At 62.7% G+C, this 461373-nt stretch carries 383 protein-coding genes, 3 tRNA genes, 3 rRNA genes, 3 pseudogenes and 1 riboswitch (2 of these 393 only partly in view); of the genes and pseudogenes, 243 read left to right on the forward strand and 149 right to left on the reverse strand.

All coding sequences use genetic code 11. From position 1 onward, the window contains the following. The 4 genes in view from DSC91_RS30950 to DSC91_RS30965 are tightly spaced (at most 21 nt apart) and all read right to left on the reverse strand, a layout consistent with a single transcriptional unit that may run on beyond the window. Positions 1-1089, reverse strand: the 5' portion of a protein-coding gene (locus DSC91_RS30950; protein WP_115782336.1) for a phosphotransferase. The gene continues 18 nt to the left of window position 1, outside the view; only the first 1089 of its 1107 coding nucleotides appear in the window; the start codon lies at positions 1087-1089; its stop codon lies beyond the left edge, outside the window. A gap of 20 nt (positions 1090-1109) precedes the next feature. Next, a complete protein-coding gene (locus DSC91_RS30955) occupies positions 1110-1826 on the reverse strand; it encodes a histidine phosphatase family protein (protein ID WP_115782337.1) in 717 nt (238 codons plus the stop codon). Positions 1827-1847: 21 nt separating this feature from the next. Next, complete coding sequence (locus DSC91_RS30960; protein ID WP_115782338.1) at positions 1848-2636, reverse strand: oxepin-CoA hydrolase, alternative type; 789 nt, start codon at positions 2634-2636, stop codon at positions 1848-1850. Then, positions 2633-4189, reverse strand: a complete 1557-nt coding sequence (locus DSC91_RS30965; protein ID WP_115782339.1) for a 3-hydroxyacyl-CoA dehydrogenase — start codon at positions 4187-4189, stop codon at positions 2633-2635. Before DSC91_RS30965 ends, DSC91_RS30960 begins: the two co-directional genes overlap by 4 nt. 126 nt (positions 4190-4315) lie before the next feature. Here DSC91_RS30965 and DSC91_RS30970 point away from each other — a divergent pair, with 126 nt between their 5' ends. Beyond that, positions 4316-4963, forward strand: a complete 648-nt coding sequence (locus tag DSC91_RS30970; protein WP_115782340.1) for a glutathione S-transferase family protein — start codon at positions 4316-4318, stop codon at positions 4961-4963. Positions 4964-5081: 118 nt separating this feature from the next. Here the strand turns inward: DSC91_RS30970 and DSC91_RS30975 are convergent, their stop codons facing one another. After that, on the reverse strand, positions 5082-6254 hold the full coding sequence (locus DSC91_RS30975) for a pyridoxal phosphate-dependent aminotransferase (protein WP_115782341.1): 1173 nt from the start codon (positions 6252-6254) through the stop codon (positions 5082-5084). 127 nt (positions 6255-6381) lie between these two features. Next, positions 6382-6870 carry a putative toxin-antitoxin system toxin component, PIN family gene (locus tag DSC91_RS30980; RefSeq protein ID WP_115782342.1) on the reverse strand — a complete coding sequence of 163 codons (489 nt, stop codon included), beginning with the start codon at positions 6868-6870 and terminating at the stop codon, positions 6382-6384. A 57-nt stretch (positions 6871-6927) separates the two neighbouring features. On the opposite strand from DSC91_RS30980, the gene yaaA reads away from it, so the two are divergent. Together yaaA and DSC91_RS30990 are read left to right on the forward strand one after the other, a co-directional pair. After that, positions 6928-7710 (forward strand): peroxide stress protein YaaA, encoded by a 783-nt coding sequence (gene yaaA / locus DSC91_RS30985; protein WP_115782343.1) that lies wholly within the window; start codon positions 6928-6930, stop codon positions 7708-7710. A gap of 34 nt (positions 7711-7744) precedes the next feature. Next, positions 7745-8899 (forward strand): M14 family metallopeptidase, encoded by a 1155-nt coding sequence (locus DSC91_RS30990; RefSeq protein WP_115782344.1) that lies wholly within the window; start codon positions 7745-7747, stop codon positions 8897-8899. Between the two features lie 113 nt (positions 8900-9012). On the opposite strand, the gene DSC91_RS30995 is transcribed toward DSC91_RS30990, so the two are convergent. The 4 genes from DSC91_RS30995 to DSC91_RS31010 all read right to left on the reverse strand — a co-directional run bounded on the left by DSC91_RS30995 (position 9013) and on the right by DSC91_RS31010 (position 12937). Continuing rightward, positions 9013-9678: a BspC domain-containing protein gene (locus DSC91_RS30995; RefSeq protein ID WP_115782345.1), complete on the reverse strand. Its 666-nt coding sequence runs from the start codon at positions 9676-9678 to the stop codon at positions 9013-9015. Positions 9679-9845: 167 nt separating this feature from the next. Next, positions 9846-10520 carry an energy-coupling factor ABC transporter permease gene (locus tag DSC91_RS31000; RefSeq protein ID WP_115782346.1) on the reverse strand — a complete coding sequence of 225 codons (675 nt, stop codon included), beginning with the start codon at positions 10518-10520 and terminating at the stop codon, positions 9846-9848. 111 nt (positions 10521-10631) lie between these two features. Then, the gene (locus DSC91_RS31005; RefSeq protein WP_115782347.1) at positions 10632-11507 is read right to left on the reverse strand and encodes a LuxR C-terminal-related transcriptional regulator; all 876 of its coding nucleotides are present in this window, start codon (positions 11505-11507) and stop codon (positions 10632-10634) included. A gap of 215 nt (positions 11508-11722) precedes the next feature. After that, entirely contained in the window at positions 11723-12937 is a 1215-nt protein-coding gene (locus tag DSC91_RS31010) for a DUF2863 family protein (RefSeq protein WP_115782348.1), read from the reverse strand. Positions 12938-13208: 271 nt separating this feature from the next. Between DSC91_RS31010 and DSC91_RS31015 the strand changes: the two genes are divergently transcribed. The 9 genes and pseudogenes from DSC91_RS31015 to DSC91_RS38375 all read left to right on the forward strand — a co-directional run. Next, positions 13209-14324 (forward strand): AI-2E family transporter, encoded by a 1116-nt coding sequence (locus tag DSC91_RS31015; protein ID WP_175171927.1) that lies wholly within the window; start codon positions 13209-13211, stop codon positions 14322-14324. Between the two features lie 481 nt (positions 14325-14805). Then, positions 14806-16336 (forward strand): 16S ribosomal RNA (locus tag DSC91_RS31020). A 77-nt stretch (positions 16337-16413) separates the two neighbouring features. Beyond that, positions 16414-16490 (forward strand) — tRNA-Ile (locus DSC91_RS31025). Positions 16491-16557: 67 nt separating this feature from the next. Further along, positions 16558-16633, forward strand: a tRNA-Ala gene (locus DSC91_RS31030). Positions 16634-16958: 325 nt separating this feature from the next. Then, a 23S ribosomal RNA gene (locus tag DSC91_RS31035) occupies positions 16959-19837 on the forward strand. Positions 19838-20044: 207 nt separating this feature from the next. Continuing rightward, positions 20045-20157: ribosomal RNA gene (gene rrf, locus DSC91_RS31040) — 5S ribosomal RNA — on the forward strand. Together the 16S, 23S and 5S rRNA genes with 2 tRNA genes alongside form the textbook arrangement of a ribosomal RNA operon. A 627-nt stretch (positions 20158-20784) precedes the next feature. After that, on the forward strand, positions 20785-21624 hold the full coding sequence (imuA, locus tag DSC91_RS31045; protein ID WP_115783565.1) for a translesion DNA synthesis-associated protein ImuA: 840 nt from the start codon (positions 20785-20787) through the stop codon (positions 21622-21624). Continuing rightward, entirely contained in the window at positions 21524-23311 is a 1788-nt protein-coding gene (locus DSC91_RS31050) for a Y-family DNA polymerase (protein WP_115782350.1), read from the forward strand. Before imuA ends, DSC91_RS31050 begins: the two co-directional genes overlap by 101 nt. 5 nt (positions 23312-23316) lie before the next feature. Continuing rightward, positions 23317-23481: pseudogene (locus DSC91_RS38375) on the forward strand (hypothetical protein); the annotation flags it as partial. A gap of 129 nt (positions 23482-23610) precedes the next feature. On the opposite strand, the gene DSC91_RS38075 reads toward DSC91_RS38375, so the two are convergent. Continuing rightward, on the reverse strand, positions 23611-24009 hold the full coding sequence (locus DSC91_RS38075; protein WP_162831424.1) for a hypothetical protein: 399 nt from the start codon (positions 24007-24009) through the stop codon (positions 23611-23613). A gap of 75 nt (positions 24010-24084) precedes the next feature. On the opposite strand from DSC91_RS38075, the gene DSC91_RS31060 reads away from it, so the two are divergent. Next, positions 24085-27261 carry an error-prone DNA polymerase gene (locus DSC91_RS31060; protein WP_244218036.1) on the forward strand — a complete coding sequence of 1059 codons (3177 nt, stop codon included), beginning with the start codon at positions 24085-24087 and terminating at the stop codon, positions 27259-27261. Between the two features lie 36 nt (positions 27262-27297). Here the strand turns inward: DSC91_RS31060 and DSC91_RS31065 are convergent, their stop codons facing one another. Together DSC91_RS31065 and DSC91_RS31070 are read right to left on the reverse strand one after the other, a co-directional pair. Then, positions 27298-28218, reverse strand: coding sequence for a dTDP-4-dehydrorhamnose reductase family protein (locus DSC91_RS31065; protein ID WP_115782351.1), 921 nt, complete (start codon positions 28216-28218; stop codon positions 27298-27300). 13 nt (positions 28219-28231) lie between these two features. Further along, positions 28232-28450 carry a heavy-metal-associated domain-containing protein gene (locus tag DSC91_RS31070; protein ID WP_115782352.1) on the reverse strand — a complete coding sequence of 73 codons (219 nt, stop codon included), beginning with the start codon at positions 28448-28450 and terminating at the stop codon, positions 28232-28234. 123 nt (positions 28451-28573) lie between these two features. Between DSC91_RS31070 and cueR the strand changes: the two genes are divergently transcribed. The 4 genes from cueR to DSC91_RS31095 all read left to right on the forward strand — a co-directional run bounded on the left by cueR (position 28574) and on the right by DSC91_RS31095 (position 31341). Next, positions 28574-28996, forward strand: a complete 423-nt coding sequence (gene cueR / locus DSC91_RS31075) for a Cu(I)-responsive transcriptional regulator (RefSeq protein ID WP_115782353.1) — start codon at positions 28574-28576, stop codon at positions 28994-28996. Between the two features lie 293 nt (positions 28997-29289). Continuing rightward, on the forward strand, positions 29290-29436 hold the full coding sequence (locus DSC91_RS31080; protein WP_115782354.1) for a DUF3563 family protein: 147 nt from the start codon (positions 29290-29292) through the stop codon (positions 29434-29436). A gap of 229 nt (positions 29437-29665) precedes the next feature. Then, entirely contained in the window at positions 29666-30019 is a 354-nt protein-coding gene (locus DSC91_RS38380; protein WP_115782355.1) for a hypothetical protein, read from the forward strand. Between the two features lie 272 nt (positions 30020-30291). After that, the gene (locus DSC91_RS31095; protein WP_115782357.1) at positions 30292-31341 is read left to right on the forward strand and encodes an ABC transporter substrate-binding protein; all 1050 of its coding nucleotides are present in this window, start codon (positions 30292-30294) and stop codon (positions 31339-31341) included. 208 nt (positions 31342-31549) lie between these two features. Here the strand turns inward: DSC91_RS31095 and DSC91_RS31100 are convergent, their stop codons facing one another. Both DSC91_RS31100 and DSC91_RS31105 read right to left on the reverse strand, forming a co-directional pair. Beyond that, the gene (locus DSC91_RS31100; RefSeq protein WP_115783566.1) at positions 31550-32395 is read right to left on the reverse strand and encodes a 23S rRNA (adenine(2030)-N(6))-methyltransferase RlmJ; all 846 of its coding nucleotides are present in this window, start codon (positions 32393-32395) and stop codon (positions 31550-31552) included. Positions 32396-32610: 215 nt separating this feature from the next. Next, positions 32611-33582: a potassium channel beta subunit family protein gene (locus tag DSC91_RS31105; RefSeq protein WP_115782358.1), complete on the reverse strand. Its 972-nt coding sequence runs from the start codon at positions 33580-33582 to the stop codon at positions 32611-32613. 222 nt (positions 33583-33804) lie between these two features. Between DSC91_RS31105 and DSC91_RS31110 the strand changes: the two genes are divergently transcribed. Then, positions 33805-34602, forward strand: a complete 798-nt coding sequence (locus DSC91_RS31110) for a 3-hydroxybutyrate dehydrogenase (protein WP_115782359.1) — start codon at positions 33805-33807, stop codon at positions 34600-34602. 10 nt (positions 34603-34612) lie between these two features. Next, positions 34613-35851: a DUF3734 domain-containing protein gene (locus DSC91_RS31115; protein ID WP_115782360.1), complete on the forward strand. Its 1239-nt coding sequence runs from the start codon at positions 34613-34615 to the stop codon at positions 35849-35851. A gap of 248 nt (positions 35852-36099) precedes the next feature. Here DSC91_RS31115 and DSC91_RS31120 read toward each other — a convergent pair whose 3' ends face one another. Next, the gene (locus DSC91_RS31120; protein WP_115782361.1) at positions 36100-37299 is read right to left on the reverse strand and encodes an amino acid aminotransferase; all 1200 of its coding nucleotides are present in this window, start codon (positions 37297-37299) and stop codon (positions 36100-36102) included. A 397-nt stretch (positions 37300-37696) separates the two neighbouring features. Here DSC91_RS31120 and uvrB point away from each other — a divergent pair, with 397 nt between their 5' ends. The 5 genes from uvrB to DSC91_RS31145 all read left to right on the forward strand — a co-directional run bounded on the left by uvrB (position 37697) and on the right by DSC91_RS31145 (position 43447). After that, entirely contained in the window at positions 37697-39790 is a 2094-nt protein-coding gene (uvrB, locus tag DSC91_RS31125; RefSeq protein WP_115782362.1) for an excinuclease ABC subunit UvrB, read from the forward strand. 312 nt (positions 39791-40102) lie between these two features. Beyond that, positions 40103-40651, forward strand: a complete 549-nt coding sequence (locus DSC91_RS31130; protein WP_115782363.1) for an iron transporter — start codon at positions 40103-40105, stop codon at positions 40649-40651. Between the two features lie 127 nt (positions 40652-40778). Beyond that, positions 40779-41111, forward strand: a complete 333-nt coding sequence (locus DSC91_RS31135; protein ID WP_115783567.1) for a cupredoxin domain-containing protein — start codon at positions 40779-40781, stop codon at positions 41109-41111. Positions 41112-41198: 87 nt separating this feature from the next. After that, the gene (locus DSC91_RS31140) at positions 41199-42044 is read left to right on the forward strand and encodes an FTR1 family iron permease (RefSeq protein ID WP_115782364.1); all 846 of its coding nucleotides are present in this window, start codon (positions 41199-41201) and stop codon (positions 42042-42044) included. Next, positions 42041-43447, forward strand: coding sequence for a 4Fe-4S binding protein (locus DSC91_RS31145; RefSeq protein WP_115782365.1), 1407 nt, complete (start codon positions 42041-42043; stop codon positions 43445-43447). Before DSC91_RS31140 ends, DSC91_RS31145 begins: the two co-directional genes overlap by 4 nt. Before the next feature lie 309 nt (positions 43448-43756). On the opposite strand, the gene hemP is transcribed toward DSC91_RS31145, so the two are convergent. From hemP to DSC91_RS31165, 4 genes are all read right to left on the reverse strand, one after another. Next, complete coding sequence (gene hemP, locus DSC91_RS31150; protein WP_115782366.1) at positions 43757-44017, reverse strand: hemin uptake protein HemP; 261 nt, start codon at positions 44015-44017, stop codon at positions 43757-43759. 135 nt (positions 44018-44152) lie between these two features. Beyond that, positions 44153-44635: an SRPBCC family protein gene (locus DSC91_RS31155; protein WP_115782367.1), complete on the reverse strand. Its 483-nt coding sequence runs from the start codon at positions 44633-44635 to the stop codon at positions 44153-44155. Between the two features lie 117 nt (positions 44636-44752). Next, positions 44753-45151 (reverse strand): OsmC family protein, encoded by a 399-nt coding sequence (locus tag DSC91_RS31160; RefSeq protein ID WP_115782368.1) that lies wholly within the window; start codon positions 45149-45151, stop codon positions 44753-44755. Between the two features lie 211 nt (positions 45152-45362). Then, a complete protein-coding gene (locus DSC91_RS31165) occupies positions 45363-46241 on the reverse strand; it encodes a pirin family protein (protein WP_115782369.1) in 879 nt (292 codons plus the stop codon). A 123-nt stretch (positions 46242-46364) separates the two neighbouring features. Between DSC91_RS31165 and DSC91_RS31170 the strand changes: the two genes are divergently transcribed. Next, positions 46365-47363, forward strand: a complete 999-nt coding sequence (locus DSC91_RS31170; protein WP_115782370.1) for a LysR family transcriptional regulator — start codon at positions 46365-46367, stop codon at positions 47361-47363. A 404-nt stretch (positions 47364-47767) separates the two neighbouring features. Here the strand turns inward: DSC91_RS31170 and DSC91_RS31180 are convergent, their stop codons facing one another. The 10 genes from DSC91_RS31180 to DSC91_RS31225 form a co-directional block, all read right to left on the reverse strand. Continuing rightward, the gene (locus tag DSC91_RS31180) at positions 47768-48187 is read right to left on the reverse strand and encodes an ExbD/TolR family protein (protein ID WP_115782371.1); all 420 of its coding nucleotides are present in this window, start codon (positions 48185-48187) and stop codon (positions 47768-47770) included. Between the two features lie 15 nt (positions 48188-48202). Next, complete coding sequence (locus DSC91_RS31185) at positions 48203-48931, reverse strand: MotA/TolQ/ExbB proton channel family protein (protein ID WP_115782372.1); 729 nt, start codon at positions 48929-48931, stop codon at positions 48203-48205. A gap of 27 nt (positions 48932-48958) precedes the next feature. After that, a complete protein-coding gene (locus DSC91_RS31190; RefSeq protein WP_115782373.1) occupies positions 48959-49678 on the reverse strand; it encodes an energy transducer TonB in 720 nt (239 codons plus the stop codon). Positions 49679-49986: 308 nt separating this feature from the next. Continuing rightward, entirely contained in the window at positions 49987-50223 is a 237-nt protein-coding gene (locus DSC91_RS31195; protein WP_115782374.1) for a (2Fe-2S)-binding protein, read from the reverse strand. A 216-nt stretch (positions 50224-50439) separates the two neighbouring features. Beyond that, entirely contained in the window at positions 50440-51327 is an 888-nt protein-coding gene (gene murI, locus DSC91_RS31200) for a glutamate racemase (protein ID WP_115782375.1), read from the reverse strand. A gap of 101 nt (positions 51328-51428) precedes the next feature. Further along, a complete protein-coding gene (gene bfr, locus DSC91_RS31205) occupies positions 51429-51908 on the reverse strand; it encodes a bacterioferritin (protein ID WP_115782376.1) in 480 nt (159 codons plus the stop codon). Between the two features lie 199 nt (positions 51909-52107). Continuing rightward, positions 52108-53631 (reverse strand): fumarate hydratase, encoded by a 1524-nt coding sequence (locus DSC91_RS31210; protein ID WP_054042119.1) that lies wholly within the window; start codon positions 53629-53631, stop codon positions 52108-52110. A gap of 54 nt (positions 53632-53685) precedes the next feature. Continuing rightward, entirely contained in the window at positions 53686-54252 is a 567-nt protein-coding gene (locus tag DSC91_RS31215) for a TIGR00645 family protein (RefSeq protein ID WP_217482057.1), read from the reverse strand. A gap of 368 nt (positions 54253-54620) precedes the next feature. Beyond that, complete coding sequence (locus DSC91_RS31220; protein ID WP_115782378.1) at positions 54621-55019, reverse strand: hypothetical protein; 399 nt, start codon at positions 55017-55019, stop codon at positions 54621-54623. A gap of 138 nt (positions 55020-55157) precedes the next feature. Continuing rightward, complete coding sequence (locus DSC91_RS31225; RefSeq protein WP_229758125.1) at positions 55158-55478, reverse strand: ribbon-helix-helix domain-containing protein; 321 nt, start codon at positions 55476-55478, stop codon at positions 55158-55160. 481 nt (positions 55479-55959) lie between these two features. Here DSC91_RS31225 and sctC point away from each other — a divergent pair, with 481 nt between their 5' ends. From sctC to DSC91_RS31310, 17 genes are read left to right on the forward strand one after another with little or no spacing between them, the layout of a single operon-like run. After that, on the forward strand, positions 55960-57915 hold the full coding sequence (gene sctC / locus DSC91_RS31230; RefSeq protein WP_229758124.1) for a type III secretion system outer membrane ring subunit SctC: 1956 nt from the start codon (positions 55960-55962) through the stop codon (positions 57913-57915). Further along, positions 57905-58999: an FHA domain-containing protein gene (locus DSC91_RS31235; protein ID WP_115782381.1), complete on the forward strand. Its 1095-nt coding sequence runs from the start codon at positions 57905-57907 to the stop codon at positions 58997-58999. Before sctC ends, DSC91_RS31235 begins: the two co-directional genes overlap by 11 nt. Beyond that, the gene (locus tag DSC91_RS31240; protein ID WP_229758123.1) at positions 58977-59255 is read left to right on the forward strand and encodes a hypothetical protein; all 279 of its coding nucleotides are present in this window, start codon (positions 58977-58979) and stop codon (positions 59253-59255) included. The genes DSC91_RS31235 and DSC91_RS31240 overlap by 23 nt, the downstream gene beginning before the upstream one ends. Next, positions 59252-59584, forward strand: a complete 333-nt coding sequence (locus DSC91_RS31245; protein WP_115782383.1) for a hypothetical protein — start codon at positions 59252-59254, stop codon at positions 59582-59584. Before DSC91_RS31240 ends, DSC91_RS31245 begins: the two co-directional genes overlap by 4 nt. 56 nt (positions 59585-59640) lie before the next feature. Beyond that, positions 59641-60099 (forward strand): tetratricopeptide repeat protein, encoded by a 459-nt coding sequence (locus tag DSC91_RS31250; protein WP_115782384.1) that lies wholly within the window; start codon positions 59641-59643, stop codon positions 60097-60099. 1 nt (position 60100) lies between these two features. Further along, entirely contained in the window at positions 60101-60424 is a 324-nt protein-coding gene (locus DSC91_RS31255; protein ID WP_115782385.1) for an acyl carrier protein, read from the forward strand. Continuing rightward, positions 60424-61269, forward strand: coding sequence for a type III secretion system inner membrane ring lipoprotein SctJ (sctJ, locus tag DSC91_RS31260; RefSeq protein ID WP_115782386.1), 846 nt, complete (start codon positions 60424-60426; stop codon positions 61267-61269). The genes DSC91_RS31255 and sctJ overlap by 1 nt, the downstream gene beginning before the upstream one ends. Further along, positions 61266-61841 (forward strand): hypothetical protein, encoded by a 576-nt coding sequence (locus DSC91_RS31265; RefSeq protein ID WP_115782387.1) that lies wholly within the window; start codon positions 61266-61268, stop codon positions 61839-61841. Before sctJ ends, DSC91_RS31265 begins: the two co-directional genes overlap by 4 nt. Continuing rightward, positions 61835-62629 (forward strand): FliH/SctL family protein, encoded by a 795-nt coding sequence (locus DSC91_RS31270; RefSeq protein WP_115782388.1) that lies wholly within the window; start codon positions 61835-61837, stop codon positions 62627-62629. Before DSC91_RS31265 ends, DSC91_RS31270 begins: the two co-directional genes overlap by 7 nt. Beyond that, positions 62626-63597 carry a FliM/FliN family flagellar motor switch protein gene (locus DSC91_RS31275; RefSeq protein ID WP_115782389.1) on the forward strand — a complete coding sequence of 324 codons (972 nt, stop codon included), beginning with the start codon at positions 62626-62628 and terminating at the stop codon, positions 63595-63597. The genes DSC91_RS31270 and DSC91_RS31275 overlap by 4 nt, the downstream gene beginning before the upstream one ends. Beyond that, positions 63594-64238 (forward strand): type III secretion system export apparatus subunit SctR, encoded by a 645-nt coding sequence (gene sctR, locus DSC91_RS31280; RefSeq protein WP_115782390.1) that lies wholly within the window; start codon positions 63594-63596, stop codon positions 64236-64238. The genes DSC91_RS31275 and sctR overlap by 4 nt, the downstream gene beginning before the upstream one ends. Beyond that, entirely contained in the window at positions 64235-64510 is a 276-nt protein-coding gene (gene sctS, locus DSC91_RS31285; protein ID WP_115782391.1) for a type III secretion system export apparatus subunit SctS, read from the forward strand. Before sctR ends, sctS begins: the two co-directional genes overlap by 4 nt. A gap of 2 nt (positions 64511-64512) precedes the next feature. Continuing rightward, complete coding sequence (locus DSC91_RS31290) at positions 64513-65235, forward strand: EscT/YscT/HrcT family type III secretion system export apparatus protein (RefSeq protein WP_115782392.1); 723 nt, start codon at positions 64513-64515, stop codon at positions 65233-65235. Further along, entirely contained in the window at positions 65232-65972 is a 741-nt protein-coding gene (locus DSC91_RS31295) for an EscU/YscU/HrcU family type III secretion system export apparatus switch protein (protein WP_115782393.1), read from the forward strand. The genes DSC91_RS31290 and DSC91_RS31295 overlap by 4 nt, the downstream gene beginning before the upstream one ends. Position 65973: 1 nt before the next feature. Then, positions 65974-68052, forward strand: coding sequence for a flagellar biosynthesis protein FlhA (locus DSC91_RS31300; protein ID WP_115782394.1), 2079 nt, complete (start codon positions 65974-65976; stop codon positions 68050-68052). A gap of 11 nt (positions 68053-68063) precedes the next feature. Beyond that, complete coding sequence (locus DSC91_RS31305) at positions 68064-69389, forward strand: FliI/YscN family ATPase (RefSeq protein ID WP_115782395.1); 1326 nt, start codon at positions 68064-68066, stop codon at positions 69387-69389. Next, positions 69386-69805 carry a hypothetical protein gene (locus DSC91_RS31310; protein ID WP_115783568.1) on the forward strand — a complete coding sequence of 140 codons (420 nt, stop codon included), beginning with the start codon at positions 69386-69388 and terminating at the stop codon, positions 69803-69805. The genes DSC91_RS31305 and DSC91_RS31310 overlap by 4 nt, the downstream gene beginning before the upstream one ends. A 200-nt stretch (positions 69806-70005) precedes the next feature. Here DSC91_RS31310 and DSC91_RS31315 read toward each other — a convergent pair whose 3' ends face one another. Next, complete coding sequence (locus DSC91_RS31315) at positions 70006-70917, reverse strand: DUF1521 domain-containing protein (RefSeq protein ID WP_162831486.1); 912 nt, start codon at positions 70915-70917, stop codon at positions 70006-70008. A 749-nt stretch (positions 70918-71666) separates the two neighbouring features. Between DSC91_RS31315 and acs the strand changes: the two genes are divergently transcribed. From acs to DSC91_RS31335, 4 genes are all read left to right on the forward strand, one after another. Beyond that, complete coding sequence (gene acs, locus DSC91_RS31320; protein WP_115783569.1) at positions 71667-73649, forward strand: acetate--CoA ligase; 1983 nt, start codon at positions 71667-71669, stop codon at positions 73647-73649. Between the two features lie 148 nt (positions 73650-73797). Then, positions 73798-74184: a DUF4212 domain-containing protein gene (locus tag DSC91_RS31325; RefSeq protein ID WP_115782397.1), complete on the forward strand. Its 387-nt coding sequence runs from the start codon at positions 73798-73800 to the stop codon at positions 74182-74184. 4 nt (positions 74185-74188) lie between these two features. After that, positions 74189-76207 carry a sodium:solute symporter family protein gene (locus tag DSC91_RS31330; RefSeq protein WP_115782398.1) on the forward strand — a complete coding sequence of 673 codons (2019 nt, stop codon included), beginning with the start codon at positions 74189-74191 and terminating at the stop codon, positions 76205-76207. A 60-nt stretch (positions 76208-76267) separates the two neighbouring features. Then, positions 76268-76358, forward strand: a tRNA-Ser gene (locus DSC91_RS31335). Positions 76359-76495: 137 nt separating this feature from the next. Here DSC91_RS31335 and DSC91_RS31340 read toward each other — a convergent pair. Continuing rightward, on the reverse strand, positions 76496-76744 hold the full coding sequence (locus DSC91_RS31340; RefSeq protein ID WP_115782399.1) for a hypothetical protein: 249 nt from the start codon (positions 76742-76744) through the stop codon (positions 76496-76498). Between the two features lie 301 nt (positions 76745-77045). Between DSC91_RS31340 and DSC91_RS31345 the strand changes: the two genes are divergently transcribed. Then, positions 77046-77249, forward strand: a complete 204-nt coding sequence (locus DSC91_RS31345; RefSeq protein WP_115782400.1) for a hypothetical protein — start codon at positions 77046-77048, stop codon at positions 77247-77249. A gap of 52 nt (positions 77250-77301) precedes the next feature. Here the strand turns inward: DSC91_RS31345 and DSC91_RS38385 are convergent, their stop codons facing one another. The 17 genes from DSC91_RS38385 to DSC91_RS31430 form a co-directional block, all read right to left on the reverse strand. Further along, positions 77302-77706 carry a hypothetical protein gene (locus tag DSC91_RS38385; protein ID WP_115782401.1) on the reverse strand — a complete coding sequence of 135 codons (405 nt, stop codon included), beginning with the start codon at positions 77704-77706 and terminating at the stop codon, positions 77302-77304. 206 nt (positions 77707-77912) lie between these two features. Continuing rightward, entirely contained in the window at positions 77913-79364 is a 1452-nt protein-coding gene (locus tag DSC91_RS31355; RefSeq protein ID WP_115782402.1) for a sigma-54 dependent transcriptional regulator, read from the reverse strand. Between the two features lie 296 nt (positions 79365-79660). Next, positions 79661-80623: a type II secretion system F family protein gene (locus DSC91_RS31360; RefSeq protein WP_115782403.1), complete on the reverse strand. Its 963-nt coding sequence runs from the start codon at positions 80621-80623 to the stop codon at positions 79661-79663. A 48-nt stretch (positions 80624-80671) separates the two neighbouring features. After that, the gene (locus tag DSC91_RS31365; RefSeq protein WP_115782404.1) at positions 80672-81649 is read right to left on the reverse strand and encodes a type II secretion system F family protein; all 978 of its coding nucleotides are present in this window, start codon (positions 81647-81649) and stop codon (positions 80672-80674) included. 51 nt (positions 81650-81700) lie between these two features. Further along, positions 81701-83068, reverse strand: coding sequence for a TadA family conjugal transfer-associated ATPase (locus DSC91_RS31370; protein WP_115782405.1), 1368 nt, complete (start codon positions 83066-83068; stop codon positions 81701-81703). A 19-nt stretch (positions 83069-83087) separates the two neighbouring features. Next, positions 83088-84296, reverse strand: a complete 1209-nt coding sequence (locus DSC91_RS31375) for a CpaE/TadZ family protein (RefSeq protein ID WP_115782406.1) — start codon at positions 84294-84296, stop codon at positions 83088-83090. A 26-nt stretch (positions 84297-84322) separates the two neighbouring features. Beyond that, positions 84323-84787: a TadE/TadG family type IV pilus assembly protein gene (locus DSC91_RS31380; protein WP_115782407.1), complete on the reverse strand. Its 465-nt coding sequence runs from the start codon at positions 84785-84787 to the stop codon at positions 84323-84325. Beyond that, entirely contained in the window at positions 84784-85293 is a 510-nt protein-coding gene (locus DSC91_RS31385) for a TadE/TadG family type IV pilus assembly protein (RefSeq protein ID WP_162831533.1), read from the reverse strand. Before DSC91_RS31385 ends, DSC91_RS31380 begins: the two co-directional genes overlap by 4 nt. 39 nt (positions 85294-85332) lie before the next feature. Continuing rightward, on the reverse strand, positions 85333-86586 hold the full coding sequence (locus tag DSC91_RS31390) for a TadE/TadG family type IV pilus assembly protein (protein WP_115782409.1): 1254 nt from the start codon (positions 86584-86586) through the stop codon (positions 85333-85335). Between the two features lie 25 nt (positions 86587-86611). Then, entirely contained in the window at positions 86612-86923 is a 312-nt protein-coding gene (locus tag DSC91_RS31395; RefSeq protein ID WP_115782410.1) for a hypothetical protein, read from the reverse strand. Positions 86924-86944: 21 nt separating this feature from the next. Continuing rightward, positions 86945-88897, reverse strand: a complete 1953-nt coding sequence (locus DSC91_RS31400) for a type II and III secretion system protein family protein (protein WP_115782411.1) — start codon at positions 88895-88897, stop codon at positions 86945-86947. A gap of 100 nt (positions 88898-88997) precedes the next feature. Next, complete coding sequence (gene cpaB, locus DSC91_RS31405) at positions 88998-89834, reverse strand: Flp pilus assembly protein CpaB (RefSeq protein WP_115782412.1); 837 nt, start codon at positions 89832-89834, stop codon at positions 88998-89000. A 37-nt stretch (positions 89835-89871) separates the two neighbouring features. Continuing rightward, on the reverse strand, positions 89872-91269 hold the full coding sequence (locus DSC91_RS31410) for an ATP-binding protein (protein WP_115782413.1): 1398 nt from the start codon (positions 91267-91269) through the stop codon (positions 89872-89874). A gap of 88 nt (positions 91270-91357) precedes the next feature. Beyond that, positions 91358-91894 (reverse strand): A24 family peptidase, encoded by a 537-nt coding sequence (locus tag DSC91_RS31415; RefSeq protein ID WP_115782414.1) that lies wholly within the window; start codon positions 91892-91894, stop codon positions 91358-91360. Positions 91895-91915: 21 nt separating this feature from the next. After that, positions 91916-92107: a Flp family type IVb pilin gene (locus tag DSC91_RS31420; protein WP_115782415.1), complete on the reverse strand. Its 192-nt coding sequence runs from the start codon at positions 92105-92107 to the stop codon at positions 91916-91918. A 108-nt stretch (positions 92108-92215) separates the two neighbouring features. Next, a complete protein-coding gene (locus DSC91_RS31425; protein WP_229758134.1) occupies positions 92216-92383 on the reverse strand; it encodes a Flp family type IVb pilin in 168 nt (55 codons plus the stop codon). 146 nt (positions 92384-92529) lie between these two features. Further along, entirely contained in the window at positions 92530-92700 is a 171-nt protein-coding gene (locus tag DSC91_RS31430) for a Flp family type IVb pilin (RefSeq protein WP_115782416.1), read from the reverse strand. Between the two features lie 1072 nt (positions 92701-93772). Between DSC91_RS31430 and DSC91_RS31440 the strand changes: the two genes are divergently transcribed. From DSC91_RS31440 to DSC91_RS31510, 15 genes are all read left to right on the forward strand, one after another. Beyond that, the gene (locus DSC91_RS31440) at positions 93773-95005 is read left to right on the forward strand and encodes a glycosyltransferase family 87 protein (RefSeq protein ID WP_115782418.1); all 1233 of its coding nucleotides are present in this window, start codon (positions 93773-93775) and stop codon (positions 95003-95005) included. Then, positions 95002-96267 (forward strand): glycosyltransferase family 87 protein, encoded by a 1266-nt coding sequence (locus DSC91_RS31445; RefSeq protein ID WP_115782419.1) that lies wholly within the window; start codon positions 95002-95004, stop codon positions 96265-96267. The genes DSC91_RS31440 and DSC91_RS31445 overlap by 4 nt, the downstream gene beginning before the upstream one ends. Before the next feature lie 105 nt (positions 96268-96372). Further along, positions 96373-97422, forward strand: coding sequence for a glycosyltransferase family 2 protein (locus DSC91_RS31450; RefSeq protein ID WP_115783571.1), 1050 nt, complete (start codon positions 96373-96375; stop codon positions 97420-97422). An 18-nt stretch (positions 97423-97440) separates the two neighbouring features. Then, positions 97441-98175 carry a class I SAM-dependent methyltransferase gene (locus DSC91_RS31455; RefSeq protein WP_115782420.1) on the forward strand — a complete coding sequence of 245 codons (735 nt, stop codon included), beginning with the start codon at positions 97441-97443 and terminating at the stop codon, positions 98173-98175. A gap of 7 nt (positions 98176-98182) precedes the next feature. Then, on the forward strand, positions 98183-98560 hold the full coding sequence (locus DSC91_RS31460) for a GtrA family protein (protein WP_115782421.1): 378 nt from the start codon (positions 98183-98185) through the stop codon (positions 98558-98560). A 442-nt stretch (positions 98561-99002) separates the two neighbouring features. Further along, positions 99003-107288, forward strand: a complete 8286-nt coding sequence (locus DSC91_RS31465; protein WP_229758122.1) for a beta strand repeat-containing protein — start codon at positions 99003-99005, stop codon at positions 107286-107288. Between the two features lie 11 nt (positions 107289-107299). Beyond that, complete coding sequence (locus DSC91_RS31470; protein ID WP_115783572.1) at positions 107300-107773, forward strand: hypothetical protein; 474 nt, start codon at positions 107300-107302, stop codon at positions 107771-107773. Positions 107774-107875: 102 nt separating this feature from the next. Beyond that, positions 107876-108220: a toxin glutamine deamidase domain-containing protein gene (locus tag DSC91_RS31475; protein ID WP_115782423.1), complete on the forward strand. Its 345-nt coding sequence runs from the start codon at positions 107876-107878 to the stop codon at positions 108218-108220. Further along, positions 108217-108483 carry a YrhB domain-containing protein gene (locus tag DSC91_RS31480; protein ID WP_115782424.1) on the forward strand — a complete coding sequence of 89 codons (267 nt, stop codon included), beginning with the start codon at positions 108217-108219 and terminating at the stop codon, positions 108481-108483. The genes DSC91_RS31475 and DSC91_RS31480 overlap by 4 nt, the downstream gene beginning before the upstream one ends. A 755-nt stretch (positions 108484-109238) precedes the next feature. Next, positions 109239-109805 carry a filamentous hemagglutinin N-terminal domain-containing protein gene (locus tag DSC91_RS38760; protein WP_308422780.1) on the forward strand — a complete coding sequence of 189 codons (567 nt, stop codon included), beginning with the start codon at positions 109239-109241 and terminating at the stop codon, positions 109803-109805. 6 nt (positions 109806-109811) lie between these two features. Further along, entirely contained in the window at positions 109812-111305 is a 1494-nt protein-coding gene (locus DSC91_RS31490) for a filamentous hemagglutinin (protein WP_308422779.1), read from the forward strand. Beyond that, the gene (locus DSC91_RS31495; RefSeq protein WP_254597363.1) at positions 111305-113116 is read left to right on the forward strand and encodes a ShlB/FhaC/HecB family hemolysin secretion/activation protein; all 1812 of its coding nucleotides are present in this window, start codon (positions 111305-111307) and stop codon (positions 113114-113116) included. The genes DSC91_RS31490 and DSC91_RS31495 overlap by 1 nt, the downstream gene beginning before the upstream one ends. Positions 113117-113497: 381 nt before the next feature. Next, complete coding sequence (locus DSC91_RS31500) at positions 113498-115456, forward strand: SPFH domain-containing protein (protein ID WP_115782426.1); 1959 nt, start codon at positions 113498-113500, stop codon at positions 115454-115456. Positions 115457-116156: 700 nt separating this feature from the next. Further along, a complete protein-coding gene (locus tag DSC91_RS31505; protein ID WP_115782427.1) occupies positions 116157-117419 on the forward strand; it encodes an MFS transporter in 1263 nt (420 codons plus the stop codon). Between the two features lie 280 nt (positions 117420-117699). After that, positions 117700-118806, forward strand: coding sequence for an asparaginase (locus tag DSC91_RS31510; protein ID WP_115782428.1), 1107 nt, complete (start codon positions 117700-117702; stop codon positions 118804-118806). Positions 118807-118830: 24 nt separating this feature from the next. On the opposite strand, the gene DSC91_RS31515 is transcribed toward DSC91_RS31510, so the two are convergent. Both DSC91_RS31515 and DSC91_RS31520 read right to left on the reverse strand, forming a co-directional pair. After that, positions 118831-119610 (reverse strand): hypothetical protein, encoded by a 780-nt coding sequence (locus tag DSC91_RS31515; RefSeq protein WP_115782429.1) that lies wholly within the window; start codon positions 119608-119610, stop codon positions 118831-118833. Between the two features lie 1067 nt (positions 119611-120677). Then, positions 120678-121658 (reverse strand): chemotaxis protein, encoded by a 981-nt coding sequence (locus tag DSC91_RS31520; protein ID WP_115782430.1) that lies wholly within the window; start codon positions 121656-121658, stop codon positions 120678-120680. A gap of 403 nt (positions 121659-122061) precedes the next feature. On the opposite strand from DSC91_RS31520, the gene DSC91_RS31525 reads away from it, so the two are divergent. The 3 genes from DSC91_RS31525 to DSC91_RS31535 all read left to right on the forward strand — a co-directional run bounded on the left by DSC91_RS31525 (position 122062) and on the right by DSC91_RS31535 (position 125870). Beyond that, the gene (locus tag DSC91_RS31525) at positions 122062-122610 is read left to right on the forward strand and encodes a DUF4142 domain-containing protein (RefSeq protein WP_115782431.1); all 549 of its coding nucleotides are present in this window, start codon (positions 122062-122064) and stop codon (positions 122608-122610) included. A 322-nt stretch (positions 122611-122932) separates the two neighbouring features. Beyond that, positions 122933-124660: a tetratricopeptide repeat protein gene (locus DSC91_RS31530; protein ID WP_115782432.1), complete on the forward strand. Its 1728-nt coding sequence runs from the start codon at positions 122933-122935 to the stop codon at positions 124658-124660. Positions 124661-124844: 184 nt separating this feature from the next. Next, positions 124845-125870 carry an aldo/keto reductase gene (locus DSC91_RS31535; protein WP_115782433.1) on the forward strand — a complete coding sequence of 342 codons (1026 nt, stop codon included), beginning with the start codon at positions 124845-124847 and terminating at the stop codon, positions 125868-125870. 252 nt (positions 125871-126122) lie between these two features. On the opposite strand, the gene DSC91_RS31540 is transcribed toward DSC91_RS31535, so the two are convergent. Beyond that, positions 126123-127019 (reverse strand): SDR family oxidoreductase, encoded by an 897-nt coding sequence (locus DSC91_RS31540; RefSeq protein ID WP_115782434.1) that lies wholly within the window; start codon positions 127017-127019, stop codon positions 126123-126125. 80 nt (positions 127020-127099) lie between these two features. Then, complete coding sequence (locus tag DSC91_RS31545) at positions 127100-127843, reverse strand: SDR family oxidoreductase (RefSeq protein WP_115782435.1); 744 nt, start codon at positions 127841-127843, stop codon at positions 127100-127102. Between the two features lie 133 nt (positions 127844-127976). Between DSC91_RS31545 and DSC91_RS31550 the strand changes: the two genes are divergently transcribed. The 20 genes from DSC91_RS31550 to DSC91_RS31645 all read left to right on the forward strand — a co-directional run bounded on the left by DSC91_RS31550 (position 127977) and on the right by DSC91_RS31645 (position 159828). Then, positions 127977-128879 carry a LysR family transcriptional regulator gene (locus DSC91_RS31550; protein ID WP_115782436.1) on the forward strand — a complete coding sequence of 301 codons (903 nt, stop codon included), beginning with the start codon at positions 127977-127979 and terminating at the stop codon, positions 128877-128879. Positions 128880-129006: 127 nt separating this feature from the next. Next, positions 129007-129312: a single-stranded DNA-binding protein gene (locus tag DSC91_RS31555; protein WP_115782437.1), complete on the forward strand. Its 306-nt coding sequence runs from the start codon at positions 129007-129009 to the stop codon at positions 129310-129312. Between the two features lie 711 nt (positions 129313-130023). Then, a complete protein-coding gene (gene cuyB / locus DSC91_RS31560; RefSeq protein WP_115782438.1) occupies positions 130024-131532 on the forward strand; it encodes a cysteate racemase in 1509 nt (502 codons plus the stop codon). 382 nt (positions 131533-131914) lie between these two features. Next, the gene (gene uvrA, locus DSC91_RS31565; RefSeq protein ID WP_115782439.1) at positions 131915-137809 is read left to right on the forward strand and encodes an excinuclease ABC subunit UvrA; all 5895 of its coding nucleotides are present in this window, start codon (positions 131915-131917) and stop codon (positions 137807-137809) included. Between the two features lie 969 nt (positions 137810-138778). Continuing rightward, the gene (locus DSC91_RS31570) at positions 138779-139441 is read left to right on the forward strand and encodes an energy transducer TonB (RefSeq protein WP_115782440.1); all 663 of its coding nucleotides are present in this window, start codon (positions 138779-138781) and stop codon (positions 139439-139441) included. Positions 139442-139519: 78 nt separating this feature from the next. Beyond that, positions 139520-140431 carry a MotA/TolQ/ExbB proton channel family protein gene (locus DSC91_RS31575; protein ID WP_115782441.1) on the forward strand — a complete coding sequence of 304 codons (912 nt, stop codon included), beginning with the start codon at positions 139520-139522 and terminating at the stop codon, positions 140429-140431. A gap of 12 nt (positions 140432-140443) precedes the next feature. Further along, entirely contained in the window at positions 140444-140866 is a 423-nt protein-coding gene (locus DSC91_RS31580; protein WP_115782442.1) for an ExbD/TolR family protein, read from the forward strand. A gap of 156 nt (positions 140867-141022) precedes the next feature. Continuing rightward, positions 141023-141454 carry an ExbD/TolR family protein gene (locus tag DSC91_RS31585; protein WP_115782443.1) on the forward strand — a complete coding sequence of 144 codons (432 nt, stop codon included), beginning with the start codon at positions 141023-141025 and terminating at the stop codon, positions 141452-141454. 9 nt (positions 141455-141463) lie between these two features. Beyond that, positions 141464-142669: a tetratricopeptide repeat protein gene (locus tag DSC91_RS31590; protein ID WP_115782444.1), complete on the forward strand. Its 1206-nt coding sequence runs from the start codon at positions 141464-141466 to the stop codon at positions 142667-142669. Positions 142670-142972: 303 nt separating this feature from the next. Then, entirely contained in the window at positions 142973-143548 is a 576-nt protein-coding gene (locus DSC91_RS31595; RefSeq protein WP_115782445.1) for a helix-turn-helix domain-containing protein, read from the forward strand. Between the two features lie 380 nt (positions 143549-143928). Further along, positions 143929-146664 carry a TonB-dependent receptor domain-containing protein gene (locus tag DSC91_RS31600; protein WP_115782446.1) on the forward strand — a complete coding sequence of 912 codons (2736 nt, stop codon included), beginning with the start codon at positions 143929-143931 and terminating at the stop codon, positions 146662-146664. A 277-nt stretch (positions 146665-146941) separates the two neighbouring features. Further along, entirely contained in the window at positions 146942-148897 is a 1956-nt protein-coding gene (locus DSC91_RS31605; RefSeq protein ID WP_373291822.1) for an extracellular solute-binding protein, read from the forward strand. Positions 148898-148905: 8 nt separating this feature from the next. Further along, positions 148906-149958 carry a microcin C ABC transporter permease YejB gene (locus DSC91_RS31610; protein WP_115782447.1) on the forward strand — a complete coding sequence of 351 codons (1053 nt, stop codon included), beginning with the start codon at positions 148906-148908 and terminating at the stop codon, positions 149956-149958. Continuing rightward, the gene (locus tag DSC91_RS31615) at positions 149912-151027 is read left to right on the forward strand and encodes an ABC transporter permease (RefSeq protein WP_115782448.1); all 1116 of its coding nucleotides are present in this window, start codon (positions 149912-149914) and stop codon (positions 151025-151027) included. The genes DSC91_RS31610 and DSC91_RS31615 overlap by 47 nt, the downstream gene beginning before the upstream one ends. Beyond that, positions 151024-152685, forward strand: a complete 1662-nt coding sequence (locus DSC91_RS31620; RefSeq protein WP_115782449.1) for an ABC transporter ATP-binding protein — start codon at positions 151024-151026, stop codon at positions 152683-152685. The genes DSC91_RS31615 and DSC91_RS31620 overlap by 4 nt, the downstream gene beginning before the upstream one ends. Then, entirely contained in the window at positions 152678-154114 is a 1437-nt protein-coding gene (locus tag DSC91_RS31625; RefSeq protein ID WP_115782450.1) for a TldD/PmbA family protein, read from the forward strand. The genes DSC91_RS31620 and DSC91_RS31625 overlap by 8 nt, the downstream gene beginning before the upstream one ends. Continuing rightward, positions 154114-155475 (forward strand): TldD/PmbA family protein, encoded by a 1362-nt coding sequence (locus tag DSC91_RS31630; RefSeq protein ID WP_115782451.1) that lies wholly within the window; start codon positions 154114-154116, stop codon positions 155473-155475. The genes DSC91_RS31625 and DSC91_RS31630 overlap by 1 nt, the downstream gene beginning before the upstream one ends. Before the next feature lie 43 nt (positions 155476-155518). Continuing rightward, positions 155519-156061, forward strand: a complete 543-nt coding sequence (locus DSC91_RS31635; RefSeq protein WP_373291817.1) for a GNAT family N-acetyltransferase — start codon at positions 155519-155521, stop codon at positions 156059-156061. Positions 156062-156065: 4 nt separating this feature from the next. Beyond that, a complete protein-coding gene (locus DSC91_RS31640) occupies positions 156066-156614 on the forward strand; it encodes a GNAT family N-acetyltransferase (protein WP_115782453.1) in 549 nt (182 codons plus the stop codon). A gap of 13 nt (positions 156615-156627) precedes the next feature. Next, entirely contained in the window at positions 156628-159828 is a 3201-nt protein-coding gene (locus tag DSC91_RS31645) for a multidrug efflux RND transporter permease subunit (RefSeq protein WP_115782454.1), read from the forward strand. Between the two features lie 212 nt (positions 159829-160040). Here DSC91_RS31645 and DSC91_RS31650 read toward each other — a convergent pair whose 3' ends face one another. Further along, complete coding sequence (locus DSC91_RS31650; RefSeq protein WP_115782455.1) at positions 160041-160415, reverse strand: hypothetical protein; 375 nt, start codon at positions 160413-160415, stop codon at positions 160041-160043. A gap of 763 nt (positions 160416-161178) precedes the next feature. Between DSC91_RS31650 and DSC91_RS31655 the strand changes: the two genes are divergently transcribed. Together DSC91_RS31655 and rfbC are read left to right on the forward strand one after the other, a co-directional pair. Then, positions 161179-162174 (forward strand): GlxA family transcriptional regulator, encoded by a 996-nt coding sequence (locus DSC91_RS31655; protein ID WP_115782456.1) that lies wholly within the window; start codon positions 161179-161181, stop codon positions 162172-162174. A 162-nt stretch (positions 162175-162336) separates the two neighbouring features. Continuing rightward, a complete protein-coding gene (gene rfbC, locus DSC91_RS31660) occupies positions 162337-162888 on the forward strand; it encodes a dTDP-4-dehydrorhamnose 3,5-epimerase (protein ID WP_115782457.1) in 552 nt (183 codons plus the stop codon). Between the two features lie 26 nt (positions 162889-162914). Here rfbC and DSC91_RS31665 read toward each other — a convergent pair whose 3' ends face one another. Next, complete coding sequence (locus DSC91_RS31665; RefSeq protein ID WP_115782458.1) at positions 162915-163805, reverse strand: EamA family transporter; 891 nt, start codon at positions 163803-163805, stop codon at positions 162915-162917. Positions 163806-163907: 102 nt separating this feature from the next. Between DSC91_RS31665 and DSC91_RS31670 the strand changes: the two genes are divergently transcribed. Further along, the gene (locus DSC91_RS31670) at positions 163908-164810 is read left to right on the forward strand and encodes a LysR substrate-binding domain-containing protein (RefSeq protein ID WP_115782459.1); all 903 of its coding nucleotides are present in this window, start codon (positions 163908-163910) and stop codon (positions 164808-164810) included. 169 nt (positions 164811-164979) lie between these two features. Here the strand turns inward: DSC91_RS31670 and DSC91_RS31675 are convergent, their stop codons facing one another. Further along, positions 164980-165141 (reverse strand): DUF1328 family protein, encoded by a 162-nt coding sequence (locus DSC91_RS31675; RefSeq protein ID WP_115782460.1) that lies wholly within the window; start codon positions 165139-165141, stop codon positions 164980-164982. A gap of 623 nt (positions 165142-165764) precedes the next feature. Between DSC91_RS31675 and wecB the strand changes: the two genes are divergently transcribed. From wecB to DSC91_RS31700, 5 genes are all read left to right on the forward strand, one after another. After that, positions 165765-166961: a non-hydrolyzing UDP-N-acetylglucosamine 2-epimerase gene (wecB, locus tag DSC91_RS31680; RefSeq protein WP_115782461.1), complete on the forward strand. Its 1197-nt coding sequence runs from the start codon at positions 165765-165767 to the stop codon at positions 166959-166961. Positions 166962-167310: 349 nt separating this feature from the next. Then, complete coding sequence (locus DSC91_RS31685; protein ID WP_115782462.1) at positions 167311-169497, forward strand: cellulose biosynthesis cyclic di-GMP-binding regulatory protein BcsB; 2187 nt, start codon at positions 167311-167313, stop codon at positions 169495-169497. Next, positions 169494-171707: a glycosyl transferase family protein gene (locus tag DSC91_RS31690; protein WP_115782463.1), complete on the forward strand. Its 2214-nt coding sequence runs from the start codon at positions 169494-169496 to the stop codon at positions 171705-171707. The genes DSC91_RS31685 and DSC91_RS31690 overlap by 4 nt, the downstream gene beginning before the upstream one ends. A 299-nt stretch (positions 171708-172006) precedes the next feature. After that, the gene (locus DSC91_RS31695) at positions 172007-174556 is read left to right on the forward strand and encodes an NfrA family protein (protein WP_115783574.1); all 2550 of its coding nucleotides are present in this window, start codon (positions 172007-172009) and stop codon (positions 174554-174556) included. Positions 174557-174626: 70 nt separating this feature from the next. Continuing rightward, positions 174627-175526, forward strand: coding sequence for an alpha-amylase family protein (locus DSC91_RS31700; protein ID WP_115783575.1), 900 nt, complete (start codon positions 174627-174629; stop codon positions 175524-175526). Positions 175527-175541: 15 nt separating this feature from the next. On the opposite strand, the gene DSC91_RS31705 is transcribed toward DSC91_RS31700, so the two are convergent. Beyond that, a complete protein-coding gene (locus tag DSC91_RS31705; RefSeq protein ID WP_115782464.1) occupies positions 175542-176180 on the reverse strand; it encodes a LysE/ArgO family amino acid transporter in 639 nt (212 codons plus the stop codon). Positions 176181-176277: 97 nt separating this feature from the next. On the opposite strand from DSC91_RS31705, the gene DSC91_RS31710 reads away from it, so the two are divergent. Continuing rightward, positions 176278-177171 (forward strand): LysR family transcriptional regulator ArgP, encoded by an 894-nt coding sequence (locus DSC91_RS31710; protein WP_115782465.1) that lies wholly within the window; start codon positions 176278-176280, stop codon positions 177169-177171. Positions 177172-177220: 49 nt separating this feature from the next. On the opposite strand, the gene DSC91_RS31715 is transcribed toward DSC91_RS31710, so the two are convergent. Beyond that, on the reverse strand, positions 177221-178621 hold the full coding sequence (locus tag DSC91_RS31715) for an NAD(P)/FAD-dependent oxidoreductase (RefSeq protein WP_229758117.1): 1401 nt from the start codon (positions 178619-178621) through the stop codon (positions 177221-177223). A gap of 155 nt (positions 178622-178776) precedes the next feature. Here DSC91_RS31715 and DSC91_RS31720 point away from each other — a divergent pair, with 155 nt between their 5' ends. The 3 genes from DSC91_RS31720 (at position 178777) to DSC91_RS31730 (ending at position 183177) form a co-directional block, all read left to right on the forward strand. Then, complete coding sequence (locus DSC91_RS31720) at positions 178777-179748, forward strand: LysR family transcriptional regulator (RefSeq protein WP_115782466.1); 972 nt, start codon at positions 178777-178779, stop codon at positions 179746-179748. A 267-nt stretch (positions 179749-180015) separates the two neighbouring features. Continuing rightward, entirely contained in the window at positions 180016-181620 is a 1605-nt protein-coding gene (locus DSC91_RS31725) for a purine-cytosine permease family protein (protein ID WP_115782467.1), read from the forward strand. Positions 181621-181785: 165 nt separating this feature from the next. Beyond that, positions 181786-183177 (forward strand): NAD(P)/FAD-dependent oxidoreductase, encoded by a 1392-nt coding sequence (locus DSC91_RS31730; protein ID WP_115782468.1) that lies wholly within the window; start codon positions 181786-181788, stop codon positions 183175-183177. Between the two features lie 150 nt (positions 183178-183327). Here the strand turns inward: DSC91_RS31730 and DSC91_RS31735 are convergent, their stop codons facing one another. After that, entirely contained in the window at positions 183328-183699 is a 372-nt protein-coding gene (locus tag DSC91_RS31735; protein ID WP_115782469.1) for a cupin domain-containing protein, read from the reverse strand. Positions 183700-183907: 208 nt separating this feature from the next. On the opposite strand from DSC91_RS31735, the gene DSC91_RS31745 reads away from it, so the two are divergent. Next, positions 183908-185362, forward strand: a complete 1455-nt coding sequence (locus DSC91_RS31745; RefSeq protein ID WP_115782471.1) for an aldehyde dehydrogenase family protein — start codon at positions 183908-183910, stop codon at positions 185360-185362. A gap of 170 nt (positions 185363-185532) precedes the next feature. Next, positions 185533-185991, forward strand: a complete 459-nt coding sequence (locus DSC91_RS31750; protein WP_115783577.1) for a hypothetical protein — start codon at positions 185533-185535, stop codon at positions 185989-185991. Between the two features lie 159 nt (positions 185992-186150). Here DSC91_RS31750 and DSC91_RS31755 read toward each other — a convergent pair whose 3' ends face one another. Continuing rightward, positions 186151-187101, reverse strand: a complete 951-nt coding sequence (locus DSC91_RS31755) for a LysR substrate-binding domain-containing protein (RefSeq protein WP_115783578.1) — start codon at positions 187099-187101, stop codon at positions 186151-186153. A gap of 118 nt (positions 187102-187219) precedes the next feature. On the opposite strand from DSC91_RS31755, the gene DSC91_RS31760 reads away from it, so the two are divergent. After that, a complete protein-coding gene (locus DSC91_RS31760; RefSeq protein ID WP_115782472.1) occupies positions 187220-188392 on the forward strand; it encodes a M20 aminoacylase family protein in 1173 nt (390 codons plus the stop codon). 177 nt (positions 188393-188569) lie between these two features. After that, a complete protein-coding gene (locus tag DSC91_RS31765; RefSeq protein WP_115782473.1) occupies positions 188570-189925 on the forward strand; it encodes an MFS transporter in 1356 nt (451 codons plus the stop codon). Between the two features lie 839 nt (positions 189926-190764). Here the strand turns inward: DSC91_RS31765 and DSC91_RS31770 are convergent. Both DSC91_RS31770 and DSC91_RS31775 read right to left on the reverse strand, forming a co-directional pair. After that, the gene (locus DSC91_RS31770; RefSeq protein WP_115782474.1) at positions 190765-192018 is read right to left on the reverse strand and encodes an MFS transporter; all 1254 of its coding nucleotides are present in this window, start codon (positions 192016-192018) and stop codon (positions 190765-190767) included. Beyond that, on the reverse strand, positions 192015-192986 hold the full coding sequence (locus tag DSC91_RS31775) for a PRC-barrel domain-containing protein (protein ID WP_115782475.1): 972 nt from the start codon (positions 192984-192986) through the stop codon (positions 192015-192017). The genes DSC91_RS31770 and DSC91_RS31775 overlap by 4 nt, the downstream gene beginning before the upstream one ends. Before the next feature lie 516 nt (positions 192987-193502). Between DSC91_RS31775 and DSC91_RS31780 the strand changes: the two genes are divergently transcribed. The 4 genes from DSC91_RS31780 to DSC91_RS31795 all read left to right on the forward strand — a co-directional run bounded on the left by DSC91_RS31780 (position 193503) and on the right by DSC91_RS31795 (position 196676). Then, positions 193503-194885, forward strand: a complete 1383-nt coding sequence (locus tag DSC91_RS31780; protein WP_115782476.1) for an NCS2 family permease — start codon at positions 193503-193505, stop codon at positions 194883-194885. 130 nt (positions 194886-195015) lie between these two features. Beyond that, positions 195016-195555: an ArsR/SmtB family transcription factor gene (locus tag DSC91_RS31785; RefSeq protein ID WP_229758116.1), complete on the forward strand. Its 540-nt coding sequence runs from the start codon at positions 195016-195018 to the stop codon at positions 195553-195555. 5 nt (positions 195556-195560) lie between these two features. Further along, positions 195561-195890 carry an SRPBCC family protein gene (locus DSC91_RS31790; RefSeq protein ID WP_229758133.1) on the forward strand — a complete coding sequence of 110 codons (330 nt, stop codon included), beginning with the start codon at positions 195561-195563 and terminating at the stop codon, positions 195888-195890. 51 nt (positions 195891-195941) lie between these two features. Then, positions 195942-196676 (forward strand): DUF899 domain-containing protein, encoded by a 735-nt coding sequence (locus DSC91_RS31795; RefSeq protein ID WP_115782479.1) that lies wholly within the window; start codon positions 195942-195944, stop codon positions 196674-196676. Between the two features lie 61 nt (positions 196677-196737). Here DSC91_RS31795 and DSC91_RS31800 read toward each other — a convergent pair whose 3' ends face one another. Further along, entirely contained in the window at positions 196738-197583 is an 846-nt protein-coding gene (locus tag DSC91_RS31800) for a helix-turn-helix transcriptional regulator (protein WP_115782480.1), read from the reverse strand. A gap of 293 nt (positions 197584-197876) precedes the next feature. On the opposite strand from DSC91_RS31800, the gene DSC91_RS31805 reads away from it, so the two are divergent. Both DSC91_RS31805 and DSC91_RS31810 read left to right on the forward strand, forming a co-directional pair. Next, on the forward strand, positions 197877-198713 hold the full coding sequence (locus DSC91_RS31805; protein ID WP_115782481.1) for a carbon-nitrogen hydrolase family protein: 837 nt from the start codon (positions 197877-197879) through the stop codon (positions 198711-198713). Between the two features lie 178 nt (positions 198714-198891). After that, on the forward strand, positions 198892-200259 hold the full coding sequence (locus tag DSC91_RS31810) for an APC family permease (RefSeq protein ID WP_115782482.1): 1368 nt from the start codon (positions 198892-198894) through the stop codon (positions 200257-200259). 114 nt (positions 200260-200373) lie between these two features. Here DSC91_RS31810 and DSC91_RS31815 read toward each other — a convergent pair whose 3' ends face one another. Continuing rightward, entirely contained in the window at positions 200374-200556 is a 183-nt protein-coding gene (locus DSC91_RS31815; RefSeq protein ID WP_063495464.1) for a hypothetical protein, read from the reverse strand. 1001 nt (positions 200557-201557) lie between these two features. On the opposite strand from DSC91_RS31815, the gene DSC91_RS31820 reads away from it, so the two are divergent. From DSC91_RS31820 to DSC91_RS31835, 4 genes are all read left to right on the forward strand, one after another. After that, positions 201558-202796, forward strand: coding sequence for a hypothetical protein (locus tag DSC91_RS31820; protein ID WP_115782483.1), 1239 nt, complete (start codon positions 201558-201560; stop codon positions 202794-202796). Positions 202797-202987: 191 nt separating this feature from the next. Next, positions 202988-203518, forward strand: coding sequence for a hypothetical protein (locus tag DSC91_RS38390; protein ID WP_115782484.1), 531 nt, complete (start codon positions 202988-202990; stop codon positions 203516-203518). A gap of 3 nt (positions 203519-203521) precedes the next feature. Beyond that, positions 203522-204208: a C39 family peptidase gene (locus tag DSC91_RS31830; protein ID WP_115782485.1), complete on the forward strand. Its 687-nt coding sequence runs from the start codon at positions 203522-203524 to the stop codon at positions 204206-204208. A gap of 5 nt (positions 204209-204213) precedes the next feature. After that, positions 204214-205452, forward strand: coding sequence for a hypothetical protein (locus tag DSC91_RS31835; RefSeq protein WP_115782486.1), 1239 nt, complete (start codon positions 204214-204216; stop codon positions 205450-205452). 65 nt (positions 205453-205517) lie between these two features. Here the strand turns inward: DSC91_RS31835 and DSC91_RS31840 are convergent, their stop codons facing one another. Beyond that, entirely contained in the window at positions 205518-206915 is a 1398-nt protein-coding gene (locus tag DSC91_RS31840; protein WP_115782487.1) for an acetate kinase, read from the reverse strand. 429 nt (positions 206916-207344) lie between these two features. Further along, positions 207345-208265, reverse strand: coding sequence for an NAD-dependent epimerase/dehydratase family protein (locus DSC91_RS31845; protein ID WP_115782488.1), 921 nt, complete (start codon positions 208263-208265; stop codon positions 207345-207347). A gap of 107 nt (positions 208266-208372) precedes the next feature. Between DSC91_RS31845 and DSC91_RS31850 the strand changes: the two genes are divergently transcribed. The 8 genes from DSC91_RS31850 to hutG all read left to right on the forward strand — a co-directional run bounded on the left by DSC91_RS31850 (position 208373) and on the right by hutG (position 217870). Next, positions 208373-209269 carry a LysR family transcriptional regulator gene (locus DSC91_RS31850; protein ID WP_115782489.1) on the forward strand — a complete coding sequence of 299 codons (897 nt, stop codon included), beginning with the start codon at positions 208373-208375 and terminating at the stop codon, positions 209267-209269. A 261-nt stretch (positions 209270-209530) separates the two neighbouring features. Then, on the forward strand, positions 209531-211054 hold the full coding sequence (gene hutH, locus DSC91_RS31855; protein WP_115782490.1) for a histidine ammonia-lyase: 1524 nt from the start codon (positions 209531-209533) through the stop codon (positions 211052-211054). Between the two features lie 36 nt (positions 211055-211090). Continuing rightward, a complete protein-coding gene (gene hutC, locus DSC91_RS31860) occupies positions 211091-211786 on the forward strand; it encodes a histidine utilization repressor (RefSeq protein ID WP_115782491.1) in 696 nt (231 codons plus the stop codon). A gap of 72 nt (positions 211787-211858) precedes the next feature. Further along, on the forward strand, positions 211859-213547 hold the full coding sequence (hutU, locus tag DSC91_RS31865) for a urocanate hydratase (RefSeq protein ID WP_115782492.1): 1689 nt from the start codon (positions 211859-211861) through the stop codon (positions 213545-213547). Positions 213548-213549: 2 nt separating this feature from the next. Next, positions 213550-214182: a HutD/Ves family protein gene (locus DSC91_RS31870; protein ID WP_115783579.1), complete on the forward strand. Its 633-nt coding sequence runs from the start codon at positions 213550-213552 to the stop codon at positions 214180-214182. A 142-nt stretch (positions 214183-214324) separates the two neighbouring features. Next, entirely contained in the window at positions 214325-215548 is a 1224-nt protein-coding gene (hutI, locus tag DSC91_RS31875) for an imidazolonepropionase (RefSeq protein ID WP_115782493.1), read from the forward strand. A 10-nt stretch (positions 215549-215558) separates the two neighbouring features. Then, positions 215559-216944: a formimidoylglutamate deiminase gene (locus DSC91_RS31880; RefSeq protein ID WP_115782494.1), complete on the forward strand. Its 1386-nt coding sequence runs from the start codon at positions 215559-215561 to the stop codon at positions 216942-216944. A 104-nt stretch (positions 216945-217048) separates the two neighbouring features. Continuing rightward, complete coding sequence (gene hutG / locus DSC91_RS31885) at positions 217049-217870, forward strand: N-formylglutamate deformylase (protein WP_115782495.1); 822 nt, start codon at positions 217049-217051, stop codon at positions 217868-217870. A 356-nt stretch (positions 217871-218226) separates the two neighbouring features. Here hutG and DSC91_RS37965 read toward each other — a convergent pair whose 3' ends face one another. After that, on the reverse strand, positions 218227-218364 hold the full coding sequence (locus DSC91_RS37965) for a hypothetical protein (RefSeq protein ID WP_167470532.1): 138 nt from the start codon (positions 218362-218364) through the stop codon (positions 218227-218229). A gap of 315 nt (positions 218365-218679) precedes the next feature. Here DSC91_RS37965 and DSC91_RS31890 point away from each other — a divergent pair, with 315 nt between their 5' ends. Continuing rightward, complete coding sequence (locus DSC91_RS31890; RefSeq protein WP_115782496.1) at positions 218680-219345, forward strand: hypothetical protein; 666 nt, start codon at positions 218680-218682, stop codon at positions 219343-219345. Positions 219346-219407: 62 nt separating this feature from the next. On the opposite strand, the gene DSC91_RS37715 is transcribed toward DSC91_RS31890, so the two are convergent. After that, positions 219408-219581: a hypothetical protein gene (locus DSC91_RS37715; protein ID WP_162831425.1), complete on the reverse strand. Its 174-nt coding sequence runs from the start codon at positions 219579-219581 to the stop codon at positions 219408-219410. 109 nt (positions 219582-219690) lie between these two features. On the opposite strand from DSC91_RS37715, the gene DSC91_RS31895 reads away from it, so the two are divergent. Both DSC91_RS31895 and DSC91_RS31900 read left to right on the forward strand, forming a co-directional pair. After that, positions 219691-220590 carry a helix-turn-helix transcriptional regulator gene (locus DSC91_RS31895; RefSeq protein ID WP_115782497.1) on the forward strand — a complete coding sequence of 300 codons (900 nt, stop codon included), beginning with the start codon at positions 219691-219693 and terminating at the stop codon, positions 220588-220590. Positions 220591-220601: 11 nt separating this feature from the next. After that, positions 220602-222581 carry a DUF3857 domain-containing transglutaminase family protein gene (locus DSC91_RS31900; protein ID WP_425272060.1) on the forward strand — a complete coding sequence of 660 codons (1980 nt, stop codon included), beginning with the start codon at positions 220602-220604 and terminating at the stop codon, positions 222579-222581. Between the two features lie 120 nt (positions 222582-222701). Here the strand turns inward: DSC91_RS31900 and DSC91_RS31905 are convergent, their stop codons facing one another. The 5 genes from DSC91_RS31905 to glgC form a co-directional block, all read right to left on the reverse strand. Continuing rightward, positions 222702-223853 carry a branched-chain amino acid ABC transporter substrate-binding protein gene (locus DSC91_RS31905; RefSeq protein ID WP_115782498.1) on the reverse strand — a complete coding sequence of 384 codons (1152 nt, stop codon included), beginning with the start codon at positions 223851-223853 and terminating at the stop codon, positions 222702-222704. A gap of 430 nt (positions 223854-224283) precedes the next feature. Beyond that, on the reverse strand, positions 224284-224745 hold the full coding sequence (locus DSC91_RS31910; RefSeq protein WP_115782499.1) for a hypothetical protein: 462 nt from the start codon (positions 224743-224745) through the stop codon (positions 224284-224286). Positions 224746-224958: 213 nt separating this feature from the next. Then, complete coding sequence (gene pdxY, locus DSC91_RS31915; RefSeq protein WP_115782500.1) at positions 224959-225825, reverse strand: pyridoxal kinase PdxY; 867 nt, start codon at positions 225823-225825, stop codon at positions 224959-224961. Positions 225826-226147: 322 nt separating this feature from the next. Next, on the reverse strand, positions 226148-227608 hold the full coding sequence (gene glgA, locus DSC91_RS31920; protein ID WP_115782501.1) for a glycogen synthase GlgA: 1461 nt from the start codon (positions 227606-227608) through the stop codon (positions 226148-226150). Positions 227609-227716: 108 nt separating this feature from the next. Next, the gene (glgC, locus tag DSC91_RS31925) at positions 227717-228982 is read right to left on the reverse strand and encodes a glucose-1-phosphate adenylyltransferase (protein ID WP_115782502.1); all 1266 of its coding nucleotides are present in this window, start codon (positions 228980-228982) and stop codon (positions 227717-227719) included. A gap of 502 nt (positions 228983-229484) precedes the next feature. Here glgC and DSC91_RS31930 point away from each other — a divergent pair. Further along, complete coding sequence (locus DSC91_RS31930; RefSeq protein WP_115782503.1) at positions 229485-230630, forward strand: alpha/beta fold hydrolase; 1146 nt, start codon at positions 229485-229487, stop codon at positions 230628-230630. A 230-nt stretch (positions 230631-230860) separates the two neighbouring features. Here the strand turns inward: DSC91_RS31930 and DSC91_RS31935 are convergent, their stop codons facing one another. The 5 genes and pseudogenes from DSC91_RS31935 to DSC91_RS31950 form a co-directional block, all read right to left on the reverse strand. Continuing rightward, positions 230861-231859, reverse strand: a complete 999-nt coding sequence (locus DSC91_RS31935; protein WP_115782504.1) for an LLM class flavin-dependent oxidoreductase — start codon at positions 231857-231859, stop codon at positions 230861-230863. A gap of 110 nt (positions 231860-231969) precedes the next feature. Next, positions 231970-232101, reverse strand: a pseudogene (locus tag DSC91_RS38395) (helix-turn-helix domain-containing protein); the annotation flags it as partial. Between the two features lie 51 nt (positions 232102-232152). After that, positions 232153-232602: a hypothetical protein gene (locus DSC91_RS31945; protein ID WP_115782506.1), complete on the reverse strand. Its 450-nt coding sequence runs from the start codon at positions 232600-232602 to the stop codon at positions 232153-232155. Then, positions 232589-232714: a hypothetical protein gene (locus tag DSC91_RS38570; RefSeq protein WP_268238810.1), complete on the reverse strand. Its 126-nt coding sequence runs from the start codon at positions 232712-232714 to the stop codon at positions 232589-232591. The genes DSC91_RS31945 and DSC91_RS38570 overlap by 14 nt, the downstream gene beginning before the upstream one ends. A 43-nt stretch (positions 232715-232757) precedes the next feature. Next, on the reverse strand, positions 232758-233012 hold the full coding sequence (locus DSC91_RS31950) for a hypothetical protein (RefSeq protein ID WP_115782507.1): 255 nt from the start codon (positions 233010-233012) through the stop codon (positions 232758-232760). 335 nt (positions 233013-233347) lie between these two features. On the opposite strand from DSC91_RS31950, the gene DSC91_RS31955 reads away from it, so the two are divergent. The 5 genes from DSC91_RS31955 to DSC91_RS31975 are packed head-to-tail and all read left to right on the forward strand — an operon-like array spanning position 233348 to position 238627. Beyond that, a complete protein-coding gene (locus DSC91_RS31955) occupies positions 233348-234427 on the forward strand; it encodes an LLM class flavin-dependent oxidoreductase (RefSeq protein WP_115782508.1) in 1080 nt (359 codons plus the stop codon). Between the two features lie 11 nt (positions 234428-234438). Further along, a complete protein-coding gene (locus DSC91_RS31960) occupies positions 234439-235302 on the forward strand; it encodes a class II aldolase/adducin family protein (RefSeq protein WP_229758115.1) in 864 nt (287 codons plus the stop codon). Positions 235303-235314: 12 nt separating this feature from the next. After that, the gene (locus DSC91_RS31965; protein ID WP_115782509.1) at positions 235315-236388 is read left to right on the forward strand and encodes an ABC transporter substrate-binding protein; all 1074 of its coding nucleotides are present in this window, start codon (positions 235315-235317) and stop codon (positions 236386-236388) included. A gap of 32 nt (positions 236389-236420) precedes the next feature. Beyond that, on the forward strand, positions 236421-237029 hold the full coding sequence (locus DSC91_RS31970) for a cysteine dioxygenase family protein (RefSeq protein ID WP_115782510.1): 609 nt from the start codon (positions 236421-236423) through the stop codon (positions 237027-237029). Then, the gene (locus tag DSC91_RS31975) at positions 237026-238627 is read left to right on the forward strand and encodes a rhodanese-related sulfurtransferase (protein ID WP_115782511.1); all 1602 of its coding nucleotides are present in this window, start codon (positions 237026-237028) and stop codon (positions 238625-238627) included. Before DSC91_RS31970 ends, DSC91_RS31975 begins: the two co-directional genes overlap by 4 nt. 19 nt (positions 238628-238646) lie before the next feature. Here DSC91_RS31975 and DSC91_RS31980 read toward each other — a convergent pair whose 3' ends face one another. Then, positions 238647-239558 carry a LysR family transcriptional regulator gene (locus DSC91_RS31980; RefSeq protein WP_115783582.1) on the reverse strand — a complete coding sequence of 304 codons (912 nt, stop codon included), beginning with the start codon at positions 239556-239558 and terminating at the stop codon, positions 238647-238649. A gap of 198 nt (positions 239559-239756) precedes the next feature. On the opposite strand from DSC91_RS31980, the gene DSC91_RS31985 reads away from it, so the two are divergent. The 15 genes from DSC91_RS31985 to DSC91_RS32055 all read left to right on the forward strand — a co-directional run bounded on the left by DSC91_RS31985 (position 239757) and on the right by DSC91_RS32055 (position 257307). Next, positions 239757-240743 carry an ABC transporter substrate-binding protein gene (locus DSC91_RS31985; protein ID WP_115782512.1) on the forward strand — a complete coding sequence of 329 codons (987 nt, stop codon included), beginning with the start codon at positions 239757-239759 and terminating at the stop codon, positions 240741-240743. Positions 240744-240818: 75 nt separating this feature from the next. Continuing rightward, positions 240819-242006 carry an acyl-CoA dehydrogenase family protein gene (locus tag DSC91_RS31990; RefSeq protein ID WP_115782513.1) on the forward strand — a complete coding sequence of 396 codons (1188 nt, stop codon included), beginning with the start codon at positions 240819-240821 and terminating at the stop codon, positions 242004-242006. A 668-nt stretch (positions 242007-242674) separates the two neighbouring features. Then, on the forward strand, positions 242675-243226 hold the full coding sequence (locus DSC91_RS31995; RefSeq protein ID WP_115782514.1) for a hypothetical protein: 552 nt from the start codon (positions 242675-242677) through the stop codon (positions 243224-243226). 22 nt (positions 243227-243248) lie between these two features. Continuing rightward, a complete protein-coding gene (locus DSC91_RS32000; protein WP_115782515.1) occupies positions 243249-244202 on the forward strand; it encodes a patatin-like phospholipase family protein in 954 nt (317 codons plus the stop codon). A 1309-nt stretch (positions 244203-245511) separates the two neighbouring features. Next, entirely contained in the window at positions 245512-246201 is a 690-nt protein-coding gene (locus DSC91_RS32005; protein ID WP_115783583.1) for an ABC transporter permease, read from the forward strand. 4 nt (positions 246202-246205) lie between these two features. Beyond that, positions 246206-246919: an ABC transporter permease gene (locus DSC91_RS32010; protein ID WP_030102580.1), complete on the forward strand. Its 714-nt coding sequence runs from the start codon at positions 246206-246208 to the stop codon at positions 246917-246919. A gap of 79 nt (positions 246920-246998) precedes the next feature. Then, positions 246999-247790, forward strand: a complete 792-nt coding sequence (locus DSC91_RS32015; RefSeq protein ID WP_115782516.1) for an ABC transporter ATP-binding protein — start codon at positions 246999-247001, stop codon at positions 247788-247790. 37 nt (positions 247791-247827) lie between these two features. Continuing rightward, a complete protein-coding gene (locus DSC91_RS32020) occupies positions 247828-248877 on the forward strand; it encodes a GlxA family transcriptional regulator (protein WP_115782517.1) in 1050 nt (349 codons plus the stop codon). 126 nt (positions 248878-249003) lie between these two features. Then, entirely contained in the window at positions 249004-250239 is a 1236-nt protein-coding gene (locus DSC91_RS32025) for an aspartate aminotransferase family protein (RefSeq protein ID WP_115782518.1), read from the forward strand. A 55-nt stretch (positions 250240-250294) separates the two neighbouring features. Further along, a complete protein-coding gene (aruF, locus tag DSC91_RS32030; RefSeq protein ID WP_115782519.1) occupies positions 250295-251353 on the forward strand; it encodes an arginine/ornithine succinyltransferase subunit alpha in 1059 nt (352 codons plus the stop codon). Continuing rightward, complete coding sequence (gene astA / locus DSC91_RS32035; RefSeq protein WP_115782520.1) at positions 251350-252387, forward strand: arginine N-succinyltransferase; 1038 nt, start codon at positions 251350-251352, stop codon at positions 252385-252387. The genes aruF and astA overlap by 4 nt, the downstream gene beginning before the upstream one ends. Before the next feature lie 2 nt (positions 252388-252389). Beyond that, positions 252390-253853 carry a succinylglutamate-semialdehyde dehydrogenase gene (astD, locus tag DSC91_RS32040; protein WP_115782521.1) on the forward strand — a complete coding sequence of 488 codons (1464 nt, stop codon included), beginning with the start codon at positions 252390-252392 and terminating at the stop codon, positions 253851-253853. 9 nt (positions 253854-253862) lie between these two features. Next, entirely contained in the window at positions 253863-255203 is a 1341-nt protein-coding gene (gene astB / locus DSC91_RS32045) for an N-succinylarginine dihydrolase (RefSeq protein WP_115782522.1), read from the forward strand. Further along, on the forward strand, positions 255187-256242 hold the full coding sequence (gene astE, locus DSC91_RS32050) for a succinylglutamate desuccinylase (RefSeq protein WP_175171996.1): 1056 nt from the start codon (positions 255187-255189) through the stop codon (positions 256240-256242). The genes astB and astE overlap by 17 nt, the downstream gene beginning before the upstream one ends. 270 nt (positions 256243-256512) lie before the next feature. Further along, entirely contained in the window at positions 256513-257307 is a 795-nt protein-coding gene (locus DSC91_RS32055; protein ID WP_115782523.1) for an ABC transporter substrate-binding protein, read from the forward strand. Positions 257308-257472: 165 nt separating this feature from the next. On the opposite strand, the gene DSC91_RS32060 is transcribed toward DSC91_RS32055, so the two are convergent. Next, positions 257473-258231, reverse strand: a complete 759-nt coding sequence (locus DSC91_RS32060; protein ID WP_115782524.1) for an acetoacetate decarboxylase — start codon at positions 258229-258231, stop codon at positions 257473-257475. A 267-nt stretch (positions 258232-258498) separates the two neighbouring features. Between DSC91_RS32060 and DSC91_RS32065 the strand changes: the two genes are divergently transcribed. Next, positions 258499-259869, forward strand: a complete 1371-nt coding sequence (locus DSC91_RS32065; RefSeq protein ID WP_115782525.1) for an EAL and HDOD domain-containing protein — start codon at positions 258499-258501, stop codon at positions 259867-259869. A gap of 136 nt (positions 259870-260005) precedes the next feature. Here DSC91_RS32065 and DSC91_RS32070 read toward each other — a convergent pair whose 3' ends face one another. Beyond that, the gene (locus DSC91_RS32070; RefSeq protein ID WP_115782526.1) at positions 260006-261463 is read right to left on the reverse strand and encodes an HDOD domain-containing protein; all 1458 of its coding nucleotides are present in this window, start codon (positions 261461-261463) and stop codon (positions 260006-260008) included. Positions 261464-261554: 91 nt separating this feature from the next. Then, positions 261555-263369: a putative bifunctional diguanylate cyclase/phosphodiesterase gene (locus DSC91_RS32075; RefSeq protein ID WP_115782527.1), complete on the reverse strand. Its 1815-nt coding sequence runs from the start codon at positions 263367-263369 to the stop codon at positions 261555-261557. A gap of 298 nt (positions 263370-263667) precedes the next feature. Between DSC91_RS32075 and DSC91_RS32080 the strand changes: the two genes are divergently transcribed. Beyond that, positions 263668-265002, forward strand: coding sequence for an EAL and HDOD domain-containing protein (locus DSC91_RS32080; protein ID WP_115782528.1), 1335 nt, complete (start codon positions 263668-263670; stop codon positions 265000-265002). Positions 265003-265139: 137 nt separating this feature from the next. Beyond that, positions 265140-265703: a peroxiredoxin gene (locus DSC91_RS32085; protein WP_115782529.1), complete on the forward strand. Its 564-nt coding sequence runs from the start codon at positions 265140-265142 to the stop codon at positions 265701-265703. Positions 265704-266583: 880 nt separating this feature from the next. Here DSC91_RS32085 and DSC91_RS32090 read toward each other — a convergent pair. The 4 genes from DSC91_RS32090 to DSC91_RS32105 form a co-directional block, all read right to left on the reverse strand. After that, positions 266584-269898, reverse strand: coding sequence for an efflux RND transporter permease subunit (locus DSC91_RS32090; RefSeq protein WP_115782530.1), 3315 nt, complete (start codon positions 269896-269898; stop codon positions 266584-266586). A 3-nt stretch (positions 269899-269901) separates the two neighbouring features. Beyond that, complete coding sequence (locus tag DSC91_RS32095; protein WP_115782531.1) at positions 269902-273024, reverse strand: MdtB/MuxB family multidrug efflux RND transporter permease subunit; 3123 nt, start codon at positions 273022-273024, stop codon at positions 269902-269904. An 18-nt stretch (positions 273025-273042) separates the two neighbouring features. Next, on the reverse strand, positions 273043-274479 hold the full coding sequence (locus DSC91_RS32100) for an MdtA/MuxA family multidrug efflux RND transporter periplasmic adaptor subunit (protein ID WP_115782532.1): 1437 nt from the start codon (positions 274477-274479) through the stop codon (positions 273043-273045). A 375-nt stretch (positions 274480-274854) separates the two neighbouring features. Next, a complete protein-coding gene (locus tag DSC91_RS32105) occupies positions 274855-275691 on the reverse strand; it encodes an IclR family transcriptional regulator (RefSeq protein ID WP_115782533.1) in 837 nt (278 codons plus the stop codon). A gap of 718 nt (positions 275692-276409) precedes the next feature. On the opposite strand from DSC91_RS32105, the gene DSC91_RS32110 reads away from it, so the two are divergent. Next, positions 276410-276682 (forward strand): hypothetical protein, encoded by a 273-nt coding sequence (locus DSC91_RS32110; RefSeq protein WP_115782534.1) that lies wholly within the window; start codon positions 276410-276412, stop codon positions 276680-276682. Between the two features lie 172 nt (positions 276683-276854). Here DSC91_RS32110 and DSC91_RS32115 read toward each other — a convergent pair whose 3' ends face one another. Both DSC91_RS32115 and DSC91_RS32120 read right to left on the reverse strand, forming a co-directional pair. Further along, on the reverse strand, positions 276855-277868 hold the full coding sequence (locus tag DSC91_RS32115; RefSeq protein WP_115782535.1) for a helix-turn-helix domain-containing protein: 1014 nt from the start codon (positions 277866-277868) through the stop codon (positions 276855-276857). Between the two features lie 376 nt (positions 277869-278244). Then, entirely contained in the window at positions 278245-278940 is a 696-nt protein-coding gene (locus DSC91_RS32120; RefSeq protein WP_115782536.1) for a response regulator transcription factor, read from the reverse strand. A 669-nt stretch (positions 278941-279609) separates the two neighbouring features. Here DSC91_RS32120 and DSC91_RS32130 point away from each other — a divergent pair. The 3 genes from DSC91_RS32130 to DSC91_RS32140 all read left to right on the forward strand — a co-directional run bounded on the left by DSC91_RS32130 (position 279610) and on the right by DSC91_RS32140 (position 282263). Continuing rightward, on the forward strand, positions 279610-280107 hold the full coding sequence (locus DSC91_RS32130; protein WP_162831487.1) for a hypothetical protein: 498 nt from the start codon (positions 279610-279612) through the stop codon (positions 280105-280107). Between the two features lie 293 nt (positions 280108-280400). Beyond that, positions 280401-280691: a hypothetical protein gene (locus tag DSC91_RS37720; RefSeq protein WP_162831488.1), complete on the forward strand. Its 291-nt coding sequence runs from the start codon at positions 280401-280403 to the stop codon at positions 280689-280691. Positions 280692-280826: 135 nt separating this feature from the next. Further along, positions 280827-282263 (forward strand): hypothetical protein, encoded by a 1437-nt coding sequence (locus tag DSC91_RS32140; RefSeq protein ID WP_115782540.1) that lies wholly within the window; start codon positions 280827-280829, stop codon positions 282261-282263. A 234-nt stretch (positions 282264-282497) separates the two neighbouring features. Here the strand turns inward: DSC91_RS32140 and DSC91_RS32150 are convergent, their stop codons facing one another. Together DSC91_RS32150 and DSC91_RS32155 are read right to left on the reverse strand one after the other, a co-directional pair. After that, a complete protein-coding gene (locus DSC91_RS32150) occupies positions 282498-282746 on the reverse strand; it encodes a hypothetical protein (protein ID WP_115782541.1) in 249 nt (82 codons plus the stop codon). A gap of 53 nt (positions 282747-282799) precedes the next feature. After that, positions 282800-283108 carry a hypothetical protein gene (locus tag DSC91_RS32155; RefSeq protein WP_115782542.1) on the reverse strand — a complete coding sequence of 103 codons (309 nt, stop codon included), beginning with the start codon at positions 283106-283108 and terminating at the stop codon, positions 282800-282802. A gap of 456 nt (positions 283109-283564) precedes the next feature. On the opposite strand from DSC91_RS32155, the gene DSC91_RS32160 reads away from it, so the two are divergent. The 3 genes from DSC91_RS32160 to DSC91_RS38575 all read left to right on the forward strand — a co-directional run bounded on the left by DSC91_RS32160 (position 283565) and on the right by DSC91_RS38575 (position 287905). Beyond that, entirely contained in the window at positions 283565-284926 is a 1362-nt protein-coding gene (locus DSC91_RS32160) for an alkaline phosphatase family protein (RefSeq protein WP_115782543.1), read from the forward strand. A gap of 559 nt (positions 284927-285485) precedes the next feature. Then, positions 285486-286304 carry a transporter substrate-binding domain-containing protein gene (locus DSC91_RS32165; RefSeq protein WP_208645745.1) on the forward strand — a complete coding sequence of 273 codons (819 nt, stop codon included), beginning with the start codon at positions 285486-285488 and terminating at the stop codon, positions 286302-286304. A 44-nt stretch (positions 286305-286348) separates the two neighbouring features. Next, positions 286349-287905, forward strand: a complete 1557-nt coding sequence (locus DSC91_RS38575) for an amino acid ABC transporter permease/ATP-binding protein (protein WP_115782545.1) — start codon at positions 286349-286351, stop codon at positions 287903-287905. A gap of 23 nt (positions 287906-287928) precedes the next feature. Here the strand turns inward: DSC91_RS38575 and DSC91_RS32175 are convergent, their stop codons facing one another. Next, on the reverse strand, positions 287929-288819 hold the full coding sequence (locus DSC91_RS32175; protein ID WP_115782546.1) for a LysR family transcriptional regulator: 891 nt from the start codon (positions 288817-288819) through the stop codon (positions 287929-287931). A gap of 242 nt (positions 288820-289061) precedes the next feature. Here DSC91_RS32175 and DSC91_RS32180 point away from each other — a divergent pair, with 242 nt between their 5' ends. After that, the gene (locus DSC91_RS32180) at positions 289062-289847 is read left to right on the forward strand and encodes a class II aldolase/adducin family protein (protein ID WP_115782547.1); all 786 of its coding nucleotides are present in this window, start codon (positions 289062-289064) and stop codon (positions 289845-289847) included. 38 nt (positions 289848-289885) lie between these two features. Here DSC91_RS32180 and DSC91_RS32185 read toward each other — a convergent pair whose 3' ends face one another. From DSC91_RS32185 to DSC91_RS32195, 3 genes are read right to left on the reverse strand one after another with little or no spacing between them, the layout of a single operon-like run. After that, positions 289886-290491 (reverse strand): isochorismatase family protein, encoded by a 606-nt coding sequence (locus DSC91_RS32185; protein WP_115782548.1) that lies wholly within the window; start codon positions 290489-290491, stop codon positions 289886-289888. Between the two features lie 54 nt (positions 290492-290545). Continuing rightward, the gene (locus DSC91_RS32190) at positions 290546-291352 is read right to left on the reverse strand and encodes a pirin family protein (protein WP_373291816.1); all 807 of its coding nucleotides are present in this window, start codon (positions 291350-291352) and stop codon (positions 290546-290548) included. Between the two features lie 32 nt (positions 291353-291384). After that, the gene (locus DSC91_RS32195) at positions 291385-292455 is read right to left on the reverse strand and encodes an alkene reductase (RefSeq protein WP_115782550.1); all 1071 of its coding nucleotides are present in this window, start codon (positions 292453-292455) and stop codon (positions 291385-291387) included. Between the two features lie 111 nt (positions 292456-292566). Between DSC91_RS32195 and DSC91_RS32200 the strand changes: the two genes are divergently transcribed. From DSC91_RS32200 to DSC91_RS32215, 4 genes are all read left to right on the forward strand, one after another. Beyond that, positions 292567-293445: a LysR family transcriptional regulator gene (locus DSC91_RS32200; protein WP_115782551.1), complete on the forward strand. Its 879-nt coding sequence runs from the start codon at positions 292567-292569 to the stop codon at positions 293443-293445. Between the two features lie 208 nt (positions 293446-293653). Then, positions 293654-293992 (forward strand): hypothetical protein, encoded by a 339-nt coding sequence (locus DSC91_RS32205; RefSeq protein ID WP_115782552.1) that lies wholly within the window; start codon positions 293654-293656, stop codon positions 293990-293992. 185 nt (positions 293993-294177) lie between these two features. Next, positions 294178-294663: an aminoacyl-tRNA deacylase gene (locus DSC91_RS32210; protein WP_115782553.1), complete on the forward strand. Its 486-nt coding sequence runs from the start codon at positions 294178-294180 to the stop codon at positions 294661-294663. A 79-nt stretch (positions 294664-294742) separates the two neighbouring features. Next, positions 294743-295480, forward strand: a complete 738-nt coding sequence (locus tag DSC91_RS32215) for a BON domain-containing protein (protein WP_115782554.1) — start codon at positions 294743-294745, stop codon at positions 295478-295480. Between the two features lie 111 nt (positions 295481-295591). Here the strand turns inward: DSC91_RS32215 and DSC91_RS32220 are convergent, their stop codons facing one another. Next, positions 295592-296767, reverse strand: a complete 1176-nt coding sequence (locus tag DSC91_RS32220) for a patatin-like phospholipase family protein (RefSeq protein WP_115782555.1) — start codon at positions 296765-296767, stop codon at positions 295592-295594. A gap of 91 nt (positions 296768-296858) precedes the next feature. Next, positions 296859-297746, reverse strand: coding sequence for a LysR family transcriptional regulator (locus tag DSC91_RS32225; protein ID WP_115782556.1), 888 nt, complete (start codon positions 297744-297746; stop codon positions 296859-296861). Between the two features lie 97 nt (positions 297747-297843). Between DSC91_RS32225 and DSC91_RS32230 the strand changes: the two genes are divergently transcribed. The 13 genes from DSC91_RS32230 (at position 297844) to DSC91_RS32290 (ending at position 311758) form a co-directional block, all read left to right on the forward strand. Further along, positions 297844-298620 (forward strand): HpcH/HpaI aldolase family protein, encoded by a 777-nt coding sequence (locus DSC91_RS32230; protein WP_115782557.1) that lies wholly within the window; start codon positions 297844-297846, stop codon positions 298618-298620. A gap of 22 nt (positions 298621-298642) precedes the next feature. After that, positions 298643-299521 (forward strand): amidohydrolase family protein, encoded by an 879-nt coding sequence (locus tag DSC91_RS32235; protein ID WP_115782558.1) that lies wholly within the window; start codon positions 298643-298645, stop codon positions 299519-299521. Positions 299522-299571: 50 nt separating this feature from the next. Further along, positions 299572-300723 carry a DUF5624 domain-containing protein gene (locus DSC91_RS32240; RefSeq protein WP_115782559.1) on the forward strand — a complete coding sequence of 384 codons (1152 nt, stop codon included), beginning with the start codon at positions 299572-299574 and terminating at the stop codon, positions 300721-300723. 84 nt (positions 300724-300807) lie between these two features. Continuing rightward, the gene (locus DSC91_RS32245; RefSeq protein ID WP_115782560.1) at positions 300808-302127 is read left to right on the forward strand and encodes an MFS transporter; all 1320 of its coding nucleotides are present in this window, start codon (positions 300808-300810) and stop codon (positions 302125-302127) included. Further along, the gene (locus tag DSC91_RS32250) at positions 302114-303220 is read left to right on the forward strand and encodes a hypothetical protein (protein ID WP_115782561.1); all 1107 of its coding nucleotides are present in this window, start codon (positions 302114-302116) and stop codon (positions 303218-303220) included. The genes DSC91_RS32245 and DSC91_RS32250 overlap by 14 nt, the downstream gene beginning before the upstream one ends. 122 nt (positions 303221-303342) lie before the next feature. Next, on the forward strand, positions 303343-304458 hold the full coding sequence (locus tag DSC91_RS32255) for a porin (RefSeq protein WP_115782562.1): 1116 nt from the start codon (positions 303343-303345) through the stop codon (positions 304456-304458). A 120-nt stretch (positions 304459-304578) separates the two neighbouring features. Next, entirely contained in the window at positions 304579-306171 is a 1593-nt protein-coding gene (locus DSC91_RS32260) for a carboxylesterase/lipase family protein (RefSeq protein WP_115782563.1), read from the forward strand. A 230-nt stretch (positions 306172-306401) separates the two neighbouring features. Further along, positions 306402-306650, forward strand: coding sequence for a hypothetical protein (locus tag DSC91_RS32265; protein WP_115782564.1), 249 nt, complete (start codon positions 306402-306404; stop codon positions 306648-306650). Between the two features lie 239 nt (positions 306651-306889). Beyond that, positions 306890-307357 (forward strand): rhodanese-like domain-containing protein, encoded by a 468-nt coding sequence (locus DSC91_RS32270; RefSeq protein WP_115782565.1) that lies wholly within the window; start codon positions 306890-306892, stop codon positions 307355-307357. A 42-nt stretch (positions 307358-307399) separates the two neighbouring features. Then, positions 307400-308377 (forward strand): serine O-acetyltransferase EpsC, encoded by a 978-nt coding sequence (gene epsC / locus DSC91_RS32275; RefSeq protein ID WP_115782566.1) that lies wholly within the window; start codon positions 307400-307402, stop codon positions 308375-308377. Beyond that, entirely contained in the window at positions 308374-308649 is a 276-nt protein-coding gene (locus tag DSC91_RS32280; RefSeq protein WP_115782567.1) for a helix-turn-helix domain-containing protein, read from the forward strand. Before epsC ends, DSC91_RS32280 begins: the two co-directional genes overlap by 4 nt. 120 nt (positions 308650-308769) lie before the next feature. Further along, positions 308770-309702: a family 2A encapsulin nanocompartment shell protein gene (locus tag DSC91_RS32285; RefSeq protein ID WP_011493308.1), complete on the forward strand. Its 933-nt coding sequence runs from the start codon at positions 308770-308772 to the stop codon at positions 309700-309702. After that, positions 309677-311758 carry a family 2A encapsulin nanocompartment cargo protein cysteine desulfurase gene (locus tag DSC91_RS32290; protein ID WP_167470533.1) on the forward strand — a complete coding sequence of 694 codons (2082 nt, stop codon included), beginning with the start codon at positions 309677-309679 and terminating at the stop codon, positions 311756-311758. Before DSC91_RS32285 ends, DSC91_RS32290 begins: the two co-directional genes overlap by 26 nt. Positions 311759-311827: 69 nt before the next feature. On the opposite strand, the gene DSC91_RS32295 is transcribed toward DSC91_RS32290, so the two are convergent. The 5 genes from DSC91_RS32295 to DSC91_RS32315 all read right to left on the reverse strand — a co-directional run bounded on the left by DSC91_RS32295 (position 311828) and on the right by DSC91_RS32315 (position 315976). Beyond that, entirely contained in the window at positions 311828-312106 is a 279-nt protein-coding gene (locus DSC91_RS32295; protein WP_115782569.1) for a DUF971 domain-containing protein, read from the reverse strand. Next, the gene (locus DSC91_RS32300; protein WP_115783585.1) at positions 312106-313119 is read right to left on the reverse strand and encodes a HEAT repeat domain-containing protein; all 1014 of its coding nucleotides are present in this window, start codon (positions 313117-313119) and stop codon (positions 312106-312108) included. The genes DSC91_RS32295 and DSC91_RS32300 overlap by 1 nt, the downstream gene beginning before the upstream one ends. A gap of 92 nt (positions 313120-313211) precedes the next feature. Continuing rightward, the gene (locus DSC91_RS32305; protein ID WP_115782570.1) at positions 313212-313457 is read right to left on the reverse strand and encodes a 4Fe-4S dicluster domain-containing protein; all 246 of its coding nucleotides are present in this window, start codon (positions 313455-313457) and stop codon (positions 313212-313214) included. Positions 313458-313466: 9 nt separating this feature from the next. Then, complete coding sequence (locus DSC91_RS32310) at positions 313467-315200, reverse strand: fumarate reductase/succinate dehydrogenase flavoprotein subunit (protein WP_115782571.1); 1734 nt, start codon at positions 315198-315200, stop codon at positions 313467-313469. After that, on the reverse strand, positions 315197-315976 hold the full coding sequence (locus DSC91_RS32315) for a GntR family transcriptional regulator (RefSeq protein WP_115782572.1): 780 nt from the start codon (positions 315974-315976) through the stop codon (positions 315197-315199). The genes DSC91_RS32310 and DSC91_RS32315 overlap by 4 nt, the downstream gene beginning before the upstream one ends. Positions 315977-316352: 376 nt before the next feature. On the opposite strand from DSC91_RS32315, the gene DSC91_RS32320 reads away from it, so the two are divergent. The 7 genes from DSC91_RS32320 (at position 316353) to DSC91_RS32350 (ending at position 325837) form a co-directional block, all read left to right on the forward strand. Then, positions 316353-317867: a sugar ABC transporter ATP-binding protein gene (locus DSC91_RS32320; protein WP_115782573.1), complete on the forward strand. Its 1515-nt coding sequence runs from the start codon at positions 316353-316355 to the stop codon at positions 317865-317867. Then, positions 317864-318925 (forward strand): ABC transporter permease, encoded by a 1062-nt coding sequence (locus DSC91_RS32325; RefSeq protein WP_115782574.1) that lies wholly within the window; start codon positions 317864-317866, stop codon positions 318923-318925. The genes DSC91_RS32320 and DSC91_RS32325 overlap by 4 nt, the downstream gene beginning before the upstream one ends. A gap of 121 nt (positions 318926-319046) precedes the next feature. Beyond that, positions 319047-320285, forward strand: a complete 1239-nt coding sequence (locus DSC91_RS32330; RefSeq protein WP_115782575.1) for an SfnB family sulfur acquisition oxidoreductase — start codon at positions 319047-319049, stop codon at positions 320283-320285. A gap of 31 nt (positions 320286-320316) precedes the next feature. Beyond that, entirely contained in the window at positions 320317-321699 is a 1383-nt protein-coding gene (locus tag DSC91_RS32335; protein ID WP_115782576.1) for an LLM class flavin-dependent oxidoreductase, read from the forward strand. Positions 321700-321746: 47 nt separating this feature from the next. Next, the gene (locus DSC91_RS32340) at positions 321747-322817 is read left to right on the forward strand and encodes a substrate-binding domain-containing protein (protein WP_115782577.1); all 1071 of its coding nucleotides are present in this window, start codon (positions 321747-321749) and stop codon (positions 322815-322817) included. Between the two features lie 321 nt (positions 322818-323138). Next, positions 323139-324512: an MmgE/PrpD family protein gene (locus DSC91_RS32345; protein WP_115782578.1), complete on the forward strand. Its 1374-nt coding sequence runs from the start codon at positions 323139-323141 to the stop codon at positions 324510-324512. Further along, the gene (locus DSC91_RS32350; protein WP_115782579.1) at positions 324509-325837 is read left to right on the forward strand and encodes an LLM class flavin-dependent oxidoreductase; all 1329 of its coding nucleotides are present in this window, start codon (positions 324509-324511) and stop codon (positions 325835-325837) included. The genes DSC91_RS32345 and DSC91_RS32350 overlap by 4 nt, the downstream gene beginning before the upstream one ends. A gap of 86 nt (positions 325838-325923) precedes the next feature. Here DSC91_RS32350 and DSC91_RS32355 read toward each other — a convergent pair whose 3' ends face one another. The 5 genes from DSC91_RS32355 to DSC91_RS32375 form a co-directional block, all read right to left on the reverse strand. Next, positions 325924-326793, reverse strand: coding sequence for an amino acid ABC transporter ATP-binding protein (locus DSC91_RS32355; RefSeq protein ID WP_115782580.1), 870 nt, complete (start codon positions 326791-326793; stop codon positions 325924-325926). Next, positions 326780-327586 carry an amino acid ABC transporter permease gene (locus DSC91_RS32360; RefSeq protein WP_115782581.1) on the reverse strand — a complete coding sequence of 269 codons (807 nt, stop codon included), beginning with the start codon at positions 327584-327586 and terminating at the stop codon, positions 326780-326782. Before DSC91_RS32360 ends, DSC91_RS32355 begins: the two co-directional genes overlap by 14 nt. Next, positions 327576-328337 carry an amino acid ABC transporter permease gene (locus DSC91_RS32365; RefSeq protein WP_115782582.1) on the reverse strand — a complete coding sequence of 254 codons (762 nt, stop codon included), beginning with the start codon at positions 328335-328337 and terminating at the stop codon, positions 327576-327578. The genes DSC91_RS32360 and DSC91_RS32365 overlap by 11 nt, the downstream gene beginning before the upstream one ends. Continuing rightward, complete coding sequence (locus tag DSC91_RS32370) at positions 328334-329179, reverse strand: transporter substrate-binding domain-containing protein (protein WP_115782583.1); 846 nt, start codon at positions 329177-329179, stop codon at positions 328334-328336. The genes DSC91_RS32365 and DSC91_RS32370 overlap by 4 nt, the downstream gene beginning before the upstream one ends. 327 nt (positions 329180-329506) lie before the next feature. Further along, on the reverse strand, positions 329507-330655 hold the full coding sequence (locus tag DSC91_RS32375; protein WP_115782584.1) for an acyltransferase family protein: 1149 nt from the start codon (positions 330653-330655) through the stop codon (positions 329507-329509). A gap of 262 nt (positions 330656-330917) precedes the next feature. On the opposite strand from DSC91_RS32375, the gene DSC91_RS32380 reads away from it, so the two are divergent. Further along, positions 330918-331337, forward strand: coding sequence for a DUF1801 domain-containing protein (locus tag DSC91_RS32380; protein ID WP_115782585.1), 420 nt, complete (start codon positions 330918-330920; stop codon positions 331335-331337). 159 nt (positions 331338-331496) lie between these two features. Here the strand turns inward: DSC91_RS32380 and crcB are convergent, their stop codons facing one another. Then, positions 331497-331877 (reverse strand): fluoride efflux transporter CrcB, encoded by a 381-nt coding sequence (gene crcB, locus DSC91_RS32385; protein ID WP_115782586.1) that lies wholly within the window; start codon positions 331875-331877, stop codon positions 331497-331499. An 80-nt stretch (positions 331878-331957) separates the two neighbouring features. After that, positions 331958-332020: riboswitch (Fluoride riboswitch) on the reverse strand. 142 nt (positions 332021-332162) lie between these two features. On the opposite strand from crcB, the gene DSC91_RS32390 reads away from it, so the two are divergent. Beyond that, entirely contained in the window at positions 332163-332510 is a 348-nt protein-coding gene (locus DSC91_RS32390) for a DUF190 domain-containing protein (RefSeq protein WP_115782587.1), read from the forward strand. 21 nt (positions 332511-332531) lie between these two features. On the opposite strand, the gene DSC91_RS32395 is transcribed toward DSC91_RS32390, so the two are convergent. Next, complete coding sequence (locus DSC91_RS32395; RefSeq protein WP_115782588.1) at positions 332532-333734, reverse strand: ammonium transporter; 1203 nt, start codon at positions 333732-333734, stop codon at positions 332532-332534. Positions 333735-334142: 408 nt separating this feature from the next. On the opposite strand from DSC91_RS32395, the gene DSC91_RS32400 reads away from it, so the two are divergent. Beyond that, the gene (locus DSC91_RS32400; protein WP_115782589.1) at positions 334143-335924 is read left to right on the forward strand and encodes a sensor histidine kinase; all 1782 of its coding nucleotides are present in this window, start codon (positions 334143-334145) and stop codon (positions 335922-335924) included. Here DSC91_RS32400 and DSC91_RS32405 read toward each other — a convergent pair. Beyond that, a complete protein-coding gene (locus tag DSC91_RS32405) occupies positions 335911-336237 on the reverse strand; it encodes a hypothetical protein (RefSeq protein WP_115782590.1) in 327 nt (108 codons plus the stop codon). The two genes, DSC91_RS32400 and DSC91_RS32405, sit on opposite strands and share 14 nt — an antisense overlap. 142 nt (positions 336238-336379) lie before the next feature. Next, complete coding sequence (locus tag DSC91_RS32410) at positions 336380-336961, reverse strand: DJ-1/PfpI family protein (protein ID WP_115782591.1); 582 nt, start codon at positions 336959-336961, stop codon at positions 336380-336382. A gap of 222 nt (positions 336962-337183) precedes the next feature. On the opposite strand from DSC91_RS32410, the gene DSC91_RS32415 reads away from it, so the two are divergent. From DSC91_RS32415 to DSC91_RS32430, 4 genes are all read left to right on the forward strand, one after another. Next, positions 337184-337657 (forward strand): BCAL1086 family glycoprotein, encoded by a 474-nt coding sequence (locus DSC91_RS32415; RefSeq protein ID WP_167470534.1) that lies wholly within the window; start codon positions 337184-337186, stop codon positions 337655-337657. 117 nt (positions 337658-337774) lie between these two features. Further along, the gene (locus tag DSC91_RS32420) at positions 337775-338224 is read left to right on the forward strand and encodes an Rrf2 family transcriptional regulator (RefSeq protein WP_115782592.1); all 450 of its coding nucleotides are present in this window, start codon (positions 337775-337777) and stop codon (positions 338222-338224) included. A 149-nt stretch (positions 338225-338373) separates the two neighbouring features. Further along, positions 338374-339021: an NAD(P)-dependent oxidoreductase gene (locus DSC91_RS32425; RefSeq protein WP_115782593.1), complete on the forward strand. Its 648-nt coding sequence runs from the start codon at positions 338374-338376 to the stop codon at positions 339019-339021. A 209-nt stretch (positions 339022-339230) separates the two neighbouring features. Continuing rightward, positions 339231-341843 carry a mechanosensitive ion channel family protein gene (locus DSC91_RS32430; protein ID WP_115782594.1) on the forward strand — a complete coding sequence of 871 codons (2613 nt, stop codon included), beginning with the start codon at positions 339231-339233 and terminating at the stop codon, positions 341841-341843. Positions 341844-341908: 65 nt separating this feature from the next. Here the strand turns inward: DSC91_RS32430 and DSC91_RS32435 are convergent, their stop codons facing one another. Then, a complete protein-coding gene (locus DSC91_RS32435; protein WP_175172118.1) occupies positions 341909-342454 on the reverse strand; it encodes a cysteine dioxygenase family protein in 546 nt (181 codons plus the stop codon). A 237-nt stretch (positions 342455-342691) separates the two neighbouring features. Between DSC91_RS32435 and DSC91_RS32440 the strand changes: the two genes are divergently transcribed. After that, the gene (locus DSC91_RS32440) at positions 342692-343174 is read left to right on the forward strand and encodes an Lrp/AsnC family transcriptional regulator (protein ID WP_115782596.1); all 483 of its coding nucleotides are present in this window, start codon (positions 342692-342694) and stop codon (positions 343172-343174) included. A gap of 86 nt (positions 343175-343260) precedes the next feature. Beyond that, the gene (locus DSC91_RS32445) at positions 343261-343479 is read left to right on the forward strand and encodes a hypothetical protein (protein ID WP_115782597.1); all 219 of its coding nucleotides are present in this window, start codon (positions 343261-343263) and stop codon (positions 343477-343479) included. Positions 343480-343505: 26 nt separating this feature from the next. On the opposite strand, the gene DSC91_RS32450 is transcribed toward DSC91_RS32445, so the two are convergent. Further along, the gene (locus tag DSC91_RS32450; protein WP_115782598.1) at positions 343506-346052 is read right to left on the reverse strand and encodes an FUSC family protein; all 2547 of its coding nucleotides are present in this window, start codon (positions 346050-346052) and stop codon (positions 343506-343508) included. A 223-nt stretch (positions 346053-346275) separates the two neighbouring features. Here DSC91_RS32450 and recC point away from each other — a divergent pair, with 223 nt between their 5' ends. From recC to recD, 3 genes are read left to right on the forward strand one after another with little or no spacing between them, the layout of a single operon-like run. Further along, positions 346276-349665, forward strand: a complete 3390-nt coding sequence (gene recC, locus DSC91_RS32455; RefSeq protein WP_115782599.1) for an exodeoxyribonuclease V subunit gamma — start codon at positions 346276-346278, stop codon at positions 349663-349665. Beyond that, entirely contained in the window at positions 349662-353354 is a 3693-nt protein-coding gene (recB, locus tag DSC91_RS32460) for an exodeoxyribonuclease V subunit beta (protein WP_115782600.1), read from the forward strand. Before recC ends, recB begins: the two co-directional genes overlap by 4 nt. Next, positions 353351-355534 carry an exodeoxyribonuclease V subunit alpha gene (recD, locus tag DSC91_RS32465; RefSeq protein ID WP_115782601.1) on the forward strand — a complete coding sequence of 728 codons (2184 nt, stop codon included), beginning with the start codon at positions 353351-353353 and terminating at the stop codon, positions 355532-355534. Before recB ends, recD begins: the two co-directional genes overlap by 4 nt. Before the next feature lie 158 nt (positions 355535-355692). Here recD and DSC91_RS32470 read toward each other — a convergent pair whose 3' ends face one another. After that, the gene (locus DSC91_RS32470; RefSeq protein WP_115782602.1) at positions 355693-356334 is read right to left on the reverse strand and encodes a VC0807 family protein; all 642 of its coding nucleotides are present in this window, start codon (positions 356332-356334) and stop codon (positions 355693-355695) included. Positions 356335-356484: 150 nt separating this feature from the next. Here DSC91_RS32470 and arfB point away from each other — a divergent pair, with 150 nt between their 5' ends. After that, positions 356485-356889 carry an alternative ribosome rescue aminoacyl-tRNA hydrolase ArfB gene (gene arfB / locus DSC91_RS32475; RefSeq protein WP_115782603.1) on the forward strand — a complete coding sequence of 135 codons (405 nt, stop codon included), beginning with the start codon at positions 356485-356487 and terminating at the stop codon, positions 356887-356889. 117 nt (positions 356890-357006) lie between these two features. Here arfB and DSC91_RS32480 read toward each other — a convergent pair whose 3' ends face one another. Further along, entirely contained in the window at positions 357007-358302 is a 1296-nt protein-coding gene (locus DSC91_RS32480) for a sensor domain-containing phosphodiesterase (RefSeq protein ID WP_115782604.1), read from the reverse strand. Positions 358303-358865: 563 nt separating this feature from the next. On the opposite strand from DSC91_RS32480, the gene DSC91_RS32485 reads away from it, so the two are divergent. After that, positions 358866-359156, forward strand: a complete 291-nt coding sequence (locus tag DSC91_RS32485) for a putative quinol monooxygenase (protein WP_115783587.1) — start codon at positions 358866-358868, stop codon at positions 359154-359156. 209 nt (positions 359157-359365) lie between these two features. Here DSC91_RS32485 and DSC91_RS32490 read toward each other — a convergent pair whose 3' ends face one another. From DSC91_RS32490 to DSC91_RS32500, 3 genes are all read right to left on the reverse strand, one after another. Then, the gene (locus tag DSC91_RS32490; RefSeq protein ID WP_007182306.1) at positions 359366-359623 is read right to left on the reverse strand and encodes a hypothetical protein; all 258 of its coding nucleotides are present in this window, start codon (positions 359621-359623) and stop codon (positions 359366-359368) included. 228 nt (positions 359624-359851) lie between these two features. Further along, positions 359852-360094, reverse strand: coding sequence for a hypothetical protein (locus DSC91_RS32495; protein WP_115782605.1), 243 nt, complete (start codon positions 360092-360094; stop codon positions 359852-359854). 245 nt (positions 360095-360339) lie between these two features. Further along, complete coding sequence (locus tag DSC91_RS32500) at positions 360340-361059, reverse strand: YdcF family protein (protein ID WP_373291815.1); 720 nt, start codon at positions 361057-361059, stop codon at positions 360340-360342. A 267-nt stretch (positions 361060-361326) separates the two neighbouring features. On the opposite strand from DSC91_RS32500, the gene DSC91_RS32505 reads away from it, so the two are divergent. Next, complete coding sequence (locus DSC91_RS32505; protein ID WP_115782607.1) at positions 361327-361650, forward strand: hypothetical protein; 324 nt, start codon at positions 361327-361329, stop codon at positions 361648-361650. A gap of 370 nt (positions 361651-362020) precedes the next feature. On the opposite strand, the gene DSC91_RS32510 is transcribed toward DSC91_RS32505, so the two are convergent. Continuing rightward, complete coding sequence (locus DSC91_RS32510; protein ID WP_115782608.1) at positions 362021-362275, reverse strand: hypothetical protein; 255 nt, start codon at positions 362273-362275, stop codon at positions 362021-362023. A gap of 314 nt (positions 362276-362589) precedes the next feature. Continuing rightward, positions 362590-362985 (reverse strand): annotated as a pseudogene (locus tag DSC91_RS32515) (transposase); the annotation flags it as partial. A 409-nt stretch (positions 362986-363394) separates the two neighbouring features. Here DSC91_RS32515 and DSC91_RS32520 point away from each other — a divergent pair. The 4 genes from DSC91_RS32520 (at position 363395) to rluB (ending at position 369113) form a co-directional block, all read left to right on the forward strand. Then, positions 363395-364297 carry a LysR family transcriptional regulator gene (locus tag DSC91_RS32520; protein ID WP_115782609.1) on the forward strand — a complete coding sequence of 301 codons (903 nt, stop codon included), beginning with the start codon at positions 363395-363397 and terminating at the stop codon, positions 364295-364297. Between the two features lie 139 nt (positions 364298-364436). Further along, on the forward strand, positions 364437-365660 hold the full coding sequence (locus DSC91_RS32525; RefSeq protein WP_115782610.1) for a pyridoxal phosphate-dependent aminotransferase: 1224 nt from the start codon (positions 364437-364439) through the stop codon (positions 365658-365660). 348 nt (positions 365661-366008) lie between these two features. Next, a complete protein-coding gene (gene scpB / locus DSC91_RS32530) occupies positions 366009-367157 on the forward strand; it encodes an SMC-Scp complex subunit ScpB (protein ID WP_115782611.1) in 1149 nt (382 codons plus the stop codon). Positions 367158-367220: 63 nt separating this feature from the next. Further along, positions 367221-369113: a 23S rRNA pseudouridine(2605) synthase RluB gene (rluB, locus tag DSC91_RS32535; protein ID WP_115782612.1), complete on the forward strand. Its 1893-nt coding sequence runs from the start codon at positions 367221-367223 to the stop codon at positions 369111-369113. 43 nt (positions 369114-369156) lie between these two features. Here rluB and DSC91_RS37725 read toward each other — a convergent pair whose 3' ends face one another. Continuing rightward, positions 369157-369447, reverse strand: a complete 291-nt coding sequence (locus DSC91_RS37725; RefSeq protein WP_162831489.1) for a hypothetical protein — start codon at positions 369445-369447, stop codon at positions 369157-369159. 186 nt (positions 369448-369633) lie between these two features. Here DSC91_RS37725 and rimP point away from each other — a divergent pair, with 186 nt between their 5' ends. The 5 genes from rimP to truB all read left to right on the forward strand — a co-directional run bounded on the left by rimP (position 369634) and on the right by truB (position 376263). Then, positions 369634-370092: a ribosome maturation factor RimP gene (rimP, locus tag DSC91_RS32540; RefSeq protein WP_115782613.1), complete on the forward strand. Its 459-nt coding sequence runs from the start codon at positions 369634-369636 to the stop codon at positions 370090-370092. After that, on the forward strand, positions 370089-371564 hold the full coding sequence (gene nusA / locus DSC91_RS32545) for a transcription termination factor NusA (protein ID WP_115782614.1): 1476 nt from the start codon (positions 370089-370091) through the stop codon (positions 371562-371564). The genes rimP and nusA overlap by 4 nt, the downstream gene beginning before the upstream one ends. A gap of 94 nt (positions 371565-371658) precedes the next feature. Further along, the gene (infB, locus tag DSC91_RS32550; RefSeq protein ID WP_115782615.1) at positions 371659-374622 is read left to right on the forward strand and encodes a translation initiation factor IF-2; all 2964 of its coding nucleotides are present in this window, start codon (positions 371659-371661) and stop codon (positions 374620-374622) included. A 207-nt stretch (positions 374623-374829) separates the two neighbouring features. Beyond that, on the forward strand, positions 374830-375195 hold the full coding sequence (gene rbfA, locus DSC91_RS32555; protein ID WP_115782616.1) for a 30S ribosome-binding factor RbfA: 366 nt from the start codon (positions 374830-374832) through the stop codon (positions 375193-375195). Positions 375196-375327: 132 nt separating this feature from the next. Next, the gene (truB, locus tag DSC91_RS32560) at positions 375328-376263 is read left to right on the forward strand and encodes a tRNA pseudouridine(55) synthase TruB (RefSeq protein ID WP_115782617.1); all 936 of its coding nucleotides are present in this window, start codon (positions 375328-375330) and stop codon (positions 376261-376263) included. Between the two features lie 236 nt (positions 376264-376499). On the opposite strand, the gene DSC91_RS32565 is transcribed toward truB, so the two are convergent. The 4 genes from DSC91_RS32565 to DSC91_RS32580 all read right to left on the reverse strand — a co-directional run bounded on the left by DSC91_RS32565 (position 376500) and on the right by DSC91_RS32580 (position 381473). Then, entirely contained in the window at positions 376500-378062 is a 1563-nt protein-coding gene (locus DSC91_RS32565) for a DHA2 family efflux MFS transporter permease subunit (RefSeq protein WP_115782618.1), read from the reverse strand. Between the two features lie 31 nt (positions 378063-378093). After that, on the reverse strand, positions 378094-379323 hold the full coding sequence (locus tag DSC91_RS32570) for an EmrA/EmrK family multidrug efflux transporter periplasmic adaptor subunit (RefSeq protein ID WP_115782619.1): 1230 nt from the start codon (positions 379321-379323) through the stop codon (positions 378094-378096). A gap of 76 nt (positions 379324-379399) precedes the next feature. Beyond that, positions 379400-380908, reverse strand: a complete 1509-nt coding sequence (locus DSC91_RS32575; protein WP_115782620.1) for an efflux transporter outer membrane subunit — start codon at positions 380906-380908, stop codon at positions 379400-379402. Between the two features lie 49 nt (positions 380909-380957). Further along, the gene (locus DSC91_RS32580) at positions 380958-381473 is read right to left on the reverse strand and encodes a MarR family winged helix-turn-helix transcriptional regulator (RefSeq protein WP_115782621.1); all 516 of its coding nucleotides are present in this window, start codon (positions 381471-381473) and stop codon (positions 380958-380960) included. Positions 381474-381791: 318 nt separating this feature from the next. Between DSC91_RS32580 and typA the strand changes: the two genes are divergently transcribed. From typA to DSC91_RS32610, 6 genes are all read left to right on the forward strand, one after another. Beyond that, on the forward strand, positions 381792-383618 hold the full coding sequence (typA, locus tag DSC91_RS32585) for a translational GTPase TypA (protein ID WP_115782622.1): 1827 nt from the start codon (positions 381792-381794) through the stop codon (positions 383616-383618). A gap of 447 nt (positions 383619-384065) precedes the next feature. After that, positions 384066-386927: a 2-oxoglutarate dehydrogenase E1 component gene (locus DSC91_RS32590; RefSeq protein ID WP_115782623.1), complete on the forward strand. Its 2862-nt coding sequence runs from the start codon at positions 384066-384068 to the stop codon at positions 386925-386927. 152 nt (positions 386928-387079) lie between these two features. Then, positions 387080-388357, forward strand: a complete 1278-nt coding sequence (gene odhB / locus DSC91_RS32595; protein WP_115782624.1) for a 2-oxoglutarate dehydrogenase complex dihydrolipoyllysine-residue succinyltransferase — start codon at positions 387080-387082, stop codon at positions 388355-388357. Between the two features lie 138 nt (positions 388358-388495). Continuing rightward, on the forward strand, positions 388496-389926 hold the full coding sequence (gene lpdA, locus DSC91_RS32600) for a dihydrolipoyl dehydrogenase (protein ID WP_115782625.1): 1431 nt from the start codon (positions 388496-388498) through the stop codon (positions 389924-389926). A 90-nt stretch (positions 389927-390016) separates the two neighbouring features. Further along, the gene (gene zapE, locus DSC91_RS32605) at positions 390017-391114 is read left to right on the forward strand and encodes a cell division protein ZapE (RefSeq protein WP_115782626.1); all 1098 of its coding nucleotides are present in this window, start codon (positions 390017-390019) and stop codon (positions 391112-391114) included. Positions 391115-391276: 162 nt separating this feature from the next. Next, positions 391277-391726 (forward strand): transposase, encoded by a 450-nt coding sequence (locus tag DSC91_RS32610; RefSeq protein ID WP_115782627.1) that lies wholly within the window; start codon positions 391277-391279, stop codon positions 391724-391726. 147 nt (positions 391727-391873) lie between these two features. Here DSC91_RS32610 and DSC91_RS32615 read toward each other — a convergent pair whose 3' ends face one another. The 4 genes from DSC91_RS32615 to DSC91_RS32630 all read right to left on the reverse strand — a co-directional run bounded on the left by DSC91_RS32615 (position 391874) and on the right by DSC91_RS32630 (position 397622). Further along, a complete protein-coding gene (locus DSC91_RS32615; RefSeq protein WP_115782628.1) occupies positions 391874-392359 on the reverse strand; it encodes a DUF2147 domain-containing protein in 486 nt (161 codons plus the stop codon). Positions 392360-392611: 252 nt separating this feature from the next. Next, the gene (locus DSC91_RS32620; RefSeq protein WP_115782629.1) at positions 392612-394321 is read right to left on the reverse strand and encodes a ShlB/FhaC/HecB family hemolysin secretion/activation protein; all 1710 of its coding nucleotides are present in this window, start codon (positions 394319-394321) and stop codon (positions 392612-392614) included. A 248-nt stretch (positions 394322-394569) separates the two neighbouring features. After that, positions 394570-395991 carry a collagen-like triple helix repeat-containing protein gene (locus DSC91_RS32625; protein WP_115782630.1) on the reverse strand — a complete coding sequence of 474 codons (1422 nt, stop codon included), beginning with the start codon at positions 395989-395991 and terminating at the stop codon, positions 394570-394572. Positions 395992-396158: 167 nt separating this feature from the next. Continuing rightward, the gene (locus tag DSC91_RS32630) at positions 396159-397622 is read right to left on the reverse strand and encodes a collagen-like triple helix repeat-containing protein (RefSeq protein ID WP_115782631.1); all 1464 of its coding nucleotides are present in this window, start codon (positions 397620-397622) and stop codon (positions 396159-396161) included. A 657-nt stretch (positions 397623-398279) separates the two neighbouring features. Here DSC91_RS32630 and DSC91_RS32635 point away from each other — a divergent pair. From DSC91_RS32635 to DSC91_RS32700, 14 genes are all read left to right on the forward strand, one after another. Continuing rightward, the gene (locus DSC91_RS32635; protein ID WP_115782632.1) at positions 398280-398459 is read left to right on the forward strand and encodes a Flp family type IVb pilin; all 180 of its coding nucleotides are present in this window, start codon (positions 398280-398282) and stop codon (positions 398457-398459) included. 142 nt (positions 398460-398601) lie between these two features. Continuing rightward, complete coding sequence (locus DSC91_RS32640; RefSeq protein WP_115782633.1) at positions 398602-399102, forward strand: A24 family peptidase; 501 nt, start codon at positions 398602-398604, stop codon at positions 399100-399102. After that, the gene (locus tag DSC91_RS32645; RefSeq protein ID WP_115782634.1) at positions 399099-399596 is read left to right on the forward strand and encodes a TadE/TadG family type IV pilus assembly protein; all 498 of its coding nucleotides are present in this window, start codon (positions 399099-399101) and stop codon (positions 399594-399596) included. The genes DSC91_RS32640 and DSC91_RS32645 overlap by 4 nt, the downstream gene beginning before the upstream one ends. A 91-nt stretch (positions 399597-399687) precedes the next feature. Beyond that, a complete protein-coding gene (gene cpaB / locus DSC91_RS32650; protein WP_115782635.1) occupies positions 399688-400632 on the forward strand; it encodes a Flp pilus assembly protein CpaB in 945 nt (314 codons plus the stop codon). 41 nt (positions 400633-400673) lie between these two features. Then, the gene (locus tag DSC91_RS32655) at positions 400674-402062 is read left to right on the forward strand and encodes a type II and III secretion system protein family protein (protein ID WP_115782636.1); all 1389 of its coding nucleotides are present in this window, start codon (positions 400674-400676) and stop codon (positions 402060-402062) included. A 132-nt stretch (positions 402063-402194) separates the two neighbouring features. Continuing rightward, positions 402195-403436 carry a fimbrial protein gene (locus tag DSC91_RS32660; RefSeq protein ID WP_115782637.1) on the forward strand — a complete coding sequence of 414 codons (1242 nt, stop codon included), beginning with the start codon at positions 402195-402197 and terminating at the stop codon, positions 403434-403436. Between the two features lie 3 nt (positions 403437-403439). Then, positions 403440-404822 (forward strand): TadA family conjugal transfer-associated ATPase, encoded by a 1383-nt coding sequence (locus tag DSC91_RS32665; protein WP_115782638.1) that lies wholly within the window; start codon positions 403440-403442, stop codon positions 404820-404822. After that, a complete protein-coding gene (locus DSC91_RS32670) occupies positions 404815-405849 on the forward strand; it encodes a type II secretion system F family protein (RefSeq protein WP_115782639.1) in 1035 nt (344 codons plus the stop codon). The genes DSC91_RS32665 and DSC91_RS32670 overlap by 8 nt, the downstream gene beginning before the upstream one ends. Positions 405850-405851: 2 nt before the next feature. Beyond that, complete coding sequence (locus DSC91_RS32675; protein WP_115782640.1) at positions 405852-406865, forward strand: type II secretion system F family protein; 1014 nt, start codon at positions 405852-405854, stop codon at positions 406863-406865. A gap of 10 nt (positions 406866-406875) precedes the next feature. After that, positions 406876-407757, forward strand: a complete 882-nt coding sequence (locus DSC91_RS32680; RefSeq protein WP_229758112.1) for a tetratricopeptide repeat protein — start codon at positions 406876-406878, stop codon at positions 407755-407757. Positions 407758-407794: 37 nt separating this feature from the next. After that, positions 407795-408184 carry a DUF3613 domain-containing protein gene (locus DSC91_RS32685; protein ID WP_373291814.1) on the forward strand — a complete coding sequence of 130 codons (390 nt, stop codon included), beginning with the start codon at positions 407795-407797 and terminating at the stop codon, positions 408182-408184. A gap of 1 nt (position 408185) precedes the next feature. Continuing rightward, positions 408186-409991: a TadG family pilus assembly protein gene (locus DSC91_RS32690; protein WP_115782641.1), complete on the forward strand. Its 1806-nt coding sequence runs from the start codon at positions 408186-408188 to the stop codon at positions 409989-409991. Positions 409992-410006: 15 nt separating this feature from the next. Further along, a complete protein-coding gene (locus DSC91_RS32695) occupies positions 410007-411398 on the forward strand; it encodes a sigma 54-interacting transcriptional regulator (RefSeq protein WP_115782642.1) in 1392 nt (463 codons plus the stop codon). A gap of 47 nt (positions 411399-411445) precedes the next feature. Further along, entirely contained in the window at positions 411446-412162 is a 717-nt protein-coding gene (locus DSC91_RS32700) for a DUF2968 domain-containing protein (protein ID WP_115782643.1), read from the forward strand. 538 nt (positions 412163-412700) lie between these two features. Here the strand turns inward: DSC91_RS32700 and DSC91_RS32705 are convergent. Next, positions 412701-412895 carry a hypothetical protein gene (locus DSC91_RS32705; protein ID WP_115782644.1) on the reverse strand — a complete coding sequence of 65 codons (195 nt, stop codon included), beginning with the start codon at positions 412893-412895 and terminating at the stop codon, positions 412701-412703. A 346-nt stretch (positions 412896-413241) separates the two neighbouring features. On the opposite strand from DSC91_RS32705, the gene DSC91_RS32710 reads away from it, so the two are divergent. Next, entirely contained in the window at positions 413242-413469 is a 228-nt protein-coding gene (locus DSC91_RS32710; protein WP_115782645.1) for a hypothetical protein, read from the forward strand. 24 nt (positions 413470-413493) lie between these two features. Here DSC91_RS32710 and hfq read toward each other — a convergent pair whose 3' ends face one another. Next, positions 413494-413991: an RNA chaperone Hfq gene (hfq, locus tag DSC91_RS32715; protein ID WP_115782646.1), complete on the reverse strand. Its 498-nt coding sequence runs from the start codon at positions 413989-413991 to the stop codon at positions 413494-413496. A gap of 352 nt (positions 413992-414343) precedes the next feature. Here hfq and DSC91_RS37970 point away from each other — a divergent pair, with 352 nt between their 5' ends. From DSC91_RS37970 to DSC91_RS32740, 6 genes are all read left to right on the forward strand, one after another. Then, on the forward strand, positions 414344-414487 hold the full coding sequence (locus DSC91_RS37970) for a hypothetical protein (protein WP_167470535.1): 144 nt from the start codon (positions 414344-414346) through the stop codon (positions 414485-414487). A gap of 15 nt (positions 414488-414502) precedes the next feature. After that, a complete protein-coding gene (locus tag DSC91_RS32720; protein ID WP_115782647.1) occupies positions 414503-415045 on the forward strand; it encodes an RNA polymerase sigma factor in 543 nt (180 codons plus the stop codon). Then, entirely contained in the window at positions 415042-415905 is an 864-nt protein-coding gene (locus tag DSC91_RS32725) for an anti-sigma factor (RefSeq protein WP_115782648.1), read from the forward strand. Before DSC91_RS32720 ends, DSC91_RS32725 begins: the two co-directional genes overlap by 4 nt. A gap of 270 nt (positions 415906-416175) precedes the next feature. Further along, the gene (locus DSC91_RS32730) at positions 416176-416655 is read left to right on the forward strand and encodes a hypothetical protein (protein WP_115782649.1); all 480 of its coding nucleotides are present in this window, start codon (positions 416176-416178) and stop codon (positions 416653-416655) included. 39 nt (positions 416656-416694) lie between these two features. Continuing rightward, a complete protein-coding gene (locus DSC91_RS32735) occupies positions 416695-418272 on the forward strand; it encodes an FAD-binding oxidoreductase (protein WP_115782650.1) in 1578 nt (525 codons plus the stop codon). 150 nt (positions 418273-418422) lie between these two features. Next, the gene (locus DSC91_RS32740; protein WP_115782651.1) at positions 418423-418830 is read left to right on the forward strand and encodes a hypothetical protein; all 408 of its coding nucleotides are present in this window, start codon (positions 418423-418425) and stop codon (positions 418828-418830) included. Here DSC91_RS32740 and DSC91_RS32745 read toward each other — a convergent pair. From DSC91_RS32745 to DSC91_RS32780, 8 genes are all read right to left on the reverse strand, one after another. Further along, positions 418827-419813, reverse strand: coding sequence for a DUF1571 domain-containing protein (locus DSC91_RS32745; protein ID WP_115782652.1), 987 nt, complete (start codon positions 419811-419813; stop codon positions 418827-418829). The two genes, DSC91_RS32740 and DSC91_RS32745, sit on opposite strands and share 4 nt — an antisense overlap. A 149-nt stretch (positions 419814-419962) precedes the next feature. Then, positions 419963-421768: an AMP-binding protein gene (locus DSC91_RS32750; protein WP_115782653.1), complete on the reverse strand. Its 1806-nt coding sequence runs from the start codon at positions 421766-421768 to the stop codon at positions 419963-419965. A gap of 45 nt (positions 421769-421813) precedes the next feature. Next, positions 421814-423115, reverse strand: coding sequence for an acetyl-CoA C-acetyltransferase (locus tag DSC91_RS32755; RefSeq protein WP_115782654.1), 1302 nt, complete (start codon positions 423113-423115; stop codon positions 421814-421816). Between the two features lie 170 nt (positions 423116-423285). Next, positions 423286-424206: a MaoC/PaaZ C-terminal domain-containing protein gene (locus tag DSC91_RS32760; RefSeq protein ID WP_115782655.1), complete on the reverse strand. Its 921-nt coding sequence runs from the start codon at positions 424204-424206 to the stop codon at positions 423286-423288. A 2-nt stretch (positions 424207-424208) separates the two neighbouring features. Further along, positions 424209-425621, reverse strand: a complete 1413-nt coding sequence (locus DSC91_RS32765) for a 3-oxoacyl-ACP reductase (RefSeq protein ID WP_115782656.1) — start codon at positions 425619-425621, stop codon at positions 424209-424211. 123 nt (positions 425622-425744) lie between these two features. Beyond that, on the reverse strand, positions 425745-428243 hold the full coding sequence (locus DSC91_RS32770; RefSeq protein ID WP_115782657.1) for an acyl-CoA dehydrogenase: 2499 nt from the start codon (positions 428241-428243) through the stop codon (positions 425745-425747). Between the two features lie 339 nt (positions 428244-428582). Next, complete coding sequence (locus DSC91_RS32775; protein ID WP_115782658.1) at positions 428583-429452, reverse strand: TetR/AcrR family transcriptional regulator; 870 nt, start codon at positions 429450-429452, stop codon at positions 428583-428585. A gap of 484 nt (positions 429453-429936) precedes the next feature. Next, the gene (locus tag DSC91_RS32780; protein WP_115782659.1) at positions 429937-431157 is read right to left on the reverse strand and encodes an MFS transporter; all 1221 of its coding nucleotides are present in this window, start codon (positions 431155-431157) and stop codon (positions 429937-429939) included. Positions 431158-431684: 527 nt separating this feature from the next. On the opposite strand from DSC91_RS32780, the gene DSC91_RS32785 reads away from it, so the two are divergent. Both DSC91_RS32785 and DSC91_RS32790 read left to right on the forward strand, forming a co-directional pair. Beyond that, entirely contained in the window at positions 431685-433037 is a 1353-nt protein-coding gene (locus DSC91_RS32785; RefSeq protein ID WP_115783590.1) for a chloride channel protein, read from the forward strand. Between the two features lie 321 nt (positions 433038-433358). Beyond that, positions 433359-433631, forward strand: coding sequence for a hypothetical protein (locus DSC91_RS32790; RefSeq protein ID WP_373291813.1), 273 nt, complete (start codon positions 433359-433361; stop codon positions 433629-433631). 307 nt (positions 433632-433938) lie between these two features. On the opposite strand, the gene DSC91_RS32795 is transcribed toward DSC91_RS32790, so the two are convergent. Further along, positions 433939-434268, reverse strand: a complete 330-nt coding sequence (locus DSC91_RS32795) for a DUF4148 domain-containing protein (RefSeq protein WP_373291820.1) — start codon at positions 434266-434268, stop codon at positions 433939-433941. A gap of 396 nt (positions 434269-434664) precedes the next feature. After that, positions 434665-435204, reverse strand: a complete 540-nt coding sequence (locus tag DSC91_RS32800) for a cytochrome b (protein WP_115782661.1) — start codon at positions 435202-435204, stop codon at positions 434665-434667. Positions 435205-435528: 324 nt separating this feature from the next. On the opposite strand from DSC91_RS32800, the gene DSC91_RS32805 reads away from it, so the two are divergent. Both DSC91_RS32805 and DSC91_RS32810 read left to right on the forward strand, forming a co-directional pair. Further along, entirely contained in the window at positions 435529-436038 is a 510-nt protein-coding gene (locus tag DSC91_RS32805) for a DUF1269 domain-containing protein (RefSeq protein WP_115782662.1), read from the forward strand. A 62-nt stretch (positions 436039-436100) separates the two neighbouring features. Further along, complete coding sequence (locus tag DSC91_RS32810) at positions 436101-436283, forward strand: hypothetical protein (protein ID WP_115782663.1); 183 nt, start codon at positions 436101-436103, stop codon at positions 436281-436283. Between the two features lie 64 nt (positions 436284-436347). Here DSC91_RS32810 and DSC91_RS32815 read toward each other — a convergent pair whose 3' ends face one another. After that, positions 436348-436806 (reverse strand): MarR family winged helix-turn-helix transcriptional regulator, encoded by a 459-nt coding sequence (locus DSC91_RS32815; protein ID WP_115782664.1) that lies wholly within the window; start codon positions 436804-436806, stop codon positions 436348-436350. 166 nt (positions 436807-436972) lie between these two features. Between DSC91_RS32815 and DSC91_RS32820 the strand changes: the two genes are divergently transcribed. The 9 genes from DSC91_RS32820 (at position 436973) to DSC91_RS32860 (ending at position 449822) form a co-directional block, all read left to right on the forward strand. Further along, the gene (locus tag DSC91_RS32820; protein ID WP_115782665.1) at positions 436973-437944 is read left to right on the forward strand and encodes an amidohydrolase family protein; all 972 of its coding nucleotides are present in this window, start codon (positions 436973-436975) and stop codon (positions 437942-437944) included. Next, positions 437904-439436, forward strand: coding sequence for an aldehyde dehydrogenase family protein (locus DSC91_RS32825; RefSeq protein ID WP_244218030.1), 1533 nt, complete (start codon positions 437904-437906; stop codon positions 439434-439436). The genes DSC91_RS32820 and DSC91_RS32825 overlap by 41 nt, the downstream gene beginning before the upstream one ends. Positions 439437-439559: 123 nt before the next feature. Beyond that, positions 439560-440933, forward strand: coding sequence for an MFS transporter (locus DSC91_RS32830; RefSeq protein ID WP_229758111.1), 1374 nt, complete (start codon positions 439560-439562; stop codon positions 440931-440933). A gap of 170 nt (positions 440934-441103) precedes the next feature. After that, the gene (locus DSC91_RS32835) at positions 441104-441478 is read left to right on the forward strand and encodes a BON domain-containing protein (protein ID WP_162831490.1); all 375 of its coding nucleotides are present in this window, start codon (positions 441104-441106) and stop codon (positions 441476-441478) included. A gap of 248 nt (positions 441479-441726) precedes the next feature. Beyond that, positions 441727-443376 carry an FAD-dependent monooxygenase gene (locus DSC91_RS32840; protein ID WP_115782668.1) on the forward strand — a complete coding sequence of 550 codons (1650 nt, stop codon included), beginning with the start codon at positions 441727-441729 and terminating at the stop codon, positions 443374-443376. Positions 443377-443490: 114 nt separating this feature from the next. Next, on the forward strand, positions 443491-444642 hold the full coding sequence (locus DSC91_RS32845; RefSeq protein ID WP_115782669.1) for a porin: 1152 nt from the start codon (positions 443491-443493) through the stop codon (positions 444640-444642). Positions 444643-444752: 110 nt separating this feature from the next. After that, positions 444753-445337, forward strand: coding sequence for a YceI family protein (locus DSC91_RS32850; RefSeq protein ID WP_115783593.1), 585 nt, complete (start codon positions 444753-444755; stop codon positions 445335-445337). Positions 445338-445860: 523 nt separating this feature from the next. Beyond that, positions 445861-446994: a substrate-binding domain-containing protein gene (locus DSC91_RS32855; RefSeq protein WP_115782670.1), complete on the forward strand. Its 1134-nt coding sequence runs from the start codon at positions 445861-445863 to the stop codon at positions 446992-446994. Continuing rightward, positions 446991-449822 (forward strand): ATP-binding protein, encoded by a 2832-nt coding sequence (locus tag DSC91_RS32860; RefSeq protein ID WP_115782671.1) that lies wholly within the window; start codon positions 446991-446993, stop codon positions 449820-449822. Before DSC91_RS32855 ends, DSC91_RS32860 begins: the two co-directional genes overlap by 4 nt. 122 nt (positions 449823-449944) lie before the next feature. Here the strand turns inward: DSC91_RS32860 and DSC91_RS32865 are convergent, their stop codons facing one another. The 4 genes from DSC91_RS32865 to DSC91_RS32880 all read right to left on the reverse strand — a co-directional run bounded on the left by DSC91_RS32865 (position 449945) and on the right by DSC91_RS32880 (position 453772). After that, the gene (locus DSC91_RS32865; RefSeq protein WP_115782672.1) at positions 449945-450658 is read right to left on the reverse strand and encodes a substrate-binding domain-containing protein; all 714 of its coding nucleotides are present in this window, start codon (positions 450656-450658) and stop codon (positions 449945-449947) included. A gap of 11 nt (positions 450659-450669) precedes the next feature. Then, the gene (ligK, locus tag DSC91_RS32870) at positions 450670-451353 is read right to left on the reverse strand and encodes a 4-carboxy-4-hydroxy-2-oxoadipate aldolase/oxaloacetate decarboxylase (RefSeq protein WP_115782673.1); all 684 of its coding nucleotides are present in this window, start codon (positions 451351-451353) and stop codon (positions 450670-450672) included. A 2-nt stretch (positions 451354-451355) separates the two neighbouring features. Further along, on the reverse strand, positions 451356-452381 hold the full coding sequence (locus DSC91_RS32875; protein ID WP_115782674.1) for an amidohydrolase family protein: 1026 nt from the start codon (positions 452379-452381) through the stop codon (positions 451356-451358). A gap of 89 nt (positions 452382-452470) precedes the next feature. Continuing rightward, entirely contained in the window at positions 452471-453772 is a 1302-nt protein-coding gene (locus DSC91_RS32880; RefSeq protein WP_115782675.1) for a gallate dioxygenase, read from the reverse strand. Positions 453773-454521: 749 nt separating this feature from the next. On the opposite strand from DSC91_RS32880, the gene DSC91_RS32885 reads away from it, so the two are divergent. After that, positions 454522-456486 carry a beta-galactosidase gene (locus tag DSC91_RS32885; protein ID WP_115782676.1) on the forward strand — a complete coding sequence of 655 codons (1965 nt, stop codon included), beginning with the start codon at positions 454522-454524 and terminating at the stop codon, positions 456484-456486. 45 nt (positions 456487-456531) lie between these two features. Here DSC91_RS32885 and DSC91_RS32890 read toward each other — a convergent pair whose 3' ends face one another. From DSC91_RS32890 to DSC91_RS32905, 4 genes are all read right to left on the reverse strand, one after another. Continuing rightward, the gene (locus DSC91_RS32890) at positions 456532-458493 is read right to left on the reverse strand and encodes an alpha-galactosidase (RefSeq protein ID WP_175171810.1); all 1962 of its coding nucleotides are present in this window, start codon (positions 458491-458493) and stop codon (positions 456532-456534) included. A gap of 266 nt (positions 458494-458759) precedes the next feature. Next, positions 458760-459164: a YybH family protein gene (locus DSC91_RS32895; RefSeq protein WP_115782677.1), complete on the reverse strand. Its 405-nt coding sequence runs from the start codon at positions 459162-459164 to the stop codon at positions 458760-458762. Beyond that, complete coding sequence (gene mhpA, locus DSC91_RS32900; protein WP_115783595.1) at positions 459161-460771, reverse strand: bifunctional 3-(3-hydroxy-phenyl)propionate/3-hydroxycinnamic acid hydroxylase MhpA; 1611 nt, start codon at positions 460769-460771, stop codon at positions 459161-459163. The genes DSC91_RS32895 and mhpA overlap by 4 nt, the downstream gene beginning before the upstream one ends. A 65-nt stretch (positions 460772-460836) precedes the next feature. Continuing rightward, positions 460837-461373 carry the final stretch of an MFS transporter gene (locus tag DSC91_RS32905; protein WP_115782678.1) on the reverse strand. 708 nt of this gene lie beyond the right edge of the window, so 537 of the gene's 1245 nt are visible here — the last part of the coding sequence; the start codon falls outside the window, past its right edge; the stop codon is at positions 460837-460839.

Genomic DNA, 461373 nt, shown 5'->3' on the forward strand with positions numbered 1-461373 from the left:
GTAGCGCCAGGCGAGTTCGGCCATCGGCTTCGCACGACGGCCGGCATCGAGCGCCTGAGCGCTGGCCGCCGTGCCGTCGACCACGCGTTTCATGATCCCTTGCAGGATCGCGGCGATGCGGAACATGTTGTACGCGAGATAGAAATTCCAGTCGCCATGGATCTCGAAGCCGGTGCGCTTGCAATAGCGCTCGACGTACTGCGTTTCGTCGGGAATGCCGAGGGCCGCCCAGTCGAGACCGGCGATGCCGCGGAATTGCGCCGGGTCGACGTGCCACGCCATGCAGTGATAGGCGAAGTCGGCGAGCGGGTCGCCAAGTGTCGACAACTCCCAGTCGAGAACGGCAAGTACGCGCGGCTCGTCAGGATGGAAGATCAGATTGTCGAGCCGGTAGTCGCCATGCACGACCGACGCGCGCTCGCTTGTTTCCGCTGGCATATGTTGCGGCAACCATTCGATCAGGCGCTGCATCGCGTCGATCGGTTCGGTTTCGGACGCGACGTACTGCTTGCTCCAGCGGCCGATCTGGCGTGCGAAGTAGTTGCCTGGCTTACCGTAGTCCGCAAGACCGACTGCTGCGACGTCGACGCTATGCAGTGCGGCGATCACGCGATTCATTTCGTCGTAAATCGTCGCGCGCTCCGCAGGTGTCATGCCGGGTAGAGACTGGTCCCACAGCACGCGGCCTTCGACGAACTCCATCACATAGAACGCCCGGCCGATCACACTTTCGTCTTCGCACAAGGCGAGCATGTTCGCGACCGGCACGTCGGTGTCGGCGAGCGCATGCATCACGCGGTATTCGCGCTCGACGGCGTGCGCCGAGGGCAGTAGCTTCGCGGCCGGCCCGGGCTTGGCGCGCATCACGTACGAGCGCGACGGTGTGACGAGTTTGAAGGTGGGATTTGACTGGCCGCCGGCGAATTGCTCCAACGTAAGCGGCCCTGCAAATCCGTCGACATGCTGGGTTAGCCACGCAGCGAGCGCGTCACCGTCGAAGCGTTGCCGCTCGTTGACCGGACGCGTGCCCTCGAAGGCCGAATAATCCGGCTTGTGTTCTGGTTCGCCGGTCTGTGTGGCTTGCACCATATGTCTCCTCCAGTTCGGGTTCAGCTACGCTTGTATTGAATGAATTGTGCGTAGAGCATTTCCATCGTGGTATTGCGAACGTCGCGATGGAGCGGCGACGGCGGTGAATAGTTGATCGCGCGCAGCACCCAGTCGCGCGGCTCAGCGCCGACGTCGAGCGCGTTGATGCAGCCGGTGGCCTGCGCCAGATGGCCGAAGAAAGTGCGCCCGCCGGCGGTGAGCGCGTGCGAGAGAATCGCGCGATTCACGCCGCCGTGGAGCACCAGCAGCACGGTGTCCCACGACGTGTCCTCGCGCAACGCCGTCACCGCGGGCAACACGCGGTTAAACAATGCGCCGATGGTTTCGCCGTCGAGAAAGCGTGTGTTTTCCGGCACGATGCCGTCGAACACGCCGAGAAATGCCGCTTCGATATCTTGCTGCGGAATGTTGCTGAGCTTGCCGCCGCGAATTTCCTGCCATGCCGGCTCGATGTCGAGCTCGATCTGCTGACCGGTTTCGGCCAATACGCGCTGTGCGGTTTCGACCGTGCGCGGCAAGCCACTCACGATGACCCGATCGAACCGTACCTGCTGCCCGGCGAACACGCGGCCCGCCGCGCTTGCCTGTTCGCGGCCGTTCGCGTTCAGCGGCACGGTCTCTGGGTCGATCGCACGGCCGCTGTCGTCGAAGTAGGTGACGTCGCCATGACGCATCAGGAAGATGCGGCGGCGCTTGGGGAGTTGATATTCAGGCATCGTCCCTTCGTTCACTGAGGTTCACTTGTAGACCGGAGCGCGCTTTTCGAGGAACGCGGAAATCCCTTCGAGCCCGTCACGATGATGTAGTGAGGCGACAAAGCTGTCGCGTTCGGCGACCAGATGTTCCGCGAGCGGCTGTGCGCCGGCTGCGCCGATAAGCCCCTTGATGCGCGCGACAGAATTCGGCGAAATCTTGCCGAGCTCGTCGGCCCAGGCGACAGCCGTGTCGCGCACGGCGCCGGTCTTCGCGAGTTTGTTGACGACGCCGAGATCGTGCAGGCGCGCGGCGCCGATCGGTTTGCCTTCGATCAGCACTTCGGTCGCCAGTTGCCGTGGCAAGGCCTGGGCGAGAAACCACGAACCGCCGCCGTCGGGTGTGAGACCGACGCGCGCATACGACATCACGAACTTGGCGTCTTCCGCGGCAACGATCAGATCGCATGCAAGTGCTAGTGAAAATCCCGCGCCGGCAGCGGCGCCATCCACGGCGGCGATTATCGGCTTCGAAGATAAACGCAGCGCCGAAATCCATTCGCCGAGCAGATCGATGCTCTCCGCCTGCACCGACGGATCTTTCGCGCGGTTTTCCAGCAGGCGGTTCAGATTGCCCCCGGCACAAAAGAAATTGTCCGCGCCGGTAATCACGACGGCGCGGATCGACGGATCGCGCTCCACGGATTCGAGCGCTTCGATGCCCGCGGCATACATGTCCGGATGCAGCGCATTGCGTGCGCCGGGGTTCGACAGCGTGAGGACCAGCGTCGACTCGCTTTCGGTCGGGCGTGAGGTCAGCAGTTCGGCGCTCATTGTTGCGTCTCCGTTTCAGTGTCGGCGGCGTCGCGTTGCGCGAGCGACAGGCCAAGTTGCGCGCGCCGTGCAAGCCAGGGCGACGGGCGATAGCGCGGATCGCCGAGCACGCTGAAGATATTGCGCAAGATGGTGAGGACCGTTTTCGCGCCGAGCGCATCGCCGAGTGCGAGCGGTCCGCGCGGGTAGCCGAGGCCTAGCGTGACAGCGAGGTCGATATCGTCAGGCGTCGCGATCTGTTTTTGTGCGATGTCGCAGCCGATGTTGACGATGGTGGCCACCACGCGTTGCGCGACGAAGCCCGTCGAGTCGCGAATCACGGTAACGGGAACGCCGTCCGCGGCAAATAGTGCGTGCGCCGTTTCGCACGCGGCGCGACTGGTGGCAGGTGTCGTCATCAGCGTGCGGCGCTGCGCAGCGGCCAGTGGGAATAGGGTATCGATAGCGACAACGCGAGTTGCGTCGAGTGCTTCGTCGACGGCGGCAGTGGTCGCGTCATGACCGAACGGTGTCACGACGATCAGCGAGTCGGCTGCGGGCGTGGCGCCTTCGTCGAGCTTTACGCCGGCCTTGGCGATGAGTTGCACGACGGCTTCATGCGCCTGCGGATAGCGCTTGCTGACCCACACGCTGTTGGGCAGCTCAGTCGGCGCGGGCGCTTCTGCCGGCACTTGCTGCTTGCCGTCGTCATAGCGGTAGAAGCCCTCGCCCGTCTTGCGGCCGATCAATCCGCCCGCGAGCCGCGTGCCGGTGATCGGCGAGGGCGTGAAGCGCGGTTCTTCATAGAACTGGTGATAGATCGATTCCATCACCGGATGCGATACGTCGAGCGCGGTCAGATCGAGCAGTTCGAACGGCCCGAGGCGAAAGCCGGCCTGCTCGCGCATGATGCGGTCGATGTCGGCGAAGCTCGCAACGCCTTCGCCCGCCACGCGCAAGCCCTCTGTATTCATGCCGCGGCCGGCATGATTGACGATGAAGCCGGGCATGTCTTTCGCGCGCACCGGCGTGTGGCCCATGCGGCGCGCGAGTTCCATCAGCGCGTCGCCGGCGGCGGGATCGCTGCGCAGACCGTCGATCACTTCGACGACCTTCATCAGGGGAACCGGATTGAAGAAGTGAAAACCGGCGACCCGCGATGGATTCGTGCAGCCCGCCGCAATCGCGGTAATCGACAACGACGACGTGTTCGACGCCAGCACGCAGCGCCCGCTCACCACCGTTTCGAGTTCGCGAAAGAGCGCTTGCTTCACATCGAGCTTTTCGACGATCGCCTCGACGACCAGATCGCAATCGGCCAGATCGCCGACGACCTGCGCGCCGCTCACATTCGCCAGCGCGGCTAGCGAGCGGGCCTGGTCGAGCTTGCCTTTGGCGGTCAATTTGGCGAAAGTCTCGGCAAGGTAGTCGCGCGCGGCGCCGATCGCAGCGGGATTCGTGTCGTAAAGACGCACGGTGAGGCCCGCCAGCGCGGCAATCTGGGCGATGCCGCGGCCCATTGCACCGGTTCCGACAATGCCGATAGTCTCGATGCTGAAATTGCGAGAGGTCATTGTGTTGCTCGACTCCATGGTTGTTTTAGAATAGCACGATCGTGCAATTTACTGGATGATTGATCGAAGGCCGCCGCTTTGATTTTGACGTGCGGCCTCAAATAACCCGAAGGAAGGAGACACCCGATGATCAAGCTGTGCGGTTTCGCGCTCTCGAACTATTACAACAAGGTCAAGTTCGTGCTGCTCGAACACGGCATTCCGTTTGAGGAAATGTTGGTGCTGCCGAGCCAGGAAGAGGCGGTGCTCGAGCATTCTCCGCTCGGCAAGGTGCCCTATATCCAGACCGAACACGGTGATCTGTGCGAGTCGCAATGCATCGTCGAGTATCTGGCCGCGCGTTTTCCCGACAAGGCGATTTTCTCCGCTGACCCGTGGGAAGCGGCCAAGGAGCGCGAGTTGATTACGTTCGTGGATGTGCATCTCGAACTGACCGCGCGCAATCTTTACAAGGAAGCATTCTTCGGTGGCACCGTGACCGACGCGACCAAGGGCCGCGTCGAGAAGCTGCTCGCGCACCACATTGCCGGTTTCAAGCGGATCGCGAAGTTCGGGCCGTATTTGCGCGGCGAGCGTTTTAGTGTCGCCGACGCCGCGGGTTTTGTGAGCTTGCCGCTGGTGGGCATGGCGACGCAGACCATCTACGGCCGCGATTTTCTGCTCGACGCCGGCGTGGACTGGAAAAGCTATGTGAAGGCGATCAACGTCCGGCCGGCCGCGCAACGTGTAACTGACGATCGCAAGGCGTATATCGCGGCCTCGCGCCCGGCCTGACGTGCGGCGGTGCCGGCGGTGTTGAGCGTGGCATGAAAGCGGGCGTGCAATGCATGCGTGGACCGCTGCGCGCGATGGCGAGGAACGTGGGTTCGTTCGCACCATCGCGCGGGGCATCCTAGAGCCGCGCCAGCCGGTCGAGCGCGGTGGCGAGGGTGGCCTCCTGCTTGGCAAAGCAGAAGCGCACCACGCCTGATTCATGCGCCTCGTGATAGAACGCCGACACCGGGATTGCCGCGACGCCGATCTCGCCGGTCAGCCACTGCGCAAATTCGGCTTCGGGCAAATCGCTGATCGCCGAATAATCGACGCACTGAAAGTAGGTGCCCGTGCAAGGCAGCAGCCTGAAGCGTGAATTCGCGAGACCGGCGCGGAAGAAATCGCGTTTCTTCTGATAAAACGTGGGGAGATCCAGATACGGTGCAGGATCCTTCATGTATTCGGCGAGGCCGACTTGCATCGGCGTGTTGACCGTGAACACGTTGAACTGGTGCACCTTGCGGAATTCAGCCGTGAGCGCGGCGGGCGCGGCCACGTAGCCGATCTTCCAGCCGGTAACGTGGTAGGTCTTGCCGAAGCTCGACACCACGAAACTGCGCTGCGCCAGTTCCGGATAGCGCGCGACGCTTTCGTGCGGCGCGCCGTCATACACCATGTGTTCATAGACTTCGTCGGACAGAATCAGCACGTTGGTGCCACGGACGATTTCTTCGAGCTTGCGCATGTCTTCCGCGCGCCAGACCGTACCGGTCGGATTGTGCGGCGTATTGATCAGCAGGAGTCGCGTTTTCGGCGTGATCGCGGCGGCGAGCCTGTCGAACGGAATCGTGTAGTCGGGCGCGTCGAGCGTGACGAATACCGGCTTGCCGCCGGCCAGTTCGATCGACGGCAGGTAGCTGTCGTAGGTCGGCTCGACCACGATCACTTCGTCGCCCGGATGCACGGTGCAGAGAATCGCTGTCAGCAGTGCCTGCGTGGCGCCCGCCGTCACGGTGATCTCGCTCGTGGCGTCGTAGCGGCGGCCGTACAGGTTGGCGATCTTGTCCGAAATCGCCTGACGCAGCGGCGCGGCGCCGGCCATCGGCGGGTATTGATTGTGGCCGTCGCGCATGGCGTTCGCGACCGCGTCGACGATACGGGGGTCGCAACCGAAGTCGGGAAAGCCCTGGCCGAGGTTCACCGCGCCTTTCTCGGTGGCGAGCGCGCTCATCACAGTGAAAATCGTCGTGCCGACGTCCGGCAGGCGAGACGGAAACGAGGGACTCATGGGCGTGTCGTGCGGTGCATTCATGGCGCTGTCCGGAGCGTGGTCGAGTGAGTTGGCGAAAGACGTCGTTCGAAAAGGACGAAGCCTGATTGTAGGGAATCGCGGCGCTGTGTGCGCGCGGCCGGCCCGGCATTGGCCATCTGGCCAGGGGTCATACGGGCGCGGGTTCGTCTACCGCGGTCATACAGGCGATGACGAACGGCGCCGGCTGTGCAATCTGAAAACCGAAGTCACGCGCAATCCGCCTGGCAAGCTTCAACACCGCGCGGTCTTTCGACACCAGCCAGTCGGCCTGTGCGGCGTGCGCGAGTTCGAGGAACTTCTGATCGTCGCGGTCTTTGCACTTGGGCAGCGGCCTGGCATCTTCCGCGGGTGCGGCGGGCTCGACCAGCTGCGCAAGGCGGGCAACGACGGCAAGCGCCGCCGCCTTGTCCACATTGCGATGGACGAATTGCGGATAGTCGAGCACGTAGGTGAGTTCGGCGAGGCAGCGCGCGTCGATCAGCGCGGCCAGCGCGCCACTTTCGAGCGCGGCGCGGATCGGCCGCGTGTGCGGATCGTCGAACACGAGAATATCGATCCACACATTGGAATCGAGGACGACGCGCAAAGCGCCGTGTGAGGCATGGGAACCGGGCATTCGTTACAATCTGGCTTTCGTCTTTGACCGCCAGGCACGGCGTGCCTGCAAGCCTCTATGATAATCGTTCTGTCGCCGGCGAAATCGCTCGACTACGAAACCCCTCCGCATGTCAAAAAGCACACAATCCCCGATTTCGTCGACGATGCGGCCGAATTGATCGGCGGATTGCGCCTTTTGTCGCCGCAGCAGATCGGCTCGTTGATGAGCATTTCCGATCAGCTCGCGCACCTCAATTTCCAGCGTTACGCGGAATGGTCGCCCAGCTTCGGCACGCACAACGCCAAGCAGGCTGTGCTCGCGTTCAACGGAGATGTGTACGAAGGCTTCGATGCGAGAACGTTGTCGTCGGCCGATCTGGATTACGCGCAGAATCACGTGCGCGTGCTTTCAGGCCTGTACGGATTGCTGCGCCCGCTCGATCTGCTGCAACCGTACCGCCTCGAAATGGGCACGCGCTTTGCCAACACGCGCGGCAAGGATCTGTACGCGTTCTGGGGCGAGCGGATCACGCAGGCCTTGAACGCGCAATTGAAGAAGCGCGCTGCCGCCTCGCGCGTGCTGGTCAACTGCGCGTCGGGTGAGTACTTCAAGTCGGTCAAGCCCAAGGTGCTCGAAGCGCCGATCGTCACGCCGGTGTTCGAAGACTGGAAGGGCGGGCGCTACAAGATCATCAGCTTCCACGCAAAGCGCGCACGCGGCCTGATGGCGCGCTACGCGGTCGAAAACCGTCTCGACAAGCCCGAGCAACTGAAGGGCTTCAACGCCGAAGGCTACGCGTTCGACGCCGAAGCCTCGAACGATTCCACCTACGTATTCCGCCGCCGCATCGCTGACTAAGCGATTGCCGCGCACACAAGCAGGGAAGAACATCATGACGCTATCGATTACGAGCAACTTCGACGCGGGCGCGATCGAAGTGCTGGCCTGCGAAGACGCCGGCAACATCCGTTTGCGCGTGCGACCGGACAGTCACGCCGAATTCGCGCAGTGGTTTTACTTCCGTTTGTCCGGCGCGGCCGGCGAGCGCTGCGTGATGACCTTCGAAAATGCTGCGGCGTGCGCTTTCGCCGAAGGCTGGCGCGACTACCAGGCAGTGGCAAGCTATGACCGTGTGAACTGGTTCCGCGTGCCGACTTCCTACGACGGTCGCGTGTTGACGATCGACCACACGCCGGATTTCGACCGCATTTACTACGCTTATTTCGAGCCGTATAGCGAGGAACGTCACTCGGAGTTTCTCGGTGCGATCCAGCAGATGCCGCAGGCCACGCTCACGGAGTTGGGCAAGACCGTCGAAGGCCGGCCGATGTCGCTGTTGACGCTTGGCACACCGCAAACCGGCGACGCGCCCAAGAAGAAGATCTGGCTGATCGCGCGTCAGCATCCTGGTGAGACGATGGCTGAATGGTTTATCGAAGGTCTCGTCAAGCGTCTCGTGGGTTGGGGCGATTGGGCGGGCGACCCGGTGGCGCGCAAGCTTTACGATCACGCGGTGTTCCACATCGTGCCGAACATGAATCCGGACGGCAGCGTGCACGGCAATCTGCGCACCAACGCGACGGGTGCGAACCTGAACCGCGAATGGATGGAGCCGGACGCCGTGCGCAGTCCCGAGGTGCTGGTGGTGCGTGATGCGATTCACGCGACCGGTTGCGACCTCTTTTTCGATATCCACGGCGATGAGGCGCTGCCATACGTGTTCGTGGCCGGCTCCGAAATGCTGCCGGGTTTTACCGAGCGGCAGGCAGAGGAGCAGAAGGCGTTCATCGAAGCGTTCAAGCATGCGAGTCCGGATTTCCAGGACACGTACGGCTACGCCGCGAGCAAGTATCGTGAGGACGCGCTCAAGCTGGCTTCGAAGTACATCGGCAACGAATTCGGCTGTCTGTCGTTGACGCTGGAGATGCCGTTCAAGGACAACGCCAATCTGCCGGACGAGCGGGTAGGTTGGAACGGTGAACGTAGCGCGTCGCTGGGCGCGGCCATGCTACAGGCAATTTTGCGACACGTGGAGACGTTCGCCTAACCGTACGCTGCATGAAAAAACGGGGCACACACTGTGGAAGTGTGTGCCCCGTTTTTTTTAGTGCGGGCTGGGCCGTGGGGCGGGCCGGTTGACGCGGCCTTGGGCCTTGCCCGTTATTGAGTCTTTTTCGACGACGACTTCTTCGCGGTCGATTTGCTCGACGACTTGCTGGAGGTCGCTCGCGAAGATTGACCCGAGCTTGCCTTTGAGGAATTGCCGGTCGCTTTCTTCGTAGTTTTTCCGCTGGCGGAGTGCTTGCCCTTAACACTCTTATGCTTGCCCGAGGACGCTCGCGATCCCGTAGACCCGGCGCTGTGCGCACGGGCCGGCGGCACCGGATCGTTCCAGCTGAACGCCAGCATCTGGGCGCCTACGTAGCCGCAGCGGAACTTGAGATCGGCTGGCTCTCCACCGCCGCTCGGACGGATACCGAGGCCCTCGACGGTAACGATGTTGTCCACCTTGACGCGTTGCTTGCCCTCGTCGAACGAATCGTTCCAGGGCGTGACCGACGCATGCGCGCTATCAAATGAGCTGGGTGGAAATTCGACATGGTCGAAGGCAGTCGATGTGCTTGCAACAAAATTGCCATGAGCAGCGCAGTCCGCGACTAGCGGGTCTGCATGCATGTCATTGACAAATTTGTTGACGAGATCGTTGTGCTGTTCGAGTTGATCGGCGTACGCGGGAGCAACGCAAATGAGCGAGAGACTCGCTGCAAATGTTGCTAACCGGCCGACCAACCGCAGCAATCGGCGCGGTACGTTGGTGCGATCCATCTAGTTCGTTAGACGCTAATGAGACATGAGGCACGTAAGATGCCCGGCGAGAGGGATGAGTTCAATCCTGACACAAATATTTTGTCCTGTCGTGGTGCAAGGACTCAGGCGCTTTATGTGCCGGGATGGCGGATTGCCGTCGATACGTGCTCGGTGCCGCGCCCGTGTCAGGTGCGTGGCCCGCCCAGTCGATATCGACGCACATCATAGGTGGTAACCCACGCCGGGCGGTAGACCGCGATCAATGCCGTCGACATGCCCGTGAACCAGGCTTCCCCGGTGGCGAGCAGAAGCACGCTGAAGGCGTAGCCGACCGGCACGACGGTCATGGAACCGTCTGCGAGCGTGATGTGAACGCCGAGCGCCGTAGCCGCCGTGAGCGACACGGCAATGGCGGGTGAGACAAAACCCTGGCCAAAGATAAACATGAAGAGGTTGCGCGGCAGCCAGGCAATGCTGGCGCGCTGGATCAAGGTCGAGATACCGACAGGCAGCGCACCGAACACGAGGAAGGTCAGCGCGATGCCCTGCCAGGGGGCGTCGAAGACGACAGCGGCCAGACCGGTGACGATCGCCATGGCCATCAGCGCCAGCGCCCAATCGAATAATGTGACGACCAGCGTGGCGCCGAGCAGATGCATGACAGTACCGTCGTCGAGCCACGCGTTGCTTGCCCACAGCACGGACACCGCGACGATGATCGCGAGCCAGACGTGCTGGAGTGTGCCGTCCTGAAGTCGTTTGAAAGGATTTTTCCACAGCGCGAGCGCGACCACTATCGCAGTGGCGACCCAGCCACCGACAGCGACCCAGAACGGAAGCGGTGTGTAGAGGAAACCCATGTATCTCATATTACTCGTTGGACGAGAAAAGGTGTGAGCGGATTCCATGCCAGCCGGCGCGAACGCTGCCAGAACGTGGGCGTTCCGATTCTGGCAGCGCGCCGGCCGATGCTATGCCGAACCTTGAGTCACCTGTTCCGCTGCCGGCCCGGCGGGCGCGTCGCCGTAAGGCGTGCTGGGTTCGGCCGCCATTGGCAGCGGGTCGGCCGTGTCGTTCGCCGGCAACGGGTACTGGAAGCGGCGCAGTGTGCGGCGCCGCAACGGCACCACGCCGGCTTGCCCCATTGCCGGACGAACCTGACCGTCGCCATCGTTGCGCAGTACTTGCAAATGAGCCGACAACCAGCCGTTGTAGAGCGCGACCGCAGCGGCACGATTAGGCGCGCCGAGTTGCTGAAATATGCTGGTCAGATGGATCTTGACGGTGCCTTCACTGATGCCGAGCGTGCGCGCGATCATCTTGTTGGTGCTGCCCATATGGACGCAGCGCATGATCTGCTCTTGGCGTGGCGACAGACCGTTGGAAAGTTTGGCCCGGCGCGGTGGTGGGTTCTTTTCATCGAACGGCCGGATGGCGGCATCCGGCGGTAGCGGAGGATCGAGCGCCAACGCGCCCGGCGGCACATAGTGACCGCCCAGCAGAACCATCTCAAAAGCGCGCACGATCAGGCACGGGTCGGTTTCGCGCGGAACCACGCCGAGCACACCTTCGTCCATGAGGTTCCGCACGGCGGTTGGAGAGACCTCGTCGGTCAGCACCGCAATGCGCAGGTCCGGGTAGTGGCTGAGCAGATGACGGGTGTCGTCAACGGACATCCAGTCCTGCCAATCGATCACGAGCAGGTCGGGCCGCAGGCGCTTGAGCGTACGCTCAACCTGACGCCAATCCTGTGCTTCGTTAAAGCGCGCCAGACGGTCGATTTGCCGCAGCAGTGCTTTGAGTCCATCGCGTCGTTCCGCGTCTGAGTTGAGTATTGAGAATCGCATGCCATGTCTCCAGATGAATCGGGCGAGGTGGCGCGATGCGTGCGGGCCGGCGAGGGTGCCGGGCGCATTATGATGCGCCACCGGCCCTATGATGACAAATTCCCTTCGTTTTGACGGCCTGTCCAAAAGGCATAGGAGGAATGACATAAAAAAACCCCGCGCGCGGCGGGGCTTCCTGGTGTTGACGGCGGCGCCATGAGGCCAGCGCCGGTGGGTCAATGGAAATGCGGTTGCGCAGGCTCCGCGTCTTCCGGCATTTCGGCGTGGACGATTTCGCCGAGCGGATCCGCATAGAGCGGGACACCGCAGTCATCGCAATATTCCGGCTCGAAGCGGCCCGCGTGGCGGCGCACGTCCGTCACGCCGGTTTCCTTGAGCAACGCGACGATTTCTTCGAGCGGGTCGTCTGACGCAGCGGTTTCTTGCGGTTCTTCGTCGATGCCGGGTTCGCCGTTCTCACGGCCGTAGAGTGGCCACACGACGCCGTAGATCACGTCATTGCTGCCCCGGCGCGTGAAGCCGACGCGGTATTCGTCGATACGGCGCTCGCCGAAGCCGGCGACAACCGCGCGCAATTCCTGTGGCGCCGCGCCGATCGTGTCGAACAGATAGCGTACGGCGGTACGTACCGTGTGAGGGCGCACCTGTTCGTCGGCGTCGCGGCAGGCTGAATAATAGGCATCCGGCAGCAGACACTCGAACTCGCATCCGGGTAGCACCAGCGACAGATTGGCGCCGCCTTGCGTTGCCCATTGTTCGAGGCATTGACCACGCTCGATCCGGCTACCGTTTTCTTCTTCTTGCCAGCGGAACGCCGGCTCGCCCACCGGCGCTGCGACTACAGCCAGCAGAAAGCGCGGGTCGGCCAGGATGGGTGAAGTTTCCGGTAGCTCGCCAAAATTGAGTTTGACGTTGCCACCCGCCATCGCTGCCTGAGCGAGTTGCTGGGCGATACGCCAGGTCTCGACGTGGTGACGCGGCAGCTGGTCGATGCTGTACAGGAACGGCGCCATGGCGACACGCGTGTTGGCCGCGAGCACGTGCGCTTGCAGGTGGGCGCGCAGCGCGTCGGCTGCGTCCGTCTTGAGCGGGCCGGAAGGAATCATGTACCGAGTCCAGGCCAGCACGGGCGCGGCGATCAGCAGCGCTTCATAAGGCGTACCTTCATGGTCGACGATGAACGACTCGCTGTGCGTTTCCGCCATGTCGGCGAGTGCGCCGTAAGCATCGGGATGATTCTGCTGCAGATGATCGAGCGCGGCGTCCAGCGTAGTCTGGTTGGCGTTACGGACGATCTTGGCCAGCAGCACATCGAGCTTCGCTTCCCAGAAGCGGTCTTCGGTGCGGCTGCCCGACGCGAAAAGCGCGAGCGAGAGACCGACAAGCTTGTCGGCATCGGGGGGGAGACGTTTGGCGATTCGCGAGCGCATAAATCCGGAAATTGGGAGGCACAGAACCTTATATTCTAGTCTTTTCTATGCCGCCATATTATTTGGTTGACTATGCCGGTTGGATTGGGACGTTTCCGCATTAAAAATAAGCCCGTTGCGAGCGCCGCCACATACGTTGCGTGGCGTCTTGGCCGGGTGATATAAGACATGCCCACGGGCGTGGCTCGCTTCTATACTGACTGTCTTCAGTCGGCACCCCGCATGCGTTTGTCTATTTGCCGCTGCGGTCTGGCGCAACAGGAGATTCATAGTGAAATCGGACCAACTGATTGAACGGCTCGCCGCGGTGTTCGCGTTGATCATATTGGTGGGCGGCTCCCTGCTGGTGCTTGCGCCTTTTACGACCGCGCTATTGTGGGGCGCCATCCTCAGTTATAGCTCATGGGGCTTGTACCGGCGGCTTACTGCGGCAGTCGGGGACCGGCGGAAGCTGGCCGCAACGTTGATTGTGCTCATCATTCTGGTCGTGGTGCTTGGCCCGTTCGTCTACGCGGGTTTTGCTTTCGGTGCGCACGTTCACGATATCGTCGCGTTGGTGCAGAGGCTCTTCGAGGCTGGCTTGCCGGATTTGCCGCCTTGGGTGGGACGAATCCCGTTGATTGGCTCGAACATCGAGACGTTTTGGGCGAATGTAACGAGTAGCAACTCTGAACTGATTGCGCAAATGCGTGCGCTTGCGGCGCCTGCCGGCAAGTGGATTCTTGCGGCTGCGATAGCCGTTACGCACGGTCTGGGATTGTTGGCGCTCAGTATTGTGCTCGCGTTTTTCTTTTATACGGGAGGGGAGGGTGCGGCGGCCTGGCTGAGGGCGGGCATGCGGCGCATCGCCGGCGACCGCGCGGATTACTTGCTGACGCTGGCGGGCAGCACGGTGAAGGGCGTCGTCTACGGAATTCTCGGCACGGCGCTTGTGCAAGGCATTCTTGCTGGCTTTGGTTGCTGGATTGCCGGCGTCCCGGCGCCGGCGCTGCTTGGGCTGGCGACGTTCTTCCTGTCAGTTATACCGGGCGGCCCGGTTGTCGTCTGGCTGCCTGCGGCGATCTGGCTGTATCACGGCGGCGCAACGGGTTGGGCAATCTTTCTGGTGGTGTGGGGCGTGTTGGTTGTCGGCATGTCCGACAATGTCATCAAGCCGATCCTGATCGGCAAGAGTAGTGACATGCCGCTGATCCTGGTGATGCTGGGTATTCTGGGCGGTGCGTTTGCGTTCGGCTTCCTTGGTGTTTTCATCGGCCCAACGTTGCTGGCGGTTGCCTATACCGTGCTGCACGACTGGACGATCGGCGCTCCGGCTGCACACGATCTGACGCACGACGTGGAAGCGCCGGTTGTCGATGACTCGCGGCGCGTTAAAAAAGCGCCCTGAAATAAATTTCAGATAACGCTTGCAAGGGGCCGTGCGGCTCGCTAGAATCTCGCTCTTTCGTGCTCCGGACAGCGGGGCACGGGAAGCGGGAGAGCCAGCAGTGGCAAGGCTTTGCGCGAAGTGAACGGGTTGGGGAAGTTGGAAAAACCTGTTGACGGCGTAGTGAAAGTTCTCCATAATCTCGTTTCTCTGCTGCTGATGCAGCGACGCAGAACGAAGCGGTGCCGGGAGGTGAAGGATGCGACCCGGTGCGGTTTTGGTGGTGGATGCGTAATTGATCTTTAAAAACTAACAGCCGATAAGTGTGGGCGCTTGATGCGCGACGCGAGCCGGGCCCTTCGGGGTCTGGCGCAAAGCGAAAGTATCAAGTCTCACACAGTAATGAAAGGAAGGTTTTTCTGTCGAGAGACAGATTAATCATTCGTCAGTACGTTGAGTGAGCGACCGGTCTCGGAAGAGACCGAAAAACAGTAACAGGTTTGAACTGAAGAGTTTGATCCTGGCTCAGATTGAACGCTGGCGGCATGCCTTACACATGCAAGTCGAACGGCAGCACGGACTTCGGTCTGGTGGCGAGTGGCGAACGGGTGAGTAATACATCGGAACGTGTCCTGTAGTGGGGGATAGCCCGGCGAAAGCCGGATTAATACCGCATACGCTCTACGGAGGAAAGGGGGGGATCTTAGGACCTCCCGCTACAGGGGCGGCCGATGGCAGATTAGCTAGTTGGTGGGGTAAAGGCCTACCAAGGCGACGATCTGTAGCTGGTCTGAGAGGACGACCAGCCACACTGGGACTGAGACACGGCCCAGACTCCTACGGGAGGCAGCAGTGGGGAATTTTGGACAATGGGGGCAACCCTGATCCAGCAATGCCGCGTGTGTGAAGAAGGCCTTCGGGTTGTAAAGCACTTTTGTCCGGAAAGAAAACCTCCGCCCTAATATGGTGGGGGGATGACGGTACCGGAAGAATAAGCACCGGCTAACTACGTGCCAGCAGCCGCGGTAATACGTAGGGTGCAAGCGTTAATCGGAATTACTGGGCGTAAAGCGTGCGCAGGCGGTCCGCTAAGACAGATGTGAAATCCCCGGGCTTAACCTGGGAACTGCATTTGTGACTGGCGGGCTAGAGTATGGCAGAGGGGGGTAGAATTCCACGTGTAGCAGTGAAATGCGTAGAGATGTGGAGGAATACCGATGGCGAAGGCAGCCCCCTGGGCCAATACTGACGCTCATGCACGAAAGCGTGGGGAGCAAACAGGATTAGATACCCTGGTAGTCCACGCCCTAAACGATGTCAACTAGTTGTCGGGCCTTCATTGGCTTGGTAACGTAGCTAACGCGTGAAGTTGACCGCCTGGGGAGTACGGTCGCAAGATTAAAACTCAAAGGAATTGACGGGGACCCGCACAAGCGGTGGATGATGTGGATTAATTCGATGCAACGCGAAAAACCTTACCTACCCTTGACATGTATGGAATCCTGCTGAGAGGTGGGAGTGCCCGAAAGGGAGCCATAACACAGGTGCTGCATGGCTGTCGTCAGCTCGTGTCGTGAGATGTTGGGTTAAGTCCCGCAACGAGCGCAACCCTTGTCCCTAGTTGCTACGCAAGAGCACTCTAGGGAGACTGCCGGTGACAAACCGGAGGAAGGTGGGGATGACGTCAAGTCCTCATGGCCCTTATGGGTAGGGCTTCACACGTCATACAATGGTCGGAACAGAGGGTCGCCAAGCCGCGAGGTGGAGCCAATCCCAGAAAACCGATCGTAGTCCGGATCGCACTCTGCAACTCGGGTGCGTGAAGCTGGAATCGCTAGTAATCGCGGATCAGCATGCCGCGGTGAATACGTTCCCGGGTCTTGTACACACCGCCCGTCACACCATGGGAGTGGGTTTTACCAGAAGTGGCTAGTCTAACCGCAAGGAGGACGGTCACCACGGTAGGATTCATGACTGGGGTGAAGTCGTAACAAGGTAGCCGTATCGGAAGGTGCGGCTGGATCACCTCCTTTCTCGAGCTAACGTGTCAATGCGTTGAGCGCTCACGCTTATCGGCTGTGAAATCAGACAGTAAGTCAGACAGACTGAGGGGTCTGTAGCTCAGTCGGTTAGAGCACCGTCTTGATAAGGCGGGGGTCGATGGTTCGAATCCATCCAGACCCACCATTGTCTTGTCTGCGATGGCTGCGCTGGTCGATGAACCCCGAAGTGTGATGATGGTCTGTGCATGACTGGGGGATTAGCTCAGCTGGGAGAGCACCTGCTTTGCAAGCAGGGGGTCGTCGGTTCGATCCCGTCATCCTCCACCAATCTTCAATGCGCAGCGTTCTGCTGAAGTAAAAAAGCAGAGGGTTTTGCATTGGCGATTGAGCCAGTCAGAGTGATACGCGGTTATAGCAACTGCGATATCGGCTGTCGTTCTTTAACAATCAGGAAGAAGTAGTAAAGAGATTCACGAAAGGATACTTAGAGATGGGTATTCGAGTAGGTGAATCAGGGTTGTGATTGTATCAATGTATGAAAAGGTGATCGAAAGATTGCTTTGGAATACGGCGCAACACGAATACTCAACCTGTAGCGGTGGTGGCGAACGCATCATTCCCAGAGAATGATGCAGAGACACACCCGTTATAGGGTCAAGCGAACAAGTGCATGTGGTGGATGCCTTGGCGATCACAGGCGATGAAGGACGCGGTAGCCTGCGAAAAGCGGTGGGGAGCTGGCAAACGAGCTTTGATCCACCGATATCCGAATGGGGAAACCCGGCCCGTATGGGTCATCCGTAGCTGAATACATAGGCTACGTGAAGCGAACGCGGTGAACTGAAACATCTAAGTAACCGCAGGAAAAGAAATCAACCGAGATTCCCAGAGTAGTGGCGAGCGAAATGGGACCAGCCTGTACTCTTTATTTGTAGTGTTAGCCGAACGCTCTGGAAAGTGCGGCCATAGCAGGTGATAGCCCTGTAGGCGAAAACATTATGAAAGAACTGGGTGTACGACAAGTAGGGCGGGACACGTGAAATCCTGTCTGAAGATGGGGGGACCATCCTCCAAGGCTAAATACTCGTGATCGACCGATAGTGAACCAGTACCGTGAGGGAAAGGCGAAAAGAACCCCGGGAGGGGAGTGAAACAGATCCTGAAACCGCATGCATACAAACAGTCGGAGCCTCGCAAGGGGTGACGGCGTACCTTTTGTATAATGGGTCAGCGACTTACATTCAGTGGCAAGCTTAACCGATTAGGGCAGGCGTAGCGAAAGCGAGTCCGAACAGGGCGTTCAGTCGCTGGGTGTAGACCCGAAACCAGGTGATCTATCCATGGCCAGGATGAAGGTGCGGTAACACGTACTGGAGGTCCGAACCCACTAACGTTGAAAAGTTAGGGGATGAGCTGTGGATAGGGGTGAAAGGCTAAACAAACCTGGAAATAGCTGGTTCTCTCCGAAAACTATTTAGGTAGTGCCTCGTGTATCACCTTCGGGGGTAGAGCACTGTCATGGTTGTGGGGTCCATTGCGGATTACTACGCCATAGCAAACTCCGAATACCGAAGAGTGCAATCACGGGAGACAGACATCGGGTGCTAACGTCCGGTGTCAAGAGGGAAACAACCCAGACCGCCAGCTAAGGTCCCCAAATATGGCTAAGTGGGAAACGAAGTGGGAAGGCTAAAACAGTCAGGAGGTTGGCTTAGAAGCAGCCATCCTTTAAAGAAAGCGTAATAGCTCACTGATCGAGTCGTCCTGCGCGGAAGATGTAACGGGGCTAAGCCATATACCGAAGCTGCGGATGCACAGTAATGTGCATGGTAGGAGAGCGTTCCGTAAGCCTGCGAAGGTGCACTGGAAAGTGTGCTGGAGGTATCGGAAGTGCGAATGCTGACATGAGTAGCGATAAAGGGGGTGAAAGGCCCCCTCGCCGTAAGCCCAAGGTTTCCTACGCAACGTTCATCGGCGTAGGGTGAGTCGGCCCCTAAGGCGAGGCAGAAATGCGTAGCTGATGGGAAGCAGGTTAATATTCCTGCACCATTGTTAAATGCGATGGGGGGACGGATCGCGGAAGGTTGTCCGGGTGTTGGAAGTCCCGGTCCTTGCATTGGAGAAGGCGCTCAGGCAAATCCGGGCGCGGAATTCAAGGGTGCGAGGCCAGTCGCTTAGGCGACGAAGCAATCGGAAGTGGTTCCAAGAAAAGCCTCTAAGCTTCAGTTTAACAGGACCGTACCGCAAACCGACACAGGTGGGCGAGATGAGTATTCTAAGGCGCTTGAGAGAACTCGGGAGAAGGAACTCGGCAAATTGGTACCGTAACTTCGGGATAAGGTACGCCCCTGTAGCCTGACTGGCCTGCGCCAGGAGGGTGAAGGGGTTGCAATAAACTGGTGGCTGCGACTGTTTAATAAAAACACAGCACTCTGCAAACACGAAAGTGGACGTATAGGGTGTGACGCCTGCCCGGTGCCGGAAGATTAAATGATGGGGTGCAAGCTCTTGATTGAAGTCCCGGTAAACGGCGGCCGTAACTATAACGGTCCTAAGGTAGCGAAATTCCTTGTCGGGTAAGTTCCGACCTGCACGAATGGCGTAACGATGGCCACACTGTCTCCTCCCGAGACTCAGCGAAGTTGAAGTGTTTGTGATGATGCAATCTCCCCGCGGCTAGACGGAAAGACCCCATGAACCTTTACTGTAGCTTTGCATTGGACTTTGAACCGATCTGTGTAGGATAGGTGGGAGGCTATGAAGCGTGGACGCCAGTCTGCGTGGAGCCGTCCTTGAAATACCACCCTGGTTTGTTTGAGGTTCTAACCTTGGCCCGTGATCCGGGTCGGGGACAGTGCATGGTAGGCAGTTTGACTGGGGCGGTCTCCTCCCAAAGTGTAACGGAGGAGTACGAAGGTACGCTAGGTACGGTCGGAAATCGTGCTGATAGTGCAATGGCATAAGCGTGCTTAACTGCGAGACCGACAAGTCGAGCAGGTGCGAAAGCAGGTCATAGTGATCCGGTGGTTCTGTATGGAAGGGCCATCGCTCAACGGATAAAAGGTACTCTGGGGATAACAGGCTGATACCGCCCAAGAGTTCATATCGACGGCGGTGTTTGGCACCTCGATGTCGGCTCATCTCATCCTGGGGCTGTAGCCGGTCCCAAGGGTATGGCTGTTCGCCATTTAAAGAGGTACGTGAGCTGGGTTTAAAACGTCGTGAGACAGTTTGGTCCCTATCTGCCGTGGGCGCTGGATATTTGAAGGGGGCTGCTCCTAGTACGAGAGGACCGGAGTGGACGAACCTCTGGTGTACCGGTTGTCACGCCAGTGGCATCGCCGGGTAGCTATGTTCGGAAGAGATAACCGCTGAAAGCATCTAAGCGGGAAACTCGCCTTAAGATGAGATATCCCCGGGGCTTCGAGCCCCTTGAAGGGTCGTTCAAGACCAGGACGTTGATAGGTCAGGTGTGGAAGCGCAGTAATGCGTTAAGCTAACTGATACTAATTGCCCGTAAGGCTTGATCCTATAACAGGTGTGTGTCGGCAGCCGTTAGTGCTTCAGCACTTATGGATGCCCCACCCTGCGCCACGCGCAGGGTCTTATGCAGACCACACACGGTTGAGAGATCGATGTTGTGCCTCGAACAACACAACTCCCTCTGGTGAGCATCACCAGAAACTACTTCTTCCAGATTGGCTGTATTGCCCAAAGGCAGTACGGCAACAAGTCATGCCTGATGACCATAGCGAGTCGGTCCCACCCCTTCCCATCCCGAACAGGACCGTGAAACGACTCCACGCCGATGATAGTGCGGATTCCCGTGTGAAAGTAGGTAATCGTCAGGCTCCCCAGCAGCAGAAACCCCACCCCGAAACGGTGGGGTTTCTGCGTTTACGCGACAGAAACAGTGCGGTAAACACATAGTGCGGCAGAAACAGCCCGGCAGAAACACGGCGCGGCAAACAGCGGGACAAACACAGCCCGCAGGAAGCGCACGCAGCACGGGGCGCTGCCCCCCGGCCATGCCATCACGACTGCGATCGCACGCTCACACCGGCACTTCGTCCGGATGACCCGAGATGGCACATCGCCCCGCGTGTCCCTGCCCGATACGCGCCCGCTCTCCCACCGCCACTCCTTCCCGATCCGCAGCGCGTTCGTGTAACCCGTCAGCGCTTGCCCATATCCGCAGTGTCCATGTGCGGACTCTCTGCTTTTCTCATCCCTCCCACGGTACGCAAGCGCTCGAGTCTTGTTTAGCGGTAGCGTCAAAGGACAGCTCTCCGGCAGGCGAAACCCTGCAACAAAACGGCTTCACCATCTTTTTTACTTCCTTCCTGCGCGCGTTTCGTCGCATCAGCTTGTCTTAACATCCCTCTTGAAATACTGTATAAATATACAGTGAAAACTCGTCGCCCATGTGTGCTCGATGCCGGGCAGGGCGGAGCATTCCCTATTGAACGAGCGTGTCTATGGCAGCAGCGATTCGTCTGGCGACGACGGCGTTGTCGTCGCAATTGCGGCGACAGATGTGGCAGGGCAATGAACTTGCCGAGGCGGACTCGCGGGTGATTTCCAGCGGCTATGCCGCGCTGGATCAACTGCTTCCCGGACAAGGTTGGTCGGCCGGCGGCCTGACGGAGCTATTGATCGAACACGGAGGAGTCGGCGAACTGCGCCTGCTGGCCCGTGCGCTCCGGCATCTTACGGCCCAAGCCAAACGACACGTCATGCTCGTGGCGCCTCCTTACCAGCCCTGCGCTTCGGCATTGAGGGCTTGGGGTATCGATGTCGAGCGCGTCTTATGGGTGCGCTCGAGTGAAGACCAGTCCCTGTGGGCCGCCGCTCAGGCACTGAAGCAGGATGGCATTGGCGCAGTGCTGGTATGGCTGCCGAATGCGCGCGCCGATAAGGTTCGGCGTCTGCAGGTGGCGGCTCAGGAGTCGGCATCTCTGGCATTTTTGATCCGACCAGTCGAGGCAGCCGCGCAATCTTCGCCAGCGCCATTGCGAATGATCTGCGAGCCGCTTTTGCCGGCCAATGCGCAGACGATCAACCGTCGTCAATGGCTGCAGGAGATTGGTATCTCGATCGACATCTTCAAGCGCCGTGGCCCGCCGCTAGCGGAACCTCTGCATCTCATTTTGCCGTTACAAAGCGTCTTGTTGCCGGGAAGCGGTGTCGGCAGCAATCAAGGACGAGAGATCAAACATGTTGTGGATCGCAGTCACATTGCCACTCTTGTCGCTGGAAGCGGTGAAGCCTCTCGAGCCGCTCCCGGATGGTTCGCCCGCGAAGCCGAATCGGTGTGAGTCAGGCGAAATAAGCCAACCTCCCGGTGCCAACAGCGACACTGAGGTGCGCTGCTATGCGCTGGCAGATCACGCGCACATTCTGATGCCGGATTTCTACGCATTGCGTGCCGGGGTGCATGCAGGTCAGTCGCGCTCGTACGCATTGGCTCTGGCGCCCGGTCTTAAGATGCTTGCCGCAGACACAGGCCGCGAAACGCAGGCGTTCGAAGCGATGGCGCTCGCTTTGTTGACGTACACGCCGAAGGTGTCGCTAGGGCACGCGCATACCTTGTTGCTGGAAGTGGGCTCCGGCTTGCGGTTGTTCGGCGGCTTGCGCGCGTTGTTGTCGCGGGTGTCCAGGACGGTGGCTGAATTCGGTTATACGGCGCGCATAGCATGTGCACCGACACCTTGGGGCGCGTGGTTGTTGGCTCAGGCGCACGCCGATCGGCAGGGGCATCGTTGGCATGTAGTAAAGGAAACGTCGCTTGCGCGGGTCCTTGACCGCTTATCCGTGTTGTTGTTGCCGGTTTCGCAGGCGCATCGCGATGCGTTGACGCATGTCGGTTGCGCAACGCTGGCCGACTTGAGGCAATTTCCAAGGTCGGGCGTCGTGAGACGTTTCGGCAGCGACATTCTGGATCTGCTGGCGCAGGCGTACGGTGCGCGTCCGGATCCGCGCGAATCGTTCCGCGCGCCAGCATCGTTTCACGCGCAGCTGGAGTTGCCGTCGCGGGTCGATAACGCCGATGCGCTACTGTTCGCCGCGCGTCGGCTGATTGTGCAGCTGGCGGGCTGGTTGAGCGCACATCATGCGGCGCTTAGTGGTTATACGTTGTTGCTCGAACATGAATTGGCAGCCCGTCATGCGCCGAAGACGTCGAGTCTGAAGGTCGCATGGGCCATACCGTCGCGCGATGCCGAGCATCTGATCTGGCTGTTGCGCGAGAAGTTGAACCAGACGGTTTTGGTGGCGCCGGTGATCGAGTTGAAACTCGTGGCGGATCAGATCGGCGAGTATGCAGGGTGCTCGGATACCTTGTTTCCAATGCCCGGGTCAGACGGTGATTCGATCGCACGTCTGCTCGAACGCCTGAGCGCGCGCTTGGGGGCGGAGAATGTGCTGCAGATGTCGGTGCAGAACGATCATCGGCCTGAGCGGGCAATGCGCGTCGAGGCCTATCAGGCACAAGCGTTTTCGCGCAAGAAGCGCTCGTCTGCGAAAGCCAAGGCAAAAATCAAAGCTGACAAAACCTGGCTGACCGATGAGTTGCGGCATGCTGCACTGGAACGCGTGCACGCAGACGACGATGCGGCGACACAGGCAGAACAGGCAGAACGCACAGCACACCCAGAGCGCTTATCCCGACGGCCTGAAAAAGAGAGTGGCGCTAAAAGCAACTGCCTATTCATAACACAACCGGCCCAAGCCTCACTCGATCTGCCCGAGAGTGCGTTGCCATCGCAGCCTCGCCCGGTCTGGATGCTTGACAAACCGCTACGCCTGATGGTGCGTGACCAGCGGCCGATCTATCGTCGGCCGCTGAAAATGCTCACGCGTACCGAACGGATTGAAGCAGGGTGGTGGGACGGTAACCTCGTCGAACGGGATTACTACGTTGCGGCAGACGATCGTGGCCAAATGTTCTGGGTGTACCGAGAACGTCTTGGCGGCGAATGGTATTTGCAGGGTTTGTTCGGCTGAGCATCATGGCAAATTCCCGGTCCCCATTCTTGTTGGAGCAGGCGCTTGCGGCTCAATTGCCGCCGTATGCGGAACTGCATTGTCTGACTAATTTCTCGTTTTTGCGCGGTGCGTCGCACCCGCATGAACTGGTCGAGCAGGCGATGTCGCGCGGCTATAGCGCACTCGCGATCACCGATGAATGCTCGCTCGCGGGCGTCGTACGCGCGCACACGGCGGTGAGGGAAATCAGACAGGAGCGGGACCGCCAACAGAAGGAGCGCGAGGACAAGGCAAATGCCGCGCAGGCAGGGGCGTCTTTAGAAGAAGCAGCGGAACCGTCGGTTACAAAGCCAGCGGAGCCCCAGCAAGAATCCGCAGAACCACAGACCCCAAAACCACAGATCGCAGAACCAGAAACCGCAGAACCAGAAACCGCAGAACCAGAAACCGCAGAACCAGAAACCGCAGAACCAGAAACCGCAGAACCAGAAACCGCAGAACCAGAAACCGCAGAACCAGAAACCGCAGAACCAGAAACCGCAGAACCAGAAACCGCAGAACCAGAAACCGCAGAACCAGAAACCGCAGAACCAGAAACCGCAGAACCAGAAACCGCAGAACCAGAAACCACCGAACCAGAAACCACCGAACCACAAACCACCGAACCACAAACCACCGAACCACAAACCACCGAACCACAAACCACCGAACCACAAACCCCAAAACCAGCAACCACTGAGCAAGAGGCGCTAAAACCAATCCCTCACCTCATCATCGGCAGCGAACTCAATTTGACGGACGATGCCGGCGAACCGTTCTGCACACTGGTTGCGCTCGCAACCAACCGCAATGGCTACGGCAATCTTTCCGAACTGATCACGTTGGCCCGTTCGCGTGCGGACAAAGGCAGCTATCGCCTCAATCCGTCCGACTTCACCGACTCGCTACCGCATCTCGGGCATCTCAAAGCATTGCCCGATTGCGTCCTGATTCTCGTGCCGCAGCGCACGGCGACGCTCTCGCACACATTGCGTTGTGCACATTGGCTGGCATCGTTCGCTCCACAACGTTCATGGATCGCACTCGAACTCTGGCAAACCGGCAGTGACGATCTGCAGATCGACGCATTGCGAATGATTGCAAAAGCGAGTGGTTTGCCCTTGGTAGCAGCTGGTGGCGTCCTGATGCATGCGCGATCGCGCAAGCCGTTGCAGGACACCCTGACCGCGATCGGCCTCGTCACACCGCTATCGGCGTGTGGTCACGCGCTCGAGGCCAATGCCGAGCGGCATATGCGCACTCGCGTGCGGCTCGGCAAACTGTATCCGCGCGACACGCTTGAAGAAACGCTGCGTATCGCCGCCCTGTGTCGCTTCTCGCTCGACGAACTCAAGTACGAGTATCCGGAAGAATTGGTGCCCGCGGGTGAGTCGCCATCGAGCTATCTACGCAAACTGGTCATGGCCGGCGCGACGGAGCGCTGGCCGAAAGGGATGGATCTCAAGCGGATCGATCAGATCGAGAGAGAACTGAGGCTGGTCGCCGAACTGAAATACGAGAAGTATTTCCTGACGGTGCACGATATCGTGAGCTTCGCGCGCTCCAGAAACATACTGTGTCAGGGGCGAGGCTCGGCGGCGAATTCGATCATTTGCTATTGCCTGCATGTGACGGAAATCGATCCGGTACACATGAACATGCTGATCGAACGGTTCATCTCGCGCGCGCGTAGTGAACCCCCTGATATCGACGTCGATTTCGAGCATCAGCGCCGGGAAGAGGTGATCCAATATATCTACGGTAAGTACGGCCGTCATCGCGCGGCGTTGACTGCGTCGCTGATTACGTATCACGCGCGCAGTGCGCTGAAAGACGTCGGCAAGGCATTGGGACTCGAAGCGTCGCTGATCGAGCGGATCAGCAAATCGCAGCAATGGTGGGACGGCACGGATGCAGTCGCCAAATATCTGGCTGAAGCAGGCTTCGATGCCAACTCGCACATCACGCAGAATCTGATTCGCCTCACCAAGGAATTGCGCAACTTCCCGCGCCATCTGTCGCAACACGTCGGTGGCTTTGTGATCGCGAAAGACAAGCTGTCGCGGCTCGTGCCGATCGAGAACGCGACGATGAAAGACCGTAGCGTGATCGAATGGGACAAGGACGATATCGATGCGCTCCGGCTGTTGAAAGTCGACGTGCTGGCGCTCGGCATGTTGTCTGCTATCCGGCGCGCGCTGGAGTTCGTCGCATTGCGGCGCGGCTTTCCGAAATTCAGGGTGCAGGATATTCCGCGCGAGGATCGAGCCGTCTACGAAATGTGCGGTCATGCCGATACGATCGGTGTATTCCAGATCGAATCGCGTGCGCAGCAAAGCATGTTGCCGCGACTGAAGCCGAACAAGTACTACGATCTCGTGATCGAAGTCGCGATCGTGCGGCCTGGGCCGATCCAGGGCGGCATGGTGCATCCGTATTTGCGTCGTAAGCAGGGCCTCGAGGCAGAGGACTACGCTAAAGATGAGTTGCGGCCGGTGCTTGAACGCACGCTCGGCGTGCCGATTTTCCAGGAGCAGGTGATGCACCTCGCGATGGTTGCGGCCAAATACACCGGTGAGCAGGCCGACCAGTTACGTCGCGCAATGGCCGCATGGCGGCGTAGCGGCAATCTGGCGAAGTATCAGCAGGATCTGACCGATCGCATGTTAGCGCGTGGCTATGAAAAGGAGTTTATCGAGCGTATCTGCAAACAGATCGAGGGCTTCGGCGAATATGGCTTTCCTGAAAGCCACGCGGCGAGCTTTGCCTTGCTCGTTTATCTCAGCGCGTGGTTGAAACGTTATGAGCCGGCCGCTTTTCTGGCGGGTCTGCTGAACAGTCAGCCATTGGGGTTTTATTCGCCGTCGCAACTCGTGCAGGATGCCCGGCGCCATGGCGTCCAGGTATTGCCGCCCGACGTGACCTTGAGCGATTGGGATTCGACCTTCGAAAGACGCGGTCGTGAAGGGCAGCGGATTTCATCGAGCGAGACCTGTTTGCATCGTCAGCAGGGCGTATTGTCCGCGCAGCAATTACGCGATCTGTCGCTGCGGCGCTTCACGGTGGCCCGGACGATCCGGCGTGCGGCAAAACAGCTGACCGCACGCGTATTCCAATCGTCGAAAACCTATGGTGCGCGCGGTCCGGCAGTGCGTATCGGCATGCATCTGATCAAAGGTCTTTCGCAGGTGGCGGCCGAACGCATCATGGCGGCTCGCAGCGACGCGCAGTTTACCGATGTCGACGATCTGGCGCGTCGCGCGGCATTGACTCGGCGCGATCTCGAAGCGCTTGCCGCGGCGAACGCGCTGGTCAGCATCGCAGGCCATCGGCGCGAGGCGTGGTGGGCGGTGACCGCGCAGCACACGGTGCCCAAACTGCTGCGCGATGCGCCGATCGCCGAAGCACCGCTGGCATTACCGCAGGCAGCCGAGAGCCGTGAGATCGTCGACGATTACGCGAGCATTGGCCTCACGCTCAATCGTCATCCGCTCGCGCTATTGCGCGAGCGTCTTGCCAGGCAACGTTTTCGCACAGCGGCCGAACTCGCTGCGTGTCAGCACGGCACGCTGGCGCGCGCTTGCGGCATCGTCACCGTGCGGCAGCGGCCGGGCACGGCAAACGGCACCGTGTTCGTTTCCATCGAAGACGAAACCGGTTCGATCAATGTGATCGTCTGGCCAGCGCTGGTGGAAAAGCAGCGCAAGGTGCTGCTGGGGTCATCGTTGCTGGCGGTGTATGGCGTCTTGCAGCGTGACGATGGTGTCTCTACCGGCAGTGACAGCGCCGGCAATGTGGTGAACGCAAACAAAACCGGCAAGGCGAAACGGAAACAGAAGGGCGAGGTGATCCATCTCGTCGCGCATCGTCTCGAGGATCACAGCGACTGGCTCGGCGAACTGGCCACGGCGAGCCGTGATTTTCATTGATGCCGATCTGCTGAGGTTGAGTTCGTTGCCGCGAAACTACGCCGCCGTTTCGCCCCGCCACGGGAACCCGGCCAGCACTTGCCGGATCGCAACGTCGAACGGCGTGCGGCGGCCGATGCCGAGCGTCTCGAGCCGGTCCGAAGCCAGGTGACAGTTATGCGGACGCGGCGTTGCGTCGGTGGGCGTGTGCTGTGGCGTCAGTCGGGCATCGAGTTGCAGTGCAACGGCCAGCCGCACCGCGATTTCATACTTGTTCATCGGCTCATCGCCCGACCATTGCACGACGCCGCGAATCGCATCGCCACGCGCATGCCGTTCGAGCATTTGCCGGATCACGAACGCGACGTCCGGTGTAAAGGTCGGATAGCGAATCGCCCATGCATCCATGACGGCAGCCTTGCCCTCGCGTGAAGCAGACGCGGCAATCGCCGGCACGAGACTCGTCACCGCCGATTCTGCCCAATCGACGATCGGTCCATACAGCAGCGGCAAACGCAGCACGCAGCCGAGATCGGTGGATTCCGTCAGCGCCCGCTCGCCTTCGAGTTTGCTGCGCCCATAGGCATTGAGCGGCGCGGGCGCGGAATCGTGCCGATAGGGCGGGTGAGTGCCGTCGAACACGTAATCGGTTGAGATCGAGAGCGTCCATGCGCCGCGCCGCTTTGCCGCCGCGGCCAGGGTGCGCACCGCATCGACGTTCAACGCCTGGGCGAGCGCCGGATCGTGCTCGCACACATCTGGCCGACGTTCCGCGGCGGCAATCACGAGCGCGTCCGGCGCTTCGCGCTCGACAAATTGCTCGACCGCCCGCGCATCGCGAATATCCAGCGCGACCGTGTTCGGCCCCGGCCGGCTGAACGCCGTGGCGACGACTTGCCAACCGGCCTGCTGTGCCAGTTCGTTGACGAGGGCTCGGCCGAGCAGCCCGGAAGCCCCAATGACGGCAACCTTGAACATGACGGTCGCTCGCTTAGCGGGCCGGGCCGCTGGTCATACTGGTCACGGTGTAACCGGCCTCGTCGATTGCGGCTTTGAGCGTGTCAGCCGGTTGCGCCGATTCGACCGCCACGCGGCCGGATGCCAGATCGACCTGGACGTGAGCTGCGCCATCGTGTTCGTGGATCGCGTTCGTGACTGCAGCCACACAATGCTGGCAGCTCATGCCTTCTACCTGGAATTCGATCGTCATCGGGATTGCCTCGAAAAAATGAATGTCGCGATGATTGAATTATGCCTGCCGACGCGCAATTAAGTCGCTGACCTTCCCACAATGGGAAGGTGTACGATCGACGCACACATTGGGGAAACAGTCATGAATATCGGTGAAGCGGCCCGCGCCTCGGGCGTCACGGCGAAGATGATTCGCTACTACGAAAGCGTGGGTCTGCTGGCGGCGAAGGCGCGCACGAGCGCCGGCTATCGTGTATACGGGCCGCAAGAGGTCCATTCGCTGCGTTTCATCCGGCAGGCGCGCCGTCTCGGGTTTCTGGTGGACGACATTCGCCGCCTGCTGGCGCTGTGGCACGACCGGTCGCGCGCCAGCGCCGAAGTGAAGGCGATTGCGCTGGAGCACGTCGCGGAGCTCGATCGCCGCATTGCCGAGCTGACCGACATGCGCGACACATTGGCGCACCTGGCTGACCATTGCCACGGCGACGAGCGCCCGGATTGCCCGATTATCGAGCGGCTCGCCGATCCCGATCTGGTGTCGGGGAAGAGTTGTCATCCGATTTGAAGGCACGGAATGGAACCTGCTCGGGGATTTGTCGCAACTGGGTACAAAATGCACATAAATGGTGCAAATTAAAATGGGGTAATATCGTGAGTCGCAAAAAAACCATCTTGAATTTAGTTAAATCAATGACTTATGTGCACCAAGGGCGTGCACCATTCCAAAACGGAATGCACGTCATGCGGGCATTTCACTAGCAAGGTTGCACCATAGGGATATAATCCGGGTTAACCCTTTTGCGGGAAATCCCTGATGCAGAACTCACCGGGGATTCAATCTGATCCTTGGAGAACATCATGTTTGCATACGTACTTGAAAAGCTGAGCACCTGGTTTGAAACTGCAGAACGCAGCCGTCGTGAAGACTATCTGGCGTCGTCGTCGGATATCGTTCAGCTCGAACAGCGCATCCGCTCGCTCGAAACCAACGGCTACTCGCTGTAAGTTTCAACTGCATCAGGTTTGACCCGGCAGCGCTCGTGCGTCGCCATTGCAGTAAGGTGTTGAGCCCCGTATAGACGGGGCTTTGTCACATCTGGACCATGAGAATTTCACGGCAAGTAGCGCGTCAAGGCGACTCATGAGCAATAACGACTAGCCTGACGATTGCCGTCGCGGTAAGGTAAAGCGCTTTCTGTGCAATCCGGCATTCCCAACCTCAACCGGTCCGCCCATGCTTCCTGCCCGCTCGCTCAAATCTGTCCTGGCCATCGCCGTCGCAGCCACGCTGACAACGGTTTTTGCCGTATCGACGACGTTCGCTGCGTCGAGCAGTAGCGCCCGCAAGCCCGTGATACTCGACTCGCAGAGCGGCATCAGCGACGGCCAGAGCGGTACCGTGCTGCAGACTGCGCCGCTCTCGCGGCAGCCGATCGTAGGGGCGCAGCCTATCGCAACGCCAACGGAGTTGGCGCCGAATTCATCGGTACCGTACGTTGTGGCGCCCTATATCCCGGTGCCTGTCGGCGGTGGGACGCAGTCATCACAACCGCAGTCGCAGCCTCGCTCCGTGCCCCGTGCACAATAAGCCGCAATAAGCCGCACTAAGCGTCCCCGGCGCGATATCTCCCCTTTTTCAACCATCGACGCCTCGAGTGGCGGACCCTCTGTCGTTCAGCATCTGTGCACGCGTGCTTTCGGTTAATGCGCGAGGCGCGACATACGCCATTCGGGTTTCGATGCATGGCGTGCGCGGCATCGTCCGACGACAATCGTTGCGCGCGCCCTCGCCAACGATGCAGACCATGCGTCGTGCGCAGCGCCATCGCATCGAATGAAAACAGAACAAGGAGACACCACATGCCCACTCACTGGATGCGGCGTGCCGCCAGCACCTGCGTCACGCTGGTCGCGCTGATCGTACCGGCGACGCTACCCGGCACCGCGCTCGCCAAAGACACCCCGGAAAAGCCCACGTTGACGATGGCCGTTGGCGGCTTGCCGGGCCTCTACTATTTGCCGGTACTCGCCGCGCAGCAGCTGGGCTACTTCAAGGACGAAGGGCTCGATGTCACGCTCGAAGATTTTGCGGGCGGGTCGAAGGCGTTGGAAGCGGTCGTGGGAGGCAGTGCCGACGTGGGAGCCGGCGCGTTCGAACACACGCTGTTCATGCAGGCAAAGGGACAACACTACCGGGCATTCGTGCTGATGGGCCGCGCGCCGCAGATCGTCGTCGCGGTGCTGAAGTCGAAGGCCGATCAGATCAAGACATTGTCGGACTTCAAGGGAGCAAAAGTCGGCGTGAGCGCGCCGGGTTCGTCAACGGATCTGGTGCTCACCGTGGCTTTGCGCAAGGCCGGCGTACAGCGCAGTGAGATTTCGGCGATCGGCGTGGGCAGCGGCGCCACGGTGCTTGCCGCGGTGAGCAACGGTCAGATCGACGCGCTGTCGAATGTCGATCCGATGATGACCAAGCTGACGCGTAGCGGCGCGATCAAAGTGCTGGTCGATACGCGTACCGTCAAGGGCACGCAGGAGGTGTTCGGCGGGACGATGCCGGCAGCGACGCTTTACGCATCCGAGACTTTCATCCAGAAGTATCCGAAGACGACACAGGCGCTTGCCAATGCGATCGTGCGCGCGGACCACTGGTTGCAGACCGCCAGCGATGCCGACCTGCTGAAGATGGTGCCGCCGGCCTATTTGCTCAACGATCCGGCGCTCTATGTAGAGGCGTTCCACAACGTGCGCGACGCGTATTCACCGGATGGCTTGATGCCCGCGGATGGTCCGGCGACTTCACTGCGCGCCTTGTCGTCGTTCGATAACCGTCTCGATCCGAAAAAGATCGATCTGAGCACAACCTATACTAACGATTTCGCACGCAAGGCAGCGGCGCAACTCAAGTAAGCGGTTGGGCGGTGGGTGATGCGAGCGGTCGCGCACGTGTCGTACCGCAGAGTAATGCGCGCATGTGCGGCCCGGGACGCTGCCCAACCGCCACGATACGTGCGTGCTCAAATCAGCGATGCCGGCCGTGTGCCGCGACGGGTGCTTGACCAAACCGCGGCCGGTGCCTGAGCGCCACGATACGTGCGCGCGAAGCCGGCAACCAGACTCAATCGCCGCGATATTCGACCTTGAACTGCGCGGCCTTGTCCTCGCCGAGTGTCTGGACCAGCCAGGGCATCTCGTCTTTCAGCGTTTTTGCCAGCGTATAGGGCGGATTCAGGATGAACATGCCGCTGCCGAACAACCCGAAGCCGTCGGTCGGCGGATTGCTGACTGTCAGGCTCACATGCAGCCAGTTGCGCTCCTGCAACTTTTTCAGCTGATCGGGGAAGCGCTGCGATTCAAGGCGTTTTACCTGCGGATACCAGACCGCGTACGTGCCGGTTGGAAAGCGCTTCAGGCTTTCTTCGACGCAGCGCAACGTCCGCGTGTAGTCGCGCTTGTCTTCGTACGACGGATCGAGCAGCACCAGCGCGCGGCGCGGCGCTGGCGGCAGCAACGCGAGGATGCCGTCGAAGCCGTCGCCCGCATAAAGCATCGCGCGGCGGCCTGCGTCGCGGAAGTTATGGCGCAGCACGTCGATTTCAGTGGTGTGCAGTTCGAACAGGCGCATGCGGTCCTGTTCCCGCATCTGCCGCCACGCGATATACGGCGAGCCTGGGTAGAAGCGCAACTGACCATCCGGGTTCAGCGCGCTCACTTCGTCGACGTAGTCGGCGAAGATCGACGGCAGGTCGTTACGCTCCCAGAGTTTGGCGATGCCGGTCTGGAACTCGCCGGTTTTCGTCGCGTAGCCTTCCTTCAGCGAATAGACGCCGGCGCCCGCGTGCGTGTCGATATACCAGTAGGCCTTGTCCTTCAGGCTGAGGTAGCGCAGTAACTGCAACACGACGGCGTGTTTCAGAACGTCGGCGTGATTGCCTGCATGAAAGGCGTGGCGGTAGCTGAGCATGATGAGGAGACGCTGAAAGAGGGCGTGCCGGTCCAGGGCGGATTCGGCGATGCGAGTGCAAAGCGGCAGCACAACTGAAGTGCAGCGCGGTCGCGTATTGTACGCGACGCCGCGTTGCACTCCGTAGTGCGTTGCGCGTGACACGGCCCCGATGGTGCACGGGCCATGCTCCGCGGTCTGGTCCGAGCCGGTCCGGCCGGGTCTGGCGCCACCGCTCAGTCGCTGGCGTCGCCGACGATCTCCTCGATCTGCTGCTTGATCTCCGGCGTCATTCGCTCGGCCACCTCGGCGGATTTCATGTTCTCACCGATCTGCTCGACGCGCGACGCGCCGGTGATCACGGTGCTTACATTCGGATTCTTCAGAATCCACGCGATCGCCAACTGGCCGACCGTGCAACCCAGCTCGTCGGCTACTTCCCCCAGCTTGCCGACCACATTGTTCTTGCCGACATCGGTGAGCTGCTTGCGCAGCCAGTCGTAGCCTTGCAACTGCGCGCGGCTATCGGCAGGTACGCCGTCGCGGTACTTGCCCGTGAGCAGGCCGGACGCGAGCGGGCTCCAGGTGGTCAGCCCAAGGCCAATGTCTTCGTAAAGCCGCTTGTATTCCTGCTCGACGCGCTTACGGTGGAACAGGTTGTACTGCGGCTGCTCCATGACGGGTTTGTGCAGATGATGCCGTTCAGCGATCTCGTATGCCGCGCGGATTTCGTCGGCGCTCCATTCCGAGGTGCCCCAGTACAGCGCCTTGCCGCGCGTGATCATGTCGCTCATGGCCCAGACGGTTTCCTCGACCGGCGTGTTCGGGTCAGGACGATGACAGAACACCAGATCGACATAATCGAGCTGCAGGCGCTTGAGCGACGTGTCGATCGCGCTCAGCAAGTATTTGCGGTTCAGCGTGTGATACTGGTTCGGCGCTTCGTTGAGTCCCCAGAAGAATTTCGTCGATACCACGTAGCTCACGCGCGGCCATGCCAGTTCCTTGAGCGCCTGGCCCATGATTTCTTCGGATTGGCCGGCGGCATACACCTCGGCGTTGTCGAAGAAGTTGACTCCCGCATCGCGCGCGGCCGCAAGCGACTCGCGCGCCGCACGATGATCCACCTGATTGCCGTAGGTGACCCATGAGCCGATGGACAGTTCGCTGACTTGCAGGCCGGAACGGCCCAGACGTCGATAATTCATGCATTCCTCCTTGGTGGTGATGCCGCCGGAATCCCGCTGAAACGTCTAGTTTAAAGAGATAAAGCTCGATGTGCGGTTTACGGATGGAGTTCACAAGGTTCATGCACAATAGCAGCGTTGGCCGCAGTGCAGCATTCAGCCAGACGGCCTATGCCGTTTGGCTGACTTCACGCTGCCCGTAGCCCGTGGTCTCATTGTTCATCAACTGCATGGAGGTTCTGGATGTCGTCACTGAACACGAATCTGAATGGCAAGGTTGCGGTAGTTACCGGCGCCGCGAGCGGCATCGGCAAGCAGATTGCGCTCACGCTCTCCGCAGCGGGCGCGGCGGTCGCGATTGCCGACCTGAACCAGGACGGCGCGAACGCCGTCGCTGAGGAAATCAAACAGGGCGGCGGCAAGGCAATCGGTGTGGCAATGGACGTCACGAACGAAGACGCCGTCAACCAGGGCATCGACAAAGTCGCGGCTGAGTTCGGCTCGATCGACATTCTGATTTCAAACGCCGGCATCCAGATCGTCAATCCGATTGAAAACTACTCGTTTTCCGACTGGAAGAAGATGCAGGCGATCCACGTGGACGGCGCTTTCCTCACCACCAAGGCCGCGCTCAAGCACATGTACAAAGACGATCGCGGCGGCATCGTGATCTACATGGGCTCGGTCCATTCGCACGAAGCGTCGCCGCTGAAGTCCGCCTATGTGACGGCCAAACATGCGCTGCTGGGGCTCTCGCGCGTGCTGGCCAAGGAAGGCGCGAAACACAATGTACGCTCGCACGTGGTGTGTCCGGGTTTCGTGCGCACGCCGCTGGTCGACAAGCAGATTCCCGAGCAGGCCAAGGAGCTCGGCATCAGCGAAGAAGACGTGATCAAGCGCGTGATGCTGGGCGGCACGGTCGACGGCATCTTCACCACCGTGGAAGACGTCGCGCAGACGGTGTTGTTCCTGTCCACTTTCCCGAGCGCGGCGCTGACCGGCCAGTCCTTTATTGTGAGCCACGGCTGGTACATGCAATAAGGAGGCGCCCATGGCGCAACGCAATCTCAAGCGGGCGCGCATCGGCGCGCCCGGCGGCGGGGAAGGCGAGGGCGCAGGTCCGGCGCCCGCCGTGCATCCCGGCCGGCAGCTCGATTTGCCCAAGTACGAAACCGTCGCGTTGATGCTGCAGGGCGGCGGTGCGTTGGGCGCCTATCAGGCCGGCGTCTTTCAGGGGCTTTACGAAGCCGGTATCGAGCCGAACTGGCTCGCCGGCATTTCGATCGGCGCGCTCAATACGGCCATCATTGCGGGCAATCCGCCGGAGAAACGCGTCGAGCGGCTGATGCAATTCTGGGAGACGATCTGCCAACCGGCGTTCGGGCCGCCATTGCCGGCCTTTATCGAGCACGCGCTGTTCAATTCCAGTGAAGCCGTTCGCAAGGCTTTCACGGCGACCCAGGCGATGGGCGCGATCGTGGAAGGGCAAAAGGGCTTTTTCGTGCCGCGTTTCCCGCCGCCGTTGCCAACGGTCTCCGGGCCGCCGCAACTGGCGAGCTACTATGACACCACGCCGCTTAAGGCCACGCTGGAAGCGCTTTGTGATTTCGATCGGATCAATTCCGGTGAGACGCGTGTGTCGGTGGGTGCGGTGAATTGCGGTACGGGTAATTTCGCCTACTTCGACAACACGCATACGAAACTGAGGCCTGAGCATTTCATGGCGTCAGGTGCGTTGCCACCGGGTTTCGCGGCAGTCGAAATCGACGGCCAGTACTACTGGGACGGCGGCCTGATGTCGAACACGCCGCTCTATGAGGTGATTCAGACCACGCCGCGTCGCGATACGCTCGCGTTTCAGGTTGATCTGTGGAGCGCGATCGGGCCGGTGCCGGACAATATCACCGACGTTCAAGGGCGCATGAAAGACATCCAGTACTCGAGCCGCACGCGCCTCGTGACCGATATGCTGCAACGTTCGCAGCGGTTCCGGCATGTGCTGCGCGAGGTGCTCGACCGCGTGCCGTCTGACCAGCGCGACGATCCGTGGTGCAAGCTGGCGGATGAACTATCGTGTTCGAAGCGCTACAACGTGTTCCACCTTATCTATCGGCAGAAGGAATACGAAGGGCACTTCAAGGACTTCCAGTTCGGCCTTTCCACTATGCGTGAACACTGGAGAAGTGGTCTGGAAGATATCCGTCAATCGCTTGCGCAACCGGACTGGCTCGACATGCCGGATAACGACGCAGGTTTTGTCACGCACGATATCCATCGGGATTCGCGCTGAAACTGCCGTAGGGTGAGTGCAGCAGGTTACGTCAGCAATTGACGGTGGCGGGTCGCGAGCAGTGAGTCGCGACAGCAGACCGTATCAGACCGTATCGGTAGGCGACAATCACACTAGGCCACTGTCGGCCAATAAAAAACGGCGCCTGAAAGGGCGCCGTTTCTACAAGCGGTTCAAACAAGTAATTCAAGCAGCCTCAGCAAAACAAAGCGCGTGCAATGAACGCGCGCTCGCGCTTCCGAAATGCCTTATTTCAACACGTGAGCGATCGCGTTAGCCACCACGTCGAGGTTGCGCGTATTCAGCGCGGCCACGCAGATGCGGCCCGTACCCACGGCATAGATGCCGAACTCTTCACGCAGACGGTCCACTTGCGGCGACGTCAGCCCCGAGTACGAGAACATGCCGCGTTGTGCGTTCACGAAGCTGAAGTCGCGATCCACGCCGCTTGCCTTCAGACGTTCGACCAGACCGTTGCGCATGGCACGGATACGGTCGCGCATTTCAGCGAGTTCCGTTTCCCACGTGGCGCGCAATTCGGGTGAAGCGAGCACCGCTGCGACCACCGAGCCACCGTGCGTCGGCGGGTTCGAGTAGTTCGTGCGGATCACGCGCTTCAGTTGCGACAGCACGCGCGCCGACTCTTCCTTGCTTGCCGTGATGATCGACAGTGCGCCGATACGTTCGCCGTACAGCGAGAACGACTTCGAGAACGACGACGACACGAACACGTTCAGTTCCGATGCCGCGAACAGACGGACTGCTGCAGCGTCGGATTCGATGTTGTCGCCGAAACCCTGATAAGCGATGTCGAGGAACGGCACCAGATCGCGTGCCTTGACGACTTCGACGATCTGCTTCCATTGGTCGACAGTCAGGTCGACACCGGTCGGGTTGTGGCAGCATGCGTGCAGCACGACAACCGTGCCTGCGGCATAGCCGTTCAGCGCGCTCAGCATGCCTTCGAAGTTCACGCCGTGCGTGTGCGCGTCGTAGTACGGATAGTTCACGACCTCGAAGCCGGCGCTTTCGAACAGCGCGCGGTGGTTTTCCCAGCTCGGATCGCTGATCGCGACCTTGGCGTTCGGGTTCAGGCGCTTCAGGAAGTCGGCGCCGATTTTCAGTGCGCCCGTGCCGCCCAGTGCTTGCGCCGTCACGACGCGACCTGCGGCGATCAGCGGCGAGTCGTTGCCGAGCAGCAGCTTCTGCACGGCAGCGTCGTAGGCAGCGATGCCTTCGATCGGCAGATAGCCACGCGGCAGCGCGGCTTCGACGCGTGCCTTTTCCGCGTCGCGCACGGCGCGCAGCAGCGGAATCTTGCCTTCTTCATTGAAGTACACACCAACGCCAAGGTTGACCTTGGTGGCGCGCGCATCGGCGTTGAAGGCTTCGTTCAGGCCCAGAATCGGGTCGCGGGGAGCAAGTTCGACGGCGGAGAACAGAGACATGATGGGTGAGCAGCAGTAGTGAAAAGAGGGCGGCTTCAAGCTCGGGCGGCCGGCCAACGGTGTCTGACTGACGGACAATTCAGACGCAGGGCGGGCATCGGCGAGCGAGCGCAACTTGGCATTGTAGCGAATCCGCAGGCATTTTTCGGCCGACAAAGCCTGTTGGGCTGAATTATTTGCTTGAAAAACAGGCACTCAGGCGATGCAGCCGTGCCGAATCTGGCTCGGACGAAGCCGGCGAAGGCCGAACAGCTGCTGCAATCCGACGGGAAAATGCCTCTGCATCGGCCCCCTGCGGCGTGCGTCCCGCCACCCCCGCAACCCTACGCGGACCCGCTCGGCCCGGGTTCCCGCAACCCGTTAGAATAGTTCTTTGCCCAAGGCCCGGTGCCGCCCCATGTCCGAACACCATCTGACTGAAGTCGACGAGACGCTCGACGAATCCAAATTCATCACGTTCGAAGGCTCGCCGTTCCGGCTTTACCAGCCGTATCCGCCCGCCGGCGACCAGCCGACGGCGATCGACACGCTCGTCGAAGGCGTCGAGGACGGCTTGTCGTTCCAGACGCTGCTCGGCGTGACCGGCTCCGGCAAAACCTTCACGATGGCCAACACCATCGCGCGGCTTGGCCGGCCGGCGATCGTGTTCGCGCCGAACAAGACGCTCGCCGCGCAGCTCTATTCGGAGTTTCGCGAGTTCTTTCCGCGCAATGCGGTCGAGTACTTCGTCTCGTACTACGATTACTACCAGCCGGAAGCGTACGTGCCGCAGCGCGACCTCTTCATCGAAAAGGATTCCTCGATTAACGAGCACATCGAGCAGATGCGCCTGTCGGCCACCAAGAGCCTGATGGAGCGGCGCGATGTGATCATTGTCGGCACGGTGTCGGCGATTTACGGTATCGGCAACCCGTCGGAATATCACAAGATGATTCTGACGTTGCGCACGGGCGACAAGCTCGGTCAGCGCGACATCATCGCCCGGCTGATCGCGATGCAGTACAACCGCAATGAAGCCGACTTCCAGCGCGGTTCGTTCCGCGTGCGCGGCGACACGATCGATATTTTCCCGGCGGAGCACGCCGAAATGGCGGTGCGCATCGAGTTGTTCGACGACGAGGTCGAAACGCTGCAACTGTTCGATCCGCTCACCGGCCGCGTGCGGCAGAAGATTTCGCGCTTCACCGTTTATCCGTCGTCGCACTATGTCACGCCGCGCGACACCGTGGTGCGCGCGGTCGAAACGATCAAGACCGAGCTGCGCGACCGGCTCGAGTTCTTCTACAGCAACGGCAAGCTCGTCGAAGCGCAGCGGCTCGAGCAGCGCACCCGCTTCGATCTGGAAATGTTGCAGGAGTTGGGCTTCTGCAAGGGCATCGAGAACTACTCGCGGCACTTTTCGGGCGCCGCGCCCGGCGAACCGCCGCCCACACTGGTCGACTATCTGCCGCCCGACGCGTTGATGCTGCTCGACGAGTCGCACGTGTTGATCGGCCAGCTGAACGGCATGTATAACGGCGACCGCGCACGTAAAGAGAATCTGGTCGACTACGGTTTTCGCTTGCCGTCGGCGCTCGACAATCGCCCGCTCAAGTTCAACGAGTTCGAGCGCAAGATGCGCCAGGTGGTGTTCGTGTCGGCCACGCCGGCCGATTACGAGCAGAAAACGGCAGGCCAGGTGGCCGAGCAGCTGGTGCGCCCCACCGGCCTCGTCGATCCGGAAATCGAGGTGCGCCCGGCGCGTACCCAGGTCGACGATGTGCTGGCCGAGATCAACGAGCGCGTCAAGGTGGGCGACCGTGTGCTGGTCACCGTGCTGACCAAGCGGATGGCCGAGCAACTGACCGAGTTTCTGGCCGACCACGGCGTCAAGGTGCGCTACCTGCACAGCGACATCGATACGGTGGAGCGGGTGGAAATCATCCGCGATCTGCGGCTGGGCACGTTCGACGTGCTGGTCGGGATCAACCTGTTGCGCGAGGGGCTGGATATTCCGGAAGTTTCGCTGGTTGCGATTCTCGACGCGGACAAGGAAGGCTTCCTGCGTGCCGAGCGCTCGCTGATCCAGACCATCGGGCGGGCGGCGCGTAACGTGAACGGCAAGGCGATCCTCTATGCGGACAGAGTGACCGACTCGATGCGCCGCGCCATCGGCGAAACCGAACGGCGACGCGCCAAGCAGATCGCGTACAACGTGGAGCACGGCATTACGCCGCGCGGTGTGGTCAAACGGATTCGCGACATCATCGACGGGGTGTACAACGTCGACGACGCCCGCGCCGAGCTGAAGGAACAGCAGACCCGGGCGAAATTCGAGGACATGTCCGAGAAGCAGCTTGCCAAGGAACTCAAGCGTCTCGAAAAACAGATGATGGAGCACGCCAAGAATCTCGAGTTCGAAAAAGCCGCACAGACCCGCGACCAGCTGGCGCTGTTGCGGCAGCGCGTATTTGGCGCGAACGTCGGCGACCACGTGCCCGGCGTCGAATAAATTCTCCCTGCCTGGCAAGGAAGGAGCGATAAAAGGCGCGGCGATGTGCCGCGCCTTGTGTTTCCTGCGCATTACATCCTGCCAACACCTTCGCCTGCGCTTTCCTTAACACCGCCTTAAGTCCCTGCTGCCGTAAGGCTTTGCGAGCGTCCTCGTTTGTTCTCGCCGCCGATCAATGATAAACTCGCGCAATATTGAGAATGGTTCGCATTAGCGTTAGTAATGCGGTCAGTAATGCGGCGGCTCAAAGCGCACACGCACTGCACTGTTCCAATGGGTTCGATTCCAGTCTGATAAAAACAAGGAGTTTCAATGCGGATTTCTTCATTTGTGCGTGGTGGCGCAGCAGCGGTGGCCGCAGTCGCGGCTCTTTCCGCAACGGCAGCGGAATACCCGATCGGCAAGCACCAGATTCAGGGCGGCATGGAAATCGGCGCGGTCTATCTGCAGCCGATCACGATGGAACCCGAAGGCATGATGCGCAAGGCGTCGGATTCGGACGTCCACCTCGAGGCCGACATTCACGCGGTCAAGAACAATCCGACCGGTTTCGCCGAAGGCGACTGGATGCCATATCTGCAAGTCCGTTATGAATTGACGAAAGCCGGTTCGAATCAGACCCAGAAGGGCGACATGATGGCGATGGTCGCCAACGACGGTCCGCACTACGGCGACAACGTCAAGCTGCAGGGCCCCGGCAAATACCACCTGAAGCTGGTGGTCGAAGCGCCGATGCAAACCGGTCACATGGCGTTTGGCCGTCACGTCGACAAGGAAACCGGCGTGGGCGCGTGGTTCAAGCCGATCACGCTCGAATACGACTTCACGTACGCGGGCATTGGCAAGAAGGGCGGTTACTGATCGCCGCAGACGCGGATCATCGCGGCTCGTCGCGCGTCGCCTGAGGCCGCGCGTGCGTGAATGGGTGAATGCAGCAGGCGGCGCGCGGACGATGAAATCCGCCGCGCCGCGTTTTCCGGAAAGGCTAATGAGAATTAACCGAAAGATCGCGATCCTCGCCATGACCGTTTTGACGGTGGGGGCCGCGCACGCAGCGGATCTGCCGACCTTCAAGCTTGAAATGAACGACGGCAAGCTCAATCCGGCGCGCATCGAAGTGCCGGCAGGGCAGCGCATCAAGATCGCGATACACAACACCGGCAAGGGTGCGGCCGAATTCGAAAGCGTGCAATTGCGCAAAGAAAAAGTGTTGGCGCCGGGCGGCGATTCGTTCGTCGTGATTGCCCCGCTCGAGCCGGGCGAATACAAGTTCTTCGACGATTTCCATCAGCAGGCGCAGGGCGTGATCGTCGCAAAGTAAAAGTAGTGGCTTGGGGTGCGAGCGCATGCCTCGAGCAGCCGGGTTAAGCGTTCGCCAAAGCAGTGGAAGGGTAGAGGGAGAGCTTGGATGGGTCAGATTCTGTTCATCGTGTGGCGGGAAAGCGTTGAGGCCTTGCTGGTCGTCGGCATCCTGTACGCGTGGTTGAAGAATGGCGACGACGATGCGCGCCGCGGTTTGCCGTACCTGTGGGGCGGCGTCGCGGTCGGTGTGATCGCGGCGGTCGCGCTCGGCGCGGCGCTGGTCGGTTTCACCGAAGTGCTCTCCGGTGACGCGCAGGATTATTTCCAGACCGCAATGGTGCTGGTCGCCTGCGTGCTGATCGTGCAGATGGTGCTGTGGATGAAGCAGCACGGCCGGTCGCTCAAGCGCGACATGGAACAGTCGCTGCAAAAGAGTCAGCGCGATTCGAACTGGTGGGGTGTGGCATTGCTGGTCGCATTGGCCATCGCCCGCGAAGGCAGCGAAACGGTGATCTTCCTGTACGGTCTCGGCTTTGGCCAATCAGGTCACGTGGATGGCAGCCAGATGCTTGCTGTGATCATCGGCCTCGGTCTTGCATTGCTGACCTTCTACGTGCTTCAGTTGGGCGGCAAGATTTTCTCGTGGCGGCTCTTCTTCCGTATCACTGAAATCATGCTGCTGTTCCTCGGCGCAGGCCTGTTTCAGACCGGTGTCGACAAGCTGATCGACAAGGAAGTTCTGCCCACGATCATCGACCAGATGTGGAACTCGTCGGCCGTCCTCGACGATTCGAGCACCTTCGGTTCGCTGGTCGCGACGCTCACCGGTTATCGCGCCCACCCGGCGCTGATGAATCTGGTTGCCTACGCGGTGTATTGGGCGGTCGTCTATCTGCTGGTGCGTCGCGCGAATCGCAAGCCGGCGCAGCAGGCCGCAGGGCGCGCGGCATGAGTACCGTCATGACCCGCCCGGGCCGCCTCGCCGCGGCCGGGCAGTGGATGCAGCGGCATGGCGGTTTGATCCGCGGCATTCAATGGGTCGTCGTGGCGGTGTACGCGTTCCTGATTCTCGTGCCGGCGGTGACGCCGCTGCCGGACGACACCGCGCATCTGTGGACCAACCTGACGCTGGCCGCGCAGTTCGTGTTCTGGGGCATCTGGTGGCCGTTCGTGCTGCTGTCGATGGTGATGCTCGGCCGCGTCTGGTGCGGCGTGCTGTGTCCGGAAGGCGCGCTCGCTGAATTCGCCAGCAAGTACGGCCGCGGCTGGGCGATTCCGCGCTGGATGCGCTGGGGCGGCTGGCCGTTCGTCGCGTTCGGCATCACCACCATCTACGGTCAGATGGTCAGCGTCTACCAGTACCCGAAAGCCGTGCTGCTGGTGCTAGGCGGCTCGACTTTCGCGGCGATGGTCATCGGCTTGCTTTACGGACGCGAAAAGCGCGTCTGGTGCAAGTATCTGTGCCCCGTCAACGGGGTCTTTTCGCTCCTGGCGCGTCTCGCGCCGTTCCACTACAAAGTCGACGAAGACGCGTGGCGCCTTTCGTACAAGAACGGCGAGCATGGGCATCGCGTGATTCCGATCAATTGCGCCCCGCTGGTGCCGCTGCGCAACATGAAGGGCGCGTCGGACTGCCATATGTGCGGCCGTTGCAGCGGACATCGCGATGCGATCGCGCTGACGTGGCGTGCGCCGTCGTCGGAGGTCGTGCAGCTTGGCGACAGGCAGGCGAACCCGTGGGACACCGCGTTGATCCTGTATGGCCTGCTCGGCATCGCGATCGGCGCATTCCACTGGACCGCTTCGCGCTGGTTCGTCGACCTGAAGATGTTCTTCGCCACCTGGCTTGTCGATCACGACATCACCTGGCCGCTCGACACCAACGCGCCGTGGTTCCTGTTCACGCATTACCCCGAGCAGAACGACGTGTTCTCGTGGCTCGACGGCACGATGGTGATTGGCTACATCCTCGCCACGGCGCTCGTATACGGCACCGCGTTGCTGGTGCTGCTGATGGGCGCAACGCGCATGCTGGGGCGCTTCAGCGCCGTGCGTCTGCATCATTTGACGCAAGGCCTGATTCCGATTGCCGGCGCAGGTGTGTTCCTCGGCTTGTCGGCAACCACGTTGTCGCTGCTGCGTGCGGAACATCTGTCGTTGTGGTGGGCGTCGGATATGCGTATCGCGATTCTGGCGATTGCCAACCTGTGGAGCGCGTGGCTCGCCTGGCTCGTCACACGCCGCTACAGCGAGCGCTTCGTCCAACGCGGACTCGCGATGGTGTGGTTCGCCGCGGCGCTGGCAGTGGTCGATAGCGCGTGGTGGCTCATGTTCTGGGGCTGGGCCTCGAAGTAAAGCTTAACGCTTCAATGTGCTGCCGGAACCCGATCGGCGCCTTGCAAAACAAAAGCCGTGGAGATGACGCGATCCCACGGCTTTTTCATTTCCTGCATTTGCGACACACGTCGTTTCGTGCATCCGCATTGGGTGAGAACCAGAATGAGAACCAAAAAAGCGGCCTGGCTTGCTGCGACGGCTGGCTTGGTGTCTGCACGAAGGGGTCTAGTTCTCGCGTGCAAGCCGTCGTGGCTGGCTAATGCCCAACACCTCTCGAGGAGGTGGTCCCCACAATACCCGGTACGTACTGCTATTCGGTGTTGCCTGTTACTTCGTCAGGATCAGCTTGCCTAAGCGCGTTGCACGCAGCTGGTAGGTCTCGCCGTTGTGCAGGATGCTGACGTGGCTATGTCCCTGCAGCAGCGCGTCGCTGCGCACGACCCGATCCGACTTCTCGCTCGTACCGCCGGCGTGATCCGCTGCAGGCTTCGCGGCGGTTGCCGTCGCCGCCGATGGTTTCGGACGGCTGGTCAGCGCGGCCGCCGGGCGGCGCAGGCTGAGCGTGGAAGAGCGCGTGAGATCGGTCATTCGTTTTAGCTGTTGGTCGATTCGATGGGTTAATTCTAAATGATAACTATTCCCATTTACAAGAAAGAGAAATTCATCGGATTTAACTTTCGATAGTTGAGTGGTGCGGTGCGGGCGGAGCCGCCCGCTCGCGATTCAATGCAACGAACCGGGTTCCTGCCGGGTCTGCACGTACTGGCGGATCAGCCGCACGGTGTCGATATCGTTCTCGCGATACGCCGACTTCACGATTTCCTGCGTCTGCACGGCGTCCTGGTCGTCGGACACGGGCAGGGTGGTCGCGTATTCGAAGCGGAGGAACAACTGTAGTTCGTCAGGCTGCTCGATCGTCATCGTCAGCGAGCCACCGACATAGTCCGCGGTCGGCAGAATGTCGTAGCGCACGCTCTGGCGATCCTGCAGCGTGACACGGTCGCGCACGGTGGCCTGGCCGTAGTGCAATTCCCGTTCGAGCGTGTCGCCTTCGCGCGAGAGGATGGTGCAGCTGTCGAGCCCGATCACGAACAGTTGCGGTTGCTCGGCGCGCAGCACGAGCCCCTCCCACAACTGCTCGCGGGTCATCGAATCGACAAACGGATTCAACGGATCGTTGATCTGGATAAGGTGTTCGAAATTCAAGACGACGGCTTCCTATGAAAGCGTTGCATAACGTTCAGCCCGGCTGAGCCAATGACAGCATTGTCGCGCTCAGCGAGCAATCGCGCCAATGTGCCGGCGCGCGAGGCTCGCAAGGCTTCAGGCGACGGCAAGACCGGAACGGATCGTGATCGAATGCGTCAGGATCTTGTGAACCGGGCACGCATTGGCAATTTGCAAGAGCCGTTCCCGCTGCTCGTCGGACAGATTGCCTTCCAGCATGATCTTGCGGTCGATGGTCGTGCCCGCGTCGCCGGTGTCGAGCGACAGCGCCACGCGCACGTCGGCGAGCGGCCAGCCCTTACGCTGAGCGTACATCTTCAGCGTGATCGACGTACAGGCACCGAGGCTCGACAGCAACAGCGCGACAGGTGCCGGCCCGCGATCACCGCCGCCAAGCGACTCGGGTTCGTCGGCGAGCCACGTGTGCTTGCCGTCGTCGAAAACGACCTGGAAATTCGTCGAGCCGATGTGGGCGGTGACGGTGGACTCTGCCATGCGCGCTCCTGAACAGGGACGGAAATCGCCGTGCGCCAGGGGCCGTCACGATTGGACGGAATGGAGCACGGCATGCATTGCTATTGTGAACGAATTTACCGGCCTTCGCGCCGATGCGTGGACGGCGTGGACGGCGTGGCGGCGTAGGCGGCGCAGTCAGTGCCACCCGCCGCCATCGTGAGCGGCAACGCACGCTGGCTGGCATAGCCAATCAGTGCGTGATCGCGCCCATGCGGCCGGCCTGATAGTCGACCACGGCCTGACGGATTTCGTCTTCGGTGTTCATCACGAACGGGCCATAGCGCACCACCGGTTCTTTCAACGGCACGCCGCCGAGCAGCAGCACGTCGAGCGGCTCGGCGCCGGCCGTCAATGTGACCGAGTCGCCGTCGTTCTGAAACACCACCATCTTCTGCGCGTCGATTTCCTGGCGCGCTTCCCCTTCGCCGTAGAAGCCCTTGCCCGACAGGCTGTAAGCGAATACGCGATAGTCGGCCGGCACCGGTTGTTGAATCGTCGCGCCCGGCTGCAGCGAAAAATGCTGATACAGGATCGGCGTGCGTGTTTCGATCGCCGCCTTCACACCGAGCGCTTCGCCCGCGATCACCTTGACGCGCACCTTGCCGTCCGCGGACGTCGCGACCGGAATACTGGCCGCCGGTATCTCCTGATAGCGCGGCTCGATCATCTTGTCGCGGCGCGGCAGATTGACCCACAGTTGCACGCCATGCACGCGCCCACCGGCGCGCACGAACGACGGGTCCGGCATCTCGCTGTGCACGACGCCTGCGCCCGCAGTCATCCATTGCACGTCGCCGGCACGCAGCGTGCCCGAATGGCCCGCCGAATCCTTGTGGCCGAACTGGCCTTCGAGCGCGTACGTGACGGTTTCGAAGCCGCGATGCGGATGATCAGGTGCGCCTTTGGCTTCGCCCGGTGCGTAGTCGATCGGACCCATTTCGTCGAGCAGCAGGAACGGATCGAAATCCATCAGCAAGCGGGTCGGAAACGGGCGGTGGACGATGAAGCCGCCGCCTTCGGTCGTGCGAACGGCAGGAATCGTGCGTTCGATCGTGCGTGTCGTGCTCATCAAAAGTCACCTTGAAAAATGGGGAATAGCGTTATTTTTGAAACATAGCGCTATTATAGTGACCGTTTTCCTAGGTGCCAGCCGCCGTCACGCAATGGATTGTTCTATTAATGGAACGATGAGATGAAGATCGATTCACACAATCTGAATGACCTGATGTACTTTTCGCAGGTCGTCGAACATGGCGGTTTTTCCGCCGCCGAGCGCGTGCTGGGCATTTCCAAGTCGCGCCTGTCGCGCCGGCTAACCGAGCTGGAGGCATCGCTGGGCGTGCGTTTGCTGCAGCGCTCCACCCGCAAGCTGGCGCTCACTGAAGCGGGGCAGCTCTTCTATCAGCACTGTCAGGCGATGCTGGGCGAAGCACAGGCCGCCGTCAACGTCGTGCAGCAACTGCGCTCGTCGCCGCGCGGCACGGTGCGCGTAAGCGTACCGGTCACCGTCTCGCAGACCATCCTGTCGCAGATCCTGCCGGAATTCATGCATCGCTATCCGGAAGTGCGGGTGGTGATGCGCGTGACGAACCGCGTGATCGATCTGTTCGAGGATTCGATCGACATTGCGTTGCGCGTGCGCTCCGATCCGCCGGAAAACGCCAACATCGTCGTGCGTCCGTTGTGGCGCACGCGGCAGATGCTGGTCGGCGCGCCGAGCCTGTTGCAGCAGAATGCGCCGCCGCTGCTGCCCGCCGATCTGAGCCGTTTCGAAACCCTCGACGTGCCGACGGGCGACGGACGTCACGTCTTCGATCTGATCGCCCCCGACGGCACGCGCCACGCGCACGAACACGAGCCGCGCCTCGTCACCGCCGATCTGATGACGATTCGTGAAGCGGTGCTGTCCGGCGTGGGTATCGCCGCGTTGCCGGAGATGATGTATGGCAGCGCGCTGCGCGCGGGGCAGTTGTCGCCGGTGATGCCCGGCTGGACCTTTCCGACGCCGCAGTTGTACGCGGTATTCGTGTCGCGGCAGGGAATGGTGCCGGCCGTGCGCGCGTTCGTCGACTATCTGGTCGAAATGCTCGATCCGGACGAAGGCAAGCACATCATGGGCGAATGTCCGACTCGGGCCGCGAAAGACGCAGCGAAAGAAGCCGCGCAATCCGCGCTTGCAATCGCGTCATAGCACTTATTGCGGGCGGCAACATCGCTTTTAGCATTTAAGCGCCGCCTGTCATGAGTACTTTCAATGGCAGTTTGCTTGAATGCGCGCGCTCGCGGGCCTATAGTGGAATCCCTTCGCTAAGGAGTCTCTTATGCGAAAACTCATGGCCTCTATGATAGTGGGCCTGATAGGGCTGACCGCGCTGTCCGTGTCGATCACGGCTGTCGCATGCGGTGACTCGAGCTATCAGTCTTCTTCGAACGATGGCAAATGATCCCGCCGCCCGAAGGCGCCGAGTGCGCACAAAAAAAGGCCTTCATCTGGCGATGAAGGCCTTTTACTTTTAGCCCTTGTTTCAAGGGCTTTTCCGCTTTTTCGGCAGGCGCTGCTTAACAACTGATGCGTCGCGTGCCGTTACTCTCCCGTCATTTTCCTTTGGGCTGCGTGACGAAGCCGATCTTGGTGAGACCGCCGGCTTGCGCGGCTGACATCACTTCCGCCACTTTCTCGTACGCAACCTTGCGGTCCGCGTCCAGATGCAGTTCCGGCTGCGGATTCGCTTGCGCAGCTTCTGCAATCTTCGCGCGCAGTGCCGCGTCGTCGACCTTTTTGTTGTCCCACAACACGTTGCCGTCCGCATCGACGGCGACCGTGACTTGCGCGGGCTTGGTGTCTTCCTTCTGACTGCTCGCATGCGGCAGATCGATTTTGACCGCGTGACGAATCACCGGGATCGTCACCATGAAGACGATCAGGAGAACCAACATCACGTCGACGAGCGGCGTCATGTTGATTTCGTTCATCAGGCCGTCGTCATCGTCGCCGGCGAAGGGGCTCATTGCCATCGGATGCCTCGTCGGTCAGTTGGCGCGCGCGAGGCGCAAACCGTCGCCGCGCCTGGACGACGACAGACGGGCGCCCGTCACGAAGAACGCATGCAGACCATGTGCAAAGCGGCTCAGCTTGGCGACGATCGCCTTGTTGGCGCGCGTCAGTGCGTTGTAGCCGAGCACGGCCGGAATCGCGACGAACAGGCCGAACGCGGTCATGATCAGCGCTTCGCCGACCGGTCCCGCGACCTGATCGATCGACGACTGGCCGCTCGCGCCGATCGCCAGCAGTGCGTGATAGATGCCCCATACCGTGCCGAACAGGCCGACGAACGGCGCCGTGCTGCCGATCGAGGCGAGAATCGCCAGGCCGCTTTGCATGCGCGCGACGCTTTCGTCCATCGTGTCCTTCAGGCAGCGCGTCACCCAGTCCGAGACGTCCATGCGATCGTGCAGATGCGGCTGCGTCTGATGGTGGTGATCGGCGGCTTCCTGGCCTGACAGCGCGAGTGCCAGGAACGGATTGTCCTGCGGCGTCGACGATTCCGCGCCGAGCTTCTTCACGCCGTCGGCGAGATCGTCCGAATGCCAGAACTGCTGTTCGGCATTCTTCGTGAGACGCTTGAGGCGCATCACATTCCAGCCTTTGATGACGATCACGCTCCACGACATGACCGACATGATCAACAGCGCGAGCGCGATACCGCGCGTCACGACATCCCCTTGCGCCCACACGTGCGCCAATCCGTAGTTTTGCATTGCAATTCCTTGTTTTTAAAATCTGCCTCAATCGTTCAGATTGAAGTTGTAAGGCTGGGTGTACGCGACCCGAATCGGCTGGCCGTTCTCGAGATAGGGCTTGCAGGCGCTCGCATGCGCTGCGGCAACCGCGGCATCGTCCAGGCGGTTGAAACCGCTGCTCTTCTTCAGTTCGATGTTCTCGAGCTTGCCCGTCAGTCCGACCACGAACTTCACGTAGGCGGTGCCCGCTTCACCGCGTCGCCTGGACAGCGATGGGTACTCCGGCGTGACCATGTTGCAGTCGATGTGCGAAACATTTTTCGGAGCGGTGATTTCCATTGTCGGCCGGCCCACTGCCGGCGCAGCCTGAGCGGGCGGTGCAGCCGGCGCGGGCGGCGTCGGATCGGCCGCTGCGACGGGGGTAGGCGACGGCGCGGCGGCCACCGGCAGCGGCGTAGGCGTCGGCTTGAGCGTCGGCGTCGGCTGGACTTTGGGCTTGGTGTGAACCGGTGGAGTCGGCTTGGGCGGCGGCGCGATCGACTGCAGTGCGACGGGCGCGGCCACGGGCGCCGGCGCCAGCAACTGCGCGGTCATGACGCGCGATTCGAGCACCGGTTGCACGGGTTCATGACGCAGCGTCAGGATCACCGCAAGCAAAGCGATGTGAATCGCCGCGACCGCGGCAGTCGCGGTCAACGCGCGGGAATTCATTCGGGGAGACGAAGCCGACGTGGCGCCGGCTGAAACGGTATACGAGGCCTGCATGTTAGCGTGGCAGCGTGCCGTCGATACGGCACGTCAGACAAGACGTCGTCATGTTCGGAAGATCAGCAGCGAAATGAGCAAAGTAGTCACGAAACCAATCAGCAATTCCATCTCAAACTCCTTTTAACGGGTGAGCGGGTAGCTGGCTGGTACGGATACTGGCTTGCTGACGGCAGTGGGATAAAGCGTGAAACAGCACGCAAATCAGCGCGTGAAGCAGCGCCTGAAACGGCGTGTAAATCTGAGCATGAAGCAGTGGCGCGGTGAGCACCCGGGGCGCAGCGTGGGTAGCGCCCTCAATCTCCGCTTCAGGCGGCCTTGCGTTCGTAAAACGTCAGCGGCATGGCCTGCGAGTGATGATCGAAGCCGCAACGGCTCGCGCACACGCCGCTTTCCATCATGACGCCGCGCACGGAATCCGCGCACTTGCCGCAGCAGGACGCGACGCCGAGTTCGAACTGGAGTTCGTCGAACGAATCGACGCCTTCCGCGATCGAGGCACGGATCTTTCGGTCAGAAACAGACTTGCAGACACAGACAATCATGGTAGGGCGTGATAGCTAACGTTAATGCGAACTATTATCATTTTGATTGGCTCGTTTGGCAAGCGTCCTGCATGATTTTTTGTAACAAAACCAGACTCTTAGAAGGGTTTCGTCTCAGGGACAGGTTTCGGGGGGAGCGGCGGGAAGGGGGTGAAAACGCCTAAAAAGCGTGCAGAAGGGCCGCGCGGCGGCCCCGGAACGCAGTGGCGAGGGACTTTATGCGGCTTGGGAATCCGGCGCAGCCGTGCGCCGCGAGGGGATCACGACCTGGTCGACAGCGGTGTCGATTTGCAGCAGGGTTGCGGCGAGCTGTTGCTGATGGGTGCCGTCGCCGGTTGAATAAAAGCGGGGCAGAACAACGCCGGCGCCTTCCGGGGCGGCGCGCAATCCGTGCTGATCGAGTACCCGCTCCAGTTGGCGCGCAATGGCCACGCTCGTATCGATCAGCACCAGCCGGTCGCCGACGATGTCGCGGATCGCCGCATCGAGAAACGGGTAGTGGGTGCAGCCGAGCACCAGGGTGTCGGCGCCGGCATCGAGCATGGGCTGCAGATAGCTGCGCAGCAGAGCGCGCAGTTCGGCGGAGCCCACGTCGCAGCGTTCCACCGCCTGCACGAGCCCGTGGCCCGGCTGGCAAAGAAAACGGCAATCGGCCGCGTAGCGCTCCAGCAGTGCCTGAAAGCGGGCGCTGCGCAAGGTCACTTGTGTGGCGAGCACGCCGGCGACACGCGTTTTCGATTGCAGCGCGGCCGGTTTGATGCCGGGCTCGACTCCCACCAGCGGAATCGCCAGCTTTTCGCGGACCAGCGCGATGGACTGCGCGGTCGCCGTGTTGCAAGCGACCACCAATGCCTTCGCGCCTTGTCCCGCGAGCCATTCACCGATCGCGAGGGTGCGGTCGGCAATGAAGTCGTCGTCGCGTTCGCCGTAGGGCGCGTAGAGCGAGTCCGCGACGTAGATGAGTGCTTCGCCGGGCAGTTGCGCCCGAACCGCCCGTAGCACCGACAAACCGCCCAGACCCGAGTCGAATATGCCGACTGGCGCTCGCGAACCGCCGCCTGAGGCGGCAATCCGGTCACTTGACGACGGCGATTCTGCGGTCATGGGCGATAAGGGCACGCGCGGCACGGCAGTCACGGAAAACTCACGAAAACGGGGAGGTGCGGAAGTATACCGCTCGCGCGGTTGGTTCCATCCCGATCCGATCAGGACTCGATCGAACCCATTGCGGTTTGCTGGTAATTCTGAATGCCGACCTTGTCGATCAGGTCCAGTTGCGTTTCAAGCCAGTCGATGTGTTCTTCGGTGTCGTCGAGAATCTTCACAAAGATTTCGCGCGAGATGAAATCGCGAACCGACTCGCAATACACGATCGCTTCTTTGCAGGTGCTTTGCGAAATCTGTTCGAGCTTCAGATCGCATTCGAGGATTTCCTTGGTCTCTTCGCCGATCAGCAGCTTGTGCAGGTCTTGCAGGTTCGGCAGGCCGTCAAGCATGAAAATGCGTTCGATCAGCCAGTCGGCGTGCTTCATTTCTCCGATCGATTCGTCGTATTCGTGCTTGCCGAGTTTTTCGAGGCCCCAGTGCTTGTACATCCGCGCGTGCAGGAAGTACTGATTGATGGCGGTCAGTTCGTTCTTCAACTGTGCGTTGAGGTATTCGATGACCTTCTTGTCGCCTTGCATGGTGTGTCCTTGTAGGGGATTTGAATTTCCCAGAACAATAAACGGCGAAACGCAAAAAGCCAAGGCAAAAAAACAGATTTTCGCTTGATTTCAGAGGGTTTTTCGCGTGATGCGTACCGTTCTCATTTCATCATAAAAAAAGCCAGGGTTTGGGCCCCTGGCTTTGCGTGACGCGCTACTCACGCGGCGTCGATACCGATCAAACCGTTGCGACCGGAATCTTGCCGATCTTGGCCTGCCATTCTTTCGGGCCGGTCTGGTGCACCGAGGTGCCGTTTGAATCGACGGCGACCGTCACCGGCATATCCTGCACATCGAACTCGTAGATGGCTTCCATGCCGAGGTCTTCGAACGCGAGAACCTTCGCGCTGCGAATGGCTTTCGACACGAGGTAAGCAGCGCCGCCCACGGCCATCAGATACGCGGCCTTGTGCTTCTTGATCGCCTCGATCGCAACCGGGCCACGCTCGGCTTTGCCGATCATCGAAATGAGGCCGGTTTGCGACAACATCGTCTCGGTGAACTTGTCCATGCGCGTGGCGGTGGTCGGGCCCGCCGGGCCGACGGCCTCGTCGCGCACCGGATCGACCGGGCCGACGTAATAGATCACGCGATTCGTGAAGTCGACCGGCAGCTTTTCGCCCTTCGCCAGCATGTCGGCGATGCGCTTGTGCGCCGCGTCGCGGCCGGTCAACATCTTGCCCGACAGCAGCAGCGTTTGGCCCGGCTTCCAGCTTGCGACTTCTTCCGGCGTCAGCGTGTTCAGATCGACGCGCTGGCTCTTTTCCGTGTCGGGTTCCCACTGCACCTTCGGCCATGCGTCGAGCGACGGCGCTTCGAGCTTCGCCACGCCCGAACCATCCAGCGTGAAGTGCGCGTGGCGCGTGGCCGCGCAGTTCGGGATGATCGCGATCGGCTTGCTCGCGGCGTGCGTGGGTGCGGCCATGATCTTCACGTCGAGCACGGTGGCGAGACCGCCGAGACCTTGCGCGCCGATGCCGAGCGCGTTGACCTTCTCGTGCAGTTCGACACGCAGTTCTTCGATCCAGTCCTGCGGGCCGCGTGCGATCACGTCCTGAATGTCGATCGGATCCATCAGCGATTCCTTCGCCATCACCATCGCTTTTTCAGCGGTCCCGCCGATGCCGATGCCGAGCATGCCCGGCGGGCACCAGCCTGCGCCCATGGTCGGCACGGTCTTCAGGATCCAGTCGACGATCGAGTCCGACGGGTTCAGCATCGCGAACTTCGACTTGTTTTCCGAGCCGCCGCCCTTCGCCGCAACCTGCACGTCGACCTTGTCGCCCGGCACGATCTCGTAGTGGATCACGGCCGGCGTGTTGTCCTTCGTGTTCTTGCGCGCGCCTTCCGGCGGGCTCACGATCGACGCGCGCAGCACGTTGTCCGGGTTCAGGTAACCGCGGCGCACGCCTTCGTTGATCATCTCGGTGACGCCCATCGTCGCACCGTCCCACCGCACGTCCATGCCGACCTTCACGAACACCGTGACGATGCCGGTGTCCTGGCAGATCGGGCGCTTGCCTTCGGCGCACATGCGGCTGTTGGTGAGGATCTGCGCGATCGCATCCTTCGCGGCCGGGCTCTCTTCGAGCTCGTAAGCGCGGCCCAAGGCCTGGATGTAATCGAGCGGGTGGTAATAGCTGATGTACTGAAGCGAATCAGCAATGCTCTGAATCAGATCTTCCTGTTTGATGACGGTCATGGCTAGCTCAGTGGGGACAATGGCGCTTGTTATCAGACTCGCAGGGCAGTGCGGTCAGTCGTGCGCCTTCAGGGGAGTGGAATCGTGCGAACTCACGACATGCAGCGCCGTGGGTTCCTGAAAATGTTTCGGATGCGTGTGCGTGGTGAGGCGGTCGACGAATGCCATCACCAGCGCCGAGACGAGGAACGCGACGTGAATGATCACCTGCCACATGATGGTGTGCGTCGAATTCTGGTCGGGGCTGATGAAGGTCTTCAGCAGATGGATCGACGAGATGCTGATCAGCGCCATCGACAGTTTGACTTTCAGCACGCCGGCGTTCACGTGGTCGAGCCATTCCGGTTCGTCCGGATGACCTTCCACGCCCAGGCGCGACACGAAGGTTTCATACCCGCCGATGATCACCATGATCAGCAGGTTCGAGATCATGACGACGTCGATCAGGCCGAGTACGACCAGCATGATGTTGGTCTCGTCGAGCGTCATGGACGCCGTGACCAGATGCCAGACTTCTTTGAGGAACAGGACGACGTAGACAGCCTGGGCGACGATCAGTCCCAGGTAGAGCGGCACTTGCAGCCAGCGGCTCATGAAGATGATGACGGGCAGCGGGCGCATCGGGCGGCGCTGACGGGCTGAGTCGGGTCGCGAGGCGGACATAGGCAAGAGTCAGATGAAACGCAGGTGACGGAACACGGACTAAATGCGCTGACCCGAAGCGCGAACCAAACGCGCGGATCGAGCACGCAAACCAGGGCGCAGACGGCGCGGTACGCGGCCAGGGGAGGCCGGAAAAGCTCGCGTCAGGCGCGCTATTGTACAGCGTCGGATGAATTTGCTGCGGCGCGGCGGGCAGTGCGGGCCGGCCGGCGCTGCGGTGTTCGCTCGCGCTCGTGCTGGTCAGCCGCGAGCCGCCGGCCGCCGCGGGCGCACCCGCGGCGATTCGCCGAAGGGCACGGCGGCGGCCGGCTGCATTCACCGCTGCGTCAAGCGGCGCCACCTCCTGCCGCGCCGGCGCCGCCCGCAACTGACGCCATCATGCCGGCAAGGGGCGGTACGAGCTGCGCGATGGCGGAGATGACTCCTTTGATAATGTCCATGATCGACTCCATGCCCTTCGTTGGATCGGCTCCGCCTGGCTGCGCCGCGGCGTCGGCTTGTTGCGCGGCCATGTCGCCGTCGAGACCGTTCGCGTTGCCGGCGTGCCGTGCAGCGCCCGCAAAGCCTGGTTGCATATCGCCGCCGACGTCGTTCGTGTGCTCGGTGGAAAACATGCGGACGGTAGTGGAGTTAGTGTTGCTCTGCATGTCGTCTTGCACCGGCGGCGTCACGTCGCCCATATCGAATGGGGTGCCGTTGCCAATATTGTTGATCGCATTCGTCATCGTCAATTCCTTGAATCAATTAAAATGGAATATGCAAATCCGATAGTTGTCTTTGCATGAAATCGCTACGCCAGCCAGGGATGTCTGGCGCGAGGAAATGCTTAAGTGGAATTAGTTTTCTTGTCGATCTCCTGTGATTTATTCAAGTGGATGGGGCGATGCATCAGGATCGATCAGATTCAGACTGATCGGGTGGTTTTTATCCAGTAATTGGGTCACGCAAATTATTCTGATAAAGCCCGTGAAATTGTGGATGGCTTCCTGTGTCAGATCAATTTCAAGCGCCCATCTGGAAATCAGTTTTCCTACCGTCATCGATTCCTGGCGCGCAATTTCTTCGATGATTCGCCAATAAATCTCCTCGAGCCGTAGACAAGTTGCCAGCCCGTTGATCCGGACGGAGCGCTGCCTGGGCTGCGCGAGCAGTGGTGTGAAGTTGCAATACCGTGTCATCTGCATGCGCGTGCACGTGTAGGAATGCAAGAAGAAGACACCTCTGTTACGGCAGTGGTGGGCCTGAAACATTTCAAGATGGCAATGCATCTGCAACGTGAATTACACGGGCCGTTTCTCATTTTGGCTGAATTCAAGTGACGACCGGTCAATCTTCTCCCCGCGTTCGAGCGCCGTGGTCATAAAGATGTATGACGTCGACATGCGGTGAATAATCTTATTTTTAAGATGCCGCAGTCCGAAAAATAGGGGTGCCGGCTGTATGCGTTTCTAATAATAAATGGCCGATTCTGCAGTGCCTTTTCCTCCGGGCACTGTCGTGCATATATATGACCCGCCGTAATGCCGGGGCGCTTAAATTTCACTGGCGTAATCAATACAACGTAGCCAGGAATTTTTAATGCTTAAGACGAGGCGCAATGATTTGCTGGATAAGAAGGGCAGTGGTGGTTCCCTGTCCCAGCCGCCGTGCGCGGCCGGCGCAGTCATGTTTCAAGTGGCCGGTCGGCTCGCGGTGGCCTGGGCGGCCTTGCTGATTCCCGCAGCTCAGGCCGTCACGCCCGTCTGGCATGGCGCGCCGATCCACTATGCGGCGAACGGCGCGCCATTGCCCGACGTGCTGCGCGATGTGCTCGCCGTGGAGGGCCTCGCCGTGGTCATCGGCCGCGACGTGAAGGGCGTGGTCAACGGCCGTTTCGACGACACGCCCGGCAACGTGTTCATGCAACTGGTCGAGGCGTACGGTCTCGTCTGGTATTTCGACGGCAAAGCGATGCATGTGACGACCGCCACGGGTGTGCGCAGCCAGGTCATTCCGTTCGCGCCGATGACACGCGACGCGGTTGCGTCGCTGCTACGCAATCTCGATCTCGACGACGCGCGCCTGCCGATCAGGTACTCGGCGACCACCGCGAAGGTCGCCGGCCCGGCGGCCTTCGTCGGCGCGGTGGCCGAGGCGATCGACAAGGCGCAGCGGCAAAGCACGGCGGAGCCGTCGTTCGATCAGACCGAGATCCGCATCTTTCCACTGCGCTATGCGCAGGCGCAGGACACGCGCTACGCAGTGGGGTCGCGGGAGCAGGCGGTGCCGGGAGTGGCTTCGCTGCTGAGGCGGGTCATGCTGGACAGCTGGCAGTCCACTGCGCCGCGCACAGTGCGCTCCGGCGCCGATGCCCGCAACGAAGCCCGCAGCGCGCGCGGCGGCCCGCCGCCGTTGCCGAGCCTGCGCGGCCTGGGTCTCGCAGGCGGGGCGTCGCTCGATGGCGAGAGTGAATACCCCCCGTTGCCGGACGCAGCAAGCGCGGCAAGCGCGCCGCCGAGCCGCGCCGACCAGCCCGGCGCGACGCCCGCGCGGCGCAACATCGTCGCCGACCCGCGCACCAATTCGGTGGTGATCAACGACCTTGCGTCGATGATGCCGAACTACGAGCGCGCCATCGCCATGCTCGACCAGCCGCAGGAGCTGGTCGAAATCGACGCGGTGGTGATCGACGTATCGTCGAACGCGGCGCGCTCGCTCGGCGTGGCGTGGGGTGGCTCGAATGGGCGTGTCAGTGCCGCGTCCGGCACCATCAACGCGCCGCCGACCTTTGGCATGCCTGTCCTTTCGACCGCTGCCGGCATGGCAACCGGACTGAATCTCGCCACGCTCGTCGGCAACGCTGCGCAGTACCTGTTCGCGCAGATCCACGCGCTGGAGGATGCCGGCCAGGCCCGCGTGTTGTCGAGTCCACAAGTCCTCACGCTGAACAACACGGAAGCGGTGCTGACTTCGCGCAGTTCGGTCTATGTGCGCGTGGCCGGCAATCAGGACGTCGATCTGTACAACATTGATACCGGTCTGACCTTGAAGGTGACGCCAAGTGTCGAATCGACTGCCGACCCGCGTCGCAGCATCCGCCTCAACATCCAGATCGAGGACGGCACGTTCAACACGTCGATGTCCGTCGACGGCATTCCGAGGGTCGACAACCATTCAATCGTCACCCAGGCGGTCGTGCGCGACGGCGAGAGTCTGCTGGTTGGCGGCTATCAGTACGAGCGTAGCGAAAGCACGACGTCGAAGGTGCCGGTGCTCGGCGACGTGCCGTACGTCGGCGCGTTGTTTCGCGATACCCAGACGACCCGGGAACGTCTCGAGCGATTGATTCTGATCACGCCGCGCCTCAAACGCGCCGGCATCGATGGCGAGCCGACCGTTGCGATGCAGGCGCCCACCAGCGACGTTTCCGCCGTCGTCGCCACCGCACTGCGCGCACCGCTCGCTGGCGCCGCCTCGGCTGCACCGCTGCCGGACACACCGCCGTCGCCGTACATACCAGCGCTGCAGGACATACCACCGCTGCAGGACATACCACCGCTGCAGGACATACCACCGCTGCCTCCTTCTCCTACCTGGCAGACCACACGCAAGATGCCCTGGGAGGATCGCCATGACCGCTGACGCACGAATCCTCGTGACGGACGGCGTGCATGCCGGCGCGAGCGTTGCGCTGTCCGATGACAAACCGCTGCGGATCGGCAGCGGCAGCGATGCCGATCTGATGGTGATCGATGACGGCGTCGAGCCACTGCACGCCACGGTTCAGTTGCGCGGCGCGGTTCTCGATCTGATGGCGCACCGGCCGGGTGTCACGGTGTTTGGCCGGCGCTTGCCGCCCGGGCTGCACGTGCTGGTGCGGCGCGGCACAAGGTTTTCAGCCGGAGCGGTCAATTTCCAGTTCAGTGGGCCAGAAGCGCCGAGCGCGATCATGGTGGACGACGCCGAGCATGCCTATCTTTTGCGTCATGCGCCGCTCGCCTATTGCGTGAAACGCTTGTCCGGGGTGTCGCCGGTCGCGAAGGCGACGATCTTTGCCGCGCCGCTCGCATTTGCGCTGCTTGCGTGGCTCGCGTCGATGCCCATGTCCGGCACGCCGCGCGCTCAGCGTGCCGACGACAGGTTCCGGCTGGTGACGACGCATCTCGACTCGAAGTCCGGCGCGCTTGTCTATCAGGGCTATGTGCAATCGCCCGCCGATCTTGCCGCGCTGACCGCGAAGGCGTGGTCGCAACGGCGGGCGGCGGTGATGCGGGTGATCGTGCTTTCGCAGTTGCAGGAGCAGGTCGGCGATTTCCTCGCTCGCTACTATCGCGGCGCCGAGGTGCGGCCCGCTACGCCAGGGGCCTTCAGCGCGATTCTGCCTGGCGGCGAGGCTTTCCTCTCTCCTGAATCATGGGACTACGCGCGCATCGCCCGGCTGGCGCGCGGCGAGATCAGCGGACTGCGCGAACTCACGTTTCCCGGCCACGCACAAGAGGGCGCACGGGTGCGCGTGCCCCTCGAAGCGCTGGGAATGAACCTGCTTTCCGGTCGTTATGCGGCGTGGCTCAGCGACGCACAAGGCGTGCGTTATCTCGCCGGCGCGCGACTGCCCGCCGGTCGAATTACACGAATCTCGGCGTGTGCAGTGGAGGTGACGCGCGACGATGGTTCGATCTACGAATTTTTTACGGATGCTACCCATGGCTCAAAAAAATGCCGCTAAAAGCACGCTAGGCGCGTGCGTCGATCTACCGCTGGAGGCGCGGCTCGCCGAAGCCGGCGGGGCGGGGCGCGACGAGATCAGCGCTCGGCTGACGCACGAGATCGGGTGTTTGAACAGCGCGTTGCCGGGCGCGTCGCCGGTGTTGCGAAACGAAATGACTTTGCTTGTCGAGTGTTTGCGCGCGGCTCGGCAAGTGGTGGAACGAAGTGCGAACTTCGCAAACGCGAGCGACAACCTGAAGGAAAGCAAATCATGACGCAAATGAATACGACGATGTCCCCGAATCCGATCGGCAATGGCTTCACCGGCGGTGGCGGCGGTGGTGGTGGCTCGATAGTCGGCGCGGGGGGCGGCGTGTCGTCCCAGAAGGTCGCCGAAGCGCTGGCGAAGATCCTCGAAAAGCAGAACAGGGAATTCGATAACAAGGCGAAGCAGGCCGAGGGCACGGACAACAAGCAGCAGAACGTCCAGATGGTCAACTTGCAGCAAGCGGCGGGCGCGGTCAACACGACGCAAAGCGTCGCGACCTCGATCATCCAGGGCCTGACCGACGCGCAGAAGGAAACTGCGCGCGCTTCCCACTAACCGTTTTTTCCGATCCGGAAGAAGACGCCTTGCGGCGTCTTCGGGAGCCATTGCAGATGCAGGACGACACACTGGAACTGCTGATTTCGATCGGCCACTACGCCCGCGTCTATCGACGCTTCGACGAGGCGCGCTACCTGTTCGACCGGCTGGCGTTGCTGTATCCGCGGCGCGCTTTTCCGTATCTCGGGCTTGGCCTGGTCGAGCTCGATCGTGCGAATTACCGCGCTGCGTCGTTGCTGTTCAGCCGGGCAATCGATGTCGCTCCGGACAGTGGACTGGCGCGGGCCTGGCTGGGCGTGTCCCAGATGCTCGGAGGTCAGTACGCGCTTGGTGTCCGAAACCTGGAGCCGATAGCGGAGGGCGACGAGCCCGGCGCGAGTTCGATGGCGGCGGCGTTCCTGAACCTGCCCGAATGCGCGCCCTACCTGCAGGCGGTCCGCGCTGCACGGACCCTGCGCAGCGCGGCTTTTCTCACAACCTTTGAACGACTGACCATTCAAGGCGGACATTGATATGTTGCCACTCCCTGTTAATGCCGTGCCCGCCCCGGCCGATGCATGGTCGCCTGTATCTGTTGCCGCGGTTCGGCCCGCCGATGGCGCGGGCGACGGCAGCGCGTTGATCGAGCGTCTGCTGGCGCGCGCGCAAGATGCCCAGGACGCATCGACACAGCAACTCACGGCGCATCTGGATCAACTCGACGCCGGCCGGATCTCGACCTCGGACATGCTGCGTCTGCAGGCCGACATGGGCGCTTTCTCCGTGCAGGTCCAGATGACGGTGCGCGTCGCCGACGAGACCGGCCGTGCGATCCAGACCCTTTCGCAGCGAAGCTGATGCGCCGCGCCCTGACCCTGTTGCCGATGCTGTTCCTCCTCGCCGGCTGCAGAACCTCGCTTTTCGAAGGCCTGGAGGAGGACCAGGCGAACCGCATCGTCGCCGCGCTGAGCCACCACGGCATCAGCGGCTATAAAGAGCGGAATCCCGATCGGACCTGGAACATCACGGTCGACGACGCCGACGCGGTGCTCGCCACCGAACTGGCAAGCACCTATGCGTTGCCGCGCGGCAGCCATGCGAATCTGGGCGAACTGTTCAGCCGGCAGGGGTTGATCTCGAGCCCCGAGGAGGACCGCGTTCGCTACGTGTACGGGTTATCGCAGGAGCTCGCCGAGACGCTCGAAAAAATGGACGGCGTGCTGCTTGCACGCGTGCATATCGTGCTGCCGGAGAAGGATCCGTTGGACCCGGCTCATGACACGCTGCCGTCGGCCTCGGTGATGCTGCGCTACCGCAGCGACTACAACCTCGAACCGATGCGTGACCGGATTCGCGCGCTGGTCGCGGGCGGCATAGAAGGGCTGACACCGGCGCGCGTGTCGCTGACGCTCGTTCCGGTTACGCCCGTGCTGACCTTCCCGGGAGATTGCCCAATCAACGGAGACGTGGCCAGTGCTGCCGGCGCTGTGCCGGCCACGGTTTGCGCGCAGCCCGGCGGCCACACGCCGTCGCGCGCCACGGCCGTGCTGTGCGTGCTGGCCTTGCTCGTGGCGCTGGGCACCGGCTCGATCTGGCTGTGGCGCTCGGGAAAGCGCGTGTGGTTCAAGCCGAAGAAGCGCGGCGATGCGGCTCCCGCGAGCACCCGTTCGAAGTCCGCGAATCGCGTTGGAGGCGACGCATGAGACACGCCTACACCTGCGCGCCTGCCTACTGGGCGCATCACAGCTGGCTCGAACGAGGGCAACCCGTGCGCGACGAACGCACCGCGCGCGCCGCTCATGCGTTTCTGTTCACCCGTTATCCCCAACTGGTTCAAGTGGCGCTGGCCGACGTGCCGCCGGCGCTGCCGATCTGGCCGCGCCCTGCCTGCGCGCGCTTGTGCCGGATCGTCGCCGCGCTCGCGTTCGCGCCTTCGCTGCGCCGCGTGGTCGCCGTGCAGGCTCGGGCCGCATTTGCGGCCGGCGTCGCGCCGCACATGCTGCGCGAGATCCAGCGGCATGCGCGCGCCAACACGACCGATGTGAACCTCGAGCCGACGCCGTCGCTGTTCAGCCGGCGCGACATGACGGCCGCCGGGCTGGCGCTGACGCTTCGAGCCGCCGCCGATTCGCGCTACGCGTTCTGGTGGAGTCTGCGCTTGCCGCGCGAGATTTCCGAGGCCGCGGTCAACTATCGCGTGTGCGATCTGAGCGCTGCCGGTGCGCGTGAACTGGTCGCCGAGGCTCGCCGTTTGATGGAGGCTCATCCATGCTGATCTGTCGAATGGGTGCCTGGCGGATTGAATCGGACGGACATCTGAGCGCGCATGAGCTGACGTCGCTGGACGGCCTGCGTGCTGCCGACGCGGATCGCGCGGCCGACGCGGCGCTCGAGCGCGGCCGCCTCGGCGCGCAGGTGCGCGAACTCAAGCGCCGGGCATGGCGCCGCGGCCATGCAGCCGGGACGGCGGCGGCGCTGCGTGAACACGCCGGACGCATGGCCGCGGCGGCGTTCGCCGCCCATCGTCTCGAGGACGAACTGACGCAGATCGTCCTTTGCGCGGTGAGCGACATAGTGGGCCAACTGCCGCCTTCGGCGGCGTTGACCAATCAGTTGCGCCGCTCGATCACGGTGGCGCAGTCGCAGCGGCTGATTTCGGTACGCGTCGCGCCGGCCGCATTCGATGACGCGATGCGCCTTATCGCGACTGTCGAGCGGGATCTTGGCGCTCCGCTATGCAGCGTGCTGGCTGATGCGGGACTGCCTGCTCACTCGTGTGTTGTCGAAACCGAGTCCGGCGTGATCGACGGCGGTTTGAAGCTTCAGCTGGGCGCGCTGGAGCGCGGCATCCGCGACAGTGTGGCGGCGGTGCTGCGTGACCATGACTTCGCCGACGGCTCGGGGCGCACGGCGCTCGACACGATCGAGGACGGCGTGCGGCAGACGCTTGCCGCGCTGGCGGCATTTGTGCCCACCACGGCGTCGTCGGCATTGCGCGCCTCGCCGCCCGTGCCGAACGCCGTTCGCGTGGTCCGGCGTCCAGTCGTGCGGGAGACGGCATGAGTCTCTGGTCCGACATGGAAACCGTGACGCTCGCGGACGCCGAGCGCATCAATCTGGCGATTCGCCACTTTGGCAGCCCGCACGCGGTGTCTGTCGGCACGCGGCGCTTTACCTTGCAGTTCGAGCGTTGCCGCGAGCGTTATCCATTGCGCTTGTTGGGCTCCGCGGGGTTGGCGCCGTTCAGCGCCGGCTGCGATGCCGGTGCGCTTGTGCCGGAGCTGACGCAGTCGGTCGTCGACGCGCGCGGCGACGCGGCGCTCGCGCAGGTCGCCGACGCATTGAGTGACTGGCTGTGTGCGTTCGAGGGGCTGTTCGGCTTCACGATCGACCTGACCGCCATTGCGTTCGACGCCGCGGCGGAACCGGGTGCGTACGCGCTCGCGATCACGCATGAGGCGAGCGGCCGCACGGCTCATTTTTCGTTTCGCAACCCGGCGGTCGATGCATGGCTGCGATCGCGTGTGCCGCCGGTGCGCTCCAGGGAGGCACTGCTGAGCCGTCTGTATGCGCGCTTGCCGGTTTGCCTCGCGGGTCCGTCGCTGTCGCTGCCGCGGTTGCGACGGATCGCAGTGGGCGACGCGTTGTTGTTCGACCGTCATTCGAGTTATCTGCGTGTGCCGTTGCGAACGGGCACGTGCCGAATTCTGCTGAAATTCACTGAGGAGTACACCTTGATAAACCACGTCATGACCGATGAAACCCAGCCTGTCGAAATGAGCAGCGAGCTGCTGCCCATCGACGCCATCACTTTCGCGTTCGAGGCGGTACTCGGCACGTTGTCGCTGTCGGTGGCCGAACTGGCGCATCTGCGCGAAGGGTCGATCGTTGCGTTCCGGCTGCCGGCGAGCGAGCGCAAAGTCACGCTCCTGTGCCAAGGCATTCCGTTTGCTCGCGGCGAATTGATCGATATCGACGGTGCGATGGGCGTGCGTGTCACGCGGCTGACTCACGAGGACCTGCCGGCATGACCGCTCAACTCGATCCGTTGCAGGTCGTTAGTGTGTTTTTCATGCTCGGCCTGCTGCCGCTCGCGGTCGTGATGACGACCTCGTTCACCAAGTTCAGCATCGTGCTGACGCTGCTGCGCTCCGCGCTCGGCGTGCAGCAGGCGCCGAGCAATCTGGTGATTTCCGGCATCGCTCTCGCGGCGACCCTGGTGGTCATGGCGCCCACACTGTCGAAGATCGAAGCCGCGTTCGATACCGGCGACGATGCGCAAACTGCCATGCCTCGGCCCGCCGAACTGGTGCAGGCCGTGCGCGGTCCGCTCGGCGATTTCATGATGAAGCACTCGCGGCCCGACGAACGGCAATTTCTCGTCGGTGCGGCGAAACGGATCGATCCGCAGCGCGACGCGCGCGAAACAGACTTGCAATTGCTGATTCCTGCATTCCTGATCAGCGAGATATCGAGCGGATTCGAGGCGGGCTTCCTGCTCTATATCGCATTTCTGGTGGTGGACCTGGTGGTCGCCAACGTACTGAGCGCGATGGGCATGATGATGCTCTCGCCAAGCACGGTGTCGATTCCGTTGAAGCTGTTTATCTTCGTGTCGGTATCGGGCGTCTCCAGGCTCATGCACGGCCTGATCGTCAGCTATGCAAAATGAACGGCGCGCCTTCTCTCACCACGTTGACCAGCGACGCGCTGATGCTGGTGTTCTGGCTGTCTCTGCCGGCGCTCGCGGTGGCCACCGCTGTCGGTCTGCTGATCGGGCTGTTGCAGTCGATTACGCAGATTCAGGACCAGAGCCTGCCGTACGGCGCGAAGATCATCTGTGTGGGCTTCGTGCTGGTGGTCACCGCGCCGTGGGCGAGCCGCGAACTCACGCGTTTCATCTCGCATGTGTTCACCTTTATCGCGGCGGGGCGCTTGCATTGAGCATGGACCACATCCGCTATCTGGAAGGTTTTGCGTTCTGTACGATCCGGCCCGCCGTCGCGCTTTTCATGATCCCATTCGGGCAGAGCGGCTCGCTGGGAATCGTGCTGCGACTACCCGTCATGCTCGCAGTCGCCATGTTGCCCGGCCAGGTCGGCTGGCCTCCGCGCCTGCCGTTGGCGATTTGCCTGGAACTCGCGACCGGGGCCGCGCTCGGCCTGCTGCTCGGCACGATCTTTCATGCCGCGGCGGCGGCCGGCGCCGTGCTCGACCAGCAGGGCGGCTACGGAAGCGCCGCCATTTATGATCCGCACTTTCAGGAAGAGGCGGCGCTCTTCGAAACGCTGTTCCTGCAGTTCGCCGCGTTGACGCTGTTCACGGGGCCGGGTTTGTCGTTGCTGTTCGGTTTCTTCACGGACGCGTGGATGCTGTGGCCGCCCGGTCGGTGGCGCGGCGATCTGGCCGACCTATTCCAGCAGCTTGCGCTGCGCAATCTCGCCAACTCGTTCAGCGAGGGCGTGCGTCTCGCGAGCCCGTTGCTCGGTCTCATGCTCCTTGTCGATATCGCGTTCGGTCTGATGTCACGGCATGCGAAGCGGCTCAATCCGTTTACGACCGCGCGCACCGTGAAAGCTGCGGTTTTAACGTTCGCCACCGTGCTCAGCGTGCCTGCGTTATTCGCGCAATTGCGCGCCGCGTTCGATTCCGTGATCCATTTGCGATGAGCAACAAAACCGAAGCCCCGACGCCCAAACGGATTCGGCGCGCCCGCCAGGACGGCGAGATCGCCAAAAGCACGCATTTGACCGTGGTGTTCAGCGGCCTGTGCTGGTGGCTGTATCTGTTCATCGAGGGGCCTGAATGGTACGCACTCGGTGGCCGGCTGATCCTGCATGTGACGACACTGGATGCCTCGCGCGATTTCGGCGACCGGCTTGCGTCGACGTTTGCCGCGCTGACCGCCTTTACGGCGCCGGTATTGACGGCGCTTGGTGTCGGTGCGCTCGCGGTGCTGGTGCCCGAGTTGGTGCAAACGCGTGGACTGCTCGCGTGGAAGCGTGTGATGCCTGATCTCAAGCGCCTGAATCCCGTCGAAGGACTCAAGCAGATGTTCAGCCTGCGCCTGGTGTGGGACACGGTTCTCACCCTCGTTCAGTTCACGATCCTGCTGTTCCTGTTCGGCCAGGCGCTCGCTGTCTGGTTGCGCCAGCTTGCCCCGGCATGGGCGTTTTCATTGCCGGTTCATCTCGGCTACACGGCAATGTCGCACTCGCATCTGCTGGCCTGGATGGCCGCTTCGCAGATCGCGCCCGGCGTTGCCGACTACGTCGTCCAGCGCTTTTTGTGGCTGCGCGGGCTACGCATGGATAAAAGCGAAATCAAACGCGAATATCGCGACGACGAAGGCGATCCTTACGTAAAAAGCCGTCGTCGCGCGCTTCATCGGGAGCTTGGCCAATAAGATGTCGAACCGTTCCATTCTCAGCCGCTACGATCTATCGGCCTTCTTCGCGCGTCACGCGGACCTCGCAATCGGCGTCGGCATTCTGGCGGTCCTGGCATTGCTGATCGTGCCCGTGCCGCCGTTCGTACTCGACCTGTTCATCTGCTTGAGCTTCGCTTCCGGTCTGACCATGCTGACCGCCACGCTGTATGTGTCGAAAGCCGCGGATCTCGCCAGCTTCCCGTCGCTACTGCTGATCACCACTTTGTTGCGCCTCGCGTTGGCCATTGCATCGACCAAAATGATTCTGCTCCACGCGCACGCCGGCCAGATCATCGGCGCGTTCGGCGAAATGGTGGTGGGCGGCAACGTGGCGGTGGGCCTCGTGGTGTTTGTCGTGCTGGCGGCGATTCAGTTCATTGTCGTGGCGAAAGGCGCGGACCGCGTCGCGGAAGTGGCGGCCCGCTTCACGCTCGACGGCATTCCGGGGCGCCAGATGAGTATCGACGCCGACATGCGCAACGGTGTGGTCACGGCCGCCCAGGCAAGCCGGTTGCGGGCGTCGCTCGAACGCGAAACTTATTTCTACGGTTCGCTCGACGGCGCGATGAAATTCGTCAAGGGCGATGCGGTGGCCGGGCTCGTCGTCGCGCTCGTGAATATCGTTGGCGGACTGGCGGTCGGTATCGCGCAGCGCGGCATGTCGTTTGCCGACGCACTGCACACGTACACGATCCTGACCGTGGGTGACGGCCTGGTGTCGCAGATTCCGTCGCTGATCGTGTCCGTGGCCGCCGGTATCCTGGTCACCCGGGTGAGTGGCGCCGAAGGCGCGGATGCCCATCTCGGCAGCGATATCTACAGGCAACTGGCGGGGCATCCCAAAGCGATCGGCATGGCCGGTGTGGCCTGTCTTTCGCTGGGGGCGATTCCTGGTTTTCCGCACGTGCAATTCCTCGTAGCCGGCGCCCTGTTGCTTGCGCTCGCGCTGACCCTGATGCGCAACGCCTCGCTCGCGGCCAATTCGCAGCGTGCACTCATGCCCGGCATGACGCGCGACGGCGGCAACTATGTGCCGCGTATTCTCGACGACGTCGAACTGGGCACCAGTGCGGCGTTGCGCTTGCGCCTTGGCGTACAGGCATTCGATGCGTTGCGGCCCGAGGCGCTGAACCGGCAGCTTGGCCAGTTGCGCCGCAAGCTGATGGTCGAACTGGGCGTGCCGTTTCCGGGTCTTGCGCTGCTGCGCGACGCGCGTCTCGCGCCTGAGCGTTACATCGTCGATATCGAGGACGTGCCGTTTGCAAGCGGCACGCTGGTCGGTGCGCATATGCTGGTGAGCGGCGATGAGAAGCACGTTGTATTCGACGGTGTCGCGGGTTACCGGCCACGAGCGGAGAAATCGGTCTGGGTGTCGAGCGCGATGGCTGCGTCGATCGACGACCCGGACATTCACAAGGCAAGCGTCGACGAGGCGCTATGCGAGCACCTCGCCGAAATCTGCGAACGCTCGGCGGCCGATTTTCTCGGCACTCAGGAGACGCGCTTTTTACTCGACCAATTGTCGATCGAATTTCGGGAATTGGTCGAGCAGGCCGGTCAGGCCGCGACGACGGTGCAACTTGGCAGCGTGCTGCGGCAATTGGTGCAGCAACGCGTGCCGATCCGCAATTTGCGCGCGATTCTTGAAGGCGTCGTGCACGTGCCGGCGTCCGAGCGAACCATCGACCGGATGGTACGCCAGGCGCGCATCGAGCTCGGGCCGCAGATCGCGCGCCGCTACGCTGACCTGGAGACGTGGACCATCTTCGCGGCTGTGCTGGAACCGTCGTGGGAAGCAGCTCTCGAAGTGCAGATCCGAAGCGGTGTCGACGGCGAGCCGCAATGCGTGCTCTCAGTGGAAGAACTGGAGCGCGCGCAGCGCATTCTGACGGCAGGGCCGGCAGGGGTCGCGCTGATCGTGACCAATGCGGTCGTGCGTCCGCATCTTGCGCGGTTGTTGCACGACTTCGGTCAGCGCATCGAGGTGCTGGCCATCGAAGAAATTCCCCTCGACGTCTACCGTATTCAAGCAGTCGCGACGCTGGGCGCGGCGTAAAAGGGGAGGTCATGCAATCGTTGGGAAAGAATGCGCCGGTGTTTGCGTCCGTGCCGACGTTGCACGGACGGGTGGTCGAGGCGCGCGGGGTCATCGCGCGGGTCGTGGGCGTGTCGTTGCGGATCGGCGAGAAGGTGCGGCTCGTGCGTCCGGACACGCTCGAGGCACAGTACGGGGAAGTCGTCGGGTTTGCGCATGACGGCGCGCTGGTCATGCCGCTTGCCGGGCTGAACGGTCTGTCGAATATCACCGAGGTACAAGGCTGTGGTGCGAGTTGGGGCACGTTCGACGCGCCAGGGCTGCTCGGCCGCGTGGTAGACGGGCTGGGCAATCCGCTCGACGGCGGACCCGCGCTGCAACAGCTCGCCCCCACGGCTGTTGTGCGAGTCGAGCCAGGAGTGACCCTCAACCCGCTCGAGCGGCCGGTCATCGCCAAGCCGTTCGCCACCGGCGTGCGGGCTATCGACGGCCTGCTCACCTGCGGCGTGGGTCAGCGCACCGGCATCTTCGCCCCGGCGGGCGGCGGCAAGAGCACCATCATGGGCATGATCGCGAACGGCGCGTCGACCGACGCGATCGTCGTGGCCTTGATCGGCGAACGCGGCCGCGAGGTGGCCGAATTCATTCACGACCACCTCGAGCGCCGGCGCGTGTCGACGGTCGTGATCGCCGCGACGTCCGATCGTCCTGCCGCCGAGCGGATCAAGGCGGCGGAACTGGCAGCGCAAGTCGCCGTCGGGCTGCGCGCGAGCGGACGGCACGTTCTGTTGCTGTTCGATTCGCTGACCCGCTATGCGCGCGCATTGCGCGAACTCGGCCTGGCAGTCGGCGAGCCGCCTTTGCGAGGCGGTTTTCCGCCGAGTGTGTTTGCACAGCTACCGCGCTTGATCGAATCGGCCGGTGCGACGGCGCAGGGCAGCATCACCGCGTTCTACACCGTGCTCGCCGACGAGACCGATCTATCCGATCCGGTCGCGGAGGAGGCGCGCTCGTTGCTCGACGGGCATATCCAGCTATCCTCGAAGTTGGGCGCGGCCGGCCACTATCCCGCCATCGACATTCTGCGTAGCCGCAGCCGCCTGATGACGCGCGTTTCCAGCGCCGCTCATCAAGCGGAGGCGAACCGGGTGCGCGACTGGCTCGCGCGCTACGAGGAAATTGAACTGTTGCTGCAGATCGGCGAATATCAGCGCGGCCGCGATGCGGACACTGATCGGGCCATCGACCAACGCCCGGCGATCCAGCGCTTTCTGCGCCAGCCCTACGACGCGAGTTGTTCCTGGCGCGATACGGGCATGCAATTGCATGCACTGAGTGTCGGCGATCGATGGACATGACGCACAGCATTTCCCGGTTGGCCGAATTCTGGCGCTTGCTCGCACGCGTGCGGCGCTTGCGGGTCCAGCGCCGGTTACGCGAGATGGCGGTCGCGCGCCATGGCGAGCGCCGTGCGGCGGCCGAGGTAGCCGCGCGGCGCGCGGTGCTGGAGCGGCACGCCGAAGAACGGTTGCGCGTGCTAGCTGCCTGCCAGGGCGACTCGCGCGCAAGCCGGCAATGGCATGCGACCTTGCGTGCACACGACGCGCGCATGCCGGCATTGCGTCGTCAGTTGACGGAGGCCGAGATGGCGCACGCCGACGCGTGCGAAGCGGCCGCGCAAGCGCTAACGAACTGGCGACGCGAGACGATCATGCAGGACGACGCTACTGCAAGGGCTCGCGATTGTCTGATCCGTTTGCGTGACCCTGGCTAGCACCGCACACTGTTACCCAAGGCCGTCCACGATGAGCGGCAACAATAGTGCCGGGCGACCTGAAAAGAGTCGCCCGGTTTTTTAAGGCTCGTGTCTGCCTCTTCACCAACGCGTTGTTCCGTGCCCGGCGCGCGTCCACACCGTTCGCCGGCCAGCCTGTACCGCCCGCGCCGGCGACTCGGGCTCCGCAAACGGCGCTGTTACGCCTTGGCGCGGTTGAAGTCGCTCTGCGTCGGCTGCTTGCCGGTGGTCGGGTCGATCCAGCCCGTGCCGTCACGAGCGGCCACCAGGGTATAGCCGTCCGGCGTGGCGTTGTCCAACTGACGGCCGTCGCGGCTCTTCTGGATGGTCAGGCCCGCGCTGTTCTGTTCGCTGAGGCCTTTGACGACGTACCCCTGGTTGCCGCGCGTGATGGTGACGTCGTCCGCAAAGGAGACCTTCGGGTTGTTCTTCGCCGCTTGCGTGCCGACTGTGATCTTGGTGGTGTCCGGTAGTGTGAACGTCATCGGGCCGTTGAACATCGCTGAGCTCTTGTTGCCCGAGTTGGCGTGCTGATCGATGTGCGGGTCGCCGTAGATCTTGGTCGTGTCGCCGGTTTTCGCGTTGGTCATGACCATCGAGGAATCGGCCTTGTTGAAGTTGAGCTTGTAGTCGCCGAGGTCGATGCTTGCCTTGTTATTGGTGACGGCGGTGTTGCTCCATTGCGTGCCGTTGCTTGTGCCGCAGCAGTTGCTGTCGTTGCGCGGCGGCGTGCGGTCGTGCTCGCGATAGTCGATGTCGATGCGGCAGTCGCGCTGCGTGTTGCCACGGCCGCCATACGGATCGTCCCGGCGATCGCAGCGCGCCGGCGGTTGGGCGTAAGACGAGCTGCGGCTGATCGTCATGGATTGGGCCATGAAGCTACTGCTCGCGTCATTCCCCGAGGCGTAGTTGCTCATGGCGAACGTTGCCTTCGAGTAGTTGCTCAGCATATTGGACATCCGCGACGACGAGTCGCGAGCGCCGAATGCGCCGGCATTCGAAAGCTGCGACTGCGTGGCGAGGTTCGAAAAAATATTCGCGTGAGCCTGGATCGCGAGGGAAAGCTGATTGGTTTGCATCGCTGCTTGCATGTCGATATTCCTGAAAAAGTCGGCCTGACTGGACATCCGGAACCGCGTTGCCGACGATGTGGAATGGGCTCCGTGTCCGACATGTTAGAGAAATCGAATTTTAATGAGGCATACTTATTTATAGGGGATCCGTGGAATACGAACTGTTCGGCACTTGATCGCAGAGGGCGGAATTCATATCCCGCCATGATGAGACTCAGGCGAGCCGTCGGGCTCGCGAGGCGCCGCCGGCAAGCGGCCCTGCGGGTCGGCGATACGTGCCGCGGTGGATTTATCTGGATCGTATCCGGGTGTTCTTCAAGGCTGCCGCGAGCGCTTGAAGGTAGCCGGGATTTCGGTCGGGCGGCATCGTGTCGTTCGACAGGCCGGCGCCTCGGCGCTCGCGGATCGCCATGGAAAACTACGATCCACCCCAGGAGTAACCCTAAGTCCTTTTGCCCGAATAGCGATACCACGTTCCCGTCACAGGCATGCAACCATCACATTGTCAGATTGCATGGGTTAACATTGGAGACTGTAAGCGGCAAGGCAAAACGCGTCTTGGCTACCGTACCGCTTCGCGTAAGTAGCGGGTAAGTTGAGGCCTTTATTGTGTTCGAAAGTCGGCGAGCGATCGCGTGCATGGTGCGGCGCGGCAGGGGAATCAGGCTGACGAATACCGGAAACACTAGCCGCAATTCCGAACAACATGGCGCGCCATCGGCGCACCGGCACAGGTTTTACGTTTCATCTTCACCAAGGGGTTGTCGATGTCTGCGATTGAATCGGTTCTTCACGAACACCGTGTTTTCCCGCCCTCCGCTGAAGCAGCGGCCGGTGCGACGATTTCCGGCATGGATGCGTACCGGGCGCTGGCCGCCGAAGCGGAGCGCGATTACGAAGGTTTCTGGGGGCGCCTCGCACGCGAGACGCTAAGCTGGAACACGCCCTTCACCAAGGTGCTCGACGAATCGAAGGCACCTTTCTACACGTGGTTCGACGACGGCCAGCTGAACGCGTCATATAACAGCATCGACCGTCATGTCGAAGCCGGTAATGGCGAGCGCGTCGCGATCATCTTCGAAGCCGACGACGGCACCGTCACCAACGTCACCTACCATGATCTGCTGCAACGTGTATCGCGCTTTGCGAATGCACTGAAAAAACGCGGCGTGAAGAAGGGCGATCGCGTCGTGATCTATATGCCGATGTCGATCGAAGGCATCGTCGCGATGCAGGCGTGCGCGCGGATCGGTGCAACGCATTCGGTCGTGTTCGGCGGCTTTTCGTCGAAGTCGCTCAATGAGCGGCTGGTCGACGTGGGCGCCGTCGCGCTCGTCACCTCCGACGAACAGATGCGCGGCGGAAAGGCCCTGCCGCTCAAGAACATCGCCGACGAAGCCATTGCCATGGGCGGCTGCGATGCGGTGAAGAGCGTGATCGTCTACCAGCGCACCGGCGGCAAGATCGCATGGAACGAAAGCCGCGATCTGTGGATGCACGAACTCACGCAGGCCGAATCGGATCAATGCGCGCCGGAGTGGGTCGGCGCCGAGCATCCGCTTTTCATCCTGTACACGTCGGGTTCGACCGGCAAGCCGAAGGGCGTGCAGCACAGCACCGGCGGCTATCTGCTGTGGGCCGCGCAGACCATGAAGTGGACGTTCGACTGGAAGCCCACGGACGTGTTCTGGTGTACCGCCGACATCGGCTGGATCACCGGCCATAGCTACATCACGTATGGTCCGTTGACGCTCGGCGGCACCCAGGTCGTGTTCGAAGGCGTGCCGACCTATCCGAACGCCGGCCGCTTCTGGGACATGATCGCGAGGCACAAGGTCACCCTGTTCTATACCGCGCCGACCGCGATCCGCTCGCTGATCAAGGCCGCCGAAGCGGACGAAAAAGTGCATCCGAAGAGCTACGATCTGTCGACGCTGCGCATCATCGGCACGGTCGGCGAGCCGATCAATCCGGAAGCGTGGGTGTGGTATCACGAGAACGTCGGCGGCGGCCGTTGCCCGATCGTCGATACGTGGTGGCAAACCGAAACCGGCGGCCACATGATCACGCCGCTGCCGGGCGCCACGCCGCTGGTGCCGGGTTCGTGCACGCTGCCGCTGCCGGGCATCATGGCGGCTGTCGTCGATGAAACCGGCCAGGACGTGCCGAACGGGCAGGGCGGCATTCTGGTGGTGAAGCGCCCATGGCCGTCGATGTTGCGCAACGTGTGGGGCGATCCGGACCGTTACAAGAAGAGCTACTTCCCCGAAGAACTCGGCGGCACGCTATATCTCGCCGGCGATGGCGCGGTGCGCGACAAGGAAACCGGCTACTTCACGATCATGGGCCGCATCGACGATGTGCTCAACGTGTCCGGCCACCGCCTCGGCACTATGGAGATCGAGTCGGCGCTGGTGTCGAACCCGATCGTGGCTGAAGCGGCCGTGGTGGGACGCCCTGATGCGACCACCGGCGAAGCCGTATGCGCATTCGTGGTGCTCAAGCGCGCGCGTCCCGAAGGTGAAGACGCGGTGAAGCTCGCCAACGAACTGCGCAACTGGGTTGCCAAGGAGATCGGTCCGATCGCCAAGCCGAAGGACATCCGCTTCGGCGAGAACCTGCCGAAGACGCGTTCGGGCAAGATCATGCGCCGCCTGTTGCGCTCGCTCGCGAAGGGCGAGGAGATCACCCAGGACGTGTCCACCCTGGAGAACCCGGCGATTCTCGATCAGCTCGGCGAGTCGCTCTGAGCTTGAATTTGCCTGGGTCTGCAGCACGGGTGTGCCGGACGATGCGCCCTTGACCGGACCCAGGTATCAGGCACTGGGCTTAGGCAGTGAAAGCCACCGCGCGGACAATCCCGATTGCCTGCCCGGTGGCTTTTTGATACATAGGCGCATGGCCGCGCCACACCACTCTTCTCACGCTACGCTCAATCCCGCGCCCGAACCGCCAGCGGTCTCGGCAGCGATGGCACGCGCGCATCGGAAGTACTGGCGCTTCAATCTCGCGTTGATCGCGACGCTGATGACGGTCGGCTTCGCGGTGTCGTTCGTTTTGCCGCTGGTGGCGCCGGCGTTGAATCAGGTCCGTTTCATCGGCTTCAGGTTGCCGTTCTACTTCGGTGCGCAAGGGGCGATTCTGATCTACGTTGCGTTGATCGTCGTTTATATCGTGCTGATGCAGCGCGCCGACCGCCGTCTGCAACGTGCTTTCGATGCGGATGCGGGTGCCGGTGCCGGCGCCAGGGCCGACTCCACCGCGCTCAGTGCGCGCGGAGGCTGAGCCGATGAAGCTCACGAACCGGCTGATCCGCTCATACGCGCTCTATACGCTCGGCTTCCTGCTATTCATTTACGTGATGTGGCGCATCGAGCGGATCACAGGCCCCGGCGTCTGGATCGGCTATGTGTTCCTGTTTGTGCCGATCGCGGTGTATGCGGTGATCGGCTTGCTGTCGCGCACGTCCGATCTCGTCGAATACTACGTGGCCGGGCGGCGCGTGCCGTCCTTCTTCAATGGCATGGCGACGGCGGCCGACTGGTTGTCCGCGGCGTCGTTTATCGGCCTCGCCGGGTCGATCTATGCGACCGGATACGACGGTCTCGCGTATCTGATGGGCTGGACCGGCGGCTATTGCCTCGTCGCGTTCCTGCTTGCGCCGTACGTGCGCAAACTTGCGCGCTATACGATTCCCGATTTTCTCGGCACGCGCTTTTCGAGCAACGCGGTGCGTGGACTCGCTGCGTTGGCGGCGATTCTCTGCTCGTTCGTCTATCTGGTTGCGCAGATTCAGGGCGTCGGCTTGATTGCGACACGTTTTATCGGCGTGGATTTCGCGGTCGGCATTTTCTGCGGACTCGCGGGCATTCTGGTGTGCTCGTTTCTCGGCGGCATGCGTGCCGTGACGTGGACCCAGGTTGCGCAATACATCATCCTGATCGCGGCCATCCTGATTCCCGTATCGATGATCGCGCATAAGGACGGCCTCGGCTGGGTGCCGCAGTTCAACTATGGGCGCTTGATGGAGCGCGTCGAAGGCCTGGAGAAGCAGGTGCGAGAGGCACCGCTCGAGCAGACCGTACGCGACGATTATCGACAGCGCGCCGCGCTGATGCAGATGCGGCTCGACACGTTGCCGCAATCGTTCGTCGACGAGAAGCTGCGCCTCACGCAGGAAGTCGCGGACTTGCGTCGCCACAACGGCCCGCTGCGCGAGATCAAGGAGCGCGAGCGGGCGCTCGAACAATTTCCACGCGATGCCGCCGCGGCACAGATCGTCTGGACCCAACGCCGCGACGAAATGCTGATGCGCGCGGCCGCGCCGGTGCCGATGCACGAGCCGTTTCCCGTCACGAGCGAAGAAGACCGGCGCACTCACGAACGTAATTTCCTGTCGTTGCTGCTGTGTCTCTCGCTTGGCACCGCGAGCTTGCCGCACATCCTGACGCGCTACAACACGACGACCTCGGTGGCATCCGCACGACGCTCGGTCGGCTGGACGCTGTTCTTCGTCGCACTGTTCTATCTGACGGTGCCCGTGTTGGCAGTGCTGATCAAGTACGAGATATTGACCAACCTGGTCGGCCATCATTTTGCCGATTTGCCGCAGTGGCTCACGCAGTGGCGCAAGGTCGAGCCGAGTCTGATCAGCCTTGCCGACACAAACGGCGACGGTATCGTGCGCTGGAGCGAGATCCAGATGCAGCCGGATATGGTGGTGCTCGCCGCGCCCGAGATCGCGGGGCTGCCGTATGTGATGTCAGGCTTGATCGCGGCCGGTGCATTGGCCGCGGCGCTCTCGACCGCGGATGGTCTGCTGCTGACGATCGCCAACGCGTTATCGCACGACGTCTACTATCACATGGTCGATCCGGCCGCATCGAGCCAGCGGCGCGTGACGATCTCGAAGATTCTGTTGTTGGGAGTGGCGTTGTTCGCGTCGTATGTGGCGTCGCTGAATACGGGGAATATTCTGTTTCTGGTGGGCGCGGCGTTTTCGCTGGCGGCGTCGAGCCTGTTTCCGGTGCTGGTGCTGGGTGTGTTCTGGAAGCGCACCACGCGGCTTGGGGCGGTGGCGGGCATGGTGGCGGGGCTGGTGGTGTGCATTTACTACATCGTGTCGACGTATCCGTTCTTCACGCAGTTGACGGGCTTCGCGGGTGCGCGGTGGTTCGGCATCGAGCCGATCAGTTCGGGCGTGTTCGGCGTGCCGGCCGGGTTCCTGGTGGCGATCGGGGTGAGTCTGCTGGACCGGAAACCGGATGCTTATACGAGGGCGCTGGTGGACTATATCCGGCATCCTTAGACGGGTTTGCGCATCAGTGTGGCGCAGGGCGCGAAGTTTGCTATAATTCGGCTCCCCGCCGGAGAGATGGATGAGCGGTTTAAGTCGCACGCCTGGAAAGCGTGTATAGGTTAATAACCTATCGGGGGTTCGAATCCCCCTCTCTCCGCCAGAACTCGCCCAAGTGCTTGGGCAACTCGGAAAATCCCGGTAAATCAAAAGCTTCGATTCCTGCGGTCCACGGCGAGTGGTGCCCACAGGACTCGGCGAACATGAGAAAAACACCGGGACGGGTGCGCCAGGACGGCGTTAGCCCTTGCTGCCTGCCACCCGGCGGGCGATACCGTTTGAGACTTGAGCTTCGAGTTCATCCAGTTGCACCAGCAAGGTGTCCAGCGAGCGCAATTGTGCGTTGGTCAGGTGCTGCGCATCGAGCAGCTGATGGAGCCGCCCACGCCAGTAGGCGCCCGGCAAGATCGGTCCCGCGAGGTCCCCGATCATTGATGCGCCCATCACCCGCGCAAGATGTGCGATTTCGAGGTCGAGTAACGTGACCATGGCTTCCCCCGCAACGTCCGTTCTTGTTGTGCAACGAAGAGCTGCTACAACCCTAGTCCAAACGCCGCAGATTGACAATTGGGTCGGTTATCAATCGTTTCGCTAAAGCCGTGCGCCTTTTATCCCGGAGATTCACGCTCCCAGAGATCCACTCCGCATCACATGCAAACTGACGGCCAGCATTTCTCCTGGCATGACAGAGAATGTCAAAGACTCAGGTTACTGGTCGTTTCAATTTGCCCAATCTGCTTACAAAGTATCTCTGTATCCTTCAGCACACAACGATGAAGGAGGATGCGCCATGAAAACGATACTCAAAACGCTGGCGAGCGTGCCGGCATTTCCACTCGCACTTTCCCTTGCCGCAAGTGCCGCCCTGCTGAGCGGCTGTGCGCTGTATGTGCCTGATTCGCCGGGCGTGCTTGTCGCGCCGCAAGGCGGGCCACAAGGTGGTCCTGGCAACGGTTTCTGTCCGCCTGGACAGGCGAAAAAGGGGAATTGCTGACGAGAAGGAAGATGAAACACAGAGGGCGCCCGCGGGCGCCCTCTGTGTTTCATCAAGTCGAATGGCTGATTGCGATGTGCTGGCTGTGGTGAAGCTTCGCGCTCACCCGCGCATGCGAGTGGGAACGCGCGTGATCTGTTTGAGCCGCATGAAGACTCTTCCGGCTCGTTTGCGAGTCGGCACGGTCCGCCTGCGTGTCCGATCGGTCCGCCGCGCGGGCAAGGCCGACATCGCGGTCGCCTGAATTAAAGCCGTTGGTATTGCTGACGCCCTTGCTGCTCATGTGGCCTGCGGACATGCCACCCGCGTTGCCGCCCAGACCACTGTGTCCGGCCCCGCCGCTGCCTCCCGCTCCGCCGCTTCCACCGTTCCCGCCTCCATTGCCCCCCGCTGCCGCCAAGGCCGACACGGACGCAAGCGCCAGGAGGCTTGCAGCAATCCATTGCGCTGTTTTCATTTTCGCTTTCCCGAAGTCTACTGAGTGCTTCGATTGTACGAACGGCGCGCAGCGGTAACGCCGAACACTTGTAATCAACTGTAAGAGGTGCGATCTGGTCGCCGCGGATCGGCTTCGATTCCTGAGCCAATTGCGACTATCCGGGCAGGTCGGCTCCGAACCAAATGTGGCGGCTTCCCGTTTTGACGAAACCGGACAGTCGCAAATCAGATGGATACATCTCCATTCAGTTCTTCATCCGCATCTTCTGCGACGTGCATTCCGTACGCGACCATTCGCCGATACAGCGTGCAGCGCGAAATTCCGAGGGCCGTCGCCGTTTCTCCCAGCCGGTAATCGTGCCGCAGCAAGGCGGTTTCGATTGCGCTGCGCTCGGCCTGTTCGCGGATACGATCAAGCGTCGCCGTTTGTCCAGCCGACTCCGATTCGAGGTCGAGATCGTGGGGTGTCAGCAGCCTGCCTTCGGCCATGACGATCGCGTGACGTACGCGGTTGATCAACTCGCGCACGTTCCCCGGCCAGTGGTAGTGGTGCATGGCGTCGATGGCCGATGGCGTGAAGCCGTGAATCTTGTGGCTGCTGTCGGTCTTGTACTTCTGCAGGACGTAGTGAGCGAGCACGTCGATGTCCTTGCCGCGGGCGCTGAGCGGCGGTTCATTGACGCGCAGCACGCACAGGCGATGGAACAGGTCGGCGCGGAAGCGGCCGGCGAGTATCGCGGCTTCGAGATCGACGTGGGTCGCTGAGATGATGCGTATGTCGACGGGAATCGATTCGTTGCCGCCGAGCCGTTCAATTTTGCCTTCCTGCAGAAAGCGCAGCAGGCCCGCCTGGGCTTCGAACGGCATGTCGCCAATTTCATCGAGGAACAGGGTGCCCCCGTTCGCCGATTCGATGCGGCCAATCCTGCGCTCGTTTGCGCCTGTGAACGCGCCACGTTCGTAGCCGAATAGTTCAGACTGCAAAAGATGACTCGGAATCGCGCCGCAATTGATCGCAACGAAAGGTGCTTTGCTGCGCGGCGAGCACCTGTGAATCGCGAGGGCGGTGAGTTCTTTTCCGGTACCTGACTGGCCGGAGATGAACACGCTGGCGTTCGTATTGGCAATCTTGCGAATGGTGCTGAAAAGCTGCTGCATGGCTTCGCAGCTGCCCACCATCGCATCGTCGTCCATGAGCGAGGTATCGGCGGCCGTATCGACGTAATCCAATTCCGCCATGCCTCGCGCATGCCCGAGCGCATGCGAAATCCAATCGGGAGGCAGCGGCAGCGTGAGGTAGTCGAAACAATAGTTGCGAATCAGTTCGCGAACCGCCTTGCTTTCCGACTGGCCTTCAGCCGTGATTGCCACCCAGCCGATCGCCGTCTGGCTCAGACATGCCTTGAGGATAGGAAAGTCGCGTGGCGTGAAACCGTCGAAATCGATGAGACCGGCGGCGACGCCTGACTTCTTCGTTGCAGCCTCGGCGCCGGTGGCGGTTTTCGCCACGACGACTTCCCAGCCGGCTGAGCGCATCTCTGCGAGGAGCGCGTTGTTAGGTGCGCGAGCAACGCAGATCACGCGGCGTGGGGTGTCCGACTTGGACGGGGGCGCCGACTGCGTTGAGCCGGCCGTCACGCAAGAACCCGCTCGGACATCGTCAGGTGATTTTGGCATGATATTCCCCGATTCCTTCTTATTCCTTCTTATTTCATTGCCCGCCTGAAAATCGGCAGTACAACGACGTTTGGTACTTCGATGCTACTCGCTACTGACGCCGCAAAAAAAGAGAATCTCGATGCTGTTGCTACTGCGAGGTACTCAAAACGTCCATACAGGGTTAACGTCCCGACTCGCCGGTGGATAAATAGGCACTTATACCGAGGAGCCGAGATTCAGGACGCATCGCCGATGACCGATGCGCGCCACGCGGTCTCGTGTTTCCCTGGCGGTTCAACCCGTTCGACCACCTGCTAGCCGCCGCTCAAAGTGGGGAGGAGAATCCTGTAGATGTGGATAAACGCCGGCCCGAGCAAGACGGTGAGAAGGGCAGGAAAGATGCAGAAAATCAGCGGAAACAGCAGTTTCAGCGCGATCTTCGAGGCCTGCTCTTCGGCGCGCATGCGGCGGCGCGTGCGCAGCGTGTCCGACAGCACGCGCAACGAGGCGCCGATGCTGGTGCCGAAACGTTCGGCCTGAACCAGCATTGCGCAAAAGGAATCGACATCCTCGACGCCGGTGCGCAAAGAGAGATTACGCAGCGCCTTTTCCTTGGTGAACCCGGAGCGCATTTCGAGCAGCATCAACTGCAGTTCGCTGGCGACCACCGGGCTGCGCAGTTCTATTTCTCCCGCTACTTTCACTAACGCCGCGTCGAGGCTGAGACCCGCTTCGACACAGACTGTCAGCAGGTCGAGCGCGTCGGGAAAATCTTCGAAAATCGCCCGCTTGCGCCACGCAATGCGGCGCGCCAGTACGAAATTCGGCAGGTAGTAGCCGATCGCGCCGAGCAGGGCGAGCACGGCCATCAAGACGTACTGCTGCGCCGCAAGCGACGAATTGGCCAGCCACGCAAGGGCAATCAGCGGCAGCGCGAGCGCGAGCACGGTTTTCGCGGCGAAATACAGGGCGGCGGCACCCTGTGTGCGCCACCCTGCATTCATCATTTGCACGCGCAGTGCCGAGTTTTCCCAGCCCTCGGTCGGGACCGACAGTTTCGAAATCGGCTGCGAAATCTCGGCGAGCTTTTCGAGCCATGCCGAGCCTGACGGCATGCCGTCGGGTTCGGACATGGGCAGGTTGGTCCCGCCTGCCTGTTCGATTCGCCGGCGCATATCGCGCGGCGAGAATAGCAGCATGGCGCCGAATACCGCGCCGAACACCACGGCGAAAAGGCCGGCCAGCAACAGCATGTGCATCGAGTCGAGCGTTTGCATGACAGCTCCTTAATATCCTGATCTGCAGCGTGTGTGCGAAGAGTGCGATCAGACGCGAATCTTGACGATGCGTCGCATCCACATCACACCGCATAGCATCGAGAACACCACCATCTCGACGACCTTGATGCCGGCCGGGTCCTGCCACAGCACTTCAAGGAAAGTGGGGTTGAGGACCATCATCAACCCCGCGGTGACAAACGGAAGCAGGCCAAGTATCCACGCCGACAACTTGCCCTCGGCCGACAGCACGCGGATCTTGTCGAACAGCTTCATGCGTTCGCGGATCAGCGTTGCAATGCCGTCCAGTATCTCCGCGAGATTGCCGCCCGTCTCCCGCTGAATGAGGACGGCGATCACGAAGTAACGCAGATCGCGGATCGGTACGCGCGTCGCGAGATTCATCAAGGCCTCGTTCAGTGCAACGCCGTAGTTGATTTCGTCGAACGTGATGCGGAATTCACCCCCCATGGGCTCGGCGAACTCGGTGCCGACCATGCCGATTGCGCTGGAGAACGCATGTCCTGCGCGTAGCGCGCGGCTGATCATGTCGGCGACGTCCGGCAACTGGCGTTCAAGTTGGCGCAGCCGCTTACTGCGCCGCCTGCTTACATGGAGAAACGGCAGCAGCGATGTGAACAGGGCGCCGAGTGCGGCGAACATCGTCGGTATGGGTGTGAGCGTGGACAGGGCGAGTACGGTCGCAGGCAGAACGAGGGCCGTACCCATCAGTCGCGCAATCGACCACTTGAGCCCGGATTGCTGGATCCACAGGTCGAGCGTCTGGATGCGAGGCATCTGCATCAGCAGCTTGTCGAGCAATTCCGACTCGCTCAACATGCGCTGCTTCAGGATCGTCAAGCGTTCCTTATGAACCTGGCCGCCGGCGGATAGTGCGCGAATACGCGATTCGATCCGGCGGGCGGCAGGGCCGTGACGATTGTTCCACCACTGGTAGCCGCCCTCGAGCGCGAGCACGACCGCGAGGAACAGCAAGACGGCGAATGCGTAGAAGATCGGGTTCATGCAAGTCTCCTGAGACCGCTGCGAGTCAATAAGCGGATCGGGTCAGCCGGATCACGTCGTTTCGAAGTGTCGTCCCGGGTCGTAGGTCTGGTCGGGCAACGCGACGCCAAATGCCTGCAGGCGCTCAGCGAATTTCGGCCGCACGCCGGTCGCGCAAAACCGCCCGCGCACGTTGCCGTTCTCATCGATTCCGGTTCGCTTGAACGTGAAGATTTCCTGCATGTTGACGATGTCTCCCTCCATGCCGGTGATCTCCTGAATGCTGACGATCTTGCGTCGACCGTCGGTCAACCGGGCAGCCTGCACCACAACCGATATGGCCGATGAAACCTGCTGGCGCATGGTTTTGGTCGGCAGCGACAGGCCCCCGAGGTTGATCATGTTTTCGAGGCGCGTCAGCGCATCGCGCGGGGTATTCGCGTGGATGGTGGCGAGCGATCCTTCATGACCGGTGTTCATCGCGTTGAGCATGTCGAGCGCCTCGGCTCCGCGCACCTCGCCGAGGATGATGCGATCAGGCCGCATCCGCAGGGCGTTGCGCACCAGCGTGCGCTGCGTGATCTCGCCGCGCCCTTCGATGTTCGGCGGCCGCGTTTCGAGCCGCAGAACATGCTGCTGCCGCATTTGCAGTTCCGCCGCGTCTTCGATGGTCACAATGCGCTCATCGTCCGGAATGAAGCCCGACAGGACGTTGAGCAGCGTCGTCTTGCCGCTGCCGGTCCCGCCCGACACCAGTATGTTCACCTTCGCGCGCGCCAGTGCATCGAGCACCTCCGCCATCGGCGGCGTGAGGCTCTGCAACTGGAGCAGGTCGGAGACTTGCAACGGATTGGCCGCGAAGCGCCGGATCGAGAGCAGCGGTCCGTCCACTGCGGATGGCGGAATGATTGCATTGACCCGTGAGCCATCTGGAAGACGTGCGTCGACCATCGGGCTCGATTCGTCAATCCGGCGTCCGACGCGAGACACGATTTTTTCGATCACCTTCATGAGGTGCGCGTCGTCGTAGAACGTCACGTCGGTCAGCTCGAGCCGCCCTTTGCGTTCGACGTAGGTGTGCTGGTGCGTGTTGACGAGAATGTCGGATATCGTCGGATCGCGCAGCAGGCTTTCCAGAGGACCGAACCCGAACATCTCGTCGTAGACGTCGATCACCAGTTGCCGGCGTTCGATATCGTTGGCGGGCGCCTTCTCTTCTTCGAGAATGCGCGTGATGAGCGCGCCGATTTCGTGGCGAACCTGCTCGGGCGGCATACGCGCGAGACGCTCCAGTTCGACTCGATCGAGCACGCACTGATGTATTTCGCGTTTCAACCTTTGGTAAGCAGCCCGCGCCATGTGGTTCGGCGAGTGCTGTGCGTTTTCGCGTTCGCCGAACGGCTGCACACGTTGAGCGGAAATCTGTTCACGCAGCGACATGATGGTCTCCTCAGGTTTATCACATAGCCTTGAGCTTCGGTGCCGGGCTGCGTCCGAAGAAGCGGGCGAGCAGCGGCTCACCCCTTTCGCGGCCGCTTTCGGGTCCCGCCGACAGGCTGACGATGTTGTTCGCGAGCGCAAGCAGACTGCGCGACACGTTGCTATTGCGGCTCAGCTTCGATACCGGCACGCCGTGGTTCATCGATTCGGACACGGTCTCGATGTCTTCCGGGATGACCTGATAGGGACGCATGCCGAGCACTTCCTCCAGCGCGGCCCGTGCGCGTTCCCCATGGCGCGTGTAGCGGTTCAGAAGCAGCCGGGTACGGTCGGAGGGATAAGCGAGCGACGCCAGAATCTCCTGCAGACGCCGGCCCGCGCGCACATGCGGCATGCTCGCCTGCAAGACGAGATGGATCTGGTTGCTGCGATCGAGCGCCAGTATGGAGAGCGGGTTGATCGATTGTCCGAGATCGAAGATCACCAGGTCGTAGCGCGGAACGGCGACGCCCAGAATCCATTCGAGCCTTTCGTCCTTGATCTCCGACGCTTTGATCGGATCGCCGGCGCCGGCGAGTATATGGAACGTGTCGCTCACATGCACGAGGCAGGCGTCGAAAAAGGCCGCGTCCATCCGCTCTACCTGTGCGCACATCTGCGGCAACGTCGAGGGGGGTCTTTCGTCGGTGACGAGAAACGCGGCGTCCCCGAAAAGCTGATTGAGGTCGATCAGCAGCACGCGTTTTTGCTGGCTATCCGATATCGCGTGAGCCACGTTGCTGGCGATGAAGCTGGTTCCCGCTCCGCCCTTGCAGGACAGGAACGAAACAATTTGCGTTTCGTGAGCGCCATTCAGCGCGCGCTGACTCTCGATGCGTGAAAGCGCTTCGCAGAGCGTGGCCTTGTTGAGCGGCCAGCCGAGCACGTCGCGAAAGCCGGCGCGCATGGCTTCGATCAGCGTCTGCGGCGACGCGTCGGGAATCAGCAGGATGGACGTGACTTGAGGACGCCGATGGCACAGCTGGCCGACGACCGGAAGCTCGGCGGTTTCGAGCGACGATGCGTCGACGATCAGTACGTCGAACGCATCCAGGCTGTCGCCGCGCTCGGCTAGCGACGAGGGTTTGCCGGCCACGCGGGTCGTGCGGTAGTTGCCGCATTCGCCGATCAGACTCACGATTTGAGCCAAGCGCGTGGCGTCTTCCGATGTGATGAGAATGTTGATCATGGTCGTGGCTGCCTGGGTAAGTTGTGTTATTGACAGACGCTTCCACCCGTCGACGTTGCGAGACTTTCGCGCGGCAGGGTGGTCGTGAGCGGTGGCATCGTGAGCGTGAGGGGCACGAACGGAATCATGGTTTTCACGCTGACGTTGGTCACGCTGACGGTGACTAACGTGCACGTGTTGCGTGCGGTGGTGGGATCGGAATCGCAACCGGACGGCGTGTACGCGACATTCACGTTGGACGTGGCGAGCAGAGGCAGCAGGCCTGTGATCCTGCTTTTGACAACCGCAGCATCGGCATCGCAGACCGTGGCGGTACGTGCGCCGAGGCGCACGGCTTCACTCGCGGTGTTCCAGTAAAAGAGCACGCGGCCCAGTTCGCAAGCGCCGATCAGCAGGGTGAACAGGATGCCTGCGACCAGCGCGAACTCCACGGCGGCGACTCCGCGTTGTGCGCGCAGCCGGGATGATCGGGAAACAGGGCGCGGGTTCATGACACTTGCCTCATCACGGTGACGATGTTGCCGAACGTCAGTTGCGACAGATTGAAGTAGGTCAGGATCGGGGAGTACGGATAACCCTTGATCTTGACCTCGACGAGGTTGACGCTGCCGGCTGCGTTCGAAGGGCCGGTTCCGTTGTCGTTGTCGTAGGTTGGGACGTTGGCGAACTGCGCCGGGTCGGAGGCATCGGCGCAACTGGTCGTGTGCGCGCTGTCGCATACGATCACCATCGAGGTCGTCAAACCTGTGACGAGCTCCGTTCCGCTGCCCGACGACGGACAGGTCGTGCTGCCATAGACGGCGAGACACTGGGCCTGCGCGAGCGGGTAGGCGCTATCGGTCGGCAGGTAGGTGGACAGATAGCGCGCGGCATCGCGCGTGGCTTTCGTGAGCGCTTCGTACTGGTAAATTGCGTGGCCAAATTCAGCCACGCCGGCAACGAGCGTCACGAGCGGAATCAGCACGATGGCGAATTCCACCGCGGCGACACCGCGCATGCGTGCTGGACGGGTAGAGCGTTTATTCATGTCAGCCCCCTATTGCAACAACACCGGTACCTGCGGCCCGACCGAGCTGCCGGAACCAGGAACGCCCTGCGTCGCGCACGGGCTGCCCGGCGCCGACGACGAGCCGCGGTACTCCAGATGGACCGGGCCGGCTGTCCCGCCGGAGTCCATCGGGTCGAGCATCAGCACGCAGTCCCAGGAAATGACTGGAGCCTGGTGGCTGCTCGCCAGCACGCCGCAGTCCAGTTCGGGCGCAAGCGCGAGACGCCGGTCGGCGCCGAGCGGGTAGTTGCTGGCGCTGTATGTCCCTTTGGTGTTGGAGCCGGTGGCCTTGTCGCCCTGATACGGCTGAAACGTTTTGCGCTCGTTGACGAAGTCGCTATATGCGTTGGCCTGCGCAGTCCAGGTCGTCGAGGTGTACGCGAATCCGGTGAAATCGGGCGCGCCGTCGGCAGGTCCCTTGTACGAGGTGCCATAGATGCCGAAGCGCGTATTCCAGGCGCCTGAGTCGGCGACCATGTTGCCCGTCGAGCCGATGTTCGCGCCGACGGCGGGCAGGGCGCAATAATTCCCGGTCAATTCATTCTTGATCGAATTGGCGCTGTTGCTGCCGTCGAGGGCGGCCCAGCCAAAGTTGCCGGAGCCATATGCCGGCGAGGCGCCGCTTTTCGACGCGATCCACTGCCCGACCGTATACGTTTCGCCTGCTGTCGGCGGCGTGGTCTCCGTGCCGGCCTTGCAGATGAACGCCGGAATCGCGCAGGTGGTTTGCGCGGCGCCGACGGTGGCCACGGCCGTAGCGGAAACGGTTGCATTGGCGATGCTCGTGCCGCTGAACGCGCCAAGCACCTGGATGAACCAGTTCGCAATGCTCGCCTTGGACGCCGTGCATTTTGCGTATTTGATGTTTGCCGGGGTGGTCACGGAACTCTTCGGCAGGAACGGGTTGCTCAGCGAATCGCTGAACAGCACGCTGCTCTCTGTTTTCATCTGCACGGCGCCGCTCTGGAACAGCGCGTAGTTGAGGTGGCCGGCGGTGATGCCGGCCGCCTCGGAGACAGACAGATTGACTGTTGCACCGGTGAGATCGCGTGCGGCGGCCAGTGCACAAGCATCGGCGCTGTTCTGCAACTCGCTTCGGGTCACGTACAGCTTGCCGAGATCGAGCGCGAGGCCGACGAAGCCGATCAGCGCCACGAGCGACAACGCGACGATGATGGACACGGCGCCACGCTCGTTCCGACGAGCCGCGCCGTCCCTCCCTGATTGCTTTACGCTACGCATGACGTCCCCCCGGTGCATGTTGTTCTTACTGACCGCTGGCCCCGCCGCCCCCGTTTCCGATGCCGATGACAAACGCGTTCGACTGCGGTACGGGTTGCTGAAATGACTTGTCGTAGGTGTCCATCGCCGAAGCGGCGGCCTTGCCGTCCACACCCGGCGCCGACTGCGCGTGTTCGGCCGCGTGCGGATCGATGATCTGCGCCTGGGTGACGGTTTTGACCGCTTGACCAAAATGCGCGTCCCAGATCGGCGTGCTGGACATGCAACCGCCGAGTGTCACGCAGGCCGGCACGATGAGCGCGGCCCAGCGTGCGAGAGCAAAGTGTTCGTTTTTCATGACATTCCCCTTGGCATCACATCAATGTTCGAGCGCGTGGCTGGACGTGTCCGCTTTCGCGACTTCCTGCCGCCCCTGGCGGGCGGCGATCCGTGCTGCGGCGCTTTCGATTCGGGCAGCGCGGGCCGCCTGCTCGGTCTCTCCGGATGACGCCGCTTCCGCTAGCGGCGCCGTAGTGCCGGCCGCCGTATCCGGCACGAGGCGCGACCGGTCGGCGCTGGGCGCCGCGGACTGCGGCCCGGGCTGCGGCAACGCCATCGCAACGGGCCCGGCCGGCGGTTGGGGCGCCGGTGCAGGCGAGGGCAGCGGTGCCTGCGGGCTCACCGAAGCCGGGGCCGGCATGGGCGTAGAAGCGGGAGCCGCGTCGGCAGGTGCGGCACGCATTTTCGGGTGGCGGCCTTCCATGTTGCCGGTCGCGTAGACGTCGGCCTCGTTCGGCTGCGAGAAGCTATCCGTGGGCAGCGGGAGGTCCGCCGTTTGCAGCGGCTTGACGAGATGCGGCGTGATGATGAACACCAGTTCCGTCAGGTCTTGCTGGAACGACGTGCTGCGCGCCAGCGCGCCGAGCACCGGCACTTCGCCGATGCCGGGAATGGCTTTCAGCGCGCCCGTCACGTTGCTCTTCATCAGGCCGCCGATCGCAAACGATTCGCCGTCGCTCATCTGCACGACCGTGGATGCTCGACGTGTCGTGATGAGCGGCAGGATCGACACGCCGCTCACGTTGGTCGCGCTGAGCGTGATGCCGGTCGGCGACAATTCAGACACCTCGGGCGCGACCTTCAGGCTGATGCGGCCATTGGCGAGCACGGTCGGCGTGAACTTCAGGCCGACACCGAATTCCTCTTCCTGCAGCGTGATCGTCGTGGCACCCGTACTGCTGCTCTGCGGCACCGGAATGAAGATCTTGCCGCCGGCGAGGAAGGTGGCCTCCTGGCCGCTGATCGCAACGAGATTCGGCTCGGCGAGGATCTTGACGAGATCGTCTGTCTTCTGCGCATCGACGGCGAAGTTGAACGGGCGGTTGTTCGCCTTGCTACCCACGATCGCGCTCGTTACGCCGGCTAGCAGATTGCTCACGAGCGCGCCGCTCCACGAGCCGAAGCCGCCTTGAATGTTGAGCGCCGCGCCCATCTGGTTGATGAGCGTCTTCGACACCTCGGCGACCTTGACTTCGAGCATCACCTGCTGGGGCGCGTCGACCGTCATCATGTTGATCACGTCTGCCGGCTTGTTGGTGCTCGAACTCTGCTGGTTCACCGGGGTCCCGTTGCCGAGGACACCGGACCCGCTCTGCGATTGCTGGGTGGGCTGCGCGTTTGCATAGGCCTTCGCGATTTCCATCGCCTGCTGGGCAGCCGGCGAGCTCGACACGTGCCCTCCGAGCACCAGGTTGCCCGCGGCAGTCGATACCCGGATGCCGCGCTCAGCGGGCAGCAGTTGCCCAAGCGATTGCTGCACGCCGTTGGCGTCGATGTTGACGATCACGTCGATCATCTGGCATCCGCCGCTGTGTCCCTGCACGATCATGTTGGTCGTACCGACCGCCATGCCGACGAGGTAGAGCGTGCGCGGCGACACCAGTGTGGCTTGCACGATCGTTGGATTGCCGAGCGTGCGGTTGCGTGCCGGTTCGGCGAGAGGCAGGAGCGTCGACTTGCCGACCGGCACGACGACGCTGGTTTCTTCGCGAATGTCGCCGCTGCAGTTCGGGCCGCGCAGCGGTGCGGCGCCGCCGGCTGCACCACCGGCCGGCATCGGCGCCATGCTGAGCATCATCGGTGTCGGCACGCGGCCCACCGGCAACGGAGCATTCGGCCGGGCCTTCGAGAGCGCTGGGCCCTCGACGGCTTCCTGTGCCGCGCCGCTTTGTGCGACAAGCAATCCGGTGCATAAGGCCGAGGCGAGTACGACGCCGCTCAGCGAGCGGCTACGCATCGCACCACCGGTTGAGATCCACAGTTTCGTTTTCATTTTCCTGCCCCCGTTTCTCGACATCGATCGAGACTTCCGTTATTTGCCTAGGTGATGCCAGTTGCCGCGGCTCGTCTTCGCGGATGCCGCTGCATCCGGCCTAAAAACATTCGACGCTGCCCAATACACCGGAAAGCACGCCGACACAGTCCCGCTTCGCCGCTGGTCGTGCGGCGTAGTGCACGCGTGCCGGACGCGCGGGTAAAGCCGCGGGTGCGGAGGCCGGAGCGGCTACGGGTGTACCGAGCAGCGTGATCTTCGTGGCGCCGCCAGTCGGCAGCGTTGCCGTATCGACCTGGTTGCGCAGCACCAGCGACAACGTGCCGACGCTACGCGCGAGGTCGAGTTTTTCCGCCTGATCAGGCGTGACTTCGAGCGTGACCGCGTTGACGACTTTCGGCGCCGTGTCGTCGCGATTGACCTGCTGGGCCACCGCGAGAACCAGGATCTTTTCCAGCACGATCTTCGAAATGCTTTGCTGAGCGTCGCCCTTGTCCGACTGCTGGGTGTTCACGATGACGTCGACGTAGTTGCCCGGCAGCGCGAAGCCCGCTACGCCGACCACGTCGTTGACGCGGACCGTGATGGCGCGGTTGCCGTCGCCGATGACGGCGGAGAGGCCGCCTTTCGTGCCGATCGGCGCGAGCTTCGATTCGATCACCGGCTCGCCGCGCCCGAGACTCGTGCGCACCACACGGCCCTCGAGCGCTTTCGGATCGGTGAATGCGCCCGGCGGCACACTTCCCGTCGGCCAGTTGACGGTGCGGATCAGGCTGGCGTTGAGCGGCTCGCCGAGGTTGACGTCGCCCGTCGCGACCGCGATAGGCGTAACCGCATTCGACGAGGTTTGCATCAGCCATCGCGAGGCGAAGACCACGGCGGCCAGACCGGCCAGCACGGCGATGACCAGCATGAATAGAGCGCGACTGTTTTTCATGGTGATACTCCTGCGTAGGTCGTTGGACACTGACCGGTCAACCGGCGGCCAACTGTTGGCCCGGCCGGTCGGCCGTAGTTGGGTAAGGACTGTCATGCTCCATCACGGTGCCGAAATAGCTGTGCCATGCTTCGCGCAGCCCTTCACCCGTCACTTCGCGCGCCGTGCCGCGGTAATGCGCCGCGGCGGAAACAAGATTGAGCAGATCGCCTGGATAGCAGGCCAGGAACGGTTTGCCGCTCGGGAAATGCAGGTTGTGAAGCAAGTAGTCGAATGCGCTTGGCGTCGCAACGAGCTTGAGCGCGGCACAACGCGCGTTGAATACCGCGCGATAGTCGTCGACCGGCAAGGGGCCCACGTACAGCTTCGAGCCGAGCCGGCGCAGAAATGCGTCCTCGAAATGGGCCGGCGCGAGATTGGTGGAGAACACCGGCCATACGTCGAAGGGCGCCACGAAGCGCGAGCCGGATTGCAGCGTGAACTGATCGACACCCCGATCGAGCGGCATCAACCAGCGGTTGAGCAGGTCATGAGGCGCAATGCGCTGGCGCCCCAGATCGTCGACGATATACAGCCCCATGTTTGCTTTCATGTGCGGCGGCGCCTGGTAGAAGCCGGCCGTGGCGTCATGGCGCAGGTCGAGGGCTTCGAGTGTCAGTTCGCCGCCCGAGATCACTACCGGCCGGCAGCACAAGCGCCAGCGCCGGTCGCTCGTCTGCGTCCTGCTTTGCTCGGGTGCGTCGCGATGCACGAGCGGGTCGTAAAGCTGAATAATTTCGCCGCCGACATAGAGCGCATAAGGAACCGGCACATTGCCGCGTAGCAGCAGTCCAAGCCGTTCGGCGAGAAACGTCTTGCCGCTGCCTGCGAGACCGTGCAGCATCAGCGGCCGTCCGGCATTGAGCGATGCCGCCGCTGCATCGAGAAGCGCGCGGTCGACGACTACATCGCGGAATGCCGAACTGACGTCGCCTTGCGTGATGCGGACCCAGCGGACCGAGTGTTCGTGCACACTTGCTACATAGCTGTCGAGCGCGACGGGAGCCGGGCCGCAATATCTGCAACGCTGCATTTCGTCCTGTGCGAGATGGCGGCCGCTGTCCGTGAGACGAAGCTGCACGTCGATGTCATGCGAGCCGCGGTGTGTGATCTCGACAAGGTGCTCGCGCACGAGAAATGCCAGCACGTCGTCAAGTACGCCCACCGACAGCTTGTGCCGCTCGGCGAGATCCGCGAAACTCGACTTGCCGTGCAGCAGGACGGACTTGAGTACGAGCCGTGTCACGAACTCCTGAGGCAATCCGGTTTCGGCGAGCGAGCGCGGAGCGCGCAGCGACACGGTGGATTCCTCCGCGTGACGGCCGTACGACGGCTCAGGTTCCGGGAGGTGCATAACCTGCGCGACACTCCCGCCTTCAATGTTCTGCTGGTTCATCGCTGTCTCTCCAGCACCGGTTCGCAACCGGTGTCACAGGCTGTACGGCTCGGGTTGTCCATGCTGGCGGCAACCCCGGATTTTTCGGCTATGCAGCCGACGCGAACAACACACCTAATGTCCCGGCGGCAATGGCGACGCCGTAGGGCACAGATCCAACCGATTCGATCTGCTGGTACTGAAGAATTCCGGCCGCTTGTGGTCCGGGGCGCCACGCGCCGCTTACGATGCACCAGAGATTCACGAGCAATTGCCTCGTGCGACGTTGACGCAACGTGACGCACAGCGACCAGATTCCGCCGGCGATGAACGTTGCCAGGGCGATGCGGACGGTTATCGCCGGGCCGACCCAGGCGCCGATCGTCAGCAGTAGTTTCACGTCGCCGGCGGCCATGCCCCGCAACAGATAGAAGGGCAGCAACACCGCGAACCCGGTCAAGGCGCCGGCGAGCCAGTGCGCACCTCCGGCAAGCGGGCCGTCCAGCCAGACCTGCACGACCAGTGCAGCGGCGAGGCCGATCGCGATGATCCGGTTAGGAATTCGCCGGCAAGTGAGATCCGTGCTGGCCGCCACGATGGCCAGCGCAATCACGCATGCAGGAATGGGTTGTGAGGGCAGAAACATGGCGGTCTCGATCCGGTTCGTCTACATGTATCCACGCGCCGTCGCGATCTGGGTCGCGATGCGCTGATGGAGATTGCCCACGGAGCCGGCAGGCGTTGCGACCGCGTCGAGGATCGTCGCTGCAATAGGCGATCCGATCAGCCGGTACCCGATCGACGTGACGCCGCCGCCGTCTCGCAGCAACTGCTTCGCAATATCGCTCCATGCGTACATGGCTATCTCCCGAATTGGCTCGTCGTCGGTTCCGCTCGACGGTGAAACACCTGATGATTCCTGGGAAGACGGGGAGACGGAGAACCGTTCACCCGTCGAATCCCGTCTCTACAGTTCACTTGAGATGGTGTTGAACACTGCGTTCAGATCTGTCCCGACCAGCGCTACGGCAACGATGATGGTCACCGCGATCAGTGCCGCGATAAGGCCATACTCGATGGCCGTCACGCCTTGTTCGTCCAGCACGAAACGTCTGGTACGGGCTGCGTCAATCAGGAAGAACCGCAGCAGCGAGACGCGTCGCTCTGCTTCTCTCATCGCATTCATGGGTCGCTCCTTTCCAGGTTGGGAGGGCTGTCAGAGTCGAAGGCCCGGCGCAGACGGACGAATCAACGGCTGATCATCGTCCGTCGGCGCGCCGCTTACAGGTCACTCGCGACCGTCGTAAAGAGCGCACTCAGCTTTGTGCCAACGGCCGTTACAGCGACGATGATGGCGACTGCGATCAGGGATGCGATCAGTCCGTATTCGATGGCGGTCACGCCGTCTTCGTCACGAACGAAACGCTTGGCTTGGGCGATGATATGTTGCATGGCGAACTCCTTTGTATAACTAACGATAAACCCTTTGCCCGGATAGGCTGAGGGGAGGTACTGCTATGGGCACTGCAAGAAAATGGGCGCCGAGTCTAGGCCGGCCGTGTCCGCGTACACGCCAATGCGTGCAACCGGATCGGGTCGGAAGAGTCGTTGCGAGGAAACAGGCCACGAACCGCGTGCAAGGCGAATTGCCAGACGGATGGTCCGTGAATTTCATTGCCGACGCGACAGAGCGCGCAGCGAACGATCGATGTGATTGCTGCCGGGAACGTGAAGCCGATGTCGCCGCGGCGACGGACGGGCCGCCGTTTTGCCTGATCGTTTTTCATGTCGTGGTCCTTGACTTCTGCTGCCTGTTTTTAGTCTCCGGCCGAAGCCGGAGCACGCTAGTCAGTCGGCGACTACCATCTGTCCTCTTTTCATCCGCGCTGTCTTTTGCTGATTGCAGCTGCGCATGTGAAGAAAACCCCCGTGGCTGACTCCAGTTGCGATCCAGGTGCTCTCTCGTACCTGCTACCTGAATCGCGCTGGTCGTCACGTCGTCGACTTCCGCGCCCTTTCCTTCGCAAGCAATGGGCCAGCTTCCCCAAATGCCAGGAAATACGGGGGTGACGCCGATTCGCGGGTTGTTCGACCCCACCCGCGCCGCACAGACTGTTCCTAATCTGCGACGATTCGGGGGGCCAACCCGGCAGAGCCGGAATCGCGGAGAGGCCCGCCGTTCCTTGCTTTGCGAAAATATCTCGCGATTTACCCTGGTTCGGTTCGGGCGTCTGCGCCGTTGAAATCGGCGGAATTTCCACGAGCCTGCCGGTCCGGATCGTCTCAATGTTGAGACGCGACTGGTCCAGGATGCTAAAAAACGCGTCGAATTTGCGTTGCGAGGCGAGTCTTGGACGGGTGCCGTTGCCGGTGAGGAAAACGATGGCTTGAAAGTCAAGATATTTCCTACAACAATGAATCGACCACAAGCGCGCGACGATCAATTCGTTCGCTTAGGAATGGAAACAAAAAATCAGATAGACCGGATGAAAAAAATATCCGGCGCTCATGTGAGGCGGGGATCATGTACTTTTCGGATCGGGGAGTGTTCGGCACCGCACATTGCGTCCATAGCTGGCTCACACGCGAACGCGTGCTGCTGTACAGCTGCGCGATGCTCGTGCTCTGCGCCATCCTGCTGGCGGCATGGGGTTGGACTAGCGCCGGCTTCATGGCAGCTGACGTCACCCGGCCGGGCGTCGACTTTTCGGTGTTCTGGACTGCGTCGCACATGATGTTGAACGGCTCGCCGGCGGCGGTCTACGACTATCCTGCGTTTTCACGGGCCGAAGCGGAGCTATTTGGCGCGCACGGTTTTTTGCCGTGGCTTTATCCGCCCACACTGCTGCTGCTCGTCGTACCGCTTTCCCTATTGCCGTACGCGCTCTGTTATCTGCTCTTCGTGTGCGTCAGCGCCTGGCTGTTCGCGGCCGGCACGCAGGGCGTTACCGGTTTCGCTGCCAATTTTCGACGCCCGCAGTTTGCCGCCCTCGTCACGCTTGCGTATCCGGGCGTCTTTGCTGCGGCAGTGGTTGGACAGAATGCGTTGATTACCGCCGCACTAATGGCGTTCTCCGTTCGCTGGACCGAGCGGCATCCTGTTCGAGCGGGCATCTGCATCGGCTTGCTTGCAATCAAGCCGCAATTGGCTGTGTTATTTCCGGTTGTGCTGGTCGCCGCGCGCGCGTGGAAAACCATCTGGGCCGCGGCAATCAGTGCTGCCGCTTTTGTTGGAATCAGTGTCCTCGTGTGCGGCACACAATCGCTCCGCGCATTCATGGTCGGCACCAGCGTGGCGCGAGATTTGGTGCTCGAGAATCGCGTGCTGTACTGGCCTTCCTCTCCGACGCCGTTTGCCGCGCTGCGTCTCGCGGATGCATCTGCTGCCATGGCTTATGCCGTACAAGGCGGTGTCGCCTTGATCGCTGCTGCGGCCGCGTGCTATGTGTGGCGACGCACGGACGATCTGCGGATGCGTGCCGCGGCGATTGCGGTGGCGACGCTGCTAGCGAATCCTTACCTATGGTTTTACGAACTGACCTGGCTCGGTGTTGCGCTCGTCTGTCTTGTTGCGTGTGGGCTTGAAAAGGGTTGGCGGCGCGGCGAGCAGGCCGTTCTGGTACTTGCGTGGCTGCTGCCGGTACATGAATTCTTCAATCGCCTGACTCACTTGCCGCAAATCGGACCGCTCGTGTTGCTGCTTGTTCTGTTCGTTATCGTGCGGCGCACGCGGCTCGATGTGCAGGAGGCGGCATGAACCTGCATGCGTTCCGCCATGCGTCGCCGAAATGCCGGCCGTTGCCGGTATTGCACGCAGCGGGTCCGGCGAGGCATCCGCATTGGCTCAACGCGGATCGTCTGCGGCTATACCCGATCGTCGTATTTGGGTGCTACACGTTGTTCATCGCAATCTATCTGATCCGGCTGGGCGGCATGAATCCATTCGTGGTGGATTTCCTGCCGTTCTGGAGCGCAGCAGTTCTTGCCCTGCATGGGCACGCAGTCGACGCCTATAACATCCAGGCGCTGTCGGCGATCGAGATCGGCACGATGCCGTACCTCGGCGCCGTCAACGGCATCCTGCCGTGGCTGTATCCGCCAAACACGCTGCTGCTGGTCGTGCCGCTCGCGTTGCTGCCCTATCAGGCCGCTGCGGTGCTGTGGCTCGGTGGCGCGTACGTGCTCTTCGTCAAGGTGATCCGCGCCATCGTGCCGGACCGTCTCGCCATCCTGCCTGTGCTGTTCTTTCCCGGCGCGCTTTTCGTTATCAGCGTCGGGCAGAACGGTTTGCTGACAGCCGCGCTCGCAGGGTGTGGACTGGTATGGCTGCGCCGCCGGCCGGTTGCCGCCGGGGTCTGCATGGGCCTGTTGTGCATGAAGCCGCAACTGGTCCTGCTGTTTCCGCTGGCGTTGTTGTGCTCCCGTTCCTGGCGCGCGCTGGCTGCTTTCGCGTTGACGGCCGGGGTCACGCTTGCGCTTGCCGTGCTCGCATTTGGCACGGATACGCTAACGGCATTCCTGCATAGCACCGGGATTGCCACTTACAGCATCGAGTCCGCACACGCCACGCTGGCACGCGTGCCAACTGTATTCGCGCTCGCCACGTTGATGCATGCGCCGGCTGTGCTCGCCTACGCAGCGCAGGGCGCGTGTGCGCTGATCGCCGCGGCCGCCGTCTGTTACGCGTGGAGTGGCGAGTGCTCGTATGCCCTGCGTGCGGCAACGTTGGTCTGCGCGAGCCTGCTCGTGAGTCCCTACCTCTACGACTATGACCTCGCCTGGCTCGGTGTACTGATCGCGTGGTATTGCCGGCATGCGCTGGTCGCGGGTTGGGAGCGCCGCGAAAGGGAATGGTTGGCCGTGCTCTGGATCGCGCCGCTTGGGGGCATGTTGATCGTTGCCTGCGGGCCGTTCCAGTTCTTGCCGTTGGTCTCGCTGACAACGCTCGGAATGCTGCTGCGGCGTATCGCGCTGGAACGGCGCGCGGCTCCGGTCTTTCAACGTTATGCCGAAGAGTGAGGACCGTTACACGAGAGAGGGAAACGTCGGAGACAGACGTGTGCGATAGGAACACCACGTTTGCTCGGGCTCATGGCATCAAATCAGAATGACGGGGAGGTCATCATGTTTGAACAAAATAATATTCCATTGATTTCACTGGTAGTGCCGTTCTACAACGAAGGCGAGGCGGTAGGTCAGTTCTTCAGCGAGATCGTTCCGGTTCTCGAGGGGATTGAATCGACGCGTTTCGAAATAGTCTGCGTCAACGACGGCAGCAGCGATGGCACGCTCGATAAGCTGATCGCCGCCAGCGTGCGCGACACGCGCATACGTGTCATCGATCTGACGCGAAACTTCGGCAAGGAGGCGGCGCTGACGGCCGGCATCGACGAAGCGTGGGGCGACGCGGTGATCCCGATCGACGCGGATCTGCAGGATCCACCGAGCCTGATTCCGGTCATGGTCGAACATTGGCGGCAGGGCGCGGAAGTCGTCGCCGCCCAACGGACGAACCGGGCGTGCGACACCTTCGCGAAACGTACCGCCGCCGCGATCTACTATCGCGTTCACAATGCGCTGTCTGAAGTGAAGCTTCCGGAAAACGTCGGCGATTTTCGTTTGATGGACCGCCAGGTCGTCAATGCATTGCGAAACTTGCCGGAGCGGCGGCGCTTCATGAAAGGGCTGTTTGCGTGGGTTGGCTATCGGACCGTGATCGTGGAGTACCAGCGCGAACCGCGCAGCGCCGGTCATTCGAAGTTCTCCGGATGGCGCCTGTGGAATTTTGCACTCGAAGGCATCACGAGTTTCAGCACCGTGCCGCTGCGGAGTTGGAGCTATATCGGCCTTGCGATCGCTACGGTGGCTTTCGTGTATGGCGGCTTCATCATCGCCCGCACGCTCTGGCTCGGCAATCCCGTGCCGGGTTACGCGTCGCTGCTTTCCGTGATGCTGTTCATGGGCGGTATCGAGCTGATCGGGATCGGCGTGGTCGGCGAATATATCGGCCGAATCTACTACGAGACGAAGGGAAGGCCGGTCTATCTCGTGCGCCGCCGCTATCAGGAAAATAGCAAGATCAGCACGCTGCCCGTTGGGCGCAACAGCTCACGCATGTCGAACACACTGCGGCTCGAAGCCTCGCGCAAGCGCGTGCGGCTCGCCAGCCGCTGATTTGCGGAGGCATGAATCATGTCCCCTGATGCATATCTTCAGATGGCCGAGACCGAGGCCGAACATTGGTGGTTTCGCGGCCGGCGCGATGTGTTGGTTTCGGTGTTGCGCCGTCTTGCGTTGCCGTCCCGCGCGCGCGTGCTCGAAGTGGGCTCGGGCACCGGCGGCAACCTCGAAATGCTGGCCGAGTTCGGCAGCGTGAGCGGATTGGAAATGGACGAGACGGCGCGGATGCTGACCGCAAAAAACACCGGAGCGCGTTTCGATATCCGCGCGGGGCGTTGCCCGGATGACGTGCCTTTCGACTGCGAACGCTTCGATCTGATCTGTTTTTTCGATTGCCTCGAGCACATTGCCGACGACGTCGGCTCGCTTTCGCGCATGCGGGAAGTACTGGCCCCCGGTGGAAAAATCGTCGTGACGGTGCCGGCTTATCAATGGCTATGGAGCGCGCATGACGTCTATCTTCATCACCACAGGCGCTACGATCGGTCGGCGCTCGCGGTGTGCGCCGACCAGGCAGGGTATCGAGTGGAACGCATGACGTACTTCAACACGTTGCTGCTGCCGCTGGCGATTGCCGTGCGTTTTATCGATCGTCTGCTCAAGCGCGACCGGTCGAGCGGCGATGCGACGCCAGCCGGCGCTTTGAACAGGCTCCTCTATCGGATCTTCAGTGCCGAGCGTTACTGGGTTTCGCGGGGCGGGTTGCCGTGCGGCGTGTCGCTGCTCGCCGTGCTGACGGCGAAGTGACGCCGGCATGAAAAACAGCACCGAGTTGATAAGACTGATCCGCTTCGGTGTATGCGGACTGTCGGCGACTGGCCTGCATGTCGGCGTGGCCGTCGTGCTGATATCGCACATCGGCGCGTCGCAGTTTCTCGCGAATACGGTCGCGTTCGCATGCGCGACCTGCTGGTCGTACCTCGTGAACACGCTCTGGAGTTTTTCGTCTTCGCTGCGTGTGCGCAACGTCTGGCGATTCATTACTGTTTCGCTTGGCGGTGCGGCTTTGACCGGACTGGTGTCGTACCTCGCGCAGGTGACGGGAGCCGGACCGTGGATAGGGATTGCGATGGTCATTTGCGCGGTCACGCCGCTTTCTTTTGTTACGCACCGTCGTTGGACTTATCGATAGGACACGGACGTTTGTGTGTCGTCGCGTTTCTCGTTTCAAATGAATTTAAATCCGGGACAAGTTTGCTATTAAATGTCTGCACTTCTCGAAGCCCCCTGGCCCGGTTTCGTTCGCGACATGCGACTGCATACGCATCTAAATTAAATACCAATCCGATTTAGAAATGAAAATTTAAGGTTATGCGTCTGGAATTAATGCACCTTAAATCTGTGACTTGAAAAAGACAGGTGATTATTTCTTGACATTCATTCGTCGGAAGATTCGGTAAGATCCAATCCGAAAAAATAAATTCGGATAAAGACCAATGCTACGGGGTGCTCGTGAGGGCATGTCGCGACTCGCCCAAAGAGAGGCGGCGCGGCAGGCGAATTCTTTTGACGCGGCGGCAAACGGCGTGGCGGAGCCTGGGCGGCCGTTATGGATGAGAGCGACCGCATGTGTCATGGCGGTGGTTATTTACCTGCTGCCAGGCGTGCTTACGCTGGACGAAGTGGCGCACGCCGCGCCAATCGTCGATCCTCGCGCACCCATTCCGTTTCAGCCGACCATCACGCAGACCAGCACAGGCGTGCCGGCGGTCAATATTGCCGCGCCGAACGCCAACGGTATCAGCGTCAATAGTTACCAGTCGTTCAATATCGACAGCAATGGGCTGGTACTGAACAACAGCCTCACATCCGGTACGCCGCTGCTGGGCGGCACGCTTGGCGCTAACCCGAATCTCGTCGGCCGCGCCGCGAGCGTGATCGTCAACCAGGTCACTACAACAGGGCCCGCTTCGACACTGGTCGGTCCGCTCGAAGTATTCGGTAGTGCGGCCTCGATCATCATCAGCAACCCGAATGGAGTATCCGTCAACGGACTTTCGTTGACCAATGCGACGGGGCTGGTCTTGACCACCGGCACGCCGCAATTCCTGACCGGTGTCGGTGGTACGTCGACGGACTTTGCCCATGCGGGCTCGCTTGCCTATAACGTGACGTCGGGCAATGTGTCGATCAGCGGCCCTGCCGGTGTCAATGGACCGGGCGCGGGCATCGAGGGCACGGTCGGCAATATCGATGTGATCGCGCAGACGATCAGTCTGAACGCGCCATTGCGGGCAGATCAGCGTATTAACCTGGTTACTGGCAATCAGCTCGTGAGCCCGACGTCGTCAGACGCATCGGGCACGAACTATGGCACGGCGTCCAACGGCGCGGCCAATACGGCGGCTGCGATCGGTAATAACGCTGTTGCGATCGATGCGAGCCAGTATGGGTCGGTGACCAGCGGACAGATTTACATCATGTCGACGGCTGCCGGTATGGGCGTTAATACGCTCGGGTCGCTTGCTGCGACTGCCGGCAATGTAAGCGTGACATCCAGCGGCGATATTTCTGCCGGCCAGACCTTCGCGAATCAGAATGTCGGTATCGCCAGCACGGGCAACACTACGATCACTGCTGCAGGCCTGGCGAACCAGAACTATACGGTCACCGCCGGCGGCGACATCAACGCATCCGGTTCCGTGTCGGCGGGCCAGAACGTTTCGCTGGGCGCAGGCGGTAACCTGAGCGCGACATCAACCGCAGCAAGTGGCAGTGCGAATCTCACCGCGGGCGGCTCGATGACGCTCGGGACAGTGTCTGCCCAATCCATCGCCCTGCAAACGGCTACGGGCGATCTCACGGTGAATTCCGCCGTGAGCGCTCCCGGCGTGATTTCCGCGAGCGCTGGCCGGGACCTCACGATCAATGGCGCGGTGCAGGGTGGCAGTACGGTCCAGTTGAGCGCTGCGCGCAGCGCAAGTGTGAACGGCCTGCTCTCCGGGGTAGACAACACCTCGGTGACAGCCACGACTGGCAACGCCAGTATCGCGGGCAATGTGCAGACCAACGGCACGTTCACGGTGAGTGCTGCACAGGGCGCAACACTGGGCGGAACAGTTCAGGCACAAGGTCCCGTATCGGTGACCGCCCAGAACGGCTCGCTCACCGGCTCTGGCAACATCGCTTCGTCCCTGGGTTCGGTGACGCTGGATGCGGGCGGCAACATCGGATTGACGGGTTCACTGCAAAGCGCGACGACGCTCAGTGCAACTGCCGGAGGAAATGCAAACCTTGGCGGCACGCTGACGGCTCCCGGTGCGATCAGCGTGACGACCGGGCAGGATGCGACGATCGGCGGCAATGCGACAAGTGGATCAACCCTGACGGTGAACGCAGGCGGCAACGCCACGGTGCAGGGAGCGGCTGCATCGGTCGGCGATATGAGCCTGTCTGCCAATGGCGGCACGCTCGGCACAACCGGCAGCGTGACGGCGATGGGTGCGTTGACTGCCAGCGGCCAGCAGGGCGTGAGTCTGGGCGGCACGGTCTACAGTCAGGGTAACGCGCAGATCAGCTCAAGCGCGGGAGGCGTCACCGTTGGCGGCACGCTGACGAGCCCTGGCACGATTGGCATCAGTGCTGCGCAGGACGCAACAGTCACCGGCCTTCTGCACAGCGGCCAGAGCGCGACCATCACCGCGACGCGGGACACCGGTCTGAATGGCGGGCTGGAGGTCGACGGCACCGGCAACGCTACGGTCAACGCTGGACGCGACATCAATGGCACGGGCGCGGTAAGCGTCGCGAACGACGTCACCCTGTCGGCGGCCCGCAATATCGGCGTGTCGGGCGCTATCCAGACAGGCAACAACCTGAACGCCACGGCGGGAGCCAATCTGTCCGTTGGCCCGACGACAACCGTTGGCGCCGAAACGCTTACGGCGACGGGTGGCAGCGTCACGCTTGCCGGTAACGCACTGTCCGGCGGCAATATGGCGGTGACCGCTGGCACGAACGTGGGGGCACAGGGCACAGTCGAGAGCCTCGGCAATCTCAACGTCAATGCGCACAGCGGCAATCTGAATACGGCGGGTGCCGTTCAGGCAGCCGGCACGGGCACGCTGAATGCCGGGCAGAACATGACCCTGGGCGGCGAGACGACCGTCACTGGCGATGCCACCCTGACGGGCAACAACATCACGACGCAGGGGTTGGCTGTCGGCGGCAATCTGATCGCCACTGCGGCGAACAGCCTCGACACGTCAGCCGGGCAACTGAATGCAGCATTCAGCGCAAACGCTCCCGCGTTGAGTGTAACGGGCAATGCGACGCTCAATGCCGCAAACGTGACGACCGCCAATGCTGCGATCGGGGGAACGTATAGCGCAACGGGCACAACCAGCCTGACGACGGGCGGCACCGCCGCATACCAGCGCGATGCAACGCTCGCTGGCGGCACGGTGAACAACGTCGGCCGGCAGATGGCGGCCGGCAATCTGACTGTCTCGGGTTCGACGGTAACGAATCAGGGAACGCTCTCGGCGCTTCAGCAGATGACGGTCACCGCGGCGGCGCTGAATAACAGCGGCTCGATCTACGGTCCGACGACGAGCATCAACGTCGCAGGCAATACGACCAACACCGGCGGGCTGCTCGCGACCAGCACGCTTACGCTCACCACGAATTCGCTGAACAACAGCAACGGGCTGATCTTCGCAGGCGATGTGAATCACCCGACCAGCGCGACCGGTGACACGAACGTCACGGTGAGCGGTGGTAACGGCAGTTTCAACAATACCAGCGGTCAGATTCTTGCGGCACGGAACCTGTCGCTCAGTCTGCTGAACCAGTCGGTCGACCCCTCGGCCAGCACCTTCGGGACCGTGAACGGTGGTAACGCGCTGAATCTTTGGGCGCAGGCAGTCAATAATTCGGGTACGTGGACGTTGCCGGGCACCGCTGTCACCGTAGCGGCATCGCAGGGCATCAATAACACCGGGACGATCAACCAGGGGACGGGTACGCTCGCCCTGAACGGCGCCGTGAATAATTCCGGCACCGTCACCGTGCAGGATCTGACGATAAATGGCTCGCTGGCTAACCGGGCGAACGCGACCGTTCAGGCCAACGACGCACTGACGCTCAACGGCTCGGGAACGAACCTGGGGACTGTTGAAGCCGCCAACACGCTGACCATCAGTGGATCGAGCTACGACAATTCGAGCGGCACGACGAAGGCGGGCAACGCAAGCAGTCCGTCTGGTAGCGGGAATCTGAATATCAATCTGAGCGGGGATCTCGGGAATACCGGCGGTACGCTGACGGCGACCAATGATCTCGGCATTACCGCGAACAACGTCAACAATTCCGGGGTCGCAGGCAGCAGCACGACGACCACGACGACCACGACGGTCAACAACACCGCGCTCGCGCTAGGACTGGTTGTGGGTACCGACACAATCGACATGGCGAGTAGCTATGGCCCCGGGGACCAGAAAACCTGCTGCAACCTCGCATCGTTTGGAAACAGCGTGACGCTTGCCGACGCGCTGTCGGCCGACGGCGTGACCGACACCAGTTCGATTCAGGCACAGCTCACGGCCCGCCGCTTCGCATGGGGACTCATCACCACCGCCAGCCCGCCGGTGAATTCGGGCAACATGGTCACGTTCGTGGAGATTCCGACAGTAACGGGTTCCGACAACAACGGTAACCCGATTACCCAGAACCTGTGGTTCGTCCAGACGCCCGCGAACGCGGGCACCGGCATCGCGACGATCACGCTCGCGCTGCCGACTGCTACGGAGACGACCACCACCACGGGAGGCACGGCAGGTGCCAGTTCGGTGATTGCCGCCGGTCACAACGTTAGCATCAACGCGAACAGCCTGAACAATCAGGCTGGCACCGTCAGCGCGGGAAACGATGCCAGCGTGAATGTGCAATCGCTGTCCAACGGCGGCCCAAGCTATACCTCGACGGTGACAGACACCGTCAGCACGGCGGCCATCAACAGCTTCCTCTCGCAGGCGCCGTCGACGATCTCACTATGGAGCAGTTTCAACAACGGCGGTGTCGGCTGCCCCAACAATCCGGGGGCGTGCATTGATCCGTCGGGCATCCAGCTTGCCGCGCCGGGTACGGTAACGCCGCTATCCACGTCGTCCTCAGTGACCGTGCAGGGGACGACCGGTCAGATCGTCGCCGGGCACGACCTCAACCTCTCGGGCGGCAATCTCACGAACGCCGGAGCGCTCGCTGCAGCAAACAACGTCAACATCAATGCCGCGAGCTTCACGAATCAGGGCACGAATGTCGGGACGGTGACGACGACGGCCGGCTGTGCGTCGGGGTATTCGGCAGGCTGTTCAAGTCTGAATACCACGAACCCGAACTCGCAGTCCTATAGCTACCAGCAGACGAACAGCACGGTCACGGCGGGCAACAACCTGGTGATCGCGGCGAACTCGGTGAGCAACACCTATGGCAATCTCGCCGCGGCAGGCACGGTCGCGATCGGAGGCGCCGGCACGACTGCCGCCAGCGTGACGCAGGCTGGAAGTGTCACGAATACGTCCGGGTCGATCACGGGAAACAATGTGCAGATCAACGCGGCCAGCGTCGTGAACACGGTCGCGGCACCCGTGCAGGTTCACCAGAACTACGGCAGCGCGTCGCCGTTCTCCGGATGCGGACAGAATTGCGAGGCGTACATCGACGTGCAGTCGGGCAATCCGGCAGCGATCACCGCCAACAGCAATCTGTCGATCACCAGCAATACGTTCAGCAACACGGGTAGCCTCGTCACCGCGCTGAACAACGTGTCGATCAATGCGAGCGGTTCTGCGACGAGCAGCAACCAGTTGCTGAATGCCTACTGGCATGCCAACCCGGGCGGCATCAGCGTATGGGGCTGCGCGAGCAATCCGTCGTTGTGCCAGACGCTTTACGGCAGCGCTTACTCGGCAAGCGACGTGCAGAACCCCGCTGGCCTCCCTTCGTCGGTGGGGATGTCCGACTTCGTGCCAGCGACCATCCAGGCCGGCAATACGCTGTCGGTGAATTCGCCGACGCTGACCAACGCAGGCAATGTCATCGGTACGACGGTGGTGCTGAGCGGTTCGCAACTGGTCAACGGCCTGACCAACCCGCACGTCTATACCCCGCCGCCTGTCGTGTCGAATCAGGTGATTTCGCTTGGGCCTCCGGCGGTACCCGGCAGTGCGGCGACGACCGTTAACAGCGCGGGGCTTGTCACTAACCTCGCCGGCCAACCGGTTTCGGTGACTGGCACTGCTGGCGTGCCTTCGGGTGTGCCAGTCGGTGTGCAGACGGTGGGCAAGCCTGTCGCGCCGACCGCAATCAGCGCCAATAGCCCGGCAGGCAGCACGGTGAAAACCATCAGCGGCCAGACGTTGACGGTCAGTTACCTCACGAATAATCCCGCCGCGCAGGTCATGGGGGATATCTCGCCAGCCGGTCTTCTCGCGAAACTGCCTACCAACCTGCGACCGGCCAACGTGCCGTTCTATTACGACCCGTATACCGAGGACCAGCAGATCGAGCAGGCCGCGTTGACGGCGACAGGTAAGAGCAGTTTCTACAGCACGACAGGTGCGACGGACAGCACGAGCCAGACGTCCATCGCGAACCAGGACAAGAGCGCGCTGTATGGGGCAGCGCTCCAGTATGCGGAGCAGAACAACATTGCGCTGGGCACCCAGTTGAGTCAGGCGCAACTGGCGCTGATCAATGCGCCGATGCTCTGGTATACGGAGGAAACCGTCCCCGAGCCGGGATGCACGGCAACCGGTAGCGGTGCGTGCCCGACAGTGCAGACGCTGATGCCCGAAGTGCTGCTGCCCGCGAACTATGCGCAGGTCGGCGCGGACGGCGAAATCAGCGGCAGGAACGTTTCGCTTAATTACAGCAACAGCATTCTCAACACCGGAAGCATCAGCGCGAGTGGCACGCTGAGCGTGACCACCGGATCGCTGACGAACGAAACGCGCTCGACGAACATCGGCACGATTTACCAGAACGTGCAGGATGTCGGTCTCCAGCAGACCACCGGCACGGTGGTGCAGCAGGGCGGCTTCATGTCGGCGGCGGACTATGACATGAATGCGCAGGCCATCGATAACATCGGTGGCCAGATACAGCAGATCAATGCCAACGGCAGCGTGAATCAGGCGGCCACCGCGCAACTGCTCTCGAACCTGAAGAGCCAGTTGGGCACGAGCTTCACACAGAGCACGGTGAGTAACAACCTCACCACGTCGGTGGTAGGTGCTCCCTCGTCGTGGGACAACCTGTTCATGACGCTGGATATCGCTGTCATTGCCATCGTGGCCTCCATGGTCGTGAGCCCGGTTGCCGGCGCCATGCTGTCCAGCGCAATGAATGGCATGAATAATGATCAGGCTTTCAGCTTTGGCAACATGGTCAAGGCGGGAGCGGTCGCGTACCTGACTGAAGGCGTTGACGCGGGACTCGGACTGGATGACTTCAGCAGCGTTGGCTCGAACCTGGTGTCCTCAGATGCGACGGTGACGCTTTCGAATCTTGGTAACACTGCGCTGCAGATAGGGGAGCAGAGCGTAGTCAACGCTGCAATCTCGACTGCGATTGAAGGTGGCAGTTTCGGCAATGCGCTGAAGAACAACATCGTGAGCGATCTCGCAGCCGTCGGCGCGAATGCAATCGGCAGTGAGTTTGGCCCAACCGGTAGTGACCCGAACTATGCCGCAAGCGTTGCAAGTCACGCGGTGCTCGGATGTGCGGCCAGTGCAGCGCGAGGTACCGGGTGCGCAGGGGGGGCCATTGGCGGGGCCGTGTCTGCCGGGATGAACCCGATCATTGACGCGAACGGCAATATCCCGCCTGCTGCCCTGGCGGCGATCGAGACGCTGGTGAGCGGCAGTGTCGCCGGGGCGCTCGGATTCAATGTTCAGGGCGCGATCACGGCCGCGCAGAACGAGACGCTGAACAACTGGCTGAATCACGTCACGCTCTTACCGGGGCAAAAGTCAGAGGCGCAGCAGGCCGATGAGGCGCTAGCGAAATGTGATAGCGCAAAAGCCGATGAATGCGCGACGGCGGCCACGTTAATGCAGAAATCAGGCGCGAATGACCAGGCGCTGGCCACGGCGTGTCAGTCGCCCGGCTCGCTGGCATGCGCCTACCAGAAGACCCTGGCCTATCTGGCGGGCAACAACGTTTCTACTGTCAACGGCGTGACGGTTGCTACGGCGGCGCCGCAGCCGACGTACACAGCACCCAGCCAGGCAGCGGCCATGCTTGAGAATGCGCTTGCGGGCCCGTTGCCGGCGATTCTGGCCGGAGCGACGTATGAACTCGGAGGGTCGACTCAGACTGCGTACTACCTGTCCACACTGGGCGTAGCTGCGGGCGGCATTGCAGCAGGTGCGGTTGGACTCGGTGGATCCAAGACGGTTAATATAATTTCTGAGGCCACAGACAGTGCAGTTGGGGTACCCGTTTCGACGGCAAAAAATCCGTTTAGTCCTGTGCAGCAGGTTGATACATTTGGTAACGAAATTTATTACCGTACAATGTCTGAACAGGATTTCGAATATTTGCAACAAACGGGTCAATTGCCGCCAACTACCGAGACGTCAATTTCACCAGTCTTGTCATATTCATCGAAGTACAACGGCGCAACTGTTCAGTTCACAATGGCACCGGGAACTTCAGCTGCGCTTCAACAAATCGGCATTGCTGCTAATCTTCCCGCGGCTATTGAGTTCCCAGATATGTCGACACAGGTGGGCAGTTGGATGCAGACTAATGTACGCTTCAAAGTTGAAGGAGGCCAGATGACTACTCAACTTGGCCAGGGCGCAGGAGTAAATATTTTTAATAAAAATATAATTCAATTTGGCAAGATTCCTTGAGGGAGATGGGCATGTTGTTGCGATTGAATGAAGCTGGGTTTACCATGAAATTGGTATTCCGGTTTGAAGATGAATTGCGAGCGAATCCTCATCGAGTTGCTCTGAGTCAGGCTCTGACTCTAAATGCTTCAAAGCCGAATGTAGGGCTAAAAGGGCTTCATGGTCTGCTCGGTTCGCCGGAGTGGTGGGAGAGTATTCAGGCGGGTAAAATGCCATTGCTCTTTATTTCAGGTGTCGTTCAGCGTATATATTTCTCTGGCCAGGATGAGGGAGGCGCCAACAATACGCTTGATCTAAAGCTCGACGATGGATCAGTAAGGGCGGTAGGCATCTATGTCAACAATAGTGAGAATCTAAAACTTTTTCATATTGGCTGTCGAGTGAGTATCGTCTATGCACTAGATGCGTTGAAGCTGCAACCTGCTATCGATGGTGGAGTGAACTATTCTAAGATTGCGTTGGAGATGGCTGTTTCAATCGATTAGCAGGAAGGAATGTGTCGACATCACTGATTTGTTGCTACAGAAAGCGCAGGCGCTCTTGCTGCCGATGCGGGAAGTGTTAGGAATGTTAATCCTACGGGGCCGTTGCAGAACTGCACGAACTGCGTAGCGGTTGTCGACAATTTTCTTACTACCGGGAATCCAGCTAGTGCATTGCCTGGAGCGACACCCGTGCCATTTAATCAACTCGGGCAGATGTATGGGACTACATTTAGTGGTTGGACGACACAGCAGAATATCGAGTTCTCTTTGCTCGCTGGTGGCAATGGGACGCGAGCCGTTGTCTATGGAACGGACGGGGTCACTGGGCACGTATGGAATGCTGTCGTGCAAAATGGCAGCGTGAACTATATCGATGGTCAAATTGGTGGTAGTGGCGCGGCCAACTTCCAGAACTTCTCGCACTTTCAATTTGGAATATTGCCATGACGCTGGATCTTGCCACTGCGAAGAGGATGGCGCTTGAGTATCTCGCGGAACAACAGATCAAACCCGGAGGGGTGCCTTATTCCATTGTTGATTCGCGAGTGGTGGAAGACGATGAGGGATGGTATTTCCCTTGCCAGTCGGTTGAGTTCTTGGCGACCGGAGATATGAACGTTTCTCTCGTGGGAAACTGGCCGATCTTTGTTAGTCGAGACGGTCGCTATGTTGGCCCGTGCCGACCTGAGAAATGGCTGCGTCGCAATTGACTTGATGAAGGTCGGTTCAAGGGACGGGGTAGGCGAGCGCCGGTTATTGCCCGGACGGCAGTGATGAGACGAGGCAGGTCGAGCTTATCGTTTTGATTTGCTGGGCATGGGATTGTCGCGCTGGCAGGATGGGAGCTTGTCCATAGCGTTGGAATATCGGTACGTCAATTCATGGTGCTGTTCCCGTAGCGTAGATTCGTAGCGACGGGAAATGGAATGGCCTTTCTGCGTATAGAGACCAAAGCAGATTGGTACTGCATATTGATGGGGTGCGTTGGTACGCCATACGCGTGCGTTGTGCGAACTTGATCGCATCGTCCGTTTTTCAGTAAGCAAACTAAAAGTAGGGATACTTCCCGGGGAAATTGAAGTATGCGAGTGCGAACGGACCTTTGCGCGAGTCTTCGATACGCGCGGGCAATGACATACAAGCCTCGTCAGGAGATTGCAGGGAGGCATCAGCCTTCACGCTGGCCGGTGCCGCTTGCAGCGATGATTGCACTGATGCCGCTCCTGCTGCTATTCGCAGCGGCCATTTTCTGTCTGGTTCTCAGGCTGATACTGCCTGTCCATGCCGTTCCCCATTAGCACGGCCAATTCCCTTACGTTTCGCTCTTCGTCAGATCCTTTTGCTAGCCGTTGCCACATTCGCCGGAGGCGGCCGCGCCGTGTTCGGCTGCGGTGGGGCCGCGACTAACGGAGCCGGATCTGGTGGTTGCCATGCGGGTACTACTTTCTGATTTCAACTGATTCCGATGAATTTCCTTGCCCACAGCCGGGCCAAACATCCGGCCGTACCGAAGGCGCTATGTCTGCTCGCTTCGATAGTCTCTGCACATGCTGCGGCTGCTGCAGGCATCGTCGCCGACGGCGGCACTGCGACCGCGGTCTCGACCGGTGCCAACGGCCACCAGACGGTAAATGTCGCCCCTACAATCGGCGGCGTCTCGAACAACACCTACACCTCATTTAACGTATCGAAAGCTGGCGCCGATCTGAACAACGTCGGCATCAACGCACGCACGATCGTTAATCAGGTGACCAGCACGAACCCCTCGCTGATCCAGGGCGACATCAGCGTACTGGGTCCGCGCGCCAACGTGATCCTTGCGAACCCGAACGGCATCACGATCGACGGCGGAAGCTTCGTCAACGCCGGCCACGTTGTCCTCTCGACCGGTCAGGTGAGTTTCGACGATCTCGTACCTGCACCCGGCGTGACCCAACGCAACGTTATGCTAACCACCAACCGCGGCGCAATCACCATCGGTCCCGGCGGCCTGAGCGGCACACTCGTCAATCTCGACCTGATCGCCAAATAGCTCTCGGTGAATGGTCCCGTAAAAAACGACTTCACGACCTCGACGGGCGGCGTGCGAGCAATCATCGGCGATAGCACGAATACCTACGACACCAGCCTGTCCCCCAGCGACAACAACCACGACTGGCTTGTCAGCACGACGTCCCCCGGCACGACGAACTCAGCATTGGCCGTCGATATCACCGCACTCGGCGGACTGACCGGCGGCCGCGTCCAACTCATCGTCACTGACAAAGGCGCGGGCGTTCGCAGTCTCGGCGCGATCTACGCAAGCGCAGGCGACGTCATCGTGTCGTCGCTCGGCGACATCGGCGTAGTCGACGGATCGATCAAGGCGGAAAACAACATCCAGATCACGACGCCCGGTGCGTTCTCCTCGCAGGGCGCACAGATGTCCGCGGCAAACGGCATAACGCTCAACGCGGACGGCATCACGCTAGTCGACGATGCCACTGGCGGTTCAACGCTCAGCGCGCAAAACGGCGCAGTCAAGCTGACCAGTACCGGCGACATCTCCAGCACCGGCAGCCTGATCCAGGCCGGCGCGATTAGCGCGAGCGGCGCAGCGATCGGCGGCGATGTGACCTTGAGCGCCACCGGCAACATCCTGAATCGTTCGAGCGCGGCGAACCTGGGTGTCGTCTTCGCGGCGAATGGACAAACGTCGCTAAGCGCGCAAGGGAACATCATCAACGAGAACGCCCGCATCCTGGCAAACGACAAAACCAGCGTGACCGCTCAAGGCGACATTTCCAACATCATCGATCACACCGACGGCACGAACGGCGGTCAGCCGGTCGCGTACTCGCGTACCGGTGGCAGTTTTGTTTTCTTCACGCATAACACCAGCGGCTTCGACGTCGATTACGGCACCGTCGCACAACCGGGCCAACTGGCCTATATCGCGTCGACCGGTGGTTCGGTCACCGTCTCGGGAAGAAACGTCACCAACTCCGGTGGCCTGATCCAATCGAACAAGGGAAACATATCGATTACCGCGCAGCAGGCCTTTACCAACGCCGCGGTGTTCTCGGGACAGGCCAGCTATTCACGCAGTTGCTGGATATTCTGTCATGCGAGCGCATCGAGCAATGTGATGCCCAATGGCGGCACGATCCAGTCGGGCGCGGACATTGCGATTTCCGCGGGGACCGTCGCGCGCAATATCGGGGGTAACGTTTTTGCAGCTGGCAATCTCAACGTGTCGGCGCCCGTGACATACGCACAGGGCGTAACAGGTTACTCGGCGATCAATCAGGACCGCGGCTTCAAGGCATTTTTCGGCAGCACGTGGGCGCAGATCATTGCGAGCGATGTTGGCGGAGGCTTCACGGCCAACGGCTCGGTTTCGCTGGTCGGCGGCGCCGTTATCGATGGCGGCTACATCAACGGCAGCAACGGCGTCTCCGCGAGCGGCGGCATAACGACAGTCCGCGCGCCCGCGACGACGCCTGTTCAGATCGGCCAGCATCTCGGCACGACGACGTGGTGGTGGCATTGATGCAGTCCGTATCGACCAGGCCGCGCCTGAAGTGCGCGGGGATAGTGCGCGCAGTTACACTCGTCTTCGTGCATAGCGTCGCCATCCACGCGCAGACACCACCGCCGCCCGCCCAACCTCTACCGTTAGCGCGTCCGGTTCAGGACCCCGCGCAGTTGATCATCGATCAGCAGCGCGAGCAGGCGACCCAGCGGCAACTGAATCAGCCGCCCGCATCGATTGCGCTGCCGGAACCGGCTTCGCAGGGTTCGCTCGACGTCCCTCCCGACACACCGGTCGATCAGATCGTCGAGACGGGCCCCGCCTTTGCGGTCAACCGCATCACAGTGGACGGCAATACGGTGCTCGCGCAAAAGCGCATCGACGCCATCGTGACGCCGTTCGTCGGTCACGCGCTGGGTTCGCATCGTCTGAATGTGCTGCTCAAGCGACTGACTGACGCATTCGTATCGAACGGCTATATCACGACGCGAGCGTTCCTTGGTCCGCAGAATCTCGAGTCGGGCGTATTGAACATTAAAGTTCAGGTAGGCCGCATTGCGGGATATACGTTGAACGGTAAGCCGTTAGGACATCGGCTCAAGAAAGACGAACAGTCGGCAGGTGGCGGACTCCTGACCGATGCGGGGTCGGAGTGGGCATTTCCAGCGGCGCCAGGCGATGCGCTCAACCTTGGAGACATTGATCAAGGGGTGTCCCAGATCAACCGGCTGCGACGTAATCAGGCTGAAATCCAGATTCTGCCGGGTCAATCGCCGGGGGATTCCATTGTCGCGATCAACAACCGGCCCGGCGACCGCCTTTACTACACCTTGGGTGTCGACAATTACGGCAGCGCTGCGACTGGAATAACCCGCTACCGGGCGGGTGTGGAAGCGGACAACCTGATCGGCTTGCAGGAGTCGATCAGTCTGAATTTTCTCGACAGCGAGGACAGCAATGCGTTCGTCGGTTCGTTTGCGATGCCGTATGGTCGTCACACATTCAGCTATACGTTTTCCGATTCCGAATATCAACAGCTGGTCGGCACGAGCGCGCTGATGTACGGGCGCACGCTGAGCCATATTCTCGGCTGGAACTACACGCTTGATCGCACGCAGGCCGGCATTGCGAATCTCGACGCCACGTTGTCGTGGCGACGTACCGACCGCGAAATCAACGACATTGAATTGAATCCGCAGCACATTGCGGTACTTCGCGTCGGCGGCAACTGGTTGCGCAAGTTCGTGCTGAACGACGCCCCCGGCAATGTTACGCTCGATGCTGGTGTCTCAGAGGGGTTGCCGTGGTTGGAAGCGGACCATGACGCACATGGAATAGCCCGTGACGGCGCGCATAGCCAGTTCACCAAGCTGGATGCGACGGCATCGTTCACTGTTCCTCTTCCCAAGTTAGGCAGGGCGGCGCTGGTCTATCGCGGCACCTTGAGCGGTCAGTTCACGAACGTCGCGCTCTATGGTTCCGAGCAGTTGTATCTCGGGGGCATGGATACGGTTCGCGGTTTTCGCTCGGGCGAGATCTCGGGCGACCGAGGCCTGTACTCGCGCAACGAGGTCGCATGGGTGAATACACCCGCATGGCACGACGGTCGAATCGAACCGTACATTTTTATCGATGCCGGAAAAGCGAGCCTCATTGCGCTCCCGGGATTTCCGACGCTGGCCGGTGTTGGGGCGGGGTTGCGCGGGCAGTGGTTATGGCATCGGCAAATGCTGTCGGCGGAGGCGCTGGTTGGACGGGCACTTACGCAGCCGGTAGCGCTTGGCCCCAAGGCGACGCTCGTCCTTGCGACACTCAACTGGAATTACTAGGCATGAGGCAAACAGTTCGCAGACTGATGTACAGCAAGGATGCTTATGAGAGCAGGCAAATCTTTCCGGCTACCGAGCAAAAGCAGGAGGTTGAAGGATGCGTCGTGATTACTTGCAGCGCTTGATGCATTCGATCTCACCACACAAACCGAAACCCCACACCAAACCACAACACCAGATCGACTATTGAGCAGGAAGTCTTGACCTTTACGATCGGCAACTGCATCGGAGTGAGCATGACTGGGCTAAGGCCGGGCGAAGAAGTCTGCGGAGTTCTACGAAGAGACGCCATGAGTACCGGCGGACTTCGCACCGATTTCTTGCGATACTGTTAGTGCACCGGAAGCGATCGGATGAAAACGCAAAATCACGGGGAAAAAAATGAATGGGCTAGTGCAAACGGGGTGGCTTGGGATTGTTCTTGTCGGGGTAGTGCTGCTGCTGGTGGTCAGTCTTGCCATCTGGGTAGCAGGCGTTATCCGGTACATCCCTAATGATCGTATCGGGGTAGTTGAAAAGCTATGGAGCACGAGCGGATCCGTCCAGGCCGGTCTGCTGGCGTTGCACGGGGAAGCCGGCTTCCAGCCAGAACTTCGGCGTGGAGGTTTTCATTTCTTCACGCCCTTCCAGTATCGGGTTCATATTCATCCCATGGTGTCGGTGACCCAGGGCAAGATCGGTTACGTCTTCGCGCGTGACGGCATTGACCTGCCAGCAGGACAGACGCTCGCGGAAAATTCCCGCGTTGCCGATTTTCGTGACGTGCGGGCCTTTCTCGAAGGAGACGGCCAGAAAGGACCGCAACGCAAGGTGCTGCGTGAAGGCACCCATATCGTGAACCCCGCGCTTTTCGTCGTCATGACGGAGGAAGCGACGTACTCACTGTCACTCGATGCGCAGGAAAAGGCGTACTACGGGAAGATGCGTGATCTGCTCGACGAACGGCAGGCGTTCACCCCCGTCGTCATCAAGGAGGTTGCGGGCACGCACGACTCGGATCAACTCGCAATCGTCACCGTGCAGGATGGCCCGGGGTTGCCCAAGGACGAACTGCTCGCCCCGGACGTGGGCGACATTCACAATTCGTTTCAGGAGCCGGAGAAGTTCCTGGCGGCAGGTGGTCGACGCGGGCGGCAGGAGCGCGTGCTGGTGGAAGGTACTTATTACATCAACCGCCTGTTCGCGACTGTCGAATTCATCCGGAAGACGGTCATCCCGGTGGGATACGTGGGCGTGGTCGTTTCCTACACGGGGCGCCGCGGTGATGATCTGTCCGGCAGCGAGTACAGTCATGGCGAACTGGTTGAAAGCGGCTGCCGTGGTGTGTGGCGCGATCCGCTGATGCCTGGCAAATATGCGTTCAATACCTACGCGGGCAAGATCGAACTGGTTCCCACGACCAATTTTGTCCTGATGTGGAAGTCTGGCGAAAGCGGTTCCAGCTTTGATTCGAACCTGCGCGAAATTACGCTGATCACGAAAGACGCGTTTGAGCCGCAATTACCCTTGTCGGTGGTCGTGCATATCGACTATCGCAAGGCACCGATGGTCGTTCAACGCTTCGGTAACGTCGAACAGCTGGTCGAGCAGACGCTGGACCCCATGGTGTCTTCCTACTTCAAGAACGTTTCCCAAACCAAGACGTTTATCGAGCTGATCCAGTCTCGCAGCGAACTGCAGGGTAACGCATCGACCGACATGCGGGAACGCTTCCAGGCATACTCGCTCGAGTTCGAGGAGGTGCTCATCGGCACGCCCAAGCCGCAGGCTGGCGACACCCAGATCGAGAACATCATGGCTCAGCTGCGCGATCGCCAGATTGCGCGCGAGCAGGTCGAAACCTTCGCACAGAAGCAGATTGCCGCCGACAAGCAGCGTGAGCTGAACGAGGCCGAGCAGCGTGCGGCCAAACAGAAGGAACTGACTGGCTCGCTCGTGGACATCAGCATTAAGGAAAACCAGGGTTCTGCGAGTGTGAAGGCGGCGGAGAAGCGGCGTCAGGAAATCGAGGCGCTGGCACACGCAGAAAAATTCAGACAGGAAATGGAAGGGTCCGGCCGTGCATCAGCCATCAAGTCGGTCGGGGAGGCCGAGGCGGCAGCGATCAAGGCGAAGTCCGAGGCGTTGCAGGGAGAGGGCGCTGATAAGCAGTTGATGCAGACGGTGATGCTGCGGCTTGCCGAAGCGTTCGAGACGTCGAAGGTGCCGCTTGTACCGCAGATCCAGTTGGGAGGCGGCAGCGAAGGTAACGCGTTTTCCACGCTGTTGGCGCTGATGAGTTCGCTGAAAGCCGCGGAGCTTTCCGACTCGATTTCCAACGTTTCGAAGATCAGCAACTGAGCAAACGAGAACTGAAATACGACGATGGGGTTTGCCATCATGAGTTTCAGGCGTCCACAAAAGGACAGACGGCGCTCCATCTCAACTACGGGAACCACATGCTAAAAAACGCCTGGGCCGGTCAGGAAAGACTCTGGAAAGTATGGTGGGGGCTTGGCATCCCCCTGATCTGCATTACCTTTCTGATCAATGCATACCTTGCACACGTCCCCAGGTGCCACCAGGCTCCCCGGTCGCGCTGGTTGTCGGTGTCGTTCGGTTCGCGGTGTTCGCGGCCTGGTATCGCGCTGCATGGCTGTGCGCGCGTCACGTGAATCATCGCATCTGGACGGTTCTCGCGAGAGGCGGGCTGCTCGTGTGGGTCGCGACATCCCTCGCGCAAGTTCAGCACCGTTGGTAGCCTGACGACGAGTCCCACCTTCTTCGATCAGCCAATGCCGCTGCGCATTCGCAAATTCTTGCAAGGTGGGAGTATTCGAATGGCTATTGAGTTTGACTCGTTATCAATTGGCCACGAAACCAGACCCACGAACTGAGCGTAGCGTGCAGCCCGCGATCTACGGATGAGCCTTGCCCTGGTTCGCGCCCAAAAGCCGAACACAGCGCCAAAAAAATCCTCGCATAAGCATAAAAACAAAATAAACAAACTTGCTCTAAACTACCTGCCGCCCCAGTCAGCCTAGTAGAGAGCAAGAAACCAATGCCCACACCCCCAGCCGACCCTGCCGGCGACCCTAACTTCAGCTTACCAAAACACCCCGCATTTCAGCGTTTCTGGTGCACCCGTATCCTCTCGTCACTATCGTTCCAGATGCTCGCCGTGGCGATGGGCTGGCACATCTACGCACTAACGCATAGCGCCTTCGCACTGGGTCTCGTCGGCCTCGCCCAATTCCTGCCGATGTTCGCCCTGACGCTCGTAGTCGGTCACGTCGCCGATCGTTACGACCGTCGCCGGATCGCGGCCATCTGTCAAAGCCTCGAAAGCGTCGCTGCGTTGCTATTCGCCTTCGGCACCTTCGGTGGCTGGATCAGCGCGCCGGTTATCTATGTGCTGGCGGCATGCGTGGGCGCGGCCCGCGCTTTCGAATCGCCTGCGGTTGCATCGCTGTTGCCGGGCGTCGTGCCGCGCGGGCAATTGCCGAAAGCGACGGCATGGGCCACCTCCGCGAATCAAACCGCCCAGATCGCAGGCCCGGCGTTGGGTGGCCTGTTGTACGGCGTCGGTCCGGGCGTAGCCTACCTCGCGTGCATGCTGTCCTTCGCGGCGGCCGCTGCCACGGTGTGGGCCATCCCGTTGCAGGCCAAACTGGCGAGCCGCGCGCCGGTAACGCTCAAGTCAGTGTTCTCGGGTATCGCTTTTATCCGCAAGGAGCCTGTGATACTCGGCGCACTGTCGCTCGATCTGTTTGCCGTGCTGTTTGGCGGCGCGACTGCACTCCTGCCGGTTTTTGCGCGCGACATCCTGCACACCGGGCCACTCGGGCTCGGCCTGCTGCGCTCGGGTACCGCCATCGGCGCGCTCGCGGGCACCATCTGGCTCGCGCATTTTCCACTTCGCAACCGCCCGGGCGCCGCGATGTTCGGCGGCGTGATTGCGTTTGGCGCAGCCACGGTGGTGTTCGGTCTGTCGCATCAATTTTTCGTATCGCTCTTCGCGCTCATGGTGCTGGGCGCGTCGGACACGATCAGCGTGGTGGTGCGCCTGTCGCTCGTGCAACTGCGCACACCTGACGACATGCTGGGTCGGGTCAGCGCGGTCAATTCGCTTTTCATCGGGACGTCGAATCAACTCGGCGAATTCGAATCCGGCGTGACGGCAGGGTGGTGGGGCGCGCAACCGGCCGTACTGGTGGGCGGCATCGCGACGATTGCCGTTGCCCTGTTGTGGATGCGGTTCTTTCCTGAACTCAAGCGCACGCGCTCGCTGGAACGGGAAGAGGCGCTGGCGCCGACTCATTGATCAAGGCGTTGCAGGCGGAAATCTCGCAATTGCGCGCTACATCGCTCGCATGATTTGGCGTGCGCTTCGACCCGCTATGATGGTGGCAACCTTACTCGGCCACCCTCATCATGCGGATCGCGCCTTTGCCCCGCTTGAATGCCTGATCGCATTCGAACCGGCTGCGCGGCCGCACGACCAGCGGAGATTTGTATTGCGCCAAAGACGAACGTAGAATCGCTCGCGTCATCATGATTGATAGCGATCGCGACGACTCAAGCGATCAGGAGGGGGAGCGAACATGACTTTGCGTGAAACCGGGCCGATTGCGGCGACTGTCTATCGCGGCGAAGCGATTGAGAACACACATATCGCCCATATCGCGGTGGTTCAGGCCGACGGCCGCTTGCTGTATTCATTCGGCGACCCGTCACGCATCACGCTGGCACGCTCCGCGGTAAAGCCCGCGCAGGCCTTGGCTGTCGTCGAGACTGGCGCGCTCGAGCGTTTCGGTTTCGATGAAACGGACCTCGCACTCATGTGCGCCTCGCACAGCAGCGAGCCGCGCCACATCGAACGCACGCGGCAGATGCTGGCCAAGGCGCAGGTCAGCGAAGCCGATCTGCGTTGCGGCGGCCATCCCCCGCTGTCCGACGCCGTGTATGTCGACTGGCTGAAGCGCGATTTCAAACCGGACGCGGTGTGCAGCAATTGTTCGGGCAAGCATGCCGGCATGCTGGCCGGGGCGCGTTCGATCGGCGCGACGATAAGCGGTTATGAACTGCCGGAGCATCCGTTGCAGGTACGCGTGAAGCATACCGTCGCCGAGGCGTGCGACTTGCCGGACGACGCGGTACAATGGTCGCTCGACGGTTGCAATCTGCCGACGCCGGCGTTTGCCCTCGACCGACTCGCCCGACTGTTCGCGAAGCTTGCTGCCGCCGCGGACGAGACTTCGTCTTCCGCTGCCGCGTCTTCCTCTTCTTCGTCCATTTCGCCACGCACCGTTGCGCTCGCACGCATCTATCGTGCGATGGCGGCGCATCCGGAGTGGGTGGCAGGCGAGGGGCGTTTCTGTACCGTTTTGATGCGGGCGTTCGATGGTGCGCTGATCGGCAAGGTCGGCGCGGACGGCAGCTACGCGATCGGCGTGCGGTCATCCCGGCAGACTGCCCGGCTCGGCGCGGACGGTGCACTCGGCATTGCGGTGAAGGTGGAGGACGGCAACATTGGCGCGCTGTATGTGATCGTTGCCGAACTGCTTGCGCGGCTTGATATCGGCAGCCCTGAGCAACGTGCGCAATTGGGCGCGTTTCATGCTCCGCCGATGGTCAACACCATGGGCATCGAGGTCGGTCATCTGGCATTTTCGCTTGCGCTCGAAGCGCATTTACGCCGCGAGGCGTGAAGACAGGCCGGGCGTTGCAGCCGGTTAAGCGTCGTCTTTCTTGAAGCGACTTTGTATGGCCACCAGTTGATCGTCGCTGGTGGCCACGATCCACAGACGGGCGCGCTCGGTCATCAGGCGATTGTGATCTTTTAGCACGCCCATCGACACGGCGGTTTTCCACGCGACGGGCGCCGCGCGACTGGTTCTTCCGGAGGGCGTGCCGACCAGCAACGCGTAGGGTCCGAGGGGCAGCGAGACGAACGGCATGGCCGGCTTGACGCGCACGCGCCAGTCGATGAAGGGTGAGTCGCTGAAGAGAAGCGGCGTGGGCAGACCATGGAGTACGGTGAAGTCGTAGAGCGCCAACTGTTCGCGCATGGGAGCATAGACCCGGCGAATATCGTCGACGAGCGCCGCGCGGATTTCGTCGTCGAACATCGCTTCCTGGGTGTAGTGGTCGACGGCTTGCAGCGCGTCGTGCTGGTAGGCGCTGAAGACCGCCAGATCGAGGCAATCGTGCACCGCGCGTTGGACTTCCGCGGCGGAGCCGGCTTCTTCAGGTTTGCCGAGTTGCGCGGCGCGGAGGAAGCGTGCGAGGGCGGCATCCTGGGTTGACGGGCCGGTGGCGTGCGGGTCGTCGATGGCGTCTTTGTCTAACGGGACGTAGAGGTATTTTTCTGCCGCGAAGCGGGATTTCTTGCCGTCATCGAAGGCGATTTCGCCGGTGGCGCAGTTGATGTAGCGAGTGCCGATGTGGCCGTGTTCCCACACGTAGTTTTTCAGGAAGGGGCGCAAGGGGTGGAGTGGGTCTGGTTGTGGCATTTTTTGTTTGCACTCCGTGCGGGTTGGGGTTGGGGTATGGTCACATAGAATTTGGGTTTTTATGGTTTTTTTTGCCTGCGGCGCGGGTTGTTTGGCTGGATGCCTGTGGTGGTGGTCTTTCCTTGATCTGGTTGCCGGTTTTGTCTTGTTTGTCTGTGTGCGTACGGCTTTGGCCTTTCCTTGAGTTGCTAGTGGCCTATTAGCGTTCGCCCCTGTGCGGGGCAGGCACTTACTTCTCTTTGCCGCCGCAAAGAGAAGTAAGCAAGAGAAAGCGGCTCACACCGATCATGCTAAGCGGGCACCGTGGTTTGCAACGGGTAGTGGTGCATCTGGAATCTGTGTTCGTGCCCCTGCCTGTGCGTGTGACAAGGGCGTCATACTTCCGGCGGCGCTGCGCGCGCCGAAGAGCACCTCATAAAACCACCCGCTACGTTTCGCACTCGCGTTTCGCGACCGTGTAGTGGCTCGTCATTGCACCGCCACCGCCACCGCCGTCACTGCAACTGCGACTGGAAGGGGAGCCGCGGTTGCGACTTTGGTCGTGGCGGTGATTGTGACCGGGGTTGGGACGATGATTGCAGCACGCCGGCAGATCATTTGAAGTGGGGGTTTCCGGGGTGAGGGCGGAGGCGTGTCGCCGAGGCGAAGCCGATGGCTCCCACTGAGTCCAAACGGAGCCGCTGGTTTCCCATGCAGACCCGTCCGCGACGCACGCAGTGCGGAGTGGGAGCTGATGAGCCCTTTGTCACTGGCGCATGAAGGTGCGAGGGCACGGATTCCAGATGCACCACTACCGTGTGCGGGCTACGGCGCCCGCTTAGCATTGGCGGTGTGAGCCGCTTTCTTTGCCTACTTTCTTTGCGGCGGCAAAGAAAGTAGGTGCCTGCCCCGCACAGGGGCGAACGCTAATTGACCACTAACAATTCAAGGAAAGCCCAACACCGTAAGCACACCGACAAACAAGCACACAAACAAACACCCGCCGCGCAGGCAAACAACTCAGGCAAAGCCCCGCACCGCAGGCATAGAACCAAACAACCCGCGCCGCAGGCAACCCCCCCACTCCTTCAAACCGCCCCCTCCGCCGCAGGCACCCCACTCAACGCATTCCGAATAGCATTAGCCAGCTCAGCGGCTGCAAACTTGGCCACATACCCATTCGCTCCGGCATTCTTCACATGCGCCTCATTGGCGGCGCCCGTCAAAGAAGAATGAATAATCACCGGAATATCCCGGGTCCGCTCGTCAGCCTTGATCTGACGGGTCAACATGAACCCGTCCATCTCAGGCATCTCGAGATCGGTCAACACCAGTGCAATACTGTCCTTCAACCGGGTGCCGTTCGACTGCGCTTCATGCGCCGCTTGCTGCAACGTATTCCACGCCTCTTCGCCGGTCTTGGTCATCACGTAATCCGCGCCGATCGCGCTCAACGCCTGCTCGATCAGCTTGCGCGCAAAACCGGAATCGTCAGCGGCGAGAATCTTCGCGCCAGGACGGATGCCAAGCGCATCACCCACGGCGGCCGGGTCGACGCTCGGATGCTGTGACGGAAACACGTCGCGCAACACCTGCTCCACGTCGATCACCTGGGCGAGCCGCGAATCGCCGGTGTTGCCATCGATACGGGCAATGCTCGTCACCAGATTGCCGCCGGCCGCGCCTTCGGCGGAGAGCACCTGATTCCACTCGAGCCGCACGATGTCGTCCACTTCCTCGACCGCAAAAGCCTGCGTCGAACGCGCGAATTCCGTCACCAGCAAAATGTTCAAGCCGCGCGTCGGTTCGCAGCCCATCAGGCGCGGCAAGTCGATCACGGGAATGATCTGGCCGCGAATGTCCACCGCGCCCATCACGAAAGGCGAAGAACCCGCAATCGGCGTCACCGTCGGCATCGTCGAGATTTCACGCACCTTGAAAACGTTGATGCCGTAAAGCTCATGCGCGTCGCTGCCGGGAACCGAGCCCAGTCGATACAGCAACAACTCGAATTTGTTGGAACTCGTCAGATTGCTGCGTTCGTCGTTCGCGCGGTGGTCTACTGCCATCGAAACTCTCCAGGGATTGCGGTGCGAGTGGTGCGCCATGCATACCGTTCGTTCGGCCCTGGCGCGTGCCCTACCTCTTTGTTATCGGCGCAGCAGCAGGAAAGTTCAGCGAATTCAGGCGGTTTGCCGATGCTTTCTGGTTAACACCCAGTCGCTATTCGGGGCAGGAAGAGGCCGGCGGCCCTACAGCAAAAACAGGTATTTCGTATGAAGGTTACCTAACGTTACAGAAGCGACAGCATGGTTTCACATGCTGCGTAATGCGCCTCCTAGAATGCACAGCGATAAGAGCGTGGCGTCGTTAGTCACTCGCAAGCAATTTGCAAGGTATCAGTGCAATCGCATGCCGTGGCCAGGGCGCACTCGCATTGCCGTCGTTTCGCTTCCACTCCAAGGAGAACGTATGATCCGCTTGCCTCTCGCCGCCATCACCAGTGCCTGCATGGCCAGCCTTATGGTTGTCGCTACCGCGGCCAGTGCTCAGACCGCGGCCGCGCCGGATGGCGCGCGCCTTCATGCCGCCGACCAGGCGTTCATCACCGATGCGACCAAGGCTGTCGCCACGCAACGCGATGCCGCGCGCATCGCCACGTCGCGTTCCACTGACCGGGACGTGAAGGCATTTGCAGAACGCGTGTCGAACGACAACGCGAAAATCTCCGACGCGTTGCGCGCCGCGAGCCCGCGCGGCGTCGACGTGCCGAAGAACGATCCGGACACTGCGGTGCTCGCGAGCATCAATAACCTGCGTGGCGCCGACTTCGACAAGACCTACATCGAGCAGGTCGCGCTCGCCGGCGAACAGAAAGCGCTGTCGGCCTTCCAGGCGGAAATCGCTTCGGGCCGCGACGAACAACTGAAGGACGCGGCGAAAAAGGCGCTGCCGACCATCCAGGAGCACTATGCGATGGCTCAGGAGCTCGCCAAGCGTAAGCATCTGACGGCCCAGTAAGCCGGACACCAGGCACAGTCCGAGTATTGAACGCGCGTCGCGTTGCGGCGTGACGCGCGCCTCCGGCTGGCAAAAAATCGGCTTCCAATAGCGCCTCCAAAGAGCGCCTCCAAAGAGCGCTTTCAAAGAGTGCCTCCCAAACCAGCAGCACCCCTCTCGCTCGCGCACAATCAAGGCTCTTTGCACGCAGCGGACCGAACGCGTTATTTTCGGCGATAATCGGCTTCGTTCTTTCTGGTCTGACCTGCTCGGCTTCCCGCGCAACTCAGGCAGCCTGAAAGCGGTTTCCCGACTCCACACGCATTCGATCAAAGCTCACCTCATGAGCAAGCCTGCCAATCTCCCGCAACAGTTGGACCACATGCTTCGGCAAGCCGTCGCGCTTCAGCAGAATGGCGCATTCGCCGAGGCCGAAGAGCTCTACCGTGAGATCCTCGAACTCAAGCCACGCCATTTCGAGGCGCTGCAATTGCTGGGCTCGCTCGCGCTGCAAGCGGGTCGCGTACACGAGGGCGTCGAGTTCCTCAGAAAGGCGCTTGCCATCAATGCAAAGCAGGCGCCAATCCATTCGAATCTCGCCTATGCGCTCAATGCCTTGCAGCGCTTCGACGAAGCGCTCGCGAGCGCCAATCGCGCGCTCGCCTTGCAATCCAAATTCCCGGACGCACTGAACAATCGCGGCAACGCGCAAGCCGGCCTGAACTTGCCGCTCGAAGCGCTCGGCAGCTTTGATCGCGCGATCGCCTTGATGCCGGATTTCGCGCAAGCCTGGAACAATCGCGCCTGCGTACTGCGCGATCTGGACCGTCCCGCCGACGCCCTGGCAAGCTGCGATCACGCGCTCGCATTGCAGCCGACCTATCCCGACGCGTGGAGCAATCGCGGCAATGCGCTCAGCGATCTGAATCAGCCGAACGAGGCGCGGCAAAGTTATCAGCGTGCGCTCGAACTTGCCCCCGCGTTTGCCGATGCCTGGAACAACCTTGGCCTGACCCAGGTCGATCTCGGTGAGCACGCGCAAGCGTTGCAAAGCTATGAGCGCGCACTGACCGTCAATCCCGCCGCAGCCGAGACGCATTGGAACCAGTCGTTGTGCCTGCTGCAAGTGGGGCAACTGGAAACGGGATGGAAGGAATACGAGTGGCGCTGGGAGCGTAGCCGGATCAAGGCAGGCAGGCGCACCTTTCTTCAACCGCTCTGGCTGGGCGATTTTTCGATCGACGGTAAAACCATTCTGTTGCACGCTGAGCAGGGTCTCGGCGATACGCTGCAGTTCTGCCGCTATGCCAGGATGGTGTCGAAGCTCGGCGCGAAAGTCATGCTGGAAGTACCGGGCGAGTTGATGCGGCTCATGTCCACCCTCGACGGTGTGGATCAATTGATCGAAGCGGGCCAGGCACTGCCGCCGTTCGATTGTCACTGCCCGCTGCTGAGTCTGCCGCTCGCGTTCAGGACCGATCTCACGACGATTCCGTCAACGACGCCTTATCTGTTCGCCGACCCGCAAGCAACGCATGAATGGCACGAACGTATCGCTGCACGAGCGGAAGGGCGCCTGAAGGTCGGACTCGTGTGGGCTGGCGGAAACCGGCCGCATGTCGCCGAGCTCCGCAAGAACGACGCACGCCGTTCGATCACGTTCGAGCGGCTCGCACCGATTCTCGATGTGCCGAACGTGCAGTTCTTCAGCCTGCAAAAAGGACCGTCCGCGCTTCAGTTACCGCGCAACGATTCGCATCCCGACGTCGTCGACTACACCGAGGAGCTCAAGGACTTCGCCGACACGGCGGCGCTGGTGGAGAACCTCGATCTGGTGATATCGGTGGATACGTCCACCGCGCATCTGGCAGGCGCACTGGACAAGCCGGTATGGATTCTGAACCGCTTCGACACGTGCTGGCGCTGGATGCTCGAGCGCACCGATACGCCCTGGTATGCACAAGCGAGGTTGTTCCGGCAGCCGGCATTGGGCGATTGGGACAGTGTGATTCGAAGCGCACGTGACGCGTTGGTCGAGTTGGGCGCCGTGAACGACACTATTGCTCGTTGAAGACACGGCTCTAACTGTGTGTTAGCCACGATAGGTGAGCGCAGCACGCTTCGCTGCGTTGCCGGGACGGCGCGCTTTGATCGGCGCGACTGCAGGCACCGCGCGACGAGCCGCGCGGCACGTTTGCCCGGACGCGCGTAGACTGAATGTCCGTTTATCGACGGCTAGGCCAGGAGAATGATCAATGGAATACAGACATCTGGGTGCATCGGGTTTCAAGGTGCCGGTACTGAGTTTCGGCACGGGCACATTCGGCGGCAAGGGCGAATTTTTCCAGGCGTGGGGCGCCACCGACGTCGCCGAAGCGCGTCGCTTGCTCGACATCTGTTTCGATGCGGGCGTCACGATGTTCGACAGCGCGGACATCTACTCGAGCGGCGCTTCCGAGTCGGTGCTCGGCGAAGCGCTCAAGGGCAAGCGCGACAAGGCGATCATCTCGACCAAGGCGACTTTCCGTTTCGACGACGGTCCGAACAATGTCGGCTCGTCGCGCTTTCATCTGATCCAGGCCGTGGACGCGGCGCTCAAACGTCTGCAGACCGATTACATCGACCTGTTCCAGTTGCACGGTTTCGACGCCAGGACACCTGTCGCCGAAGTCATGTCGACGCTCGACGATCTGGTGCGCGCCGGCAAGATCCGCTACACGGGCGTATCGAATTTCTCCGGCTGGCATCTGATGAAGTCGCAGGACACCGCCGATCGTTATGGCTATCCGCGCTACGTCGCGAATCAGACCTACTACTCGCTGATCGGCCGCGACTATGAATGGGAGTTGATGCCGCTCGGCGTCGATCAAGGCGTGGGTGCGGTGGTGTGGAGTCCGCTCGGCTGGGGGCGTCTCACCGGCAAGATCAAACGCGGTCAGCCGTTGCCGGAAACGAGCCGTTTGCATAAAACCGCCGACATGGGGCCGCCGGTGCCGGACGAGTATCTGTTCCGCGTGCTCGATGCAATCGACGAGGTCGCGGCCGAAACCGGCAAGACCGTGCCGCAAATCGCGCTGAACTGGCTGCTGCAGCGGCCTACCGTATCGACGGTGCTGATCGGCGCGCGTAACGAAGAGCAGTTGCGACAGAATCTCGGTGCAGTGGGCTGGAATCTGACGGCCGAACAGGTGGCGAAACTCGACGCCGCCAGCGCTGTGCGTCCCGCGTATCCGTACTGGCATCAGGAAGGCTTTGCCGAGCGCAATCCGAAGGCGGTTTAAGCGCACTGGTTTGGCGTTTTGAGCATTGCGCCGAAGTCCGTGCCGTCGATCTCCATGACATAGCGATGATCGGTGGTGACGGATGCGCCCGGAGGCTGCGGTTGCGCATCGCATGCGGCGATCGGAAACCGCAACATCGCGGCGCAAGCAATGGTGATTGAGGGTTTCATGCGCGTGTGTGTTCAAAAGCGGTAAAAGAACAAGGGGACGTCAAGGCGCGGTCATCGCCCTTGACGTCCTTCGTCGCCGTGCTCAACGCTTGATCTTCGCTTCGAGCAGATCGCCCATGCCGATTCGCCTGGCAAACTCGATGCGCACGCGCTCCGAGACGTCGAGTACTTCACGCGCGCCGTCACCGACGAAATCGATCACCGAGCGCATCGGCCGCTCGCCCGAAGGCAACGAGACGATCCGCACAATTTCATCGGCCACGGCTTGCGGATCGGCGTTGTCCGGTGTGAGTTCGGACAGGCGCTCGCCGATCTGATCCATCACGCCGTCATAGCGTGCATACGCAGCGGCGCGTTCGGTATCGGCAGGTTTGCCGGCGCTCGGAAAGTGCGCGGTGCCGCGCGTGAACGCGCCCGGCACCACGATCGAGGTTTCGATGCCGAAGCGCGCGACTTCATAGGCAAGGGTCACGGCCAACGAATCCATTGCCGCCTTGGCCGCGCCGTAGGGGCCGAGGAACGGAGGAAAACCGCCCTTGGTCGTGGTGCTGCTGATCCACACGATCAAGCCCGCTTCCTGCTGGCGCAGATACGGCAGCACCGCACGGTTCACGCGCTGCGCACCGAACAGGTTGGTGTCGAACACCTTCACCATCTCTTCGGGCGTGAACGCTTCGCTTGGGCCGACCACCAGATGTCCCGCGTTCTGCATCACCACGTCGAGCCGTCCTTGTTCGCGGACGATCGTCGCGGCGGCGGCATCGGCGGATTCTTGCGACAACACGTCGAGTTCGAGCGGATGCAACTGGATGTTTTTCGCTTGGGCGAATGCGCGCATTTCGTCGGCGCGCGGCTTGTTGCGTCCTTCGACATCGCGCATCGTCGCGTAGACGATGTGGCCGGCTTTGGCCAGCGATTGCGCGCTGAGCTTGCCGATGCCCGTACCCGCGCCCGTCACCAGGATGACGTTCTTCTGCATGTGTTTTCTCCGGTTCGATGAAAGCGATACGACTTTCAAAGGTGTTGTGAGAGAGGCTCGTTACGCGTTTTCACGCGCCGTTAAGCCAAGCCGCCGTTGGCGCGCAGGATCTGGCCATTGACCCAGCCTGCGTCCGGACCGGCGAGGAAGGACACCACCGAGGCGATGTCGTCCGGTTGGCCGAGGCGTTGCAGCGGCGGCATTCTGGCGAAGGTCTGGATCTGTTCGTCAGTCTTGCCGTCGAGGAACAGCGAGGTCGCGATCGGACCCGGCGCTACTGCGTTGACGGTGATGTTGCGGCCGCGCAGTTCCTTGGCGAAGACGTGCGTGAATGCTTCGACGGCGGCCTTGGTGCCGTTGTAGATCGCGTAGCCTGGCATGTTCAGCGCGAGCGTGGTGCTCGAGAAGTTGACGATGCGTCCGCCGTCGTTCATCCGTGCGGCCGCTTCGCGCAGGGTGTTGAAGGTGCCGCGCACGTTGATGTCGAAGGTCTGGTCGTACAGCGCGTCGCTCGTGTCGGCGAGCGGCACCGTCTTCAGCACGCCGGCGTTGTTGACCAGCACGTCCACTTTGCCGAGGTGCTGTTCGGTAGTGTCGAACATACGGCGCACGTCGTCGGCATTCGAGACGTCGGCCTTTACGGCAATGGCTTTGGCGCCAGCCGCGGTGAGTTCCGCGACCAGCGCATCGGCTTCTGTCGAGCTCGACGCGTAGTTGACGGCAACCGCAAAGCCGTCCTTGGCGAGGCGTTGCGCAACGGCGGCGCCGATGCCGCGGGATGCGCCGGTGACGATGGCGACTTGAGAGTTTTTGATCGTGTTCATGATTCGTTTCCTTCTGCGAGTGGGCTGGTGAGGTGAATCTTGGTCGCTTTCTTGGTAGAGATAATCGCGTTAGACTTGCCTTCATCATTCCATTTACTTTAATAATTGGCAGGCCGCCGCGAGGGCGTCAACCATGGACCGTTTCGAGGAAATGCGGGTGTTTGTGCGGATCGCCGAGCGGCAGAGCTTCACGCGCGCTTCGGACGATTTACAGATTCCGCGCGCCACCGTCACCAACCTGATGAAGCGCATGGAGCAGCGGCTAGGCGCGCGGCTTCTCGAGCGCACCACGCGCTCGGTGCGCCTCACGCACGACGGCGAGGCGTATTACCGCCGCTGCGTGCGGTTGATCGCCGACATGGAGGAGGCCGAGGGTTCGTTTTCCAACCTCGCGCCGAAGGGCCTATTGCGCGTGAATTTGCAGGGCACCCTGGCCCGGCACTTCGTCGTGCCCGCGCTGCCGGCGTTTCTCGCGCGGTTTCCCGGCATCGAACTGACGATCGGCGAGGACGACCGGCTGGTCGATCTGGTCCGGGAAGGGATCGATTGCGTGTTGCGGGCGGGCAATCTGCAGGATTCGTCGATGGTGGGGCGGCGCGTTGCGCAGTTGCCGCAAGTGACAGTGGCGAGCCCGGCGTATCTGGAGAAGTATGGCGAGCCGGCCGACCCGGCGGCTTTGTCCGCGCATCGGGCGGTCAATTATCTGTCCAGCGCGACCGGTAAGCCGGTGCCGCTCGAATTCAGAATCGACGGCCGCGATACGGCCATGTACCTGCCGTCGGCGGTATCGGTGACCGGCGCCGATCTCTACACGGGTTCGGCGGTGGCCGGACTCGGCATCGTGCAGGTGCCGCGATACCGTGTGGCCGAAGAACTGGCGTCGGGGCGGCTGAAGATCATCCTCGTGGACTTTCTGCCGCCGCCGATGCCGGTTTCAGTGCTGTATCCGCAGAATCGCCAGTTGTCGTCGCGGGTGCGGGTGTTTGTGCAATGGCTGCGCGATATTTTCGAGGCGGCTGGGGCGCGGTGCGGATAGGGCGATCGGCGCGTCACGCGCGAGCTGTCCGTGCTTTTGTGCAAGCCGCGCTGCGTATCGTGGGATCATACGGGCCGTGCTGGGCGATACTGCTTTTTGCACGGTGCGAAATAACAGGAGCAGGGCGATGATCGATGGACTGGTGGGCGGGCGCTTGTACGGCGAGGCGCAGATCCGTACGGGGCAGAATGGCAAGCGCTTTGTGACCTGCAAGGTCCGGGCGACCACCAATGACGGCGATACGATTTTCGTCAACGTGATTGCGTTTGATGATGAGGTGCAGGGTGCATTGCTTGCGCTGGGTGATGCGGATAGTGTCGCGCTGAGCGGGGCGTTGACGCCCAAGGTTTGGACCGACAAGAATGGGTTGATCAAGCCTGCTGTGGATATGGTTGCGTATAGGGTGCTTGTGGGGTATCGGGGGGAAGGGTAAAGGTTTTTTTGCCTGTGCGGGGCGGGCACTTACTTCTCTTTGCCGCCGCAAAGAGAAGTAAGCAAGAGAAAGCGGCTCACGCCGATCTTGCTAAGTGGGCACCGTGGTTTGCAACGGGTAGTGGTGCATCTGGAATCTGTGTTCGTGCCCCTGCTTGCTCTGGTGACAAGGGCGTCATACTTCCGGCGGCGCTGCGCGCGCCGAAGCGTACTTCCGAAAACCGATCGCTGCGTTTTTGTGCTGACACCTCATTCGGTGCGGTGGCTCGGTGTGTATCGCCTCAATTGCTCTCGTCATTTCGGTGTTTTATTTGAAGTGCGAAATTTGGACTCGCGCTTGTTCGACTTGGCGATAAATCGGAGATCGAGAAACGATACTTCGAATATTCCAGAGCAATCTCGCATTCAGCACCTCGCCGAGGCGAAGCCGATGGCGCCCATCACGCTTGAACGAAGCCGCTGGTTTCCCATGCAGATCCGTCCGCGACGCGCGCAGTGCGGAGTGCTGAGTGCTGAGTGGGAGCTGACGATACCTCGGTCACCAGCGCACGCCGGTTAACCCATTGCAAAACGCGGACAAGTGTTGCCGTGGGCAAACATTCGGTAAGCGCCCGGCCAGGCATAAACCCGCTATTTCGCGGTTAATAACATCCTGAAGCCCCCAAAGCATCCTAATATCAAGGCGAATTGAAAAACGACGGGGGAAGCCATCATGTATCGTCATCGTTCGCTGGGTGTCGTGACAGGCGCGTCGCCGCTCGCCGGCGTCGACGTGTTGAGCCGGATGACCGCGGCCTGGCGTCGGCCCGGCGCGGTCAAGCCGTTCGATTTCGTTCTCGAGCAGCAAGCGTGGCAAGGGCCGGCAACGCCAGGCGCCGCGAGCGCGCTATTCAAGATCCACGTATTCGACACGATTCGCACCTTCGAGAAGCGCGGCGTCGATGCGATCGTCTTGCCGTGCTTCCTCAGTCACACCTTCATCGACGAACTCTCGGCGAACGTGGCGCCGCCGATCGCCAACATCATGGCCGCGCTCTCGGCGCACGTGCGGCAGGCTTTTCCGTCGGTCCGCCGTGTCGGTGTGCTGACTTCCGGCACGATTCGCGGCAACGGTCTTTTCGAACGCTATTTCGACAGTGCGCGGTTCGACGTGCTGCATCCGCGCGACGAAGCGGGCGTCGATCGCGTAACCAGCGCGGTGTATGGCGAAGAGGGCATCAAAAGCGGGCATCTGTACGGCCGGCCGGTCGAGTTACTGCGTGCGGCCTGCGCGGATCTCATTGCGCAAGGTGCGGAGATCATCGTACCCGGGCTTGCCGAAATCCCCTTGGTGGCGCGCACACTCGGCACGCTGGAAGTGCCGTTCGTCGATTCCAATCTGGTCTATGCGCGCTACGTCGCGGCGGCGCACTATGCGCAGCCGGAGCGGCGTTTCAAGGTGGGCGTGCTGGGCGGTGTCGGTCCTGCGGCCACGGTCGATTTCATGGCGAAGCTGGTGCGCAACACACCGGCCGCGCGCGATCAGGACCACATCAAGGTCATGGTCGAACAGAACCCGCAGATTCCGGATCGCACCGAGGCGCTGCTCGGCAACGGCGACGATCCGACACTCGCGCTCTACGCCGCCTGCAAGACGCTCGAAGAGGGCGGCGCCGATCTCATCGCGATTCCGTGCAATACGGCACATGCGTTCGTTGAACGGATTCAGCCGTCGTTGACCATTCCGATCGTCAATATGCTGACCTGTACCGCCGATTATCTGCGCGACGCATTCCCGAGCTTGCGTGAAGTCGGTGTGCTGGCCACCTCGGGCACGCTGGCGAGCCGGGTCTACGAGAAGGCGCTCGCTGCATGCGGTTTCGTGCAGATCGCGCCGGCCGCAGCCGCCCAGGCACGGCTCATGAACGCGATTTATGGGCCACGTGGCGCCAAGGCGGGTTGCACGTCGGGTGAGTGCTGTGACGACGTGGCCGCCGCGGTGGATGACCTGATCGCGCAAGGTGCGCAGATCATTGTGCTGGGCTGCACCGAGTTGCCGCTGCTGCTGCACGGTTCGACGCTGGTGCGACCTGGCGGGACGGTGCGGCTTGTCGATCCGGCGGAGGTGTTGGCAAAACGCTGTGTGGCTTATGCGCTGGGCGAAAGCGAAGCGACGCAGGGCGCTTTGGAACGGGCGGCGCCGGTGACGGGGCGGTTCAACGCGGAAAGCATTTTCGGCTAGCGGCGGCCAGATCCGGCGGGCTTCGGTTTGCTTCGGCTTGCTTAAATTTGCGCGCGCCGCCGCCGCGCCGCGCGGAAAAACCTCATCATTCTCTCTCTGCACCGCCACTTTCCGAAGGCTGCGCAGTTCCTCTGAAGCGGCGCAGCGCTTGCGGATCGGCTGATCGGGGCGTGCTCTGTGCGTACTCTGCGCCGCCCTTTCTGGCCCGGCGGGCTGCGAAAGCGCAACCGCGCCGTGTCATGGAAAACTGTATAAATATACAGTATAGTATCCCCCTGCAACCTGGCCTTTGGCGTGTCCTTCCGCCAGCCGGGTGTCCCGAACTTGCGCGGTCGCGAGGCGTCCGTGAGAGGTGGCCCACTCATTCAGACGGTCGGAAAAATTGGCATCTAACGGAATTATCCGCATTCGCGGCGCGCGCCAGCACAACCTGAAGAACGTCGATCTCGATGTGCGAACCGGCGAAATGACGGTTGTCACTGGGCCGTCCGGTTCCGGCAAGTCGAGCCTCGTGTTCGACACGTTGTACGCCGAAGGGCAGCGGCGCTACGTCGAAACCTTCAGCGCCTACGCCCGGCAGTTTCTCGACCGCATGGACCGGCCGCAAGTCGACCGGGTCGACGGCGTACCGCCTGCCATCGCGATCGACCAGACCAATCCGGTGCGCAGTTCGCGCTCCACCGTCGGCACCATGACGGAACTCAACGATCACCTGAAGCTGCTCTACGCGCGCGCGGCCGAGCTGTTCGATCGCAAGACCGTCCTGCAGGTGCGCCACGACACGCCCGAAACGATCTATGCCGAGCTGCTCGGGCGCACCGCGGAGCATGATCCGCGGCTGGTCGTCACGTTTCCGGTCGAGTTGCCGGACACCGCGTCCGAGCAGGAAGTGGAGCAATGGCTCTCCGCGAGCGGTTACACGCGTGTGCAGGCGCAGCGCGAAGTCGATTCGCCCACCGGCAAGCGCAAGCTGCTCGACGTGGTGGCCGACCGCTTCCGTTTGAGCTCGGTCGACAAGCCGCGGGTGGTCGAAGCTATTGAAGCATCGCTCAAGCGTGGTGGCGGCCGCGTCAATATTTACGTGCTGCCTGCCGCGCCAGAAGCGTCAGACGCGCCGGAAGCCAAAGAAGCCGAGCCGCAAATCTGGCGTTTCTCGACCGGTCTGCACAGCCCCGAGAGCGACCTGCGCTACGCGGATCCGCAGCCGGCGCTGTTCTCGTTCAACTCGGCCTACGGCGCATGCGAAGTTTGCCGCGGTTTCGGCCGCGTGATCGGCGTCGACCTCGGGCTGGTGATTCCCGACGCGCGCAAGACGCTGCGCGACGGCGCGATCAAGCCGATGCAAACGCCGGCGTGGAAAGAGTGCCAGGACGACCTGATGCGTTACGCGGCGAAAGCCGATATTCGCCGCGGTACGCCTTGGGGCGAGCTGACGGATGCCGAACGCGACTGGGTCATCAACGGCTCGCCGGACTGGAACGGCAAGTGGCAAAGCCATTGGTACGGCGTCAAACGCTTCTTCGAATATCTCGAATCGAAGGCGTACAAGATGCACATCCGCGTGTTGCTGTCGAAGTACCGCAGCTATACGCCGTGCGAAACCTGTGGCGGCGCGCGTCTGAAAACGGAATCGCTGTTGTGGCGCCTCGGCAGCAAGCAGAATGCGGACGAGGTGCTGGCGGCCGGGAAGCGCTTCATGCCGCGCGGTGTCGAGTGGACGCGTGCGCAACTCGAGTCCTTGCCGGGCCTGACCGTGCACGATCTGATGCTGATGCCGATCGAACGCATCCGGCGTTTCTTCGACGAGATCAGCCTGCCCAGCGCCTTGCTCGACGACGCACTCAAGCTGTTGCTCGCCGAAGTGCGCACGCGCCTCAAATATCTGTGCGACGTTGGCCTCGGGTATCTGACGCTCGACCGGCAAAGCCGCACGCTGTCGGGCGGCGAAGTGCAGCGGATCAACCTGACCACGGCGCTCGGCACGTCGCTGACCAAAACGCTGTTCGTGCTCGACGAGCCGAGCATCGGCCTGCATCCGCGCGATCTGAACCGGATCGTCGAGGCAATGCACCGGCTGCGCGACGCGGGCAATACGCTGGTGGTGGTCGAGCACGATCCTTCGGTGATGCTCGCGGCGGATCGTCTGATCGACATGGGCCCGGGGCCAGGCGAGCGCGGCGGCTCGATCATTTACGACGGCGCGCCGGAGGCAATCCGCTCGTCGGGCACGCTGACCGGAGAGTACCTCGGTGGGCACCGGCATGTGGCGGACGCGGCGCACTGGTCGCAGCGTCCGGTGGATGACAACACGCCGCGCATCCTGCTCGAGGGCGCGACCGAACACAATCTGCGCGACGTCACCGTCGAGATTCCGCTGCAGCGGCTCGTCTGCGTGACGGGCGTGTCGGGCTCCGGCAAGTCCACCTTGCTGCAGGATGTTTTGTATCCGGCCATGGCGCGCCACTTCGGTCTCGCCACCGAATCGCCCGGTGCGTTCAGGAACCTGACGGGCGCCGATCAGGTCACCGACGTCGTATTCGTCGACCAGTCGCCGATCGGCAAGACCGCGCGCTCGAATCCAGCCAGCTATGTGGGCGCTTTCGACGAAATCCGCAAGCTCTTTGCCAAGGCGCCGCTCGCGCAGCAACGCGGTTACGGCCCCGGCATGTTCAGCTTCAACTCCGGTGAAGGGCGCTGCCCGACTTGCGGCGGCTCGGGCTTCGAACACATCGAAATGCAGTTCCTGAGCGACGTCTACCTGCGCTGCCCGGATTGCGATGGGCGCCGCTATCGCGCGGAACTGCTCGAAGTCAAAATCGAGCGTGGCGAGTCGCCGCGTGCTTTGAGCATTGCCGACGTGCTGGAACTGACGGTAAGCGAAGCCACGGCCTACTTCGCCAGGGATGCCGAAGTGTTGCGCGTGCTGCAGCCCATCGTCGACGTGGGGCTCGAATACGTGAAGCTCGGCCAGCCGGTGCCCACGTTGTCCGGCGGCGAAGCGCAGCGGCTCAAGCTGGCCGGTTTCCTCGCGGAATCGGCACAGGCGCGCACCGCGCGCAGCGCGAAGCAGCCGGTCGCAAAACGCCTGTTCATGTTCGACGAGCCGACCACCGGCCTGCATTTCGACGACATCGCCAAGCTGATGCAGGCGTTCGGCAAACTGCTGGCAAGCGGACATTCGCTGATCGTGATCGAACACAATCTCGACGTGATCCGTGCGGCCGACTGGCTGATCGACCTCGGTCCCGAAGGGGGTGACGGTGGTGGCAGGGTGCTCTGCGCGGGGACGCCGGAAGACGTCAAGCGCTGTCCGGAATCGCATACCGGCGAGGCGCTGCTGCAGTACGACCGCGCCATGAGCGCGGCGAGCGAACCGGCGTCGCAAGGTATCCCGCTGCAAAAGGCACTAAGCGCGGCGCGTGCGCGGCGGGTGATCGAAGGCGAGGACGTGGTGCGCATCGTCAATGCGCGCGAGCACAATCTGAAATCGCTGGACGTGGATATTCCGCACGGAAAATTCAACGTGATTACCGGTGTATCCGGGTCGGGCAAGTCCACACTGGCTTTCGACATTCTGTTCCATGAAGGGCAGCGCCGTTACCTCGAATCGCTGAACGCATACGCACGGTCTATCGTGCAGCCGGCCGGGCGGCCCGAGGTCGACGCGGTGTATGGCATTCCGCCCACCGTTGCGATCGAGCAGCGTTTGTCGCGCGGCGGTCGCAAGAGTACGGTGGCGACCACGTCGGAGGTATGGCACTTCCTGCGTCTCTTGTATGTGAAGCTCGGTCTGCAGCATTGCATCCACGACGGTACACCGGTCACGTCGCAAAGCGTCGAATCGATTGCGGCGCAATTGCTGCGCGATCACAAAGGGCAGCATGTCGGGTTCCTCGCGCCGCTGGTCGTGAACCGCAAGGGTGTCTACACCGATCTCGCCAAGTGGGCGAAAGCGCGCGGCAATACGCATCTGCGCGTGGACGGCGAGTTCGTGCCGGTGGATCCATGGCCGAAGCTCGATCGTTTCCGCGAGCACACCATCGAATTGCCCGTGACCGACCTCGTCGTCTCGCCGGATAAGGAGGCGGAGCTGCGCCTCGCGCTCGATCAGACGCTGGAAATCGGCAAGGGCATCATGCATCTGCTGGCGCCGCTCGACGGATTGCACGACGCGATCAGCGGCGGCCAGCCCACGGCGAAACTCGGCGCGGTGAAGGTGCTGTCCACCAAGCGCGCCTGCCCGGTGTGCGGCACGAGCTATCCCGAACTCGACCCGCGCATGTTCTCGTACAACAGCAAGCATGGCTGGTGTACGACATGCGTCGGCACTGGCCTCGCCTTGACGCGCGAACAACGCGCGGCATACGACGACACGGTGATCGTGGACGACAATCGCGGCCGCGAGCAGAGCTTGCCTTCCGAGGAACAGGAACCGGAAGGTCTCGTCGACGAACCGTGTGCGGATTGCGCCGGTACGCGTCTGAATCAAACTGCACGCGCGGTCACGTTCGGCGAGCAGGCCATCGTCGACGTCGCGCAATGGACCGTGTCCGACACGCGCGCGTGGATCGACACGCTGGAGATGAGCGGCCGGGACGCGGAAATCGCGCGCGACGTGATCAGCGAAATCGGCAGCCGCCTGCAATTTCTGGAAGAAGTCGGGCTCGGTTATCTGAGTCTCGATCGCGCGGCGCCGAGCCTGTCGGGCGGCGAAGCCCAGCGCATCCGGCTCGCCGCGCAACTGGGCAGCAACCTGCAAGGCGTGTGCTACGTGCTCGACGAGCCGACCATCGGCCTGCATCCGCGCGACAACCAGATTCTGCTCAACGCCTTGCGCAAGCTGGGCGAGAAGGGCAATACGCTGGTGGTGGTCGAGCATGACGAAGACACGATTCGGCGTGCCGATCACATCATCGATATCGGGCCGGGCGCGGGCAAGCGCGGCGGCACGCTGATCGCGCAGGGTAGCGTGGCTGATTTGTCGGCGCAGCCCGATTCGCTGACCGGGCAGTTTCTCGCTCGTCCGATCGTGCATCCGTTGCAGCCGCGCCGGGAAGTGGTCACGCCGACCAAACGCACAGCTGCGGTGCCGAAGAATTGGTTGACGGTGCACGGCGGCAAGCTGCACAACTTGCAGAACGTTACCGTCGGCATTCCGCTTTCACGGCTGGTGGCGGTGACGGGGGTGAGCGGTTCGGGCAAGTCGACGCTCGCCCGTGACGTGCTGATGGCCAATTTGCTGGATGCGGTGGGGCGCTCGGTGCTGTCGTCGCCGGCCACGCGGCGTGCGCGTGCGGCCGCCGAGACCCGGCCGGAGGCGAACCGGCGTTCGAGCGTGTTGGCGCGTACGGCGCCGCGTGCGCCGCTGAACGTCACGCATGCCTGGCAAGGGTGCGATTCGATCACCGGCTGGGAAGCCATCGACCGCGTGCTCGAAGTCGACCAGACGCCGATCGGCAAAACGCCGCGGTCGTGTCCGGCAACGTACATTGGCGTGTGGGATGCGATCCGCAAGCTGTTCGCCGGCACGCTCGAAGCGCGCGCGCGTGGCTATACGGCATCGCGTTTCTCGTTCAACACTGGCGAAGGCCGTTGCCCCGCCTGTGAAGGACAGGGCGTGCGCACCATCGGCATGAGTTTCCTGCCCGACGTGAAGGTGCCGTGCGACGTGTGCCACGGGCAACGCTTCAACCCGGAGACGCTGGCGGTCACGTGGCGCGGCAAGAATATCGGCGACGTGCTGACCATGGAAATCGACGAAGCCGTCGAGTTTTTCGCACCGATTTCGAACATCGCGCATCCATTGCAATTGATGAAAGATGTCGGACTCGGTTACCTCACGCTCGGCCAGCCGTCACCTACCCTGTCGGGTGGCGAAGCGCAGCGTATCAAGCTCGTCACCGAGCTAAGCAAGGTGCGCGACGACATCACGCGGCGCGGTCAGAAGCCGCCACACACGCTGTATGTGCTGGACGAACCGACGGTCGGCCTGCACATGGCCGACGTCGCAAAGCTGATTCGCGTGCTGCATCGTCTCGCGGACGGTGGTCATAGTGTCGTCGTCATTGAGCACGATCTCGATGTGATTGCCGAAGCGGACTGGATCATCGATCTCGGCCCGGAGGGCGGTGTGGGTGGCGGCACCATTGTCGCTGCTACGGATCCCGAAGGATTGTCTCGCGTCGCCGCAAGTCACACCGGCGCGGCGCTGCGCCCCGTGCTCGCGCGTACGCGGAACGACGCGACAGTCGTTGCGAGCGAGGGAACGAACGGGTGAGACAAAGGAGCGGCGCAATCAGATTTGCGCCGCTCCCGGTTTACCCGCTTGGGCAGGAGAGTCGCATGCGCGGAGCGGCGCGCAAGCCATCCGCGTATGCGTTTTGCCAACCTCTTCAATATCGTCGGGATTATGTAATTTTTGGAATGATTTTGTAATTGTAAAATCGGCGTAATTGAAATTTGCATTTAGAGTGTCGTAAATACCGCTAAAAAGATTTTCAAACGCTGTTTTCCTTCTGCTATCTTTTCGCCGTCGACGTCGCCCCTTGGCCGACGCTCAACCATCACGTTAGACGGCCTGTCCGCGATCCGCCCCGGTTGCGAGCAATCCCAACGAAAGGCCCACCCAGCGGGCTTTTGCGCCACTTACCATTCGCGATCCGTCGGCAGCTCATGGCGTGCTATGGAAGGCCGCGCGAGCGGCTGCATCCCAATTGGCGAGCCGCGAAAGGCTCGCTCGTCTCTGTTCGACGCACGCTTATTCTTTTAAAGCGACGCGAATACGGCATTAGTTAGAGTGTTCTCTCTAAACTTAGTATGCTGCCATCAAAAAAAGTTTGACCCCGCATTTTTTGTCCTGCTATTGTTGCCTCCCATGAAATGCAGGTGACAAACGCGCAAAAAGTTCATGAGCCGCAGCGCGCTTCGACCAAATTGTCTTCAGCATGTTCATGCCAGACGGAAATGAGCTTGTCGAATTTAATCTATTAGTAGTTCTACCTAGATTGTAGATCGACTGATCTGAAGTGCCGTCGCGACGTCTCACAGCTATACCCGTGACACTGCATCAGGGTTGGGCCCTACGCCATAAATTTTGGACTACAAATCGAAGACTGGGGCGATTGTCCAAAGTGAACGTTGTTTGCCGTATGTAAGCGCACTGCAGTTACAGAAATGGACGGCTCACGCCGGAGGAGTAAAGGTGGGTACGAAAGTCGAAGGGCAATTTCCGGCAGCAACGGCCCGTATGGAGAGGCCAGGGCGTCCACGTGAGTTTGGGCGTAAGCAGCAAAACCCAGTGCGCCGCTTCGGCGGCATCGCAGTTGTTCTGCTCCTGCATATCGTGCTGATCTATGCACTTATCAATGGCCTTGCCACCAAGGTCGTGCAGGTCATCCAGCATCCAATCGAGACCAAAATCATCGAGCCGGTGAAGCCGCCTCCGCCGCCGCCGTTGCCCACCGTGCAATTGCCGCCGCCGAAGTTCGCACCGCCGCCGCCGCCGTTCGTGCCGCCGCCGGAAGTGCAGGTGCAAACGCCGCCGCAGCCGAGCATCACGCACCAGGCCGCACCGGTCGTGTCGGCACCCGCCGTGGCGCCAGCACCGCCGGCGCCTCCCGCGCCGAGCAAGCCCGTGAGCGCCGAAGTAGGGGTCGTGTGCCCGAACTCGGATCAGATCCGTTCGTCGATTCGCTACCCGAAGGAAGCGCAGGAGAACAACGTGACGGGCGACGTGCTGATTGAATTTGTAGTCGACCCGCAAGGCCATATTACGAATGAACGTGTTGCCAAGTCGGCAGACGATTCCTCACTCGACCGCGCGGCCTTCAACGCGGTCAAGCAGTTCACGTGCGTTTCCCAAGGCCAGGCTGTCCGTGTGCAAGTTCCGTTCTCGTTTAACCTGAACTGAAACCCCACGGGCCGTTCGGTACCGGTAGCGATTTATCAGTCTTGGTTTAGAAGTTGTACTAATGAACTTGGAGCAGGCATGAAGAAGCGTACTCTCGCCGCATTGGCGGCAACCATGTTGTTCGCCGTAACCACGGTGGATACCTTTGTGGCACCGCAAATGGCCCACGCGCAAGCGAGCGACGCGACCGCGTCGGCTGCCGCCGCCACCACAGCCACCGCTGCACCGCAAACGGCCGCCCCGGCCGCAGACGAAGCGACACCGCCGCCGGCGCCGGCCACGTCTGAAACCGTGAATAACCCGTACGGTCTCAGCGCGCTCTGGAAGAACGGTGACTTCGTTGCACGCTTCGTGCTGATTCTGCTGGTGCTCATGTCGATGGGCAGCTGGTACATCATGATCACCAAGTTCTTCGAGCAGTTCCGTGCGAACCGTCGTGCGAAGAGCGCCGACGAACAACTGTGGACTGCGCCGTCGCTGGCCGAAGGCACGAAGCTGCTCGACGAAGCGTCGCCGTTCCGCTTCATCGCCGAAACGGCCATCGAGGCAGGCGAGCACCACGACGAAGCATTGCTCGAAGCCGTCGACCGCAATACGTGGATCGATACGTCGGTCGAGCGTGCGATTACCAACGTGTCGAACCGTTTGCAAGACGGTCTGGCTTTCCTCGGCACGGTCGGCTCGACAGCGCCGTTCGTTGGTCTGTTCGGTACGGTGTGGGGCATTTATCACGCGCTGACGGCAATCGGTATCGCGGGCCAGGCTTCGATCGACAAGGTCGCGGGTCCGGTGGGCGAGGCGCTGATCATGACCGCGATCGGCCTTGCCGTCGCCGTGCCGGCGGTGCTTGGCTACAACTTCCTGGTTCGCCGCAACAAGTCGGTGATGGAGCGTGTTCGTGCGTTCGGCGCGCAACTGCACACCGTCCTGCTCGCCGGCAGCCGGCGCTCGGCGCGCGCTTCGGCTCGTCAAGCATCGCTGGTCCAATAAGCGGAGTCCGTCATGGCTATGAGCGTTGGGCAGGATGATAACGACGAGGTCATCTCCAGTATCAACACCACGCCGCTCGTCGATGTGATGCTGGTTCTGCTGATCATCTTTCTGATCACGATTCCGGTGGTGACGCATACGGTGCCGGTGCAATTGCCGAAGGAGACGATCCAGCCGCTGCAGACCACGCCCAAAAGTATTGTCATTGCGGTTAACCGCGACGGCGATTTCTTCTGGAACGAGAAGCAGGTGGATGCGCCTACGTTGCTGGCACGCCTGAAAACCGTCTCGGCCGTGACGCCGCAACCGGAAGTACACGTTCGCGGCGACCAGAGCGCGCGTTATGAATTCATCGGCCGGGTTATTACCGCGTGCGAGCGTGCCGGTATCGCCAAGGTTTCGTTTATTACCGAGCCACCCGCGCGTGGTGGCTAGCCTTGCATGGGATTGGACTAAGTGCTTTGCATGGGACCTGAGTAGGCGCTAAAGCGCCAACTCAGGTCGACAGCTAAAGCGCTAAGTACGATCGACAGCTTTGCATGGGATCGTACTAAGCGCTAAAGCGCTAAGTACGATCGACAGGAGATGATCATGGGAATGAACGTATCTTCGGGTGGTGGCAGTTCCGAACCGGATGTGATGGTCGATATCAACACCACGCCGTTGATCGACGTGATGCTGGTGTTGCTGATCATGTTGATCATCACGATTCCGATCCAGACGCACGCCATCAAGATGAACTTGCCGGTCGGCAATCCGCCGCCGCCGATCACGCAGCCGGAAGTCGTGCAGATCGATATCGACTTCGACGGCACTACGACCTGGAACGGCCAGCCGGTGCCGAACCGCGCGGCGCTCGAGTCGAGACTTGCGCAGGTGGCGGCCGAGCCGGTTCAGGCGGAAATCCATCTGCGGCCTAACAAGCTGGTGCCGTACAAGGATGTCGCGGAGGTGATGGCGTCCGCGCAACGACTGGGCGCGACGAAAATCGGCCTGATCGGCAACGAGCAGTACATGCAATAGGAAAGTGGAATGCTAACGATCCATCATCGGTTCAAGCGCGCGGTCATTGCGGCCGCTATCGGAGGGCTGTCCGCGCTCGTCGTGCTGCCGCTCACGTCTCAAGCCGCCGACACTTTGCGGCCGGATGTGGCAAAGCCGCTGAATGCCGCGCAGGATCTGTATCGCGCGCACAAGTACAAGGACGCGTTGACGAAGATCGATCAGGCCGACGCGGTGCCGGGCAAAACGCCCTACGAAAGCTACATGATTCAGGAGATGCGCGGCGCTGCTGCGGCGGCGGCCGGTGAATCGGGTGTGGCCGCCCAGGCCTACGAAACCTTGCTAGGTTCAGGGCGCTTGACCGGTGCAGACGAGCAGCGCACCACCGCGGCGCTCGCAGGCATCTACTTCCAGCAGAGAAATTATGCGCAGGCCGTGAAGGTTGCGCAGCGCTACCTGAAGTCGGGCGGCGGCGATCCTGACATGCGCACTTTGCTGGTTCAGTCTTATTACCTGTCAAACGATTGCGGCAGCGTGGTGAGTCTGCTCAAGCCGAGCATCGATGCGCAAGTGCGCGCCGGTCACGCACCGGACGAGTCGCAACTGCAATTGCTCGGCACGTGCGCGCAACGGGTGAAAGACGACGCAACGTACCGCAGCACGCTCGAAAAGCTGGTTGCCTATCATCCGAAGCAGGCTTACTGGGACGATCTGTTCAACGCGATTCGCAGCAAGCCCGGCTATTCGTCGGCGCTGGATATCGACACCTTCCGCCTGCGCCGTGCAACCGGCTCGCTCAGTACAGCCGACGATTATATGGAGATGACGCAGCTCGCGATCGTGGCCGGCACCACGGCCGAAGGGAAACAGGTCATCGATCAAGGCTTTGCGTCGGGCGTTCTGGGTCACGATGCGCAGGCAGATCGCGAGAAGCGGTTGCAGGCGCTCGCCGCGAAACGGGCGCAGGCGCCGGCCGATCCTGCGAACCCCGTCGCGCCGGTCGACCTCGGCTTCAACCAGGTCTTCGCAGGGCAGGCCAAGCAGGGTCTGACCGCCATGGACGCCGCGATTGCGAAGGGCGGAATCGATCACCCGGATCAGGCGCAACTGCATCTCGGCGAGGCGTACTACATGGCGGGCGATAAGGCGCGCGCAGTGCAAGCCTTCCGTGCAGTGAAGGGTACCGACGGTTCGGCCGACCTCGCCCGGTTGTGGGTGCTGGTGGCGTCGAAGTAGCGGCATCCCGGTACCGACATGTTTCATTCTGCGAAGTGCCTTCAAGGTATCCGTGCATCGAACCGGGAGGCACATTCTCGCCGTACGGGGCACGGATCGTCGCGGATACTCGGATGTGGTTGCGTGCGCAACCATCGCCAGGTTCGCGGCAAGAACGAACATGTCATGACGGTCGCCTTGATTGAGTCACTTACCGCGGCAACTAACCAGGCATTTCGCGCATGTCTTAGGGAGGATGTTGCACTCAATGAAACATAGTTTGGTTTTATCAAACTAATTTTGACTACGGGATTCTGTCTTGCTATGGTTTTGCCACTCGATAACAAGGCACAGGTCGCAGTTTCTATAGGAAGCAAAATCCGCGCGCTTCGCCAACGGCTCAAGCGCACACTGGATGAAGTGGCAACCACGGCGGGAATCTCCAAGCCTTTTCTGTCGCAGGTGGAACGAGGTCATGCAACGCCTTCGATCACATCGCTAGTTGGCATTGCTCGAGCTTTAGGTGTGACGGTGCAGTACTTCGTCGATACGCCCACCGAAGACAAATCGGTGCAAAGAGGAAGTGAGCTGAAGTACTTCGGGTTCGATGGAACCGCGAATCTGTTTGGACGGCTGACGAACCTGTCGGTTGGCAGCAAGCTGGAAGTGATTCTCGTCAGAATGCCGGTGGGGCAAAACCCGTCGGAAGTCACGACGCATGCAGGGGAAGAGTTCTTGTACGTGATGAGCGGCCAGATATCGCTCACGTTAGAAGGTACAACGTTCGTATTGCAGGCAGGTGACACCGCGCATTACGAGTCCACTGTGCCTCACGCCTGGTGCAATACCGCCCGCGAAGAAGCGGTGGTCGTCTGGGTGGGCACGCCACGATTGTTTTAGATGCCTTTGCTCGATGCTTTCGTTGAAAGCGGTCATTCTGTATTTGTAAGTATTACTTAAAGTTCGATCGGGAATTGACAGGGATTGGAGTGTATTGCCTCGATATCCAGAGCCCGAAGTAGTAGAAGTGAAAACAATTAGAAAGCGCTGCGCATTTCGTTTGTAATAAATAAGTAGTCCGATATTGAAGTATCAGAAGTGTCTCGTCTTCCTGTCTGTATTTGCAATCTGGTGCGCTGTTGACCGGTTTGACGGGCAATGGGAGGCGGGCAGCTTTAACGGAGCGCGGCGCACGATCGCCGTATATCGAGTGGAGAGGTTCACAAGACCTCTCTTCACACAAACAGCAGTGGCCTTATTGACGAGCGGGAAGGGGAAAAATGAAACAGAGGGCATTGGCGTTGGCCATCAAAAGAATAATCTGGGCTGAACTGGCATTGTCGGCCGCAATCGTCGTACCGGCGTTTGCACAGAGCCAGCCGGCCGCCACCGGAACCGCGGCAGGCGCGACGACGGAGAGCACGCCCGCTGCGGCGCCAGCTCCGGCATCGGGCACCGCCGCGACACCGTCCGCGGACAACAACACCGCGACGCCGAGTGGCAAGGGCGTTCAGCAATTGAAGAAGTTCGAAGTGACCGGGTCGCTGATCCGTAGCTCCGACAAAGTCGGCTTCAACCAGGTTCAGACGGTTTCGCAGAAAGAAATTCAGAATAGCGGCGCCACGACTGTCGCAGATTTTCTGCGCGATACCGCCGCCAACTCCGCCAATAGCTGGAGCGAAGGTCAGGCCGGCAACTTTGCCGCGGGCGCGGCGGGTATCGCCCTGCGCGGCCTCAGCGAAAAGTACACACTGGTGCTGGTGGATGGACAGCGTGCGGCGCCGTTCGCGTTCTTTTCGAACAGCGTTGACTCCTTCTTCGACCTGAACACGCTGCCGCTGAACTCGATCGATCGCATCGAAATCGTGAAGACCGGCGCAGTGTCGCAGTACGGCTCGGATGCCGTCGCGGGCGTGGTCAATATCATCACGAAACACAACTATCAGGGACTGACGCTCGACGGCAGCTACGGCAGCGCCATCAACGGCGGTGGCGGCGCGGGCACGACCAAGTTCAGCGCGCTGGGTGGCTTCGGCGACCTCAACTCCGATCGCTTCAACGTGACGGCGGCAGCCAGCTACTACAAGTCGAATGGCATCACGCTCGCGGACCGCGACTCGACTCGTAATCAGGACTTCACGAATCAGGCGGGTGGCTTCTCGCTGCTCGGGCCGTCGTACTGGAACCTACCCGGTGGGGGCGTGCAGGCGCTGAGCAACTGTCCGTTCGGCGGCTCGGTGCGTCCCGCAGCCACCAACTCGCTGACGGCGGGATCGGCCGGCACGGTCTGCGGCTTGAACACCGCCGAAGGCACGTCCATCGCACCGATGATGGAGCGTTTGAACGCGAAGCTTCACGCTGACTTCAAGATCAACGATCAGACCACCGCGTTCGCGGACTTCCTGGTCAGCAGCAACCACACCACCACGAACGACGGTCTGTGGGGCAACGTTGTCGGCAATCCGCAGGCCCCCGCACTCGTGTGGAACCCGCAGACGAAGCTGCTTACCCCGTTCAACTTCACGGTGCCGGCGAGCAATCCGTACAACCCGTTCGGCGTCGCCACGCCGCTCACCTATGCTTTCCCGAACACGATCGCGGAGAAGACGGATTCCGTGTACTGGCGCGCGTCTACGGGCGTCAAGGGGTCGTTCAACCTGCCGAACGGTGAATGGGATTGGGCGTCGTCGATCAGTCATTCGCAAAGCACGGTTTCGAACACCTATACGAACCAGCTGAACTCCTCCGTACTGAATAACATTTACCAGAACGGCACGCTGAATTTCGCAAATCCGGCGGCCACGCCGAACGCGTTCAACGGGCTGTACATGGACGCGAACAACCTGGGTATCTCGAAGCTCGATACGGTCGACGCAACGCTTTCGACACCGGAACTCTTCCATCTGCCGGCAGGTGACGTAGGCCTGGGGTTCGGTGCGCAGTTCACGCACCAGAGCGAAACGATGAATCCGGGTGGGGCGTTCGAAGACGGCCTGGTCATCAACCCGAATCTCCAGACGGTGGACGGCCAGCGTAACGTTGCGGCGGTGTACTACCAGGTGGATATTCCGATTGTCCACAACCTGACGTTCAGCCAGTCGGGCCGTTACGACCACTATAGCGATGTCGGCGGCGCGTTCTCGCCGCGCTTCGCGCTGCGCTATCAACCGGTTCAGGCGCTGACGATGTACACGTCGTACAGCCGCGGCTTCCGTGCGCCGACGTTCGTGGAGAACAGCAAGTCGCAAACGATCGGTCTGCAGGTGGACCCGGCCACCGGCCAGAACTACACGTCGATCACGGAGGGCAATCCGAACCTGTCGCCGGAACGCACGAAGAACTTCAACATCGGCTTCGAACTGTCGCCGACGCGTACGACCGATGTGGGCCTCGACTGGTACAAGATTCGCGTGGATCACGTGATCGGCCAGGGCACGCCTTCGCAGGTTGTCACCGACGCCAACGGCAACCTCCTGTACAAGGTGATCCCGTATTCGAATCTGGGCTACCTCGACACAAACGGTTTCGAAGGCACGTTCCGTCAGGCACTGCCGACGAAGACCGCCGGTACGTTCACCCTGTCGGCTGACTGGGCATACGTGAACAGCTTCAAGATCGGTTTCCCGGGTGCATCGCCTGTGAACGGCGCGGGTAACAACTTCACCATCACGCAGCCGTTCGGCGGCAGCTTCCCGCGCTGGAGAGGCAACACCACGCTGGACTGGACGTACCACAAGTTTGACGCAGCGCTGACGTGGCAGTTCACGGGGCCGTACGCCCAGAATCTGTTGCCTGAGCCGAACAAAGTGGGGTCGTACAGCCAGTTCAATCTGATGATGACGTACACGGGCATCAAGAACTGGACGATCTATGGCGGCATCAACAATATCTTCAACCGCACGCCGCCGTACGATCCGATCTTCGCGAACGGTACGCTGAATCAGACCGGCTACGACGAGTCGCTGTACTCGTACATCGGCCGTTTCGCCCAGATCGGCGCAACCTACAAGTTCTAAGGTCCGCTTGATTGGGCTGAAGAGTGCGCCGCTCCGGTTCCATATACTGTGGGAACCGGAGCGGTGTTTTTTTGGCGAAGCATCATAGGGCGGTAGTGCAGGCCGACTGCCGTTGCAATGAACCGGCGTGCGCGGACGATCACGTGAGACGGGCGCATGAGGCGTGTATATGAAGCGTCTCCATGAGCGCTGTGCGTGCGGCGTGTCGCACGGCCGCAGGACGAATCGCGCGCGGGTCACGAGCCGGTGCGCACCGTATGGGCTGATGAAAAGAATGATGAATTCCGGACTGCTGCGCCTGCACGACGCGATGGGATGTTTGCTCGGCGCAGTGCGCCGTGCCGCGAACATCGGGTTTGCCATTGCCGCGGCGCCTGGCGTGTTGGCGATATGCGGGGCGATCCCGACGGCGGTGGAGGCGAAGCCGTCGATTTCACAGTACGACCAGCCGAAATATCCCGCCGGTTTCACGCACTTCGACTATGCGAATCCCGACGCGCCCGCCAACGGCTCGCTCAGTTTCGAAAACTATAACGAGCTGCAGACTTACGATTCGCTGAATCCGTTTCTGGTGCGTGGCGCGCCCGCGCCCGACGTCCTCAATCTGATGTTCGACACGCTGATGCAGCGCAGCTGGGACGAACTGGCCTCCGAATATCCGCTGATCGCCGACGATGTCGACGTCGCGCCGGACCTGACGTCGGCGACGTTTCATATCAATCCGGCCGCGCGCTTTTCGAACGGCGACCCGATCACCGCCGCCGACGTCAAGTATTCGTTCGAGACGTTGACGAGTCCGCAGGCGTCGCCGCTTTTCAACGCGCAGTTCTCGATTATCAAAAGCGCGACGGTGATCGACAGGAGCACGATCCGCTTCGATTTCAAGCATTCTGAACGCGATGCGCCGCTGATTGCCGGCGACCTGCCGATCTTCTCGCCGAAATGGGGCATGCAGCCCAACGGCAAACGTCCGCCCTTCGATCAGATCTCTTCCGCGCCGCCGATCAGCAGCGGCGCCTATCTGATCGAAGGACGCAAAAACGACAAACAGATCACGTATCGCCGCAATCCTGACTATTGGGCGGCGAACCTTCCGTCGCGACGCGGCATGTTCCGCTTCGAGCGGATTGCCTTCAATCTGTACCGCGACCACTACACGCAGCTCGAAGCCTTCAAGGCGGGCGATGCGGACGTCATCGTCGAATACAGCGCGACGCAGTGGGCGCGCAAATATGTCGGCAAGAACTTCGACAACGGGTTGCTGAAGAAGGGCGAATTCGCCGACGGTCCCGCGCAGATGCAGGGCATGCTGATGAATCTGCGCAAGCCGATGTTCCAGGACCCACGCGTGCGTCACGCGCTGACGCTGGCGTTCGACTACGACTGGATGAACCGGATGATGTTCTACGGTCAATACCGGCGCACCAGCAGCTATTTCGAAGCCAGCCCGTTCGGGGCAACCGGTATGCCGGGCGAGAAGGAGCTGGCGCTGCTCGAACCGCTGCGCGGCAGCGTGCCACCTGAAGTGTTCGGTCCGATGCTCAAGCAACCCGACACGATTGCGCCGAATTCCTTGCGCGGCAATTTGCGCGTCGCTCGCGATCTGCTGGCGCAGGCCGGCTGGCACTATCGCGACGGCGCATTGCGCGACGTCAACGGTACGCCGATGACGATCGAAATCATGGACGATCAGCCCGGCATGGATCGTCTGATCCTGCCATATATGCAGGCGCTCGAGATGCTCGGGATTCAGGCCCACATGCGCGAAATCGACAGCGCCCTGTACGAGAAGCGTCTGGATAATTTCGAGTACGACATGACCACCTTCATCTATCCGCCGGTCACCATTCCGGGCGCCGAACTGACGCGCCGCTTCGGCAGTGCGGCCGCATCCGAAGTCGGCTCCGAAAACTATCCGGGCATCCGTTCGAAGGCGGTCGACTCGCTGATTCACTCCGCGCTCACCGCCACCAATATCGAGGATCTGGAGGCGGCGACCCGCGCGCTGGATCGAGTGCTGATCTATTCGTTTTACCTCGTGCCGGAGTACTACGCACCGGGCGCGCGCATCGGCTACAAGACCACCCTCGGCTTTCCAAAGACGGTACCGAATTCGTACCTGTACGAAGACTGGGTCGTCAACTACTGGTACGTGAAGGCGCCAGGCGCACAAGCGACACAGAAACCCCAGGCCACGCAATCCGCGGGTTCAACCACGGCCGCGGCCCACTGAGGAACAGCATGCTTGCCTACATTCTCAGACGATTGCTGTTGATGGTGCCGACGCTGCTCGGCGTGGTCACCCTGACCTTTGTCGTCACGCAGTTCGTACCGGGTGGGCCGGTCGAACAGGTGATGACGCAACTCCGCCACGGCGCTGGCCGTGGCGGAGAGGCGGGGGCGGGCGGCGGAGGCTATCACGGCAGCCAGGGTGTCGATCCGCAGCAGATCGAGCAGATCAAGAAACAGTTCGGCTTCGACAAGCCGCCGCTCGAGCGATACGTGCTGATGCTCAAGCGCTATGCGACCTTCGATCTCGGCCAGTCCTACTATCAGCATGACAGCGTGTGGGAGGTCATCAAATCGAAACTGCCGGTATCGATCACGCTCGGCTTATGGACAGTGCTACTCACGTATCTGATATCGGTGCCGTTGGGCATTGCGAAAGCGGTGCGCAACGGCTCGCGCTTCGATACGGTGACCAGTGTGCTGGTGCTCGCCGGCTATGCGATTCCTGGCTTCGTGCTGGGCGTGCTGCTGCTGATGCTGTTCGGCGGCGGCACGTTCTGGCAGGTGTTTCCGATGCGCGGCCTGACCTCGGACAACTTCCACGACCTCAGCACGTTCGGCAAGCTGCTCGATTATTTGTGGCACATCGCGCTGCCGGTCACCGCTTCGGTGGTCGGCAACTTCGCAATCGTCACGATCCTGACCAAGAACACCTTTCTCGAGGAGATCGGCCGTCAATATGTATTGACGGCTCGCGCCAAAGGGGCGCCGGAGCGCGACGTACTGTGGAAGCACGTACTGCGCAATGCCGCGATTCCGCTGCTGACCGGTTTGCCGGCGGCTTTCGTCGGCGCCTTCCTCAACGGCAATCTACTGATTGAAACCCTGTTTTCGCTCGACGGCATGGGTCAACTTTCGTATGACTCGGTGATTCGCCGTGACTATCCGGTCGTGCTCGGCTCGCTGTTTCTGTTCACGCTGATCGCCCTCATAACCAAACTCATTGCTGACGTCTGCTATGTCCTCGTCGACCCCCGCATCCAATTCAACCGCCTGGACCGCTGATCAGTCCGGTGCGGCGCACGTGGCGTCGCCGTCTCCGTGGCGGCGCACCTGGCTGCGCTTCAGGCGGCAACGGCTCGGTTACTGGAGCCTCGTGATCTTCGTATCGCTGTTCGCCATCAGCCTGCTAGGCGAGGTGCTGTCCAACGATCGTCCATTGGTTGTCCGTTATGAGGGGCAGTACTACTTCCCCATCGTCAAGGACTATTCGGAGAAGATTTTCGGCGGCGATTTTCCGGCGCGGGCGAATTACCTCGATCCGTATATCCGCTCGCGGCTCGAATCGAACGGCAACTTTGCGATCTATCCGCCGAATCATTTCCATTACGACACGATCGACTACTTCGCGGCCCATCCGTACCCGGCACCGCCCACCCGAAGCAACTGGCTCGGCACGGATCAGTACGGCCGCGACGTGCTAGCGCGGCTACTGTACGGTTTCCGGCTTTCGGTGCTGATGGCGCTTGCGCTCACGGTTTCCGGCGTCCTGATCGGCGTATTGACCGGCGCGGTGCAGGGCTTCTATGGCGGACGCACCGATCTGATCGGCCAGCGTCTGATCGAGATCTGGAGTTCCATGCCGGACCTGTACCTGCTGATCATCTTCGCCTCGATCTTCGAGCCCACGCTATGGCTGCTGTTTATTCTTCTGTCGATGTTCGGCTGGCTCGTGCTCTCCGACTACGTGCGCGCCGAATTCCTGCGTAACCGCTCGCTGGATTACGTGAGAGCGGCGCGCACCATGGGCCTCTCGAACTGGCAGATCATGTGGCGCCACGTGCTGCCGAATAGCCTGACGCCGGTGATCACGTTTCTGCCCTTCCGCATGAGCGCGGCGATTCTGTCGCTGACCAGTCTCGACTTCCTCGGACTGGGCGTGCCGCCGCCCACGCCGAGCCTCGGCGAACTGCTTCAGGAAGGCAAGAACAACCTCGACGCCTGGTGGATTTCGATCTCGGCTTTCGCCGCCCTGGTGATTACGCTGCTGCTGTTGACCTTCATGGGCGACGCATTGCGCAATGCGCTCGACACGCGCAAACGCGGTTCGGCGTTCGGCGGAGGTCCGCGATGAGCGAAGCCAAACCGAACCGGCCGTTGCTCGAGATCGATCGCTTCTCCGTGCGTTTCGGCGACAAGATCGCGGTGCATGAACTGAGTCTCTCGATTGCGCGCGGCGAGCGTGTTGCCCTGGTCGGCGAATCGGGTTCCGGCAAAAGCGTCACCGCGTTGTCGATTCTGCGTCTTGTGGAGCACGCCGACCTGAGCGGCCGCATGCTGCTCGACGGCGAAGATCTGCTGCAGAAAACCGAGCAGCAGATGCGCGGTCTGCGCGGCGCCGACGTGGCGATGGTGTTTCAGGAACCGATGACGGCGCTCAATCCGCTCTTCACGATCGGCAAGCAGATCGCCGAAAGTTTGCGCCTGCATGAAGGCTTGCGGCCGAACGCGGCGCGCCAGCGCGGTATCGAGTTGCTCAGGCGCACCGGTATTCCCGAACCGGAGCGGCGTATCGACAGCTTTCCACATCAGCTGTCCGGCGGCCAGCGGCAGCGCGCGATGATCGCCATGGCGCTCGCGTGCCGGCCACGTCTGCTGCTTGCCGACGAACCGACCACCGCGCTCGACGTCACCGTGCGTCAGCAGATCGTCGATCTGTTGATCGCATTGCAGGAGCAGGAAGCGGCCGAGCGTGGCATGGCCGTGCTGCTCATCACGCACGACCTGAATCTGGTGAAGCGTTTCGCGCAGCGTGTCGCGGTGATGGAGAAGGGCGTACTGGTCGAAACCAATACGACCGAAGCGCTGTTCTCCAACCCGCAGCATCCCTACACCCAACGCCTGCTGGACAGCGAGCCGCGTCGCGCGGTGGAGCCGGTCGAGCCGGGCGCGCCGCGTTTGCTCGACGTGCAGGGACTCGCCGTCGACTACCGCACCTCCGCGAAAGGCTGGCGCTCCATGTTCGGGCGCTCCACGTTCCGCGCAGTGCACGACGTCGACCTGAGCGTGCGGCGCGGTGAAACGCTCGGCATCGTCGGCGAGTCGGGGTCGGGAAAATCGACGCTGGCGGCCACCGTGCTTGGCTTGCAACAACCCGCCGCCGGCCATATTCATATCGACGGCTTGCCGCTTGACACGCTGAAAACCGCGCGCTCGCGCCGGGCGTTGTATTCGCGTATGCAAGTCGTGTTTCAGGACCCGTTCGGCTCGTTGTCGCCGCGCATGACGGTGGAGCAGATCGTCGGCGAGGGCCTGACGATGCATCAGCCCGACATGGACGCCAAGGCGCGGCGTGCACGCGTGGGCAGCCTGCTGGAAGAAGTGGGGATGCCCGCGGACGCCATGCTGCGCTATCCGCATGAGTTTTCCGGCGGCCAGCGCCAGCGTATTGCGATTGCGCGAGCCCTCGCGGTCGAGCCGGAATTGCTGGTGCTCGATGAACCGACCAGCGCACTCGATGTATCCATCCAGAAACAGGTGCTGAATCTGCTGACAAATCTGCAGAAAAAGTACAAGCTAAGCTATTTGTTCATTACGCACGATCTGGCGGTGATGCGAGCCATGGCGCATCGCGTGATCGTGATGAAGTCGGGACGCATCGTCGAAGCCGGCGACACACTCGATGTGTTGCATGCGCCGTCGCATCCTTATACCCAGTCGCTGCTCGCGTCGTCGCTGATCGTGTCGCCGGCGGGCGCAGCGGGGACTCATACGGGAACCACGAATGATTGACGAACGTTGGGCGCAGGCCGCCCGATCGCTTACGAGCCGCGCGGCGTTCTGGTCGCTGCGCATTGTCGACGAACAGATCGACGATCACGAGATTCGCAACGACATCGCGCAACCCATGCGAACGGTGCGCGATCGTGGCGCGATGCTGATCGCATGGGCGGGCGCGGGCGCCGGCTACGCGGCCACCGCGAATCTGAGCGCCGCCGGCCTGCAGCAGGCGCTGGATCTCGCCACGGCCCGCGCGGAAGCGAGCGCGGCATTGTCGCTGATCGATCATCGCGAGGTGGCGCGCCCCGCGGTGAGCGGCCGCTATGTGTCGCCGAACGCGCAGCTTGCGTTGCCGCGCCGCGCCGAATGGCTGGAGCGCCTGAGCGTGGAATGCGCGGGCGCGAATCTCGATGCACGCATTGTCGAACGCGTCGCGGCCGTGCAGATCACGCATACCGATCAGCTCTACATCACCAGCGACGGCGTGCGGATCGATCAGCAGTTCCAGTTCGTGATGCCGCAGTTGAGCGTGGCCGCGCACGCGGACGGCGATACGCAGGTGCGCACCCTCGGCGGAAACTACGGCACCTTGGGGCAGGGCGGCATGGAAGTGCTCGCACGCTTCGGCTTCGACGGCTCGGGGGCGCGTGTCGCCAATGAAGCGCTGCAATTGCTGGCCGCGCCGAATTGCCCTTCAGGCAAGCGCGATTTGTTGCTGATGCCCGATCAGATGATGCTGCAGATTCACGAGTCGATCGGCCATCCGCTCGAACTCGATCGCATTCTCGGCGACGAGCGCAACTTTGCCGGCTGGAGTTTCGTCAAGAAAGACATGTTCGGCTCGTATCGCTACGGTTCGGAACTGCTGAACGTCACCTTCGACCCGGAACTGTGCGAGGAAGCCGCCGCGTATGCATTCGACGACGACGGCACCGAAGCGAAAAAGCACTATCTGATCCGCGACGGCGTGCTCGAACGTCCGCTCGGCGGCGCGCTTTCGCAGCAACGCGCGCAGATGGCGGGCGTGGCGAATTCGCGCGCGTCGAACTGGAACCGCGCGCCGATCGACCGCATGGCGAATCTGAACATCGAACCCGGCGAGCAGTCGCTGGAGCAGATGATCGGCAATATCGAACACGGCATTCTGATGCGCACCAACACGTCCTGGTCGATCGACGACCATCGCAACAAATTCCAGTTCGGCTGCGAGTTCGGTCAACTGATCGAAAACGGCAAGCTGACCCAGGTCGTCAAACAGCCGAATTACCGCGGCATTTCGGCGAATTTCTGGCGCAGCCTGAGCGCGGTGGGGAACGCGGATACGCGCGAGGTGTACGGCACGTCCATGTGCGGCAAGGGCGAACCGGCGCAGATCATTCGCGTCGGCCATGCCTCGCCGGCCTGCGTGTTCAGCGGCATCGACGTGTTCGGAGGCGCCTGATGAGTCAATTCATGTCCGCGCGTTCCGCTTCGTCGATCGACTGGCAGCAGCATTTCACGTCGTTGGCCGACGCCATCGAACGCTTGCAGCAAGGCGCTGAAACCACGCTGAGTTCATTTGCCGGCGAACAGTCCGACTTTATCCGTTTCAACTCGGGCAAGGTGCGGCAGATCGGCAGCGTGTCGCAAGGCAAGCTGACTTTGCGCCTGATCGACGGCGCACGCCAGGCTTATTCGACGCTGACGGTATGCGGCGACCTGAAACAGGATCTGGACGATGTGAGCGCCGCGCTCGCCACCTTGCGTGAAAGCCTGCGCGGAGCGGCGGACGATCCGCATCTGTTGTTCGACACCTCGCAATGGCAACGCGCCACGCAACGTTCGGGCAAGCTGCCGGCGCCGGGCGGCTTGTTGCGCATCGTCGCCGAATGCGCGCAAGGACTGGATTTCGTGGGCTTTTACGCGGGCGGCACGATTGTGCGCGGCTTTGCGTCCACGGGCGGCAGCCGCGGCTGGTACGAAGTCGATAACTTCAATTTCAGCTGGTCGCTCTACGATCCGAGCGGTCGCGCGATCAAAACCACGTACGCCGGCGACGACTGGAGCGACGCTGTTTTCGCGCGCAAGGTCGAGCAGGCCGCGGCGCGCCTGTCCGTGCTCGCGCGCACGCCGCGCAGCTTGGCGCCGGGGCGCTATCGCTCATATCTGGCGCCTGAAGCACTCGCCGAATTGCTCGGCGTGGCGGCATGGAGCGGTTTTTCCGCACGCGCTCAGGCGACGTCGCGCAGCGAGTTGTACAAGCTGCATGTGGGAGAAATCGTAGTCGACCCGCGCGTCACGATCAGCGAAGATCTGAATCTCGGCATTACACCCGGCTTCAACGACGACGGCTATTTGCGCGAAAGCGTCCCGTTGATTCAGGGTGGCCGCAGCGCCGAACGCCTGACCAATGCGCGCAGCGCGCGCGAGTACGGGCTGACGCCCAACGGTGCGCTGGCGAGCGAGTCGCCGGCGGCGCTCTCGATGCAAGCGGGCGACCTGCGGGAAGAGGACGTGCTGGCGAAGCTCGATAGCGGTCTCTACATCGGCAATCTCTGGTACGTGAATTTCTCGGACCGGATGAATTGCCGCCTGACCGGCATGACGCGCTTCGCGACCTTCTGGGTCGAAAACGGGCAGATCGTCGCACCGCTCGAAGCCATGCGTTTCGACGACAGCCTATACCGTCTGCTCGGCAGCGAACTCGAGCAACTCGGCGCGCAAGCGGAGCTGCTATTGAGCGATTCGACATGGGGCGAGCGCGCCACGGGCGGCATGCAATTGCCCGGCATCCTGACGAGGTCGTTCGAATTGACGTTATGAGCCTATGAATCAAGAAATAAGAACAAAATCCAATTCTGGGAGCTTGCCTGAGGGCCTGACGCTGCGCGCATTGCGCGTGGCCGATGCGGAACAATTTCATGCCATGCAGCAGTTGCCGGTCGTGATGAACGGCAATCCTCATGCGCCGTTTCGAACGCTGGCCAGCACGCGCGAATACCTCGAAAAACTCGCAGCGCCCGAGATCCTGATCGCGGCAATGGTCGGCGACACGCTGGTCGGTGAAGCAGAGCTCACGCCTTTCAAGGGCCGCCGCGCGCATGCCGCGTCGCTCGGTATTGGCGTACACGACGCATGGCATCGGCGCGGCATCGGCAACGCGCTGATGACCGAGCTGCTCGATCTGGCCGATAACTGGCTCGGTCTGCGTCGCCTCGAGTTGCATGTCTTCGCCGATAACCATGCGGCCCTTGCGCTCTATCGCAAGTTCGGCTTCGAGATCGAAGCGCATCAGCGTGGCGCCGTGTTGCGCCGTGGCGTGCTGATCGACTGCTATTTCATGGCGCGCCTGCGTGAGGCGGCGCCGTGGATGTCGACACCGTCAGCCGCCAACACCGCAGCGGAATGAGACTATGAAAGAAGAAACGTTACCAGGCGAGGCCGCACTCGACGATCGCATTACGGTTCGAGCGCTCGAATCGTCCGACATGGACGCGTTCGCCGACATCATGAGCCTGCCGGGCGCGCGGCGCGGCACGCTATCGGTCGGCTATCGCAGCCCTGAACAGCTGAAGGCGTGGTACGAGCGGCGCCTCGAAAGCGGCGTAAACATATGCGCGACCATCGGCGGGCGCGTGGTCGGCCACGCCGGGTTGGACGTTCACCGGCCCAGCCGCGCGCATTGCGCACATTTAGGATTGGCCGTGCACGACGCGTATCATGGGCGCGGTGTCGGCTCGGCGCTTCTGCAGGGGTTGATCGACTGCGCGGATGCGTCGCTCGGTTTGCGCCGCATCGACCTCACCGTGTTTGTCGACAACGCGCCGGCGATCGCGCTGTACCGCAAGTTCGGCTTTGTCGAAGAAGGCCGATCGCGCGGTTTCGCGATGCGCGACGGCGTACTGGCCGACGTGCTGCATATGGCCCGCCTTGTCGACGCACCGCGTCTCCAGACAATCTGAACGGATTTCCTGCGTGCCATTTTTCTTCATCGACCGCCCGGTCTTCGCATGGATTGTCGCGCTCGCCATTGTCGTGGCGGGCGCGCTTGCCATACCGCAACTGCCGGTCGCGCAGTATCCGCGTCTTGCGCCGCCGCGCATCGTGATCAGCGCCGTCTATCCGGGAGCTGCCACCGAAGTAGTCGATGCCAATGTCGGCAGCATCATCGAGGAGAGTCTCGATGGCGCCGACAATATGCTGTACTACGAAACGACCAGCGACAACCTCGGCAATCTCGAGATCGACGCGACCTTTGCGCCGGGGACCAATCCGGATCTCGCGATGGTCGACATCCAGAACCGTCTCAAGCAGGTCGAGTCGCGCTTGCCGCAACAGGTCGTGCAGCAGGGCATCAGCGTATTCAAGGCGGCCAATACGTTTCTGATGCTGGTCGCGCTGACTTCCACGGACGGCTCGCGCGATTCCGTGCAATTGAGCGACTACCTGAGCCGCTACGTGTTGCGCGAACTGAAGCGCGCACCGGGCGTGGGCGCGGCGGAGTTGTGGGACTCCGACGAAGCGTTGCGCATCTGGCTCGATCCGATGAAGCTGCGCGAGTACGGCCTTGGCGCCGCTGAAGTAAACGCCGCCATCGCCGCGCAGAACGCCACGGTAACGGCCGGCACGCTGGGCGACGCGCCGTTCGTTCCGGGGCAGCAATTGACGGCCTCGGTGAACGTGAAGGGGCAACTGATCTCGCCCGCCGAATTCGGACAGATCGTGCTGAAGGCGTTGCCCGACGGCTCGGCGGTGCGCCTGCGCGACGTCGCGCGGGTCGAGCTTGGGCGTGACAATTACTCGTTCTATTCGCGTCTGAACGGCAAGGCTGCGGCAACCGTCGGCATTCAACTTGGGCCGCGCGGCAATGCGCTCGAAACGTCGAATGCGATTCGCACGCGACTCGCCGAGTTATCGAAAAGCTTGCCGTCCGGTGTCGCCGTCGAAATCCCATTCGACAACGCGCATTTCGTGCAGATTGCGATTCGTGAAGTGCTCGTCACGCTGGCGGAAGCGGTGGTGCTGGTGTTCTTCGTGATGTGGCTGTTCCTGCGCGATCTGCGCTACACGCTCGTGCCCACGGTGGTGATTCCGGTCACGTTGATGGGCGCGTTTCTCGCGATGTATGCCTGCGGCCTGTCGATCAACGTGTTCACGATGTTTGGCCTCGTGCTGGCCATCGGTATTCTCGTCGACGATGCGATCGTGGTGGTGGAGAGCGTGCATCGCGTGATGGAAGAAGAAGGCCTGCCGCCGCGTGAGGCGACCCGTAAGGCGATGACACAGATCGGCGGCGCGATCGTCGGCGTGACTGCGGTGCTGACGGCCGTGTTCGTGCCGATGGCGTTCTTCCCGGGCGGTGTCGGCGGGATTTACCGGCAATTCGCGGTGTCGATGATTGCGTCGATGCTGGTGTCGTCGTTCATGGCCTTGTCGTTGACGCCCGCGCTGTGCGCGAATCTGCTGAAAGCGCACAAGCACCCGGTGAGCCAGCGCGACGCCCGCCGTGGCCTGCCAGGCTTCGCGGCGCGGGCGGCGAGCCGGTTCACGTCCGGTTTCGACCGGGCCGCGAGCGGCTATCGCGGGCTGACCGCGCGGACCCTGCGCCGTATCGGGCCGATGCTGGCAATCTATGCCGTGCTGGTCGGCCTGTGCGCCGCGCTCTACTGGCAAATGCCCGGTGGCTTTTTGCCCAGCGAGGACGAAGGCCAGTTGCAGGTGATGGTGCAACTGCCGGCCGGTGCGACGCAGGCGCGTACGCTCGCGGTGGTCCAGCGGATGGAAAAGATCCTGCATGCCGAGCCCGCGGTCGCACACGTCACCAGTGTGATCGGCTGGAGTTTCAGCGGCAGCGGTCAGAACGTGGCGATGGGTTTTGTCGAACTGAAAGACTGGGGCACACGCGACACCGACGCAATGACGTTGCGCGACCGCCTCAACGAGAAGTTCGACAAGATCCTCGACGGTAACGTGGAGGCGCAATTGCCGCCTTCCGTGCCGGGACTCGGGCACTCGGACGGCTTCGTGTTCCGGCTCGAAGATCGCGGCGGAGTCGGACTGGACGCGCTGAAGGCGGCGCGCGAGCGGCTGTTCGCGCAAGCCAAGACGAACCCCGCGCTGGCTTCGGTGCGTTCGGAGGATCTGCCGGATGCGCCGCGCGTCGAACTCGTCATCGATCGTGCGAAAGCGTACGCGCTTGGCGTGCCGTTCGACCGCATTGCCGATGTGCTGGGCAGCACCTTTGGATCCTTGTATATCGACGACTTTCCTGCCGGTGGCCGGATGCGCCGCGTGATGATCTCCGCCGACGCCACCACGCGGATGACCGACGACGATCTGATGGCGCTCGCCGTGCCGAACTCGACGGGCGGCATGGTGCCGCTATCCGCGATTGCGGAACGCCACTGGAGCATCGGCCCGGTGATGCTGACGCGCTACAACGGCTATCCGTCGCTCGACGTGAGCGGCCACGCTGCGCCTGGCTACAGCTCGGGCGCGGCGATGGCGGAGATGGAGCGGCTCGCCGCTTCGTTGCCGGTCGGAATCTCGTATGACTGGGTCGACGCGGCGCGCGAAGAAACCGCCGCGGCACGGCTTACGCCGTTGCTGATCGGTTTGTCGCTGCTGGCCGTGTTCATGGCGCTGGCGGCCTTGTACGAAAGCTGGACGATCCCGCTTGCCGTGCTGATGGTCGTGCCGCTCGGCGTGATCGGCGCAATCGCCGCGATGCTGCTGCGGGGCATGCCAAACGACGTCTACTTCAAGGTCGGCATGATTACCGTCATCGGCCTCGCGGCGAAAAACGCGATTCTGATCGTGCAGTTCGCACGCGACCTGTATCGCCAGGGCCTGCCGTTGACGCGCGCCGTGAGCGACGCGGCCGCCGCGCGTTTCCGTCCGATCGTGATGACCTCGGCGGCGTTCCTGCTGGGCGTCGTGCCGTTGGTGGTGTCGAGTGGCGCGGGCGCGGAGAGCCGTCGCTCGATCGGCACCGGTGTGTTCGGCGGGGTGCTGGCGGCCACGCTGTTCGGCCTCGTGTTCGCGCCAGTCGCGTTTCATGCGGTCGCCTCGCTAACGTACAGCAGGCGGCGGCTCGCCGCGCTGCGGCGCAAGCGTGACGAGCGGCGCGCGCAGCGGGAGACGAGCGAAGGCGGCCGGTTGACGAATGGCCGATGAGGCGACGGCGCCCCGTCGCCCCGTCGCGCGTGAATCCGGCCGCGGGGTGAGTTGAGCGCGGTAACACGTTACGTAACGTGTTACCGGTTTCGTACTTCGAAATGTCGGTCATTCAGCAAAGTTGCCTGTTTCGAGGCGAATTCAGCGAGTTTAGCGAGGTTGCGAGCCAGAAGGTCGATCGCGCATGTTGTCCCGCCAGGTGCCGAGCTTGCTCAGTTGAGCATGCCGTGTACTTCAAGCGAAGCTTCCAGTTGCTGCGTCAACGCATGATGCAGCCTGGCGAGGCTCTCGGTGGGGAGCGCGAAGCCGGCCCAGCCCAGACCCGAGTGCCGCAGGAACAGCACGGCGCCGCCGTGCAGCGGATGCTTTTCTGTGTGCCAGCACGGATCGATCTCAATCACGTACTGATGCGTGCGCAGCGGTTTTTTCGGCACTTCCGGACGCATCGTGGCGCGCAGCGCGCTGAGGTGTTCGATCACGGCATCCAGATCGGGCGCGTCGAGCAATACCGCACGGTCCTCGATGGCGATGCGAACCGCGTTCTGTCCGTATTCGTTGACTCTCTCGATGTTCATGGGGCGTGACATGTCGCTGCTCCTTGGTGCTCTCACGGCACGTAAATTATGGCGCCACCTCTCTTAACCAGGTCTTAAAGAGCACGATCCACGGATGAAACCTGGTTTAAGGAAACCGCCTGGCACGATTTGCGCAGCAGCGCAGAATTGTCTGATGTTTTTCGGCATGGGACCGACGGCCGGCGCATTTGATCATATGTAAAAGAAGCCGGATGTTTCAATATAGAAACATTTTTAATCGGTTGAGAATCCGGCCGAGAAACGCTTAATTGGCACTATTTCAGTGAACGTGCTGTTCGTCACACTGCCGCCGTCGATAAATTCCAGATTTGCGAATAAAAGACTGATTGACTGTTCATTGTTTGCGAGGTTTCGAGTTCATGTTTGAAACATTTTTGTATGCGATTGTGGCGAGTGGCCGCGGCGAATCCGGTGATTCGCGATAAGCGGACCCGCTGATGTGGCACGCCTGAGCGCGAGTCTGCACAAGGTTTTCCGGCCCTCGGGGCGGCTGGCTATCGGGAATGGTCCAGCGCTAATCCGGGTCATATGCCGGCATTCATATGAAACATGGGATAGCAATTTTCCTCATACGTTGAATTTCTCAATATGGATTTGTTTTCAAATTTACTATAGCGCGGCATTCGGCTAACATCACGCATAATCCGTTAAGTGGCGTTGCCGGCGCTCTTCATCCGCCGTAATTCAATTCGTCTATATCAACCGGCCGACGGGACAGCGGGGTCCACAATGTACGACAGTTTGGGGAAAGATCATGCCGCACCTTCATCTGGATACTGCGAGGATTACCTGGTTACATACGCCGACGCTAAACGTGCGTAGTGCAGCGCGGCGAATTGGCGTGTTGCTGTTCGACGGCTTCTGGCTGCTCGGGCCCGGCACAGTGGTCGAGATGTTCCAGACCGCCAACGAACTTTCCGGTTCGCGGGGCGGCGAAGATCCGCCTTACGAAGTGCAGTTTCTGTCGATGGATGGCGGCAGCGTTGCGAGTTCTTCGTCGGTGCGGATCTGGACTGACCGTATCGACACGCGTTATGGCAGCGGTTTCGACGTGTTGTTCATCGCAGGCGGCTACGGCGCGCATGAGGCCGCCCTCGACGAACGGGTGCTGGGCTGGTTGCGATCGGTGCAAGCGCGAACTCGTGCGATCGAGACGATCGGCGAAGGCCGTCTCGTGCTGGAAGCCGCAGGTCCCGTGGAGCACGGGGGGCTGCAGGTGAATCGCTATCTCGGCGCCGCCGCGACCGATGCCGCGCGCAGTGCCGCCAACGATCGTAACGACTGCGCGCGCAGCGCGCTGATGTTCATCAAGCGCGATCTCGGCGCGGAGCTCGCGCGCAGCGTCGCCGATCGGGTGATGCCGGGCATGGCAGCTACCTGGGTGCCGCTGCCGGCTGAAGGCGGCACACTCAGCGTCGCCGAGAAAATCCGTGCCGCCGCGCGCTGGATGGAGGCGAATTGCGATCGTCCGGTGTCGGTTGCCGACGCCGCGCAAGTCGCGGCGATGAGCGAGCGCAATTTTCTGCGGCGCTTCAAGCATGAAATGCAGGTGACGCCTTCCGACTATCTGCTACAGGTGCGGTTGCGTATCGCCTGCAACTTCCTGACCGAAACCGAACTACCGGTCGACAAGATCGCGCGCCGCAGCGGCACCGGCAACGGCGATCGTCTCGCGAAGATATTCCGCAAGCGTATGGCGCTGTCGCCCACCGAATATCGCGCGCGCAGCCGGGTGGCGACCGAGGCCTAAGCTTGGGCAGGCGCCGTGCAGACGGTGCGACTCACGTGCAACTCAGCGCGCAACTCAGAGCGGAAAGGCGCGTGCGCGGCGGCGTGTGCAACAGTATGCACAGCGGCGCATGCGTCGGCAGCCGTGCTTTCTGCTGGCAGGCTTCTTACGAGCACAGTGGCCATGGGCAACAAGGTAGTGGCGACGGCATTGCCGGAGGTGAAACTCATCGAGCCCGAGGTGTTTTGCGACGAATTTGGCTTCTGCTTCGAGAGCTTCAGCGCGGATGAGTTTACCGACGACGTCTCGCACGGTTTCAATTTTGTGCAGGACCGTCATTTACGGGCAGTGCGTGGCGTGTTGCGCGGCTTGCACTATCAGGTGCAGCGGCCGCAAGGCCGGCTCGTGCGCGTGGTGGTGGGGGAAGTGTTCGACGTCGCCGTGGACGTGCGGCTCAATTCGCCGAACTTCGGCAAGTGGAGCGGCGCCTGCCTGAGCGCGGCCAATCATCGGCAGGTGTGGGTGCCGCCGGGTTTCGCGCACGGTTTCGTCGTGCTGTCCGACGTCGCCGAATGCCTGTGGAAGACCACCGAATACTGGTTCCCCGAACTCGAGCGCTGCATCTTGTGGAGCGATCCTGACATCGGCATCGAGTGGCCGATCGACATCGAGCCGATCCTGGGCGCGAAGGACGCAGCGGGCCGCCGTCTTTACGAAGCGGAAAATTTCGCCTGAACGCCGCATATGCAGCGGTTCGGCGTTCAGCGGGTCGCCACCACGGCGCCCACGCTCGCGGCAACCACCAGCAGTGTGCCGGCGATCTGCGGGACGCTCATCGGTTGATGCAGCACCACGAAACCGGCCAGCGCGCCGATCGCGGGCTCGACACTCATCAGGATCCCGAACGATGCGGCGGGCATGTGCCGCAACGCCACCATTTCCAGTGCGTAGGGTAACAACGGGACCAGCAACGCGAGGCCCGCGGTTGCGGCGATCTGTCCCGCGGCGATGTGCATGCCGCTTTGCGCGAAGCCGAACGGCGTGGCAACCAGCGCCGCTGCAATCAACGATACCGACAATCCTTCGAGGCCGGCGAACACCGTGCCGATCTTTTTCATCAGCACGATATAGCTGCCCCAGCCGAGCGCGGCCCCGAGCGCGAGCAACACGCCGAGCGGTTCGCCGATCCAGCCCGCGCGATCGCGCGAAAGCAGCAGCACGCCGGCAATCGCCAGCGCCGGCCACAGTAAGGCTCGCCCGCGACGCACCGCGAAAGTCGCCACGGCGAGCGGCCCGAGAAAATCGATCGCGACGGCGAGCCCCAATGGAATCCGCTGAAGCGCCGCGAAAAAGCACAGCGTCATGCCGGCCATCGCCGCCCCCAGTGCGCCGGCTGCGAGCCAATGCGAGCGCGAGTAGGCGAAGAGGCGCGGGCGCACCAGCAACGCGAGCACCGCGGCCGCCCAGCAAAGACGCAACCAGGTGGTGCTGAGCGACCCGTACTCGGCCATTGTCGGCGCCGAGAGCGCGGCGCCGAACTGCACGCTCGACATCGACAGCACGCACAGGAGCGCTGCGCCGGCCGCTGCACTGGCGGCCTTCGCGGGCGTTGGCACGGGAGTCAGCGCCGGTTTGATGGTGGTGTCCTGCATCGTGGCCTCGTTGCCGCTCTTCGGGTGGGTTGGACGCTATCTTATCGGTGCGAGCGGTATTAAGATAAGTTGATATTTCTTATGGCAACTTCAAGAAACGTGATGACCCGAGATCTCGACAGCAGTCTCCTGCGCGCGTTCGTCACTGTTGCGGAGACCGGCGCCGTGGGCGTGGCGGCGGCGCGCCTCGCGCGCACCCAGGCGGCGGTGAGCATGCAATTGCGCCGGCTCGAAGAGGAGTTGGGGCAGCGTTTGCTCGACCGCTCGCCGCGTGGCGTGCAGCTCACCGAAGCGGGACATCTGCTGCTGCCGTTCGCGCATACGATCCTCGGCGCGGGTGCCGATGCGCGGCGGGCGTTGAGCGCCGGGCAAGTGTCCGGCACGGTGCGCCTCGGCATGCTGGAAGACATCGCGGTCGGTCGCTTGCCGCGCGCGCTGCGGCGCTTTTCGATTGCTTATCCGCAGGTTGCGCTGGAGATCGTTGTCGATACCAGTCCCGCGTTGTCGAACCGGCTTGCGGACGGCAGCCTCGACGTGGTGGTGGGGGACCCGGCCTTGGTCGATTCGGCGCCGCTGCTGACCTGGACACAGCCGCTCTTCTGGGTCGGCGCCCGCGGGTTTAGCCGCGACGACGACGCGGCGTTGCCAGTGGTTGCATTCGGCGGCGCGTGCCTGTGGCAGCAACAGGTGTTGACCGCGCTGCGGCGCGCGGGCATTGCGTGGCGTATTGTGTGCACCAGCACCAGTTTGCCGGCGGTGCAGTCGGCCGTGGAAGCGGGACTCGGCGTATCGGTCCTGCTCGATGGCAATATCCGCCCGGAGTCGATGCGCGTGCTCGGTCAGGCCGATGGATTGCCCGATGCGCCAACCGCCGATTTTGGGCTTTTCATGCGGCCGGTGTCCGGTGCGCAGGCGGCCGCCGTGCAGACATTGCAGACGTTCCTCTGCGAGGAATTGCATCTTGGCTTGCGGGAGAACGAGCCGCTCGTGGTGCCGACGGCCTAGCGTGTGGATCACCCGCCCGCACGTCAGCAGGCACTTCGGCACGCACATTTCATGGGTAACCCCCGGTGCGGGAAGCAACTATTGCAATGCCGCGCGGCAAGTATTGCAACGAGCTTCGAGTCCGCGCGCCGGGGGCGAGCGTTGCCTTGCTGGCCTGGTCGAAATGGCGTCAGCGCCGCACCACGCCCATCAGCAAGGTGACGAGGAAGATCACCAGGAAGATGAAGAACAGGACCTTGGCGATTTCCGCTGCGCCCGCGGCAATGCCGCCGAAGCCGAATACCGCCGCGATGATCGCGATGATGAAGAAGATTGCAGCGTATCGAAGCATAGGGCCTCCCGCCGATAGATTGCTGGATCGAAGTTGATAATGGCTACTCGTTGCGGGCACTGCGTGCTTTGACGGGTTTTTGCCGGTGAGCGATATTCAGCAATCGATGTGCCCAGAGCCGGGCGAATCCGCCGATAACGTTTGCGCAGTCTCAATTGGCAGACAATTTCACTCGAGAGCGTGAAGCGAATGGAGCCGGGAAATTGTTAATTATGATTTAACGTTTTAGGATTTTGAAAATGATTGACATGAATTTTGTATTTTCATAAACATTCGGAAAACGTTTGCGCCGGTTTAATCATCCTGCTTCACCAGTGAAAATCCCGTTTCACCTCGGCGGGCCCCTGCCTGGCGCGCGGCGCATAGGAAAAATCCATTGTGAGATGGACGGAAATACGCGCTAGAATGCGCATCGATTCACCATCAATGTGCCGCTCGTTCAAACGACGCTCGTGTGAGTCCAGTCGGCAGTTATTGCATCCGATCGATTTGTTCCCGGCGTATTGGGGATTGCCGATGATTATCGGCGACGGGCAAGTCGGACCGGTAAATAGGAGGCGATATAAACGCGTGCTCCGCATTGCCTGCCGCCAATAAAACATTCAAAAAAAGACCGAGAACATATGCCAACGAGGGTTCTGTCGATTTTCGGCACGCGGCCGGAAGCCATCAAAATGGCGCCGCTGGTCAAACAACTGGAAGCTGACGCCGGCATCGAGTCGGTGGTCTGCGTGACAGGACAGCATCAGCAGATGCTCGATCAGGTACTCGATCTGTTCCAGATCGAGCCGCACCACGATCTCGCGCTGATGACCGGCAACCAGACGCTCAATGGTCTGGCTTCGCGCCTCATCGCGTCGCTCGACGACGTGCTCGCAACCGTTCAGCCGGATCGCGTGCTGGTGCACGGCGATACGACCACGGCAGCCGCGGCGGCGCTGGCCTCGTTTCATCGGCGGATTCCAATCGGTCACGTCGAGGCGGGGCTGCGTACCGGCAACCTGATGCAACCGTGGCCTGAGGAAATGAACCGCCGCGTGGTCGACGTAATGAGCGATCTGATGTTCGCGCCCACCGCGAGTTCGAAGGCGAACCTCGCGCACGAAGCGCTGCACGGCAGGATCGTCGTGACCGGCAATACGGTGATCGACGCGCTGAACCTCACCACCGCGCGCATCGGCAACGACGCGGCCCTGCGCGCCGAACTCGATGCGCGTCTGCCGTTCCTCGACGGTGTGTTGCCGGTGTTGCTCGTCACCGGCCATCGCCGTGAGAGCTTCGGTGCGGGCTTCGCGAACATCTGCGCGGCGCTCGCGGACCTGGCCAGAACCAACCGGGTCCAGATCGTCTATCCGGTGCATTTGAATCCGAACGTGCGCGGCCCGGTGCAGGAAGCTCTCGGCAGCGCGCGCAACGTGCATCTGATCGATCCGCTCGATTACCTGGGCTTCGTGCGTCTGATGCAGCGCGCGTCGATCATTCTCACCGACTCGGGCGGCGTGCAGGAAGAAGCGCCCGCGCTCGGCAAGCCGGTGCTGGTGATGCGCGATGTGACCGAGCGTCCGGAAGCGGTGGCGGCCGGCACGGTGCGCCTCGTCGGCACGGAGCGCGCCGCGATCGTGCGCGCGGTGACGGGCTTACTCGACGACGCGGGCGGGCGCGACGATTTCGCGCATCGCGTCAATCCGTACGGCGACGGCCATGCGTCGCAACGGATCGTCGCGGCGCTTACGGGGCGTCCGTTCGACGAGTTCGCGAGCGGCGGCATCGGTGCAACGGGTCAGGCTCCACGGACGCAACGCGTAGAAGTTGTCCTGTAGCGCGGCGCAGGCCGCTGGTCTGCCGCATGGCCAATGCGCGTTGAAGTGGCTGCATTTCGTGGTGGTAGTGCCGCGGTGCGTGGCTATCGGAGATCAAGACCTGAGCATGTCGGGCAGACGCGGACAGTACCGCGAACGCTCACCGGCCGCCTCGGATAGCGACTAGGCTTTGCCAATGGCAATCCCCTGGCAATCCCCTGGCAATCCCCTGGCAAAGCCACCGGCAGAACCACCGGCACCGTCGCCCGCCATAGCGGGATCGCAGTTCCACACAATCCATGTAGCGCGAATCAGCTTCACGGTTTGCGCGCTAATGACGAGATAAGACAACGTGACCTCCGATACGCTAATGCGCCGCCTGGCCCGCCCCTGCCTGATCGCTCTTGCCGCGCTGCTGTTGCTCGCCACGAGGGCCCATGCTCAACAGCCGGCCGACGTCGCCGGCAGCTTTGCACAACTCGGCAGCGGCCGTCTCGCGACGCGCACCGTGACGCTGGCCGACCTGGGCATGCGCGATCCGGTCGTGCTGCATGCGCCGGACGGCCGTGAGGAACTCTATCTGCCGGTGCCGGCCGGCGTGCCATTGAGCGATGCGGCTTTGCAGATCGACGGCAACTATCTGCGCGGCAACGGCGGCCGCACGACCATGCTGGTGTCGCTCGACGGCGCACCGGTGCTCTCGCGCAGCCCGACGCAGGACCAGGGCGATGCATCGGCGAGTCTGGGCGTGGACGGCGCGGCGCGGCCGGCCGGTTTTGTGCGCGTGGGCCTCGACTGGTCGTCTGTGCTCAGCGATAACGTCTGCGCCGATCAAACCGCGATCGGCAACGTCTGGCGCATCGCGCCGACATCGCGCCTGACCTATCGCTACGATCCGGACGCGATCGTCGATCTGCGCAGCGTGTGGAGCGCCTTGCCGCAAAAGCCGGTCGTGATGCTCGGCGCGAGCACGCTCGCGGCACCGGCGTTCGATGCGGGCTGGCGCGTCGAGGCGCTGCTGCAGCGCGAAGGCCGCAATCCGTCGACGCGGACGTGGCCGGCGGCGGGCGACACGGTCGATCTGGGCGATATCGATGTGCCGGCGCCGCTGCGCGCGATTCCCGCTTTTGCGGCGCTGGCCGCGGGCGGTTTGCACAAGCTGGCCAATCCGGCGGAAGCGGGCGCCTTGATCGCACTCACGCCGCGTTCGGCGTTCGCGCCGGACGTGATCGTCGCCGACGACACGGTGCGCAACTCGCTGAAGACCGCGCTCGATGCGTTGCGCGAACAGGTCGTCAGCACCGCGCCGGGCGCAAGCGATGCGTTCGACGCATGGCGTGCCCGCGCCGTCGAGCCGATCGCGAGGCCGCTCGCCTCGGGCGAAGTGCGCCTTGCTCACCTCGGCGGCCAGACCGCAATCGTGGTCGGCGATAAGGACGGCGTGGCGGCCCTTGCGCGCACGTGGCGCCCGATCGACGTGACGAACCGTCTCGTGGTCCATCAGATCGACACCGCACCGAACACGCGCGGCGACGAAATCGCCCTGTCGCTGCTGGGCGGCCAACCGCGCACGCTCGACGTGCAGGGCCGCGCCACCTGGGACGCGAGTTTCGATCTGGGTGCGGCATCCGGCAACGGCAAGTTGCCGGGCACCGTGGTGCTCGACGTGGCTGCGTCGCCGACGCCGAACAACACCGCGCAAACCGCCTCGATCTATTTCAACGACGTGCTGATCGGCTCGCAACTGCTGACCGCCAACGGCAAGCCGCAGCGCATCAGCGCGCGCGTGCCGCATTACGTGCTCGCCCCGAACAACCTGCTGCGCGTGGTATTCCAGCGTCAGCCGGACGGCGGCTGCCAGGCGCGCGGCCAGGGTCATCCGATTGCGGTGCTGCCGAGCAGTCATCTGACGCTCGCGGATGCGAAGGTCGGCGACGACTTCACCGGCATGGTGGCGCGGTTCGCGTCCGAAGCGAACGTGATCGTGCCGGCCTCGTATCTGAACGACGCCACGCAGGTGCTGCCGCGCGTCGCGCGACTGGCGAACGCGAGCGGCATCGCGCCGACCCGTGCGAGCTTCGGCGTCGCGCGTGACGGCGAGGCGGTGAGCCCGAAGGGCGCCTTCCTCGCGGCCGACGTCGCGCTCGCCGATGAGAAGAGCCTCGCCCATCTGTCGAAAGACCGTCTGTCGCTCACCGATGCATCCGGCAAGGTGTTGGCGGATATATCGGGGTTGAACCGCGTCGGCGTGATCGAAGCGGTCAAGTCGGGCAGCGTGTCGGGCATTGTGTATCGCACGGTGGGCGACACGGCGGCGATCCTGCCGGCGTCGTTGCAACTGTCGCGCGGCGACGTCGCGATCGTCGACGCCAGCGGCACGCTGCGCCAGTTCGATTCGCGACATCCGGGCGAAGTGGTCGACACGGACGACGTGCAGGGTCCGTGGTTCATGCAGAGCTGGGTGCGCTGGAGCATCCCGGCCGGCCTCGTCGGTTTGCTGATCGTGTTGCTGCTGCTCGCCAACGTGGCGCGCCGCAGGAATCGGGACAAGCCGTGAGCTTCGCGTCGATCAAATGGTATGTGGGCTACGCGGTCGCCCACTACTACCACGGGCTCGAATACGTCGCGGCGCTGGTGGCGTTCGTCATCCTGCTGTCCAGCCTCGACGATCTGTTCATCGACCTCTGGTACTGGACCCGCACGCTCTATCGCCGCTTCACCGTGCAGCGCGCCTACAAGCCGCTCACCAGCACGCAACTGTATCAGCGAGCCGAACAGCCGCTCGCGATCATGGTGCCGGCGTGGCACGAGTACGACGTGGTCGCGGCGATGATCGAGGACATGGTGCGGGTGCTGGATTACCGCAACTATGTGGTGTTTGTCGGCACTTATCAGAACGACCCGCAGACCATTGCCGAAGTCGAACGGATGCGCCGCCGTTATAAGCAGCTGCGTCGCGTGGAAGTGCCGCACGACGGTCCGACCTGCAAGGCCGACTGTCTGAACTGGGTGATCCAGGCGATTTTCAGGCACGAGCAGGAAGCCGGCATCGAGTTCGCGGGCGTCGTGCTGCACGATAGCGAAGACGTGCTGCATCCGGTCGAGCTGCGCTTCTTCAACTACCTGTTGCCGCGCAAGGACATGATCCAGTTGCCGGTGGCCTCGCTCGAGCGCAACTGGTTCGAACTCGTGGCCGGCACCTACATGGACGAGTTCGCCGAATGGCACGCGAAGGATCTGGTGGTGCGCGAGAGCCTGGTGGGTTCGGTGCCGTCCGCGGGGGTGGGCACGTGCTTCTCGCGGCGCGCGCTGCTCGCGTTGATCGCCGAGACCGATAGCCAGCCGTTCAACACCGAAAGTCTGACCGAGGACTACGACGTGGGTGCGCGCCTGGGCAAGATGGGCATGCAGTCGATTTTTGCGCGCTTTCCTGTGCAATTCGCGACGCGCCGCAAGTCGTGGTTCGGCCTCGGCCGCGAGCGCGACATCACCGTGACGATGCCGCTCTGCGTGCGCGAATTTTTCCCCGATACGTTTCGCACCGCTTACCGGCAGCGTGCGCGCTGGACACTCGGCATCGGCTTGCAAGGGTGGAAGCAGACCGGCTGGAGCGGTTCGTTCGCCAATCGCTATCTGCTGTTCCGGGACCGCAAAGGCATCGTTACCGCGTTCGTCGGCATCATCGCGTATGGGCTCGTAATCCAGTTTCTGCTTTTTGCCGGCGCCGATCTGCTCGGCTGGATGCCGGAGTTGATTGCATCGCCATTCGCCGATTCGCCGTGGCTGCAAGCGCTGCTGTGGGCCAACGGCTGCGCGTTGCTGTTGCGCGTGGTGCAGCGAATCTATTTCGTGACCCTTTTGTACGGTTGGGAGCACGGCGTGCTGTCGGTGCCGCGCATGGTGGTGGGCAACTTCATCAACTTCATGGCTGTCTCGCGTGCGTGGAAGATGTTCCTCATGCACCTCGTGACCGGCAAGCGGCTCGCATGGGACAAGACCATGCATGACTTCCCGTCCGCCGACGGCTTTAACAATCGCCGTCAGCGTCTGGGGGAGCTGCTGCTGTCGTGGCAAGCCATCGATCCGGACAAGCTCGAACAGGCGCTCGGCGAAAGCCATGCGCGTGAGGCGCCGCTCGGGCGCGTGCTGATGGCCAAGGGCTGGCTCGACGAGGAAACCCTCGCGGAAGCGATTGCCTTCCAGTCCGACTTGCCGCGTGGCCGCGTGGCGCTCGAACGCATCAAGGACGACGCAGCGCGCCTGCCACTCGACGCGATCGTGCGCCACCGCGTGCTGCCGCAGGCCGACGCCGCGGGTGGCCGCACGATTCTGCTGACCGCGAGTCCGCTCGCCGAACCGATGCTCGCGGAACTGAGCGCGCTGGTCGGGGGACCGGTCGCGCAGGAGATCGTTCGTGAGGGCGAGATCGCCGCGGGACTGCGCGTGTTGCGCGGCGTCGGGGTCGCGGCGCCGGCGGCCGAGGGCGAGCAGGCGGGCACGGTGGAAGGTGCGTCGGCGGGCGCGTCGTCGGCCGGCGGCGCCGAGCCTGTGCCGGTACGCAGCGTGCCGCTGATCGGCGATCTGCTGATCGAGTATGGCCACGTGCGCCGCGAGGCTTTCGAAGCGGCGATGCAGGATTACCGCCCGGACCGCCATGGCCGGATCGGCGACTACATGGTGGCGCGCGGCGTGATCTCGCGTGCCGCACTCGAGAACGTAATCCAGCAACAGCGCCGTCTTCAGGGCGCTCTGGCGGCATCCGAATGAGCGATTCTTTTTTTACCCGGCGTGCGTGGATGGTGCACGCTTCTTTGGCGGCTTCGGCTTCAACGGCCGTTTCCGCTTCAGGGGGCGCTACGACCACGGCTTCCGCTTACCCGTGCGCTGCAACTACGACTTCGATTACGGCTTCCGCTTACCGGTGCGCTGCAACTACGGCTTCGATTGCGGCTTCCGCTTACCGGTGTACTGCAACTACGACTTCGATTACGGCGGCCGCTTCCGGGTGCGACGCAACCAGGACTTCGACTACGGTGTCTGCATTGACGCTGCGTACCATCGCGGCCATGGTGGCCGGCGCGTTGTGCTTGAGCAGCGCAGCGGCGTATGCGCAGAGCACGGCGGCCGCACCTCAGCCGGTCCCATCCGAACACAATGCGTTGCCGTTGAGCGGCGCCGCCTATCGGGTGGCGCAGGAAGCGTACGCCGCCTATGGACGCGGCGACTACACCGGTGCGATCACGCGGGTGCGCGAGGCGATTCGCCAACGCCCCGATGTCGTGTCGTTGCGGGTGCTGCTCGCCAACGCACTCGCCGCGCTTCGCCGTTATAGCGAAGCAAGCCGCTCGCTCGGCGACGCGATCGCGCAGATCGGCCGCGATCCGGCGCTGGTCTCGCGTCGCAAGCAGATCGACGCGCTGAACGTGTCGACCCGCGCGGTCGCACGCGCCGGCCGCCAGCAGCCGGGCAACCCGGACGCGCTGACCGGCGCGGCCTTGAAGGTCGCACAGCAGGCCTACAAGGCATATGCGGCGCAGGATTTTTCGGCCACCGTCAGGTATGCGAACGAAGCGATCTCGCTGCGTCCCGACCTGCTGCGCCTGCGCTTGTTGCTGATCGACGCGGCGAGCGCGGCGGGTCAGGACACCGAGGCGTGGAACGCCGATCTCGATGCCATCCAACGTTTCGGCGACAACGACGAACTGCGCGTGAGACGCAGCTTCATCGGCGGCCGTCTGGCGCCGAAGTCGTCCGGCGAGTCGTTTGCGGCGCGCAGGAAGGGCGACTACGTAGAGGCCGTTGCGCTCGCGCGTGAGGCAGTCGCCTATGCGCCGGATCGGGCCGGCTACCGCATCCAGCTGATCGATGCGCTGTTCGCCGCCAACGATCTGGCGGGCGTGCAAGCGGCGGCAAGCGCCGCTATCGCCGCCGACGATACGGACATCATGCCGCTCACGCTGCGTGGCTACACGCGGGCCGCGCAGGGCAACAGCACCGACGCCGAGGCGGACTTCGCCAAAGCGCTGCATGCCAATGACATAACCCAGCGCAACCAGCGCGTGGCGCGCGTGATCATCGCCGACGTGTGGATCGCCGAAGGACAGCCGCAGCGCGCGCTCGATCTGCTCGCGCCGCTGAAGACGAATCGCGACGACACCGATCCGCCCATTGCGCTGCGCCGGTATCAGGCGCGGCAATTGTTGGCGCATGGGGCGGTGGAGTCGAACGCTGCGAACGCAACCAACGCAACCAACGCAACCAACGCAACCAACGCAACCAACGCGACCAACGCGACCAACGCGACCAACGCCGCAGTCGCCCCAATGTCTTCGCTGGATCCTGCCCGGCGCCCGGTGATCGACTGCGTAGTGGATCAGTTCGGCGCAAGCTGCGATGTCTATGCAGCCGATCCGGGTTTCACCGCGGCGCGTGCCACGGCGAGCGCCGCCGCCGCGAACGACAAAGCCGGCGCGCTCGGCTATGCACGCGAAGCGGTCAGGGCAGCCCCGGACGATCCACAGCATCGCCTGGAACTGATCAATGCGCTGAGCACGGCCGGTGATGCCGCCGCCGCGACACGCGAAGCGCAAAAGATGGTCGATGCCGGCATGCTCGACGCAATGCCCGACATGACGGCTGCCTATATCGCGCAACGCGCCGGCAGCAACAAGCTTGCATACCAACGCTTCAGCACGGCCGACAAGGCCGGCACCCTGCCGGCCGGCGCCGCTGCCGACGCAGGCTATGCAGCAGTCCACGCGCACCGCAATCGCGAAGCCGCGCAGTACTTCGAGCGCGCGATCGACGCGAGCACCAGGCCGACCGACGACACGCCGCCGGCGACACCGGCGCAACTGAACGAAATGCGCAGCGCGCACGCCGAGGCAACCCGCGACTGGGGCTTCGACGCGTCGCTGAACTATCGCGGCGCGGGCATGCAGCCGGGCTACGCGTCGTCGCCGACGCCTGGGACGTCGAACAACTGGCAGGCCGGCGTGGAGGCCTACTGGCGTCCATTCGGCAGCCTCGGCGAGCGGATGTTCGAGCTCTACGCACGCGGCTATGAGAGTTTCGGCGTGAAGAACGGCGGCGCGAGCGGCATCGATACCTTGCAGGCCACTGTCGGTGCGCGCGCCAAGCCGCTCTCGCAGATCGATGCGATCGTCGCCTTCGAACGGATCATTCCGATCGGCTCGCAGGCCAGGCCCGACTGGCTCGCGCGGCTCGCGTACTCGGGCGGCTATGGTATCGAGCGCCGGGTGGACGTGCCGTCATGGTGGACCGCGCAGATCTACGCCGAAACGGGTGCCTATCTGAACGCGGGATCGGTCTACGCGACCAGCAATCTCGAACTGGGCCGCACCTTCCGCATGGACCGTTACAGTCCGAAGTGGACCGTGTTCCCGTATGCGGTGATCGGCGCGGACTACGACTCGAGCGTCGACCACAGCATTCCGCTCGGTGCGGGCGTCGGGATCTCGACGCGTTACTGGTTCCGCGACAGCAAATACGACGCGCCGCGCTCGTATGTCGATCTGTCGGTGCAGTACCGCCTGAAGATCACCGGCGACGACCGTGCGCGCGGCGTGTTCTTTGGCGCGATCTACTCGTATTGACTCCGGATGGATCGCGTGCAACTTGCTCAGGATTATCGTGACGTTCATCTCAAAGCACAGCGCCGGCACAATGCGTAATTCGTACGAGGTTCAGACCCGGGGGGGCGAGCCGGCTTCGCCACGCCGTCGCGCGTTGCTCGCGGCGAGCGCGTGCGCGGCGCTCGTGTACGGCTGCTCGGCGCCAGGTTCGGGCGACGCCGGCGCGTTGGCGCAGGGCGTGGTCTGGCAGCCCGACGACGATCATGTCGACCCGCACGGCGACTGGAACCGCCTCGGCGTGACGGATCTGCTGGTGCAATGGACGGCGGTGGACGGCACGTCGTTTCTGCCCGGCACCGACATGCAAACGGCTCGACGTCTGCCGGACTGGACGCGGATTGCCGGCGAACCGTGGGCGCGCACTGTGATCGTCGGTCTCGCCGGACGTTTCGACGAACCCACGGCGCGTGCGCAGGCGGCGCGACTGGTCGAGCAATCGAAGCAACTGGCGGCCGTGCGTCCCGCGGTTCGCATCGATGGCTATTATTTTCCGGTTGAAGTCGATCCGACCTGGAAGGATGCCGCCGCGCTCGCGCCTTTGCTCGACACGCTGCCGCGACCGCTGTGGATCAGCGTCTACGACAACTCGAATATCGGCGGCGCCGCGCTGGCCGCGTGGCTGGACGGCTGGCTGCCGCACGATGTCGGCGTATTTCTGCAGGATGGCTGCGGTGTCTATGCGCGTGGCCCGGCGGCCGCGCGCGAGTATGCGGATGCACTGGCGGCGCGGCTCGGCAAGGACCGCGTGCGGATCATTGCCGAGGCATTCCGTCCCGCCCAGGGCGGCGCGTTCCGCGCGGCGACCGCTGCTGAACTGTTGCCGCAATTGCGCGCGTATCGCGGCTATAGGACCTATCTGTTCGACGGGCCGCACTATGTATCGGCGCAACTCGTGCAGGATCTGCTCGGCATGCAGCAGGTGCAGAAGTAGGGCGCTCGCCGGCGATCAGCGCAACTGCGTCACCGCCAGCAGCAACACCATGCTGCCGATCGCGCCGTCCAGCACGCGCCACGCCGTCGCGCGGCGAAACAGCGGCGCCAGCGCGCGGGCGCCATAACCCAGACCGATGAACCAGACGCCGCTCACCGCCATCGCGCCGAGCGCGAACGCCACTCGTGCGCCGTCCGGTTCGCGTGCGCCGGCCGTGCCGATCAGCAGGAAGGTGTCGAGATACACGTGCGGATTGAGCCACGTGAAGGCCAACGTCATCAGGACGATCGGCATCGCACGTTGCACGGGTGCTGTCGCGCTCGTGCCTGGCGCTGTGCCGCCCGCATTGGCGTCCAGTACCGCATGACCCGGTCGCATCGCGCGGCGCAGCGCGTTGATGCCGAACCACGCCAGATAGGCGAGCCCCACATACAGCATCGCGTGGACGAACACCGGATAGCGTTCCACGAGAACCGACGCGCCACCGACGCCCGCGCCGATCAGGATGAAGTCCGACAGTGCACACAGCGCGACGATCTTGCCGACGTGCGAGCGCATGATGCCCTGCCGAAGCACAAAGGCATTCTGCGCGCCGATCGTCACGATCAGCGACGCGCACAGGGCGGCACCGTGGGAAAAAGACAGCCAATTCATAATCGATCCAGTAGACGGGGAAAGCGAACGAGGCTAGTCTGCAGTTTTGTTGCTCGTAAGAGAAGCTAATTTACTTAATGCCGATTAAGGAACGCTAATGCTCGACTATGCGTTGCTCGACGCGCTGGCCGCCGTGGTGCGGCACGGCTCGTTCGACCGTGCAGCCAGCGAACTGAATGTGACGCCCTCAGCCGTCTCCCAGCGGGTCAAGCTGCTGGAGGAACGGGTGGGCAGCGTGCTCGTGAAGCGCGGTCAGCCATGTGTCGCAACCACCTCGGGCGCGCTGTTGTGCCGTCATACCGAGCGCGTGCAATTGCTGGAAGCGGAACTGACCGGCCGGCTGCCGGCGCTGCCCGGCGCGCTGGTCGAACCGTGGCCGGCACTGCGTGTGGCCGTCAACGACGACAGCGTGGGCACCTGGTTCATCGACGCGGTGGCGCAGTTCTGCGTGGACCGGGAAATGCTGCTTGATCTCGTGATCGACGATCAGGACCACACGGCGCAGCGGATTCGCGACGGCAGCGTGCAAGGCGCGGTCACCACGCAAGCGGAGCCGGTGCAGGGCTGCCGCTCGACCCGCCTCGGGCGGATGCGTTATCTGGCGGTATGCACGCCGGCGTTCCGCGAGCGCCATTTTGCCGACGGCGTCACGCGCGAGTCATTGCGGCGCGCGCCGTGCGTCGATTTCAACCCGAAGGATCAATTGCAGAAACGCTTCATGCGCCGCATCACGCGGGCGGAACTGGATCCGCCGTTGCACTGGATTCCACACGTCGCCGGTTTTTTGCGCGCCTGCGTGACGGGAATGGGCTGGGGCATGTGTCCCGAACGGATGATCGCGCCGCATCTGGCCAGCGGTGAGCTGGTCGACATGGCGCCCGGCAAGCATATCGACGTGGATCTTTACTGGCAGAGCTGGCGCCTGTCGATAGGCTGGCTCGACGATTTCGGCGCGATGCTGCGCAAGCGGGCAGCGGAGTTTCTCGATTGACGGCCGCGCGGACGGCGTTTCTGCAGGACGCCACCCGCGCTCGCCAATTTCAGTGCAGCCGGATCACCGGATGCACGCGCCGGCGCAACCAGTGGCTCGCCGAATCGAGCGCCATGCGTGCGAAACCGGTCAACGTCATCACGTGACGGCGATAGATCAGCTTGTAGACGGCGGTCGCCAGCCAGCCGTCGACGAACACCGGCTGCGTCAGCAGGCTGTTGCTCAGGCTGCCGATCGTGCCTTCGCGGCCGAAGCCGACTAACGTGCCGGCATCGCGATAGACGAACTCCGGCAAGGGCTCACCTTCGATCCTGCACTTCAGCGCACGCGCCAGAAACAGCGCCTGTTGATGCGCGACTTGTGCGCGCGGCGCAAGAAATGCGTCCGCGTTTTCAGAAGAGGGGCAGGCCGCGCAGTCGCCGAGTCCGAATATGTTCGCGTCGTTCGTGCATTGCAGTGTGCGGTTCACCTGCATCTGTGCATTGCGATTCACCGCGATACCGTCCAGCGTGCGCAACACCGGCGGCCCGGCGATGCCGGCGGTCCAGATCGCGATGTCGCTGGCGAGCGGCGCGCCTGCGTTGGTCAGCACGGCATCGGCGCGCACTTCGGTGACGCGCGTGGCGTTCAACACGTCGACACCGAGACTGCCGAGCATCTTGTGCGCCCGCGCCGAGATCGTTTCGGACAATGCGGGCAGCACGCGCTCGCCGCTTTCGATCAGACGGATGCGGAAATCACGCACGGGGTCGAGTGAAAACTGGCTATAGCGGTTCAGCAGGCGCACCGTATCGCGCAACGCAGCGGCGAGTTCAACGCCCGTCGCTCCAGCGCCGATGATGTTGATCGATACCGGCGTGTCGGCTTGCGCGGTTCGCGCGCGGCGCGCATGGTTCGCCCGCAGACAGGCGTCGAGCAGCTTGCGGCGAAATGCTTCCGCATGCGCAACCGATTCGAGCGGCAACGCGTGTTCGGCGGCGCCGGGCACGCCGAAATATTGCGTGACGCTACCCATGGCCAGCACCAGCGTATCGAATGCAAGCTGCCGTGACGGCAGAATTTCGCGGCCGTCAGCATCGTGGAGCGCATTCAGTGTGATGTGCCGGTTCGTACGATCGAGCGCGGCGAGTTCACCCTGTTCGAATTCGAAACCATGCCGTTGCGCCTGCACCGCATATTGCAGTTGGTGTGTGGCCGGATCGAGCTGGCCCGACGCGGCTTCATGCAGCAAGGGCTTCCAGAAATGCGTTGGCCAGCGATCCACCAGCACGATCTGTGCGAGCCCGGCGCGTCCCAGCGTTTCCGACAACCGCGTGGCGAGCCCAAGGCCGCCGACTCCGCCGCCGACGATCACGACGCGATGCGCCGCCGCTTGCGCTGCTTGTGTCTTTTGCTGCCGTTGCTGCCTGCGTTGCGCGGTAGAGGTTCCCTGCTGATCGATCGCTGCCATGATCCGTATCCTCCTGAAGTTATTCGTGCTGAGCCGGTGAAGGCATTTCGGGGCTATGTCCGATATTCACCGGCCCCATCTGTCAGGGCCAGTATAGAATCGGCAGAAACCGCAGCACAATTTAATGTTTATGCACGATATATAGGTTTTAACTTATGTTAAAAGCTGCCACGTTTCGTCAATTGAAAGCCTTGCATACGGTCGCGAAGCTCGGCAGCGTGTCGCGCGCCGCCGAGGAATTGAAGCTCACGCAGCCGGCAGTGTCGCTTCAGGTGCGTCTGCTCGAGGAGGCCGCGGGCGCGCCGCTGTTGCAGCGGGTGGGCCGTGGCGTGCAGTTGACCGCGGCGGGTGAAATCCTCGCGCGCTATGCGCTGGAAATCCTCGATCTATGGAACGGCGCGGCGGACGATCTCGCCGCCTTGCAAGGCGAGCAGGGCGGCACGCTGCGCATTGGCGCGATCACGACCGCCGAATATCTGATTCCGCCGTTCCTGGTGCGTTTCACCGAATCGCGCCCGCAAGTGAAGGTGCAGTTCAAGGTCGGCAATCGCGCCGACATCATCCGCATGCTCGCCACGCACGAGATCGATCTCGCGGTGATGGGCAGCGCGCCGCGCGAATTGCGCACGGTGGCCACGGCGTTCGCCAGGCATCCGATGGCGTTCGTCGCCTCGCCCGCCCATGCGCTGATGAAGAAAAAGCGCCTGTCGCTGGACGATCTGCAAACCGCGAATCTGTTCGTGCGGGAGCGAGGCTCGGGCACGCGCTCGACTGTCGAGAATCTGTTTCGACTCGCCGGCCACAAGCTGCATATCGGTTCCGAACTCTCGAGCAACGAGGCAATCAAGCAACTGGTCGAGGCGGGTCTGGGCATCGCGTTTCTGTCGCTGCATGCGTGCTCGCTGGAATTTCAGGCGGGCTTGCTGGCGTTGCTGCCCTTGCCCGCGAATCCGATCGAGCGCGACTGGTACGTGATGCATGTATCCGACAAACGTCTGCCGCATGTCGCCGGCCTGTTCCGCGATTTTCTGATCGAGCACGGCATGTCCGGCGCGGTACCGGTGCCGCTGCCGACTGTCGCCGCGGCGAAGCGGCGCCGTCAGGCGCGTGAGGCAAGCCCGGTTTGAAGGGTGGATTCTCGCTATTTGCTTCGACGTTTGCGCGAGAGCGGACCCGAATGAGGTCCCCGCGCGGCCTTTGGTTGCATCCGTAGAGCCTTGTGCGGCGGTCATTTGCGCTTACATCGCCCGCGATCGAAGTAAAGGTTGGGCGGGCGATATTTTTGCCCGCGCCGATTGTCTTTACAGTGACGTCCAGACATCTGAGAAAAGTGGACGCCGCATCTTCGTGGCGAGCCATCGTGAACGACCTGGCCGTCACAGGAGCTGGAGACAATGAGCAGTAGCAGCATCACCCAAGTCGAAACATTCGGTTTTGAACGCATTCCGGACCGTTCGCGTTATGCGCGGCCGATCGATCTGTTCCGCTTGCTGTTTGGCGGTTGCAATACCTTTTCCACCTCCGTGCTCGGCAGTTTTCCGGTGCTGCTCGGTCTGTCGTTCAAGGCGGGCGTCTATTCGATCGTGCTCGGCGTGGTGATCGGTTCCTGCATCCTCGCGCCGATGGGCCTGTTCGGTCCGCGCAACGGCACGAGCGATCCGGTTTCGTCGGGCGCGCATTTCGGTATCCATGGCCGGATCGTCGGCTCCTTTCTGGCGGTGTTGACCGCCGTCGCGTTCTTCTCGCTGGCGGTGTGGAGTTCGGGCGACGCGCTCGTGGGCGGCGCGAATCATCTGCTCGGCCTGCCGGTCAACTGGATGACGCTGAGCTTCGCGTACGGTCTTTTTGCGGTGCTGGTGCTGACCGTGTGCGTCTACGGTTTCCGCTTCATGCTGTGGGTCAACAAGATCGCCGTGTGGGCGGCAAGTCTCTTGTTCGTGGTCGGCATCGTGGCGTTCGCCGGGCCGTTCAATAGCGCGTACGCTGGCAAGGTGGCATTCGGCTCGGTGGGTTTCTGGCCGGCGTTCGTGAGCGCCGTGCTGGTCGCGATGAGCAATCCGGTGTCGTTTGCCTGCACGCTCGGCGACTGGGCTCGCTATATTCCGCAGAACACGCCGAAGAAGCGCACGATCCTCGCGGTGATGCTCGCGCAACTGGCCACCTTCGTGCCGTTCTTCTTTGGTCTCGCCACCGCGACGATCATCGCCAGCAAGGCGCCGGATTTCATCGCATCGAATAACTATGTGGGCGGGCTGCTGGCGATCTCGCCGAACTGGTTCTTTCTGCCGGTGTGTCTGATCGCGATCATCGGCGGGATGTCGACGGGCACCACCGCGCTGTACGGCACCGGGCTCGACATGTCGAGCATGTTCCCGAAGTTTCTGAATCGCGTGCGCGCCACGCTGCTGATCGGCAGCCTCGCCATCGGCTTCATCTTTCTTGGCCGCTTCGCGTTCAATCTGGTCGAAAGCGTGTCGACGTTCTCGGTGCTGATCAACGTCTGCAGTTGCCCGTGGATGGTGATCATGATCATCGGCTTCGTGACGCGGCGCGGTTTCTATCTGTCCGACGATCTGCAGGTGTTCAATCGCGGCGGCCGTGGCGGCCACTACTGGTTCACGCACGGCTGGAACTGGCGTGCGATGGGCGCGTGGATTCCGAGCGCGGTGGTCGGCCTGTGCTTCGTCAATCTGCCGGATCAGTTCGTCGGCCCGCTCGGGCAGCTCGCCGGCGGTCTCGACATCAGCATGCCGGTTTCGCTGACGCTGGCCTGCGCGTTGTATATCGCGTTGCTGCAGTGCTTTCCCGAACCGGATGGCGTGTATGGACCGCTTGGCCGCCGTTGGTTGCGTAGCGGGGCGCAGCGCAATGTGACCGTGCATCCGGTAGTGCCGGCGACCAAGCTTAAGGCTGGCGGGCCGCACATGAGGACGCAAACGCAGCAGCGCGCCGTGCGGCGCGAACGCGAAGACGTGCTGGACACGCAGGACGCGGGTTGAGCCGTATTGACCAGGGCGCTCAGGGCAGGTGCGGTTGGACTTCGCGGAGGCGGCGTCGAGGTGGCATGACAAGCTGTATCGCGGCGACACTGAGGCCGCACCGAGGCAGCAATCATGCAGGCAAGCAGTCAATGCAATGGTATTCAAGTTGAGTAGGCAAACAAGATGAGCGAGTCAGTAAAGCGCGCGTTTGAAGGTGTAAAGCTGTTTCCGTTCTGGCTGGACAATCCGCGTGCACCGGCAGTCGAACGGGAATTGATCGGTCCGACCTCAGCGGATCTGGTGATCGTTGGCGGTGGGTTTACCGGATTGTGGGCCGCGATTCAGGCAAAAGAAGCGGACCCGTCGCTCGACGTCGTGCTGGTCGAGGCGGGGAAGGTGGCTTACGGCGCGTCGGGCCGTCCGGGCGGAATCATTTCCACCTCGGTGATGCATGGCCTGCCGAATGCGACGCGGGTCTTTCCACAAGATCTCGACGTGCTGGAAAAGCTGGGCCAGGAGAATCTCGACGGTTTCAAGGAGTCGTTGACGCGTTACGGCATTGAAGCGGACGTCGAATGGAACGGCGAGATGACGGTTGCGGTCGATCCGGGGCATCTCGATCATCTGAAAGGCGACTACGAGCTGCACGTGGCGCATGGGCACGATGTCGTTCTGCTCGACAGCAAGGGCGCGCGCGAACAACTCGATTCACCGCTGTTCGCAGGCGCGATGTGGTCGCGCAATCGCAGCGGCACGATTCATCCGGCGAAGCTCGCGTGGGGCCTGAAGGCCGCCGCGTTGAAGCTCGGCGTGCGTTTGCATGAACACTCGCCGATCACGCGCCTCGAAGATCTCGGCGCGACGATGATCGTGCATACGCAGGCGGGCCGTATCGACACGCCACGCGTGCTGCTCGGCACGGGCACCGCGGATGTGGGCGTGACCGATATCAGGCGGCGCGTGATGCAGGTGCGCGATCACATCATCGCGACCGCGCCTTTGAGCGACGAGCAGATGGCGCGCATCGGCTGGAACAATCGCCAGGGCATCTACGATACGCGTACGCAGCTCAACTATTTCCGTCTCACCAGAGACAACCGGATCATCTTCGGCGGCCGTGTGAGCTATCACTTCGGCGGCGATCCGAATCCGGCTGCGGATCGTGACGAGCGCACCTACTACAAGCTCGCTGAAGCGTTCTACCGCACGTTCCCGCAACTCGACGACGTGCGCTTCACGCATGCATGGGGTGGCCCGATCGACTACTGCTCACGCGGCGCCGTGTTCGCGCGCCGCTATCACGGCGGCAAGAGCGTGTTTGTCGCGGGCTATACGGGTTTCGGCGTGGCGGGCAGCCGCTTCGGTGCGAAGATGGGTCTCGACATGCTGTGGAATCGCGAGACGCTGATTACGTCGCTGGATATTTCGCGCAAGGGGCCGTCGTACATTCCGCCGGAACCGCTGCGCTGGATCGCCGCGAAGATTACCTTCAACGCGTTCGACGGCGCCGACGATCGCGGCGGCTGGCGGCGTCTCTGGATCAATTCGATCAAGGCGCTGGGCTTTCCGATGTAGTCGCCGTTGTCGCTGCTGCCGTAGTGATCGATGTGCCTGGCGGTTTTTATTGGTTGCCGCCAGAATAAAAAAACCGCACCTTAGGGGGTACCGCACCTTAAGGTGCGGGGGTGCGGTTCTTGTTGAAGCAACGGTGCGATGCAGTATGAATCAACCGCAGTACACGATGCTGTACTTCTTGGTCGCGACCGGCATATGCCACGTGCCCGAGAAGCCCTTGTGCAGGATGAAGGCGTCGCCGGCGGCATAGCGTTCGCTGCGGCCGTCGTCGCTGGTGATGACGACTTCGCCTTCGATCAGCACGCAGACTTCGTGGATCGGCAGGTCGGCCAGCTTCAGCGTGCCCGCATCGCATTGCCACACGCCTGCGGAGAGCATATTGGTCGCGTCGGAGAAGGCGTTGAGGGCGTGCGGTGCCTTGGCGCCTTCGAGAATGACGTCGGCGGGATCGTGCAGGGCGGGGTTCAGGCCGGAAGCGCCGGGGCCTTTGGCGTCGATGCGGGTGAAAGTGATGGTGCTCATGTGTCTCTCCTGGTTAGTGCGATTCGAAGCCGAGGGTTTCGATGACGGCATCGAAGCAGAACCGGAGTCTGAGCCAAAGCTGCGTAACGATGAATTTCGATTTGAAGACATTCAGATTGAGCGGCGTCGATGTAAAGCATTCGATACCGCTCTCGGCCGTTGTGTCGGCCCGACGTCTGACCCAACCATTCATGTAAAGGACAAGCCCATGCAACACGCCAAACAGTTTTATATCGACGGCCAGTGGGTCGACCCGGTCGGCCCGGTCAACCCGCAAGACGCGGCCAAGGCCGCCACGCTCGACGTGATCGATCCGTCGACGGCCACCGCGTTCGCGCAGATTTCGCTCGGCAGCGCGGCCGATGTCGACCGTGCCGTGACGGCGGCGAAGCGTGCCTTTCCTGCCTACAGCGAGACCACGATCGCGCAGCGAATCGATCTGCTGCAGGCGATCCTCGACGTCTACCGCAAGCGTTACGACGACATGGTGCATGCGATCAGCCGGGAGATGGGCGCGCCGCTGCAATATGCGAACGATGCGCAGGCGTGGACCGGCGTCGCGCATCTGGAGACGATGATCCGCACGCTCGACACGTTCGAGTTCGAGTACGTGAAGAGCAGCATTGTGATCCGCAAGGAAGCGGTTGGCGTGTGCGGGCTGATTACGCCGTGGAACTGGCCGGCCTTGCAGATCGCCACCAAGGTCGTGCCCGCGCTCGCGGCCGGCTGCACGATGGTGCTCAAGCCTTCGGAACTGGCGCCGCTCTCGGGCATCGTCTTCGCCGAGATCCTCGACGAAGCGGGCGTGCCGCCCGGCGTGTTCAACCTCGTCAACGGCGAAGGCGCAACGGTGGGCGAGGCGATGTCGCGTCATCCGGACATCGACATGATGTCGTTCACCGGTTCGACGCGTGCGGGCGTGCAGGTCGCCAAGGCCGCGGCGGATACGGTCAAGCGCGTGCATCAGGAACTGGGCGGCAAATCGGCCAACCTGATTCTCGAAGATGCCGATCTGAAACACGCTGTGATGCGCGGTGTCCGTGCGTGTTTCGACAACAGCGGCCAGTCGTGCGATGCGCCCACGCGCATGTTCGTGCCGCGCGCACGCCTTGCCGAGGCCTTGGCGTACGCGAAGGAAGCGGCTGAAGTGCTGGTCGTCGGTCCCGCGGACGCGAAGGGCATCGATCTCGGACCGGTCATCAGCGAGCAGCAGTTCGACAAGATCCAGCGGCTGATCGGCGTGGGCGTCGAAGAGGGCGCCACGCTGGTGGCAGGCGGCCCAGGCCGTCCCGAGGGATTGAAGGACGGCTACTTCGTGCGCCCGACAGTGTTCGGCAACGTCACGCCGAACATGACGATCGCGCGTGAAGAGATTTTCGGACCGGTGCTGTCGATCCTCGGCTACGACTCCGAAGACGAAGCGATCGCGATGGCCAACGACAGCCTCTACGGCCTCGCGGGCTATGTGCAATCCGCTTCGATCGAGCACGCGCACGCCGTGGCGAAGCGCCTGCGCACCGGCACGATCTATCTGAACTATGCGGACTACAGCCCCGATGCGCCGTTCGGCGGCTTCAAGCAATCGGGCAATGGCCGCGAGTATGGCGAATTCGGCCTCGAGGATTTTCTGGAGATCAAGGGCGTGGTGGGTTACGCGAGTTGAGTCTGCGTGACGGCCGGCCGGTGATGTGACTCAATGGCGTGCTTCAGTGGCGTGCTTCATTGACGTACCTTGCGCCGCGCCGGCAGTTGTCCGATGGCCATTCCAATCTGCGAGCGCCGTTTGCGGGCGTCTATAATCTTTGCCGGAATTCGCCATCGGATCTTGAACCTGTGAAAACGACTATCGCCATTGTGCTTGCCGCGCTTGCCCTGAGCGCCTGTGCGTCTGCTGAAAAAGAGGAGGCGCAGGCGCGCGACTTCACCCGCTCCGAGAACCTGCTCGATGCCGCGCAGCGTAACGCCGCTGTCGGATGCGCGGATCAGACGCAGTGCGACAAAGCCTGGTCGCTCACCAAGGACTACGTGGCGGCGCATTCCTACACGTCGATCGTTCGCGCGGACGCGGTAGCGATCGAGACCGACGTACCGGGCCGCTCGGGGCATGCGGTCTATTCGGCCACACGCGTGGCCAAGGGCGGCGGGGCGACGATCACGCTGTATGCGCAGTGCCGCGGCATGTATGGCCCGGATCGCGCGGAGGGCTCCGACTACGACGATTGCGTGAAGCAGATCGGTCCGACGCAAAACGGCTTCGTGCCGTTTCTGAACCAGCATCTGTCCAGCCAGTAACGAGCCTGTCTTCAGGTCGCGAGGCGACGTGGCAACATCCGTTCGAATGCATCGACACTACACAGCACGTACGGATTCTTGTGGGCGAGGGCGGGAGCGCCGCTAACGGAACGGATCGAGCGACGCACTGCCGCCCGCATGCGCCACTCGCTCACGTCGCTACAGCAACAGTTCGATCGAATGAAACAGGCGGCGCAGTTCGGGGTCTTGCGAGCGCGCGCCTTCGTCGACGACTTCACGCAAACACGCCAGAAAGCACGTGGCCGCCGGACTCGTCGGCGCGCCGCGGCGTGACGTGATGCTGACGATGGTTTCATCCACCGTCTCGCGCAAGGGCAGCGCCCACAGATTCTCCTTTGCGATACTCACCTCGACGAGCGGCCACGGAAAAATGCTGAGCATGTCCGTCCGCGCGAGCAGGCCGAGCACGACCGCGAGCGAATGCGCGAGATGGATCGTGTGCGGCACCCTCATGCCGCGCTTGCGGAACAGGTTGTCCGAGATCGACTCGCGGCTCGCCGGGTCCCAGTTCAACACCCACTCGGCGTCTTCCAGCTCGAGCAGCGTGCGGCAACCCGCCTTGGGATGATCGCGGCGCGCGACCACCGCCGAATGCGTCGAAAACAGCGGTACGTTGTGAAACTCCGATTGCGGGGAAGCAGGCGGGGGGCGGCCAATCGAGAAATCGAGGCTGCCGTCGCGCAAGCGCGGTTGCACGACCGCCAACAGACCTTCGAAGAATTCCAATTGGACTTCCGGCATGCGCTGCCGGAACCGCTGCACCGTGGGCGGCAGAAAAGTCAGCGCCACCCACGGCGTGACACCGATCGACAGTTTGCCGGCCGCCGCGCCGCGCATCGCCTCGATCTCCGCTTCCGCGCGCTGCAACTGGCCAAGCACCAGCCGAGCATGCACGACCAGCGCGCGGCCGAACTCCGTGAACGCGACGCCGCTCGCGCCCCGCACCAGTAGCGGCGCGTGCAGATCGGCCTCCAGTTCGCGCATCGCCTTGGTCACGGCGGCCGGCGAAAGGTCGAGTGAACGGGCGGCGGCCCGGATACTGCCGGTATCCGCGATGGCCGCTAAGGTGCTGAGTTGATGCAGTTTCATCTGGAAAACCCGTAGATACGTGGCAACCATTGGTTGCCGCCGCAACGATTCTACGCCTGCCGCTGGAAAATCGGCGTGGTTATGCTGGGTTCACGCTTTCATAGACGGAGACGACATCGTGAACACCATGGCCATCCCGGCGGGCATCGCCGAACTCGAAGACGAAATGATCGCGCTGCGCCGCCGTATCCACGCGCAGCCCGAACTGGCTTACGAAGAGTTCGCCACCGGCGACCTGGTCGCCGAGCGCTTGCAGGAGTGGGGCTACACCGTGCATCGCGGGCTGGGTCAGACCGGCGTTGTAGGGCAACTGAAAGTGGGCGGCGGCACACGCAAACTCGGCCTGCGCGCCGACATGGACGCACTGCCGATCCACGAGACGACCGGCCTGCCTTATGCGAGCACGGTGCCCGGCAAGATGCACGCATGCGGCCACGACGGCCACACGGCAATGCTGCTGGCGGCCGCCAAGCATCTGGCGCAGGAGAAAGCGTTCGACGGCACGTTGAACCTGATTTTCCAGCCGGCTGAAGAAGGTCAGGCCGGCGCGAAGAAAATGCTCGAAGACGGCCTGTTCGACAAGTTTCCGTGCGACGCGGTCTTTGCGATGCATAACATGCCGGGTTTTCCGACGGGTAAGTTCGGCTTCCTGCCGGGCTCGTTCATGGCGTCGTCCGATACGGTGATCATCAAGGTGACCGGCCGCGGCGGTCATGGCGCGGTGCCGCACAAGGCGGTCGATCCCGTGGTGGTGTGCGCGCAGATCGTGCTGGCCCTGCAGTCGATCGTGTCGCGCAACATTGCGCCGCTCGACATGGCGATCATCACCGTCGGCGCGATTCACGCCGGCGAAGCGCCGAACGTGATTCCTGAAACCGCGGAGATGCGCCTGTCCGTGCGCGCGCTGAAGCCCGAGGTTCGCAACTATTTGCAGGAGCGCATTACGGCGGTCGCGTGCGGGCAGGCGGCGGTGTTCGGCGCGCGGGCGCATGTGGACTATCAACGGCGTTATCCGGTGCTCGTCAACGATGCGCAGATGACCAGTCTCGCACGGCAGGTCGCGCTCGACTGGCTCGGCGAAGACGGTTTGATCGCCGACATGCAACCGTTGACCGGCAGTGAAGACTTCGCGTTCCTGCTGGAGCGTTGCCCGGGCAGCTACCTGATCATCGGCAATGGCGACGGCGAGGGCGGTTGCATGGTCCACAACCCGGGCTACGACTTCAACGACGACTGCCTCGCGACAGGCGCGGCCTACTGGGTGCGGCTCGCGCAGACGTTCCTCGTCTGAAGCAGGTGGCATCGGCTTGAACCGGGGCCGTGCCACGCTTCGAGGGGCACGAGGGCCAGCGGGGCATCAAGGCTGCGCTGGAGCCCGTCAGACCGCCCATTGCTATCGGGCGCACAGGGCCGCGAGCCGCAGAGCCGCAGACCGCGCATCGGCAGGAAGGACACCATGGAGACACAGATGGACTATTCCGCTACACCGCAACCAGCAGGCACCGACGCGCTGAATCTCGCTGACGCGTCGGCCCTGCAGCCCGCCAAACGCACAGGCCACGCCAAAGCGATTGCGGCGATCACCCTTGGCAACGGCCTCGAGTTTTTCGATTTCACGATCTACAGTTTCTTCGCGACGATCATCGGCAAGCTGTATTTCCCGGTGGAAGGGCAGCTTGCGCAACTGATGCTGGCGGTCGGCACCTTCGGCGTGGGTTTCATCATGCGACCGGTGGGCGGCATTGTGCTCGGCGCGTATGCCGATCGCGCCGGACGCAAGGCCGCGATGAGTCTGACGCTGTGGTTGATGACGCTCGGCTCGGCGATCATCGCGTTCGCGCCGACCTACGCGGCGATCGGCATCGCCGCGCCGTTACTGGTGATCCTTGCGCGATTGATTCAGGGCTTCGCGCTGGGCGGCGAGGTCGGCGCGTCGACCTCCTTGCTGCTTGAATATGGCAGCGACAAGACGCGTGGATTCTATGGAAGCTGGCAATTCGTGAGTCAGGGGTTGAACACCGTATGTGGCTCGCTGCTGGGTGTTGCGCTGGCAGCGGCGTTGTCCACTGCCGCGCTGGAGAGCTGGGGCTGGCGTGTGCCGTTTGTGATCGGCATGGCGATGGGGCCGATTGGTATTTACATCCGGCGGCATCTGGACGAAACGTTGCCGGGCGTCGAGGACGGTACCGTTTCGGCGGCGCAGGCACCTGATGCACAGCCGGTTCGCAAGTTGTTTCGCGAGCATTCGCGTGTGATTACGACGGGTGTGTTGACGACCATTGGCGGCACCGCGGCGAACTACATCGTGCTGTTTTATCTGTCCACCTACGCAATTCGGATTTTGCATTTGCCGATGTCGTCGGCGCTGTGGGCCGCGTGGACTGCCGCGGTGGTGACGGTGATCTGCTCGCCGTTTGCGGGCGCGTTATCCGATCGCGTGGGACGTAAGCGTGTTTTGTGGATCTCTCGTGTGTTGCTGATTGTTGCCGTGTATCCGGCTTTCATGATTATCAATGCAACGCCCACGGTGCTTGTTTTGTTGTCTGTCGTCGCTGTGCTGGCTGTCTTTGTCGCGTTTACCGCGGTGCCTAATATCGTCATGTTGCCCGAGATGTTTCCGCGCGAGATTCGCGCTACCGGGATGTCGATTGTTTATTGTTTAGGGGTCTCTATTTTTGGTGGGTTTGCGCAGTTTTTTGCTACCTGGCTGATTCAGATTTCGGGGAGTAATTTGGCGCCGGCGTGGTATTTGATTGGATGTGGGGTGGTGTCGTTGTTGCCGTTGCCGTTTATGCGGGAGACTGCTGGGAAGAGTATTGATTAAGGTTGGGTTTTTTGCCTGCTCGGCGCCTGTTTCTGTGTGTTTACGGTGTTGGGCTTTCTTTGAATTGTTTGCCTGTTTTGTGCTTCTTGTCAGTCTGCCTGCGGTGTTGCCTTTCCTTGAATTGCTAGTGGTCTATTAGCGTTCGCCCCTGTGCGGGGCAGGCACCTACTTTCTTTGCCGCCGCAAAGAAAGTAGGCAAAGAAAGCGGCTCACACCGATCTTGCTAAGTGGGCACCGTGGTTTGCAACGGGTAGTGGTGCATCTGGAATCTGTGTTCGTGCCCCTGCATAGGCTAGTGACAAGGGCGTCATACTTCCGGCGGCGCTGCGCGCGCCGAAGCGTACTTCCGAAAACCGATCGCTGCGTTTTAGGGCTCACGCCTCCTTCGGCGCAGTGGCCTGGCATTTCGCCTCTATCGCTTTGGCGCGTCGCCGAGGCGAAGCCGATGGCTCCCACCGAACTCAAACGAAGCCACTGGTTTCCCATGCAGACCCGTCCGCGACGCACGCAGTGCGGAGTGGGAGCTGATGAGTCCTTTGTCACTGGCGCGTGAAGGTGCGAGGGCACGGATTCCAGATGCACCACTACCGTGTGCGAGCTGCGGTGCCCACTTAGCATTGGCGGTGTGAGCCGCTTTCTTTGCCTACTTTCTTTGCGGCGGCAAAGAAAGTAGGTGCCTGCCCCGCACAGGGGCGAACGCTAATGGACCACTAGCAATTCAAGGAAAGGCCAACACCGTAAGCACACAGAAACAAGCACCGCGCAGGCAAACAGCTCAAAGAAAGCCCACTGCCGCAGGCAAACAAACAACAAGCGCCGCAAAGGCAAAACCCCAAAGCTCACCTGACAGCCGACTTCCCATCAGCCAAAGGCGCAGCCTCATCCGCATCCCCTGCATCCCGCGTCTCGGGCATCGCGGCCCACACCAGCAAAACAGCGAGCGCGCCCGCAGCGGCAAGCCCAAAGAAACTCACGGCATTGCCAAAATGATCCGCCACGAACCCGGCAGCCGTCGTGCTCAAAGTAGCCCCAATCCCGGCCGCCAACCCAAATAACCCAATACAAAGGTTATATCGCCCCTTCCCGCCGGCGACATCGGCGGCAATCAACGGCAGCATCACGCCGAACACGGCGGCGCTCAGGCCGTCCAGCACCTGCACCGGCACCAGCAAATAAGGGCTGCTGATCCCGGCAAACAACAACGCCCGTATCGGCAGCGCCGAAAAACCAAGCAGCAAAATCGGCCTGCGTCCCCACCGCTCGGCAGAGCGCCCAACCCATGGCGACATCATCGCGACGATCGCCTGCGGCACGATGATGCACGCGGCAATCACGAGCTGCACGTTGTCGCCCATGCCGGCCGTCACTTCGCCAGCGGCGAGATTCAGCATCGCCGCATTCGACAGGTGGAACAGCACGATACACGCAGCAAACAGCAGCATCCGCTTGTCACGCAACAACTCGCGCAAACTCTCGCGCCGTTCGATCTGTTCCGGTGTCGGCCCGGCTTTCGGGAGTTCGACGGTGTCGGTGCGCTGAATCATCGTCAGTGCAAACAGCGCGGGGATGGCCAGCGCGGCAGTCAGCCAGAACACCGCGCGGGGCGAATAGTATTCGCCGAACAGCCCCATCAGCCCGGCCGCGACGGCGCTGCCGATCGACGCCCAGCGCGCATTGCGCCCCAGCCGGTCGCCCAGATTCGCGCGTCCCACGAGGGCAAACGAAATCGCGGCCAACGCCGGCGTCAGCATGCAGCTGGCAAAGCCGTGAAACACCTCGGCGGCTATCACCGGCAGCACGGTCGGGCTCGCGGCCAGCAGCACCGCACTGAAGATGATCGCGAAGATCGCCCATGCGGCCGCGCCTTTCTTGTTGCGCAGCGCATCCACGGCCGCGCCGCCCGGCACCTGGCTCACCATCGCACTGATCGTGCCGACGGACAGCGCCATGCCGATCTCGCCCTGGGTCCACTTGTGCGAGGCGAGGTACGACGCAATGAACGGCCCGAAACCCGTCTGCACGTTGGCGACGAAAAAATTCAGCCAGTCGAGTGCCCGCAGGCTGCGTGCGGTGACTAAAGTGCGGCCTGTCATCGGGCCGCCCGTGCGTTGGACGCCGCTGTGACGGTAGCCGGCGCGGCGGAAGCCGCAGCGGCGGCAGGAACCGGTGCAGGTGCGGGAGCGGGCGGCGGCGCCGGCGACACCGCGCGGATCGGCTTGTCGCTGGCGTACGGCGGCGTCGCGTTGATCTGCGCATCGCTCAGATCGATCAGCGGATGCAGCGCCTTGTCTTTCGCGACGAAACGCAGCGCCGACCAGTTGGCGGCGATCGTGCGCCGCTCGGTGCTGACCATGCCGTTGACGTCGAGCACAACCGCCTGCGGCTGCGCGTTGGCGTCGATCAGCACGTCGATCACGCGGCCGACCTTGGCGCCGTTCGAACGCTCGACATCGGCGTCGATCAGCGGCAATTGCACAGCGGTGGATTTCGCCGCGGGCGTCGGCGCGGCCGTCGCGTTGAGCGTGATCGGCGCGGTCTTGGCGGTCGGCGTGAAGCGGAACGCGTTCCACGGGAAATTGACCTTGCGGTCGCCGACGCCGAGGAAACCCTGCAGATTGACGACCATTTCGCGCGGCTTGCCGCTCGCATCGGCAATCAGATCGACCGCGCGGCCCACCACTTTGCCGTCGGACTTCTGCACTTCGCTATCGAGCAGGGCGCGCGCCTCGCTGCGCTCGATCGTGCGCAACACGATCAGCGGCGGGGGGGCGGGCGGCGGCGGCGCGGGCGTGACGACCGGCGGCGGAGGTTCGACCTTGCGCGGCTTGACGACCGGTTTCTTTGGCTTCTTCGGCTGTTCGGGCTCGGCCGCCTCAGTCTCGGCGGGTTCCGGCGCGGAGGCGGCTACGGGCGCGCTCGCGGGTTCGACCGGCATCACCGTGGCATCGACAATCGGCGCCTGCTGCGGGCCCCACAGCAGGCTGCAACCGGACAGCGCGAACAGCGCGAACACAGCAAGAATCAGAAGACGCCAGGCAGGACGCGAAAAACCGCCGCTCATCAAGAAGGACTCCATGGACCGGTGCGGACGGGCGCTGTGGACCGCCGCCGTTAAGACACTCAGTTGCGTCAGGTAAGGGCCAGAGTGTAACCCGCGGCGCGGGGGCGGCCCGCTTTTGCAGGCTTTCCGACAGGTGTCGCCGGCGCACGATTCATGCCGCGTTGCGCGCTTCCGGCCGCGATCCACGCCCGTTTTTGCGCGCCGAACCCCTCAATACCCTTTCACACCTTCATGACAAACCGTAGGTGTAAACACGTGGAGGACCTGTGCGGTTTGCCGTCCCTTAAACGATATAAGCATCGCGACATGTCGAGCATGCCATCCATGCGATGGGAGATATATTTGTGTTGCCCTACATTTCGAGACAGCAAAAGAAGAACGGAAGGCGGGTTGTCCGGACGCATTGCAAGCCGACGTTCAAACCTTGCCACACCACATTAGATCAACGCAACGAGACGAACCTGATGGCGGCCGGAATAGGGCCGTTTCAGCACGCTGATAAAGGAGGCACTCATCATGATGGAACCCCACGCCCAACCGATTTCTGAAGTCGGCGCCGAATCATTCGACGGAAAGGGCTTTCTCGACCGCTACTTCGAAATATCTTCACGCGGCAGTTCGCAGCGTACGGAAATTGTCGCGGGCATCACGACCTTCCTCGCGATGGTCTATTCCGTATTCGTCGTGCCGGGCATGTTCGGCAGAGCGGGCTTCGACACCAGCGCGGTGTTCGTTGCCGTGTGCCTGACCACTGCGTTCGGCTCGCTGCTGATGGGCGTGTGGGCGCGTCTGCCGATCGCGATCGGCTGCGCGATCTCGCTGACGGCATTCACCGCCTTCGGCCTCGTGCTCGGTAAAGGTCTGCATCCGAACGTCGCGCTCGGCGCGGTGTTCCTGATGGGGGTCGTCTTCACCGCGATCTCGGTGACGGGCGTGCGTTCGTGGATCCTGCGCAATCTGCCGACCGGCATCGCGCACGGTACGGGCATCGGCATCGGCCTGTTCCTGCTGCTGATCGCCGCGAACGACGTGGGTCTGGTCGTCAAGAATCCGGGCGCCGGCCTGCCGGTGTCGCTCGGCAATATCACGGCGTTGCCGGCGATCATGTCGGTGGCGGGGCTGGCTGCGATCTTCGGTCTGGTGCGCCGTCGCGTGCCGGGTTCGATCCTGATCGTGATCATCGCGATCTCGGCGATTTCGCTCGCGATCGATCCGGCGGTGGCCTATCACGGCGTGTTCGCTCTGCCGTCTTTGAGCGCACCGGGTCACGCTTCGCTGATCGGCGCGATGGACATCAAGGGCGCGTTGTCGATGGCGGTTCTGCCCAGCGTGCTGGCACTCGTGATGACGGCCGTGTTCGACGCAACCGGCACGATTCGCGCAGTCGCCGGACAAGCCGGTCAGCTCGACGCAAACGGCCGCATCATCAACGGCGGCCGCGCGTTGACGGCGGATTCGCTGAGCTCGATTTTCTCGGGCCTGCTCGGTGGCGCACCGGCGGCTGCGTATATCGAATCGACGGTCGGCGTTGCCGCCGGTGCGAAGACGGGGATGGCCGCAGCGGTCGTCGGCCTGCTGTTCCTGGTGGTGATGTTCTTCTCGCCATTGGCCAGCCTGGTGCCCTCGTATGCAACGGCACCGGCGCTGATGTACGTCGGTCTGCTGATGCTCTCGAACGTGAGCAAGCTGCACATGGACGACATGGTCGACGCAATGTCGGGCCTAATGTGCGCCGTGTTCATCGTGCTGACCGCGAACATCGTGACGGGCATCATGCTCGGCTTCGCGACGCTGGTGATCGGCCGAGTGGTGAGCGGCGAGTATCGCAAGCTGAACGTGGGCACGGTTGTCATCGCTGTCGTGCTGGTCGGCTTCTATCTCGGCGGTTGGGCGATCTGATCCTCCCGCATTGCGTTTTGCGCGACGTGTTGTGACGCGAGAGTGGGGCGGTTTTTCTCTGCCGCTTCGCTCGACTGTGTAGTCGGTTGTTCTCCACCTTGACGCGGCGTGTTGCAGGGTTCGATCTGCGATGCGCCGCGTATCTTTTTTCAGTGTCCCTTTCGCGTCGTCCTCTGCCTGCGCGCTTCGAGAAAAGCGCGCACCTGTCCTTGACATCCTCATGCGTGTTTCTATACTTAACCTCATGGTTAAGTTTAATGAAATGCTGCTCGATCGCACCTTCGCCGCGCTGTCCGATCCCACGCGGCGTGCGTTGCTCGCGCGTCTGTCCAAACTGAACGATCTGTCGGTCAGCGAGCTCGCCGAGCCGTTTGCGATGTCGTTGCCCGCGGTGATGAAGCACCTCGACGTGTTGTCCGAGGCCGGTCTCATCACGCGCAGCAAAACCGGCCGCACGGTGGCGTGCCGCCTGTCCGCCGGACCGATGGAGGAAGCCATGGAGTGGCTCACCCGCTATCAGCGCTTCTGGTCCGAATCACTCGATCGTCTTGCCGCTTTCGTCGAAGAGGAACCCCCATGTCCGCCAAACCCTGCCTTACCCTCCAGCGCCGATTCAACGCCGCGCCCGCCAAAGTCTTTCGCGCCTGGACGGAAGCGGCGCAATTCGTGAAATGGATGCATCCGACCGGCGCCGAGGTGATCCGCGCGGAAGTGGACGCGCGCGTCGACGGGCGCTTCGCCGTCGGGTTTCGCAAGCCGGACGGCCAGCAGCTCGAAATCTACGGTCAGTATCGGGACGTGGTGCCCGACGCCAAACTGGTGTTCACCTGGACATGGCGTTCGAACCCGGAGCAGGAATCGCTCGTCACGGTGCTGTTGCGCGCGGACGGTAACGGCACGTTGCTGACGCTCACCCATGAACAGTTCATCGACGAAGAAATGCGTGACCTGCATCAGTCCGGCTGGGGCCACGGCCTCGATGCGCTGGAACGCTACCTCGCCTGAATTCCCTGATTTTGCTCTATCGAACCTGTAGACGCAGAGAAGGAGGTACACATGGACCCGCAACACCGTATCGGCACCCGGGAAGAATGGCTGGCCGCCAGCAAGGCGCTATTGATCGAAGAGAAAGCGTACACACGCGCCGGCGATGAACTCGCCCGCAAACGCCGGGCGCTGCCCTGGGTGAAGGTCGACAAGACCTATGTATTCGACACGCCGCAGGGCCGCAAGACACTCCCGGATCTGTTCGACGGCCGTAGCCAGTTGATCGTCTATCACTTCATGCTGGGCCCGGATTGGGAAGAAGGCTGTTTCGGCTGCTCGTTCGTCTCGGATCATATGGACGGCATCCTGACGCATCTTGAACATCACGACGTATCGTATGTGGCGGTCTCGCGTGGGCCACTCGCGAAGATCGAGGCGTTCAGGAAACGGATGGGCTGGAAGTTTCCGTGGGTGTCGTCGAATGAGAGCGACTTCAATTTCGACTATCACGTGTCGTTCACGCCGGAGGAGATCGCCAGCAAGAAGGCGTTCTACAACTTCACCGAGCAGGATGTCGGCATCGACGAGCTACCTGGCCACAGCGTGTTCTACAAGGACGAAGCGGGCGACGTCTATCACACGTACTCCACCTACGGCCGCGGCGGCGAGCAGTTTCTCGGCGCGTATGCGCATTTCGACGTCACGCCGAAAGGCCGCGACGAGAAGAAGAATATGGGCGAGTGGCTCAAGCATCACGATCGCTACGAAGAGAAGGCGAGCGGTTGCGCCGCGTGCGGCTCGTGACGGCGAAGTGCGTGGTGTCCGTGCGCGTCAGTAGCGGGTGCTCGCGGAAAACAGCGGGACGTCATGCCCCTTTGCGTCCCGCTTCATAAAACAGCGCGAACAATTCCGATTGCGAGTTGACGTTGAGTTTCGTATAGATGTGCTTCTTGTGCGCGCGCACCGTCTCGAACGAGATGGTCAGTTTCTCCGCGATGGCGCGCGTCGAAAATCCGCTCAAGGTCAGCATCGCCACTTCGACTTCGCGTGCGGTGAGTGGCGAGCGGCCGCTCACCGACGACACCTGCTCGAAACGCGCGGCATACGCAGGCGTGTCCGCCGGGGCGTCCGTGTCCGTCGCTGTTCGCATCGCTGTTTCGCTCGAGGCCGTTTGCGGCGCGTCGAATGCCTCATAGGGCAAGCGCTGCCGCAGCAGCGCGATGACCCATGGCGCACAGAGCGCGAGCACCGCCAGATCGCGCTCGCCATAGCGCTGCGTCGCGCCCAGCGAGAACGCCAGCGTATGTCTCGCGTCGATCATGTAGTTGAAGTGCACTTCATCGCCGACGATGTTTTTCCTGAAGTACCGCTGGTAGTAGTCGGTCATCGAGAAGTTGTCGGGCGCGACGTCCGCCAACGTGACGAAGCCCGATGCGGGCTTCCCGGTCGCGGCGATGTAAAACGGGTCGAGTTGATACAGCGCGGCGAGATAGTCCTGGAACATCGCATCCACGGTTCCGTCCGGTGTGGGCGATTCGGCGCAGACGAGCGGTGCAACGCCAGGTGCGAAGCGCAGGGCGACCCAGTTGTCGAACACGACATAGCGTTCGAGCGCACGCGTGAGGCGAGTCCAGAATTGCGCGCTGTCGAGTGCTTCGATAACCGAGCCGATCTCGCGATGAAAGGCCAGATCGTGCCATTCCAGTTCCATGCGTGCTCCGTTGAGGGTAACCCAGCCGGGTGATTACGGACAAAAATATGTCTGGTAATAATAGGCCCAACCTGAAACGCGGGCGCCTGATGACAGGCGCTATTTAACGCGAAGCAGACCGGCAAGGACAGCAATCAATTTGCATGGGACCAGAGTAAGCGCTAAAGCGCCAACTCTGGTCGACCGCTAGTGCATGGGACCAGAGTAAGGGCTTTGCATGGGACTAGAGTAAGCGCTAAAGCGCCAACTCTAGTCGACAGCTAAAGCACTAACTCTGGTCGACAGGAGACAAGATGCTTCAACTCGAACTGGCACAGATCCCAATCGTGGACGGCGCGGTGGGCGTGGGTGGTAGAAACGTGCAGCGCGTGCTGCAAACCATCGATCAACGCGCGGCCGGAACCGATCTGATCGTGTTTCCGGAGACCACGCTGTCGGGCTTTCCGACACGGGACACCATCGGCGAGGTGGCCGAAACGATCGACGGGCCGTCGCTTACCGCCGTACGCAATGCGGCGCGCGAAGCACGCGTCGCGGTGGCGGTGGGTTTCGCCGAGCGTGACGGCAACCGCTTTTTCAATACCACGGTGCTGGTCGACGAACGTGGCGAGATCGCGCTGCGCTATCGCAAGACCCATCTGTGGGCGTCGGACGTCGGTGTATTCGAACCCGGCGACCGTTATGAAGTGTGCAGCTTCAAAGGTCTGACCGTTGGCCTCCTGATCTGCTACGACATTGAATTCCCCGAAACGGCGCGTGCGGTTGCCTCGCTCGGCGCCGATCTGCTGATCGTGACGAACGGCAATATGGAGCCGTTCGGGCCGGTGCATCGCCGCGCGATCGTGGCGCGTGCGATGGAGAATCAGATGTTCGCGGCGCTCGTGAATCGCATCGGGTCGGGTGACGACAATCTCACGTTCCCTGGTGAATCGGCGCTGATCGATCCATTCGGCAACGTGGTGCACGATGCGGGCCACGAAGAGCGAGTCCTGCGCGCCACGCTCGATCCGGCGCTGCTCGAAGGCGCGCGCGAACACTATCGTTATCTGCATGACGCGCGCATTGCGCTCGACCTCGCGACGCTGGACGGCGAGCACGGGCAGCGAGCGCGTGTGATCCGCACGCGTTAAGGTGCGCGCGGGTGCCAGCGCGCATAAGCGCGCCTACGCACCGGCGCGCATTCCGTCAGGCAAAGAATCATCGGCGCGACATCCGCGCATCCAGCAAGACTGATCGACACAACCCGGCCGGGGCGCGTTCAACGCCGCCCCCCGGTGGGGCTCGCCCATTCGCAAGAGGAGACACCGCATGACCCCAACATCCCCCACTGAGCGCGCCGGCGCATCCGCCGCGCCCCAAAGCGCGCATCTGAAGCGCACACTCGGCCTGCCTTCGGTCTTGCTGTTCGGCCTCGCCTATATGGCGCCGCTGATCGTCTACGGAACCTACGGTGTGCTGGCGAGCGCCAGTAACGACACTGCCGCGCTCGCGTATCTGATCGCCCTGGTCGCGATCGTGTTTACCGCGTTGAGTTACGGCAAGCTCGCACGGCTTTTCCCAGTGGCAGGGTCGGCGTATACGTACACGCGCAGAAGCTTCAATCCGCATCTTGGCTTCATGATCGGCTGGGCTACCTTGCTCGATTACTTTTTCCTGCCGATGGTGATCTGGCTAATCGGCGCGGCGTATCTCAGCGCCGCGTTTCCGCACATTCCGAGCTGGATCTGGATCGTCGCGTTCATCGTGTTGACGAGCGTGCTGAATATTCTCGGCATCGAACTCGCGAACCGCTTCAACATCGTGCTGATGGTCGTGCAACTCGCGATCGTCGCGTTGTTCGTCGCGCTGTGCTGCCACTATGTGACCGCGGCGGTCGGCCCAGGCGGTCTGATTTCGGCTGAGCCGTTCTTCAAGCCGCATGTGCCGCTCTCGGCAACGATGGCAGGCGCCGCGATTGCCGCCTATTCGTATCTCGGCTTCGACGCGGTGTCGACGTTGACTGAAGAAACCATCGCACCCGAAAAGACCATACCGCGCGCGATCGTGCTGATCGCGCTGATCGGCGGCGCGATCTTCGTGATCGCCGCGTACACGGTGCAACTCGCGCATCCGGGTGCGGTGTTCAAGGATCCGGACTCGGCCGCCTTCGAAGTCGCGCGCAAAGTAGGCGGCGACATCTTCGTGACGGTGTTTCTGGCCGGCCTGATTCTCGCGCAGTTCGCCTCGGGCATCTCGGCGCAGGCAAGCGTGGGGCGTTTGCTGTATGCGATGGGACGCGACGAAGTCCTGCCTAAGCGCATCTTCGGTTTCGTGCATCCGAGGTTCAAGACGCCGGCGCTGAACATCGCGATCGCGGGCGCAATCGGTCTGGTCGCGTTGAAGCTCGACGTGGCGACCTCGACCTCGTTCATCAACTTCGGCGCGTTTCTCGCGTTCACCGCCGTCAATCTGTGCGTGATCCGCCAGTTTTTCAACGCGAAGGGCAGTGCAAATGCGATGGGCGTGATCGGCGGCCTGCTGTTTCCGCTGGCCGGTGCGATTGCGGATATCTGGCTGCTGGTGAGCCTGGAGAAAACCGCACTGGTGCTCGGCGCGGTGTGGTTCGTGCTGGGGTTGTGCTATCTCGGCTGGATCACGCGTGGTTTCCGCCAGGCGCCGCCGGAAGTCGCGGTCTGATGCAGGCGCTCGCGCTTGTACTCGTGGTCGTGCTCCTGGTCGTTCGTTAGCGGCAAGGCGAGACGAGGCGCGAGCGAGTGAGCACCGATGGCGCTGCCTCGGGCAGCGTCGAACTCACAATGCCATGTCGAAAGCGGGCTTGAGGAACAGTTCGATCGCCATCACGATGAGGCCCATCGCGGCCGCCGACAGCGTCAACGTGCCGTATTCGTCGTAGCGTGAATCGTACAGGCACGCCACGACGAAAATAATCGCTAGCAGGTTGGTTAGCCAGTCGAAGTTCAGCGCCAAGTTCATCGATCAAATCCGGGCTCACGCGCGACCTGTATCGTCGAATCGCGCCATTACGTGAGTCGGATTCTAGCGAGTCGAGCTTACGGATTCGCAACGACCGCGCTTACACAAATTACGCGGCTCAGCCGCGCGGCAAAGCATCGGCAAGCCGGCGTTGTGACGGCGTACTGCCCGGCTGGCCAGGCTGGGATCAAACGGCGTACTGCTCCAGTGTGGCGTAACGAACCGAACTCGCACGGGGTGCCAGGCAAACTGATTCCATGAAGCAGATGCAGCAAAGTCGCATTCGAATAAAGCGATTCGGGTCGATATGCCCGCCGGCGATTGGTTGGCCGTCCTGGCTAATTTAGCCGATTGATTAAAAGTCAGTTATATTACTGTCGTAGAGTATCCGCGTAATGCAGATAATTAATATGGAAAATTGCAGGGTGGTTGGAGTTCGCATAATGCGGTCGCATCAATCTTTTACGATTTATACTTCGCGCAATGCGTTGTTTGAAACAGGAGATTTATGAAGTCGTGGCTGAGTAATTTTGACGGCGTGTGACGTAAAAAGATACGTTTTTCAGCTTATCAAAAAGTCGTGGTTCGACCCCCTTCGGGAGCCGCGTTTGATCTTGTAAAGGTATGACAGGTAAGGGTTTGGAGCCGATTCGCGGGACGCTGCGCCATTCGGGTTAGCTCGCCTGCATCAATTGCATATTCCAGAATAGAAACGTTTTTTATTTTTACAGCTTTACGTTAAGAAAAACGTATAAAAGATTGAATTGAAATGCTTGTGCAAACGCACATTGTCTCTATGCCTGAGTGATGCGGCTTTTGGGTGTTGCATCCAAGAAACAAAATATGCAGGTAAAAACCCCAAGAAAAAACTTCAGTACCGCCTGGATGGTGAATTCTCCTTTTATTTCAATGTGTTACGCGCATGGCATCGCGTATGCATCTTGGGGCGGCGGATTGGTCCGGTTGGCCCAGCCGCCTCTACCTTCTATCAGGAGGATTTCATGCGAAGAACTTTACTGGCGACCGCCGCAGCCTTGGCCCTGGGCTTCAGCGGATACGCAATGGCAAACCCCTGTAGTGGCACTACGGACGCTTGCGACCAGTCGGCCGGCAAGAGCGGCTCCAACACCCTCGATGCATCCGCAACGGCTACCCAGAGCACTGGGACCGGCAGCAACGCGAATGAAATAACCGGTCAAGCGACGCAAGACTCTTGGAATACCACCAAGGTGGTCGCTGTCAGCAATCTGTCGGGCTATGTGAGCAACGTCTCCGTGTATGGCATTGGCAACCAGGCGACCAACTGGGGCAACGCCAACGGCGGTCGCGGCGGCAAGGGCGGTGCGGGTTATGGCGGTACTGGCGCAGGCGGTAATGGCGGCAACGGCGGTGCTGGCGGCAGCGGCGGCAGCGGCGGCAGCGCGACCAACGGCAGCGCCTCGGCAGGTTACGCGAGCAACGGCGGCGCGACGGCTGGCGACGGCTACGGTGGCAACGGCGGCAAGGGCGGCTCCGCGCACGCAGGCGGCACTCAAGGCGGCGACGCAGCCGGGCTTGGCGGTATCGCAGGCGCCAAGGGCGGCGGTGCGATCGGCGCGTCGGTTGGCGTTGGCGGCGGTGGCTCCGGAACGGGCACGGGTACGGCTAGTGGTACCGGTAGCGGCGGTAATGGCGGCAGCGCCAGTACTGTAGCAGGCCTCGGTGGGGCCGCAACCGGAGGTTCAGGCGCTGCTGGTTCTGGCTCTGGCACGGCAACCGCGGCCGGTGCCGGCACGGGCGGCGCAGGTTCGGCAGGCGCTGTAACGGCTTCGGGCGGTGCGGGCTCGGCAACGGGCGGTGCAGGTTCCGGTACGGGCGGCGCGGGCGGCGCAGCGACCAGCACGGCGGGTGCTGGCGGTGCGGGCGGCACGGGTACGGGTGGCAGCGCCACCAATGGCAGTTCCTCGACGATGGCTAGCAACGGCAGCGCAACAGCAGGCAGTGGCGCAGCCGGTGCACTCGGGGCAGCGGGTGGCGCGGGCGGCGCCGGTAGCGGCGGTGTGGGCAATGGCGCAACCGGCGGTGCTGGCGGCGCAGGCGGAGCCAACGCGGTCGATGCCGGGACGTTCAACATGTCCAACAGCATGGCGAGCGTAGGTCAGTCCGCAGCGGGCATCATGATTGCCAACCAGAACAGCGGTATGGCGTCATTGGTGCAACAGGCTGTCACTGTGCAGGCTAACCTGACCGTCGGTCACTAGGCGGTTTGACCAGCCAGAAGAAGTAAGTCATGCGAATTGCCGTAAGGCGTGCAGTTGTGCCTTACGGCAATCGTTCCGTCGTCATGCGGACGAGGCCTCCGGCTAACGGTTGCAAACCGTATGGCGAAGATCGCAGGCATCGAGCTTTCTGCATAGGCTGTGTGGACCGTGCAGAGGCCAAGGAGACAACCATGCAAGCGCAAAATCGGTTTGCGCGGCTGGTGTTGCTTTTCGCGGTTGCGCTGCCCGGCCTCGCAGTTCAGACGGCTGTCGCCGAGCCACAATCGCCACCCGCAGCAGTACAGGCCGCCATGACGGACGCGGCACCCGTTGCTGCTGCCGCACCGGCCGCGTTCGCGGTTGGCGCCGTGCCCGCCACTTTCACCATGCCCGCGGCTCCCGGGGCATCGGTAACATCTTCAACATCGGCAACCGCCACGCCCCCAACGGCCGCCGCGCAGTCGGGCGAGAGCGTGAGCTTCGGGGTTGCGATGAATACAGGGCAGCTCGACGAACAGCGAGGCGGCGACGCACTGGTCGGCCAGAACAACCTGACCGGTTCGGTCGCGGATAACACGGCCTACAAGGTATCGACGGGCTCGAATGCCATCACCCAGGGATCGTTCGCGAGTTCCAGCGGACTGCCGACGGTCATCCAGAACACCGGCGCCAACGTGCTGATCCAGAACGCGACGGTCCTGAACGTACGCTTCGGGGATTGAGCGATGAAACCCTTCGCGGTGTGCGTCGCGCTTTTGTGCGGGGTTTGGGCGTCCGCTGCAATCGCTGATCCGATCGACGTCAGCGATCCCTCTGGCGCCGACTACACACTGCATGTGACGAGCCTGAAGGAAGCCCGCTTCAAGCGGACCATCAGGCAGCAGTTCGACTTCAGTTGCGGATCGGCGGCATTGGCGACGCTGCTGACGTATCAGTACGATTCTCCGGTGAGCGAGCAGCAGGTCTTCACGGAGATGTTCGAGCACGGCGATCAGGAGAAGATCCGCCGACTCGGATTCTCCTTGCTCGATATACGGAACTATCTGATTGCGCGAGGCTTCGAGGCAGACGGTTACGAGGCTCCGCTGGCGAAGCTTGAACAGACGAAGACCCCCGCGATCGTGCTGATCGTCGAGCACGGCTATCACCACTTCGTCGTCGTCAAGGGCGTGCGCAATGGGCGCGTCCTGGTCGGCGATCCGGCTACCGGCACGCGGGCCATGTCGCAGGAGAGTTTCGAGGAAAAGTGGAAAGACCGCGTGGTGTTCGTCATTCACAACAGGCATGACCAGGCGAGATTCAACGACCTGCGGGACTGGCATGTCGCACCGGATGCACCGCTCTACACGGGCATTTCTCGCGAAGGTCTGTTCAGCGTGGTGGTGCCGAAACTCGGCCCCGGTGAATTCTGAGAGCCATGATGAAACCTGAGCACCTCAAGCTCGCCGGCATCGTCACCATGGTGTGCGGTGGAATGTCCTCGCTGGGCGCGGGTGCGACGGGCAGCGATTCGTCGACGGTCGCATCCGGGCGAATCATACCGATGCAGAGCGCGCCGCAAGACACCGCGATGGGCATGATGGATGCGGCGGCGCAGGAGACGGCACCCGTGGTGCAAGACGCTGCGCAAGACGCTGCGCCGGACCTCACGCCAGACGTCGCGCAGACGCCGGATGCGGCGCCGGTTGCACAAGCCGTTGCACTCGACGCCGAGTACGCAGCGCGCACGACAATCATATCGGCAAACGAAGTCGCCGTAGAGGTGGATGCAGCGGTTGAGTCCGCGTCTGCGCTGGATGTGCCCACAGTGCCAACTGTGCCCGCGGTGGCCGCTGAGGCTGGTGTGCCGATGGCCGCAAGCGCAGAGTCTGAAGGTGCGCAAACGACGACCGCGACACTCTCGGTTGCCGGGGATGCTGCGCCCGTGACCGTAAGTCTTGCTTCTAACATCGCGCACGTGGCGCACGTGGCGCACGTGGCAGATGTGGCAGATGTGGCAGATGTGGTGCACGTGGCCGATGTGGCAGATGTGGTGCACGTGGCGGCCACACCGGCAACCGGTGAAGCGCAGCGCGACCAGGCGGCTTTGAAGCTAGGCGGGGTTGTCGATCTGGTGATCCCGCCGGATCGTCATATGCAGCCGGCAGACACCGACGCTCACGCGATTGGCGCTGCCGTCGAACATCGACCCGTCGCCCAGCACGCAGCGCATGCGGACGATGCGGATCCGGCCTGGGCGTCCGCCGACCTCGTTGCGGTCAACGACAACCGTTTGGACGACCTGCGCGGCGGGTTCGACCTGCCGTCTGGCCTCGTGGTGTCGTTCGGCATCTCGCGTGAGGCATTCGTGAACGGCAATCTCGTCGCGTCCACGAGCTTTAACATTCCGAACATCGCCCAGATGACCCCGCAGCAGGCCCAGATGCTCGCGAATGCCAATACCGGGGCGCTGATCCAGACCGGACTGAACAACACCGTGCAGCCGGGCGCGTTGCCTGGGCTGACGGGAGCTGTCATCCAGAACACGTTGAGCAACCAGCAGATTCAGGCGCTGACGACAATCAACACGACCGTCAATTCGCTAGGGGCGTTCAAGGCATTGAATCTTGGTCAGACGCTGAACAGCGCGCTCCTCAGCGCGGTGCGTCCCCGTTAGCGGTTGGGCGCAGGCGCTTGCCGCAAGACGAAAACCCAAGACGACTCAAGACGACTCAAGACGACTCAGAAGGACATCGGCACGCGCAGGGTGAGGGTAAGGTCGGGCGTGTCACGTGTCAGCCCGGCGCCGATCGAAAAGTTGAGCGTGGTTTTTGGAGAGATACGGTACGAGTAGCCGATCAGCAGTGTGCCGAGAATCGTGCGCACCGAGCCGGTCACGGTCTGGCCGTTCTGCGAGGTTGGCTGGACGATGCTCTGGTCGTAGCCGATACTGACCGACGCCTTTTCGTTCAGCGCAAGGCCCATGCCGACGTTGAATCCCCAGATATCGCCCGGTTGAACGTGGCCGAGGGACTCCTGCACACCGTTGATGAGCGTGAGGCTCTCGCCTTTGCCGAAGCTGTGCAGATAGCTGAAGTTGCCGAAGAACACGACCGGGTCGGTCGGGAAGAGCCAGGTGAGACCCGGCTGGACCGCGAGGAAGCCGGACCCGGTCGGCTGACGCAGCGGCAGACCGGTTCCGGTCGTATTGGCGACACAGGTCGTGACACAGTCGGTCACGACATCGAACGGACTCTTGCCGGTGGCGGTCTTGAAGCGCAGCCAGCCGACATAGTAGAACTTGTCGGGGCCGCCCTGGTTGAGCTGATAACGCATCGTCATTTCGACATCGCCGATGCCGTTGCCGCTGCTGCTGATCACGCTGTTGGCCGCGGCGCCGGTGAAGATCTGCCTCGCCACCGTATCGTTGGTCTGGTACACGTAAGGCACGCGAACCTCGAATTCCAGACGGTTCGTGATCCCGTAACGAAACGCGAGGCCGCCCGTCAGCGTGGTTGTTTTCACCTCGCTCACATTGATGAGCCCGATCAGCAACGCGGGGATGATCGTGTACCCGACGAGCGAGAGCTGATTCTCCGACGAGTACGCAAACTGGAAGTACGGCTCGACCACCAGCGTACCGCGTGGCGTGAGCACGCCTGGCTGGTCGAAGATCGGTGCGACGGCAGGCGGACGCGAGTCCGCCACGGGTGCTTCGCCGACCGGCTGGTTCGGTGCGGCCGCGGCGGGCTGCTGAGCGGTACTGCCGGCGTTCTGCGCGTTTCCGGCGGGGGCGGCCGCGGGCTGCGCCCCTGTGGTCGCGGTGCCCTGGTTCGGTGCCGTTGCTCCGACCGGCAGCCCGTTGGCATCTTCTCCGCCAGTGCCGCGCTGCGTGCCGAGCTTGCCCGGTTCGAGCGCACGGCTCAATCGCGCGAAGTTCGCTTCTTCATCGGCGAGCTTGCGCTTGATGGCATCGAGTTCCTTGATACGTTGATTGAGTTCGTCGCGCAATGCGTTGATGCTGGCCTGATCGGCCTGCGCCGCTTGTGTCTCGAGCGATTGCGCGTGAGCGTCGGCGTTGAACAGCAGCAGCGCAGCATAGCCGATGGCACCAATGCGTCGATATGGCAGGCTCTTCATGGTTCCCTCTCCCATGATCCGGCTTGAATATCCCCGGTTAGTTTTCCGCAACAAACCAGGGCCATCGACAGTGACATCAGATCCCTGTGCGCTGTGACCCGGACGAGAATCCGGGCCAGGCACCAGGCTCCAGCGTCATCATCATGGAGTGCTTGGCGAGGCGCATGGAGATATGGGCGGCTCTACTCAATACCAGACTGTTGTTATCCGCCAATCGCCTCTAGGGCTGACCATAAAAGCCTAGCGTATCCATCGCGTCAGCGCTAATGAGGTGAACCCTGAGATACGGCATTTGCGCAACAGGTCATGCATTTTTTTAAACTGCTTTGGACTCCGTTTCGTTTAACGAACCAGGGAAAATCTGTTCGGTAAACCACATAGCGCTGCATCGGGACTCTTCTCCATGCAGCGCTGAGATGTGGGTAAGCGTCAGCCCTCGAGTGACAGCATGTCGTGCTCGATCCAGTCGATCACCGAGGTGCGTTTGGGCTGCCAGCCGAGCAGCTTGCGTGCGCGCTCACCGCGCACGCGGCTGTTCGACCCGAGTCCGTACGAAGCCATTTCGTAACCCCATTCCTCCCGCGCTTCGTCGAGCGGCCAGTCTTGCGGCTCGCCCAGTTTCATCACGCGGGCGATCGCGGCGCTCATGTCGCGAAACGACGCCTCGCCGCTTTCGACGAAGTAGAAGGCGCCAGCCGGCGATTTCTCCAACGCGAGGCGATACAGTTCGGCGACGTCGTCGATATGCACGTTCGACCAGATATTGCCGCCGCTGCCCACATGCCGCACCACGCCGCTCTTTTGCGCCTGACGCACGAGCCGTGGCAACTGCACGCTTGCGCTGCCCGGCACCGCGCCGTGGCCGTAGATCAGCGTGTTGCACAGCACCGCCGAGCGGATATTCTGCTGCGCCGCACCGCGCACGCGCTGATCGATGGCGACGCGTGCCGCTTTGTCCGCAGTCGGTTCGGGCAGGGCGTCTTCGTGATAGATGCGCGTCTCGCCCGTTTCACAGCCCACCTCGCCGCCCGACGCATCGCCGACGATGCTCGAGCCGCTCGTGTGCAGAAACGGCTTGCCGGAACCGGAGAGGCCGTCGATCAACGCTTTCACTGCGCCTTCATGGTCGCTGCTAGCGGCGTTGATCACCGCGTCGGCGGCTTCTGCTTCGGCGATCAGCAGTTCGCGGTCGTCGAGTGTTCCGACGACGGGTTCGATACCGAGGCGTTGCAACTCGGCGCTGTGCTCGGGCTTACGGATCAACCCGCGCACCTGATGGCCTGTGCGCGCAAGGTGCGCCGCGATCGAACCGCCGATGAAACCGCTTGCGCCGGTAATGAAAATCTTCAAGACGTTCTCCCCAAGGTGGAAACACGATGACATGCACGCAGTATCCGCCGTCTTGATTCTCGCAAAAAGCGTGTTAGTCTCAAATCAATCTTGATTTGAAATCAACAATGAAAACTTCCACCGACGAATTGCTGGTGTTTGTCACGGTGATCGACTGCGGTTCGATCACCGCGGCGGCCGAGAAATTGCAGCAGACCGTCTCTGGCGTGAGCCGCGCGCTCACGCGCCTCGAAAAGAAACTCGACACCGCGCTGGTGAGGCGCACCACGCGCCGTTTGCAACTGACCGAGGAGGGCGAGGCTTTCCTGCTGCGGGCACGGGCGATCCTCGATGCCATGGAAGAGGCGGAGGAATCCGTCACGCGCGGACGCGAGCGGCCCTCGGGGCGCTTGCGTGTCGATGCGGCGTCACCGTTCATGCTCCATTGCGTGGCGCCGCATATGAAAGCGTTTTCGGCGTTGTATCCGGAGATTCGTCTGGAGCTGACGAGCAACGAGCGGATCGTCGATCTGCTCGAACAGAAGGTGGACATCGCGATCCGCATCGGTGCATTGCAGGATTCGACCTTGCATGCGCGCGCCTTGGGCCGTAGCAAGCTGAGGGTGCTCGCGAGTCCGGCGTATCTGGCTGAATACGGCGAGCCGCGTTCGGTGGAAGCATTGCGCGCGCACCGCCTGATCGGTTTTACGGCGCCGGAGCATCTGAATCGCTGGCCGTTGCGGGCGGGCGGAAAGAGCAAAGCCGAGCTGCTGAAGATCGAACCGGCGATCACCGCATCGAGCGGCGAGACGCTGCGCCAGCTGGCGCTGTCGGGATGGGGCATCGTCTGTCTCGCCGACTTCATGACCGCGGCCGACGTGCGAGCAGAGCGACTGGTGCCGATTCTTGGCAATGTGCTGGTGGACGAGCGGCAGCCGGTGAGTGCGGTGTATTACCAGAGCGCGTCGCTGGCGGGGCGCGTGCAGTGTTTCCTGGATTTCATGGCGACGCGGGTGAGGCTTTAGCGAATCCCGGGTGGCGCGCTTTTTTGTCCGCTTGCCGCCCAACATTTTGAACGTGTATATACAAGTTAGTCATCGCGACGAACGAACGCGGCGCGGGGTGCGCTGACACCCGAAACGCCGGGTTAACCGATATGCATGCTGCGCAAACATCCCCGTTCTAATGGAAACCCCTAGGCCAGAAACTGCAAAAACAAGTTGTATATACAAGATGGCGCAGCTAGACTTCACTTGAATTGTATAGACAAGACAGGACACAACACCATGATCACTCTGAAGCCCGGCTACCTGACCCTCCCGCAACTGCGCCAGATCGCTCGCGAGCACGTCGCGCTGCAACTCGATCCCGCCAGCCACGCCGCTATCGACGCCTGCGCCAAAGCCGTCGCGGATATCGCCGCGAAGGGCGAGCCGGCGTACGGTATCAACACGGGTTTCGGGCGCCTCGCCAGCACGCACATCCCGCATGACCAGCTTGAGCTGCTGCAGCGCAATCTGGTGCTGTCGCACGCGGTCGGCGTGGGTGAGCCGATGTCGCGTCCGGTCGTGCGTCTGTTGATCGCGCTGAAGCTGTCGAGCCTCGGCCGCGGCCATTCGGGCATCCGTCGCGAAGTGATGGAAGCGCTGATCACGCTGTATAACGCCGACGTGCTGCCGGTGATTCCGGTCAAGGGTTCGGTCGGCGCATCGGGCGACCTCGCGCCGCTCGCGCATATGTCGGCAACCCTGCTGGGTGTCGGCGAAGTGTTCGCCAAGGGTGAACGCATGCCGGCCACCGAAGGCCTCGCGCTGGTCGGCCTGAAGCCGCTCACGCTGCAAGCGAAGGAAGGTCTCGCGCTGCTGAACGGCACGCAAGCCTCGACCGCGCTCGCGCTCTACAACATGTTCGCCATCGAAGACCTGTACCGCACCGCGCTGGTGGCGGGCGCGCTGTCGGTGGATGCCGCAGCGGGTTCGGTCAAGCCGTTCGACGCGCGTATTCACGAACTGCGCGGCCATCAAGGCCAGATCGACGCGGCCGCGGCTTACCGTTCGCTGTTGCAAGGCTCGGGCATCAATGTTTCGCACGCCGATTGCGACAAGGTGCAGGACCCGTACAGCCTGCGCTGCCAGCCGCAGGTAATGGGCGCGTGTCTGGACCAGATGCGTCAGGCGGCCGACCTGCTGCTGATCGAAGCCAACGCCGTCTCCGACAATCCGCTGATCTTCCCGGACACGGGCGAAGTGCTGTCGGGCGGCAATTTCCACGCTGAGCCGGTTGCATTCGCGGCAGACAATCTCGCGCTCGCCGTCGCCGAAATCGGCGCCCTGGCCGAACGCCGCATCGCGCTTCTGATCGACGCGACGCTGTCGGGCCTGCCGCCGTTCCTCGTGCGCGACGGTGGCGTGAACTCGGGCTTCATGATCGCTCACGTGACGGCCGCGGCACTCGCGTCGGAGAACAAGACGCTCGCACATCCGGCTTCGGTCGATTCGCTGCCGACCTCCGCGAACCAGGAAGACCACGTTTCGATGGCGACGTTCGCTGCGCGCAAGCTCGGTGACATCGCGGAAAACGTCGCGAACATCCTGTCGATCGAGTTGCTCGCCGCGGCGCAAGGCGTCGATCTGCGCGCGCCGCACAAGACCAGCCCGAGCCTGCAGAAAGTGATGGACGCGGTGCGCAAGGACGTTGCGCATTACGAGCTCGATCACTATTTCGCACCGGATATCGCGGCCGTCACGCGTCTCGTGCAGAACGGCACGATCGCAAAGCTGAGCCCGTTCTCGTTCGCGTCCGAGCAGTAAGCTCGAACACCCCGTTTCAGGCACACCAACAAACCCATGAACGCACCGGCCTATCAGGGCATCAAGGACTTCATCCTCGGCCGCATCCACGCGGGCGAATGGGCTGAAGGCGACCAGGTGCCCTCCGAAAACGAGCTCGCCCGCGAATTCAACGTCGCGCGCATGACGGTCAACCGTGCGTTGCGCGAGCTGACCTCGGAGCAGGTCCTCACACGTGTGCAGGGCTCGGGCACCTTCGTAGCCCGGCCTAAGTACGAATCGACGCTGGTGGCGATCCGCAGTATCTCCGACGAAATCGTCGCGCGCGGTCATCGCTATCAGGCGAAGGTGCTGCACATCGGCGCGAGCATCGCCGACGAGGCGCTCGCAGAAGAAATGCAGGTGAGCGCGGGCAGTCCGGTGTTTCATTCGCGCGTGCTGCATTTCGAAAACGATGAGCCGGTGCAACTCGAAGAGCGCTGGGTCAACCCGGCGGTCGCGCCCGAGTACGCGTTGCAGGACTTCACGAACACCACGCCGAACCAGTATCTGGTGCGCGTCGCGCCGCTGCAGCGCGTCGAGTACCGCATCGAAGCGTTGGCCGCGGATGCGGATACACGCGCGCTGCTGATGATGGATGAACTCGAACCGTGCCTCGTGCTGCACCGGCGCACGTGGTCGCAGAGCCAGGTCGCTTCGGTCGCCAATCTCTGGCATCCCGGCAGCCGCTATCGTTTCACCGGACATTTCTGATTTCGCTGCATTTTTTCGACTCGTTTTCCGACCTATTTTCCTGAATTTTTTTCACGCATTCCGAGGGCCACCATGAACAACCCGAAACACATCGACCCGCGTCTGGACCCGACTCGCACGATCCGCGCACCGCGCGGCGCGGAAAAGACCTGCAAGACCTGGATCGCGGAAGCCGCGTACCGGATGATCCAGAACAATCTGGACCCGGAAGTCGCCGAGCATCCGCACGCACTGGTGGTGTACGGCGGCATTGGCCGTGCCGCGCGTAACTGGGATTGCTTCGATCAGATCCTGACTTCGCTGAAGGACCTGAACGAAGACGAGACGCTGCTGATTCAATCGGGCAAGCCGGTCGGCGTGTTCAGGACGCATGCGGACGCACCGCGCGTGCTGCTGGCGAATTCGAATCTGGTGCCGCATTGGGCGACGTGGGAACACTTCCACGAACTCGATCGCAAGGGCCTGATGATGTACGGGCAGATGACCGCGGGCAGCTGGATCTACATCGGCAGCCAGGGCATCGTGCAGGGCACCTACGAGACGTTCTTCTCGGTGGCGAACCAGCATTTCAATGGCGATCCGTCGGGCCGCTGGATTCTGACGGGCGGCCTGGGCGGCATGGGCGGCGCACAACCGCTGGCTGCAACCATGGCCGGCTTCTCGATGATCGCGGTGGAGTGCGACGAGACGCGTATCGACTTCCGTCTGAAGACGCGTTACGTCGACAAGAAAGCGGCGACGCTCGACGAAGCGCTCGCCATGCTCGATGAAGCGAAGAAAGCAGGCAAGCCGGTGTCGATCGGCCTGCTCGGCAACGCAGCGGACGTGTTCGCTGAATGCGTGACGCGCGGCATCACGCCGGATTGCGTGACCGATCAGACCAGCGCGCACGATCCGATTCACGGCTACCTGCCGCAAGGCTGGAATGTCGAAGACTGGCGCGAGCGTCAGAAGACGGTACCGGACAGCATCGTGCTGCCCGCCAAGCAGTCGATGGCCAAGCAGGTTCAGGCGATGCTGACGCTGCAGGAGCGTGGCGCCGCGACGCTCGACTACGGCAACAACATTCGTCAGATGGCGTTGGAAATGGGCGTCGAAAACGCGTTCGATTTCCCGGGTTTCGTGCCGGCGTATATCCGTCCGTTGTTCTGCGAAGGCAAGGGTCCGTTCCGCTGGGTCGCGCTCTCGGGCGACCCGGAAGACATCTACAAGACCGATGCGAAGGTCAAGGAACTGATTCCCGACGATCCGCATCTGCACAACTGGCTCGACATGGCGCGCGAACGCATTGCGTTCCAGGGTCTGCCGGCGCGGATCTGCTGGGTCGGCGTGAAGGATCGTTACCGTCTGGGCCAGGCGTTCAACGAAATGGTCCGCAACGGCGAGCTGAAAGCGCCGATCGTGATCGGCCGCGATCACCTCGATACCGGTTCGGTCGCCAGCCCGAATCGCGAAACCGAATCGATGAAAGACGGCTCGGACGCAGTCAGCGACTGGCCGTTGCTCAATGCACTGCTGAACACGGCAGGCGGCGCGTCGTGGGTCTCGCTGCATCATGGCGGCGGGGTCGGCATGGGCTTCAGCCAGCACTCGGGCGTCGTGATCGTCGCCGACGGCACGGATGCCGCGAAAGAGCGCCTCGGCCGCGTGCTGTTCAACGATCCGGCGACCGGTGTGATGCGTCACGCGGATGCAGGCTATGAACTCGCGCAGGAAACGGCGCGCGAGGCGGGCCTGAATCTGCCGATGCTGGGCCGTTGATCGTGGCGCATCAGCGCTCGCCAGCCGGCAGCAAGGCAAGCACGACGCTCATTCGCGGCGCCGACCTCGTGGCGGCGCCGTGGAAGAACGGTGGCGGCGTCACGCGCGAGGTGGGGGCGTTCCCCGAAGGTGCGGGGCTTGACGCATTCACGTGGCGCGTGAGCATCGCCGACGTGGCGCAAGCGGGGCCGTTCTCGCGTTTCGCGGGTATCGATCGCACGCTGGTGTTGTTGTCGGGCGCGGGCATGTTGCTCGACGAAACAGACGACACCGGCGCGCACGCCGTGAAGACGCATGCGTTGACTCAGCCGCTCGATATCGCGCGGTTTGCGGGCGAAGCGCGAATCGACGCACGCCTCGTCGACGGCGCCACGCGCGACTTCAACCTGATGGTCCGCCGTGGCGCGGCGGAGGGCGAAACAGAAGTGTGGCGCGGCGACTCACAACACACTTTGTCTGCCGACGTCGTGCTGTTGTTCTGCGCAAGCGGTTCGGTTTCGGTCACGCTCGGCGGCGAGGTTCAAGCGCGCGTGCTTGAAGCCGACGACACACTGCGCATCGATACGCCGAATGCGCTGTCGTGCGCAGTGAAGGGCGCGGGCGCAGTGCTCGCGATCCGTATTCGCCATACGTGACGACGGCAACAATGACGACGATTCGCGTGCGCGCTTGAGTCCTGATAACGGCTTGGTAAAGGCCCGCTAAAGGCCCCACAAATGCCAGGCAAAGCGCGCCGCGAATCACCACAGACACGCAACGAGCTGCAAAGAGCACGCGATGAAGCAAACCGTCTGGCATCACCTGAAACTCTGCCCCGAGGGCGATCCCCAGCACACGCTGCCCGATGCCGCGATTGCCGTTGAAAACGGCAAGATCGCGTGGCTCGGCGCAGCTTCCGAATTACCCGCCAGCTATGCCGCGTGGCCGCGCGAAGATCTGCAGGGCGCGTGGGTGACGCCGGGTCTCGTCGATTGCCATACCCATCTGGTGTACGGCGGCCAGCGCGCGGATGAATTCGCGCAGCGTCTCGCGGGCGTCAGCTATGAAGAAATCGCGCGGCAGGGCGGCGGCATCGTCTCGACAGTGCGCGCCACGCGAGCCGCTGACGAAGATTCGCTGTTCCGTCAATCGGCCGCGCGCCTCGAAGCGCTGCTCGCCGAAGGCGTGACGGCGATCGAAATCAAATCCGGCTATGGCCTCGATCTCGCCAGCGAACGCAAGATGCTGCGCGTCGCGCGCCGGTTGGGCGAACGCTATCCGGTGACGGTCTATACGACGTTTCTCGGTGCGCACGCCTTGCCACCTGAATTCGCGGGAAGGGCCGATGCGTATATCGACGAAGTCTGCGACACGATGCTGCCCGCGCTCGCCGACGAAGGACTGATCGACGCCGTCGACGTGTTCTGCGAACGCATCGGTTTTTCTCTGGAACAAAGCGAGCGCGTGTTCAACGCAGCGGAGCGTCATGCACTGCCGGTGAAAATGCACGCCGAGCAGTTGTCGAACGGCGGCGGCACGGCATTGGCCGCGCGTCACCATGCGCTATCCGCCGATCACCTCGAATTTCTCGACGAAGCCGGCGTCGCCGCGATGAAAGCGTCCGGCACCGTTGCCGTGCTGCTGCCCGGCGCGTACTACTTCATCCGCGAGACGCAGTTGCCGCCGCTGGACCTGCTGCGGCGCTATCAGGTGCCGATCGCGATTTCCACCGACAGCAATCCCGGCACGTCGCCCACCACTTCGCTGTTGCTGATGATGAACATGGCAACCACCTTGTTCCGCATGACCGTGCCCGAAGTGCTGCAAGGCGTGACCACGCATGCGGCGCGCGCGCTCGGCAAGGCGGACCGGCATGGCTCGCTGGCGGCCGGACGCGCGGCGGACTTCGCGGTGTGGTCGGTGGAAACGCTTGCCGAGCTGGCTTACTGGATTGGGCGTCCGTTGTGCGCGCGAGTCGTGCGCGCGGGCGAGACGGTTTATACGCGGCGTGATTTGAGCTAGGGCCTGAGAGATGATGCAATCAAAACAATCGCTATTCGCCGATCACGCCTATCTGCCCGACGGCTGGCGCCGCAATGTGCTGCTGGAATGGGACGCGAACGGCACGCTGACAGCGGTCACGCCCGATACGGCGGCGTTTCCTGACGGCGCGCAAAAAGCCGCCGGTCCCGTGTTGCCTGGCATGCCGAATCTTCACTCGCATGCATTTCAACGTGCGATGGCCGGCCTCACCGAGTACCGGGCGAACGCCACCGATAACTTCTGGAGCTGGCGCGATCTGATGTACCGCTTCGCTGCGCGGATCACGCCGGAAGGGCTTGCTGCCGTCGCGCAGTGGCTGTACATCGAGATGTTGAAGGCGGGCTACACGTCGGTCTGTGAATTCCATTACGTGCATCACGCGCCGGATGGCAGCCGCTATTCGAATCAGGCGGAACTGGCGCAGCGCGTGGTCGATGCGGCGTCGGCGAGCGGCATCGGCATGACGATGCTGCCCGTGCTGTATCAGTACAGCGGTTTCGGATCGCGCGCGCCGCGTGAGGATCAGCGGCGCTTCATCAACACGCCGGAGAGTCTGCTCGAGCTGCTCGCTACGGTGCGCGCCGCGCGTCCCGAGAGCGCCGCGTTGCGCTATGGCGTGGCGCCGCATTCGCTGCGCGCGGTATCGGCCGATTCGCTGCATGCACTGCTGAATGGCATCGATAACAGCGCGCCGGTTCACATCCATATCGCTGAGCAAACCGCCGAAGTCGACGCCTGCCTCGAAACCGAAGGCGCGCGCCCGGTGCAATGGCTGCTCGATCGATTCGATGTCGACAGCCGCTGGTGCCTCGTGCACGCCACGCATGTCGATGCGAACGAAACGCTGGCGCTTGCGAAAAGCGGCGCGGTCGCGGGTTTGTGTTTGACCACCGAAGCGAATCTCGGCGACGGCATTTTTCCGGCGCACGAGTATCTCGACGCGCAAGGACGAATCGGTGTGGGCTCGGATAGTCATATCGGCGTCGACTGGCGAGCGGAATTGCGTTTGCTCGAATACGGCCAGCGCCTGACACGCCGTCAGCGTAATGTGCTGGCATCGGCGCAGGCAACGCACGTGGCCGACCGTCTGTTCGACGCCGCGCTCGAAGGCGGCGCGCATGCCACCGGCCGTGCGGTGGGGGCATTGCAAGCGGGCCGTCGTGCCGACTGGCTGGTGCTCGACGCAGATCATTCGAGCATTGCCGGACACGCACCGGACGCGTGGCTCTCGGGCGTTGTATTCTGCGAACATGGCGAGACGCCGATTCGCGACGTCTATGCGGGCGGCGACAAGGTCGTCGACAACCGCCGCCATCGCGATGAAGAGGGTGCTTACGCGCGTTATCGCGAGGCGCTTACCGATTTGCTCAAGTAAACTGTCGACGCCACGTGCTGAGGCAAACTGCTTGCGCCGATGGCTGAACACGCTGAGCGTTCAACCTTAACCGATCTCATCGACCCCATCGACCCCGGACTGACATGACTGCCTCGTCTACTGCCACAACTCCGCCGGTTCTATCGCTGCATCAGGGAAGCCTGCCGTTGCTGATTTCGATCCCGCATCTGGGCACGCAAATCCCGGCCGATATCGCCGCAACGATGACGCCGGTCGCGCAGCGCACCGACGACTGCGACTGGCATCTCGACCGTCTCTACGCGTTTGCGAAACGCATGGGCGCGTCGATCCTGTCGCCGACCTACGCGCGTTATGTGATCGACCTGAACCGTCCGCCCGACGGCGCGAATCTGTATCCGGGACAGGACACCACCGGCCTGCTGCCGGTCGATACCTTCGACAAGGAACCCTTGTACCTCGACGGCCATCTGCCGACCGACGCCGAAGTCGCACGCCGGCGCGATGCTTACTGGAAGCCCTACCACGAAGCGCTGACGGGCGAACTGGCCGCGCTGAAGGCGAAACACGGCAAGGTGCTGTTGTGGGAAGCGCATTCGATTCGCTCGCACGTGCCGCGTTTTTTCGAGGGACGTCTGCCGGATTTCAACTTCGGCACCTCGAACGGCGCCAGCGCGGTGGCTGGATTGGGCGAGGAATTGGCCGCCGTGGTCGAACGGCATGGCGGGTATTCCGCTGTCGCCAATGGGCGGTTCAAGGGCGGGTATATCACGCGGCAGTACGGGCAGCCGTCGCAGGGTGTGCATGCGGTACAGCTCGAGTTGTCGCAGATTACGTATATGGAAGAGCAGATGCCGTATGCGTATGACGACGCGTTGGCCTTGAAGGTCGAGCCCTTGCTGGAGAAACTGATGACGACGGCGCTGGAGCGCGTCAAAACGGCTTGACGGCGGCGGCTTGACGGCGGCGGCTCGACGACAGCAGTTCGACAGCGGCGGCCTGGCGTCGCTGCTGTCCAAGGTATCCCTTTCATTTTCTCCACGCGGCTCGCCACGCATCGCATTTAGCGCGGCCGGGACCGCGTCGGCTGACACCGCAAAGGTGTAACAGCATGTGTCCGTGATTGCATGCTGCGGTTTTCGCGCCGAACGTATAGAGCGTCGCAGGATGGTTAAAGGATGAACCGCGAGGTTGTCGACTCGCGGGGTGTTGGCCTGCGTTTCGTCGGCACGGAGCGGCCACAAAAAAGCCCCGCTTCTGGCGGGGCTTTCCGATGCGCGCCGTATCGGGCGCTGCATGACGATCAGTGGCAGCGGCGTTCCCAGTGATGGTGGACGCGCACCTTGTGGCATACGGGGTGATGATGCTCATAAGCCTGAGCGGGAGCGATCGCGCTTAGTGCGGCGACGGTTGCTGCGACGGCGAGGACAATTTTCTTCATTACAAAATCCTTAAATCATGGTGGTGGTGCTCACGCTGCGGCACCTGGCGTGCCACAACGGTTCGAAAGAATGCCACACATCGCGCGCATAGCGAAGGAACGCTGAGCGAATGCACGGGTCAACTCAGAACGCCGAGCTTCGTGGCGTTTTATCCCCTGGCGGCAACGCGCCGTAGCGTGTCATTGCGCAACTTCGACAGTCGCGGGATGCGCATAGGCATTGCGCCCCATGGGCTGAAGCGGCTACCCTTTCAGAACGATGACGTGTGAGAGCGCGTCGTCCCTACATCGGGCAAAAAGATGGAAGACCCAGCGATGGAAGATTCCGACGAATTGCTACTCCCGGTCTGGCGAGCGAACCTGGTGCTGCTGACCCGGGAGGTCGGCGCGGCGACGCGTCTCGCGCGCATGATGACCTTTTCCGCCAGCTACCTGAAATTGATACTGTCCGGCCAGCGCGAATTCAGCGAGGAGTTCGTGCGCGGTATCGAGGCGGTCACCGGCTTGCCGCATGGCTGGATGAACGCGTCGCATACCGAGCAGGACATACCGGCCAATGCGCGCGAAGCGATCGACAACGAACAGCCGCTTGCGCGTTTTCGCGGCACGGCGCATCCGGTGCGCAAGAAAACGGTGTTGCGGCCACCCGAGCCGATTTTCGGCCAGGCGAGTCCGGCCAAGCGCGTGGAAGAAGAGACGCTCGACGCCGAAGCGCATCGGCGTCAGGCCCACTTCCGCAAAGTTCGCGATCTGGCGATACAGGATGTGCGGCGTTTCGAGCGGCATTTGAGCCATACGCCGGTGGACCTTGCGTCAATGCGATCGAAAGTGGAGGACGTGATCGCCGCCGCCGATCTCGACGACCCGATTCAGGCCGACCTGGCCGGCCGGCTCGAGCAGATCGAAAAGCATCGGCATTTGCTGCTCAGGCATGTGGAGCGCTTGCAGGCTTTGCTCGGGCAAATCGGGGGAACGGATTGATGCCCGCAACTGGGCGTCGTCGCTGCATGCAGACCTGAACCGGCCGGTCGTCCGGCCGCGGCTTAACGCCTGCGGCGCGCGTTGCCGAGGGCGACGCGGTAATGCAGCACGTCCATGTCCCAACTGCCGATCAGCCAGCCGTAGAGGTCGTCGGCGGCATCGATGGCGGCGGCGCGCGCCGGGGCGCTCAAGGCGGCGTGAAAGCCGCGGTCGACGGTGTCGTCCAGCATGTTCATCGTCTGTGCTCCTTTGGGCGTTCAGTGAAGGCACCCGCGCCGGAACGGGCAAAACCGCGCCGGCCGCCGATGTGCTAAAACGACGATACGGACTCAGCCGAGGTGCATCTTGGGGAAAATTGCCGTCACTTTGCAGCAGGCGCTCGCGCAGCGCGCACGGGAAGGCACGCGCGGCAGCACAAGCGCGCGTCCGCTGGCCCAGGAGGGGGGCTGGGACGTCGCGGACATCCTCTGCACCTTCGGCCCGCGCGACCAGCCGTTCGAAGAGCGCCACGCGGGTGTGTGCATCGCGATGGTGGTCGCCGGTTCGTTCGGCTACCGGAGCGCGACGGGACGTGCGTTGCTCACCCCCGGCGCGCTGCTGCTCGGCAACACGGGTGACTGTTTCGAATGTGGCCATCGGCATGCGGCGGGCGATCGCTGCCTTGCCTTCCGCTATGCGCCGGCTTACTTCGAGCGGCTCGCCGCGGACGCAGGCATCGCGAGCGGCGATCTGAACTTCAGGCGCGCGCGCATTCCGTCGTTACCGGTGTTGTCGCCGCTGATCGCGCGGGCCTGTGCCGGCGCCCTGGACGCGGGCGGCGCGGTGTGGGGCGAACTCGCGGTCGAACTGGCGGTCTCGACGCTCAAGGCGGCGGGCGCGTTGACGCGTGCGGAACCGCCCGCAAGCGCCGCGGCCTGGTCGCGCGTCGCACAGACGGTGCGCCTGATCGACGACACGCCAGGCGCGCCGCATACGCTCACGAGCCTCGCGGCCGCGGCGGGCCTGAGCGAGTTCTACTTTCTGCGCACGTTCCAGCGCGTGACAGGCGTGACGCCGCATCAATACGTGTTGCGGGCACGCTTGCGAGCGGCGGCGCTGCGTCTTCGCGAGGACAGCGCGAAGATCGTCGATATCGCGCTCGATTGCGGCTTCAACGATCTGTCGAATTTCAATCACGCGTTTCGCGCGGAGTTTGCGTCGAGTCCGCGTGGGTGGCGCGCGAGGGGCAGGGCGCGTCGCGCATGACGCGGCATGGGATGTTCATGAAGCTGGCCGTCACGTGGGCGCTGGTCGTGTGCGCAGTCGTCGCGCAGGCTGAGGGGCGGGCCGCGAGCGCTCCGAGTGCTTCCAACGCTGCCAGCGAACCTAACGCCGCCAATACCACCAACGCCTCTCGCGGTTCCAGCCCCTCGAGCGCAGCCGGCGCCTCCGATACCCCCAACGACGACCGCTCCCCCTCGACGATGGAGCGCGACGTCCACCTCTTCGTGATCCAGAAAGACGGCTCCGTCGAAGAGCAGGACGACACGGTCCTGCGGGCCAACACGACGAGCGGCGTCGACGATATCGCACAACGTTACGTGTGGTTCAACAAAGACATCGAGCAACTGCAATTGCTGGCGGCGGAAACGATCGACCCGAACGGCGTTGCGCATCCGGTCGGCCCCGAGGCGATTCGCGACGTGCAGGAACCCCGCTCGGCGGGCGCACCGAGTTTCGAAGACGGGGTGTTGCGCACGGTGATCTTTCCGGGTGTCGAACCTGGCTCGCGCTTGCATCTGGCGTTTCGCAAGACACGCACGAAGCCCCTGCAGGCCGGCACGTTCGCGTATCTGGTCGAACCGACGCGCGAGCCTGTCGAGATGCAGCGCCTGATCTTCGACCTGCCCGCCGACGTGCCGCTTTATGCCGATGCGCGCGGCTACGTCGCGCTGCCGCCGGTCACGGCAAACGGCCGCACCCGCTACACATTCGATTACCAGCACGGCACATATGCACCGCTCGAAGCGGGCGCGGTGGGCTATGCGAACTGGGGTGACCGGCTGATGGTATCGACGGTGCCGGACTTCGCGAGTTTCGCCGCGCGTTATCGCGGTCCTGCCGCCGACGCGACGATGAGCGACCCGGCGATCGTTCAACTCGCGCAGAGCCTGACAGGCGAGGCGAGCGGCTCGCGTGCGAAGGCGCAGATCCTGTACGACTGGATGCGCCTGAACATTCGCTACGTTGCACTGTTTCTCGGCGAGACGGCGGCGATCCCGCATAAGGCGATCGACATCCTGCACAACCGCTATGGCGACTGCAAGGATCACGTCGCGTTGTACAGCGCGCTTCTCGCCGCGGTCGGCATCCACCGCGCGGCCGTGCTGCTCAATCTCGGGCCGTACTACAGTTTGCCGGACGTGCCCGGCTACGGCGAAAGCGCGATCAATCATGCAATCATCTGGATTCCTGATCTATCGCTATTTGCCGACACCACGGCAGGCGGCATGAGTTTTGGCTATTTGCCGCCGAGCGTGATGGACCGGCCCGTCTTGCTGGTCGACGAGGGCGTGCTGGCCCGCACGCCGGCCACCCAGTTGCGCGAGCGCGCGGCGCGCCTGCAGATCGACGTCGACGAGAGCGGGGCGGCGAACTACGCCTATCGCGTGGAAGACGCCGGCTATACCGCCGAGCTCGAACGCAACATGTTTCGACGGGCAACGCGGCAGCGCACGCAACAGATCGCGGCGAATCGCCTGTTGCTGACGGGCCTGCATGGCACAGCGCAGCTGCACCCGGGCGATCTGACGTCGACCGACGGACCTTTTTCCACGTCGATGCAGGGACGGGTGGCGCACTTCGTCTGGACCGACGGTACGACCGCCGTGCCGGCCCTGACGAGCTTGTCCGGCGGAATGGCCGGGCAGGTGCAGGGGTGGCTTGCGGAGCCCGCCAGAACGCAGCCGTGGGCCTGCATCGGCGGGGAATTCGACGAAACGCTGGAAATGACGCTGCCGCGATTTGCCCGCGTGACGGATGTGCCGCCGGATGCCACGGTGAAGGATCGCTTTTTCGAGTTTTCTTCTCGCTACGTGTTCGATCCCGCCGCGCGGCTCTTGCAGGTCAGGCGACGCCTGCGAGCCGCGTTTGGCCATCAGATGTGCTCGGCCGACGAATTCGCCGGCGTGAAGGACGATCTCGTCCGGATCGAGCGCGATCTCGATGCCGAGCTGGTGGTGAAGGTGGTCAAATAGGCAGGGATGGCATCGGCGGCGCCCACGGCAGCGGCGGTAAGAAAGTACCGCCACTGCCGCACGAACAGCCACAGGAACAGCGGCACCAACAACAACGCCGTCGCGGCCAAACAGAGACGCTTAAGTTCCGCTCTTGGTCACGATAGGCACCCAGGCGCCGCTCTTGACCTGATAGAGCGTGGAAGCGCCGCTCTTCAACGCCCCGGTGCCGTCGAAGGAGATCTTTCCGGTTACGCCGTCGTAATCGATCGCCTTCAGAACCGGCCGGTAAACGGTCGGCGAGGTGGATTTCGCCTGCTGCATCGCCTTGATCGCGGCCCATGCCCCGTCATAGCCAAACGGCGCGTACGACAGGATATCCACACCGAACCGCTTCTTGAACTTCGCGGAAAAGTCCTTGCCGCCCGGCAATTGGGCCAACGGCCTGCCGTATTCCCAGGCCATCGCGCCTTCGGCCGGGTCGCCGGCGAGCTTGATGAAGTCCTGGTCCATCACGCCGCCGCCACCCACCAGCTGCGCGTTCATTCCCAGTTGCTTCATCCGCTTCGCGAAGCCCGCCGCCTGCGTATCCAGACCGCCGAAGAAAATCAGATCCGCATTGGCCGCCTTGATCTTGGTGATCTGCGTGCTGAAGTCCACCGCGTGATTGTCGGTGTATTCGCGCGCCACGATGTTGCCGCCGTGCGCCTTCACCGCTTTCTCGAACTCGTCGGCCTCGCCCTGGCCGAACGCGGTGCGGTCGTCGATGATCGCAATGCGTTTGGCCTTCGTCACCTCGACGGCATAGACGCCCGCGTTGCCAGCGTTCTGCGCGTCGGTGGAAATCACCATGAAGGTGTTTGCGAAGCCGCGCCCGGTGATGATCGGGTTGGTGGCGGCCGGGTCGATCACCGGAATGCCGGCCTGCTCGTACACCTGCGACGCGGGAATCGTCGTGCCCGAATTGAAGTGGCCGACGATCACCGATACGCCCGCGTCGACCAGCTTCTGCGCGGCCTGCACGCCGACGCGCGGGTCGGCCTGGTCGTCCTCGGAGACGAGCTGGAATTGCGCGACCTTGTCGCCGATCTTGATCTTCTGCGCGTTGGCTTCCTCGATGGCAAGCCGGACACCGTTTTCCAGATCCTTCCCATAGCCGGCGTTGGCACCCGTCAGCGGCGCGGCGAAGCCGATCTTCACCGGCAGGTCGTCGGCGAAACTGGCCAGCGGCGCGATCGCGAAGGCAGCGCCAACGAACAGTGCAAGCGGTTTCAGCGTGTTTCGAAGACTCATGGTCTCTCTCTCCATCGACAGTTTCAGGTGTGAAAGCGGTAAGGCGGTAACGCTGGATCGACGCGCCATGGCATTCACATGCCGGTCAATCTGGCGCGAATATAGAAAGCCAATTTGCGACCGTCTTGGCAGTTCGCGGCGCTTTGAATGAGGATTTCGGCATAACCTGCGCAGCGCTTGGGCTGGCGGCCTGTCAGCGGCGGCGCGTGGGTGCGGATTGCGGCATATGCTTAAGAAGAAGGACGACCGCTGTCCGCTGAAGAAGCGAAGGGGATAGGGTTGGGAGAGGGCGCCGGAGAAACCGGCGCGAGCGCGCCGGCCTTACTATCGCGGCGCAGCCGCGAAACACACTTGCGCGGGCTTGCCGCGAAAAACGACAGAAGCGAAAGAACGGCCGAAGCCGAGTCGACAGCGGGCTAGAACGACACCTTCAACGCTCGCCTTGCTGGCGCAGCAACTCTTCACGCAGACGCAGGAGGGGCGCCTTGGTTTCCTCGTCGGCCCAGGTGTCGAGATCGTCGATTGCGCGCTGGCAGCCGTCGAGCACCAGGTCGAGGTCCACCGGCACGCCGTTGTTCAGCGCGAATTCGATGGTTTCGGCGAACTGCTCGCACTCGTCCTCGCCGTACGAAATGTCGAGGTTGTCGGCGATGATTTCGGCGATGTTGCTGCGCGCCTTGTCGTCGGGCGTCACCATGTCGACGATGCCGCGCGCCACCGCCGGCGAATAGTAAAGCGCGATGTCGAGCCACTGTGCGGGATCGAAGTCGGCCTGGTCGAACTGGTGCTCGAAGTACTCGATCGCTTCCTGCTCGTGCGCTTCGTCCGCGTCGACACTGATGCACAACTGCTCAAAAAATTCTTCCCGCTCGCTGCGGATATAACCGTCCATCGATGCCTCGTCTGCTGAATGCCGGATGTCCGGATGCCCGGACGCCAAAAAATGCGGCGCAGGCGGCTGGCGGTCTAGGCCTGCGCGGCACGCATTATAGGACGTGCAGTTGACAAACGTGGGTCGCGTGCCGCGTATGGGTTCGCCGGCAACTGACGCGGCAGGCAGGCGTGTGCGTTGAGCTTCGCTCAGGCGCCAGGCCGCGACACGGTCTTAAGCCGTCTCCGCCACCCATGCATCGAACCATTCACGTGGTTGCGCGATATCGTTCTGCGCGGCCACCAGTTCGAGCTCATAGCGCCCGGCCTGCCACGTCGCTTTCACCACCGCGTTCACGGCGGCCAGCGTGTGTTCGAAGGCCGCGCGGATCGAATCGCCCAGCAGCGTACGTGCGACAAACACCGCGCTCGTCAGATCGCCGACGCCCACCGGCTGCCGCGCAAACGGGTAGAGCGGGCGCTGGCCCATCCACGCCTCGCGCTCGGTGACGACCAGCATGTTGAAACGGTCGGCGGGGCTGTTGCGATCGAGCAGATGTTTGACCAGCACGAGCTTCGGCCCGCGGGCGATGACCTCGCGGCACGCGGTCACGGCCTCTTCGAGCGTTTCGATCTCGCGACCCACGAGGCGCTGCAACTCGGTATGGTTCGGCGCCATCGCGTCGGCGACCTGCGGCATGGTGCGCACGAGAAACGCCTGGATGCCCGGCTCGACCTTGCAGCCGCTCGCGGCGCCCATCACCGGATCGCAGAAATACCACGCGCGCGGATTGGCGGCCTTCACGGCCTTGACGATCTCCAGCACCGCCTGCGCCTGCTCGGGCGTGCCCAGATAGCCGGACAGGACAGCGTCGCAGCGCGGCAGCATGCCGATCGCGCCGATGCCTTCGACGAGCTCCTCCATCTGCGAGGATTCGATCGCGCCACCGGTCCAATGGCCGTATTGCGTGTGGTTCGAGAACTGCACGGTATTGAGCGGCCAGACATTGACGCCGAGCCGGCGCATCGGGAAGACGGCCGCGCTGTTGCCGGCGTGCCCGAAGACGACATGTGACTGAATGCTCAGAACGTTTTTCGTCATGGTGTGGCCCGCGCAAGCGTGATGCGCGATCAATGAGAACGGAAGGATGGCCGCGGTAACGAACCGGCCCTGGCCGGGCGCCTGAAGCGGCGTGAATGTCTCAGATGGTGCAAGAAAAATGCGCGATCTGCATCGTCAGGAAACAATACATGAGTTTGTCACGCGCGAGTTGATCCGTCCCCGTGTTGTTGCGCCGAACCATCAAACGGGTGGGCGTGCGGGCGCCCGGACGAAGGGCTGTGCGAGGGCGCCGGTCCCGCGAAACCGGCGCTCAGCGACTCGTCGGTCGCCGAGGCTGTGCGCAACCGCGAATCAGGCGAGATCAGGCGAGTTCGCGATACAGCGCCAGATAGCGCTCGGCCGAGGCGCCCCAGCCGAAATCCTGGTGCATCGCGCGGCGTTGCGTGGCTTTCCACTCGGTGCGCCGGTCATAGAGCGCAAACGCGCGGCGGATCGCTGCGGCAATGCCTTTGGGCTCGAATCGTTCGAACACGAAGCCGGTGGCGAGATCGTCGGCGAGATTTTCGAGCGACGCATCCACGACCGTGTCCGCCAGACCGCCCACGCAATGCACGAGCGGCAGCGACCCATAGGCCAGCGCATACAGTTGCGTGAGCCCGCAGGGCTCGAAGCGAGACGGCACCGCGATCACGTCGCTGCCCGCGACGATCGTATGCGCGAGGGTCTCGTCGAAACCCAGTTCGACCGCCACCGCTTCCGGATGCGTATGCGCGACCCGTTTCAAACCGTTTTCGAGCGCCGGGTCGCCGGTGCCGAACACCACCAGCTGGCCGCCGCGCCTGACGATTTCCGGGGCCGCCTCGAGCAGCAGGTCAAGGCCCTTCTGCTCGGTCAGCCGGCTCACCACGCCGAATAGCAACGCATCGCTTCTCTGCGCGAGGCCGAAGCGCTTCTGCAGCGCTTCCTTGCAGGCCAGTTTGCCCGCCAGACGGGTCGCGGTGTAGTGATCTTCGAGCAACGCGTCGGTGGCGGGATTCCATACCGAGTAGTCGACGCCGTTCAGGATGCCGCTCAGATCGTGCGAGCGATGGCGCAGCAATCCGTCTAGCCCGCCACCCTGTGCCAGTGTCTGGATTTCGCGGGCGTAGGTTGGGCTGACGGTGGTGATGCGGTCGCTGTAGTAGAGCCCTGCCTTGAGAAACGACAACTGCCCATAGAATTCGATGCCGCGCATGCTGAAGAAGTCGTCCGGCAGCGCCAGCTGGCCGAATTGATGCGCCGGAAAAACACCCTGATACGCGAGGTTGTGCACCGTGAAGACGCTGCGCGCGAACGAGCGGCCGTGCTGCCGTTCAGCCGCCTTCAGATAGGCGGGCGCGAGTCCGGCATGCCAGTCGTGCGCGTGGACGATCTGCGGCGCCCACGCCGGGTCGAGGTGCTGCGCCAGCTGGGCGGCGACCCAGCCGAGCAGGGCGAAGCGTTGCGCGTTGTCGCCGTACGGCACGTGTTCGTCGTTCAGATACGGGTTGCCGGGCCGGTCGTACAGCGTGCCGGCGCGGATCACATAGACGATCAGGCCGTTCGACGGCAACGTGCCCTGTTCGAGCGCGACGCCCGGCGAGTCGAAACGGCGGCCCAGTTGCGCCACCGGCCGCAAGTCCGTCAAACCGGCGACGACCGCCGGAAAGCCGGGCAGCAGCACCCGCACATCGGCGCCCCGCTCGATCAGCGCGGGCGGCAACGCGCCCGCGACGTCGGCGAGACCGCCCGTTTTGAGGAGGGGATACAGCTCGCTTGCGACGTGCAGGGCGCGAATCGTCATAGGCTCGGTCTCGTTCCTGTTGGTGCGGATTTGGCGTCAGGTTCACGGTGTGCGGCAAGACGGGCGGGCGGCTGCGTCAGCCCGTTCGTCTCGCCGTCCCGCCGCCGATCACGTCCCTTTCTGCCGCAGCGCCTCGGGCGTGACCAGCACGACGCCGTCATCGGTGCGATAGAAGCGTTCGGCGTCGGCCGCCGGATCTTCGCCGATCACCGTGCCGTCCGGAATGGCGCAGCCGCGGTCAATCACCACTTTCTGCAGGCGGCAGCTCGCGCCGACGGTGACCTGCGGCAACAAGACTGCCTCATTGATATTACAGAACGAACTCACTTTGACGTTCGACGACAACACCGAACGCGAAATCTGCGAGCCCGAAATCACACAGCCGCCGCACACGATCAGATTATTGCCGGTGCCTTGCAGGCCTTTCATGTCGCGGACGAACTTGGCGGGCGGCAACTGCTCCTGATACGTCCAGATCGGCCAGTTGCGGTCGTACAGGTCGAGCGTCGGGATGGTGGAGGCGAGGTCGAGGTTGGCCGCCCAATAGGCGTCGATCGTGCCGACGTCGCGCCAGTAAGGCTCCACGCTCGGGTCCGACGACACGCACGACATGCTGAACGGATGCGCGATCGCCGAGCCTTGTGTGACGACGCGCGGCAGGATGTCCTTGCCGAAGTCGTGATCGGTATCGGCGCTGGAGATGTTCTCTTCGAGCAGCGAATACAGGTAATCGGCGCTGAACACGTAGATGCCCATGCTGGCGAGCGCCGAATCCGGGCGGCCCGGCATGGCGGGCGGATCGGCGGGTTTCTCGACGAAACCGGTCACGCGCCGGTTTTCATCGACGGCCATCACGCCGAAGGCCACGGCGTCCATGCGCGGCACTTCGATGCAGCCGACCGTGCAATCCGCGCCGCTTTCCGCGTGATCCGCGATCATGCGCGTGTAGTCCATCTTGTAGATGTGGTCGCCCGCCAGCACCACCACGTATTTCGGCCGGATCGAGCGGATGATGTCGAGATTCTGGAACACGGCGTCCGCGGTGCCGCGGTACCAGTGGGCGCCTTCCACACGCTGCTGCGCCGGCCACAGATCGATGAATTCGCCGAATTCGCCGCGCAGAAAGCCCCAGCCGCGCTGCAGGTGGCGCAATAGCGAGTGCGCCTTGTATTGCGTGACCACCGCGATGCGGCGGATGCCGGAGTTCAGGCAATTGGAGAGCGCGAAGTCGATGATCCGATACTTGCCGCCGAAGTGCACCGCCGGTTTGACGCGCTTGTTGGTGAGCGGCCCGAGCCGCGTGCCCCGTCCGCCCGCGAGGACGATGGCGAGGGTGGTGCGTTGCAGATCGTTCAGCCGTGCCGGAGTTTCCATTTGTGTCTCCTTTGTTGACCGGAGCTGGCGCTTCAGCGTCGGCCAGAGTTGGTGCTTACTCTGGTCCCATGCGAAGCACTTGCTCCAGTCCCATGCAAGATAGTTGCTGATTGGTATACCCCGGATGGTCTTGTGCTTTCGATCCGCACTATTGATTCGTGCTGCCAGGCGGCTTTTGTCGTCGCGAGCCCGTCTGCTAGTTCTAGCACCGATTTGCCGCGGGCGAATAGTGTGAATTGTGCGGATGCCGCTTGCTCAGCCGCCTTGCGAACGATCGACCCTTGCAGCGGACGCATCCGTGCGCCACGACACACAGGGCGTCAGGCGAACTGCCGCAATATGCGTGCCACACCGCCCGGCGCCGCCATGGGCCTGCGCGGCCGGCAGCAGAGTCCGGCGGCGCATCGTAGAATCGTCCGCTCCGAACGGGGTGCAGGCGTTGGCTTGCCGGCGCCCGCGGCCTGAGTGCTTCACGCTGATTTCCCTTTGCACGAAACGATCGATGAATTGTCGCCGCCTGTCTTTGTTCGCCATCTTGAGCGCCTGCGCGCTGGCCGTTGCGACCGGTGCTTCCGCCGCCACGCCGGTCGGCGCGGCCGTGGCGGGTAGTTCGGTTGGTTCGGGTCTTTCGGGTCTTGCCGCCAGCCAGCCCGGTTCCGGGGCCGCCGGCAGCGCGCCGGCGGCAGCCGTCGACAACGGCGGTCCGGCGTACGGCCCCGAGTTGCAGGGCTTCAACTATCCGGCGCCTGTCGAGCAATACGACTTCACTTCACAAGGCGTGGCGCTGCACATGGCGTACATGGATATCAAGCCGGAGCACGCGAACGGCCGCACGGCCGTATTGCTGCACGGCAAGAACTTCTGTGCGGCGACGTGGGATGCGACCATTCATCGTCTGAGCGACGCCGGCTATCGGGTGATCGCGCCGGATCAGATCGGTTTTTGTAAATCGAGCAAGCCGGAGCACTATCAGTACAGCTTTCAGCAACTGGCGCGCAACACGCATGCGCTGCTCGAATCGCTCGGCGTGACCGATGCGACAGTCATCGGCCATTCGACCGGCGGGATGCTCGCGATACGCTATGCGCTGATGTATCCGCATGAAACGCAGCAACTGGTGCTGGTCAATCCGATTGGACTCGAGGACTGGAAGGCGAAGGGGGTGCCGTCGCTATCGGTCGACCAATGGTATGAGCGCGAGCTGAAGACGACGGCGGACGGCATTCGCCGCTACGAACAGGCGACTTATTACGCGGGCCCGTGGCGCGCCGACTATGAGCCGTGGGTGCAGATGCTGGCGGGGATGTACCGCGGCCCGGGCAAGCAGATCGTGGCGTGGAATTCCGCGTTGCTGTACGACATGATCTACACGCAGCCGGTCGTGTACGAGCTGGGCCACCTGAGCATGCCCACGCTGCTGCTGATCGGCCAGAAGGACACGACCGCGATCGGCAAGGACGCGGCGCCGCCCGAGGTGCGCGCGAAAATCGGCCACTACCCCGAACTGGGCAGGGCCGCCGCGAAGGCAATTCCACACGCGACGCTCGTCGAATTCGCCGACTTGGGGCATGCGCCGCAGATGCAGGATCCGCAGGCGTTTCATCGGGCGCTGCTCGATGGCCTGGCGGCGGTGCCGGCAAATCGGTGAGTTCTGGCGCGCGTTTGAGTCGAAGCGCTTTGGCCGAAGTCAAAACCACGACGTGGGCTTGAGTCGAAGCCTGGATTTGAGTTCGAAGTCGCACGGCCTGAACGGGACAGGCGAGGATTGCGGCGGGTGCAACTCGAGGTTCGTGTACCTTGGCCAACTAGTCGACTGGTGAAAAAAGAAGAGCGGTCCTTTGCTGAATAGAGGCCGCCCTTCTTTAGTACTGGCCGGCGTTATTGCTTGCCGGCGCCCAGCTCGTCGCGCACTTGCGCGGCGATCTCGAACGAACGCAGCCGTGCTTTGTGATCGTAGATTTGCGCGGTCAGCATCAATTCATTCGCGCCGGTCTGATCGATGACCGACAGCAGTCCTTCGCGAACCGTATCCCGATCGCCGATCACGGAGCAGGCGAGTGAATGCGCGACGCCGTTCAACTCCATCTCCGACGCTTCGATCCGTTCGACCGGCGGTTGCAGTTGACCAGGCGTGCCGCGCCGCAGGTTGACGAACTGCTGCTGCAGCGAGGTGAACAGACGCCGCGCTTCGTCGTTGCTATCGGCGGCGAAGAGATTGACGCCGACCATGGCGTACGGCTTATCGAGTGTCGCCGACGGCCGGAATTGCTCGCGATAGACCTTCAGCGCGGTGAACATGTGGTCTGGTGCAAAGTGCGACGCGAATGCGAACGGCAGACCGAGCGCCGCAGCCAGCTGCGCGCTGAACAGCGACGAGCCGAGCAACCACAGCGGCACATGCAGACCCGCGCCCGGAACGGCACGAATGCGCTGACCCGGCACGGGGTCGGCGAAATAGCGTTGCAACTCGACGACGTCGTCGGGGAACGACTCCGCGCTATTTTGCAGGTCGCGGCGCAGCGCGCGGGCGGTGCTTTGATCGGTGCCGGGCGCGCGGCCGAGGCCCAGGTCGATACGATCGGGATAGAGCGAGGCGAGGGTGCCGAACTGTTCCGCGATGACGAGCGGTGCATGGTTGGGCAGCATGACGCCGCCGGAGCCGACGCGGATTGTCTTCGTCCCACCGGCCACGTGGCCGATCACCACCGCGGTGGCCGCACTGGCGATGCCCGTCATGTTGTGGTGTTCAGCCAGCCAGAAGCGGCGGTAGTTCCAGTTTTCCGCGTGCCGGGCGAGGTCCAGTGTGTTCCTGAATGCGTCCGCGGGGGTGGCGCCTGCGGTGACCGGCGATAGGTCGAGGACCGAGAAGGGGATCATTTTCTGTTCATGTGCTGTTTCGGGCGCTTTCGCGCGATGGGGCATTGTGGCAAAGGTTCTGGTTTTCTGCTGATGGGGTGGGGATGTCCACGTTCGTGGAAGGGGGTTTGGAGTTGGTTGCCTGCTGCTGTCAACCGGATACCCTGGTGGTCGCGATCAAACGGTTTTGGGCCGGGTGAGTTTTCGAGATTCTTGATCTGACGGCTCACCGTGCCCTGTGTGACGCACAGGGCGCGGCGCGCTGGCGTTGTGTCGAAATCTGGCAAGCCGGCTCGCGGAAGCCGGGCCGTATTTCATTTGTTTTCGCCCAAAAAATTCTTTATAGCAGCGCATTTGGGGACATTCGACGTCTCCATATCGTCTGGACACGCCAGCCATTTGTAAAAATCCAGCTCTTGACTCGCGATTTTTGACCGGCACGCGGCTACTTGAAAATCAGTATCCGGCATATATTCGTCACGCCATTCATTAAACGCAAGCGCAATAACAGAACAATCCGATTTCAGCTTGTCTTTCCAGATTTTGAAATTTGCATCAAGCGCAGCTTGTTTATCCCCTTTGGTATTTTTTCTGATGCTTTCGTAAAGTTTGTTGGCCTTTGAAATTGTCTTGTTCGTGTCGATGCTGGTGCATGTCAAAAAGTCATCGCGCGTTTTCGCATTTTTCTCGCAAGTGGAGTCTGCAAATGCAGACGAAAAAGCAAAAATAAAAATAGAGGTGGCCATAATCTTAATGGCTTGCATCGTAATCTCCATTTTCGCCTTCAATCGTTCCGGCCTTGTGATTCGCGTGAACACGGCTCTTGTCGCTGCTCGTAAGCGGGTCATCTTCGACCACGGCGTAATAGATGGACATCGTTAAAGTTCCTTTCTTTATCGCAGGTGGTCTTCGTTCGACATCAATGAGTGGTGGTGCCCGCGTGCGTCGGCACGAAGCTGGTGGCATGCGCTTTGCGGTGGGGGCTATCGGCAATCATGGCACCGTTATCAAGCATGCTTCCTGTCACTGCGACCGGTTTGAAATGAGACATATCGGGTATGCCGACACCCGCAATAATCTGTGCGCGACTGCCATCCGCGTACTCGGTGCGCTCAGTCAGTGAGCCAATCGTGGCGAGGGGATATTGGGTTCCAGTCGGTGAATTTTGTGTCATGTGTCCGTCTCCTTCGCGTTTGAAAAAAGTTTTGCGAAGAGACTCACGCATCGGATCGCGAACCGCTATAGGACAAGTACGAAAAATGGAGCGCCCAGGGACGAAAAAAGCTCGCACGCGGCGACAAGAAAACCCCACCGCCATAGCCACACGGACAACAAGCACGGCGCAGCCAACTCCCTTCCCGTTACATGCAATCCCGATATACATATGGCCGATCAATATTTAACAACCGCATGTAGCGCTGCTACCTTAAACCCCTCGAACAGAGCACTGCATCCAGCCAGGAAAGCCACCGCCCCGCCGGGCAAAAACCACCCAGGGAGACACACACCGTGTCCATCGAATTCATCGGCATGATCCAGACCCGCAAGGTGTCTGAAACCCACGCTCCGCAAGGTCCGGTCATCGACATCGACTACGTGGAGCAATTCGCCCGCGCACATGAAGCCGCGGGCTTCGACCGGATCCTCGTGCCGCATCACTCGACGAGTCCCGATGCGCTCCTCACCGTCGCCCACGCGGCCAGCGTCACGAGCAAAGTGCACTTCATGCTCGCGCATCGCCCGGGCTTCGTTGCACCCACGCTCGCCGCGCGCCAACTGGCGACACTCGATCACTACTCGGGCGGCCGTCTCGCCGTGCACATCATCTCCGGTGGCGACGACGCCGAACAACGCCGCGACGGCGACTATCTGTCGCATGACGAACGCTACGCACGCACCGACGAATACCTGCACATCCTGCGCCGCATCTGGACCGAAGCGAAACCCTTCGATCACAACGGCCAGTACTACCGCTTCGAACAAGGCTTCTCCGAAGTGAAACCGCTGCAGCAACCCCATATCCCCGTGTACTTCGGCGGCGCGTCGGCGCCCGCGCTCGAAATCGCCGGACGTCATGCCGACGTCTACGCGCTCTGGGGCGAATCGAAGGCGCAAGTGCGCGAACAGGTTGCACGCGTACGGGCCGAAGCGACCAAACACGGTCGTACCGTGCGTTTCTCGGTGTCGTTCAGGCCTATTCTTGCCGCGACCGAAACCGCCGCGTGGGCGCGCGCGGAACACATCCTCGAAGAAACGAAGCGGTTGCGCGCGGCGCAGGGGCTCGGTGTCGGCGGCCCGGCGCAAAGCGAAGGCGCACGGCGGCTGCTCGCGGCATCCGGTGAATCGGATCGGGTCGATGAACGTCTGTGGACCGGTGTCGCCAAGGAAATCGGCGGACGCTCGAATTCGACCGCGCTGGTCGGCACGCCGGAACAGGTGGCCGAAACGCTCGCGGAGTATTACGCGCTCGGTGTCTCGACCTTCCTCGTGCGCGGCTTCGATCCGCTCGAAGATGCGATCGACTACGGCCGCGAACTGATTCCGGCCACTCGCGAACGGATCGCGCGCGTCGAACGCGTGGCCGCCTGACCGGAGCCACGATGACCGATCTGTCCGCCGCACTGGAAGACGCCCCGACGCCGCAAAGTGCCCCCACGCTGCCAGGCACCCCAGATACACCGCCGCTCCAGCGTCACGCGCCGCTCCGCAAATTCTGGTTCGACGACGTCCCGCCACGCGCAAGCATCGCCTCTGAGCGGCGCCATCGGCAGGAGCGGCTCGCCGTGGCGTTTCGCCTGTTCGCGCGCTATGGTTTCGACCAGGGTCTGGCCGGCCATATCACCGCGCGCGATCCGGAGTGGCCCGATCACTTCTGGGTCAATCCCTTCGGCAAGCATTTCAGCCGCATTCGCGTGTCCGATCTGCTGCTGGTGAATGCAGAAGGGGAGATCGTGGTTGGCGAGGGGCCGGTGAATCAGGCGGCGTTCGCGATACATGCGGCGATTCACGAGGCGCGCCCCGATGTGGTCGCCGCCGCCCATACGCATTCGCTCTACGGCAAGGCATGGTCGACGCTCGGCCGCACGCTGGATCCGTTGACGCAGGACTCGTGCGCGTTCTATCAGGACCACGCCTTGTTCGACGACTTCCGCGGCGTCGTGCTCGATACCGATGAAGGCGCACGCATCGCCGCGGCGCTGGGGGAGCGAAAGGCGGTGATCCTGAAGAATCACGGCATTCTCACGGCCGGTCCGAGCGTCGAGGCGGCGGCATGGTGGTATATCGCGCTCGATAACGCCTGCCATGCCCAATTGCTCGCCGAAGCCGCCGGCTCGCCACAGGCCATCCCGCACGACGTCGCCACGCTGACGCACGAGCAAGTCGGTCGCCCCGGCGGCGCGCTGTTTGCATTCCAGAGCCTGCTGGAAGGGCTGGTCGAAGCCGAGCCTGACGTCCTTACCTGAGCGCCCCATAAGATGACCCAACGTTTCGATTCGCCGGTTTCGCTCCGGCGCCGCCGGCTCGTGTCCGCGGTGCCGGCCGCGCTGTCAACCGTGCTATCAGCCTCATTACTCGGGGCGGCAGGCGCCGGCCCGTTTTCGACAGCCGCCGCAGCAGCCACGCTCGCAACAAGCGAGAAATCCGATCCACCAGTCGATCTCAGCAAAGTCCGTTTGCGCGTCGCAACCTATAAAGGCGGCGACGCAACGCTGCTGAAAACCGCGGGTCTCGCGAATACGCCGTACACGATCGACTGGTCCGAATTCCAGTCCGGCAATGCGATGGTCGAGGCGATGAACGGCGGCTCGCTCGATATCGCCTCGGGCAGCGAGATCCCACCGATCTTCGCGCGGCTGCAGAACGCGCAGGTGCGCGTGATCGCCGTCTACAAGGACGACGTCAACAATCAGGTAGTACTGGTCCCGAAAGGCTCGACGATCCGCTCGATCGCTGAACTGAAGGGCAAACGCGTCGGCTATCTGCGCGCCACCACCACGCATTACTACCTGCTGCGCATGCTCGAAGAGGCGGGGCTATCGTTCAACGATATTCAGGCCACCTCGCTCGCGCCGCGCGACGGCTTTGCCGCTTTCAACGCCGGCTCGCTCGACGCCTGGGCGATCTACGGCTACAACGTGCCGCTCGCGATCTCGCAAGCGGGCGCTCGCGTGCTGAAAAACGCCAATGGCTATCTATCCGGCAACTATCTGTACTACGGTCATCCGTCGGTGCTCGCGGATCCGCAACGGCGGGCCGCGTCCGCGGATCTGCTGGTGCGGCTGCAACGCGCCTGCGCGTGGTTCGGCCAGCATCAGGATGCCTACGCGAAGGTGTTGTCCACCGAGTTGCGGGTGCCCGAGGAGGCGATCCGCTCGTTGTATCGCAACCAGAGCCAGGCGCGCCGCGTGACCGGCGTCACGGCGGCGGACATCGCGAGCGAGCAGCAGGTTGCCGATACGTTCGCGCGTGCCGCGGTCATCGACCGGCATGTCGACGTCGCACCGTTATGGACCGACACCTTCAATGCCGCGCTCGCCCACGGTGCGTAACCGATTCAATCCCCCCTTATTCTGAACATTCGATGACTCAAGCTCTGAGACCAGACCGGCTGCGCGCGTTCGTCGGCCGGATTGCGTCGCTCGTCGACGAGCACGCGCCCGAAGCGCATCTGCTCGAAGCCGGCGGCGCCGCGCTGCGTGAGCTGATTGCCCACGACGACTGGTTGCCCGCCGCCTTCGCGCAGCCCGACCCCGAGCGCTATCAACAATTCCTGCTGCACGCGGATTCGCGGCAGCGGTTTTCAATCGTAAGTTTTGTATGGGGGCCGGGTCAGTCGACACCGGTGCACGACCACACCGTATGGGGTTTGATCGGCGTGCTGCGTGGTGCGGAAATTGCTCAGGGATATCGCATCACACCAGACGGCGCGCTGGAGGAAGAGGGGCCGGCAAAGCGCCTCGATACCGGCACGGTGGATGCGGTCTCGCCGCGCATCGGCGATATCCATCGCGTGAGCAATGCTTTTCACGATCGTACGTCGATCAGCATTCACGTGTACGGTGGAAATATCGGCGCGGTGACGCGTTCCGTCTATCCGTCCGGCGGCGGCCGCAAAACCTTTATCTCCGGCTACTCGAACGACGTGTTGCCGAATATCTGGAATGTTTCGAAGGAGTCCCTGATCTCATGAGTTTCGCTACAGAATTCCGTACCCGATCATTCAAGGACGTGCGCCGCGCACTGCTCGAGCGAGAGGAAATCGCGCTCGTCGACGTGCGCGAGGAGGATCCGCACGCGCGCAGTCATCCGTTGTTCGCTGCCAACCTGTCGCTGTCGCGGCTCGAACTGGAAGCGCCCGTGCGCTTGCCGCGCCGCGACGTGCCGGTCGTCGTGTTCGACGACGGTGAAGGGCTTGCTGAACGCGCCGCGCGCCGGCTGAGCGAGCTGGGCTATACCCACGTCGCGCTGCTCGATGGCGGTTTGCAAGGCTGGCGCGAGGCGGGCGGTGAGCTGTTCCAGGACGTCAACGTGCCGAGCAAGGCATTCGGCGAACTGGTCGAAAGCGAACGTCATACACCGTCCCTCGGTGCGCCGCAGGTGCTCGCGCTGCTCGATCACGAAGCCGATGTGGTGGTGCTCGACGCACGCCGCTTCGACGAATACCAGGCCATGAATATTCCCGGCAGCATCAGCGTGCCGGGCGCGGAACTGGTGTTGCGTGCGCGGCAGCTCGCGCCGGATCCCGCCACGCGGATCATCGTCAATTGCGCGGGGCGCACGCGCAGCATCATCGGCGCGCAGTCGCTGATCAATGCGGGCGTACCGAATCCGGTCGCGGCGCTGCGCAATGGCACCATCGGCTGGACGCTTGCCGGTCAGGCGCTCGCGCACGGCAGCTCGCGCCGCTTCGAGCCGATTGCCGATGACGCACTTCGCCTCGCCGCCGCCGATTCCGCGCGCGGCGTGGCGGATCGCGCCAGGGTGGGCCGCACGTCGCGCGACGAAGCGCGTCGGTGGGCCGACGAATCGGTCCGCACCGTCTATCGCTTCGACGTGCGCACGCCGGAAGAATACGAAGCGGGGCACGTGCCCGGTTTTCGCAATGCGCCGGGCGGCCAGCTCGTGCAGGAGACCGACATGTTCGCGCCGGTGCGCGGCGCGCGCGTGATCCTCGCCGACAACGACGGCGTGCGCGCGAACATGACCGCGTCGTGGCTCGCGCAGATGAACGTCGAGGTGTACGTGGTGGACGGCCTGGGCAACGCCGACTTCAGCGAAAAAGGCGCCGCGCCCGCCGCGCGCCACGCGCCCACGCCGCCTGCCGTCGATGAGGTCACGCCGGCCGGACTGGTGACGCTGCTGCAATCGCCCGGCACCGTCGTGCTGGATTTCACGACCAGCGCGAACTATGTGAAGCGACATATTCCGGGTGCATGGTTCGCGATTCGTGCGCAACTCGGCGAAGCATTGCGCAAGCTGCCGGACGCGCAACGTTATGTGGTGACCTGCGGCAGCAGTCTGCTGGCGCGCTTTGCCGCACCCGATCTGGCGGCGTTGACGGGCAAGCCGGTGCAGGTGCTGAGCGGCGGTACGAGCGCGTGGATCGAAGCGGGCTTGCCTGTGGAGAGCGGTGAGACACGGCTGGCATCGCCGCGCATCGACAGGTATCGTCGCCCGTATGAGGGAACCGATAACGCCCGCGAAGCGATGAACGCGTATCTGGAGTGGGAGTACGGCCTCGTCGCTCAGCTTGGGCGCGATGGAACGCACGGTTTCCGCGTGATCTGACAGGCCATCGGCGCGCGGCTCAAGCCGCGCGCTGCGCACGCGCCTCCTTGAATTGCCGCTCGATCGCCGCCCCGAAACGCTCGACCGGCTGTTGCAATTTACCCAGCACGCGCGGATGCACGAGCCAGATGTCGATGAGCGGCTTGAAGTCGCTGATCGGCACGATATCGAGTGCGTTCGCGTGAGCGCTGGCCTGCAGCAGCGGTAACGGCACGAGGCCGAGACCGTTGCCGTCGGCGATCAACTGCAATTGCAGTTCGGTGCCGAGCGTTTCCAGATTGAGCTTGAGCGCGAGCCCCAGACCCGTCAGCGCGCGTTGCAGACCGTCGCGAAAGCCGCATCCATCCGGATTCAACACCCAGCCGATCGACTGGCATTCCGCCAGGGTATGCGCGCGTTTTTTCAACCTGCCTTTCTGCGCGACCACCGCCAGCTTGACCCGGCCAAGCGAGCGGGCCGACAAGGTCTCGTCGAAAGTCTTGTTGCTGGGCAGCAGGATCGCGGCGGCGTCGAGTTCGCCCTGCTCGACGCGTTGCAGTAGCTGGCTGCCCCAACCGGTCGACGCGCGCGCCTGCAGATCGGGGTAGGAGGATTTGAGTCCGCGCATCGCATCGGTAAGCGCAATATCGGCAATGGTCTGCGCGACGCCGAGGCGCAGTGTGCCGACGGGCGGCGTGTCAGTGGCGACGATCTCGCGCAGCACGTCGAGTTCGCGCTGAATCACGCGGCATTGTTCGTAGACGATGCGGCCCGTCACCGTTGCCTTGAGCGGACGCGTATTGCGGTCGAGCAACTCGACGCCGAGCGCCTCCTCGAAATTCTGCAGCCGGCGCGTGATCGCCGGTTGTGTGAGGCCAAGCGAGAGCGCAGCCTGTTGCAATGACTGACAGCGGATGACGGTGACGTATGCGTCAATTTCGTCGATCTTCATGATGAGCGGTGACTTGTTGAGCGCGCAACGAGGCGCAAGATTCGTGCGTTCGATGATACCCGTATCGATGTGCGCGCATGCCTCACCGGTCAATAAAATTCGCATATTTGCTTAGCAGAATAATGCGTTTGTCTTATACAGATGCGTGCCTTATCGTGCGGTAGCAGATCACCTGGATGCCACGACGTAATCACCGCCATGACGACTTCCCGTTCTTCGTTCTCCGTCTCATCCGTCTTGCAACGTGCGTTGCTGAAACCGCTCGGCGCGGCAGTGCTCGCACTGTGCGCGACAGTTTGCGCAACGCAGACTGTCGCAGCGGATCTACCGGTGCTCAAGGTCGGCGACCAGTCCTTGCAAACGCGTGGCATTCTCGAAGCATCCGGACAACTGAAAGACCTGCCGTACAAAATCGAGTGGTTCAACTTTCCGGCGGCGCAACCGCTGGGTGAAGCGCTGAACGCCGGCGCCGTGGATGTCGGCGGACTGGGCGATGCGCCGCTCGTGTTCGCGCTCGCAGCCGGTGCCCGGGTGCGTGCGGTCGCGGCGACCCGGTCGAATCCGCTGGATCTGGCGATCGTCGTCGGCGCGCAATCGCCGTTGAACGATGCCGCGAGCCTGAAGGGCAAGCGTATCGCCACGACGCGCGGTTCGATCGGCCACTATCTCGCGCTCGCCGCGCTGAAGAAGGCCAATGTGCCGGCCGCCGACGTCACGTTCGTGTTCCTCGCACCCGCCGATGCGAAGGCGGCGCTTGCGTCGGGCAGCGTCGATGCGTGGTCCGTGTGGGACCCGTACACCGCACTCGGTGAAGCGCGCGATCACGATCGCATCATCGCCAACGGCGTCGGGTTGTCCGAAGGGCTCAGCTATCAGGTCGCGACCGAACGCGCGATCGCGGACAAGCGCGTGCAACTCGCCGACTTCCTGCGACGTGTGGCGATCGGCCAGCGTTGGGCGCTTTCGCATCCCGACGAAGTGGCCGCGATGCAATCAAAAGTCACGGGCTTGCCGACCGATGTGCTGAAAACCGTCTACCTGCGAGGCCAGGTGCATCCGGTGGCGATCGACGACAGCGTCGTCGCCGCGCAGCAGCGCACCGCCGATACCTACGAAGCCGCCAACGTGATTCGTGCGCATCTCGACGTGCGCACGAGCTTCGATCGTAGCTTCCCGCTGCCTTGATCCTTGATGCGGCCTATCGGAGTCCTCGTTTGGCTTTCTCCCCGGCCTGAAGGTCGAGGTTTCCCGGAGACATTGATGAACGCACCGATTGCCGAGAGCGCGGTGACGCGCCGTCATCCACCGCTCGATAGCGATGCCTTCGACGCACTGCTCGCGCGGCTCACCAGCGAGTTCGCCGCAAGCGCGGCGCACTACGACCGCACAGCGGAATTTCCGCACGCCAACCTCGCGCGCCTGCACGAATTCGATCTGCTCTCGTTGACGGTGCCCGCATCGCTTGGCGGCGCGGGCGCGAGCTTGCCGCAGGCCTTGAAGGTAGTGCGCGCGGTGGCGCGTGGCGAGCCCTCCACCGCACTGGTGCTGGTGATGCAATACCTGTTTCATCATCGCTTGCAGGGCAACCCGCATTGGCCCGTCGAGCTGCGTGAACGCGTGGCGCGTGATGCGGTACGCGATGGCGCGCTGATCAACTCGCTACGCGTCGAGCCCGAGCTCGGCACACCGGCACGCGGCGGTTTGCCGTCGACGATCGCGAAGCGCAGCGCCGACGGCTGGATCATCGACGGCAGCAAGCTGTATTCGACCGGCAGTCCCGGCCTCACCTGGCTCGCCGTGTGGGCGCGCAGCGACGAGACGCCGCCGCGTGTCGGCGTGTGGCTGGTGCAGCGGGACACGCCGGGTGTGCGGGTCGGCAGCGAATGGAATCATCTCGGCATGCGCGCCACGGGCAGTCACGAACTCGTGTTCGACAGTGTGCATGTGCCGGCCGCTCATGCGGTCGACATCAATCTGCCCGGCGAGCCAGGCGCGGGACTCGATGCGCTCGGCTTCGCGTGGATGAGCGTGTTGTTGTCGGCGGTGTACGACGGCGTTGCGCGGGCGGCGCGTGACTGGTTCGCGCAATGGGCCGCCGAGCGCACGCCCGGCAATCTTGGCGCGCCGCTCGCGAGCCTGCCAGCGTTTCAGCAGACGCTCGGCCGGATCGACGCGCTGCTGTTCAGCAATCGCGTGCTGCTCGACGCGGGTGCGCACGCCGAGCGCGTGACACTCGACGAAGCGCCGCTCGTCAAATACACGGTGACGAATCAGGCGATCGAGGCGGTGCAACTGGCCGTCGAGGCGAGCGGCAATCCCGGTCTGAGCCGTGACAATGCGCTTGAGCGTCACTATCGCGACGTGCTGTGCGCGCGGATTCATACGCCACAGAACGATTCGGTGCTGCAGGGGGCAGGGCGCGCGGGTTTCGCAAAAAGCGCAACCTGAGCGGAGTTCGCCAGACCTCGATGGGCCGGTTCTCGATGGACCGCACGCGCCACGCGGCGCAAATCATCTGCCAATTCGGTGTAAACGCGCTCTCGTTTAAATCGGCCGATCCGTTTAGATTAGCTGCACTTGGAAGGCTTATCGAGGGACCAGGGCGGCCAAACAAGCAGCGGTCCGCCATTCCGGCGACGGCGCAAGGTTAGAGGCCAAGGTCTCTCACCACCTCGCCCGGGACCGGACCGCTGCGCGTCGTCCGCTGTATTGCGTTTCAGGCGGCCGTTTGGCTACTGTTTATTTCCGGTTTGACCGTATCGACCGACTTGGCGACGCTTTGCACAGCGTCGCCTTTTTGCTTGTGGCGACGGTTTTCCCGGGTTCACCGCGGATTTGCCGCCCTTTTGCCGTGCTTCCAGCGGCATGTTTTGCCGCGCTCTCGCCCGTGCCGGCGCAAGTGCTCTTTTGCATGGTTTTCCTCGGCCTCGCCGCACAATCGCATCCTTCCGCAAATCACACTGCATAACGGCCCGCAGCCGCCTTGCCGCCCTCGCTCGCGGTTTTTCCCGTGCGCGGTTATCCTGTAGTACGTCCCTAAGGAAGTCTCCTCGGGGACGCCCTACACAACGGGATGCGGGCGAATTGCCGCTTCGCGTCCGTACAGGAAACTTGCTGTGAGCCTCAAACTGCTTACCGTCGCGATGCTGGCCGCGTGCGTTGCGCTGACTGGTTGCGACGACCAACAGAGCGACCGTGCCGTGCAAAAACTCAAGGAATTCTTCAACGCCGTCAAGCCGGATGCACTATTGCTCAAGAACATGACGCCGGGCATCACGACCGAGGCGCAGATCCGCGATCAGATGGGCAAGCCGGAAACCGAGCGTACGTTTACCGACGGCTCGAAGCGCTTCGAGTATCCGCGTGGCCCGCAAGGACTGAACACGTACATGGTCGACATCGACCGCGACGGCAAATTGCAGGCGATCACGCAGGTGCTGACCGCCGACAACTTCGGGAAGATTCGCATCGGCATGACTGAGGACGAGGTACGCCGCTTGCTCGGCAAACCTGGCCAGATCGCCGTGTTTCCGCTCAAGCCGGAGACCGTATGGAGCTGGAAGTGGCGCGAGGGCGGCGTGACCGAAGAAGGCATTTTCAACGTGCACTTCGACCAATATGAGAAGGTGTACACGACATCGCGCTCGGACGTGATACGCGGACGCTAGCCGATAGAAGGCGGGGAACGACATGATACATCGACGTCGATACAGCCGGATCGGGCTGGTGTTGGGGGGCGGTGCAGCGCGTGGCTGGGCGCATATCGGCGCGATTCGCGCGTTGCTCGAGGCGGGCATCAAGCCGGATGTGGTGTGCGGCACGTCGATTGGCGCGCTGGTGGGCGCCGTGTATGCAAACGGCGATCTCGACTGGCTCGAGGAATGGGTTTCGAAGCTTACGTGGCAAACGGTGGTGCGGCTACTCGATCTGCGTTTTTCGGGCGGCTTGCTCGGCGGGCGCAAGGTGATCCAGCTATTCGCGGACAAATTCGACGGCCGCTCGATCGCGCAGTTGAACATGCCGTTCGCGGCGGTGGCCACCGAACTCGATTCGGGGCGCGAGAGCTGGTTGCAGGACGGCAGCGTGGTCGACGCGGTGCGCGCCTCGATTGCGATTCCGGGGATTTTCACGCCGGTGTTTCACAACGGGGTGTGGCTGGTGGACGGCGGCTTGAGCAATCCGGTGCCGGTCTCGGTGGCGCGCGGCATGCGGGCGGACTGCGTGATCGCGGTCGATCTGAACAACGACATTCTGAATGGGCGCGATTTCGGCGGCGCGGCGGTGGACACGCCGGCGCTCGACCCGGGTGCGCCGCCGCCGGTCGCGCTGCGTCGCAATGGGAAGCCTTGGCCGCGCTGGCTGGCACCGGCCGAAGCGCGCGCTTCCGACGATGTGCGCGTGGCGCCGGCGCCGAGTGCGCGCGTGCCGTCGATGCTGAGTTCGATCGCGCAGAGCATCGACATCATGCAGGTGAGGATTTCGCGGAGCCGGCTGGCGGGTGAGCCGGCGGATATTTTGATTCAGCCGCGGCTGGGCGGGATGGGGATTTTTGATTTTCACCGTGCCGGGCCGGCGATTGAAGAGGGACGCGCGGCGGTGGAGGTTATGCTGCCGGCTATTCGGGCGAGGTTGGGGATTGAATGAGGGTTTGGTTGGTTGCCTGCTCGGCGATTTTTTTCTGGTTGTGTGTTTGCCTTCGGCGATGGTTTTTTCTTGATCTGGTTGTCTGTTTTGTAGTCTTTGGCTGTGCGCTTACGGCGTTGGGCTTTCCTTGAATTGCTAGTGGTCTATTAGCGTTCGCCCCTGTGCGGGGCAGGCACTTACTTCTCTTTGCCGCCGCAAAGAGAAGTAAGCAAGAGAAAGCGGCTCACACCGATCCTGCTAAGTGGGTCCCGCAGCTCGCAACGGGCAGTGGTGCATCTGGAATCTGTGTTCGTGCGCCTGCCTGTGCGTGTGACAAGGGCGTCATACTTCCGGCGGCGCTACGCGCGCCGAAGAGCACTTCACAAAACCACCCGCTAAATTTTGGCGCTCACGTCCCACCACCGGTCTGTGGCTCGTCATTGCGCCGCCATCGCAGTGGTAATCGCCACTGCCAATGCGATTGCGATCGGAACGGCAACGGCAACGGCAACCGCAACCGCAACCGCAACCGCAACTGTAGTTGTGATCGGGGCTAGGACCGGGGCGGCGATTGAAGCACGGCGACAACTCATTTGACGCGGGGGGCGGAGAGTGGAAAGCGCGTTGCCGAGGCGAAGCCGACGGCCCCACTGACTTGAACCGAAGCCCCTGGTTTCCCTGGCAGACCCGTCCGCGACGCACGCAGTGCGGAGTGGGAGCTGATGAGTCCCTTGTCACTAACGCCAGAAGGTGCGAGGGCACGGATTCCAGATGCACCACTACCCTGTGCGAGCTACGGTGCCCACTTAGCAGGAGCGGTGTGAGCCGCTTTCTCTTGCTTACTTCTCTTTGCGGCGGCAAAGAGAAGTGAGTGCCTGCCCCGCACAGGGGCGAACGCTAATAAACCACTAGCAATTCAAGGAAAGGCACCAAATCCAGATCAAGGAAAGACAACACCGTAAGCACAAGGACAAGAAGCGCAAAACAGGCAAGCAGATCAAGGAAAAGCCACCGCCGCAGGCAACCCAACCCCCATCCCCCGCCGAAGGCACCCCCCCACCCTCTATCGAAAAAGCGACTCAAAACTTGCTAAATCGCGGCAGCGCTCGCAGCGCACTGACCACCTTACAAACCCATATCACCCCCAAAACCAAGCCCCGCCAGCGCCAAGCCGCGGCAAACACCTCGTTGCTGCGCCGCAGCATCCCCTCCGCCCCCCTTTGAGAAATTAATTTTCGCTTGGGAGACTCCGCGCCATACCGGATGAGTCGGGCACGCATGACCCGACCCCATCCATGACGTCCTCAATGAAACCTGGATGGAGACACGCGTGTTCCTTTACGGCTTTGGCCCGGTGTTGCTGGCCGGCACGATCCAGACGATCGAGCTGTCCGTCCTGTCGCTGGCAGCCTCCGTGCTGCTCGGCCTCGCGGGCGCGGCGGCGAAACTCTCCTTCAACCGCCCGCTCAGGGCGATCGCAACCGGCTATACGACGCTGATCCGCTCGGTGCCCGATCTCGTGCTGATGCTGCTGCTGTTCTACAGCATCCAGATCGCCGTCAACAATCTCACCGACGCGCTCAATCTGCCGCAGTTCGATATCGATCCGTTCGTGGCCGGCGTGCTGACGCTCGGTTTCATCTACGGCGCGTACTTCACCGAGACCTTCCGCGGCGCGTTTCTCGCGGTGCCGCGCGGCCAGCTCGAAGCGGGCAGTGCGTATGGCATGAGCGGCACGCGGGTGTTCACGCGCATCCTGTTTCCGCAGATGATGCGCTTCGCGCTGCCGGGCATCGGCAACAACTGGCAGGTGCTGGTCAAGGCCACGGCGCTGGTGTCGATCATCGGTCTCGCCGATGTCGTCAAAGCCGCCCAGGACGCCGGCAAGAGCACCTTCAACATGTTTTTCTTCATTCTGGTCGCCGCGCTGATCTATCTGGCGATCACCACCGCGTCGAATCTCGTGCTGATCTGGCTGGAAAAGCGCTATTCCATCGGTGTGCGCCACGCGGAGCTCTAAGACCATGATCGATATTCTCAATCAATTCTGGCGCGCGTTCCTGTACTGGGACGGTCAGCGCATGTCCGGTCTGGCGGTCACGCTGTGGCTGCTGGTGGCGTCGATCGGGATCGGCTTTTTCATGGCGATTCCGCTCGCGGTGGCGCGCGTGTCGAAGAAGCGCTGGCTGTCGACGCCGGTGCGTCTCTACACCTACGTGTTTCGCGGCACGCCGTTGTACGTGCAACTGCTGCTGATCTATACCGGCATGTACAGCCTCGAGTTCGTACGCTCGCATCAGCTGCTCGACGCGTTTTTCCGCAGCGGTTTTCACTGCGCGATTCTCGCGTTCGCCCTGAACACCTGCGCGTACACCACCGAGATCTTCGCCGGCGCGATCCGTTCCACTTCGCACGGCGAAGTGGAAGCGGCCCGGGCTTACGGCATGAGCTGGTTCACGATGTATCGCCGCATTGTGATACCGTCCGCGCTGCGCCGGGCGCTACCGTTGTACAGTAACGAAGTGATCCTGATGCTGCACGCCACCACGGTCGCGTTTACGGCCACGGTGCCGGACATCCTGAAGGTGGCGCGCGATGCGAATTCCGCCACGTATCAGTCGTTCGATGCGTTCGGCCTCGCGGCGCTGATTTACCTGGTGGTGTCGTTCGCGCTGGTCGCCTTGTTCCGCCGCGCGGAGCGTCACTGGCTGGGTTACCTGGCAGTGCGCACACACTGAGCAGGCATGTTTCGTTTGAACGGCGCGGCGGGTTCGCGCCCTCACGTAGATTGATCCGTATTTTCAAAGGGAGAGCATCTTGCTCCACACGACTCAAACCGAAGCTTGCAAGCTCGCCGTCCAGGACATCCACAAGCGCTACGGCGACAACGAAGTGCTCAAGAGCGTGTCGCTGAACGCGAACAAGGGTGACGTGATCAGCATCATCGGCGCGAGCGGGTCGGGCAAGAGCACCTTCCTGCGCTGCATCAATTTTCTGGAGCGGCCGAACGCGGGGCAGATCGTCGTCGACGGCGAAATGGTCAAGACCAAAACAGACCGCGCCGGCAATCTCGAAGTGGCCGATCACAAGCAGCTGCAACGCATCCGCACGAAACTCGCGATGGTGTTCCAGCACTTCAACTTGTGGGCGCACATGAACGTGATCGAGAACATCGTCGAAGCGCCGATTCACGTGCTTGGCTTGCCGCGTCGCGAAGCCGAAGAGCGGGCGCGCGAATATCTCGAGAAAGTGGGTCTCGCGCCGCGTCTGGAAAAACAGTATCCGTCGCATCTGTCGGGCGGTCAGCAGCAGCGCGTCGCCATTGCGCGGGCGCTGGCGATGAACCCTGACGTCATGCTGTTCGACGAACCCACGTCCGCGCTCGATCCCGAACTGGTCGGCGAAGTGCTGAAGGTGATGCAGAAGCTCGCCGAAGAAGGCCGCACGATGATCGTCGTGACGCACGAAATGGGTTTCGCGCGCAACGTGTCGAACCATGTGATGTTCCTGCACCAGGGCCGCACCGAAGAAGAGGGCTTGCCCGCCGACGTGCTGACCACGCCACGCAGCGAACGGCTCAAGCAGTTCCTGTCCGGCAGCCTGAAGTAACGCGCGGCCCGCGCTTTTCGCGTTTTACCGACAAGTGATGGCTCGCACGTCCAACCCGGCTCGCACCACGCAGGTCGCCATCGTCGCTTTGCCGCCGGTGTCGATGTCGGGCGTCGGGCCGATTGTCGACGCGCTCAATCTCGCCAACGAAATCGACGGCCGGGCGCTGTACCGCGTGCAGGTATGTTCGTGGGACGGCCGCGCGGTGCCTTTGTCGGGCGGGGCGCTATGGCCGGCCGATGCCGCCTTCGGCGACGCGATTTCGTGCGACTGGCTGATCATCGTCAGCGAACGGTTCCAGCAATTCGCCGACTACCGGCTCTTTCTCGCCAGTCTTTCGCGCGTCGGGCAGCGTACGCCGCTCGTCACCGGCATCCATCACGGCGTCTGGTGGCTGGCGATGGCGGGGCAGTTGTCCGGCTATCGCGTGAGCGTCAACTGGGAAACCTACCAGCAGTTCTCCGAACAGTTCGAGCGCTCGATCGTTACCCAGCAGATTTTCGAAATCGACCGTGATCGCGCCACCTGCGCGGGCGGTCAGGCAACCGTCGACTTCATGCTCGCCATGATCGGCCGCGATCACGGGCCTGAGTTGGCGGACCGGATCGCCGATACGCTGGGCGTCGGCGTGTTGCGCGCGGGCGAGGAGCGGCAGCGCATTCCGTTCGTGACCGCACCGGGCGAGCGTCATCCGCGTCTGAACGACGCGCTCATGCTGATGGAAGCGAATATCGAAGACCCGCTGACCACCGACGAAATCGCGGGTCTCGTCGGCGTCTCGCGGCGTCAGCTGGAGCGGCTGTTTCGTCAGTACCTCGGCTCGATGCCGTCCAAATACTATCTGGGGCTGCGGCTTTCGAAAGCGCGCACGCAATTGCAGCGCACCAGCAAATCGGTGGTGCAGATCAGCCTGGCTTGCGGGTTTTCGTCGGCGGCGCACTTTTCGAATGCGTACCGCGAACGCTTTGGTGTCACACCGCGCGAGGATCGTCGTAACTGGATCGACAAGCAGACCGGTGCGACCGGCGCCGCGGCCGGCGAGCCGCGGCCGGCCGCGTTGATCGAACGGCCCGACCAGGCGGAATAAGCCAGTGACATGCCGCGCGACCTGGCCGCCCGGAAGCTCATAGAAAGCGTCGCGTATGCGCAAGACGTATCGCGTGCGGTTTCCTACACTACGTGTATTACCTCTCACCTGTAACGAGGATTTGCCATGAACGACCTGACTGTGACACGCCAGACCTTCGACGAAGTGATGGTGCCGGTGTTTGCGCCCGCCGCCTTCGTGCCGGATCGCGGTCTCGGCTCACGCGTCTGGGATACGCAAGGCCGCGACTATATCGACTTCGCCGGCGGTATCGCCGTCACCGCGCTCGGTCATGGCCATCCTGAACTGCTGAAAGTCCTGCACGACCAGGGCGCCAAGCTGTGGCACATCGGTAACGGCTACACCAACGAACCGGTGCTGCGTCTCGCCAAACGTCTCGAGGACCTGACCTTCGCCGACCGCGCGTTCTTCGCCAATTCGGGCGCGGAAGCGAACGAAGCCGCGCTGAAGCTGGCACGCCGCGTCGCGTTCGAGCGTCATGGCGCCGACAAGATCGAAATCATCTCGTTCACGCAGTCGTTCCATGGCCGCACGTTCTTCACGGTGAGCGTCGGTGGTCAGCCGAAGTATTCGGAAGGTTTCGGTCCGGTGCCGGCCGGCATTACCCACTTGCCATACAACGACATCGAAGCGGCGAAGAAGGCCATCGGCGCGCAAACCTGTGCGGTGATCGTGGAGCCGATCCAGGGCGAAGGCGGGGTGATCCCGGCCGATCCGGCGTTCCTGAAGGCGTTGCGCGAAGCCTGCGATCAGCACGGCGCCCTGCTGATTTTTGACGAGGTACAAACGGGCGTGGGCCGCAGCGGCCATTTCTACGCGTATCAGGACACCGGCGTGACGCCGGACATCCTGACCACCGCGAAGGCGCTCGGCAACGGTTTCCCGATCGGCGCGATGCTGACCACGAACGAACTGGCTGCGCACTTCAAGGTCGGCGTGCATGGCACGACCTACGGCGGCAATCCGCTGGGCGCGGCGATCGCGGAGAAGGTGGTCGAGCTGATCAGCGATCCGAAGGTGCTCGAAGGCGTGCGTACGCGCAGCGAGGCGTTGAAGGGTCAACTCGCGAAACTCAATGAACGCTTTGGCCTGTTCAAGGAAGTGCGGGGCAAGGGTCTGCTGATCGGTGCTGAATTGACCGATGCGTTCAAGGGCCGCGCAAAGGATTTCGTCACGGCTGCGGGTCAGCACGGCGTGATCATGCTGATGGCGGGTCCGGACGTGCTGCGTTTCGTGCCGTCGCTGATCATGCCGCTCGACGATATGTACGAGGGCTTCGCGCGTCTGGCGAAGGCGATCGAAGAGATCGTCGGCGCAAAGACTGAAGCCGCGTCGAAGTGAACCACGGCACCGCGCTCAAGCACTGAATCATGCGTCACATTCAACAGGAACGATGATGCTCTTCGTACGCCCCGGCCGCCTCGCCGATCTCGATGCGCTCGAACATATGGCGCGCACCGCGCAACCGGTGCTGCATTCGCTGCCGCACGACCGGCGCGCGCTCGAAGCGCGCGTCGCGTTGTCGGAAGACTCGTTTCGCGCGGATGTCGATTTTCCGGGCGAGGAGTTCTATCTGTTCGTGCTCGAGGATGCAGAGAGCGGCAAGCTGATGGGCACGGCGAGCATCGTCGCCGCAGCCGGTTATTCGGACCCGTTCTACGCGTTTCGCAACGACGCGCTGATTCATGCGTCGCGTGAATTGCACGTGAACCGCAAGATTCACGCGCTGACCATGTCGCATGAATTGACGGGCAAGAGCCGCCTGGCGGGTTTCTATATCGACCCGTCGCTGCGTGGCGACGCGGCCGCGCATCTGATGTCGCGCGCGCGAATGATGTACATCGCCGCCAATCGCAAGCGCTTCACGTCCGAGGTGTTCTCGCTGCTGCTCGGCGTCACCGACGATTCGGGTGTGTCGCCGTTCTGGGAAGCGGTGGGGCGCAAGTTCTTCGGCCGCAATTTCGCCGACATCGAAATCGAATCGGGCGGACGTAGCCGCACCTTTATCGCCGAAGTGATGCCGACCTATCCGATCTATGTGCCGCTGCTGCCGGAAGCGGCGCAACGCGTGCTCGGCGAGCCGGATTCGAAGGCGCTGCTCGCGTATGAGATTCACCTCGAAGAAGGCTTCGAGACGGATCGTTTCATCGATATTTTCGACGCGGGTCCGGTGTTGACCGCGCAGGTGGATCGCAGCGCCTGCGTGACGCACAATGAAACACGTGTGGTGCGCGAAGCCGGCGCGGCCGCCGACGGCTCGACGTATCTGATCGCGCATAACGGTGCGGACGGCGAGTTCCGCTGCGTGCTCGGCGAATTGCCGGGCGATAGAGCAATGGGCGCATGGTTGTCGCATGCGGCGCGCGCCGCACTCGGCGTGCAGGAGGGCGACGCGGTGCGCTGCGTGCCGCTGCATCAGCCGTACCAGGAAGATTTGACGGGAGACGCACGATGATCGTGGTTCGCGTTGTGCAACGAGGCGATGTGGACGCGCTCATGCGGCTTGCGCAGGAGACCGGTCCCGGTCTCACCACCTTCAAGCCGGATCGCGAGGCGCTCGCGGCGCGCGTCGAACGTGCCCGCCGCACGATGGAAGACAAGGCCGAGCCGCACGAAGCCGGTTACTTCTTCGTGATGGAAGACACCGACACCGGCGACGTGGCCGGCGTATGCGGCATCGAAACGTCCGTCGGTCTGCAGCAGCCGTTCTACAACTATCGCGTGAGCACAGTAGTGCACGCGAGCCAGGACCTCGGCATCTGGACACGCATGCGCGCGCTGAACATTTCGCATGACCTGACGGGTTACGCCGAAGTGTGTTCGCTGTTCCTGAGCCCGCGTTACCGCACAAGCGGCGTTGGCGGATTGCTGTCGCGTTCGCGTTTCATGTTTCTCGCGCAGTTTCGCGAACGCTTTCCGCAGCGCCTGTGCGCGGAACTGCGCGGCCATTTCGATGCGGAAGGCACCTCGCCGTTCTGGCGCGCGGTCGGCTCGCATTTCTACCAGATCGATTTCAACGCGGCGGACTATCTGAGCTCGCACGGCCGCAAGGCGTTTCTCGCCGAGCTGATGCCGCGCTATCCGGTGTATGTCGAACTGCTGCCGGAAGAGGCGCAGGAATGCGTCGGCCTCACGCATAACGATACGATTCCGGCGCGCCGTATGCTCGAATCGGAAGGGCTGCGCTACGAAAATCACGTCGATATCTTCGATGCGGGCCCGGTGCTCGAATGCCATATCGCCGACTTGCGCACCGTGCGCGAAAGCGTGGTGGTGCCGGTCGAGATCGCCAATGTGCCGGCTGGCGCGCCGCAGGATGCACCGCGTTCGATGGTATCGAATACGTCGCTCGGCGATTTTCGCGTGGGCGTAGCCGCGGGCGTGCCGCAAGACGGCGTGTTCCGCATGAGCGCCGCCGAGGCGGCCGCACTCGACGTCAAGGCAGGCGACCCGGTTCGGGTGCTGCCGCTGAAACACAAACAAGGATGATCATGAGCGAGCTTTTCATCGACGGCGAATGGGCCGCCGGCACAGGACCCGCATTCGCGTCGCGCAACCCGGGTACGGGCGCGACGGTTTGGGAAGGCAACAGCGCCTCGGCGGACGACGTCGATCGCGCGGTGCGCAGCGCGCGCCGCGCGTTCGCGACGTGGTCGGCCTTGAGCCTCGACGAGCGTTGCGGTGTGGTGCGCCGTTTCGCCGCGCTCGTCACGGAACGCAAGGAAGCGCTCGCCGAAGCGATTGGCCGCGAGACCGGCAAGCCGCTGTGGGAAGCGCGCACTGAAGCGGCGTCGATGGCGGCAAAGGTCGAGATTTCGATTCAGTCCTATAACGAGCGCACCGGAGAAAAGCGTTCGCCGATGGCAGACGGCACGGCGGTGTTGCGGCATCGTCCGCATGGCGTGGTCGCGGTGTTCGGGCCGTACAACTTCCCGGGGCACCTGCCGAACGGGCATATCGTGCCGGCGCTGATCGCGGGTAACGCCGTGGTGTTCAAGCCGTCCGAACTCGCGCCGGGCGTGGCGGCGCTCACGGTGGGGATCTGGCGCGATGCGGGCTTGCCCGCGGGCGTGCTGAACCTCGTGCAAGGCGAGAAAGAGACCGGCATTGCGCTTGCCAACCATCGGCAGATCGACGGCCTGTTCTTCACGGGTAGTTCGGATACCGGAACATTGTTGCACAAGCAGTTCGGTGGCCGGCCGGAGATCGTGCTGGCGCTGGAGATGGGCGGCAACAATCCGCTCGTGATCGGACCGGTGGCGGATCTCGATGCCGCCGTGCATCACACGATTCAGTCGGCGTTTCTTTCGGCAGGGCAGCGCTGCACGTGCGCGCGCCGTATTTTCGTACCGAACGACGCGTTCGGTGACCGCTTTGTGGAACGCCTGACGGAAGTGACTGCGCGTATCAGCGTTGGCGAATACAACGCCGATCCGCAGCCGTTCATGGGTGCGGTGATTTCCGCGCGTGCGGCTTCGCGTCTGGTCGCGGCTCAGGAGCGGCTCCTCGCCGACGGCGCGAAAGCGCTGCTGAAAATGGAGCAGCGCGATCCGAAACTCGGCTTCGTCACGCCCGCGATTCTCGACGTGACCGCCGTGAAGGACCTGCCCGACGAAGAGCATTTCGGGCCGCTGGCGCAGATCATTCGCTACGGCACGTTCAACGAAGCGCTCGAGCAAGCCAACGATACCGAGTTCGGCCTCTGCGCCGGCCTGCTGGCCGACGACGAAGCCCTGTGGACGCATTTCCAGCGCACTATCCGCGCGGGCATCGTCAACTGGAACCGTCCGACTAACGGGGCGTCGTCGGGCGCGCCGTTCGGCGGTCCGGGGCGTTCGGGCAATCACCGGCCGAGCGCGTTCTATGCTGCCGACTACTGCGCGTATCCGATGGCGTCCGTCGAAAGCGCGCAACTGCAAATGCCCGCGAGCGTTTCGCCGGGCCTTCAATTCTAAGGATCGACGATGCAAGCCACTGAAGCCAATTTCGACGGTCTCGTCGGCCCGACCCACAATTACGCAGGACTCTCGTTCGGCAACGTCGCGTCGCAGAACAACGAGAAGTCGGTTGCCAACCCCAAGGCGGCCGCGAAGCAAGGCCTGCGCAAGATGAAGCAGTTGGCCGATCTCGGCTTTCATCAGGGCGTGTTGCCGCCGCAGGAGCGTCCTTCGATGCGTCTGTTGCGCGAGCTCGGTTTTTCGGGCGACGACGCGACGGTGATCGCACGCGTTGCCAAAGACGCGCCCGAATTGCTGGCCGCGGCGAGTTCGGCCTCGGCGATGTGGACGGCGAATGCGGCGACGGTGAGTCCGTCGGCCGACACGCACGACGGCCGCGTGCATTTCACGCCGGCCAATCTGTGCAGCAAGCTGCATCGCGCGATCGAGCATGAATCGACGCGCCGCACCTTGCGGGCGATTTTCAGCGACGCCGATCGTTTCGCCGTGCATGAAGCGCTGCCCGGCACGCCGGCGCTCGGCGACGAAGGCGCGGCGAATCACACGCGTTTCTGTTCCGAATACGGCACACGCGGCGTCGAATTCTTCGTCTACGGGCGCAGCGAATATCGCCGCGGACCGGAGCCGAAGCGGTTTCCCGCACGTCAGACGTTCGAGGCAAGCCGTGCGGTCGCGCATCGTCACGGTCTGAAAGAAGCGGCTACGGTGTACGCGCAGCAGAACCCCGACGTGATCGACGCGGGCGTGTTCCATAACGACGTGATCGCAGTCGGCAACCGCAATACGCTGTTCTGCCATCAACTCGCGTTTGTCGAACAGAATGCGGTGTACGACGAGCTGCGCACGAAGCTTTCCGGGCTGAAGGCCGAGTTCAACGTGATCGAAGTGCCCGATGCGCAAGTGAGCGTGTCCGACGCGGTCACGTCGTACCTGTTCAACAGCCAGCTGCTGACGCGCCCGGACGGCAAGCAGGTGCTGGTGGTGCCGCAGGAATGCCGCGAGAACGCGCGCGTGGCTGCATACCTTGACGAATTGACCTCGCATACCGGTCCGATCGACGACGTGCTCGTGTTCGATCTGCGCGAAAGCATGAAGAACGGCGGCGGTCCGGCGTGTCTGCGTCTGCGCGTGGTGTTGAACGATGCGGAGCGCGCGGCGGTGACGCCTGGCATGTGGATCAACGACACGCTGTTCGGCCGTCTCGATACGTGGATCGAAAAGCACTACCGCGATCGCCTCGCACCGGCCGATCTGACCGATCCGCAGTTGCTCGCCGAATCGCGCACCGCGCTCGATGAACTGACGCAGATTCTCGGCCTGGGCTCGCTGTATGACTTCCAGCGCTGAGCACGGCGTGCCGCTTCCGATGCTCGACGATTTCCTCGCCTATACGCTGGCGGGGACGCGGCCTGGCGCAGAAGAAAAGCAGGGCGCGTGTGCCAGCGGGGTGCGGTGGTCGTGGCTCGACGACGGCGTTCTGCAACTCGAGCCGGCGTCGCATGATGCAACCACTCGCAGCGTGCTCGCGTCAGCCGGCGTGCACGGCGACGAGACCGCACCGATCGAGCTGCTGTCGTACCTCGTGCGCGATATCGCGCGAGGCGAGGCCGCCTTGTCTTGCCGCTTGCTGGTGATACTCGGCAACGTCGACGCAATGCGCGACGCCTGCCGTTACCGCGACGACGATCTGAACCGCCTCTTCAGCGGACGGCACGAGCAAGTGCCGCACAGCCACGAAGCGCCGCGCGCAGCGACGTTGGAGCGTGCGGCAAGGCAGTTTTTTGCCGCGGCGTCGCCGGAGCAGGGCGCCCGTTGGCACATCGACATGCATACGGCGATCCGTCCATCGGCTTTCGAGCAATTCGCCTTGTTACCGCATACCGGCAAGCCGTTTTCGCGCGCCATGTTCGAGTGGCTCGGCGAAGCGCGCATCAGCGCGGTCCTGCTGCACACCACCAAGGGCAACACGTACTCGCACTTCACCGCCCAGGCCTGTGGCGCGGAAGCGTGTACGCTCGAACTCGGCAAGGTGCGCCCATTCGGTGAGAACGATCTGACGCGTTTCGCCGGCGCGGACGAAGCGCTGCGTCATCTGCTGGCCGGTACAAGGAACGGCAATGTGCCCGCGGCGATGCCGCGCGTGTTCACCGTGATCGACCAGCTCACCAAGCAGAGCGACGCGTTCGAACTGCTGGTCGCGGAAGATGTGCCGAATTTCACGCCCTTCGTGAAAGACACCGTGCTCGCACGCGACGGCGATTATCGCTACGCCGTGCGTCACGACGAGGAGCGCCTCGTGTTTCCCAACGCGACGGTCAAGCCCGGTTTGCGCGCTGGTTTGCTGGTGATCGAGACCACCCAGCAGACACTTTCGAAGCTGGTTTAGCCGCCCGCCGCTTCGCTTCCTTCACACACCGCCTCTTGCCTGAACGCGACACGAATTTGCACCTTCGCTGTGCATCCGGGCGGTGTCGCGTGAAGGGCGTCCTTTCCGGCGCCCGCCAGGCGTGCTTTGCGAAGCCTGTACAATCCCGCCCTCGCGGCTGTTGCGCTGCACCACACTGGCCGCACGAGTTTGAATCGCATTTTTGGCGCGGCAATCATGCTGGCCCGGATTCGGCTCCGTCTTATTCAATACCGTAGAGGAACACCCGTAATGAAGATGAATTGGCGAAACATGGCCACGCTCGCGCTGTTCGCGACGGCAACGGTAACGGCAGGCACCGCGATGGCTGCGGACATCAAGGAAGTGCGCTTCGGCGTCGAGGCGTCGTATGCGCCGTTCGAATCGAAGTCGCCGTCGGGCGAGTTGCAAGGTTTCGATATCGACGTTGGCAATGCCGTGTGTGCCAAGCTGAAGGCGAAATGCGTGTGGGTCGAGAATTCGTTCGACGGCCTGATTCCGGCGTTGGAAGCGCGCAAGTTCAACGCGATCAACTCGGACATGACGATCACGGATCAACGCCGCCAGGCCATCGACTTTACCGATCCGATCTACACGATTCCGAATCAGATGATCGCGAAGAAGGGCAGCGGTCTGCTGCCTACGGCGGCTTCGCTCAAGGGTAAGCACGTCGGCGTGCTGCAAGGCACGATTCAGGAAACGTATGCGAAGGCGCGCTGGGCGTCGGCCGGCGTCGACGTCGTGCCGTATCAGACGCAGGACCAGATCTACGCCGACCTCGCGTCGGGCCGTCTGGACGCCGCGTTCCAGGACGCGGAAGCCGCTTCGAAAGGCTTCCTGAAGAAGCCGCAAGGCGCGGGCTTTGAATTCGCCGGCCCGGCCGTCACCGACGAAAAACTGCTCGGCGCGGGCGTTGGCTACGGCGTGCGCAAGAGCGACAAGGCCTTGAAGGATGCGCTGAACCAGGCGCTCAGGGAACTGAAGGCCGATGGCACGATCGACCGCTTCGCCGCGAAGTACTTCGACGTGAAGGTCGTGTTGAAGTAAGGCGTTGTGCGCTTTGCGCGGATGTTGTCGCTTGATATAGCCGGCCGCTGAATGCGGCCGGTTGTCTATTGAGACGGCACGTGATGCGCCGCCTGCCTGACACTTGTCCCATGCATCGTGCCGTGCAGTTCGTACGTTTCATGCACACCGCACCGCCACAGTCGGTCAGCGAACGTTCGCTTCGGGCTGATCGAGATAGTCGAACACCACTTCACCGAGACCTAGCGTCAGATCGGCAAGCAGATGCCGCGCCTCGACGATTTCCAGCACCGGCAATTCCGCGACTGGCGCCAGAGCATGGTGTGCCAGTTCGAGCGAGGCGGGGCCCGTCCATGCGCCTTTGAGGGTGATGTCCTGCAGGTAGTAGCGCACCAGTTCGCAAATCCGCGGCGTGCCGTCCACGTGCGGAATCACCTTCAGCAGGAAGTTCGGCGCCTCCAGACGCTTCTGTTGCTGCGCGAGATCCAGTTGCCGATGTTTGTAGCCCATCGTGCCGGTGGCGATCCGCACCGGGCCGTAGTCGAGCGTGCCGACGAGCGTGTCGGTATGCACTTCCAGCACCGGCTTGGCGAGCTTCTTTGGAAAGCCCCACAGTTCCCGCCCGCCGGCGATCGGCGGATGGTCGTCCAGATACATGGCCAGCGTGTAGCCGCCTGCTACGCCGTTATACGACACCGGAATCACCTGGCCGCTTTCCGTGTAGTCGCCGAAGCCGGTCGAATCCGGCATGCGAATGAATTCGTAATGCACGAGCGGCTCGCCGATCTGGAGCGGCTCGGGCACCACGGCGCGCAGCTTGTCCGGATCGGTGCGGTAAGTGATGATCAGAAATTCCCGGTCGACGAAACGATACGGACCCATCGGAAACGCCGGGTTGGTGATCGGCATCGCGAAGGCATTTGACAGCACGCTTTTGACGTCCATGATTTTCCTTGGTGGTTAAAGGCCGGTGGTGGAACGCTTCTGCACTGCACCAGAGTATCGTCGATTCTTCCCGTGTCTTCAGTGAGACGTGCAATCAATTATTTCGAGATATTGCGGCGTTGACATGTCCGCGCGCAGCGGCCTGAGCTAAAATTGCCGGGCGCACCGCACGTGCAAAGGGCCTCGGGCCCTGGATGCGTGTGCTGGATGCAGCACAAACCAAAATACAGCAGGAAGCGCCAGGGCGGCGCTGAGCGGGGGACCGGAATGACCACCATCGCAATCGAGAATCCGAGCCATACGGGGGCTGCGGACGATGCGCAACTGAATGCCAGCTTCGCGCGCCAGCCGATTCTGAATCGGGACGGCATGCTATGCGGCTATGAGATCAAGGTGCGCGCGCCGGAATTGGCCGTGGGCGCCGAATCCGACGCGGGCGCGGCAACGGCCGCCGATCCGGCCGCCGACGCCTTGCCGGGCCGCGCGCCCGAGCCGGCGCAGCTCGTCGCGCGAGCCGTGATTCGCGGCTTGATGCAGGGCAATGTGCGCGGTGCGCTCACCGGGCATCCCGCTTACGTCGACGTAAGCCGCGAGATGCTGTTCGACGATTCGATCCAGCACCTGCCCACTGACCGATTCATGTTCGAGTTGCCGCCGTCGATCCTGGTCGACGATGCGCTGATCGAGCGCATCGTTGAACTGCACGGCCGGCGCTATCGCTTCGTACTCGACGAAGTGACGCAGCCCGATGAAACGTTTGCGAAGCTGCTGCCCTATGCGGAAGTCGTCAAGATCGATTTCACGCGGGCGTCGAAAGCGCTGTTGCCCAAATTGACGAGCGTGCTCAAGTCCGCGGGCAAGCTGCTGATTGCGCTGGGTCTCGATGCGCAGGCCGATTTCGAAGAGGCGCATGGTCTCGGTTTCGACCGTTTCCAGGGTTACTTCTTCGCGCGTGCGCAGACCTCGACTACGCGGCGTGTCAGCGCACCGCGACATGCCTTGCTGAATCTGCTGCAACTGCTGTCGGGCGATCCGACCGTCGCGCAACTGGAAGCCGAACTCAAGCTGAATCCGGTGCTGGTCATGCACCTGATGAAGCTCGCGAATTCAAGCGGCCTCGCCGTCGGCCACAAGGTCACGACGCTGCGCGAAGCGATCAACGCGACCGGCACCAACCGGATCGCGCGCTGGACGCAATTGCTGCTGTACGCGGACGGCCGCAAGGTCGCGCTCGAAGACGATCCTCTGCTGCAACTGGCGGCGACCCGGGCGCGTTTCATGGAGCTGGCGATCGAACGCTTGCCCGAAGCGGGGCGTGACGAGGCCGATGCGGCGTTTCTGACCGGCGTGTTTTCGTTTGTCGATGCGGTGTTCGGCGGATCACTCGAAAGCACGTTGAACGTGCTGACGCTGTCGCGGCCGATTCAGGCGGGCATCCTGCATCGGCAGGGCGTGCTGGGCTTGCTGCTGACGGTGGTTGAAGCGCTGGAGTGCGGCGCGTGGGATGAGATCGACAGCCTTTGCGCGCGCTTGCAACCGTTGACGTCGGAAGAGATCGCGCTGCTTGGATTGGCGGCGGGGGCGTGGGCCGGGGTCGCGGATCGGAGTGCCGAGGGGTTGGAGCGGATCGAGGATTGAGCGGGGCAGGTTCGAGATTTGAATCGGAGGCCGGCATGTTGCGCATGCCGGCTTCTGCACATCTGGGATTCGTGATTTAGGGCAAATACAGAATTGGTGAGAGTGAAGCACCGTGATTAACGATCACGCCACGTCTTCACATCGTCTCCATTTCCTGCATCTGCCCCAGGCCAAAAAAACGCCCTAACTCCTTGGCCAACTCATTCAACGCACTCATTTCCTTCTGGGTTATTCGCCTTGGCTCCTGCGTATGAGACCAGTCGCCATATAGCAGCGCCACCGTCTGATTGGGTTCGTCGACGACCGGCAGCAGTACGAAGGCGCGGGCGTCGTCGAACGAGCGCCGGAACCATTCCGGTAATCGCGCGACCATCTTCGGGTCGCGCGCGTTCTCGATGAATATGCCGACCGAGTTCGCGATCGCGAGATGAAACACGTCGGGCTCGAAGGCGGTGTTGAACGATAGCTTCGGCAGCGCCGCGTCGATCTTCGGACCGAGACCGAGGCGCGCCTTGAAGGTGCCGTTGCTGTGCTTGACGAACACCACCGTGCGCGCGAAGCCGAGCGCCGCCAGCACGGTTTCCGCTGCCAGCGCCAAGGCCGGCGCGAGCGCGCTGCCGTCGGGCAGGCCACGCAGATCGCCCACGCCCGCCGCGATGCGCGCTTCCGGATTGAGCGCCTCACGCGCGATCGCGTCCGCATTGGCGCGCAACTCCACGATCTCGCGCATCACGCCGTCGCCGCCTTCTTCACGGGCGAGCGCGATGCTCATCCCTTGCAACACGTCGGGATCGGTATTCAGCGGATGGCAGTATTCCTGCGCCAGTTCGGCGATGCGTTCCTCGCGCTCCCAGTCCGGCATGTTCTGCTGGGTCAGCACGTCGGCGACCGCCGTCGAATAGTTGGTGATGGCGCGCAGCCACTGCACCTGGCGCGGCTGCGTCACGTCCAGCGGATCGAACTCGCCCATGCCGGAGCGGATCATGTCCGGCAGGCGCCAGCGGACCGCGGCCTCGGCGCCGATCTCGTCGAACGTGACGCCGAGCACCAGCACGCAGGCATCGGCTTCGAGGGTGCCGTCCTCGATATGCCGGCGGATCTGATCCCATTCGGCGTCGAGATAGAACACCACCAGCAGCTTGCCGATCTGCCGCATCAGCGTGCAGACCACGGCTTCTTCGCCGGCGCGCAGATCGCCGCGCTCGGTCAGCTTGCGCGCGACGCAGCCCGACAGCAGCGTGCGGTTCAATTCGAGTTTCGCGTCGATACGGCGGGGTGCGCTGTGATGAAAGTGATCGACGATTTTCAGGCCGACCACCAGATGGCCGACCGCGTCCATGCCGAGCACCATCAGCGCGCGCGACACCGTGGTGATGTTGCCGCCAAACGCCATGTACATCGCCGAGTTGGCCAGCCGCAGCACCTTCTGCGTCAACGCGAAATCCGACAACACGACCTGCACGAGGCCGGTGAAGTCGAGGTCGTCGTTGTTCATCGCCGCCATGGTGGTGCGCAGCGATTGCGACAGCATGGGGAAATCGCCGCGCTCGCTCATTCGCGTCCAGAGCCGGTCGAGCACCGCCGCCTTTACCATGTGAGTCCCGCCAAAGCCATACCTGTTCCAATGAGTGCTGCACCGGCTCCTGGCCGGCATCTTCCGCTGCGCACGAGGTTTGCCCGCGTCATTATGCGGCGTGCAGGTGAAGCGTGCGCGCTTCGAAACGTTGTGCAAGTTCGTCGGAAGGCAACGCCTTGCAGACGAGCCATCCCTGTATGTGGTCACAACCCATCTCGGTGAGCAGGCTGCGTTGGGCTTCCGTTTCGACGCCCTCGGCAACCAGTTCGAGATCGAGCGTTTGTGCCAGCCCGACGACCGCGCTAACGATTGCCTGATCGTTCCGGGAGGTTAGCAGATTCTCGACAAAACTCCTGTCGATCTTGAGTTTGGCCAGGGGGAATCGTTGCAGGTAAGCCAGGCTCGAATAGCCGGTGCCGAAATCGTCGACCGCAAAGCGGATGCCCATCGCCGTCAGTTCCTCGAGCAGACCCTTGGCGTGCGCCGGGTCGTGCATCAGCAGGCTTTCGGTGATCTCGAACACGAGGCGGCGCGGATCGATGCCCGTCAACTCGATCGCTTCGCGCACGCTGTCCTTGAAACGCGGGTCGCGGAACTGCTGCGGCGACACGTTGACCGCGACATATTGCAACGAGATGCCCCGCGCGTCCCACTGGATCAACTGCATGCAGGCGACCTTCAACACCCAGTTGCCGAGGAAGTTGATCAGGCCGATCGACTCCGCGAGCGGAATGAACATCGAAGGGGGCACGAGGCCGTGCACGGGATGCGACCAGCGGATCAACGCTTCGACGCCGACCACGCCGTGCGTGCGGCTGCTCGTGATCGGCTGGAAGTGCAGCGAGAACTCGCCGTTGCGCACGCCGTCGTAGAGGTCGGCCTCCAGCTTCAGGCGCTCGGCGTCGGCGGGGTTGTCGTCCGGGACATAGAAGGCGAGGGTGTTGCCGCCGGCCGCCTTGGCCTGCAGCAAGGCATGGTCGGCCCAGCGCAGCAGGTGCGTGTCGTGGGCGGCGTCGTCGTTGGCGTGGCGCACGTCGGGGTAGAGCGCAATGCCGATGCTCGCCGACAGGTGCACCTGCTGGCCGTTGAAGACGTACGGTTGCTGGATCGCGGTCAACAGGCGGCGCGCCAGCGTTTCGGCGGCGGCGGCCGCGTCGGTGCGGCTCGCGGCGGGTTTCACGAGGATCGCGAATTCGTCGCTGGCGACCCGCGCCACCGTCTCGCTCGGGCTCGTCATATTCAATAGACGCCGCGCGGTGTCGCGCAACATCTCGTCGCCGGCATCGTAGCCGAGCGCGCGGTTCACGCGCTGATAGTCGTCGAGGTCGAGCAGCAGCAGCGCGGCCGGCGTGCCATGGGCGTCGGCTTGCCGTTGCGCGTCGAGCAGCGCGGGGATCAGCGCCGGCTGATTGGCCAGATTGGTCAGGCGGTCCAGATGCAGCGCCTGGGTCAGGCGTTCCTCGGTGGCGCGCCAGGCGGATACGTCGAAGCCGGCGACCGCATAGCCGTCGATGCCGTCGTGGCTGCTGCGCACCACGCGCAGCTCGACCGTGATCGGGTAGGTCAGCGACTTGATGAGGCCCAGCGTAGCCTTTTCGACGTTGCCCGTGGCGGTGGCGCGCGTCAGCAGCGCGTCGAGGCGCGGCACGTCGGCGGGCGCCACGAGATCGTGCAGCGTGATGGTCTCGAGATACTCGCGGTGATAGCCAATGAAGCGCAGGCTGGCGTCGGACACATAGAGAAAGCGCAGGCCCTCATCGATGTGCGCCAGCAGGTCGACGGCGCCGACCACCTGTTCCAGTTGAGCGGTGCGGCTGGCGCCGGCCTGGGGTTTGCCGTGGGCATGCCGGCCGAACGCACGAAACCGGTCGATGACCGTGCGCAAGGAGCCCCGGCGGGGCGCGGTGATCCTGTTCGCTTCCATGTTTATCGCTGGCAACCTGTGTTCGTCTGCAGGCGGGGCGGCTTACTGCCCGCCGTGTCCGGGCGGTTGAGAGGTATCAGGCCGCCCCATCAGAACAAGATAACGACCCGCGGCGGGAAATCTTTAGCGCCTGCCGCGAAAAACAAATGGTAAGGAAGTGGCGGTGTGGCCCCGCGACGTCGCGAGGGCGATTCAGTTAAAGTGCAATGGCTTCGTATCCGTTAATACGTCAATCCTGCTGTGCAGTGCCGGCGATGACGTCGCTGCGTAGCTTTCCGAACACTTGCACCGATGATCCATGTCTGAACGTCACTTTGTCAGGGCCACCGCCCGGCACGTCGAGGTGCTTGAGCAATGTGCCGACGACGCAGACCCGGCGTCCGCGGCACAGTTCGTCTATCTGGGCCGCCAGCCGATTCTCGATCGCGACGGCGCGCTCAATGCTTACGAGTTATTGTTTCGATCCAGCGCGCATAACTATGCCGAGGTCACCGACGACGCCCAGGCGACGGCGCAGGTGGTGGCGCGCGCGATGGGCGGGATCGGCGTGGCGGCCGTACTGGGCCAGCACCGCGGCTTCGTCAATATCGACCGCGCGCTGCTGTTTAACGACATCGTCCATCTGATGCCGCCCGAGCGCTTCGTGCTCGAGATCCTCGAAACCGTCAAGTTCGATGCGCATCTGGCCCGCCGGCTGACCGAGTTGCGCCGCGCCGGCTTCCAGGTGGCGCTCGACGACGTCAGCGAATTATCGGACGAGCTGCTCGCCGCGCTGCCGCACGCCGACATCGTCAAGATCGACTTCCTGCTGACCGAGCGGTCCGTGCTTGCCAAGCTGGCGTCGATGGTGCGCAGCCACGGCAAGACACTGATTGCGGAGAAGGTCGAGACGCGCGAAGACTTTATGCTCGCGCGCGACCTCGGCTTCGATCTGTTCCAGGGATACTTCTTTGCGCGGCCGCAGGTGTTGGCCGCGCCGCGCAATCGCTCGCCACGCCCCGGTCTGCTGCGTTTGCTGGCGTTGTTGTCGCGCGACGCAGGCATTGTGGAGCTCGAAGCGGAGCTCAAGCTAAACCCGAGCGTGGTGGTGCAACTGCTGCGCCTCGTCAATTCGAGCGCCTTCGGTCTGGGGCGCAATATCGCTTCGCTGCGCGAGGCGATCATCGCCACCGGCACGCGGCAGATTGCGCGCTGGGCGCAACTGCTGTTGTACGCGGACAGCGGCGATCTGCCGTGGCGTGCCGATCCGCTGGTGCAGCTGGCCGGCACGCGCTCGCGCTTCATGGAATTGGCCGCTGGCTGGCTGCGCCCGTCCGATGACGACTTTGCCGATGCCGCTTTCATGACCGGAATATTTTCTCTCGTCCATGTGGTGCTCGGCAGCACGCCGGCGGCTGTCCTCGAGAAACTCGGCCTTGCCCCGCAGATTCGCGAAGCGATCGTCACGAAGAGCGGCGAGCTCGGCACCTTGCTGAGGATTGCCGAAGCGGCTGGCGAGGGCGCCGAGGCCGCCTCGATCGCAGCCGGGCCCGATGCGCCGCCCGGCTTCGTGGCGCTGACGCCGGAGGTGCTGGCGGAGCTGAACCTGTCCGCTGCGGCGTGGTTCGGCGCGCATGTCGAAGAAGCCGCCTGATGCATCCTTTGAGCGGGTTCTGACGAACCCTGTCTGTACGTGGTCCAATAGCGTGTGGCGGTTGGCGGCGTTCCGCTGAATGCCGCGCTTCCGCTGATTGCGCGAACCGCGTGCGCTAACGTTTCGAGGGACTGCAGATGAAGAGAAAACTCATACCGGCGGCGCTGGCCGCCGTCCTGTCGGTGGGATTCGCGATGCATTCGCTGACGGCTTCAGCCACGCTCAAACCGGGCGAGGCCGCACCGCCGTTTACCACCGAGGCTTCGCTGGGCGGCAAGACCTACACGTATTCGCTTGCCGACGAGCTGAAGAAAGGGCCGGTGGTGCTGTACTTCTACCCGGCTGCCTTCACGAAAGGTTGCACGATCGAAGCCCACGAGTTTGCCGAAGCGGTTGACGAGTACAAGAAATATGGTGCGACGGTGATTGGCGTATCGCACGACAACATCGACACGTTGACGAAGTTTTCGGTGAGCGAATGCCGCAGCAAATTCCCGGTGGCGGCCGATGCCGACTCGAAGGTGATCGGCGCCTATGATGCCGGCATGCCGATGCATAGTTCGATGGCCAATCGTGTGTCGTATGTGATTGCGCCGGACGGCAAGATCATTTACGAGTACACGAGTCTCTCGCCGGAGAAGCATGTCGAGAACACGCTGAAGGCCGTGAAGGATTGGGCGGCGGCGCATAAGCAGCCGTAGAGCGTGGGATGCGCGCCGCGGCGCATTTTTCGCAGTGGGTTTTTGGTTGCCTGCGGCGGGGTTTTTTCTGGTTGTGTGTTTGCCTTCGGCGATGGTTTTTTCTTGATCTGGTTGTCTGTTTTGTAGTCTTTGGCTGTGCGCTTACGGCGTTGGGCTTTCCTTGAATTGCTAGTGGTCTATTAGCGTTCGCCCCTGTGCGGGGCAGGCACTTACTTCTCTTTGCCGCCGCAAAGAGAAGTAAGCAAGAGAAAGCGGCTCACACCGATCCTGCTAAGCGGGTCCCGCAGCTCGCATTGGGTAGTGGTGCATCTGGAATCTGTGTTCGTGCCCCTGCTTGTGCTAGTGACAAGGGCGTCATACTTCCGGCGGCGCTGCGCGCGCCGAAGCGTACTTCCGAAAACCGATCGCTGCGTTTTAGCGCTCACGCCTCCTTCGGCGCAGTGGCGTGGTGTTTCGCCTCTGTCGCTTTGGTGCGTCGCCGAGGCGAAGCCGATGGCCCCACTGACTTGAACCGAAGCCCCTGGTTTCCCATGCAGACCCGTCCGCGACGCACGCAGTGCGGAGTGGGAGCTGATGAGTCCTTTGTCACTGGCGCATGAAGGTGCGAGGGCACGGATTCCAGATGCACCACTACCCGTTGCAGACCACGGTGCCCGCTTAGCATTAGCGGTTTGAGCCGCTTTCTTTGCCTACTTTCTTTGCGGCGGCAAAGAAAGTAGGTGCCTGCCCCGCACAGGGGCGAACGCTAATAGACCATTAGCAATTCAAGGAAAGGCACCAAACCAGGAAGCACAGACAAAGACCACAAAAAAGGCAACCAGATCAAGAAAACCCCATCGCCGCAGGCAAACAAACAAAAAGCGTCGCAGACAAAAAAACCTCAAGAAGGCGCGACCCCCGCGCTACGCCCCTTCCTCGACTCCCACCGCACCCGAATCCGATCCATATACAGATACACCACGGGAGTGGTATACAGCGTCAGCATCTGGCTAACAATCAACCCACCCACAATAGCAATCCCTAACGGAGCCCGAAGCTCCGCCCCTTCTCCGCTTCCAAAGGCCAACGGCAACGCCCCAAGAAGAGCCGCGCAAGTCGTCATCATGATCGGCCGGAACCGCAGCAGACAAGCCTGAAAAATCGCATCCCGCGACGACAGCCCCTGCCGGGAAGCCTCAATCGCAAAGTCCACCATCATGATCGCGTTCTTCTTCACGATGCCGATCAGCAAGATCACCCCGATCAGCGCAATGATGCTGAACTCAGTCCTGAACAGCAGCAAAGCCAGCAACGCGCCCACGCCCGCGGAGGGCAGGGTCGACAGAATCGTCAGCGGATGGATATAGCTCTCATACAACATCCCCAGCACGATATACACCGCCGCCAACGCGGCCAGAATCAGGATCGGCTGATCGGACATCGACTGCTGGAACGCCTGGGCCGTCCCCTGGAAGCTGCCGTGGATCGTCCCCGGCATGCCGATCTGCGCCATCGTGTCGTAGATGGCCTGCGTCGCCGTCGATAACGACACGCCGGGCGGCAAATTGAACGAAATCGTCGAGGCCACGAACTGGCTCTGGTGATTCACCGACAACGGCGTATTCCCCGGCCCGAAGCTCGCGATCGCCGACAGCGGCACCATCGTTTCCTTCGACGTCGACACGGCCGCGCCCGACGAAGCACTCGATTTGCCGCTCGCCGCAATCGAATTGATCGCCTGGTTGCGCGCGGAATCAGCAGCGATGCTCGCCACGCTCGACGCGGTCGTACCCGCCGTGCCGCCAGTCGTCGCGCTCGTGCTGGCCGTCGACGTGGTCTGCGCGGTCACCGTGCCGGCCGGCGCGTTGGTGGTCTGCGCGCCGCTCGCGCTGCCGCCCGAGGTGCTGACGTAAATCTGCTTCAGCATGTCCGGGCTCTGCCAGTACTTCGGCGCCACTTCCATCACAACGTGATACTGGTTCAGCGGGTTGTAGATGGTCGAGACCTGGCGCTGGCCAAACGCGTCGTACAAGGTGTTGTCGATCTGCGCGGGCTTGATGCCGAGGCGCGAGGCGGTTGCGCGGTCGATCGTCACCATCGCCTCGAGGCCGCCTTGCTGCTGGTCGGAATTCACGTCGGCGAGTTCGGGACGCGCCTGCAGCGCCTCGGTGAGCTTCGGTCCCCACAGATACAGATCAGGCGTCGAATCGGCCAGCAGCGTGAACTGATACTGCGCGTTCGATTGCCGGCCGCCTACGCGAATGTCCTGCACCGCTTGCAGGAACGTTCGCGCGCCCGCCACGTCGCCGAGCGGGGCGCGCAGCTGCTGGATCACCTGGTCGGCGGACAGCTTGCGCTGGCTCTTCGGTTTCAGCGAGACGAACATGAAGCCCGAATTGGTCTGGCGGCCGCCGGTGAACCCGGCCACGCTGTCCACCGCGGGATTCTTGCCGACGATCTCCATCATTTCCGCGAACTTGCCCTTCATCGCCTGGAACGAGGTGCTCTGGTCGGCCTGGATGCCGCCGATCATCCGGCCCGTGTCCTGTTGCGGAAAGAAGCCCTTCGGCACGATGATGTACAGCCAGACGTTCAGTCCAATCGTCGCCAGCAGAATCATCACGATCAGGCGCGGATGCCGCAGCGCCCAGCCAAGGGTGCGCTCATAACCGCGATGCATCGAGGTGAAGCCGCGTTCGAGCCAGAGGCCGAAACGTCCTTCTTCCTGTTTCTCATGCGGCTCGCGCAGGAGGCGCGAACACATCATCGGCGTCAAGGTGAGCGAGACGATCAGCGACACGCCGATCGCGAGCGACAGCGTCAGCGCGAACTCGCGGAACAGCCGCCCGACAATGCCGCCCATCAGCAGAATCGGCAGGAACACGGCGACCAGCGAGATACTGATCGACAGCACCGTGAAGCCGACTTCGCGCGCGCCGAGGAAGGCCGCCTTCATGCGCGGCACGCCGTTTTCTATGTGCCGCGAGATGTTTTCCAGCACCACGATCGCATCGTCGACCACGAAGCCGGTTGCGATCGTCAACGCCATCAGCGAGAGGTTGTCGATCGAAAAGCCCAGCAGGTACATCGCGCCGAACGTGCCGATGATCGAGATCGGCACGGCCACGCTCGGAATCAGCGTGGCGCGCCAGTTGCGCAGGAACAGGAACACCACCATCACCACCAGCGCCACCGCGATCATCAGCGTGCGCTCGGTGTCTTTCAGCGATGCGCGGATCGTCGTGGAGCGGTCCGCGGCCGGCGCGATGTCGACGTCGGCGGGCAGCGACGCGTGCAGTTGCGGCAGCATGCCCATCACGCGGTCGATGGTGTCGATGATGTTCGCGCCGGGCTGGCGGTACAGGATCACCAACACCGAACGCTTGCCGTTGAAGAGGCCCAGGTTGCGCAGATCCTCGACCGAATCGACCACTTCGGACACGTCGGACAGCTTCACCGCCGCGCCATTGCGGTACGCGATGACCAGATCCTTATACTGCGACGCCTTGCTCGCCTGGTCGTTGGTATAGATCTGCACGCGGTTCGGGCCGAATTCGATCGAGCCTTTCGGGCTGTTCGCGTTGGCCGCGGCGAGCGCCGCGCGCACGTCTTCGAGCCCGATGCCGTAGTGGGACAGGGCATTCGGTTCCAGTTCGACGCGCACGGCCGGATTAGCCGAGCCGCTCACGTCCACTTCGCCGACGCCGTCCACCTGGGAGAGCGACTGCTGCAACACGGTGGCCGCCGAGTCGTACAGCTGGCCGGCGGTCAGCGTCTTCGAGGTGAGCGCGAGAATCAGGATCGGCGCGTCGGCCGGATTGACCTTGTGGTACGTCGGGTTGCTGCGCAAGCTCGCCGGCAGATCGGCGCGCGCGGCGTTGATGGCCGCTTGCACGTCGCGCGCCGCGCCGTCGATGTCGCGGTTCAGGCCGAACTGCAGCGTAATGCGCGTCGAGCCGACCGAACTCTGCGAGGTCATTTCGGTGACGTCGGCGATCGAGCCGAGATGCCGTTCGAGCGGACTCGCGACGCTGGTCGCGACCGTGTCCGGGCTGGCGCCCGGCAGCGTCGCCTGCACCGAAATGGTTGGGAAGTCGACCTGCGGCAGCGGCGCGACCGGCAGCTTGGTGAACGCGAAAATACCGGACAGCGCGATGCCGATCGCCAGCAGCGTGGTGGCGACCGGGCGGGAAATAAACGGACGCGACAGGTTCATCGCTCAGGTCCCTGCATCGGTGGCGGGCGGCACAGGTTTGCCGCGATTGAAGCGCTCACGCACGCGGCGGGCGAGTGCGTCGAAGCCGAGATAGATCACCGGCGTCGTAAACAGCGTGAGCAGCTGGCTGACGATCAACCCGCCGGCAATCGCGATACCGAGCGGGCGGCGCAACTCCGAGCCGGCGCCGGTGCCGAGCATCAGCGGCAGCGCGCCGAGCAGGGCGGCGAGCGTGGTCATCAGGATCGGCCGGAAGCGCAGCAGACACGCCTGATAGATCGCTTCGCGCGGCGGCTTGCCTTCCTCGCGCTCGGCGTAGAGCGCGAAGTCGATCATCATGATGGCGTTCTTCTTCACGATACCGATCAGGAGCACGATACCAATGATGCCGATGATGTCGAGATCGTGCCCCGTGATCAGCAGGGCGAGCAGGGCGCCTACACCGGCCGACGGCAGCGTCGACAGAATCGTGATCGGGTGAATGAAGCTCTCGTACAGCACGCCGAGCACGATGTACATCGTGACGATCGCCGCGAGGATCAGGAACAGTTCGTTCGACAGCGACGCCTGGAACGCCAGCGCCGCGCCCTGGAAGCGCGTCTGGAACGACGCCGGCAGCCCGATGTCCTTCTCCGCCTGCGCGATCGCTTTCACTGCTGCGCCGAGCGACGAGCCGGGTGCGAGGTTGAACGAAACGGTGGTGGCCGGGAACTGGCTCAGGTGCGTGACGAGCAGCGGCGCGGGTTTCTCGATGAACCTCGCGATCGCCGACAGCGGCACCTGGCCGCCCGACGACGTGGAAGAGGGCAGGTAGATCGAGTTCAGCGACTCGGTGTAGTGCTGCATCTGCGGCTGCGCTTCCAGGATCACGCGGTACTGGTTCGATTGCGTGAAGATGGTCGAGATGATGCGCTGGCCGAATGCGTCATACAGCGCGCTGTCCACGGTAGCCGGCGTGATGCCGTAACGCGACGCCGTGGCGCGGTCGATTTCGATGTAGACCGACTGGCCGTTGTCCTGCAGGTCGGTCGCCACGTCCGCCAGTTCCGGCGACTGCTTCAGCCGGTCGACCAGCTTCGGCACCCACGTGGTGAATTCGCCGATATTCGGGTCGGTCAGCATGAACTGGTACTGCGTCGGGCTGACGGTGGAGTCGATCGTCAGATCCTGCACCGGCTGCATGTACAGCGAGGCGCCCGGAATATGCGCGACGTCCTGCTGCAACTGGCGGATCACTTCGCTCGCGGTGTTGCTGCGATCGTCGCGCGGCTTTAGGTTGATCAGCATGCGGCCGCTGTTCAGCGTGATGTTGCTGCCGTCCACGCCGATGAAGGAGGTGAGGCTTTCCACATCCGGGTTCTTCAGGATCTGTGCGGCGAGTTCCTGTTGACGCTCGGCCATCGACGCATACGACACCGACTGGGGCGCCTGCGTGATCGCCTGGATTACGCCGGTATCCTGCACCGGGAAGAAGCCTTTCGGAATGAACACGTAGAGCACGCCGGTCAGCACCAGCGTAAGCACCGCGACGAACAGCGTGGAGCGTTGCCGGTTCAGCACCCAGGTGAGCGCGACCGCGTAGCGGGCGATCACCCAGTCGATAAACTGGTGGGCCTTTGCCTCGAAACGGTGGCTTTCAGGCGGCGGCGTGTGGCGCAGCAGCTTTGCGCACATCATCGGCACGAGCGTGAGCGAGACGATCGCCGAGATCACGATCGTCACAGCCAGCGTGATCGCGAATTCGTGGAACAGGCGTCCGACCACGTCGCCCATGAAGAGCAGCGGAATCAGCACCGCGATCAGCGAAACCGTCAGCGAGATGATCGTGAAGCCGATCTGTTTCGAGCCCTTCAGCGCGGCTTCCAGCGGCGATTCGCCTTCTTCGACATAGCGCGCGATATTCTCGATCATCACGATCGCATCGTCGACCACGAAGCCGGTCGCGATGGTCAAAGCCATCAGCGACAGGTTATCCAGCGAGAAGCCGCACAGGTACATCACCGCGAGCGTGCCGATCAGCGAGAGCGGCACCGACAGACTCGGAATGATGGTCGCGTAGATGTTGGCGAGGAACAGGTACATCACCAGCACCACCAGCACGACCGACATCAGCAATTCGAACTGCACGTCGCGCACGGAAGCGCGGATCGTGGTGGTGCGGTCGGTGACGATCTCCACGTTGAGCGCGGCGGGCAGCGACTGCTGCAATTGCGGCAGCAGCGTCTTGATGCTGTCGACCACCTGGATCACGTTCGCGCCCGGCTGGCGCTGCACGTTCAGGATGATCGCCGTCGTGTTGTTGACCCATGCGCCGAGCTTGGTGTTCTCCGCACCCTGCACGATCGTGGCGACGTCCGTCAGCATGACCGGGCGGCCGCTCTTGTATGCGACCACGGCGCTCTTGTAGGCGTCGGCGTCGGTCAGCTGATCGTTGGCGTTGATCGTGTAGTTGCGCGTCGGGCCGTCGAAGTTACCCTTCGGCGTGTTGACGTTCAGGTTCGAAATCGTGGTGCGCAAGTCGTCCAGATTCAGACCGTACGCGGCGAGCGCGCGCGGGTTCGCCTGAATCCGCACGGCCGGGCGTTGTCCGCCGGACAGGCTCACGAGACCCACCCCCGCCACCTGCGAAATCTTTTGCGCGAGACGGGTGTCGGCCAGGTCTTGCACCTGGGTCAGCGGCATCGTCTTCGAGGTGATCGCGAGTGTGATGATCGGCGCGTCGGCCGGATTGACCTTGGCGTAGATCGGCGGCGCGGGCAGGTCGGAGGGCAGCAGGTTGCCCGCGGCGTTGATCGCCGCCTGGACTTCCTGCTCGGCAATGTCGAGCGGCAGATCGAGGCTGAACTGCAGCGTGATGATCGACGAGCCGGCCGAGCTTTGCGACGACATCTGATTCAACGACGGCATCTGCCCGAACTGGCGTTCGAGCGGCGCGGTGACCGACGAGGTCATCACGTCCGGGCTCGCGCCCGGATAGAAGGTCTGCACCTGGATCGTCGGATAGTCGACCTCGGGCAGCGCGGAGAGCGGCAGAAAGCGCAGCGCGACGAGACCGACCAGCATGATCGCCGCCATCAGCAGCGCGGTGCCGACGGGGCGCAGAATAAAGGCGCGGGATGGATTCATGCGGTAGTTGCGATGCCTTTATTGCGAGGCTTGCGCCGCGTGTTTGCCGTGATGCTCGCGGGCGCCGGATGCGCCCGATGCGCCCGATGCAGCCGCCGCGCCGCTCGCTCCACGCGCACCCGAAGCGCCGCGCGGCTTGTCGGCCGGAATCGTGATCTTCGCGCCTTCCTTGAGCCGGTCCGAACCGTCGATCACGACGCGCTCGCCGATCTGCAGGCCGGACTTGATGCTGGTGCGTTCGCCGTCGACCGGGCCCACCTTGACCGGACGCACCGTCACCGTGTTGTCCGGCTTCACGACGTACACGAACTGACCCATCGAGCCGTTCAGCACGGCCGGCGTCGGCACGATCACCGCGTTCTCGATCGTGTCCACGAGCAGGCGCGTATTCACGAACTGATTCGGGAACAGCACGTTCTTCTCGTTCTGGAAGATCGCGCGCAGCTTGACCGTGCCGGTGGTGGTGTCGATCTGGTTATCGAGGGTTTCGAGCGAGCCGCCTTCGAGCGACGTGGTGTTGCTGCGGTCGTATGCGGTGACCGAGAGCTTCGCGCCCGTTTGAGTCTGCTGGAGGATCTGCTGCAGGTTGTCTTCGGAGGTCGTGAAGATCACGCTGATCGGCTGCAACTGCGTAATCACGACGATGCCGTTGGTCAGGCTCGGCGTCACGTAGTTGCCCGGATCGACCTGGCGCAAACCCACGCGCCCGGACACCGGCGCGGTGATGCGCGCATAGACGAGGTCGAGCTTGTAGGTATCGATGTTCGCCTGGTCGGACTTCACCGTGCCTTCATATTGCCGCACGAGCGAGGCCTGTGTATCGACCTGCTGGCTGGCGATCGAGTCTTGCGAGAGCAGCGTCTGATAGCGCTTCAGGTCGAGGCGGGCGGTTTGCAGCAGCGCCTGGTCGCGCGCGAGGGTGCCTTGCGCGTTTTCCAGCGAGATCTGATAGGGGCGCGGGTCGATCTGGGCGAGCACGTCGCCTTTTTTGACCATCTGGCCTTCCTTGAAATACACGTCTTGCAGCACGCCGCTCAACTGCGGCAGCACGGTGACGTTGGCGAGCGGCGTGACCGTGCCGAGCGCGGTCAGCACGACCGGCATCTCTCCCTGTTTGGCGGTTGCCACGTGAACGGGCTGCGGCATGTTGGCGAGGCCGCCGGGCCCGCCAGGACCACCGCGGCCCGCGTGGCCGCCGCTCGCGCCACTCGCGCCGGCAGCCGCGCTCGCGCCGCCGCCGGGCCCGCCCCACGGATGCCAGCGCCACAACACGATCCCGAGGATAACCAGCGCCGCCACGATCAGGGCGATGTTGCGCCCGCGATGGCTTTGGGCTGCGACCGGCGTGTTCGCGGGACCGCCGGCGGGCTTTCCGGCAGCGGACGGCTGCGAACCGGGTTGAGAAGCCGGAGCGGCAGGGCGTGAGGTTTCCGGAAGCTTTTGTTGTTCGTCCATCGGTTCGGTCAGGTGACTGGCTTGGATGTGAGCTGCTCGTGCGCTTGTGCCGCTTCGACAATCTGGCGGACCGGCACGCAGGCGGCATGACAGGCGGTTTCGACAGCGGACGCGCCGCAAATGTTCAGCGCGATGCTACCCGAGGCGCGGGACAAAGATGTTAACGCAATGCGCCATCATGACAGGTCGGCGGGGCGTTATCGAAGGGCGATAGCGGCAAGCCGGGCGAGCGTCCGCGACGGGATTGCATGATCCTACGTCGCGGGCTCTGTAACAGTCCACCCGTGTATTTTTCTTTTGATTACGAAGGTTACAGGATAAGTAGAGAGCCGTTGATAATGCGGTGCCCGCCGGTCGGCGAACGTCTCCCGCATTTTAGTTATCCAGGCGGCGCCCGGGTGTGCCGCCGATCTCGAGAACGATCTTGTTGATGCATTCGAGCAGCGCCGGCGCTGCGCGCGATATCAGCCACTCGCGCGGGCACTGATCGGCGGAGCCGCCGCAATTGACCGCATAGCGCTCGCCCGAGGGGCCGATGAATCCTGAGGCGATGGCGTTCAGGCCGTTGTACCATTCGCCCGTGGCGATCGCGAAGCCTTGCTCCGCGGTTTCCCGTAATGCACTTGTCAGGCGGCTGCTGACATGGCCCCAATCGTCGCCTTCGGCGGCCTGCAGGCCGATCAGCAATTTTTCCCGTTCCGGTTCGGTCAGCGCCGACAGATAGGCGCGGCCGACTGCGGTGCGGCTGAGGTTCATGCGCGAGCCGATTTCGAGGCGCGATACCAGCACCGCCGAACGTGGCCGGATCGCGTCGATGACCACCATGTCGAGGCGGTCGCGTACGGCCAGATGCACGGACAACGCAGTGCGTTCGGCGAGTTCGATGAGGAAGGGGCGCGCCCGGGACCGGATGTCGAAGTTGCGCAAAAAACCGTTGCTCAACTCAAGTACCGACGAGGTCAGCACGAATCGCTCGCTGTCGGGCAAGCGGAACAGGAAGCCTGCGCCGACGAGCGTGGCGGTGATCCGCGAGACGGTGGGCTTCGGAATGCCGGTCAGCTCGGTCAACTCGCGGTTGCTGAGCGGCGCATCGGCTGCGGCGATCGAGCGCAACACGGTCAGGCCACGTGCAAGTGCGGTGACTTCGTCGCCCGAGCCGTCTTTGTCTTTGGCTGGGCCTGCGGCAGTTCGGGAGGACGTGGGTTGGGTCATGTCGTTTTTTTGGAACTACATTTCAGTTTACTGTTCGCTTGCCTGCCAGTAACCGTTTCGAAAAGATGCGATAGAGGCCCCAAAATGGGGCATAAAGTCCGTTTCTCTTCTGAAGATTCATTGTATCGGAATATTTTGCCGAGACGAATGAGGCTTGCTTATATTTTGCTTGACTTAGTCAGCATAACCATAAAAAATGGAACCTCATTTCGAAAGACGGTTTCAGATTCTGTATTTTGAAATACTGAACCAAGCGGCGTCTGCGGAGTGTCTGGTCGAGTCCTTTAACAGTCTCCCGTAACAGTCCACGCAGTGTCTGTCTCGAGTCCGGCGTCCAACATCGCGCGCCCGTCCAACTTTCGAATACCGTCTCTCAGGTTCTAGCACGGCCCTCGGAATGGCTAGAACTTTTTAAGGCGTCACGGAAACGTGACGCCTTTTTTTTGCCCTAACGGAACGCGACAAAGTTGGAACCAAACCGTTTTCAAAGTCGGAATGACAGTAAGGTTGGCGCTAACGGCGACAGTGCGTATTGCGGATGCGGCTGATCCAATCGTGCCTGTTCGGAGGTGCAATGGGTGCGCGCGTTGGCGCAGTATTGAGTTGTGTGATGTTCGGCTGGCATCTCGCGTGTAGGCAGGCACTTTGCCTGTCAGCGCCAGTCCGCGGAACGCCTCACTTGCGCTAGACTGGCTTGAGCAACCGGAAGGAGACCTGGATGATACGCAAGACGCTCAACGCCTCGCAGCTACAGCAGGAGGTCAACCGGCGAATCCACCGGCTGCAGGAAGTCGTCGAGGACGGCGTGAAGATTCGTGTGCCGCGGCCGCAGTTGCAGGAGCCTGACAAGACAGGCTGCAACTGGAACATGACTCACTTCGGCAACGCAATCGGCTTCGAGCGCGACATCGAGGGTGTGCTCAAGGCCGTGCGTGCGGAATACAACCTCAATACAGAAGTGAAAGACACTGGCAACCCGTTTGAGGACTAGCCGCGAAAGACATTGATTCGGTGTTTGTTTTTGATGGCGTGGGCGCTAGTGTTCCGTTCCGCTGATTCGCGAACAAAGTCGGTGTAGCTTTTCGAGGATGGACTCAGCGGAAACGGGCGCTGCTCGAACCTATCGCAGCAGTGTCGGCGGACGAAGTACGCCGGTTCTTTGATCAGGATACCCAGGTTCTCGCCGGCTCTCGGTTTGTTGCCGCCAAATTGACAAACTCGTTCAGGCGCATTTCCTGAGGTGTCATCCCATAGGCATTCTGAAAGGCGTGCGTAAAATGGGACGCTGTTTTGAAGCCGACTGAATAGCCGATGTCCTTGATCAGCCCCCTCGGAATTCGAACGAGGTCGTCTGCGGCGGCGCGCAGACGAAGATGCTGGATGTAAGCACCCAGCCCGCCTTCATGTTCGAACATCCGATAGATCGTGCTGCGCGGGAGCCCCAACGATTCAATTATGCTCTGAGGTGATAACTCGCACTCTTGCAGGTTGGCGCGAACATAGCTTCGCACGGATTCGAACATGAGCGCGCGGCTGACGGCTCGTTTGTTGCCGCTCAGCCCCGCCTCTTCCCCGAAGGCGGCCGCGATCAGTTGAACGAGGTCGGCAAGCCTGCGATGAGCGTCCTCGAACGGTATGTACCGGAAGTTCTCGACAAGCGTTCTGGCACGCTTGACGATAAGCCGCGTGCCAGGCTTGCTCGGGTCGAGCGCGCGACCGTGTATTGCTCCCGGGTCCGAGAACACTTGCCGCAGCAAGTTGGGGGGTACAACAAGCGTAATGTACCGGCACGCCTGCCGCAGTACGCGTACGGGTTGATCGAGATCGGTGGCAAGGACACTGCCCGCACATACGGTGGACTCGCGCTTCCTGGCAAGCGTCATGGTCGAATGAGCTTCGCCCCCCAGGAAAATGGTAAAACCGATGCCGCGTGCGTTATCGCGCGAAATACGAGCGATGGTGCGTTCGATCACGACCTGATCCGTATAGGTGTCGCTCATACGGAATTCGCCGATATCGTAACGATCGTTGATGCAGATAAAGGGCTGCCGGACCTGCTCACGCGACGTCGCCACCTCGATAACATGGCCAAGCTGCTCACAGTAGGCCAGCAGTTGCCGCTCTGGCGGCAGTCCGGCAACATCGAATCGGCTGTAAGCGATGCCGTTCTCGAGCATGAGTAGTGATCCGGTAGCAAAATACAACGATAACGATGCAGTCCCCTAACGACAGACGGCGGACAGCGATGTCGCAGTGATTGCTGCGCCGATAGCTCACTACAGCGTGACAAAGCCTACACGGTGTTAACGGTCGAAAAACAAAACGACTTAAGGTAATTTTTTGTAAGGATTTTCCGAAAATCATGTAGGGATGTGTCGCAATCGAACGAGGCGACATTGCGTATATTGTTACGGCAATCTGGGTGGCGGCGCCAACATCATAATGTGGTGCGCAGTGTCGGCGCATCCGTGTGAATAGCGTGCGACGGCAGTTGCATCGCACAAACGGAGCCTGTGTCAGACAATCGAGCCGGGCGGCTCGAAAACACCGTCCCTAGTCGGCCACCAGTCCCAGCGTCCTTGCTTCAAAAATGGCTTCAGCCTTGGACGTGACCTTGAGCTTGCTGTAGATGCGCCGTACGAAGGTTCGCACCGTGAATTGGGACAACTGCAACAGCTTCGCGATTTCCTTCGTTGTCAGGCCCTTGGTAATGAAGCCCAACACTTCCTTCTCGCGGACCGAGAGCAGGGACGAAGAAGCTGCGGCCCGCTCCCTGGCTGCGGCGCGGCGGGTGCCGTCTTGCCGGAAGTGCATCAGTATTTGCCGGGCGATGATCGGGTTGATGGGACTGCCGCCGCCTGCAAGGCTGCGGATTTCCTCGACCATCCCCGCAACCGGGCTGTCCTTCAGCAGATAGCCGGTTGCGCCGGCTTTGATCGAACGCATGACGTGCGTTTCGTCGGCGAAACTGGTCCTGACCATGATGTTGCAACCGGCCCATTTCCGGGCGCCCGCGCGGATCACGTCAATCCCCGAGCCGTCGGGCAATCCCAGGTCGATCAGCAGCACGTCCGCAGGAGCGCCATCCAGCAGCGCCAGTCCTGCGGCACGGGAACCCGCGACACCCGTCAATCGCATGTCCGGCGCGGCCTGCACGACCTTGCTCAATGCCTCGAGAAAGGTCGGATCGCTTTCGACGATTGCGACTTGGATGGCAAACGATTCTGAATTGGTGCTCGTGGTCTGCATATGGACGGGCATTGTCCAATTGGCGGGGACAAACCGGGTTTGTCCGATGACGCATCATCCTTAGTAACAAGGACCGCCGTGAGGTAACGAATGTATTGGCGAAAGGTGAATGTCGGAGCAATCCCCCGACGCTCCGACGGAACCTAGTATAGGTGCGCCTTTTTTAACGGATTGCTTGAGCGTCTCAGTTCTGGGGCATTTTTGAGGGCGTCGTCTGGCTGGCGGAGGCAGGGAACTGGCACATTGCCGAGTCGCTCACCAACCGGAACTGCCTTGGGGTGCTCCCTTTCGGGCAGTCAATAGCATCAATATCTAAAGAGGTCTTCCACTCGTGAAGACTGATTTCCGCGCTTTCGTCGAACCAGCTCTCATTGCGCGTGTTGTGAAGGTCGTATTTCGTATCCGAGGCAGCGCGTCGACGAACCAGGCTCATTAAGCTACCAATTCGTTGGTGTCAGTAGGCCGTCGTGAAATCTCGATGGCGCGAATACAGCCAACACCCGTACGTCAGTGGAATGTCATGCTTGATTCAAGTTCGTTACGATTTGTGCCGTTATTGCCAATGTCGAATGAGCGAGACAGTATCCAATGGTGGCAAAGGCGATGTTGAAAAGAGTTATATGCACTGTCGCGTTAATCGCGTTTGCAGGATGCGCGTCCCGACCACCGGTGGCGTTCGATCCGCCGGCGCCAGCAGATTGCTGCAGCGCCTGGCAACAGGTCCATTTCGAGCAGATGAACTCGATCCAGGTAAGCGGCATTTCAATCAGCATCGGACGCAGTCCGACATTCGATTTTCCCGAAGGGCGCTCTACATTTGTCGCTTACAAGTTACCTGACGTCAAGGTTAAGTCAATGACGGTTGAAACGTACGTGAGCTCGGGTTGGCTGCCGATGGCCACGGTGTTTCGTCCTAGGGCCTTGTTCCTCGATGCGAGCTTCCACGAGGTCGGAAATAGCAAACTTGAACCGATGAAACGGGCAGCAAAGTATCTGCAGGGAGAGTATTACGACGCAACCGCGGACATTCCCACGGACGCCGCCTACGTTGTCATCTTCGGCGCATCTTCAGCAAACACCGACCGGCTCGTGGCGTATTCCGAGAACGGCTCAATGTACGGGCTTCCTAATGCCTACGAAGGCAAGATTTCCATCCTGTTGAAATGAACTTGCAAAAAACATCTGCTGTTTTCCGGCTCGTTTTGTCGAACGTTATCGCGGCATCGCTGCTGACGGCGTGCGTCCCACATTTGCTGACGACTGATATCAACCTCCAGCCCGGTGACACTACCGCGCGACTCAGAATCCGTTTCGCGGGATACGGAGCGTTAAGCGTCGTTCAGTTCGCCCCTTCGAAGTGTTACGCGTACTCCGACCGGGCCGTCAGGTCGCTCACAAGTATCAACCAGGGCGAGCACACAATTATTGACCTTAGTCTCGTTTCTACATCGAAATTAGGCATGCCGAATGACCTGGAGGGTGTTCCGAAGAACTCGTACGAGGAGATTCTGGTGAAGGCTGGAACGCCTCTCGATTTCGGGGTTAGCTGGTTTGGCGGCAACGAATACGTGACCTATCGCGGAAACGGAATCGGAGAGTTCGTGCCTCAGACAGGCAAGGACTATGAACTGAAGGTCGTGGTGGCGCCCAGGAAGCCCATGAACCTTGTGGTCGAGGAACTGCAAGTATCCGACGGCAACATCGTGCGGGTGCCGGTGACGATGAACAAGGTACACCTGTGCGGCACCTGAGCGGCGGGGCGTCCGTACGATAGCGGTGACCTTGACTCTCGACTGGTCCCTCGCTGCTTCATCAGCGGTTCGTACTTACGCCTGGCTTTATTGATACCAGGTCTGTCTACAATTCAACGTACTGAAGCCGCATCAATGAGAAGAATTCTCTTTTTGGTCGCCGGAGGCTGTCTCCTGCTCTCGAATCAGGTGGCCCTTGCCCTCGATGGGGCGCAGCAAAACACGTCTGCTCCTGCCGCGCCTCAAATAGCAGCGCCTCCCGAAGCGATGCTTGACGCGCAAGTGAGTAAGTTGGGCTTTGAGCCCAACAGCGAGGCAGGAAAAGTCGCCAGGAAATGGGTCGTGCAAATAGCGACGGACCCGGATTGGAGCAAAGTCATGGCGCCACCAAGTGGTCAACCAGGCGACTCCTCCCGCAACGGCATAACGAACAGGTTCGGCGCGAATCTGTCGCCTCACGAGCGTGAAACGCTACTGCGATTGTTTCTAGGCGTCGTCTCTGGATTAAAACCGGAGCAGTGCGAGCGGATGTTCGGAGGAGAGGGGCCGCCGGTTGGTTCCAACCCCCTGTCTGCCAAACAGCTTGGCGAGTTGCTGACACTGCTGAATTCCGCGGTAAAAAAGGGCGCGCACGGCGATGCGCCCAGGGAGTCCTACTCGATTGCCCAGGCGCTCGATGCAGACAGTACTGCAGAGATGCGGACTGAGGCGGAGCTGCGCAAGAGTCGGGACATTACTGCGAGCGAAATGCAAGACATACCCGCAATTTTGAAGGGCAAGCATGCGTGCATCGCAGCATCTGCAATGTTTCGGTCATTGCTGGCGTTGCCCGAACCCGTCAGGACTGTAGCAACCTGGGATTTCCTGTCGTCTCCATGGCATGGGACTGCGAGCCAGCATGTCCTGCAGACGGCGGAACACTACGCTAACAGTGAGTTCGGGCTGGACAAGTTGCCCACGCAGCTTGCTAGCCGTTTGCCGGCCGCCGGCTCGCGGCCGTTGAGCTTTCGGAGCGCGGTGGTGGAGGGCGAATGGGAGAACCCGTCGCATCCGCAGTTCGACGGGAGGTATCGCAAGACATACTGGAACCTTCGCAACTCCGGGGCGGTTGCGACTTTCTTAAGCCGGGCGGATGCTGACAAAGAGATTGTCTGGGGGCATTTCCAAACAGAGTTCGGTTTCGCCGGACTGAGGGGCCAGGAGGTCGGGACTGGGATTCGGATTTTGCCGCCACAGGTGTTTCCGGCCTCGCAATTTTCAATGGCAAACGAAAGCAACTTTGTTCCTCAGCCCAACAGCAGCTTCCGCATACCGGCAACTCAGCCATCAACTGAGGATGTACGCGATTACCAATGCGAAACCTATGGAAAATATCCCGCGTCGAGAGTCTTTCGGGATTTGACGGGCGATGCGGTGGATGTCAGTTGCCAGGCGGTATCTAGTACGGGCGCTAGCAAGTATCAGATTCGAGAAGCCTACCTGTACGATTACAGCATCTCGGTCAGGCTATTTGAAATCGATAAGGACGGACTGACCTTCTCGCGCATTCGCAACGTGACCGTGACTCAATAGTTGAGCGCGTTAGGCGCGGAAAGCCGCTGTTCTTTGCAGTGAAGAAAGTGATTGCGAAGAAGGCCGTGGGCGTGAAGACGCCAGCAAAAAAAGCGCCGCACCAGAGCAGAGCCGTGCCCGCTCCGGTGGCCACAGTCGAGCCTGGCACTGAGTTGACGACCTGAACGCAGTGGTCAGGTGCCCGGCGTACCAGCGTTCTTCTGGTTCCACCGGGCACCCCAAACCGACGACGTCTTACTGCGCCTGCACTACCTGACGTTGCGCGGCCTGCTGTTGAGCTTGCTGTTGTGCATGCTGCTTCGCAAGGTGCCGGCCGACCATGCAGCCGCCGACCGCACCCACTACAGCGTGGTGCCCCGCGTAATGCCCGGCGACCCCGCCGACCACCGCGCCCTTGAGGCAGCCTGCGGCGTTTGCCGTGCCTGCCGTTGCAAAGGCCAGCGTCGTTGCAATCAGGGCGATTCTTATCGGGCTAGCTTTCATTCGAAGATACTCAGAGGTTGGATTGACCGGATGTGGCGCCTTCCGTCGTCATTTCAATACCCGCGCCAATCACGACGCTCGCGCCACTCGTGCTCGCGCCATTCCTGGCGGCGCCATTCACGTTCACGCCACTCGCGACGTTCGCGCCATTCGCGGGCTCGCCAGTCGTCGTCGCCGTACGCGACGGCGACAGGCGCTGGAGCATACACGACGGGAGGCGGCGGTGCGTACACTGGTTCGGCCGGCGCATACACGGCGCCGGGGATGCCCAATCCGATGGCGACGTCGACGTGCGCCGATGCTGCCGTTGATACCGCCAGTACTGCCAGACCGAGTGCTGCGCCAAGAATCTTCTTGTTCATTTTCGCTACTCCTCGCACATTGGGTGCAATGTCAGTGACTACGGTTCGGAGTGTAAGGAGCGATGTCGGACACATGTGAAACGGCTGTGCGAGATTCGTAACATGGAGTTACTCCTGAAGGCGTACCGCGTGGACGGTACGCCTTCAGGACCTGCCGCAGTGCCATGTGGCAGGTGAACGGGGCAACGCTATCACCCAACTGAACTTGAACACTCATGTAACGTGAACTAGCCTTAACCTCTAGCCGGAAGCAAGCCTTTGGTTTCGAGCCTCGTCGGAAACGCAAGCCCCCTGCAGCGAACGTTTGACCTATCCGGTCCCGGCTAGCGCGGTAGGGCCGGGGTAGGAAACAGGTTTGTGTCAGTAGACCTCCCGTGCCGCGCGCCCGGTGGTTCCTTCGAGCTGGGACATTTGCAGGCGACGCCGTCGCCCTGATGCCGTTATATCGGAGGGAGCATGTCCGTTGACAACATCAAGACCATCATCATAGTCATGATGGAGAACAGGTCTTTCGACCACGTTCTTGGCTACCTGAGCCTCGACGGGAAGGACGTCAACGGCCTCTCGGCCGACCCCACCTGGCAGCAGAATTTCACGAACCTCTACGGCGGCGATACGTACGCCATCCATGCGCTTTCGCCGTCGACCCAACTTATTCCCGACCCGCCGCATGACCGCACGCCGATTTCGCTGCAAATAAACACGCCGTGCGCGAATGGGGGCTGTCCTGAACTGGGGGGATTCGTCGCGAGCTATGCGACACGAAACCCGGCGCCAGCGGACCTGTCGATGGTGATGGGCTACTACACGGCCGGTGCTTTGCCTGTTTACGATTTCTTCGCCAAAAATTTCACCGTCTGCGATAGCTGGTTTGCGCCGCTTCCGACGGGAACCCAGGCAAACCGCTTGATGGCCATGGCGGGAGAGAGCGCGATTAGCGACAACGTTTCTGGTTTTCTTCCCGAGCAGCCCCTGGTATACGACTGGCTGACCGCGCACGGCGCAAGTTGGTGTGTCTACCAGTCGGGAGACTTTTTCCCGTTCTTCAGCTTGATGCCAAAGTGGTTGCCGGAGATAGTCACTTCGCTTGCCTTGCCGCTGGATGGCAACGGAGGGAGGTTCAGGCGGTATTCGCGCTTCAAGGCGGACTGGACGAACAGTAGCAATTTGCCGCAAGTCATTTTCATCGAGCCGGAATACACGGATGGGCCGCACCGGGTACCGAACGACGACCATTCACCTACCGGCGTCGCCCCGGGGCAAGCGTTCCTTGCCGACATTTATCAAACTATTTCCGCGTCGGATCGATGGGACGAGACGCTGATGATTGTCACCTACGACGAGCACGGGGGATTCTTCGACCATGTAAGCCCACTCAACATTTCGACTGACGTTGCCGGTTATCAGTTTCAAACTACCGGGCTGCGTGTACCCGCATTCCTGGTCTCGCCCTATGTCGCGCCGGGGGGCGTCTTCTCCGGCGACCTGGACCATACGTCGATACTTCAGCTTCTCGCGGATAAGTTCAACGCGGGTAGCACGTACTCTGCTCCGGTCAGCGCCCGCACACAACTTTCGAAGCTCAGCTCCGCTCTTTCCGAAACGAGAACGCCGGGCTCTGCACCGAAGCTGAATGTGCCCATACCGGGCAACTTGCCCGCATCGGCTCCCGTCTCGCCACCGACCGGCCTCTCGGCGTGCGCGCAAGCCTTTCGTAGCGTCGCGCTCAAGGTTCAACAGGATCATCCGGAGTTGCTGTCTTCGCCGAGCTGGGGCGACCTTGCGAGTTTTGTTGCGACGTATAAGGGTGGGGCGTGAATTGGCGCGAAGTTTATTCGCGTCATCGTCGTGAAGAAATCTGATGCCAGGGCGAAGGCCGCTGGCAAAAACAGCGTTGTTGCCAAAAAAGGCTGCAGCGAAGAAAGCCGTCGAAAAGATTCGCGGCAGGCTCGAAGCGTTGTTAGACACGCAGCGCGCGAATCGGGCAAAAGCCGGGCAAAAACCGGGCGTCCCTGCAGAGCAGGTCATCGCGGACATCATGGCAATGCCCGAGCAAGGTTAGTTCAGAGATCTCAAAACTAACTGTTTAATGTCCCATATTTTTCCGGCTTGAACGGGCATGCAGTATCGGCCTGCGTGAACCGGACTACCTGTCGTTGCCCCCGTCCGATGCGCGCGGGATGTGACCTGTAGCGTGCCCTCCCATCGCCCCTGATTGCCGCTTCGCCAGACGTGGGTCGGACGCGCTTCGCGTAAACCATTTCAGCCACCCGGCGCCCATGGACGAGCGCGACGTCGAGCAGACTGGCGCGCGGCGCGAGCCAAGGCGCTCAACTCAACATTCGCAATTTTTGCCCTGACCCAGTAGAGGAAAATCATGATGGTTAATCGACGCATTGCAGCTCGCCTCTTGCTTGCCATGGTTGCCGCTGCCGCCGCACATGTGACAGCCCATGCCCAGACCGTAGCGGCAACGCTGACGCCCGGACAACTGAAGATTGGCATGGAGATCAGCTATCCGCCGTTCGAATCGTATGCCGGAAACGAAATTGTCGGCGTGGATCCGGAGCTGGCCCGGGCGCTCGCAAAGCAGATCGGATCGAGCGCTAGCCTCGTCGATACGCGGTTTTCCGGGCTGATTCTGGGCCTGAACGCGAGGCACTACGACGCGGTCATCTCAGGCATGTACGTGACTCCCGAACGGGTCGCACAGGCGCGTGCGATCCCATATGCGCAGACCGGCGCGGCAATTCTGGCCGCGGCGTCCGGAACCGTGCAGCCCAGGACGATGACCGACCTCTGCGGCTTGCGCGTGGCAGTCGAGCAGGGCGCATCGTGGGCTCCGACGTTGCGCAAAGTCTCGGACGGATATTGCAAGGCGAAAGGCAAAGCGGAGATCGGCATCCAGGAGTTCCCGTCCGCTCCCGAAGCCCTCCAGGCGCTGCTGTCGAACAACGTGCAGGCACAGATGGAGATTGCCGTCGCCGCTCATATGCTGGCCGGCAAGTCGTCCGGGCGCGTCGTCGTTACGTCGACCGAACTGATTGAGCCGCAAACGCTCGGCATTTACGTCAGAAAGGACGACCCCACGCTCTATGACGCGCTGAACAAAGCACTGGATCAGCTTAAGCAGAATGGCGAGTACGGACGGATTCTCAAGAAGTACAACCTCCTGCCGCCCGCCAGATCGTCCTGATTTCAGCCACGCCATCGTGCGTCTTAACGTGACGTGAGACCCTCATGCACTTCGATTTTGCGTACTTTTTATCGTTGTTCTCGCTGCCTGCCTTCTGGCAGGCCAGCCTGACGGTCGTCGAACTCAGCGCGCTGTCGTGGACCGTAGGCATGGTGCTCGGCTTTCCGCTGGCGCTGGCCAAACTGTCCGGCAAGCGGTGGCTGACCATGCCGGCGAACCTGTATATCTGGTTTTTCCGCAGCGTACCGCTGCTGGTCGTGATTGTCTTCGTCTTCAACCTGCCGCAGATCTTTCCGGCCACCGGGGCGGTTCTTTCGAATCCGTTCGTCGCCGGTCTCATCTCGCTCGTCGCGACCGAAGCTGCATACATGGCGGAAATTCATCGGGGCGGCCTGTTGTCGGTGGCACGCGGCCAACACGAGGCAGCCGTCGCGCTGGGGATCCGGGCGATCGGCTTGCAACGGCTCGTGATCGTTCCGCAAGCCTTCCGTATTGCATTGCCGACACTCGTCAACGAGTTCATCACTTGCGTCAAACTGACTTCACTGGTGTCGGTCATTTCGCTGACGGAATTACTGCTGGTCGGTCAGCGGCTCTACGCGCAAAACTTTCTGGTGCTGGAAACGCTGCTCGCGATCGCGATCTACTACGTCATGATCGTGACGGTCTTCGGCTGGATGCTGCAGCGCGCCGAGCGATGGCTCGATCTGACGCGTCGTCGCGCAGGTACGATTCCGGAAGTCGAGCTTGCGTCGCTGCGTCATGACCTCGCTTCGACTCAGCCGGCTCCGGCGAAATCGCTCGGCACGAATGCAGGAAACGCGCTGCGGCTGAAGAACATCCATAAGCGTTACGGCAACCACGAGGTGCTGAAAGGCATCGATCTCGATGTCGGCGTGGGCGAGGTGGTGTCGATCATCGGACCGTCCGGATCGGGAAAGACGTCGCTGATACGCACGATCAATGCGCTCGAGGCGATCGACAACGGTGAAATCGGTTTGTTCGGCGAGTCGTATATCGAGGCCGGTGAGCGATCAGACGGCGCCCGCGTGCGAATCGGCAGAAACCGTATCGGGATGGTGTTTCAGAGTTTCAATCTGTTCCCGCACCGCACGATTCTCGACAACATCATGATGGCGCCTCGCTACCATCGTCGCGGGCCGAAAGGGGATCTCATCCGCCGGGCGATGGCGCTGCTGGACAAGGTCGGGATGCTGGCCCATGCGCACAAGTATCCGCACCAGCTCTCCGGCGGTCAGCAGCAGCGTGTAGCGATTGCGCGGGCGCTCGCCATGGAGCCGGACGTCATGCTGTTCGACGAGCCGACGTCCGCACTCGATCCGGAACTGGTCGGCGACGTCCTGGCTGTCATTTCGGATCTGGCGAAAGAAGGCATGACGATGGTGATCGTCACGCATGAAATGAACTTCGCGATGTCGATCTCCGACCGTGTGGTGTTCATGGAAGGCGGTGTCGTTCGATTCGGCGCCTCGCCGGAAACGATACTCGCCAGTCCGGACGCCGAACGTGTGCGGCGCTTCATCGGCATCGAGTCGCGCGTTGCGGTGAACCAGGAAGGCATGGTGTCCGGAGCCGTGTAGCGCAAGGCCTGTACGGCCGGATGTCAGGCGCCGATCTGACGCCTGAGTATGTCGCAGAACTTCTGAACCAGCGGTTCCTTCGAGCGTCCCCGCCGCAGGACGAACGTGAACGGCGCCTGGAATCCGAAGGTTGCGGGCGAGAGCGCCCGCAACCTTCCTTCGTCCACCCAGCGCTGCGCAAAATGTTCGGGCAGAAACCCGATGTAGGCCCCCGACAGGATCAGGATCAACTGTCCCTCCATGCTGTCCACGGTCGCCTCTGTTGCCCTGAGCCCATGCCGGGCGTGTTCCGCCTGGCTCCAGTAGGCCCGTCCCACCAGACGGTGTTCCGCAACGGCCTGCTCGGTCATGTGTTTGTTATCGAAGAGCGGATGCCGGTCGCCGCAATAGAGCCAATGTTGCTCGCGATATAGCGGTCGATAGAGCAAGCCGTTCATTCTGATCTGAAATGCGCCTATTGCCGCATCCAGCCGGTTACTCAAGACGCTCAACTGCACCTCGTAGGGCGTTTGAAGATGCAGGTTCAGATGAACGGCCGGGTGTTCACGCGCGAACGTACCGATGGCGGCGTCCAGCGACAGCGCGCGATCGGTTACCAGCGCATCCAGCACCCCGATTTTCAGGCTTCCTCGCAGTTCGCCTTTCAGTCCGACCGCATAGCGCTCGAACCCTTCGACTTCTCCGAGCAGCCTCTGGGCTTCGAGATGAAATTCGGCGCCCTTCGGCGTGAGGCTGAAGCCTCCCCGGCCTCGATGACACAGCACGACGCCGACGAGTTCTTCGAGCTGGCTCATGTAAGTGCTGATCGCGGAGGTGGACAGATTCAGTTCCTGCTGCGCGCTGGCAAAGCCCTGATGACGCACGACGCTGGTAAAGACGCGCAGCAGCCGCATGTCCGGCGTGACTGAAACCACCCATACCTCCATCCAGTTGATTGAGTGCTCTTGTTCTTGCTCTTGGCGCGGCGCGCGTACCGGAAAGCAAGCGACGCCGATTGTTCAGAAATACCTGAACCAAAAATTTGAGGCGAGGAATTTGTCGTGAATTCCCTGCGCGGCATCATGCATTCTCGAAGGCTGCGTGAATATAGGTGATAGCGCGATGCCGGCAAATTGCCCTGGTGCAGCCGATTCCATCAAGACAACGTCAAGCGAAAATGCACACGATCCAATTCAATACGCCAGAAGTCAGTTGGGATGCGCACGAGCGGCAGATTCGAAACGACCTCGCGGCACTGTACCGTCTGCTCGCGCACTTCCGTATGACGGACCTGATAGACACGCACATCTCGGCACGCTTGCCAGGAGAAACGCCGGCCTTTTTGATCAATCGCTACGGTGTTCTGTTTCACGAAATGCGCGCGTCGGACCTGGTCAGGATCGACCACGCAGGCAACGTCACCGATCGGCGCGCAGCGGCGAGTCCCCAGCATTTTCGAGTGAACGCGGCGGGATTCACGATCCACTCCGCCATTCATACGGCGCGCCCGGATCTTCATTTTGTCGTCCACACCCATACGGCCGCGGGTATCGCTGTGTCTGCCCAACGGGACGGACTCCTGCCGATCAGTCAACACGCGCTCAAGTTTTATGGGCGGCTCGCTTACCACGACTACGAAGGCATCGCGCTCGATCTCGGCGAACGCGAGCGTCTCGTCGCCGATCTCGGCATGCGCAAAGCCATGATTCTGCGCAATCACGGCTTGCTTGCGGCAGGCGAGTCTGCCGCAGAAGCGTTCCATGAAATCTACATGCTCGAGCGAGCCTGCCAGGCGCAAGTCCAGGCGATGGCCGGCGGTGCATGCCTTGTCGTTCCCCATGCCGACGTATGCGAACGTACCGCGCAGCAATTCGAAATGGATTCATCCAGCGGGATCGTCGATACGGCGTGGAGCGCTGCGTTGCGCCTGATCGACGATTCTCGCCCGGATTATCGGGTGTGACCGAATGCGAGTTTCCGGAGCAGGATGGGGCTTCGGACTTAAGCGATGCCGGCGCCAAGGGCCGGGAACACATCGGTGAACAGCAAAGCGATCAGCTGTTGTCCGGCCGGGGTGGACCAGTCCTGTGCGATTTCCGCCATGAGCGTGTTGGTGGCAGTGAGCACCACGCCCGCATCGTGCATCCGTTGACGCGCAAACTCTTCGGAAAGGTCGCTGGGCGATCCCGAGGCATCCATCACTGCCTGCACGGCAAAGCCTTCGAGCGCGGCATCGATGGCCGGGAAGATGAGGCAAACGTCGGTGGTGACGCCTGCCATGATCAGGTTCTTGCGCCCTGTGGCGAGCACCGCATCGCGGAAGTCAGGGTAGGCCCAGGCATTGACGACGCCGGGGCGCTTGACCCGCGCCGCGTGCGCTTCGGGCAGGATCGCGGCGATTTCCGGAAGAATCGGACCTTGGGCGCGATCTTCCTGACTGGACGTGATCACGACCGGCAGATTGAGGATCTTCGCCATCCTGGCGAGCGCAATCGACTGTCTGGCGGCGAGTCCCCGGTCAATATTCTTGATCAGTTGCATCGTGCCGACCTGATGGTCAATCAGCAGCAAGGCGGTGTTGTCGGCAGTGAATCGTTCAACCTTCATGATGTAACTCCTGTGGGGTGATGGGGCGCACGCCCCCGGGGGCGGGGCTGCCTGTCACAGGCTTCCCATATCGCCACGGTGGTAAGCGGCGGTTGCCGCGATCAGGCTCTCCCGGCTCGCAAAAGCCATGGGTCCGTTTGCAAGCACAGGCTGGTGCAGCGGCTCGCCGATGAACACGGCGATCCTGGCGCCGTCCGCTTTGGCGGCGAGCGTGTGCGTCGTCGCCGCGGTCACGGTCGGCAGAATCGGGGCGCCGAGGTCGTCAAGACTGAAGCCTTTGCCGTCGAGCTCCGCACTGCCCAGGATCGGCATGAAGAAGGCGCGCTCGCCCGCGGCCACCGGCAGCGCGAGTTCAGCGCCGGCCTCCAGCGCGATGTCCAGCAAGGTGACGTCGGTCGGCGGTGTCAGTGGGGAGCGCACGCCGTCGAAGCTGCCCAACGGGATGCGCACCCGGATACCGAGGCGCTGCACCACCGGCACATCCTCCGGGGCCAGGCTCAGCGCGAACGGCGCTGCATTCTGCTTTTCCCGAGGCAGATTGACGAAGATCTGCAACAGGTGAGCGGTGCTTCCCGGCACTGCGGGATTCTCTTCATGAATCACACCGCGCCCCGCAGCGGTCCAATGCAGGCCGCCTGGCTCGATCAGCGTGCTGTTGCCCAGCGAATCGCGGTTGGCAATGCCCGTCTCCGAGTCGAGGAACAGATAGGTCACCGCGCAGAAACCAGCGTGTGGATGCGGCGGGAAGGTGGGCGCGCTCATCCAGGCGTGGTCGACACCCATGAAGGGATCGAGCTGCGACGGATCGGAACCATGCAGGCTATATGCGCGGAAATGGCTGCCCCGATTGGCGCGCTGCATGCGCGCGGTGGCTGTCGACATGGCTGCGCTCCTCAGGCGTTACCGGTCGCGTTCAAGGCGGGGTAATCGATATAGCCTTGGGCTCCGGGTGTGTAGAACGTGTTCTTGTCGGGGATGTTGAGCGCTGCACCCACACGAAACCGCTCAGGCAAATCCGGGTTGGCGAGGAATGCACCGCCGAAGACCGTAGCGTCGGCGCGCCCCTCGGCCAGCAGGTTTTCAGCGGCGGCCTGGTCGAGTCCTCCGCCGACCAGATAGGCGCCGTCGAAACGCGGCCGCAGCATGGCGTGGTAATCGACGCTCGTGCCGAACAGCGCGACGTGCAGATACGCGAGATTGAGGCCGCGCAGGCGCTCGACGAGATACGCGTAGGTTTCCTGCGGCGCCGCGTCGGCAATGTCGTTGAAGTTCATTTCCGGCGAGATCTTGATGCCGACGCGATCGCCGCCGGCCTCCGCAACCATTGCCTCCAGCACGTCGAGAACGAAGCGGGCGCGGTTCGCAACGGAGCCGCCGTATTCATCGTCGCGCTGATTGCTGCCGGACGAGAGGAACTGTTCAGGCAGATAACCCGAAGCAGCATGCAATTCGACGCCGTCGAAGCCCGCTTCGAGCGCGCGACGCGTCGCCATACGGTACTCATCGACCACGCCGGCGATCTCATCCAGACGCAGTGCTCGGGGCGTCACGAATTCTTCCATGCCTTTGCCGGTCCAGGTCTGTCCCGCCGGCTTGATGGCCGACGGCGCCACCGGCAGCGCGCCATCCGGTTGCAGCGACGGGTGCGAGATACGTCCGCTGTGCATCAGCTGCATGAAGATGCGTCCGCCGCGGGCATGCACGGCGTCGGTGATCCGCTTCCATTCGGCCACCTGGGCATCGCTATGGATGCCGGGCGTGCGCACATAGCCCTTGCCGGCCGCGGACGGAAACACGCCTTCGGTGATGATCAGACCTGCACTGCTGCGCTGGACGTAGTAGGTGACGACATTGTTGTCTGGAACGCCCGCGTCATCGGCGCGCGAGCGGGTCATCGGGGCCATCACCATACGGTTCGGGATGGACAGGCCGCCAATGCGGACGGGGGTGAAAAGCTGACTCATGGTGTGTTCCCAGTGGTGATGTGTTTATCGGATAGGGCCATCATCCGGAAAATCATGAATGGGATAAAGATGGCAAAATGGAAACCATTGAGCCATTTATGGAGCAGTGAGGTGGAGTTTCTGAACGACATGGCGCTGTTCGTCGCGGTGGTCAAAGCGAAAAGCTTCCGTCGCGCGGCAGAGGCCATCGGGGTGCCGAACTCGACGCTGTCGCGCCGGATCAGTGCGCTGGAGAAGGCGATCGGGTTGCGCCTTCTCTATCGCACCACGCGCAAGATCGAGCTGACCGAAGCAGGCCAGCTTTATTTCGAGCGCGCGAGGCGCATCGTGGAAGAAGCGCGGCTTGCCCACGAGCAACTCGGCGAAATGCTGGCCCAGCCCGTTGGTGTGTTACATGCGTCGTTGCCGGTGGATTTCGCGAATATCTTCCTCGCGCCTTTGCTCGCGGAATTCGCGCGGCGCTATCCCGGCATCAGCTTCGAGTTCGACCTGACGCCGCGCCGCGTCGATCTGGTCACCGAGCACGTCGACGTCGCGATCCGCATGGGCGAGCTGCCGAGCTCGAATCTGATCGCACGACAGCTTGCCCGACTGCCGCGCTATCTCTACGCATCGCCGCGTTATATCGAACACTACGGCGAGCCAGGCGAGCCGGCCGACCTCTTGCGGCATGAGTGCGTGCGCCTCGGTCCGGCGGAGGTCGGCGGCTGGACTCTTCACAAGGAAAACGAAACGATCGAGGTCGATGTAGGCGGCCGTTTCCTGCTGAACAGCGTCGGTATGATCCGGCGACTGGCGACGCTCGATCTTGGCATCGCCGTGCTGGCCGAAGAAATCGTCGCCGACGACGTCGCGGCCGGGCTATTGCGCCGGGTGTTGCCAGACTGGCAGGCGCCGGCCATTCCTGTCTACGCCATCACCGAGACGCGACTGTTGCCAGCGAAAACGCAGCGCTTCATTGAATTCTTGCGTGAGCGCCTGGAGGCGTAGCGTCTGGCACCGGCGCTGCATTCCCGAGTCGTCGTGTTGCGCACCAGGCTTTGCGGATAGACGTCCCTACGCCTCGCGCCGTCCGGCCTGTTCGCGAATGGCGGCGACGATGTTCCGCATTCGAAGATGGGAGCCTATAGTGAAGACATCTTCGCCCTCGGGGCGAGCTTCCTGTTCGGGACCGACGCATTTGACGGGGGACGGCAATATGGCTGCTGATTCTGGTTTGGCTGACGATCTGCGGGGGCAGACGCCAGGGTCGCTGCTGACGCTGGTCGAATACCTTGAACTTTCGCTGGATAAGGGGCGAAGCGTCGTCATGATGCGTCACGGCACAGGGGTCTGTGCTGTCTACATCGGCGACCCGGCGGACGAGGACAACGCGTTGACGGGTCACGGCACCATCGCGATGGACGTGGCTGACGAGATTCTCGAACTGACTCACGCGGGCCTGAACCGGATATCGGTCGGCGGCCAGACTTACCGGTTTGTTCGAAGCTTCACGCACGTCGAGGGCGTAGGCGCCGTGATATTCGCGCCGGCGTAGGGTGGCGGGCAGCGTGGCCACGACCGGCACCAGGCCTGGCGTGGCCTCCTTTACGGCATCGCGAGCCCGTTCTGACACCTTCCTGGCGCCGCGTTGCATGTTTTCACACGCGGACCAAAGCGACCTATCCTTAAGGGATCTCAAGCGATAGTCTCCCGTTTCCTTCCTTCCGGAGGAGGTGCGCCATGTCAATGTCCGCCACGCTTCAGGAGTGCCTGCGCAGCAAGGGCTCCCAGTACGAAATCGTGCATCATCCGCATAGCCATTCCAGCATCGAAACCGCGGCAGCGGCGCATATTCCCGGTGACCGCCTCGCCAAAACAGTGTTGTTTGAAGACGAACACGGCTATGTGGCGGCGGTACTGCCATCGACCTACGCCGTGCGGCTGTCCGAGCTTTGGGCAAAGACCGGACGCCATCTCATGCTGGCCAAAGAGGTCGATCTGCGCGAACTGTTCAAGGATTGCGACATAGGCGCGCTTCCGCCGGTATGCACGGCCTATGGCATGCGAACCTATCTCGACGAGAGCCTGGCCCAGCATCCGGACGTCTATTTCGAGGCCGGCGATCACGAAGAGTTGATTCACATGGGTACGGATCAATTCCTGAATCTGATGGACCAGGCCGAGCGGATACGCTTCGCCCGCCGCATGCAGGGCATGTCGACCTGACCGGCGTTCGTCGATACGGTGTGGCACGGTGCAGTGCGGCATGAAGCGCTGCGTCTCCAACCATTGCGCGAGGCTGATCATGCAACGCAGCGATACGGTCCTGAAGCAGGTGATGGCCGCCTTCGAACGCGAATCACACCTGAAGCTGCACAATCATCCCATTCGTATGAGCATCGACGGCGGTGCCTTGACCGTGACGGGCGAGGTGCCGGATGTCGCATCCAAGAAACGCCTTCTTCAATTGACGCAGATGCACTGCGAGGGAATGCGTCTGGTCGATCAACTGCGGGTTGCCGCCAATCCGTCGGTCGGCGACGGCGAGTTGCGCACGCGTCTTTGCGAACGGCTGGCGCAGACGGTGGAGTTTCGCAACTGCGTGATCTGTGCGCGCGTCAAGGGCCAGCTGCAAGTGCTGCACGGCACCATGGACGAGGCGGGCAACGACGGCAGCGGCGTCGTCGAAGTGACGGTGGATGACGGTGTCGTGACCTTGACGGGGCAGGTGGGCAGCCTGTCCCACCGGCGCCTCGCGAGTGTGACGGCCTGGTGGGTCGGCGGCTGCCGCGACGTGGTGAATCTGCTGGAACTGGTGCCCGCCGAAGTCGACGGCGACGATGAGATTTCCGAGGCGCTGCACCTGGTGCTCGAAACCGATCGGCGTGTGCGCGCCGAGCAGATCACCATCAATGTGGAAAATCACAGGATCACGCTGGCAGGGTGGGTGGCGACCGAAGCGGAAAGGCGGCTGGCGGAACAGGACGCCTGGTGTCTGGATGCGATCGATGGCGTCGTCAATCGCATTCAGGTGGGGGCTTGATCCGACGTGGCCGCCGCGCGGTAGATCGCGCGGCGGCCAAGCTTTGCGTTAGACGCGTTTAGTGCGGTGCCGGAGCGGACCGCCGTGACGGCACCGTATCGGCGCGCCAGTTCAGGACTTGTCTTTGGCACCCTCCACGGAGGCCATTCGAAAGACCGAGATGCCCTCCATGGGGTCCAGTGTTTCGCGCCAGGGCGCGCGCTCCAGTAAGCGAATCGTGTCTTCATAACCCGTGACCCAGCGCCGCGCGATGCCATTCGACGAAAAATCGATATCCCTGTTCAAGTCGTCGTTATCGAACGCCGGCGCGTCGAGTTCCAGGACCTGCATCGTCGTGCCGCAGCCCCAGCCGAGGAGCGCCTGAACCTCCGGCGTATCGCGTTTCTCTTCGGGAACATACTGGCTGAGTTCGCGAATCACGTGACGCAGCCGATGAATCTGCTTCTGCCGGTCGAGATGGCTTTCCGCCCGGCTCGAATACTGAATGTCGCGCTGCCGGCTCATGACCTGCAGGATGGATTCGGGTTCCGGACCGCTCGATGGCCACAACTGCACCGAAAAAATCACCGAGCTGCATCGGGGCCGATCGTCGAGCACGGCTTCGAGCGGTGTGTTCGAGTAGATGCCGCCGTCCCAGTACGATTCGCCCTCCAGCCGCACCGAAGGAAAGCCGGGTGGAAAAGCGGCGGAGGCCATCACATGCTCGACGTCCATCGGCGCGTCGCGATTGGTGAAATACCGCATGCGTCCGCTGCGGACATTGACCGTGCCAACCGTCAGCCGCGTCGCCTTGCGATTCAGGTAGTCGAAATCGATCAGCGAAGACAGAGTTTCACGCAGTGGCTCCGTCGAATAGAATGCCGCCCGCTCTGCGCCCACGCGCGCCTGAATATTTGCCCATGACCCGGTTTGTGGGGTGAAGAACGACGGCACGCCTTGCGTGACGATCGCCAGGTCGCGCGACCAGTTGGCGAGCCCAGGCCACAGCCAGTTTGCCGCATCGACGCCATGCCGCGCCACGCCGTTCCAGAACTGGGTCAATCGCGCCATGCGGTTCTCAGGCAGATTGCCCGCGATGATCGCGCCGTTTATCGCACCGATCGAGGTGCCGATCACCCAGTCGGGTTTGACCTTGCGGTCATGCATCGCCTGATAGACACCCGCCTGGTACGCGCCGAGGGCGCCGCCTCCCTGGAAGACAAGGACAACCTGTCCGGGAATGTCCGGTGCGGCCTCCGGCTGGCCGGCCGCCTTGGCGTTGGGTTCGCCGTGCGTCTTGTTGCCCATTGCAGGTCTCCCGGACGAATGCCGCGTGCCGGTGATTTTGCCACGGGTGGGGGCGGCCTGGCGCCGCTCGCGCCGCGCAAGCACCGCTGCCCTACCGAAGCCCCATCGCCAGTTCCACGAACTGCATCGCCCGGGCATTGGCGTCGCCATGGCGGTGAACGATGTACAGCGTGCTGATGGTGTCGGTCTCGTCCAGCTGTCTGAACACGACCCCAGGCACCGCGATGGTCTGCAGCGTCGACGGCACGAGCGCAATGCCGAGTCCCGTGGCGGTCAGGCCGATCAGGGTGGACGCCTGCTGGGCCTCCTGGACGACCTGCGGTTCGAATCCGCGCTTCGCGCACAACGCGATGATCTTTTCGTAGACCGCGACCCCCGCTTGCCGTGGATAGGCGATGAACGGTTCGTCGCGCAAATCCTTCAGCTTGATCGAAGCGGCATGGGCGAGCCGGTGCCGCGCATGCATGGCGAGCACGAGCGGCTCGTCCATCAGCGGCGTGAACACCAGATCCGTGGGGGGCGCGCTTTCGGGCATTCGCAGCAAGCCGACGTCGATTTCGCGCTGCTCGATTGCCTCGATCTGCCGCGACGACGACAGCTCCAGCAGCGTGATATTGACCTTCGGCCGTTGTGTCCGGTACGCGTGAATCAGCCGCGGAAAAAACGGTGACAGCGTCGAAGCGTTGGTAAAGCCGACCCGCAAACGCCCGACCTCGCCGCTGACGGTCTCCCAGACGCTTTCTTTCGCGTGTTCGATGCGCGCGAGGATCGCTCGTGCGTCGTCCAGCAACGCCAGTCCCGCCTCGGTCAGCACGACGGTGCGGCGCGTGCGGTGGAAGAGCCGCGCGCCCAGTTCCGCCTCCAGCGACTGGATCGCAAGGCTCAAGGGCGCCTGCGTAATGCCCAGCCGCTCGGCGCTGCGGCGGAAATGCAGCTCCTGCGCCAGCACCACGAAAAATTCCAGATGACGGATATTCATTGATTTGCTCTGTAAATCAATAACCTTGGTTTCGAGAATAAATCAAAACTGTTTCCCGGGCGATACTGTCTTCCACCAACATAACGACGGAGACAGCATGAACGGTGCGGAACTGGTCGAACGCCTGCGAGCGCGACACAAGATCATTGCGCTGGGAATTCGCGCCTCGCGTACGACGGATGCGGTCCGCTGGGCCAAGGCGGCCGGCTACGACACGATCTGGGTGGATATGGAACACAGCTCGCTGCCGGTCGATACCGTGTCGCAACTGTGCTCGTGCGCGGTCGACCTCGGCCTGATGCCGTGGGTGCGTGTGCCGGAACGCGATTACGGCACGATCAATCGCGTGCTCGACGGCGGCGCGCTCGGCATCATCGTGCCGCGTGTGGAGACCGCCGACCAGGCGCGCGACGCGGTGATCGCCACGCGCTTTCCGCCGCTCGGCCAGCGCTCGCAACTGGCAACGCTGCCCTACGTCAACTACGAGAAACTTCCCGCTCGCGAACTCAATCGTCGTCTGAATGACGCGACCGTGCTCAAGGTGCTGATCGAAAGCCGCGCCGGTGTCGAAGCGGCCGATGCGATCGCGGCCATCGAAGGCGTCGACGTGCTCGCGCTCGGTTGCAACGATCTGTCCGCCGATCTGGGCCACACCGGCGAATCGGCGCATCCGGAAGTCGTGGCCGCGTGCCGCAAGGTGATCGCGGCGGCAGAGCGGCACGGCAAGGTAGCGATCGTGGGCGGCATGCCGGAGTGCGAGGCACTCAATGCATTGCGCCGCGAGGGCGCCGCGCCGTTTGTCTTTGCCGGCATCGACAGCGATGTCTACCTGGCGGCGCTGCGCGAGCGTGTCGAGCAGGCACGTCAACTTTAATTCGAACTTCCACTTTCAGATCATGGCAGAAACCCCGCTGATTTCCACGCCGATGCGTGACTATGAAACCCTGTCGCGGCCGTCGTTCACGATGCCGCCGCTCGCCTGCGACGCGCACATGCACGTGTTCGGTTCCGAAGACAAATATCCGAAGGTCGAGCATCCGCACTACACGCTGCCCGACGGCAAGCTCTCGCACTATCTGCAGATGATGAGCGTGCTGCATCTGAAGCGTTTCGTGATCGTGCAGCCGAGTTTTTACGGTACGGACAACCGGTGTCTGATCGACGCGCTGCACGTGGCGGGCTCGATCGCGCGTGGCGTCGTGATGATCGAGGAGAACACGGACGCGGCCACACTGGATGGCTTCCATCAGTCCGGCGTTCGCGCGGTACGCCTCGATCTGTTTGCGCGTTCCGGGTTGCCGACCGTCGAGATCCAGCAGTACATCACGCGGATGGCGCGCTTGTGCGCGAGCCTCGGCTGGCACGTGCAGTTCTATGCGCCGGGCTGGGTCGTGCGCAATCTGATTCCGTTTCTCGCCGACGTACAGACCGATTTCGTCATCGATCACATGGGCTACATGCTCGAGGAAGACGGTCTCACCCAGGCGGATTTCGACCGTCTCCTCAGTCTGCTGAAAGACGGCAACTGCTGGCTCAAACTCAGTGCCCCGTATCGGATCGCCAAACATCGCGGCTATGAAGCGGTGGCGCCGATGGCCGAAGCGATCATCAAGGCCGCGCCGCAAAAAGTGATCTGGGGTTCGGACTGGCCGCACATTCCCGATTCGACGCGCGACACCGGCGAATTGCTGAATCTGCTCGGCGCATGGACCGGCGATCCGGTGGTGCACAAGATGATTCTGTCCGACAACCCCGCGCGGCTGTTCGACTACTGAGCAGTCACTGAGTGACAACCGAGCGACAACCGAGGCACCCCATCCCCACTATGTCCTACCAACCCAACGCAGCGTTTGCCGGTCTCTTTCGCGCGTTCACGTCGGACCCGCAGAGCATCGGCACGCATCTGACGCAGCAGATGACGCAGCAGCAAGCGGACGATCCCTTACTGGTGTCGACCGGCAGCGATATCGTGCTGTTTCCCGGCGCGCGGTGTGCGCCGACCGTCGAGAGTTTTCGCAAATCGACGCGTGGTTTCATCGAGCTGACGGCGGTATCGCATTTGCCGCTGGCGCTGGCTTACCTTGCGCGGATGCGCGAGCTGTCGCCGCACGACGGCGCGTGGCAACGCGATGCGTCGAATCTGCGCGGCCATGCCGAGGCAACCCGCGCGGCGAACTCGCTTGCGCTCTGGCGCGATCACGTCGCGGTCGATAGCTTCGCGGGCCACGAGCAGAAGATCGCCGATCTCGTCGACTACACCTGCGGCGTGACGATCGAACTGCTTGATCGGATCGAGAAAGATCACTCACTGCTGAGCTTCGAGCGCCTGAACAACGAGTACTTTGCCGCGCCGTCGACGAGCGCGTTTCCGGTGCCGATGAACGACGTGATGTTCGCGACGTTCGGGCTTGCGTTTCTCGACATCGTCTACCGCATCGGCAACTGGTTGCGCGCGCAAGCACTCGACTGGAACCGCCTGATGGTGCTCGTCAGCGGACGGTCGGGCAGACCGACAGCCGGTGTGACGTGGGCGTCGAACAACATGTGCTATCTGGTGTGGTGCGCGTCGAATCGCGTGCTGTTGCCGGAGCGCGTGTTTATCGCGCCGCATGCGCCGTCGTTCTCGGTCGCCGAATTGCCGGACGCCGCGGGCATGGCGGAACTGGAGCGCACCTATCGAGCGTTGTGGCTCAACACCCGTTCGAGTATCGATGTCGCGCGCGCATTGTTTCCCGGGCAGCGTCCGTTTCACTTCGATCCTGCGCCAGCCGGCGGCATGCCACCTATCACGTCGATCGACGATCGCGATGCGACCACGGCGCGCCTGCGCCGCATCATGGAAGATCCGACGCAACTGCTGTCCAACTGCGTCGCCGATTACATCGTCGATCAGTTGTACAGCAACGGTAATCAGCCGCAAAAGGTTGAAATCCCAGGCTTTACGAATGTGACTTTTCCGGGCGCCGCGCAGTTGTAGCGACGCATGCCGGTTCGACACCCGCGCGTAAAGGCAGCCGCGCGGGCCATAACAAAATGCCCTTGATGAAGGAGACAGGCATTCATGAATGCACTTTTACAAGAGCCGTCGGCGGGTCCACCGGTCAGCAACGTGCTGCGCATCACGCTGGTGTGCTTCGCGGTGTCGATGATCGACGGCTTCGACACGTTGATGCTGTCGTTCGTCGCGCCATTGCTGGCGAAGTCGCTGCAGATCGATCACGCAACCCTGGGCCGCGTGTTCGGCGCCGGGTTCATCGGCACGGTGCTCGGCTCGCTGATCGTCGGGCCGCTGGCGGACCGTTTCGGGCGACGGCCGATGCTGCTGCTGGCGCTCGCGGTAACCGGCATTTTCACGCTTGGTTGTGCGTTTGCGACTTCAGCGACGATGCTGGCCGCGCTCCGGTTCATCGGCGGCCTCGGCATGGGCGGCGCCATTCCGCCGGTTGCGGCGATCACGGCTGAGAGCAGTTCGCCGCAACGCCGCGCTTCGCTGGTGATTCTGATGTTCATCGGCTTTCCGCTTGGCGCGGTGGTGGGCGGCGCGATCACCGCGGCGTTGATGGTGCGCTTCGGCTGGCCGTTCGTGTTCCTGATGGGTGGCGCGTTCGCCTTGCTCGCGCTGATTCCGGTGCTTCTCGTGATTCCGGCGCAAATCGCCAGCCGCGCCGAACGGGCGACCACGCGGGTGCACACCGCGGCGCCCGGCCTGAACGTGGTGGGCGGCGTGTTCGCCGGCGGCCGGCTTCCGGCGACGTTGGCACTGTGGTTCGGTGTGTTGTCGAGCATGATCCTGTCGGGCTTCCTGGTCAGCTTCATGCCGACCATTCTCAATATGAACGGCGTCGAACCGGGACGCGCGGCGCTCGGTTCGGTCTTGCTCAATTTAGGCGCGATAGGTGGCGCGTTGGTGATTTCGACCGTGGTCGGCAAGCGCGGGCCGTTCGTGCCTGTGGCGATTTCTTTTGTGGGCGGCGCGGTGTTGACGGTGGCGTTGGGCCAGATCATCGGCGCGGGGAATGTCGCGCTTGCGATGCTCTTTGCCGTCGGCGCGTTTCTGGTCGGCGGGCAGTTGACGTTTCCGGCGATTGCCAGCTATCTCTTTCCCGCCGACGTGCGGGCGGCCGGCGTCGGTTGGACGCTGGCGATCGGACGCATCGGTTCGATTGTGGGGCCGGTGGTCGGCGGCATTCTGCTGTCGCAGCATCTGTCGTTCGAAACACTTTTCATGCTGGCGGCGATCCTCGCCGTGGGCGCAGCGCTGGGCATCAGTCTCGCCAATATGCTGCGGCCGCGCGAAAACGAGAGTGGGGCGGTCACGCCGACTGCGTCATTTGCGATCACGGGTTCGGAGTTGGGAGAGGCGGGTCATGGCAAGAACTGAATTGGGTGCAGGCCTGCTCACGACACTGCAGCAGCTGCCGACCAGCGGCGCGCGTGCGGTCGAAGTCTTTACGACGGACGAGGGCACTTTTCTCGGCGTGCCGCAACTCGCACGCGATGTGCCGGGTGAGGCGCCTTACATGAACGGCGGCGACAGCGACATCGAAGCACCGATCTACCGCTGGCAGGACGGCCGTTTCGTTGAACACGAAGCGCTGCCGCTGCCCGGCGGCGAAGACATCGAGTACTTCGAGATCGACGGCAGGCGCTTCCTCGCGACGGCCGGCATTCGAACTGGCAAGGGGCCGTACGATCTCGATACCGAGGCGGTGGTGTATGAACGCCTCGCCGGCGCGTGGGTGCCATTGCAACGCTTCCCGGTATTCGCGGCAAAGCAGTGGTCTGCTTTTTCGCTCGACTCACGCCATTTCCTCGCGTTGGCGCAAGGCGTGGTGATCGACGGTGTCGTGCCGAAACATCCGCGCGAATCGTGCCTGTTCGAATGGAACGGCGAGCGCTTCGTGCCGTTTCAGACTTTCAATGGGCAGTGGGGCTACAACTTCGCGTTGGCGTCATTCGGGGGCGAGCACTATCTCGCGTATGCGGACCACGTTAGCGGATCGTCGGTGCATCGCTGGAACGGCGAGACGTTTGTACCACTACAAACGTTCGACGAAAACGGCGGCCGTGCGTTCCGCTTCTTCGAAGCAGAGGGCGCGCTCTGGATGGTGCACGCGAACCTGCTCAAACACACCACGCTTTACCGGTTCGACGGCGCGCAGTTTGTCGAGATGCAGGTGCTGGGCGGTCCCGGCGGCCGCGAACTGTGCCTGATCGACGGCAAGGAGGGGCGCTATCTGGTGCGCGCGTGCTTTATCACCGGAACGCCGAAAGCACCGGCTGTCGTGCCGCAATCGGAGATTTTCCGGTGGCGGGATGCCTGCTTCGAACTGGTGGGCGACTTCGCGACATCCGCTGCGACCGATGCCGCCAGCTTCGTCGTCGACGCTCAGCGCTATCTGGTGGTCAGCAACAGCCTGAGCGACGAGATCCGCTTTCGCACTGATTCGACCTTATACCGGTTCAACGGTTAGCGCCTGACCGACATCCCCCGCGCCCGGCGGCTCGCCGGGCATTCCCGACAGGGAACAGCTATCCCTCCAGCGAGGGAGGGCACCGTTTTGCCTTTTAAAAATAGAACCATTGGAGACGAGCAATGAAAAAGTTTGCCTTGAGCCTAAGCGCAACCGCGGTACTGGCATTGAGCATGAGCAGCCAGATTGCGCATGCACAAAGCAGCGTGACGCTGTACGGCATTATCGATGCGGGCATCACTTACTTCAGCAACGTGAACGGCCATTCGAACTTCGTCGCCAACGACGGCTCGATCCAGTCGAATCGGTGGGGCTTGCGCGGCGTGGAAGATATCGGTGGCGGGACACGGGTCGTCTTCGTTCTGGAGAACGGCTTCAATCTCTACTCGGGCACGATGGTGCAATCGGGCGTGCTGTTTAGCCGTCAGGCGTGGTTGGGTGTCGAGAATCAAACGTACGGCCGGTTCACGCTCGGCAAGCAGTACGACTTCTTCTGGGACAACCTCACGCAATTTGCCATGGGGCAGGTCGCCGGCCAGTACTCATGGCATCCAGGCGACTTCGATCACCTCGCGGGCACGTTGCACATCAATAACGCGATCAAGTACACGTCGCCGAACTACCTGGGATTGCAGGCGGGTGCGCTATATGCATTTCCTTCGCAATCCGTATCAGCGGGAACAGGGCGCGTGATTGCGTTCGGACTGCGCTATTCGAATGGCCCGCTGAACCTCGGTGCCGCGTACACCGATACGCACGATCTCGGCTTGAATGGGCCGAGCCAGGCCGGCACCACGTTCTTCCCCGATCTGCCTGCCACGCCGGTGCTGGCGAGCAGCGTCAGCAGTTTCGGTGTGGGTGGCAGTTACCGCTTCGGCAGGAGCCTGACCCGGCTGCTGTTCACCGACACGCACTTCCGTATCGGACACGACAACGGTTCGATGCCGACCTATGAAGTGAACGAGGTGTTTCAACTCACCCCTGCCACGACGCTGATGGGTGGCTACTGGTACAGCAAGCTCGGCGCGCAGAAGTGGCAGAACGGGACGCTCCTGCTCGATTACGCGCTGTCGAAGCGCACCGATGTCTACACCAGCGCGACCTATCTGCGCGCATCGGGTGGCGCGGCACCGGTGTTCCTCGGCGGCGGTGCGGCGCCGGTGTTTGCCAATGGCGTGTATGTGGGCACAGGTCAGTCGTCGACCGCGGTACGGGTGGGGCTCCGCACGCTGTTCTAGCCCTGACGCGCCGGTAGCGAAATCGCGGCGTATCGACACCAATCCATTCCAAACCGCCAGTTGGACCCAATCCGGAGCAAACGTCAGGCGGTTGCGTTCCCCGGATATCAGGAGACAGGCATGAATACCTATTACCCGCGCGCCATTCGATGGCTCATTGCAATCGCGATTCCACTGGTCATTCTGGGGTGCGGCGGCAGCGTTCACCCCGCGCCGCCCGCCGACCCCACCGTCGTCACGACCCAGCAAGGACAGGTCAAAGGCATCACCGTCAACGGCGTGCGCGAGTTTCTCGGCTTGCGGTATGCCGCGCCGCCGACCGGTGCGCTGCGTTGGAAACCGCCCGCACCGGCCGCGGCCTACACAACGAGCGTGTACGACGCCTCGCACGTCGGCTCGGCATGTGTGCAGGGGACGGCGACGGCTCCGACCGGCAGCGAGGACTGTCTGTTCATCAACGTCTATGTACCCGGTACGACCGCAAGCACTACGGCATTGCCCGTGCTGTTCTGGATTCACGGTGGCGGTTTCATTCTTGGCTCCGGCGCCGCGACGGATGGCAGTGTGCTCGCCCAGAAGGCGAACGCGATTGTGGTGACGATCAATTACCGTCTCAATGCGCTCGGCTTTCTGGCCCATCCCGCGCTGGCGGCGGAAGATCCCAACGGCGCCTCGGGCGACTACGGCATCATGGATCAGACCGCCGCGCTTGCCTGGGTGCAGAAAAATATCGCCGCGTTCGGCGGCGACCCTGGCAACGTGACGATTTTCGGCGATTCGGCGGGCGGTCATTCGGTGTACGTGCAACTTGCATCGCCGGGTGCGGCGGGCCTGTTTGCGAAGGCCGTCGCCATGAGCGGCGGCTTCACCCGGCAACAGGAGACCTTGCAGCAGGCTGAAACGGACGGCATTGGCTACGCCAGAACGTGGGGCTGCACGGACACCGGCAGCGCCGCCTGCCTGCGGAATCTGCCGGCGTCCGCACTGCTGCAGGGCAACCCGGTCGCATGGTATGCAACGATCGACGGCAAGGTGCTGCCGGGTTCGACGAGCGCGGCATTTGCCAGTGGCCAGTACAACCGGGTGCCGGTGATCTCCGGTTTCACCGAGGACGAAGGAACCTACTTCGTCGCCGCGGCATTCGACGCGCAGGGCAATCCCGTCACATCCGCAGGCTACGAAACGGCGATCCAGAACTTCCTCGGCGTGCCCGGCGCCGCCACCGCGGCGCTCTATCCGGCGAGCCAGTTCACGTCGCCTAGCCAGGCGTTGGCCAAAGTTGCCGGCGACTACCTGTTCACCTGCGGCGAAATGCAGGACGCCGACAACCTCGCGAAGTATTCGCCCGCAGCTTACATGTATCGCTTCTCCGATCCCGCGCCGTACAGCGTGCACAGCCTGATCTCAATCTTGCCGCCGACCGCCATGAACTATGGCGCCTTTCACTCGTCGGATGTCGACTACTGGTGGCAACTGATTCCGAGCCCGACGGCAAATCAGGCGAGTCTGTCCGCGGCGATGACAACCGCGCTTGCGGGGTTCGCGCACACCGGTAATCCGAATTCGGGCAGTGCGGTGGCGAACTGGCCGTTGTACACGTCGGCGACCCGGCGAACGCTTGACTTCGGTTATCCGGTTTCGAACACGTACGATGCGTACACCGCGCATCAGTGCAGCTACTGGTACGGCGAGGCGCCGTCGCACGGCCTATAAGGCCTATAGGGCATATGAGGCCTATAGGACCGCCAGGACCGCCAGGAAGCGCGCTGGCCGTGGTACGCGGGTGCATTGACACGGAGGCACCGCACGGACTCGCCACGGGCAGCGCCAGCACTGATTACGGTTTGATCCGTTCTCCGAAAACCAATCCACAAAAGCTTGTTTGCGATTCCGTATCCAGGTCGCTAGATTCATTCATATCGCAATGAATCGACGGAGGTCGCATGGCCACACTTTCAGCGACGCATATCTGGGGCGGACTTCGGCATCCTGTGCGAAGCCTGCAGAAGCAATGGTCAAAACACGCGCACGTCTCGTCTGAGCAATCCTCAGACGAGACGGCTGCCGCGGCCCATCACTCCCCATCGCCCGAACAACTCGAACGCATTGCGGCCTACGCGCGCTGCGGCTATTTCCATATGGAATACACCGCCGGCATGTTTGTCGTGCCCCTCGAGATCCCACGCGACTAATCCGCATGCCGGCGGTGGCGCGGCAAATCCGCGACGGGCGGGCGGTGCAGGGCTCCTTCAAGCCGGAGCCAACGGACCAAGCCGGAGCATCCGAACCGATGCTTCTTTAGAAATGACAATTAATTGGTTCGGCTTCGGCCGGCTCTCTTTCATAGTGTCTCCTGATGGCTATAGGCGGTTGCAATCGCAGATGGCTTTGACCAGCGCGTACTGATTCGCGCGATATCGAAGGAGACGTCATGACGCTTGAACTCGCAGAACGACCCACCCATGCGCTGCTTGAAGCCGCCCGCGCGAGCGCCGCGCAAGCCGGCTTGCCCTATGCCGGCGGCCTGCCGCCGCAGGATGCGTGGGCGCTCGTCCAGGCAGGCGACGCCGTGCTGGTGGACGTGCGCACCGCCGAAGAACGCAAATTCGTCGGACTCGTGCCGGACAGCCTGCATGTCGCGTGGGCGACGGGCACGAGCCTGACGCGCAATCCGCGTTTCGTGCGCGAACTGGAAGCGAAGGCCGGCAAGGATGCCGTCGTGCTGCTGCTGTGCCGCAGCGGCAACCGTTCGGCGCTGGCCGCCGAGGCCGCGGCGAAAGCCGGCTTCACGCAGGTATTCAACGTTCTGGAAGGTTTTGAAGGGGAGCTGGACGGCGCGCAACGGCGCGGCGCCAGCAACGGCTGGCGCTTTCATGGGCTGCCATGGATTCAGGACTGACAGCCTGATCGTTCACGCTGCACTTTACGGGGAGTAATCGCTGTGGCTGTGTTTGACGTCGATGAAATTGTTCACGCGCTTCAGGCAGTCCGCCAGCAATGGCGCGAAGTGCAGAAGCGCTCGCTCGAGCCGGGTGGGCGCGAATTGCCGGGGCGCGAAGCGCTCGCGGAGATCATCGAGACGCTCAAGGGCGTGCTTTTTCCAATGCGGCTCGGACCGCCCGATCTGCGTCAGGAAAGCGAAAACTTCTATGTCGGCCATGCGCTCGACGCCGCGCTGCACGCCTTGCTGAGCCAGGCGCGTCTGGAGCTTCACTATCGCAGCCGTCATCAGCCGCCGCCCGCCGCGACGATCGAGGCGCAGGCGGGTATCGCGGTGCGCGCTTTCGCGGCGCGCTTGCCGGCGATTCGCAGCTTGCTTGATAGCGACGTACTAGCCGCGTTTCACGGTGACCCGGCGGCGGGCAGCGTGGATGAAGTCCTGCTGTGCTATCCCGGCGTGCTGGCGATGATCCACCATCGGCTCGCCCATGAGCTCTATGGGTTGGGGCTGCCGCTGCTGGCGCGCATCATCGCCGAACTCGCGCATGCGCAGACCGGTATTGACATCCATCCTGGCGCGCGGATCGGCGCGGGTTTCTTCATCGATCATGGGACGGGAGTGGTGATCGGCGAAACGGCCATCATCGGCGAACGCGTGCGGGTCTATCAGGCCGTTACGCTGGGTGCGAAGCGTTTTCCGCGCGACGCGCAGGGGCATCTGGAAAAGGGCCATGCACGGCATCCGATTGTCGAGGACGACGTCGTGATCTACGCGGGCGCCACCATTCTTGGGCGCGTCACGCTCGGGCAGGGCGCGGTGATCGGCGGCAATGTGTGGGTCACGCAGGATGTCGCGCCAGGTTCGCACGTAACGCAGGCCGTGTCGCGCAACGAAGGCACCAGCGCCGCCGCGGTTCGCGAGCTCACGCCACGCGATCGTGCGGACGCGGAGCCGGCCACGGCCGGAGCGGGCCGATGAGCGTGCTCGTGAGGGACTTCGGCGCCGCGGTGCGGCGCTTTCGCGAGGCGTCCGGCTGGTCGCAGGAGCAATTGGCCGAATACGCCGGACTCAACCGCTCGTATGTCGGCGAGATCGAGCGCGGTTCCGCGATAGCGTCGATTGTCACGCTCGACAAGCTGGCCCGTGCTTTCAACGTGCCGGTCGAACGCTTGCTCGGCCATTCGTCCGACGGCGTGAGCGTTGCCGCACGCCAGCACGCCGTACTCATCGACCCTGCGTCCGCCCGTTAGACCTGCGCTTTGCCGTCCTCATTGCCGTCTATAGCATGTTGAACGGCCAGGGGTGTCTTCCGATAATCGTTTTCGTTCATAAGCTTTTCTGTTTTTCTTCTATCAATCCTGGAGCTTCAGATGACAGCAACAGTCGGCGGCCTGACGGCGCTCGGCGATACCGCAGCACGGCAACTCGCCAATGCCACCAAAACCGTTCCGCAACTCGCCACGATCACGCCCCGCTGGCTCACCCATCTGCTGCAATGGCTGCCGGTCGAGGCGGGCATCTATCGTCTGAACCAGGTGAAGAATCCTGAAGCCGTGGTGGCGGCCTGCACCGCGCGCGAAGACGAAAGCATTCTGCCGCGCACTTTCGTGCCGTATGAAGAGCAACCGCGCGAGTACTTCCTGAATGCGGTCAGCACGGTGCTCGACGTGCACACGCGAATCTCGGACCTGTACAGCAGCCCGCACGATCAGATCAAGGAACAACTGCGGCTCACGATCGAGACGATCAAGGAGTTGCAGGAAAGCCAGCTGATCAACAACCCGGACTACGGCCTGCTCGCGAATGTGGCCGAAGAGCAGCGCGTGTTTCCGCTGACCGGCGCGCCGACGCCCGACGATCTCGACGAATTGCTGACCAAGGTGTGGAAAGAGCCGGCGTTCTTCCTGACGCATCCGCTCGCCATCGCCGCCTTCGGTCGTGAATGCACGCGCCGTGGCGTGCCGCCGCCGACCGTCAGCCTGTTTGGCTCGCAGTTCCTGACGTGGCGCGGCATTCCGTTGATCCCGTCGGACAAGGTGCCGGTTGCCGACGGCAAGACCAAGATTCTGCTGCTGCGCGTGGGCGACAAGCGCCAGGGCGTGGTCGGCCTGTTCCAGCCGGGCGTGGCCGGCGAACAGGGTCCGGGTCTGTCGGTCCGCTTCATGGGCATCAACAATCATGCGATCGCGTCGTATCTGATCTCGCTCTATTGCTCGCTCGCGGTGCATTCGCCGGACGCGCTGGCGGTTCTCGATGACGTGGAGATCGGCAAGTACCATGACTACCCAGATACCTACAAGTAAGCCCATGGATAGCGTCCTGCCGCACGATGTGCCGACCGGTCCGCCCGCGGGTTTGCCTGATCCGGCGACGTTAGCGTCGCTGGCCAATGCGTTCTTCTCGGCGCTGCCGGGCAACGCGCCGCAGCCAGGCGGTGCGCCCGACGTGGCCGCCACGCTGCCGTTCACGGCGCCTGTGACCAGCGAGATCGGCAATCCGGCTCCGGCCGGTTCGCCGCTCGCGGGTCCTGGCGGCGCGGGCACTGGCGTGCCTGGTGCAGCGTTGCCGCAGGGGCATGTGCCGGGGGGTAACCTGCTGCCGTCAGCACCCACGCATGTCCTGTCGCTGGGTAATCGCGCGCCCGCGCTGGCGCCTCATGCGGCTGCGCAGAATGGCCTGCCCGATAGCGCGGTGACCGTTGCGCCGGCACTCGATCCGCGTTTTGGCGGGGCGGCGCTTGGCGTGCCTGAGGGGCACGGCGCGCAGCGTCCGTCCGCGGGCGGCGTGTCGCCTACGTCGGCGGGCTCGGCTGGGTCTGTGTTGCCTTATTATTTTCTGGGCGAAACGGCACAGGCCCGGACATCGACGGTTGCGTCGCCGGATATCGTCGTGCCGGGCTGGAACGAAGTCAGCGCGCAATCGCTCGGATTCCCTGGCGTCGATGAGCCGCTTACCGAACAGCGCTTCCCGTACGACAGGCCGGCCGCATCGCAAGCGGTGCCGAGTGCCGGACCGGCAGAACATGCTGGCGGCTCGCATTATTTTCTGAATCTGAACGACGCGTCGCGCTATCCGGGGCAAACTCCCGGGCAAACGACTGGCGCCAGGGACGGCGTGCCGCATGCGGGGCCGTCAGCCCACCCGCCATTCGATGTGAATGCGATTCGCCGCGACTTTCCGATTCTGCAGGAGCGCGTCAACGGCCGTCAGCTGGTGTGGTTCGACAATGCCGCGACCACGCACAAGCCGCAGGCGGTGATCGACCGGCTCGCGTATTTCTACGCGCATGAAAACTCGAACATCCATCGGGCGGCTCATGCACTCGCCGGCCGCGCCACCGATGCGTACGAAGCCGCGCGCAGCAAGGTGCAGCGTTTCATCGGCGCGGCGTCGCCGGAGGAAATCATCTTCGTGCGCGGCACCACGGAGGCGATCAACCTGATCGCGAAGACGTGGGGCGTGAAGCATGTCGGCGAGGGCGACGAGATCATCGTCTCGCACCTGGAGCATCATGCCAACATCGTGCCGTGGCAGCAGCTTGCCGCGCAAACCGGTGCAAAGCTGCGCGTGATTCCGGTTGACGACAATGGCCAGGTCCTGCTCGACGAATATCGTCGTCTGCTCAATGACCGGACGAAGATCGTCTCGGTCACGCAGGTGTCGAACGCGCTGGGCACCGTGGTGCCGGTCAAGGAGATCGTCGAGCTTGCACATCGGGCAGGCGCGAAGGCGCTGGTCGACGGCGCGCAATCGGTGTCGCACATGCGGGTGGACGTGCAGGCGCTCGACGCCGACTTCTTCGTGTTCTCGGGCCACAAGGTGTTCGGTCCGACGGGCATCGGCGTGGTCTACGGCAAGCGCGCGATTCTGGAAGATATGCCGCCCTGGCAGGGTGGCGGCAACATGATCGCGGACGTCACCTTCGAGCGCACCGTGTTCCAGCCTCCGCCGAATCGCTTCGAAGCCGGCACGGGCAATATCGCCGATGCAGTGGGCCTCGGTGCCGCGATCGACTACGTTCAGCGCGTGGGCATCGAGAATATCGCGCGCTATGAGCACGACTTGCTGGCCTATGCGACGAGCGTGCTGCAGCCGGTGCCGGGTGTGCGCCTGATCGGCACGGCCCGCGACAAAGCCAGCGTGTTGTCTTTCGTGCTGAAGGGCTACGAGACCGAGGAAGTGGGGCAGGCGTTGAACGAGGAGGGCATCGCCGTGCGTTCGGGGCATCATTGTGCGCAGCCGATCTTGCGCCGCTTCGGCGTCGAAGCCACGGTGAGGCCGTCGCTCGCGTTCTACAACACCTGCGATGAAGTCGATGCGTTGGTGTCGGTCGTGCGGCGCCTGTCTTCGCGACGCTAACGCAAAGCGGCGGCCGATCATGGCCGCCGCTTTTTTTCTTCGCCTGCATTCAGGCAATGTCAGGCCATATCAGACAATACCCGCCAGATAGTCCCACGGATAGATGCCCTGCGCATGTCCGTCGCTGAACACGATCTGCACGCCGTAGCCCATCGGCTGCAAGTCGACAATCGCAACGTTTGACTCCACTCGCGCCTTGTGACCCGAAAGCATCAAGCGACGGCATGTCGAGCAAGGGCACCGTTTCCTCAGCGTGGCGTTGTCGATCCACTGCGTTTGCCCATCGTTCCACGTCAAGGACAGTCGCCGTGTCGCGGCATGAATCGTCACGTGGTCGGGCGCGTTCATCAGTTCGCCTTGTCAATCTGTGCCAACGCGATACGTGCGGCTTTGCGCACTTCCGGATCGGGATCGGTCGCGGCTACCTGCAAGGCCGGCAACGAAGCGGCATCGCCCAATTCTCCCAGCGACAAAGCCGCCTCCTTGCGCAAATTGCTGATCGCATGCGTGAGCAGCGCGGCGACCGCCGTGCTCGCGGTAGAGATTGCGCTTGCATTTGCATCGCCGAGTTTGCCTAACGCTCGGACCGCCTGCAAACGGACTTGCCAGTAGTCGTCGTCGAGCGCCGCGATCAGCGCATCCCGTGCGCCCGGCGCGCGCAGTTTGCCGAGCGTGGCTGCCGCTTCTTCACGGACCTGCCACGCGGCATCGCCCAATGCGCTCAGCAACGCGGCGATGATGTCGTCCGTCGCCGCTGCCCCGATACCCAATGCACCGATTGCCGCGCGCCGCACGGCGGCGCTCGGATCCTGCGCGGCAGCGGCGGTGAGGGGGCCAAGCGCGTGCTCGTTCTTCAACCAGCCGAGCACGCTCACGGCTTCGAGCCGCACTATGTATTCGTTCGCGGCGAGGGCGGCCAGCGCGGGTTCCAACGCGCCTGCATAGCGCAGTTCGCGCAGACCGCGAAGCGCAGCCTGACGCACGAACGGATCGCCATGCGCGGTCCACGGCGCGAGCAGCGGCCCGGATTCCGGATCCTTCAAATTGGACAGACTCTGCGCGGCCGCCTCGCGCACATCCTCTGCACGATCCGCCAGTGCTTCGCACAGCGCCGCTACCGCGTCGGCACGCTCCCACGCACCGAGCACCTCGGCGGCCTGCGCCCGAACCTCCGATGAGACGTCGCTGCGCAAGGCGGTGACAATCGGTCCGAGCACGGCTTCGTCTTCGAGGTCGGCGAGCGCAAGGAGGGCGATGCGGCGCACGGCGGCGTCCGCGGACGCGAGGCGCGGCAGGAGGGCGGCGGCTTCCGGATCGAGGGAATCGGGGTCGAACGTCAGCGGAAGCGAAATATCGGTCATGAGTTGAATGGTGTCCGGAGTGAAACAGGTGTGTTCGATACGCTGCTCGAGCATGCCAGGGAAACGGCGCCGTCGGTCCGGAGGGCTCGCTATTAGCGCAGCAGATAAGGAATATCGACCCTGATTGCATCGGTCGGGCAATCCTTCTCGCACGGCATGCAGTACCAGCATTCGTCGAACTTCATGTAGGCGCGGCCTTTGGTCAGGTCGATCGCTAGCAGGTCGAGCGGGCATACGTCCACGCAGACCGTGCAGCCCTTGTCGGCGATGCATTTGTCTTCGTCGATCGTGACCGGTGCCGCGCTGCGCTGGAAAATGGTGTGCGGTGTCGTAGACATGGTGGCTCCTCAAGCGTCGGCCAGCGCGGGCTCGCCGATGCGCAGGTTCTGGTAGGCGTGACTCTCGTGGTTGTCGAGCGGCACCACATACGGCTCGACGGCGCGTTTTTCGCTGACCATGCGGCCCGCCGCGTCTTTCTTCAGATGCGTGTGGCAGAACCATTCGGCGTCGTTGCGCTGCGGATAATCGACGCGATGGTGGTACAAGCCCCAGCGGCTTTCCGTGCGATACAGCGACGCGTGCGCCGCCATCTCGGCGCAGTCGCGAATCGCCCGCACCTCCGCGGCGCGCATCAGCTCGTGCGGATTGTCAGCCTTGATCTGGTCGATGTCGGCGGCGATTTCCGCGAAACGTTGCAGGCCGATTTCCATCTTGCGTGTGACCTTCGGCGGCTGAAGATAGTCGTTCACCATGCGACGCAGCTTGTATTCGACCTGCGCCGGTGCAAGCCCGGTCTCGCGTTCGAGCGGCGCGTAGATCCGCGTGCGCTCGGCTTCGATCTGCTCGCTATCGAGTGCCGCATGCTCACGCCCTTCGACGTATTGCGCCGCGTTCCGCCCCGCGAACCAGCCGTAGGTGAACGCGCCGAGCATGTAGTTGTGCGGTACCGCGGCCATGTCGCCGGCAGCGTAAAGACCGGCAACAGTGGTTTCCGCGCGCTCGTTTACGTAGACGCCGGAGGCGCTGTGGCCGCTGCAAAAACCGATCTCGGAGATGTGCATCTCGATCATCTGCTGGCGATAATCAGTGCCGCGTCCCGCATGAAAACGTCCCCGGCTGGGGCGCTCGTTCGTGTGCAGAATCTGCTCGATGGTTTGAATGGTTTCCTCGGCGAGATGGTCGAGCTTCAGAAATACGGGGCCATTGCCGCTTTGGAGTTCCTGATAGAACTCCCACATCATCTGGCCGCTCCAGTAATCGCATTCGATGAAACGTTCGCCCTTGCCGTTCGCGGTGAAGCCGCCGAGCGGGCCCGTCACGTAGGCGCATGCGGGGCCGTTGTAGTCCTTGATCAGCGGGTTGATCTGGAAGCACTCGAGGTTCGCGAGCGCAGCGCCCGCGCGATAGGCCATCGCGTAGCCGTCGCCGGCGTTGGTGGGGTTCTCGTAGGTGCCCATCAGATAGCCCGAGGACGGCAAGCCGAGGCGGCCCGCGGCCCCGCAGCAGAGAATCACCGCTTTCGCGCGCACCACATAAAAATCCGCCGTACGGCAGTCGAAGCCCAGCACGCCGCAGGCGCGCCCTTGCGCATCGGTCAGAACCCGCGTGACGACGATGCGATTGGTGATCGCGATGCGCGCGCGTTTGAGCTGCCGGTAGAGCACTTTCTTGATGTCGTGGCCTTCCGGCATCGGCAGAACATAGGAGCCCATGTGATGCACTTTCTTGACCGCATAGTCGCCCGTGCCGTCCTTTTCGAACTTCACGCCCCAGCGGTCGAGCTCTTCGATGGTCTTGAAGCTGTGCCGGGCGTAGGCATAGACGGCGGCCTGATCGACGATGCCGTCGTTGGCGATGGTGATTTCCTTCGTGTACTGCTCGGGCGTCGCGTGACCGGGAATGATGGCGTTATTCAGCCCGTCCATGCCCATGGAAATCGCGCCGCTGCGTTTGACGTTGGCCTTTTCCAGCAACAGAATCTTCAGGTTCGGGTCCTGTTCCTTTGCTTTGACGGCAGCCATCGGACCGGCCGTGCCGCCACCCACGACGACCAGGTCGTACTCGATCACGTGTGTATTCATTTCGTCTTCCTTGTGGTGTTCTTCTCTTTCTGCCGGTCGATGCGAAAGCGGTACTGCAACGCGTCGCCGCGGAAATAGAGGTATTCGTAGTCGATCGGTGTGCCGTCCGCGTCATGGGTAAGACGTTCGATGCGAAGCACCGGGCTGCCTTCTTCAACGTTCAGGGCGTCGACGATTTCATCGTCGGCGAGAATCGCGTCGATGGAGACGTCGGCGTGGCCGAGCGGCACGGTGCAATCGTTCTCGAGAATGAGGAAGATGTCGCGCGTGACGAGGTCCGCGCTCGCAAGGCGCTTCCCTAATGCCTCCGGGACCCACGTGATTTCGAGCGAGACGGGCTCGCGATTGAGCATCCGCACGCGCTGGATTTCGGCGACTTTCGCGCCCTCTGGCAGCTTGAGATGGCTCGCGATGTGCGCAGTGGCGGGAATGAAACGGATATGTTTGAGCTGGTTGACGATTTCATAGCCCATCGACGACATCGCTTCGGCGAAGCCTTGCAGCGCGCTGACGTTCTGGAAGGCCTTCGGCCTGGAGACGAAGGTGCCCTTGCCGTGAAGTTTGAAGACGAGCCCTTCCTTTTGCAGATCGCCGAGCGCTTGCCGCACGGTAATGCGGCTGACGTCGAACATCGCGCAGAGATCGCTTTCAGACGGCATCTGGGAATGGGCCGCATAGGTGCCGTCGAGAATGCGCGAACGCAACGCCGTCTTGATCTGCTCGTAGAGCGGAGGCGCGGAAAGAGGCAGCACGTTGGCAGAGTCGGGTTTCAGCATGATCTTGGGGTGTCTGTACTTGTTATGACAAGTTGCGTCACAGTCTAGTGATGGAGCGCGGACGGGCGAACGAAGATTTTGTGCTTTGCATTTCTGCTCAACAGCTTTCGGTGTTCGTGTTAGCCGCAACGTCCTGGCGCATGGCGCTATCCCGGTGCCTGGGCCGACGATGCCTTTATCCGCGATACGGGAACCGGCACATTCCTCGACCCACAAGAACGGCATGTGCTGAACTACAAAAGCGAGAAATTCTCGGCACCTGCAGGCGACACGCCTGCCATTCGTCGTGCGCGACGCTTTGCATATCAGAACAAATTGGTTTTCCACACATATGGCGCGGGCAGACAATCATCGTTTTGGATGACGGTGCGCAACCATGGAAGCGGTCCCGAGCCCGAGCGAGCCGATCCTGAGCGCCTCTGCGCTCACGAAGCACTTCGGTGCCACCGTCGCGCTATCGAACCTCGACTTCTCGATCCATCCCGGCGAAGTCGTTGCGTTGATGGGCGCCAACGGTGCGGGCAAGTCGACGCTGGTCAAGATTCTGAGCGGCGTGTATCCACCCGACGGCGGCGCCTTGACGCTGCTGGGCAAGCCGTATCGGCCCACTTCGCCGCAGGCGGCCAAACAACTCGGCATTGCCACGGTGCATCAGTCGATTGCCGATGCGGTCGTACCGGCGCTGTCGATCGCGGACAACCTGCTGCTCGATCGCCTGTGCGATCCGGCGTCGCCGTGGCGCGTGCCGCCGGCGGCGCGGCGTGAGGCGGCGACGCCGCTGGCGAGGCGAGTCGGGCTGGATGCCGATCTGTCGGCGCCGCTCGGGTCGCTTTCGCTCGCCAGTCAGCAACTCGTGACGCTGGCGCGCGCGCTGGCCTCGCGCCCCAGGCTGCTGATTCTCGACGAGCCCACCGCCAGCCTGTCCGCCGCCGAAGCCGAACGCCTGTTCGCGCGGCTCGAGCCATTGCGCGAAGAGGGCGTTGCGATCCTGCTGGTCTCGCATCGACTCGGTGATCTGCGGCGCATGGCGAACCGGGTGGCGATCGTGCGCGACGGTCGTCTTGTCGCCGACCTGCAACCGCCAATCGATTTCGACGCCGCCGTCGAGACGATGATCGGACGGCCCCTGCCACAAGCCCGGACTCAGGATGCGAAGAGCGCGGCCTCGCTCGAAGCCTGTTTCAGCGTGCGCGACTTTCGATTGATGCCGGCGAGCCTCCCATTCGACCTCGACGTCCGGCGCGGCGAGATCGTGGCGATAGCGGGCCCGGTGGGCGGCGGCAAATCGCACTTCGCGCGAGCGATCTTCGGTGCGGCTCGCGCCGGCAGTGGCCGGATGCTGCTCGACGGCAAACCGTGGCGGCCTCGTTCGCCGGCCGATGCGATTCGCGCCGGCGTGTTCCTCGCCGGCGAGGATCGCTGGCGCACGTCGTTGTTTCCCGACAGCGTGCCGTTCGCGTCGATCGCGGGCACGCTCAGTTTTCCGTTCCTGTCGCGCTGGTTCAGGCGCGGTGTGGTACGCGAGGCGGTGGAACGCGAGGCCGCGAGCGAGGCGATCCGAACCTTCGGTGTTCGTTGCACGGGCCCCGACGATCGTCTGACGCGCCTGTCCGGCGGCAATCAGCAGAAAGTCGTCCTTGCGCGCTGGCATGTCGAACGCGCGCGCCTGTTGCTGCTCGACGAACCGTTTCAGGGCGTCGACGCCGGCGCGCGCGCCGATATCGTCGATACCTTGCGGCGGCATGCGCGTCACCGCGCGACGCTCGTGTTCGTCAGCGATCTCGAAGAGGCCCTGGAGATCGCCGATCGCGTCGTGCGCTTCGATCGCGCGACGCTCGAGCGCGCAACAGTTCAACCATCCCACGACGCGAGCACCGAACCTCTTTCATGAAACCCCAACCCCTTACCCCTTCCATTACCGGCGACGCGGCACCCGGCCAGCGGGCGCAGTCAGCATGGCGCAGCCTGCGCGATCACCTGGAGCGCACCGGCATCCTGCTCGTACTGGCGATTCTGATTGCCGTATTCGCCATCAGGGAACCGGCCTTTCTGAACATCGACAACCTGTTCAGCATCCTTCAGGCGGTGTCGATCGTGGCGTTGCTCGGCATTGGCGTGACGATCACGCTGGCGGCAGGCGGCTTCGATCTGTCGGTGGGCAGCGTGGCCGCGTCGGCTCAGATGGCGGCGAGCTATGTGCTGATCGTCTGGCATGGCAGCGCGTTGGCGGCCGTGGCTGCGTGCGTCGCGCTCGGCGTTGTGGCCGGCCTGTTCAACGGCCTGCTGATCACGCGGCTGCGTGTGCCGGACCAACTGGCGACACTCGGCACGCTGTTTCTGCTGGCCGGTCTGCAATTGATTCCAACGGGCGGCCGCTCGCTCGCAACCGGTACCGTGCTGCCCGACGGCACGGAGGCGAGCGGGATTTTCCCGGACGCGTTTCTGGCATTGGGGCGTCTGCGTCTTTTCGATGTCGTGCCGCTCCCCGTGCTGATTCTCAGCGTATTGACGGTGCTTGCCTGCATCGTGATGGAGACGACGCGCTGGGGCCGGGTGATCTATGCGATCGGTGGCAACGAGACGGCCGCGCGGCTGGCGGGTGCGCCCACGGCCCGCTACCGGGTCGCGGCCTATGTTGCCTCGGGAGCGATCGCATCGCTGGGCGGCGTGCTGATCGCCGCGCGTGTCGGGCGCGGCGACGTCAGCGCGGGACACTCCCTGTTGCTCGATGCCGTGGCGGCTGCGCTGATGGGGTATGCGGTGTGGGGCGCGAAGCGGCCCAACGTGTTCGGCACCGTGGTGGGGGCCGTGTTTGTCGGCGTGCTGCTGAATGGCTTGACCATGCTGAATGCGCCGTACTACATGCAGGATTTCATCAAGGGTGTGCTGCTGGTTCTTGCACTGGCATTTACCTTCAGTGTCGGGCGGCCTGCGGACTCTCGTGGGTGAGTGTCACGCGTCACTGAAAGTCGTTTGCCATCCGAAGGAATATCGATTGCCGAATCGTTCAGTTTGCGCATGCGGTGTCCGCTGATAGATTGAGCGCACAGTCATTCAAGCGGAGACCCCAATGGCAGAGATTGACGAAACGGCATCATCGAGCACCTTCAATGAGAGTCGGCACGCGGTGCGCATCATTGCCGACGACGCGCAGGCGATCGCGGTGGCGCATGAGCTTGCGGGCCGCCTCGCGCACGGGGCGGCACAGCGCGATAGCGAACGCCGCTTGCCTCGCGAGGAGATCGAGTGGTTCTCGCAGTCCGGGCTGTGGGCCATCACGGTGCCGAAGGCATACGGCGGCGCGGGGGTGTCGTTTGTCACGTTGACGGAAGTCGTCAAGATCATTTCAGCAGCGGATCCGTCGTTGGGGCAGCTGCCGCAGAACCACTTCGGCCTGGTCGACGTGATCGCGCTAACCGGCACGGAGGAGCAGAAGCAATACTTCTTCGCGCAGGTGCTGGGCGGCAAGCGCTTCGGTAACGGCTTTTCGGAGAAGGGCACGAGAAACGTGCTCGATCTGAAAACGAGCGTGACGCGGGACGGCGGCGACTACGTGGTCCATGGCACCAAGTTCTATTCGACCGGCGCGTTATTCGCCGACTTCGTCCCCGTGCTGGGGCTCGATAGCGAGCGCAAAGGCTGGCTCGCCTACATTCCGAAGGGTACGCCGGGGCTGACCGTGATCGACGACTGGTCGGGCTTCGGTCAACGCACCACGGCAAGCGGCACCGTGGTGCTGGAGCGCGTGCGCGTGCCGGCTTCGCATGTGTTGCCGGCGCATCGCGTATCCGATTTTCCAACGCTCAACGGTCCGGTCTCGCAGATCATTCAGGCGGCCATCGACGCCGGCATCGCGAAGGCGGCGCTCGACGACACGCTGACGTTCGTGCGCTCGCGTTCGCGGCCGTGGATCGACAGCGGGGTCGAGCGCGCGAGCGACGATCCGCTGACCGTGCGGGAGATCGGAAATTTGCACATCCGCTTGCACGCTGCCGAGGCCTTGCTCGAATGGGCCGCGCGCGTGATCGACGAGATTGCCGCGAAAGCGGAGACGACCGAAGACGACGTGGCGCGCGCGTCGGTCGCCGTGGGCGAAGCGAAAGTGTTGACGACGGAAGCCGCCTTGCTGGCAGGCGAAAAGCTGTTCGAACTTGGCGGGACCCAGTCGACGCTTGGCGAACACAATCTCGACCGGCACTGGCGCAACGCACGCGTCCATACGCTGCATGACCCGGTGCGCTGGAAGTATCACCTGGTCGGCAACTACTATCTGAACGGCACCAAGCCCGCACGCCACCCCTGGAATTGACGCCAGGCGCACTCCTTAACCGATCCCGATCATGGCCAGAGAAATCCGTCTCAACGCATTCGACATGAACTGCGTGGGGCACCAGTCGCCAGGCTTATGGGCGCATCCACGCGACACGTCGTGGCGTTACAAGCAACTCGACTACTGGACCGATCTCGCGAAACTGCTCGAGCGCGGCAAGTTCGACGGCCTTTTCATCGCCGACGTACTGGGTATTTACGACGTCTTCAACGGCAATGGCGACGCCGCGATCCGCCAGGCCGCGCAGATCCCGGTCAACGATCCGGTCCTGCTCGTCTCGGCGATGGCGAACGTGACCGAGCATCTCGGCTTCGGGGTGACCTGCTCGCTCTCGTATGAGCACCCGTATCCGTTCGCACGGCGCATGTCGACGCTCGATCATCTGACCAACGGCCGGGTTGGCTGGAACATCGTCACGTCGTATCTGGACAGCGCCGCGCGCAACGTCGGCTTGCCGGCTCAGACCCATCATGACGAGCGCTATTCGCTCGCCGAGGAATATCTCGAGGTCTGCTACAAGCTGTGGGAAGCCTCCTGGGAAGACGACGCCGTGGTGCGCGACGCCGCGCGAAAGCTTTTCACCGAACCGTCGAAGGTCCATCCCATCAACCACCGTGGGCAGTATTTCGACGTGCCCGGTATTCATCTCTGCGAGCCGTCGCCGCAGCGCACGCCGGTGCTCTATCAGGCGGGCGCCTCGAAGCGCGGCAAGGACTTCGCCGCGCAGCACGCCGAGTGCATCTTTATCGCCGCGCCGTCGCGCACGATCCTGAAGAATTTTGTCGCCGATATCCGGGCGCGCGTGAAGTCGTTCGGCCGCGATCCGCATGACGTGCTGATTTTTAACCTGCACACGGTGATCACGGGCAAGACGTCGGCGGATGCGCACGCGAAGCACGCCGACTATCGCCGCTATGCAAGCGACGAGGGTGCGCTCGCGCTGATGTCGGGCTGGACCGGCATCGACCTGTCGAAGTACGACCTTGACGAGCCGCTGCGCCATGTCGAGAGCAACGCGGTGCAATCGGCCGTTGAGGCTTTGTCGAGCGCCGATCCGACGCGCGTGTGGACCGTGCGTGAGATTGCGAAGTGGGGCGGCATTGGTGGACTCGGACCGCTTTCGGTGGGCAGTCCGCAGGAGATCGCCGACGAATTGCAGTCGTGGGTCGAAGAGACTGACGTCGACGGATTCAATCTCGCTTATGCCTTGACGCACGAGAGCTTCGCGGATTTCGTCGAACTGGTCGTGCCTGAATTGCAACGGCGCGGCGCCTACAAGACCGGGTACACGAACGGCTCGCTGCGCGAAAAACTGCACGGCCGCGGCCCGCGGCTGACCGAACCGCATCCCGGTGCGGCCTATCGCACACGCACCCCGGCTCATGCCGGATAGCACCCGCTTACTTATCACTACATCGACTAACAGGTTGGAGATCATTGATGAAATCGTTTCTTCGTCGCAAGCTGGATGTGGGCCTTACGTTCCGCGCACTCGCCCTCGCGGCGGCCACGATGCTGGCGGGAGCCGCCGCGCACGCGGCTCCGCTCAAAGGCGCACCCGCGCCCTTCGACAAGGGCGGCGTGAAGGTCGCGCTCGTCAACTATCTGTCGACGGGCGACTTCTTCCAGGCGTATGAAGCCGGCGCGCAAAAGCAGGCCAGGGCGCTCGGCATCGATCTGCGCATCTACGAAGGCCGTCAGGATGCGGCCGAGCAACGTGAACAGATTCAGCAGGCCATCAGCCTCGGCGTGTCGGCGATCATCGTGAACCACGGCTTGCCTGAATCGCTCAAGGACGTCGTGCAGCGAGCGTTGGACAAGGGCATCAAGGTCGTCGCGTTCGATGTCGACCTGGGCAATCCGAAGGTGCCGCAGATCGAGCAGAGCGATCGCGATCTGGCCTCGCTGCTGCTCGACCAGGCAGTGAAGGACAACGGCGATACCTTCGCCGCCGGCTATGTGTATGTAGCGGGTTTCGCGCCGCTCGACCGGCGCGATGCCGTGTGGCGCGACTTCAAGGCCGCCCATCCGAAGGTTCAGGAGAAGGCGCGCTGGGGCACGGTGGACAATCCGATCGCGCAGTCGGTGGCCAACCAGGCCGCCGCGGCCTATCGTGCCCATCCGGAGATTCGCGTGGTGTTCGCGCCTTACGACGAATTCGCACGCGGCGCGAAGCTCGCTGCCGACGAGGCCAACCTGTCGTCGAAACTGCGCATTTACAGCGCCGATATCTCGACGTCCGATATCGAGGCCATTCGTGCGCCGAATAGCGCGTGGGTGGCGACGGCGGCGACCAACCCGGCAGTGGTCGGCGCGGTGTCCGTGCGAGCCGCCGCATTGTTGCTCACGGGACAGGCGCCCGACCACCGGATCGTCGTCAAGCCGACGCTGATCACGCGCGACGATCTGGTGAAGAACAACATCAGGACGATCGCCGAGCTCGGCGAGAAATTCCCGGCATTCCGTTCGAGCGATGCCGCCACGGCAGCGTGGATCCCGGCGGCGGATTGAGCGTTGGAGGCTGCGCGAGGTGTCGTGCGTAGTCGCCTTGCGAGCATGTCAAATCCGGAGCATGACTTTGCACGATTCTTTTTTCCTCCACGGTCGGCCTGCGCCGATGCTGAAACGATAGACGCAGGCGTCTGCCGCAGCATCGCAGAATCTGCAATATCGAAAGCGTGAATTCTTGTTTGTTCGTGACGCAGCGTTTCGTTAGCATGCGGCGTTCGGGTCGTTGCCGGGCCTCGTTGGTCGACGCAGCTTGAGACGGTCGTCGAGCGAGGTGGCGGTAACGCTTGCCCGGTGCGTTTTCACAGCTCTCACGCCTTCGACATGTCAAGCCTCCATGTACCCAACGCCGGCCAGCAGGCCACCGGCGTGACACGACGGCTGGCCACCGCGATCGCTCAGGCGTCGCCATCGCGCGACGTCGGCGCTATTGCCGCGGCAAGACGCGGCGTCCTCGACTTTCTCGCCGCCGCCTTTGCCGGCGCGAACGACAGCGGCTATCGAAAACTCCTGACGGTGAGCGCCAACGACTCGCGCGGCGAAGCATCGGTGATCGGCAGCAGCGCCCGTGCGTCCGCGCAGCAGGCTGCGTTGCTTAACGGTTACGCCGGACACGCGCTCGATTACGACGACGTGCACAGCAGCGTGCGAGGCCATCCTGCGACGGTATTGCTGCCCGCGCTGTTCGCGCTGGCCCAGACGCGCGGCAGCAGCGCACTCGACTTGCTCGACGCCTACGTCGTCGGCGTCGAAACGATGGCGCGCCTCGGTCTGGCACTCGGCAGCCGGCACTACGAGCAGGGTTTCCATAACACCGCCACGTTGGGCACGCTCGGCGCGGCGGCTGCCGCGTCGTATCTGCTGAAGCTCGATGCCGGCGCCATCGAGAACGCGCTGGGTCTTGCCGCCACGCAATCAGCCGGCTTACGCCTGCAATTCGGCAGCGAAGCGAAACCCTTGCATGCCGGGCTCGCCGCCCGCGCCGGCCTGTTCGCCGCCGAACTCGCGGCGGCGGGACTGCAGGGCTCGCCTGAAGCACTGGACGGGCCGGTCGGTTTTTTCGCCGTGTTCAGCGGCGGCGCCGCGCAACCCGAACGCGTGCTGGAAGGCTGGGGCGCGCCCTGGCAAATCGTGGCGCCGGGTCTGTACTTCAAGCCGTGGGCGTGCTGCACGGCGACGCACTACGCCGTGCATGCCGCATTGACATTGCGAGACACACACCGGCTCACACCCGACGACATCGCCGGCGTGACGGTGACCTTTCCACCCGGCGGCGACACACCGCTTGCCCGACATTTGCCTTCGACCGGACTCGAGGCGCGTTTCAGCGTTGCCTACGCGGTCGCCGCCGCGCTGACGGATGGTTCGCCCGGCGTCGCCATCTTCGCGGATAGTCCGGTGCGCGAGGACCTGATTGCGCTCGCCGGGCGCGTGACAAGCCGTCACGATGAAACCGCGGCGCGCGCGTCGACCGATCCGGCCACGCGTTTCTCGACTGTCGAGATCGCATTGCGCAACGGGACGGTGCTGAGCCATAAGACCGACCGTCTCTACAGCGCGGAAGATCTGCCCGCGAAGTTCGCGGACGCCACCGGCCACGACGCACGCGTCGCGTTTCTCCCCGCGCATATCGACACCATGCAGAGCAGCGCCGACCTCGCTTCCCTTTTCAATGTCCTCGCATCGATCCACGTATGAGCACGAATAACGGCAGTACCCGCAGGCAGATGCGTCTCGGGCTCTTCATCCAGGGCGCGGGACATCACGTCGCCGGCTGGCGGCATCCCGACGCGCAGGCGGGCAGCGAGAATCTCGCGCTGATGCAGCGCATCACGCAGACCGCCGAGCGCGCGAAGTTCGACATGGTTTTTCTCGCCGACGGCCTCACCAGCGGCCCCGATGCGCATCCGTCGATGGCGATGCGGTTTGAGCCGCTGTGCCTGCTGTCGGCGCTTGCCATGGGCACGCGCCACATCGGTCTCGCCGCCACCGCGTCGACCACGTATAGCGAGCCGTATCACGTCGCGCGCGCATTTGCGTCGCTCGATCATCTGAGCAGCGGACGGGCGGCCTGGAACGTCGTGACGACTTCGTACGATCGCACAGCCGCCAACTTCACACGCGGCAATCATCCGGATCATGCGCTGCGTTACGAAATGGCGGGTGAATTCGTCGACGTCGTCAAGGGACTGTGGGACAGCTGGGACGACGACGCGGTGCTCAAGGACAAGGCGCGCGGCGTCTACTTCGATCCCGCCAAGGTCCATACGCTGGACCACCAAGGCCCGTTCTTCGCCGTCAAGGGCCCGTTGAATGCGTCGCGCCCGCCGCAAGGGCACCCCGTGGTGATTCAGGCCGGCTCGTCCGGACCGGGGCAGGACCTGGCCGCGCGCACGGCGGAAGTGGTGTTTACCGCGCAGCAGACCATTGAAGAAGCGCAGGTCTTCTATCGCGATCTGAAAGGCCGGTTGCCGAAGTTCGGCCGCGAAGGCGCGCAGTTGCACGTAATGCCGGGCGTGTTTCCTGTCATCAGCAGGACGGAACAGGAAGCGAAAGACAAATACGCGCAGTTGCAGGAATGGACCGACACATCGGGCGCGCTGTCGCTGTTGTCCGACCGGCTCGGACACGACGTGTCGAAGTACCCGCTCGATGGTCCGCTGCCGGAGCTGCCCGAGTCGGATCAGTTGAAGAGCCGCGCCAAATTGCTGACCGATCTCGCGCGCCGCGAGAATCTGACCTTGCGCGAGCTGTATTACCTGGTGGCCGGCGCGCGTGGGCACCGCATCGTATGGGGTACGCCTGTGCAGGTGGCGGATGCGCTCGAGGAGTGGTTCACGGGCGAAGCGGCCGACGGCTTCAATATCATGCCGCCGTATTTCCCGGGCGGTCTCGACGACTTCGTCGAACTCGTCGTGCCGGAGTTGCAACGCCGCGGGTTATTCCGCACGGAATATAGCGGCACCACCTTGCGCGATCATCTCGGCTTGCAGCGGCCGGTTAGCCGCTACGCAGGGCAGTGAAGCGCGGAAAGTAAAGCGCGGCGTCTGCCAGGCAAACGCCGCGTCGTTCAGACCTGCATCGGCAGACGCGCCCGAGTGGCTGCCTTTCAGATCGCGAAGTGACGCAGATCCAATGCCAGCGGCGTGCGGGCTGGCGCCGCGCGTGCCGGCTCGGGCGCGGACTGGGTATGCGCCAGAAACTCACGCGTACGCGGACTGAGCGGCGCGCGGAACAGCGCGTTGGCCGGACCGTGTTCGACAATCACACCGGCCTCGGTGAAATACACCGCATCGCTTACTTCCTCGGCAAAGCGCATCTCGTGCGTCACGAGCACGCAGGTCATGCCGTCCTTCACCAGATCGCGGATCACGGTCAGCACTTCGCCCACGGTCTCCGGGTCCAGCGCTGAGGTCACCTCGTCGAACAGGATCAGATCCGGCTGCATCGCGAGCGCGCGTGCAATCGCCACGCGCTGTTGCTGACCGCCCGACAGTTCACCTGGATACGCATGGGCCTTGTCGGCGAGGCGCACCTTCTTCAGCAGATCGTAGGCGGCGCGGGTGGCGCCGGCTTTGTCGCGCCCCAGAATGCGCACGGGCGCGACAACCAGGTTGTCCAATACGCTCAGATGCGGAAACAGGTTGTATTGCTGGAACACGAAGCCGACGCGCTTGCGCAACTCGATTTCGTCGCGTTCGGAGGCGAGCCGGTCGACCCGGGTGCCGTCGACCTCGATCTCGCCTTGCTGGGGGCGCAACAATCCGGTGATGCAGCGCAGAATCGTCGACTTGCCCGACCCGGAGGGTCCGATGATCGACACGGCCTGCCCGCGGAACACGTCGAGATCGATGCCCTTGAGGACCGGCGTCGAGCCGAACGACAGATGCACGTCGCGCAACCGGACCAGGGGGCGCACGGCCGCTGCGGCGGCTGCAGGTGCGGATGCGGATGCGAGCGGGACATCAACTGAAAGCATAGCGTTTCTCGAGAAGACGGGTGAAGCGCGCGATCGGGTAGCAGTAAGCGAAGAACAACCCGAGCACAGTGAAATAGACGGCGACCGTGAAATCCGCCCGCGCCACGGTATTGCTCGCCACCTGCGCGGTGTCCAGCAGATCGTGCACCCCCACCAGCGAGGCGAGCGCGGTTGCCATCGTGATGCTGGCGTACAGGTTCATCCACGGCGGCAGCATCCGCTTCACGCATTGCGGCAGGATGATCCAGCGGAACACCTGGGTTCGGCTGAATGCAAGCGAACGTGCCGCGTCCCACTGCGCGTGAGGGATCGACTGGACGGCGCCGCGGAAGATCTCGGCGAAGTTGGCGCTGGCAGGCAACGCGAGACCGAGCGTGACCTTGAACCAGTCGGGAAACGGCACGATGTGGTGGCCGAGCGCGATTTCGAACGGGAACACGTAGGTCGAGAAATAGATCAGCACGAGTAGAGGGGCGTTTCGGAACACCTGCACGTAGCCGCGCGCAATCAGACGCACGCCGCGGATCGGCGACAGCAGCAAGGGGCCGAGCACGAGGCCGGCGAGTGTGCCGAGCGCGATGGCCAGCAGGCTGATTTCGATGTTGACCCACAGGGACTTGCCGAGCGCCGGCGCCCACGTGATGAGCGCCGCGAGCGCGGGATAGCTTGGACCATGAGCGATCTCGTGTTCGGCGAGAGCGAGCAGGGCGGCGACGCCGACCACGCCGGCAAGCGCAAAAGCGGAACGGTAGCGTCCGTCCTGCGTGGATACGGTGATGGATTCAGTGGCCATAGCCGGGCATCCTCAGGCGGACTTCGAGCCAGCGTCCCGCGCGATTGATCGCAAAGGTCAGTGCGCCGAAGAACAGCAGGATCAGGATCATCAGCTCGAGCACATTGTCGCGCTGCGTCCAGATCATGATCGATGCATACGTGATGTCGCCGACCGCGATCGCCGAGGCGACGGTGGTCATCTTCACGAGGTCGACCATGTTGTTGACGAGCGCCGGGAGGGCAAAGCGCAGCGCGAGCGGCAACTGCACGCTCCAAAGGCGCTGGCGGCGGCTGAAACCGAGCGACTGTGCCGCTTCGAGCGTGGTGCGCGGCACCGCTTCGATACCGGCGCGCAGCGCTTCGGCATGAAACGCGCCCTTGTGCAGCGAAATCACGATCGCGCTCCAGATGAACGGCGTCAGCGGATTGCCGCCCAGATTGCGCAGTGCCTCGCTGAGCAGCATATTGATCACCAGAAAGGCGCAGAACAGTTGCACGAGCGTCGGCGTATTGCGCGTGATCTCGACGAACACGCGAGCCGGGCGCGCGAGCGCCGGACGCGGTGAGGTGAGCAGCGCCGCCAGCACGATGCCGGCGACGAGGCTGCCGATTATCGTGACGAGCGACAGTTCGAGCGTGACCAGCATGCCGTGCAGGAACGACGCAAGTTCGTCGGGCGCGAGCACGAAACCGTAGTTCAGCCCGATCTTGCCGATCGCATTCACCACGACCCCGGCGGCGCGCGAGAGCGCTTCAGTCGATGCGCTCATGCACCTTGCGCCTTGTACTTCGCGTGCAGATCGAGCACGGCTTGCGAGGGCTGCATGCCGTTCTTGCGCTCGGTGTCGATCAGCCAGCCGCTGCGGTGCCAGTCCTGGACGATTTTTTCGAGCGCGCTTTGCGTATCCGTTTCACCCTTGCGAACCCAGATCACGGACGGCGACGGAATCAGCTCGTTCGATACGGGAATCGTGTAATCCTTCCAGTCCGGATTGCGCGCGACGAGCAGCCGCAGCGTGGGGGCGACGTGAACCGCGGCGACGCAGTTATTGCCGCGCAGCGCGAGCAGCGACTCCGGCTGGCCGCGAAATGCCTTGACCTGGGCGCCATATTCCTCGGCGAGCGGCTTCGTATAGTTGCTGCCCTGCGAGACGCACACGGGCTTGCCGCGCACGTCGTTCCACGTCTTGATGCCGCTGTCCTTGCGGGTGATGAGCGCGCCGCCGATTTCCTCGAACGGCGTGGGCGGATAGGAGAGGATCTCCGCGCGTTCTTTAGTGAGTTCCATGTTGGCGATCAGCGCATCGACCTTGCCTTGCTGCAGGAACTGCACGCGGTTCGACGGCTGGACCGGCGTCAATTCCACGTCGACGCCGAGGCGCTTCGCGACGTCGTTTGCGAGATCGACGTTGAAGCCGAGCGGTTTCTGGGTGGCCGGGTCCAGCGAGCCGAACGGCGGCCCCGACAGGATCACGCCGATGACGATCTTGTGGCGTTGATGAATCCGCTCGAGTGTGGTGTCGGCGTGGGCGGCACTGGCGCCCAATGCTGCAAGGAGAGTCACGGCGCGCAATGCGCGCTGAAGGGCGGGGCGGGTCGGTCGGCTGAACATGAAAGGATAGGCGGAAGTCAGGTTGAGTCCTGCTATCGCTCCGGCCGATCGGTGCGGCGTCGTTGCTATGAGGCCGCCAGGACTCGCCGGAGGAGAAAGACAGGATGCGATTCGGGACTGTCTATTCTCGGCATGTGCGACGCCGGAAAGAACCAAGGATTTTTCATACCGATATCTGATTCGCGCATTTATGCAGACGCGAGCGCCGTTGAAGCGGAGAAATGGATGTTGCGGCGGATTTGAGCGGCTATGCGCCGATTCGAATCGCGGCGCCCGTATAGCGTATTCAGCAGCTGCACGCCGCGCGACGCCAGAATATCTGCCGGCTCAGGCAGCCGGCGCAGCAGGCGCATTCGGCGTGTATTTCCGCAGCCGCTGGGAAATCAGATGCGAAGGCTTTTCGATCACCCGGTAAAACGCATAGCTGATGGCGAATGCCAACGCCACCTGCACGAACCAGGCGAATCGGGATGTGTCGTCGAATCGCGTCATTTCCAGCAGGGCGAGCGCCATCTTGTGGCAAAGATAGAGGCTATAGGACCACGCGCCGAACGCAGCCAGCCTGGACCAGACGCCGCTTCGGGAAGGCGTGGCTGTCTCCGCCGCGATCCAGACCGCCGCAAGGAACTGAAACAGCGGAAGCGTGATATCGGGCGTAATCAGCGGCACAAGGGCCGGCTTGAGATTCGATTCGGACAGCAAAATCATGATGGCGGCCCCGGCCGCGACAATCACCACTCTCAGCGCGACCAGGTGGTGCGCGAGAAAACGGGTGCTCCGATCGAGGCCGCGCTTGATCGTCAGCGTGAGCGGCGAATACGCGCCACGAACGTGGAATCGCTCCGCATTGCGCTGGGTCTCCGCGATCAGGCAACCGAAGATCCAGCCGGCCGCGTACAGTAAAGCCGTGCCCGGCACGCCATACGTTTCAATCACGCAGCCGTGGCAAACCGGATGCCCGATCAGACGAACCACGGCCACCATCACGCCTGCCGCAACCGCGCAGCCCACGATCATTTCGCCGAGGTAGCGAAAGCGGGCGCGCAGGATCGGATAAGCGGCGTAATACACCATTTCGCAGTAGAGCGACCACAGCACGGATTCCAGATAATTTTGCCCCGTCGGTAAAGGTTGGACGAGGCATAACAGGATGAGCAGCGGCAATCCAATGCGAATGAATCTGGACGCGTAATAGTTGATCGGCTTGAGCGCCACATCCTTTTGATATGCGTTATGGATGCAATAGCCGGAAATGACAAAGAATACGATGACGGCGGCGGGGCCCGCGAATAGCGCTGTCGAGCCGGACCATAATGCGCCGCCGAGGAAGGCGAATTGATGAGGCAGAAGTTCTTTAAACGCGGGTGGCTTGAAGTGATACATCAGAACCCAGACTGCCGCGAGGAATCGAATAGCGTCGATCTTCAACGATTTGTTCAGATTCGCGGACGCCGACAGATTCAAGGTGATCGCCATTTTCTGCCCCTTCTTCTATTCAGGCTGCGGCGATCTTACGTCTGTCGTGAACGACAAAATTCGAAAAAAATGGGGAAATAAATGTCCCTTCAGGTTTCGACAGGATGCAATGTCGAACGGTCGCATTTACCTGAGTCAGGGGCGGTTGATAACCATTTTTTACAGATCTGGAACAGGTTTCGGCATCGAATGGATTGATGCTGGCGCAATTCAAGGCTAGGCTCTGTCGACCGGGACTCGAATTCGAGGCATAAAGAATCCAATGAATCCATCGGAAAACATTGACCAGCTGATCGCGGGCATTACGGACTGGCGCGGTAAAACGTTCGCCGGCATCCGCAAGACCATCCTTGAAGCCGACGCGCAGATCATCGAGGAATGGAAGTGGATGGGAAGCCCGGTGTGGTCCCGCGACGGAATGATCGCGGTCGCCAACGCGCACAAAGGGAAGGTGAAGCTGACCTTTGCACACGGGGCGCATCTTCCGGACCCTGACAGGCTCTTCAACGCGGGCCTCGACGGCAACGCGCGACGGGCGATCGATTTTTTCGAGGGCGACAAGCTCAATGGCCCTGCTTTAAAAAAACTCGTGCGCGCTGCGATTGAATACAACCAGACCCAATTGAAGAAGAATGCGCCCGCGAGTAGCCGAGCCAAAGTGCGTAAAGCTCAAGAGACGTGAAGCGATAGCGCCGTCGTTTTTGCGCGCGTGTGTTTCGCCGATTTCGGATATGGAAATGTCGGCGAAATTAGCGCGCTGAAACGGGAATTCTTTCGAGTCGTGCGGACACGACTAACGTGGGCCACGACGGCATCGACTGACGCATTCAGCGCCCGGTTTTCATCGCGACAGCAATGAAACGGTTGCGATGCCGAGAACAGTCATCACGAGCGAAGCCGCCACGTGAATCACGATCTCGCCTGCCGCCCAGCCGAGCCGGCCGTCCTGCAAACGCTGCACGACTTCCGCTGAGAACGTCGAGAAGGTCGACAGGCCGCCCATCAAGCCGGTGATGACGAAGAGCCGCCATTCAGGCGCGATCTGCGGCGCCCGCGCGAACCCCGCGACCGCGACGCCGATGACGTAGCCGGCGATCACGTTAGCGGCGAAGGTGCCGAGCGGCATACCCGCGAACAGGCCGTTCAGACGGATGCCGAGAAACCAGCGGAACAGCGAACCGAGCGCGCCGCCAATACCGACCGCGAGAATGGACAAATACATGCAAAAGTACTCTGGCGAAGCCAAAAGGTCGACAAACCGGGCTTGGGCGGGAGGCGCGATGCCGCGTCCGCAGTCGTCCGGGCGAAGCAGGCATCATCAGCCATCGAGGGCGGTTAATGGAGAATGCCATCTCCAGCGCGCAAGTCTAGCATCGGCAGGGCATTGGGGACAGGTGAGCGCAAGCGTGGTCCGTATGGCTGGGGCGTGACCTAGAATGAATGGAGGGCCTGTGAGCGTGTGCCGCGGGCCGGTTGCGACCGCGCTGCGGCTGCACGGGAGGCTGACATGACGAAGGGTTACCAGCTCACGTTCTATACCGAGCAGAACCGGCATCACGGCCATCAAACGGTCGTGGAATGTCTGCTGTCGATCGCGAAGCTTGTCGGCATTCATGGCGCGACCGTCGTGGCGGCGGCCGAAGGTGTCGGCCACGCGGGCGCGCGGCATGCAGCGCGTTTCTTCGAGCTGGCGGATCAACCGCAACAGGTGATCTTCGCGGTCACTGAAGGGGAGGCGGAAGCCTTGCTCGAGGCGGTGCGCGCGGGCGGCGTCCCGGTGTTCTACACGCGTTGCCCGATCGAATTCGGCCTGCTCGGCGAGCATGGGGACGCCAAACATCCGGCGCGCCGCTAACCCGTTTTTGCGGCTTACTCTTCAGCCGACGCTTTCGCGCTCCGGCGTCGCCGAAATCTTGTGGATCGACAGGTCCGCGCCGTTGTATTCGTCTTCCTGATCGAGCCGCAAGCCCACCGTCAGGCGAATGGCGCCGTACACGAGCGTGCCGCCGAGCGACGCCACCACGATGCCGCCCAGCGTGCCGAGCAGCTGAGCGCCGAACGATACGCCGCCGAGGCCGCCGAGCGCATGCAGGCCGAAGATGCCGGCTGCCAGGCCGCCCCACGCGCCGCACAGACCGTGCAAGGGCCACACGCCGAGCACGTCGTCGATGCGCCAGCGGTTCTGCACGCAAGTGAACATATAGACGAACAGCACGCCCGCGATGCCGCCCGTCACCAGCGCGCCCAGCGGATGCATCACGTCGGAGCCGGCGCAGACCGCGACCAGCCCGGCAAGCGGGCCGTTGTAAGTGAAGCCGGGATCGTTGCGGCCCGCGAGCCACGCGGTCAGCGTGCCGCCGACCATCGCCATCAGCGAATTGACCGCCACGAGGCCGCTGATCTTGTCGATGGTCTGCGCGCTCATCACGTTGAAGCCGAACCAGCCGACCGCCAGCACCCAGGCGCCCAGCGCGAGGAACGGAATATTCGACGGCGGATGCGCGGCGATGCCACCGTCGCGGTGATAGCGGCCGTGACGCGCGCCGAGCAGCAGCACGGCCGGCAGTGCGACCCAGCCGCCGAACGCGTGCACCACCACCGACCCGGCGAAATCGTGGAACGGCGCGCCGAACACCTGGGTGAGCCAGCCCTGAATACCGAAGCGGCCGTTCCACGCGATCCCTTCGAAGAACGGATAGACGAAGCCGACCAGCACGAAGGTGGCGAACAGCTGCGGATTGAATTTCGAGCGCTCGGCGATGCCGCCCGACACGATCGCGGGAATCGCCGCCGCGAAGGTCAGGAGAAAGAAGAAGCGCACCAGCGCGTAGCCGTTGTGCGCGGCCAGCGACTCGGCGCTGCCGAAGAACTGCACGCCGTAGGCGATCGTGTAGCCGATGAAGAAGTACGCGATCGTCGAGACCGAGAAGTCCACCAGAATCTTGACCAGTGCATTGACCTGATTCTTTTTGCGCACCGTGCCGAGTTCGAGAAACGCGAACCCCGCATGCATGGCCAGCACCATCGCGGCACCCAGTAAAAGGAAGAGGGTGTCGGTGCCGGTTTTCAGACTTTCCATTGATGTGTCCCGCTTATGCCAAAAAAGGGGGCACTGGATGCAAGAAGTGGGCCAAAGTTGTGCCTAATAGCGCAAATCAGGTGCAAAGCCGCACCGGTATGGGATTCGCACTGGCCGTGCTGATCAACATGCGCACCACCTGTTGCATCTTGCACAACTGCAGAGGCACTACATAAGTGCATATTTGGTTCACGTCAGCTGTCGTGAACCAAATAGGGGCAAACATTCGATTTTATTTACGTTCCATTCAAAAGCCTGACGTTTTATGCGGATTCATTGCGCCTGGGTCCGCATTTGGCGGCAGAAGCCTGGTCGGTGGCGCGTCGTCTTTGTCTTCCTGCTCAAACGCCGACATAATGTGCGCGTCCCGCGCACGATCTGCGGGCCATCGACCTTCAATGCGCACGCATGAGACTGACCACTAAAGGCCTGTTGCTGATCGCAATTCCGGCCGTCTTCGAACTGGCGTTGCTGTCCGGCCTGGTCATGGCGCAGGCCGACGCAACGCAAGCCGAACAGTGGGCCGTCCATAGCCAGGACGTGCTGCGCCAGACCGCCGCGATTCTCGATCCGGTGCTGGGTGAGTCGGTGGCGCTGCGCGGCGCGGTGCTCGCGAACGATACCCGCTTCGCGACGCCGGTCACCTTGTGGATGGACGTCGACCGTCGCATCGATCAACTGGCCGAGCTGGTTGCCGACAACCCGGCGCAAGTCGAGCGCGTGGTGCAGGTGCGCCAGGCCGTGCAGGGGTATCGTCAATGGTCGGACCGCGTTCAGGATATGCTGCATTCGGGACGGCGGCGCGATCTGCTCGAGCGTTTCCGCGACCTCGCCTCGGCCGACGTGCTCGATCGCTTCCGTCAGCAGGTGGTGGCTTTCCAGACCGAAGAGCGGCGCCTCGACACGTTGCGCTCGAATGCCGCCGGCGCCGCGCGTGAACGGCAAGAGACGCTGGTCGTCGCGGCCGTGTTCGGTTCCTTGCTGTTCGTCGCGCTGGCCGTCTGGCTATTCACGCGCGGCGTGCGCGGCCGGCTCGCGCTGCTGTCCGATAACGCCGGGCGCCTCGCGGGCAACGAGCCGCTGGCGCCGATCAGCCCGGGTCGCGATGAAATCGCCCGGCTCGATCTGACCTTGCATGAAACCAGCCGGCGGCTGCTCGAAGCCGAGCGCATCCAGGCGCGTTTCCAGTCCGATCTGGCGCGGCGCACCAGCGAACTCGCGCGCATCAACGAGACCTTGCGGCAACAGACTCAGGAAAACGAAATGTTCATCTACAGCGTGTCGCACGACTTGCGTGCGCCGCTGGTGAACCTGCAAGGCTTCTCGAAGGAACTGATTCGCGCGTGCGACGAACTGCGCGTGGTGCTGCGCCAGTCGTCGCTCGCGGCGGAACCGCGGCAGCGCATCGAACGGGTGGTGGACGAGGATATCGGCGAGGCGCTGCACTTTCTGCAGACGGCCGTGCTGCGGGCGTCTCATATCATCGACGCGCTATTGCGGCTGTCGCGTGTCGGCCGTGTGGAGTACCGGCAGCAAAAGGTCGAAGTGCGCGATATCGTGCCGCGCGTGGTCGATGCGATGCAGGGGTCGATCCGGGCGCGCCGGGCGCGCGTCATCGTCGACGATTTGCCGGCGGTGTGGGGCGACCCGACTGCGCTCGAGCAGGTGTTCGCGAATCTGATCGGCAATGCGGTCAATTATCTGGCTCCCGCGCGTGAAGGCCGGATCGAAATCGGCACGACGCCGGCACCGCCGGGCGTGCATTCGCTACGGATTTTCTACGTGCGGGACAATGGCCTTGGCATCCCGGCGGTCGCGCTGCCGCGGCTCTTCAACGCCTTTCAGCGGCTGCACGGCAATGTGGCGCCGGGTGAGGGCATCGGCCTCGCGCTCGTGCGGCGCGTCGTGGAGCGGCACGGCGGGCGCGTGTGGGCGGAGTCGAAAGAGGGTATAGGCACGACGTTTTATCTGTCGCTGCCGGAAGCCGAGGCGCGCACGGCGCAACGGGCGGTCGACGTGCAGGGCGCGCCGGTGGACAGCGTTCAGGCGGTTCGTGGTGCGCGCGAAGTGCACGAGAGCCCTGGTGATTGCGATGGCCCGGGCTTGAGCGGCGGTCCGCCGGTGCATGCCGCCAGCGCTGCCAATGCAGCCAATGCAGCCAATGCCGCGCCCGGCATCAGTACGCGCTAAAGAGCCGGCGCGGTTTGAGCAGTTTGCTGCCGCGAATCGACCAGTAGCAGCCGCAGACGATCAGGATCGCCACGCCGGTCAGCGCCACGCGCGGCGCCGGGTGCAGGCCGGGAAGGCCGTCCAGGGCGAACAGGCCGCGTGCGGCAATCAACAGCGCCGCCCACAGCGAACACGCTGCCTGCACGAGCATGCGTGTGCCCGCCAGACGCCTTGCGCGGTTTTCTCGCGACCAGCCGGCCGGCGTGCGCGCGCAGAAAAAAGCAATTGCCATCAACGTGACGGCGAGAATGACGATCCAGTCAGTCAGTTCCATCGAAAGGGGCTCCCAAGTCAACCGGCGACTATAGGAAAACCTTGCGCTGCGAACTATCGGACTAGTCCCAAATGCGGGGTGTTTTGGCGGGGGTGTTTTGGCGAGCGCGCGTTGCCGCGAGGGCAAGGCGCTCGCCTTGGTATCAGAGTTCGATGCGGGTGCCGAGCAGCACGAGGAACTGACGCAGCCACTCAGGATGAGCCGGCCATGCGGGGGCCGTGACGAAATTGGCGTCGGTGATCGCCGCGTCGACCGGGATGTCGACGTATTCGCCGCCGGCCAGCTTCACTTCGGGCGCGCAGGCCGGGTAGGCGGAAATGCGCTTGCCGCGAATCACGTCGGCGGCAGCCAGCAGTTGCGCGGCGTGGCAGATCGCGGCGACCGGCTTGCCCGCCTCGGCGAACTGCCGCACGAGTTCAATCACCTTGGGGTTGAGTCTCAGGTACTCGGGCGCGCGGCCGCCTGCAATCGCCAGCGCGTCGTATTGGGCGGGATCGGCGTCGTCGAAGCTTGCATTGAGCGTGAATTGATGGCCAGGCTTTTCGGTGTAGGTCTGGTCGCCTTCGAAATCATGGATCGCGGTCTTGATCCGGTCGCCCGCTTTCTTGTTCGGGCAGACCGCGTCGACGACGTGGCCGACCGCCTGCAGTGCCTGAAACGGCACCATCGTTTCGTAATCCTCGGCGAAGTCGCCGGTCAGGAACAGAATCTTCTTTGCTGCCATCGCATGCCTCCTATTGATCAACGGAACACATCGAACGCTCAGGGAGTCTACTCCAACACGTTTGACAGAAGCGCGACGGAGCGTGCGATGAAGCATTACGCATGGCATGCGCTGTACACCGACAGCACGGCGACAGCTCGCCGAAAAGACCGTGCGGCGCAACGGCGTATCATTGGCGCGTTTTCGCATGCGAAAGCCGCTCGATGCGGCTCACACTCAAATATGACTTTATCCATTCATTCACCGTTGTTGCGCCGCGTCGCGGTCGTCGCCCTCATGTTCGGCGGCCTGACGGCTTGCCAGAAGAACGACGCGTCGGCACAGGTCGCCGGCAAGCTCAACGATGCGGCACAAGCCGCCGGTCAGAAGCTCGATCAGGCGGCCAGCTATGTCGGCCAGCAGGTCGATGCGACCAAGGCCGCTGCGCAGCAGAACCTCGGATCGGCGTCCGCGCCATCGATCACGATCGATCCAGCCTCGCTGGCATCGACCGCGCAAGCCAATCTGCAAGGTGCGGCGAGCGCGGCGAACGCGCAATTCGGCAAGGCGGCGGCATTGACCGGCCAGGGCCTCGAGACGGCGGGGCGCAAATTGCAGGAATGGTCGGCGCAAAGCTCGGCGTCGGCGGCGGGCGCTTCGGCTTCTGCGTCGGCTTCGGGCGATTCCAGCGATGCGCAAAAGCAGATGGACAAGTGAGATGGCGGCGCGCGTGTCCGTCCGCTCGTTCGTCCGTTTTCGTCCTTTCGTCCATTTGACAGCGGGATTAAATGTAATTACTATGGTTACATATAGTCGTCGCCGGGCAGGTTTGTTGTGAATACGAGTAGCCGGTTTGCGTTTGCTGTGCATGTGCTCGCGCTGCTGTCGTTGCAGGAAGGCGCGCCGCTCTCGTCGGAGATGATCGCGGGCAGCGTGAATACGAATCCTGCGTTGATCCGGCGTCTGTTGACCATGCTGGCCGATGCGGGACTCACGACCTCGCAACTCGGCGCGGGCGGCGGCGCGCTGCTCGCGAGGCCACCTGATGAGATCACCTTGCTTCAGGTGTATCGTGCGGTGGACGACGCACAATTGTTCGCCATGCATCGCGAGGAGCCGAACCCGGCGTGCATGGTGGGGCGGAATATCCAGGTCGTGCTGCGCGGCATCATCGACGAAGCGCAGCAGGCCATGGAAGCGTCGCTCGGCGCACGCACGCTCGCCGATGCCACTTCCGACCTGGTGCGCGCCGAGCGGGCACGTGAGCGGAAGCGTCGTTCGTAGATGACGCAGTAAAGAAGCAGTACCGAAGAGCGCGTGTTCTGCAGTCGGGACACGCGCTCAGCAAAACAGACGGGGGCCCAAGCCCCTCTTTTTTCAATGGTATATGTAATCAACATAGTTACATATAAGCAAATCACAGGAGTATCGAAATGAGCAAACAGTTGAAAATCGCGTTGTTTGGCGCCACCGGCACGATTGGTTCGCGGATCGCCGCGGAAGCCGCCCGCCGTGGGCATCAGGTGACGGCGCTGGCGCGCAATCCGGCGCGTGTGCCGGCCGGCGTGGCGAATCTCAAAGCCGCGCAGGCCGATCTGCTCGACGCCGCGAGCGTCGGCGCCGCCGTGCGTGGTCACGACGTGGTGGCGAGCGCCTATGCACCGCCGCATGACGATCCCGCCGCGGTGTCCAGGGCGGCGCATGCGCTCGTCGACGGCTTGCGTGCAGCGGGTCTCAAGCGCCTCGTGGTGGTGGGCGGCGCGGGTTCGCTCGAAGTGGCGCCTGGCAAGCAACTGGTCGACGCGGCCGGATTCCCGGACGCCTACAAAGCGGTTGCACTGGCCCACCGCGACGCATTCAATTACTACCGGGGCGTTACCGACCTCGACTGGACGTTCTTCGCGCCGGCCGCGCTGATCGCCCCGGGCGAGCGCACCGGCACGTTCCGCACGGGCGCGAACGCGCTTCTGGCCGACGCCGAGGGCAATAGCCGCATTTCCGCGGAAGATTACGCAATCGCCTTCGTCGACGAATTGGAGCAGGGCCGTTTCGTTCATCAGATCGCGACGGTGGCTTATTGAGCCTTGACGGAGGGCGGGGCCACGTGCCGCTTGTGTGGCACGTGCCGCGTCTGGTCGGTTGCCTGCGCCTTGACGGCGGGTCGAGGGGATGAAGACGGCCCGCCATTTCTCGACCTTGCGCAAGCGCCCTAACAATCGGTTACGCATGTTCGGGCGCCGGCGGTGAAACTGCGGCTACACTGACGTCTCCCGTTTTCTTACGGATCGCCATGCAGTCATGCCCATCACGGCGTGAGTCCGGGGCCGCGCCGTCTAACGGCGGGCAACCGGCGACTCGCGCCGTCTTTCATTTTTCTTTCGATCATGCCGGACGCGGTGCGCGCCGCGGCATTCGCGCCCACGCCGCGGCGTGGTTCAGCGCGTGGGCGGCCACGGTCTGTCTCGCACTGATCCTCGGCATCGGATGGATACCCGCGCCGGCCCAGGCCGCCGGCACGCCGGTCATTCCGGCCTTGCAGAGCCTGATCAACAGCGCGACGGCGACGGCAACGCCGGCGTCCGCCGCCTCGGGCGCCTCGGCCGCGCAAGCGGCCTCCGCGCCGTCGCCCGCGAGCCAGGCGGAGCTGGCGCGCTCGCTCGACAGCGTGATCGCCACGCTCGACAACGACCGGCAACGCACCGCGCTCGTCGCCCAGCTCAAAAAGCTGCGCGACGTCTCGCAAAACGTCACGCCGGCCGCGCCCGCGACCGCTCAACCGAGTCCCGGCTTGCTCGGCGCGATTGCGTCGGGTATCGCGTCGTTCGAAACCCAGGTGCACCAGGGCCGCACGCCGGTGCGCTATTGGGGCGGACGCTTCAACGCGGCCGGCAACGAGCTTTTCACGATCATTTCGGGGCAAGGGCAAGAGAGCTTCGGCCGCGTGATCTTTTCGATGATTGCCATGCTGGCCGGCTGGGGCGCGTGCGCCGGCACGCTGATCTACTTTCAACACCGGCTTTACCGGCGCTTCGGCATTCTCATGGGACTCAACCCGAATCCCACCACGCGCGAGTTGCTGATCTTCGCGCTGCGCCGCGTCGGGCCGTGGATCGTCGCCTTTCTCGCAGCGCTGCTGTTCGTGCGCGCCATGCCGGATGCGCTCGGCCGCACGCTCGGCATGGTGGTCGCCTATGCGATCGTCGCGGGCGCGGTGTTTTCGGCGATCTGCCTGATCATGTTTTCGCTGTTCGGCTCGGGGCATCGGCGGGTGGCGGTGCGCCTCCTGATCGAGCACGCACGGCGCGTGTTGTTCGTGGTGGGCGTATGCGCCGCCCTCGGCGATGCAGCGGTCAACTACGACGTCGAACATCAGCTCGGATCGAATCTCGCCGCGCTGATTTCGACCGCCGCCAACATGACGGCCGCCGTGCTCACCGGCTATTTCGCGCTGGCGTTCCGCCGGCCGATCGCGCATCTGATCCGCAACCGGCCTTACGAGCAGCGCCACGATCACCGGGCCGCGACCGACGCATTCGAGGTGCTCGCTGCGCTCTGGCACGTGCCCGTGCTGGTGCTCGCGGCGGCATCGGTGGCTGCGACGCTCGGCGGCTCGGGCTCCAGTGAGAACGTGCTGCAGATTTCGGTGGTGACCGCGCTGCTGCTGGTGCTGGCATTTTTCCTGTCGGCCATCGTGCTGCGCATGACGCGCCCGCGCAGCGCGCGCTCGCGGCGCCGCTCGCCGTATCTGTCGCGCCTGCTGCGTTTCTGCGGCACGTTGCTGACGCTTTTTATCTGGCTGTTCTTCTTCGAACTGGCGGCGCGTTTGTGGGGTGTATCGCTTGCGGCGGTGGTGGAGGAAAACGTCGCGGCGCGCGGGATTGCGCACGCCGTGACCGCGATCGTCGCGACGCTGTTTATTTCATGGCTGCTGTGGATTCTGGTCGACACCGCGATTACCGAAGCCCTCCATCCGGGTGGGCCGCGCAACAAGGCGCTCAATCCGAGCATGCGGGCGCGCACGATGCTGCCGCTGCTGCGCAACGTGCTGCTGGTGTCGATCATGACGATTGCGGGCATCGTCACCGCGGCGAACCTCGGCATCAATGTCACGCCGCTACTGGCCGGCGCCGGCGTGATCGGCCTCGCGATCGGTTTCGGCGCGCAGTCGCTTGTGACCGACCTGATCACGGGCCTGTTCATCATTATCGAAGATACGATTTCGGTCGGCGACTGGATCGACGTGGACGGCGGTCATGCGGGCACCGTCGAGCATCTGTCGATCCGGACCGTCCGCCTGCGCGATGGACAAGGCGCGATTCACGCCATTCCGTTCTCGCAGATCAAGATCGTCAAGAACCTGTCGCGCGACTTCGCCTACGCGGTGTTCGAAGTGCGCATGTCGTTCTCGACCGACGTCGATCAGATCACGCAACTGATTCGCGAAGTCGGCGCCGATCTGATGGCCGACTTCCGCTACCGGCGCGAAATGCTCGGGCCGATCGAGGTGTGGGGACTCGACCGTTTCGATCCGAACTGGATGGTCGTGAAAGGGCAGATCAAGACGCGGCCGTTGCAGCAATGGAGCGTGGCGCGCGCCTTCAATCTGAGGCTCAAACGCAAGATGGACGATTCCGGCATCGAGATTCCGGTGCCGCAGATGCGTGTGTACACGTCATCGAAGGATGGTGAAGGGCAGCCTTTGCAGGACGATGAACTGCCCGAGGCCGGTCCGCATGGACACGCGCATGCCGGGACGGGGGCGTCGACGCGGACCGCGCACGCCGCCATGGCGGTGGCGCGCGATGTGTCGCACGAACCGCGTCCGGCGCCGCCGCCCACCGGGCAGACCGCGCCGATTCCGCCGCAGATTCCGACAGCCGGGGAAGCGGGCAGCAAAAGCTGATTGGGCTGGATGCGGGGTGAGCGGATTCTGACGCGGTCCGCAGCTTTACGCGGGACGTGCCGGTGTCAGGCGAGCGCCGGCGCGTCGGCTGCGCGCACGATGTCGTTGACGTGCGTGGCGATCTGAGCGCCCGCGACGCCGTAGATATGCAACGAAATAGCGGGCGCGTCACTGGAATTGCCCAGGCGGTGAATGCCGCCCTTGCCGCCGCGCACAAACGACACGGCGCCCGTCTTGCGCGCCTGGGTACGGGTGGCGCTCGCGCAGTGCTGTGCGCCATTCCATTCGAAGACCGTTTCGCTCAGCGTGCCGTCGACCACGGCGTAGCCGCACCATGTGTGGTGCGCATGCACCGGGCTTGCCTGACGCGGCAGCCACACCAGCGCGGCGATCGCATAGCGGCCGTGCGGATCGGCGGCCAGCAGATGACGCCGGTAAGTGTCGGCGGAGCCTTCGCGTTGCGCCGGTGTGAGCAGATCAGGGCTTGCCGCGGCTTCGGCCAGCGCGATGCGCATGCTGCGCGCGAAGAAGGTCGAATCAGACGGTTCGGGAAATGTCGCGCAGGCTTCGAACATTGCGTCGAGCGCCTCGCACAGGTGCACGAGCGGCATGCTGCGCAGCGCGCGCGAGGGCGTTTCATTCGCTCCGGCAAACGATGCGGCGTGGGCGGAGGAACGGGCGACGGGCGGTGAACGGAGGTCTTGGCTCATGATCGCGGCGCAGCGGCATGGCTGCTTATCGGCTATTTTTGGATAGACATATTTATACCGGTTTGCCCGGAGAAAGAGTTTCCATATAATTCCCCTCGAAATCTTAAAAGTAGAATAATTTCCTATGGGGGTGTGAGGATGGGAATGGATATCATCGATCGGAAGCTGCTTGAGCTGCTGCAGGAAGACGCAACCATGCCGATCGCCGAACTCGCGCAGCGCGTGAATCTGTCGCAAACGCCGTGTTGGAAGCGGCTGCAGCGCCTGAAAGAGACAGGCGTGATTCGCTCCCAGGTGGCGCTGTGCGATGCGCGCAAGCTAGGCGTGGGCACGACCGTGTTCGTCGCGGTGCGCACCAACCAGCACACCGAGGCATGGGCGCAGACCTTTACACGCGCGGTGCGGGATATTCCGGAGGTGGTGGAGGTGTACCGGATGAGCGGTGAAACCGATTACCTGCTGCGTGTGGTGGTGTCCGATATCGACGACTACGATCGCGTCTACAAGCTGCTGATCGCCGCCGTGCCGCTGTACGACGTGAGTTCGAGTTTCGCGATGGAACAGATCAAGTACTCGACGGCGCTGCCGGTGCGGCCTTCGGCGGTGGTGGAGGGGCGCTGACTGCAAGCCGTGTGCAAGCTCAGTGGGCGTAGAATGCCGCCTTCCCAGACACCATCCGCGACTGACTCGCGAACCGAGCCCGCCCCATGAACAAACCGCCGCGCAAGAAGAACCCGACCTTTGGCATTGCTGTTTTCATCGTGGTCGCGGTGCTGCTGGTGATCGCCACGCTCTTCTATAACGCCATCACGGAAAAGCGCGAATTCGACCGCCTGGATGCGCAGGCGCCGGCAGTTTCGTCGGATGTCGCGGCTGCATCGGCTGCGGCCACCGCAGCGAAGCCCGCAAGCGGCGCCGCTCAATAGGACGGCTCGGAGACGACTCGAGCGTCTCACTCGTCCGGCAGGCGAATTACGCTCGCATCCTTGCGAATCTGCGCCGACGCCGTCAGCATCTGCTTGCACTGATGGGTGAGCAACTTCATGTCGTGCACGGCGTCCGCCGAATAGTCCGGCGATTTCTCAGTCTCGACCACCATCGCATCCAGCTCGCGCCTCAATAGTTTGACCTGCTCGCCCTGATCGGCAGGCAGCGCCTTACCGGCTTCGGCCTCGGTCAGGTTGTCGCGGACTACGCTCAGGGCGCGTTGCAACGGCTGTAGCGAGACGCCGTCGGCCTGCTGCGCGGAGGTGCGCAGCAAAGGCGCGGCCGCCGTAATCTGCGAGGCGAGCACGTGGCTGCGCACCAGCAGGTCGTTCAACTCCGGCACGAACTTCTGCGCGGACTTCGGCTCGAGCATCATGCGCTGGAACGCCTGGCCCAGATTGGCGAACGCCACATGGACGTTCTTGCGCGCGAGCCGGTAGCGGTAATCGCGATCGAGCGCCGTTGCAGCGGCCACGGCGGCAGGGGACGCCCCGCCGGCCGGCTTGGCTGACGCGTTGTTGACTGTAGCGGCGCGAGAGCTGCTTGCGTTAGTGGTCGCACCGACGCTTGCACCAGCGCTTGCACCGGCGCTTGTACCAGAATACGCCCCAGCCCTTGCGCCAGGAATTGCGCCAGTGCTCGCACCGGACTTTTGGGTAGCGTTGCCGTTCGCATCCACTCCGGCGTTTGCCACCGCGAGCGCCGGCCTGGCAAATTCGATCGCAGGATCGGCCATTGCCGCGGCGGGTGCAAATGCACCGGCTTCGGTCACCGTCGCGACCACCGCTGCGGCCGGTTTGCCGCTCCACCACCAGCTTGCTTCCAGATATTGCCGCGTCGCATTGATCATGTTGTTGACGAGCTTGCCCATCAACCGGTATTCCCAGTAGGGGAACAAGTGGCTCGCCGCAATCGCGATCGCGCAGCCCACCACCGTATCGATTGCGCGTTCGCCGATGATGCGCATGCTGCCCGGTGCGAGCAGATGAAACATGAGCAGCACATACGAGGACGTGAACACCACGCTCGCCGTGTAATTGAACAGCAGCAGGCTGTAGCTCATCACCATCGAGGCGAACATCACGACCAGCAGGATGTGCGGCTCCTTGACGAAGATCATCAACACGATGCTCGCCGCACAGCCGATCAGCGTGCCGACTATCCGCTGCCCGTTGCGCTGCTTGGTCAGCGAATAGCCGGGCTTCAGGATGATGACGGTGGTCATCACGATCCAGTATGCGTTGGTGAGCGGCAGCAGACGACCAAGCCAGAAACCCACGGCAACCGCAATCGTCACGCGCAACGCATGGCGGAAGCTCGGCGAGGCCATGGTCAGGTTCGAGAAGATCTGCCCGAACGGTACGCGGCGGCTCGATACGAAGCGGGAGAGCGCCTTGTCGAGGCGCAGCTCGGTCTCGGTCGTGCTGGGATCGCTCGACAGGCTTTGGTGCATCTTGTCGATCAGGCGCGTGGCGCTCCAGATCCGCCGGAAGGTGGACGATACCGCCGAATAGGCCTCGGGATTTTTGGCAGACAGGTCCTGCTTGCGCATCAGTTCGATCTCGAACTCGATGGCGCGCAATTCGGCTTTTACATTCACGCGCTTGCGCGGCGGCTGGTTTTGCAGCACTGCAAGTCCGATCTCTTCGAGATCGGCCGCGGATTTGCGAATCAGATCGCGGTAGAACACCAGCAGGTCGGAGCCGCCGAACGTGCTGCGCACCAGCGAGTAATCGACATGCGTGCCGACGAACAGCTCGTGCAGATCGACGGTATTGATGAACAGATTGAACAGCATCGCCCGGCGCGGTTCGAGCCGGCCGGATTTGAGCTTGGGCAGATTGCGCAGCACGATGTCGCGCGCCGCATCCTGACGATCGACCGCGGCGATCTGCTTGTCGACGAGATTGCGATAGCAATCGTCGAGGTCGTTGTCGAGGTCGTAGAAGGCGGCGCGCGCGAGCAGATAGTCCGCGCACGCGAACACACTTTCGGCGAGCGCCTGCTGTTCGATGCGGTGCATCATCCAGCGGCTCACGAAGGTCGACCAGTACGTGTACCAGAGACCGCCCACCAGAATCCACGACGCATTGACGAGCGCCTGCATGGGCGTGAAATGCTCTTCCAGCGTCATGATCATCATGAATAGCGTGGCGAAGCTGATCTGCGGCCAGCGGTTGCCATACACGACGATCAACGAGAGCAGGAAGGTGAGTGGCACGACCGTGCACCACAGCGCCACCGGGTTGACGGTGGCAAGACCGGTGGCGAGTGCGGACAGGAAGCCGATCACCGTGCACGCCAGCATCTCGTTGTGCTTGTACTTGAGCGGGCCCGGCATATCGACCACGCAGGCGCCGAGTGCGCCGGTCGCGATCGTGAAGCCGAGTTCGCGGTCGTGAAATACGATCAAACACAAAATGGCCGGCAATGACACGCCGACTGCGATGCGCAGGCCGCCATAGAAGTACTGGCTGTAGAGGAATTTTCTTATTTCAACCGAATAGCGCATCGACTGCCTGGATTCCATTCACTGAGAAAACGCGGTTGAAAAGATCGACCCGGGGTTGGCCCGGGGCAGACCCAAACTGCCGTCGAGTCTAACTGATTTTGTGCCTGATCTGACCTCGTCCATTCGGCCAGGTTCTGCCCTGGGAGCGCGTTTGTTATGCTGTCGCTTCAATGTCCGTCGCGGCCCGGGTGTCCCGCTCGCGTCGCATGCCTTCCCAGGATCCATGCTCCAACTCTTCTACTCGAACCGCTACGAAACCCTTGTCGGCGCGCTGCTCGACGACCTGGCGCATGCGCCGTCCGATCCCTGGACCGCGCAGCCCGTGATCGTCCCGAGCGCGGCGGTGCGGCGCCGGCTCGAGCTCGACATCGCGGCGCGCCAGGGCATCTGCGCGAATGTCAATTTCGGTTATCTCGCGCAGTGGTTGTGGGCGCAAATCGGCGGCGTGATCGACGTGCCGAAACACTCGCCGTTCGCGCCGGACCGGCTCGTCTGGCGTTGCTACCGGCTGCTGGGAGAGGCGGATGAAGCACTGCCTTGGAATGCCTCGCCGCGTCTGCGTACGTATCTCGACGCGGCGGATGCGTCAATGCGCTACGAACTGGCGCGCCGCGTGGCCACCGTGCTCGACCACTATCTGACCTATCGCCCGGAGTGGCTGTTGCAATGGCAGAAGGGCGGTTCGATTTTCGCGAGCGGCGCCGCGGACGACAACGGTCCGCGTCTCGTCGGCGCGAGCGAAGCGGCGCGCGAGGACGAGCGTTGGCAAGCCGCACTGTGGCGTGCCGTGCTTGGCGAAGTGGCGGGCAACGCGCAAACGCCCGCGGCCGCCTTGCCGCCGGCTTATCGCTTTCTCGAGGAAATCGGCACGCTGGATCTGGAAGCCATCTCGAACGCGCAGTGGCCGGAAGCGGTCAGCGTGTTCGCACTGCCGACCATGCCGCCGCTGCATGTCGCTTTGCTGCGCGCGCTGTCGCGCTGGGTCGATGTGCGTCTGTACGTGATGAACCCGTGCCGCGAATTCTGGTTCGACGTGGTCAGTGCGGGCCGCGTCGAGGCGCTCGATGCCGCCGGCCAGCTCGACTATCAGGAAGTGGGCCATCCGCTGCTGGCCGAGTGGGGACGCCAGACCCAGGCGCAACTGCACATGCTGCATGAGCTGACCGAAAGCGCCGCATCCGGCGAGACGGGCGACTTCACCGGGAATCCGGAACCGAGCTGGCTCGCCGCCGTGCAGAACGGCATCCTCGATCTGCGCGCGGAAGTGGGAACAGGCGCGGACACCGACGAACTACCGATCGAGAACGGCATTGAAGTTCACGTGTGTCACAGCCTGTCGCGGCAGCTCGAAGTGCTGCATGACCGCCTGCTTGGCTGGTTCGACGAGTTCGACGATCTGCAGCCGTCCGACGTGCTGGTTGCCGTGTCGGATCTCGCGGCCGCCGGGCCGTTGATCGATGCGGTATTCGGCACCGCGCCGCCTGGCGATACTCGCCGCATCCCGTATCGGATCACCGGCTTGCCGCCTTCGCAGGCCAATCCGGTCGCGCGTTTACTGCTGGACTGGCTGGCCTTGCCTGAGCGCAGCGTGGGCGCACCGGATCTTATCGAATGGCTGCGGGTCGATGCGATCGCCGTGCGCTACGGGATCGACGCCAGCGCGCTCGAAGCCGCGCAGGAATGGCTCGCGGCAGCCGGTGCGCGGCGCGGGCTGGTGCCCGGCGAGCCGGCGGGCGAGCATGTACCGGTCGCGCGTCATACGTTCGCCGACGCGCTGACGCGTCTGTACCTTGGCTACGCGATGCCGGATGGCGGCGACCCGGTCGACGCCTGGTTGCCCGTTGAAGGCGCCGATGGCTCGGATGCCGAGCTGCTCGGCCGGCTGTCGCGCTTCGTCGACGATATCGATACATTCGCGCGGCGCTGCGCGGTCGAGCAGGCACCTGCCGAATGGACGCAACTGTTGCTCGAAACGCTCGCGCAGTGTTTCGACGGCGGCGTGGAATTTGCCGATTCGCTGGCGGCGGTGCGCGACGCCATCGACAAGATGGGCGACGCGATGCGTGCGGGCGCGGAAGACGTCGCGTTGCCGGCCACCGTGGTGCGCGGCGCCCTGACGGAGGCGCTCGACGACCCCGCGCGCGGCGGCGTGCCTTGGGGCAGCGTGACGTTTTCGTCGTTGACCAGCTTGCGCGGGTTGCCCTATCGCGTCGTCTGCCTGCTCGGCATGGACGACGGCGTGCTGCCGAGTCTCGCCCGCGCCGACGAATTCGACCTGATGGCCGCGTTCGGTAAGGCCGGCGACCGTCAGCGCCGCGACGACGAACGCAATCTCTTCCTCGATCTGCTGCTGGCCGCGCGCGACCGGCTGTTCATCGCCTATACGGGCCGCAGCATCCGCGACAATGCACCGTTGCCGCCGGCCGCGCTGGTCGATGAATTGCTCGACCACCTCGCGCAAGTGTCGGCGGGAGACGGGGCGAGTCCCGCGGAAATCGAAGCTGCGCGGCATGCGTTCATCATCGACCATCCGTTGCAGGCGTTCGCTGCGGATTATTTCTCGTCGCAGCGAGGCCTTTTCACGTATGACATGGATCGTGCGGAACTGGCCAGTTTGCTGGCCGCGCCGCAGCATCCGGCGGCCGCGCCGTTCTTCGATCAACCGTTGCCGGCCGAAGAGGCGGCTCCCGTTGCATTCGACGAATTCGTGCGCTTCTGGCGTCATCCGGCGCGTGCGTTGTTGCGCGACCGCCTGGGCATCGTGTTGTCGGATGCGCAGGGCGAATTGCTCGACACCGAGCCGTTCGAACTCGATTGGGCCGGTCGGGACGCTCTCGCGGAGCGGCTCCTGCCGGTGCTGCTGGATACCGATGCCGATGACGACGACAGCGTGTTCGAACGCGTGCGCCGCGTTGCCGCGGCCAGTCCCGAATTGCCGGGCGGCGCGACCGGCGCGGTATGGCGCTCGCGCGAACTCGGCGCGCTGCGCCAGCTCGCCGACAGCGTGCGCCGCGAAGTCGCGTCGGGTGTCGAGCGTCTGCCGTTCGTGCTCGATATCGCGCCGCGCTGGCCCGATCGTGCCGATATCGCCGATGCGCTCTTCGGCGCCCACGACGAAGCGCTTCGTAAAGCGGCCGAAGCCCCCCTGCAACTGCATGGCACACTGAATTTGCTGACCGAAACCGGACAAGTGATTTTCCGCTACGCCAAGCCTACTGCGCGCGACTATCTGTCGGCGTGGCTTGCTCATCTGGTGTATTGCGCGGCGCTGCCGGACGGCCCACGCCGTACGGTTTGGCATGGCAGCGGCGAGAGCTTCGAGCTCACACCCGTCGCCGCGCCGCTCAATGAACTGGCGCCGCTTGCCGCGTTGTTCAGAGCAGGGCGCATGCTGCCGCTGCGCTTTTTCCCGAAGAGCGCATGGGTGAAGGTCAGCGAGAGCGATTCCGCGGCGCAGGGCGTGTGGATCAATGATCGCGTGCGTGGCGAATCCGACGACCCGGCCTTGCGCATCGCGCTGCGCGGCACCCCGCTGACACTTGACGAACCGTTCGGCAGTCTTGCCGCGATCGTATTCAAACCGCTCGTGCAGCATCTGCGGAGCGCATCATGAGCGGCGCCGTTCACCAACACGCGCTGGTTGCGGAAGAACTCGACGTCTTCGCCTGTTCGCTCGACGGCGTCAATCAGATCGAGGCGTCGGCGGGAACCGGCAAGACCTGGAACATCTGCGCGCTGTATGTGCGGCTGCTGCTCGAAAAGAACCTGAACGCCGATCAGATTCTTGTCGTGACCTTCACCAAGGCGGCGACCGCGGAGTTGCACGAGCGGATTCGCGGGCGGCTCGCGGAACTGGACCGGGCTATCGATACGGCCGACGTCGGCGGCGATCCGTTCATCCAGCGTCTCTTTGAAACCACCCTTGCGCCGGAGCGCGGCATCGATCGTGAGACCGCGTTGAAAGTCGTACGCCGCGCGCTGCGCACCTTCGACCAGGCCGCGATTCACACCATTCACGCGTTCTGTCAGCGTGCGTTGCAGGAGGCGCCGTTCGCCGCGGCCATGCCGTTCGCGTTTGAAATGGAAGCCGACGACGCGGCCTTGCGTTTCGAACTGGCGGCCGATTTCTGGCGCGAGCAGGTGGAACCGGTGGCGTACGCGCATCCCGCTTTCGCCGCATGGCTGGTGGCCAGACGCGCGGGTCCGGCGTCGCTCGATGAACAACTCGCACGGCGCTTGAAGAAGCCGTTGGCGCAGTTGCGCTGGGGCGAGGTCGATGCAGGTGGCGGTGGCGCCGATCCGCAAGCCGATTTCGATGCTGCCCGCGCAGTGTGGCAGTCGGAGCGCGACGCGATCGTGAGTCTGCTTGGAGAAGCGCAAGACCGTCTGAGCAAGACCTCGCACAAGCCTGACCTCGTCAGCGCCGCGATCGCCGCGTGGACCGAATACTTCGCTCAAGGCGATTGCCATGCGCCGCCGCCAAAGGCGGCCTTGAAACTGACGGCTTCGGCGTTGAAGAAGGCCACCAAGGTCAAGTTCGAGCCGCCCGAGCATCCGTTCTTCGAGCACGCCGAAGCGCTGGCCGCAGCCGTGGTCGCGGCCGAAGCCGCACAACGCGCGCGCTGGCTCTCGCTCGTGGAAAGCTGGCTCGACTACGCGCCCGCCGAACTGATCGCGCGCAAGCGCACGCGCAGGGTGGTGTCGTTCGACGACCTGCTGTCCAATCTGTATCGTGCGCTCGCGGCCAACCCCTGGCTTGCCGATGCCTTGCGCACCCGGTATCCGGCCGCGCTGATCGACGAGTTTCAGGATACCGATCCGCTGCAGTTCGCGATCTTCAGCCGTATCTTCGCGCCGGCCGGTCCGCTGTTTCTGGTCGGCGATCCGAAGCAGGCGATCTACAGTTTCCGCGCGGCGGATCTGCATACCTATCTGGCGGCGCGCGCGGCGGCTTCAGCGTGCTACACGCTTGCCGTCAATCAACGTTCGACCGCGCCGATCGTCGAGGCCTGCAACCGGCTGTTCGAAGCCAATCCCCAGGCGTTCGTGCTCGACGGTCTCGACTATCAGCCGGTGCGGGCCGGCGAGCGGCGTCGTCCGCCGTTCTCCGAGCCCGATGCGAAGGCGGGCGATTTCCGCATCTGGACCTTGCCGCAAGGCGACGCCGCGTTGACCAAACGCGATGCGCAACGCGCGGCGAGCGAAGCCTGCGCCGCCGAGATCGTGCGGCTCCTGCGCGGCGCGCGCGAGGGAGCGGTGACGATCGGCGACGCACCGCTCGCACCGGGCAATATCGCGGTGCTCGTGCAGACGCATAAGCAGGGCAGTCTGATCAAGCGTGTGCTGGCGTCGTGGGGCGTCGGCAGCGTGGAGCTGGCGCAGGCCTCGGTGTTCGCGACGCTCGACGCCGAGCAGATCGAACGCGTGCTGGCCGCGGTCGACACGCCGGGCGACCTGCGCCGTTTGCGCGCCGCGCTCGCCACCGATTGGCTCGGCCTCGACGCCGCCGCGCTGTGGCGACTCGAGCAGGTTGCCGACGCTCCGGCAGTGCCCGACGATCCCGCGCATGCCGCGGACGCGATGGGGTGGGTCGAACGTTTCTCGCGCTATCGCACGCTATGGCACGAGCGCGGCTTCGCCTTGATGTGGCGCACGCTGATGCGCGAGCTGCGCGTCGCGCAGCGGTTGGTGGCCGGACCGGACGGCGAGCGTCGTCTGACGAACGTGAATCATCTGGCCGAACTTGTGCAGGCGCGTGCCGCCACGCAGCCCGGCATCGCGCCGACGTTGCGCTGGCTCGCCGCGCAACGCACGCAAGGTGGCGGCGAAGACGCGCAATTGCGGCTCGAGTCGGATCGCAACCTCGTGCAGATCGTCACCGTCCACAAATCGAAAGGGCTGGAATATGCGGTCGTGTTCTGTCCGTTCCTGAACGACGGCGCGCTGCGCGAGCCGCCGTCCTCCGGCTTGCCTGATGCGCGCGAGTATCACGACGAAGCGGGCGGTGCGGTGCTGCACTACGGTTGCGATGACGACGAGGCTGAACGCGCGTCGCGTTACGCGGCGCGCGAACAGGCGGCGGAACGGGCGCGGCTCGTCTATGTGGCGTTGACGCGGGCGGTGTACCGCTGCTATCTGGTCGCCGGTACGTATCTATCGTCGCGCTCCACCCGGGAATCGCGCCGCAGCGTGCTGAACTGGCTGGTAGGAGGCAGCGGTTACAGCTTCGACGATTGGCTTGCCGACCCACCCGACGAGGCAGCTTTGTCATTGTCGTGGCAGGCGCTGGCAGGCGGACCGATCACGTTGCAGGCGTTGCCAAAAGTGGAGCGCCGGGTACCGTTGGAAAGCCTTCAGGACCGCGGTGCGCGAATGCAGGCGCGCGCCAATCGGCGGCCGTTGCGCGACCAGTGGCGCATGGCGAGCTTCAGCGGCTTGATCGCCGCCCGCAGCAAAGCCGAGGAGGCGCCTACGCCGGCGGAAGAGGTGCGGCCCGATCACGACGAGATTGCCGATGCGCTCGCGCCGACGCCGTTGCCGGTGCCGCAAACGCCGTCGTATGCGGAGGACGACATTCTCGCGTTTCCGCGCGGCGCGGCGGCGGGCGACTGTCTGCACCGCATGTTCGAACTTGCGGATTTCACCGATCCGCATACATGGCCGGATGCCATCCGGGGCGCGTTGCGCGAGCGCCCGGCGCCGGCCGCGCCTGAGCTCGCGGCACGCTTGCCCGCCATGATGCATAACCTGATCGCCGACGTGGTGAGCACCGAGCTCGTGCCCGGCATGGCGCTCGGCAGCTTGAATCCGCGGCGGCGCCTGAACGAGCTTGAGTTTCTGTTTGCCGCGCCTTCGCTCGATTTTCCGGCGTTGCGCGAGCTGCTGATCGAACACGGCTATCCCGACGTTGCGCTGGAGCCCGGCGTGTTGCGCGGTTTCGTCAAAGGATTTATCGACATGATCGTCGAGCACGACGGCCGTTTCTGGATCGTCGACTGGAAGTCGAATCATCTGGGCGACACCGCCGCCGACTACGCCGCGAGACCGCTCGAAGCGGCCATGGCGATCCACGCATATCACCTGCAGGCGCTGCTTTATACCGTGGCGCTGCATCGCTATCTGAAAACCCGGGTGCGCGACTATGCGTATGACACGCACATCGGCGGCTATCTCTATCTGTTCGTGCGCGGCGTTCGTCCGCAGTGGCGGGACGCCGATGGAGCGGCCGGCGTGCACATGCGGCGGCCCGCCTTCGAACTGGTCGCGTTGCTCGATGCGGCGATGATCGGAGGTGTCGCATGAGCACGTTCGAGCGGATCTCTTCCTTGCCGCCGGAGCTCGACGATATCGGGGTGAATTTACCCGCGCCGGCCGATTTCAGCACCGCGCTTGCCGAAGGATTCGCGCGCCGCATCGGCATGCTGGCGCGGCGTGGCGGCGCGCCGGGCGAGGCGGTGAAGTGGGCGGCGCGGGCTGCCTTCGCCGCGAGCCGCGCGACCGCCGAAGGGCACGTGTGCCTGCCGCTTGCCGTACTGGCGCGACGCTTCGATGCGTCGAGCGCGGAAGTGCGGGCGGCGCTGTTCGCAAGCGGCATGGCCAGCGACGGGTCGCCGAGCGCGGCGGCGTTGCGGCCGCTGGTGGTCGACGGGCAAGGGCGACTTTATCTGGCGCGCTACTACGACTACGAACGGCGTCTCGCACGCTCGCTGGTTGCGCACGCAGGCGGGGGGCAGGTGGAAGGTGTGAGGGCTCGTGAGCATGCGCGGGCTGCGGCGGATGTCGACGCTCGTGCGAGTGCGAGTTCCGGCGCAAGTGGCACGCCAGATACACAGACAGCTGCCGGTGAAAGTGGCAACGCCAACACCCGTGTGGCTTCACGCGCGGGTCAAAATGCAGGTGCCGGCGCAGATGCAGGCGCAAACGCGGACGCGACTGCCCAAACGCTGCACGAGCGTCTGTTGCGCTACTTCGGCCCGCCGCAGGACGACGAGGTCGACTGGCAACGTGTCGCGGCGGTCATGGCGCTGTCTGGCCGCCTGACCATCGTCAGCGGCGGCCCGGGTACCGGCAAGACGACTACGGTGGTCGGTGTGCTTGCCTGTTTGCTGGACGCGCGGGCCGATCTGCTAATTGCACTGGCGGCGCCTACCGGCAAAGCCGCGCAGCGCATGCAGGAGGCCTTGCTCGCCCGTGCCGGCGATCTGCCGCCGGAGCTCGCCGCGCGCCTGCCGCAGACGTCTTACACCTTGCACCGGCTGCTCGGGTCCGGGCCGGGCGGGCGCTTCCGGCATCATCGCGACAATCCGCTGCCTTATGACGTCGTCGTGATCGACGAGGCGTCGATGATCGACGTGGCGATGGCAGCGCGTCTGCTCGATGCCATCGCACCGCAGACGCGTCTGGTGATGCTGGGTGACAAGGATCAGCTCGCGGCCGTCGAGGCGGGTGCGGTGTTCGCCGAACTCAGCGCGCGACCTGCTTTCACGCAGAATGGACTGCAGGGGATCGCCGAGGCGCTTGGCATTGACGCGGCGCGGTTGTCGCAAGCATTGCCCGGCGTGTCGAGCGGCTTCGACGAAGGCCCCGACGATCTTTTCGCAGATACGGGTTCGTCGGACGATTCGGATACGCCGCCTTTCCCTTCGCCGGCTCAAAACCCGCTCGCGGACTGCGTCGTCTGGCTCGAGCGTAACTATCGATTCGGTCTCGAATCGCCCATCGGGCGTTTGTCGCTCGCGATTCGCAACGGCGCGGCCGGCGCGGCGCTCGACGTCCTGCGCATCGATCCCGCCGAACCGTGCGCGGCGGCGCTGTACGAAGATGCGCATGCGACGCTTGCCGATCGCACCGTCGCGCGGCTTGCCGCAGGTTTTGCAGCGTATGCTGATGCGCTTGCCGAAGCGCTGGCCGCCGATACGCCGGACCCGCTCCCTCTCTTCGACGCACTGAACCGTTTTCGAATTCTGTGCGCGACCCGTGCGGGGCCGCGCGGCGTCGATCAGGTGAATGCCGCGATGGCCGCGCAGGTGCGGCGTTCGGCGGGTGTGACGCTGGCCGTCGGTGCGCAGTGGTTCGCCGGGCGCCCCGTCATGGTCACGCGCAACGATTACGCGCTCGGTCTGTTCAACGGCGACATCGGCATTGCGCTGCCGGGGGCGGGCGGTGCGTTGCGTGTGTATTTCCGTAGCGGCGACGGCGGTCTGCGTGCCGTATCGCCCGCGGCACTGCCGCCGCACGACACGGCATTCGCGCTCACGGTTCATAAGTCGCAAGGCTCGGAGTTCCAGCATGCGGTGCTGATGTTGCCGTCGGTGTTCAGCCGGGTGTTGTCGCGCGAGCTCGTGTACACGGCAATTACCCGTGCGCGCGAGCGAGTGGACGTGATTGGCGCACGCGCGGTGCTGGCGCAGGCCATCGCCACGCCGACACAGCGTGACTCGGGCCTGGCCGCGCGAATCGCGGAGGTGTGGCGCCTCGTCTAGCAGGGGGCGTGGGCAACGTGGGTTTGTTCGTGGGTTCAACGAGGCGTTTGGGCAATTCGGACAGTCCGGGTGGCGCAAGCAGGCGAGGCGACTCAGGGAGATTGAACAGCCGGGCCGCTGGGCATCAAGGCAGCCGAATAGCCGAATAGCCCGGCCCCTCAGCTCGCGATCCCGCCCGGCTGCGCGCGCGCCTCGACCCGGCTGGGCATGGTCTTGCGATACCACAGCGTCCACAACGTCAAGGCGCCGTAAATGCCGTAGCCGATGAACGGCGAGACCACCAGAAAGCGTTCGATCGGCCAGGTGAGCGCCATCCAGGCGCGCAGCGCCGTTTCGCCGGTCAGGCCGACGCCCCAAACGAGCGTCATGAGCCGCATTGCAGTGACGAGGGCCGGCCGCTCGCGCCACAACGCTTCGAAGCGCTCGGCGCCGCCTTCCATTTCACGGGCGACGGTGGCGCGCGCAAGATAGAAGATCAACGGACGGCGCATCGGCAGCGACAGCAGAAACACCACGCCCACCGCGCCGGACACCAGCGATTCGCGCAGCAACAACATGCGCGGACTGCCGCCCAGCGCCATCGCCGCGACCGACAGCACGATGCCCGCCACGACCATCACGCTGAGCGCGTCGACGCGTCGAAAGCGCACCAGTTCGATCAGGCTCCAGATGATCGGCGGTACGGCGGACGCGATCAGCGCGCCGGTCTCGCCCAGGTGCGGCAGCGTGAAACGGTAAGCAAGCCACGGCAGCAGAAAATTGACGGCCAGTTCCAGTACAAAACCCGGACGGAGTTTCATATTAATTTACGCTGTAAGCGAAAACCGCAGTATCGGTGAACCGGGCGTGCCGATGCAAATAGTTTTTCGCATCGGCGGCCGTGGCCGATAGTCCGTAGTCGGTAATCGGTTGCGCCCTGTGTACACTTGCGTCTCTAACTCAATCCCGTCATGACATCCCGTTATCCGATCCCGCCGAACGAAATCGAATTGACCGCAGTCCGCGCGCAAGGAGCGGGCGGCCAGAACGTCAACAAGGTTTCGAGCGCCATCCATCTGCGTTTCGACGTGCAGGCGTCGTCGCTGCCGGAGGTGCTGAAGATGCGCCTGCTCGCGCTGTCCGATCACCGGCTCACGCGCGACGGCGTGGTGATCATCAAGGCGCAGGAGCATCGCACTCAGGAGATGAACCGCGCGGCGGCGCTGGCGCGGCTCGACGAACTGATCGAAAGCGTCAGCGTGACGCGCAAGCCACGCGTCGCCACCCGGCCGACGCGTGCTTCGAATCGGCGTCGCCTCGACAGCAAGGCCCGGCGCAGCGAGATCAAATCCGGCCGTGGGCGGGTAGAGGACTAAGAGCTGATCCGGGACGGGACGCCGACACCCGGAAGGGCGATCAGAACGCCCCCGAAGGCGCTTTAGACGGCACCCGGGGAGTCTCGCCATAGAACCACCGGCAAGAGCCAGTCAGGTTCAGCGCTTGCCCCCGCGTCCACCAGAACGCGTATCGGCCGGGGACGTCGTCGGTACAAAGTCGACGCAAAGCACATGCATGCCGTCGCGGTCGAATGCGATTGCCGCGGTATAGCAGTCCTGGCCGTCCGCGAGCGAGTAGTGCGGCCCCATCATGGCGACGCGCCCCGGCGCGGCGAGCGCATGCTTGAAGTACGCGCGCCGCGACCAGTTGCTGCGCGTATCCGTGTAGAGCGGCGCGAGCCGCAGCGGAGGTGGCGGCACCGAGGCAGCGGTGACCGACGCCTGGGTCTGTTCGCCTTGACCGTCGGTGACGAACACGCGGCGGGCTTCGGGCAGATGCCACATCTTTTGCGCCGCCTGCCGCAGGTCGCCGGTGGCCTTGAAGGTGTCGGCCGCGGCGAGCACGGCCTCGGCGAATCCTTCGAAACCAAGCCGCTGATGGCCGGCATGAGCGCGCTCATAGGCGGCGAACTTGCTCCACATCGACTCGATCAGCGCCGGTACCCTGGCGCACGCGGCCTGCACCGAACCCTTCGGCTGGCCGAGCCAGAAACCCTGCACGAAATCGACGTCGGCCTGCATCAGAATCATCAGCTCTTCGTCGGTTTCGACGCCTTCGGCCAGCACCAGCGTACCGGACTGATGGAGCATTGCGATCAGGTGGCTGATCAGCGAATCGTCGCCCTCGCGCTTGCCCGCCCGCGCGACCAGCGAGCGGTCGAGTTTCACGATGTCGGGGCGAAAGCGCCACACACGGTCGAAGTTCGAAAAACCGGTGCCGAAGTCGTCGATCGCAATCAGGAAGTCGCGTGGCTGCGACGCCGCGAGCATGCTGGCGACCGCGGATTCATCGTCGGCGGGCTGTTCGAGTACTTCGATGACGATGCGCTCCTGCGGCAGGCCGAAGTGCGCCGAGAGTTCATCGATGAAGGTGCGCTGCGGCCAGCCGGTTTCGAACACCTGTGGACGCGTATTCAGAAACAGCCAGCCGGTGCTGATGCCCTGTTCCATGAAATTCGCGACATGCAGGCAGCGTGCGATGCGGTCGAGTTCGCGGGCGTCCGCGGCCGAACGCGTGCCGGAGAAAAGCACTTCCGGCGATACCGGCAAGCCGACCGGATCGAACGCGCGCAGCAAGCCCTCATAGCCGACCACTCGCTGATGCGTGACGGACAGCACCGGCTGGAACACGCTGTGCAGGGTCAGCGCGCGCCATGTCGCGGTCCAGCCGGACTCGTCCCGGACCAGATGCGGGAGCAGGCCGCTAAGGGTTAATTCGCGGACGGTCGGCATAAGAGCGGGCATGAGTGCGGGCATGGTGACATCGCGGCAAGCTGGTGACGGGGCGCGCAAACAGATCTGGCACGCAACGGATGCACAGCCCAGGCGCCGGCAGGGTAAGGCAAGTACAGCCCGGGAACGCGGAGAGCAAAGCCAGCCATGCTGGACTCCGGCGGGATTAGTCAAAACCAGTCTAGCAGTTCGAGGTTCGCATGAATGTGCGGGTTATCACAGACGCGGAACATGGCCGGGCGCCCGGCAAACCAGCCTTGGCGCGGTTGCCGGCGCTGGCGTCGCGGGCGTTTCGTGTGAGCTTCGCACTCGCTTGCCGCGCGCGAAATCGATCGTTTTAAACGAAATCGATCGTGCGTATGAAGCCGAGGGTAGCAGGGCGGTGAGTGGCCGCCCGCCAAACTCCAGGCAAGGACGGTGCTCAGACGTTTCGCGCCGGCCGAAGGCTTCGCGCGAGGCTGATCCAGCCGTGGCCGCGGGAGCCCGCGGGCGGGCATGAGCGCCTGCAGGTTTGGCGGGCGGCGGGTATGCTGCTGCTTTTCCTGAACAAACGGAGTACAGGCATGGCGGAAATCGCAGTGGTCGCAATCTCGGTGGCGAAGCCGGGTTATGAAGAACAACTGCGCGAAGCGCTCGAAGGCATCGTCAGGCCGACGCGCAAAGAGCTGGGTGCGCTTCAATACGATCTGCATCGTGACGTGCAGGAGCCGCGCCGGTTCGTGTTTGTCGAGCGTTGGGAAAGCCAGGAAGCGCTGGCGGCGCATGCAAAATCCGCGCACATCGCGGCCTATAAGAAGGCGGTGGCGGATTGGGTCGAGCACGCGGAAATTCGCGTCGTGTCGAAGATCGCGTAAGCGTTTAAGGGACGGACGACGGGGGGCGTACCGCGGGGGCGAACTACGGGATCGAACTACGAGGTCGAACTGCGAGGTCGAACTGCGAGGTCGAACTGCGAGGTCGTGCTTCGGCGAGCGAACTCCGAAGCACGACCTCCGAAGCCCGAACAACGGCGAGTGAGGCGCGCGGCCTGATCCGGCCTGCGCGGCTCACTCGCCGTTTATCTTTAGTGCGTGGCTTGGGGGACGTCGAGGATCAGGATGATCGTCCAGTCGGCATCGCCGTCGTGGTGATACTGGCGTTCCGCAACGATGAACGGTTGCTGCTTGCCGTCCGGGCCGAGAAACAGCACGTCGCCTTCCATCGGCAGGCACTCGACGGGCGGCAGCGCGAGGAACGCTTCCTGACCGCCGCGCGGCATCAGTTTTTCGATTTTGCGAGATGCTGCTTCAGTCCATTCGATATCTAGCTGGATGTTGCTCATGCTGTCCTCCGCACCAAGGTGCGCACAGGTTAGGGGGATTCCGGCCGGGCGACGGTCGCCGGGCGCCGGTTGGTGCGCGACTTTAGCATAACGTTAGCCGGGCGCAACGCGCCTGCAGCGAGTCCATTAGACAACAAAAAAGAGACAACAAAAAAGCCGAAGCCTGCGGTGCCGGCTTCGGCCTTTTACGTTCGCGGCGAGGCCGCGGGTGATGCGGTCAAACCGGGCTCACGAACTGGCGGCTTCGGCCTTGGCGGCTTTCTTGTGATGGTGCGGGGCCATCTTGTGATGTTTCTCCGGCATAGGCGCGCTTTCCATTGCTTGCTGGCGATTTTGCAATTCTTGCGCGCGCTGCTCGACGTCGGCGGCCTTGGCCGGATCGGTGCTCATCATGACGCCGTTGTCCTGCGCATAGGCCGCGCCTGTCACGGCACTGAGGGAAACCAGGATCGCCAGGGACACTTTCTTCATTGTTACCTCCGTAGAGTGGTAATGGACCCGAGTATTTGCCTGTCCAATCGGAAAGACAATGCATTCTAGCCAGCAATATCCGCTCCAGCGGACGTTTTGTAACGGCAATGACAATTAGTTACATCTTGTTACCTTCAATCCGCCGTTGCCGTCGATGACGATTTCGCGTCAAGCTCGATAACGCGTTGCCGACGCAAAGAATATTCGCATCGCTAAGTAAATTACTTCGTTGCCGCGAGTGAGATTCAGAACCATCCGATTGCACGATAGACGTGAAATTGCGCGATTCCAATCAGTTCGTGCAGCGCAGTCTCCGCGTTCACCAGATTGTCATAGCGCGGCAGTACACCGGGATCTACGCGCAGCGCGCTCGAAATCAACGGTTGCGGCGCGAGGCCGAAATGATGGAAGTCGAGCAACGCGCGCGGCATCTGATAGGCGGAGGTGACGAGTATCAGGGAATCGTAACGTGACTGCTCGAGAATCGCCGAGACGTTGCGGGCGTTTTCGTACGTCGTGCGGCTGCGGTTTTCCAGCACGATGTCCGCACGCGGCACCTGTTTGCGCAGCAGGTAGGGCAGATAGGTATCCGCTTCGGTTGCGCTATGCCGCTGCGGATTGCCGCCGCTCACGATGATCTGACACGTGGCGGCGGTACGCTTGCAGGCCGCGTAGTTTTCGGCGCTCACCGCGATGCGCGCGAGTACGTCGCGCGGTGGCACGAGCACGTCGTCATCGTCGTAAATGGTGCCGCCGCCGAGCATGATGATCGCGGTACGTGGTGCAAAGCGGGCGGGCGTGTCGGTTTGCCGACGCGGCTGCGCCAATTCCAGCAATGGAGCCGTGAGCCAGCCGGCGGCGAGCAGCCAGAACAGGGCGATCGCGCCCATGACGAGAGGCCGGCGGGCGCGTTTCCATAGCACGATTGCTGCAAAAAAAAGCGCTAATAAAGTGAATAGAATCAATTTAAATGGGGTAACGTATGACTTTCGGGACAAATCTACGGGCTTGCTATCGCGCCGCAGCGGTTGCATCGTCGGCCCATAGACAGAACGCTAACATGGCGTTCGGACGGGGGTTCCGAAAATGAGACCAAGGCAGCACCTGGCGGAATTCGACCGCATGACAGCGATCATGCTTCCAGCCAAGGGCGGGTGCTATGCGCGTTACTGGTGGCGCGGTGACGTGTTGGGCATAGATGTGTCATAGCTGCACTTTAAGAAAGAAGTGAGATGACCACGTATTCCAACGAAGCAGTACTTGAAGCGCTGCGGCGGGCGCAATATCGCCAGGTCCCGTGGGCCAGACGGCCGGGTGTCTTCCAATATCTTCGCGCGCTAGGCCTGATGGACACTGTTCGGCAGCGCACTGTCGCGCCGGCACCGGGTTTTCACGCGCCGGTCGATATTGCGGTGCTCACCGACAGGGGCAGGGCCGAGTTCGCGAGGCTTGCGCACGACGAACGCCTGTTGAGCTGGACCGCACAGCGAATGAACGACTATGTCGTCGCGACAGCCGAAACGCGGCCTACTGCCGCTCTCGAAGCCCGGTCCTAGTGGCGGCGGGCGGGCTGGCGCTGTTTTCCCGGCCGCTCCAGCGGCAGGCGGTGGTTTTATTGCTCCCGCTTTATTGCTCAGCTGATGCGCCTGCCGCAGTGCGCGCCGCCCGTCTGTTGACACAAAAAAAGCCCGTATCGCAAGGATACGGGCGTACCGGAATTACTACTGCCACGCTGTGCTAATGGCGTTGAATCAGACTGCGTGCAGCCGTTGGTGGTTCCCCGATCGTTCAATTCGCCATACGGCGCGTTGTCTCGCAGTCACCATGTGCGCTGGCTATGGCGCACAACGGCAGCGCACAACAGCGGCGCCCCAACACAGACGATTCGACACACGCCGACCCATTCGCAAGCGCATCGGCGCATGCCTAGCGGCGGCGCGCCGGATCTTCGCGTGGCGGTTCAGGCCGCGTGCGTACATTGCTCGCGATATCGCCGCGCAAATCGCCCCGCGGCGCCGGCGGCTGGAAGTCGCGGTTGCGCGTTCCGCTTTGCTGCCAGGCTTCGACGCTGGCCGTGTGATCCGGCCGCCAGTTCCAGCCTTGGGGGCGCTGCTGTGCGAGCGCCGGTGCGGCCATTGATGAAACGACAATGCCGCACAGAAGCAGTGACATTGGTTTCATGCTGAGCTCCCGTCAAGCCGATCGACTCATGGCCTGTTTGCATACCGATAAGGTATGCCGAGTGGCGAAAGCACGCTGTAAGCAATAGTAAATGGATGTTTCACCTGCAGCCATTGAACCGCTTCAGGCGACTAAAGCGAGTTGACGATGAAATCGAAGGGATGAACCGGAAGAGGCGGGAAGGGACGACTGAGTTGGGCGCGCCGAGGAGCGGTGCCCATTGCTGGTCGGGCGGGCGTCGACAGACGGCGCGCGGCGGCCCCGGATAGACGCCGGGCGCCCACAGGCGCCCGGCGGCAAAACGATTCGCGTCAGGCCATCTTGACCGGCGCGCGCCACGATTCCGGATTGGTCCAGAATGCGCCGCGCAGGCGGTCGCGGCTCGGCGGTGCCGGTGGCTTCGCCGCAGTCGCGCCAATGCGGCCGCGCAGCGAAATTTCACGGCCGCTCGTGCCGAGTCGCTTAACTATTTCGGCGAGCGTACCATCGGCTTGCCATTCGTCGAAGCGACGGCGGCAAGTCGGCGGCGACGGATAGCGGCCCGGCAGCTTGGACCAGCCCTCGCCCGTCGACAGCACCCAAAGCACGGCATTGACGACTGCACGCGCTTCCACGCGTGGTCGACCACGACGTTCGCTCCGTGCTGGCTCCGCACAGAACAACGCCTCGACCAGCGCCCACTCGTTGTCTCTCAAATCGTCGAACAGCATCATGTTTCACCTCAGCGAAGCTAACTCCGGTGCGCTGCCCCGCGCCGCGCACTCTCCATGCACTCGATAGGCGAGTGCCAAGGGGGGTCGGGCTTGCCACGATCTGCTATTCAGTCAGAAGTCATGGCGCCGACCCTGTGTGCATGTAAATGCAGGAAGTGTGCCAAGCTGAATCCAACTACCTGAAAGCCCTGTGACAGCGGGCCAGCGCGGGCGCTAGCTAGGGCCGTATAAGAATCCAAAAAACCCATCTCGCAAATCGGGACAATCACCAATCTTGTGCAATCAGGCCCGTCCAGCGTGCGTTTGCGCCTTATTGCTGCGCTGCAGCGATTGCACTAAATACGGTTGTGGTGCGACGTTTCGCCATACAATGCGCATCAAACCGGGCTATTGATGAGGTTGGTAAATGAATGTGACGCTGCGTCAGCTAAGGGTTTTCATTGAGGTCGCCCGTTTGCAGAGCTTCAGCCGGGCCGGCGATGAAATCGGCCTGACGCAATCGGCGGTGAGTCGTTGCGTACGCGAACTGGAGGGGGAGATCGGTCTGAAGCTGATCGATCGGACCACGCGCGAGGTGCAGCTCACGGATGTCGGCGGCAACCTGGTATCGAGCGTGTCGCGCCTGCTGACGGATCTGGACGACGCCTTGCGCGAGATCCGCGAAATCGGCGAGCAGCGCCGCGGACGGGTGGTGGTGGCCGCGAGCCCGACGGTGGCCTGCCGCTTGATGCCCGGCGTGGTAGCGGCCTGCGGACGCCAGTTTCCCTACATCGCATTGGGTCTGCGCGACGACGTGCAGAGCGACGTGGTGCGCAAGGTGAAGTCGGGCGAAGTCGATTTCGGCGTAGTCATCGGCCCGTTTTCCGCCGACGACCTGCTGAGCGAGTCGCTGATGACCGATTCCTTTTGCGTCGTTTCGCGCGACGATCACCCTTTGGCGGCGCGGAAGCAGGTGGCATGGACGGAGCTCGAAGGCGAGCAGCTCGTCATGCTCGATTACGCGTCAGGCAGCCGGCCGATCATCGACGCCGTGATGCAGGAGCACGGAGTGAGCGCGACCGTGGTGCAGGAGCTGGGGCATTCCGCGACCGTTTTTGGGTTGGTCGAGGCGGGCGTGGGCGTGAGCGTGCTGCCCTGGCTGGCATTGCCGCTGCCGGCAGGCGCCTCGCTGGTGGCGCGGCCGCTCGTGCCGCGCGCCGAGCGCACCGTCGAACTGGTCCGGCGGCGCGACCGCTCGCTGTCGCCCGCGGCGGAAGCGGTGTGGAGCCTGATTCGTCAATTGCCGGCGCGGGCTGAGGATCTGACGTGATGATTGTGGGCGCGCCTCGCCACCCGGTGAGCTCGCCGCCCCAAAAACAGGCGCCGCGCTAAACTGTCGCCTCCTCAGGCGTCAGGCCTGACTCATTACCCATTACCCACTGCCCGTCCATCTCTGTCTGGAAGTCTCGATGAGCGAATCGGATCTGCCTGTGCCCTCTGTCCCCAACGCGCGCGATGCGGTGCGCGCACTGCGTCCTTCGCAGATCCGTGAAGTCGCGAATGCCGGTTTCGGCGTCGCGGATGTGCTGCCGTTCTGGTTCGGCGAGTCCGACCGGGTGACCCCGGCCTTCATCCGCGACGCCGCGAGCGCTGCGTTGGCTGCCGGCGCCACCTTCTATACGCACAACCTTGGCATTGCGCCGCTGCGCGTGGCGCTCGCGGATTACGTCAGCGCGTTGCATGGGGCGACGTTGCCCGATCACATCGCCGTGACGAGCGCCGGCGTCAACGCGCTGATGCTGGCCGCGCAGCTGGTCGTGGGCGCGGGTGACCGCGTCGTCGCGGTCACGCCGCTGTGGCCGAATCTGGTTGAGATTCCCAAGATTCTGGGCGCGCATGTGGAAACCGTCGCGTTGGGCTACGGTGAACGTGGCTGGCAACTCAATCTCGAGCAGTTGCTGGCAGCGCTGACGCCGGACACGAAGATGCTGCTGGTCAATTCGCCGAACAATCCGACTGGCTGGGTGATGAGCCGCGACGAGCAGCGCGCCGTGCTGGCGCATTGCCGCCGCCACGGCATCTGGATCGTCGCCGACGAAGTCTACGAGCGTCTTTATTATGCTGACGCCGAGCCCGGCGCCGGCCACGCTCATTCGCGCACGGCGCCGTCGTTTCTCGATCTGGCCACGCGCGACGAGCGCGTGATCTGCGTGAATTCGTTTTCCAAGGCGTGGCTGATGACCGGCTGGCGGCTCGGCTGGATCGTCGCGCCGACGTCGCTGATGGACGATCTGGGCAAGCTCGTCGAATACAACACGTCGTGCGCGCCGGCGTTCGTCCAGCAGGCGGGCATCGCGGCCGTCCAGCAGGGCGAGCGCTTCACTCAGGAACTGGTGCTCGATCTGAGGGCATCGCGCGACCATCTGGTGCGGGCGCTGTCCACGGTGCCGGGCGTGGATGTCAAGGCGCCGCCCGGGGCGATGTATCTGTTTTTCTCGATGCCGGGTGCGTCGCGCAGCCTCGAGCTATGCAAGGCCATGGTGCGCGACGTGGGCCTTGGCGTGGCGCCCGGCAGCGCGTTTGGCCCGCAAGGCGAAGGCTTCGTGCGCTGGTGCTATGCCTGTGACACGGCGCGTCTGGACGCGGGTGTCGAGCGTCTGAAGCGATTCCTGGCGCAACCCGGCACGCATTGAATCGCGGCAAAAGGGCGGTCTGCGAGGTTCAAGGGCGATTTCAGTCCGATTCTCGTGCATATCCGCCCACTTTTCCGCGAAAGCGCGCAGGCGAGGGCATCGCTGAAAAATGCGCCGGGGATTTCGTCTTTACGCACTGGTTGTTTTTGCGTAATATGGCGCTCAGTCACGCGATTCCTTTCAGGAATATCGCTGCTCCGTCCGGCTGGGTTTGGCTCGATTGCCTGTTTCGCCTCCCCCCGGTGCGTGCTCCCATCAATATGACCGATCAGAATCGGGCGAGCGCGTCTTCAGTTCCACATCGTCTGTTTGATCCGGTTCTTTGACCACAGGGTCTGACCTAGCTGCATGAATACCCAAGAGGCGAAGATCGTCCTCGAGACTGCCTTGATCTGCGCGCAGGAGCCGTTAAAGCTCGGCGATTTGCGCAAGCTCTTTGCCGACGGCGTGTCGGCAGACACTGTTCGGAATTTGCTCGAAGACCTCAAGCAGGATTGGTCCGGGCGCGGTGTGGAGTTGGTCGGGCTGGCGTCGGGCTGGCGATTTCAAAGCAAGCCCGCGATGCGTTCGTACCTGGATCGCCTGCATCCTGAGAAACCGCCGAAATATTCGCGTGCGGTGCTCGAGACGCTCGCGATCATTGCGTACCGGCAACCGGTCACGCGTGGCGATATCGAAGAAATTCGCGGCGTCACGGTGAATACGCAGGTCGTCAAGCAACTCGAGGATCGCGGCTGGATCGAAGTGATCGGCCATCGTGATGTGCCAGGCCGACCGGCGCTGTACGCGACCACGCGGCAATTTCTCGACGACCTCGGTTTGAAGGCGCTCGACGAATTGCCGCCGCTCGCCGATCCGTCGGCGCAGCTGAACGCGGATCTGCTCGGTCAGCATGCGATCGAATTTTCCGAGGTCGAGGCCGCACAGGCGCTGGCTTCGGGTGAAGAGGGTGCGCTCGCCGCGCCGTCGGAATCTACCGCAGACGAGGCAGGCGCTGCAGCGGGCGAATCCCTCGGCGAGATGGCCGATCGCGGTCACGTTGAAGAAGCCGGTGAGGCAGCGGGATCGGAAATCGCCGGCGAGCACGCTGAAGCGCATCAAACGCCGGTCGCTCAGGCGCAGCATGCTGATCCGGCTGAGGCAAGCGGGGCTGTTGAGCCTGCCGGGGCGGCGCATGGCATGGTGGGCATGGTGGATATCGCACCGGCACCCGAGTCGCATCAGGGCGCTGTCGAAGTCCCGGCCGGGCAGGAACATGCCGAAGCGGCAAACGTTGAAACGCAGGCCGGCGGCGCCGAGCCCGCACTGAATCACGATCCGGTCATCCGGACCGATCCGGCAATACCCGCGCACGACTCGGGCGGACTCCGCGATACGGGGCACGCCGCCGAGCCGAACCCGACCACGGCGGCGCACGGCGATCCTGATGATTGCCGCGATGCCGCACAGGACGCAGGCATTCTGACCGACGACGAACCCGAGTCGCGCAGCGCCTGACGTAACCGAACTTTTTTGCCGCGCCCGCAATGGGCGCGCGCGACCTGACATTTTGAGGTTGTTTTGACACATACCCACGACACCGATTCGTCCGAATCCGAGCGCGCCGTGCCGTCGGCGCGCGCCGACGAAGCGCGCACCACGCAAGCGTCGGCAGGCGAGGGCGAGCGCCCGGCGCAAGCTTCGGAAGCAGACGGTGAAGACCGTCCGCGCCGCGGCCTGCGCCGCGGACCGCGCAGCCTGATCGCGCGGCGCCGCGCTGGAGCGAAGGCGAAGGGCACCGAAGGCACCCCCGCGCAAGCCGCGCCGGTCGTCACCGAGACGCCGCCGGACGGCGAGGTGGTCGCGCAGGTGCGCATGCCGCGCAAGGAAGGCGGCGCCAAGGGCCAGGGCCCGCGCCGCAATGCGGGCGGTGCGAAGCGGGAGGGTGGTCAACGCGAAGGCGCGCCCCGCGAGGGCGGACCTCGCGAAGGGCAGCGTGAAGGAGGGCGCGGCGAGCGTCAGCCGCGCGAAGGCAGTCAACGTCAGAATCGCCGTGGTGGAGCAGCACCGGCGGCAGCCGCAACTGAAGCAAGCCCGGACGACCTGTTCTCGTACGTCACTTCGCCCGCATTCGATGCGGACAACAGCGCCACCGGCGGCGTGCGCGCCCCGATGCTGCGCCGTGGCAAGCCGGCCGCGCCCAAGCGTGTCCTCGCCGCGGACGACGACGCGCCCAAGCTGCACAAAGTGCTGGCCGAAGCCGGCATGGGCTCGCGCCGCGACATGGAAGAACTGATCGTCGCCGGTCGCGTGTCGGTGAACGGCGAGCCGGCCCACATCGGCCAGCGCATCATGCCGACCGACCAGGTTCGCATCAACGGCAAGCCGGTCAAGCGCAAGCTGGCCAGCAAGCCGCCGCGCGTGCTGCTGTATCACAAACCGACCGGCGAAATCGTCAGTCACGCCGATCCGGAAGGCCGCCCGTCGGTGTTCGACAAGCTGCCGCCCATGAAGACCGCTAAGTGGCTCGCGGTTGGCCGCCTCGACTTCAACACCGAAGGTCTGCTGATGCTGACCACTTCGGGCGATCTGGCAAACCGTTTCATGCATCCGCGTTACAGCGTCGAGCGTGAATATGCGGTGCGCGTGGTCGGCGAGCTGGCGGAAGGCATGCGTCAGAAGCTGTTGCACGGCGTCGAGCTGGAAGACGGCCCGGCGAATTTCCTGCGCATCCGCGATGGCGGCGGCGAGGGCACTAATCATTGGTATCACGTCGCGCTCGCCGAAGGGCGCAATCGGGAAGTGCGCCGCATGTTCGAGGCAGCCGGCCTGATGGTCAGCCGCCTGATCCGCACGCGTCATGGCCCGATCTCGCTGCCGAAGGGCCTGAAGCGCGGTCGCTGGGAAGAACTCGAAGACAATCAGGTGCGCGCGCTGATGGCGTCGGTCGGCCTGAAGGCGCCGACGGAAGAAAAGGGCGGCCGCAGAGAGGCGCCGGAGCGCAAGCAGCCGGATCCGATGCAAACGTCGATGGGTTTCATTAGCCGCGAACCGGTGCTGATGTCGCATGGCCGTTTCGACCAGCAGCAGCCGCGCGGTCAAGGTCGGCGCGGCGCGGCGGGTGGTGGCTTCGGCGGTGGTGCGGGCGGTGGTGCTGGGTCTGGTTTCGGGGGCGGCTATGGCAACCGCGGCGCTGGCCGCAGTGCCGGCGGCTTCAGCGGTCCGATGGGCGGCGGTGCGGCTGGTCCGCGCGGTGGCCGTGACGTCGACGGCAATCGCGCGCCCTCGGGCAACGGCAATCGTGCGGCTGGCGGTGGTAAGCGCGCCGGCGGCCCGGGCGGCAATCCGGGCGGCGGCCGCGGGCCGGCCGGCAATCGCGGCGGCAACGCCAACCGCGCCGGCGGCGGCAACGCCAACGCGGGCGGCGCCAATCGTGGCGGCGGCGCGCCGCGCGGTCGTTCGCGTGGCCGTTAAGCGGCAAGCGACCTAAGCAAGACGGTTGGCCGCTGATCGTTCCTCAACGATCTGGCCTCGCCACCGTCAGAATCAATCGACGAGCGCTGTGGGTTTCGTGTAACGCATAAAATCGCGGCGTGCGCATAAGTAGGGGCAGAGTTTCCTGGCCCTGCTTGTCCGACGCGGGTCCGGGACGGCGCGAGCCGCCTTGCAAAAGACCCGGAGCGGCGCCATATCGTTGAAAGATTCCCATGAAATCAAGCGGAAATGCGCTTCGCGCGGCGTTCTGCGGTTTGCGTTTGTCCCGAAAAATGGCTACAATCGCGAAGTCGCTGGGCGTGCGGCTTTTCATGTGCGGCTCAGGTGCGACCACCGGTAATAAGATGATGGGCGTTTAGCCCATTTTTTTTTGCCGCTCAGTTCTAAGTGGTTCGGCATCTCGGGTAGCACGAACGTGCGCCGGCTTGGCGCGCGGCCCGCATTGGTGTTTGCAGACAAACCCGGCAGGTCTCGCCGCGCGAACATCTTAGAGGGCACTGTGCAACTGACGGAACTGATTGAAACCACGGTCGTGGGACTCGGCTACGAGCTCGTCGATCTCGAGCGCACCGGGCGCGGCATGTTGTGTATTTATATCGACCAGCCGGCCGGCATCGCGATCGAAGACTGCGAGAAAGTCACGCGTCAGCTCCAGCACGTTCTGACGGTCGAAAATATCGATTACGAGCGGCTTGAAGTGTCGTCGCCGGGTCTCGACCGCCCGCTGAAAAAACTGGCGGATTTTGAACGCTTCGCAGGCAGCGAAGTGGTAATCACATTGAAAAAGCCATTGGACGGACGGAAATCGTACCGGGGCATTCTGCATGCTCCGCAAGGCGAGACGATCGGTCTGGAATTTGAAGGGAAGGAAGGCGCCGCGATGCTCGATTTCACCGTCGCGGATATCGATAAGGCACGCCTCATTCCGAAAGTTGACTTTAGGAGCCGCAAACAATGAGTCGCGAAGTGTTGATGCTGGTGGATGCGCTGGCACGCGAGAAGAACGTCGATAAAGACGTGGTATTTGCCGCGCTCGAGGCGGCCCTCGCTTCGGCCTCCAAGAAACTCTTCGAAGAAGACGCGGACATCCGCGTCCAGATCGACCGTGAAAGCGGCGAGCACGAAACGTTTCGCCGCTGGAAAGTGGTGCCGGACGAAGCCGGCCTGCAGGAGCCGGACCAGGAAATCCTGCTGTTCGAGGCACGCGAACAGAAGCCGGAGATTCAACTCGACGAATACATCGAAGAACCGGTGCCGTCGATCGAATTCGGCCGTATCGGCGCGCAGGCTGCCAAGCAGGTGATCCTGCAGAAGGTGCGCGACGCGGAACGCGAGCAGATCCTGAACGATTTCCTCGAGCGCGGCGAGCACATCATGACCGGCTCGGTGAAGCGCCTGGACAAGGGCAACTTCATCGTCGAAACCGGCCGTGTCGAGGCGCTGCTGCGTCGCGACCAGCTGATTCCGAAGGAAAACCTGCGCGTGGGTGACCGCGTGCGCGCCTATATCGCCAAGGTCGATCGCACCGCTCGCGGTCCGCAGATCGAACTGTCGCGTACGGCGCCCGAATTCCTGATGAAGCTGTTCGAAATGGAAGTGCCGGAAATCGAACAGGGCCTGCTGGAAATCAAGGCGGCCGCCCGCGACCCGGGCGTGCGCGCCAAGATCGGCGTGGTCGCTTACGACAAGCGCATCGACCCGATCGGCACCTGCGTCGGGATCCGTGGTTCGCGGGTACAGGCAGTGCGCAACGAGCTCGGTGGCGAAAACGTCGACATCGTGCTATGGTCGGAAGATCCCGCACAGTTTGTGATCGGCGCGCTCGCGCCGGCAGCCGTCCAGTCGATCGTCGTCGATGAAGAAAAGCATTCGATGGACGTCGTCGTAGACGAAAACGAACTGGCGGTCGCGATCGGCCGCAGCGGCCAGAACGTGCGTCTTGCCAGCGAACTCACCGGCTGGCAGATCAACATCATGACGCCGGACGAATCTGCGCAAAAGCAGAATCAGGAACGCGGTGTACTGCGCGACCTGTTCATGGCGCGTCTCGATGTCGACGAGGAAGTGGCCGACATCCTGATCGACGAAGGCTTTACGAGCCTCGAAGAGATTGCCTATGTGCCGCTCAACGAGATGCTCGAGATCGAAGCATTCGACGAAGACACCGTTCACGAACTGCGTAATCGCTCGCGCGATGCGTTGTTGACGTTGGCGATCGCGAATGAAGAAAAGGTCGAGAATGTTGCCCTCGACCTGAAGAGCCTGGACGGCATGGATGCCGACCTGCTCGCCAAGCTTGCCGAACATCAGATCCAGACGCGCGACGAACTCGCCGAGCTGGCTGTGGATGAACTGGTCGAGATGACCGGAATGGAAGAGGATGCCGCTAAGGCGTTGATCATGAAAGCACGTGAACACTGGTTCCAGTGAGAAATGACCATGGCGCACTAAATTGAACGCGGCCGTCAGGCCGCATGACCCGATGCTAACCGCAAGGAATCGGTCCTTGCATTAAGAGGAATGAATGGCGAGTAACAACGTAGCCCAATTTGCCGCGGAACTGAAAATGCCTGCAGGCGTGCTGCTCGAGCAGCTGCAGGCGGCGGGCGTCACCAAAGCGAGCGAAGACGACAGCTTGTCCGAAACGGACAAGGCGCGTCTGCTCGACCACTTGCGCAAGTCTCACGGCTCGACTGATGCGGACAAGCGCAAGATCACGCTGACGAAACGGCATACGTCGGAGATCAAGCAATCCGACGCGACGGGCAAAGCTCGCACCATTCAGGTCGAGGTGCGCAAGAAGCGCACTTTCGTCCGCCGCGACGAATCCGCCGCAGAAGGCGGCGATGCATCGAATCATGTGGCCGAGGCCGACGTCGACGATCTGGAACTCCAGCGCCGTGAAGAGGAAGCGCGTCATGAAGCCGAGCTGCTCGAGAAGCAGGCTCAGGAGTTGAAGGCGCGTCAGGAACAACTCGAACGCGAAGAAGCCGAACGTCAGGCGCGCGAACAGGCTGCCGAAGCCGAGCGCCGTCGTGCGGAAGAAGAAGCGGCGAAAAAGCGCGCGGCGGCTGCGGCCGAGGCGGCTGCTCGCGAACAGGCTCAGGCTGCGAAGCCGGCGCAGGCTGCCCAGCCGGCGGCGAAAGCCGAACCGGTCGCGGCCAAGGCTGCGGAACCGGCGGTCGCCAAAGAAAGCGAGCAGGACGACGAGCGTGCAGCGGCAGAACGCGCGGCACAACGCGAAGCAGCGAAGAAAGCGGAAGACGCAGCGCGTCAGGCCGCCGAGAAAACGCGCGCCGAGCAGGAAGAGGTCAGCAAGCGCCGCGCAAAGGCAGAAGCCGAAGCACGTGCGATTCGCGAAATGATGAACACGCCGCGCAAGGCGCAGGTCAAGGCGCCGGAACCGGCACCGAAGCCCGCTGAGCCGGCCAAGCCCGTGGAAGCCAAGGGCACGCTGCACAAGCCGGCGCGCCCGGCAGGTGAAGCACCGGCACGTCCGGCCGCCAAGAAGCCGGCTGCAGCGGCTCCGGCTGCAACGACCACGCCGTCGGCCGGCGACAAGAAGAAGCCGGGTGGTGGCAAGGGCGGCTGGCAGGACGACGCCGCGAAGCGCCGCGGTATCAAGACGCGTGGCGACACGAGCGGCGGCGTCGATCGCGGCTGGCGCGGCGGCCCGAAGGGTCGCGGCAAGCATCAGGATCAGAACACCACGTTCCAGGCGCCGACCGAACCGATCGTGCGTGAAGTGCATGTGCCGGAAACCATCACGGTCGCCGATCTGGCGCACAAGATGGCGGTGAAGGCGTCGGAAGTCATCAAGTCGATGATGAAGCTCGGCCAGATGGTCACGATCAACCAGATGCTGGACCAGGAAACGGCGATGATCATCGTCGAGGAACTGGGCCACCACGCGGTCGCGGCCAAGCTGGACGATCCGGAAGCGATGCTGGTCGAAGGCGAAATCACGGACGCAGAAGCACTGCCGCGTCCGCCGGTCGTCACGGTCATGGGTCACGTCGACCACGGCAAGACCTCGCTGCTCGACTACATCCGCCGCGCCAAGGTTGCAGCGGGTGAAGCGGGCGGGATTACGCAGCACATCGGCGCTTATCACGTCGAAACGCCGCGCGGCGTCATCACGTTCCTCGATACGCCGGGCCACGAAGCATTTACGGCCATGCGTGCTCGCGGCGCGAAGGCAACCGACATCGTGATTCTGGTGGTCGCAGCCGACGACGGCGTGATGCCGCAAACGAAGGAAGCCATTGCCCACGCGAAGGCAGGCGGCGTGCCCCTCGTCGTCGCGATCAACAAGATCGACAAGCCGGATGCGAATCCGGAGCGCGTCAAGCAGGAACTCGTCGCGGAAGGCGTCGTGCCGGAAGAATACGGTGGCGATTCGCCGTTCGTGTCGGTGTCGGCCAAAACCGGCGCGGGCATCGACGACCTGCTCGAAAACGTGCTGTTGCAAGCCGAAGTGCTGGAACTGAAGGCACCGGTCGAAGCGCCGGCCAAGGGTCTCGTCATTGAAGCGAAGCTCGATAAGGGTAAGGGTCCGGTCGCAACGATCCTGGTCCAGTCGGGTACGCTGAACCGCGGCGACGTGGTGCTGGCAGGTAGCGCTTACGGTCGCGTGCGAGCCATGCTCGACGAAACCGGCAAGCCGACCAAGTCGGCAGGCCCGTCGATCCCGGTCGAGATTCAAGGTCTGTCGGAAGTGCCGCAAGCAGGCGAAGAGATGATCGTCATGCCGGACGACCGCAAGGCGCGTGAAGTCGCGTTGTTCCGTCAAGGCAAGTTCCGCGACGTCAAGCTGGCCAAGCAACAGGCTGCGAAGCTCGAGAACATGCTGGAACAGATGGGCGAAGGCGAAGTGGCGTACATGCCGCTTATCGTCAAGGCCGACGTGCAAGGTTCGCAGGAAGCACTGGTGCAATCGCTGCTCAAGCTGTCGACCGACGAAGTCCGCGTGCAGATCGTGCACGGTGCAGTCGGCGGCATCAGCGAGTCGGACGTCAACCTGGCTACGGCTTCGAAGGCGGTCATCATCGGCTTCAACACCCGTGCGGATGCACAGGCGCGCAAGCTGGCGGAAACCAACGGCGTCGATATTCGCTACTACAACATCATCTATGACGCAGTGGATGAAGTGAAGGCTGCGATGTCCGGCATGCTGGCACCGGAGAAGCGCGAAGTCGTGACGGGTACGGTCGAAGTGCGTCAGGTCTTCAAGGTACCGAAGATCGGCGCGGTGGCCGGCTGCATGGTCACGGACGGTTTCGTCAAGCGCTCGTCGTCGGTGCGCGTGCTGCGCAACAACGTCGTCATCTTCACGGGCGAACTCGATTCGCTCAAGCGCTTCAAGGACGACGTCAAGGAAGTCCGTCAGGGCTTCGAGTGCGGTATGTCGATCAAGAACTTCAACGATATCGTCGAAGGCGATCAGTTCGAAGTCTTCGAGGTGACTGAAGTCGCGCGTACGCTGTAATTCACGCGGCATTGGCTCAACGGGCGGAGCGGGCTTAAGCGCCCGCCCCGCCCGTTGTTTTTGGGCCCACGCATTTTGTCGCGAATTGCGCCCTGCGGCGGCGGTTTGCAGTCTTCATCAAGCCGCTTCATTGCCGTCCGGGCAAGAACCGGCACGGCGCGCGCGAACCACTTTTTTGCATCCGTCAGAACGGATCACACAAACACCATGCCTAAAAAACGTTCTTCTCCCAATCGCAACGTGCAGATCGCCGATCAGATCCAGCGCGATCTGTCCGAGTTGCTGCGCGAGGTCAAGGATCCGCGCATCGGCCTTGTCACGATTCAAAGCGTCGAGCTGACGCCCGACTACGCGCACGCGAAGGTCTACTTCACGACGTTGACCGGCGACCCGCAACAGACGCTCGAAGCGCTCACGCATGCGGCCGGCCATCTGCACAATCAGCTGTTCAAGCGCCTGCACATCCATACCGTGCCGACGCTGCATTTCCACTACGACCAGACGATCGAACGGGCCGTTGAAATGTCCCGTCTGATCGACGAGGCGAACGCCAATCGCGCGAAAGAAGACTGAGCGCGCGGGTTGAACGTTGTTATCCGCGTTCCGGGCTGCACGGTTTCAGTTGCACGGCCCTGGTCGCAGTTCACTCAGTTGCAGTTCGTTTAGCGCTATTTCCGACCACTTCGAAGACCCTGTCTTTCTGACATGACCGCACCTCAACGCCCCCGCGTGCCACGTCGCGCGCTCGACGGCGTGCTGCTGCTCGACAAGCCGCTCGGCCTGTCGAGCAACGATGCGCTGATTCGCGCGAAGCGTCTCTACCTGGCCAAAAAGGCGGGCCACACCGGCACGCTCGACCCGCTTGCCACCGGTCTCCTGCCGTTGTGTTTCGGCGAAGCGACCAAGTTTTCGCAAGACCTGCTCGAAGCCGACAAGACCTATGAGGCGACCATGCGCCTCGGTATTCGCACGACCACCGGCGACGCCGAAGGCGAAGCAATCGACACGCGCGACGTGACGTGCGATCAGGCCGCGGTCGAGGCAGCCATGCAGAAGTTTCTCGGCGACATCGTCCAGGTCCCGCCGATGTATTCGGCGCTCAAGCGCGACGGCAAGCCGCTATACGAATACGCGCGCGCCGGCCAGACGGTGGAACGGGAAGGGCGTCAGGTGACGATTCACGCGCTCGACATGCTTGCCTGTGCGCTGCCCGACGTGACGTTTCGCGTGACGTGCAGCAAAGGCACGTATGTGCGCACGCTCGCCGAGGATATCGGCGAGGCGCTCGGTTGTGGTGCGCATCTGGTGGCGCTGCGGCGTACGGGTGTCGGCGCGTTGACGCTGGAGAATTCGGTGACGCTCGACGCGTTGTCCGATGCGACCGAGAGCGAACGCGATACGTGGTTGCAACCGGTCGATGCATTGCTGTCCACCTTCCCGCTCGTCACACTGGACGAAGACGCGACCCGTCGCTTCCTGCATGGGCAGCGGTTGAAGCTTTCCGATTTGACTATCGCCGGTGATGCGATAAATGCGTCGCGCGTGAGAGTGTATGCCGCGGAAGGCCGCCTGCTCGGCGTGGCGAAGCAAGGTGAGGGTGTGCTGGCGCCGGAACGGTTAGTAGTGACGGCTGCGAGCTAGCCACTGAAGTTCAGTGTTGTCACCGCAGTCACACTAGCTAGGTAGACCGAAGATCCGCAACGTGACCGCGACAGTCGATTCCGGCGACAAGCAAGCTGTAGCATCCGCCGCCTCACAACAACGGATCGAATTGAGACGTCGGCAACAACGAAAAAAGGCGGGACCGCTCAACAGCGGTCCCGCCTTTTTTCTACCTCCACCTACAGTCCGTTCCGCGGACTGAGCTAAAGCCTCACTCAATGCGCTGCCGCAGCTGCCGCACCCGCATCGCCGCCGGCGCGCTCCGGCTTTGCCATCCAGATCAGCGCGATCAGCGCGACAAAGATCCCCGCCGATACAAAGAACAGATCGTTCACGCCCAACTGCGCCGCTTGCTGCGTAGCCATCGTATTGAACAGACCATACGCCTGCGGCTGGCTGAAGCCCGCCGCACCCATCTGCCGGATCGATTGATCGAACACCGGGTTGTACGCGCTCGCCTGTTCGGCCAGTTGCGCATGATGCATGATGGTGCGGTGATCCCACGCGGTCTGGAAAATCGACGTGCCAATACCGCCGCACATGATCCGCACGAAATTCGACAGGCCCGACGCAGCCGGAATCCGGTTGCCCGGCAAACCCGACAGCGTGATCGACACCAGCGGGATGAAGAACCCGGCCATGCCGATCCCCTGAATCAACGTGGGTACCAACAGCGAATACGTATCGACGCCGGTCGTATAACGTGAGCGCATCCAGAAACATAGCGCGAACACGAGGAACGACAGGGTCGCGATATAGCGCGGATCGGTGCGCGGCAACACCTTGCCGGTGATCGGCGACAGCAGCACGGCGAACAGACCCACCGGCGCCATCACCAGACCGGCTTCCGTCGCGGTGTAACCGATATCGGTTTGCAGCCACAACGGCAACAGCACGAGATTGCCGAAATACAGACCGTAGCCGATCGAGAGCGCGATCGTGCCGCTCGTAAAATTGCGTCGGCTGAAGAGCGACAGATCAACCACCGGATGCTCGGCCGTCAATTCCCACACGATGAAGAACGCGAGCGAAATCACCGCGACCAGCGCCAGCACGACGATGGTGGTCGACGAGAACCAGTCGAGGTCCTTGCCCTTATCGAGCATCACCTGCAACGAACCGACCCAGAGGATCAGCAGGCCGAGACCGACGCCGTCGATCGGCGCCTTTTTGACGACCGAATCGCGGTTGCGGAAGATCGTCCACGTTGCCACGGCGGCGATCGCGCCGACCGGAATGTTGACGTAGAAAATCCACGGCCACGAGATGTTGTCCGAGATCCAGCCGCCCAGAATTGGCCCGGCCACCGGTGCGATCAGCGTGGTCATCGCCCACATCGATAGAGCCATCGGCGCCTTGGCGCGTGGGTAGCTCGCGAGCAGCAGCGTTTGCGACAGCGGAATCATCGGGCCGGCCACGGCGCCTTGCAGCACGCGCGAGGCAAGCAGGAACGGCAGGCTGGGCGCGAGACCGCACATCCACGACGAGATCACGAACAGGATGATCGACGCCATGAAGAGGCGCACCTGGCCGATACGGTCGGTGAGCCAGCCGGTCAGCGGCACGGAGATCGCGTTTGCCACCGCGAACGACGTGATGACCCACGTGCCCTGGTCGGACGACACACCGAGGTCGCCCGAAATGGATGGGATCGATACGTTCGCGATCGACGTGTCGAGCACGTTCATGAACACGGCGAGCGACACCGCGATGGTGCCGATCACCAGTTGCGCGCCCTCGAGCGGCGGATGAGGGACTTGCGCCTGAGCCTGAGCCATTAAAAAAGCCTTCTATGAATCGTCGCGCCGTTTACATCAGCTTCGCGGCCGGCCTGGCGGCGCCACCGGCTTGAGCCGACTTCTGCGAGCCGCCGTTCGGACCTGCATTCTCCGAAATGATGCGGGCGATTTCCGCGTCCGCCTCATCGCCGTACTTGTCGAACACATTGGTCTGGTAGACCGTGTTCGGCGCCTGGCCGAGCTGGCCGCCCTGGTCGTCCTTGATGCTCACGTCGGCTTGCATCGACAGGCCGATACGCAGCGGATGCTTTTCAAGTTCCTGCGGGTCGAGCGCAATCCGGACCGGCAGACGCTGGACCACCTTGATCCAGTTGCCGGTTGCGTTCTGCGCGGGCAGCAGCGAGAACGCCGAACCCGTACCCGCCGAGAAGCCGACCACCTTGCCGTGGTACACCACCGACGAGCCGTATACGTCGGCCGTCAACTCGACCGGCTGGCCGATGCGCATGTGCTTCAGTTGGACTTCCTTGAAGTTCGCGTCGACCCACACGCCACCCAGCGGCACGATGGCCATCAGCGGGGTGCCCGGCGAGACGCGCTGGCCGACCTGCACCGAGCGCTTCGCGACGTAGCCCGTGACCGGCGCCGGCAGGTTGTTACGCGCGTTGGCGAGATACGCGTCGCGCACCTTCGCGGCGGCCGCCTGGACATTCGGGTGATTGGCGATCGTGGTGTTGGCGGTCAGTGCGCGGTTCGACGCCAGTTGTTGCTGGGCGGCGTCGACGGAGGCTTGCGCGCTCTTCACTGCGTCGCGGGCGTGCGAGATTTCTTCCGCCGACACGGCGCCGGTTTGCGCGACCGTCAGGCGGCGCTTCAGGTCGTCCTGCGCACGCGACAGATCGGACTGACGCTGGGCAACTTGCGCCTGGTACTGGTTGTCGTCGGCGAACAGGCCGCGCACCTGGCGCACGGTCTGCGCAAGATTCGCTTCGGCCTGTTCGAGCGCGACGCGCGCGTCGGCCGGATCGAGCACGACGAGCGGGTCGCCGGCCTTCACGGTTTGCGTGTCGTCCGCGTTCACGGCGACAACCGTGCCGGTGACCTGCGGCGTGATCTGGACGACGTTGCCGTTCACATACGCGTCGTCGGTGTCTTCATGGAAGCGTGCGTCGAGGAAGTAGTAAAGGCCGTAGGCGAGCGCGGCGATCAGGATCACGATGACGAGCAGCGTCATCATGCGCTTGCGTTTGCCGTTGTTCGCCGGTTGTGCGGGGGCAGCGGGCTGCTGGGGGGTGCTCATTGATGTGCTCCGGGTTCTCTCAAGCGTCGTCGTTTGTTCGGGTGTTCGTGCGAGTGTGGGTCGCGTCGGGCTGGCGTCAGTTTGCCGCCGCGGTTGCGGCGGTGGCCGATGCCGGGGCGTCGGTCGGCACCACGAGACCGGTCTGTGTGGCGTCGAAACCGCCGCCGAGCGCCTTGATGAGGCCGATCTGCAAATCGCGGCGGCGCATCTTCAGGCCCGTGACCGTCTGTTCGGCGGCAAGGCGGTTCTGGTCGGCGGTCAGTACTTGCAACTGCGGGGACAAACCGGCCTTGTAGCGGATCACCGCCAGTTGATACGCCTTGGTCGACGCGTCGAGCGCGCGCTGTGCGTCGCCCGATTGCTGGTCGATCGAACGGATCGACGACACCTGCGTCGCGACATCCGAGAGGGCGCTGATCAGCGTCTGGTTGTAGTTCGCCACGTCCAGGTCGAAGTCTGCGTAGCGCCCCTTCAACTGGGAGCGCAGTGCGCCGGCGTCGAAGATCGGCAAGTGGACGGCCGGGCCGAATTGCATCTGACGGCTGCCCGACTTGAGGAAACGGCCCCAGCCGAACGCATCGAAACCGAAACCGGCGGCGAGGTTGACGTCCGGGAAGAATTCGGCCTTCGCTTCCTTCACGTCGTGCATCGCGGCTTCGACCTGCCAACGTGCGGCGACGATATCCGCGCGGCGCGCCACGAGGTCGGCGGGCAGATTGTTCGGCAGCGCCACCGTGTTGCCGCCGGTCAGGACCGGCTTGGCGATCTGCAGGCCTCGATCCGGACCCTTGCCGAGCAGCGCGCCCAACTGATAGCGCGCCACGGTGATCTGGCCGTCGAGATCGGTCAGGTTCTGCTGGCTGGTCGCAATGTTGCCGTTCGCAGTTTCCCGTTCGACATTTGTATCGAGGCCGGCGCTTACGCGACCGTTGGTGATGCGGCTGATATCCTGACGATTGGCGATTTCGCGCGCGGCGATGTCGCGGAATGCGTACAGCTGGGCAAGCTGGTTGTACGTGCTCGCCACGGAGGCGGCGAGCGTCACGCGCGCCTGCTGCATGTCGGCTTCCGCAGCCTTTTCCTGCGACACGGCCTGGCCCAGACGCGCGCGGTTCTTGCCCCACAGGTCCAGATCCCATGACGCGCTCGCCAGCACGTTGTTTTCGCTATACCAGGTGCCGCCGTACGGAGGCGGGTAGAGCGCGTTCGCCGAGAACAGCTCGCGAGTCCAAGAGTAGCTGCCGTTGACCTTCGGGTACAGCGCCGAGCGCGAGCTCTCAATATAAGACGAAGCCTTGGCGAGGCGTGCCTGCGCCTGCGCGATCGAGGGGCTGCCTTCCAGCGCTTCCGCGATCAGCTTCGGCAGTTGCGGGTCGCCGAACTGGTTGGCCCAGTCGAGCGACGGCCATTGGCCGCCCTGGCCGGACAGGCTCTGGCTGGACTCGTACTGAGCCGGCGACGAGATCTGCTTGTCGCTCTTCATGCCGAAGTAGTTCGCGCACCCCGTGAGGGCGAGCGCCGTCACCGCGGCGGCGACAGCGGCCCGGCTCGAAAACGCGGGCGCGGACAGGGAAAGGGATTTCATCGCTCGACTCTTTGAGTGAAATGTAATGATGGACACTGCAAGCAATTTATTACGATTTGCTGTCAAAATTGCTTGCTGCATCACGGGTTAGTCCCGTTTGTTCGCCGGAATTGATCAGCACGCGGCGCAGCATGCTCTTCAGAAAACCCACTTCTTCGGGGGTAAAGCCGCCCAGCAGGTTGTCCAGCACGCCGGTGAAAATCGCGGGCATTTTGGCTGCGATCGCATGGCCTTCCGGTGTCAGCGCGAGTCGCACGACCCGCCGGTCTTCGTTGCTGCGCACCCTCGTCAGCAGGCCGCGTTTTTCCAGGCGGTCGACCAGACGCGTGACGGCGCTTGCGTCGATGCCGTACTCGCGCGCCAGTTCGGCCGCCAGCAGGCACTTGCCGCTCGCCACCATGAACAGGATGCTGCCCTGCTGGCTGGTGATGCCCAGCTCGGCCATGCTGCGCTGCGTGACCAGGTTCGACATGGTCGATTTCACCCGCGAGACCAGATAGCCGACGCTTTCGCCCAGCTGATATTCGCTGATCTCTGAGCCGGGTGTTGAGGACGGATCCGTCATGATTCTCGTGCGAATGCAATGGTTGACTAGGCAGGATTATAGGCAACGGTTGATTGACGCGGCAAGCGTTATTACAGCTTAGGCAAGGAACTTTTGCGGCTCAAGACAGAATGCGTGTGGATTTGCGTAGGGTTTCGCCGAAACGGGGCGGGTCTGTTTCCTACGCACCCTTGCATGGAAGACGGTGGGGCTATCAGGGAATACCAGAAAGCTTCATTTGGGCGTGCTATAATGTTGGGTTCCCAAAAGTGCGCTTTGGGCTTTGTTGGCTTCGTACACAATGCTGCTGCTGGCGCACTCAACTGTCACCAGGTTCCTATGACTCGCGCCCTACGCAACATCGCCATCATTGCCCACGTCGACCACGGCAAGACCACGCTCGTCGACCAGCTCCTCCGCCAAACCGCCACGTTCCGTGACAACCAGCAGATCGCTGAGCGCGTGATGGATTCGAACGATATCGAAAAGGAACGTGGCATCACGATTCTTTCGAAGAACTGCGCGGTCGAGTACGAAGGCACGCACATCAACATCGTCGACACCCCGGGCCACGCCGACTTCGGCGGTGAAGTGGAGCGCGTGCTGTCGATGGTCGACTCGGTGCTGCTGCTGGTCGATGCAGTCGAAGGCCCGATGCCGCAAACGCGCTTCGTGACGAAGAAAGCGCTGGCGCTCGGCCTCAAGCCGATCGTCGTGATCAACAAGGTGGACCGCCCGGGCGCGCGGATCGACTGGGTGATCAACCAGACGTTCGACCTGTTCGACAAGCTGGGTGCAACCGACGAGCAGCTCGACTTCCCGATCGTCTACGCATCGGGTTTGAACGGCTACGCCGGCCTGACGCCGGACGTGCGCGAAGGCGACATGCGTCCGCTGTTCGAAGCCGTGCTGGAACACGTGCCGGTTCGCCCGGCTGATCCGGCAGCGCCGCTGCAACTGCAGATCACGTCGCTGGACTACTCGTCGTACGTCGGCCGTATCGGCGTCGGCCGCATTACGCGCGGCACGATCAAGCCGGGTATGTCGGTCGCGGTGCGTTCGGGTCCTGATGGCGCGATCCTGAACCGCAAGATCAACCAGGTCCTGTCGTTCAAGGGTCTCGAGCGCGTGCAGGTCGACTCGGCTGAGGCTGGCGACATCGTGCTGATCAACGGTATCGAAGAAATCGGTATCGGCGTGACCATCTGCGCGCCGGAGCAACCGGAAGCGCTGCCGATGATCACCGTCGACGAACCGACGCTGACGATGAACTTCCTCGTCAATTCGTCGCCGCTGGCCGGCCGTGAAGGCAAGTTCGTCACGAGCCGTCAGATTCGCGACCGCCTGATGAAGGAACTGAACCACAACGTCGCGCTGCGCGTGAAAGAAACGGGCGACGAAACCACGTTCGAAGTGGCAGGCCGCGGCGAGCTGCACCTGACCATTCTGGTCGAAAACATGCGCCGTGAAGGCTACGAGCTGGCCGTGTCGCGTCCGCGCGTGGTGATGACGGAAGTCGACGGCGTGAAGCACGAGCCGTACGAAAACCTGACGGTCGACATGGAAGACGGCCACCAGGGCGGCGTGATGGAAGAGCTGGGCCGCCGCAAGGGCGAAATGCTCGACATGGCGTCGGACGGCCGTGGCCGTACGCGTCTCGAGTATCGTATTTCGGCGCGCGGCCTGATCGGCTTCCAGTCGGAATTCCTGACGCTCACGCGTGGCACGGGCCTGATGAGCCACACGTTCGACTCGTACCAGCCGGTCAAGGAAGGTGCGGTGGGCGAGCGTCGCAACGGCGTGCTGATTTCGCAGGACGACGGCGCGGCGGTTGCGTACGCACTGTGGAAGCTGCAGGATCGCGGCCGTATGTTCGTGTCGCCGGGCGAGCCGCTGTACGAAGGCATGATCATCGGCATTCACAGTCGCGACAACGACCTGGTCGTGAACCCGATCAAGGGTAAGCAGTTGACCAACGTGCGCTCGTCGGGTACGGACGAAGCGGTGCGCCTCGTGCCGCCGATCCAGATGTCGCTGGAATACGCGGTCGAATTCATCGACGACGACGAGCTCGTCGAAGTCACGCCGCAATCCATCCGTCTGCGCAAGCGTTACCTGAAGGAACACGAGCGCCGCAGCGCGAGCCGTAAGGGCGCAGTGGACTAAATCGGCGCCGACCCCTAGCCTTGCTTGGTTCCAGGTTAGGGCGCGATGTCAGGCAAAAGCCACCTCCGGGTGGCTTTTGCCGTTTCTGGCCCAGCGGCATTCGCGGAGTGGTAGCCGGTAGTTTGCGCCCGGTCCCGAGGATCGCCCGCAGCTGTTGGATGCAGTTGTTTGCAGTTGGCGTTCCGTTTGTACCCGTTTGTCCCCATTTCTCGCAGAAGACTGTTGCGAGAGCCGGGTAATGTGGCTGAAAGCCCGCCGTGACGGGCTTGAGCGGCAATCCGTCTGCTATCTGCACTATCCGTTCTGTGATATGCTCCCCGGGTGCAAAGTTTTAGGTCCTTCCAAGCAAGACTTGATTCGCGCAATCCGCTAAACGGTCAGGCCGTGTCGCGGAAGGTTCTGTAACCCGCTATTTCTCGAGAAACTCGAAGAAAGGTGAGCGTAAAAATGATGAAGCAATTCCAGTCGAACTCTTATCTGTTCGGCGGCAATGCTCCGTACGTAGAAGAAATGTACGAAGCGTATCTCGATAATCCGGCGTCAGTGCCCGAGAACTGGCGCAGCTATTTCGACGCGTTGCAGAACGTCCCTGCATCGGATGGCAGCAATGCCAACGACGTGGCTCACGGCCCGATCGTCGAATCGTTTGCGCAACGGGCCAAGGCTAACGCCTTCATCCCACGCACGGCAGCCGGCGGCGAAGATCTGGCTACCTCCCGCAAGCAAGTCTATGTGCAGTCCCTCATCGGCGCATATCGTTTCCTCGGCTCGCAATGGGCCAATCTCGATCCCCTGAAGCGCCGCGAACGTCCCGCTATCCCCGAACTCGAACCCGCGTTCTACGACTTCACCGAAGCCGACATGGACCAGGAGTTCAGCGCCACGAATCTGTATTTCGGATTCGAGCGTGCGTCGCTGCGCGAGATCGTCAAGGCCCTGCGTGACACGTACTGCGGCACGATCGGCGCCGAGTACATGTACATTAGCGATCCGGAGCAGAAGCGCTGGTGGAAAGAGAAGCTCGAGTCGATCCGTTCGACGCCGAACTTCTCCAATGAAAAGAAGAAGCACATCCTGAATCGCCTGACGGCTGCTGAAGGCCTCGAGCGCTTCCTGCACACCAAGTACGTCGGTCAGAAGCGCTTCTCGCTCGAAGGCGGCGAAAGCTTCATCGCGTCGATGGACGAAGTCGTGCGTCACGGCGGCGCCAACGGCGTGCAGGAAATCGTCATCGGCATGGCCCACCGTGGCCGCCTGAACGTGCTGGTCAATACGCTCGGCAAGATGCCGGCCGACCTGTTCGCCGAATTCGAAGGCAAGCACGTCGACGACCTGCCGGCCGGCGACGTGAAGTACCACAAGGGTTTCTCGTCGGACGTTTCGACCGAAGGCGGCCCGGTTCACCTGTCGCTCGCGTTCAACCCGTCGCACCTCGAAATCGTCAACCCGGTGGTCGAAGGTTCGGCGAAGGCTCGTATGGATCGCCGCGGCGACGACAGCGGCCTGCAAGTGCTGCCGGTGCAGATCCACGGCGACGCGGCTTTCGCGGGCCAGGGCGTCGTGATGGAAACGCTGAACCTCGCGCAAACGCGCGGTTACGGCACGCACGGCACGCTGCACATCGTCATCAACAACCAGATCGGCTTCACGACGTCGGACCCGCGCGACTCGCGCTCCACGTTGTACTGCTCGGACGTCGTCAAGATGATCGAGGCGCCGGTGCTGCACGTGAACGGCGACGATCCTGAAGCGGTCGTGCTGGCTACGCAACTGGCTATCGACTTCCGGATGCAGTTCCACAAGGACGTCGTCGTCGACATCGTCTGCTTCCGCAAGCTGGGTCACAACGAGCAGGATACGCCGGCTGTCACGCAGCCGCTGATGTACAAGACGATTGCCAAGCACCCGGGCACGCGCGCACTGTACGCCGAGAAGCTGGTCCAGCAAGGCGTGATCACGGCGGCAGAAGGCGACGAATTCGTCAAGGCCTACCGCAAGGCGATGGACGAAGGCCACCACACGGTCGACCCGGTTCTGTCGAACTACAAGAGCAAGTACGCGGTGGATTGGGTTCCGTTCCTGAACCGCAAGTGGACCGACGCAGCCGACACGGCCGTGCCGCTGGCTGAACTGAAGCGCCTCGCTGAGCGCGTCACCACGATCCCGGAAAACTTCAAGGTTCACCCGCTGGTCGAGCGCGTCATCAACGACCGTCGCGCGATGGGCCGTGGTGAAGCGAAGCTCGACTGGGGCATGGGCGAACACCTGGCATTCGCATCGCTGGTCGCATCCGGTTATGCCGTGCGCCTGACCGGTCAGGACTCGGGCCGCGGCACGTTCACCCACCGTCACGCAGTGCTGCACGATCAGAACCGCGAACGCTGGAACGACGGCACGTATGTGCCGCTGCAGAACATCGCCGAAGGTCAGGCGAAGTTCACGGTGATCGACTCGGTGCTGTCGGAAGAAGCGGTGCTGGGCTTCGAATACGGTTACTCGACCGCTGAACCGAACACGTTCGTCGCGTGGGAAGCGCAGTTCGGCGACTTCGTGAACGGCGCGCAAGTCGTGATCGACCAGTTCATCTCGTCGGGCGAAGTGAAGTGGGGCCGCGTCTCGGGTCTCACGATGCTGCTGCCGCACGGCTACGAAGGCCAAGGTCCGGAGCACTCGTCGGCACGTATCGAACGTTTCCTGCAACTGTGTGCGGATCACAACATGCAGGTCGTTCAGCCGACCACGCCGGCGCAGATTTTCCACCTGTTGCGCCGTCAGATGATCCGCCTGTTCAGGAAGCCGCTGATCGTCGCTACGCCGAAGTCGCTGCTGCGTCACAAGGAAGCCGTGTCGGATCTGTCCGAACTGGCGAAGGGCGCGTTCCAGCCGATCCTCGGCGAAATCGACGAAGCGATCGAGCCGAAGAAGGTCAAGCGCGTGGTGGCCTGCTCGGGTCGCGTGTACTACGACCTGCTGGCGCATCGCCGTGAATCGAAGTCGAACGACGTCGCGATCATCCGTATCGAACAGCTCTATCCGTTCGCACATAAGCAGTTCGAAGCGGAAATGAAGAAGTACGACAACGCGACCGAAGTGGTCTGGGTGCAGGACGAGCCGCAGAATCAAGGCCCGTGGTTCTACATCGAGCACCACCTGAAGGAAGGCATGAAGGAAGGGCAGAAGCTGGCATACAGCGGACGTCCGGCTTCGGCCTCGCCGGCAGTCGGCTACTACGCGAAGCACTACGAGCAGCAGAAGGCGCTGGTCGAAGGCGCTTTCGGCCGCCTCAAGAGCGCGTCGATCGCTAAATAAGGAAAACAGACGAACCGGGAAAGCGCGCTGCGCTTTCCCGTGCCGCGTTCCGCCATCACGTAATGGTTTGGTCCCGGCAGGCATGGTTCGCAGGCGGTCGTCGAGTACAAAGATCGCGCGCCGTCACCCGATACGTATTCAGGATATTCATAATGGCTATTGTTGAAGTCAAGGTTCCCCAGCTCTCCGAGTCGGTCTCGGAAGCCACGATGCTGCAGTGGAAGAAGAAGCCCGGCGAGGCTGTTGCTCAAGACGAAATTCTCATCGAAATCGAGACCGACAAGGTCGTGCTCGAAGTGCCGGCACCCTCCGCCGGCGTGCTCGCACAAGTGATCTCGAACGACGGCGACATCGTCGTGGCGGATCAGGTGATCGCCAAGATCGACACCGAAGGCACGGCAGGCGCCGCTGCTGTCGAAGCCGAAGTGAAGCCGGCTCCCGCCGCCACGTCGGCACCGGCTGCTGCACCGGCGGCTCAGGCTGCATCCGCAACGGGTGCGAACACCGCTGCTTCGCCGGCTGCCGGCAAGCTGATGGCCGAGAAGGGTCTGGGCGCGGGCGACGTCGCCGGCACGGGCCGCGACGGCCGCATCACCAAGGGTGACGTGCTGACGGCAGGCGCACCGGCTGCCAAGGCAGCACCGGCGCCGGCTGCTGCCGCACCGAAGGCTGCGAAGCCGTCGCTGCCGGACGTCAAGGCGCCGGCATCGGCCGACCAATGGCTGAAGGACCGCCCGGAACAACGCGTGCCGATGTCGCGTCTGCGTGCGCGTATCGCCGAGCGTCTGCTCGAGTCGCAGCAAACCAATGCCATCCTCACCACGTTCAACGAAGTGAACATGGCGCCGGTGATGGACCTGCGCAACAAGTACAAGGACAAGTTCGAAAAGGAACATGGCGTGAAGCTCGGCTTCATGTCGTTCTTCGTGAAGGCGGCTGTTCATGCGCTGAAGAAGTTCCCGCTGGTGAATGCGTCGATCGACGGCAACGACATCGTCTATCACGGCTACTTCGACATCGGTATCGCGGTCGGTTCGCCGCGTGGCCTGGTGGTGCCGATCCTGCGCAACGCAGATCAGCTGAGCCTCGCTGAAATCGAGAAGAAGATTGCCGAGTTCGGCCAGAAGGCCAAGGACGGCAAGCTGTCGATCGAAGAAATGACGGGCGGTACGTTCTCGATCTCGAACGGTGGGGTGTTCGGCTCGATGCTGTCGACCCCGATCATCAACCCGCCGCAATCCGCCATTCTGGGCGTGCACGCCACGAAGGAACGCGCTGTGGTCGAGAACGGCCAGATCGTGATCCGCCCGATGAACTACCTGGCGCTGTCGTACGACCACCGGATCATCGACGGCCGCGAAGCAGTGCTGTCGCTGGTTGCAATGAAGGATGCGCTGGAAGACCCGGCGCGCCTGTTGCTCGACCTGTAATCGCCAGTTCGCCCGGCGCCGGCTTGTCTTCGCGCAAGCCGGCACCATCCAGGCAGCACGTCTCTAGCATTCCGCAGTACTGGAGCGACGCCCCCGCGAAGCGCGGCCGCGCGTCGCTCCGTCATCAAAAGGATTGTCATGTCCAAAGAATTTGACGTCGTCGTGATCGGCGCCGGCCCCGGCGGCTACATCGCCGCTATCCGCGCAGCGCAACTCGGCAAGACCGTCGCATGTATCGAAAAATGGAAGAACCCGGCCGGCGCGCTGAAGCTCGGCGGCACCTGCCTGAACGTGGGTTGCATTCCGTCGAAGGCGTTGCTCGCGTCGTCGGAAGAATTTGAAAACGCGTCGCATCACCTCGCGGACCACGGCATCAGCGTGGAAAACGTGCAGGTCGATATCGCGAAGATGCTGGCCCGCAAGGAAGGCATCGTCGAGAAGATGACCAAGGGTATCGAATTCCTGTTCCGCAAGAACAAGATCACGTGGCTCAAGGGCCATGGCAAGTTCACCGGCAAGACGGACGCCGGCGTGCAGATCGAAGTGAGCGGCGAAGGCGAAACCGAAGTCGTGACGGCGAAGAACGTCATCATCGCAACGGGTTCGAAGGCGCGTCACCTGCCGAACGTTCCGGTCGACAACAGGATCGTCGCCGACAACGAAGGCGCGCTGACGTTCGACTCCGTGCCAAAGAAGCTCGCCGTGATCGGCGCGGGCGTGATCGGTCTGGAACTCGGCTCGGTGTGGCGCCGTCTGGGCGCGGACGTGACCGTGCTCGAAGCGCTGCCGGAATTCCTCGGCGCGGCTGACCAGGCGCTCGCCAAGGAAGCCGCCAAGCAGTTCAAGAAGCAGGGTCTGGACATCCACGTCGGCGTGAAGGTCGGCGAAGTGAAGACGACCGACAACAGTGTCACGATCAATTACGCGGACAAGGACGGCAACGCGCAAACGCTCGAAGCCGACCGCCTGATCGTGTCGATCGGCCGCGTGCCGAACACCGACAACCTCGGCCTCGAGGCCATTGGCCTGAAGGCGAACGAGCGTGGTTTCATCGACGTCGACGACCATTGCGCAACGGCTGTGCCGAACGTGTACGCGATCGGCGACGTGGTGCGTGGCCCGATGCTCGCGCACAAGGCCGAAGACGAAGGCGTGCTGGTCGCCGAAATCATCGACGGTCAGAAGCCGCATATCGACTACAACTGCATTCCGTGGGTGATCTACACCGAACCGGAAATCGCGTGGGTCGGCAAGACCGAGCAGCAACTGAAGGCCGAAGGCCGCGAAGTCAAGACGGGCCAGTTCCCGTTCATGGCGAACGGCCGCGCGCTGGGCATCAACAAGGCGGATGGTTTCGTCAAGATGATCGCCGACGCGAAGACCGACGAACTGCTCGGCGTGCACATCATCTCGGCCAACGCGTCGGACCTGATCGCGGAAGCCGTGGTGGCGATGGAATTCAAGGCGGCGTCGGAAGACATCGGCCGCATTTGCCATCCGCACCCGTCGCTGTCGGAAGTCATGCGCGAAGCGGCTCTGGCCGTGGACAAGCGCGCGCTGAACATGTAATCACGCGCACGCCTGACTGAACGCAACTCTGGCATCACCACGAAGGCGGGCGGGTTCATTCCCTCCCGCCTTTCTTTTTGCAGCAACACAATGAACGTCACCGAATACTACGAAAAAGAACTGCAGACGCGGGGGTATCAATCGGACCCGGCGCAACGCGCTGCGGTCGACCGCCTGCAGCGGTGCTATGAAGAGTGGGTCGAATACAAGTCGCGCCGCTCGAACGCGTTCAAGAAACTGATCATCCACCCGGATCTGCCGCGTGGCGTGTACATGTGGGGCGGCGTAGGGCGCGGCAAGAGCTTCCTGATGGACAGCTTCTATATGATCGTGCCGGTGCAGCGTAAAACGAGGCTGCATTTCCACGAGTTCATGCGCGAGGTGCATCGTGAACTGGAAGAGCTGAAAGGCACCGCCGATCCGCTAGACGAACTCGCCAGGAAGATTGCCAAACGCTACCGGCTGATCTGTTTCGACGAATTCCACGTGTCGGATATCGCCGACGCGATGATCCTGTACCGTCTGCTCGACAAATTGTTCGAGAACGGTGTGCAATTCGTGATGACGTCCAATTACGATCCGGACACGCTGTATCCGGACGGCCTGCATCGCGACCGCATGCTGCCGGCGATCGAACTGATCAAGACGAAGCTCGACGTGATCAATGTCGATGCGGGTATCGACTACCGCCAGCGCACGCTGGCCCAGGTCGAGGTGTATCACACGCCGCTCGGCGCGGCTTCGGATAAAGCGTTGCGCGATGCGTTTTCACGCCTCGCGGCGGTCCCCGATGAGAGTCCTATCCTTCACATCGAAAAGCGCGAGTTGAAAGCGCTGCGGCGAGCCGATGGTGTCGTGTGGTTCGATTTCTCGACACTGTGCGGCGGTCCGCGTTCACAGAACGACTACCTGGAACTGGCGAGCCGTTTTCACGCGGTGATCCTGTCCGGCGTGCCGCAGATGTCGGTGCGCATGGCGTCGGAGGCACGTCGCTTCACCTGGCTGATCGACGTCTTCTACGACCACAAGGTCAAGCTGCTGATGTCGGCCGCGGTGCCGCCCGATCAACTGTACGTTGACGGTCCGATGGCCAACGAATTCACGCGCACGGTCTCGCGCATCGTCGAAATGCAATCGAAAGAATATCTCGACACACCGCGCCGGATCGTCGATACGTCGTTGACCTGAACCGCTGCGTGACACGGGCGCGGATGCTTTTGCGATAGATCACGCCCTGCTTGTCGAACAGGCAGAGTCCGAAGGCGTATTTTCAAGATTCGGATTGGTCTTATATTCCCTTCGCGGGTGACTGGATATCTTCTTTGTCATGGTTCTGACAAAGGAGAAACCATGAATCCGTACCGTGATATCAATGATGAAGAATGGCAACGTGTCGCACCGTTGCTCCCTGAGCTGCGTCCGCGCTCCGAACTGCGTGGCCGGCCGCTCGCCAACACGCGCTCGGTGCTCAATGGCGTACTGTGGGTGATGTATAGCGGCGCGACCTGGTCCGCCATGCCGCGCAAATATCCGTCGTATCAAACCTGCCATCGCCGCTTCAAGGCGTGGTACGAATCCGGTGTGCTCAAGCACGTCATGGATCAGCTGTTCGGCGGGGCGAGCGAGGAACTCTGTCTCCTGATGGAAGCCCGCATGCGCACGCATGTGAGCGTGGAACAGAAGAGCAGTGACGCGGCAAAGGTTCCGGCGTCCGCTTCCCCGGCGTATGGCCCGGCAGCGGTCAAGCCATTACCGTCGTCACCGTTCGCGTATGTGTCGCCGTTCAAGCACGCTGCATGACAACTTCAACCAGCCAGATTCAAACAAAAAAACGGCCGGACGATGGCGATCGTCGGCCGTTTCTGCCGGTTCCATCCTGGCGGCAGGTGCGGCCCTGATGGAACACTACTTGGCGCGTCAGGCATAGGCGCCTGAACGACCTGCTCGTTATTGCTGGCGAATCCAGGTTTGCGAGCGGCCCAGCAGCGAAACGCCGATATAGCCACGCACCACCAGCTTGCTCCCACCGTCTTCCAGGTGCATCTTGCACTTGTAGACCTTGCCGTTCTCCGGGTCGAGAATCTGCCCGTGATCCCAGCCGTCGCCGTCTTTTTTCATATCGTTGATGATCGTCATGCCGAGGATCAACTGGTCCTTGCGCGCGTCCGTACATTCATTGCAGCGCCGATCCGGTTGATCGTTCGCATTGAGTCCCTTGACCACCTTGCCGCTCAGCGTGCCATTGCTGTCCTGTGCAATTTGCACGAGTGCCTTGGGCTGGCCGGTGTGATCGTCGATGGTCTGCCACATGCCGACCGGGGAATCGGCCTGCGCCATTGCCGTGACGGCGCTGGCGAGCAGCACGCCGGCGAAGGCGGCATGTTTGGCTGTACGAAGCGCGATTGCGCGGGCGCGTTGGGTGAATTGCATCATTGTCTTCCTCCTTGAATAAAGACGGCGCGATCATGGTCGCACGGCGTTATTGGCATCTCGGGCGGTCTTCCGTTGCCGGCCGCCGTGATGCCTGGTGTGTCTGATACTGCCCCTCAGGTTCGACTTTGGCCACATCGGCGCGCGACTGGCGACCCGGGTGTGGCGGGTCGCACACCGTCAGCGCAGAATACGTGAAAGTGCGCGCGCCGTTTGATAGTGGAACCTCTAATCAGAACACGGCACTTTCGAATTTCAGTTCAGCTGGTACGAGAACGTCGCGTTGATGCGTGGACTGCGCGACGCGCTTTCCACCGGTGCGTCGCCGATTGCTTTGGCCACCGACAGATCCAGGCTGTAGTACTTCGCGTCCGAGATCCGGAAGCCGAACGCAATTGACGAAAGCTTCGACGGCGACGGCGTGCCCGCATGCAGATACACGCGCGCCATGTCGAACGAAACATAGGGTGTGAAGGTGCGCAGATAAGTGAAACCCGGCGTAAACGGCCGGTTGATTTCGAACATCGCGCCCCAGCCCGAATCGCCCGACGCTTCGCCCGGTTGATAACCCTGCGCAAAACGTTGCGCGCCGAACGAGATCTGTTCCGACGTCGGCAGCGAGACGCCGCTGTACTGACCGGTCAACGAAACGGCCGTGCCGATCTTCAGCGGCCACTCGTTGGTTTGCGAAAAACTTGCGCCGGTGCGCACGAAATTGATCGATGCCGGGTTCGTGACCGTCGTGCCGGGAACGTTCGAGTCGCCGGCTTTCGACGCGCCCAGAATATCGAAAGCCTTCGCCACATTGATACTCGCGCGGCGCACCTGGCCGGTTTCCACGTTGGTGTAGTCGGCCTGCAGTTGCAGGACCCGCACCTGCGAGCGAAAGCCGATCTGCGCGCCGGTGCTATGGTTGTTGTAGCGATCCTCGTCGTGCGACGCGTAGACCGACGCAGTGCCGATCACGCTTTGCCTGTTGTTCAGCAGGATCGGATAGGCCAGCGAGCCGCCGACCTTATCGTTGATGACCGTGCGCTCGATATAGGAGGGCAGGCCGGGATTGTCGGTGGGATTGCCGCGATAATGCGACGCGTCGATCTTCCCAATCAATCCATTGCTACCGATCGGCACCGCGGCGTGCGCGGCAAGGTAGGTGACGTTGTCGCGACCCTTGGGCAGCAGCGCAGACACGCTCAACTGTTCGCCAAGTGCCGTCAGGCCGTTTTCGGTGGCCGTCAGCAGGCCTTGCACGCCGGGATGATTGAAGTCGATACCGGTGCTGACGTCGAACGGTTTGCGGTCCACGTTTAGCTCGAGCGTAGTGGCGCCGTCGGTATTCTGCGGTGGCGCCACGTTGGCCGCGACTTTCACGCCGGGCAACAGACCCAGCACGTTGATGTAACGCTCGAAGGTGGCGCGCCGCAACGGCCGGTCGGCGACGATGTGGTCGGCGATCGTGCGAATCTTGTCTTCGACCGCGCCCGGTTTGCCCGTCACCTTGACCGCGGACACGTAGCCTTCGACTACCGTTACGCGCACCACGCCGCCGTCGAACGTTTGCGCGGGAATGAAGGCGAAGGAGAGCGCATAGCCGCGGTCCTGATACAGCTTCGTGACGCCGTTGGCGACCTGAATCAGATCGCCGATGGTGATGTCTTTGCCGACGAGCGGCGTGAAGCGCTGCGCGACCTCGTCGAACGGAATGGACTTTACGCCCTCGACCTGAATCTTTGAGGGCGTCAGATGGCGGGCGAGCAGTTCCTGAAGCTGAGGGGCTTGCGGCGCGACCTGCACGGTCACGTTCGGGCCTTTGTCGGGCGCCTTGATCTGCGGCAGTGAATCGAGAGGATTGCCGCCGACGGCCGGGCCGGCCGGGCGTGACTGCGCGTGTGCTGCGACTTGCATCCCGCTTGCCGCGATCGCCGCGAGCAGGAGGGTCCATTTACTACCGTACCCGAGTTTCATCGGATTTTCCTCGTATGCCGTTCTTGTTTTGCGCACGCACCGCCTGGCCGGGCTGGTTGCGATCGCTTATGTGTGGCTCGACGCATACTGCCATGCTTGCATGTATTACGTCACGTGCTCCGGCGGGCTTGAACATCGGCTGCAAAAAGCGCGGAGCACGTGATGAGACGGACAGCTTATGCACGCCGCGTAACGAGACGTCCAATGGGGCGCCTTGCATAGCGGCATCGATGAGCAACTTATGCGGACTACTTATGGCTCACCGGCACGAGACCGCCGAGCAGCGTCGTCAAACCGCCCGTCGCGCTGCTCGAACCGCTCGTCGACCCTGCCGCTGAGCTAAGTGCGCCGGTCAGCTGGCCGACGAGGCCGGTCACCGGGGCGAGCGGGTTGCTGCCGCTGCTGCCCGAGGCGCTGCTGGTGACACCGGAGAGCGCGCCGGTCAGCGTCGACAGCGGATTCGATGCGCTACCCGAGCTGCCCAACGCCGAGGTGAGCGAACTCAAAGGCGTGCTACCCAGCGCCGAAGTCAGCGAACTCAGCGGCGAGCCGCTCGAAGTCAGCGAGCTCAAGGGCGTGCCGCTCAGCGCCGAGGTCAGACCGGAAAGCGGCGTGCCGCCGAGCAGCGTCGACAGCGAGCCGAGTGGATTGTTGCCGAGCCCGAGACTCGCAAGCGAATTTTGCAGCGGGCCGAATGGGCTGCCGTTGGCAGGCGGCCCATTGACGACGGCCACGTTCGTGCTGCCGAGGAGGCTCGTGATCAAGCCGGGAATCGGATTGGCGCCATTCGGGCCGTTCGGATTGACGAGGCCGCCGGCGTTCGTCACCGTGTTGCCGAGCGAGCCGACCAGGGTGCCGAGATCGGCGCCGACCGGGCTCTTCGTGGCCGCGCCGATTTGCGCGCTGGTCGAACTCAAGGTGCCGCCGATTTGCGCGAGCAGACCGCCCACCGGCGCGCCGAGGCCGGTCTGCGTGCCGACCGTCTGCGTCACGAGTCCGGCGGTCTGCACGATCGGCGTGATCGCGGTGCTAAGCGGCTGGGTGATCTGCTGCACCGGCGCGGAGGCCAGCGAATTGCCGAGCGTCGCGCCACCGGCGTTCAGGGCGCCAGCGGTGGTGGAGAGAACGGTTGCCAGCGGCGTGGTGAGCGGCGACAGCGGCGCGAGATTGCCGGTGCCGAGGCCACCGACCGCGGTGCTCAGACCTTGCACGACGCCGCTCGTCGAACTGACCACCGAACCGAGGCCGGCGACCGTGGTGCCGACCGGATTGGAGGTCGTGCCGATCTGCCCGACGCCGCCGCTCACCGCGTTGGCGAGCGAGTTCAGCGTGCCGCTCGTGCTCGACACGGCGTTGCCGAGACCTTGCGTGACCTGCGGGCTGAGGCCCGGGATGGTCTGCGAGGCGATCGTGTTGCCGAGGTCGCTGGTGGTCTGCGCGGCAGCGGTGGCGACACCGGTGGTGCCCGACGACGCGCTGACGGGCGGCCCGCCGCTCGTCGAACCGCCGCCGCCGGCGCTACCGCTGTTTGACGCGGCAGGTGGCGCCGTGATGCCATTGCCGCCACACGCGGCGAGCAAGCCGGCGGCCGCAAGGGCGATCAACGGGGCGCGCAACGACGACACGGTCGCGCACGCCGCATGGAGAGTAAAAAAACGTTGGCTGGACATAGGTGCTCCTCAGTGTCTTCTAGATGTCGTGTGCGTGGTTTGCGTGCGCCGGTGCAACGGATGTCTGGGCGGCGCGGCTCAATGCAGCCGGGTTCCGGCAGAGCCGGGGCACGCCTTGGGGGCCGCACTTCGGGTGCCGGTTGCTGCGTTTCTTTCGACGGTGTTGCTTACTTCTTCGTCAGGCCGCCAAGCAGGCCGCCGACGAGCGACGTCACCGGAGCGAGCGGGTTGCTGCCCGATCCTTTGCCGCTGGTGCCCGACAGCGACAGGCCGGGACTCGTGGTGGTGCTGGTCGTCGTCGCGGCCGGCGTGTTGGCAGCCGTAGTCGTGACGCCGCCGAGCGTGCCGGTGACGCTCGACAGCAAGCCCGTGACCGGGGCGAGCGGGCTGCTGCTGCCAGTGGTCGTGCTGCTCAGGCCGCTCGCCACGCTCGAGAGCAGACCGGTGACAGGCGCCAACGGGCTGCTGCCGTTCGATGCACCGCCCAGGCCTCCTGTTACGCTGCTGAGTGCGCTGGTAAGCGGAGCGAGCGGGCCGCTGCTGGAGCCACCCGTCAAGCCGCCGAGTACGCTGGTGAGCGGAGCCAGCGGGCCGCTACTTGAGCCGCCCGTCAGGCCGCCGAGCGCGCTGGTAAGCGGAGCGAGCGGATTGCCGCCCGTGCCGCCGGTGAGCAGGCCACCCACCGACGCGACCGTGGTGCCCGTGTCCGTTACCGTATGACCGAGAGCGGCCGTGATCGGATTGCCGCCGGTTGCGCTGATCAGCGTGCCGGCCTGGCCGAGGCCGCCGCCGAGAGTCGCGAGCAGATTGTTCAGCGGTGCGCCGAGGCCGGTCGTGTTGCCGACCGTTTGAGTCGTCGACGCGACCATCGACGTAATCGGCGTGATTGCGGTGCTGAGCGTTTGCGTGATTTGCTGGACCGGGCCTGTCGAGAGCGCGGTCGTGAGCGTGCTGCCGCCGTTGGTGACTGCATTGCCAAGCGTATCGACTACGCCACCGAGCGGCGTCGTGATCGCAGCCAGCGGTGCGAGCGGGCCGCTGCCGAGGCTCGTCACGAGGCTGCCTGCATCGGTCACTGCGCCGCCGACATGACCGACCACGCCACCGAGGCTCGAGACCGTCGTGCCGATCGCGTCGCCGCCGGTGCCGAGCTGGCCGAGCCCCTGCGATACGCCGGTGCCGAGCGTCGAGACCGCCGAGCCGACTTGCTGCACGATGCCGCCGGCGGCCTGGGTGGTTTGCGAGCTGACGCCGGGCAGGGTTTGCGAACCGATCACGGTGCCGATGCTCGAGACCGTCGAACCGACATCGCTGACCACGCCGCCGGTGTTGTCGGCAACCGTGCCTAGCGCATTCGCGACGGCGGTCGTGCTGGTTCCCGTTCCGGTGCCGGAGCTGCTTCCCGAACCGTTGCTGCCGGTGTCGGTGCCGGACCCGCCCGAACCCATCGAACCACTGCCACTGCCACTGCCGGTGGTGGTGGAAAGTGCGCTGCCGGAAGAGTCGCTACCGCCGCCGGTGCCGGCGCTCAAGGTTCCGGAGCCTCCGCAAGCGCCAAGAGAAAGCATCGTTGCCACGCTGGCCGCAATCAGGGTTATTCGAAATGTGGTGTTGGCCGTTTGAATGTTCATGTCGCCCTCGCATCGCATGTGTTATTGGATGTTGCTGCGTGGCTATCTCTGCACGAGCCGTGCCATTTCGACTGAGCAATGCGGAGGATTTCTTTGCCGAGGGGCGTGAAGCCATATGTGATATGGCTTTGCGAAGAATTGATGGAGTGTCCGCTAACTCAGATATACCGCGAGAAAATGAATTTGCTAAACGTTTGCGAGGGCTGCGTAACGTAACGAGTCGTGCGCGCCGTTACGAAACATGGGGTAACGCAAGTGCAGCGGGAGGGCCCCGGACGCTTGAAACGTTCTGTTCAAACAAATAATTAGTGCAGCGAATCTAACTTATGGTTATTCCTATGTGCTGCAACGCACGAACTGCCGTTAACCTGAGTGCGGCGCTAAAACGCACACGGTGTCGAGCTAAGGGCAGCGGACAATTGCTTAAATATGATTGTTCGGCTATAAAACCCGAAAGCATCAAGGATTGACGAGGGAGGTGCGTAATCGAACAGACCGTGCACAGGCATCTGTTTTATTGAAGCCGGCTGCCAGGCGGTGCTTCTGCAGCGCAACACGCAGGACCAGGAATGAGAGACCAATGGTCCGCAGCGCTGAAGAACCCGTCATCCGAAGCAGCACGTATACAAACGAAATAAATGAAGTCCGAGGGTAAAAATGAAAAAGTTCACACAACGCTTCCTGAGAGATAGCAAGGGCGTGACGGCCATCGAATATGGTCTTATCGCGGGGTTAGTTGTACTCGTCATTGCAACGGCGGTCACGTCGATCGGCAGTAACCTTTCGACCGTGTTGACCGACGTCGCAAACAAGATCGTCGCTCCGTCAGCAGCGTAAAGGGCAACCTGAAAACGTTCCGCGAAGCAGCCGACGTTATTACGGCAGGCCGCGTCGCGGGCGTTTTTTAAAGCTTCGCTATATTGGCTAATGCGAATTGCATTGCAATTCGCATGGCGTTGCTTCGCCTGTCGAGTGCGAAATGAATGTCTCCGTCGGTATTTTGTTATTTATCGCCTGGGCCGCGGTAGTCGCTATCAGTGACTGCCGCAGCCGGCGTATTGCCAACGCAGTTATCGTTGCCGGTCTGGCGGCGGCATTCGCCTGCGCGCTTCTTCAATGCGGGCCTTTTGGCGTTTCGTTGACCCAGGCGGCTATGGGAGCGCTGGTCGGCCTCGCCGCGTTGCTGCCTTTTTTCGCGCTCGGCGTCATGGGCGCTGCGGACGTCAAGGTATTTGCGGTGCTTGGCGCGTGGTGCGGCATGCATGCGCTGCTCGGTCTCTGGATGGCGGCTAGTCTTGCCGCGGGCGTGCATGCGCTCTGGCTGCTGATTACAACGCGCACGCGGCTCGCCGGTTTGTTCCGTCATGACGGCGTCACTTTCGAACTGGCCGGGAAAGCGTCCACGCCGTACGCGGCATGTCTCACGGCGGCCGCCAGTGCATGGCTCCTGCTGCAAGGACTGAGCGGAGGCGTGCGATGAAGCCGGTAGCCACGCAGCTCGCGCGCTTGAGACTCAAGCCGGTTCATACGCGCCGCACGTCTACGCAGCGCGGTTCCACGGCGGTCGAGTTCGCGCTGCTGTTCCCGCTGTTTTTCACGATCCTGTACTCGATCATCACCTTCAGTCTGATCTTCGTGGCGCAGCAGAACTTGACGCTCGCAGCGGAAGAAGGGGCGCGTGCGGCGCTGAACTGGCAGAGCAATACGTCGCTGCAAAACGCGCTCGTCAATCGGGGCAACGCTGCCTGTGCTGCGGCGAATCTGATGGTCGCGACGCTGGTGCAATCCATGCAATGCACGTCGACTTCCGCGGCGTGCGGCCCGAGTAACGCGATGCAGTGTGTGAGCGTCGTGCTGACTTACAACTACCAGGCCAATCCACTGGTGCCGACCTTGCCGCTGCTGAGTTACACGCTGCCCAACACCTTGTCGAGCAGCGCCACGGTACAACTCAATCCGGAGAATATTCAGTGACGCACGCGCCGGCTCTCAGCCTTTTTGTGCACCGAAGCGGCTTCGAACGCTCGTACGGCACGGCATCGTTTAACCGAAGCAGCGAGTCGTCATGCCGAATCTGACCAAAATTCTTGCCGGTGTGCTGATCGCTGTCGCATTGCTGCTCGGCCTGTTCGCGTGGACGCTGTCGCGCCGTCCGGCGCCGGTTGCCGTGACCCCTGCGACGCAGGCAAGCTTCCCGGTGGTGGTGGCCATCCACGCGTTGCCGGCAGGCAAACCAATCACGGTCGACCAACTGCGCGTGCAGTCGCTGCCGATCAATCCGAACGGCGCCTTCAGCGATCCCGCGCAACTGGCCGGCCGCGTGCCGAACGCGGAGATCGGCGCGGACTCGCCAGTGCTCGAAGCCCAGTTGTCGTCAGGGCTTGCCGAGCGCGTCGAGCCGGGCGAGCGCGCGTTGGCCGTGCGGGTCGACGAGGGCAATGCCGTCGGCAACCGGTTGCGGCCGGGTAATTTCGTCGACGTGTTTTTCACGCTCAAGCGCGACGGCGCCATCGGCAACGGCGGCGAAATAGATCGTACTCAGGCGCGTCTCCTGATGTCGAAAGTGCGCGTGCTCGCGTTCGGTAATGCCACCACCAGCGGCGACAGCGCCGGCGACCCGAACGGCATGGTGCGCACCGCGGTGCTGGCAGTGCCGGTCGCCGATGTGGACCGCCTGACGCTCGCCGAGAGCGCCGGCCGTCTGATCTTCGCGTTGCGCAATCCGAAGGATGCCGAAGTAGTCGATCAAAATGCATTGCCAGCCTATCCCGGCGTGTTGAAGACGGTTGCCACCGCCGGCGCGGCCGCGCCGCTGCAGGATTCGACACGCGCAGCGGCCGGTGTGTCGCTCGACGCCTTGTCGGGAAGCACCAATTCGGCAGGCGCCGTTGCGCGGCCGCCGTTGCCGCATATGCCGCCGCTGCCTACGCGCGTTGCGGGTAATACAAACAGTACAAAGAGCGGTATCGAGGTGATACGGGGTGGGCGCGCCGAGACGGTCGCCTGGTAAGCGGTTTCAGGGAGCGGGCGGCCGGACGCGTCCAACACTACATGACAGAACGGATTTTTGTTTTCGGGAAGGCGGCGTGGCTCGGATTGGCCTTGCTCGCCGTATCGGCTGCGGCTGATGCGGCGGGTCCGGTGCAGCAAGGGCATTCCGTACAGGCGTCCGAGGCCGTGCCCTCGCAGACCATCGACCTGAAGGTCGGCGCGCAGCAGCCGCTCGCGACAGGCCATACCTTGAAGCGGGTCGCGATCGGCGACCCCGCGGTGGCCGACGTGCTGATCATCAAGGGCGACAAGCGCGGCGGCGTGCTGCTGGTCGGCAAGGCGGCGGGCACGACCAACCTGATGCTATGGGCAAGCGATCGCGAGGCGCCACTGATCTATACGGTCAATGTCATCACGCCGGCGGCGGCTTCGCTGCTTGGACCGGATACGCCGGCCGTCAAGGTGCTCGGCAGCACGGCGGTGGTGTCCGGCTCGTCGGCGACGATGGAGGCGCACCAGCGCGCCGTGGTCGCGTCGGAAGGCTCGCTCGGCAAGGACGGCGCGGTGTTCGACACGTCGACTGTGGCGAGCCGAGCGGTGGTGCAGGTCGATGTGCGGGTGGTCGAGTTCAGCCGCTCGGTGCTTAAGGAAGTGGGTTTCAACTTCTTCAAGCAGAACAACGGTTTTTCGTTTGGTTCGTTTGCGCCATCGGCGCTGACCTCGGTTTCCGCGACCGCGGGGCAGCAGCCGCAAACGACGGCCACGACGCCGATCTCGTCGGCGTTCAACCTGATTTTCAACTCCGCCACGCACGGGTTGTTCGCGAACCTGAGCCTGTTGGAAAGCAACAACCTCGCACGCGTGCTGGCCGAGCCGACACTCGTGGCCTTATCCGGGCAGAGCGCCAGTTTCCTCGCCGGTGGCGAGGTGCCGATTCCCGTGCCGCAGGCGCTCGGTTCGACCTCGATCGAATTCAAGCCATACGGCGTCGGACTCACGCTGACGCCGACCGTATTGAGCCCGCAGCGCATCGCGTTGAAGGTGGCGCCCGAGGCGAGCCAGCTGGATTTCGCCAATGCCGTGACGATCAGCGGCGTGTCGGTGCCCGCGTTCACCACGCGGCGCGCGGATACCACGGTCGAACTCGGCGACGGCGAGAGTTTCGTGATCGGCGGCCTGATCGACCGCGAGACCGCATCGAATGTATCGAAGGTGCCGCTGCTCGGCGATCTGCCGGTGATCGGCACCTTCTTCAAGCAGCTGAACTACCAGCAGAACGAGAAAGAGCTGGTGATCATCGTGACGCCGCATCTGGTTTCGCCGCTCGCAAAGGGCGCGACCTTGCCGACGACGCCGGGTGAGCAGTCCGAACAGCGTAACGGGCCGGTGTGGCGCTCGCTGATCGGCGGCGTGGCGGCGCGCGATGCGGCGCCGGGATTTTCGAAGTGAAGCCGGCGGGCGCCCAGGCGGCGCGCCGGATCGATGGAGCATTGAGCCAGCGTGCACGCGAACCGCGCTTGCTCGCTGGCAAGCAGTACGACGCGGGGGCTTCGCGGCCCATGCCGCATAAGGATGTCCAATATGAACGCGAGAACGCATTCATTGACTGAACGGGCGGTCACCGATTATTTCGTGTTTGCGTCGTTAGCCGACGAACACGTGCATTGGCTCGCCGATACGCTGGTGGGCGCAGGTGTGGTCGAAGCGGCCACACTCGATCCGTCGATGCTGATGCAGCGCATTGCGGCGCTGAATCCTTCGCTGGTGTTCGTCGACTTCTCCGGCGGCCGCGGCGCGGCGGCGAGCGCCACGGCGAGCGCGGTGCGCACGGCCTATCCCGGCATGCAGATCGTCGCGCTCGGAACGCTTGCCGAGCCCGAAAGCGCTCTCGCCGCGCTGCGTGCCGGCGTGCGCGATTTCATCGACCTGTCGGCGCCCGCCGAAGACGCGTTGCGCATCACGCGTCAAGTCCTGGACAACCTTGTGGAACCGGTCAGCCGCCATGGCAACGTCACCGCGCTGCTGGGCGCGCGCGTCGGCATGGGCGTGAGCACGCTGGCCGCGAATCTCGCGGTGATGCTGCAACGGCGCGACGTCGCGCAAGGCCGGCAAGCTGCCTTGCTCGATCTCGGCTTGCCGGCCGGCGACGGCTCGCTGCTCCTGAATACGCGCAGCGAATTCAATTTCGTCGAAGCCGTGCGCAATCTGCGCCGCTTCGATCAGACCTTCGTGCACACCGCACTGTCGCATCATTCGAGCGGTCTCGCGCTCACCACGCTGCCGCCGAATCTCGCCGACATGCGCGAGGTGTCGTATTCCTCGTCGATAGGTTTGCTGAACCGGTTGCGCGCGTTCTTCGATCAGCAGATCGTCGACCTCGGCGGCTTTACCAACAGCGAGTTCATCGCTCACGTCGTGCAGGCCGCCGACGAAACGTGGCTGTTGTGCGATCAGGGCGTCGCCTCGATCGTTTCGGCGGTCGGCGTGCTCGACGCGTTGCGCGAAGAGGGCGTGGATACGGCGAACGTGCGGTTGATCGTCAACAAGTTCGACGCCGACCTCGGTCTCGCCGCCGCGCAGATCGCGCAGCGCCTGGATATTCCGTTGCTCGCCACCTTGCCGGAGCGGCGCATCACGCTCGGCCAGGCGGTCAACCAGGGGCATCTGCTGGCCGATGTCGCGGCGCGCGATCCGTACGTGCGCGCACTCGAACCTCTGATCGAACGGCTCGGCGGCGCCGCGCGCGCGGCCGCGCAAGCACGCAGCAAATCGGCGCTCGGCGCGCTCAAGCGCTTCATTCCAACCCCTTACAAGCGGTCATAGACGATGGCAAAAGAAATCGAATTTGCCGACGACGCGCCTTCGTTCGCGCATAGCCAGCAGTTCCAGGACATCAAGAACGCCGCGCACGAACACCTGCTGACGCGTATCGAGGAGCTCGGCTCCGAGTTCGGCCGCTGGTCGCGCAACGCGATCAACCAGTTCGTCGATCTGGAAATGGACAGCTTTGTGAGGCTGCGCCGGATACCGATCAACGAGAGTGAAGTGCGGTTGATCGCCGAGGCGCTGACCAAGGAACTCGCGGGCTTCGGCCCGATCGAGGATCTGCTCGCCGATCCGGCCGTCGAGGATATTCTGATCAACGGCTACAACGACGTCTATGTGTCGCGCCACGGCATTCTGACCAAGATTCAGGTGCGCTTTGCCGACAACGCGCATCTGCTGCGTATCGTGCGGCGCATTCTCGCGCCGATCGGGCGGCGTCTGGACGAATCGAATCCGATGGTCGACGCGCGGCTGCCGAACGGCGGGCGTGTGAATGTCGTGATCGAGCCGCTGTCGATCGACGGGCCGATCGTCTCGATCCGCAAATTCCGCAAAGATCCGATGCGCCCCGAGGATCTGCTCGGCAACGGCACCTACAGCCCGGAAATCGGCGCGCTGCTCGAAGCGGCGGTCGCCGCGCGTTGCAACGTGCTGGTCTCGGGCGGGACGAGCTCGGGCAAGACCTCGCTGCTCAACGCGCTGGCATTCCACATTCCCGAGCCGGAGCGGGTCGTGACCATCGAGGACACGGCCGAACTGTCGTTGAACCACCCGCACGTGGTGCGGCTCGAGAGCCGTCCGGGCGGCTTCGACGGCGCGGGCGTCGTGACGATTCGCGATCTGTTGCGCAATACCTTGCGGATGCGGCCGGACCGCATCATCGTCGGCGAAGTGCGCGGCGGCGAGGTGCTCGAAATGCTGCAGGCGATGAACACCGGCCACGACGGCTCGATGGGCACGGTGCACGCCAGCTCGCCGCGCGAATGTCTGTACCGCCTCGAAATGCTGGCCGGTTTTGCGGGCTTTCAGGGCACCGAGTCGAGCTTGCGCCGGCAGATCGCCAATGCGATCGACTTCATCGTGCAGATCGGCCGGCTCTCGAACGGGCGTCGGCGGATTCTTTCGATTACCGAAGTAACCGGTCTGTCGGACAACATCATCGCGACGCAGGAGCTTTATCGCTACGAGCCGGTCGCGACCGCGGAAGGCGATGAGCTCGATAACTGGGTGTCGCTCGGTATTCATCCGCACTCGCCGAAACTCGCGCGTTTTCGCCAGGCGTTGGGCGGCGAGATACAGAACGGCTTCGGCAACGCGGGCTTCAGCGGCGGCGGCTTCGGAGGCGGCGGTGGTGGCGGTTTCGGCGGAGGCTTCAATGTCTAGCGTGGTACTGGTCTTCGCGGCGCTCGCGCTGCTATGCGCGGCGCTCGCGTTGCTGCTCTGGCAGCGTGGCGCGCAGCGCAAAGACCAGGCGAGCACCGAGCGCTATATCGATAGCCGCATGGCGGTGGCCATGCCGACCGGCGCGGGTGCGGGCGGGGTGGCGAGCGGTGCGGGGGGCGGTCCGCGCGTCGCCGCCGCGCGCGCCGCCGCGGCGTCTGCCGCGATCGCGCCGCAAGCACCCCCGGCGGATGCAGGCTGGCTCGCGCGAGCGCGCTACCTGCAAGCGCGCGTGCGCTTCATCGTGCAACACGCAATGGCTCGCTCGGGCATTGCCAACGCCCGGGCGCCTGCGACGATTGCCGGTGCAATCGTGCTGTTGCTGTGCGGCTGGGCCGCGTTGGCAGGCGGCGTGCTCGCCGCCGGCGCGATGCTGATTGCGTGCGCAATGTTTATTTATTTTCTGCTGGCGATGCGCGCGAACAAGCGTCGTCAACTGATCGTGCGGCAATTGCCGCTGTTCCTCGACGGCATCGTGCGTCTGATTACGCTCGGCAACAGCGTGCCGGCCGCGTTTCAGGCCGCGTTGCAGAACACCGAGGCGCCGCTGCGCGAATGTCTGGACTATGTCTCCCGGATGCTGCGCACCGGTGTCGAAATCGATCGCGCGCTGTCCCAGGTCGCGGTGATCTATGGCGTGCGCGAGCTCGAACTCGTTGGCGCTGTCCTGCGTCTGTCGGTCAAGTACGGCGGCCGCGCCGACGTGATGCTCGACCGCATGTCTTCGTTCATGCGCGATCTCGAACAGGCCGAGCGCGAACTCGTGGCGATGTCGGCGGAAACGCGGCTGTCGTCGTGGGTGCTGGCGATGCTGCCGATCGGCATCGGCGGTTTTCTGATTCTCTCCAATCCTAAGTATTTCGCGTCGATGTGGTTCGATCCGACCGGACGGCTGCTCGTCTACCTGGCGTTTGCTTTGCAAGTCGCGGGCGCCTATCTGCTGTATCGCCTCGCGAATCTGAGGAGCTGACGATGCAGGCTTATCAACTCGTCGCTCTCGCGTTGGCTCTGGCCGCGCTCGCAGTGCTGCTGCTTGCCGGTCTGGTGCTGGCGCGCGTGGCCGCCGTGCGGCGCAGCGAACGCACGCTAAGACACGCGCTCGACGAGCGCGCGTTGCAAACCGCGGCGCTCGCGTCCGCGGCGGCTGCGCGTGGCGCGGACGGCGCGCAGGGCAACTCAAAAGCTGCCTTGCGAAACGTGCAACTCAAGGGGTTCAAGGGGCTGCTCGAGCGCTTCGCGCACACCGGGATTCGCTGGCTCGACACGCCGTTCGGCCGCCAGGTCGTGGCCGAGGAAGACCGCCGCCTGCTTGAGCAGTGCGGTTTCGTGGATACGCGCACGCGCGGCCTGTTTCTGGTGGCGCGGCTCGTGGGCGCACTGGTGCTGCCGGTGCTGGTCGGTACCTTGGCGCGTGGCGCTCTGGACGGTCCACGCTATGTCGTGCTCGTGGTCATCTCGACCATGGCGGGCTTCATGGTGCCGAAAATCATCCTCAAGCGGCGAGCCGGCAAGCGCCGACTCGGCGTAGTCGACGAACTGCCGTTGCTGGTCGATCTGTTGCGCCTGCTGCAGGGCGTGGGCTTGTCGCTCGATCAAAGCTTGCAAGTCATGGTCAACGATTTCCGCTCGATGCTGCCCGTGCTCTCGAGCGAACTCGAAATCGCGCAGCGCCAGTTCGCGGCGGGCCGCACCCGCGAGCAATCGCTGAACCGGCTCGCTTCCAGTTACGACAACGAAGATCTGCGCGCGGTCGTGCGCCTGCTGGTGCAGGTCGACCGGCACGGCGGCGCCGTTCAGGAGCCGCTCAAGCAGTTCGGCGACCGCCTGCGCGAATCGCGCCGGGCGATGTTGCGCGAGCGCATTGGCCGTCTCGCCGTGAAGATGACCGGTGTGATGATCGTCACGTTGCTGCCCGCGCTGATGATCGTCACCGCCGGCCCAGGCGTACTGGCTGTCCAGCATTCGCTGGTCGCGATGCATCGGTAAGGATCTGGCAATGGCTCACTGTCTATCGTTCGAACCTCTGACGCGCCCGGCCGAAAGCGCGCGCCGTGCCGCACGCTGCGGCGTGGCACTGGCGGCGTTTTTCCTGCTTGGCGCGTGCGCGTCCAAAGACGTCGCGGGTTACGGCGTCGGGCCGCAGGCCGAACGTGCGGCGATGGCCCAGCAAGCCAATCGCGATCCCGCGCCGGACACGCCCGGCATGTATCTCGGACTGATCGACCAGATGCAGTCGCAGGGACTTTACTTCGCCTCGCTCGCGCATATCGACGCGTACGAAAAGCAATACGGTGTGAGTCCCGACACGATTTTGCTGCGCGCCGACGCGTTGCGGATGACCGATCAGCCCGCCGCCGCAGCGACCACGTACGGCCAGTTGCTGAAGACGCCGCTCGCCATGCGTGGCTATCGCGGGCTTGGTCTGATCGCCGGCGCGGCCGGCGACTTTGCGCGCGCCGCGCAGGAATTGCAGCAGGCCGCGCAACTCGCGCCGACCGATGCGGCGACCCTGTCGGATCTCGGCTACGCGAAGCTGCGCGATGGCGATGTGAACGGCGCGCGCGTGCCGTTGATGAAGGCGGCCGAACTCGATCAGAACAATCCGAAGATCGTCAGCAACATGGTGCTTTATCTGCTCGCCAACGGCGACCAGGCAGAGGCGCTGGCGGTGATGAATCAGCAGAAGTTCACGCCGGACGTGCGTGCGGCGATTCGCAGCGATGCGGCGAAGGTGGCCGCGGCAGGACGCTCGCAAGCGCGCGGGACTCAGGCGCAATCACAACAACAGCTCGGGCAGGCCGGTGCAGGCACCGGCACGGTCGCGAGCGCGCAGGGTATCGAACCGGCACCGCGCTTATTGCAGCGTTTCGCGCAGTGAGCGCGCGGTGCCCGATCAGGCAATCAGGGGAATCGAGATGCATAAAAGAACAACGAATCGGGGCTGGGCGGCATCGGTGCTGCGAGTGCTGTGCTTGGGCGCGGCGATTGGCATGGCGGCTTCAGCGGTTGCGCAGACAAGCGACGCCGCTCAGCCGGCAGAGGCCACGCAGCCGCTGGTCCGGGCAAGCGAAGTGGGTCACTCGACCCGCGCCTGGCTCGACCTGCAAAGCAGCAACGCGGAAGCCGCGCCCGCGCTGCCGATGCTCGGCGCCGAAGCCGGGCTTGCCTACCGGCGGTACATGGAATCGTTCAAGAGCAAGATTCCCGATCTGTACGGGTCGGCGCTGAATGCCGGCAACGGTGGCGGTAACGGCGGCGCGATGGGCGTAACCGGTGGGACGGGCCCTGGCGTCGGTTCGAACTGACATGCGCAAACCTTCGACCTTTACCGTGGCCGCTGGCTATCCGCGCTCGCTTCGCGCGCGGCGCGGCGGCGCGTCGATGCCTGGCGGGCGCCGCCAGCATGGCGCGGTCGCGGTTCTGGCGGTGATCTGGCTGAGCATTGCGATCGCGGCGCTCGGCGCGATCGATATCGGCAATGTGTTTTTCGTGCGCAGGCAGTTGCAGAGCACGGCGGACCTGGCGGCGATGGCGGGCGTGCAACTGGTCAACAGCGCCGGTGGTTGCTCCGCGGCGACCGCGGCGGCAACACAAAACGCGACGACCAATGGTTTGCCGACCACCGGCACCGTTACGGTGTCGTGCGGCAGATGGGACACGGCGACCAGCACGACGTTGACTACTCCCCCGACCGACGGGACGGGTTCGCCGATCAACGCGGTGAATGTGACCGTCGGAGAATCGGTCCCGTACTTTTTTCTTGGGCCGGCGCGCAACCTGCAAGCATCGGCGACAGCGAAAGCGACGAACATCGGCGTATTTACGATCGGCACTTCGCTGATTTCAGTGGGCAGTAACGGATGCACGGCCTCAGCCAGTACTCTGAACAACGTACTCGGCGGTCTGCTCGGCATCAACCTGCAACTGGACGCGGTGTCGTACTGCGGCCTGGCGACCGCGCGGGTCAAGGTGCGCGATCTTGTGGTAGCGGCCAATGCGGGCACGGTCGATGGATTGCTCGCGCTTCCGGTCACGGTGAGCAGCCTTGCCAATCTGATGGTGTCCGCGTTGCAGCAGACGTCGGTTGTCAATGCCAATCTGAGCTCCACCATCGGTGCGCTGCAGACAGTGGTGAGCGCCAACGTGCCAGGTGGGTTCAACATTGGCGACAGTTCTTCGGCATCAGGCCTGTTATCGCTCGGTCTGGCCAATACGCAGGCTGCGCTCGATGCAACGATCAGTCCACTGGATGCGTTGATTGTGTCTGCTGAAATCGCCAGGAAGGGACAGCCGCCTATCAACATTGCGGCGGGCCTGAATCTGCCTGGACTCAGCACCACCTTGCAGTTGCAGATCATCCAGCCGCCGGTGCTGGCGGTCGGTGAAGCAGGCACGGCAGCCGGCGACTCGACAGCATGGGTCACGACAGCACGCTCCGCGCAGGTGCGGGCGTACCTGAATCTGAATCTGGGGACGGCTTCGTTGCCGCTCGGCTTCCTCGGTGCGCTGCTCCCAATCAATGTCAATCTGCCGATTTACCTCGAGGTGGCGCCGGGGCAAGCGGGACTAAGCTCGACACGGTGCGCATCGACAAGTCAGGCCAGTCAATCGGTGATTGGCGTTCAGACGGGGCTCGCGAATGTTTGTGTCGGCGATCCGCCGAACAATCTGTCCGCGTCGAAGGCGTTTAGCTGCAAGAAGCCCGCCACCCTTGTGAACGTATTGAACGTGGCGACTGTTACTGGTGTGGCATCGGTTTCTGCGGTGAATCCGCAGACCGCCTCGCTTACTTTCGACGGTGTCGTCGATAACGAATATCAATCTACCAATTCGAACAATGTCGGCGGTGTCATTTCCAATGCGTTGTCAGGCCTTGGCGCTCAACTGGCAAAGCCGAACGCGTTGACCGTTACGCTGCTCGGTGGTTTGAGCCTGCCGCTAGGCTCGATCGTGTCGCCTATCGTTACGCTTCTCGGTAACGTGCTAGCGCCCGCGCTTGCCGGCCTCGACACGCTCCTTGTTCCCGTGCTGCAACTTCTCGGCGCGCAGATTGGCGTCAGCACAATTCACGACCTGTCGCTGACATGCGGCGTCTCGCAACTGGTCAACTAGCGTAACCAAGACAAGATGAGAACCAACACCAAAATCGAGGAACTCGATATCTACGTCTGGGAAGGCAAGGCCGACATCGTCGACCGGGTCGCGCGCTGCATGGCGAGCTTCGACGTCGAAGTGATCCGCGCGGACGATATCGCGATCTCGCCTGAACGGACGGCGCTGCGGCCATCGCTCGCGATCATCAGCGTGTCGGTGATCGACAGCGGCGCGCTGCTCATGCGCGACTGGCAGGCCGCCCACGGCATTCCCGTCGTGTGGGTCGGCGCCGCGCCGCGCGACCATGATCCGGCGACTTACCCGTCCGACTATTCGCACATCCTGCCGCTCGACTTCACCTGCGCCGAATTGCGCGGCATGGTGATGAAGCTGGTGCTGCAATTGCGCGCGCACAGCGCCAAGACGCACGAGTCGGATGCGATGATCGCCAACTCGGAGTGCATGCAGGCGCTGCTGCACGAAGTCGACACGTTCGCCGACTGCGACACGAGCGTGCTGGTGCACGGCGAAACCGGGGTCGGCAAGGAGCGCATCGCGCAACTGCTGCACGAAAAACATACCCGCTACGGCCAGGGGCCGTTCGTCGCGGTGAACTGCGGTGCGATTCCGGACGGTCTGTTCGAATCGCTGTTCTTCGGTCACTCGAAAGGCTCGTTTACGGGCGCGGTGGTCGCGCACAAGGGTTACTTCGAACAGGCCGACGGTGGCACGCTGTTCCTCGACGAAATCGGCGATCTGCCGCTCTACCAGCAGGTCAAGCTACTGCGCGTGCTCGAAGACAGCGCGGTCACGCGCATCGGTTCGGCCACGCCGGTGAAGCTCGACTTCCGGCTGGTGGCGGCGACCAACAAGCATTTGCCGCAACTGGTCAAGGACGGCACCTTCCGCGCCGATCTTTACTATCGGCTTGCAGTGATCGAGCTGAAGATTCCGTCCCTCGAAGAGCGCGGCGCGGTCGACAAGATTGCGATCTTCAAGGCGTTCATTGCGCAGGTCGTCGGCAGCGAGCGTCTTTCCGCGTTGCCGGACCTGCCGTACTGGCTGGCCGACGCGGTGGCCGACACTTACTTCCCCGGCAATGTGCGCGAACTGCGCAACCTGGCCGAGCGGATCGGCGTGACGGTGCGTCAGATCGGCGCGTGGGACGCGGCGCGCCTGCAGCGGCTGCTCGCGCTTGCGCGCACCAGCCAGCCGGTGCCGGCCGAGAGCGCCGCCGAGGTGCTGGTGGATCGCAGCAAATGGGACATGGCCGAGCGCAACCGCGTGCTGGCCGCGCTCGACGCAAACGGTTGGCGCCGCCAGGACACGGCCCTTTATCTGGGGATCAGCCGCAAGGTTTTGTGGGAGAAGATGCGTAAGTATCAAATTTTTGACGAAGAGCCCGAAACACGCGAAAGTGAGTAATAATGAGACGGTTGTACTAAAACAAAATCTGTTCAAGCAGGATTTACATGGACCGAAAGTCGAAACTACGGCGGATTGCCCTGGCAGCAGTCATCGCAATGGGGGCGGTGCAGGGCGTGAACGCGCAAGCTCTGGCGGATAACGGGTCGAGTGCTGGCGTCGTTTCCCAGCCGGGCGCGCCGACCGCCTTGCCGGCCAATTCAGTGGCTGGACAGGCGCAGACAAGTGCGTTGACGCCGGACGAAGCCAAGCAGTCTGCAGCGGGGAATGTGGCGGAATTGCAGCAGATGATCCGGGGCTCGGATCTGAGCGAATTGCGCACGACGTACAACGGCAGTTACGGCGCGAGCTTGCTGTTTTATGGCAAGGAGATGACGTACTACGTGGCGTTGTTCCAGCAAAAGAACTTCTGGCGCGTTATCAAGACGCAGGACGCCACGCGTGCGGACATGATCTATAAGGATTTTGTGCGTCAGACGCTGCAACTGTCGGACGTCGAGATTCGCCGCACACAGCTGGAGGCGCAGAAGGCGTTCACGGAGCGCATGATCGCGTTGTCGCAGGACCGTGCCAACCGCTTGCAGGCCGACCTTGACGTTGCGCATCAGCAGCAGACGATTGTTGCGAATCAGCAGCAGCAGACCCGAGCCGAGGCAACGGCGCTGGCGCAGCAGAAGGCTGCCGCACAAGACCAGCTGCGCGCCGCGCAACGCCAGGTTCGCGAACTGCAGCGTCAACTGGAAACCGGCCTGCCGTCGCACTGAGCGCGACGACCGGAAGATGGGCGGGCAAGGCGGCTTTAACAGCGCCGCCCACCCCATTGAACGTACAAGCCGAACATACAACGCGAACGTACAGGCCTGGCGTACAACCCGGCCGTACAACCCGTTTAGTAGCGCAAGTCACCAATCCCCGCAGTAGACCCCGCAGCAGAAAGCCTCGTTTCCGAAGCATCACCACACGAGCAGACATCCCGCACCTGGTTTCCCATGCAGACCCGTCCGCGACGCACGTAGTGCGGAGTGGGAGCTGATGAGTCCTTTGTCACAAGCGCATGCAGGAGCGCGAGCACGGATTCCACGGAGCCACTACCGCTTGCAGGCCACGGTTCCCGCTTAGCAAGATCGGTGTGAGCCGCTTTCTTTGCTTATCTTTCTTTGCGGGGCGGCAAAGAAAGTAAGTGCCTGCCCCGCACAGGGGCGAACGCTAATAGACCACAAACAATGCAAGGAAAGGCACCCTAACCTAACAAGCAAGCGCCCCACCCACCACGCGCCCCGCAACACAAAAAAAAGCACACCCCTAATGATGCCGCTTCTTCTGAGCCGAACGCGTCTCATCCCTTGGCGAGTGCCGCGGCTCACTCAGATCGACTGCGATCGGATCGCTAGCGGGAAAGCTTTCTTCGAGAGCCTCATCGAGGCGGCTTTCCGCGGACGCGGCGGGCGGCTGCGCCGCTTTGTTGCGATGAGGTGCAAGTTGCTTCTGCTTGGTCATGACACGCTCCATTAGAAGAAGAGGGTCGACAATTCAGCATAGTGCAAAGCGACCCAAGGCGAGCATCAGCTGAACGACCTAAGCCCTCGCGCCGTAAGCATGTCCTTCAAAGCCAAAACCCCGACTCCAAAAAACCAGACCCCAAAAAACACCAGCCCAGATCCCAACAAGCAAAAAAACAAAACTTAAAACCAACCCGCATCAAGTCGTTCTCCGAGTGTCGCCTGACAAGAAAAGCATCCATCGGCCGCACAGGCCGGCAAACCGCACGGCATACCGTGAACGGGCAACGTCCAGCTCGGGAGGGGAGCAAACAGAAGCAGCGAACAACAAGGCAGCGAACGACATGGACCGAAAAAAACCGGCGCGCGCGCAGCGCTTCAATGCGTCACACGTGGTGGAAGCCGAACTGGAACATCTGGATTGGGCAACACGGCAACCGGCGCTGCGCATGCTGGACGCCGTGTACTGGCGCCGCCGCGTGCTGGCGGTCAAATGCGGATTCGAGCTGACGGACTTGCAGGTGATGCGATTGGAGAAGATTCTGCAGCGGCTCGGCTATCCGTCGGAGTAGGCGAGCCGCTGCGGCGCAGCCGCTTTATTCGTTGCCGCCGCTGGCGCCGCCGTTACCACCATGATTGCCGCCGCCATGGTTGCCGCCGTCGCCGCCACCCGTGCCGAACAGACGCCGGCGGCGTGTTACGACCACCGGACCGTCGGACGTGCTGCTGCTGCGATCGGGCGCAGGGCGATCCGAAGACGGCGCGCCATACGACTCGCGCGGTTCACGCGGCTCCCGGTGATCGCGCGGTTCACGCGAGCCGTGCGGGCCACGCGTGGTGTGTTCGCCGTGCGAAGGCCGCCCCCCGGCGCGCGGCGCCGGACGGGTGCCGGTGTCGAGCTGGATCGTCGAGATCGCGCGCTTGTAAATGCCTTGCAGGCCGACAGGCGTGCGCAGCATCACCAGATACTGATCGAACGACTCGATGCACCCTGTCAGGCGAATGCCGTTGACAAGATAGATCTCGACGCGCTTTCGTTCTTTGCGCGCAGCGTTCATGAAGTCGTTTTGCGGATGCGATTCTGCGGAAGCCATGGACAATTCAGGTTAGAAAGACGGTTGTTCGCCGCGATTCTACCCTGTGTGGGGGCGGAACGCGTCAGCGGGCGAACTGCGTCCACTATAACGGCTTGCGCGCACATAAGCATCCGATAACTATTAGCTGTAACGTTGAGTTACGAATCTGCCGAAGAATAGCGCCTTCTGCAGCCCCATTCGGGCGCGCCCGATCGGGGTGGCGGAAAAAGATGGGGCGCGCCGGTGCCGCACGTGGAATAAATCTCGGGCCGTTCACGTTAATTCAGACATGGCAGCGCTGCATATCGCACGCGGCCGATCGGGTTCCGGCTCGCAAGCGCCGTCCGGGGCGCTCATCAGGAGACTTACCATGAAAGTATCCCGCATTCTGTCCGCCGCCTTCGTGCTGCTGGCGCTCGCGCTAGGCTCGCTCGCAACGAGCGGCTGCACCTCCGCAACCGACAACAGCGCCTCGGGCACCAGCGGCAACACGGGCAGCGGCGGCGGCTACTGAGCGTTGCCACGCCGGGTGAATTTCGAAGCGGAAGTGATTTCGTGGCTCCCTCAGTTGCGCCGCTACGCGCGCGCACTGACGGGTGACCGCGCCTGGGCCGACGACCTCGTGCAGGATACGGCGGAGCGCGCGCTCGCGCGCTGGTCGGCGTTCCGTCCGAACAGCAACCTGCGCGCGTGGCTCCTGACGATCCTGCGGCATCTTTACATCGATCAGTTGCGCGGCCGCCGCGAGATCGCCGTCGACGATGAAAGCGCGCCGTGGCGCAATCTCGAAGCGCCGCATGGCGAGGTCGACGGTCTGGTGTTGCGCGATCTGCAGCGGGCGCTGTATTGCCTGCCGGTCGAGCAGCGGGAAGTGCTGCTGCTCGTTTGCGTGGAGGAACTGTCTTATCAGGAAGCGTCGAAAGCGCTCGGCGTGCCGATCGGCACAGTGATGTCGCGGCTGTCGCGCGCGCGGGAACACATGCGCGTGCTGATGACGGAGGGGCCGGTCGAAGGGGGCGCCGTGGGGTTGGCGCGTAAGGTTCCGCCGCTGAAAGTAGTGAGAAATCCGTGATGAATGACGACCACGATTCCAGTTTGCCTGAGGGGCTCGATCTGCGAGCGCTGTCGGCGTTTGTCGACGGCGAATTGCCGCTTGCGGAGCGCACCGCGGTCGAGGCGCAACTGGCGCAGCAGCCGGAGGCTGCCGCGAAACTGGCCGCATGGCGCGCGCAGAAAACGGCGCTGCAGGCGCTCTGTGGTGCGCCGCAGCGTAGCGAGCACGATGAGCGCAACGAGCGCAACGGGAGCGTTGGACAGCGCGCCGCGGACGACGAGCCGGCCTTCATCGTGGTGCGGCGGCCGACGCCGCGGTGGCAACGCGTCGGCCTCGCGGCGTGCTGGCTCGCGGCCGGCGCGGGCCTCGCGCTCGCCTTGGGTCCGCTCGCCCCGCGTCTGACGGGGGGCGCCTGGGACGGTCTGGGCGGCCGGCCGCCGAGCTTCGCCGAGCGCGCCGATATCGCGTATGCGGTGTACACGCCTGAGCGGCGGCATCCGGTGGAAGTCGCCGCGAACGAGGAAGAGCATCTGATCAACTGGCTATCGAAGCGCCTGAACCGGCCGCTGTCGGTGCCGTCATTGCAGGAATACGGTTATTCGCTGGTGGGCGGGCGTTTGTTGCCCGGCGAAGCAGGGCCGGCCGCCCAGTTCATGTACGAGAATCCCAACGGCGCGCGCCTCACGCTGTACATCACTGGCATTTCTCGCGACGAAACCGCGTTCCGCCTGTTCCGCGACGGTAACCGCCGGACCTTCTACTGGGTCAGCGACCGCATGGGCTACGCATTGTCCGGGCCGATCGCGGAAGACAAGCTGCGCTCGATTGCCATCGAAGTGTGCAGCGCGCTAGGCGGCAAGCCGGAGGCCTGGCAATAGCGCTGAACGCACGGCCAGCACGTGGGCCAGGCAAACCCGCCGGGCCTCGGATTCCTCTGCAACACCTGGTAACAGAAACGCCCGTGCGCCCGTGCGCGGCGCCGGAATAGCGTTGCGCGGCGCGTCGTTTACCTGTTGCAGGATCGTGCTGTCCCGCCTTGCAAGCGCGTTGCGACGGCGCGGTCTCGTGCAAGGCAAACCGACGGGGTCTTCACGGTGTCGATACGCTTTTTGCGAGTCGCAACGCCGGCGCGTCGAGGCAGCGAAATCATGCTTACTTTTCATCAGTTCGGCACGGGGCTGCGTTCCGGCGTAGCGTGTCTGTGCCTGTGCGCCGCTTACGCGGCGCCGGTCGAAGCGCAATCGGACGCGAGTGCGCCGCCGACTGACACGTCGACCTGCCGCTTCGTCGTGGGTCAGGCGGAAATCGACGGCGTCATGCAGCAGGTCAGCGGCCGAGCGTGCCTGCAGCCCGACGGCAGCTGGCAGATCGTCGAAGACGATGCCGCCGCGCTGGCCTTGGCGCCGGCGCCGGTGTATTACTACGATCCATGGTATTGGGGGCCGCCGGTGGTGTTCACCGGCGTGTCGTTCGTTTTCGTCGACCGCTTTCATCATTTTCATCACATGGATCATGTGCGTCCCATGCACGGGTCGATTGGCATGGGTGGGCGAGGCGGCTGGCATGGGGGCGCGTCGACGCACATGTGGGGCGGCATGTCGCACGGTGGTGGCGGGATGCGCCGCTAGCTTGCCCCCGCACGGACCTATCGCCGCAAAGGAGATGCCTTGACGCGCAGCTTGCCTCCGAAAGTTTCCGCCGCCGGGTTCGATCGCGCGCTCGCCGGCTGGCGCGCGATCGTTGGCGAATCGCAGGTGGTGACTTCGGCCGCCGGGCTCGCCGCGTACCTCGATCCGTTCGCGCCCGGCGAGCGCGAAGCGTTCTCCGCCTCGGCCGCACTGCTGCCCGCGTCGGTCGACGAGATTCGCGCCGTGCTGCGGATTGCCAATCAATTTCGCATTCCGTTGTGGACAGTCTCGACCGGACGCAACTTTGCATACGGTGGCGCCGCGCCGAGGCTGGCGGGTTCCGTGGTGCTCGATCTGCAGCGGATGAATCGCATCATCGAAGTGAACGAGACGCTCGCCTACGCGCTGGTCGAACCGGGCGTCAGCTACTTCGATCTCCACGCGCATCTGCGCGAAAAAGGCTACAAACTCTGGGTTGATCCGCCCGCGGCGGGTTGGGGCAGCGTGGTCGGCAATACGCTCGAGCGCGGCTTCGGCTATACCGCGTACGGCGATCACGCGGCGGCGCAGTGCGGCATGGAAGTGGTGCTCGCCAACGGCGACGTGCTGCGCACGGGAATGGGCGGGATCGAGATCGGCACAGCGTGGCAGCTGTATCAGCCGGGCTATGGGCCTTCCTTCGATGCGATGTTCATGCAGTCGAACTACGGTATCGTGACCAAGCTCGGCGTCTGGCTGATGCCCGCGCCCCCCGCGTATCTGCTCGGCGAAATCCAGTTCCGGCACGAAGAGGATCTCGAAGCGATCGTCGAGCTCTTGCGGCCGTTGCGGCTCGATGAAACGATCCGCAACAACGCAGTGATCGAAGGCGGTTTGCGCCGGGCCGCGGGACTGTCGGCCCGTCAGCAATGGTACGAAGGCAAGGGTGCGATGCCCGAAAGCGCAGTGGCGGCGATGCTCGACAAGCTGAATGTGGGCCGCTGGAATCTTCATTTTGCGCTATACGGGACGCCTGAATTGATCGACGCGCGCTATGCGATCGTGCAGCGTGCGTTTGCCCGCGTGCCGAAGGCGAAACTTTCGGCGGCGCGCTATGCGGGTGACGCGCAGCCCACCGCGGGCGGCGATCGCAATCAGGCCGGCATCCCGGCGATGAGCGCGTTCCGCATGCTCGACTGGCGCGGCGGCGCGGGCGCGCATGTGGATTTCGCGCCGGTGTGCCCGGCGACCGGGCGCGACGCGCTGCGTCAATACACGATGGTCAAGGCGCGCGCGGCGGAATACGGCTTCGACTACTACGGTGGCTTTACGGCGGGCGTGCGTCATCTGCATCACATCTTCGCGGCGATTTTCGACCGCGACGACGCGAATCAGGTCGAGCAGGCCGGTGCTTTGCTGCGCTCGCTGATGAGCGATGCGCGCGCGGCGGGTTACGGCGAATATCGCGCGCATCTCGCGTATATGGATTTCGCCGCGGCGCAGTACAGTTTCAACGACGGCGCGCTGTTGCGGCTCTCGGAAACGATCAAGGACGCCCTCGACCCGAACGGCATTCTCGCGCCGGGCAAGCAGGGCATCTGGCCGGCAGCGTGGCGCGACCGGCGGGGTTATACGTGAAGCGCGCGAATGAGGCGAATGGCGTGCGTGGTGTGTGACGTGCGTGACGCGCGTGACATGCGTGGTGCGGGTACCGTACCTGACGGACGCGATGTATGACCGAAGCGAATGCCGTGCAAGACATTCGTGATTTGACGGTGTGAGCGAACAATGGACCGACGCGCTTTCATGATGACCGGTGCATGGCTTTCCACCGTGGCAGGTGGTGCGTGGCCGTGGCTCGCCGATGCAGCCGCTCGCGGCGACACGCTCGCCGTGATCGATTCGACGCTCACGGGCGGCCCCGCATTCGCCGACTACGTCGCGCACATGAAGCTGCCCGTCTTCGAAACCGGCGACGACATCGGCACGCTCTGGTACACGACACTTGCGCCGCGTCTCAGGCAGGCGCCGGTGCAAACGCCGGCGTCGTTGATCGGACTCACGCGCGCATCCGATTACTTCGTGCTCAGGGAGCTTGCCACTCGCGTAGGCCGCCTGGTCGAGCACAGCCACGAGCAGGGCGCGGGGCCTATCGCGCATGTCGCCTTCGCACTCACGCCGCGCGTTGTCCGCTAGAACCTGTAAGCCTTGTTTTTCGGATCGAAGGTCGCGTCGTCGAACGTCTTCGGCGCGATGCTTTCGAAGACGATCTTCTCGAAGATCTTGCCGTCGTTGTCATAAGACTCGACGGTGCGGAAATACGGATGCCGCAGATCCAGTCCGAGCGTTTCTTTCTTCGCATAGAACTGCGGCTGGCCGTTCGGCGTTTCGAAGGTGAAGGCGACTACACGCACGCCGTCGATCGTCTTGACTTCCACCTGGGTCGAGCGCGGCAAGCCGGCCTGGATATATTTCCTGCCTTCAGAGAGGTACTGATTGGCAATGTACTCGGTGCCGAGATCGCGCACCTGATGGTTCGATTGCGCACGGGCGAGCGCGCCGTTCAACGAGGTCCACACCGGCATCACGTTCATGATGCCGCCGAGGTGGCCGAACATTTCGTCGGTGCGTTTGGACTCGTCGTAGATGACTTCCTGGTCGGCGTGCGCGCCGTCGGGCAGCCACTTTGCGTAGATTCGCAGCGGATCGTGAGCGATGCGCACCAGCATGTGATCGGGCTTGTCGGGCCACTGCCCGTGAATGCGTTCGGAGCGCGACATGGTGAACTCGTATGACGGAAAGCCGTTCGGCCCTTCCTTGATGTAGCGCGGCAGTGCAAGCGGATCGAGCGACTGGAACAGGGCGACCAGGTGCGCGTCGTCGAGCTTTTCCATGGCGCCGCTCTGTTGTGCCGCGCGCAGCCACTTGACCTGCTGATCGAGCGTGAGCTTGCCAACCTGCGAGGACGGCGTGGTGGGCGCCTTGACCGCGCTGGCGGTGTCGAGCGCGGGCGGCGCGTCGTCGTTCTGGGCGAACGCCGCCGGTGTGGCCAGCGCGGCGACGCCTGCCACCAGCGCGCCGATCAGAAGTCTCCGTGACCGTGACGAAGCCGCACGCCATGAAGCGGCGAGGGACGCGCTGAACGCAGCGCTCTCCGACGAAAATCGGGCGAGGCGCATGAAAGCCGGCGCGCGTCTCGAGCTATCCGATTGGCCCGAGCGACACAAACGGCACGAGCGACACAAACGGCGTGAGCGTGCGGACATGCTGTGCTTCATCAATCTCTCCGAAAGGATGACGCAAGGCGCGGGGTCGGGCGCCTTGCCTGTCAGGCAGGTTTTTGCTTCGCGAGTTCCTCGTCGCGCAGCGCGCGGCGCAGAATCTTGCCGACGTTGGTTTGCGGCAGCTCGTCGCGGAACTCGACGAGCTTCGGCACCTTGTACCCCGTGAGGTTCTTGCGGCAGTGGGCGATCACCTGTTCCGCGGTCAGCGACGGATTGCGCTTGACGATGAACACCTTCACGCGCTCACCCTGCGCCGCGTCGGGCACGCCGATTGCGGCGACTTCGCGCACGTCCGGAAGCGCCGCGATCACGTCTTCGACTTCGTTTGGATAGACGTTGAAGCCCGACACCAGAATCATGTCCTTCTTGCGGTCGATCAGGCGGATGAAGCCGCGCGAATCCATCACGCCGATGTCGCCGGTGGCGAGCCAGCCGTCGTCGTCGATCACCTTGGCGGTTTCTTCCGGGCGATTCCAGTAGCCTTTCATGACCTGCGGACCCTTCACGCACAGCTCGCCCGCTTCACCGATGTTTGCCCACGAGCCGTCGTCTTTCCTGAAGCGGACTTGCGTGGACGGCGCGGGCAAACCGATCGAGCCTTCGAAGTCGCGCAGATTGGTCAGGTCCACCGGATTCATCGACACGATCGGCGAGCACTCGGTCAGCCCATAGCCTTCGATGATCGGCTTGCCGGTGACCGCCTTGAAGCGATCGGCGACCGACTTCTGCGTGGCCATGCCACCGGCCATCGCGAGTTTCAGGTTCGAGAAATCGCGCTTGCAGAACTCCTCGTTGTCGAGGAACGCGTTGTAGAGCGTATTGACCGCTGTGATACCGGTAAATTTCTCGTGACGGATGATCATCATCACGCGCTTCATGTCGCGCGGATTGGCAATCAGGATGTTGCGTCCGCCGAGGCCCATGAAGATCAGCGCGTTCACCGTCAGCGAATAGATGTGATAGAGCGGCAACGGCGTGAGCACCGTTTCGATGTCGCCGCTCAACTGCCCCTCGGACCAGACCTTCGCCTGCAGCAGGTTGGCGATGATGTTCCTGTGCGTGAGCATCGCGCCTTTGGCCACGCCCGTGGTGCCGCCGGTATATTGCAGGAAGGCGATGTCGTTGTGCGTGGGGCGCACGGGCGTCAGCGGCCGCGTGTAACCGGTCGAGAGCGCATCGAGCAGCGGCACCGCTTTCGGCAGGTTGTATGCCGGCACCATCTTCTTCACATGGCGCAGCATGAAGTTCAGCAGACGGCCCTTCAGATTCAGGCCGTCGGCGAGCAGATCGCCGAGACCGGTCACGATGACGTTCTGTATTTTGGTGCCGGGCAGCGCGTCTTCGACGGTCTTCGCGAAGTTCTCGAACACGATGATGGTTTGCGCGCCGCTGTCCTTCAGCTGGTGCGCGAGCTCGCGCACCGTGTAGAGCGGGTTCACGTTGACTACCACGCCGCCTGCCTTGAGCACGCCGAACAGCGACACCGGATACTGGAACGTATTCGGCAGCATGATCGCGACACGCTCGCCGGGCTTCACACCGATGCTTTGCAGGTACGCGGCGAACGCGGCCGCCTTGCGGCCAAGCTCGCCATACGTCATGTTCGCGCCGACGCTCACATACGCGACGCGCTCGCGAAACTGCGCGATGCATTCGTCGAAGAACTGCACGACCGACTCGTACTGGTTGACGTCGATTTCATGCGGCACGTTCGCGGGATACGAGGTGTACCAGATGCCGTCGGTGTTGGGCGCGCGATTCGCCGCCTGACTGGGCGCCGGGTCCGCCGCGTTCGCGAGCGGCGTGGCTCCGGCGGTGGGCGAGAGCGGGACTTGCGTGGGTTGGGTCATCGGTCGTCTCCTGAAGCAGTCGCTTCGTCGGTTTATATGTTGGTCTCAGCGTTCCAGAATCGCCACCACGCCCTGGCCGCCCGCCGCGCAGATCGAGATCAGCCCGCGCGCGGTGCCGGCCGGCTTGTCGAGTTGCGCGAGCATTTTCGCGAGTCCGGCGACGATGCGGCCACCCGTGGCGGCAAACGGATGGCCGGTGGCGAGCGAGCTGCCGTTCACATTCAATCTGGCCCGGTCGATCGTGCCGAGCGGCCCGGGCAAACCGAGCTGCGTGCGGCAATATTCGTCATCCTGCCATGCCGCGAGCGTACACAACACCTGCGCGGCGAAGGCTTCGTGAATTTCGTATAGATCGAAGTCCTGCAAGGCGAGTCCGGCGCGGGCCAGCATGCGCGGCACGGCGTAGGCGGGCGCCATCAGCAGGCCTTCCTTCCTGTCGAAAAAATCGACGGCGGCGGTTTCGGACCAGCTTAGATACGCCAGCACAGGCAGGCCATGTTCGGCCGCCCATTCTTCGCTTGCGAGCAGCACGGCGGAGGCGCCGTCCGTCAGCGGTGTCGAATTGCCCGCGGTCAGCGTGCCCGCGTCGCGATCGAATACCGGCTTCAGGCTGGAAAGCTTCTCGAGCGTCAGGTCGGAACGCAGGTTGTTGTCGCGTGCAAGGCCACGGTACGGCGTCATCAGATCGTTGACGAAGCCGCGTGCATACGCCTCGGTGAGCTTGCGATGACTGTCGTAGGCGAGCACGTCCTGCGCTTCGCGCGAGATGTTCCAGCGTTTGGCCATCAGCTCGCAATGCTCGCCCATCGAAAGCCCGGTGCGAGGCTCGCCGTTGCGCGGCAAGAGTGGCTTGAAAAACATGCCCGGCCGCAATTTGCTCAGCGCGCTGACCCGTTGGCCGGTGCTCCTGCCGCGATTTGCTTCGAGCAATATCTTGCGCATGCGCTCGTTGACGCCGATCGGTGCGTCGGACGTCGTATCGACGCCGCCCGCGATGCCCACTTCGATCTGCCCAAGCGCGATCTTGTTGGCGACCAGAATGGCCGCTTCCAGCCCGGTGCCGCAGGCCTGCTGCACGTCGTAGGCGGGTGTTTCTTTCGCGAGCGTGGTGGACAGCACGGATTCACGCGTCAGGTTGAAATCGCGCGAATGCTTGATGACGGCGCCGGCCGCCACTTCGCCAAGACGTTCGCCGTGCAGGTCGTAACGGTCGATCAGGCCTTGCAGCGTGAAGGTCAGCATGTCCTGATTCGACGCGGTCGCGTAAGCGGTGTTCGAGCGGGCAAACGGAATCCGGTTGCCGCCGATGATGGCGACGCGGCGCACGGCGGGCAGCGGGTTGGACATGCTTGGCTCCTTTGGGGCGTTCCCTGGTTATTGAATGGCGCGAACGGTGCGAATGGCGCGAGCGGCAAGCAAGGCTCCCTTGCGTTGGTGTGCGTGCAAGCTCAGCAGCGATTTGCAGGCGGCTTCAATGCCTCGCAGTGACAAAACCCATGCGCTGTCCTGTGCGTGCCTCATAGCAACTTCCACTGCATACGGCCGCGCAAATGCGGTTTTTCTCCGGCAATGTCGCGTACCTCGATGTCGCGCTCGATCAGCGAAGGCGATGCGCTCCACAGCGTCGCCTCGCCCGGCAGCAGCATCGGCAATTTGAATTCGGCGCTCAACGTCGCTTCGGCTAGCGGTTTCGGCGGTTGCAGGGCGGCAGCGGCGCGCGCCAGCGTCCACATGCCATGTGCAATCGCACGCGGAAAGCCGAATGCTTTCGCCGACAGCGCGGTCAGATGAATCGGGTTGTAGTCGCCGGACACGCTCGCGTAGTCGCGGCCCAGTTGCGGCGCCAGTTGCCAGCGCGAGATGCGTTCCAGCGCGTCATGCCCGAGTTCCAGCGGATCGAGCGAGCTGCCGCTCGCCGGCACGCCGCGTTTCAGATAGACACTGTCGCCGTCCCACACCGCTTCGCCGCGGCGGTACATGCGGGTGTGCAGCACGAACGCCTGGCCTTTGTCATGACGCAGCAGCGCGCCGAATTCGACCTCGACGCGCAGCATGTCCTTGTAAGCGAGCGGCCGGCGCAGCCGCACGTGGTTCGCCAGATGCACGAGACCGAGCGCCGGCCAGGGAAACGCCGGGTCGGTCAGCATCAGCAGATGCACCGGGAACGCCAGCAGATGCGGATACGTGAGCGGCACGCCGTGCTCGGGGATGAAGCCGCAAACCCGCGAATAACGCCAGATCGGCCCGGGGTCGAGGGCCACGGCAGGGCGCACGAGCCGCAACGCCGGCAGGTGGGTGTCGCGCCCGCGTTTGACGATGCCGGACAACGCACGCGCATACAGCTTCGCCGGCGCGGGCAACTGCTCGATGACGACGGTCTTCGGACGGGCCGCGCTTGCAGCGTAACCGCTCCGGAACGGATCACCCGGTTCACGCATGGTCACGCTCCAATCAGGCTTTGCCCGCACACGCGCACGATCTGGCCGCTCACGCCCGCCGATCCCGGATGGGCGAGCCACGCGATGGTTTGGGCGACATCCACCGGCTGGCCGCCCTGGCTCATCGAATTCATCCGGCGGCCCGCCTCGCGGATGGTCAGCGGAATCTTCGCGGTCATCTGCGTTTCGATAAAGCCGGGCGCGACCGCGTTGATCGTGATGCCGCGGGCGCGCAGATGCGGCGCCATGCTTTGCACGCGGCCGATCACGCCAGCTTTGGACGTCGCGTAATTGGTCTGGCCGGGATTGCCGGCAATGCCGCTGATCGACGACACGCCGATGATGCGGCCGCCGTCGCGCAGAATGCCCGCCGCGAGCAAGGCGTCGTCGATCCGTTCCTGCGCGGACAGGTTGATGTCGATGACGCTTTGCCACGCGGCATCGGTCATCTTCGCGATGGTTTTGTCCTTCGTGATGCCGGCGTTGTGCACGACGATATCCACGCCCTGTTCGTCGAGCGCCGCCGCGATCTGCGCGGGCGCTTCGGGCGCGGCGATATCGAAGGCGAGGGCGGTGCCGTTCAGCTGGCGCATCGTCGAATCGAGCGCGTCGCGCGCCGACGGAATGTCGATGCCGATCACGTGCGCGCCTTGCGCGGCGAGCACGCTCGCGATCGATGCGCCGATGCCGCGCGCCGCGCCGGTGACCACGGCACGCCGGCCCGCGAGCGGCTGATTCCAGTCGAACGCCGGAGAGGCAGCGGCGCCGGCGCGTATGCCGATGCGCACGACCTGGCCCGACACATACGCGGAACGCGGCGAGAGGAAGAATCGGAAGGTCGCCTCGATGCCGTTCTCGGCACCTTGCTCCACGTAGACGAGATTCGCGGTAATGCCGCGCCGCGCTTCCTTGCCGAGCGAACGCGTGAGGCCTTCGAGCGCGCGCTGCGCGGTCCATTGGCGCGGACTCGCGCAGGCTTCGGGCGGCCGCCCCAGCACGACGATGCGGCCGCACTTGCCGAGCGAGCGCAACGTGTCGTGGAAGAATCCGTGTAAGGGTTCGAGCTGGCTGCTGTCCTCGATACCGCTCGCATCGAACAGCAGGGCGCCGAGCTTGCCTTGCGAGCCGGACTCCGCCGCCTCGAAACGGCCCGTCAGCAAACCATGGCGATTGGCGAGCGGCACCCACAGCCCGGCGCTTTCATGCGCCACGCTGGTCATGCCGATGCTCGTCACGAGATTCGCGAGCGCGTCGAGCAGATGCGGTTCGCGGCCCGCGCCGATCGCGATCAGCCCGTCGAACTCGGGCCGGTCCGCACGATAGCGCTGCAGCACCTCGGGCTTCGGCAAGCCCAACGAGCGCGCGAGGCGTGCGCCGAATGGCGAGTTGACGAAGTTCAGATAAGAGTCGTTCATATTATTCGTTGCTCCGCTGGCCACGCTCGAAGGAAGTCCCGCTGGGGGACGTCGGACGTGTGTCAGTGTGCACCTAGTTCGGGGCATCCGGGAGAGCCCCGCCTGGAAGTTTTTTCAAGGTGCTCAGACCGCGAGCTCCAGCGCTTTTTCGAGCGCATCCTTGCGCTTTTGCAAATTGGCGAGCATATCGAAGTCGGCGGGGAAGTCGTCGACCTTGACGACTTCTCCGCCATATCGTGCGTAGTCGTCGAGCACGCGGCGATCGTCGACATCGATCAGGCCTTTCCGTTGCGCCGTTTCGGTCCACTCGGCCAGTTGCGGCAGGCTTTGCGGCATCGGTTCGAGCAGGCCTTGCTTGACCGCGTCGCGCAGTTTCAGGTCGATCTGCGCGAAGCGCGGGTTCAGCTCGAATATGAGCTCGCCGTAGCCGAGCGCGTCGACGTCCGGATGCGGCACGTACGAGTCGGACACGAGGCGGTTGCGTGCCGCGCCCGGCGTTTGCATCAGCTCCGCGATCTCGCTGCCGAGGTGATCGGACGGCTCGCGATGCGGCAGACCGAATGGGAATGCCAGCGCGCGCACGAGACCCGCGGCGAGGCGGTTCGGGTAGTTCGCGAGCACACCGTCGAGCGCCTGTTGTGCCTTGTACAGCGAATCTTCGACGCCCCAGCGCACCAGCGGCAGATCGTCTTCCTGGCGGCCTTCGTCCTCGAAACGTTTGAGCGTCGCGGAGATCAGGTAGAGCTGCGAGAGCACATCGCCCAGACGCCCGGAAATGCGTTCACGCCGCTTCAGATCGCCGCCGAGCACGAGCATGGAGACGTCCGCGAGCAAGGCGAAAGCCGTCGAGATGCGCGTGGCCGCGCGGTAGTACGGCACTAGCGGCGCATACGCGGTGCGCGGCCTGGCGATAAACGCGCCGCCCGTGACGCCATAAACGAAACTGCGCACCACGTTGGAGAGCGTGAAGCTGACGTGGCCGAAGAAGGCCGCGTCGAAATCGCGTAGCGCCTTGCGGCGATCCGTTTCGCGCGTGGCCTCCATTTCCTTTAGCACATACGGATGACAGCGAATCGCTCCCTGCCCGAAGATGATCAGGCAGCGCGTGAGAATGTTCGCGCCTTCCACGGTGATCGCAATCGGCACCTGCTGATAGGCACGCGCGAGAAAGTTCGACGGCCCCATGCAGATGCCCTTGCCGGCGGCCACATCCATGCCGTCGTTGATGACCATGCGGGCGCGCTCGGTGATGTGATACTTCGCGATCGCCGAAATCACCGACGGTTTTTCGCCGAGGTCCACCGCATGCGCGGACAGTCGGCGCGCGGCGTCCATCACGTAGAGATTGCCGCCCATGCGGCCGAGCGCTTCCTGCACGCCCTCGAACTTGCCGACGGCGGTGCGGAACTGGCGGCGAACCGCGGCGTAGGCGCCGGTGCCGCGCACGGCGATCTTCGCCATTCCCACATTCGACGACGGCAGCGAAATCGCGCGGCCCGCCGCGAGACACTCCATCAGCATGCGCCAGCCGTTGCCGACTTGCGCGCGGCCGCCGATCACCCAGTCGAGTGGAATGAAGACGTCCTTGCCCGAGTTCGGACCGTTCTGAAACACCGCGTTCAGCGGCCAGTGACGGCGGCCGATGTTGACGCCCGGATGGTCGGTTGGAATCAGCGCGCAGGTGATGCCGGGCTCCTCCTCCGAGCCGAGCAGATGATCCGGATCGAGCGCGCGGAATGCGAGGCCGAGCACAGTCGCGATCGGCCCGAGCGTGATATAGCGCTTGTCCCATGTGACGCGAAAACCCAGCGTCTCGCGGCCCTCGAAGGTGCCCTTGCAGACGATGCCGATGTCGGGAATCGCGGCCGCATCGGAGCCGGCGTAAGGGCTCGTCAACGCGAAGCAGGGGATATCTTCGCCGCGAGCGAGGCGCGGCAGATAGTGGTTCTTCTGCTCTTCGGTGCCGTAGTGCATCAGCAGCTCGGCCGGGCCGAGCGAGTTCGGCACCATCACCGAAACGGCGGCGGCCGAGCAGCGCGTGGAGAGCTTCATGATGACCTGCGAGTGCGCGTAAGCGGAGAACTGCTTGCCGCCGTACTGCTTCGGAATGATCATGCCGAGAAAGCCGCGCTCCTTGATGTACTGCCAGGTTTCCGGCGACAGGTCCTGCCACACCATGGTGGTTTCCCAGTCGTTCGCGAGATCGCACAGATGCTCGCATTCGACATCGAGAAACGCCTGTTCCTCGGCGGAGAGCGTGGCTGGACCGTAGCCTAGCAGCGTGTCCCAATGCGGGCGCCCGGAGAACAGTTCGGTGTCCCACCAGACGGTGCCGGCTTCGATCGCATCGCGCTCGGTCGGCGACATCTCCGGCAGGATCTTGCGGAAACTGTCGAGCACCGGTTTCGTGAGCCACGCACGGCGCAGCGGTTTGATCGCGAGGACGAGGGCCGGGAGGACGAAGACGATCGCGAGCGCCGTCGTCGCCACCGGACCCGCAGCTCCGCTGACATGCGCGGCTGCCACCCAGACGATCATGAAGGCAAGCCACCATGAGGCGCGCGCCTGAACATGGACGAGCGCGAGAGCGGCAATGACGAGCACTGGGATGAACCACGGCATGACGTTTCCTCCTGTTTCGACGGTGCGTGCGAACGCATCCACGGGTCGCGGACGGCTCGCGTTCTATTGGTCTTCTAACTGGCGGTGTTGCTGCCGCGTCACGCGTTCGAGGTGCCTTGACGTCGCCTTTGGCGGCGCTTTAGCCGCTTTTTCAGCGTGCTTGTCAGGCGCTCGCGAGCAAGCTTTCGAGTCGTGCCTGCTTCGCTTTTCATGTCGTCTCTATAGTTCGACAGCGTGACGTTGCTTAGGTGCGGGACTTAGACGTGCTGCTCAGGTAGGCGGTATTCGCGATTGTTTGCGCGCGGACGGTCGACGGCAGCGCCGCCCGCGCCATCCGGTTCAAGCCGTGCCGTGCAGCGCGGGCTGAAACGCACTCGCCTCAACACTGCCACCGTGCTGTTCACCGTCCTCCGAAGCCGATGGCGCCGACGGGTCAAGCCCGCATGACACCGGCTGCGCACCCGTAGCCGGGTCCGCGCCTTCCGTCTGGCTTTCCGGGCCGCCTTCGGTGGCGTCGCCCAGCACGGCGGCGAACGTGGCCAGTTGCGAGCCGTCGGGCAAGGGCGCTTTCAGCGCCGCTACCATCAGCGAGGCGAGACGTGCGATCAGTTGCAGGTCGTTCATCGACTTGCCCTGCGAGAACTCCGAAATCAGGCTGTCGGTATCGGTGCCGGCCAGCACCCCGGATAGCGCGCCGATCGCGAAGTGCAGACGCCAGCCGAGCTCTTCACGCGGAAGATGCGGCAGCGCGCGCTGGAACGCATCGAAAAAGCGCACCGCCACGGACTCGTAATGCGCATTCAGAAAGTCGCGAATAAACGACGACGGATCCGTATAAGCGCGCCCCAGCAGACGCAAAAACGCCTTGCCGCCGACGCGCGGATCGCGCGACAGCCGCAGCGCCGGAATGAACATGGCGCCGAGCACGTGCTCGCAGGTCAGACGCGCGCCGAGCATTTCGTCGAAGCGGTCGAGCAGCTTGAGCCGCTCCTGGTTGAGCCGGTCGAGCCGGCGCGACAGCATCGAATGAATCAGCGATTCCTTGCTGCCGAAGTGATAGTTGACTGCCGCGAGATTCACTTCGGCACGCGAAGTAATCTGACGCAGGGACATGGCCTCGTAGCCGCATTCGATAAAGAGCCCTTCGGCGGCGTCGAGGATGCGGGACTTCGTGTCGCCGGCATGCCGGCCTGTTGTGCGAACTGCCATTTTGCGTCTCCCAGTTGCCGGGCATCCGGCCCGCAAACAAGCGATTCAAATGACTATTTGAAACAGCCGTTTTTTTCAGGATAAGTAAGGACGGGGATTGCGATCAAGGGCTCGGTGTGGACTAACTCCTCTAGAAGACCTGACGAAGGTCCGTCTTTCCAATGCGCGCGGGTTCGTCAAACCGCGCGGAAATAAAAAAGGCCGTTCCGATCGAAATCGGAACGGCCTCGTATTGCTTGCTACCTGTGTTTGGCCTTGCGTTTGTTTTCTGGCGCCGGCTGCGCGCGCGCTTTACTGCTTTACCGCTTTGCGTTTGCCTCGCGCCAGTGCTGCCTGTATTGCTCGCTTGTTGCTTGACAGCGGTCCAAGCCGCCTTGGTAGCTATTGTGCACGATAACGCGCCGGCGAAATAGCTGTTTAGTTCGAACGCTTAAAGCTGTGCCGCGATCTCTCGAGGGGACTTCCTTCGGACTGATGGATTTCCCTAGGTGCTTGCCGCGACTTCTTTCGCCGACTGCGTCATGTCGATGCCGCGGCGCTCGCGGCTGAACGGAATCAGCGCGGCGATCACCACCACGACGATACCGATCACGATGGCCATGATCAGCGCGTAGTTGTTGCCATGTGCCTCGGCGGCGCTCGCCTGCAGCGGGCCGTTCACCGACGCGATCAGATTGCCGAGCTGGTACACGAGGCCCGGGAACGTCGCGCGAATTTCATCGGGGGAGATTTCGTTCAGGTGCACCGGAATCACGCCCCACGCACCCTGCACGGAGATCTGCATCAGGAACGCGCCGGCTGCGAGCAGCACAGGCGTGGACGAGAAAGCCCACAGCGGCAACACCGGCAACGCGATCAAGGCGGCGATGAAGATCGCGCGCTTGCGGCCGATCTTCTCCGAGAACCAGCCGAAGAACAGACCGCCGCAAATCGCGCCGATGTTCAGCGTGATCGTGATCCACGACACGGTATGCGCGTCGAACCCATGCTGCACGCGCAGGAAGGTCGGATACAGATCCTGCGAACCGTGCGAGAAGAAGTTGAACGCGGTCATCAGCACGATCGCATAGAGCGACAGCCCGATGTTCTGCTTCAAGGTGGCGACGAGACCCGGATGCTCTCTCTTCTCGAGCGTCTTGAAGGCCGGCGACTCCGGCACATGCGCGCGCACGTACAGCACGAGCAACGCGGGCAGCACGCCGACGAAGAACATGCCGCGCCAGCCGATGTATTGATAGAAGACGCCGAACACGACCGAGGCGAGCAGGTAGCCGCTCGGATAGCCGGCCTGCAGGAGACCCGAGACGATGCCGCGCGACTTGGGCGGCACGGTTTCCATCGTCAGTGCGCCGCCCACACCCCATTCGCCGCCCATCGCGATACCGAACAGCGCGCGCAGCACGAGCAGGGTGGTCAGGTTGGGCGAAAAGCCGGACAGCAATTCCAGCAGCGAGAAGCACGCGATGTTGACCATCAGCGTGGGACGGCGGCCGTACTTGTCGGCGAGCCAGCCGAAAATCAATGCGCCGACTGGACGCATTATCAGAGTCAGCATGATGCCGAAGGCAACCGTCGGGATTTTTGTATTGAATTCCGCCGCGATATCTTTCAGCACGAACACCATTAGAAAGAAATCGAATGCGTCGAGAGTCCAGCCCAGATAGGCGGCGATCGTGACGTTTCTCTGTTCCCGTGTCCAGCTCATTGATGGTTCTCCTGAGTCTCCAATAGCCCGTGTTCGGCAACGGGCGGCTCTGCGGCCCCGCGCGACCCGTGGTGCGGGTTTCGAGCGAGTGTACGCCGAGTGTTAAACGCCTGCATGGTTGAAGCCTCGTTTATCCGTATTAATCCCTGGAGCGAATTTCAGTGCGAATCTCAATGCATGGAGTATGTCGGCCAAATGTAATTGTTGTATTAAGCATGTTTGATTTGTTGTTTGTTATTTGTAATATATTTTTTATCCTTCCGACGGAGCTGATTTGGTCAATCTTATTGACGTGTGTCGAGCGTTTGTCGAGGCCGTACTCGCGGGATTCAGGTTGGCGGCACCGGATGCAGGTGTCGTGGACTCCCGCAATCCGGACGGTCCACCCGAGTGCGATTTCGTTGGGAGGCCGGTGCGTTCAATCTATGCAAGCGACGCATCAGTCGAGTAGAAAAAGCAATTTGATTCATGTTGCGACGCGGAATAAGATGGCCGCCATCAATTCATTCAGCCTCTGTCGACGCACCATGTCAGTCAAATCAATCACTTCAGCGCAACGGCCCCGCGCGCGCAGTCCACTTGCGGCACTCGCCGTCGTCACTTTGCTGACGGGGATCGGCGCCGGTCTCGGCGGCATGCTGCTCGCCTTGCTGCTGCATGGCATTCAGCACCTTGCCTACGGCTACAGCGCGACGCACGTCATCAGTAGCGAGAGTTTTCTGCAAGGTGTCACCGACGCCACGCCTGAGCGGCGTGTGCTCGTTCTGACGATGTGCGGACTGGTGGCCGGGCTCGGCTGGTGGCTGCTGTATCGCTTCGGAAGGCCGCTCGTGAGTATTCGCCAGGCGGTCAAGTCCGACGATCCGCGCATGCCCGTGCCGAGCACCGTTGCGCATGCGTTGCTGCAGATCGTCACGGTGGCGCTCGGTTCGCCGCTCGGGCGCGAAGTCGCGCCGCGCGAGATCGGTTCGGTGCTGGCCGGCTGGCTCTCGCACCGCGCGGGCTTGTCGGTCGAGCAGAGCCGGATCATGGTTGCATGCGGTGCCGGCGCGGGTCTGGCCGCCGTCTACAACGTGCCGCTCGGCGGCGCGGTGTTCGTGCTCGAAGTCCTGTTGGGCACGTTTGGCTGGAAGGCATGGGTGCCGGCGGTGGTGACGTCGGCGGTGGCGGCACGGGTCGCGCAATTCGGCCTGGGCAATGAGCATCAGTATCTGGTGCCGTCGTTGACGGTGAGTACCTCGCTGGTCGTTTGGTCCGCGGTGTGCGGACCGATTTTCGGTGCCGCGGCATGGGGCTTTACGGAGCTGACGAAGCGCGCGCGTGCCGCGGCGCCCAGGGACTGGCGTTTGCCGGTGTTGTCGCTGTTGAACTTCGCGATCATCGGCGTGCTGGCGATGCACTTTCCGCAGTTGCCAGGCAATGGCAAAGGTCCTGCGGGACTGGCGTTCGACGGCAACTTGACGATGACGCTCGCGGCCATGTTGCTGGCGCTGAAGGTGGCGATCACCACGAGTAGTTTGCGTGCGGGCGCCGAAGGCGGCTTGTTGACACCGGGGCTTGCGAATGGCGCGTTGTTGGCGATCGTGCTCGGCGGGACATGGAGCCTGTTCTGGCCCGGCACTTCTTCAGGCGCTTTTGCCGTTGTCGGCGCGACGTCGTTTCTGGCTGCTTCGATGCAGATGCCGATGACAGCCGTGGTGCTCGTTTTTGAATTTACGCGGGTGAGCCAGGACTTTCTGATTCCGGTTCTGCTTGCGGTCGGCGGCGCTGTATTGAGTTTTCAGGTGTGCGTAAAGTGGGCGCTAAAGTGGGCGCCGGCGCTGCAGTTCGGTTCAGGTTTTAGTTGGGGTGGCGCGGGCAAAGCGAGCGGAAACCGGTAGCCGTGACGCTAACACCCGTGACGTTAACGCCTTACTAAAGTTCTGATGATTCTCGTGTTCGCAAGCCATCGCCGTACAGGGATAGTCCCAGCACTCGAAATGCTTTACATCTGGTAAGTATTTTACTATTCTAAATTATACGGATGGAAAGCATAAAAATTGTCATCGATAAGCGGTGAATCGAACAACACCAGGTTCGATTGTTGATGGAACGCCGATCTTTGAACCTTGGCCTGCCGTATGTGAGTTCGGCGAAGTGTTCCCCGGACATTTCACGTACCAGGGGGAAGGGGATGATCTGTCGGTACGGAGGCAAGCCAAATGAGCCCAATTACAGTGATTTCCGCACCGGAGCGTGTGAGATTCGCGCAGCAGTCGCTTCGTTCGGTGGTGGAGAAATGGCTTAGACCGACGCCGGCCGCACCTGCCCGAGTGAGCGACTTCAGTCGACTGGCGATCGGCGGCACGCGCTTCGTGCGCGTCGAGGTGTCGCGGCAGGAGCGGCGGGTTTCCTTCTTGTTCTTCCGGCACATCGACGGTACGTGGAATGTCTTTCCGCCAGCGGCGCCGCGTCCGATGACGAAATTCTATTGAATGGTCCCTGCGCCGGCCACGCGCCTGGATGGCCGTCGTTTGAGCGTGTCTCTACTGTCGCGTTGATGACGCAGTAGCCGATAGAGCGCACCGCTCGCTCGGAAATCGGGCGAATCCTGCATGAGCCTGGTGATGCGATGCCACCCGGCTTGCGCAACCACCTCGCCAACCTGACAGAGCTTTTCGTACTCTTGTCCTTCTGCAAGTTCTTCTCGTCGTGCCATGCCAGGCATGCTGACACGGCACACGAGAAGTTGGCACTGGGCGCGCATAAAACCACTTCTGGCGAAGCACAGTGGCGTGCGGTTCACGAGCCGAAAAAGAGATTGCAGAAACTGACGGGTCCGACACAGGTCGACGGATTCGAGGGATGCGTATCCTGTTTTTTGTGACCGGCATCGCTCATACCCTTCATTTCGGCGCCCATGCCACTGTCGCTTGTTTGTTGCTGGGGCATGGCGGTTTGCTGTTCAGCGTCCTGGGTGGCTACTTTGGCCTCCGCGGCCTGGATATCGGCAGGATAGGTGGCGTCATCGGTAGCCGAAGGGTTGTATCCAGCCTGTTCGAGCCTGATGAGATCGGCACGCACGTCCGCTCGGGTCTTTTCCTGAGCCTGCGCGTTGATCGCAATGCCCATTCCGGAGGCGAGAATCAGGGTGAAAATCATGGTTCGCTTATTCACTTTGGACTCCAATGTAAGTGATTGAGAGTTGCTGCCCGCTTCAATATGAGAGGATCGAGACGCGGCAGTCGTCATGAGCGTGCTCACACTACGGTATACAGGGAGCGGGCGCCGTTTATTCCCAAAGTTGCCAAAGGTTGCAGATGCCGGGGGGCTGGAGGACATGCCGATGGACGGCGATGGGAGGAACGCCAGGAAGGTTCCATGCGAGTCGCGACGGGGTCTCGCCGGCGACCTCACGGTGGTCGAGGAACCCGGCTCATCCGTGAATTCGATGACCCGCCATTGCCTGCGTTGATGCAAATTTCGAAGGTTGCCGGGAGGGGACGCCTCCCGCGGCATTCCTATAGGTCAAATTCCCATGCGTCCAGCAACGCCGTCGCGGTCGATGAACTTGTGTTTCAAGGCGGCGGCGATATGCGCAATCAGCAGGAGCGCAAGCGTCAGCACCAACCCGCGGTGAAGCGTGTCAGTCAGCAAGCGCAAAGGTTCGTCCCGGCCAATGAAGACAGGCATGTTCACCAAACCAAAGAAACTTACCGGATGTGCGCCCGCTAGTCGGTGCACGTAACCCGCAAGCGGCACCAGGAACAGCAGTACGTACAGCGTCCCGTGCAACACGCTTGCGCAATACGCTTGCCACTTCGCGATGCTGGACGGGAGTGTCGGCGGTGTATGCATAACGCGCCACAGCAGGCGTGGTGCCATCAGCATGAAGATCAGGCTGCCGATCGATGCGTGATAGAACAGGATGCCGTTGAAGCGAGGTGAGTTATGCGGGAATGTATCCATGTAGAGTCCGATCGGCAGGTTCAACAGGATCAGGAGCGCAATGGACCAGTGCGTGACGATGGCAAAGCGTGTGTAAGTGTCATTGTTGGCGCGGGACATGAAAGATCTCACTTTTCAGAATAATGTGACGGGCTGAGCCTCGCTTGCCAGATCAATCGGCAATGCAAATTGCGCGGCCGCAAACGGAAAGATCATCTCAAAGCCGGATTTATTCCCGTCGCTCGCGTCAAAGTGGTTGCGCCTGCTCTGAATGCAGCGAGCCTCTGGTCATTGAACCCGAAGCAAACCGCCAATACGCGTGATTTATTCCCGTTCGGCTGCCAACACGCCAGTCCTTCGGGAATAACTTCACTCGAGTTCCGGTATGAACAAGGCACCCTCCCGATGCTTCGGGACTGGTGGACCACGGTTCGGGAGAAGGACATGAGACGTATCTATTTTCTATTGCCGAATGTGCATAGCGCGCACACGATTACTAACGAACTTCTGCTATTGCGGGTCGAGTGGCGACATATCCATGTGATCGCCAATCACACTGTGCCGCTCAAGGATTTGCCAGAAGCCACGCTGGCGCAACGCAGCGATCTGTTGCCTGCTCTCGCGAGAGGGGTGGCAATGGGCGGTCTCACGGGGACGCTGGCTGGACTTGCCGCACTGGCGTTCCCGCCGGCCGGCCTGACGATTGCAGGCGGCGCGGTCGTGGCGATCACGCTATGCGGCGCCGGCTTCGGTGCATGGGCGGCGACGATGATCGGTGTCGATGTACCGAATACGCGGCTCAATCGCTTTGAACAGGCTATAGAAAAAGGCGAACTGCTGATGATGGTCGATGTCGTGAAAGATCGCGTCGAAGAAATCGAGGAAGTGATCAAGCTGCATCACGCCGAGGCCGACATCCAGGGAACGGACCCGACGATTCCGGCGTTTCCGTGACGCCGCGTAGTGTCATCTGGTTCCATCGCAATGGCGCGGTCCGCGATGATGTGAGGACCAATATGAACGACAGAAAGCTCGCCGTCGCGCGGCGCGGTGGTGCCCTTGCCCCAGTGTGCTGTGAAGAGGAGGCCATGCGGGTCGTTGATCCGCTCTGCCAGTTCTTTCTGGTCTGTCTCAATGTGGCCTATACCCTCAGCAAGTTTTCGATGAGCATGCTGATGGTCGGTAGAGAAATGATGTAGCCAGTCTCACGAACGTTTCGAGGCAACGCTGCGACGCGATCGTCAGGCGCCGCTTGCCCGCCCGCTAAGGCAGGTCGTCAAGCGCCCCCGCATTCTCATACAACTTGAGCAGCATGGAGCGAAGCGCCTGAACGTCGTTTGCCGTGAAACCGGAGAGGAGAACCGACTCATGTTGCTTGCCGACGGGAATGATGCGCGAAGCAAGATCCTCCCCCTTCTTTGTCAGGGCAATCCTGATTGATCGGCCATCCGTCGCACTCCTCTCACGCTTGACCAGCTCCTGACTTTCAAGACGATCGATGATCCGCGACAGGGCGGAAATATCCGATGTCGCATGCAGCGACAGTTCCGATACGGTCTGGTGCGGCACGTAAAGCAACGAGAGACAGACTCGCCACTCGCTGAGGTTCAGGTCAAACGGTTTCAGTGCCTTCGCGAACGCGTTTCCCATCCTGCTCACAGCACGTGTCAGCAGGAAGGGAACTGCCTGTTCGAGTTCTTGCTGTCGCTTGAGTGTCTTCATGATCGTCTTGGGCCGAGGGTTTACGTGCGTGTTCGTATTTGATTTTTCAACTATACTCCAACGCAAATATAGTTGAAAAATCATATAAATTTTAACCGGGCGACCTTGGATGGTCAGCCCCCTTCTGACGTAAGCGAGGCTTCACACGTCGAACCGGAGCGGATTGATGAGAAACAAGATTGCACTTGAAGAGCACTTTGCGATAGACCTCACCATCGGGCAGTCGCAAGGTTATGCCCCGCCTCACCTTTGGGACATTCTGAAGTCGAACCTGATGGACATCGAGCAGCAGAGACTCGAACGGATGGAGGCGGGCGGAACAGAGTATTCGATCCTGTCGCTCAACTCGCCGGGCACCCAGGGCATCCCGGACGCCAAACAGGCGATCGATGTCGCGCGGCGGGCCAATGATGTTCTCGCCGAACATGTTTCCCGGCATCCCACTCGCCTGGGCGGGTTCGCCGCGTTGCCGATGCAGGACCCCGAAGCAGCGGCGCGTGAGCTCGAACGAACCGTGAAGGATCTGGGATTTCACGGCTTCATGGTGAATGGCTTTTCCCAGGTGCGCGATGAGGATAATGTCGTCTACTACGACGCCCCGCAGTACACCGATTTCTGGGCGAGCGCAGCGGCGCTCGGCAAGCCTTTCTACATGCATCCCCGCGATCCGTTGCCGTCCCGTGAACCGATCTACGACGGGTTTCCGTGGCTGACCGCTGCGACCTGGGCGTTCGCGGTTGAAACGAGTATTCACGCACTGAGGTTGATGACGTCAGGTTTGTTCGACCGCAATCCCGGGTTGCAGATGATTCTCGGCCATCTGGGTGAAGGCATTCCCTTCAACGTCTGGCGCGTCGACCACATTCTCCAGAAGGCGCCGCGAGGCGTGCCCTGCAAGCGCAGCGTCGGCGAATATCTCAGGGAGAACGTGTACGTCACGACGAGCGGGAATTTCAGAACCCAGACTCTGTTGTCCACGATGCTGGAAATGGGCAGTGACCGGATCATGTATTCGGTCGACTATCCGTTCGAAACGCATGATGAAGCATCCACGTGGTTCGACACGTGCTCGATCAGCGAAACTGACCGTGTGAAGATTGGACGGGAAAACGCACGACGTCTGTTCGGTCTTGAATGATTCGGAAAACAGGAGAAACAGTATGTCAGTGACAGACCTGGCGCCGGCAGATGTGTGGCGCGACAAGATTTACAGCGGCGGCTGGAAAACCGGAAGCGCGGGTACGATCCCGGTGACGGAGAAAGCGACTGGCACGGAGCTGGGCTCGATCGGCTGCGCCTCCGCCGCCGACGTGTCCGCTGCCGCCGCGATCGCCAAAGACGCGCAATCTGCCTGGGCCGCAAGACCCGGTCCTCAGCGTGGGGATATTTTGCGGGAGGTCGTCCGCTTGCTGCAGGTTCATCGCGAGGAGATCGCCCTTCAGATTGTTCGCGAGACCGGGTCGATACGGCAGAAAGGGCAGATGGAAGTGCAGATGGCGATCCGGGAGATTCTCGAGGCTGCTGCGTTGAGCAGCCAGCCATCGGGCATGATTACGGCGAGCGACGTGAAGGGGCGGCATAGCATCGCGCGCAGAATTCCCCTCGGCGTGGTCGGCGTCATCACACCATGGAATTCGCCGTTCATCCTGGCGGCACGTGCCATCGCGCCGGCGCTTGCGACCGGCAACGCGGTGCTGCTCAAGCCCGATCCTCAATCTTCAGTCAGCGGTGGGGTCCTGTATGCGCGGCTGTTCGAGGCTGCGGGGTTGCCCGAGGGCTTATTGCATGTCCTTCCAGGTGGTGCGGAAACGGGCGACGCCCTGGTCCGGGATCCGCTTGTCAACATGATCAGCTTCACGGGATCCACGCGAGTGGGACAGGCGATCGGCGCCGTAGCGGGCGGCCTGCTCAAGCGGGCGAACCTCGAACTCGGCGGCAAGAATCCCTACATCGTGCTGGATGACGTCGATGTCGAGGCCGCGGCGAGCGCCGGGGCATGGGGATCCTATTTGCATCAAGGGCAGGTCTGCATGGCTGTGGGCCGGCATCTTGTTCATGAGCGCGTTGCCGAGGCCTACATTGAAAGCCTCGTGCGGAAAACCGAAGCGCTATTGGTTGGCGATCCCTTCAAGGGCAATGTCCACTTAGGTCCCATCGTCAATGAACGGCAGGCTGCGAACGTCGATCGCATCGTCGCGGACTCGGTAAGCAAGGGGGCAAAGATCCTCGCCGGTGGGACGCGCAACGGGTTGTTTTTCAGACCGACCGTCATGGTAGACGTCGCGCCGGGAATGCCCGTGTTTGAGGAAGAGATATTCGGCCCCGTCGCCGCAGTGACCGTCTTCAGGAACGACGATGAAGCGGTAGCGCTCGCCAATCAGACCCGCTATGGCCTGGTCGCGGCCGTGGCATCTGCCGATCTGCGTCGAGCCCAGCGAATCGCGGATCGGCTGCACGCCGGCATCGTCCACATCAACGACCAGACGATCATGCACGAGGTGTTTGGGCCGATGGGCGGTCTGGGGCTGTCGGGCAATGGACAGAACTACAGCACGTTGACCAATGCGGACCAGTTCACGGAATGGCAGTGGGTAACGAGCCGCGCGGACCTTCCGGCTTACCCGTTCTAGAACGGTGTTGCGCCGGGTTCGCTGAAAACGGGCGAAGATCCGTGGCGCGCGGCGGCCATGTTGTGAAGGCAGAAACGACCCATCAGCGGGTGATTTGATGCTCACACGGAGCGAGGTGAAAGATTGACCCCCGATATTGTGCACCGAGTAGAAGAGACGCCTGCTTCGACCGTCGACATTGCCGCGCTGATCGACAGCCAGCCGCTGAGCACCTTCCAGAAATGGATCATGGTCATGATCGGCGGCTCGGTGGTGATGGACGGGTTCGACGTGCAGATCATGGGGTTTGTCGCACCTGCGATTGTCCGTGCGTGGGGCATCGATCCGGCCGAGCTCGGTCCCATTTTCGGCGCCGGCCTGCTGGGCATGCTCGCGGGCTCCATCGTTTTCGGCGCCATGGCTGACCGGGTGGGGCGCCGGCCGGTGCTCATCGGCGCGACCATTTTCTACGGGCTATGCATGCTCGCCACCACCCTGGTTCAGAGCGTGCCGGAATTTCTTGTCCTTCGTTTCCTGACCGGCTTCGGAATCGGTGGCGTGGTGGGTAACGCGGTCGCGCTGGTCAGCGAATACAGTCCGCGGAAACATCGGGCGTCGCTGATGGCATGGGTCTCGTGCGGTTTCACGGGTGGAGCAATTGCTGGAGGGCTTCTCTGCGCAACCATGCTGCCGTCGATGGGCTGGAGGTCGGTGTTCCTCGTTGGGGGCATATTGCCGCTGATCATTGCCGTCTCGATGGTCAGGTATCTGCCGGAGTCGCTCCAGTTTCTGGTGGCCAGACAGCGCAGCCCGGAAAGGGTCGCTCGGTGGCTTGGGCGAATCGCACCGAACGTCCATGTCGGGCAGGGGACCCGCTTTGCCGTTCATGGGCAGCCCCAGGCGAAGGCCTCGTTTCGCGAGCTGTTTCGCCATGGCCGTAGTACGACTACGCTGTTGCTATGGGGTATCAACTTCGCAAACCTGCTCGATCTGTTTTTCCTGTCCAACTGGCTTCCGATGCTTTCATTGCGAGTCGGTCACGGCGTGTCGACGGCTGTGCTCATCGGTACATCGTTGCAGGTTGGCGGTATGGCGGGTGCGCTATTGCTGGGCCCGCTGATGGATCGCTTCGGCTTCTATCGCGTCCTGGCATTCAGCTTTCTGGTGGCGACGTGTTCGATATCGTCCGTGGGTCTTCCGGATCTATCAACGGGGTTGCGCTATGCCGTTGTGCTGATAAGTGGAATCTGCATTGTGGGTGGGCAACCAGCCATCAATGCGTTGACCGCGACGCACTATCCCACCTCGCTGCGAGCGACCGGAGTCGGATGGAGTCTGGGGATCGGCCGCGCGGGTTCCATCGTCGGTCCTGTCCTGGCGGGACAACTGATCAGGCTCCAATGGTCGAATACCGCGTTGTTTGTCGCGGCTGCGGTGCCTGCACTGGCTTCATGCCTGATGCTTGTTTTTCTTGGCCGTGCCGTGGGGAGAAACCGGTCCGATTGTGTCGAGTGCTAGCGGGTTGGAGGCGATTCATGCGGTATGCAGTCTTTGCCGTTAGCAGTCGACGCTGAAGTCACGATGAAGGGACGTGTACGCCGTAGGAGATGGTCGCACGCGCTGGAAGATAGTCGGCTGCACGAGTCGAACGAACTTAATCCTTGAGACACCATGGTGGGTTTATGAGAATGAAATATAAAACGACGTTGTGTGCGCTGGTGGGATGGCTCTCGACGATTGCGCCTGCTCAGGAACCGGCATCCGGTGCGATCGCGCAAAACGGCGCAGCAGTGACTGGTGACGCGTCGCAGTCCGGCGTTTCGAAGAAAGCGGAGCGCGCCGCAAACCACTTGTTTGCGCGGAACGTGCACCTTGCGTTGAACAGGACGAAGGGCCTCGAAGGTGCGGATATCGCGGTTTTTGCGAATTCGCGAACAGGTGAGGTGATTCTGGGCGGATTTATCGAAAGCCAGGACCAGGAGCGCATTGCAACGGAGGCCGCCGGCAAGGTAGCAGGCGTCAAGTCGGTCACCAGCAAAATTGTTGTGCGGCCAGCGCTTTAGCGGACTTCGGTGTAACTGATCGCAACGTGCCCAGGTTGGTTGCACTTGGTTCATGGTGTCATTTGATTCGTCTTGTTTGTTAGCAATACAAAATAAAAGAAGAATATTAACGAGATATTCCGCGCCATGCTAATTCAAAAAATGAATGCGCGAGGAAAGGAAATTCCTGATAGGCCGAGAGGGAGTCAAGTTGCAACACGGCCCTGAAGCTGCGTTGGTAGGCGCGGAAAGAAAACGGAGATCGGATTTTGGAAACGCAAGTCATCATTGTTGGGGCTGGGCCGGTAGGGCTGACGCTTGCGATCGACCTCGGCAGGCGTGGCATAGCGTGTGTGCTCGTCGAGCAAAAGGCGGAGCCCCAGTTTCTGCCGAAAATGGAGCGTTGCAACGCACGGACAATGGAGATATTTCGGCGGCTGGGACTTGCGGATCGTATCCGGGCCGCCGGCATGCCAGACGACGTCCCCATGGACGTCCAGATCATCCGCTCCATGACGGAGCCGCCGATCCTGCGCCTGCCCTATCCCTCGGTGGCGCAAGCGCGCACACTCACGCGCGAGTGCCGTGACGGTGGCCTGCCACTCGAGCCGTATCAGCTCATCTCCCAGTACACACTGGAGCCACTCCTTCTGGAGGTGGCCGAACAATCGCCGACGGTCACGGTGATGCGCAGCACGACGTTTATGGAATTCACCGGGCAGGACGATGGTGTTTTAGTGATGCTCAATGATGTCGACGGCGTGAGACGAACATTGAAGGGCGCCTATCTCGTGGGCTGCGACGGTGGCGCGAGCCGCGTACGTAAGCAACTGGGCATTCGCCTCGCGGGCGAAGGCGACATTGCACGGCTGAGGCAGGGCCTGTTTTATTGCGAGCAACTCTACGAGCGGCTGCCGATAAGCAACGGGCCGAGCCGGGGGCGGCACTATCTGGTGGTGGGCGGACCGCCTACCTTCATGATCATGCAGGACTCGACGCGGCACTGGACGGTCCACTCCGCCGTCGAGAGCGATGATGAGATGCGGCGGATGTTCGAGCGGATCGTCGACGTTGCGCTGCCCTATGAGATGTTGTATTGCGCGGAATGGCGGCAGAACCTGTTGCTGGCCGAACGCTATGGAGAGGGGCGCGTGTTCCTCGCCGGCGATGCAGTGCATCTCGTGATTCCCACGGGCGGCCTCGGCATGAACACCGGCGTTGGCGACGCCACCGATCTGGCCTGGAAACTGGCTGCCACGCTGCAAGGGTGGGGCGGACCAGGCTTGCTGGCCTCCTACGAAGCCGAACGGCGCCAGATTGGCGAGCGGGTCGTCGGCGCATCGCGCTATGCGTCGCTTGGGTACCGTGCGTGGCTGGCGGAGGTGCGTCCTGAGATCGGAGACGACACACCTGCAGGTTCGGCTGCTCGCGCCCACCTTGTCGAGGTGGCGAACGTGCAGCAGCGCAAGTCGAACGAAATGATCGGCGCGGAGCTGGGCTATCGGTATGTGGATTCGCCCATTATCGACAATGTGCCGGGCGGCCCGCAGCACGATCTGCGTGCCTATGTTCCCACGACCTGGCCGGGCGCGCGGCTTCCCCATATGTGGCTTCGCGATGGAAGCGCCATCCAGGATCGGCTGCGGCCGGACCGCTACACGTTGATCGACGTTGCGGGTGGACACGATGCGGGCCCGCTTCTCACCGCGTTCAAAGTGCTCGGCGCGCCACTCGATGTGCTCGTGGCCCAGGATTGCGCGCTTCGCGCCGTCTATGAGCGCGACCTCGTTCTGGTTCGGCCCGACATGCATGTCGCGTGGCGCGGCGACCGGCTCCCGCAGGCCGCCGATGATCTCGCGGCGAGGGTGGTCGGACATGACAACCTGAATAACGCATTCGGTTCAATCAGCCACCGCTGACCGAACCGGGCTGAATCGAATCGATATTCGGTCGGCCCGTACGCTGCAAGCTCGACGCGCAACGGCACAGGTGTGCTGTCGCCTCGTGATTTCGACAACATTGGAGACGAACAAATGAGTGCACGCTTGAATCGGGCCAGAGGTGATCATTCATGGCGCCGGCTATTTTTGTGGACGTTTTCGTCGCTTGCGGCATGTGCGCCGGGTGTATCGCATGCGCAAAGCTCTGTCACCCTGTATGGGGTCATCGATACGGGCGTGGAGTATGTGACGAACATCGGTTCCCAAAAATCCAGCTCTGTGCACGTGCCGTCTCTCACGGCTTCTCTACCCTCATTGTGGGGCCTGCGCGGCAAGGAGGATCTCGGTGGCGGTCTGAGTGCGGTCTTTGTGCTGGAGTCGGGCTTTGCGCCGGGAACGGGTTCGCTGAATCAGGGCGGGCGTCTTTTTGGCAGGCAGGCCTACGTCGGGCTCTCGGGGCAGTGGGGGAAGCTCACCGTCGGGCGGCAATACTCGCAAATCTTCTGGGCGACATTGACGGGCGACACGCTGGCTCCGAACATCTATGCCGCCGCCGATCTGGATCCCTACCTGACCCAGCCGCGGGCGGATAATTCGATTACCTATACCTTCACGTCAGCGGGGCTGACGGCGGCCGCGTCCTATTCGTTCGGACGCGACGCGGTGGACAGTGCGCCGGCCGGAGGGTGCGCTGGCCAATCGCCGACCGACTGGCGGGCCTGCAAGTCCATATCCGCCATGTTGAAATACGACGCGGGGAGGTGGGGCGCGGCGGCGGCGTTCGATCGCAACTACGGTGGGGGTGGCACGGGTTCAGCGCTGCCACTTAGTTCGCAGACCGATACACGCGCTCTCATCGATGGCTACGTGAAGTTCGGCAACGCAACTTTCGGCGCGGGATTCCAGCACCGGATCAATCACGGAGCGCAGACACCGACCATTTCCGACGCGACCAGCAACTACTGGTGGATCGGTGGATCCTATCTGCCGATTCCAACGATTGGTCTTGACGCGCAATTCGGCCGCATCACGGTCGGCAGTCACGATGCGGGGGGCTCTGTGATCGCGGCACGCGTGATGTACTTCCTGTCCAAGACCACCTCGGTGTATGTCACCGCAGGGCACGTATTCAACGAGCGCAAGGCGAATTTCTCGATTGACGGTGGCGTGATTCCGCCTGCTTCGACGCCATTGCCAGGGGTGGATCAAACCGGTGCGTTGGTGGGGATTCGCCACCTGTTCTAAATAGCACGCGACCGTTCGATGTCGTCGCAGACGAAGTGTTTTTCAGGTTTCATCTTGTCGAAGCCAGGAAACGAGCAGCAAAGCCACTCAGACCAACGAGGAGAATCATGATGAGGAAGCAACTTCTGGCGGCGGCGATCGCCGCTCTGGCAGCAGGCGCATCGTTCAGCGCGGTGTCTGCGGGAACCACGTACCAACTGGACCCGACCCACACGTACCCCAGCTTTGAAGCGGATCACTTTGGCGGCATCTCGATCTGGCGCGGCAAGTTCAAAAAGAGCAGCGGCACGGTGACGATCGATCGCGAGACCAGAACTGGCACGCTGGACGCGACCATCGACATGACCTCGGTGGATACCGGCAACGATGCGATGAATACGGAATTGAAGGGTCCGAAATTCTTCGATGTCAATCAGTTTCCCATCGCTGTCTATAAGGGCACGTCGATGAAGTTCAATGGCGATGTTCCGGTCGAAGTGATCGGCGAGTTGAACCTGCACGGTGTGACGAAGCCGCTGAACCTGAAGGTCGAATCGTTCAGGTGCTTTCAGAACCCGTTGCTCAAGCGCGAAGTGTGCGGCACGGAGTCGACGGCGACTTTTGACCGGTCGGATTTCGGCGTGGACCTGGGCAAGACTTACGGCTTCAGGATGCAAACGGTGCTGCATATCCAGGCTGAAGGTATCAGGCAGTGAGTTGGGCGTGTCATCCCAGGCATGGGAGAACGCGATCGGCGCATGCGGAGCAGCGATAGCGCTGCGACGCCGTGAGACGCCGCAAGGAGAGCCAGCGCAACCCGCCTTCCGGTATATGTCACGTTGTGACGTATAGGGGATTGGGACTTCAACAGACCCGATGGCGCAGTTGTCGGGGAGCCCCGGCGTGTATCGCAACATGACATAGGCTGAATTTGCGTCGGCTCGATCAGTTGCGATGTGCCAATCGCACTTGCCGTTCAACTGCGCAACGAATGCAGGGAAGCCGACATGTCGGTCTTCAACCGCATTCGTCTCTGCTACGACGGTTCGCGAGCAGTGGCCGGATCGGCGCAGAAACTCCGGGCGCGAGGGTATGTGCTTGAGGCTGCCGTCAGTTGCCTCAGCACTTACCCGCTGGCATGCGGCCTTCGGAATGTAGTATCGTGTTCGCAGGGTCCTCTGCGGGGTATCTGGCTAGATATTCAGTGCCGCCCGATCGACGGGGCCCGTGGGGAACAGCATGAGGGGCTTGCTTCTGGCGTGGGCATGCGCGTGCATGCCGTCGGTTGTCGCGGCGCAGGGTTTGTTGCCTGCCCCCGTGCCTGAAGCCTCGGTTGCCGCGAGGAACTATGTGGACGAGGCGAAGCGTGTCGTCGATGCTGCGGCGCAACCGGCTACGCCCTGGAACGGACCACGTGACGGACCACGCGCGCAGCCTGGGAAACGCATCGCGGTCGTCGCCCTGGATTTGCGCAATGGCGGCATCCTCGGTGTGGTCGACGGCGTGCTGGAGGCCGCCAAAGTCATCGGCTGGAGCGCGAAGATATTCGACGCTGGCGGCATGCCGGATCTGCGGCTGCCGACGCTGGCCAACGCGCTGGCCAGCCATCCGGACGGTCTGATTATCGTCGGCGACGACGTGCGTGCCCTGCTGCCCGCGCTGCGGCCTTTTTCTGCGCAGAACATTCCGATCGTCGGCTGGCACGTCGCGGGCCGCGCCGGCGCGGTGCCTGGCACGCCTGTGGCGATGAACGTCTCGACGGATCCGCTCGAGGTCGCGCGCGTCACCGCGCTGGCGGCCATCGCGCAGTCCGGCGGACGCGCAGGAGTCGTCATCTTCACCGACAGCGGTTTCCGGATCGCGCAAGACAAGGCGAACGCAATGGCCGCCGCCGTGCGTGCGTGTAGTGGCTGCACCTTGCTCGAAGTGTGCGACGTTCCCCTCTCGCGCAGCCAGCAACTCATGCCCGGCATAACGCGCAGCTTGCTCGCGCGTTATGGCAGACGCTGGACGCATGCGTTGGCAATCAACGACATTTACTTTGACTACGCCGCCCCCGTACTGACCCAGGCGGGATTGCCGGACACCGCCATGGCGATGCTGTCGGCCGGCGACGGGAGCGAGTCCGCCTTCCTGCGCATCCGGGCGCGCACATTCCAGACGGGCACAGTGGCTGAGCCCCTGAATCTGCACGGCTGGCAACTGGTCGATGAAATGAACAGACTCTTCGCAGGGCAAAGCGTCACGGGTTACGTGTTTCCGGTGCATCTCGTGACGGCAGGCAACATGGCTGCGGACGGCGGCGATCGTTTGCTCTACGACCCCGCCGACGGCTATCGCGACATCTATCGCCGCATCTGGGAGCGCCCGTGAAGCTCATCCTTCCACACTCGCTGACAGCGCAGTGCGCGCTCGTGGTCTCGTGTCTTGCCGCCCTGGTGGTCGCGGTCGGTGCCACGACGCTTTACTCGCTGGCCGGCTCCGCGCACGCGCTTCGCGTATTGGCCGACAATCGGCTGGCACGCATGGAGGACGCACAGGATCTGGCGCAGCACACGCTGATGATCGAGCGCCTGGCGCTACAGTTGTCGGGTGACCGCACGGCCGACGCCGTGCGCGAGACGCATCGGCACGTGCTCGAACGGTTGTCATCGTTCGACCGTCTGGTGGAAGGTCTTGCCTCCGCAACCTCGAGCGACGACCCCGGCGTCGACGCGTTGGCGCTGCATCGATCGAGCCAGCGTTTTCGTAATACGGTCAACATCGAGGCGCAGGTGCGCGAGAGCGCGCTGCGCGCCGGGGGCGCAGCCCCGTCCGCGCCGGCACCCGACGCGTCACTCGCGAGCCTCGACGATGATCTGCGCCGCCAGGCCGACGCCCTGGCCGTCGCGGCTCGCCTCCAATCGGAATACTTGACGCGCGACTATCGCCAGGCGGTTCAGAATCTCGCCGAAAGCTCGGATCGCACGCGCGCATGGGTGGGCGCGGAGGTTGCGATGAGCCTGCTGCTTAGCTGGCTGATAGCCCGCGTATTTCTCGGTCGTCATGTCGTGACACGGCTGCGCCGGGTTAGCCACACGCTGCGGCACGGTGACGTGGAGAGCGCGCAGACCAGCCTTCCGGTGCACGGGGACGATGAGATTGCCGACATGGCGCGGGCAGTCGAGCAGTTCCTTGAAGACCGGCGTCAGCGCCGGCAAGCCGAGGACGCGCTAAAGGAGCTCAACGCCGGACTCGAGGCACGCGTCGCGGAGCGGACGGCCGAACTCAGCAGGGCGCTTGAGGGCAGGACCGCGGAAATCGTCGAGCGCCAGCACGCCGAAGAGGCCGCGCGGGCAAGCGAGCGCTTCCTGAGCAGCATCATCGAAAACATTCCGGACATGATCTTCGTCAAGGAAGCGGCGACCCTGCACTTCGTGCGCTTTAACAAGGCGGCGGAACAACTGCTCGGCTACAGGCGCGAGGAACTCATCGGCCGATCCGTCCACGAGCTGTTTCCCGCGCACGAAGCGGAGTTCTTCGCGCTGAAGGATCGTGCCGTGCTGGATTCGCGGAAAATGGTCGACGTGCCGGAGGAGTCGGTCCGTACGCGCCACGGGGTGCGCTTCGTGCACACGATGAAGATCCCGATCCCAGATGCGCGGGGCGAGCCGCAGTTCCTGCTCGGCATCTCCCGCGACATTACGGAGCACAAGCGTGCCGACGAGGAGCTGCGGCGCTATCGCGAGCGTCTCGAAGAGATGGTCCTCGAACGAACAGCTGAACTGGCCGTCGCAAAGGAGCACGCCGATGCGGCCAACCAGGCCAAGAGCGACTTTCTCGCGCACATGAGCCACGAGCTACGCACGCCGTTGAACGGGATTCTGGGTTATGCGCAGATCCTTGGCCGCGACAGGAGCCTCGACCAACGACAGATCGACGGGCTCCGGGTGATCCAGCGCAGCGGCGAACACCTGCTTACGCTCATCAACGACATCCTGGATATGGCCAAAATCGAGGCCGGGAAGATGGAGCTCAACCTCTCCGACGTTCCGCTCGACCGGTTCATCTCTTTCATTGCCGAGGCGATCGGGGTGAAGGCAACGGAAAAGGGGCTGGCCTTCGCCTGCGAGATGGCCCCTGATCTGCCCGCGGGCGTGCGCGTCGACGAAAAACGGCTGCGCCAGGTTCTGCTCAATCTGCTCTCCAATGCGATTACATTTACCGAAGAAGGAAGCGTGCGTCTGAGCGTCGGTTTCCTGCCGCCAGCACGACTGCGTTTCGAGGTGCAGGACACAGGCATCGGTATTGACGAAGCACATCTGGAGGCAATCTTCAGGCCTTTCGAACAGGTGAGCGGCGCGCGCCACCGGTTGGGAGGCACGGGGCTGGGCCTCGCCATCAGCCGGCAGCTCCTGCGTTTGATGGGCAGCGAGATTCAAGTCTTGAGCCGCCGCGGCGCCGGCAGCACCTTCTCATTCGAACTGAACGTCTCGGCGGCGGTGCCTCATGCTGCTGTCGTCGCGCCGGTGCGGACGATAGGCGGCTATAAGGGAGCGCGCAAGACGGTCCTGGTCGTGGATGACGTGGCGGAAAACCGCGCCGTGGCGGTCGATATGCTGAGCCAGTTCGGATTTGCCATGGCGGAGGCGGGCAACGGAGTGGAAGCGCTCGAGAAAGTCGAATCCCTGCGGCCGGCGCTCGTCCTGATGGACGTTGTCATGCCGGGCATGGACGGGCTCGAAGCCACACGCCGCCTGCGCGAGATGCCAGAGTTCCGGGATCTGCCCGTCGTCGCAGTCTCCGCCGGCGCCTCGGGGGCCGCTGCTGCCCAAAGCCTGGCAGCCGGTGCGAATGCCTTCCTGTCCAAACCGATCGACTTCGATGAGCTGCTATCAAAGGTCGCGGCTCTCCTGAATATCGAATGGAGCGACGAGGCTTCCAGGGCGGAAGTCGCAGGGCCAGGTGAGTCGGCAGCGCCTGCTGCCGATTCTTCCATCGGGACTTTGATCGCGCCGCCGCCTGAGGAAATCGAAGCGCTGCATCGTCTGGCGCGACTCGGTGACATGCAGGCCATCGCCCAGCACGCCACCCGCCTGCCCGAACTCGACGAGCGCTTCCGTCCGTTCGCCGATTATCTTTGCCGGCTTGCAAAGGATTACCGGTCCAAGGCAATCCTCAGCTTTGTCGAGCGATATCTGGAAAAGAGGCAAGTCCCATGACTGCCGCGTCAAGGACGGTTCGGCTCCGTTCCTTGCGTTTGAAGACCAGCCTATGGTTCGTGGACGTACAGCGGCTTCGCAAGGGCTCGTCCTCGCCTTTCAGATTGCGCGCTTGCAAGCCGTCAACCTTGTACGGGCTCCATTCCGTGATTCACCTTGTCCGCATCGTTAGCGGGAGAAGACAGGAATTCGAGAAACGCCATGGCCGCTTCTCGCCTGGTCGTCGTGTTGCAGATGGCGGCTGAAAAAACAGTAACCGCCTGAATGGAGGCGGGAAGCATCCCGATCACGTCGATGCCGGGTTGGTGGATGAGCTCACTGAGCTGTTGAAAGCCGATTTCGACTTTGCCCTCGGCTATCAGACTGCCAACCGGTACGCCGGGCGAGGCTTCGACGATGCGCGGCCCGTTCTGGTCTCCGGCAACGCCCCACCGTCCAAGCAGGCCGATGACATGAGTCCCGCTGGGGCCGGTCGAATAGCCGACGCTGCGTGCGCGTAGAACCGCGTCGCGTACCGCATCCTCCGAGCTGATGTCACGGTGCGGCTCGCCAGACCTGACCGCGACTGCTATGCGCGAGCGGGCGACATCCGTGCGGGTTTCAGCGATGACATGGCCACCGTCGATCAGCTTCCCGATGGCGTCTGACGCGAGAATGACGATATCGAAGTGCTCGCCATTCCTGACGCGGCGAGCCGCTTCGACGCCGCCAACTGACAGAACAGAAAGTGTCTGCCCCGATTCCCGCTGATAGGCGTCGGCAAGCTGCGTCAACACATGGCGTGTGGCCATGGATGAGACGATGGTTAGCGGCACGCTCTGGCTTTCTGACGACATGCTGGTCCCGGTTAGTCGATGTAGCGCAGGCCAGCCTGCTTCAGAGACTCCCGCATGTTGTACATGTCGAGCCCCAGCACGCCGGAGGCGAGCTTCGCGCGCTTCTCGGCCTCGTTCGCCTCGCGTGCGCCCGCTTTGTCGAGCACCGCATTGGCAGCGGCAGCCGGGACGGCCACGACACCGTCGAAGTCCGCCACGATCACGTCACCGGGGGCCACGAGCGCGCCCGCGCAGACGACCGGAATGTTGACCGAGCCTATCGTTGCCTTGATGGTTCCCTTCGCAGAAATAGCCTTGCTCCATACCGGGAAACCCATCTCCTCCAGAACCTTCGCATCGCGCACGCCCGCGTCGATGATGAGTCCCCTCGCGCCCCGTGCCTGGAAACTCGTCGCCAGCAGGTCGCCGAAGTAGCCGTCGGTGCACTCCGCAGTGATTGCTGCAACGACGATATCGCCAGGCTGAATCTGCTCAGCGACGACATGCATCATCCAGTTGTCGCCCGGATGCAGCAGGACCGTGACGGCCGTGCCGCATGCTTGCGCATGGGGAAAGATCGGGCGAATGTATGGTTTGAGCAGACCAGTCCGGCCCATCGCCTCATGAACCGTGGCTGAACCTAGCGCGCCGAGTTTGCTGGCGACGTCTTTGTCGGCACGTTCGATATTGCGATATACCACTCCCATCTCGTACATGATCAAACTCCCTTCGCCTTGAGTGCCGCGTCCAAACGCGGATAAACGCGTCGTGCGTTGCCTTCGAAAATTTTGTGCCGGGCTTCCGCGTCGATATTCGCGGCTTCCAGATAGCGCCTCGTATCGTCGAAATAGTGGCCTGTTTCAGGGTCGATCCCACGAACCGCGCCGATCATCTCGCTGGCGAAGAGGACATTGTCGACCGGTATGACACGGGTCAGGAGATCGATGCCCGGTTGGTGATAGACGCACGTATCGAAGAAGACGTTGTTCAGCAGATGGTCTTTGAGCAAAGGCTTCTTCAGTTCCTGGGCAAGCCCGCGGAAACGTCCCCAGTGATAGGGAGCAGCGCCGCCGCCATGGGGAATGACAAAACGCAGAGTCGGAAAGTCGACGAACAGATCCGAAGTCAGGCACTGCATGAACGCGGTCGTGTCGGCGTTCAGATAGTGCGCGCCGGTCGTGTGAAAGCACGCGTTGCAACTCGTGCTCACGTGAATCATCGCGGGAATATCGTATTCGACCATCTTCTCGTAGATCGGATACCAATATTTGTCGGACAAGGGCGGGCTCGTCCAATGACCGCCGGAAGGATCGGGATTCAGGTTGATGGCGACATTCCCATACTGCTCGACGCACTTCACGAGTTCGGGAATGCAGGTCTTGATGTCGACGCCCGGGCTTTGCGGCAACATCGCTGCCGGCGTGAAATGGTCAGGAAAAAGCTGGCTGACGCGAAAGCACAATTCGTTGCAGATTGCCGCCCACGTGTTCGAAATGTCGAAGTCGCCGATGTGGTGCGCCATAAAGCTGGCGCGTGGGCTGAAGATGGTCAGATCCAGTCCACGCTCTCGCATGAGCCGGAGCTGATTGCTTTCGATGGAGTCGCGCAACTCGTCGTCGCTGATCCGTAATTCGGATGGACTCGGCATCTCTGACGGGTTATTGATGGCTGCGATCTGGCGGTTCCGCCACGTCTCCAATGCTTTCGGTGCGGTGGTGTAGTGGCCGTGAATGTCGATAATCATCGTTATGTCTCTGGCGATGTTGGGCTGCGCAGGCAACCGCGGTGGTTGGTTCGTCGTTGTCGGGGTGGCTTATGGCGACTTTGGTTGGCTTATGGTTTCGTCGGAGCCGACTTGTCCCACGAGACGTTCTGACCGCTTTTCCCGGCCACGGAGTAGAGCGCGCCAGGCGCGTTACGCGTCTTCTGGAAATCTTCGAGTGTTTCGCCGCGCATTGCGGCGTAGATGTGCAGGTTCGACACGCCCGTCACCGCACCGAGCTTTTCGAGCATGAAGAAGATAACGCCGTAGTGGAGCAGCCCACGCCAGTCACGCCGGCGAATCAGGTCTCGCTCCTGCTGCGACAGTCCCGCTGCCTCGAAGCTCGCCTCTTCGTCGAGCTTGAACGCTTCGCGATGAGCGGGTTCGACCATGCGATGCAAGTAGTCGTTGATCCGATAGGCACGCACCGCCGTCTCGATCGAAAACGGGTAGGTGCCGGTGAGCTTGTCGACACCGGCCAGTTCGGTCTCCATCTTCTGACGATGGCGCTCGACGGTCGCCGGTCCGGACTCACTGTCCTCGCCTTCGTAGATGGCCGTTGCGATGCCGGCCATGGACGGCAGGTAATAGCTGCGATGCTTGCACACGACATTCGACGACAGCGCCCCACGCATGGTGAGCCACATAATCACTTCGGCACCTTCGTAGCCACCCAGTTCGGCATATTCGGCGAGGGTCATGTTCGCCAGTTGCTCGGGGTCGCGCTCGAACAGATCGAGGAAACGCTGATCCCATTCGGTGTTATTGAACCCGGAGCGCTCGCCGTGCACCTGATGCGACAGACCGCCTGTCGCCAGAATCGCGACCTTGATATCTTCAGGATAGCTTTCGATTGCCCGACGCAATGCTTGCCCAAGCTTGTAGAAGCGCCGCGCGCTTGGCACCGGCAACTGCAGAACACCCATCTGAAGCGGCACAAGTTTGATCGGCCATTCAGGCTTGTGAGGGCAGAGCATCGAAAGTGGCGAGAAGCAGCCATGATCGAGCGGCTTGTTCTGGAAGAACGACATGTCGAATTCGTCTGTCATCAGCGACTTGCCGATGTGCGCGGCGAACTCGGGATGTCCCTGAACAGCGGGGAGGTCGCGCGCGCCGCCGCCTTCGTCCGCGACGTGCCACTGCTCCCCGACGCCGAGTGCGAAAGCCGAGTAGTGGTCGAAAAAGAACGACGTGACGTGGTCGTTGTAGATCGCCAGAACGACATCCGGACGCTTCTCTGCCAGCCAGTCAGCCAGCGGCGCGAAGTTTTCGAAGATCGGCGCCCACACGGGGTCGTCACGCTTGTTCTTGTCGAACGCGAAACCGATTGTCGGGGTATGCGAAGCGGCTAGGCCGCCGATGATTTTTGCCATTGCAAGAAGTCCTATGACCTGCGTTTCGACGCTGGACGTGGCGTCAGCGCTGCGCGTTTGTCGTTGAATAAGCGCATGAGATATCAGGCCGTACACGCGTGTCAATTGGGCACTTTCATCCGCTCACTCGGGTGTTTAAGCCCTCAGCTAACTATTTTCCCGGTTGTGAAAGCGATTCGGCCTGGCGAAAGCGGGCTCGTCCGATAAATAGATTAGATGGCTTTGCTAGCCGAAAGCAACGCTATGGGAGGGTTGTCCCACTTGTGTAAATTGTTCGAAAATATGATGTTAATGGCAAATGTTAAGCACAAATCGTTCATTTTATGAATGATTTGCGAAGGCAAAGCATATAACCCGGTCCCATGGTCTTCTTGCCCCATTCCCTATTCACTGGCAGTTGAATTGCGACGCGGGCGAGGATTGCAAGATGTCGCGATTCCAGACCGCGGTTGCCATCATTTGCATTGCGGTACCGGTGCTGGATGGATTTGATTCCGGAATGATTGCGTGCGTAGCGCCCGCGCTTGCATCCGAACCGCACCTGCTGTCCGCACAAATGGGGCCGCTCTTTGCTGCGGGTCTGGCGGGCTCGCGGTCTGGACCCATTGCCGCGAGTTTGTCGACATGACGGCGAACGGAGGCTACGATTGTTTCTGTCGCGAATGGACCGACGCGGGCGGTTCGTGTTCCGTCGTCGTCCACGCATTCCGTTGTGCCGCGTCTCGATCGCATCTTGGGAAATGCAATCAATGGACACAAGAGAATTCTCAGCATTCACCGCGCTCTTGCCAGCCGGGTCGACAGCCGATATTTGCAATGACCCGAACAGCAGCCTGACCGAAGCTTTCGAGGTCGACATCCCAGGACCAACAGTCAGGAACGGACATGCTTTTTCTTTCGCTCAGGATGGCGAAAGCTTTCTGCTCGACGGCGAGCCTTTCCAGATCCGCAGCGGGGAGATGCATCCCGCCCGCATCCCCGCTGAATACTGGCAGCATCGTATCCTGATGGCCAAGGCGATGGGGATGAACTGCATCGCTCTCTATGTCATGTGGAATTACCACGAAACGAGTCCAGGTGTTTTCGATTTCCGCACAGGGAATCGCGACATCGAAGCATTCATCCGACTGTGCCAGCAGGAGGGGATGTGGGTGTTGCTGCGACCGGGTCCCTACATCTGCGGCGAATGGGATCTGGGCGGCATTCCGTCGTACCTGTTGAAGTATCCGGACATTCAACTCAGGACCGACGTCGCTAACGATCCTCGCTACATGTCGGCGGTCGCTCGCTACATCGGGGAGTTGGGCCCGCGCATCGAACCGCTGCTGGTGAGTAACGGTGGACCGATCCTGATGATTCAGATCGAGAACGAGTTCGGCTCGTACGCCAGCAACCCGGCTTACCTCGAAGAAGTACGGCAGCTCTGGCTTCATGAGGGTGTACAGGGGCCGTTCTATACGGAAGACGGCATCAGGCAGCTTGAACAGAATCGCACGAACGTCACCGGCGGCGCGATTGCGTTGAGCAATGGCGATGCAGAGCAAATCGCAGCCGTCCGGCAGGAATTTCCGGCCGTTCCGGCGATGGCCGGCGAAGTGTATCCAGGCTGGCTCACCCATTGGGGCGACGAGACTTTCAAAGGTGCCGCCGTCGATATCGCCGGCACGCTGGACGTGCTCATGCAACTGAGGTTGTCGTTCAATCTCTACGTCATTCATGGCGGCACCAGCTTCGGATTCTATGCCGGGGCAAACGTGGATGCCGATTCAGGCGAGTATCAACCCGACATTACCAGCTACGACTACGCGGCACCCATCAGCGAGCAAGGCGTGGCGACGTCGAAGTACATGAAGTACCGCGGCGTCATCGCCCGCTATCTTTCGACGCCGCTGCCCGATATACCCAAACCCATTCCGACGATCAGCCGCAAAGGAGACCAGGCCCTGATGCCGGAACTTTGCACGTCCATCTGGGATAACCTGCCTGCCGCGCTTCCGGCCGCGCAAACCGTCGATCCACAGCCGTTCGAGTTTTACGGCCAGGCGTTTGGTTTCGTGCTGTATCGCAAGAAGCTGCAGAGCTATCGCAATGGCGTACTGAATATCAAGGAAGTTCACGATTACGCGACCGTTTTTGTCGGCGAGCAATACGTGGGCGGCGTGTCGAGAGCTTTCGTGCCGGAACACGACGCGCAACCGCTGAATGTCACGCACCACGCGCCGCTTGTGGTTCCGCGTGTGTCGTTGTCGCCGGACAGCGACGTATCATTGGATATCCTTGTCGAGGGCATGGGCCGCGTCAACTATGGCAACGCGATGATCGACCGTAAAGGCATTCTCGGATCGGTCACGCTGCAGGATACGGGAGGCTCGAGCGACACGCTCACGGGCTGGGAAGTCTTCCTGTTACCGATGGACACCGCGTTTATCGCGAACCTGTGCACCGTTTGTTCGAACCCGCGCAAGGCCGGACTGTTCTTCAAGGCAATCTTGCCGCTGGATCAAATCGGCGATACCTATATCGACATGAGTGGCTGGACCAAAGGCGTGGTCTGGATCAACGGGCACAATCTGGGCCGCTACTGGAATATCGGCCCGCAAAAGCGTCTGTATTGTCCGGCACCCTGGCTGAGGCAGGGTGACAACGAGTTCATCATCTTCGATCTCCATCAGACGGAAGCGAAGCCGGTTGAGCTGGCGCGCGGGCTATCGTGAAGAGGGCACGGGAAGCCAACTCGCGGAAATCCGCGGCCACCTCGATTACGCTTCGACACCTGCCGGTACCAGCTCCAAAGTGAGCACTTCGAAAGGCGAGAGGGGGATAGTCCGCGGCTCGTCCGCGTCCAGCACCGGCGGAACATGCGAGGCATGGCCGTGCCACAATTCGCGCGTCAGGAATCGTCCCGCCGCGCCGGCCGGCAATTCCAATTGCCGCCGCAAATCGAGCACAAAGCGCTTCGCCCGGCTGTCGGGATTGCGCAGGGTGATGATCGCCTTGACCGGCGACCATGCCGCCCAGCCGTATACCTCGAGATCATCTGGCGCACCGCCAATCCAGTGACTGTCGCGCAGCACGTCGGCGTTCGCCCTGGCCCACCTGGCAGACCCGGCGAGAACGTCCCAGTCGCCGTTGCTCAGCAGCGACGGCGTGATGTACAGTTCCTGCAGTTGTGCGCCGCTGCCAAAGTACGAATGCACTTCATTTGCGAAGTCCTTGCCTTGAGCGGTGTTCAACCGATCGTTGCACTGCGCGTAGATGATGCCGTGGAGCATCAGCGAGTTGAGTGGAAATAGCGGACTCCTGACTACGACATTGCGATAAGTCTGCGCGTCGCGGTAAGTGATCCAGCGTTCGCGATTGCTGCCCACGCCGGCCAGGTCGTCGTCCTTGCCGCCGCGCCAGATCGAATCAGCGTAGCGCAGCCAGAACGGCGACGGATAGGTGCCGACGGTGAGGTTGATGAAGGTATCGGGTTTCGTCGCGCGGATGTCCTCGATCAACTGGATCGCCGCGTCCCAATCGCTGCTGAAGCGGCTGTCCGGGACCACCGTGCGGACATTTCCAGTCCCATCGAACTTGAAGTGATTGATGCCGTGCTCCGTGAGCAGTTCCATCACGGCTTCGTGGAAGCGTCGATAGTATTTCGGGCCGGAGAGCGCGAAGCGACCATCGGTGATCTCGTATCCTGCGGCGCGGCCCCGCGTCACGCGTTCCTGCCGCGTCGAGCCATAGCCGCCCCACGGCGACAGCCACACGCCGGGCGCCGCGCCGTACCGGGCGGCGGCGTCGCGCAGCGGCACGAATCCATGCGGAAAATCCCGGGCGAAATGCCAACTGCCGCTGTAGTCGTCCCAGCCGTCATCGAAAAGGAAGGAGTCGAGTTGTACGCCGCGTTTGTCGTGCAACTCGCGGCCGATGGCGTCGATACGTTCGAGTGCTTGCTGCTGCGTGTACGGCGTAAGGTAGCCGATGTCGTACCAGCAGTTGTAGTGCAGGAAGGGGCGGTACGGATGGGCTCGTTCGCGTTCGAGATAGGCTGCGAAATCGCGGCGCAGCTGGCCGTCGCGAGCCACGCCCGCCACCGCCGAGAAGATACTGGTCTTGCCCTTTCCCTGCGGCAGCGCCTGCGACACGATGAGCCTGACGGTGTCGCCGTGTACCTGGCTTTCCGACAACGGAAGCTCGAAACCGAGGTAGACGTTGTCCGCGATCACCGGTGTTCCCTTGAACTCGCCGCCGGCTTGCGCACCGGCTGCCTGAGTCTGCAACAGCGAAACGGTGGCAATGTGCTCGTCCTTGCCGATCGCGGTAATCGCCACTTGCAAGCGCAAGTACTGCGAGTTTTCGCGTTGCTCCACGCTCCACTCCACCCGCAGGCGATCCTGTTCGTCGCCGAGGACGGCATGCACGCGTCTGCCTGGGATCCGTTCTGCCAGCCGGGACGCCGTGGGATTTGCCGTCAGGATTTCTTCGTGCGGCGGCGCGAGCAGTTTCAGGTCGGCAACGCCCAGTGTGCGACCGTCGGCCAGCGATAGCGCAAACGGCGCGGTGACCGGCAGCGTGCGCACGTGCATGCGGTCGGTCAGGACGAAATCGGCCAGATGCTGATGCCTGATGGCCCAGTTCAAGGCGATCGCTGCGTTACCGAGAGAATGCCGGTCACCGTTTGTCTGGTACGCGGGCATGCCCGGATGCGTGGACGCGGTCTCTTTGGTGTGCATGGAATAAGCCCGGGATGAGGCGGGTGCCTGATCCATAGAATACTTTCAGTCCGTACGCGGGTGTATACGCAAGAATCATGGATCAATTCGGCAGTGCGTGGTGCAAATGGGCCTTTCCGTGAGAGTGGGAGCGGGCGCTTGTGCCAAGCGCTTCCTGGGCACGCCAGAACGCGGCAGCGCGCTGCATCGCTCCCGCCGCTACCAGGTAGCGCAGGCGGTCGCCCGAGCCGACAACTTGCGCGTACTGTACTCCTCACAGGTCTTAATCAACGCGGCGCCGATTCATCCCCAACAAGCGTCGACTGGAAATGCAGTAGACGCCAGTCGCCGGACCGTTGGCGCCAGACTTCACCGACATACGTGCAGGCGGACACTTCACGCGTCGCGTCGACCCGCAACCGCGCGCGCATGCGCTGAAACAAGCCGATGTACGCGATGTCGCCACCATCGGTGAAGCTGTTGATGGACGTCTGCACGTGCAGTACCTCCAGCGTCTCCGCAAAAAAACGGATGAGCTCCGCTTTTCCATGCACGAGACCCGTGGAATGCACGTAGACCAGATCGTCGTCCAGCAGGCTTTCCAGCGCGGACAGTTCGCCGCTCGCCAGCAGCGAGGCGCGCTGGCTGTCCCGCTCGATCACGGCGTGTCGCGGTAGCGTGGCCAGCTTCACGACGCCTCCTGTGCAAGGGCCGGTACGTTCCGGTTCCACGCCGACATGAGGTCGCTGACGAGGGCCGGCGCATCGCCGCTGCCGAACAGGTAAAAGTCAGGCCGCACAAGGACCGCGTTACGGCCCAGCTGCCGGAACCAGCGCGCGTAGGTGCCGTCGATGTCCTCGGCGTCACATCGTTTCCCGACGCCGATCACGGTTGCGCCAATGTCGCTCAGGAACTGGCGCTGTCCGGCGCTCAGCGTGTCGGACGGGTCGTGTTCGTGGCCGATCAGGACGAAGCCCGATCCCGCGAGATCGTCGAAGCGACCGACCCGGTCCCGATACCGGATATGCCCTTGCACGCCGAGCCATCCGGCGGTCTCGTCGCCTTCGCGAACGAGTGGGGAATGGCCCAGGCGCGGAGCGGGCTCGCGCTGCTCGCCCCGCCCGGTATCGCTGCGCAGTTGCCGATCGCGTTCCTCGGCCTGACGCGGATCCAGCACGCAGATGATCTGGCCGAGCATCACCGCAAACTCGACGAGCACGCACGCAGGTTCCCGCCGTTCCATCCCATAGCTGTCCAGCAGTGTCTCCGTTGCCCGGCCGCGCAGAACTGCATCGAGGCGCCATGCCAGTGCGGCGACGTCGCGCAGGCCCGCACAGAGCCCTTGAGCCGCAAAGGGCGGCGTGAGATGCGCGGCGTCTCCGGCGATCATCAGTCTTCCACGCCTCCATATCTCCGCAACGGCCGCGCCGAACGTATAGACGGCGTGGCGCTCCAGAACCGCGTTGGACGGTGTCCAGCCCCAGCGTTCCAGGCGCGCCCAGGCGGCTTGCGCATTGTTGTGCTCATCCTTGCGTTCGCCGTCGAGCATCATGAATTCGAAGCGGCGGCGCCCGGGGCCGCCGGGCACCATCGTGGTGGGCCGCTGCGGATCGCAGATCTGGATCACGTCCGCATTCCACTGCGAAGGGTCGCGTGGCAGCAGATCGACCACGAGCCAGTCCGCAGCAAAGCCCAGGTTCTCGAGCGACGCACCCATCGCATTGCGCACGAAGCTGCCGGCGCCGTCGCATCCCACGACGTAACGTGCCGCGATATGAAGCGGTTCGCCTGCCGTGTCTCCGGTCGGCCGTGTTTCGAGCACGACCTTGTCGCGATGCTCGATCGCGCCCACGACGGTGAGATTGCGATGAACCGTCACCTGCTGCCCATACGCGTGACAGACCCTGTCGTCGAGCAGACGTTCGAGATCGGGCTGGCTGAACCCGCAGCGCCTGGGCCAGCCCGAAGCACCGATCTCGTCGAGTCCGGGAAAGGCCGTCAGCAATTCACCCTTGCCGTTGCGCCATTCATAGACCTGACTCAGGCAGGTGGCGGCTTCGAATTCGTCCATGATCCCGAGCGACTGAAGGATGCGCAGCGCCTCGTGATCGAGACTCACGGCGCGCGGCAGCCCATACAGATCGGGCCAACGCTCTACCACGACGACCCGGTGCCCGTACTGTGCGAGCTTCAACGCCAACGCTTGCCCCACTGGCCCGTAGCCGACGACGGCTACGTCGGCTATTTCGGTCACGTCCGCGGACAGGTTGTCGTCGTGATGCGCTGAGATAGATACCACTGCATGTCTCCAATAGGTGATTGTCGGTGCGGCGAAGGCGATGCCGGACGCCCGCAACGGATCCTTCAAGGCAAGGTGTTTGCCGGAGTCTCTTCGATATGCGCGGAGAGATGCGGCTCGCGTACGCCGAACGCCACGATCGCCGCGCCCACGGTGGTCGCGATCAACGCGATCACGGGAATGACGGTGATGCCCATCACGTGCGCGAGGGCACCGGCCATGGCGGGCGCCAATGCGCCGCCGACTATTTCGCCCAGACCGACCACGACACCTGTAGCCGAAGCGGCGAGCCGCGCGGGAACGGCGGCGCTCGTGAGCGGGCCCACGGTGATCGCAACGGCGCCCGAGTTCATGAACGTGATGATGAACAGTACCGCGAAGAGCTTGAGCGGCTCGGCGCCGATTGTCGGCAGGACCCATAGCGCGGCCAGTTCCGTGACCAGCGCTATCAGCAGCATCGGCTTGCGCCCGAACCGGTCGGACAGCGCCGGAATCGCGACCATGCCGATGAAGCTACCGACGCCCTGACCGGTCAGCACCATGCCCATCTGATCCAGGCTCAGTTTGATGTGGTCGGTCAGGTAATTGGGCATGAAGGCGGA

Origin of the sequence: Paraburkholderia caffeinilytica (assembly GCF_003368325.1) — a bacterium.
GTDB lineage: Bacteria > Pseudomonadota > Gammaproteobacteria > Burkholderiales > Burkholderiaceae > Paraburkholderia > Paraburkholderia caffeinilytica.

What these genes read in the sequence shown, in the direction of transcription:
- DSC91_RS30955 (WP_115782337.1), bottom strand. Translation starts at nt 1,826, where the DNA reads ATGCCTGAATATCAACTCCCCAAGCGCCGCCGCATCTTCCTGATGCGT.
- DSC91_RS30960 (WP_115782338.1), bottom strand. Translation starts at nt 2,636, where the DNA reads ATGAGCGCCGAACTGCTGACCTCACGCCCGACCGAAAGCGAGTCGACG.
- DSC91_RS30965 (WP_115782339.1), bottom strand. Translation starts at nt 4,189, where the DNA reads ATGACCTCTCGCAATTTCAGCATCGAGACTATCGGCATTGTCGGAACC.
- DSC91_RS30970 (WP_115782340.1), top strand. Translation starts at nt 4,316, where the DNA reads ATGATCAAGCTGTGCGGTTTCGCGCTCTCGAACTATTACAACAAGGTC.
- DSC91_RS30975 (WP_115782341.1), bottom strand. Translation starts at nt 6,254, where the DNA reads ATGAATGCACCGCACGACACGCCCATGAGTCCCTCGTTTCCGTCTCGC.
- DSC91_RS30980 (WP_115782342.1), bottom strand. Translation starts at nt 6,870, where the DNA reads ATGCCCGGTTCCCATGCCTCACACGGCGCTTTGCGCGTCGTCCTCGAT.
- yaaA (WP_115782343.1), top strand. Translation starts at nt 6,928, where the DNA reads ATGATAATCGTTCTGTCGCCGGCGAAATCGCTCGACTACGAAACCCCT.
- DSC91_RS30990 (WP_115782344.1), top strand. Translation starts at nt 7,745, where the DNA reads ATGACGCTATCGATTACGAGCAACTTCGACGCGGGCGCGATCGAAGTG.
- DSC91_RS30995 (WP_115782345.1), bottom strand. Translation starts at nt 9,678, where the DNA reads ATGGATCGCACCAACGTACCGCGCCGATTGCTGCGGTTGGTCGGCCGG.
- DSC91_RS31000 (WP_115782346.1), bottom strand. Translation starts at nt 10,520, where the DNA reads ATGGGTTTCCTCTACACACCGCTTCCGTTCTGGGTCGCTGTCGGTGGC.
- DSC91_RS31005 (WP_115782347.1), bottom strand. Translation starts at nt 11,507, where the DNA reads ATGCGATTCTCAATACTCAACTCAGACGCGGAACGACGCGATGGACTC.
- DSC91_RS31010 (WP_115782348.1), bottom strand. Translation starts at nt 12,937, where the DNA reads ATGCGCTCGCGAATCGCCAAACGTCTCCCCCCCGATGCCGACAAGCTT.
- imuA (WP_115783565.1), top strand. Translation starts at nt 20,785, where the DNA reads ATGGCAGCAGCGATTCGTCTGGCGACGACGGCGTTGTCGTCGCAATTG.
- DSC91_RS31050 (WP_115782350.1), top strand. Translation starts at nt 21,524, where the DNA reads ATGTTGTGGATCGCAGTCACATTGCCACTCTTGTCGCTGGAAGCGGTG.
- DSC91_RS31065 (WP_115782351.1), bottom strand. Translation starts at nt 28,218, where the DNA reads ATGTTCAAGGTTGCCGTCATTGGGGCTTCCGGGCTGCTCGGCCGAGCC.
- DSC91_RS31070 (WP_115782352.1), bottom strand. Translation starts at nt 28,450, where the DNA reads ATGACGATCGAATTCCAGGTAGAAGGCATGAGCTGCCAGCATTGTGTG.
- cueR (WP_115782353.1), top strand. Translation starts at nt 28,574, where the DNA reads ATGAATATCGGTGAAGCGGCCCGCGCCTCGGGCGTCACGGCGAAGATG.
- DSC91_RS31080 (WP_115782354.1), top strand. Translation starts at nt 29,290, where the DNA reads ATGTTTGCATACGTACTTGAAAAGCTGAGCACCTGGTTTGAAACTGCA.
- DSC91_RS38380 (WP_115782355.1), top strand. Translation starts at nt 29,666, where the DNA reads ATGCTTCCTGCCCGCTCGCTCAAATCTGTCCTGGCCATCGCCGTCGCA.
- DSC91_RS31095 (WP_115782357.1), top strand. Translation starts at nt 30,292, where the DNA reads ATGCCCACTCACTGGATGCGGCGTGCCGCCAGCACCTGCGTCACGCTG.
- DSC91_RS31100 (WP_115783566.1), bottom strand. Translation starts at nt 32,395, where the DNA reads ATGCTCAGCTACCGCCACGCCTTTCATGCAGGCAATCACGCCGACGTT.
- DSC91_RS31105 (WP_115782358.1), bottom strand. Translation starts at nt 33,582, where the DNA reads ATGAATTATCGACGTCTGGGCCGTTCCGGCCTGCAAGTCAGCGAACTG.
- DSC91_RS31110 (WP_115782359.1), top strand. Translation starts at nt 33,805, where the DNA reads ATGTCGTCACTGAACACGAATCTGAATGGCAAGGTTGCGGTAGTTACC.
- DSC91_RS31115 (WP_115782360.1), top strand. Translation starts at nt 34,613, where the DNA reads ATGGCGCAACGCAATCTCAAGCGGGCGCGCATCGGCGCGCCCGGCGGC.
- DSC91_RS31120 (WP_115782361.1), bottom strand. Translation starts at nt 37,299, where the DNA reads ATGTCTCTGTTCTCCGCCGTCGAACTTGCTCCCCGCGACCCGATTCTG.
- uvrB (WP_115782362.1), top strand. Translation starts at nt 37,697, where the DNA reads ATGTCCGAACACCATCTGACTGAAGTCGACGAGACGCTCGACGAATCC.
- DSC91_RS31130 (WP_115782363.1), top strand. Translation starts at nt 40,103, where the DNA reads ATGCGGATTTCTTCATTTGTGCGTGGTGGCGCAGCAGCGGTGGCCGCA.
- DSC91_RS31135 (WP_115783567.1), top strand. Translation starts at nt 40,779, where the DNA reads ATGAGAATTAACCGAAAGATCGCGATCCTCGCCATGACCGTTTTGACG.
- DSC91_RS31140 (WP_115782364.1), top strand. Translation starts at nt 41,199, where the DNA reads ATGGGTCAGATTCTGTTCATCGTGTGGCGGGAAAGCGTTGAGGCCTTG.
- DSC91_RS31145 (WP_115782365.1), top strand. Translation starts at nt 42,041, where the DNA reads ATGAGTACCGTCATGACCCGCCCGGGCCGCCTCGCCGCGGCCGGGCAG.
- hemP (WP_115782366.1), bottom strand. Translation starts at nt 44,017, where the DNA reads ATGACCGATCTCACGCGCTCTTCCACGCTCAGCCTGCGCCGCCCGGCG.
- DSC91_RS31160 (WP_115782368.1), bottom strand. Translation starts at nt 45,151, where the DNA reads ATGGCAGAGTCCACCGTCACCGCCCACATCGGCTCGACGAATTTCCAG.
- DSC91_RS31165 (WP_115782369.1), bottom strand. Translation starts at nt 46,241, where the DNA reads ATGAGCACGACACGCACGATCGAACGCACGATTCCTGCCGTTCGCACG.
- DSC91_RS31170 (WP_115782370.1), top strand. Translation starts at nt 46,365, where the DNA reads ATGAAGATCGATTCACACAATCTGAATGACCTGATGTACTTTTCGCAG.
- DSC91_RS31180 (WP_115782371.1), bottom strand. Translation starts at nt 48,187, where the DNA reads ATGGCAATGAGCCCCTTCGCCGGCGACGATGACGACGGCCTGATGAAC.
- DSC91_RS31185 (WP_115782372.1), bottom strand. Translation starts at nt 48,931, where the DNA reads ATGCAAAACTACGGATTGGCGCACGTGTGGGCGCAAGGGGATGTCGTG.
- DSC91_RS31190 (WP_115782373.1), bottom strand. Translation starts at nt 49,678, where the DNA reads ATGCAGGCCTCGTATACCGTTTCAGCCGGCGCCACGTCGGCTTCGTCT.
- DSC91_RS31195 (WP_115782374.1), bottom strand. Translation starts at nt 50,223, where the DNA reads ATGATTGTCTGTGTCTGCAAGTCTGTTTCTGACCGAAAGATCCGTGCC.
- murI (WP_115782375.1), bottom strand. Translation starts at nt 51,327, where the DNA reads ATGACCGCAGAATCGCCGTCGTCAAGTGACCGGATTGCCGCCTCAGGC.
- bfr (WP_115782376.1), bottom strand. Translation starts at nt 51,908, where the DNA reads ATGCAAGGCGACAAGAAGGTCATCGAATACCTCAACGCACAGTTGAAG.
- DSC91_RS31210 (WP_054042119.1), bottom strand. Translation starts at nt 53,631, where the DNA reads ATGACCGTCATCAAACAGGAAGATCTGATTCAGAGCATTGCTGATTCG.
- DSC91_RS31215 (WP_217482057.1), bottom strand. Translation starts at nt 54,252, where the DNA reads ATGCGCCCGCTGCCCGTCATCATCTTCATGAGCCGCTGGCTGCAAGTG.
- DSC91_RS31220 (WP_115782378.1), bottom strand. Translation starts at nt 55,019, where the DNA reads ATGACGAATGCGATCAACAATATTGGCAACGGCACCCCATTCGATATG.
- DSC91_RS31225 (WP_229758125.1), bottom strand. Translation starts at nt 55,478, where the DNA reads ATGCAGATGACACGGTATTGCAACTTCACACCACTGCTCGCGCAGCCC.
- sctC (WP_229758124.1), top strand. Translation starts at nt 55,960, where the DNA reads ATGTTTCAAGTGGCCGGTCGGCTCGCGGTGGCCTGGGCGGCCTTGCTG.
- DSC91_RS31235 (WP_115782381.1), top strand. Translation starts at nt 57,905, where the DNA reads ATGACCGCTGACGCACGAATCCTCGTGACGGACGGCGTGCATGCCGGC.
- DSC91_RS31240 (WP_229758123.1), top strand. Translation starts at nt 58,977, where the DNA reads ATGGCTCAAAAAAATGCCGCTAAAAGCACGCTAGGCGCGTGCGTCGAT.
- DSC91_RS31245 (WP_115782383.1), top strand. Translation starts at nt 59,252, where the DNA reads ATGACGCAAATGAATACGACGATGTCCCCGAATCCGATCGGCAATGGC.
- DSC91_RS31250 (WP_115782384.1), top strand. Translation starts at nt 59,641, where the DNA reads ATGCAGGACGACACACTGGAACTGCTGATTTCGATCGGCCACTACGCC.
- DSC91_RS31255 (WP_115782385.1), top strand. Translation starts at nt 60,101, where the DNA reads ATGTTGCCACTCCCTGTTAATGCCGTGCCCGCCCCGGCCGATGCATGG.
- sctJ (WP_115782386.1), top strand. Translation starts at nt 60,424, where the DNA reads ATGCGCCGCGCCCTGACCCTGTTGCCGATGCTGTTCCTCCTCGCCGGC.
- DSC91_RS31265 (WP_115782387.1), top strand. Translation starts at nt 61,266, where the DNA reads ATGAGACACGCCTACACCTGCGCGCCTGCCTACTGGGCGCATCACAGC.
- DSC91_RS31270 (WP_115782388.1), top strand. Translation starts at nt 61,835, where the DNA reads ATGCTGATCTGTCGAATGGGTGCCTGGCGGATTGAATCGGACGGACAT.
- DSC91_RS31275 (WP_115782389.1), top strand. Translation starts at nt 62,626, where the DNA reads ATGAGTCTCTGGTCCGACATGGAAACCGTGACGCTCGCGGACGCCGAG.
- sctR (WP_115782390.1), top strand. Translation starts at nt 63,594, where the DNA reads ATGACCGCTCAACTCGATCCGTTGCAGGTCGTTAGTGTGTTTTTCATG.
- sctS (WP_115782391.1), top strand. Translation starts at nt 64,235, where the DNA reads ATGAACGGCGCGCCTTCTCTCACCACGTTGACCAGCGACGCGCTGATG.
- DSC91_RS31290 (WP_115782392.1), top strand. Translation starts at nt 64,513, where the DNA reads ATGGACCACATCCGCTATCTGGAAGGTTTTGCGTTCTGTACGATCCGG.
- DSC91_RS31295 (WP_115782393.1), top strand. Translation starts at nt 65,232, where the DNA reads ATGAGCAACAAAACCGAAGCCCCGACGCCCAAACGGATTCGGCGCGCC.
- DSC91_RS31300 (WP_115782394.1), top strand. Translation starts at nt 65,974, where the DNA reads ATGTCGAACCGTTCCATTCTCAGCCGCTACGATCTATCGGCCTTCTTC.
- DSC91_RS31305 (WP_115782395.1), top strand. Translation starts at nt 68,064, where the DNA reads ATGCAATCGTTGGGAAAGAATGCGCCGGTGTTTGCGTCCGTGCCGACG.
- DSC91_RS31310 (WP_115783568.1), top strand. Translation starts at nt 69,386, where the DNA reads ATGACGCACAGCATTTCCCGGTTGGCCGAATTCTGGCGCTTGCTCGCA.
- DSC91_RS31315 (WP_162831486.1), bottom strand. Translation starts at nt 70,917, where the DNA reads ATGCAAGCAGCGATGCAAACCAATCAGCTTTCCCTCGCGATCCAGGCT.
- acs (WP_115783569.1), top strand. Translation starts at nt 71,667, where the DNA reads ATGTCTGCGATTGAATCGGTTCTTCACGAACACCGTGTTTTCCCGCCC.
- DSC91_RS31325 (WP_115782397.1), top strand. Translation starts at nt 73,798, where the DNA reads ATGGCCGCGCCACACCACTCTTCTCACGCTACGCTCAATCCCGCGCCC.
- DSC91_RS31330 (WP_115782398.1), top strand. Translation starts at nt 74,189, where the DNA reads ATGAAGCTCACGAACCGGCTGATCCGCTCATACGCGCTCTATACGCTC.
- DSC91_RS31340 (WP_115782399.1), bottom strand. Translation starts at nt 76,744, where the DNA reads ATGGTCACGTTACTCGACCTCGAAATCGCACATCTTGCGCGGGTGATG.
- DSC91_RS31345 (WP_115782400.1), top strand. Translation starts at nt 77,046, where the DNA reads ATGAAAACGATACTCAAAACGCTGGCGAGCGTGCCGGCATTTCCACTC.
- DSC91_RS38385 (WP_115782401.1), bottom strand. Translation starts at nt 77,706, where the DNA reads ATGAAAACAGCGCAATGGATTGCTGCAAGCCTCCTGGCGCTTGCGTCC.
- DSC91_RS31355 (WP_115782402.1), bottom strand. Translation starts at nt 79,364, where the DNA reads ATGCCAAAATCACCTGACGATGTCCGAGCGGGTTCTTGCGTGACGGCC.
- DSC91_RS31360 (WP_115782403.1), bottom strand. Translation starts at nt 80,623, where the DNA reads ATGCAAACGCTCGACTCGATGCACATGCTGTTGCTGGCCGGCCTTTTC.
- DSC91_RS31365 (WP_115782404.1), bottom strand. Translation starts at nt 81,649, where the DNA reads ATGAACCCGATCTTCTACGCATTCGCCGTCTTGCTGTTCCTCGCGGTC.
- DSC91_RS31370 (WP_115782405.1), bottom strand. Translation starts at nt 83,068, where the DNA reads ATGTCGCTGCGTGAACAGATTTCCGCTCAACGTGTGCAGCCGTTCGGC.
- DSC91_RS31375 (WP_115782406.1), bottom strand. Translation starts at nt 84,296, where the DNA reads ATGATCAACATTCTCATCACATCGGAAGACGCCACGCGCTTGGCTCAA.
- DSC91_RS31380 (WP_115782407.1), bottom strand. Translation starts at nt 84,787, where the DNA reads ATGAACCCGCGCCCTGTTTCCCGATCATCCCGGCTGCGCGCACAACGC.
- DSC91_RS31385 (WP_162831533.1), bottom strand. Translation starts at nt 85,293, where the DNA reads ATGCGCGGTGTCGCCGCGGTGGAATTCGCCATCGTGCTGATTCCGCTC.
- DSC91_RS31390 (WP_115782409.1), bottom strand. Translation starts at nt 86,586, where the DNA reads ATGCGTAGCGTAAAGCAATCAGGGAGGGACGGCGCGGCTCGTCGGAAC.
- DSC91_RS31395 (WP_115782410.1), bottom strand. Translation starts at nt 86,923, where the DNA reads ATGAAAAACGAACACTTTGCTCTCGCACGCTGGGCCGCGCTCATCGTG.
- DSC91_RS31400 (WP_115782411.1), bottom strand. Translation starts at nt 88,897, where the DNA reads ATGAAAACGAAACTGTGGATCTCAACCGGTGGTGCGATGCGTAGCCGC.
- cpaB (WP_115782412.1), bottom strand. Translation starts at nt 89,834, where the DNA reads ATGAAAAACAGTCGCGCTCTATTCATGCTGGTCATCGCCGTGCTGGCC.
- DSC91_RS31410 (WP_115782413.1), bottom strand. Translation starts at nt 91,269, where the DNA reads ATGAACCAGCAGAACATTGAAGGCGGGAGTGTCGCGCAGGTTATGCAC.
- DSC91_RS31415 (WP_115782414.1), bottom strand. Translation starts at nt 91,894, where the DNA reads ATGTTTCTGCCCTCACAACCCATTCCTGCATGCGTGATTGCGCTGGCC.
- DSC91_RS31420 (WP_115782415.1), bottom strand. Translation starts at nt 92,107, where the DNA reads ATGTACGCATGGAGCGATATTGCGAAGCAGTTGCTGCGAGACGGCGGC.
- DSC91_RS31430 (WP_115782416.1), bottom strand. Translation starts at nt 92,700, where the DNA reads ATGCAACATATCATCGCCCAAGCCAAGCGTTTCGTTCGTGACGAAGAC.
- DSC91_RS31440 (WP_115782418.1), top strand. Translation starts at nt 93,773, where the DNA reads ATGTACTTTTCGGATCGGGGAGTGTTCGGCACCGCACATTGCGTCCAT.
- DSC91_RS31445 (WP_115782419.1), top strand. Translation starts at nt 95,002, where the DNA reads ATGAACCTGCATGCGTTCCGCCATGCGTCGCCGAAATGCCGGCCGTTG.
- DSC91_RS31450 (WP_115783571.1), top strand. Translation starts at nt 96,373, where the DNA reads ATGTTTGAACAAAATAATATTCCATTGATTTCACTGGTAGTGCCGTTC.
- DSC91_RS31455 (WP_115782420.1), top strand. Translation starts at nt 97,441, where the DNA reads ATGTCCCCTGATGCATATCTTCAGATGGCCGAGACCGAGGCCGAACAT.
- DSC91_RS31460 (WP_115782421.1), top strand. Translation starts at nt 98,183, where the DNA reads ATGAAAAACAGCACCGAGTTGATAAGACTGATCCGCTTCGGTGTATGC.
- DSC91_RS31465 (WP_229758122.1), top strand. Translation starts at nt 99,003, where the DNA reads ATGGCGGTGGTTATTTACCTGCTGCCAGGCGTGCTTACGCTGGACGAA.
- DSC91_RS31470 (WP_115783572.1), top strand. Translation starts at nt 107,300, where the DNA reads ATGTTGTTGCGATTGAATGAAGCTGGGTTTACCATGAAATTGGTATTC.
- DSC91_RS31480 (WP_115782424.1), top strand. Translation starts at nt 108,217, where the DNA reads ATGACGCTGGATCTTGCCACTGCGAAGAGGATGGCGCTTGAGTATCTC.
- DSC91_RS38760 (WP_308422780.1), top strand. Translation starts at nt 109,239, where the DNA reads ATGAATTTCCTTGCCCACAGCCGGGCCAAACATCCGGCCGTACCGAAG.
- DSC91_RS31495 (WP_254597363.1), top strand. Translation starts at nt 111,305, where the DNA reads ATGCAGTCCGTATCGACCAGGCCGCGCCTGAAGTGCGCGGGGATAGTG.
- DSC91_RS31500 (WP_115782426.1), top strand. Translation starts at nt 113,498, where the DNA reads ATGAATGGGCTAGTGCAAACGGGGTGGCTTGGGATTGTTCTTGTCGGG.
- DSC91_RS31505 (WP_115782427.1), top strand. Translation starts at nt 116,157, where the DNA reads ATGCCCACACCCCCAGCCGACCCTGCCGGCGACCCTAACTTCAGCTTA.
- DSC91_RS31510 (WP_115782428.1), top strand. Translation starts at nt 117,700, where the DNA reads ATGACTTTGCGTGAAACCGGGCCGATTGCGGCGACTGTCTATCGCGGC.
- DSC91_RS31515 (WP_115782429.1), bottom strand. Translation starts at nt 119,610, where the DNA reads ATGCCACAACCAGACCCACTCCACCCCTTGCGCCCCTTCCTGAAAAAC.
- DSC91_RS31520 (WP_115782430.1), bottom strand. Translation starts at nt 121,658, where the DNA reads ATGGCAGTAGACCACCGCGCGAACGACGAACGCAGCAATCTGACGAGT.
- DSC91_RS31525 (WP_115782431.1), top strand. Translation starts at nt 122,062, where the DNA reads ATGATCCGCTTGCCTCTCGCCGCCATCACCAGTGCCTGCATGGCCAGC.
- DSC91_RS31530 (WP_115782432.1), top strand. Translation starts at nt 122,933, where the DNA reads ATGAGCAAGCCTGCCAATCTCCCGCAACAGTTGGACCACATGCTTCGG.
- DSC91_RS31535 (WP_115782433.1), top strand. Translation starts at nt 124,845, where the DNA reads ATGGAATACAGACATCTGGGTGCATCGGGTTTCAAGGTGCCGGTACTG.
- DSC91_RS31540 (WP_115782434.1), bottom strand. Translation starts at nt 127,019, where the DNA reads ATGCAGAAGAACGTCATCCTGGTGACGGGCGCGGGTACGGGCATCGGC.
- DSC91_RS31545 (WP_115782435.1), bottom strand. Translation starts at nt 127,843, where the DNA reads ATGAACACGATCAAAAACTCTCAAGTCGCCATCGTCACCGGCGCATCC.
- DSC91_RS31550 (WP_115782436.1), top strand. Translation starts at nt 127,977, where the DNA reads ATGGACCGTTTCGAGGAAATGCGGGTGTTTGTGCGGATCGCCGAGCGG.
- DSC91_RS31555 (WP_115782437.1), top strand. Translation starts at nt 129,007, where the DNA reads ATGATCGATGGACTGGTGGGCGGGCGCTTGTACGGCGAGGCGCAGATC.
- cuyB (WP_115782438.1), top strand. Translation starts at nt 130,024, where the DNA reads ATGTATCGTCATCGTTCGCTGGGTGTCGTGACAGGCGCGTCGCCGCTC.
- DSC91_RS31570 (WP_115782440.1), top strand. Translation starts at nt 138,779, where the DNA reads ATGGAGAGGCCAGGGCGTCCACGTGAGTTTGGGCGTAAGCAGCAAAAC.
- DSC91_RS31575 (WP_115782441.1), top strand. Translation starts at nt 139,520, where the DNA reads ATGAAGAAGCGTACTCTCGCCGCATTGGCGGCAACCATGTTGTTCGCC.
- DSC91_RS31580 (WP_115782442.1), top strand. Translation starts at nt 140,444, where the DNA reads ATGGCTATGAGCGTTGGGCAGGATGATAACGACGAGGTCATCTCCAGT.
- DSC91_RS31585 (WP_115782443.1), top strand. Translation starts at nt 141,023, where the DNA reads ATGGGAATGAACGTATCTTCGGGTGGTGGCAGTTCCGAACCGGATGTG.
- DSC91_RS31590 (WP_115782444.1), top strand. Translation starts at nt 141,464, where the DNA reads ATGCTAACGATCCATCATCGGTTCAAGCGCGCGGTCATTGCGGCCGCT.
- DSC91_RS31595 (WP_115782445.1), top strand. Translation starts at nt 142,973, where the DNA reads ATGGTTTTGCCACTCGATAACAAGGCACAGGTCGCAGTTTCTATAGGA.
- DSC91_RS31600 (WP_115782446.1), top strand. Translation starts at nt 143,929, where the DNA reads ATGAAACAGAGGGCATTGGCGTTGGCCATCAAAAGAATAATCTGGGCT.
- DSC91_RS31605 (WP_373291822.1), top strand. Translation starts at nt 146,942, where the DNA reads ATGAATTCCGGACTGCTGCGCCTGCACGACGCGATGGGATGTTTGCTC.
- DSC91_RS31610 (WP_115782447.1), top strand. Translation starts at nt 148,906, where the DNA reads ATGCTTGCCTACATTCTCAGACGATTGCTGTTGATGGTGCCGACGCTG.
- DSC91_RS31615 (WP_115782448.1), top strand. Translation starts at nt 149,912, where the DNA reads ATGTCCTCGTCGACCCCCGCATCCAATTCAACCGCCTGGACCGCTGAT.
- DSC91_RS31620 (WP_115782449.1), top strand. Translation starts at nt 151,024, where the DNA reads ATGAGCGAAGCCAAACCGAACCGGCCGTTGCTCGAGATCGATCGCTTC.
- DSC91_RS31625 (WP_115782450.1), top strand. Translation starts at nt 152,678, where the DNA reads ATGATTGACGAACGTTGGGCGCAGGCCGCCCGATCGCTTACGAGCCGC.
- DSC91_RS31630 (WP_115782451.1), top strand. Translation starts at nt 154,114, where the DNA reads ATGAGTCAATTCATGTCCGCGCGTTCCGCTTCGTCGATCGACTGGCAG.
- DSC91_RS31640 (WP_115782453.1), top strand. Translation starts at nt 156,066, where the DNA reads ATGAAAGAAGAAACGTTACCAGGCGAGGCCGCACTCGACGATCGCATT.
- DSC91_RS31650 (WP_115782455.1), bottom strand. Translation starts at nt 160,415, where the DNA reads ATGTCACGCCCCATGAACATCGAGAGAGTCAACGAATACGGACAGAAC.
- DSC91_RS31655 (WP_115782456.1), top strand. Translation starts at nt 161,179, where the DNA reads ATGCCGCACCTTCATCTGGATACTGCGAGGATTACCTGGTTACATACG.
- rfbC (WP_115782457.1), top strand. Translation starts at nt 162,337, where the DNA reads ATGGGCAACAAGGTAGTGGCGACGGCATTGCCGGAGGTGAAACTCATC.
- DSC91_RS31665 (WP_115782458.1), bottom strand. Translation starts at nt 163,805, where the DNA reads ATGCAGGACACCACCATCAAACCGGCGCTGACTCCCGTGCCAACGCCC.
- DSC91_RS31670 (WP_115782459.1), top strand. Translation starts at nt 163,908, where the DNA reads ATGACCCGAGATCTCGACAGCAGTCTCCTGCGCGCGTTCGTCACTGTT.
- DSC91_RS31675 (WP_115782460.1), bottom strand. Translation starts at nt 165,141, where the DNA reads ATGCTTCGATACGCTGCAATCTTCTTCATCATCGCGATCATCGCGGCG.
- wecB (WP_115782461.1), top strand. Translation starts at nt 165,765, where the DNA reads ATGCCAACGAGGGTTCTGTCGATTTTCGGCACGCGGCCGGAAGCCATC.
- DSC91_RS31685 (WP_115782462.1), top strand. Translation starts at nt 167,311, where the DNA reads ATGCGCCGCCTGGCCCGCCCCTGCCTGATCGCTCTTGCCGCGCTGCTG.
- DSC91_RS31695 (WP_115783574.1), top strand. Translation starts at nt 172,007, where the DNA reads ATGGTGGCCGGCGCGTTGTGCTTGAGCAGCGCAGCGGCGTATGCGCAG.
- DSC91_RS31700 (WP_115783575.1), top strand. Translation starts at nt 174,627, where the DNA reads ATGCGTAATTCGTACGAGGTTCAGACCCGGGGGGGCGAGCCGGCTTCG.
- DSC91_RS31705 (WP_115782464.1), bottom strand. Translation starts at nt 176,180, where the DNA reads ATGAATTGGCTGTCTTTTTCCCACGGTGCCGCCCTGTGCGCGTCGCTG.
- DSC91_RS31710 (WP_115782465.1), top strand. Translation starts at nt 176,278, where the DNA reads ATGCTCGACTATGCGTTGCTCGACGCGCTGGCCGCCGTGGTGCGGCAC.
- DSC91_RS31715 (WP_229758117.1), bottom strand. Translation starts at nt 178,621, where the DNA reads ATGGCAGCGATCGATCAGCAGGGAACCTCTACCGCGCAACGCAGGCAG.
- DSC91_RS31720 (WP_115782466.1), top strand. Translation starts at nt 178,777, where the DNA reads ATGTTAAAAGCTGCCACGTTTCGTCAATTGAAAGCCTTGCATACGGTC.
- DSC91_RS31725 (WP_115782467.1), top strand. Translation starts at nt 180,016, where the DNA reads ATGAGCAGTAGCAGCATCACCCAAGTCGAAACATTCGGTTTTGAACGC.
- DSC91_RS31730 (WP_115782468.1), top strand. Translation starts at nt 181,786, where the DNA reads ATGAGCGAGTCAGTAAAGCGCGCGTTTGAAGGTGTAAAGCTGTTTCCG.
- DSC91_RS31735 (WP_115782469.1), bottom strand. Translation starts at nt 183,699, where the DNA reads ATGAGCACCATCACTTTCACCCGCATCGACGCCAAAGGCCCCGGCGCT.
- DSC91_RS31745 (WP_115782471.1), top strand. Translation starts at nt 183,908, where the DNA reads ATGCAACACGCCAAACAGTTTTATATCGACGGCCAGTGGGTCGACCCG.
- DSC91_RS31755 (WP_115783578.1), bottom strand. Translation starts at nt 187,101, where the DNA reads ATGAAACTGCATCAACTCAGCACCTTAGCGGCCATCGCGGATACCGGC.
- DSC91_RS31765 (WP_115782473.1), top strand. Translation starts at nt 188,570, where the DNA reads ATGGACTATTCCGCTACACCGCAACCAGCAGGCACCGACGCGCTGAAT.
- DSC91_RS31770 (WP_115782474.1), bottom strand. Translation starts at nt 192,018, where the DNA reads ATGACAGGCCGCACTTTAGTCACCGCACGCAGCCTGCGGGCACTCGAC.
- DSC91_RS31775 (WP_115782475.1), bottom strand. Translation starts at nt 192,986, where the DNA reads ATGAGCGGCGGTTTTTCGCGTCCTGCCTGGCGTCTTCTGATTCTTGCT.
- DSC91_RS31780 (WP_115782476.1), top strand. Translation starts at nt 193,503, where the DNA reads ATGATGGAACCCCACGCCCAACCGATTTCTGAAGTCGGCGCCGAATCA.
- DSC91_RS31785 (WP_229758116.1), top strand. Translation starts at nt 195,016, where the DNA reads ATGCGCCGCGTATCTTTTTTCAGTGTCCCTTTCGCGTCGTCCTCTGCC.
- DSC91_RS31790 (WP_229758133.1), top strand. Translation starts at nt 195,561, where the DNA reads ATGCATCCGACCGGCGCCGAGGTGATCCGCGCGGAAGTGGACGCGCGC.
- DSC91_RS31795 (WP_115782479.1), top strand. Translation starts at nt 195,942, where the DNA reads ATGGACCCGCAACACCGTATCGGCACCCGGGAAGAATGGCTGGCCGCC.
- DSC91_RS31800 (WP_115782480.1), bottom strand. Translation starts at nt 197,583, where the DNA reads ATGGAACTGGAATGGCACGATCTGGCCTTTCATCGCGAGATCGGCTCG.
- DSC91_RS31805 (WP_115782481.1), top strand. Translation starts at nt 197,877, where the DNA reads ATGCTTCAACTCGAACTGGCACAGATCCCAATCGTGGACGGCGCGGTG.
- DSC91_RS31810 (WP_115782482.1), top strand. Translation starts at nt 198,892, where the DNA reads ATGACCCCAACATCCCCCACTGAGCGCGCCGGCGCATCCGCCGCGCCC.
- DSC91_RS31815 (WP_063495464.1), bottom strand. Translation starts at nt 200,556, where the DNA reads ATGAACTTGGCGCTGAACTTCGACTGGCTAACCAACCTGCTAGCGATT.
- DSC91_RS31820 (WP_115782483.1), top strand. Translation starts at nt 201,558, where the DNA reads ATGCGAAGAACTTTACTGGCGACCGCCGCAGCCTTGGCCCTGGGCTTC.
- DSC91_RS38390 (WP_115782484.1), top strand. Translation starts at nt 202,988, where the DNA reads ATGCAAGCGCAAAATCGGTTTGCGCGGCTGGTGTTGCTTTTCGCGGTT.
- DSC91_RS31830 (WP_115782485.1), top strand. Translation starts at nt 203,522, where the DNA reads ATGAAACCCTTCGCGGTGTGCGTCGCGCTTTTGTGCGGGGTTTGGGCG.
- DSC91_RS31835 (WP_115782486.1), top strand. Translation starts at nt 204,214, where the DNA reads ATGATGAAACCTGAGCACCTCAAGCTCGCCGGCATCGTCACCATGGTG.
- DSC91_RS31840 (WP_115782487.1), bottom strand. Translation starts at nt 206,915, where the DNA reads ATGAAGAGCCTGCCATATCGACGCATTGGTGCCATCGGCTATGCTGCG.
- DSC91_RS31850 (WP_115782489.1), top strand. Translation starts at nt 208,373, where the DNA reads ATGAAAACTTCCACCGACGAATTGCTGGTGTTTGTCACGGTGATCGAC.
- hutH (WP_115782490.1), top strand. Translation starts at nt 209,531, where the DNA reads ATGATCACTCTGAAGCCCGGCTACCTGACCCTCCCGCAACTGCGCCAG.
- hutC (WP_115782491.1), top strand. Translation starts at nt 211,091, where the DNA reads ATGAACGCACCGGCCTATCAGGGCATCAAGGACTTCATCCTCGGCCGC.
- hutU (WP_115782492.1), top strand. Translation starts at nt 211,859, where the DNA reads ATGAACAACCCGAAACACATCGACCCGCGTCTGGACCCGACTCGCACG.
- hutI (WP_115782493.1), top strand. Translation starts at nt 214,325, where the DNA reads ATGAAGCAAACCGTCTGGCATCACCTGAAACTCTGCCCCGAGGGCGAT.
- DSC91_RS31880 (WP_115782494.1), top strand. Translation starts at nt 215,559, where the DNA reads ATGATGCAATCAAAACAATCGCTATTCGCCGATCACGCCTATCTGCCC.
- hutG (WP_115782495.1), top strand. Translation starts at nt 217,049, where the DNA reads ATGACTGCCTCGTCTACTGCCACAACTCCGCCGGTTCTATCGCTGCAT.
- DSC91_RS37965 (WP_167470532.1), bottom strand. Translation starts at nt 218,364, where the DNA reads ATGAAGAAAATTGTCCTCGCCGTCGCAGCAACCGTCGCCGCACTAAGC.
- DSC91_RS31890 (WP_115782496.1), top strand. Translation starts at nt 218,680, where the DNA reads ATGGAAGATTCCGACGAATTGCTACTCCCGGTCTGGCGAGCGAACCTG.
- DSC91_RS37715 (WP_162831425.1), bottom strand. Translation starts at nt 219,581, where the DNA reads ATGAACATGCTGGACGACACCGTCGACCGCGGCTTTCACGCCGCCTTG.
- DSC91_RS31900 (WP_425272060.1), top strand. Translation starts at nt 220,602, where the DNA reads ATGTTCATGAAGCTGGCCGTCACGTGGGCGCTGGTCGTGTGCGCAGTC.
- DSC91_RS31905 (WP_115782498.1), bottom strand. Translation starts at nt 223,853, where the DNA reads ATGAGTCTTCGAAACACGCTGAAACCGCTTGCACTGTTCGTTGGCGCT.
- DSC91_RS31910 (WP_115782499.1), bottom strand. Translation starts at nt 224,745, where the DNA reads ATGGACGGTTATATCCGCAGCGAGCGGGAAGAATTTTTTGAGCAGTTG.
- pdxY (WP_115782500.1), bottom strand. Translation starts at nt 225,825, where the DNA reads ATGACGAAAAACGTTCTGAGCATTCAGTCACATGTCGTCTTCGGGCAC.
- glgA (WP_115782501.1), bottom strand. Translation starts at nt 227,608, where the DNA reads ATGACGATTCGCGCCCTGCACGTCGCAAGCGAGCTGTATCCCCTCCTC.
- glgC (WP_115782502.1), bottom strand. Translation starts at nt 228,982, where the DNA reads ATGGAAACTCCGGCACGGCTGAACGATCTGCAACGCACCACCCTCGCC.
- DSC91_RS31930 (WP_115782503.1), top strand. Translation starts at nt 229,485, where the DNA reads ATGAATTGTCGCCGCCTGTCTTTGTTCGCCATCTTGAGCGCCTGCGCG.
- DSC91_RS31935 (WP_115782504.1), bottom strand. Translation starts at nt 231,859, where the DNA reads ATGATCCCCTTCTCGGTCCTCGACCTATCGCCGGTCACCGCAGGCGCC.
- DSC91_RS31945 (WP_115782506.1), bottom strand. Translation starts at nt 232,602, where the DNA reads ATGCAAGCCATTAAGATTATGGCCACCTCTATTTTTATTTTTGCTTTT.
- DSC91_RS38570 (WP_268238810.1), bottom strand. Translation starts at nt 232,714, where the DNA reads ATGTCCATCTATTACGCCGTGGTCGAAGATGACCCGCTTACGAGCAGC.
- DSC91_RS31950 (WP_115782507.1), bottom strand. Translation starts at nt 233,012, where the DNA reads ATGACACAAAATTCACCGACTGGAACCCAATATCCCCTCGCCACGATT.
- DSC91_RS31960 (WP_229758115.1), top strand. Translation starts at nt 234,439, where the DNA reads ATGACCGATCTGTCCGCCGCACTGGAAGACGCCCCGACGCCGCAAAGT.
- DSC91_RS31965 (WP_115782509.1), top strand. Translation starts at nt 235,315, where the DNA reads ATGACCCAACGTTTCGATTCGCCGGTTTCGCTCCGGCGCCGCCGGCTC.
- DSC91_RS31970 (WP_115782510.1), top strand. Translation starts at nt 236,421, where the DNA reads ATGACTCAAGCTCTGAGACCAGACCGGCTGCGCGCGTTCGTCGGCCGG.
- DSC91_RS31975 (WP_115782511.1), top strand. Translation starts at nt 237,026, where the DNA reads ATGAGTTTCGCTACAGAATTCCGTACCCGATCATTCAAGGACGTGCGC.
- DSC91_RS31980 (WP_115783582.1), bottom strand. Translation starts at nt 239,558, where the DNA reads ATGAAGATCGACGAAATTGACGCATACGTCACCGTCATCCGCTGTCAG.
- DSC91_RS31985 (WP_115782512.1), top strand. Translation starts at nt 239,757, where the DNA reads ATGACGACTTCCCGTTCTTCGTTCTCCGTCTCATCCGTCTTGCAACGT.
- DSC91_RS31990 (WP_115782513.1), top strand. Translation starts at nt 240,819, where the DNA reads ATGAACGCACCGATTGCCGAGAGCGCGGTGACGCGCCGTCATCCACCG.
- DSC91_RS32000 (WP_115782515.1), top strand. Translation starts at nt 243,249, where the DNA reads ATGATACATCGACGTCGATACAGCCGGATCGGGCTGGTGTTGGGGGGC.
- DSC91_RS32010 (WP_030102580.1), top strand. Translation starts at nt 246,206, where the DNA reads ATGATCGATATTCTCAATCAATTCTGGCGCGCGTTCCTGTACTGGGAC.
- DSC91_RS32020 (WP_115782517.1), top strand. Translation starts at nt 247,828, where the DNA reads ATGGCTCGCACGTCCAACCCGGCTCGCACCACGCAGGTCGCCATCGTC.
- DSC91_RS32025 (WP_115782518.1), top strand. Translation starts at nt 249,004, where the DNA reads ATGAACGACCTGACTGTGACACGCCAGACCTTCGACGAAGTGATGGTG.
- aruF (WP_115782519.1), top strand. Translation starts at nt 250,295, where the DNA reads ATGCTCTTCGTACGCCCCGGCCGCCTCGCCGATCTCGATGCGCTCGAA.
- astA (WP_115782520.1), top strand. Translation starts at nt 251,350, where the DNA reads ATGATCGTGGTTCGCGTTGTGCAACGAGGCGATGTGGACGCGCTCATG.
- astD (WP_115782521.1), top strand. Translation starts at nt 252,390, where the DNA reads ATGAGCGAGCTTTTCATCGACGGCGAATGGGCCGCCGGCACAGGACCC.
- astB (WP_115782522.1), top strand. Translation starts at nt 253,863, where the DNA reads ATGCAAGCCACTGAAGCCAATTTCGACGGTCTCGTCGGCCCGACCCAC.
- astE (WP_175171996.1), top strand. Translation starts at nt 255,187, where the DNA reads ATGACTTCCAGCGCTGAGCACGGCGTGCCGCTTCCGATGCTCGACGAT.
- DSC91_RS32055 (WP_115782523.1), top strand. Translation starts at nt 256,513, where the DNA reads ATGAAGATGAATTGGCGAAACATGGCCACGCTCGCGCTGTTCGCGACG.
- DSC91_RS32060 (WP_115782524.1), bottom strand. Translation starts at nt 258,231, where the DNA reads ATGGACGTCAAAAGCGTGCTGTCAAATGCCTTCGCGATGCCGATCACC.
- DSC91_RS32065 (WP_115782525.1), top strand. Translation starts at nt 258,499, where the DNA reads ATGACCACCATCGCAATCGAGAATCCGAGCCATACGGGGGCTGCGGAC.
- DSC91_RS32070 (WP_115782526.1), bottom strand. Translation starts at nt 261,463, where the DNA reads ATGGTAAAGGCGGCGGTGCTCGACCGGCTCTGGACGCGAATGAGCGAG.
- DSC91_RS32075 (WP_115782527.1), bottom strand. Translation starts at nt 263,369, where the DNA reads ATGGAAGCGAACAGGATCACCGCGCCCCGCCGGGGCTCCTTGCGCACG.
- DSC91_RS32080 (WP_115782528.1), top strand. Translation starts at nt 263,668, where the DNA reads ATGTCTGAACGTCACTTTGTCAGGGCCACCGCCCGGCACGTCGAGGTG.
- DSC91_RS32085 (WP_115782529.1), top strand. Translation starts at nt 265,140, where the DNA reads ATGAAGAGAAAACTCATACCGGCGGCGCTGGCCGCCGTCCTGTCGGTG.
- DSC91_RS32090 (WP_115782530.1), bottom strand. Translation starts at nt 269,898, where the DNA reads ATGAACCTGTCGCGTCCGTTTATTTCCCGCCCGGTCGCCACCACGCTG.
- DSC91_RS32095 (WP_115782531.1), bottom strand. Translation starts at nt 273,024, where the DNA reads ATGAATCCATCCCGCGCCTTTATTCTGCGCCCCGTCGGCACCGCGCTG.
- DSC91_RS32100 (WP_115782532.1), bottom strand. Translation starts at nt 274,479, where the DNA reads ATGGACGAACAACAAAAGCTTCCGGAAACCTCACGCCCTGCCGCTCCG.
- DSC91_RS32105 (WP_115782533.1), bottom strand. Translation starts at nt 275,691, where the DNA reads ATGACCCAACCCACGTCCTCCCGAACTGCCGCAGGCCCAGCCAAAGAC.
- DSC91_RS32110 (WP_115782534.1), top strand. Translation starts at nt 276,410, where the DNA reads ATGATACGCAAGACGCTCAACGCCTCGCAGCTACAGCAGGAGGTCAAC.
- DSC91_RS32115 (WP_115782535.1), bottom strand. Translation starts at nt 277,868, where the DNA reads ATGCTCGAGAACGGCATCGCTTACAGCCGATTCGATGTTGCCGGACTG.
- DSC91_RS32120 (WP_115782536.1), bottom strand. Translation starts at nt 278,940, where the DNA reads ATGCAGACCACGAGCACCAATTCAGAATCGTTTGCCATCCAAGTCGCA.
- DSC91_RS37720 (WP_162831488.1), top strand. Translation starts at nt 280,401, where the DNA reads ATGCCGAATGACCTGGAGGGTGTTCCGAAGAACTCGTACGAGGAGATT.
- DSC91_RS32140 (WP_115782540.1), top strand. Translation starts at nt 280,827, where the DNA reads ATGAGAAGAATTCTCTTTTTGGTCGCCGGAGGCTGTCTCCTGCTCTCG.
- DSC91_RS32150 (WP_115782541.1), bottom strand. Translation starts at nt 282,746, where the DNA reads ATGAAAGCTAGCCCGATAAGAATCGCCCTGATTGCAACGACGCTGGCC.
- DSC91_RS32155 (WP_115782542.1), bottom strand. Translation starts at nt 283,108, where the DNA reads ATGAACAAGAAGATTCTTGGCGCAGCACTCGGTCTGGCAGTACTGGCG.
- DSC91_RS32160 (WP_115782543.1), top strand. Translation starts at nt 283,565, where the DNA reads ATGTCCGTTGACAACATCAAGACCATCATCATAGTCATGATGGAGAAC.
- DSC91_RS32165 (WP_208645745.1), top strand. Translation starts at nt 285,486, where the DNA reads ATGATGGTTAATCGACGCATTGCAGCTCGCCTCTTGCTTGCCATGGTT.
- DSC91_RS38575 (WP_115782545.1), top strand. Translation starts at nt 286,349, where the DNA reads ATGCACTTCGATTTTGCGTACTTTTTATCGTTGTTCTCGCTGCCTGCC.
- DSC91_RS32180 (WP_115782547.1), top strand. Translation starts at nt 289,062, where the DNA reads ATGCACACGATCCAATTCAATACGCCAGAAGTCAGTTGGGATGCGCAC.
- DSC91_RS32185 (WP_115782548.1), bottom strand. Translation starts at nt 290,491, where the DNA reads ATGAAGGTTGAACGATTCACTGCCGACAACACCGCCTTGCTGCTGATT.
- DSC91_RS32190 (WP_373291816.1), bottom strand. Translation starts at nt 291,352, where the DNA reads ATGCAGCGCGCCAATCGGGGCAGCCATTTCCGCGCATATAGCCTGCAT.
- DSC91_RS32195 (WP_115782550.1), bottom strand. Translation starts at nt 292,455, where the DNA reads ATGAGTCAGCTTTTCACCCCCGTCCGCATTGGCGGCCTGTCCATCCCG.
- DSC91_RS32205 (WP_115782552.1), top strand. Translation starts at nt 293,654, where the DNA reads ATGGCTGCTGATTCTGGTTTGGCTGACGATCTGCGGGGGCAGACGCCA.
- DSC91_RS32210 (WP_115782553.1), top strand. Translation starts at nt 294,178, where the DNA reads ATGTCAATGTCCGCCACGCTTCAGGAGTGCCTGCGCAGCAAGGGCTCC.
- DSC91_RS32215 (WP_115782554.1), top strand. Translation starts at nt 294,743, where the DNA reads ATGCAACGCAGCGATACGGTCCTGAAGCAGGTGATGGCCGCCTTCGAA.
- DSC91_RS32220 (WP_115782555.1), bottom strand. Translation starts at nt 296,767, where the DNA reads ATGGGCAACAAGACGCACGGCGAACCCAACGCCAAGGCGGCCGGCCAG.
- DSC91_RS32225 (WP_115782556.1), bottom strand. Translation starts at nt 297,746, where the DNA reads ATGAATATCCGTCATCTGGAATTTTTCGTGGTGCTGGCGCAGGAGCTG.
- DSC91_RS32230 (WP_115782557.1), top strand. Translation starts at nt 297,844, where the DNA reads ATGAACGGTGCGGAACTGGTCGAACGCCTGCGAGCGCGACACAAGATC.
- DSC91_RS32235 (WP_115782558.1), top strand. Translation starts at nt 298,643, where the DNA reads ATGGCAGAAACCCCGCTGATTTCCACGCCGATGCGTGACTATGAAACC.
- DSC91_RS32240 (WP_115782559.1), top strand. Translation starts at nt 299,572, where the DNA reads ATGTCCTACCAACCCAACGCAGCGTTTGCCGGTCTCTTTCGCGCGTTC.
- DSC91_RS32245 (WP_115782560.1), top strand. Translation starts at nt 300,808, where the DNA reads ATGAATGCACTTTTACAAGAGCCGTCGGCGGGTCCACCGGTCAGCAAC.
- DSC91_RS32250 (WP_115782561.1), top strand. Translation starts at nt 302,114, where the DNA reads ATGGCAAGAACTGAATTGGGTGCAGGCCTGCTCACGACACTGCAGCAG.
- DSC91_RS32255 (WP_115782562.1), top strand. Translation starts at nt 303,343, where the DNA reads ATGAAAAAGTTTGCCTTGAGCCTAAGCGCAACCGCGGTACTGGCATTG.
- DSC91_RS32260 (WP_115782563.1), top strand. Translation starts at nt 304,579, where the DNA reads ATGAATACCTATTACCCGCGCGCCATTCGATGGCTCATTGCAATCGCG.
- DSC91_RS32265 (WP_115782564.1), top strand. Translation starts at nt 306,402, where the DNA reads ATGGCCACACTTTCAGCGACGCATATCTGGGGCGGACTTCGGCATCCT.
- DSC91_RS32270 (WP_115782565.1), top strand. Translation starts at nt 306,890, where the DNA reads ATGACGCTTGAACTCGCAGAACGACCCACCCATGCGCTGCTTGAAGCC.
- DSC91_RS32280 (WP_115782567.1), top strand. Translation starts at nt 308,374, where the DNA reads ATGAGCGTGCTCGTGAGGGACTTCGGCGCCGCGGTGCGGCGCTTTCGC.
- DSC91_RS32285 (WP_011493308.1), top strand. Translation starts at nt 308,770, where the DNA reads ATGACAGCAACAGTCGGCGGCCTGACGGCGCTCGGCGATACCGCAGCA.
- DSC91_RS32290 (WP_167470533.1), top strand. Translation starts at nt 309,677, where the DNA reads ATGACTACCCAGATACCTACAAGTAAGCCCATGGATAGCGTCCTGCCG.
- DSC91_RS32295 (WP_115782569.1), bottom strand. Translation starts at nt 312,106, where the DNA reads ATGAACGCGCCCGACCACGTGACGATTCATGCCGCGACACGGCGACTG.
- DSC91_RS32300 (WP_115783585.1), bottom strand. Translation starts at nt 313,119, where the DNA reads ATGACCGATATTTCGCTTCCGCTGACGTTCGACCCCGATTCCCTCGAT.
- DSC91_RS32305 (WP_115782570.1), bottom strand. Translation starts at nt 313,457, where the DNA reads ATGTCTACGACACCGCACACCATTTTCCAGCGCAGCGCGGCACCGGTC.
- DSC91_RS32310 (WP_115782571.1), bottom strand. Translation starts at nt 315,200, where the DNA reads ATGAATACACACGTGATCGAGTACGACCTGGTCGTCGTGGGTGGCGGC.
- DSC91_RS32315 (WP_115782572.1), bottom strand. Translation starts at nt 315,976, where the DNA reads ATGCTGAAACCCGACTCTGCCAACGTGCTGCCTCTTTCCGCGCCTCCG.
- DSC91_RS32320 (WP_115782573.1), top strand. Translation starts at nt 316,353, where the DNA reads ATGGAAGCGGTCCCGAGCCCGAGCGAGCCGATCCTGAGCGCCTCTGCG.
- DSC91_RS32325 (WP_115782574.1), top strand. Translation starts at nt 317,864, where the DNA reads ATGAAACCCCAACCCCTTACCCCTTCCATTACCGGCGACGCGGCACCC.
- DSC91_RS32330 (WP_115782575.1), top strand. Translation starts at nt 319,047, where the DNA reads ATGGCAGAGATTGACGAAACGGCATCATCGAGCACCTTCAATGAGAGT.
- DSC91_RS32335 (WP_115782576.1), top strand. Translation starts at nt 320,317, where the DNA reads ATGGCCAGAGAAATCCGTCTCAACGCATTCGACATGAACTGCGTGGGG.
- DSC91_RS32340 (WP_115782577.1), top strand. Translation starts at nt 321,747, where the DNA reads ATGAAATCGTTTCTTCGTCGCAAGCTGGATGTGGGCCTTACGTTCCGC.
- DSC91_RS32345 (WP_115782578.1), top strand. Translation starts at nt 323,139, where the DNA reads ATGTCAAGCCTCCATGTACCCAACGCCGGCCAGCAGGCCACCGGCGTG.
- DSC91_RS32350 (WP_115782579.1), top strand. Translation starts at nt 324,509, where the DNA reads ATGAGCACGAATAACGGCAGTACCCGCAGGCAGATGCGTCTCGGGCTC.
- DSC91_RS32355 (WP_115782580.1), bottom strand. Translation starts at nt 326,793, where the DNA reads ATGCTTTCAGTTGATGTCCCGCTCGCATCCGCATCCGCACCTGCAGCC.
- DSC91_RS32360 (WP_115782581.1), bottom strand. Translation starts at nt 327,586, where the DNA reads ATGGCCACTGAATCCATCACCGTATCCACGCAGGACGGACGCTACCGT.
- DSC91_RS32365 (WP_115782582.1), bottom strand. Translation starts at nt 328,337, where the DNA reads ATGAGCGCATCGACTGAAGCGCTCTCGCGCGCCGCCGGGGTCGTGGTG.
- DSC91_RS32370 (WP_115782583.1), bottom strand. Translation starts at nt 329,179, where the DNA reads ATGTTCAGCCGACCGACCCGCCCCGCCCTTCAGCGCGCATTGCGCGCC.
- DSC91_RS32375 (WP_115782584.1), bottom strand. Translation starts at nt 330,655, where the DNA reads ATGGCGATCACCTTGAATCTGTCGGCGTCCGCGAATCTGAACAAATCG.
- DSC91_RS32380 (WP_115782585.1), top strand. Translation starts at nt 330,918, where the DNA reads ATGAATCCATCGGAAAACATTGACCAGCTGATCGCGGGCATTACGGAC.
- crcB (WP_115782586.1), bottom strand. Translation starts at nt 331,877, where the DNA reads ATGTATTTGTCCATTCTCGCGGTCGGTATTGGCGGCGCGCTCGGTTCG.
- DSC91_RS32390 (WP_115782587.1), top strand. Translation starts at nt 332,163, where the DNA reads ATGACGAAGGGTTACCAGCTCACGTTCTATACCGAGCAGAACCGGCAT.
- DSC91_RS32395 (WP_115782588.1), bottom strand. Translation starts at nt 333,734, where the DNA reads ATGGAAAGTCTGAAAACCGGCACCGACACCCTCTTCCTTTTACTGGGT.
- DSC91_RS32400 (WP_115782589.1), top strand. Translation starts at nt 334,143, where the DNA reads ATGAGACTGACCACTAAAGGCCTGTTGCTGATCGCAATTCCGGCCGTC.
- DSC91_RS32405 (WP_115782590.1), bottom strand. Translation starts at nt 336,237, where the DNA reads ATGGAACTGACTGACTGGATCGTCATTCTCGCCGTCACGTTGATGGCA.
- DSC91_RS32410 (WP_115782591.1), bottom strand. Translation starts at nt 336,961, where the DNA reads ATGGCAGCAAAGAAGATTCTGTTCCTGACCGGCGACTTCGCCGAGGAT.
- DSC91_RS32415 (WP_167470534.1), top strand. Translation starts at nt 337,184, where the DNA reads ATGACTTTATCCATTCATTCACCGTTGTTGCGCCGCGTCGCGGTCGTC.
- DSC91_RS32425 (WP_115782593.1), top strand. Translation starts at nt 338,374, where the DNA reads ATGAGCAAACAGTTGAAAATCGCGTTGTTTGGCGCCACCGGCACGATT.
- DSC91_RS32430 (WP_115782594.1), top strand. Translation starts at nt 339,231, where the DNA reads ATGCAGTCATGCCCATCACGGCGTGAGTCCGGGGCCGCGCCGTCTAAC.
- DSC91_RS32435 (WP_175172118.1), bottom strand. Translation starts at nt 342,454, where the DNA reads ATGCCGCTCGTGCACCTGTGCGAGGCGCTCGACGCAATGTTCGAAGCC.
- DSC91_RS32440 (WP_115782596.1), top strand. Translation starts at nt 342,692, where the DNA reads ATGGGAATGGATATCATCGATCGGAAGCTGCTTGAGCTGCTGCAGGAA.
- DSC91_RS32445 (WP_115782597.1), top strand. Translation starts at nt 343,261, where the DNA reads ATGAACAAACCGCCGCGCAAGAAGAACCCGACCTTTGGCATTGCTGTT.
- DSC91_RS32450 (WP_115782598.1), bottom strand. Translation starts at nt 346,052, where the DNA reads ATGCGCTATTCGGTTGAAATAAGAAAATTCCTCTACAGCCAGTACTTC.
- recC (WP_115782599.1), top strand. Translation starts at nt 346,276, where the DNA reads ATGCTCCAACTCTTCTACTCGAACCGCTACGAAACCCTTGTCGGCGCG.
- recB (WP_115782600.1), top strand. Translation starts at nt 349,662, where the DNA reads ATGAGCGGCGCCGTTCACCAACACGCGCTGGTTGCGGAAGAACTCGAC.
- recD (WP_115782601.1), top strand. Translation starts at nt 353,351, where the DNA reads ATGAGCACGTTCGAGCGGATCTCTTCCTTGCCGCCGGAGCTCGACGAT.
- DSC91_RS32470 (WP_115782602.1), bottom strand. Translation starts at nt 356,334, where the DNA reads ATGAAACTCCGTCCGGGTTTTGTACTGGAACTGGCCGTCAATTTTCTG.
- arfB (WP_115782603.1), top strand. Translation starts at nt 356,485, where the DNA reads ATGACATCCCGTTATCCGATCCCGCCGAACGAAATCGAATTGACCGCA.
- DSC91_RS32480 (WP_115782604.1), bottom strand. Translation starts at nt 358,302, where the DNA reads ATGCCGACCGTCCGCGAATTAACCCTTAGCGGCCTGCTCCCGCATCTG.
- DSC91_RS32485 (WP_115783587.1), top strand. Translation starts at nt 358,866, where the DNA reads ATGGCGGAAATCGCAGTGGTCGCAATCTCGGTGGCGAAGCCGGGTTAT.
- DSC91_RS32490 (WP_007182306.1), bottom strand. Translation starts at nt 359,623, where the DNA reads ATGAGCAACATCCAGCTAGATATCGAATGGACTGAAGCAGCATCTCGC.
- DSC91_RS32495 (WP_115782605.1), bottom strand. Translation starts at nt 360,094, where the DNA reads ATGAAGAAAGTGTCCCTGGCGATCCTGGTTTCCCTCAGTGCCGTGACA.
- DSC91_RS32505 (WP_115782607.1), top strand. Translation starts at nt 361,327, where the DNA reads ATGACCACGTATTCCAACGAAGCAGTACTTGAAGCGCTGCGGCGGGCG.
- DSC91_RS32510 (WP_115782608.1), bottom strand. Translation starts at nt 362,275, where the DNA reads ATGAAACCAATGTCACTGCTTCTGTGCGGCATTGTCGTTTCATCAATG.
- DSC91_RS32520 (WP_115782609.1), top strand. Translation starts at nt 363,395, where the DNA reads ATGAATGTGACGCTGCGTCAGCTAAGGGTTTTCATTGAGGTCGCCCGT.
- DSC91_RS32525 (WP_115782610.1), top strand. Translation starts at nt 364,437, where the DNA reads ATGAGCGAATCGGATCTGCCTGTGCCCTCTGTCCCCAACGCGCGCGAT.
- scpB (WP_115782611.1), top strand. Translation starts at nt 366,009, where the DNA reads ATGAATACCCAAGAGGCGAAGATCGTCCTCGAGACTGCCTTGATCTGC.
- DSC91_RS37725 (WP_162831489.1), bottom strand. Translation starts at nt 369,447, where the DNA reads ATGAAAAGCCGCACGCCCAGCGACTTCGCGATTGTAGCCATTTTTCGG.
- nusA (WP_115782614.1), top strand. Translation starts at nt 370,089, where the DNA reads ATGAGTCGCGAAGTGTTGATGCTGGTGGATGCGCTGGCACGCGAGAAG.
- infB (WP_115782615.1), top strand. Translation starts at nt 371,659, where the DNA reads ATGGCGAGTAACAACGTAGCCCAATTTGCCGCGGAACTGAAAATGCCT.
- rbfA (WP_115782616.1), top strand. Translation starts at nt 374,830, where the DNA reads ATGCCTAAAAAACGTTCTTCTCCCAATCGCAACGTGCAGATCGCCGAT.
- truB (WP_115782617.1), top strand. Translation starts at nt 375,328, where the DNA reads ATGACCGCACCTCAACGCCCCCGCGTGCCACGTCGCGCGCTCGACGGC.
- DSC91_RS32565 (WP_115782618.1), bottom strand. Translation starts at nt 378,062, where the DNA reads ATGGCTCAGGCTCAGGCGCAAGTCCCTCATCCGCCGCTCGAGGGCGCG.
- DSC91_RS32570 (WP_115782619.1), bottom strand. Translation starts at nt 379,323, where the DNA reads ATGAGCACCCCCCAGCAGCCCGCTGCCCCCGCACAACCGGCGAACAAC.
- DSC91_RS32575 (WP_115782620.1), bottom strand. Translation starts at nt 380,908, where the DNA reads ATGAAATCCCTTTCCCTGTCCGCGCCCGCGTTTTCGAGCCGGGCCGCT.
- DSC91_RS32580 (WP_115782621.1), bottom strand. Translation starts at nt 381,473, where the DNA reads ATGACGGATCCGTCCTCAACACCCGGCTCAGAGATCAGCGAATATCAG.
- typA (WP_115782622.1), top strand. Translation starts at nt 381,792, where the DNA reads ATGACTCGCGCCCTACGCAACATCGCCATCATTGCCCACGTCGACCAC.
- DSC91_RS32590 (WP_115782623.1), top strand. Translation starts at nt 384,066, where the DNA reads ATGATGAAGCAATTCCAGTCGAACTCTTATCTGTTCGGCGGCAATGCT.
- odhB (WP_115782624.1), top strand. Translation starts at nt 387,080, where the DNA reads ATGGCTATTGTTGAAGTCAAGGTTCCCCAGCTCTCCGAGTCGGTCTCG.
- lpdA (WP_115782625.1), top strand. Translation starts at nt 388,496, where the DNA reads ATGTCCAAAGAATTTGACGTCGTCGTGATCGGCGCCGGCCCCGGCGGC.
- zapE (WP_115782626.1), top strand. Translation starts at nt 390,017, where the DNA reads ATGAACGTCACCGAATACTACGAAAAAGAACTGCAGACGCGGGGGTAT.
- DSC91_RS32610 (WP_115782627.1), top strand. Translation starts at nt 391,277, where the DNA reads ATGAATCCGTACCGTGATATCAATGATGAAGAATGGCAACGTGTCGCA.
- DSC91_RS32615 (WP_115782628.1), bottom strand. Translation starts at nt 392,359, where the DNA reads ATGATGCAATTCACCCAACGCGCCCGCGCAATCGCGCTTCGTACAGCC.
- DSC91_RS32620 (WP_115782629.1), bottom strand. Translation starts at nt 394,321, where the DNA reads ATGAAACTCGGGTACGGTAGTAAATGGACCCTCCTGCTCGCGGCGATC.
- DSC91_RS32625 (WP_115782630.1), bottom strand. Translation starts at nt 395,991, where the DNA reads ATGTCCAGCCAACGTTTTTTTACTCTCCATGCGGCGTGCGCGACCGTG.
- DSC91_RS32630 (WP_115782631.1), bottom strand. Translation starts at nt 397,622, where the DNA reads ATGAACATTCAAACGGCCAACACCACATTTCGAATAACCCTGATTGCG.
- DSC91_RS32635 (WP_115782632.1), top strand. Translation starts at nt 398,280, where the DNA reads ATGAAAAAGTTCACACAACGCTTCCTGAGAGATAGCAAGGGCGTGACG.
- DSC91_RS32640 (WP_115782633.1), top strand. Translation starts at nt 398,602, where the DNA reads ATGAATGTCTCCGTCGGTATTTTGTTATTTATCGCCTGGGCCGCGGTA.
- DSC91_RS32645 (WP_115782634.1), top strand. Translation starts at nt 399,099, where the DNA reads ATGAAGCCGGTAGCCACGCAGCTCGCGCGCTTGAGACTCAAGCCGGTT.
- cpaB (WP_115782635.1), top strand. Translation starts at nt 399,688, where the DNA reads ATGCCGAATCTGACCAAAATTCTTGCCGGTGTGCTGATCGCTGTCGCA.
- DSC91_RS32655 (WP_115782636.1), top strand. Translation starts at nt 400,674, where the DNA reads ATGACAGAACGGATTTTTGTTTTCGGGAAGGCGGCGTGGCTCGGATTG.
- DSC91_RS32660 (WP_115782637.1), top strand. Translation starts at nt 402,195, where the DNA reads ATGAACGCGAGAACGCATTCATTGACTGAACGGGCGGTCACCGATTAT.
- DSC91_RS32665 (WP_115782638.1), top strand. Translation starts at nt 403,440, where the DNA reads ATGGCAAAAGAAATCGAATTTGCCGACGACGCGCCTTCGTTCGCGCAT.
- DSC91_RS32670 (WP_115782639.1), top strand. Translation starts at nt 404,815, where the DNA reads ATGTCTAGCGTGGTACTGGTCTTCGCGGCGCTCGCGCTGCTATGCGCG.
- DSC91_RS32675 (WP_115782640.1), top strand. Translation starts at nt 405,852, where the DNA reads ATGCAGGCTTATCAACTCGTCGCTCTCGCGTTGGCTCTGGCCGCGCTC.
- DSC91_RS32680 (WP_229758112.1), top strand. Translation starts at nt 406,876, where the DNA reads ATGGCTCACTGTCTATCGTTCGAACCTCTGACGCGCCCGGCCGAAAGC.
- DSC91_RS32685 (WP_373291814.1), top strand. Translation starts at nt 407,795, where the DNA reads ATGCATAAAAGAACAACGAATCGGGGCTGGGCGGCATCGGTGCTGCGA.
- DSC91_RS32690 (WP_115782641.1), top strand. Translation starts at nt 408,186, where the DNA reads ATGCGCAAACCTTCGACCTTTACCGTGGCCGCTGGCTATCCGCGCTCG.
- DSC91_RS32695 (WP_115782642.1), top strand. Translation starts at nt 410,007, where the DNA reads ATGAGAACCAACACCAAAATCGAGGAACTCGATATCTACGTCTGGGAA.
- DSC91_RS32700 (WP_115782643.1), top strand. Translation starts at nt 411,446, where the DNA reads ATGGACCGAAAGTCGAAACTACGGCGGATTGCCCTGGCAGCAGTCATC.
- DSC91_RS32705 (WP_115782644.1), bottom strand. Translation starts at nt 412,895, where the DNA reads ATGACCAAGCAGAAGCAACTTGCACCTCATCGCAACAAAGCGGCGCAG.
- DSC91_RS32710 (WP_115782645.1), top strand. Translation starts at nt 413,242, where the DNA reads ATGGACCGAAAAAAACCGGCGCGCGCGCAGCGCTTCAATGCGTCACAC.
- hfq (WP_115782646.1), bottom strand. Translation starts at nt 413,991, where the DNA reads ATGGCTTCCGCAGAATCGCATCCGCAAAACGACTTCATGAACGCTGCG.
- DSC91_RS37970 (WP_167470535.1), top strand. Translation starts at nt 414,344, where the DNA reads ATGAAAGTATCCCGCATTCTGTCCGCCGCCTTCGTGCTGCTGGCGCTC.
- DSC91_RS32730 (WP_115782649.1), top strand. Translation starts at nt 416,176, where the DNA reads ATGCTTACTTTTCATCAGTTCGGCACGGGGCTGCGTTCCGGCGTAGCG.
- DSC91_RS32740 (WP_115782651.1), top strand. Translation starts at nt 418,423, where the DNA reads ATGGACCGACGCGCTTTCATGATGACCGGTGCATGGCTTTCCACCGTG.
- DSC91_RS32745 (WP_115782652.1), bottom strand. Translation starts at nt 419,813, where the DNA reads ATGCGCCTCGCCCGATTTTCGTCGGAGAGCGCTGCGTTCAGCGCGTCC.
- DSC91_RS32750 (WP_115782653.1), bottom strand. Translation starts at nt 421,768, where the DNA reads ATGACCCAACCCACGCAAGTCCCGCTCTCGCCCACCGCCGGAGCCACG.
- DSC91_RS32755 (WP_115782654.1), bottom strand. Translation starts at nt 423,115, where the DNA reads ATGTCCAACCCGCTGCCCGCCGTGCGCCGCGTCGCCATCATCGGCGGC.
- DSC91_RS32760 (WP_115782655.1), bottom strand. Translation starts at nt 424,206, where the DNA reads ATGCGTGAACCGGGTGATCCGTTCCGGAGCGGTTACGCTGCAAGCGCG.
- DSC91_RS32765 (WP_115782656.1), bottom strand. Translation starts at nt 425,621, where the DNA reads ATGAACGACTCTTATCTGAACTTCGTCAACTCGCCATTCGGCGCACGC.
- DSC91_RS32770 (WP_115782657.1), bottom strand. Translation starts at nt 428,243, where the DNA reads ATGCCGTGGTTCATCCCAGTGCTCGTCATTGCCGCTCTCGCGCTCGTC.
- DSC91_RS32775 (WP_115782658.1), bottom strand. Translation starts at nt 429,452, where the DNA reads ATGGCAGTTCGCACAACAGGCCGGCATGCCGGCGACACGAAGTCCCGC.
- DSC91_RS32780 (WP_115782659.1), bottom strand. Translation starts at nt 431,157, where the DNA reads ATGAGCTGGACACGGGAACAGAGAAACGTCACGATCGCCGCCTATCTG.
- DSC91_RS32785 (WP_115783590.1), top strand. Translation starts at nt 431,685, where the DNA reads ATGTCAGTCAAATCAATCACTTCAGCGCAACGGCCCCGCGCGCGCAGT.
- DSC91_RS32790 (WP_373291813.1), top strand. Translation starts at nt 433,359, where the DNA reads ATGAGCCCAATTACAGTGATTTCCGCACCGGAGCGTGTGAGATTCGCG.
- DSC91_RS32795 (WP_373291820.1), bottom strand. Translation starts at nt 434,268, where the DNA reads ATGGGCATTGCGATCAACGCGCAGGCTCAGGAAAAGACCCGAGCGGAC.
- DSC91_RS32800 (WP_115782661.1), bottom strand. Translation starts at nt 435,204, where the DNA reads ATGTCCCGCGCCAACAATGACACTTACACACGCTTTGCCATCGTCACG.
- DSC91_RS32805 (WP_115782662.1), top strand. Translation starts at nt 435,529, where the DNA reads ATGAGACGTATCTATTTTCTATTGCCGAATGTGCATAGCGCGCACACG.
- DSC91_RS32810 (WP_115782663.1), top strand. Translation starts at nt 436,101, where the DNA reads ATGAACGACAGAAAGCTCGCCGTCGCGCGGCGCGGTGGTGCCCTTGCC.
- DSC91_RS32815 (WP_115782664.1), bottom strand. Translation starts at nt 436,806, where the DNA reads ATGAAGACACTCAAGCGACAGCAAGAACTCGAACAGGCAGTTCCCTTC.
- DSC91_RS32820 (WP_115782665.1), top strand. Translation starts at nt 436,973, where the DNA reads ATGAGAAACAAGATTGCACTTGAAGAGCACTTTGCGATAGACCTCACC.
- DSC91_RS32835 (WP_162831490.1), top strand. Translation starts at nt 441,104, where the DNA reads ATGAAATATAAAACGACGTTGTGTGCGCTGGTGGGATGGCTCTCGACG.
- DSC91_RS32845 (WP_115782669.1), top strand. Translation starts at nt 443,491, where the DNA reads ATGAGTGCACGCTTGAATCGGGCCAGAGGTGATCATTCATGGCGCCGG.
- DSC91_RS32850 (WP_115783593.1), top strand. Translation starts at nt 444,753, where the DNA reads ATGAGGAAGCAACTTCTGGCGGCGGCGATCGCCGCTCTGGCAGCAGGC.
- DSC91_RS32855 (WP_115782670.1), top strand. Translation starts at nt 445,861, where the DNA reads ATGAGGGGCTTGCTTCTGGCGTGGGCATGCGCGTGCATGCCGTCGGTT.
- DSC91_RS32865 (WP_115782672.1), bottom strand. Translation starts at nt 450,658, where the DNA reads ATGTCGTCAGAAAGCCAGAGCGTGCCGCTAACCATCGTCTCATCCATG.
- ligK (WP_115782673.1), bottom strand. Translation starts at nt 451,353, where the DNA reads ATGTACGAGATGGGAGTGGTATATCGCAATATCGAACGTGCCGACAAA.
- DSC91_RS32875 (WP_115782674.1), bottom strand. Translation starts at nt 452,381, where the DNA reads ATGATTATCGACATTCACGGCCACTACACCACCGCACCGAAAGCATTG.
- DSC91_RS32880 (WP_115782675.1), bottom strand. Translation starts at nt 453,772, where the DNA reads ATGGCAAAAATCATCGGCGGCCTAGCCGCTTCGCATACCCCGACAATC.
- DSC91_RS32885 (WP_115782676.1), top strand. Translation starts at nt 454,522, where the DNA reads ATGGACACAAGAGAATTCTCAGCATTCACCGCGCTCTTGCCAGCCGGG.
- DSC91_RS32890 (WP_175171810.1), bottom strand. Translation starts at nt 458,493, where the DNA reads ATGCACACCAAAGAGACCGCGTCCACGCATCCGGGCATGCCCGCGTAC.